This window comes from Enterobacter sp. D2 (assembly GCF_034427575.1).
GTDB lineage: Bacteria > Pseudomonadota > Gammaproteobacteria > Enterobacterales > Enterobacteriaceae > Enterobacter > Enterobacter cloacae_M.
Window position 1 is genome coordinate 1135610 of sequence record NZ_JAXQPP010000001.1, and the last position, 461373, is coordinate 1596982.

Sequence of the window (461373 nt, forward strand, 5' to 3'; positions counted from 1 at the left end):
TAGGTGAAAATGCCGCCGTCCAGATCGGGGCGAATGCGGGTGAGCAGCAGCATCGCGAAGGCCAGCAGCAGTATGCCGACACCCGTAATGCCCCAGCCAATGATGAGCGCGGAAGGGCTGGCGACGGCGGCCATATTTTGCGGCAAACTGAATACGCCTGCACCCAGCATTGAGCTTAATACGAGTGCAGTCAGAGCACTCAGGCCAAGTTTCTTTTCCATTGGCTTCCTGTTATGAAAGGTCAAAATCCAGAATAATTATTTCGCTCAGGCGCATAAAAATGGTGGATCACACTAAGGCGCGGGATTTTACGGAGTGTAACGAATGCATGCAATGACGTGAGGCAGAAATTCAAAAAAAGTAACAAAAAAAGGCGGCATTGCGCCGCCTTTCGTAAACGATGTTGTTACTTGTACAGATCGGCGCTGATGGTTACGTTGTTACCACGTTCCTGCCACTGGCGGGTGATGTGGTAGTACTTCGCCCCTTTCTTCGCCGCACGCTTCGCGACCTGGTAAGAGACTTCCGTCATGTTGCCGTAGTTGCCGGTAAACTTGATGCTGTCGAACGGCACCATCTGCGCTGCAGTGGCGTTGTTCAACTCTTCAATTTTGGTACCGTCCGGCAGCGTAACGGAATAACGGCCACCTTTCGTGGACTGCGTTTCGAAGAAACGGCCCACTTCAGCGCTTGGAGCAGCCGTCGTTGCTACGCCTGGAATTTCAACTTTCTTCGCTTCTTCGCCGCCTTTAGCTAGCGCCGCGCGACCTGCTTCTGAATTCGCCGGGATGGCATCCGGGCTCTGCAGAACACGTTTTTTCGCATCTTTTTTATAGATGAACGCGGTAATACGCTGGTTGCCGCCCTGGTTAGCATCGACCTGACGCACGATGAAGAAAGAGTAGGCCCCTTTCTCTTTCGCGGCTTTGGTAATGGCATCGTTCACTTCAGGCTGGCTGCGATAGAAGCCCTGAACGGTGACGGTGTCGTAAGGTTCCAGCTCAATCGCCTGATCTTTCGGCAGTTCAACAACACCGTTGATCACGCGGTTTTTTGGTGCGTCAGCTTTCGGCGCATTGTCTTTGAACAGCGCAATGGTCACGCGCTGGTTACCGCTGTTGCCGTAATCGGACTGGTCAACCACATAAAACGAGGCCGCTCCGTTTTTATCTGCGGCTTTTGATGCAGCGGCGACGGCGTCGCCAATAGAATTATAACGACCCACAATGACCGTATGGTCAAAAGGTTTTAACGCTGCCGCTTGCTCCGGCGTTAACTCTGTTGCGGCATTCGCAGACAGGGCGGTCGCGGAAAGAAGTGCGGACGCCAGGAGTGTGTTCTTAAGCTTCATAAAAATGATCCTTCGCCTTGCGCAAACCATGTACTGGTATTGTTGTTAATTTGAGACGGTCCCGATTATTGCATTTAAAACCCGTCGCTGTCTGCGCCATTTTTCACTGCCTGTGCTTACTGAATCACCGAATTCGATAACATTTAGTGATATGTTGAAAAAACACGCGTTTGACAAGTAAAACTGATAAAGCATATGACTTTTACAAGTTAATTTAATGTTAACAAGTTGTTCTCTTATGGCGCTATATCATGTTTTTACCGCTTCGCTTGCGCGTTTTATCGGTTCTGGCAGTGAATTTAAGGTAAATATCACTGTCAGTGACGCCGATCCCTTATTTTTCACAGATAAAGTAAGAAATAGTGTTTTCTGGCGGTAGATCACGGGCGCTATTTTCAGTAGGTTATAGACAGTTTGTTACTGTTTTATTTTCCGGGGTTAATCATCTCTCGTCGCTCGCGCGATGGCGAAAATTGATACAAACCGCGGGCATTTATCGATAAACCATCATCAAAAACCGATGGAAGGGAAAACTATGCGTATTGGGGTACCAAAAGAACGGTTAGCCAATGAAACCCGCGTAGCGGCAACACCGAAAACGGTGGAGCAACTGCTTAAACTGGGTTTTACGGTCGCGGTTGAAAGCGGCGCGGGCAAACTGGCGAGTTTCGATGACGAGGCCTTTATCCAGGCCGGCGCGGAAGTGGTCGACGGTGCTGACGTCTGGCAGTCGCCGGTGATTCTGAAGGTCAACGCACCGGAAGAGAGTGAGATTGCGCTGCTCAATCCGGGAACGACCCTGGTGAGCTTCATCTGGCCTGCGCAAAACCCGGAGCTGATGGAGAAGCTGGCGGCCCGCGGCGTGACCGTGATGGCGATGGACTCCGTGCCGCGCATTTCGCGCGCGCAGTCGCTGGATGCCTTAAGCTCCATGGCAAACATTGCCGGCTACCGCGCTATTGTTGAAGCGGCCCACGAGTTTGGTCGCTTCTTTACCGGTCAAATCACCGCCGCGGGTAAAGTCCCTCCGGCGAAAGTGATGGTGATTGGCGCAGGCGTGGCGGGCCTTGCCGCAATCGGTGCGGCAAACAGCCTGGGCGCTATCGTACGCGCCTTTGACACCCGTCCTGAAGTAAAGGAACAGGTCCAGAGTATGGGCGCCGAATTCCTTGAGCTGGATTTCAAGGAAGAAGCAGGCAGCGGCGACGGTTACGCGAAGGTGATGTCCGAAGCCTTTATCAAAGCCGAAATGGAACTCTTCGCCGCCCAGGCGAAAGATGTCGACATTATTGTCACCACCGCGCTTATCCCGGGTAAACCGGCGCCGAAGCTGATTACCCGTGAGATGGTTGACTCCATGAAGCCGGGCAGCGTGATTGTCGACCTGGCCGCCCAAAACGGCGGTAACTGTGAATATACCGTTCCAAATCAGGTAACCACGACCGCTAACGGCGTAAAAGTGATCGGCTATACCGATCTGCCGGGCCGCCTGCCTACGCAGTCTTCTCAGCTCTATGGCACCAACCTCGTCAACCTGCTGAAGCTGCTTTGCAAAGAGAAAGACGGCAACGTCACCGTTGATTTCGACGATGTTGTTGTGCGCGGCGTCACGGTGGTTCGTGAAGGTGAAATTACCTGGCCTGCGCCGCCTATTCAGGTTTCTGCTCAGCCTCAGGCGGCAACGAAAGCGGCACCTGAGCCAAAAGAACCCGCCAAACCGGCTTCTCCGTGGCGCAAATACGCGATCATGGCGCTGGTGATTATTCTGTTCGGCTGGCTGGCTGACGTCGCACCAAAAGAGTTCCTCGGCCACTTTACCGTCTTCGCGCTCTCCTGCGTCGTGGGCTACTACGTGGTGTGGAACGTCTCCCATGCGCTGCATACGCCGCTGATGTCGGTAACCAACGCCATCTCGGGGATCATCGTGGTGGGGGCGTTACTGCAGATTGGTCACGGCGGCTGGATCAGCTTCCTGAGCTTTATCGCGGTGCTGATCGCCAGTATCAATATTTTCGGTGGTTTCACCGTGACTCAGCGCATGCTGAAAATGTTTCGTAAAGGCTAAGGGGTAGCATATGTCTGGAGGATTAGTGACAGCCGCATACATTGTTGCTGCAATCCTGTTTATTTTCAGTCTGGCGGGGCTTTCCAAACACGAAACGTCTCAGCAGGGTAATAACTTTGGTATCGCCGGGATGGCGATTGCGCTGATTGCCACCATCTTCGGGCCGGATACCGGCAACGTGGCGTGGATCCTGGTGGCGATGATCATCGGCGGCGCGATTGGTATTCGCCTGGCAAAACGCGTTGAAATGACCGAGATGCCGGAGCTGGTTGCCATTCTGCACAGCTTCGTGGGTCTGGCGGCGGTGCTGGTGGGCTTCAACAGCTACCTGTATCACGAACCGGGCCTGGAACCGATTCTGGTGAATATCCACCTGACGGAAGTGTTCCTCGGTATCTTCATCGGTGCGGTGACCTTCACCGGTTCCATTGTCGCGTTCGGCAAGCTGCGCGGGAAGATCTCCTCTAAACCGCTGATGCTGCCAAACCGTCATAAGCTGAACCTCGCGGCGCTGGTGGTGTCGTTTGTTCTGCTGGTGGTCTTCGTGCGTACCGAAAGCGTGGGCCTGCAGGTACTGGCGTTGCTGGTGATGACCATCATCGCGCTGGCGTTTGGCTGGCACCTGGTGGCGTCCATCGGCGGTGCGGATATGCCGGTGGTTGTCTCGATGCTGAACTCCTACTCCGGTTGGGCGGCAGCGGCGGCAGGCTTTATGCTGAGCAACGACCTGCTGATCGTCACCGGTGCGCTGGTGGGTTCTTCCGGTGCGATCCTGTCTTACATTATGTGTAAGGCGATGAACCGCTCGTTCATCAGCGTTATCGCCGGTGGTTTCGGGACCGATGGGTCTTCTTCCAGTGCGGATGAAGAAGTGGGTGAGCACCGTGAAATTTCTGCGGAAGATACCGCAGACATGCTGAAAAATTCGCACTCCGTGATCATCACTCCAGGCTACGGCATGGCGGTGGCGCAGGCGCAGTATCCGGTTGCGGAAATCACCGAGAAGCTGCGCGCGCGCGGCATCAAGGTTCGCTTTGGTATCCACCCGGTGGCAGGGCGTCTGCCAGGCCATATGAACGTGCTGCTGGCGGAAGCGAAAGTGCCTTACGACATCGTGCTGGAAATGGATGAGATCAACGATGATTTCGCCGACACCGACACCGTGCTGGTCATTGGCGCCAACGATACCGTTAACCCTGCGGCACAGGACGACCCGGGTAGCCCAATCGCCGGTATGCCTGTTCTGGAAGTATGGAAGGCGCAGAACGTGATTGTGTTTAAACGCTCCATGAATACCGGCTATGCCGGGGTTCAGAACCCGCTGTTCTTCAAAGAGAACACCCACATGCTGTTCGGCGATGCTAAAGCCAGCGTGGATGCGATTCTGAAAGCGCTGTAAGTTGCGCTGAAACGAAAAAACCGCCGAATTCGGCGGTTTTTTTATTGCCGGGTGGCGCTGACGCGTACCCGGCCTACGGGTTTGTAGGCCCGGCAAGCCTGTGCCGCCGGGCGTCAGGCGTTAATCGTCTTCCGGATCGTCCAGCTCAACCGGCGTCTGGTAATCATCCGGCTTAATGACCAGCAGGTCGCAGCGCAGATGGTCGATCACCTGTTCGGCGGTGTTGCCGAGGAAGGCGGCAGAAATACCGGTCCGGCCGATGGTACCCAGCACCACAATCCCCGCCTGCAGGTGTTCCGCCAGATCCGGGATCACCTCTTCAGGCAGCCCTTTTTCCACGTGGGTCATTTTCTCATCGATGCTGAATTTCTGACGCAGCGTTTTCATGGCCAGCAGATGCTGACCCCGGATCGCGTCGTTGTACACGCTCGGGTCAAATTCAGGCAGCTCAATGGCGATATTGATCGGCGTGACCGGATAGGCGCCAACCAGATGCACTTCGGTATGATTCACCTGGTCGGCAAGCTGGATGGTCTCCTTCACCAGCTTCTCGTTCAGCGAGTTGTGGTAATCCTCTTCGCTCGCGAGGTTTACCGCCACAACGGCTTTCCCGCCTTCAGGCCACGGCTGGTCTTTCACCATCCAGACCGGGCAAGGACATTTGCGCAGCAGGTGCCAGTCGGTCGGGGTGAAGATCACGGATTCCAGCTTGTCGTGCTGGTGCGCCATCTTCAGCAGCAGGTCGTGCCCGCCGGCGACAATTTCCTGGATGATGGCTTCGAAAGGTCGGTTATGCCAGACCACTTTAATATCAATGGGCACGCCCGCTTCCAGATAATACTTCGCCTGTTCACGGATCCACGCGGTACGCTGGCTGATGACGCCCTGACGCATAGCGGTGCGCTCGTCAGGCGACAGAAGGGTGGTCATCTCATACGAGAAGTCATAGATCGGCAAAAACGCTTTGATTTTGCCACCAATCCGTTGATGTAAATACACAGCACGTCGTAATGCCGGCTGATCGTCCTGATTCGGATCGATAGCTACCAGCATGTTTTGATACTTGGCCATACAGGTCTCCTTACTACTGTCACCACAGTCTGTAATTAAAAGAGTAACCTATATATCCTGAATGAAACAGAGGGGAGGTTTTGCCAGATCAATAATTCATGAAAATTTATCAGAGGAAAAGCACCGTCGTCGTCACCGCGATAAACGCAATAAACAGCAGCACCATCACCGCTATCGCAAAGGTCGTGGAGTCCTGAACGTAGGTTTTTTCCTCCCCCTTCATTGGGCCGACAAGCATGATCCAGATGAAGATAAAGGTCACAGAGGCAATCACGACTGAAACGAAAAACAAACTTTCTCTCAATTCATAACCTCAACGAGAACCTTTTGGGTGCTGTGTGGGGACGTGCTACGGTGAAAATATCTTGAAACGGGAGTGATTATACCAGACCAATAAATCACAAGAATTTATCAGTCTGGTCATCAACATGCGGAGAGTTACGCTACGTTGCGGGCGTGCCCGGCAAGAACGGCCAGCGCCTCACCGTTTTCGATAGTGATGTATTTACCTTTAACGGCCAGCATCCCGCTTTTCTGGAAACGGCCCAGCAGACGGCTGATGGTTTCCACGGTCAGGCCCAGGTAGTTACCGATATCGCCACGCGTCATCGTCAGACGGAACTCACGCGGCGAGAAGCCACGCTCGGCGAAGCGGCGGGAGAGGTTGTAGATAAATGCGGCCAGGCGCTCTTCTGCGTTCTTTTTAGAAAGCAGCAGAATCATGTCCTGATCGCCTTTGATCTCACCGCTCATCAGACGCATCATCTGCTGACGCAGGTTAGGCATCTTGCCGGACAGATCGTCCAGGGTTTCAAACGGGATTTCGCAAACCATAGAGGTTTCGAGTGCCTGAGCAAAGCTCGGGTGATGGCCCGTGCCGATGGCATCAAAGCCCACCAGGTCGCCCGCCAGATGGAAGCCGGTGATCTGCTCATCACCCTGTTCGGTGATGGTGTAGCTTTTGATGGTGCCAGAACGGATAGCATAGAGCGATTTCAGTTCGTCTCCCGCTTTAAACAGCGTCTGCCCTTTCTGAATAGGCTTTTTGCGCTCAATGATATTATCAAGCTGATCGAGTTCATGCTCATTCAGGGTAAACGGGATACAGAGCTGGCTGATGCTGCAATCCTGGCAATGGATAGCACAACCGCCAGACTGAATGCGTCGTATAATTCGCTTTTCCGGGATCATAGGTTTGCTCAAGCCTTAATTGATATTGGTCAATTTTAACATCTTTTTGGTAAGTACGTAAGCCTGACAAACCCTCAATAAGGACAAGAGACGGCAACGTGTCGCCATCTTCTTGAAATTCCACAGCTTGATTATGGATTTTTAGCCTAACCGGTAGAAAATTAAGCACAAAAAGCCTGGAAGCTAGAGCAGGAGATACCCTTCGTGACGCAGCAGCCACTCTTTTCGCTGCACGCCGCCGGCATAGCCTGTCATGGTGCCGTTGCGGCCAATGACGCGATGGCAGGGCACCACGATGCTGACCGGGTTAGAGCCGTTAGCGGCACCCACCGCGCGTGCGGCGCCCGCGCGGCCTAACTGCTCCGCGAGCTGGCCGTAATGCATGACCTGCCCGCACGGAATCGACCGCAGCGCCTGCCACACTTCGCGCTGAAAAGGCGTGCCAGCCGTGGCGGTCGGCAGAGTATCAATGATGCTGAGATCGCCTTCGAAGTACGCCGCAAGCTTGTCGCTCAGCCCACCCGGGTTGGTTGCGCTGATACGTTCATAACCCTGCAAGCGGTAATGAATATTGAGCAGCTCTTCCATGCGGTCGCTGTGCTCTTCCCACTCAACGGCGCGCAGATTGAACGTCTCATCCGCGATAACCCACAGCGGTCCAAGCGGCGTCGCAATCTTATCTTCGAGTAATCTCAGCATCCTCATTCCTTCAGTTCAGCCTCGGGTATATTCCCGGCCCAATCGGCAGTCCGACAAGATACCATGCCACCAGCATCACCAGCCATACCCCTAAAAAGATAAGCGGGTAGGGTAAAACCAGCGAATAGTAGGTACCCAGTTTGGCCTCGGGTTTATAGCGCTGGAGGAAGCCTAAAAACAGCGGAACAAACGGCGAGACCGGCGCCAGCGGTATCACCGAGGAGTCCGCGATGCGGAACAGGATCTGGGCAAATGCAGGATGAAAACCCAGCATCATAAACATCGGCACGAAGATCGGGGCCAGAATCGACCAGATGGCGGAGCCGCTGGCGATAAACATGCACAGCAGAGATGAGAGCAGCGCCAGGCCGACAAACGCCGGTACGCCGCTTAATCCGGCCGCCTCCAGCGCATCGGTCAGGCCCACGGCCATAAACTTGCCCATGTTGCTCCAGTTAAACATCGCCACAAACTGCGCCAGCGGGAACACCATCACGATAAAGCCCGCCATCTCCTTCATCGGCTCGATCATCAGCTGCGGCAGATCGCCCTGACGGCGGATTTTGCCGGTCGCGATACCGTAGGCGAGCGAGACGACAAAGAAAAACAGAATAATCAGCGGCACGATGCCCTGAATAAACGGCGAGGGCAGGACGGTATGTTTAACCGGATCGCGCAATATGCCGTTTTCCGGCACCACCATCAGCGCCACCAGCGCGATAAAGGCCAGCGAGACCACGCCCGCCACGCGCAGGCCGAAGCGCTGCTCTTTGCTCAGGGTCTCCAGCTTTTCATCGCTACGGCCTTCCCATTTACCCAGCCGCGGCTCGATGATTTTATCGGTAATCAGCCCGCCGACAATCGTCAGGACAATCACCGAGCTGGCCATAAAGTACCAGTTGTCGATCACGCTGACGTGCATTGCCGCATCGATGGTCTTTGCCGCCTCCGTGCTGATGCCAGAGAGCAGCACGTCGGTGGTGACGATTAGCAGGTTGGCGGTAAATCCACAGCCCACGCCCGCAATCGCCGACAGCAGGCCCGCCACGGGGTGACGCCCGACGGCGAGGAAAATCAGCGCCCCCATCGGCGGCATGATCACCAGCGCGGCGTCGGAGGAGATATGGCTGAAGAAGGCGATAAACAGCACCATATAGCTGGCGTAACGCGCGCTGACGTGAGAAGCCATCTTCACCATTAATGCAGGCAGCAAGCCCACGCGTTCAGCCAGCCCGGCGCCCAGCACCAGCGCCAGAATGGCGCCCAGCGGGGCGAAGCCGCTGAAGTTTTTAATCACGTTGGGTAAAAACCAGTGCAGCCCGTCAACGCTGAGCAGGTTTTTTACCGCCACCAGGCTGCCGTCAGCCGGGCTGCGCACGCTCACGTCAAAGGCGGAGAGCACGGCGGTGGCGACCATTAAAATCACAATCAGATAGATAAACAGCAGGAAAGGGTGCGGCACTTTATTGCCGATCCTTTCAACCCAGCCATAGAGCTTACCGGATGGGGAATGCGAAGGTATGGAAGACATACTCATGGGCGTTCCTCGGGAGTGTTGTTGTGTTGTGTTTTTTTATTTTAAAGGTGACGGTGTCACGCCCTGTGGGATCGGACACACGTACGGTTTTTCTTGTATTTGTTGTTCGAACTCTTCACGGCATTTTTTCAGCAGCGCCGCGTCCTGCAGCAGGTTAAGCGCGGTTGCGCCCATCACTTTTCCGGCCAGCAGCATGCCTTTGTGGGCAATGGAGGTACGTCCCTGCGCCACCAGCTGCCAGGTGTGCAGCGGCGTGCCGACGGTAAAGCAGGGGCTGAAGCACTGGGCGACCGGCATTTTCCAGCTGACGTCGCCCACGTCGGTTGAACCCGCCAGCACGTTGTCGGTGATGGCATAGGGAGCGACTTCATCCACCAGCAGCGTCTCCTGATGACGCCGGGCAAAGGCTTTACCCGCATCACCGCCCGTCGCGGCAATATTTTTCAGACTGTTTTGCAGATCGTTGGGCGTCAGGGTGGTGCGGATCTCGCGGGCGAAGGCGCGTTCTTCCTCCGTCCAGAGCGGCGTGCCGTAGTGCTGCAGGGCGCGATACATCGCCGCCTCGAGCGTGCGGTTTGGCAGGTAGCTGGAGCAGGCTTTATCAAAGCGACACTCGACGGTGGTTTCGGTCATCATCGCCGCGCCCTGGGCGATTTTATCGATGCGTTCGTAGATCTGCTGCGCATCGGCCATCTCCGGGGCGCGGATCAGGTACAGCACCTCGGCCTGCGCCTGCACCACGTTGGGTGAAATCCCGCCGGTATCGGTAATGGCGTAATGGACGCGCGCTTTCTCAATGATGTGTTCGTTGAGGAAGTTGGTGCCGGTAGTCATCAGCGTCACGGCGTCGAGCGCGCTGCGTCCCAGATGAGGGGAGTTGGCCGCGTGTGCCGCCACGCCGTGAAAACGCCAGGCGGCCTGAATATTCGCCAGCGTGCTGACGTTAAACATCCCGGCGAAGGCTTCCGGGTGCCAGGTGACGGCGGCATCAACGTCATCAAACAGACCTTCGCGCACCATAAAGGTTTTCCCGGAGCCACCTTCCTCGCCGGGACAGCCATAAAAACGCACCGTTCCGCTGCCGCCGTGCTGCTCCAGCCAGCTTTTCACCGCCACCGCGCCCGCAAGCGCCGCGGTGCCTAAGAGGTTATGCCCGCAGCCGTGGCCGTTGGCCCCCGGCGTGGCGGATTGCGCCGTCGCGCAGTGCGCCTGCTGGCTTAGCCCGGCCAGCGCGTCGTATTCGCCCAGCAGGGCAATGACCGGTTTCCCGCTGCCGAAGCTGGCGATAAAGGCATTTGGAATACCGCCGGCCTCGCGCGTCAGCGTGAAGCCCTCGGCCTCCAGCTCGCTGGCCAGCCGTTCGGCGGACCAGAACTCTTCGAAGCGGGTTTCAGGACGATCCCAGATCGCGTCGGCAATATCGGTTAACGTCCGACATCGCGTGTCGATCGCATCGGCAATAAAAGCGTAGTTCTCCTGCATTACACACCTCGCGTCCACGGGAAATTGAGCGCAGTTCGCGCCAGCGTTTCAATGGCAATCGCCATGACCTGTTCATCGAAGTCGAATTTTTCGTTGTGATGTCCGGCGCTCAAATCCGTGCCGAACACCATATAGGACGCCATGCCGCCGTTCTCCTGCACGCGGGCCATCATCAGCGTGGCGTCTTCGGAACCCGCTGGCGCCTTCACCTTATCGATGGCGTGAATAATCCCGGAAACCCGGCTCGCCTGTTCGCGCAGGTAATCAACCCACGCCGGTGTCGGCGCGCTGGAGGTTGCGGCGCCCATCAGGCGCATCTCGGCGCTCACGCCGTAGAGCGCCGCTGCGCCGGTAATAACCGCCTGCGCGCGTTCAAAGACATACTGATTAATCGCTTCGCTTTCGCCGCGCGTTTCAACCTTTATCAGGGCATTCGCGGGCACCACGTTGCGTCCGCTGCCCGCCTGCATCACTCCGACGTTCACCCGAGAGGCGCCGTCGCTGTGCGGGGCGATGCTGTGCAGGGCGAGGGCGGCCTGCGCGGCGGCGAGCAGGGCGTTACGTCCGTCCTCCGGTTTACCGCCCGCGTGTGCGGCAACGCCGGTAAAGTTCACGTCAAACTTGGTGGTGGCCATAAAGTTATCGCTGCCGCAAATCACCGTTCCGGCAGGTACGCCGGTACCAATATGGATGGCCGTGTAATAGTCCACGTCGTCCAGCGCCCCGGCGGCAACCATGGCGTGCGCGCCGCGGGTACCTTCTTCGGCAGGCTGGAAGATCAGCTTGATGGTGCCGTTGAGCTGCGCGTCATTCTGCTTAAGCACCTGGGCCAGTCCCAGACCAATCGTGGTGTGGCCGTCGTGCGCGCAGGCGTGCATCATGCCCGGATTGCAGGAGGCAAACCCGTCGCGGAACGGGCGATGGCTGTCGTCAAGCGCTTCGCTTAAATCAAGGGCGTCCATGTCGACGCGAAACGCCAGGGTTGGGCCCGGGCGGCCGGTATTCAGGGTGGCGACAATGCCGGTGAACCCGCCTTCAAACGGCGCCAGCCATTTCTCAGGCGCGCCCTGCGCCCGCGCGCGGGCAAACTCTCGCGCCAGGGTTGTGTCATCGGGTAACCCCATCCGGCTTTCGGCATCGACCACGTCGCGGCCCATCGCCAGTGCGTAACCCAGCGAGTCCAGTATTTCCGCGACTTTCGCGGCGGTACGAAACTCTACCCAGCCGGATTCCGCAAAATGGTGAAAATCGCGACGCCACGCGCTCAGCTGCGGCGTTAACGTCTGGATGTACTGCGCCAGTGTGTCCATATCTGTTCCTGTCATCATTAAAATATGTGAACTGCTTCACGCTGTGATAGTTTTTACTTATCACTAACCGATTTTTCACAGTTTCAACCGTTCAGGAATTACCCTCGCACATCCCTTTCCATTAAAGTAGATGACAGTTTCTTTACTCTGATAAACAACGGTTATCGGTCGGGCTATGACATTCCAGATTAAATTTCATCAAATCCGGGCGTTTGTTGAGGTTGCGCGTCAGGGCAGCATTCGCGGTGCCAGCAGGACGCTGAATCTTTCGCAACCGGCGCTGACCAAATCCATCAAAGAGCTGGAGGAGGGCATGGCGGCGCAGCTTTTCGTGCGCAGGAGTAAGGGCGTCGCGTTGACCGAATGCGGTGAGGGCTTTTACCAGCGCGCCCGGTTGATTCTGGAAGAGCTGCGTGCCGCGCAGGATGACATCCGTCAGCGGCAGGGTGAGCTGGCCGGGCAGATCAACATCGGAATGGGGGCCAGCGTTTCGCGCACGCTTATGCCCGCCGTTATCACACGCTTCCATGCGCAGCATCCGCAGGTCAAGGTGCGGATAATGGAAGGGCAGCTGGTGTCGATGATCAATGAATTACGCCAGGGCGAGCTGGACTTCACCATTAACACCTATTATCAGGGACCTTACGACCAGGAATTTACGTTTGAAAAACTCTTCGAGAAGCCGTTTGCGGTATTTTGTCGCGAAGGGCATCCGGCAACGGGGGCAACGTCGATTAATGAACTTCTGCATTATAACTGGACAATGCCGACGCCGCGGGGAAGTTATTATAAGCAATTAGAGGAGGTATTTAGCTATCGCTCGCAAATACCGCGAATTGGTGTGGTCTGCGAAACATTTTCTTCCTGTATTAGCCTGGTCGCGCAAAGTGATTTCTTAAGCATTTTGCCGCAGGAGTTAGGCTGTGACCCACTGCTGGCACACCGTCTGGTCATGTTACCGGTTGTCGAATCGCTTCCCAAAGCAGCATATTATTTAATTCAACGCCGTGATTCACGTCAGACGCCCCTTGCTGAATCATTAATTACGCAATTCAGAAGGGAAGCGAGAAAATTAATCGGAGCGTGAAATGCCTATTAAAAAAACAGGATCTGCCCGACATCAGACAGACCCTATAGTACACACAGCAGTGCGTCCTTTCGCCAATCCTGGGTATTATTTCCATGGGGCAGGTATATTTAGGTATAACACCTTTCCCGAAAAATGAAAGGCGGGCGAGTGATTGATTTCACGAAATTTTAACATAAATCACGTATTTTACCTTTGCTGAAATTTTAGTTAAGTCTGATTTAAGTTTATTTAATAATTACTATATATATTCATCAGGTTAATATTATTGCCACGCATCGCCCTGTAACGGTGATTGAGACCGGTCTCTGGCGCAGGTATAGTACAGTCCTCAGATGTAGCCGGAGGATGTCCATGAACCCTGACGACAAATCCTTTTTTCTTGACGCCATGGAAGATGTCCAGCCCCTGAAGCGCTGCGCGGATATTCACTGGCAGCCCAGCCGCAATACGCGGACGCGCGAGGAGGTGGATAGCGAACAGCTGGATAACTTCCTGACGCTGGATTTTCTTGACGTGCTTCCCCTGGAAGAACCGCTGGCGTTCCAGCGCGAAGGGGTACAGCAGGGCGTTATTGATAAGCTGCGCACGGGTAAATACGCCCGTCAGGCCAGCTTAAACCTCCTGCGTCAGCCCGCCGAACGCTGCCGTCAGATGCTCTATTCTTTTATTCGCCAGGCCGGACGAGACGGGTTACGCAATCTGATTATCATTCACGGGAAAGGGCGCGAGCAGAACTCGCATCCCAATGTGGTGCGCAGCTATCTTGCGCGCTGGTTAACCGAATTTGAGGAAGTGCAGGCCTTCTGCGTGGCGCTGCCGCATCACGGCGGCAGCGGGGCATGTTACGTTTCACTGCGTAAATCCGGTGAAGCAAAACAGGAGAACTGGGAGCGGCACGCCAAGCGCAGTCGCTAGCGGGCGATATTCTCGCCCGCCCGAAACTCAAAAGGTTTCCCAGTTGCTGTCGGTGGAGGCGTTTGCGGTTGCCGGGTGCAACAGCTGGGGCGTTTTCACGCTGGCCGGGCGCGGGGCTACCGTTTTTTCTTTGCCGTTCAGACGAAACGCGGCTACCGCCTGGCGCAGCTGCTCGGACTGATCTTCCAGTGCCGCAGCCGCCGTGGCGGACTCCTGCACCAGCGCGGCGTTTTGCTGCGTCACGCTGTCCATCTGCGAAACGGCCAGGCTCACCTGCTCAATACCGCGGCTCTGCTCGTCAGAGGCAGATGAAATCTCACCCATAATATCGGTCACGCGGGTCACGGCGGCGACAATTTCCTTCATGGTGGTGCCAGCCTCGCTGACCTGCTCAGAACCGGTATTCACCCGGCTGACGGAGTTCTCAATAAGCCCTTTGATCTCTTTCGCCGCCTGCGCGCTGCGGCTCGCCAGCGTACGGACTTCACCTGCAACAACCGCAAAACCACGGCCCTGTTCCCCGGCGCGTGCCGCTTCCACCGCTGCGTTAAGCGCCAGAATGTTGGTCTGGAACGCGATGCTGTCGATCACGCCGGTAATATGCGCAATTTGCTGCGAACTGTCGGCGATTTCGTTCATGGTGCGAACCACGTTATCCACGACGTGACCGCCGCGCGCGGCCGTTTCAGAGGCGTTTTTCGCCAGCAGCGTGGCCTGACGGGCGTTATCGGAGTTCTGTTTAACCGTCGCGGTCAGCTCTTCCATGCTGGCGGCGGTCTCTTCGAGCGAGGCGGCCTGCTGCTCGGTGCGGGCGGAAAGATCGTTGCTCCCTGCGGCAATTTCGCCTGCGCCGGTGTAGATGGAATCTGTACTTCCACGTACGGCGCTGACTGTGGTCACCAGCGACTGCTGCATCTCATGCAGGCCCGCGGCCAGCTGGCCCATCTCATTGCGACCGGAGATAGCGATCTCCTGCGTCAGGTCACCCCCTGCAATGGCGCGAATATGGTTCATAATGGAGTGGAGGGGTTTTAACAGCAGGTGTTGTAAACCCTGCCAGATGACCACCAGAACCGCGATAACGGCCAGCAGAATAGCCGCCAGCGTCCACTGCATCTGCGTGAAGCTGCTCTGGTTCTCTTCGGTTGCGGCCTTCAGCAGGGTGTTGTTTTCGGCGCGCCAGCGGTTATAGACCGCTTCCATCTCGTCCTGCGCCTGCTGCGCGTCCAGATCGCCATAGGCCTGGTAGTTGTCGGCACGCAGATACTCAATCGATAAGCGCATCACTTCGTGCATCTGGTTCCAGGACTTCTGCATCTCGTCGGTTAATACCGCCTCCTGGCCGTTAACCTGCGGCAGCTTCTGCCACTCTTTGTTATAGGCTTCGGCTTTTGCCAGCGAGTCGGCTGCGGTGCCAAGCAGTTTATTGATCGCCGCAAGTGAAGCCGGGTCACGCTGGTTTTTCAGGTAGCGGATCGCCACGCGGGTGACGGTGACGCGTGTTTTCACCAGCGTGTTTACGCTGTCGCTCAGGCTTTCCTGCTGGGCATTGAGCACGCCGGAATTCTGGAAGTTATGGCGATCGTTGCTGACGGCAGAGTAGAACAACCCTCCCGTGACAACTTGCAGCAGACAGAATATGGTGAGGGCAAAGATAATACCGGTAATCACGTGCAAATTTTTCAGCATAGCGGTCGTCCGTTAGAAAGGATGCAGAGGTACACCAATACTATCGTCGTATAGAATTTAAACTTTAATTTAACTCGCGCTTAACTAAGGGCTCCGGTGAGGAACCTGTTGTAAATCCGGATCATTTTTATGAGGAAGGTTAACATGAGCAGCATTGATAAAAGCGGGACGTACGCGCTCGGGACGCGGACGGTAAAACGACTGGGCTACGGTGCGATGCAGCTCGCCGGGCCGGGCGTCTTTGGCCCACCGAAGGATAAGCAGGCCGCGCTGGACGTGCTGCGCGAAGCGGTGGCGGCGGGGGTGAACCACATTGATACCAGTGATTTTTATGGTCCCCATGTCACTAACCAGCTGATCTGCGAGGCGCTTCACCCATACCGGGACGATCTGACGCTCGTCACCAAGATTGGTGCCCGCCGCAACGACAAAGGTGCCTGGCTGCCGGCCTTTTCCGCGCAGGAACTGACTCAGGCGGTGCATGACAACCTGCGTAATCTACAGCTGGACGTGCTGGACGTGGTGAATCTGCGGATCATGTTTAGCGCACACGGGCCGGCGGAAGGGTCGATTGCGGAACCGCTCTCCACCCTGGCCGAATTACAGCAGCAGGGTCTGGTGCGTCATATTGGCCTGAGCAACGTCACGGCCACTCAGGTTGCGGAAGCCCAGAAGATGGTCCCGGTGGTGTGCGTGCAGAACATGTACAACATTGTAAACCGGGGTGACGACGCGCTGGTGGATCTGCTGGCGCAGCAGGGGATCGCGTATGTGCCGTTCTTCCCATTGGGAGGCTTTACGCCACTGCAATCTTCAGGGCTGAAGACCGTCGCGGATTCACTGGGCGCCACGCCAATGCAGGTTGCGCTGGCATGGCTGCTGCAACGTTCCCCGAATATTCTGCTGATCCCGGGCACCTCTTCCGTAGCGCATTTACGGCAAAACCTCGCGGCGGGGGAGCTGCGTTTGCCGCCTGAAGCACTGGAAACGCTGAATTCGCTGAGGGATTAAAGGTGACACGCGCAAAGCCTGAAGGATGCTTCCGGCTTTGCGCGCTTAGGCTCCTGTCTGACTTTTCTGCCTGTGCAGCGCCAACGCTTCCGCCACAATCTCCTGCTTGCTCTTACGCGTCTCAAAGGCGGTGGTTCTGATGTACTCCATCAGATCGGGATCGATGCGGGCGCTCAACATCCTGAGATCGGCCTCCTTTGCCAGACCGCGTGCAACACGCTTGTCTGGATAGTCACGGGCTGGCATTGAAAATATTCTCCAGTAAGTCTTATTAATTCGTTCGGTAAAATATGCTTTTATCTGACTTAAAAGTCAATACTCAGTGATTTAATAGTGATTGTGTTTTTATATAAGTCATTATGAAGTATTTTGATTTGTGACTTTTTCATGACTTTTGTTGGCGCGTCTCTTATCGCACTCTGGGGAGAACCATGGGGAGGGTTATCGGCGGGCAACGTTGCTAAATTAAAACCGCTCAAACTTCAACGCGTTTGGGTTCACCTTTGGAAATGACCTTGATCCTTGTCCATAATTCGTAATACTGTATTTATATACAGTATTCGGCGAGAAAGGCATTATGGACACTCTCTTTTCTTATCACTCAAATCAAGACATTGAATTACCTTTGTTTTTAGAACGCGTGGCCTGTGGTTTTCCCAGCCCGGCGCAGGAATATGTGGAGGATCGTCTCGATCTTAACCGGCTGGCAGTCAGACACCCCAGTGCGACCTATTTTATCAAGGTGAGTGGAGACTCCATGATTGGGGCGGGGATCGGCGACGGCGATCTGCTGGTGGTCGATCGTTCGTTAAATGCCGAACACGGGGATATCGTCGTGGCGTCGGTCGCCGGTGAGTTTACGGTGAAAGAGCTACAGACCCGCCCGGTTCTGAGACTTCTGCCGCATAATGCCCGCTATCAGCCGATTACCTTTCAGTCCGAAGAGGAGCTGCAGATCTTCGGCGTCGTCACCCACACTCTCAAAACGCATAAACATGTTCGCGCTGGTTGATGTGAATAGCTTTTACGCCTCCTGCGAGAAGGTATTCCGCCCCGATCTGGAGGGGAAACCCATCGTGGTGGTGTCCAATAACGACGGCTGCATTATTTCGCTGTCGCGGGAGGCAAAGCAGTTCGGCATAAAAATGGGGGAGCCGTATTTTAAATTCAAAGAAAAGCTATACCCGTCAAAAGTTTACGTCTTTAGCTCGAACTATGCGCTGTATGCCGATCTCAGCAGTCGGGTCATGCAGACGCTGACCGATCTCGCCCCGGCAATAGAGATTTACTCCATCGATGAGGCGTTCGTGAACGTTTCAGGGGTCAGCCACTGCCTGTCGCTGGAAGCGTTCGGTCACCAGATGCGCACAGAGGTCTTAAAAAATACGGGCCTAACCGTTGGCGTCGGTATTGCCCCGACCAAAACGCTGGCGAAGCTGGCCAACTATGCGGCGAAACGATGGTCCGGCACTGGCGGCGTGGTCGATCTCTCAGGCCGAGAGCGGCAGCGTAAGCTGCTGGAAAAGGTTCCGGTAGAGGAGGTGTGGGGGGTAGGGCGGCGCATCACGAAAAAGCTCAACGCTATGGGGATCACCACGGCGCTGGAGCTGGCGGAAGCGTCGTCCTGGGTCATCCGCAAACATTTCAACGTGGTACTGGAACGTACGGCCCGCGAGCTGCGCGGTGAGCCCTGTCTTGATCTGGAGGAGTTCACCCCCACGAAGCAGCAAATCATCTGTAGCCGTTCGTTTGGACACCGTATTACCCAATATGAAGAGATGCACCAGGCTATTTGCGCCTACGCGGAACGCGCTGCGGAAAAACTGCGCGGCGAGCATCAATACTGTCGTTTTATCAGCGTATTTGTTCGCACCAGCCCGCATGCGGACAACGAAATTTATTACGGCAATCAGGCTTCTGTCACCCTGATGATGCCCACCAATGACTCGCGCGATATCATCCGCGCCGCCACGGAGGCGCTGGGGCGTATATGGCTCGACGGCTATCGCTATATGAAAGCCGGGGTCATGCTGGCGGACTTTTTCAGCAGCGGCGTCGCCCAGCTTAATTTGTTTGACGATAATCGTCTGCGCGCCAACAGCGCGGCGCTGATGGAGATGATGGACAGCGTAAATCATTCCGGTAAAGGGAAGATATGGTTCGCCGGGCAGGGTATTGAGAAATCCTGGGCGATGAAGCGTGAGATGCTGTCACCGGCCTATACGACGCGGTACGCCGATTTGCCGGTGGCGAGGTAGAGTATCGTTGCGTTATTTCTTTTGAATCAACCAGGTTGCCGCAGCCGCCAGCACGCCGATCAGCGGCATTTCGCCCGCACCGGCCAGGAAGTTATGACGATCGATCTCACTATTTTTACGGATATCGGTAAGGCGAGTAAGCGCCTCTTTTTCATCCGCGGCGCCGATCTCCTCGAACTGTTTTTCGAACCCCTGGGCGATGAGCTGTGCAGCCGCATCGGTGTTTGCGCTTTCGATTGCTATGAGGTTTGGGCCTTTTTGGAAAAAACAGTACTCCGGCATAAGTGCTCCAGAAAAAGGGGATACGGTAAAAATACTCTATTCCTGGCGGTTGAAAAATGCACGTCATTTACGGCGGAAACAATCAGTTTTTCTTCAGTATTTCAGGCAGCAACTGCTCAATCACGCTGACGACCTTTCTGACGCGCTGCGGAATAAAGCGGGCGTCAGGATAGACGGCATAGAGGAAGCGATCGGGTAACCGCCAGTCGGGCAGCACCGGTACCAGCGTGCCCGCCTGCAGCGCCCTGGCCACGAGCGGTCGCTGCATGCCGCCGATACCGATGCCTGACTCCAGCGCCTGCAGCAGCGCGTCGCTGGTGTTGGCACGGAAAACGGTATTCACGTTGACCTCGACCGTTTCCTCGTCAGAAATCAGGCGCAGGGGGGCATCCAGCGGAATACCGCTGAACCGCACGTGTGGCAGCGTGGTCAGTTCGCTGACGGCGTGTACCGCCTGAAAACCGGGAGCGGCAAACAGCGCGGCTTCAATACGCGCCAGCACGCGAGCCGCGTGCGCCTGCGGAGGCTCGCTGCTCAGCCGTATCGCGACATCCACGCCCTCCGTCACCAGATCGGCAAGGCGGTCATCCAGGGAAATCATCAGCTGCAGTTCGGGATGCAGGCGCTGTAGCGCCAGCAGATGCGGCAAAATGATCTGCCCCAGGCCGCTCGGTAGCTGGACATGGACGCGTCCCCGAACGCGATGATCGGCAGGATGTAAACGCCTTTCCGCTTCCCCCATAGCGTCCAGCACAAGCTGCATATCTCGCCGGTAACGTTCCCCCTGTTCGGTCAGCTTCATCGTACGCGTCGTACGGTGCAGCAGCACCACGCCAAGCTCATCCTCAAGCGCCGCGATCTGTTGACTGACGGCGGACTGCTTAATACCGGTCTGACGGGCGGCCGCTGAAAACGAGCCCGCTTCAGCGACGCGTAGAAAGGTAGAAATGGCGGTGAGCTTATTATTCATTTAGTGATTCTGCTTATAAGTGCCATCGGTTTCAGGGGATATCTCCAGAAAAAATAATAGATCACACTGCGTCTGTCACCCTTTCCGGAGAAACACCATGAATAAGATGCAGCAACACAACGTCGCCCTGGTCGCGGGCGCCAGCGGCATTGTCGGCAGACAGCTGGTCAACACGCTCCTGCACCATCAGTGGGAGGTGATTGGCCTCAGTCGCCGCGAGGTAACCCATCCGGACGGCATTCCCATGGTGAACGTCGATTTACTGGATGCGCAGGATACCGCACGGGCGCTGCACGCCCTGAACGGTGTCACCCATATCTTTTACAGCGCCTGGGCGAACGCGGCGAACTGGACGGACATGGTTGAGCCGAACGTCACCATGCTGCGTAATCTGGTCAGCACCCTCGAAAAAACGGCGCCTTTGCAGACGGTAAGCCTGATGCAGGGATACAAAGTCTATGGTGCGCATCTGGGGCCGTTTAAAACCCCGGCGCGGGAAAGCGATCCCGGCGTGCCGGGTGCCGAATTTAACGCCGCGCAGCTCGCGTGGCTCAGCCAGTTTCAGCGGGGAAAACGCTGGCACTGGAATGCCATCAGGCCGGGCGTGGTGGGGAGCGCGGTACCGGGTAATGCCATGAACCTTGCGCTGAGCATCGCCCTGTACGCCTCCCTGTGCAAGGCGCTGGGGTTACCGCTGCGTTTTCCCGGTTCGGAACAGGCCTGGCACAGCATCGTTGACCATACCGACGCCGGGCTGCTGGCCGAGGCCACGGTGTGGGCCGCCGCGTCACCTGCGGCACAGAATCAGGCGTTCAACGTAAACAATGGCGATATCTGGCGCTGGAGCGAGCTGTGGCCGCGCATCGCTCGCTGGTTTGAACTGGACTCTGCGCCGCCGGTGAGGCTGTCATTTCATCAGCTGTTTAACGACTATCGCGGCGTATGGCGCGAGCTTGTCGAAGAGCGACTGGTGGAAGCGGATATTCTGCAGCTGAGCGACGGGCGGTTTGCCGATTTTGTCTTTAGCTGGGACTACGACATGTTTGGTGACGGGAGCAAACTCCGGCGATCGGGCTTCACGCAAATGCAGGCGACCGATGCGATGTTTTTCCGCCTGTTCGCGCAGTTGAGAGCCGCGCGGATTATTCCCTGATGAGCCTGGGCGTCCTGGTGCAGGCCAGGACGCCGGGTGTTTACTCAACCGTTAACGCATTCACAACCTCGGCCACGCTTTTCACGCTGCGGATATTCCTATCTCTTTTGCGGCATTGCGGGTGATGCCCGGCATGCCTGATTTTTATCGTCAGCATCCTGAAATCGATATCATTCCGAGCAGCTCTGAACACCGCCGGGATATGTTCTGGTGCTGCCTTGACTGTGTGCTGTGGGTGGGCGAACTGGGCGACGGCGACTATATGGCCTAGTGGGAGCGAAGCTGCAAAATGCGACATCTGGCTTTTTTTGAACTGGAACTGAGTAAAAATGGCTCTTTACCGGGTATGCAGGAACAGGCGGATACAATCCCCTCGATACATTTGAGCATGTGCATCATCTACTGAAGATAGAGCGGTGATTTTGGTTAAGGTATGATGGGATATTTATTAACCCTCAAAACTAAAAGGATTTTCCATGAGCACAAACGAAAAGACCACACCGGAAGATACCGGTTATTATCGGTATGAAGTTATCGGGGACTGCACTCTGCGAACCAGCGCTGTCGGGACTGTAAAAACCGTTCAGTGCCGGCGGGTGCCAGTCAGGGGGATCGCGCTGACCGTAGGTGTGTTCTTTGACGGCACTGGGAATAACCGGGCGAATTCAGACGATCTGCGGCTGGCATATGCGCACTGCGCTAATCTGGTTGGCGAGGATCGTGCCAGGGCGTGCGAGAAGTATGAAAAGCATGCCAGAGCAGAGTTAGGGAACGCCAGCTGGCAGGGCGGCATCACTAATATTTCGCGACTGTTTGACCTTTATCAGTCTAGTGATGAACTCAACGACAGTGAGACAGAGGCGCAGGTAAAAATCTACGTCAGCGGCATCGGGACGGCGGACGGTGAAAGCGATTCTATGCTGGGAGCGGCGCTGGGCAGCAGCCTTATCCGGCAGTTTGAAGGGGGGGTGACGAAGACAGACGAGGCGCTTGACAAAATCAGCGCAGAGCTGAGCCGCTTTATCAAACTTAACCGTGACAAAGTGGCGATAGCGAAGGTGCAGTTTGATGTGTTCGGTTTTAGCCGCGGGGCAGCGGCAGCGCGGCACTTCGCCAACCGGGTGATGAACCAGGACGCGGAGATAGCGGTGGCGATAGACAAAGGATTAGACCTGACAGGGCACCATGGAAAAGCGGCGGGAGAGGTACGCTTTCTGGGGCTGTTTGACACGGTGGCGGCCATCGGGAGTCTGCTGAACTTCTACGGCATCAACGGGCGCAGCAACCCCGGCGTCAACCTCGAACTGCGTCCCTCGGTGGCGCAGAAGGTGTTTCAGATAAGCGCAATGCACGAGTGCAGATATAACTTCAGCCTGAACAGCATAGCGGGGATGTGGCCGGAGCTGGCGCTGCCGGGTGCGCACTCGGATATCGGCGGAGGCTACAACGCGGGAGAGGATGAAATATCCCTGCTGACGATGCCGGACTTTGAAGTGATACCGGAAAGCTCGGATGAAATGCAGACGGCAGTATATCGTAAGGCGGAGAAGATGCGTCAGACGCTATATTCGCTGCCGGCGCTGAAATACCTGATGCCGCACGGTAAGGTAGAGACGAAAATGATTTCGTGGCCACTGGTTAACCGGGATAAGGCACGGGCGTTTATTTTGGAGAAGAAAGCCGGCGCGGCGGTATTTATGACTCGCCGGGCGGTGCCGAACGACTGGGAAAAGGTGAGTATGCGGGTGATGCTCGATGCGGCACAGGATGCCGGGGTGATATTCGGTGATATTGATCCGCAAAATACTGACATGGCTCTTCCCGCTGAGCTTGTTTCCCTGTGTGACAAAGCGATAGCGCAGGGGCGCGCAGTCCGACGCGGTACGGACCAGGAGAGCTTCACGGCAGATGAGATGCGGACCATCGGGCGTTACCTGCACTGTTCGGCGAACTGGAACATCGATTCGGATCTGAGTCTGTGGGTGAGTCCGTCCTCAGGAGAAGTTTTTCTGAGAAACCACTATGCGCCAACGGACGAGCGCTCGTTCGTGTGGCCGATGGCTCCTGGCAAAGGGTGGGTGCGGACGGTATGGCGGATGGACGACCAGCAGCAGTGGGAAGACAGGGCGCGGGCGAATGCGGACGCGCTGGACAGACTTTTCTGAGGAGGCAGGGATGAAACGATTACCGCTGGTAGCGGTCATGTTGGGTGTCGTATTGCTCGCCGGTTGCCACGATCGCCGGGAGGGTGTGAAGTCATTGTCAGGGGATGGTGTAGAACAGTGGGGGCAGAAACTGCCTTACGATCACTGGCAGTTTAATTTTTTCTATCCCGTCAACCTGCCGGCACTGGTGACCATGGTGTATCTGGAGGATGGGGATATCCGGGAAAGTATTTTCCGGCGACTGGACCCCACGGAACCGAGCCAGAGCAGCGTGGGGACATGGAGCCAGCGCGTGGGTGGTTTTTCAGCCAATTTTAATATCGGCAAGGCGCTGCCTGTCAGGATGACGGTGTGCTGGGACTCGGTTATCGATAAAAAGGCGTACGAAACGGAGATCTGGTTCAGTCGGGAGACATGGCAGCAGATGCTCACAGCCTATCCTGATACCTATAAGCCGGGAAAGACGTATTACCGGGATAATATGATTATCGGACTGGCACCGGGTGGAACGGTGCGGGTCTGGCTGGAGAATAACGGCGATCCTGTTGTGCTTCAGCATCCTGCGCGGCAACTCACTCTGACAGGGGAGGATATGCTGATATGCAAAGGGGTAACGAAACATCCTAACGGATATATTTATTACGGAAAGACACCCGATTTCATCAAAGGGAAAATCTATCCGTATGGCAACTGGTAGGGCATAACGGTCAGTAAAATCAAAAGGATCCTCTTGAGATCCTTTTGAGCATCAATCTGATTGTTTTGATGGGTTAAACTTCAATTTTTTTAACATGTCACATTTTGCAGCTTCGCTCCCACCAGGGCTACATCGCGCGTAAAATCGGGAACATCAAAATCACGACCTGCGCCAGCCCGGACTGGCTGGCAAAACACGGTACGCCAGAAACGCCGGATGATTTACGCAAACATCAGGCCATCAACTGGATTAATAACCGCAGCAGACAAATTCATCCGTGGACGTTTACCACGCCAGAAGGCATCGCGGAAATTACCTTGCCCGGTAAGCTTGTCGTGGATAACTCCGAGGCCTACATCGCGGCAGGCCTTGCCGGGCTGGGGTTAATGCAGGGGATGAATCTCTTTCTTCAGCCTTACATAGACAGTGGTCTTCTGGTTGAAGTCCTGCCGGACTATCGCTCGCCGGACCGCAAGCTGTCACTGCTCTATCCACACCGCCACCTCTCCCGGAAGGTGCGGGTCTTTACCGAGTGGCTGGAGAGTCTGGTGTGAAAGCGGCCAGCTCGTGACACAGCGCGCCAATCTGTTCCACGGCGTTCAGCAGGCGGGGCGTGGGTTCGTTTGCGCAGTTCAGCCGCAGAAAGTGCGTTAACTCCGCGGCAGGGGAAAACAAGGGGCCAGGGCTGACGCCAATGCCCAGCGCCAGCGCGCGACGATGCACCTCCAGCGCGTTGACCCGCTGAGGCAGTTCAACCCACAGCAGGAAACCGGCAGCGGGTACGTTAACGCGCGTACCGGGCGGAAAGCTCGCCTTGACCTGCGCCACGACGGCGCGAACGCCCTCTGAGATCCGGCGCTTCAGCCGCCGCAGATGGCGATCGTAGTCGCCGCTCGCCAGAACATCGCTCGTCGCCGCTTCCAGCAGCGGGGCGCCAGCCCATTCTCCGGCCATTCGCGCCTGTAAGACCTGCGGGGAGTAGCGTCCGGCGGCGATCCAGCCGATTCGCCATCCGGGCGCAAGCGTTTTAGACAGGGAACTGCAGTAGATCACATTCCCGCTCAGGTCGAACGCCTTGCAGGCCGGAGGGCGTTGCCCCTCGCCGACCAGATCACCGTAAACATCGTCCTCAATTAAAGGAATTTCAGCCTCTTCAAGCAGGGCAACCAGTTCCTGCTTGCGCGCGACGGGCATGCTGGCACCCAAAGGATTTTGCACCGTGGGCGAGGCCAGAACGGCCGCGGGGCGGTGGCAGCGAATAGCGTCCGCCAGCGGTTCCAGCAGCAGGCCTTCTACAGGGTCGGTGGGGATCGCTAAAGCCTTCAGGCCTAAATCCTCCAGCAGCAGGAGCGTACCAAAGTAGGCTGGCTGCTCAATCGCCACGACATCACCCGGCTGGCACACGGCCCGAAGTGCCAGGCGCAGCGCCTGCGTCGCGCCTGCGGTAATAATGAGATCGTCCGCGCCGAACCGGGCTCCCCACTGGGCAGAGCGCGCGGCAATCTTGCTTCGCAAATCCCGCCTTCCCGGAGGCAGGCTGTAGCTCTGTCCATGCGCGTCCAGACGACGGCCCGCAGAGTGCAACGCCCGCTGCAGCGCATCTCCCGGCAGCCACGCGGGATCGGGCAGGGCGGCGCCCAGCGGGATCAGCCGGGCTTCTGCACTGCTGAACAGCGACCGGGCCACGGCGGACATGGTGACGGGGACCGGGCCCGGCGAGGAACGCGCGGGCTCCGCGCGCGGAGGCTGGCTGGTCTGACGGATGTAATAGCCTGAACGCGGGCGCGCAACGATCAGCCCCTCAGCCTCAAGGCAGCGGAGGGCCTCCAGCGCCGTCGGAAGGCTAACGCGCTCGCGTTCGGCCAGTTTGCGCGCGGAGATCATCCTGTCACCGGCGCGCAGCGCGCCGGACGTAATGGTAAAACGCAGCATATCCGCAATACGGCGATAGTGAGGAGAGGACCGGGACGGGGCAGACATGGGGAACTGTTCAGGCTAATTTTCGATAAAACTGACTATACAGCCAATGATGCGCGCCATCTATAGTGTCCGGCATGTTCAGGACAAGGAGGCATTATGCAAAGCGATAACTTCAACATTTCCACCTATTTCAAACGCATAAACTATACCGGACCGGCGGGTGCCGATACGGTCACCCTGCATGCACTCATGCGCCATCAGCTCTTTTCCGTTCCCTTTGAAAATCTGGACGTACAGGCGGGCAAAGTTGTCTCGCTGGCGCCAGACGATATCGCCGATAAGGTGTTAACGCAGGGGCGCGGCGGCTACTGCTATGAGGTAAACGGGCTTTTTGCCATGGCGCTGGAGGCGTTAGGGATCCCTTACCGCTTCGTGGCGGCGCGCCCGATGTTCTACCCCGCGCGGCGGCCGAAAACCCACATGGCGATCGTTGCTGAGGTAGATAGCCGACAGTGGCTTTGCGACCTCGGTTTCGGCAGCTACGGTATTCGTGCGCCAATGGCGCTGGACACGCTTGATGTGGATATCACGCAGGATTTCGACACGTTCCGACTGAGCCGCAGCGCGGAGGGTGAGTATTTGCTTGAGGCGAAGGTTGAGGGAGAGTGGGCCCGGCAGTACGGCTTTGATCTCACCCCTCAGGAATGGATTGATTTCGTTCCGGCCAACTATCTTAACTCCACGCACCCGGATGCCATCTTTGTGCAGAAGAGGGTGGTGGTGCAGCACAGCCCGGAGGGACGCCAGATTTTGCTGGGCGATGTGCTGAAAACCATCACGGCGAACGGCACTGAAACGCGGCAGCTGGCGGAGGATGAAATCCGCCATGTCCTGAAAGACCGTTTTGCGCTGATCGCCGCGTAATCTGCCGGGAAACGGTGGAGCCTCAGCGCAGTCCGTCTTCTGCGGCGTTGCGCTGAGCTCCCCACTGTAACAGCAGGCTAAACGACGCGGGTAACACGGTCAGCGTCACCAGCGTCGCGACCAGCAGCCCGCCGATAATGGCATAGGCCATTGGCCCCCAGAAGACCTGATGAGAGATCGGGATCATGCCCAGAATGGCGGCGCAGGCGGTCAGACAGATGGGTCTGGCCCGGTGTTCCGCGGCCGCCATAATTGCGGCATCGATTGCCATCCCCTGAGCAAGATTGCTGTCAACTTCGCTAATCAGTATCACCGCGTTGCGCACGATCATCCCCGCCAGGGCGATGACGCCCAGCAGCGCGACAAACCCCATCGGCGTGCCGCCGGGCAGCATAGCCAGCACGATCCCCGGTAGGCCAAACGGGGCCATCAGGAGGGCCAGCAGCATCCGGGAATATCGCCGCAGCTGAAGCATCAGCAGCAACAGCATGAGGACCAGCGTTACCGGAAGAACGGTAAAGACGGAGCTGTTCCCCTTGTCCGATTCGGCAACCGCGCCGCCCTCTTCAATGCTGTAACCTGCGGGCAGGCTCGCGCGCAGCTTGTCGACCGCCGGACGCAGCGCCGCGGATACCGCTTCAGCCTTCAGGCCCGGGGCAAGGTCCGTTTGCACCGTGATAAAGGGCACGCGCTGGCGACGCCAGATGACCGGATCGTCCACGCCCCAGACCGGCGTCGCGACGGCGCTGAGCGGAATTTTTTTACCGTCATTCCCCTGAATCGTGAGCGAGGAGAGGGTGGCGGTGCTGTGACGTGCATCGTCCGTGGCCCGCAGCACCACGTCGACAAGGCGGTCGTTATCCCTGATGGAGGTGACAACGCTGCCGGACCAGACGGTGTTCAGCGTGCGGGCGAGGCTTTCTGACGATATTCCCGCCGCCCTGGCCGCCGTCTGATTCACCTTAAGGGTGATGACCCTTTCAGGCTCTCCGGCCGTCTGGTTAACGTCGCGTGAGAACGGGGAGCGGCCAATCGCGTCCGTGAGACGGTTCGCCAACGCCCGAACCTGCAGATAATCTGGCCCGCTCACCCGGTATTTGATGGGCCAGCCGACGGGCGGCCCCAGCTCAAGGGGCGACACGCGCGTGATGATGTCGCTAAACTGCGTCGCCAGGAGCCTGTTGAGCTGCGCATGCAGACGATCCCGCGCCTCAAGATCCTTAGCCACCACGACCATCTGGGCGATATTTTCATTTTCCAGCAGCACGTCCATCGGCAGGTAAAAACGGATGGCGCCCGACCCGACGTACGTCGAATAGCGATCGATGTTGCCGTTGCCGGCCAGCGCCTTTTCCAGCTTTTTCACCTCTCTTAGCGTTTCCGGCTGCGACGCGTTGGCCGGAAGCGTCAGGCTGACCAGCAGCTCTGGCCGATCCGATGCGGGGAAAAACTCGCCCTGCATAAACGTCGTGCCGTACGCTGACAGCCCCAGCGCGGCAAGCGCAATCAGCACGGTAGCGAGCCGGTGGCGCAGCGCCAGGCGTAAAAGTCGTCCGTACCCGCGCGCGATCCTGCCGGGGCCTGCCGCGTGATGTCTGACTTTTTCCGGCAGCAGCCACGTGCCCGTCAGCGGCGAAAACAGGATCGCGACGGCCCAGGAGCAGAGCAGGGCAATGAGCACCACCGCAAACAGGGAAAAACAGTATTCACCGGCGCTGGAGGCCGCAAAACCAACGGGAATAAAGCCGGCAATCATCACCAGAGTACCGGTGAGCATCGGGAAGGCCGTTGTTTTGAACGCATGGGTGGCCGCATGCCGACGGGAATCCCCCGCTTCCAGCCGCGAGACCATCGTTTCAACGGCGATCATGGCGTCATCCACCAGCAGGCCCAGGGCAATGATCAGCGCCCCGAGCGAGATGCGCTGAAGGCCGATGCCTGCGAGCATCATCCCGGCAAACGTCATGGCGAGCACCAGCGGGATGGCCGTCGCCACGACCAGTCCGGCCCGTAAGCCCAGCGAGACAAATGAAACCGCCAGCACGATAACAACGGCTTCGATAAGCACCCGGATAAATCCGCTTACCGCGTCACTGACCACCGCTGACTGATCGGCAACTTTCACCATCTCGATACCGTGCGGCAGCCCGGCGCTGAGGGCCGCCATTCTGGCATTCAGCGCAGCGCCGAAACGCAGCATGTTGCCCGTTGGCGCCATCGACACCGCCAGCCCGATAGCCGGCTTGCCGTTTACCCGGTAGGCCGGGGCCGGTGGCTCGGCGATTTCCCGGGTGACGGTGGCAATGTCGGTCAGCGGAATATAGCGATTGTTCACGTGCAGCGTGACGGCGCGTAAGCTCTCTTCGGTCATGAGCGCCCCGCTGACCTTGATCGCCATGTTCTCTTTTTCGGTACGCATCGTTCCTGCCGGGACAACCGCATTTTGCGCCCGGAGGGCGTCGGCAACCTCCTGAATATCAAGCCCCATCCCGGCCAGGCGCGCGGGAGAAAAGGCGAGAACCCACTGCTCCTGCTGTTCGCCCAGCAGGGTGGTTTTGCCTATATCCGGCAGGGACATCAGCTCGCGACGAATTGTCTCTGCGCGATCCCGCACCTCCCGCAGGGTGAAACCCTCAGGAATAAAGGCATAAATTGTGCCGAACGTGTCGTCAAACTCGTCGTCCACGGCAGGGACCTGCACCCCTTCAGGCAGGGACGGCGCGATGTCCTGCATTTTTTTGCGAACCTGATACCAGATATCCGGCACGCGTTGCGGGGGCGTATCGTCACGGAGGTTGACGTGGATAACGGTGCGTCCGGCACGGGTTTCACTTTCGAGATAGTCCAGCCAGGGCGTTTCCTGCAGCTTTTTTTCAAGCGTATCGGTCAGCAGGCGGGTGGTATCCGCCACGGATGCTCCCGGCCACTGCGCGGAGACGACGGCCGTTTTAATGGTGAACGCCGGATCTTCATTACGCGGCAGCTTCTCATAGCAGAACACGCCCATCGCAATCACCAGCAGCATGAAAAAGCTGACCATCTGCTGGTTTTTGAGTGCCCAGGCGGAGAGGTTAAATTTGGCTTCCGGTCCTGTGTTCATGGCTGAACCTCTCCGGCAACCACCGGCTCGCCGGACCGCAATGTGCTCACGCCCGCCGTAATCACCCTGTCGCCCGGCTCAAGGCCGGAGGCAATCATGACGGAGGTGGCCGTATAGCTCGCGGGCACCACCGCGCGCAGCTGCGCCCGCGACTGCGGGGTAATCACAAATACGGCCGGTTTGTCGCCGACGCGGGTCAGTGCCGACGCGGGGAGGGTGTAGCCGCGCGGGGCAGACGATGGCAACGTGACGGTAACGCTGGCGCCCAGCGCCATGGCCGCCGGCGGGTTTTGCAGGGTGGCTCTGACGCGCCAGGTGCGGGTCTGAGGATCGGCCTGCGGGGTAATATCCCGCAGCGCGGCAGACGCCTGTACCGACGGGTCGCTGAGGAGTGAAACCCGCAAAACCGCCTTATCCAGAGGCGGGATCGCATCCGGAGTGGCAATATCAAACGCCACGTCGCGGGCTTCACCCGTTGCCAGCGTCAGTACGGACTGACCGTCGCTGACAACCTGTCCGGCAGAGGCGTTCACGGCGGTGATGACGCCCGCCTGCGGCGCGATCAGGCGCGTCCAGCCGAGGCTTTCGCGGGCATTTCGCCACGCGGCCTCGCTGCTTTTTAAGCGCGCGCGGGCGACAAGCCAGTCGGCACGGGCGCTGTCGAGCTGCGTGCGGGCGATAGCACCCGTTGGTATGAGCTTTTGCATTCGACTGACGTTAAGCGCGGCGACCTGCGCCGAGGCTTTGGCACCTTCATAGTCGGCCTCAGCGCCGTCGAGCTGGTTTTTCCCGGTTGTATCGTCAAGCGTGGCCAGCAGCTGTCCGGCAGTGACCCGGTCGCCAATATCAACGCTGCGCGTCAGTATTCGGCCCCCGGTCCGAAAGCTCAGGGTCGTTTCATCGTGGGCATGGATCTCACCGGTTCTTTCCAGCGCGGGAAGGGTCTGGGCGGCCCCGATGACGACGTAGCGTACCGCTCGCGCAGGGTCGGGCTTATTTTCGTGTTTATCACCGCAGCCGGTCAGCGGAAAAATCGCCAGCGCAAGCAGGGCCAGGGGAAGAAAATGCAGCCAGGAAAGGGTGCGCGCCACGCCGTACAAATGATGCAGGCAGTGGCGGAGGGAGAGAAAAAATTCGTCTGACATAACGCCGCTCCATAAAGGGAATGGCGTTATTAAATGTGCGCTACGTCGAGAAAGATTCGACGTTCTGTCAAGGCTTTATCAAGAGTGGATATTTTCATTACCGGACGGGTGCCAGGGCAAAAAAATGCGCACGGCGAGGCCGCCGGTTTCCGGCAATGACGCGCTAATCTCACCCCCATGCGCCTCGCAAATCGCCCGGGCGATGGACAAACCGAGGCCGCTGCCGCCGGAATGCCGCGCGCGGGACTGCTCCTCGCGGCTAAAGCGTTTAAACATTTCCGGTAAGAACTGGGGCGACACGCCCGGCCCGTCATCGGTAAATTCGAGGATGTAATGACCGCTGGCGTAGTGCAGCGCCACCTCGAGGTGGCCGCCCTCGCGTCCGTAACGTAGCGCATTTTCCATGAGGATGGTAACGACCTGTCCAAGACGGAACGCATCGCCTCTGAAGGGGCTGGTGCGCGGGTTGCGAAGCGTTATCCGAAAATGATGCGCGTCAGCCTCGGGCATGATCCAGGCAGCCCGCTCCTGAATCAGCTCATCGAGGCAAAACGGCTGGTCCTCCAGCACGAGGTTACCCGCGTCGGCGAGCGACAGAAGGTGAAGCTCATCGGTGAGGCGGTTGAGGTGCTGAAGCTGTTTCATCACCATGCCGAGCTGTGCCGGGCTGGCATCAAACACGCCGTCTAACATGCCCTGCAGACGCCCGATGGCGGCCGTCAGGGGCGAGCGCAGCTCGTGCGCCATCGCGACGTGCGAGGCGCGGAGCTCTTTTTCATAGCGGGCGAGCTGTCCCGTCATGGAGTTAAAGTCGGTCGCAAAGCTGATCATTTCCGCCGGCGCATCCTCGATCAGTTCCGCCTGACGGCCAAACTGCCCGTCGGCGACATCCTTTGCCGCATCGCGAAGGCGGCTGAACTGCAGCGCCAGCGGCCGGGCGTGTTTGAGCCCCATCACCACGATAAACGGGATCATCACCAGCACCAGCAGGGCCACCGTGGCCCAGTCGGCTGAGGCGATAGACGGCGTGGAATAGCTCAGGCCCCACCAGGTGTCCACAATCGAGTGGAAGCGGGCCGGATTGGCCTGCGGGTTCTGGCTGAGCGTCAGAAACTCCTGGCGGACCGCCGCTGGCATTTTGCCCATTATCCAGTAGTTCTGAACCGCATAGCGCAGCCACATGCAGGTGGCAATGACGATCACGCTGCCGATAGCCAGCGCCAGGATGCGCGCGCAAATCCAGCGCCACAGAGAGGAGTGCTGATTTTTAATCATGGCTGTCTGAACCTGTAACCCACGCCGCGAACGTTGATCAGCACGCCGGAGATCCCCGCCGCTTCGAGTTTTTTACGCAGGTTATAAATATGGGTGTCCACCACGCGCTCCAGCGCCTCGCTTTCCGGCAAACAGTGCTCCAGTAAATACTGGCGGGAGAACGGGTGCGCCGGAGAACGCAGCAGCGTTGCCAGAAGCGAGAATTCCGTTGGCGTAAGATCGAGCATCACGGGCGCGTCGCCGCCGTTATCCACGCTCGCCACAATGGCGGCCACGTCCACCTCCAGCGTTTGCCAGCGAAGGATCGCCCCGTCCGTCTCTTTTTTACTGCTGCGCCGCAGCACCGCCTGCACCCGAGCCACCACTTCGCCCGGATGATAAGGCTTCACAACGTAATCATCGGCACCGTATCGCAGGGCGCCAATGCGGTCAGGGGTATCCCCCATGGCCGTGACCATGATCACCGGCACATCGCTTTTACGACGCAGGCCAGCCAGCACCTCGGTGCCGTTAAGCCCCGGCAGCATCACGTCCAGCAGAATGAGGTCGGGCTTCCACCGCTGCGCCATATCCAGCCCGGAATGACCGTCTCCGGTAATGGTCACGTCGTAATTTTCCCGCCGTAAATAGGCCTCGAGCACGCCAGCCGCATCGGCGTCATCTTCAATAATCAGCACTCTTCTGGACAACATCCGTTCACCTTGACCATTTCTTAACACTATCCCGACGATTCATTGATTCAGCCAAATCATACTGCGCCAACGTTGTGTGGCCGCCCCCGTATCAGGAGGCGCTAGCGTCCGTATGGAGAGCAGTATGATAGCGATAAAAAAAGTCCTGTATATGTCCGTCCCGCTTCTGATGGCCGTGGTTTCCGGCGCGCAGGCGGAGGATGGCGCCGCGTCCGATTCCTTAACCGTCGGGCTTGGGGGGCAGTATGCCCCGCGTTACTCAGGCTCAGACAAGCAGGTGTGGCAGGTGGTTCCGGTGCTGCAGGGACGCAAAGGCGCTTTCTTTATTGATGCGCAAAAAGGGGTGGGATATGACCTGCAAAACGACAGCGGCTGGTATTTCGAACACACGCTGGGCTACGATTTCGGAAGGGCTGAGAAAAATTCTGGCTGGCGTGAGGGCGCAAACAATCTGAAAGGGATGGGGGACATTGATGCCACCCTGAATACCGGCCTTGCCGTGGGCTGGCAGGCCGCGCCATGGCTGAGTATGGAAGGCAAAGCGACGCTGCCGTTAACGGACAGCCAGGGGGCAAGCTATCAGGCCTCCGTGACGCTAATCCCCTTACAAAATAATCAGGACACGGTTGCCTTTCAGTCAGCGGCCCTTTTTGGCGACAGCCGTTATCTGAATACCTGGTATGGGGTCAGCGAGCGGCAGAGCCGCCGCACCGGATATCGCCGCTATGCTGCGCCGGGTGGATTCTATGGCGTCGACACCAGCCTGACCTGGAGCCATCAGTTCGATGCCCACTGGGGGACGGTGCTGAGTGCGGACTATACCTGGCTGGGCGATCGTGCGAATAACAGCCCGATCGTGATGCGGCGCAATGAGGGGGCTGCAACCGCCGCTATCACCTGGACATTTTAAATTCGAGGAGCACGAGGGGGCGAGAGGATTATTTCTTCTTATCCATCATCGCTTTTAAATCGGCAAACGGGTTAAACGTGGCGACGCCCACGTCTTTTTGCGCGTCTTCCCCGGCCACCACGGTGGTGCCGTACTGATCCGCTTCGGTGTATTTCGAATGTTCGTGATCGTGGCAAAACAGGCACAACAGCTCCCAGTTGCTGCCATCTTCCGGGTTGTTGGTATGGTCGTGATCGATATGGTGCACCGTGAGTTCACGCAGATTGGAATAGACAAACTCGCGCGAGCAGCGTCCGCAGACCCAGGGATAGATTTTTAATGCTTTTTCGCGATAGCCGCTTTCCAGCCGCGCGTAGTTTTTGGGGATCAAAGCCATTGCCGGTTTTACCTGCCATGAAAAGAGTGGGGAAGATTATATCCCATTATGGGGCGGAATGAAGAACCACGCTATTCTGTCAATTTATTTGATGCTTTCCGTTAAATAAACGGCATTTATTCTTATCGGGTAATGCGTAAAGTGGACAGAACGCAACGTATTATCAGGAAAAATGGTTATGAAAAAGATCGGATTTTTATCCTTTGGTCACTGGACGCCTTCTCCGCAGTCCGGCACGCGCTCGGCGGCAGACACGCTGCTGCAGTCCATCGATTTAGCCGTGGCGGCTGAAGAGCTGGGGGCAGACGGCGCGTATTTCCGCGTGCACCACTTTGCCCGACAGCTTAGCTCGCCGTTCCCTCTGCTGGCGGCAATAGGCGCAAAAACGAAAACCATCGAAATCGGTACCGGCGTGATTGATATGCGCTATGAAAATCCGATGTACATGGCTGAAGATGCGGGCGCGGCGGATCTGATTTCCGGCGGTCGTTTGCAGCTTGGCATCAGCCGCGGCTCGCCGGAGCAGGTCATTGATGGCTGGCGCCATTTCGGCTATGTCCCGCAGGAAGGGGAAGACGAATCGGATATGGCGCGCCGTCATACCGAGGTGCTGCTTGAGGTGCTGCGCGGTGAAGGGTTTGCCAAACCCAATCCACAGCCTATGTTTCCGAATCCGCCGGGGCTGCTGCGCCTGGAGCCGTATTCTGAAGGGCTGCGCGAGCGTATCTGGTGGGGCGCCGGTTCCAATGCGACGGCCGTATGGGCCGCAAAGCTGGGAATGAACCTGCAAAGTTCAACCCTGAAGGACGATGAAACCGGCGAGCCGTTCCATATTCAGCAGGCAAAACAGATCCGCGCGTACCGTCAGGCCTGGAAAGAGGCAGGGCATTCTCGACAGCCGCGGGTGTCGGTCAGCCGCAGCATTTTTGCGCTGATGGACGACCGCGACCGGATGTATTTCGGTGCCAGCCGCAACGACAGCGATAGCGTGGGCTATCTTGATGAGAAAACGCGCGCGATCTTCGGGCGCAGCTATGCGGCGGAGCCGGACAAGCTGATTGAACAGCTGAAAAAGGACGACGCGATTGCTGAAGCCGATACGTTATTGCTGACCGTGCCGAACCAGCTCGGTGTGGATTACAATGCGCACGTGATTGAATCTATTCTCAAACACGTCGCACCGGCAATGGGCTGGCGCGAGTAGTCGTTCCGCTATCAGCCGTGAGATCGTAATGGAAAATCTGGCCCTCTGGTATCGCCGTTTTGGCGAGCCAGAAACCGTTCTGCACTCTGAAACCGCGCCGCTGGGGGCGCTTGCGCCGGGTCATCTGCGCGTGCGAATGCTGTTTTCTCCCGTGAACGCGTCCGATCTTATTCCCATTACCGGCGCCTACCGCCACAGAACCCCGTTACCGGCGGTAGCGGGGTATGAAGGTGTCAGCATTGTCACCGACGTGCCCGCGTCCTTTGCGCATCTGCTGGGTAAACGTGTCCTGCCGCTGCGCGGTCAAGGCACCTGGCAGCGCTATGTTGATTGCCCGGCAGAGTATGCTATCCCCGTTCCGGACGCTGTTGACGCACATCTGGCCGCACGGGCCTATATCAACCCGCTGGCAGCGCAGATGATGCTTACCCGCTATCCGCCTGAAGGAAAGCGGGTGCTGCTGACGGCTGCCGGGTCGGATTGCGCCATTCTGCTGGGGCAGTGGGCACGTCAGGCAGGAGCGGAAGCCGTGTACGGGATCCACCGTTCCCCCGTTCACGCTGAACGGCTGGAGGCGATGGGTATCATTCCCGTCGCGCAGCATGACGCGCAGCGGATTGGCACCGTCGCCGCGCGTGCTGACGTCGTCTACGATGCAACCGGCGGGCCGCTGGCGGAAGCGATCCTCAGCGCGATGCCCGAGCAGGGCATGTTTGTCTGCTACGGGCTGCTCTCCGGGCAAACGTTCAGACAGCAACGGCCCGCGCCGCGCGTGGCGTGGTTCCATATCCGAAACGGTCTGGATGCGCTCAGCGCTGAGGCGTGGCGCGCGGAGTTTGACCGCATCTGGCTTAATTTGCCCGCCAGCGGGTACAGCGACGTCACGGTGTATCCGCTGGCGGAATGGCGAAGGGCGATCGGTACGTATCGCGAAGGGGGAAGGACCCGCAAGCCCCTCCTGTCGATGGCGGACTGACCGCTATTTATGGCTCATATCGCTCAGCAGCACGGCGATGGTTTGCCCGCCCGCCGTCTGTTCCAGGCCAATCTTGACGATAATGGTCAGCGGGACGGAGAGCAGCATTCCAACGGGCCCGAGCAGCCAGCCCCAGAAAATCAGGGACAAAAAGACCACCAGCGTGGAGAGTCCCAGCCCTCGCCCCATCATGCGTGGCTCAAGAATGTTACCGAACACCAGGTTGATGACCAGATAGCCGGCCAGCAGGATCAGCGCGTCATAAAACCCGCTGAAAACCAGCACCTGAAGGATAGGGGGGATCGCCGCCAGCACGGAGCCGATGTTGGGAATGTAGTTAAGCGCAAACGCCAGTAACCCCCAGACAAAGGCAAAGCGAACGTCCAGCGCCAGAAGCATCGCCCAGACGACACCGCCCGTGACCAGGCTAATCGCCGTTTTCAGCACCAGATAGCGGGAGACGCTGTCCAGCGCGCGTTGAATCGCCCCCATGCCTTCAACCGGACGGACCATCATCTGCTGCAGCTTTGCCGGCAGCTGCGGCACCTCCAGCAGCATGAACACCACCGTTAAAAACAGCAGGAAAATGGAGGTCATGGCATTGGAAAGCTGCGCCAGCAGGCTGGTGACGATCGTCATCGCCGCGTTGGGGTCGATATATTTCAGCAGTTCTTCCACCGAGACTTCGATACCCGCCCGCTGCAGCCAGGGTTCTAGCTGCAGCAGGGGGATAGCCAGCGAAGAACGGTACTTCGGCAGCGTTCGCGCCAGCTCATTGAGCGAGGTCCCCAGATACGCCACCAGCAAGACCATCGCCACAATGATGATGCTGATAAGCAGCGTGATCGCCAGCACGCGCGGGATGCGCAGGCGCGTCATGCGCTGCACCAGCGGGTTAAGGATCACCGCGATAAACAGGGCCAGAATAAAGGGCACAATAATGTCGGCGGCAAAACGAACGCCTGTCAGTATGATCACCAGCATGCCCAGCATGATGACAATTTTTAACCCGTTCAGGGTAATAATGGGTTTAGCCATGGTGACTCCGAATTTTTCTTTATATTTATAATAAAGGTGAAAGGCGTTGCAATAAACTAACCAAAATCAAACGGTATGGGTAAAGAATTGCAAAGACTTTGAGTAAAATCCTGGCTTATGGTACAAATCTGGTGTGTTTAACTACCGAGGACAATTTTCATCCGCAAAGACGAGAAGCAACAACGCGGATAATTGTAATTTTATGGACAATATGTTCAGGACGTACTCTTCAAACAATACCGCTGTCTACTCCACCTCCTTCTGCCTGCTTTCTGGTGAGCAACACTGGCGCACCGCACTATAGTCATTTCTTCTGCCTGAGCTGGCGCTAAGCGCTTAGCTAACTGATTTCAATTCGTTTTTTTTTTGGTTTGCTGCACGCAGCGGGCCACAATGGATTATATTCTCAAGCAGGAGAAAAACATGTTTTACTGGATCCTATTAGCGCTGGCTATCGTCGCTGAAATTACCGGCACGCTGTCTATGAAATGGGCAAGCGTCAGCGATGGCAACACCGGTTTTATTTTGATGCTGGTGATGATTTCGCTTTCTTATATTTTCCTCTCGTTTGCGGTGAAAAAAATTGCGCTGGGCGTCGCGTATGCACTGTGGGAAGGGATCGGTATTTTGTTGATTACGCTGTTCAGCGTGCTGATATTTGACGAAACATTAACAACAATGAAGGTCGCCGGATTAACGACGCTGGTCGCGGGTATTGTGCTGATTAAATCGGGTACCCGTAAGCCTGGCAAACAGCAGAAGGAGCAGAACCATGCAACAGTTTGAGTGGGTTCATGCGGCCTGGCTGGGGCTCGCCATCGTGCTGGAAATCCTGGCGAACGTTCTGCTGAAATTCTCGGATGGTTTTCGCCGTAAACTGTACGGCCTGATGTCGATTGCCGCGGTTCTGGGGGCATTCAGCGCCCTGTCCCAGGCGGTAAAAGGGATCGATCTGTCGGTGGCCTATGCGCTGTGGGGCGGTTTTGGTATCGCCGCCACGCTGGCCGCAGGCTGGGTGCTCTTCGGCCAGCGTTTAAACAACAAGGGCTGGATGGGGCTCATCTTGCTGCTTGCCGGCATGATCATGATAAAACTCGCCTGATAACGTTGCGATCCTTAGTTTCAGGCCTCCGCGCTGGCTTACTGTGTAGCCAGCGCCTCCAGCTGGTCGCGGAAACCGGTAACGGACAAGGCGCGGTTGTCGGCGCGCCACCGGTCTTTTGCCGCCGGGGCAGAGCTCTGGACACCAATCAACTGCCAGCCCTTGTCGGTTTTCAGCATCAGCGGTGAACCACTGTCACCCGGCAACGTATCGCACTGATGCGAGAGTACACTGGTTTGCGCCCAGCCCGTCACAATACAGTCGGTGTGCGTATAAAGCGTATCCAGGTGATCGACAGGATAGCCTGACTGCGTCACCTTTCGGTCGGCGGCTTTCAGCGCGGCGGTGAGGGCGGCCTTGTCGCCGTCAAATAACGGCAGCGGCGTAATGCCCGAAGGTGGGTAGCGTAAAACGATCAGGCCATAATCCCACGAGGCGGCCGCAGGTGGCACTATCCAGCCGTCGCCATCTGGCTTCAGGCGTTTGCCGAGAGAAGGATCAACCCTTCCCTCAATGCCGTGGATTTCATAGCGCCAGGTCCCTTTTTGCGACACAAACCGCAAGGCAACGGCTTTATCCGGCTTGCCGTTTGGCGGCGTTAACAGGCAGTGGCCTGCCGTCAGGGCAAGCTGCGGGGTGATCAGCGTCGCAGTACATAAGTTACCGCTGGCGGTTTCCAGCTGGCCTATAGCATCCCAGGGTGCCTGGGTGGGATCGGCGACGCGCGTACGATCGTCATGACCGAAAAAAAGCGTCTTTAGCTCTTTCGCGCTAATGGTGTCATCACCGCCATCATCCGCATGTGAGAATCCAGAAAAAAGACCAAACGTTCCCAGTAACAACACAACAGATTTACGCATATCACACTCTGGTGGGGGTAATTATGATTATTAAAAGTGAACCCTATGAAAATACTATAGACGGGACAGCGCTAAAGTGGGAGTAAAATCAGCGTGCTACAATCAGGAAAGATAAAAATGGCTGGCGATGAGCGCGCATAAAATAAGCAGGATCAGAATCAGCTCAAACCGATAGCGTCGCAGCATACGCCCTCCGGAAATAAAAAAACGGCGCGGAACCTGTTCCGGTTCAGCGCCGGTTTACCAACGTGCCCCGAAGGGCACGGTTAAGCTTGTACTCTTACGCAGCTGGCTGTGCAGCTGGTTTAGCAGCTTCGTGTTTTACTGCTTTTTTGTGATGCTTTTTAGCAGTCTGAGCTTTCTGTTCTACAGCTGGTTTGGTTGCTTTTTTGTGGTGCTTCTTAGCGGCCTGCGCTTTCTGTTCTACAGCCGGTTTGGTCGCTTTTTTATGGTGCTTTTTAGCAGCCTGAGCTTTCTGCTCTACAGCCGGTTTAGCGGCTTTTTTGTGGTGCTTTTTGGCAGCCTGAGCTTTCTGCTCGGTTGGTGCTGCGGTTGCTGGTGCAGCGGCTTCTTTTTTCGCTGCAGCTTTGTGATGTTTCTTATGGTGAACCGCTTTTGCTGGCGCAGCGGTGGTGGTTGCAGCAGGCGCGGCAGCCGGTGCAGCAGTTGCGGTAGTGTCAGCAGCAAATGCAGCAGAAGACAGACCCATAGCAGCGGCAACAACCAGAGCTAATACTTTATTCATTCTCATACCCTCGAATTTGGTTTTTCATTTAACCCCACTGCGGGGCCGTTGAAATAACTATATCCCTGTAAATTCGAGGTTTCCGTGAGTGATTGGTATCGGCGTGTAACGGAATGTACAGAGGGGAGGAAAGTGTACGAACAGGCCAAACGCCGCTGCTCGTACGGGCCTCTGTTATTTGTTCAGTGTGGCCAGAATAGCCGCCGGAGACTGACTGCCTATAATCGTCCGTGATTCAGGCTCGATCACCACCATTACCGGGGTGATGCTAATGCCCAAACGTTCTGCCAGGGCAGATTGCCGCGCGATCAGATCGGAGCAGGCTGTGGTGGTGTCGTTATCCGGTAAAAATCCCGCCATCGCTTGTTGCAGGCTTTTGACCTTATCGGTTGAACACCAGACGCGCCCCATATCTTCAATTACCGAGTCGCGAATGGCGTTGGGCGCAACGGTCAGAAACGACATCGTCAAACCGGCATCCGTATATTGCTTAACGTTTTTCACTACGTTGCTGCAGTAAATGCACTGGTTATCAATAAACACCAGCAGCTTATATTTTTCAGCAGGAGCCTGAAACGTGATGGGCTGGAGGTCTGCAAGAGAGCGGGTAATATAGTTAAACGCGTCTTGCGGGGTATTATCCGTGGCTGCGAAAGTACTTAAACTGGTCGCACACAGAATGGCTAACATCGTTTTCATTATGCCTTTCATCATTCATCCCTTTATTTTTTTAATCCTGACCTGATGGCAGTCTAATTGTGTCGGAAGGACACGCATTCATACACCCGACGCAATCATGACAACATGTGCTAAATCATATTCTTATTGAAAAGGGTGAGAAGAGTGCCGGAGCAGGCTCCGGCAGAGGGATTAAAGATAACGGGAGGTCAGATGTTCCCGGAAGTAACGGATATTCAGATCTTCGCCCGTCGCCTGGGTGATTAATTGCGACGTGCTGAAGCGGCTGCCGTGCTGCCAGATGTTCTGACGCAGCCACTCAAAGAGTGCGGAAAAATCGCCTTCGGCGATGGAGGCCTGCAGACCCGGCAGTGCGGTTCTGGCGGCATGGAACAGCTGCGCGGCGTACATTGCGCCAAGCGTGTATGACGGGAAGTAACCAAAACCGCCGTCGGTCCAGTGGATATCCTGCATACAGCCGTTGCGGTAGTTGTCTTTGGTGGATAATCCGAGCCAGGCCTGCATTTTCTCATCCCACAGGGCGGGAATATCGTCCACCTCTATCTCGCCGTTGATCAGCGCGCGCTCAATCTCATAGCGCAGCACCACGTGTGCCGGGTAGCTCACTTCGTCCGCATCGACGCGGATATAGCCAGGTTTCACGCGCTGGTTCCAGGCAATAAAGTTCTCTTCGCTAAACGCCGCCTGGCTGCCAAAGCGGGCGTGTACCGCAGGGAGGAGATGCCTGAGGAAGGCTTCACTGCGCCCCAGCTGCATTTCAAAGAACAGGCTCTGTGACTCATGGATCGCGGTTGAGCGCGCCAGGGCAATCGGCTGTCCTGCCCACGCGCGCGGCAGGTTTTGTTCGTAGCGGGCGTGTCCGGTTTCGTGGATCACGCCAAACAGCGCGCTGAGCAGCTCATCTTCGTCATAGCGCGTGGTGATGCGCACGTCTTCCGGGACGCCACCGCAGAACGGGTGCGCGCTCACGTCCAGGCGACCGCCGTTAAAATCGAAGCCAAGCATCTTCATGGCTTCCAGGCCCAGCTCACGCTGTGTGGCCGTCGGGAAGGGGCCCTGCGGGGGAATAAACGACCGTTGAGCCTGTTTTTCCACCACGTTTGCCAGCAGGTCCGGTAGCCAGGACTTCATATCGCCGAACAGAACGTCCAGACGCGCGCTGGTCATGTCGGGCTCAAAAATATCCAGCAGCGCGTCGTACGGCGTACAGCCTTTAGCTTCAGACCGCAGGCGAGCCTCTTCGCGGCTGAGTTTTACCACCTCTTTCAGGTTGGCGGAAAAAACCTGCCAGTCGTTAGCGGGACGCTGAGTACGCCAGGCGTGTTCACACTTGCTGCCCGCCAGGGATTTGGCTTCCACCAGCGATTCCGGCAGCAGAGTGGCCTGCTGGTAGTGGCGCGTCATTTCGCGCAGGTTGGCCTGTTCGACATCATTCAGATCTTCACCTGCCGCCGCCGCTAACAGGTCGCCGACTTTTTTATCGGTCAGGATCTGGTGTTGCAGGACGCTCATCTCCGCCAGCGCCTCGCCGCGCGCGGCGCTGCCGCCCGGCGGCATCATGGTGAACATGTCCCAGCTGGCGATGGAGGAGAGGTGAGAGAAGCGGGAGAGACGCTGGAAGGTGCGGGTGAGTTGTTGGTAGTTATTGTTTTTCATGAAGTCCTCGTGTCTGAATCAGCCGATGACAAAAATTAGCATCGGCTTGATTTAAACACGAAGGCGCTGGAATGTTAATGCAGACGTTTATGCAAACTGGTGCCCACCAGCAGCGCCGCGCACAGCATCAGCGCGATAAACCCGCCCACGCCGTTCCAGCCGTAGTAATGCCAGAACACGCCGCCGAGGGTCCCGGCGATGCTGGAACCCAGGTAATAGCTAAACAGATACAGCGATGATGCCTGTCCTTTGGCGCGACGCGCGCGCGGGCCAATCCAGCTGCTGGCGACCGAGTGGGCGGCGAAGAACCCGGCGGAGAAGAGCAGCATCCCGGCAAAGATGAACCACAGCGAGGATAATAGCGTCAGCAGCAGGCCGAGTAACATTACGCCCGTGAATACCAGCAGTACCGGCCCGCGTCCATAGCGTGCGGTCATCGCCCCGGCTTTTGGCGAGCTCCAGGTGCCGGTGAGATAGGCCACAGAAAGCAAACCGACAACGGCCTGATTCAGATGCCACGGCGAGAGCATCAGGCGGTAGCCAATATAGTTAAACAGCGTGACGAAGGCGCCCATCAGCAGGAATCCCATCAGAAACAGGCGCGGCAAACCTTTGTCGCGCCAGTGCAGGCGGAAGTTGATAAACAGCGTTTTCGGGCGTAGCGATGTCGGCCGGAAATGACGCGATTCCGGCAGAATTTTCCAGAACATCAGGGCCGATGCCAGCGCAAAACATCCGATTACCGCCAGCGCAATACGCCAGTTAAAGAAGTCCGTAAACACCCCGCTCAGCAGGCGGCCGCTCATTCCGCCAATCGAGTTCCCGCTGATGTAAAGCCCCATAGAGAAAGCAACAAAGCTCGGGTGGATCTCCTCGCTGAGGTAGGTCATCCCGACCGCCGCCACGCCGCTGAGCGAGAGCCCAATCAGCGCGCGCATTACCAGAATGCCGTGCCAGCTGGTCATCATGGTCGAGAGTAACGTACAGACCGACGCCAGCATCAGCGCGGTCACCATCACCGGTTTACGGCCAATGGCGTCGGACAGCGGCCCGGTAAAGAGCAGCCCAATCGCCAGCATGCCGGTAGAAATAGAGAGTGAAACGCTGCTGCTGGCAGGCGATACGCCAAACTCATGAGAGAGAACGGGCAGGATCGGCTGAACGCAATAGAGCAGGGCGAAGGTCGCCAGACCGGCGGAAAAGAGCGCCAGCGTGACGCGCATAAATTGGGGGGTACCACGTTTAATGAACTGGACCGGCTGCGGTGCTGCGGGTAAATCATTGATATCTCTTGCCGGATCGATATCAATAGTCGTTGTACGGCTCACACTGTTTCCTTGCTTAAACATCCCCGTGATTTCTGGTGACGGGTATGACCACATGTTCAGGGTAGGAAAATGTAAATATTCTGTCTAATATATTAATAATCTCAAATGATACTTTAAAAATATGAATATCGAGCTGCGTCATCTTCGCTACTTTGTCGCCGTTGCCGAGGAGCTGCATTTTGGCCGCGCGGCGGCACGGCTGAATATCTCTCAGCCACCGTTAAGCCAGCAGATTCAGATCCTGGAGCAGCAGGTCGGGGCGCGCCTTCTGGCCCGCACCAACCGCAGCGTGAGCCTGACGGCGGCGGGTAAGCAGTTCCTGATCGACAGCCGACAAATTCTGAGCATGGTCGATGACGCCGCCGCCCGTGCAGAACGGCTCTATCTCGGAGAAGCCGGAGAGCTGCGAATCGGGTTTACCTCGTCCGCGCCGTTCATCAGCGCCGTCTCGGAGACCCTTTCGTCATTCCGTCGCCACTTTCCGGATGTTCATATTCAGACGCGCGAAATCAATACCCGCGAGCAGATTGCGCCGCTGAATGAGGGTTCGCTGGATCTGGGGCTGATGCGTAACACCCAGCTGCCGGACTCGCTGGCGTGGGAGGTGATCCTGCGCGAGCCGCTGATGGCCATGATCCCGCACGATCACCCGCTGGCGTCGCGTCCGGCGGTCTCGCTGGCAGAGCTGGCAAAAGAGCCGTTTGTCTTTTTTGACCCGCAGGTCGGGACGGGCCTGTATGACGATATCCTGGGGCTGATGCGCCGCTACGATCTTGCCCCGGTCATCACCCAGGAGGTAGGGGAAGCGATGACCATTATCGGCCTGGTCGCGGCCGGTCTGGGCGTGTCTATTCTTCCGGCCTCCTTTAAGCGGGTGCAGCTGCGTGAAATGCGCTGGGTGACCATTGCCGAAGAGGATGCCGTTTCCGAAATGTGGCTGGTGTGGTCAAAACATCGTGAACAGAGCCATGCCGCACAGCGCTTCAAACAGCAGCTAATGAGCGCCTCTGCCGGGCGGCATTTTCACGGAAAAGAGGGTAAAAATGTGCGGTAAATCACATGGCTAAGTAAATATTTGACGACGGCCATGGAAGTGCTTCACCATAGCAAACAGTTTATTTCGAAGCTCGAAAATAAGGGAGTACGAGGTGGTTGCTGATAGTCAGCCAGGGCATATCGATCAGATTAAGCAGACCAACGCTGGCGCGGTGTATCGCCTGATTGATCAGCTTGGTCCGGTTTCGCGTATCGATCTTTCGCGCCTGGCACAACTGGCACCTGCCAGTATCACCAAGATTGTCCGTGAGATGCTGGAAGCGCACCTGGTTCAGGAGACGGAAATTCAGGAACCGGGCAGCCGTGGCCGTCCGGCAGTCGGGCTGGTGGTTGAAACGGAAGCCTGGCACTACCTGTCACTGCGCATCAGCCGGGGGGAGATCTTCCTTGCGCTGCGCGACCTGAGCAGCAAGCTGGTGGTGGAAGACCGGCTTGAACTGCCGCTCAACGCGGAGGAACCTCTCCTCGACGCGATTGTCTCGCATATCGATCACTTCTTTATCCGCCATCAGCAGCGGCTTGAACGTTTAACGGCGATTGCCATCACCATGCCGGGAATTATTGATACCGAAAATGGTATTGTTCACCGCATGCCTTTTTACGACGATGTTAAAGAGATGCCGCTGGGTGAGGTGCTGAAAAATCATACCGGCGTGCCGGTCTATATTCAGCATGACATCAGCGCCTGGACGATGGCGGAGGCGCTGTTTGGCGCGTCGCGCGGCGCGCGGGATGTGATTCAGGTGGTCATCGACCATAACGTTGGGGCGGGCGTGATTACCGACGGACGTCTTCTCCACGCCGGGAGCAGTAGCCTGGTGGAAATTGGCCACACCCAGGTCGATCCGTACGGCAAGCGCTGCTACTGCGGGAACCACGGCTGTCTGGAGACCATTGCCAGCGTGGAAAGCGTGCTGGAGCTGGCGCAGGTCAGGCTCAGCCAGTCCATGAGCTCCTCGCTGCACGGACAACCCCTAACGGTGGATTCGCTCTGCGCCGCCGCGCGCCAGGGCGATCTGCTGGCGAAGGACATTATTACCGGGGTGGGGAATAACGTTGGCCGCATTCTGGCCATTATGGTGAACCTCTTCAACCCGCAAAAAATCCTGATTGGCTCGCCGCTCAGCCAGGCGGCGGAGATCCTTTTTCCGGCGATTACGGCCTGTATTCAGCAGCAGTCGCTTCCCGCGTACAGCAAAAATATCGCGGTAGAAAGTACCCAGTTTTCCAACCAGGGAACCATGGCCGGCGCGGCGCTGGTCAAAGATGCCATGTATAACGGCTCGCTGTTGATCCGCCTGTTACAGGGTTAACTCTTTTCCGCTGATGTAAGAAAAATTGCGCTATCTCAAGCCGGGTAGCGCATGCATCCCGTAGACTTCCTCCACTGAATTATTTACCTGGTTTATATTTTCGAAGCATACCCAAGAGGTGGAGTGAGTCATGCTTAAGCGTTTCTTTGTTACTGGTACAGATACCTCTGTCGGCAAGACCGTCGTATCCCGCGCATTGCTGCAGGCGCTGGCAGCAAGCGGTAAAAGCGTGGCAGGGTACAAACCGGTCGCAAAAGGCAGTAAAGAGACGCCAGAGGGATTGCGTAATAAAGACGCCCTGGTACTGCAAAGCGTCTCGTCGCTGGAACTGCCTTATCACGCGGTCAATCCCATTGCGTTAAGCGAAGAGGAGAGCAGCGTAGCGCACAGCGGCCTGATTAATTATCCCCTGTTGTCCGACGGACTGGCGAACCTGAGCGAGAAGGTTGATCACGTGGTGGTGGAAGGGACGGGCGGCTGGCGCAGCCTGATGAACGACCTGCGCCCGCTTTCTGAATGGGTCGTGCAGGAGCAGCTTCCGGTGGTGATGGTGGTGGGTATCCAGGAAGGGTGCATCAACCACGCGCTGCTGACGGCCCAGGCGATTGCCAATGACGGCCTGCCGCTGATTGGCTGGGTGGCAAACCGCATCAACCCGGGCCTGGCGCACTACGCGGAGATTATCGACGTGCTGAGCAAAAAACTGCCCGGACCGCTGGTGGGTGAACTGCCTTATCTGCCGCGCGCCGAGCAGCGCGAGCTAGCGCAGTACATCGATCTCTCTGCCCTCGGTGGCGTGTTGACCGTAGACCGAGTCGTGGCGTAACGTCCGCGACAGCACGGACGCGACCACGCAGGCGACCAGCAGGCCGGGCAGTAAAAGATATTGCCCGGTCATTTCACAGACCATCAGCGCCGACATAATGGGCGCATGCGTGGTCGCGGCAAGTAGAGTTGCCATCCCCGCCAGCCCCAGCAGAATCGCCGTCTCAGAACCCGGTAGCCACAGCGCGAACAGCTGCGCAAACAGCATCCCTGTTGCCATCCCGACAAACAGCGTAGGTGTAAACACCCCTCCGGGCGCGCCCGATCCGCTGCTCGCCAGCACTGCCAGCAGCTTACAGATGAACACCCCGGCAATGACCGTCAGCAGCGGCGGAGCGAGCAGAAAAGCCTGAACCACGCTGTAGCCATTCCCCCACACCTTCGGCGTGAGGAGAGACAGCAGCCCGACGATCGCACCGCCCAGCGCCAGCTGCCACGGCGGCGAAAGCTTGAGGCGCAGGAAAAGCCCGTGGCTGAAGTCCATCAGCCACATCAGCAGCGGTCCGCAGAGGCCCGCCACCAGCCCCATCGCGACGAGAAGAGCATAATCGGCCGCGGTAAGGATGCCGCTCAGATGGACCGCGTAGAGCGTACCCGCGCCCGGAGCCAGGAGCTGCGTCGTAAGCAGCGCCACCACCGCCGCAATCACCACGGGGCCGAGCGAGGCCAGCATCAGCGTGCCAAACAGAATTTCCGCGATGAACAGGCTTCCGGCAAGGGGGGCGTGATAGGCGCTGGCCATCCCGGCGGCGGCACCGCAGGCTATCCATAATTTCCATTCGGATTTGGGCGTAAAGCGCCGGGCGAAAAGGGAGGCGGCGAGGGCGGCAAGCAGGATCATCGCCCCTTCACGCCCGATGGCGCTTCCGCTGGCCACGACCAGCAGCGAGGCAAGGGATTTCACAAGGCTGGCGCCGTAGTCAAACTGGCCGTCTCCGGTCTCCAGCGCCTCCATGTAATCGGTAGGGGCATGAGGCCGCTGCGCGGTCAGACGCTGCCATCCCCAGAGCAGCAGCCCGGCAGCCAGCCCGCCCAGCGCGGGCGTCAGCGCGCGCCGCCAGGGCGAGAGCGACGCGGCGGCATTCACCAGGCTGCCGCTGTCGTTGCTGAGAAGCAGCCACTCCAGCAGGTACATGCTGTGTCGGAATACCGCCACGGCCAGCGCGGCCAGCACGCCGGTGACGGTGGCAATCAGCAGGCGACGAAACATCGCGCGGATGTCAGGGTAGGTATGAAGACGTTGCATGGGTCGCGTTTTAACGGGGACGATACGATATTGTGGCGGGAAATCGCGGGGTTAGCAAAAGGTCTGCGTGCGAAAAAGGCCGGGCGATGCCCGGCCAGAAAGGTTAGCTGTCGCTATGAATATTCAGCGCCCGGCGCGTGCGTCCGGAGCTCAGGTACTCAGCAATATAGTCCTGCGAAATCTCGCCGTTGTAGCGCCCGTCCTCATCCACGATCGGCATCCAGCTGGTGTTGCTCTCATACAGACGTGAAAGCACCACGCGCAGGTTGTCTTCCGCCTTGCCGGTCATGCGGAACGTATGCAGGATGTCGGCGCAGGTCCCGCTGGCGTTACGCGCTTCGCGACGCTTCACAAAGCCCAGCGGCTTGCCGTGCTCGTCAACCACGGTAATCGCGCGAATATCGTTATCATCCATGGTCGCAAAGGCTTCAGGGAGGGGAGTAGAGCCCCGCACCGTAATGGTCGGCTGCTGGTCTGTGACGTCGCCCGCCGATACCAACAGCAGACGCTTCAGGGTGCGGTCCTGACCGACAAACGAGCCGACAAACTCATTCGCCGGTTTCGCCAGCAGTTCATCGGGGCTTGCGCACTGCACGATTTTCCCCTGACGGAACACCGCAATACGGTCGCCGAGCTTCAGGGCCTCGTCGATATCGTGGCTCACCAGCATGACGGTTTTTTTCAGCTTGCGCTGCATCTCCAGGAACTGGTTCTGGATCACCTCGCGGTTGATCGGGTCCACCGCGCCGAAGGGTTCATCCATCAGCAGTACCGGAGGATCAGCCGCCAGGGCGCGGATCACGCCGATACGCTGCTGCTGGCCGCCGGACATCTCGCGCGGGTAGCGATTCAGGAACTTATGCGGATCCATCGCCACCATATCCATCAGCTCTTCGGCGCGGGTTTTGCAGCGCGCTTTATCCCAGCCCAGCATGCGCGGCACGACGGTGATGTTCTCTTCGATTGTCATATTCGGAAACAGGCCAATCTGCTGGATCACGTAGCCGATGTTGCGGCGCAGGGTGACGGTGTCCATCCCGCTGGTGTCTTCACCGTTGATCAGGATCGTCCCGCTGCTTGGGGTAATGAGGCGGTTAATCATCTTCAGGGTGGTGGTCTTTCCGCAGCCGGACGGGCCGAGCAGGACGCACATTTCCCCTTCGGGCACGGTCAGATTAACGTTGTCGACGGCCTTAAAGGTCTGTCCGTGCTTCTGTGAAAATTGTTTGGTGAGGTTTTCCAGTTTTATCATTATCGAATCCCCTTTGGAGTCAGAACCACCTGCATACGATGCAGCAGCCAGTCGAGCACAATCGCTAAAAGACAAATCATCAGCGCGCCCGCAATCAACATGCGAATATCGCTTCCGCCAATGCCGTTGAGCAGCAGCAGGCCCAGTCCGCCCGCGCCGATCACGGCGGCAATCGCCATCACGCCGATATTCATCACCACGGCGGTGCGGATGCCGCCGAAAATCACCGGCAGCGCCATCGGGATCTCAACCCAGCGCAGCCGCTGCCAGAAGGTCATGCCGATACCGCGTCCGGCTTCACGCAGGCCCGGCGGCAGGCTGTCGAGCGCCGTATGGGTGTTACGCACGATCGGCAGCAGCGAGTAGAGAAACACCGCCGTAATGGCGGGCAGGGCGCCAATTCCCTGACCGATCAGCGAAAACAGCGGGATCATCAGGCCAAACAGCGCAATGGACGGAATGGTCAGCACGATGGTGGCAATCCCCAGCACCGGCGTTGCCAGCCACTTGTGGCGAACAATCAGAATGCCGAGCGGGACCCCGATGAGAATGGCTAAGCCCACGGCCAGCGCCACCAGCCACAGATGCTGCAGCGTCAGGGTTAACAGGTAGTCCCAGTTGTCCAGAATGTAGTGAATCGTCTCCATAGCGCCTCCTACAGCAGCTGTTTGCTACGCAGGAAATCACGGGCGACCTGCTGCGGTGACTGATGGTCGATATCCACCTTCTTGTTCAGTTCGGTGATAACGTCGTTGTTGAGCTGGGCAGAGAGGGTGTTGAGCGCCTCTTCCAGGCCCGGATTGGCCTCCAGCGTGTCCTTACGGACTACCGGGGTGACGGCATAGCTCGGGAAGAAGCCTTTATCATCTTCCAGCACCTTGAGGTCGAAGCCCTTCACGCGCCCGTCGGTGGTGTAAATCAGTCCGGCGTCGACGAAGTCGTCGCGCACCGCGTTATAGACCAGACCGGGGTCCATCTGACGGATCTGCGGGCGGTCCAGGTCCATCTTATAGGCGGCCTGAAGCGGCTTCATCCCGTCGCTGCGTCCGGCAAACTCCAGGTCTAAGCCCAGCAGCCAGTTTTTGTCCGGGTTGGTTTTACGGACCTGCTCAATCTTCGCCACCATCTCCGACATGGTATTGATATGTTCCGCCTCGGCGCGCTTGCGCTGCATGGCGAACGCATAGGTGTTGTTCATGTCGGCGGGCTTGAGCCAGACCAGACCGTGCTTCGCGTCCAGGCGTTTCACCGTCTCGTAAGACTCTTGGGGCGACATGCGCTTGTTGATGTGGTTAAAGATGATCAGCGACGTGCCGGTATACTCCCAGGTCATATCAATCTGCTTGTTGATCATCGCGTTGCGGGAGATCACCGTGGCGATATTGGTTTGCGGCTGCACCTGGAATCCTTTCTTCTGCAGGTACTGCACGGTCATCGCCGAGAGAATGTGCTGCTCGGTAAAGCTCTTGGTCGCCAGAATCAGCGGGGCCGCCATCGCCTGGCTGGTGAACAGCGCCGCGGCACACAGCGCCGTCAGGCCGGAAAACAGTCTCATAAAAGCTCCTTGTTATTGTTATCGAGCGAGATGGGGACTCATCGCGCGACCCAGCGCCGACAGCAGGGTATCGAGGATCAGGGCGAACAGGGCGGTGGCCGCCGCGCCGAGGATCAGGGTCGGGAAATCGTTCAGGTAAATGCCGGGGAAAATCAGTTCGCCGTAGCTGCTGGCGCCAATCAGGAACGCCAGCGGTGCGGTACCGACGTTAATGGCGGTGGCGATGCGGATCCCCGAGAGCATGACCGGCCAGGCGGCAGGCAGCTCTACCTGGCGCAGACGCTGCCATTTGGTCATCCCGATGCCGTTTGCCGCTTCCAGCAGCGACGGCGGGACCGAGCACAGCCCGGCGTAGGTATTGCGCACGATCGGCAGCAGCGAGGCGAGGAACAGGGCGATGATGGCGGGCGTATCGCCAATGCCAATCACCACCATCGCCAGCGCCAGAACGGCCAGCGGCGGCAGCGTATTGCCGACGTTGAAGATTTGCATCACATATTCGGCGATACCCCGCGCGGCCGGGCGGCTCAGCAGAATACCGGCTGGAATACCCACCAGCAGGGCAAAAAACATCGATGAGAAAACCAGAATCATGTGCTGTTGCCCGAGATAAACCAGGTCAACCTGGCGCGCCCTGATCGTTTCCAGCCCAATGCCCCAGACGAGGAGGGCGAGAACCACGATAATGGCGCCGACAAACAGCAGCGAACGTTTGAGTAATGGGTGCATTGCGGTGTGTCTCCCTGTGCGCATGCGTTATAGCAACCATCGGTTGCCTGTTGTTATGCCATGTTTCGGCAGGGGTATTTCACCTATAGCAAGCGTTTGGGAAGGGTTCCAGCGAAGGGGTAAAATCAGTAACCCTATGAAAACAGTGACAACCTTGTGTTAGGCCTGATGGCATAAGGGCTGATTGAGGGTCAGGCAGAATAGTCCTAAAGCGAATCTTTAGATGTGACGGTGTCACATATAAAGGGCTCATACGCCGGATATCGGTCATTAACTTCACAGAGAGGCACGAACCCGTCGAACCCGCGTCGAGACGGTGATAATTGAAACGATAGCGACCACGGCGAGCATCAACCCGAGCGCCAGCATGGCGTTAAACCCGATCCACCTGAACAGCAGCAGCCCCGTGATACCGCCCGTAATAAACGAGAAAAGGGTGGTTAAGTGGGTTTTCAGCTGGCTTTTTTGCGCCGCCGTATCTTTGGAGTAATCCCTGCGCAGCATCGCCACCAGTACCGAGGCCAGGGAGATCCCCGCGTCCGTCAGCGTGCCGGTAATGTGCGTCGATCTTACCCGTCCGCCGGAAAGCTGCGTGGAGGTAGAATTATGAATGCCCATCAGAAAGCAGAGAAAAAGAATTATCTCGCGGTTGCTGGTGAGGGCATGAAAATACATTTCGTAGAAAGAGACGCCGGTCAGTAATATCCCCTCGACAAACAGGATCTGGCAAAAAACCAGCCTGACGTTATGGATAATCCCCCATATCACGATCGCGCGCGCAATAATGGCGCCGGCCACAAAAGAGAGAATAATCGAGCCGAAGAAAATAATATCGCTGAGATCGGTGGAGGAGACTTCGCTGGATAACTGTGAGGTGTTGCCGGTCATGTGTGAGGGGAAAAAACCAAATGCCCCGAGGGCGATGGCGTTTAGTAAACCTGCCGAGGTCGCCAGCCAGAGAGCAAGCCGGCGATCTTCCTTATGCGTTCGTTCTTTCTTGAGTCTAATCAGCAAGAATACCTCCAGGTTGAGCGTTGCCTGACTATTCAGGCTAGCAAAGCAGTGCAACGGGCTGTCCAGGATATGGCTTAATTATTATTCCCTCTGACGACTTTCAGGGTTAAGTAATTAAATAAAATATCCTTGCTCAACATCGGGGCGTAAATTTTAAATCATGCCGTTATTGCCGTGACGCAAAAAAGCCGGGCGCTGGTTAAGACGTTCAAACCAGGCCTCAATCGCGGGCACGTCGGGCTTATCAAACGGCGTCATCTTCCAGCGATTCACCGACAGCCCAAGCACGACATCCGCAAGGGTAAACGTCTCGCCCGCCGCAAAGGCCCCGGTGCGCTGCAGCTGGTTTTCCAGAATGGTGATGCAGTGGTTCCACTCTTTTATTCCCACCGCAATACGTTCTGGATCGTTAAAGTCCGGGTTTTTACGCCCCAGCGCCGGGAAGACATAGCGCCAGGCGTTGTTAAATTCAGTGGCCTGCCAGTCCATCCAGCGCTCAACGTTAGCGCAGGCTTGCGGTTCTGCGGGCAGCAGATCGTGACGTTCGGGCTTGCGCGCCAGATAGCGGCAGATGGAATTGGACTCCCACAGCACGAAATCGCCATCAATCAGCACCGGCACCATGGCGTTGGGGTTCAGGGCGCGGAAGGCGTCCGTTTCCGTCGAGGCGAAACCGCTGCCGTAATCTTCCTGCTGATAGGCGATGCCCGCTTCTTCGCAGGTCCAGAGCACTTTACGAACGTTGATGGAGGTGGTTTTACCGAGGATGCCGATCATTGCGCAGGTGTCCTTTAGAAGAATGAGTTGTTTAGAAACAATACACCAGTTATACGGTTGAGGTTGGGGCAAAATTTGGTGGGGCGTGCTCTGTCTGACCCCGGTAAACTTTTCTGGAAGGCGCTTCGCAAACCGCAAAGTAACCTTATGGAATTCAGCGTTATGTCTTTTCCTCTACGGGGTGCGGTCGTAAAGTGCCTGCGTTGCGGCACATCCGCCTGCAACTTATCTCCCGGCCGCTTCCGGCTGATGCCGATCTCTTTAATTTCGCCGACAACTGCGCCGCGCTGGTGAGCGTGCTGGTCGAAACCGATGATGTCGCGAGCCGTACCGCGCTGTGCGAGCGTCTCCTTCAGTCTTTGCGCAAGCTGCGCGAACTCTGCGATGTCGATCTTCCGCCGGACCTGATCGCGCAGTTGATCATGGGGGAGAAAATGAACTCCTGCGTGCCGGACTGCTGGCAGGACACCGTTACTCAGGTGGACTATGCACTGGCGCTGACGCAAGCGGTTATGGGTGGAACGCTGCCCGCTCACGTAGCGAAAGAGCTTACGGGCTTGCTGCACGATATGGTGTGGCTGCTGGCTGAGTTTGTGAAGTAGCCGCGCATTACTGCGCATTAAGTACGCTGACGTGGAGGGGCGGTAGCGCCCCTTTGAAAGCGTGATTAACGTGATGCGTTCCCCGTATCCAGAAGCGACGTTCCGTGGGAGTTGTCGATGGTACAAAGCCAGCGACCGTCGCTTTCCTGTCGAAAAACATAGGTTGCGCGGCGGGACATTTCCGTTATCCCACCCTGACCATCAGGAAAACGCAGAACGGTTTCCATGATAACGAGGGCATTGTCACCGCCTTCGATCACCTGCATCTCTCCTTGTTCCACAATCAATTGGTCCTGGAAATAATCAGAAATGGCAATAAACGCGCTGCGAATATTTTCTTTTCCGTTAACCGTCATGCCGGGCTTGACCACCAGAGCCGCGTCGTCGGCGTAGTACTCCATCAGGGCGTCATAGTTTTTGGTCGTGATGGCGCGATCGCAGGATTCGATGATCTGGCGTAGCGGATGTGGGGTCATGCGAGTTTCCTTGTTAAGGGCTAAACAGGTATTAACGTAACAGTCTGGCGTGTTTGTATAGCTACCAGGTCTTATGGATGGTGCTGTGGGTTTGAAGTGGAGGCGCTAAGTAACGTTACGTTTGCAATGAGTGGGACGCAAACATAGCTAACACATTCCGCAGATATCACGGCGATAATTGTTCAGTTGCCTAAAAATAGACCAGCACTAATGGCAGAGTTTACCGGAGGATTTAGTTTAAGCTGGAAAATTTCTCTAAAGTTTTTCGCGGAATAGCCGTTCAGTTAATGAGAACTTTGGTCAACAGATATTGTGGTCAAATAAAGTGTAGCATCTTGTAGTTAATTATATTTTTTTAGTTGCTATAAATAAAATTTATTTAACTAGGGGTAGTGATGATTAAAATCTTAGGGTTTATATTCGTAATGCTTACTGCCGGGTGTTCAACGCCAGGGAAGCCGGCGTTCTATTATACCTGGACACAATATAAAACTGGTGTTGAAGTGATGCTGGTTAATGAACCCCAGTATAAAGATGGTTTTGATGGAATTCTCCGCCTCGACGATAAAGGTGAATACGCAGTAATGACCGTTTACTACGGTGGGGATTTGTCTGGTCATTTTGGTTACGTCACCAAGGCCAGCCTCGAACATTGGATAACTTTGTACACTAACTTTTTAAAATGGGATCCGACAAAACCAGCACAGACGACGAAATTCAATATTCCGGATAATCTCTCGTGGACTCATAAAAGCTACGATGTTGAGTATCAATTTATGAACGGCAAAAAACTATTTATCATAAGGAAGCACGGTAATGGTAACTGGTTTGTAGACTTCTCAGTGCTCTCGATGGATGAAGCCAATATAACGAAATTGAATGAAGTCTATATCGAATTGAGAGAGAGGCTGAAATAGCCCGTGAAGTATTACTCTACAAGCCTCCGTTGGGAGGCTTTTTTCTTTCTGGCAGAATAAATCAGGCCGCTTTCACCGCCCTGATTTTTTTCGTGTCAGCCGCATCGGATTCAGTTTTATCCGCTGCAGCTGGGGCATTGAGATCGGGAAGCTTGCTAGTACGCAGAATATGCTGCACGGTCTCTTTCTGCTCGGCGAGATACAGGCCAAGATTTTCAGCCTGCGTTTCATCCATCTGCATTCCGCTTTGCAACAGCCAGTCGGTGAACGCATCTGCCATATCGAGCAGCTTGTCGTGAGCGTCAGCCTCTTTCTTACTGGCAAATGTCATTTTCTCTTCACCTTTTCTTATGACAACATATTTTGTTTCAACAGCCATCGTGCACCTCGCTATACTGTATTTATATACAGTGTAGCAGCAACAGATGGACGTTGCAGCAAAATATGCATTACTGGCGAAGCTGCTGTGTTTCCGGGCCACCCATACTCCGCCGCCATGCCCCAGGCGCCTGACCATACTGACGCTTAAAGCTGCGGTTGAAGGACTGCTGGGAGTCGAAGCCCAGCGCGATCGCCACGTTTAGAATAGGCTCATCGCTGCGGGTTAAGCGCTCAACCGATTTTTGCAGCTTTTGCGCGCGAATATACCCGGCGAGGGGATAGCCCGTATGCTCTTTGAAGAGGCGCTGGAGGTGCCATTTTGAGTAGCCGGACCGCCTGGCGACGGACTCAATGTCCAGACGGCTATCCAGGTTGTTGTCGATCCAGTCGAGTAAATCATGCATAAATGCGCCAGTGTTCATCTGGTTACTCCCACGCTGCCTGTCAAAAAGTATCTTTGTCTGTTGCATTAAAAGGTGGCGCGTTTTTATATTAATTGCAAGTTTTATTGTTGCATTTAAATCCCTGACCGAAACGGGTCTTTTCACATCCGCTCAAATAGCACATAAAGTGCAACAATTATTCTTGCACTTAGTTAAGCGCCTTCCTACAATCGCCGCGATAGTGTATTCGCAACTGTTACAGTTTTGTGGCGATGAACGACACAAATGGCCTTGAGATAGCCACCGGACAAAGGAAGTGGCGCAGTGCCTCCTGCTGCGTCTTGCCCGGCGGCGACAATTACCGGAATAAAAATAATGAGCCTGCAAAAAACCTGGGGTAACTTTCATCTGAACGCGCTGGGGGCCATGTTGCTCTCCGTGCTGCTCGTCGGATGCGACAACAGCGTCGCGCAAAACGCCGCGCCGCCTGCGCCCGCCGTCAGCGCTGCTGACGTGGTGGTGAAATCCATTAGCCAGTGGGATAGCTTTAACGGCCGGATTGAAGCGGTGGAGAGCGTTCAGCTCCGTCCGCGCGTTTCCGGCTACATTGATAAAGTGAATTACACCGACGGCCAGGAAGTGAAGAAGGGCGAGGTGCTGTTCACGATTGATGACCGAACCTATCGCGCGGCGCTGGAACAGGCGCAGGCGAACCTGGCGAGAGCTAAAACGCAGGCCAGCCTGGCGCAAAGTGAGGCTAATCGTACCGATAAGCTGGTCAATACCAACGTTGTCTCCCGCGAAGAGTGGGAGCAGCGTCGTTCGGCCGCCACTCAGGCGCAGGCCGATATTCGTGCCGCGCAGGCAGCAGTTGACGCCGCGCAGCTCAACCTGGACTTCACCAAAGTCACCGCGCCTATCGACGGTCGCGCCAGCCGGGCGCTGATCACCAGCGGCAACCTGGTGACTGCGGGCGACACCGCCAGCGTTCTCACCACGCTGGTCTCGCAGAAGACGGTTTACGTCTACTTTGACGTGGACGAGTCGACCTACCTTCACTACCAGAATCTGGCCCGCAGCGGGCAGGGGGCGTCCAGCAATCACACGGCGCTTCCGGTTGAGATTGGCCTGACGGGCGAGGAGGGATATCCCCACCAGGGCAAAGTGGACTTCCTGGATAACCAGCTGACGCCGAGTACCGGCACCATCCGTATGCGCGCGCTGCTGGATAACGCGCAGCGTCAGTTCACGCCGGGACTTTTTGCCCGCGTACGCCTGCCGGGCAGCGCGGAGTTCAAAGCCACGCTTATCGACGACAAAGCGGTGCTGACCGATCAGGATCGTAAGTACGTTTATATCGTCGATAAAGAGGGGAAAGCGCAGCGCCGCGACATCACGCCGGGCCGTCTGGCAGACGGTTTACGCATCGTGCGGCAGGGGCTGAACCCTGGCGATAAAGTCATCGTCGAGGGTTTACAAAAAGTGTTTATGCCGGGGATGCCGGTTAACGCGAAAACCGTTGCCATGACCGCCGCCAGCGCCCTCAACTGATCCCTTGACCTGAGAATCCATCCATGGACTTTTCCCGCTTTTTCATCGACAGGCCGATTTTTGCCGCGGTGCTGTCGATTCTGATTTTTATCACAGGGTTAATCGCCATCCCGCTACTGCCGGTGAGCGAATATCCTGACGTCGTGCCGCCAAGCGTGCAGGTTCGCGCGGAGTACCCGGGCGCCAACCCGAAAGTGATTGCTGAGACCGTGGCGACGCCGCTGGAAGAGGCGATCAACGGCGTTGAGAACATGATGTACATGAAGTCCGTCGCGGGCTCCGACGGCGTGCTGGTGACCACCGTCACCTTCCGTCCGGGAACCGACCCGGATCAGGCGCAGGTGCAGGTGCAGAACCGCGTCGCGCAGGCCGAAGCGCGTCTGCCGGAAGACGTGCGGCGCCTGGGTATTACCACCCAGAAACAGTCCCCGACGCTGACGCTGGTGGTGCATCTGTTTTCGCCCAACGGTAAGTACGACTCCCTGTATATGCGTAACTACGCCACGCTGAAGGTGAAGGACGAGCTGGCGCGCCTGCCCGGCGTCGGCCAGATCCAGATTTTCGGCTCGGGCGAGTACGCGATGCGCGTCTGGCTTGATCCCAACAAGGTGGCGGCCCGCGGGCTGACCGCGTCGGACGTGGTGACGGCGATGCAGGAGCAGAACGTTCAGGTATCCGCCGGGCAGCTTGGCGCCGAGCCGCTGCCGAAAGAGAGCGATTTCCTGATCTCCATTAACGCCCAGGGGCGTCTGCATACCGAAGAAGAGTTCGGCAATATTGTCCTGAAAACGACGCAGGACGGTACGGTCGTCCGCCTGCGCGACGTGGCGCGTATCGAAATGGGGTCCGGCAGCTATGCGCTGCGTTCCCAGCTGAATAATAAAGACGCGGTCGGGATTGGTATCTTCCAGTCGCCGGGGGCGAACGCCATTGATTTGTCTAACGCGGTGCGCGCGAAAATGGACGAACTGTCCACGCGCTTCCCGGCAGATATGAAGTGGGCGGCACCTTACGATCCAACCGTTTTCGTGCGCGACTCCATCCGTGCGGTCGTGCAAACGCTGCTGGAAGCGGTGGTGCTGGTAGTGCTGGTGGTGATCCTGTTCCTGCAAACCTGGCGCGCGTCGATCATTCCGCTGATCGCGGTGCCGGTTTCGGTGGTGGGTACCTTCAGCATTCTCTACCTGCTCGGCTTCTCGCTGAACACCCTGAGCTTGTTCGGGCTGGTGCTGGCCATCGGTATCGTGGTGGACGATGCCATCGTGGTGGTGGAAAACGTCGAGCGAAACATAGAAGAGGGGCTTGCTCCGCTTGCGGCGGCGCATCAGGCGATGCGCGAAGTGTCCGGGCCGATTATCGCGATTGCGCTGGTGCTGTGCGCGGTGTTTGTGCCGATGGCGTTTCTCTCGGGCGTTACCGGTCAGTTCTACAAGCAGTTTGCGGTGACGATCGCGATATCTACGGTGATTTCAGCGATTAACTCGCTGACGCTCTCTCCGGCGTTGGCGGCACTGCTGTTAAAACCGCACGGCGCGCCGAAGGATTTCCCGACCCGGCTTATCGATCGTCTGTTCGGCTGGATTTTCCGTCCGTTTAACCGCTTTTTCCACCGCAGCTCGAACGGCTATCAGGGGCTGGTGGGCAAAACGCTGGGACGACGCGGCTCGGTATTTGTGGTGTATCTGCTGCTGCTCTGTGCCGCTGGCGTCATGTTTAAAGCGGTTCCCGGCGGGTTTATTCCGACGCAGGATAAGCTGTACCTGATTGGCGGCGTGAAAATGCCGGAAGGTTCTTCGCTGGCGCGCACCGACGCGGTGATCCGCAAAATGAGCGAAATCGGGATGAATACCGAAGGCGTGGACTACGCGGTTGCGTTCCCGGGGCTGAACGCGCTGCAGTTCACCAACACGCCGAATACCGGGACGGTCTTCTTTGGCCTGAAGCCGTTCGATCAGCGCAAACATACTGCGGCGGAAATTAACGCTGAGATCAACGCGAAAATCGCGCAAATTCAGGAAGGTTTTGGCTTCTCCATTCTGCCACCGCCGATTTTAGGGCTGGGTCAGGGGTCGGGCTATTCTCTGTACATTCAGGATCGCGGCGGTCTGGGGTATGGGGCGCTGCAAAACGCGGTGAACACCATGTCCGGTGCGATTATGCAGACGCCGGGAATGCACTTCCCGATCTCAACCTACCAGGCTAACGTTCCGCAGCTGGACGTGCAGGTAGACCGTGATAAGGCGAAAGCGCAGGGCGTATTGCTGACCGATCTTTTCGGTACGCTGCAAACCTATCTTGGCTCGTCGTACGTGAACGACTTTAACCAGTTCGGCCGTACCTGGCGCGTGATGGCGCAGGCCGACGGACAGTTCCGCGACAGCGTGGAAGATATTGCGAATCTGCGCACCCGTAATAGCCAGGGCGAAATGGTGCCGATTGGCAGCATGGTGAAAATCACGACCACCTACGGCCCGGATCCGGTGATCCGCTACAACGGCTACCCGGCGGCAGATCTGATTGGCGATGCCGACCCGCGCGTGCTTTCGTCTGCGCAGGCGATGACGCAGCTGGACGCCATGTCTAAGCAGATCCTGCCAAACGGGATGAACATTGAATGGACGGACCTGAGCTTCCAGCAGGCGACGCAGGGCAACACGGCGCTGATCGTCTTCCCGGTCGCGGTGCTGCTGGCGTTCCTGGTCCTGGCGGCGCTGTATGAAAGCTGGACGCTGCCGCTGGCGGTGATCCTTATCGTGCCGATGACCATGCTCTCCGCGCTGTTTGGCGTCTGGCTGACCGGTGGCGATAACAACGTCTTCGTGCAGGTGGGGCTGGTGGTTCTGATGGGGCTGGCGTGTAAAAACGCGATTCTTATCGTGGAGTTTGCCCGCGAGCTGGAAATTCAGGGCAAAGGCATTATGGAAGCCGCGCTGGAGGCGTGCCGCCTGCGTTTACGTCCGATTGTGATGACCTCCATCGCATTTATTGCCGGGACTATTCCGCTGATCCTCGGCCACGGCGCGGGCGCAGAAGTGCGCGGCGTCACCGGGATCACGGTCTTCTCCGGGATGCTGGGCGTGACGCTGTTTGGTCTGTTCCTGACGCCGGTGTTTTACGTGACGCTGCGTAAGTTCGTGACGCGCGGGAAAAAAGAGGAAAGGGACGTTCTGCCCGCGTAGGAATGCTGCAGATAATAAAAAACCGCCTGCACTGTGAAGGCGGTTTTTTTACATCTGAATATGGGCCGGGTAAGCGCAGCGCCAGCCGGCAAGATCGTTACGACGTTTTTTGATACTGGGCAATAAGGTCGGGGAGCGGATCCCATCCGCTGCTATCGGCGTTTTTGACCGCTTCGAGGGCGCTTGCCACGGTATGGCGGGCCAGTACCGCTAACGAAGCCTCCTCGGCTTCTTCGGATATCGATTTGAAGTACCAGCAGGCGTTAGCGCTGACCACGCAGCGGGCCGGCACGTCAGGGCGCGACGCCCAAAGCTTTTTATCTTCGATAACCGAAAGGTAGATGTCGCGCAGGGTGATCTCTTCCGGCGGGCGACCAAGATGAATTGAGCCGTTACGGCCAAGCGTTGAGACGATAATGCCGTCACGCGTCAGCGGAACCATCAATTTGCGGATGAAGCTCGGGTTCGCTTCCAGGCCGTAGGCCAGAATCGCACTCGTAGAACGTTCACCCAATTGCTCCGCCATCGCTACGCTGAGAACCATCTGCAAAGCTGTCGGGAAGCGGTAATCTAACATTTCTCTGTCCTGGGTTGCGGTGAATCTTGTTCTTTTTGGCACCGCAGAGGTGAATAAGCAATAAACAACAATATAACAAATACGGTAATTATTTTGAAGCAATCTGCGGCATTTGCGATCGAACCCCCCGTTCTGATTTAGCAAAACGTGCGGTTCGGGAAGTCAACCGTCACCATCAGGCCACCTTCAGCGGAAGTACTCAGGTTTACGCTGCTGTTGTGTTGCTGCGCCACCGCCTTGACGATGGCAAGCCCCAGCCCGCTCCCGCTTTGCACCTGATTGGGGTCGCGGAAAAACCGGTCGAACACGCGCTCGCGCAGTTCAACCGAAATACCGGGCCCTACATCTGAAACGCGAAGCCGCGCGAAGCCATCTGCTATGCAGACATCGACCTGAATCCGCCCGCCCTCGGGACTGTACTTCACGGCGTTCTCAATGAGGTTATCAATAAGCGACACCAGGCGTTCCCTGACGCCGGGGATCCAGATGCCATCCTCGGCGAAGAATTCCAGTTCTATCCTGCGCGCAGAGGCCAGCGGTTCCAGCTCGGCCATTCGCTCCTGGATGAGCGTCGTCAGCGGCACGGTCTCCATTTCCGTATCAATGCGCGCTTCGCTGTGCATCATCAGAAGCAGCTGGTTGACGAGACGCGCTGCCCGGCTGTTGCTGCGAATCACCCCCGCAAGCAGCTCCTGCTGGCTCTCGCTGATGACCCAGGACTGCAGCGCTTCCACGTTGATGCGCATCGCCGCGAGGGGGGTACGCAGCTCGTGCGCGGCATCCGCAATGAAAACCCGTTCCCTTTCCGCGCTAAACGGTTTCGTATGTTTTACTGCCCGTGAGGATGGGAGGGCTGCGCAGGTCCTCCCACAGAATGAAGGTTAGAAAAAGACACCACAGCAGGGTCAGCAGCATCTGGGCGATGATAATTCGGCGCACCAGCGTCGGGCGCCTCAGGTGATACCAGACGTTTTGCATTAACCGGTCACCTTTTGAATGGAGACGGTATCAATGACGTACCCGACGCCCCGCACCGTCCGCACATAGCCGTCGCCGATTTTTCTCCGCAAGTTTCCCATATGCACATCGAGCGCATTGCTGAGGTTCTCTTTGTTGCCGAATATCCGTTCTTCCAGAAACCGCCGCGTAATCACGCGGTCAGCGCGCAGCATCAGCGTTTCCAGCAGCGCATATTCACTCGCCGTCAGGTCTACGTGGCGCGCGCTCACCGTCACGCGGCGCGTCGGAACATGAAGCGATAAGCCTCGAATTTCTATCGCTTCATTCTCGAAGCCGTAGCTGCGCCGCGCCAGGGCTCTGACTCGCGCCAGCAGTTCGGCGAGAATAAAAGGCTTGACGAGATAGTCGTCCGCACCGGCATCCAGCCCGCAAAGCCGGTCCTGCAGCGTGCCTCGCGCCGTCAGGATGATGACCGGGATCCCCTTGAGCTGCTGACGCAAACGCGCCATCAGGCTCATGCCATCGCCGTCGGGCAGCCCCAGGTCGAGCAAAATAAGTTCCGGCACGCAGACGTCCAGCTGATGCAGCGCATCCTCTTTGCGGCGTACCCATATGACGTCAAATCCTTGATCCGAGAGGGCGATACGTACGCCGTTGCCGAGATCCAGGTCGTCTTCGATTAGTAAAATTTTCACACTGGCAACTGTATCAACCGTGAATGAAGAACATCTTAAGAAAAAAACGGTATCAGGAAACCTGCCCGGTCTACAGCGCCTGCTCGCGCTTCAGTGTTTCTTCATGTTCGGCTCATAAGAACCTTAGGGTCGGTATTCAAAATGGGCGTTCTGGCGGTTAACCGCATGCATCGTCATCATTTGAATCCAAGGGGCTTCTTTAATGAGAAACATCGAACTTCGTCATACGTTCCCTCATTTACTTCCGGGCCGAAGCCTGAAAAACCTCGTGCCGGGCTTCGTTCTGGCGTTACTGACCATGCCTGCGCTGGCGGCAGAACAGAGTCAGGGTAACGTCTTAACGCTGGGAGGCGGCGTGGACGTCGCGCCGCGCTGCTCGGGTTCCGATAAAACCCGCGTCAGTGCGGCTCAGGTGGTGGATTACGCCATGGCAAACGGCTTTTTTATCGGCACCACGAGAGGGATCGGTTACGGCAACAACATTGGCAACCTGGACTACAGCGCCGCGCTGAGCTATCGAGTTGGGCGTAAAGATAAAGACGTGAGCAGCGATTCCATCAGCTCCGGCAGCGACGAGCTGCGAGGAATGGGCGAGATAAAAGGCTCTGCAATCATTGTGCCCGGGCTGGAGTACAGGGTGAGCGACTGGCTTCACCTGCAGATGCAGGCAGAGGTACCGGTTTCAGAAAGAGACAACGGTGAAGCGGTTCATTTCGGCATTTCCAGCCCGTTCTACACCTCATCAAAAAATGAGGTGACGCTGGCGCTGACCGGCAGCTGGGGATCAGGCAAGTATATGCAGACCTACTATGGGGTCAGCGCCGCCCAGTCGAGCGCATCGGGCTTTGCCCGACATGACGCCGGGGCCGGGATTTATAGCTACTCGATGAATCTGGACTGGACCCACAGGCTTACCTCGCGCTGGAGCGTCCTTGCCTCAGCGGGCGTTACGCAGCTGACGGGGGATGCGGGTGATAGCCCCATTGTGCAACGCAAAACATCGCCCACGGGGAGTTTGAAGGTGACGTACAGTTTTTGATGTTGGCTGCGGTGGCTTAACGTTTTGAGCACGCACTTGCGGTAATTAATGCCGCTCCGGTTGAGATGGCGGGGCGGTTCCCTTTGCAGACAGTTACAGCACTGCACACGTGGTTGACGGATTTATCTAAAGCTCCATTGTGCCGTAATGACAAACACGGAAGGTATGATAATACCCACATCCATTCCAAAATAAGACGTAAAATTATACTGGAACCCATGATATATATAGGGCGAAAATCCTATCCCCGTTGCTTTTTTAAAATCATGGTATGAACCATGGTCACCACAATCATCGAAAGTATCAAAGAAAAATTCACCTACATAGCCATAGATTCCTTTAAAAACCCAACCGTTATCCCATCCAGCCCAGTCTCTTCTTACGCCGGCAGCCAGGCATCTGTCATTAAAGCTGTTTTTCATTGTCCCTAGCACAAGACTGTATTTCGACGTATCCGAGAATTTCCTCTCAACGGATATGAACTTATTTTTAAAGTTCTCCGTGTATTGTCCTCGATTATGCGTCAGATGATAAACGTATGAGCCGGTATTTATTGAATACAGATTTATTTCATCTGCAGAGCAATGCAACGTAAAAAGATAAAAACTTCCGCACCACAGCCATGTGGGCCATCTTTTCCGATCTGTCTGCTTATGTGGAATATTATCCATATTCGCTCACTTTAGCTAACGTACTGAAATTATAAGGACTATTTTCGATCTTCAGCTGGATAAATTTTAGCATACATACCAAAACTCGAGATATTCACGTCACGGATTGGGGGCTGAAATTACGATAGAACATGTTCTGCGAACCCTTACCCCAAGCGCTTACACGAGTGAAAATCAGCCTTTTTGCCGCCGCTAAAATCATAGCCTCTGAGGTATAATCGCTGTTCAGAAAAAGGCAAAGAGGATGTGACAAGATGCTGACTTATATCACTATAGGTACAAATGATCTTCAGCGCGCCGCGGCGTTTTATGACGCGATTTTTAAAGTGCTTGGCTATTCACGTTTGCCTGCCTGGACCAAGGACTGGGCAATGTGGGGAGATGAAAATAATCCAGATGAGGGGTTTAGCTTCTGTATTTGTCCTCCCTTTGACCGACAACCCGCAACGGCGGGAAACGGGACCATGTTCGCATTCCGTGCAGCTAACGCGGAGCTTGTCAGACGTTTCCATGCAGCAGGCCTTCTTGCGGGAGGAAAGAGTGAAGGCATGCCAGGGACACGAACCGCGTACGGCCCCGATTTTTATGTTGCCTATCTGCGCGATCCTGACGGGCATAAGCTGGCATGCGTTTGTCAGCATTATTCTCCTGAAGCCGATACGTTCCCATGCGAAGAATAGTCACAAGCGGTCGTTTTTGAGCTATGTTTAACACCAGTCAGAATAATAAATAGTTGAACTGTTATTAGATTCTGAATAGTGGCGGCCTTAATCCGGAGCATTTGAAAGCCAGAACCTCACTGAGAAGTGTGCCAGCATGACGTGGCTAATATTCCTGTCCGGAGAACAACGTGTTCGGAAAACAATTGTTAAACTACATGCCAGGTTTACAAACTTTGTTAGCCTACGATAAAAGCTGGCTAAAAAATGATGTTAAAGCTGGCTTATCCGTTGCGGCTGTCGCGCTTCCGGTGGCTATTGATTATGCTGAGTTGGCGGGTGTTGGGGCAATAGTGGGGCTCTATTCCTGCGTTTTACCGATGATAGCGTATGCACTGTTTGGTTCTTCACGTCAGCTTATTGTGGGCCCTGATGCCACGACCTGCGCGGTGACTGCGGCCGTCGTGTTTCCTCTTTCTGCAGGTAATCCCGAACTGCACTGGCAGCTGACCATTATCATGACGTTGATGATGGGTGGGTGGTGCCTGCTTGCCAGTAAATTCCGCCTGGGCGCACTTGCCGATCTGCTTTCTCATCCCATCCTTACGGGTTTGCTTAATGGCGTTGCCGTGACGATTATTGTCGGGCAATTAGGCAAGGTGTTGGGGATAAAACTCGACGAAGCGCAGGTTATTGAGAAAATAATGGCCTTGCCAGGCCGTCTTTCAGAAAGCCATTTATTAACCGTTGGCATATCGCTTTTAACGTTAATTATTTTAATGGCGATCAAAACGTATCGCAGCCACTGGCCAGCACCGTTGATTGCCATTGTGATGACAACGTTACTGGTATGGGCGACATCTGCACAACAGTATGGTATTGCCACTATTGGGGGAGAAGGCTTCCAGCCTGGTTTACCCGTCGTTAACTGGGGCGCGTTCCAGCCCGGTCCGATGCGTGATTTAGTGATCCCGGCGCTGAACCTGGCGTTGGTCAGTTTTGTCAGCCTGATGCTGACCGCCCGCAGTTTCGCCGCGAAAAATGGCTATGAAATTAATGCTGATGCAGAGTTCCGGGCGCTGGGGATTGCGAACCTCATGTCGGGATTATCTCAGGGGTTTGCTATCAGTGGAGCCGATTCCCGGACCGCGGTTAATGATTCAGTGGGTGGGAAAAGCCAGCTGGTTTCCATCGTCGCAGCCTTACTCATCGGTATCGTAGTGGTGTTTTTCACTCAGCCATTACAATTTATTCCGGTATCTGCATTAGGTATTGTTTTGATGTACGCATCCTGGTCATTAATTGATCTACGCGGGTTATGGAACCTGAGGCGTAGAAATAAACAGGCATTTCGTCTGGCCTTCTTCACGTTTGGCTGTGTGTTAATTATCGGCGTTATCCAGGGGATCGGCCTTGCGGTGTTGCTTGGCCTGTTACAGTTCCTGCGTACGGTGTTTCGTCCCTCTGAGCACTTACTGGGAACTGACGACGATGGCATGATTCACTCATTAGGTAATACAACCGATATTAAAATGGTCCCGGGCGTGCTGATGTATCGATTTAACTCACCGTTGACCTATTTTAACGTGGCTTATTTTAAACGTCGGGTATTGAACCTGGTTGATGGTGCAGCAGTACAGCCTAAATGGGTGGTCATTGATGCCGTTGCTTGCTTCACCTATTCAGACATCAGCGTTCTGGCAACCATAAATGAGTTAAAGCGCGATCTGAAAGGTCGACAGATTACGTTAATCCTTGCGGGCAGAAAAACGGAATTAACGCGCTGGTTTAAAGATAGCCGGCCAACAATGAATGATGATGATATGATTCTGGCGCCAGACCTCTATCTGGCACTTCGGTTCATTCAAAGCAAAGAGAGTGCGAGTGAATCAGGTAGCGAGGTATAAGCTAAAGGCTTGCCCGCCAACCGCGAGCAAGCCGCATCCCTTAGCGATACAGCGTTTTTTCCGCAACCGGAATAAGCAACCCGGCTCGCCAGTCCGCGAGCGTTAGCTGAGCAAGTCTGCCCAGCGCGGTATAAAAGGGATGCCCAGCGTTTTCCACAAACACCGACAGGAAGCGGGTGCTCCACGGCAGCAGGTGCCACGCCAGAAGCTGAGCGCACTCTGCTTCGCGGCCATTCTCGGCCAGCCACGCCGCCAGCAGCAGCAAAGTACCAAAATGATCTTCCGGCTCATTCTGCTGCATCTCAAACGCGATATTGTTCTCACGCATCCACTGGCGCAGCGCGAGGGTCGAGTCGCCAAACAATACGGACTCACGGTCCAGCCAGACGGAACCCCACGGCGGAGCGGGCAGGGCATACGGACCAATAAACAGCCGTTGCCAGGCGTCCGCCAGCGGCTCATCGGAAGATGAGGCAAACGTATCGGCAACGGGCTGCAGCGTTTCTGCAGGCAGAGGCCAGTCCTGAACCCATTCGCCAGCGGTGAGCGCTTTCACCAGCGGCGCGGCCTGCTCGCTGTCCGGAGCGAAATAAAACAGCGCGCCCAGCACCCGGGCGCTGAACGCGAACGATTCACTATGTGAGACGTCTTTCATTAAACCTTCCTTGCTCGCGCGGATAACGCCCGCGCGACTATGTTAACCGATAATACTGACCACAGAATAAACCAGGGCCTCGTGTTTCACCCTCTACACTTTCTCAATCTGCACCAGATTGGTGTGCTGCGGGTTGCCTTTTGCCAGCGGAGAAGGACGATGGGTCGTCAGCGTGTTGATGCAGGAGCCGTGGTCGATACGATCGCCACTCATATTGGCATCGTGCCAGGCGCCCTGGCCCATGGCGCTCACGCCGGGCATGATGCGCGGCGTCACTTTCGCTTCAATTCGCACCTCGCCGCGGCTATTAAAGACGCGCACCGTATCGCCGTTCTTAATGCCGCGTTTTTCGGCATCGACAGGATTAAGCCACACCTCCTGGCGGCAGGCCGCTTTCAGCACGTCGACGTTACCGTAGCTCGAGTGGGTACGGGCTTTGAAGTGGAACCCGAAAAGCTGCAGCGGGAAATGCGCGCGCTCGGGTGCGTCCCAGCCGTCAAAGGTCGATGCGTAGACGGGCAGAGGGCTGATGGTCTCATCTTTTGCCAGCTCCCAGGTGGCCGCAATCTCTGCCAGCTTGCTGGAGTAAATTTCAATCTTGCCCGATGGCGTTTTCAGCGGATTGGCTTCAGGGTTCTCGCGGAATTTTTTATAGGCCACGAAGTGTCCGTTCGGATCTTTGCGCTTATAGATGCCCATTTTTTTCAGCTCGTCATATGACGGAAGCTGAGGATCTTTCGCGAGCATTTTGGCATACAGGAACTGCAGCCACTGTTCCTGCGTGCGTCCTTCGGTAAATTTCTGATGGATATCCGGCCCGAGGCGTTTCGCCACTTCGCTCATGATCCAGTAGATCGGCTTACGCTCGAACTTCGGCGCGGTCACGGGCTGGAGGAAAATCAGGTAGCCCATATTTCCCGCATAATCGTTAGGAATGATATCTTCCTGCTCGACGGTCATCAGGTCCGGCAGCACGATATCGGCATACTTCGCTGACGAGGTCATGAAATTGTCGATGACGACAATCATTTCGCACTTGCTTTCATCCTGCAGGATATCGTGGGTTTTATTGATATCGGAGTGCTGGTTGATGATGGTATTGCCCGCGTAGTTCCAGATGAACTTAATCGGCACGTCCAGCTTATCTTTCCCACGCACGCCGTCGCGCAGGGCGGTCATCTCCGGTCCGCGGGCGATGGCGTCCGTCCAGCTGAAGCAGGAGATTTGCGTTTTGACCGGGTTATCCGGTATCGGCATACGTTCGATGGTAATGGTGTATGTCGACTCACGCGCGCCGCTGTTGCCGCCGCTAATCCCCACGTTTCCAGTCAGAATAGGCAGCATGGCGATGGCGCGGGACGTCAGCTCGCCGTTCGCCTGCCGCTGTGGTCCCCAGCCCTGGCAGATATAGGCCGGTTTCGCGGAGCCGATTTCCCGGGCCAGCTTGATGATACGATCCGCCGGAATGCCGGTGATGCGTGAGGCCCACTCCGGCGTTTTCGCCGTGTTGTCATCGCCCTGGCCGAGAATGTACGCTTTGTAGTGGCCGTTAGCGGGCGCGCCTTCCGGCAGCGTTTTTTCGTCGTAGCCAACGCAGTATTTGTCGAGAAAAGGCTGGTCGACCAGGTTTTCGTCAATCAAAACCCAGGCAATACCCGCCACCAGTGCGGCATCGGTACCCGGACGGATCGGGATCCATTCATCTTCGCGTCCGGCTGCCGTATCGGTATAGCGCGGGTCGATAACGATCATTCGCGCGTTTGAGCGCTCGCGGGCCTGCTCCAGATAATAGGTAATCCCGCCGCCGCTCATGCGCGTTTCCGCCGGATTATTGCCGAACATCACCACCAGTTTGCTGTTTTCAATATCAGAGGTGCTGTTCCCGTCGTTGCTGCCGTAGGTGTAGGGCATGGCGCAGGCGATTTGCGCCGTGCTGTAGGTGCCGTAGTGGCTCAGGAAACCGCCGTAGCAGTTCATCAGGCGCGCCACCAGCGAAGCGTAAGGGGAGGAGCGGGTGATATTGCCGCCGACAATCCCGGAGGAGTAGTTAATATACACCGCTTCGTTGCCGTATTTGCTGACCACGTTTTTAAGGCTGGCGGTGATGGCGTCCAGCGCTTCATCCCATGTGATGCGCTCGAACTTGCCTTCACCGCGTTTGCCCACGCGTTTCATCGGGTAGTTGAGACGGTCAGGGTGATTGATCCGACGGCGAATAGAACGCCCGCGCAGGCAGGCGCGCACCTGATGGTTACCGTAAATATCTTCACCTGTGTTATCCGTTTCGACCCAGTACACTTCGTCGTCGCGGACGTGCAGACGCAGCGCGCAGCGGCTGCCGCAGTTGACCGAGCAGGCGCCCCACACCACTTTATCTTCAACAGGCTGGACGGCGTTCTTCACCGCCGCGGCGGCGCTTTTTAAACCAAAAGGAAGCGAGATCCCACCGGCGGCCAGCGCCAGAGACCCTATTGCCGTAGATTTCACGAGAGTTCGACGGCTAATCCCGCCGTGATGTTCAGTATCGGACATGGCTCACCCCATCATTATAATTACGTATTATTTTTCCCGAAATGATAACCGGGCTAATGATGGGGTGAGTGTTACTGATTTGGGGGTATTAAATCTTAATCCTTATCAAATCAAAGGGGATTGAGGGTAAATTACTGTGCTTCAGCAGCCCCGTTGCCTGAACGGGTGTACAAAATTTTAAAGGTGTCGTTGGCGCAGTGGCCCACCACCTGCGTGCCCGCCTGGTCGGCCTGATCGTTCGGCACAATGCTCAGCGTAAAACCTGATTCAGGCACACCGTTGTTGATAATTTTCTGCTGAATGTCGCTTTTCACGCGCTCGCAGGAATCCGGTGCCGCCAGCGCGGCCGTTGAGACACTCATTAACAGCAGGGCGGTAATCCAGGGTAACCGTTTCATCTGTAGCTCCTTTTCTCTGTGTAGAGATTAATTTTAGCAGGCTTCGTGTAAACAACTGTATTTGCTAATATGATTGGGAATAATCTCCCTGTACGGTAATAAATGTGAAGAAATACGCAGCGATAACGCTACTGGCAGCAACAATGGTGGGGTGCGACAACAGCTCCGCGCCGCTGTCGTTTACGCCCGAAATGGCGAGTTTCTCGAACGAATTTGATTTTGATCCGCTGCGCGGCCCGGTGAAAGACTTTACCCAGACGCTGTTCAACGAGAAGGGCGAAGTGTCCAAACGGGTCACCGGCACCGTGTCTACGGAAGGGTGTTTCGATACCCTTGAGCTGCACGACCTGGAGGCCAATACCGGCGTGGCGCTGGTGCTGGATGCCAATTACTACCTTGATGCAGAAACCCAGCAGCGAAAAGTGAAGCTGCAGGGGAAATGCCAGCTGGCCGAACTGCCGTCAGCCGGGATAACGTGGGATACCGACGACAACGGATTTGTGGTGGCGGCGCACGGCAAAGAGATGGAAGTGAAGTATCGCTACGATGCGGACGGCTACCCGCTGGGCAAAACCACCGTCTCCGGGGATCAGCACCTGTCCGTCCAGTCGACGCCGTCTAAAGACGTTCGCAAAAGAATGGATTACTCGGCGGTGAGCATGTTGAATGATAAGCCGCTGGGCAACGTGAAGCAGAGCTGCGATTACGATCGACACAATAATCCGGTGAGCTGCGACCTGACGATCACGGACGATAGCGTCAAACCTGCCGTTGAGCGCAAATACACCATCAAAAACACGATTGAATACTACTGAGAATAAAACCGCGCAGGTTACTGCGCGGTCGGTTTCAGCAGGCTGGCGCCTGACGGCTTGTGTCCGGCCAGGTGCTGATGCTGGAAGATGCACATGCGAATGGTATTGCGGTATTCGCCGTTGATAAAGAACTCGTGAATCAGCTCGCCTTCCACCATAAAGCCCAGCTTGCGGTAGATATGGATCGCTTTCTCGTTCTCTTTATCCACAATCAGGTAAAGCTTGTAGAGATTCAGAACGTTGAATCCATAATCCATCGCCAGCTTCGCTGCCCGTGAGGCAAGGCCTTTTCCCTGATGTTCAGGGGAGATGATGATCTGAAACTCCGCCCGACGGTGAACATGGTTGATTTCAACCAGCTCCACAAGTCCGGCTTTTTCGCCTTCACACTCCACCACAAAACGACGTTCACTCTGATCGTGAATGTGCTTATCGTAGAGATCGGACAGCTCAACAAAAGCCTCGTACGGCTCTTCGAACCAGTAGCGCATTACGCTGGCGTTATTGTCGAGCTGGTGGACGAAGCGCAGGTCTTCACGCTCCAGCGGGCGAAGCTTAACGTCGCAGGGCGCCGACATTACGGGGCTACCGTGCGGCCAGTGCGGCGATCCAGGCAGCGCAGGGTGTTTGGCTCCCAGTAGGCGTTGACGTTTGCACTTTGCTGGCACTTATCGCGCGCGTCAAAAGCGACATCTTCTTTATCCCACTCTTTCTCAGCACGTTTGTTGACCTTGTGGCGAAGGCTGCGGGTGTCATTCCATTGTTCTTTGTCCATGGCGGCGTTCTGGCGGCTTTGCGCGCTGTCACCAGACTCAATAATGAGCTTGCTGGTTTCCGCTGTCGCAGAGGCGGCAAAGGCGAACGATGACAGCGCTAGCAGGGCTGTCAGACAAAGGCGTTTGCTTAATGTGGTCATAGCGTTTCCTTTTAAACGGGTGCAGATAATCAAGTTATCCCGAACAGATTCTACACCAAAGCGAAAAGACGGCATACCCGCGGAGCAGGTATGGAAAAGTAAAGGATATCATCAGGTATGATGTCTAAATAAATCCTCACCTGACGTGAAATATGCTCAAAACGACGCTGCTTTTTTTTGCCACCGCGCTATGCGAAATCATCGGCTGCTTCCTGCCCTGGCTCTGGCTGAAGAAGGGGGGATCCGTATTGCTGCTCATCCCGGCAAGCGTCGCGCTGGCTCTGTTTGTCTGGCTGTTAACGCTGCATCCTGCCGCGAGCGGCCGCGTCTACGCCGCTTACGGCGGCGTCTATGTCTGTACCGCGCTGCTGTGGCTACGCGTGGTGGACGGCGTCAGGCTCAGCGCGTACGACTGGGCCGGCGCGCTGATTGCCCTGTGCGGAATGCTGATTATTGTGGCGGGATGGGGACGGGCCTGATCCCCCGGTTTTGTGATCGTTAGCCGATTTTATGATCATTATACTTGTATGGTAGTCTGGTTGGTGAGTAAGTTTCCAGCATCACAACGAATGATGTAAGGAAAGGAATTATGAAGATTGTCGCGGCTGACGTGTTTGTTACTTGCCCGGGGCGGAACTTTGTCACCCTTAAAATCACCACCGACGAGGGGATTGTCGGCCTCGGTGACGCTACGCTGAACGGGCGTGAACTCTCCGTTGCTTCCTACCTTAAGGACCACCTCTGCCCGCAGCTGATTGGCCGCGATGCGCACCGCATCGAAGATGTCTGGCAGTTCTTCTATAAAGGCGCCTACTGGCGTCGCGGTCCGGTCACCATGTCGGCCATCTCCGCCGTGGACATGGCGCTGTGGGACATCAAAGCCAAAGCGGCCAACATGCCGCTCTACCAGCTGCTGGGCGGCGCATCCCGCGAAGGCGTGATGGTTTACTGCCACACGACCGGTCACACCATTGACGACGTGCTGGAAGATTACGCCCGCCATAAAGAGATGGGCTTTAAGGCGATCCGCGTGCAGTGCGGCGTGCCGGGCATGAAAACCACCTACGGCATGGCCAAAGGGAAGGGGCTGGCCTACGAGCCTGCGACCAAAGGCGACTGGCCGGAAGAGCAGCTGTGGTCGACCGAAAAATACCTCGATTTCACACCGAAGCTGTTTGACGCGGTGCGCAGTAAATTCGGCTTCAATGAACATCTTCTGCACGACATGCACCACCGCCTGACGCCAATCGAAGCGGCGCGTTTCGGCAAGAGCATTGAAGAATTCCGCATGTTCTGGATGGAAGATCCAACGCCTGCGGAAAACCAGGCCTGCTTCCGCCTCATTCGCCAGCACACCGTCACGCCAATTGCCGTGGGCGAAGTGTTTAACAGCATCTGGGACTGCAAGCAGCTCATCGAAGAGCAGCTCATCGACTATATCCGCACCACCATTACCCACGCGGGCGGGATCACCGGAATGCGTCGCATCGCGGACTTCGCCTCGCTCTACCAGGTGCGAACCGGCTCGCACGGTCCGTCGGATCTCTCGCCTGTATGCCACGCCGCCGCGCTGCATTTCGACCTGTGGGTGCCAAACTTTGGCGTCCAGGAATATATGGGCTATTCCGAACAGATGCTGGAAGTCTTCCCGCACAGCTGGCGCTTTGATAACGGCTACATGCATCCGGGCGACAAGCCGGGGCTGGGCATTGAGTTTGATGAAAAACTGGCGGCGAAATACCCCTACGATCCGGCCTATCTGCCGGTGGCCCGTCTTGAAGACGGCACGCTGTGGAACTGGTAAACGAGGAGCGAACGATGAAAAGCGTAGTGATTCAACAGCCGAACGAACTGGTGATTGAAGAGCGGCCACTTCCGCAGCCAGGCCCGGGTGAAGTTCGCGTCAAAATCACGCTGGCGGGGATCTGCGGTTCGGACAGCCACATCTATCGCGGCCATAACCCGTTTGCGAAGTATCCACGCACGATCGGGCACGAGTTTTTTGGCGTGATTGACGCCGTGGGCGAGGGCGTAGACAGCGCCCGTCTGGGCCAGCGCGTCTCGGTCGATCCGGTGATCAGCTGCGGACACTGCTATCCGTGTTCCGTCGGAAAACCGAACGTCTGCACCTCGCTGGTGGTGCTGGGTGTACACCGCGACGGGGGCTTCAGCGAATACGCGGCGGTACCCGCTAAAAATGCCTGGCCTATCCCCGATGACATTCCGGATAGACACGCCGTCATGGTGGAGCCCTTCACCATCGCCGCCAACGTGACGGGACAGGCCTGCCCCACCGGGCAGGACGTCGCGCTGGTTTACGGCGCAGGGCCGATGGGGCTGGTCACCGTGCAGGCGCTGAAGGGCGTCTATAAGGTGAAGCAGGTTATCGTGGTTGACCGCATCGACGAACGCCTGAAAATGGCCCAGCGCAGCGGCGCGGACTGGGTGTTGAATAACGGCGAACAGTCGCTGCAGGCCGCGCTGGACGAAAAAGGCATCAAGCCGACGTTAATCATTGATGCCGCCTGTCACCCGGCGATTTTGCAGGAAGCGATAACCCTGGCCTCTCCGGCGGCGCGTATCGTGCTGATGGGCTTCTCCAGCGAGCCAAGCCAGATTGTCCAGCAGGGCATCACCGGCAAAGAGCTGGCGATCTTATCCTCGCGCCTCAATGCCAACAAATTCCCGGTCGTCATCGACTGGCTGAAAAAAGGGCTGATCGACCCGGAAAAACTGATCACTCATGCCTTTGACTATCACCATGTAACAGACGCCATTGAGCTGTTTGAGAAAGACCAGCGGCAGTGCTGCAAAGTCTTGCTCACGTTCGGGCAATAATTATTTACGCGGTTAAGAGCCTGCCCAGACAGGCTCTATGTGGTACGCATCTTACCCTTCAGAGATAGCCATTATGACGCAAGCACAACCTCAAAGAACCACCTCCGATCTGGTGAAAGCCGCCGTTTCCGGCTGGCTGGGCACCGCCCTGGAGTTTATGGACTTTCAGCTTTACTCGCTGGGGGCTGCCCTGGTCTTTCACGAGATCTTCTTCCCGGAACAGTCAGCCGCGATGGCGCTGATCCTCGCGATGGGGACATACGGCGCAGGCTACATAGCACGCATTGTCGGCGCCTTTATATTCGGCAGAATGGGCGACAGCATTGGTCGTAAGAAGGTGCTGTTTATCACCATCACCATGATGGGGATCTGTACCACGCTGATTGGCGTCCTGCCGACCTACGCGCAGATCGGGATTTTTGCTCCCGTTCTGCTGGTGACGCTGCGTATCATCCAGGGCCTGGGAGCCGGGGCGGAGATTTCCGGGGCCGGGACCATGCTGGCGGAGTACGCGCCGAAAGGCAAACGCGGCATTATCTCCTCGCTGGTGGCGATGGGCACAAACTGCGGGACGCTGAGCGCAACGGCGATCTGGGCGGTAATGTTCTTTGCCCTCGACCGTGAAGAGCTGATTGCCTGGGGCTGGCGCGTGCCGTTCCTCGCCAGCGTCGTGGTGATGATTTTCGCCATCTGGCTGCGAATGAACCTGAAAGAGAGCCCGGTGTTTGAGAAAGTGAACGATGCGCAAAGCGTGCAGCCGGACACTTCGCTGGGTTCAATGGTGAAAAGTAAATCCTTCTGGCTGGCGACCGGCCTGCGGTTTGGCCAGGCGGGCAACTCGGGTCTGATCCAGACGTTCCTGGCGGGATATCTGGTCCAGACGCTGCTGTTCGATAAAGCCATCCCGACCGACGCGCTGATGATCAGCTCCATTCTCGGGTTTATCTCCATTCCGCTGCTGGGCTGGCTTTCCGATAAAGTAGGGCGCCGTCTGCCGTACATTATCCTCAATATCTCCGCCATTCTTCTCGCGTATCCGATGCTGTCGATCATCGTCGATAAGAGCTATGCGCCGGGGACAATCATGCTCTCGATCATCGTTATCCATAACTTCGCCGTGCTGGGGCTGTTTGCGCTGGAAAATATCACCATGGCGGAGATGTTTGGCTCGCGAAATCGCTTTACCCGTATGGCTATCTCGAAAGAGGCGGGCGGTCTGGTGGCGGTGGGCTTTGGTCCGGTGCTGGCGGGGATCTTCTGCAATATGACCGGCTCCTGGTGGCCGATTGTCGCCATGCTGGTGGCCTATTCCGCGATTGGGCTGGTCTCGGCGATCCTGATGCCGGAAGTGCGCGACCGTGATTTGAGCGCAGCGGAAGATGTAGCGGAAGCCGCACCAGAAGAGAGTGTGGGTTACGGCGCGGTCTCCTCGCGGCGCTAGTGGTTTATAACTTACGTTACCTGTCACACAACTTTAGCTTTATGTCACACCACATGAGCAAAAGTTAATATAAATCAAAATCTCAAACGGCAGTATCAGTATGGTTGATGGCAGTTACTTTTTTACCCCAGCTGCCATTCTAGTTGGTGTAGTCAGCAGGCGCTGCCGCTTCTGAAGGCGCGGCAGCGGTCCACGGCTTTCTAATTAACGAGTCTTAATCATGAAAAACACCTTATTACAGGCCAACGCGACGCTGCCTCAGTACGATCGCGACAGCCTTCAACCACGCATTGTTCATCTGGGTTTTGGCGCCTTTCACCGGGCGCACCAGGCGGTATACGCCGACATCCTCGCCGCTGAGCACGGCAGCGACTGGGGCTACTGTGAGGTTAACCTGATTGGCGGCGAGCAGCAGATTGCCGATCTGAACGCGCAGGATAACCTGTACACCGTGGCGGAGATGTCTGCTGACGCATGGACATCCCGCGTGGTTGGCGTGGTTAAAAAAGCGCTGCATGCACAGGTCGACGGGCTGGAGTGCGTGCTGGCGGCGATGTGCGAACCGCAGGTGGCAATTGTCTCGCTGACCATCACCGAGAAAGGGTACTGCCACTCACCGGCGACCGGACAACTGATGCTCGATCACCCGTTTATCGTCGCCGACCTGCAAAACCCGCACCAGCCGAAATCCGCGCCGGGCGTGGTGGTGGAAGCGCTGGCGCGTCGCAAAGCGGCGGGTCTGCCCGCGTTTAGCGTGATGTCCTGCGACAACATGCCGGAGAACGGCCACGTGATGCGCAATGTGACCTGCGCTTACGCCCGAGCGGTAGACGGCGAGCTGGCGGACTGGATCGAGGCTAACGTCACCTTCCCGTCAACCATGGTGGATCGCATCGTGCCGGCGGTCACTCCCGATACGCTGGATAAAATTGAGCAGCTGACCGGCGTGCGTGACCCGGCGGCGGTCGCCTGTGAACCGTTCCGCCAGTGGGTGATCGAGGATAACTTTGTGGCAGGACGTCCAGAGTGGGAAAAAGCCGGTGCCGAGCTGGTGTCAGACGTGATCCCGTTTGAAGAGATGAAGCTGCGCATGCTCAACGGCAGCCACTCCTTCCTGGCGTACCTGGGCTATCTGGCCGGTTACCCGCATATCAACGACTGTATGGAAGATGAGAACTACCGCCTCGCCGCACATACGCTGATGCTTAACGAGCAGGCGCCCACGCTGAAAGTGAAGGGCGTTGATTTAGGTCGCTATGCCGATCTCCTGATTGCCCGCTACAGCAACCCGGCCCTGCGCCATCGGACATGGCAAATCGCGATGGACGGCAGCCAGAAGCTCCCGCAGCGTATGCTGGACTCCGTGCGCTGGCACCTGGTGCATCAGAAGCCTTTCCCACTGCTGGCCCTGGGCGTGGCAGGGTGGATGCGTTATGTTGGCGGCGTGGACGAGCAGGGTAACGCCATCGACGTGAGCGATCCGCAGCTGGCGGTGATTCAGGCGGCGGTGAAGGGAAGTGCGGAAGGGGAAAGTCGGGTTAACGCGCTGCTCGGCATTGAGGCCATCTTTGGTAAAGAGTTACCGCAGGAGCCGCGCTTCGTTGCTGCAGTGATGACCGCGTACCGGGCGCTGCTGCAAAAAGGCGCGAAAGCGACCGTCGCGCAGTACGCGTCTCAACGGTAATTCAGCACATGCCGCCGTGCGCGGCGGCATGGCTGCGCACAGTTTAGTGCATCCCAAGGCGAATCAGCTCAATCGGCTCGAACTTACCTTCGCATCCTTCCACTTCAACCGTTTTGCTGCGGCGCACCTGCGCGGCATCCAGCCCGTCGCTGTGGATCGCTTTAATCACGCCGGTTTTGCCCGTGCCGCTAATCATGACGCGGCTGCCGGTGGTGATTGCATTGCGGTTACGGTCGTATGTCAACATGGTATTTTCTCCTCTCTAACCTGTTCGTTACGGCGCTATTTCGGGTTATGCCGTTCACGGGGCATATAAATACGCCTGTCCACGCTTCATGTTTTTGTTTTTGATCAAACTCACACTTTTTTCTTTATTTCGTCGGGCGCTGACGGTTCAGGACGGTAATTTACAAAGTGGACCATTATTTTCATTAATTGATAGTTTCGATAGGGAAGCGTTGAGGGTTGGTTTATATTCCCGATGTCATCCTGTGTGCAGGAAATAACCCTTCATCGGAATAAGGAGTCAGGCTTATGTATAAGAGCATTTTGATGCCTGTAGACGTGTTTGAAATGGATTTGAGCGACAAAGCGGTTCGCCACGCGGCAAACCTTGCGAAGGCAGAGGGCGCGTCGATTACCCTGGTCAACATTCTGCCTGCCAGCAGCCGGTCTCTGCTGCGCGGGTTCAACGCCGATATTAAAAAGTTTGAAGAGTATATGACCGCAGAATCCGGTAAGAAAATGAACGAGTTAAAAAGACTGTTCGATATCGCCCCAGAGAATATTCATAGCATGGTGCGTTTTGGCAACGTCCGGGATGAAATTATCAGGCTGAGCAAGGAGGGGGAATATGATGCGATTGTCATCGGGTCGAAAAACCCGAGCATCACCACTCATCTGCTGGGTTCAAATGCGGAATCTATTCTGCGCTACGCCACGATCCCGGTGTTAGTCGTTCGCTAATCACGCCGCCGCACCCGAAAGGGGCGGCGAATATTACTCTTCGCTAAACCACTCGCTATTTTCCTGACGAATAAGCTGCACGGATTCGCTAATTTCCTGCAGATGCAGCGTCATCGCTTTTTCCACACCGTCCGGGTCGCGTTTTTCCAGCGCGCTGAAAATATCATGATGCTGTCGGAGCAGCATTTCCGGCGGGGAGACGTGATCGAGGCTCATATAGCGCACGCGGTCGATGGTGGCCTTGATGTTCTCGATGGTGTCCCAGGCCAGCTGACAATCCGCGATCTGCGCCAGCTTCTGGTGGAATTCATCATCAAGCTGGAAGAAATCATTGAGCTGCTTGCGGTCAATTGCAATACGCTGCTGGTGCAGGTTCTGCTCAAGCTGGTAACACTGTTTGTCGTTGATAAGCGTTGCGGCGCGGCGCGCCACCGCGCATTCAATGGCCTGGCGAACGAAACAGCCGTTGCGTACCTGAGAGAGTGAAATTTTGTTCACGTAGCTGCCGCGCTGCGGGCGGATCTGAATCAGTCCGTTTTCAGCAAGCTTAATAAACGCTTCACGTACCGGCTGACGGGAAACGTCAAAACGCACGGAGACCTCTTTTTCAGAAAGCGGCGTTCCCGGTGGGATCAGGCAATGGACAATATCACGTCGCAAAATGCGATAGATTTGCTGGTTAACGGGCTGGGTGGGATTGAGTTGCGATTCAGCGGCCATGAGTTGTCATTTCTCAGAGAGTTAGCCTGAACATACTACCATTCTTTTATAACCCGAAACAGACCCGGCCCGCAGGCCGGGAAGGGCGGATTTAGCCACGATGGACGCTAAGTCCTGCAAAACTCTGGCTGACTGGCATCATTTCCACGGTATTGATGTTGACGTGTTTTGGCAGCGTCGCCACCCACCAGACCGTTTCGGTCACATCTTCCGGCGTCAGCGCGTTAGCATTTTCGTAGGTTTTGCCCGCTTTCGCGTCATCGCCTTTGAAGCGCACGTTGGAAAACTCGGTGCCGCCCACCAGACCCGGCTCGATATCGGTGACGCGAATGGCGGTGCCGTGCAGGTCGGTACGCAGGTTAAGGCTGAACTGGCGCACAAACGCTTTCGTCGCGCCATAGACGTTGCCGCCTGCGTAAGGCCAGCTTCCGGCGGTGGAGCCAATGTTGATAATGTGGCCGCGGTTGCGCTCGACCATGCCCGGCAGAACCGCGCGGGTCATATAGACCAGCCCTTTGTTGTTGGTGTCGATCATGTTTTCCCAGTCTTCAACGCTAGCTTTGTGGGCTGGCTCCATGCCCAGCGCCAGACCGGCATTGTTGACCAGCACGTCGATGGCGCGCCACTCGGCGGGCAGGTTGGCAATCATCTCTTCAATGGCCGCGCGGTTACGCACGTCCAGCTGCGCGGTCAGGATGCTGTCGCCTAATTCGTCCTTCAGCTCCTGCAGGCGCTCCTGACGACGGCCCGTGGCAATAACCTTGTGCCCGTTGGCGACGAAGCGACGCGTGATGCTTTCACCAAAACCTGCCGTTGCCCCGGTAACTAAAATAATCATCTCACTGTTCCTCAACGCTTTTTGTGTTGTACTAACATAGCACGGCCGCAGAGGGTGCGTTAAGGCAACATTTGTATGACGGCGTTGCAGGGGATGGCGGCCTGGCCTACTCTGGGAGGATACCCGTACTCAGGAGCGAAAGATGACGGCCACGAATCCCTTTTTTGACATCAGCCTGCTGCCCTATCAGGCCCCCCATTTTGATGAAATCACCGACGATCACTATCGCCCGGCCTTCGATGAAGCGCTTCGCCAGAAGCGGGCGGACGTAGACGCCATTGTGTCCCAAACCGCTGCGCCGGACTTCACCAACACCGTGCTGGCGCTGGAGAAAAGCGGTGCCATGCTCTCGCGCGTCAGCAGCGTGTTCTTCGCCATGACCTCCGCGAATACCAATACGTACCTGCAGGAGCTTGAGGAACAGTTCTCCACCGAGCTTGCCGCGCTGGCGAACGACATCTGGCTGAATGACGTGCTTTTCGCCCGCGTGGAGAGCGTCTGGCAGGATCGTGCCGCGCTGGACGCCGAATCCCGTCGGCTGGTCGAGGAGACGTATCAGCGGTTTATTCTGGCCGGCGCGCGTCTCAATGAAACGGAAAAAGCCGAGCTGAAGGCGCTGAATACCGAGGCGGCGACCCTGACCAGCCAGTTCAACCAGCGTCTGCTGGCTGCCGATAAGACGGGCGGGCTGGTGGTGGATTACGCGCACCAGCTTGATGGACTCAGCGCCAGCGAGATTGCCGACGCGGCGCAGGCTGCCGCGGAGCGAGGGCTAAACGATCGCTGGCTGATCCCGCTTCTGAACACGACCCAGCAGCCCGCGCTTTCCGCGCTGCGCAATCGTCAGACCCGCGAAAACCTGTTCAACGCTGGTTGGACGCGCACCCAGAAAGGGGATGAAAACGACACTCGCGATCTGATCCTCCGCCTTACGGCGCTGCGTGCGCGGCAGGCCCGCCTGCTGGGCTTTGAGGATTACGCCAGCTGGAGTATCGCCGACCAGATGGCGAAAACTCCGGACGCCGCGCTGACCTTTATGCGCGGCATTGTGCCTGCCGCCCGTGCCCGTGCTGAGCGCGAGCAGGCCGATATTCAGAAAGTGATTGATGACGAACAGGGCGGTTTCACCGTGCAGGCCTGGGACTGGGCCTTTTATGCCGAGCGCGTGCGTCAGGCAAAATATGCCCTCGATGAATCGCAAATCAAACCCTATTTTGCGCTCAATACCGTTTTGCACGACGGCGTATTCTGGGCCGCAAGCCAGCTGTTTGGCATCCGCTTTGTGGAGCGCTTCGATATCCCGGTGTATCACCCGGACGTCCGCGTCTGGGAAATTTTCGACCACACCGGTGAGGGCATGGCGCTGTTTTACGGCGACTTCTTTGCCCGCGATTCCAAGCAGGGCGGGGCCTGGATGGGGAATTTCGTCGAGCAATCCTTCGAGCTAGCTGCCCGTCCGGTGATCTACAACGTCTGTAACTACCAAAAGCCGGCTAACGGCGGCGTTGCGCTTCTCTCCTGGGATGACGTGATCACCCTGTTCCACGAGTTTGGCCATACGCTGCACGGTCTGTTTGCCAGCCAGCGTTTCGCCACGCTCTCCGGGACCAATACGCCGCGCGATTTCGTTGAATTCCCGTCGCAGATCAACGAACACTGGGCCAGCCATCCACAGGTGTTTACCCACTACGCCCGCCATTACGAAACCGGTGAACCGATGCCGGAGGCGCTGCGTGAAAGCATGCTCAACGCGACCCATTTCAACAAGGGTTATGACATGACGGAGCTGCTGGCTGCCGCGCTGCTGGACATGAACTGGCACGGGATTAGCGAAGCCGTTTCGAGCGTTGACGCGTTTGAAGCGGCAGCACTGCAAAAAGAGGGGCTGGATCTGCCCGCCGTACCGCCGCGCTATCGCAGCAGCTATTTTGCCCATATTTTCGGCGGCGGCTACGCGGCGGGATATTACGCCTACCTGTGGACGCAAATGCTGGCGGACGACGGCTATCAGTGGTTTGTTGAACAGGGCGGCCTGACTCGTGAAAACGGGCAAAAATTCCGCGAGGCGATTTTGTCCCGTGGTAACAGCACGGATCTGGCTGAACTTTATCGGCAGTGGCGCGGGCACGATCCGAAGATTGAACCGATGCTGGAAAATCGCGGGTTGAGCGAATAGAGCCAGTCTCGTCTGAAAAAAGAACCGGGCTTTACGCCCGGTTTTTTTATAGGCTCCAACGTGCTTGTAACGTCTTCTGCAAAAATAGTTTTAATATGCGTTCTTTATAAATAAAACAGGTGAGATTAAAACTTACTTCGAACAGTATATTTAATTTACCGAGTTTAGGTAGTAAAAGAGTTAATGATTAATAATTTGATCTGGGTTAGAGAAATCAAATATTCTTTAATCTCAGATTTTTAGCTATAAATTTTTGTTATTTTGTGCCGATAAATGAAAGTGGCATACAAATCGACGTACTAGCAGTTAAGAAGGCGAAAGATGACCCTACCTCTGAACAATCCGGGCTTCACCGACACCGAGCCTTCTAAAGGCCTGATAAATAAAACCTTTACCTATATTGTAACGTTGTTGATAAGTATTTTTATTGCGGCAATAATTTCCCTGCTAATAATAAAAGATAATGTGAATGAAATCAGCGACAAGCACGATGAATTTTTGTTAAGGAAAGCCCTGGAGACCCGCCAAGAGAGCATGCGAAGTCATTTGAAAGATAATGCCGAGTGGGGAGATGCCTACAAACATCTTCATCTGAACAATGACGTTCACTGGGCATGGGATAAGCAGAACCTGGGCAAATCCCTGTATGACAACTTTGGCTACGAAGGGGTGTTTGTTCTCTCGCCGGAAGGGAGCACGCGATACAGCGTCGTTGACGGGAAGCTGAAGCTTCAGGAGCTGGAGCGCTGGTTAGACAAATCAACCAAAGACCGTTTACTCCATGAGTTGAGTATAAAAAAGGGAGTGCCGGTTTCTGTGCTAGCGCTTATCGATTCCGTGCCGGCCATTGTTTCTGCGCAATGGATAACGACGGGCGATGATACGAGCGTGCAAACCCTACCCGGAAAACCGTCGACAATGGTGTTTATAGACAAGTTAACGGCTAAAAAACTCCTCACGATTGGGCAGGATGCCGGTATCCAGAACGTTCGTACTTCACCTGATACAGCCAGTTCTCAAATAAATAATCAGACGGAATTTACCTTAAGCACCCAGAATGGGGATGTGCAAATTATCTGGGACGGTGAAAATCCCGGCCAGGCGTTAATAATTTATTTTTTGCCATTGCTCATTCTTTCCGTCGTTCTGACGGTATTGATGACGGTGATATTAATGCGCCATATTATGCACAAGGCGAGAATGCTTGACGAAAATACGTTTCTCCTCGAGCAGGCGCGGTTGAATCTTATTACGAGTGAAAAACGATTTCGGGACGTCAGTGAAACAACCAGCGACTGGTTCTGGGAAACAGATTTATCGTTAAGGATAACGTGGCTATCGGGTCGTTTTTCTACAATAACGGGATATGAAAACAGCAAATGGATAGGCCGCAGGTTGGATGAACTCTTTCCGTCGACAAGCGGATTATCACATGACTGCGCCAGGCAGCGGGACTTAACCGAACGCTTTGAATTTAAAAACTGTCCTTATACTCACGCGCAACAATCCACCTCATATTGCACGCTTCTGGCAAAGTTTTCTGCTCAGCCTGATGGAACGGTGGTGTTGCGAGGCGCGGCAACCGACGTCTCTCAGGAAGTTGAAGCAACAAAACGCGTGGAGTTCCTGTCACGCCATGATGAATTAACCGGTCTGCCGAACCGATATCACATTAAGGAATTTCTGGCTGGCAAGTTAGCGAAAGAAGACCTTAATCATTATCCCTTTGCCATGATTTGCCTTGATTTAGACAAGTTTAAACCCGTCAATGATATTTTCGGGCACTCCACCGGCGATGCCCTGCTTGGGGAGGTCACTTCACGTCTTAAAAATTGCGTTCGTCGAGGTGATTTTGTCGCACGGCAGGGAGGGGATGAATTTATGCTGCTCCTCGGCAACACCAGCCAGCAAGAGCAGATTGAGGAGGTGTGTCGTCGCATCGTGCAAGAACTTAACCGTCCTTTCGCCATTGAGGGCAATGATGTGGCGATAGGCGTAAGCATGGGCATTGCGCTGGCTCCCCGGGATAGCAGCAGCGCAAACGATCTTCTCCGCTACGCGGATATTGCGCTGTATCAGGCGAAACAATCCGGCAGAAACCGATGGGTCTATTATCGCCCTGATATGTCGGAAAAGCTGACTGAACGCAGGAAACTGGAATTAGAACTCAAGACCGCGATTCGCGAAGAACAGCTCTACCTGGTTTACCAGCCGCGTTATAACCTCCGGTATTCTAAAATTGAGGCCGTCGAAGCGCTGGTACGCTGGCAGCACCCGGCTCGGGGGACCATAATGCCCGATCAGTTTATTCCGCTGGCAGAAGAAACCGGGCTGATTATTAGCCTGAGCAACTGGGTCATACGCAAAGCCAGTACGGAGACGAAAGACAAATTGCCGGGATTATCGGTCTCCGTCAATATTTCTGCTATCGAATTCCAGGCAAGCGATCTTGCCGAAAGGATAAAAGAGATCCTTCACGAAACGGGGCTTGAACCCAACCGGCTGGAAATTGAAGTCACTGAAAACGTCACGCTTTCCGATCCTGAAAAAACCTTGCAGACCATGAAGTCTCTCAAAAAAATGGGCGTCCGCATTTTGATTGACGATTTCGGTACCGGCTATGCCTCTCTGAGCTATCTGCGGAAGTTTCAGTTTGACGGGCTTAAGCTCGACAAGAGCTTTATTTTTACCCTGGGGGACTCGCCGCAGAACCAGTCAGTCGTGGAGAAAATTATCGACCTGGGGAAAGCCTATTCCATGGCGGTAACCGCAGAAGGGGTGGAGACCGCCGAACAGCTGTCTTTTCTGAAAAAAAATAAATGTGATGAAGTTCAGGGCTACTTACTTGGAAAACCGGCCGCCATTACGGACTTAAATTTAAACGCTAACAGAGTAAATCTCTAAATCGCGCTTTCACTCAGGGCTGCGTAAATGAAAAACCGGGCTTCGCGCCCGGTTTTTGTTATCCGCTATCCGTTCGTATCCACGAGCGTAAACGCCGCTTTCTATCTCACGACCAGGACAGGGCATTTCGCATGCCGAACCACTGCCGCAGCGTTCGAACCCAACAGATACGTCGATATGTCAGGTTTGTGGGAAGCGATGATAATCAGGTCGGCATCGATCGTGTCAGCGAGCTTAAGGATTTGATCCTTTGGAGATCCCGTCACGGCGTGAGTCTGTACCTTGTCTGGAGGAATTTTGAATTGCTTAACGATTTCATCCAGCTTCGCTAAGGCCGCGTGCTGGAACTCTTTCAGCTTCGGCATTTCTACCGAATAGGCCAGGCCTAATGATGAATAATACGGAAGCGATGGAATGACGGTAAGAAAGTGAACTTTAGCTGTGTTAAGTGCTGTATGTGCCTGAACGAAGGGGATAACCATGTGCGTCAGGCTATCCTCCGAAATGTCAATTGGAACCAAAATTGAATTATACATTTGTCCCTCCTGAGTGTTTTTTACACAATTCAGGGTAGACCGTTAATTTCAGGAAAACAGAGAGCAAGCTGTCATAACGGGTACAAATTTCGGTTATGTGATAGGCGTACAGTGGAACCTGGCCGTCATTCCGTCATTCCGTCGTGACAATGAACATTCTCGCCTCCTGAGCGAGCTGGCGTTCAGCCTTAATCGGCGCATATTTTTCCGAATGATAGAAGGCAACGGCCTGCTCCAGGGTAGGGAATTCAAAAATGCCCGCATAGGGTAACGGCTCCACTTCCCCTTCCAGGAGCTGTGCGACAGCACCAAAATGAACGATTTTACCTCCTGCCTCTTCTAATGCAGACGTGAAGCGGGGGGCAAGGCTGGCCTGTCTGGCTGGATCAATAACGCGTAAGTTGATATGAACAAAGGCTGGCATAGGCGTTCCATAAGCATGACAAATAATGTATATACAGTATTAACTTTAGCATTGATTGTCGAGATGAAATGATGAACAACATTGATGTTGCGCTGTTGAAGACCATCCCGGAAGTCTGCCCGGCGTTTCAGGCGCGCGCTACCGCCAGGGCTATTACGCGCTATTACAATGCCTGCTTCAGACCGTTTGAGCTGACCGCGGAGCAGTTCAGCCTTTTGGTTGGCATCGGGGGTTCCCCAAATGAAACCGTTGCGGAACTCGCCGCCAGAGCCGGGGTGGATGCGACCACGCTGAGTCGAAATATCCGCAGTCTGGAATCGCGCGGCATTATCGACTCGGCTGGAGGCCGTGGACGTGCAGGGAAACGACTCATCCTGACAGCTGAGGGCTGGCGTCTGCTCGAGGAGCTCATCCCGGTCTGGCAATCCGCTAAACAAGAATTGTCCCATCTTGTGGGCAGCGAGCAGCTCTTCCTGACGACGGAAATGATGAAACGCCTGGCTAAAATCAGCACAGCTTTATGAATATCTCCGCGTCACCGTTCGTTTCCGGCTAAACGGCAAAGCCTAAACCGGGCGTAACGCCCGGTTTAGGCTTTATATTGCGTGACAGCTGACGGACGCGATAATTTTATTCCCGCCCATATTCCCCATAATCATATCGAGTAATTTTCGGTATTCCTCCCGGGTCATCACCTCCGCGCGAATTTCAGTTTTACCTTCTGCTTGCGCAGTAGCGGAATAAATCGCTTTCAGACTTAACGTCAACTCTTTCGCCATGTTTACGACGCTTTGCCGCACCGCATCTTCATGCTCATCATTACAGGTGATTTTAAGGACATAGCATTTTTCGCCTTCATGAAGCACGGGCAGTTGATTAATTCGCTGCGCGGCTTCGCGAAGCAATATGTTAGCGCAGAGAATAATTAGGCTGGCCATGGCGGCATTCCAGAACTGGCCTAATCCGCACAGTACGCCAATTCCGGCCGAGCACCACAGCGTTGCGGCGGTATTCAAACCACGAATATTCATTCCTTCACGCATAATGACGCCAGCGCCAAGAAAGCCGATTCCGGAGACGATCTGCGCTGCGATACGCCCTGGGCTATCAGGTGAAGTCGATACCGAACTTAGAATGAACACTGCCGCACCCGTGGCAACCAGTGCATTGGTACGAAGCCCGGCCATACGCTGGCGCCACTGTCTTTCCGCGCCAATAATTGCGCCCAGCAGCATCGCTGCGAGCAGATGAGAGATATAAGGGAACATCAGCCTGTCGCCTGTTAACGTTATTAAATAATAAGCGTCAGTGCTTTGCTAAGCACATCATAACGCCGTTTAAATGCTAAGCGTGTCAGGACAACGGTGGCGGAAAGAGTGAATGAGTAAACATGAACATGCGATCCCCCACAAATTGAGTGGTTCTTACTGTGTCGGGATACAATCGCTTAAAGAGGATTGCTGCCCACCGTTTCAGGTAAGCAGCGAGAAAATCGCGCTAGCTTACCTTCGTATCGACGATAAAATAACTTTCCAACGAAGGACTCCTGTGAAAATTTATTGCCAGTATAGTCAGGGGCGATAATGAGTAAAGCGAAAAAACAGACTCCGTTATGAATTGTTTAAGTTCGGAAAGCATGTTTTTTTAAGACGTCATCTGATTTTCAAAAATACCCGGTATACTACATTTTCTTTTTTACAGGCGATAACAGACAAAGGCAGGAAGTATGTCTCTTCGTTCGCTGCGGGCATTGTGCCTGACAAGTTTTTTCATTGCGGATGTCCGCGATGGCCTCGGTCCTTTTCTCGGTATTTTTCTGACCGAACGCCACTGGACCCCCGATGATATCGGCATCCTGATGACGGCCGGTGGGCTGGCGGGACTACTCGCTACGCTGCCGGCGGGATTCATTACCGACACCTCGCGCAGCAAGCGGACCGTGCTGGCGCTGGTGTGCCTGCTCATCACCCTTAGCACGCTCCTGCTCTGGTTTAGCCAGCAGAGCGGCATTGTCGCTGTTTCGCAAATCGTCACCGGTATCTGTGCGGCGTTTGTCGGTCCGCTGATCGCCGGAATTACCCTGGGGCTGACCGGTCAGGGCGGGTTCAGCGCGCAGATGGGCAAAAATGAGGCCTTCAATCACGGCGGCAACTTTGTTACCGCACTGATTGCAGGCGGCATTGCGTGGTACTGGGGCGTCGGCGGGATTTTCCTGCTGATGACCTGTACCACGCTGTTAACGCTCTGCGCGCTGCTTGCCATTCGCAACGGGGATATCGACAACGACGCCGCACGGGGACTCTCTTCTTCAGCGAGCCTGCCGGTTCCCGGATTTGCCGTGCTGATAAAAAACCGGGCGCTGTTCGTGACCGGACTGACGCTGCTGCTGTTTCACCTGGCGAACGCCGCGCTGCTGCCGATGCTGAGCATGAGGGTGGCCGCCGCGCCCGCCTCGATCAACCCCGGTTTGTACGCGGCGGGCACCGTTATCATCTCTCAGGCGGTGATGATTCCCGTTGCCATCTGGGTCGCCAACCGAATAGACCGATACGGCTACTGGCGCTTAATTATGCTGGCGCTGCTGGTGATGCCGGTTCGCGCCGCGCTGGCGGCGTCTACGGACGCGCCGCTCATGATGATCCCGGTACAAATTCTCGACGGGCTGGCCGCAGGGATTCTGGGCGTCGCAGTACCGTCGTTTATCGTGGTGCTGTTGCGCGGAAGCGGGCACGTCAATGCCGGGCAGAGCGTGGTGATGCTGATGCAGGGGGTCGGGGCATCCATGAGCCCGGCGTTAACCGGCACGATTGCGGGTCATTACTCATTTGCCACGGCATTCAGCGTCCTGAGCGCGATTGCGCTGGTGGCCGTACTGCTATGGTGGTGCTTTGCGCACCGGACCTGGGAAACTGACAGTACGCCGGGTGGGGCATAGACGCCACCCGGCGTCACGCTTACGCCAGTTCGTTAGGGCACGCTTCGCCCTTTTCCAGCTGCTGCAGGTTACCCAGCGTGGTTTCCGAAATGCTGATCAGCGCTTCGGCAGTCAGAAACGCCTGGTGTCCGGTAAACAGCACGTTATGACAGGCAGACAGGCGGCGGAACACGTCGTCCTGGATCACATCATTCGACTTGTCTTCAAAGAACAGATCGCGTTCGTTCTCGTACACGTCCATCCCCAGCGCGCCAATTTTCTGGGTTTTCAGCGCTTCGATAGCGGCCTGAGAGTCAACCAGCCCGCCGCGGCTGGTGTTGATGATCATCACGCCATCTTTCATCTGGTCAAACGCAGCCTGGTTGAGCAGGTGGTAGTTCTCCGGCGTCAGCGGGCAGTGCAGGGAGATCACGTCAGACTGCGAGAACAGGGTTGGCAGGTCGACGTATTCCACGCCCAGCTCCAGCGCAGCGGCGCTTGGATACGGATCGAACGCCAGCAGACGCATGCCGAAGCCTTTCAGAATGCGCAGGGCGGCGATGCCGATTTTACCGGTGCCGATCACGCCCGCGGTTTTGCCGTACATGGTAAAGCCGGTCAGCCCTTCCAGCGAGAAGTTGGCATCACGGGTACGCTGATAAGCGCGGTGAATACGACGGTTGAGCGACATCATCATGCCAATCGCATGTTCCGCGACCGCTTCCGGGGAGTACGCCGGGACGCGCACCACCCTCAGACCCAGCTCTTTCGCCGCGTCGAGGTCCACGTTATTAAAGCCCGCACAGCGCAGGGCGATATATTTCACCCCCTGTTTTTTCAACTCTTCCAGCACCGGACGACTGCCGTCGTCGTTAACAAAAATGCAGACGCCTTCACAGCCGTGCGCCGTTTTGGCGGTTTTTTCGGACAGCAGAAAGTCGAAAAATTCAAGCTCAAACCCGTAAGCCTCGTTAACATGTTGCAGATACTTTTTGTCGTACTGCTTTGTGCTATATACCGCGAGTTTCATAAGACTTTCTCCAGTGATTTTGCATTCACGTTAGCATGATTAAAATTATCTTACAATTTATAAAATATTATTGAATTCAATAAGTTCTATCAATTATTCTAGAGCATATGTGCACCCTAACTCCATGATATTCTTACTACGAGAAATCTTCGGCGCGGATCTGAACAGGGCATGTTGCGGAAAATGGAGTGGGTAGAGGATGCGAGAAACGCCTGTCTGGATTAGGTTAAAGAATGGCAAGAGGGTGTGAAAACTGCAATCCTTCTGGATGTGATGGGACGATATTAGGAACCGGGTGAGTTTCTGATAAAGAGGGAGAATGATGCATGTCGCAACAACTGGGGTTGTCCTTATCTCCGCCAATGCTGCCCGCTTTGTACTATTTCATTGTATCTATAGTAGTTTTTTTCTTGTTATATTTCGGGAAACAGAAGATTACCCGGCTAAGAAAATACCCACTGTTCATTGCCTATACGCTGTTTGTGATAGCCATTGCAGCCATTCAGATTAACGTTTTTGCCAACGGCTATGAGTTTGTTAGCGGTTTTTTACATATCGATTTTGATCCCTGGCGGTACGACTCGGTGTACTGGGGGTCATTGATATTCGCAATGCTTTACCTGCTGGCAGTGCCCAGGAACAGGTATTAATTACGCAGTTATTCCGGCTTCTTCGCCTGAAATTATGCGTAACCCACTGAATCTAAATTGTGTTCTTTAGGTTACGCATAGCAAAAAAGTTACTTCATACTATTTACAGCATCTATCCTTAATCTTGGCGTTAACTTCAACTCAACCGCTAAACATGCGACAATGATCGGCACTGCCGGCTTAATTCTTTCGCTAAATCAGGATATTAACTGCCCATGAAGGGTAAATACAAAGCCGCTCTTGCGCTTTTACTGCTGTTCATACTGTTGCCGCTGACGCTGCTGATGACGCTCGCTCAGTGGGTACCGACGCTCGCCGGGATCTGGCTGCCCGTCGGGACGCGCATCGCTTTCGAAGAGCGTCCGAAACTTACCCGTCACGCGCTGGTGATCCCCGATCTTCGCTATCTGGTTGAAGATTGCGAAATTGCCCGCATCGATAACGTTACGCTGTCACATCCGAGCCGCTGGAAGCTGGATGTCGGCGCGATGGATCTCAATTCCGTCTGTCTGAGCAAAATTCCCCAGTCTGCACCCTCAACGGTCGCCCCCAAAACGCTGGCGCAGTGGCAGGCGGTATTACCGAATACCTGGATCACGATTCACCGTCTGACGCTGTCGCCCTGGCAGCAGTGGCAGGGCGAGCTGCATGCGTCGCTGACGCCGTCCATTCAGGAGATCGCCTATAAAGGCGAGCAGGTCAGCATTAAAGGCACGCTGCGCGGTCAGACGCTCTCGGTCAGCCAGTTCGATGTACAGCTCCCGGACCAGCCGCAGCCGATTAAGCTGGTGGGCGAGTTTACCCTGCCGCTGGTGCCGGATGGCGTGCCGGTTAAAGGCCACGCGGTCGCGACCTTTAACGTGCCACAGTTAACGTCTCTGGTCGATGCCGATCTGGACTGGGAAGACAATCAGGGACAGCTGGTGGTGATGGCGCGGGACAATCCCGATCCGCTGCTCGACCTGCCGTGGCAGGTCACGGCGGAGCAGCTGAACATCAGCGACGGGCGCTGGAATTGGGATCTCTCGGGGATGCCGCTGAGCGGCCGGGTGTCTCTTCGCGCCGACAACTGGCAGCAGGGGCTCGATAAAACCACCCTGACCGGACGGCTGAATGTGCTTACTCAGGGTGATGCGGGGAAAGGCAACGCGGTACTGAACATTGGGCCCGGCAGGCTCAGCATGGAAAACAGCGACATGCCCCTGCATCTGAGCGGCGAGGCGAAGCAAAACGATCTTATTCTTTACGCCAAATTGCCCGCAACGCTGACCGGCAGCCTGTATGAACCGCAGCTGGCCTTTGAGCCGGGCGCGCTGCTCCGCTCGCGCGGGCGCATCATTGACTCACTCGATATCGATGAAATCCGCTGGCCGCTGGCGGGCGTGAAGCTGACGCAGAAGGGCGTGGACGGTCGATTACAGGCGATTCTGCGCGCTCATGAAAACCAGATGGGTGATTTTGAACTCCACCTGGACGGCCAGGCCAACGACTTTTTACCTGATAACGGTCTGTGGCAGTGGCGCTACTGGGGAAAAGGCGGCTTTACGCCGATGCATGCCCGCTGGGATGTCGCCGGGAAAGGCGAGTGGCGCGACAATCTTATTGAGCTGACGGCGCTCTCCACCGGTTTTGACAAGCTCCAGTACGGCACGATGGAGGTCAGCAAGCCGCGTCTGGTGCTGGATCGGCCGGTGCGCTGGCTGCGTGACCCCGAAAAACCGGCCTTCAGCGGCGCGCTGTCGCTCAACGCCGGGCAAACCCGTTTCTCCGGCGGCAGCGCGTTGCCGCCCTCGGTCCTGACCTTCAGCGTCGACGGTACCGACCCGACCATTTTCCAGTTTAAGGGCGACCTCCATGCGGACAAAATCGGCCCGGTACAGGTGAACGGACGCTGGGATGGCGTGCGCCTTCGCGGGCAGGCCTGGTGGCCGAAACAGTCGCTCACCGTCTTCCAGCCGCTGATCCCGCCGGACTGGAAAATGACGCTGCGCGACGGGGAGCTTTACGCGCAGGTCGCCTTCTCGGCGGCGGCCGATCAGGGCTTTGAGGCGGGCGGGCACGGCGTGCTGAAATCCGGCAGCGCCTGGATGCCGGATAACCAGATTAACGGCGTCGATTTTGTGCTGCCGTTCCGATTCAGCGAGGGAACCTGGTCTCTCGGCACGCGCGGTCCGGTCACCTTGCGCATTGGCGAAGTGGAAAACCTGGTGACCGCGCGCAACATTACCGCCGATCTACAGGGGGACTATCCCTGGACGGAGGACAATCCGCTGCTTCTCACCAACGTGAAGGTGGAAACCCTCGGCGGGAAGATCACCATGCAGCAGCTGCGGATGCCTCAGCACGATCCGGCCCTGCTGCGCGTGGACAATATCTCCTCCAGCGAGCTGATCAGCGCCGTTAATCCGAAACAGTTTACCATGTCAGGGCCGGTGAGCGGGGCGCTGCCGTTCTGGCTGGACAATGAAAAATGGATCATTAAAGATGGCTGGCTGACCAACCCGGGGCCAATGACGCTGCGCATCGACAAAGATACGGCAGACGCCATCGTGAAAGATAATATGGTGGCGGGCGCGGCGATTAACTGGCTCCGCTATATGGAAATTTCGCGTTCGTGGACGAGAATCAATTTAGATAATCTGGGTGAATTAACCATGCAGGCGACCCTCAAGGGGACCAGCCGGGTGGATGGCAAAAGCAGCTCCGTCAACCTGAACTATACCCATGATGAGAATGTCTTTACCCTCTGGCGCAGCCTGCGCTTTGGGGACAATCTGCAAACCTGGTTTGAGCAACATGCGGCGATACCTGCTCCCCGCAGTTTGACTGGCAAGGAAAGTGAGGAACAACAATGAAAAAGATGGCTGGTGTGCTCACCGTTGCCGTTGCCGCGCTACTGACCGGCTGTACGCCGCGCATTGAAGTCGCTGCGCCAAAAGAGCCGATTACCATCAATATGAATGTCAAAATCGAACATGAAATCCATATTAAGGTCGATAAAGACGTCGAAACCCTGCTGAAATCGCGCAGCGATCTGTTCTGAGGATACCATGAAACGATTAGCTCTGATTTTACTGGCGCTGGGGATGAACGTGCAGGCGGCTGCGCTGACCTTAAACGATGCCCGGGCACAGGGGCGCGTGGGGGAAACCCTCAGCGGCTATCTTGCCCCGATTCAACAGGACGCGGAAACGCTGGCGCTGGTCAGTCGTATCAATGCGGCGCGCGCGGAAAACTACCAGAAGCTGGCTGACAGCAATAATTTGCCGGTCGATGAAGTGGCTAAAATGGCCGGTCAGAAACTGGTTGCCCGCGCGCAGCCGGGCGAATACGTGAAGGGCATTAACGGAAAATGGCTCAAAAAGTAGTTAGCGGTAGCGCCTGCGGTATTCACCCGGCGAGACGCCAAAACGCTGCTTAAACGCCGTAGAAAAATGGCTATGGTCGGTGAACCCCCAGCTGTAGCCAATACCCGCCAGCTTTTCATCATCACCGGTAGATTGCAGTGCCTGCGCGCAGAGATCCAGACGACGGTTTTTGATGTACTGCGCTACCACCAGCCCCTTCTCGGCAAACATGCGGTAAAGGCTGCGCACGGACATGCCGCTCTCGGCGGCAATCCATTCCGGGCGCAGCGATTCAGACTGAATATGGTCGTCAATCAGCGCCACCACATGCTGGAACTGGCGCTCCTTGCGCGGCTGAATGATTTCACGCTGCTGGAAAGCGGGGCGCAGCAGACAGATCATCGCCTCGAGCGCCGCTTCGCTTTCACGGTCACTCAGGTCGGCATTGCTCATGCTCTCCATCAGCAGGCGATGGCTCAGCTGTACCGTGGGCAAGGTGCGGGAAAGGGCGGTCGCGCAGCTTATCTCCTGAAAACGACACTGCTGCTCAATAATCTGGCGGGGAACCAGCAGCGAAATCTGGCGGGATTTTTCCCGCCAGTTGATCGAGCATGGACGCGACGCGTCAATCAGCGTGATATCACCGGTTCTGAGCAGCGCGCGACGGTCATCCTGCTCAATTTCCGCGCTGCCTTCGAGCTGGAACACGGTATAGAACCAGGCATCATTACTCTGAGCGATCTCCTGACGGGAGCGGAACAGGTTAACGCCGCCTGCGGTCACGGTGCTGAGCTTCAGGCTGCGCGCATAGCTGGTCTCCAGCTCGCCGAAGAATTTCCCCCCGGTGGGCTGCGCGTTAAAACGCCCGCAAACCTGGTTAATTTGCGCCAGCCACTGCTGATACTGTTCCTGCTCGCTTGCACACGCCATCGTTTCTCTCACTGCACCGTCAACGTTTTCGCATTGTTGCATTTGTGTTGCATTTTGTCAGAGCTATGAGGCTGACTATAGGAAAGAACACTCACCGGTAACAGCGATATAAGCGGCAATTATCGCGATTTGCGGAGCCTGTCACAGGTGGCAAAGCGAATGTCACAGAGACAAAAGCGAGAACGCAAAACCCCACTTAGACTGGATGGACACCCTGCGAAGAATAACGAAGGAGTATCCTATGTCTGAATCACAGGTGGCCATTCAGCCTGCCGTACAACAATTTTTAGACCGTCAGCATGGCCTGTGGATTGAAGGGCGTCAGGCCGCGTCGGACAGTGAAAAGCGGCTGAACGTCTTCAACCCGGCCACGGGCGAGGTCATTGCCTCAACTGCCGATGCCAGCGTCGACGACGTTGACCGTGCTGTTATGTCCGGCTGGCGCGCGTTTGTCGCCCGCAGCTGGGCCGGAAAACTGCCGGCGGAGCGCGAGCGGATCCTGCTTCATTTCGCCGATCTGGTCGAACAGCACAGCGAGGAGCTGGCCCAGCTTGAAACGCTGGAGCAGGGCAAATCCATCAACATTTCCCGCATGTTTGAAGTCGGCTGCACCCTGAACTGGATGCGCTATACCGCCGGGCTGACCACCAAAATTACGGGTAAAACCCTCGACCTTTCCATTCCGCTGCCGCAGGGCGCCCGCTATCAGGCGTGGACGCGTAAAGAGCCGGTTGGCGTGGTGGCCGGGATTGTGCCCTGGAACTTCCCGCTGATGATCGGGATGTGGAAAGTGATGCCTGCGCTGGCCGCCGGCTGCTCTATTGTCATCAAGCCGTCAGAGACCACGCCGCTGACCATGCTGCGCGTGGCGGAGCTGGCAAGCGAAGCGGGTATTCCGGACGGGGTGTTCAACGTGGTGACCGGGAGCGGCGCGGTGTGCGGCGCAGCGCTGACCTCGCATCCGCATATTGCAAAGGTGAGCTTTACCGGCTCAACGGCGACGGGTAAGCAAATCGCCCGCGCGGCGGCGGATACGCTAACCGGGGTGACTCTGGAACTGGGCGGGAAAAACCCGGCCATTGTACTAAAAGACGCGGACCCGGCGTGGGTAATCGAAGGCCTGATGACCGGCAGCTTCCTGAACCAGGGGCAGGTGTGCGCGGCGAGCTCGCGCATCTATATTGAAGCGCCGCTGTTTGACACGCTGGTCAGCGGGTTTGAGCAGGCGGTGAAATCCCTGAGCGTCGGGCCGGGTATGTCGCCGGAGGCGTTTATCAACCCGCTGGTATCGCGCGCGCACTGCGACAAGGTGCAGACCTTCCTTGACGAAGCGAAGTCGCGCAGCGCGGAGCTGATCGTCGGTAACCGGGGGCCGGAAGGCAAAGGCTATTACGTTTCGCCTACGCTGGTGGTGAACCCGGATGCCTCACTGCGCCTGACCCGTGAAGAGGTGTTTGGCCCGGTGGTCAACCTGGTACGCGTCGCCGACGGGGAAGAGGCGCTCCAGCTGGCAAACGACACCGAATATGGCCTGACTGCCAGCGTCTGGACGCAGAATATCAGCAAGGCGCTGGAGTACACCGACCGGCTGCAGGCGGGCACCGTCTGGGTAAACAGCCATACGCTGATTGACGCCAACCTGCCGTTCGGCGGCATGAAGCAGTCCGGCACCGGACGCGACTTCGGTCCGGACTGGCTGGACGGCTGGTGTGAAACCAAATCGGTTTGCGTGCGCTACTAGTAAAAGCAAAAGGCAACCTGGAGGTTGCCTTTTTAGTGTTTGTTCCCTCTCCCATGGGAGAGGGTCAGGGTGAGGGCATCCAGCCGCACCGGGCGAATTTTGCAGGCCGTGTAAGGCGTAGCCGCCACCCGGCTTTAATTAAAGCGACCACCGATCCCGACCGGCCTCTTTCGCCCGGTACAGCGCCGCATCGGCGCGGGCGATGATCTCGGTGCCCGCTAACCCTTCCGCCATGCTTGCAATTCCCATGCTCACGGTGACACGATCGCTAACGGTTGACGCGCTGTGCGGTATAGCTTCTGTGCGCAGGCCGTCCTGAATACGTAAGGCCACCTTTTCTGCGATGTTTTCCGGACAGTTAAACAGGATCACTACAAACTCCTCGCCGCCGTAGCGTGACACCACATCATCAGGCGTGCGCACCGACTGCTTAAGCACCCGCGCCACGCGCGTCAGGCAGTCGTCACCCGCCTGGTGCCCGTAGGTGTCGTTGTAGCGTTTGAAATAGTCGATATCCAGCATGATCACCGAGAAGGTTTTTTTCTGCTCAACCGCGTTCTCCAGCACCACTTCCATTTTCCGGCGATTGGCGGTTTTGGTTAACGGATCCTGATGCGCCAGCGCATCCAGCCTGGAGATCAGCAGCTGATTTTGCTGGTTACGTCGCCAGGCCTCGTCAAACCAGCTCAGCAGGATGAAACGCCCGCAGATCAGGATCAGCGTAAAGACGCTCCAGATAACAAAAAAGTGAAGGTTGAGGCCATCGTTCCGTATCCAGCTTGCTACCGGCAAGGTGATCCAGAGCGGGAGCACAAAGGCGAGTAGCCCTTCAGGATAAAAATAGAGCGCCGTTAAGCCAGCGAGTAATAAAATGACGCACAGCGGCCAGACGTGCGGGAGCAGCAGCTGGGTGATAAACCAAAAGCAGGAGACCGACCAGATGGCGCTGCAGATAAACAGTACCACGCTAATGCCGGCGATGCGTCGCCAGGCCATGAGGATCAGCGCAGCAGAGAGAATGATAATGCCGAGCATGGAGGCATCGACCATTCTCGCCAGCTGCGGCGAGTGGGGATAAAGGGGATCGCTGGTATTAAGCAAAATGTGTCGCAGCAGAATCATCACCGCGAAGCTGATATTCACGAAGGCCAGCCACGGCAGGTTCATCGCCAGCCCGTGCATAACCATAGCATGGTGCGTTGGCCAGGTTGCCCGTTCAAGTGTCGGTTTTTTTCTTTTTTCCATAAAGCCCTTTCCCGACCGGGGGATAAATCATGCAGGTGAGATATCAGTAACTATAAGCAAGCCAGGACGATCCTCAAATCCAGAGGCAAAAAAAACCGGGCATTGCGCCCGGTACGTTATTTATTTCTGTTCGTCTTTCTTCTTCCCGAGCGTTGGCGTCTCGTCGAAGAAGTTCCACGGCTTAAGCAGGGTATGCACCCATTCCGTCGGCATTATCGGCCACTCCTCCGCGCGGGCGACATGGGTGGTGCCGGTGGTCATCCAGACCACGTCATCCTGATCGTTAAGCGACTCGTTATCCTTGCTGTACTGCCCCAGGCCCGTGTCGTGTACGGAGCGGTTCGGGAATTTTCCTTCAGGGTAGAGCTCATCCGGGTGGTAACGAGTCACCCACAGCTGTTTGTCCATAAAGCTCAGGCGATGGTAAATCCACTCGTCCGGGGCAAATTTCGCGCCGGTCGCCACCGGGTGCGTACCGCCCGCGTAAGGGATAATCTGGTACGAGACCGGGTTGCCCATGCGGTTCTCTTTACTGGTGTTGCTCAGCAGCCGAATGGTGCCCGGGTCGAACTTCTGCGCCGCCTGCTGCTCGGTATTAATATCGTACTGATTGATCTGCATGGTGCTGGTGCGCGGGCCCCCGGCGGTATTCGGCTTCACTTCCGGATCCATCGCCACCAGCTTGTTGTTGATGCCGTCCACGTCCATATCAAGACGGAAGTTGTAGATATGCTGGTGCGTGGTGCCCACGATGTTATGGTCGATCAGCGTGCCGTATTTGGTGTCGTCTTTGGCTGTGGCGTCGTGCATGGTTTTCGCCTGAACGCCTTTCACCGCCTCGATACCCGTTGCGCCGGCGTCAATGCCGATAGTGCCATTTTCATGGAACACCCAGTCAAAGATGTAATCGTAGTTGCCCACGGTACTCACCCAGCGCACCACCAGCTCGCGGCGCTCGGTGCTGACGTTTGGCTGACCCATCTCCTGATGTTTGTATTCCGGCCCGGCGTAGCGTTCGAAAATGGCGATCGCGCGCGGGATCTCCATCGGCGCGCCGGTGTAATCCGGGATGGTTTCATTGAGCATCACGGCGTTGGACGGTACGTCTTTACCGCGCATCAGCGGTGAGGTCAGGGTGCCCATACCGTAGTCGCCGGAGTCGAGATAGGCTTTAAAGTACCAGCCCACGTCCGGATCGCCGTAAGGGACGATCATGCCGCCGAGCGACCCCTGATACATCACCTGGCGCTTTTTGCCGTTGTCGTTATAGGTGACGGTTGAAATCATCGGACCGACGCGGGAGTCCAGGCTAAGGTGAAAATCCCAGTTCTGCCAGTGCACCATATCCCCGGTGATGGTGTAGTTCTTACCTTCCGGCTCAGTGATGTTGAGCGGTTTTTTCGGCGTCTCAACGCGGTCGCGGCCATCATAGGGACGCGGGGTCATGGGAACCGGAACAACGGCGCCTTCTTCAATCTTCTGGATCTTTTTCTGTTCAAGATCGACCACGGCCACCAGGTTCTCAATCGGGTGCGCCCAGTAGTTGCCGTCGCCCACGTCCAGATAGCTCACCACCTTCAGCAGGCGATCTTCCTGCTTCAGGCCGTCTTTACCGTCGAAATAGCCGACGGTCAGCGGCGTAGTAATCACTTTTTTCGGGTCGGTGATGCCGTGTTTTTTAAGCACCTCGGCGAACTCGGTGCTTTCGTTGATGATCTGCTGAACCGCGGTGAAATCATCCAGCAGCACCATGCCGTGCGCGTCTTTTACCGGCTCCCGGCGCAGGATTTTTTTATCCTTCAGGTCCACCACGCTTTCGATAACGTGCTTGCCATCGAGCATGACGATCTTCGCCTGGCGAGGGGCATCCACTGCCGTACCGTTAAGCACAAAGTCCCACACTTTGGCTTTCTCGGGCTCTGCCAGGGCGATCTGGGTAAAGCGGGTATTCGGTTTAAAGTCCGCCGAGGCTTTCACAATCTCAACGGCCTGCTTAATTTCGTCCGCCGTTAGCGCGTTTAACGGGTGAGGGCGTTTTTCTACCTGGAAGGTCTGGTCAAGGCCGGACTGGAACACATCGTTGATGAAGGTATCGGAAATAAAGGCTTTCTTGCCTTTCATCACCACCGGCACCTCGAGTCTGAGGGTTTTACCGTTGACGATGGCGGTTTTAGCGCCCGGTTTGACCTTCACAAAGGCACCGTCTTTCGCAATGGTGAACATCTGTGCGTAATCATCCCACTGAACGTCCGCGCCAAAGTCCTGCAGCGTTTTGTCCATCGGGATCATATGCGCCTCACTGCCGTGGGCGAAAACAGGGGATTGCCAGGCGCAACACAGCGCAACGGCCATGGCCAGCGCCGTTCTACGGGCAGAAAAAGAAGAATTGCTTCCCATCGTAGACCTCATCTTGTTGTGTTTATTGTGTTGTGACAGCCTTATCCTGACAGGCCTATGAGAAAAGCGTTTGCCTGCATCTGCCAGGTTATTTGCCAGTCTTGCCAGGTTAAAAAAAGAGCGGGGATACGTCACATCCCCGAGATAGAGGCTTCATGGGATCAGTATGGTGATCTATCCAGATAAATACGCACGTCGAACCCAACTGTAGTGAAAGAGTAAATATTTCCGCGAACGCGGAGATAAATATCTCCGTTTGTTACCGTTGCTGTGGCTTTAGCATCGTTGGTAACCATGACAGGTTTGATATCTGATACGTGAGACATAAAATCTTCAGTGCTTTTTTTCGCATCATAGAGATAAAAGTGAAACGTATCTCTGGATAAAGAACTCGCTTCAACCTGGGTTATGTAGAGAGCTAAACGATCATTAACGATAATTTTTTCCTGAAATTTTTCATACACGGTAAACAGATCGCGGAAAGGGTATAAGATAAACCCCAGAAAAATGACAACCGCCACTACGATTCGCCAGTTAAAATCCCGAACGTCGTGCATAATCTATTCCTGCCCTAATCCATAATTGATCAACAGGGTCATCTCCATAAGCACTGGCACCATGATATTTAGCAAATTCTACCGGATCGCTTGTGCCAGCAAGGATCTGCGCAGTACCTGCACCGCGTAGCAGCACTCCATCAGGAATGCCCGCCGCCGCGCCAACCGCACCGTAATGAAAATTTCCAAAGTTAGCATATTGCGAACGGCCTTGCTTATAGTCCCATGGGCCATGATTTCTCACCATTTGATAAAACCAGATGTACGTCATCATTGAGGGACCGCCATGAAATCGAGCGATGACCATATGGCTGACAACGTCAACGCCCGGGGGCGAAAATGAAGCAATATCGTATGGAGTAGAATATGAAGGCACACGCATAGTTAACGCTCTGCCCAGCTATCGGCGAATCGCAAATTACCGTCGCAATATGTCCAGGTTATTTTGTCGTACCGTAGTTCAACGACTTCAAGATGATTGTGTTTTTCTTTCGTCGGGTCTTTAGTGTCATGCATCAATGGCGTAACGGAAACGACGCGAACATTATCGAGATGCATATTGTAATATTCTACCTCTTGACCAGCGTCATTTATGCGATACCACCTGAATTCCGCTGTTTTGAGGGTTTGCCCAGTAGCAACGGCTTTCATCAGATAAGGAGAAGATGAATCAATTTCCTTTTGAAAAACGATTGGCGCATGGTTGCGTTTGCTGGTGATTTTACCGGTCAAAGGATCCGTTGGCAGGCGGAGGTTATGGGTAAAGCCGGTGACTTCAATGCTTCCCTCGCGGTCACGAATATCCACTGAGCCTGTGATTTTTGCGCCGCCGTCGTCCGTTAAGAAAAGATATACGGGTATTGCCATATTCAATTAACCTTCCATGTAATTGCACTTGAAAATATTCACGTCAGAAAATAATAGCCTTGATAATAATATGGTCAATTCGATTACTGTTTCTGGTTGTAACTTATCCAGACCAGGCTGGCTGGATGGATGGTTTGGTCTCCCAATGCCATCCAGTTTATATTTTCTCTTAACGCAACACATCTGCGGATTAAGAGTTAAGGCTCAAGATAAAATATCACCCTGCTGGCGCGCCACCAGCGTCAGGATGGAGTAGAGCGCCACGGCCTGCTGGTGCTGATTGAAGATCTCAACCGCCCATTCCACCACGCCGGTCGGTTTTTCCTCGGCGGTACGCTGTTTCTTCAGCGTTTTACGTTTGCAGGTCAGACGTACCTGAATGGTATCGCCAGGCTTAACCGGCTCGATAAAGCGCAGGTTCTCCATGCCGTAGTTTGCAATAACCGGCCCGACGCCCGCATCAACAAACAGCCCCGCGGCGGCTGAGATCAGGAAGTAGCCGTGCACCACGCGCTCGCCGAAGATCGACTCTGCCGCGCCGATCTTGTCCATATGGGCGTAGAAGTGGTCCCCGCTCAGGCAGGCAAAGTTCACAATGTCCGCTTCCGTGAGGGTGCGGCGCGGCGTCAGGAGGCTATCGCCCGGCTGTAGCTCCTCGAAGTATTTGCGGAACGGATGCACGCGATCTTCCTGCACCGCTGCGCCACGCACCCACTGTTTGCCAATGGCGGCCAGCATCGTCGGGCTGCCCTGAATCGCGGTGCGCTGCAGGTAGTGCTTCACCGCGCGCAGGCCGCCCAGCTCTTCGCCGCCGCCCGCGCGGCCCGGGCCGCCGTGCACCAGCTGAGGCAGCGGGGAGCCGTGGCCGGTAGACTCTTTTGATGATTCCTCGTTAAGGATCTGAATGCGCCCGTGGGCGCGCGCCGCGCCGGCAATAAACTGGCGGGCAATCGCCGAATCGGCGGTGACCAGCGTACCCGCCAGGCTGCCGCCGCCCGCGCGGGCAAGCTGCATCGCGTGGCGTGCGTTGCGATACGGCATCAGCGTCGCAACCGGGCCGAAGGCTTCGGTTGAGTGCACCGCCGGGGTTTCGTCCGGCTGCGGGCAGAACAGCAGGGTCGGTGGGAAGAACGCCCCCGGGGCCTGCAGATCCGCTTTGCCACCCAGACGGATCTGGCAGCCAGCGGCGATCAGCTGATCCACTTTTTCCTGCACGTCCGCGCGCTGTTCGGCGTTGACCAGCGCCCCCATCTTCACCCCTTCCTGCGCCGGGTCGCCCACCACCACTTTTTCCAGGCGTGAAATCAGCGCCTTGGTCACGGCGTCAATCTGGCTCTGCGGGACGATAATGCGGCGAATGGCCGTACATTTTTGCCCGGCTTTGGCGGTCATCTCGCGGACCACTTCCCGGACGAACAGCGCAAACTCCGGCTGTTCCGGCGTGACGTCTTCCCCCAGCACGCAGCAGTTCAGGGAGTCGGCCTCCATGGTGAACGGAATGGCATTCGCCACAATATTCGGGTGCACGCGCAGGCTTTGCCCGGTGCTGGCGGAGCCGGTAAAGGTCACGACGTCCTGGCTGTCGAGCTGGTCGAGCAGATCCCCCGCGCCGCCGCAGATCAGGCTGATGGCGCCGTCCGGTACAAGCCCGCTGTCCACGATGGATTTCACCATCGCCTGCGTCACCTGCGCGGTCGCGGTAGCGGGTTTGATAATGGCGGGCATGCCGGCAAGCCAGGTCGGCGCCAGCTTTTCCAGCATGCCCCAGCAGGGGAAGTTAAAGGCGTTGATGTGCACCGCCACGCCGGATTTGGAGGTGAGGACGTGGCGCGCCGCAAAGCCGCCTTCTTTCGACAGCGGGATTAACTCATCTTCCGGCCACAGCGTGTCATCCGGCAGCTCGCGGCTGCCCAGGCTGGCGTAAGTGAAGAGGGTGCCGATGCCGCCTTCAATATCCACCCAGCTGTCCGCCTTCGTCGCGCCCGTCTGGGCTGACAGGGCATAAAACGTCTCTTTCTCGCTAAGCAGGTGCTTTGCCACCGCCTTCAGCATGGCCGCACGTTCGATAAAGGTCATCTCGTGAAGCGCTTCACCGCCGCGCTCAATCGCATAACGACGGGCGGCCGCCATGTCCAGCCCTTCGCTGGTCACGCTCCACAGGGCTTCGCCACTGATGGCGTGATGAATAGTGCGTTCGCGGCCCCGGCCAGACTGCCAGGTACCGGACACGAAGCTGGCTAACTGCTGCATCGCTTATCTCCAAGTGTTACGTAATTTACTCATTAATAGTTTGATCATGAATCATAAAAATCAAGCTGAGTTTTTAATGAATTGTTAACGTTGTGATCTGGCCGGATGAATCTCACCGCTTGAAGGCGCTTTCTGAAAGGCCTGAGACAAAAGCCTTGAGAGCAGCATCACAAAACCAGGAAACAATTCTTGGGGTTATATTTAACCTTTGTGTAACTTTTAAAAAACAAAGTGATTCAACATTACGCTTTAATTTGCAAACTAACGAATCATAAAGGTGACGACGTGACGCAAGAACAACGGTTTGAGCAGCGCATAGCGCAGGAGACGGCGATTGAGCCTCAGGACTGGATGCCTGACGCCTACCGTAAGACGTTGATCCGTCAGATTGGTCAGCATGCGCACTCCGAAATTGTCGGCATGCTGCCGGAGGGGAACTGGATCGCCCGCGCGCCGACGCTGCGCCGAAAAGCGATCCTGCTGGCGAAGGTGCAGGACGAAGCCGGACACGGGCTCTACCTCTACAGCGCGGCGGAAACGCTGGGCTGCGCGCGGGAAGACATCTACCAGAAGATGCTCGACGGCAGGATGAAATACTCCTCCATCTTCAACTATCCGACCCTGAGCTGGGCCGATATCGGCGTGATCGGCTGGCTGGTAGATGGCGCGGCCATCGTCAACCAGGTGGCGCTGTGCCGCACCTCCTACGGTCCGTATGCCCGCGCGATGGTGAAAATCTGTAAAGAAGAGAGCTTCCACCAGCGCCAGGGCTTTGAGGCCTGCATGGCGCTGGCGCAGGGCAGCGAGGCCCAACGTCAGATGCTGCAGGACGCCATCAACCGCTTCTGGTGGCCGGCGCTGATGATGTTCGGGCCGAACGACGACAACTCGCCGAACAGCGCCCGCAGCCTGGCCTGGAAAATCAAACGCTTCGGCAATGACGAGCTTCGCCAGCGCTTTGTCGACAACACGGTGCCGCAGGTGGAGATGCTGGGCATGACGGTGCCGGATCCCGACCTGCGATTTGATGAAGAGAGCGGTCATTATCGCTTCGGCGAGATTGACTGGCAGGAGTTTAACGAGGTCATTAACGGGCGCGGCATCTGCAACCACGAACGCCTGGCCGCAAAACGTAAAGCCTGGGAAGAGGGGGCGTGGGTGCGGGAAGCCGCACTGGCGCACGCGGAAAAACAACACGCCCGCAAAGTGGCTTAAGAGGAATCACGATGAGCAACGTCTACTGGCCGCTGTACGAAGTGTTCGTACGCAGCAAACAAGGGTTATCCCACCGTCACGTGGGCAGTCTGCATGCCGCCGACGATCGCATGGCGCTGGAAAATGCGCGTGATGCCTACACCCGCCGCAGCGAAGGGTGTTCTATCTGGGTGGTAAAGGCGAGCGAGATTGTCGCCTCCCAGCCGGAAGAGAGCGGTGAGTTCTTCGACCCGGCGGAAAGCAAGGTTTACCGCCACCCGACGTTCTACACCATCCCCGACGGCATCGAGCATATGTGAGGCAAAGAATGAATTCAGTGACTGCCTATGCCCTGCGTCTGGGCGACAACGGTCTGGTGCTTTCCCAGCGCCTCGGCGCCTGGTGCGGCCACGCGCCGGAGCTGGAAATTGACCTCGCGCTCGCCAATATCGGCCTCGACCTGCTGGGGCAGGCGCGCAATTTCCTGACCTATGCCGCGGAGCGGGAAGGCCAGGGCGATGAAGACACGCTGGCGTTTGGCCGCGACGAGCGCCAGTTCCGCAACGTCCTGCTGGTGGAGCAGCCGAACGGCAGCTTCGCCGACACCATTGCCCGCCAGTATCTGATGGATGCCTGGAACGTGGCGCTGTACGAACGGCTGACCCAAAGCAGCGACGGTCAGCTTGCGGCCATCGCCGCCAAAGCGGTTAAAGAGGCGCGCTACCACCTGCGCTTCTGCCGCGGCTGGCTGGTGCGTCTGGGCGACGGGACCGAAACGTCCGCGCAAAAAATGCAGCAGGCTATCGACAATCTGTGGCGTTTTACGGCGGAGCTGTTCGAAGCCGATGACGTCGAGCTGGCGCTGATTGACTCCGGCGTGGCGGTTGACCCGCGCGTCCTGCGCCAGCCGTGGGAAAGCGAAGTGTTTGCCGGTCTGAATGAAGCCTGCCTGCAGGTTCCCGCAGAGGTGGCGTACCGCACCGGGGGCAAGAGGGGGCTGCATACCGAACATCTGGGCCCGATGCTGGCGGAAATGCAGTATCTCCAGCGCGCGTATCCCGGTCAGCAGTGGTAAAGGAGAACGCTATGCAACGCCTCGTCGACATCGCGCCCGCGCAAATCCCGCAGATCTGGTCGCTGCTAAGCCAGATCCCCGATCCGGAAGTGCCGGTATTAACCATCACCGATTTAGGCATGGTGCGCAGCGTGAAGGCGCAGGGGGAAGGCTGGGTCATTGGCTTCACGCCAACCTACTCGGGCTGTCCGGCAACGGAACACCTGCTGGGGGCGATCCGCGACGCGATGACCGCGAACGGCTTCACCCCGGTGCACATTGTGCTCCAGCTTGAACCCGCCTGGACAACCGACTGGATGACCACCGACGCGCGCGAGCGCCTGCGGGCGTACGGCATCAGCCCGCCCGTGGGGCATAGCTGCCACGCGCACGCGCCTGTGGAGGTGAGCTGCCCGCGCTGCGCCAGCACCGATACCTCGCTTATCAGTGAATTTGGCTCGACGGCCTGCAAAGCGCTCTACCGCTGCAACACCTGCCGCGAGCCCTTCGACTATTTCAAATGTATTTGAGGCTGCCATGACAACGTTTCATTCATTAACAGTGGCAAAAGTGGAACCCGAAACCCGCGACGCGGTGACCATTACCTTTGCGGTGCCGCAGGCGCTGCAGGAGGCCTACCGCTTCCGTCCCGGCCAGCACCTGACGTTAAAAACGAAGCTTGACGGGGACGAGCTGCGCCGCTGCTACTCCATCTGCCGGGGTACCGCCCCGGGTGAAATCAGCGTGGCGGTCAAAGCCATCGACGGCGGGCGCTTTTCCCGCTATGCGCGGGATGAGATCAAAGCGGGCATGGCCCTGGAGGTGATGGTTCCTCAGGGGCAGTTTGGCTACCAGCCGCGGGCTGAACGTGAAGGCCACTATCTGGCGATTGCGGCAGGCTCCGGGATCACTCCCATGCTGGCGATTATCTCCGCGACGCTGGCGACCGAACCCAACAGCCAGTTCACCCTGATCTACGGCAACCGCAGCAGCCAGAGCATGATGTTCCGCCAGGCGCTGGCGGACCTGAAGGACAAGTATACGCAGCGGCTGCAGCTGGTCTCCATCTTCAGCCAGGAGCGGCTGGACAGCGATCTGCTCTTTGGCCGCATCGACGGGGAAAAGCTGCAGGCGCTGGCGAAAACCCTGATTAACTTCCGCCAGTACGACGAGGCGTTTATCTGCGGCCCGTCGGCGATGATGGACGACGCCGAAGCGACGCTGAAGGCGCTGGGGATGCCGGACAAATCCATTCACCTTGAGCGCTTTAACACCCCGGGGACCACCGCTAAACGCGCGGTGCACGTCCAGGCGGAAGGACAGAAAGTGACCTTGCGCCAGGACGGGCGCGATCGTGAAATCACCCTGACGGCGGACGACGAAAGCATCCTGGATGCCGCCCTGCGTCAGGGGGCGGATCTTCCGTATGCCTGCAAGGGCGGGGTGTGCGCCACCTGTAAATGCAAAGTGCTGCGCGGGAAGGTGGATATGGCGACCAACTACAGCCTGGAGCCGGACGAGCTGGCCGCCGGATACGTGCTGAGCTGCCAGTCGCTGCCGTTAACCGCCGACGTGATTGTCGACTTCGACGCGAAGGGGATGGCATGAGCGAACTGACTGTTACCCGTCATGGCCGCGTGCTGCAGCTGACGCTAAACCGTCCGGCGGCGCGCAACGCCCTCAACAATGCGCTGTTGACGCAGCTTGCGGAACAGCTGGAGGCCGCGGCTTCTGACATCGAGATTTCCGTCTGCGTGATTTACGGCAGCGAGCGCTGCTTTGCCGCCGGGGCCGATCTCAACGAAATGGCTGAGAAAGACCTGCCCGCCACGCTGAACGATATTCGCCCGCAGCTGTGGGCGCGGATTAACGCTTTTCCTAAACCGCTGATTGCCGCCGTGAACGGCTTCGCGCTGGGCGCAGGCTGCGAGCTGGCGCTGCTGTGCGACGCGATCGTTGCTGGCGATAACGCCCGTTTCGGCCTGCCGGAAATTACGCTTGGCATTATGCCCGGCGCGGGCGGCACCCAGCGTCTTATCCGCAGCGTCGGTAAATCGCTCGCCAGCAAAATGGTGCTGACCGGAGAGAGTATCTCCGCGCAGCAGGCGCTGAGCGCCGGGCTGGTGAGCGACGTCTTCCCGCCAGCGCTGACGCTAGAGTATGCCCTGAAGCAGGCGGCGCTGATGGCGCGCCACTCTCCGCTGGCGCTGCAGGCGGCGAAACAGGCGCTGCGCCAGTCTCAGGAGGTGCCGCTCCAGGCCGGTCTGGCCCAGGAGCGCCAGCTGTTTACGCTGCTTTCTGCCACCGAAGACCGCCGGGAAGGCATCGACGCCTTCTTACAAAAACGCACCCCCGACTTTAAAGGACGCTAATTGTGGAATGTATTCTCAGTCATGTTGAGCAGGGCGTAATGACCATTACGCTGAACCGTCCGGAGCGTCTGAACAGCTTTAACGACGTGATGCACCAGCAGCTTGCCGAGTGCCTGAAACAGGCCGAGCGTGATGACACCGTTCGCTGCCTGCTGATCACCGGAGCGGGACGCGGCTTTTGCGCCGGTCAGGATCTGAACGACCGCAACGTCGACCCCAACGGCCCGGCGCCGGATCTGGGGATGTCCGTTGAAACCTTCTATAACCCGCTGGTGCGCCGCCTGGCAAAGCTGCCGAAACCGGTCATTTGTGCCGTTAACGGCGTGGCGGCAGGCGCGGGGGCCACGCTGGCGCTGGGGTGCGACATGGTCATTGCCGCGCGTTCCGCCAGCTTCGTGATGGCCTTCAGCAAGCTCGGCCTGGTGCCGGACTGCGGCGGCACCTGGCTGCTGCCGCGCGTGGCCGGACGCGCCCGCGCCATGGGGCTGGCGCTGCTCGGCGACAAGCTCAGCGCCGAACAGGCGCAGGCCTGGGGGATGATCTGGCAGGTGGTGGATGACGAACAGCTCTCCACTACCGCGCAGCAGATGGCGCTGCACTTTGCGTCTCAACCGACCTTCGGGCTGGGGCTGATCAAGCAGGCAATCAATGCAGCGGAAACCAACACCCTGGACGCCCAGCTCGATCTGGAACGCGACTATCAGCGCCTGGCCGGGCGAAGCGACGATTACCGCGAGGGCGTCAGCGCCTTCCTGGCGAAGCGCGCGCCGAACTTTACGGGGAAATAAGATGCTGAACATACGTACTGTCGCCGTGATCGGCAGCGGCACGATGGGCGCAGGGATTGCCGAAGTCGCCGCCAGCCATGGGCATCAGGTGCTGATCTACGACATCTCCAGCGACGCGATATCGCGGGCCATCGACGGGATCCGCCAGCGTCTGGCCTCCCGGGTGACGCGCGGAAAACTCTCCGCCGATGCCGGGAGCCAGATCCTCGCCCGGCTGCTTCCGGTCACGGATATCGAGGCGCTCGCCGCGGCCGATCTGGTCATAGAAGCGGCCTCCGAGCGTCTGGAGGTGAAAAAGGCGCTGTTTGCTCAGCTGGCTGAGATCTGCCCGCCGCAGACGGTGCTGACCAGCAATACCTCTTCCATCTCCGTCACGGCGATTGCGGCGGACGTCCACCACCCGGAGCGGGTCGCAGGGCTGCACTTCTTTAACCCGGCACCAGTGATGAAGCTGGTGGAGGTGGTCAGCGGGCTGGCGACCTCTCCGGAAGTAGCCGACGCGCTGTGCGAGCTGGCGCTGAACTGGGGTAAACAGCCCGTTCGCTGCCAGTCAACGCCGGGATTCATCGTCAACCGCGTCGCCCGTCCGTTTTATTCCGAGGCCTGGCGCGCGCTGGAAGAGCAGGTCGCCCCGCCGGAGGTGATTGATGCCGCCCTGCGCGACGGCGGCGGTTTCCCGATGGGGCCGCTGGAGCTGACCGATATGATTGGTCAGGACGTGAATTTCGCGGTGACCTGCTCGGTATTTAACGCCTTCTGGCAGGAGCGTCGTTTTCTGCCTTCGCTGGTCCAGCAGGAGCTGGTGCTGGCGGGAAGGCTGGGCAAAAAGAGCGGGAAGGGCGTCTACGACTGGCAGGGTGACAAACCCGCCGTGCAGTGGGTGCCGGCCGTGAAAGACAGCTACAGCCCGATGCGCGTGGAAAGAAGACGTGACGGTGTCACAGAAATTGATGATGTGTACCTGATCGAAACGCAGGGCGAAACCGCTCAGGCGCTGGCGCTGCGGCTCAACGGCCCGGTGGTGGTGGTGGACCGCATTGAGCGCGACGTGGCGGTGATTGCGTCGGCCGCCAGCAACCCGCACACCGCGACGCAAAAGGCCATCCGCTACCTGCAGCAGCAGGGTAACCGGGTGGTGCAAATCGCCGATTATCCCGGCCTGCTGGTCTGGCGCACGCTGGCGATGATTGCCAACGAAGCGCTGGATGCCCTGCAAAAAGGGGTCGCCAGCGAAAAGGACATCGATACCGCCATGCGCCTGGGCGTGAACTACCCGAGCGGGCCGATCGCCTGGGGCGAGCGTCTGGGCTGGCAGCGCCTGCTGACGCTGCTGGAGAACCTGCAGCGTCATTACGGCGAAGAGCGCTATCGCCCCTGTTCACTGCTGCGCCAGCGCGCGCTTCTGGAGAGTAGCTATGAGTCATAACGCCTGGCATAACGCCCGCGCGATGTACGAACGGGACGCCTGCGCGCAGGCGATGGGGATGGACATTGTCGACATGGATGAAGGCTACGCGGTGGTGACCATGATCATCACCCCGCAGATGCTTAACGGCCACCAAACCTGCCACGGCGGACAGCTTTTTTCGCTGGCAGACACCGCCTTTGCCTATGCCTGCAACAGCCAGGGGCTGGCGGCGGTAGCCTCAGGCTGCTCGATTGATTTTCTGCGTCCGGGCTTTGCCGGGGACACGCTCACCGCCACCGCGCGGGTGATGCACCAGGGCAAACTGACCGGCGTGTACGACATTGAAATCCAGAACCAACAACAGAAAACCGTCGCCCTTTTTCGCGGGAAATCTCACCGCATCGGCGGCAGCGTGACAGGAGAGGCAGATGCGTGACGCATTTATTTGTGATGGCGTTCGAACCCCGGTGGGGCGCTACGGCGGCGCGCTTGCCGCAGTCCGAACCGACGATCTCGGTGCCGTGCCGCTGCGCGCGCTGCTGGCCCGCTATCCCCAGCTCGACCTCGAGCGGATCGACGACGTGATTTTCGGCTGCGCCAACCAGGCGGGGGAAGATAACCGCAACGTAGCGCGCATGTCGTCCCTGCTGGCCGGGCTGCAGCAGACGGTGTCCGGAACCACCATTAACCGCCTGTGCGGATCGGGTCTTGACGCGATTGGTTTTGCGGCGCGCGCCATTAAGGCAGGCGATGGCGAGCTGCTGATCGCGGGCGGCGTGGAGTCGATGTCGCGCGCGCCGTTTGTGATGGGCAAAGCCACCGCCGCGTTTCAGCGTCAGGCGGAGATCTTTGATACCACCATCGGCTGGCGATTTGTGAATCCGCTCATGCATCAGCAATTCGGAACTGACAGTATGCCGGAAACGGCAGAGAATGTAGCTGAATTGTTAAATATCAGCCGTGCCGATCAGGACGCGTTCGCGCTGCGCAGCCAGCAGCGTACCGCGCAGGCGCAGCAGAACGGCATTCTGGCGCAGGAGATTGTGCCGGTACCGGTGCCGGGCAAAAAAGGGGCGGTCACGGAGTTCTGCGTGGATGAACATCCGCGCGCGGACACCACGCTCGAACAGCTCGCTGGACTCAAAACGCCGTTCCGTAAGAACGGGGTGGTCACGGCGGGAAATGCCTCCGGCGTCAACGACGGCGCGGCGGCGCTGATCGTCGCCAGCGAGAAGATGGCGCTGGCGCAGGGGCTAGTCCCGCGCACGCGGATCGTGGCGATGGCGACGGCGGGCGTGGAGCCTCGTCTGATGGGGCTCGGTCCGGTCCCGGCCACTCGCAAGGTGCTGGAGCGCGCCGGACTCAGCATTAACGATATGGACGTGATCGAGCTTAACGAAGCTTTCGCCTCGCAGGCGCTGGGCGTGCTGCGTCAGCTGGGCCTGCCGGATGATGCCGCGCACGTCAACCCGAACGGTGGCGCGATTGCGCTGGGCCACCCGCTGGGCATGAGCGGTGCCAGACTGGCGCTGGCCGCGAGCAATGAACTGCACCGACGCGGCGGGCGCTACGCGCTGTGTACGATGTGCATCGGTGTGGGTCAGGGCATTGCCATGATCCTTGAGCGTGTTTGAGCATAAAAACAATGTGAGTACCCTACAATGACAAATACAACAAAGCTTGATCCGATTGAAACGGCCTCCCTTGACGAGTTACAGGCGCTGCAGACCGAGCGTCTGAAATGGACGCTGCATCACGCCTACAGCAACGTGCCGATGTACAAACGCAAGTTTGACGCCGCGGGCGTTCACCCTGACGATTTCAAAGAGCTGGCGGATATCCGCAAATTCCCGTGCACCACCAAGCAGGACCTGCGGGATAACTATCCGTTCGATACCTTTGCCGTGCCGATGGAGCAGGTGGTGCGCATTCACGCGTCATCCGGCACCACCGGCAAACCGACCGTTGTCGGCTATACGCAGGGCGACATCGACAACTGGGCCAATCTGGTGGCCCGCTCCCTGCGCGCCGCGGGCGGCAGTGCGAAGGACAAAATTCACGTGGCGTATGGCTACGGCCTGTTTACCGGCGGGCTGGGCGCGCACTACGGCGCCGAGCGTTTAGGCGCGACGGTGATCCCGATGTCCGGCGGCCAGACGGAGAAACAGGCGCAGCTGATCCGTGATTTCCAGCCGGATATGATCATGGTGACGCCATCCTACTGCCTCAACCTGATTGAAGAGCTGGAGCGCCAGATGGGCGGCGATGCCAGCGGCTGTTCCCTGCGCGTGGGCGTCTTCGGCGCCGAGCCGTGGACGCAGGCCATGCGTCGCGAAATCGAAAAACGCTTAGGCATTACCGCGCTGGATATCTATGGCCTCTCCGAAGTGATGGGGCCGGGCGTGGCGATGGAGTGTATCGAAACCGTCGACGGCCCGACCATCTGGGAAGATCACTTCTACCCGGAGATCGTCAACCCGAACGACGGCACGCCGCTGGATGACGGTCAGCAGGGCGAACTGCTGTTCACCACGCTGACCAAAGAGGCGCTGCCGGTGATCCGCTACCGCACCCGCGACCTGACGCGCCTGCTTCCGGCAACCGCGCGCAGCATGCGCCGCATGGACCGGATCAGCGGCCGCAGCGACGATATGCTGATCATCCGCGGCGTCAACGTCTTCCCGTCGCAGCTGGAAGAGGAGATCGTGAAGTTCGAACATCTTTCGCCGCACTACCAGCTGGAGGTGAACCGTCGCGGGCATCTTGATTCACTTTCCGTGAAGGTGGAGCTAAAAGAGAGCAGTCTGACGCTGACGCACGAGCAGCGTTGTCAGGTGTGCCACCAGCTTCGCCACCGCATTAAGTCAATGGTGGGAATTTCCACCGACGTAATGATTGTTAACTGCGGCAGCATCCCGCGCTCGGAGGGCAAAGCCTGCCGGGTGTTTGATTTGCGTAAAGTCGCAGCTAACGGTTGAGTTTCCCTCACCCCAGCCCTCTCCCAAAGGGAGAGGGTGTAAAAAATTCCCTCTCCCTTTGGGAGAGGGTTAGGGTGAGGGGCTATCCCAGAATCCTGTGCTATGATTCATCCAGGACAAAAATTACAACAGAATGAATCACATGAATAAACTCGACGCCTTTATCCAGCACGCGGTCAGCTCCGTACCCGTCAGCGGGACCTCTCTCATCTCCTCGTTATACGGTGACGCGCTTTCCCATCGCGGCGGTGAGATTTGGCTCGGTAGCCTGGCCGCCCTGCTGGAAGGCATGGGGTTTGGCGAGCGCTTCGTGCGCACCGCGCTGTTTCGCCTCAACAAAGAGGGCTGGCTGGACGTTTCCCGCATCGGGCGGCGCAGCTTTTACCGCCTGAGCGACAAGGGGCTTCGCCTGACGCGTCGCGCGGAGAATAAGATTTACCGCGCGGAACTGCCCGCCTGGGACGGCAAATGGCTGTTGCTGCTCTCCGAAGGTCTCGATAAAGCCACCCTTGCCGACGTCAAAAAACAGCTGATCTGGCAGGGGTTTGGCACGCTGGCGCCGAGCCTGATGGCCTCGCCGTCGCAGCATCTGGCGGACGTGCAGTCCCTGCTTCACGATGCCGGCGTGGCGGAAAACGTGATCTTCTTTGAAGCCCACTCGCCGCTGGCGCTCTCCCGCGCCGCGCTGCGTTCGCGGGTGGAAGAGTGCTGGCAGTTAACCGAGCAAAACGCGATGTACGAGTCGTTTATCAACTCGTTCCGGCCGCTGCTGCCGCTGCTGAAAGAGGCCGCGCCCGAGGAGCTGACGCCGGAACGCTGTTTCCAGATCCAGCTGCTGCTGATTCACTTTTATCGTCGCGTGGTGCTGAAAGACCCGCTGCTGCCGGAAGAGTTGCTGCCCGCGCACTGGGCGGGACAAAGCGCCCGACAGCTCTGCATTAATATCTATCAGCGTGTCGCGCCGGGGGCGCTGGCGTTTGTCAGCGAGAAGGGCGAAACCTCCGTGGGCGAACTGCCCGTGCCCGGCACGCTTTACTATCAACGCTTTGGTGGTCTTACAAGCGCATAAGGAGCGAAGATGCCAGTTTATCAAATTGACGGTCTGACGCCGGTCGTGCCGGACGAGAGCTATGTTCACCCGACGGCGGTGCTGATCGGGGACGTGATTCTGGGCAAAGGCGTTTACGTCGGTCCTAACGCCAGCCTGCGCGGTGATTTTGGCCGTATCGTGGTAAAAGACGGTGCCAACATTCAGGATAACTGCGTGATGCACGGCTTCCCGGAGCAGGACACGGTGGTGGAAGAGGACGGGCATATCGGCCACAGCGCCATTCTCCACGGCTGCGTGATCCGCCGCAATGCGCTGGTGGGCATGAACGCGGTGGTGATGGACGGCGCGGTCATCGGTGAAAACAGCATCGTCGGCGCGGCGGCGTTCGTGAAGGCGAAAGCGGAGATGCCCGCCAACCATTTGATTATCGGCAGCCCGGCCAAAGCGATTCGCGAACTCAGCGAGCAGGAGCTGGCGTGGAAGCAGCAGGGCACGCGGGAGTATCAGGTGCTGGTGGAGCGCTGCAAGCTCACTATGCACCAGGTGGAGCCGCTGCGCGAGGCTGAGCCTGACCGGAAACGGCTGGCGTTTGATGAGAATTTAAGGCCGAAGTCGGCGGTGTAGGACGGGAAGTTCGCGCCACGGCACTAACGGGAAGATGTTACCCGCCTCATCATGCTATTAATCCTCAATAAAGACTCATCACGACAGAGGACGCAGAGTTATGCTGAGGGGTAAAAGAGCTGTTATCACGGGTGGCGGCGGGGGATTTGGTCAGGCGCTGTGCGTCTGGCTTGCCCGAGAGGGCGTTGAAGTGGATTTTAGCGCCCGTCGGGCGGTGGATATTCAAAAAACCTGCAGCCTCATCGCGGCTGAAGGTGGTGAGGCGAAAGGGTATCTCTGTGATTTAGCCCTGCCGGAATCCATTTCTCAGTTTTCTTCGCAGATCTTACATTCAGACAGGCCAATCGATATTTTAATTCTGAATGCTGCTCAGTGGTTGTCAGGGACAATAGACGAACATTCGAGCACAGAAATCTTCAATACCGTCAGTTCAGGCCTGACAGGTTCAATCCTGCTAACCCAGGCAATGCTTCCGGGTTTAAGACGCTCAGACAGTGCAGACATCATTGCGGTTATCTCTGCGTGCGGTATTCCGAACTTTACAGATTCGATTGCCCATCCCGCTTTTTTGCCAGCAAACACGGGCTCAGCGGTTTTACAACGAAACTGTCAGAACACTTATCTAAAGAAAACATTCGGGTAACCGGATTATATCCGCCTGATTTTGAACTGACCGGTTTAGATGCGCATGTCGATAATCAATCAAGAATGGGGGAGCGTCTGGTGAATGGATGGTCAATCTGGGAAACGATTCGTTTTGTACTGACTCAGCCTCGAAGTTGCCATATTAGTACTATCTACTTTCAGGGGCCGACTCGCGAAGATCTTGCGCATCAGGCCTGAATCTGACGGCGGGCGTTCACTACTATTGCTGATAAACGCGTTTTGGGATCCCATTAATCGCAAAGCGGCTGCCAGGGCTCTGGCTGTCTTTTTTCGCCATATCCATTAATAGCGCGATGCCAATGTAATTACTCCAGTTAAAGGTATTTTGCAGCACCACCACCGCATTGCCTTTTTCTTTGTCATAGCCGATAAAGCTGGAGTAGCCGCCGATATAGCCGACCTGATAGGTGATTTTTTCCAGGCCGATAAAGTCGGTGGTCCAGGCAATACCCTGTACTCCGTCGGGGCGTTGAATATCGGTATTTCTCACTTCGGCAAAGACGCTGTCCAGCAAGGGATTATGCGTCGTCGATACGTGATAGCGGGCATAGGTCGCCAGATCTTCGGCGTTGCTGTACAAGCTCGCTGCCGCCACCATGTTGTTGGAAAAATGCCAGTCCGGGGTGAGCTGCCCGCGCGGGATAAATTTCGGCTGATCGCCCGCGTGGCCGAGCGCACGCTCCGGGTATCCTTTTAGCTGCTGGGGAATAAAGCTGCTGTTAGCCATTTGCAGCGGACGGAAAATATAGCGCGAGGCTAAACTCTGGATATCTTCGCCGGTTTTGTGCTTCAGGATATAGCCGATCAGGGCGTAGCCGGTATTGGAGTATTGCGGCACTTTATTCTTTGGCGCCCGCCAGTCGGCGAGGTAGCGCAGCACGTTATCGCTGTCCAGCTCGCTATAGAAATTATCGCCGGTGCTTAAGTAGCTGATGAATTTTCCAAGCATCGGAACATCCATATTCTGACGCGGCAGGCCGGAGGTATGGGTTACCAGTTCAAGCAGGGTAATTTTTTGTGCATCCGCGCTAAGCGGCGTGCCCGGCGGTAGCAGTGTTGCCAGGTTATCGTTCCAGTTCAGTTGCCCTTCATTCACCAGGCACGCCACCACTTCCGCCGTGATCCCTTTGCTGAGCGAGCCGAGCGCAAACAGGGTGTCAGGCCTGACCGGATAGCGATTGACCGCATCGGTTACGCCCCAGGTGTAAAACTGCGGCGAGCCGTGATTATGGATCACCGCGACCGTCATCCCGGGAACGGATTTTTGCACCATATAGTGACGCACCACGCTGTCAACGTCGCCATCCAGCGAATCATGGGTGAGAAGTTCCTGAGTACCTTCCGGGGAGGACATCTGTGAGAGCGTGCCACAACCGCTGAGGAGTGGGAGAGTAAGCAGAAGCCAGCGAATTTTTATTGTTATGTTCTGCATACCTGATAGCGAGTGTGGTGGTCATTAGCGCGCCAGGAATGTATCACAAATAGCCTGCCTGAATGTAAACTTTCTAGACGGCGGCGGCCCTGTTGATGGTCACCGCGACTTTCGGCCTGCTTTGAGGATTTCAGTATGACTCGCTTTTATCAACTTACCGCCACCAGCCTGGATGGCCGTGTTATCTCAATGGCCGACTATGCGGGAAAGGTGGTTTTGGTCGTCAATACCGCCAGCCAGTGTGGCTTCACGCCGCAATATGCTGGTCTGGAAGCGCTATACAAGAAATACTCCGATCGAGGATTAGTGGTGCTGGGCTTCCCCTGCAACCAGTTCGGCAAACAGGAACCCGGCGGCGCCGACGAAATCTCGAAAACATGTTACATCAACTACGGCGTAAGCTTCCCGATGTTTGAGAAGGTTGAGGTCAACGGCAATGCGGCGCACCCGCTGTTTCGTTACCTGAAAAACGAATTGCCCGGCGTGCTGGGAGGTCGTATTAAGTGGAACTTTACTAAGTTTCTGATCGGCCGCGACGGTAAACCACTCAAGCGTTTTGCACCGATGACTACGCCAGAGAAAATGGATCCTGCAATTCTTGCGGCACTGGAAATGTAAGGTATCTGATAGCCGAACCTTTCTCTTAGAGCATGACGAAACACTCACATCGGAGAGAAGATAACGCCCGCTCTGTGTTCCTGACGGACTAAACGCTATTTTTAACGCGTTGTGCCGGGAGCGGACGTTATTATTTATAAAAGCTGACGGCCCGCTGATGAAGAGAAACGTAGAGTGGTTGCTCCACGCTAGCATAACGAGCTTATAAATTATAATTCTATTTTTTCGACAAGAAAAATGTTTCCTGGATTCGTTGGTTATTATCCTTCAATATTTTTTCTGATGCTTCCAGTACGGACTTTAACACTGGGGTTTCTTTACCAAATTTTATGGACTGGGTATCTATTGTGAGATTGTACACCGGAATGTTTTCAGCGCGATATACATTGTAAATCTTCAGTGTAAGTGTTGCAGGGACTTTTAAAGAAAGTTTGTCGCTAGTTGTTTTTTTATCATCGGATTTATCTTTGTTATAGTCATCAATAATTGACTGAATTTCTCTCTTAATGCCGTCTTGATAAGAACCGATAGATAAATCGGTAAGTTTGAAGATTGTTGAGTTATCGCTTTCTGTTTTTAATTCAACATTGAGAAATGTATTTTCACTATAAACTTTTCCTAATGATACATGACCGTTGTCATTGCTTAAAATGTTCTGTTTCTTAAATTCTATATTTCCCGATAACATTGCAGAGGATAACAACACTGACGCGCCAATTATTACGCTTGATATGATAATTTTCATTTTTATTCCTTGATAAGTTAAATTCATTTTTCGGGGTTTGACGTTGTTAGTTTGCCAGACTCATCAATAACTAACGCCATGCCTGTAACTGATTATTTTTTTGATCTTTTCGATCTTGAAATTTCGCTAAGAAAGCCCCATCCATCTTTTGTCACTTAGTGTTTGAGAGAGCATGTCACTCCTTTGTTTGTTAGCATTTGGAACCATATTACAATCTATTATTTTGAGTTAAAACTGTTATTTTTTGTAATGCGTCAGTTAAAGGAAATGAAGATGCCAGTGGGGTGGTAAATATGCAATTACTGTACTTGAAGAATCTGTCACCAACACCTGGATTGGATGGCAGGTATCCTGGGAGTGTCCCAGGCAAGGAATTAGCTTAACGTAACGAAAAAGGCCCCGTCAGGGGCCTGGTCTGCTTTAACAATGGACTGTTGTTCGCCTGGATTAGAAGCGGTATTGCAGGCCCGCTGTAATGGTATAGTTATGGTTAGAAATACCTGCCGCATCCCCGCCAATAGAGCCGGAGTCACCAGTATTGGTATCAATAATCTGCGTACCGCCTTTACCTTCTTCGTAACTGCTATAGGTAAATTCTGCAAAAACTTTGGCGTGCGGAGTGACGTAATACCCGGCATCAACAGAGGCACCATAATAGCGGGAATCTGTTGTCTTCTCGCGGAAAGTCAGATCGCGCATGTAATGTTCGTCGTTATCATGTGCACGCACCCAGTCACTGAATTTGAAGAGGGCATTAAATTCAAAGTCATTGAAACGGTACTGTCCTGCAAGGCCAATGTAGGGCATAGAAAAACGCTGGCTATAACCAATGCCGCGTTCGCCTGTCGGGAAGTTCCCTTGATAGGCACCGTTATCATAATTGTAAGTTCCACCAGTCGCCGTCCAACTGAAGCGTGTTTCCTGATAGCCTGCGGTTACGCCCGCTTTATAGTTATCGCCCTGGAGGATCCACCCTTTTACGTTGAGGTCATATTCATTGGCGTAGTTAACGTTCGTGGCCGGATGGCTTGAATGGTCTGTCCAGGAGGATTGTTTTTCATTCATCCAGTCATAGTCATCCATATGACCTGAACCTGATGCCAGGGACGTCCAGCCGCGGGCGTTCAATGTTAAAAATGAGTAAGCATCCCAGGTGATATCGCCTTTCAGAATGGCGACATTTTTTATTTTCCAGTCCAGTTGGCTAATTTTTCTTCCTGTAGCTTCGTCATAAACCATTTCGTGAGATTTTCCGCTCAGCATCCCGGCAGAGGCTGAAACCGCTAAACTATCCGGTGAAAAATCTGGTGTAACGATTGTTGGTCCTGCATATACTGCCCCTGAAAACGCGGCCATCATCATTCCCGCAACGATATTTCTTGTCATTTTTATTTCCCTAAAGCAAATTAATCAATGAGTTGCGGTAAAATCTTAAAAGTCATAACAATAATAATCAACTGCTAGTTTTGGTAATTTTTTATTATTTGACGTAAGGAACAATATTTAACTTTGGGCAGCCTGAAAGAGGCGATTTCTAATATTTAAATGATTTCTGGCTCAATGCGAAATAACAGTCAGCTGCGGATAAGACGACCAACTTCGCTATGGTATGCACGTCTGCAACCAGCGTCACAAACAAATTCCCATTTACCCCCGCAGCCACGGCGTAATGGTCAGCCCGGTAAGCAAGCCTTCCGGGCTGAGCAGGCGAGTGACGGTTTGCCCCCACGGCTCCATACGGTTAGCCACCAGCAACCGATAGCCTTTTTCACTCAGAACGCGGGTAGCCGAGTCCAGATCCTGAACCTCGTACTCAACCCATCCCTGCGGTATCGGGTGCTCAACTGGCCACTGTTCCTCTCCAAAACAGGATGCAGCCGCCTGTGCGAGCGGCCAGACGGCGAAATGCTTCACGCCTTCCAGCTGGCCCTCCTCAGTGAGCAGATATTCGGTATTCCCCTCCATCGGCTTCAGCGGAAGGCCGAGTGTCTGGACATAAAACGCGGTGCTGGACTCCGTATCCCGCGAAATGGGCCCGAACCCGGCGACAAATAAGACATCAATTTCTGGTAGCGTCTGCGACATATCCACTCCTGAATGAGGTGAAATTCACCCTGAATTTATCTTACGATTGGCGGAAATACGACTCTCAATTCTGGTGTTGCATTCACCCTGCCTGCACGTCCACGACGGGTTTGAAATTCAGCGCGATGACGATCAGCAGCACGACTCCCGCACTCATGATCAGCCATGCGCTGGTCAGCGAGAACGAACTGTCGCGAACGATCCCCGCTATTAGCGGCATAAGCGCGGCAATCATGTATCCACCTCCCTGAACTTTAGACAGTAACTTCCCGGCCTGGGCGGGCGTTCGCGCATGATCGAACGTGACGATGAGCGACAGCGGGAAGAGGGCGCCGATCCCGGTGCCAAGCAGCAGCGTGGATAACACCGGTGTTGTACCCGGCGCAAATACCAGGCACAGTAATCCCGCCAGCAGCAACAGCAATACGGCGATCAGCGGCACGCGGCGGTCGGGGAATTTACCGATCAGCGCGGAGACGGCAAACCCGGCGACAACCTCGGTTAACGTCAGCCAGGCCAGCATGTAGCCGCTGCTGCGTGCGGACCATCCCGCCTGAATGTAAAGCGGGGGCAGCCAGGCCAATACCAGCGTGTAGGCGCCCGTTCCCACGCCGAAAAAGAGCAACAGTAGCCCTGTTCGAGAGGACGAGAGCGTAACGGTTTCGTGGGCTGTTTTTTCCTCCTGAGGATGCTTAACCAGGGTTAACCACAGTATTAGCGCAAGCAGCGCTAACAGCCCGGCCATTGCCAGCGCGGGCTTCAGCGTGAGCCATGAGAACAACGGCTCGGCGCTGGCGGCGGCGGCTGCCGCTCCGGCCATAATGCCCGTGCTGAAGAGCGACATCACCGTGCTGGCCGTTCGCGTATATTCCTTTTTAATCAGGGCAGGCATTAACGCCTGGATCGTGCCTATGCTGGCCCCGCCCAGTAACGCGGTGCCCATAAGACTCTCCGGCGAGGCGCTAAAACCGCGCAGCAAACAGGCCGCAAGCAGTATAAAGAGCCCGAGCATAATTCCCCGAACGGCGCCGAGTCGTGCTAAAAGCCAGGGACCTGACAAGGCGGCCAGCCCCATCATCGCGACCGGTAGGGTGGTCAACAGACTGAATTGCGTAGCGGTCAGCCCCGCTTCGCGCTGCAGCACGGAAAACAGCGGTCCGACAGAAGCCAGAATCGGGCGCAGGTTCAGCCCGACGATAAAAGCGATAACGGCGAAGAGTAAAGGCGACGTGCGTTTCAACGTGGAATCCTTTTCGGTTGTGAATGGCCCGCGCAAATCGGCACGAGCATTTATCTTAACGTTAAGATAAAATATGTTTTTGCGTAAGATGTACCGCACAACAGGATAAATTCGCACGCCATCAGGGGTGAAAATGCAAGACCATGTAGACTTTATTGTCGGCCAGTGGAGCCGCGCCATGCCGGAGCTGGACGCCTCGTCGATGAAAATTTTTGGCCGAATGCTCCGGCTAATGAAGCATCTGGGAAAAGAACGGGCGCAGGCCATGGCGCAGTTTGGTTTTCGCGAGGGCGAGTTTGACGTGCTCGCCACGCTCCGCCGCGCCGGTGAGCCGTACTGCCTTTCCCCCACGCAGCTGTATAAATCGCTGTTGGTAACCTCGGGGGCGATGACGAACCGGCTCAGCCATCTAGAACAGCAAGGGCTTATCAGGCGAATTGCCGATCCGGATGATAAGCGCAGCACCCTCGTAAGCCTGACGCCGCACGGGCAGGAGCGCATCGAACAGGCGCTGATCGTCCATACGCAAACGCAAAATGCGCTGCTGAGCAGCTTATCTGACGCACAGCGCGCGCAGCTTGAGTCCCTCCTCAGGGAGCTGCTGATGACGTTCCCGTCTGAGGACCTGAGCGACAAGTCACCGAGTGCCGAAAATACAAACACTGCATAGCTAAACCTCACAGAAAGGGAACGTATGTCTTTACCGCCACTGTATGCGCTGCGCGCTTTTGAAGTTGCCGCGCGGCTGAACTCCTTCAGCAAAGCGGCTGAAGCACTGAATATCACGCCGGGCGCGGTCAGCAGGCATGTCCGGACGCTTGAACAGTGGTTCGACTGTGAGCTCTTTAAACGCCAGGGGCCGCGCGTGGAGGTCAGTGATGCCGGACGTATTCTGGCCGGACAGCTCAGCGAAAGTTTCTCCAGTATTGAGTGGGCCTGTCGCGCATTCAGAAGTGAAAACCACCTTCTGCGCCTCAAAGCCCCCAGCACCCTGACGATGCGGTGGCTTCTGAATGTGCTTAAATCCTTTCGCGAGAACCACGCGAAGCCAAAAATTGAAATTGCCAGCGTCTGGATGGACTTCGACACCGTTGACTTCAGCCGTGAGCCCTACGATTGTGCGATCCTGCTCGGTAATGGCTATTTCGGCGAGTCAACGGAAAGCAGGCTGCTCTTCAGTGAATGGCTCATTCCGGTTTGTACCCCGTCGTTGCTTGAATCTGCCCGGCATCAGCTTGCGCAGTGCGAGCTTATTCATCCCTCCCAGGACAGACGGGACTGGAAACGCTGGCTGAAAAGAACGGGGTCATTCCCCGGACTCGACGTGAGTCGAGGGATAGTATTCGACACCCTGGAGCAGGGAAGCCTGGCCGCCATGCACGGTCACGGCGTGGCGATGGCCGATCTCCGCCTCACGCTCGACGCGCTGAAAAGCGGTCTGCTCGCGCTGCCCTTCAGGGAAGCTATCGCAACCGGCGATGGCTATTACCTCGTCTGGCCGAAAAACTCGCTCAGAAGACAGAGTATTGAACGGTTGCTGGCGTGGCTTAACCTTAACGCGCCGGTGCTGCCTTCGTTGGATATCGTCTGTCTTGATTATAACGAAAAGCGGGTTTAATAAATGGCGGAATATTTATAGAGGGATATTCCCCATCCTGAACGTATTTATGCGTAGGGAATATTCGCCATCTGTTTATATCGCTCCGGCAATGCGCTGTTCAGGTTGAGCAATTTATCCAGAATATAAAGCGCAGGCGTCCCCTTTGCGCGTTCAGCAGCGATCAGCGCCGTGCGTAACAGATTGGCAGCCGACGTCATTTCACGGAAATACTCCTCAGATTCACGCGTCTGAGTTTCGCCTGACGTGGCGTAACGCACCTTTGGCCAGTCCGCAAAGTCTAGCAGCGGAAGGATCCCATCTTCTTTTGGCAAGTGTGCTGAGAGCAGCTCTTCGGCGTTACCCGGATTGCTTTGGGCGAAAGCCAAAAGATGCAGTCGATGGAGGAAAGGCGATAGCGCCTCTGAGCTTTCCTTTTCTGCTGAAAGTAACGTTATCAACTCATGCACATTTGCCTGGACGCTAAATTTATGAGGCGAGATAATATTCATTACAGGGAATAAAACATCGAGTGTCATAGGTGCTCCATACAGGCTTAGTATTATTTATTTTTCTATCCCAGGGGTGAATGGATGGTATTTCAGCGCCGTCGCTTTTGAAAAACGATAAATAGTGGGAATCAATGTGAGTTTTACTCAATGTTGCGCTTTGGAGTGCGATCACGCGCATCCTCACGTTGCAGAGTTTTGTTTCACAAACGCCATCGCTCATCGACCGTCCAGAATGGTATAACGTCGTGCGGCAATCGGGTTGCCGCCCGCTGACTCTATTCACAAAGGTGTATATGAAACAAATTACGTTCAGTGACCTGCAGCAACAAAGCGAGCAGGCTGCCAATTCTCCTCGCTTACGCGCGCACCGCAATTTACATCCCGAGCTGAGCGACCCGGTACAGCGCCTGGCTATCGCGATGGAGCCTGGTACCTATGTTCGCCCTCATCGCCACCCGCACACGTTTGAACTGCTGACGGCTCTGAGCGGTCGCTTTCTGGTGTTGAATTTTGATGACAGCGGTAACGTGACCCAGCGCGTGGTGTTAGGTGAAGACTGCAAAGTGCTGGAGATGGATGCCGGTACCTGGCATGCCGTGCTGTCGCTGGATAAAGGCGGCGTCATTTTTGAGGTGAAACACGGCGGCTATCAGCCTGTTCCGGAGCACGATACCGCCCCATGGTCACCGGCTGAGAACGCGCCCGGTACCGCGGAGCTGATGAAATGGTACGCCCAGGCGCAGGTGGGTGACGGAGGTTTTACCCTGTAATGTTCTCTACTTTTCCCGACGCGCGGAAAGGCGCGTCGGGATAGAGAGAGACGATCCCGCCAACTCAACTGACCGTATTAAAATGCCAGCCGCTGGCAGTCGACAGCATCACGAACGGGCCGGCCAGCGTGCTGTTGTGATGCGCAATGATGTCAGTGGCGGATAAATGTGCGTTATCCATTGTGGTATGTGCATCTGAAATCAATACCGTCCTGAAGCCCACCTCCGGCGCGGCCCGGCAGGTGGTGTCGACACAAAATTCTGTTTTCATCCCGGCAATGACCAGCTGTTTGATGCCTCTCTGATTAAGTTCACGCAGCAATTCGGTACCCCGAAAACAGCTGGGATGGCGCTTGGTGAAAACAACATCCTGCTCCTTCACGTCCAGCTCGGGTATCAGCTGCGTTAACGGCCCCTTCTCTGAGAAGGGGGAGTCGTCTGGTCCAACATGGCGGGCAAAAAAGACGGGTACCTGAGCGTGGCGCGCGTTGGCTATTAACAAACGGATATTTGCCAGAACGGCATCGGCGGAACAGGGTGAGACCGGGCCCCGGAAGAGGCCCTGCTGCATGTCGATAATTAAGAGAGCATTGTCAGAAATCATTTTCTTTCTCCATTCAGAGGGTGGTGAACGGAGAGGTATTTCCCCGTCCAGGCTGGCGGGGATTGAGGTTCTGTTTGTCAGTAGTTCGCTACAGATACGCCCACGCCGCCGAAGGTGCCGGTGGTGGTGAGGGTGGTTGTTGGCTGAACTGACTGATACATGGAATGACCTTTGTTTATTCATTACGCTATATGCGGAATTATCACGTTAGTTATAGCGTTGCTTAACTCATTGCTTCAAGACACCAACTTGAGTAGGGGTACGATCAAGCGGCAGGAAGCTGTCAGCAAAGGCTCGTAACCTGCTGTGCACGCCTTTGCTGACTGAATAGCCGGGATTATTTAAGGCCCTCTAGTCCCTTCAGGAACTCCTCCACCTGCTCAGGCGTCGCCGCGTCTGCCTGGTAAAGAATATCGAGCTTAACGTTCTTCAGCCCGCAGAAGCCAAACACGCCTTCGATTATCTGCGTCTGAATCGCCGTCGAATAGCCGTGTTTGTCGAATCCGGTGAGATCGCTGCCGCCGGTGGCAATCAGGCGGACGGGAACATCGCGTAAGCTGCCCACGATCCGGCCATCGTCGGCCACCTTATACGCCCAGTTCAGGGTTAATACGCGATCGAACCAGCCTTTCAACAGCGCGGGGACCGACCACCAGTACACGGGGAAAACAAACACCAGCATATCCGCTCGCTCGACGCGCTGCTGCTCGCGCAGAATATCGTCGGGAAGGGCGCTCGGATCGCCGTGATACAAATCGAGATCGGCGCGGGTCATCGCCGGATTAAACCCTTCAGTATGCAGATCGGCAATCTCAACCTGCGTACCTTGCTCGCGTAATTTTCCGGCAATACGGGCTGCCAGCGAATGGGATAACGAATTGTCGACAGGATGAGCCGTCACGATCAGTGCGTTATTAATGGCATTTGTAGCAGACATAGCGACCTCGAATGGGTGAGAATTGACGCCTATATTACTATTGGTAACTTAGGTGTCAATCCGCCCCCAGCGATCATTTTGTGCTATTCACGTAGGTCTCCAGCACGCCGGTCATGGCGCCGCTGAGCGTATCTTCCGCCACGTTCCGGGCGAGCACGCCGTTGCCCGCTGCAGTGCTGAGCGCGTCCGCGGCGCCAATAATGGCCGTCAATACCGCTTCTCCCTGAACGCCTTTAAGCGCGACAAACGGGGAAAGCGCGGTACGCAGGCAGTCGGCACATTCGGCCACGCATGCTTCACGAAACGTCTGCAACGCGTGGGATCCGGACAGCGCGGCAGCAATTGGCCCGGTTTCAGGCCCGGCACTTATGGCGCAGTCGATATAGGCGGCGCTGAAAAAGCGGATCGTCTTCTCCAGCGTTTTGCTGTCGACCGCCAGCGTCTCGCGGAATTTCGCCAGCTGCCGGTCGCTATAATCCTGGTACAGCGCCATCAGCAGCCCTTCACGATCGCCAAAGTGATCGTAGGGGATAGGCTTGGTCACGTTGGCGCGTTCGGCCAGGTAGCCAAGGGTCAACGCCTCCGTGCCTTGCTGACGAACGATTCCGCGCGCAACCTCCAGCAGCTGCACGCGGCGGTCCTCTTTTCTTAAGCGCTTAACAACCATGCTTTCCTCAGAAGTGTTATCTACTCATGGTAGTTTACACGTTTTCTGCAGGGTGCTGAACGCGTTGTTCCGCAGGTCGGATCCGGAACCAGATCGCATACATCGCGGGCAGGAAGACGAGCGTGACGATCGTCCCGCCAAGCGTTCCGCCTATCAGCGTGTAAGCCAGCGTGCCCCAGAACACCGAATGCGTCAGGGGAATGAACGCCAGCACGGCGGCCATGGCGGTCAGAAGGACCGGGCGCGCACGCTGGACCGTCGCTTCAACCACCGCCTGGAACGGCTCGAGGCCCTCCTTCTGGTTATGATCGATTTGACCGATCAGGATCAGCGTATTGCGCATAAGAATGCCGGAAAGGGCGATCAAGCCGACCAGCGCGTTGATGCCAAACGGCTGATTGAAAATCAACAGCACGGGCACTACGCCAATCAGCCCCAGCGGCGCGGTTAAGAACACCATCACCATCGCCGAGATTGAGCGCACCTGCAAAATGATGATCAGCAGCGTCAGGGCAATCATGATCGGGAACAGCGGAATCATTGCCTGCGTGGCTTTACCCGATTCCTCAATCGAACCCGCCATGTCTATTCGGTATCCGGCCGGCAGCGCATCAACAATCGGCTGGAGCTGCTTCATGACGGCGACCGACACATCCGGTGGCTGAAGATTGTTAGCGATGTCGCCCCGCACGGTAATCGTCGGGGTGCGATCGCGGCGGCGCAGGATCGGATCTTCCATACCGATCTCAATCTTGCCGATTTGCGACAGCGGCACGCGCTGTCCCGCATTGCCGACAAGGGTGAAACCCTCGATTTTTGCCGGATCGAGACGGATGTCTCCCGCCGCGCGGCCAATAACCTCAACCGAGCGAATATCTTCCCGCACGGAGGTGACGGGCACGCCTGAGAGCAGAAACTGAAGCTGATCGGCAACGGCACTGGAGGTCAAGCCGGTCGCCTGCAGGCGGTTTTGATCGAGGGTGAAATGCAGGACGGGAACGCGTGAGCCCCAGTCGGTGTTGACGGTTCTCATCATCGGGCTTGCCTGGAGCACGGCTTTCACCCTGTCAGCGATGTCATGCACCTGTTCGACATCCGGCCCCGACACGCGCCAGGCAACCGGGAAGGGCGAGTACGGGCCAAACACCAGCTGCGTTACCCGTACGCGGGCTTCGGGGGCAAGGCCGTTGGCGACAGCTTCTCTAAGCCGGAGCTTGAGCGCCTCGCGTGACGTCTCGCTGTCCGTCAGGATCACGATTTTCGCAAAAGACGGGTCGGGCAGTTCAGGCGCCATCGCCAGATAAAAACGGGGCGAGCCCTGACCAATATAGGCCGTGACAATCTTGGCTTCGGGCTGCTGGCCCAGCCACGCTTCTATTTTTGCGGTTGCGGCGCTGGTTTGCTCAATCGAGGTACCGTATGGCATCTGCACCTCAACCAGTACTTCCGGGCGATCGGAGGTCGGGAAGAATTGTTTTTTAACCAGCCCCATACCGAGCACGGCAAAAATGAAAATGGCGACCACCGACCCGGCCACCCGCCATTTTCTGGCGATAACGCGGGCAAGCAGCTGGCGAAAACGGTTATAGCGAGGCGTGTTATAGATGGCGGCATGACCCCCTTCTACTTTAGGGATCGCCGGCAGGATCTTCACCCCAAGATAGGGCGTGAACACCACCGCGACAAACCACGATGCAATCAGGGCGAGGCCGACAATCCAGAACATATTGCTGGTGTATTCCCCTGCGGTCGACTGGGCAAAGCCATTCGGCATAAAGCCAATGGCCGTCACCAGGGTACCGGCCAGCATGGGCGCAGCGGTATGGCTCCAGGCGAAGGCCGAGGCTTTGATTCTGTCGTAACCTTCCTCCATTTTCACCACCATCATTTCGATGGCGATGATGGCATCATCAACCAGCAGGCCGAGGGCGAGGATCAGGGAGCCCAGCGTAACGCGGTCAAAGTTTATCCCCGCGGCTTCCATCACCACGAAAACGACCGCCAGCGTCAGCGGGACCGCCGCCGCAACGACAACACCCACGCGCCAGCCCATGCTGATAAAACACACCACCATGACCACAAGCAGGGCGACGAAGAATTTGATCATGAACTCATCGACCGACGAGCGAATATTCACGGACTGGTCGGTGACCTTGGTCAGGGACATGCCCAGCGGCAGGCTGTCATTTATTTTCGCCGTTTCCGCATCCAGCGCTTTCCCCAGCGCCAGACCGTTCCAGCCTTCACGCATCACGATGCCCAGCAGAAGGGCGGGCTCATGCTGATTACGTATCAGCATCGTCGGGGGATCTTCGTAGCCTCGCTCAACCGTTGCCACATCGGACAGCTTGAGCGTTTTGCCCTGAGCCACAAAAGGCGTATCGCGGATTTTCTGCAGTTCATCGAACGCGCCGTCCAGGCGGATAAAAATCTGCGCGCCTCGGGTCTCAATGGAGCCCGCCGCGGCTAACGCGTTCTGGCTGTTGAGGGCGTTGAAAATATCCTGGGGTGAGAGCCCTATCGTCGCCAGACGGCCGTGGGAGAAGGAGATGTAAATCCGCTCGGCCTGTTCGCCGATAATGTTCACTTTCTTCACGCCGGGAACGTGCAGAAGCTGCTGGCGCAGGCCTTCGGCATCGCGTACCAGCTGCCGCTGCGGTTCGCCTTTCGCTTTCAGCGCAAAGAGGGCAAAGGTGACATCCGAGAATTCGTCATTGATCATCGGGCCGATGACGCCCGCCGGAAGTCGCTGCGATTCATCTCCAAGCTTCTTCCGCGCCTGATAGAACTCCTCCTGCACTTCGGCTGGCGGGGTCTTGTCCTGCAATGACAACGTGATAAACGCCATGCCGGGACGGGTATAGGTTTCGGTACGGTCATACCATTTGAGTTCCTGCAGGCGCTTTTCCAGCGGCTCGGCGACCTGATCCTGAATTTCCTGCGCGGTGGCGCCCGGCCAGACGGTTACCACCGTCATTTGCTTTACCGTGAAGGGCGGATCTTCCGCGCGTCCGAGCCCAAAGAAGGCGTAAATTCCGGCAATCGTGACCAGAACGATCAGAAACAGCGTAATGGAACGTTCGCGGACGGCCAGCGCCGACAGGTTGAAGCGGCTTCCGCTCATGGCGTATTCTCCGCCAGGGCGGCACTGCGTTGCTCGGCAAGCCTGACGACCTCACCTTCGTGCAGAAGATGGGCACCTAACGCAACAATCTTCTCACCGGGCTTCACGCCGCCCGTGACCTGCGCCGCATCTTCACCCACGCTCAGCACCCTGACGGGCGTCCATGCGACCTTTGCCAGCTGGGCGGAAATGCGCCAGACGCCGGGACCTTTTCCTGCATCATAGAGTGAAGCCAGCGGGACCTGCATGACCTGACCTTCCGCTTTATTGTCCTGAATGTTCAGCGTGACGGTCGCCCCCAGCGGCGCGTTCGCCAGCAGGCCATCCAGCACGTAGCGGGCTTCATACGTGCGGGTCGCGGCATCGGCCGAGTCAGACAGCAGGCGCAGCGTTGCGGTGACAGGATGTTTTTCATTGCCATACAGCGTGGCCTGCGCTTCGCTGCCGACGGCAGGACGCAGCGTTTCCGGAAGCTGGACGAGCGCTTCACGCTGTCCCGCTCTGGCGAGCCTGATCGCCACCTGTCCGGCGCTGACGACCTGACCCGGCTCGGCGAGCGTCTCCATGACCACGCCGTCTGAATCCGCCAGCAGTACGGCATAGCCCGTGGCGTTTTGCGCCACGCTGGCCTGCGCCCGGGCGGCGCTGAGATCGGCCCTGGCCGTGTCGGCCGCCGCTTTGATCTGGTCATACTCCGAGGCAGACACCGCGCCGGACGCCACAAGACCGCGATAGCGCGCCTCATCGCTGGTGGCTTTGCGCGCGCGCGCCTGAGCCGCATCCACCGCGCGCTGCTGCGCCTGAGCCTGTAATTTCAGGTCAACCGGATCCAGGCGCAGCAGGGGCTGGCCCTGTTTGACGGTCTGCCCCGTGTCGACCAGCCGCTCAAGGATTTTTCCCTGGACTCTGAAACCTAAATCGCTTTGCGTTCTTGCGACCACCACGCCCGTGAAGGCGCGGGCGCTATTGTTCGCAAGCTCGACGGAGGCGGATCTGACAAGCGGTGGCTTTGTGCGCGGATCGTCACTCGCGGAAATATCGCCGCACGCCACCAGGGCAAACGGCAGAAGACAAACGGCAACGCGGGCTGAAGTGAGCCTGAGCATGGGAAACCTTTTTGACGTAACAGGACGGTATCCGCATTCTCTGACTAGTGACCAAAATTGTCAATGGTCACAAATCAGGGGGCCAGGCTTCTTAAAATCAGTGAAGAGAGTAGCACTGCCGCCGTGGGGGCCATTTCGAGGTTGTACTGCAGCTGAACGGGGTTAATGTAAGGACACATCACCATGTAGACGGCAAATGTGACCTCATCCAGCGGCGTTTTTCTTTCAAACTCGCCGGCCTGCCTGCCTTCGATAATGATGCTCTCGATCAGCTTCATCAGGCTTTCACTGTATTTTTGGGTTGACGGCCACTGCTCCTGCGCGGCGACGGCGGCAATGTCGTATAGCTTACGGTCGTGGAAAAACAGCTCGCTTCCCGCCTCGGTGAGCGCTTTGAAAAGGCGGCGTAATTTTTCGCTTGCTGACGGCGCATCCTCGATGGCGGAAAGCACTGCCGCCATGATCAGCTCCAGGCGGTTAGCGCAGATCACCTCGCCGATAGCCTGTTTGGAATCGAAAAACTTATAGATGTAGGACTTTGAAAAACCAATAGATTTAGCCAGTTCGGCGACAGTGGTTTTTTCATAGCCGTAGTGACCGAAGTGCTCAAAAGCCGCTTCGACGATTTGCTCTCTGACAGCGTGGTCAAGGGGACCACGTGCTGATGGGGGATTAATATTTTTAGTCATTATTTAAGCTTAGCGTGACGGGCTACGATTAACAACGAGTGACCATTTTGAGATTTGGTTACCGTCATTCATCATGAAACGTCCAGACGGGACGATCAACCAGATGCGGTAAGTGTATCACTGTTTTTCGTGCACTATGGCATCTATCTGTCTGCGATAAGCGAGCATTTCAGCGCAACTCCCTTGCGCTGAACAGAGCCGTTTTTGCTTAAGCCGAGCGCGGGCGCAATATTTTTTCAACGATAAGCACCAGACGCCTGCGCGTCACGAACCGGTGTAGCTGCCCCAGAAGCCAGTTACCGCATCCGGTAATCAGGTAGCTACGGTTACTCTCCATGGCCTTCAACGCCAGGGTGACCACCTTGTGAGCGGGCATTCGTTTACCTACCGAAGCTTCCTCAGCATTCACCACATCAAAAAAGGCCGTATCCGTTGCGCCGGGGCAAAGCGCCAGGACGCGGATGCCCCTGGAGCGATATTCTCCCCACAGCGCGTTCGAAAACGAGAGCAGAAAGGCTTTGGTTGCGCCATAAATCGCCATATAGGGATCCGGTTGCATCGCGGCCGTTGAGGCAACGTTAATAATCACCCCGGAACCTTGCTGCAGCATTCCCGGCAGCAGGGCGTGAGTCAGCTCCACGGGGGGCATGCAGTTTACGTTAATCTCATCACGCTGCCTGTCGATTGACAGCTTTTCGAATGGCCCGTAGGTGGCGAACCCGGCGCAATTAATCAGAATGTCTGGGACGCGTCTTAAGGTTTCAAGCCGTTCCACAATGTGGGGAATGGCTTCCGGCTTCACTAAATCCTGCACGATAATCGTGATGGAGGCGCCGTGCTTTCTGACCAACTCTGCGGCAAGCGCCTGCAGCTTTGGCTCGCTGCGGGCGACGAGGATCAAGGCCACGCCTCGGGCGGCGAGCTGCCTGGCGAAATCACGACCGATGCCCGAAGATGCTCCGGTAATCAGCGCTGTTTTTCCTGTATAATCAAAAGAATTCATATCTTTAATCCCGTTTCCCTAATGTATGACGCACAGGATAAACCGTGCACTTAGGTACACGGTCAAGCGTGATTTTTCCAGGGTGAGGGCGACGCGATGCGAATTGGTGAACTGTGTGCGAAAACGGGATTGTCGAAAGAGACGGTGCGTTACTATGAGCGACAGGGGCTATTAGAGAATATCCCGCAGCCCAATCGCAGCAATAACTACAAAGTTTATTCCGCCGTGGATTTACAGCGTTTAAACATGATCAAGCATGCCAAAATGCTGGGCTTTACCTTAGCCGAAATTGCAGAGGTTTTAGCTGTCTGGGTTGACGACAACTTTACCGCTGAGCAAAAACAGGCTTCTCTGCGCCGCAAGCTGCAGCAGCTTGAAGAGAAAGAAGCGGCGTTAATTGAACTCAGAGCCAGGTTGAAAAACGCCCTAAATAAGGTCGGTCAGCCTTGCGTCGACACGTTTTGATCGCCGGGTGAGAGGAGGCCGCAAAACCGATGCGGCCTTATCTGTCAGGCAGCCAGTTCAGGCATCTGTTCCTTCACGAAATTCAATACTTTCCTCGCGTCGAGAGAGGCATAGGGCAGGCTCTCAATAATGGCGATTGAGCGCGTATTGCCCACCTTTTCTTTTATCTCATCGAGTTTGTACTGAATGTGCGGCGCGATGAGGAAACCATCGAAAGCGGGAGCGACGCTGGCGAAGTTATCCAGCCCAACAGCGCTAATCATCAGCGGATAGCCTTCGCGTTCTGCCAGAGACTGCATCTTTTTGGCGAGAGAGTTTGCGGTATTACCAAACAAACAACAGATCAGAAGCTTTTTCATATTTTTTACCTCCTGAAAACCGCACACAGAGTAGTCCTGAGGTTGTCAGCGAAATGCGCGCCATCTCTTATTTTGGCGAGAAATTAACCGCAGATGCCTGACGCGATTTAATTTTACTGCTTTTTTAGCCAGTCGAGAAAAAACTGGCTAAAAGCCGTGACCTGAAGCGGCTGCAGTTTGCGCTGGGGGTAAACAAGCTGCAGGCCGACATCTTTGCGATCGTATCGGCTAAAGCCGGTGAAGCTGTCGGCAAACAGTACCGTGAGCCTTCCGGTTTCAACATCGTCTTTGACGTCCCACCACGATTTCCCCGCGATGCCAGCTCCGCTGAGTGCCCACTGGCGAAGTAAAGCCCCGTCGTCGCACACCATGGCTGGCTCTACGCGAACGACGCTTTCCTCGCCATCTTTTTCAAAGCGCCATTCGTTCATCACCACGCCCTGCGATTCCAGCGCCAGGCACCGGTGCCGGGCTAAATCGGCAAACGTGGCGGGGACGCCGTGGTCGTTAAGATACGCCCCGGAGGCAACCAGCACCCGATGGTTCGGGCGGATATTTCTGACGACAAGGCTGCTGTCCGGCAGGTTGCCAAAACGCACGCTCATATCCAGCCGGTTAGCGACCAGGTCCTCAATGTGTTCTCTTAACGAGATGAAAAATTTAACGTCAGGATGGCGCCGGGAAAAATCAATGACGGCGGGGCTAAGATACTGTCTGCCAAAATCCGAGGGCGCGGAAAGGCGAACATTGCCGCTGAGCACGCCCTCTTTTTGCGTCAGTAACGACTCGGCATGATGCATCTCTTCCAGCACGCGCAGCGCGGCATGGTAAAACTCTTCCCCGGCGCGGGTCAGGGTGAGGGATCGCGTTGAGCGGTGAAACAGGCGCGTCTGGTAACGCTCCTCAATCGCCTTCAGCCTGGCCGTCATGGTCGCGGGGGAAAGCGACAGGCGTCGTCCGGCGGCGGAAAGACTTCCGGCCTCGGCAACTTCCACCAGTAAAGCCATGTCTTCGAGTTTGCCCATTATTCATATTTTCCGAAAAGTGCATCTACTTTTAGCGTAATTATCAAAATCAGATGCGGACTGTAAAGTGATGTTATCCAAACCATAAGGGATAAAATCATGCAACGTACCTCACTTTTTGAACGCTACAGGCTGGGTTCGCTGGACCTGAAAAATCGTATCGTCATGGCGCCGATGACCCGCGCGCGCTCCCTTCAGCCGGGAAATATCCCCTCCGCGCTGATGGCAGAGTATTACCGGCAGCGTGCCAGCGCGGGATTAATCATCACGGAAGCCACGCAGATTTCGCCTCAGGGCCAGGGATACTCATGGACACCCGGCATCCATTCGCCTGAACAGGTTTCGGGATGGCAACTCACGACGGGCGCCGTGCATCAGGCGGGCGGAGTGATTTTTTCGCAGCTCTGGCACGTCGGGCGAATGTCGCACGCCAGTTTTCACCAGGATGGTCAGCCCGTCGCCCCGTCAGCACTGGCGCCAGACGCGCAGGTGTGGGTGGTGAATGAGCGTGGGGAAGGCCAGATGGTTGACTGCCCGCAGCCGAGAACACTCTCGCGCAAGGATATTCACAGCATCATCGCGGACTATCGTCAGGCGGCACTGAATGCCGTCCAGGCCGGTTTTGATGGCGTAGAAGTTCATGGCGGAAACGGGTATCTGATAGACCAGTTCCTGCGTCAAACCTCCAACAAACGCACGGATGAGTACGGCGGTACGCTGGTGAACCGCATCCGTTTTGCCCAGGAGGTGTTAAGCGCCATTGCCGAGGCCATTGGTCACGAGCGCACGGGTATCCGCCTTTCCCCATTTATTACCCAGCGCGGGATGAACGACCCGCAGGTCTCTGAAGCCATACTTGCGCTTGCGGCCTGGTGTGAACAAAAAGGTATTGCATTCATCCACCTGGCGGAAGCCGACTGGGATGATGCCCCTCAGGTACCCGAGCGTTTCCGTCAGTCCCTTCGCGAGACCTTTAGCGGAACTCTTATCGTCGCGGGTAACTATGACCTTGATAAAGCTGAAAAGATCCTTGCTGCCGACTATGCCGATTTGATTGCCTTCGGCCGTCCGTTTATTGCCAACCCCGATTTGCCCCACCGGCTGGCAAACCAGCTGCCTCTTGCCCAGGTGCGCGACCCCGCCACGCTGTTTGGCGGTACCGGCACGGGATATACCGATTACCCAACGTACGCTCTACAGGAGGAAACATTATGACCCGTAAAACTTTAATTATCGGCGGCGGTTCCGGCATCGGTTTCGCCTTGGGCAGCCTGCTTGCCGGGCGCGGTGAGGAGATTATTCTTGCGGGACGCGACAGCGCAAAACTGGACGCCGCGCGACAGCGGCTTAGCGCCCACGCCGCGTCAGTTCACACCCTCGTGCTGGACATCAGCCGTGAGGAAGAGCTTGTCGCACTCGGTGAAACGCTGGGTGAGGTCAATAATATTGTCGTTACGGCGGGTTCACAGGCTCCGGGAGGGCTTCTTTCCGGGCTGGATCTCCGCGCGGCAAGGCTGGCCTTTGATACAAAATTCTGGGGAAGCATCAATGTCGCCCGCTATCTCGGCGGGAACATCGCCCCCCGCGGTACGCTGACGTTCACCAGCGGGTTCGTGGCGCGTCGCACCGTGGCGGGCGCCATTGTTAAAACGACGATGAATGCCGCCATTGAGGCCGCGACAAAAGTGCTGGCGAAAGAGCTTTCACCGCTGCGCGTCAACGTCGTGAGTCCGGGGCTGACCGACACGGAAGCGTACGCGGGCATGGATGCCGCCGCGCGGGAAAAAATGCTCGCTGGCGCGGCGGAAACCCTGCCGGCCAAAGCCTGGGGAAGGGCGGAGGATATCGCTCAAGGGTATCTTTTCGCCATTGATAATCCCTTTGTCACGGGGTCGGTCATTGATATTGAGGGCGGGGCGTTAATTAACTGACCCTCTCTGATTTGAACCGCAGGAAATCGACTGCGGGTAATGTAATACTCTATTGAGAGATATCATGAAATATACGACGTATTTTCATTCGGCTGTAGCGATGGTTATTTTTGCAGGTCTGTCGGGCAATGCGATTTCCGCGCAGGGGGAATGGCTGCAGCCGAAGCAGCTAATTGTGGACAACAGCCTGCCGCAGGCGAAATTAAAGACGAATGAAGCCGTCGCCAGAGAATATGCTTCATTCTGGAACACGGGTAATGAAACCCTGGCGCGTAATGCCCTGGCGGCAGGCTTTATTGATAAAACGCCTCCGGAAGGGCGTAAGCAGGGGGCGGAAGGCGCTATTTTAGCTTCCCGCGCGTTTCGTGCAGCCGTGCCTGATTTACGCTGTGACGTTGAGCAAATGATTATTTCAGGCGATCGCGTGGTTTCGCATTTACATTTTCACGGCACCTTCACCGGAACATTTGGCAAGCTGAAAGGAAAGGGGCAGAAAATAGATTTTATCGCCACGGATATTTATGAGATTGGTGACGGTAAGATCGTAGCTAACTGGCATATTGAGGACAACCTGACGCTGATGAAACAGCTGGGCGCGCTGTAAGGTCATCACTCCGGGGCGGCCCGGAGTGATGCGAAAATCCTATAAGCCAAGATCGCTCAGCGAAGGGTGATCGTCCGGGCGTCTGCCCAGCGGCCAGTGGAACAGCCGCTCAGAGGCTTTGATCGGCATATCGTTTACGCAGGCAAAGCGTCGCTTCATCAATCCGTCCGGCTCAAACTCCCAGTTTTCATTGCCGTAAGAGCGGAACCAGTTGCCGGAATCATCATGCCATTCATAGGCATAGCGCACCGCGATCCGATTCTCCGTAAATGCCCAGAGCTCTTTAATCAGACGATAGTCCAGCTCTTTTTTCCATTTCCGCTCCAGAAACGCCTGGGCTTCTTCACGGTTGGTGGCGAACTCTGCGCGGTTACGCCATTGGGTATCCAGCGTATAGGCAAGCGCGACTTTCGCCGGGTCGCGGCTGTTCCAGCCATCTTCTGCCAGTCTGACTTTTTCGATGGCGCTTTCACGAGTGAAGGGCGGTAAAGGAGGACGTGTGTTCATTGCGATTACCTCAGCGTTATATTATGTAGACAGGTCTGTCTACTTGCGGTAATCTATGCCTGTGAAATAACGCTGTCAACATTCTTTTTGAGGCTAGCCAAAAGTGAAAACAGAACCCGCAGGCAACGATACAAAAATCAGCGTCAGAGATAAGATATTACTCACGGCGCACGATCTGTTTTATTCCACGGGCTTCAGGGCGACGGGTGTGGATACGCTGATTAAAGCGTCTAAAGTGACCAAGGTGACTTTCTATCGTCATTTTTCGAGTAAGAGCTTGCTTATTCTCGCCTATTTGCACTATCGGCATGAAATATGGATTAACTGGTTTGAATCCACGCTGCGTCGACATCTCGATGAAGGCGAAATACCTGCTGATGCGATATCTGCAACGCTTTACGAATGGTTTATTTCGCCCGATTTCCACGGCTGCGCGTTTATTAACGCCAGCGCAGAGGCGAAATCGGAAGATATTGAAAGCGAGATAAAAGAGATATGCCGCAGTCATAAGTCAGAAACAAAGAAAATTATTGCCTTGCTGACGAAGAGTGCAGATGAGCGCGTCGTCAATGAAATCATGCTGCTCATTGACGGCGCAATTATTCATGCACAGATGGGCATGGATTCAGAAGCGGTAAAACATGCGTTAAAAAAGGGCCTGGAGAAACTGTCCGATCGGTGATATTCCCCGGTGCTTAATCAACTCGCGCACCGAGCCGATTAAGCACCCGCGTTACACTGTCGGAATGGTGCCGCCATCAATCACAAATTCAGTACCGGTGATACTCGCAGCATGCGATGAAGCGAGGAAGACGATGAGGTTGGCCACCTCAATCGGTCTGGCAGGGCGTCCGAGCGGTATTCCACCTAACGCCTTCATAATAATCTGCTTACCGCCTTCGTAGTCTGTTCCTGCCTGCTTTGCCAGCCTCTCCGCCAGTGCAACTGCCGCTTCAGTTTCGATCCAGCCGGGCGCAACGCGCACCACCCGAACGCCCTTCGGTGAGACTTCCTTTGAAAGACTTTTACTGTAGGTTGAGAGGGCTGCTTTAGCCGCCGCATAACCCGTTGTTGATTCCGGTAACGGCAGCTCGCGCTGAATAGACGTCACGTGAATAATCACCCCATTTCCCTGCGCGAGCATTCCGGGAAGCAGGGCGCGATCTAAGCGTACTGCAGGCAACAAATTAAGATTGAGCTCCTGCTGCCACTCTTCTTCGCCAAGCGCAGCAAAACCGCCACCGGGCGAGGTTGAACCGCCCGCAACATGGATAATCACGTCGACGCCTCCCATCTGTTCCTGAACCGCAGATGCGACAGCGGCACATCCAGCGACCGTCGTAAGGTCCGCGGCGACGAAAGTATCTGCTATATCTACGTCCGGCTCGTGGCGCGCAGTGGTGAATACCGTTGCACCGAGTTGTTTTAAAAGCCCGACGACCGCTTTTCCGAGCCCTTTCGTGCCAGCGGTAACAAGCACGCGTTTGCCTTTAAAATCAATATCTAATGACATAACCTTGCACTCCCGTTATTTACAGTACAGTTATATTCAACATAGACTGAGAAATTGACAAGTACGCACGAAAAAGTGAGCTACTGAATTATGAGTAAGTTATATAGTCCGGAATCTGCCGCGAGCGGCGTGGAGCAAGTGTTACGGCTGCTGGAAGGCCGTTGGAAATTAATTATTCTTTTTCATCTTTTCGACGGAAAAGTGCAGCGCTACTCTGATTTCGAAAAACTGATCCCCGGTATTTCCCAGAAGATGCTGGCGCAGCAGCTCAGGCAACTTGAATCCGATGGTATCGTTTCGCGGATGGTCTACCCTCAAGTGCCACCGAAAGTGGAGTATCGCCTCACCGATTGGGGTCAGGCATTATGTCCGGCGCTTGATGCCATGCTGAAATGGGCAGAAAAGCGCGAGGCTTACGCAAGCCAGTAAACCCGGCGGCCAGCACGCTGCAATGGGATAGCGTTGCCCGTAACCCATTTATGCAAAGGAAACGAAAAATGAGAACGCAGAAGCGATGCCTTGGCTGCGTGGCTATTGTGGTTGATGACTACGATCGTGCGATTGAATACTACACAGATAAGCTGGGTTTTACCCTCGTAGAAGATACGCCTCAACCGGGTAAACGCTGGGTGGTCGTCTCACCCAACCCGGAAAGCGACTGCAATATTTTGCTGGCTCGCGCCTCTAACGAGAGGCAGGAAAGCTTTATCGGCAATCAATGCGGCGGCAGAGTTTTCCTCTTCCTTCAGACGGACGATTTTTGGCGCGATTACCGTGCCATGAAAGACAAAGGCGTTCATTTCTGCGAAGAACCTCGTGAGGAAGAGTACGGTACGGTGGTGGTGTTTGAAGATATTTACGGCAACCGCTGGGACCTCTTTCAACATGCCCAACGCGGGTGATTACCAGGGATACCTTACATGACTCTTCGAATTCGCCAGGCCTCCGGGGCCGATTCAACGCTTTTAAGCGAGCTGGGATACCGAATCTATCCCGCCCATTTTCAGCATCTGTGGGTGTCAGACGCAGAGATGAAGGATTTTCTCGACGGCGAGTACGCGCTTTCCGTACTTGAACAGAGCCTGAAAGAGAACGCTGTTTCCTGGTATGTTGCCGAGACCGATCGGCCAGTGGGATTCATGAAAGTGACCTGGGAAGCCCTGCTCCCGGAAACGGGCAAGAAGGGGGTTCTCCTCAACAAGCTCTACCTCGATCCCGCCGAGACCGGCAAGAACTATGGCCAGGTGATGTTCAACAGCATCACCGACATGGCCCGGAGCAGGGGGAAAGACTATCTCTGGCTGGAAGTGCTTGAGCAGAATGCGGGAGCGTACCGGTTCTACCAGAAGCAGGGCATGCTCTGCGTTAATAACGTCCTTTTCGAAACCGCTTCACAGCAGAGCATTCTCAGAATTATGGGGATGTCTCTTTAGGGCGAGAGCTCTCGTCGCGCTGTGCCAGCGATAGCGCGCTGGCGCTGGCGGGATCGAACAGCGAGAGGCTCTCAATCTGATTGAGTAAAATCACCTTCCGGAATGACATGGCGCTGCGATGTTCGGAGTCGAGCGTGATGTCATGCTCCGCATACCACCTGCTGTAGTTATTCTCGATGCGAAAGTTCATCGTCTTCGCGTCTCTGTACCCGCTTAACATCGGGATCAGCACGATATTGGCCGTTTTTTCATATTCCAGCGTCGCGGTGTGGATCATGCCGACGTAAATCCGCCTCGACCGCAGCGTGACCTGCGCCAGTTCCCCTTGCTCCATACACTGATACAGCAGCTGTTCAATACCGCTCGACTGCGCCAGACGTTTGTAGAGCTTTTTCCGGCTTTCGCCGTCCAGCCTGGCGCTGCCTGCCCAGTTAGAGCGGTAGAGGCAAAACAGAATGGCAAACGCCAGCATCACGACCACCGGCGCCTGAATGCCTAAAAAACTCCAGTTCATAAAGTCGATTTGCCAGTCGGTATATTTCGGTGAGGCAAAGTGGAAAGCGTTGTTGGCGGCGGAAAGGGCGAGCAGGAGCAGCCAGAGCAGACCGGTGGCAATCACGCCCTGCAGAACGAAAATACAGCCGTACAGCGCCACCAGGAAATAGACGTCCCAGCCAATGGAGCGCTTGATTTTAAAACGGGTCGACAGGTCGCGGCTGGTGTACCAGTACCCGCATACCATCAGCACCATAAATATCGCCGTTCCCATATCAGGCCCTCTTCAGCATGTTGACGTGACGCAGAAAATCCTGCCGCACCTCGTTGCTTTTGTAGTTCACCGAGGCGTTCCCGTCCTGGTCGATAATGATGCGATCGCCATCTTCGACGGCTTCAATGATTTCCTGCTGGCTCATCACCTGCAGTAAGGATTCCGGGCTGGAGAAAAGGGAGAGAAAGAAACGTTTCATGCGGGCATCCTTATGAATAAAAAGGATAAGCCTGGAAGAAGACCGGCGAGTTTGCCTTAAGGATATCCTGAAAGTTAAAGCCGGGTGGCGGTTACACCTTACCCGGCCTACAGAATTCACTCTTTTGCCTACTACTAAGCCATTGACATATATATAAAATAAAAAATAAATCACCACAAACTTGGACAAATAACATTAATTGTGTAAGTTTTAATTATGCGATTACGCCACGTTGTTTACAGCCAGGATGTGACCCATGAGCACTTTGCCCTCTGTCGTGAGTCGGTTTGTTGAGTACTACGCCGCACTGGATAGCCAGCCGCCGTCCGCGCTGGTGGGGCTTTACCATTCGAATGCCACGCTTATCGATCCGTTTGGCGAGCATGACGGGATTTTCGCGCTTCAGCGCTATTTCACCCATCTGCTGGCCAACGTCGAGAACTGCCGTTTTTCTATCGATCCGCCGCTGTGCAGTGGGAACCGGTTTGTTGTCACCTGGGTGATGCACTGGTCGCATCCGCGCATTGCCGGAGGTGAGCCGCTCGATCTGCCGGGATGTTCGGTGGTGGACACGGAAAACGATCTCATCACGCGCCAGCGCGACTACTACGATGCGGGAGAGATGATCTACGAACATCTCCCGCTGCTGGGCTGGGCGGTACGCGGCGTGAAGCGGAGGGTTAAATCATGAAGACGGTGCTGATTACCGGCGCAAGCTCGGGCATTGGCGCCGGGCTGGCAAAATCCTTTGCCGCTGACGGCTACCATGTGATTGCCTGCGGGCGCGATCGGGCGCGCCTCGACGCGCTGCGCCAGATCTGCCCCAATCTCACTGTTCGCCTGTTCGATATGACCGACAGGGACGCCTGCCGCCAGGCGCTGACCGGCTGCTATGCCGATCTGATTATTCTCTGCGCCGGCACCTGCGAATATCTCGATGGGGGCGTGGTGGATGCGGCGCTGGTGGAGCGGGTGATGACGACAAATTTCCTCGGCCCGGTGAACTGTCTTGACGCGCTGCAGCCCCAGCTGACGGCTGGCAACCGCGTGGTGCTGGTGAGTTCCATGGCCCACTGGCTACCTTTCCCACGGGCAGAGGCATACGGCGCGTCCAAAGCGGCCCTGAGCTGGTTCGCCGAGAGTCTGCGCCTGGACTGGGAGCCCAAAGGTATTGCCGTCACGGTGGTTTCTCCCGGCTTTGTTGATACGCCGCTGACGCGCAAAAACGATTTTGCCATGCCGGGCAGGGTGAGCGTCGACGAGGCGGTGAAGGCGATCCGTATCGGGCTGGCGGCAGAGAAAATGCATATCGCGTTCCCCGCCGGGTTCGGCTTTATTTTGCGTGCGCTCTCCGGGTTACCGGCATTTCTTCAGCGCGCGCTGCTGCGCAGGATGGTGCGTTCATGAACATCGCAATTATCGGCAGCGGCATCGCCGGGCTAACCTGCGCCTGGCGCCTGGCCGGGCACCATCAGGTGACCCTGTTTGAAGCGGGCGCCACGCCCGGCGGCCATACCGCAACGGTTGACGTGCCGACGCCGCAGGGTACATACGCGATCGACACCGGGTTTATCGTCTACAACGATCGCACCTATCCGCGCTTTATGGGTCTGCTCAGCGAGCTGGGCATCAGCGGGCAAAAAACGCAGATGAGCTTTTCGGTGCACAACCCGGCGACGGGGCTGGAGTACAACGGACACACCCTGACGTCGCTGTTTGCGCAGCGCCGAAACCTTGTGAATCCGGCATTCTGGCGGCTGCTCGGGGAGATCGTCCGCTTCAATCGTCTGGCGAAACAGGCGCTGGACGGGGAGGTGGACCCGAACGCCACGCTGCAGACGTTTCTGGACCAGCACGGCTTCACGCCGTTTTTTGCGCGCCACTACATTCTGCCGATGGGGGCCGCGATCTGGTCCTCGTCGCTGCAGGAGATGAAGCGTTTCCCGCTGCCGCTTTTCTTACGTTTCTTCCAGAACCACGGCCTGCTGGATATCACCCATCGCCCGCAGTGGTACGTGGTGCCGGGCGGCTCGCGGGAGTATATCCGCGCCATGCTCGACAAGCTGGGCGACCGTCTGAATCTGCACCTCAATTCACCGGTTCAGCGGGTGAGCCGCCATGAGCACGGGGTTACGCTTCAGCTTGAAAACGGCAGCCATACTTTCGAACGGGTGATTTTTGCCTGCCACTCCGCCAGCGCCCTGGCTATGCTTGATGACCCGACGCCCGCAGAGCGCGAGGTGCTGGGCGATATCGGCTGGCAGCGCAACGAGGTCGTTTTACACAGCGATCCGCGCTGGCTGCCGGTGCGGCAGCGCGCGTGGGCCAGCTGGAACTACCGCCTGAGCGCGGAGGAACAGGCCAGCGCCTGCGTCACCTACAACATGAACATTCTGCAGGAGCTGCCTGCGGGCAGTCCGCTGTTCTGCGTTACCCTCAACCCTGACGCGCCGGTAGATGAACGCTTCGTTCTGCAACGCTTCGTTTATGAACATCCGCTGTTTAACCCGCAAAGCTGGCGGGCGCAGGCGCGGCGCGGCGAGATCAACGGTCACAACCGGAGCTGGTACTGCGGGGCTTACTGGTACAACGGTTTTCATGAAGATGGCGTGCGCAGCGCGCTGGACGTGGTCAACGCGATAGCGGCCGGAGAGGGGAACTGAGATGAACAGCTGCCTCTACCACGGCGTATTACGCCACCGCCGCCTTCAGCCGAAAACCCACGAATTCAGCTACAGCGTCTTTATGGCCTGGCTGGATCTCGATGAACTGCCGCAGCTCTCGTCCGTTGGCGTGCGGCGCAATCGCTTTGCCGCCGCTTCGTTTCACGATGCGGACTACCCGCTCGGTACGCCGCTCAAAGAAAACGTGCTGAGCAGGCTGGAGAGCCTGACCGGGGAACGTCCGGACGGGCGGGTCATGCTCCTGACGCAGCTGCGCTATTTCGGCTTTCATTTCAATCCGGTCAACTTTTACTACTGCTACGACGGGAAGGGGACGCTGCGCTGGGTGCTGGCGGAGGTTCGCAACACGCCGTGGAATGAACGTCATTACTATTCCGTCAACGGACAGGATGCGCAGCCGACGGAAAAAGCGTTTCACGTATCCCCCTTTAACCCAATGGACATGATCTACCACTGGCGCTTTAACGACCCGGACAACACGCTGCATATGCACATTGAAAATCATCAGGAAGCGAAGGTCTTTGACGCCACGCTGGCCCTGCGCCGGGAGCCTTTGACGCGCCCGGCGCTGCGTTCGCTTTTGGTTCGCGTCCCGCTTATGACCCTGAAAACTGTTTTTGCCATTTACTGGCAGGCGCTGCGGCTCTGGCTCAAGCGCGTGCCGCTGTATAACCACCCCTTCAGCAGGAGTGAACGCTCATGACCGACCCCGTCTTTGCGTTAGAACCCGATATCCCGCGTAACGTGCGCATCGCGCGCTGGCTGCTTTTTCGTCTGTTAAGCGGTATCCGCGGCGGCTCGCTCACCCTGCGTGAAGGGGCGCAGACCTTCCATTTTGGCGAGACATCCTCCGCGCTGCAGGCCGACGTACAAATCCTCACGCCCGGCGTTTACTGGCGCGTTTTAACGGGCGGTAGCCTTGCTGCCGCAGAAGCCTGGATGGACGGCGAATGGGAAACCACGCACCTTACGCCGCTTCTGGAACTGCTGGCGCTCAACGGCGAGGTGCTTGGCCGTCTGGAAAACGGGTTCCGCCTGTTCGGCAGGCCGCTGGAGCGTCTGCGCCACTGGACGCGGCGTAACTCCCGCGCGCAGGCGCGTGAAAATATTGCCGCTCATTACGACCTGGGCAATACCTTCTATGCCCATTTTCTGGATAAAGAGCTGCTCTATTCCAGCGCCTTGTTTACGGAGGACGAGCAGGACCTGACGGCGGCCCAGCAGGCCAAAATGGCGCGCCTGTGTGACCAGTTAATGCTAGAACCGAATGACCACCTGCTGGAGATCGGTACCGGCTGGGGCGCGATGGCGGAATACGCGGCCCGTCATTATGGCTGTCGGGTGACCACCACCACGCTGTCGCAGGAGCAATATAGCTGGGCGACCGAGCGGATCGCCCGCGCCGGGTTGCAGGATCGCGTTGAGGTGCTGCTCTGCGACTATCGCGACCTCACCGGGCAGTACGACAAGCTGGTCTCAATAGAGATGATTGAAGCCGTCGGGCAACGCTATCTGCCCACGTTCTTCCGGACCTGTCAGGCGCGGCTGCGCCCCGGAGGACGAATGGCGATTCAGGCCATCACCATTCAGGACCAGCGCTATCGCGACTACAGCAAAAGCGTCGATTTTATCCAGCGCTACATCTTCCCCGGCGGCTTCCTGCCGAGCATTACCGCGATGAACGAGTTGATGACGCGCCACACCGATTTCGTGGTGCGCAATCTCTTCGACATGGGGCCGGACTACGCCCGCACGCTGGCCCACTGGCGGCAGCGCTTTGTCCACGCCTGGCAGGAGATTGAAAAGCTCGGCTTCGATGAACGTTTCCGCCGCATGTGGCTGTACTATTTTGGCTACTGCGAAGCCGGGTTTAACGCCCGCACCATTAGCGTGGTGCAGCTGACCGCCGAGCGCGTATGAGACGTCATATTCAGGTCTTCCTGCTGGCCGTCGCGTTCGATCTCTACTGGGCGCTGGTGGTGCTCTTTCGCGAACAGGGCCTGATTATCTGGATCGCTCTGGCGATCCTGGCGTGCCTGCTGTTGCCGCCTGTATACCGTTTTTACGCCATTGGTCTGGCGGCGGCGGGCAGCCTGCTGGATACGCTCTGGGCGCTGACGGGGCTGATTGCCTTCACGAGCGACTCCCTGATGCCGCTCTGGATGGTGGCACTGTGGCTGATGTTCGCCACCGTCTGGACGCAGCTGACGCGCACCACCACGCTACCCGGCTGGCTGCTGACCCTGCTGGCCGCCGTGGGCGGGCCGGTGGCGTACCTGATTGGCGAGCGGCTGGGAGCCATCACATTTCTGGAGCCGACCTTTATCGTCGTGAGCTGGATGGCGCCGGGCTGGCTGGTGTTGATGCTGTTTTTCCACCTGCTGATGGGGAGACAAAAATGAGATCTGTGGTTTTGCTGCTTTGGCTGACGCTGGTTGTTCCGGTTGCCCAGGCCGCCGACTGGCTTGCCTGGCGGAAGGTGGGTGACGCCACGCTCACCTGGGGTCCGTTCACGGTCTATACCTCTCAGCTGCGCACCCCGGACGGGCGTTACGGTCGGGATAATCAGGATCAGGCGCTGATTATTACCTATGCGCGGGACATCGATCGCGATGATCTGGTTGAGGCGACCCGCGACCAGTGGCAGGCGCAGGGGATCCTGGCGCAGGAGCCTCAAAGCGAAGCCTGGCTGCGGATGCTCCAGTCCCTTTGGCCGGATGTCCGCCCGGGCTCACAGCTGGCGTTTGTGCTCAACGATAAGCAGGGACAGTTCTGGTATCGCGCGTCAGCGGCGCAAACATCGTTTATTCCACTTGGACCGCGTCAGTCGGAAGCGTTCAGCACCCGTTTTCTGGCCATCTGGCTCGATCCCCGCACGCAATATCCTGAGCTGCGTCAGCAGTTAATCGGAGGCCAAAAATGAAACGTATCCTGATGATGGCGCTGGCATTCACGATGCTGCTGGCGGGCTGTAGCACTGAAGTGGCCGAGTATCGCCAGCAGGAGCCGCGGCTTGATATCTTCCACTACTTCCAGGGCAAAACCGAAGCGTGGGGGATGGTGCAGGATCGCAGCGGCAAGCAGATCCGCCGTTTCCACGTTGAGATTGCCGGGGACGTTATCGGCGATACGCTGACGCTCAACGAGCACTTCGTTTACGACGACGGCGAGAAGCAGCAGCGGGTCTGGCATATTCGCCGCGTGGGGAACGATCGCTACGAGGGTACGGCAGGGGATATTGAAGGGGTTGCCACGGGACAGTCCGCAGGCAACGCCTTTAACTGGCATTACAGTATGAACGTGAAGGCCAACGGCAGCACCTGGCTACTGAACTTCGACGACTGGATGTATTTGCAGGATGAGACGCATCTGTTTAATAAAACCGAGATGAAGAAGCTGGGCGTCACCGTCGCCACGGTGACGCTGTTCTTTACCCGTAAGACCTCAGCTTAGTCGCGGACGCTGCCGGTTTTGCTGCTGGAGTAGATGAAGTACAGGGCAATCCCCAGGCACACCACCGCGCTCAGACGGCTCGGTGAAAACGGAATGGCGGGATTGCCCAGCCAGCCAAAGTTATCAATCAACATACTCATGGCGAGCTGGCCGAATATCACCGCCACCGTGGCGACGGCGGTGCCGATGCGCTGCACCGCCACGACCATGATCACAATGTAAGGCACGCCGAACATCGCCCCGAGGAGCTGCCATTTCGGCACGTCCAGCAGCGTGACCGCCTGCATAGGCTCAAAGAAGAAAATGAGCAGGGCGGTCACCAGCGCGCCGACGGAAAATGTCAGAAACGCGCTTTTGAAAACGCCCACGCTGCTGCCGAGCTGCCCGTTAATCGCGGCCTGAATGCTCAGCGTTGCGCCGCCGCAGACGGCCAGAAGAATCATTATCAGCGTCATATCATCACCCCTGTGCGACCAGAACCAGTGCCGCAATAATAAAAACCAGCGCCACGATACGTTTTGCGTTTATCTTCCTGTGCGGCGTACCCAGCAGGCCAAAGTGGTCAATGATCAGGCTTTTAAAAACCTGACCAGCCAGAATGCCAATCATCGTCAGAGCGATGCCGATGGTCGGCGTGGCGATCGTCAGAATGACCACGTAAACAGGGCCAAGCACGCCGCCGAGCAGCTGCCAGCCGGGCTGGGCGAAAAACGACGGGCTGTTACGCGGGCTGAAAAACAGCATCAGCAGAAACGTCAGCGCGGCGCCGACGCCAAAAATGCTGAACGTCGCCCATAAATCGCCCACTTCTCCCCCTAATGGCCCCAGCAGCCCCGCCTCGACGGAGAGGCCCATCCCGCCGGCAATCACCAGTAAAATCAAAATAAACTGCATTACGCTTCCTCCGTTTTCTGGCGAAGAAGATTACGTCGGTAGACCCGTGAGAAAAATGCCATAATGCAGGAAACACCATTGCAGGAAATGCATTAATGTCAGATGCCGGAAGCATGAACCTTCGCTCACTGCTGCTGTTTATTGCCGTCTATGAAACGCAGAACTTTTCCGTCGTCGCGCGACGAGAGGGAATTTCTGCCTCGCAGGTGTCGCGCATTGTTCATCAGCTTGAGGACGCGCTCGGCCAGCAGCTGTTCTATCGCAATACCCGGGCGGTGATCCCCACGGAAAGCGGGCATCTGTTTATCCGCTATGCCCGGGCGATGGTCGATAACTTCGAAGAGGCGCGTCGTGAGCTGGACGAACGTTCGACCGAACCCTCCGGCACGGTTCGCATAAATGGGCCGGTATTTTTTGGACAGAGACACGTTGCGCCCGGACTGGCAGGCCTGGCCGAGCGTTATCCACGGTTAACCATTGAGCTGACGCTGACCGATGACTTTATCGACCCGCACCGGGATGCCGCCGATCTCATCTTCCGCATCGGCACGCTGACGGATTCGACGTTCCACGCCCGTGTTTTTGGGCAGCAGCGCTACCACCTTGCCGCGTCGCCCGCGTATCTGCGTCAACACGGCATTCCGGCCGACCCGACCGAACTGAGCCAGCACAAATGTCTGGTCTATCGCGGTTCGTCCGGGCCTAACCGCTGGCTTGTGCGTCGCAAAGGGGAAAATTGGGTGCATTATCCCGTCGCGCCGCTGATGACGTCCAATAATGCGGAGTCGCTGCTCATTGCCGCGCTGGGTGGGATGGGGATCGTCCTGTTTCCGGACTGGCTGATTGGCGACAGGCTGAAGCGGGGGGAGCTGGTTGCCCTTATGCCGGAAATGGCGTGCGCCATCAACACGGAGCAACTTAATATTGCGGCGATCTATCCTAACGCACGTCATCCGCCCCTGAACGTCAGGGCGGTGATAGATTATTACGTGGCGTTTTTCGGCACGCCGCTCTACTGGCAGACGTAAGGGATTACGCGCCGAGCTCCTTGCGGATAATCTCTGCGCCGGCGCTGAGTGCTTTCAGCTTGCCGTTAGCCACCTGGCGTGAAAGCGGGGCCATGCCGCAGTTGGTTGACGGGTAAAGCTTGTCGGCATCGACGAACTGCAGCGCTTTACGCAGTGTATCGGCGACTTCCTCCGGCGTTTCAACGGCGTTGGTTGCCACATCAATCGCGCCAACCATCACTTTCTTACCGCGGATCAGCTCCAGCAGATCCATCGGCACGCGGGAGTTGTGGCACTCCAGTGAGATGATGTCGATATTCGAGGTCTGCAGCTTAGGGAAGGCCTCTTCGTACTGGCGCCACTCTGAGCCGAGCGTTTTTTTCCAGTCGGTATTGGCTTTGATGCCGTAGCCGTAGCAGATATGTACCGCGGTTTCGCACTTCAGCCCTTCAATGGCGCGCTCCAGCGCGGCGATACCCCAGTCGTTCACCTCGTCAAAAAAGACGTTAAATGCCGGTTCATCAAACTGGATAATATCCACGCCTGCGGCCTCTAACTCACGCGCTTCCTGATTGAGGATTTTGGCGAATTCCCAGGCCAGCTTTTCGCGGCTTTTATAGTGGGCGTCGTAAAGGGTGTCGATCATGGTCATCGGCCCGGGCAGGGCCCATTTGATCGGCTTGTCCGTGAGCTGACGCAGGTATTTCGCATCGTCCACGAATACCGGTTTCTGACGCGCAACGGCAGAAACCACGGTCGGCACGCTGGCGTCGTAGCGGTTACGAATGCGCACCGTCTGGCGATTTTCAAAATCCACGCCGCTCAGGTGTTCAATAAAGGTAGTGACGAAGTGCTGGCGGGTCTGTTCCCCGTCGCTGACGATATCGATACCCGCGCGGATCTGCTCATCCAGGGACAGGCGCAGCGCGTCCTGTTTACCCGCCAGGAGTTCCTGATCCTGTAATTTCCAGGGGGACCAGAGCGTTTCAGGTTGCGCAAGCCAGGTCGGCTTAGGCAGGCTGCCAGCCGTTGAAGTCGGGAGCAATGTTTTCATAATAAAAGACCTTTTTTGATGAATTAAAGCGTGTAGTTATCAGACCACTGCTCAAGAATGTGTTGGTAAGGCTTAATGAAGTATTCTTCGGTAAAGCGACCCTGTTCAATCGCCAGTCGGCTACGCTCTTCCCGGTCATAAACAATTTTGGTTAAGGAGTGATCCTGCTGGTTCAGATCCGGTCGGTAGCACAGTCCCGCCGCCGAGTTTGCGTTATAAATTTCCGGGCGATAGATTTTCTGGAACGTCTCCATCGTGCTGATGGTGGCAATCAGCTCCAGATCGGTGTAGTCACTCAGCAAATCCCCGGTAAAGAAGAACGCGAACGGCGCCACGCTGTTTTCCGGCATGAAGTAGCGAACCTTCAGGCCCATCTTCGCGAAGTACTGTTCCGTCAGCGACTCGCCATCCGGCTGATATTCAATGCCCAGTACCGGGTGCTGGTTACCGGTGCGGCGGTAGGTGTCTTTGCTGGAGACGCTCAGGCAGATCACCGGACCCTTGCTGAAGTTTTCATTGTATTCCGGCGAATTGACAAAGTGGCGGAAAATATTGCCGTGCAGTTCGCCAAACTTTTCCGGAATGCTGAAGTGCTGCTGGTTCTTGTTGTGTTCCAGCAGGCGCACGCTGAAATCATAATCCCGCACGTAAGAAGAGAAGTTATTTCCGACGATGCCAGGGATACGCTGGTTGTTTTTCTTGTCGACAATCGTGGTTTGCAATATCTCAATGGCCGGGAACGGTTTTTCCGCGCCCATGTTCAAATCGACAGAGATGATTTCCAGCTCAACCGCGTAGCGATCGGCGTTTGGGTTATCCCAGCGCGCCAGGGCGTTAAAGCGGTTGTTGATCATCACCAGCGTATTGCGCAGGTTTTCCTGACGCTTTTCCCCGCGCGCCAGGTTGGCAAAGTTGGTGGTCGTACGCGTATTTTCTGACGGGTTGTAATTCTCATCGAAGCAACTGCGCTTAAGGGTATATGTGAAAGCTTTGCTCATTGTGGTTATGCATCCTAAGTTCATGTTGCTAAGAAGTTACCGATGCATAATTTATGCCTCAGCCCGCGGCGCAGGGGAAGTGACTTAATTTCAATGCAACATGAGCGAAGTTCATGAACAGTGTTGCGCACATGCCAGGATAGGAAGAGTAAGGGGCATCGCGCCCCTTAGCGTTATGCTGTAGGACGTTCGTTCCAGGCGTCACTGTGCATGATGTTGCCGTCGACAATGCGCCAGGTGATTTTTTCGTACTGCAGACTTACGCTTTCAACATGGTTCATTTTATTGTTGGCAGCGATCTTCACGTTCGGCACGCTGCAGTTAACACCCGTAACCTTTACGTTCTCCATCAAGACGGTGTAATAACAGACTTCCTGTCCGGCATCATTGATATGATAGAACTTTATTTCAGCGCTTTTAAGCGCCTGACCGGTAGATGCTGCTTTATAGAGATAGGGCGTGGAGCTATCAACTTCCTTTTCAATCCGCATGGATGAGTGTTGACGCGTGCCGGTGATCTTGCCGTTAGCGCTGTCTACCGATAGGTTTAGGCCATGACTCAGCCCTATGATCTCAATGCTACCTTCACGGTCCTGAACATCAACGGAACCTTTAATATCTGCTCCACCATCGTCTTTTAGCCACATGTAGGGAGGAATTGGCATTCTTTATTTCCTTATTTTCTTGAGTAGCAGTGTTGTTAAGCGATAAATAACCGTGGCGAGGGTCAGTACAATTAAAATATCGATATTGGTATATGTGTCATATATTGTTTCAGCATTCACGTCGCCATAAATAAAATCACATATAGATGAGGCCACGTCATGATCAAGATAGCGTTCAGCGGGTCCCAATATGCGGCCTACTATAATGCTGATGCATAGAAACCAGACCGTTTTGAATAGCCTGATGCCCCATTTACGGACAAGTGTTGGTGTAGCCACTTTCAATCACCTCAACCCAGCCGCGTGCCATCAGTGAACGCATACAGGGAACCTGAATAAGTTCCGTACTCATCAGAGCATTGCGGATCAATGCGTAATCAGAATCATGGGCAATCGTGATACATCCCTCAGATAGCGTACCCGGATGCAGCCGAAACAAACCCCGATAGACGTTATCAATCCAGGTGCCATCATCGATACCCCAGTCATCCTTGTATAAAGCAAACCACTCATCGCGGCCAAATTCTGCCCCGGATCTAACCTTGTTCCACCGATCCTGAACCTTCGCTTTTAACCCTGAAAAGAAACCTCCAGTCCCTCTGTCAACAATCCAGTATTTCCCAGGGGGAATTGGACCTGAGCCTTTAACAGCACCACATAATCCATTGTTTCTGTAAATTCCCTGCCCGGAATGGGCCATAAACACGCCAACGCCGTGCAGGTTAAAAGGCGCATAGTCAGCATCGTTAAGCAGCATTGTTCCTTTTAAGGCCATATTTTTTCCTTACTCTTTTAATAAGAGAAAAGCAGCCTACGCCTGAAGCGGGTACAGATATTCAACTCACATCATATTTATGAGTTGCTGATTTTTTTTAAGAAAATGACCTGACATTTTTTAATCAGTCTTGCGGCCGTAACGTTAGTAAACGCTGAATAAAGAATAAACAAAGCTCAGGCGACAAAGCGCCATGCCTACTTCTCTGGCACAGGCTCCGCAATTCCCGCTATAATCCCCAAAATTTCCAACCGGTTTAGAAACAATCATGACAAAACTCACCTTACAAGAGCAGATGCTGAAAGCGGGCTTAGTCAGCAGCAAAAAAGCGGCGAAAGTGCAGCGCACGGCAAAGAAATCACGCGTTCAGGCGCGCGAGGCTCGGGAAGCGGTAGAAGAGAACAAGAAAGCGCAGATCGAGCGCGACAAGCTGCTGAGCGAGCAGCAGAAGCAGGCCGTGCTGGCGAAAGAGTTTAAGGCGCAGGTGAAGCAGCTGATTGAGATGAACCGCATCACCGTGGCGAAAGGCAACATCACCTTTAACTTCACCGACGGCAATCTGATCAAAAAAATCGACGTCGACAAGCAAACTCAGGCTCAGCTGATCAACGGCCGTCTGGCGATTGCCCGTCTGGTCATCAACGCCAGCGGCGACTGTGAATACGCGATTATTCCGGCGGTGGTGGCCGATAAAATTGCCCAGCGCGATGCCGACAGCATCGTGTTAAACAGCGCGCTCAGCCAGGAAGAGCAGGACGAAGACGATCCGTACGCGGACTTCAAAATCCCTGACGATTTGATGTGGTAAACCGCATTCAGAACGGGGCGGCGTGACGGGCGTTAACCGGCTCTCCGCTGACGGGATGAATAAAATTCAACTCGCTTGCATGCAGCATCAGCCGGGGCGTTTCCTCAGCCCCCAGCGCTTCAAGACCGCCATACAGGTCGCAGCCCAGAATCGGGTGTCCCAGCTGCTGGCAGTGAATACGCAGCTGATGGGTTCGCCCGGTCTCCGGCGTCAGTATCACCCGCGTTAACGGCAGTCCCGTACCCTGATAAAAACGTTCCACGACCCGATAGCGGGAGCGGGCGGGTTTTCCGTTGATGGCGCAAATCGACATCAGCGGAAACAGCGCCGGGTCTTTGGCAATCGGCGCGTCTATTATTCCCTCGTCGTTTTCCACATGGCCGCAAAGCAGGGCGCTGTAGACCTTCTCCACGCTGCGCTGGCTGAACTGCTGGCACAGCGCCGCGTTGATGGCCTTATTGCGCGCAACCACCATTAGCCCGGACGTGCCGAAATCCAGACGGTGTACCAGCGTGCAGCCGGGGAACGTCTGGACCAGACGATAATGGACGGAATCAAGGTTTTGCGGATTTTTGCCCGAGAGGCTGAGCAGACCGGAAGGCTTATCGATCAGCAGCAGATGTTCATCCTGCCAGAGGATCTGAATGTCGTCGTGACACGGTGGGGCAATAAAAGAATCAATAATCGCAGACATCAGGCCGCCCGGCTGGAGAGTGGGAGCGGATGATAACGAAATGCGGGGAAAAGAAAAACCCTCCCACCAGGCGGTGAGAGGGTGAAGTCTTAGGCTGCTACCAGGCTGTCGATAGCGGCTTTCGCATCGGTCTGCGCTTTGGTCGCCACTTCCGGACCGTAAGCGATACCTTCAGCGAACACGAAGTTCACGTCAGTGATGCCGATGAAGCCCAGGAACAGGCTCAGGTACGGCGCAACCAGGTCGGTTGGGGTGTCTTTATGGATACCGCCACGGCTGGTCAGAACGATCGCACGCTTGCCTTTCACCAGACCTTCAGGGCCGTTCTCGGTGTAACGGAAGGTTACGCCAGCGCGCGCCACCAGGTCGAAGTAGTTCTTCAGCTGGGTAGGGATGTTGAAGTTGTACATTGGGGCGTTGATGACGATAACGTCGTGCGCCTGCAGCTCAGCAATCAGCTCGTCGGACAGGGCCAGAGCTTCCTGCTGACGTGGAGACAGCGGTGCATCGCTTGGGCGCAGCGCGCCAACCAGCTCGCCATCCAGCACAGGAATTGGGTTTGCAGCCAGGTCACGCACGGTGATTTCGTCAGCGGAATGCTGTTCACGCCACTGTTCAACGAAGTAATCAGACAGCTGACCAGACTGAGAGTACCCTGCCAGAATACTGGATTTCAAAACTAATACTTTGCTCATGGGTGATTCCTGTTTTTGCATTTGATTGAAGGGGGTTGCCCCGTTGCTTGTTGACACTCTATTCACAATCCTGCCACAGAGATAGCGCAATATATCGAAGCCTATGTTCGAATTTTTTGAATAAGGCGCGAAAGGCGTCGATGTGGTACTCTATAGCAATCATTAAAAAGAGAGTTTATCAGGGCGTGTACTGCCCTTTAACGCTATGACAGAACAACAAAAATTGACCTTCCCGATGCTCCTGCAACAGCTCGATTCTCTGATGCTGCGCGACAAACAGCGCTTCGCCCGCCGTCTGCACGGCGTGAAGAAGGTTAAAAATCCTGATGCACAACAGGCCATTTACCAGGAGATGGCGAAAGAGATTGAACAGGCAGCAGGGAAAGTTGTGCTGCGCGAAACCGCGCGCCCGGCGATTACCTACCCGGAAAACCTGCCCGTCAGCCAGAAAAAACAGGACATCCTTGAGGCCGTCCGCGACCACCAGGTGGTGATTGTGGCGGGGGAAACCGGCTCGGGGAAAACCACCCAGCTGCCGAAGATCTGTATGGAGCTGGGACGCGGGCTAAAAGGGCTGATAGGCCACACCCAGCCGCGTCGACTGGCGGCGCGCACCGTGGCGAACCGTATTGCCGAAGAGCTGCAGACGGAGCCGGGCGGCTGCATCGGTTACAAGGTGCGATTCAGCGACCACGTTAGCGATAACACCATGGTCAAGCTGATGACCGACGGTATTCTGCTGGCGGAAATCCAGCAGGATCGCCTGCTGATGCAGTACGACACCATCATCATTGACGAAGCGCACGAGCGCAGCCTGAACATCGACTTCCTGCTCGGCTACCTGAAAGAGCTGCTGCCGCGTCGCCCGGATCTGAAAATCATCATCACCTCCGCGACCATCGACCCTGAGCGCTTCTCAAAGCATTTCAACAATGCGCCGATTATCGAGGTGTCAGGACGCACGTATCCGGTGGAAGTGCGCTATCGCCCGATTGTGGAAGAGGCGGATGATACCGAGCGCGACCAGCTCCAGGCTATCTTCGACGCCGTTGACGAGCTGGGCAACGAAAGCGCGGGCGACATCCTGATCTTCATGAGCGGCGAACGCGAAATCCGCGACACCGCCGATGCGCTCAGCAAGCGCGACCTGCGCCACACGGAGATCCTGCCGCTTTACGCGCGCCTTTCGAACAGCGAGCAGAACCGCGTATTCCAGCCGCACGGCGGGCGACGCATCGTTCTGGCGACCAACGTGGCGGAAACCTCGCTGACCGTTCCGGGAATTAAATACGTGATCGACCCGGGCACGGCGCGCATCAGCCGCTACAGCTACCGCACGAAGGTCCAGCGGCTGCCGATTGAGCCGGTCTCCCAGGCGTCCGCTAACCAGCGTAAGGGCCGCTGCGGCCGTGTGTCGGAAGGGATCTGTATTCGTCTCTATTCCGAAGATGATTTCCTGTCGCGCCCGGAGTTTACCGACCCGGAAATTCTGCGCACCAACCTGGCGTCCGTTATCCTGCAGATGACCGCGCTGGGGCTGGGCGACATCGCCGCGTTCCCGTTTGTCGAAGCGCCGGACAAACGCAACATTCAGGACGGCGTGCGTCTGCTGGAAGAGCTCGGCGCCATTACCACCGACGAGCAGGCGACGGTCTACAAGCTGACGCCGCTGGGCCGCCAGCTCAGCCAGCTGCCGGTGGATCCGCGTCTGGCCCGTATGGTGCTGGAAGCGCAAAAGCACGGCTGCGTGCGCGAGGCGATGATCATTACCTCGGCGCTCTCCATTCAGGACCCGCGCGAGCGTCCGATGGACAAACAGCAGGCGTCTGACGAAAAGCATCGTCGCTTCCACGACAAAGAGTCCGACTTCCTCGCCTTCGTAAACCTGTGGAACTATCTCGGCGAGCAGCAGAAAGCGCTCTCCTCGAACCAGTTCCGCCGCCAGTGCCGCGTGGATTTCCTCAACTACCTGCGCGTGCGCGAGTGGCAGGATATCTACACCCAGCTGCGCCAGGTGGTGAAAGAGCTGGGCATTCCGGTCAACAGCGAGCCGGCGGAGTACCGCGAGATTCATATCGCGCTGCTGACCGGCCTGCTGTCCCACATTGGGATGAAGGACGCCGAAAAGCAGGAGTATACCGGCGCGCGCAACGCCCGTTTCTCCATCTTCCCCGGTTCCGGCCTGTTCAAAAAGCCGCCGAAATGGACCATGGTCGCGGAGCTGGTGGAAACCAGCCGCCTGTGGGGGCGCATTGCCGCGCGTATCGATCCGGAATGGGTGGAGCCGGTGGCGCAGCATCTGCTTAAGCGCTCGTACAGTGAACCGCACTGGGAGCGCGCGCAGGGCGCGGTAATGGCGACCGAGAAGGTGACCGTTTACGGCCTGCCGGTGGTTGCCGCGCGGAAGGTCAACTACAGCCAGATTTACCCGGCGCTCAGCCGCGAGCTGTTTATCCGCCACGCGCTGGTGGAGGGAGACTGGCAGACGCGCCACGCCTTCTTCCGCGAAAACCTGAAGCTGCGCGCGGAAGTGGAGGAGCTTGAGCACAAGTCCCGCCGCCGCGACATTCTGGTGGACGATGAGGCGCTGTTTGAGTTTTACGACCAGCGCATCAGCCACGATGTCATCTCCGCCCGCCACTTCGACAGCTGGTGGAAGAAGGCCAGCAAAGAGACGCCGGACCTGCTCAACTTCGAAAAGAGCATGCTGATTAAAGAGGGGGCGGAGTCGGTCAGCAAGCTCGACTACCCGAACTTCTGGCATCAGGGCAACCTCAAGCTGCGCCTGACGTATCAGTTTGAACCGGGTGCCGACGCGGATGGTGTGACCGTTCATATTCCGCTACCGCTGCTAAACCAGGTCGATGAGGGCGGGTTTGAATGGCAAATCCCCGGCCTGCGCCGCGAGCTGGTGATTGCGCTGATTAAATCCCTGCCGAAACCGGTGCGCCGTAACTTTGTGCCTGCGCCAAACTATGCGGAAGCCTTTTTAGGCCGCGTCACGCCGCTGGAGCTGCCGCTGCTGGACGCGCTCGAGCGTGAGTTCCGACGCATGACCGGCACTACCATCGACCGCGAAGACTGGAACTGGGATCAGGTGCCCGATCACCTGAAAATCAGCTTCCGCGTGGTGGATGATAAAAACAAAAAGCTGCTGGAAGGGCGTTCACTGAGCGAGCTGAAAGAGGCGCTGAAAGGCAAAGTTCAGGAAACGCTGTCTGCGGTGGCGGACGACGGTATCGAGCAGAGCGGGCTGCATATCTGGAGCTTTGGTCAGCTGCCGGAAAGCTACGAGCAGAAGCGCGGCAACTATAAGGTCAAAGCCTGGCCTGCGCTGGTGGACGAGCGCGACAGCGTGGCAATCAAACTGTTTGATAACCCGCAGGAACAGCAGCAGATGATGTGGCGCGGGCTGCGTCGCCTGCTGCTGCTTAATATCCCGTCGCCGATCAAGTATCTGCACGAGAAGCTGCCGAACAAGGCCAAGCTGGGGCTCTACTTTAACCCGTACGGCAAGGTGCTGGATCTGATTGACGACTGCATCTCCTGCGGCGTGGACAAGCTGATCCACGAGGCGGGCGGTCCGGTCTGGACGGAAGAGGGCTTTGCTCAGCTCCATGAAAAGGTGCGCGCGGAGCTGAACGACACCGTGGTGGAGATTGCCAAACAGGTCGAGCAGATCCTTACCGCCGTGTTCAATATTAACAAGCGCCTGAAGGGGCGCGTGGATATGACCATGGCGCTGGGGCTCTCGGACGTGAAGGCGCAGATGGCGGGGCTGGTCTATCGCGGCTTTGTGACCGGCAACGGCTTCAATCGTCTCGGCGATACGCTGCGCTATCTGCAGGCGATTGAAAAACGTCTTGAGAAGATGGCCATCGATCCGCACCGCGATCGCGCGCAGATGCTGAAAGTGGAGAGCGTGCAGCAGGCGTGGCAGCAGTGGCTCAACAAACTGCCGCCTGCTCGCCGCGATGATGAAGACGTGCAGGCGATCCGCTGGATGATCGAGGAGCTGCGCGTCAGCTTCTTTGCCCAGCAGCTCGGTACGCCGTATCCGATTTCGGATAAGCGTATTCTGCAGGCGATGGAGCAGATTTCAGCTTAAAACCCTTGCCCGGTTTTCTCCCTCTCCCTGTGGGAGAGGGTCGGGGTGAGGGCATCAGCCCGCACAATTTTCACCCGTTCACAATCGCCAGCGTAAACCCATCCCATCCCTTAACCCCCACCGTTTGCAGCGCGGTGGCGGTTAAGCGCGGATTATCTCCTGTCATCTCAATAAAACGCCGCACCCCCAGCACGCGCGCGTCGTCGCTTTCCCCGTTGATTACCCCGCCGTCACGCACCACGTTATCGCCGATAATCACCGTACCGTGGCGGGAATAGTGCAGCGCCCACTCCAGATAGCCGGGATTGTTTGGCTTATCGGCATCAATAAAGATCAGGTCGAACGGGGGAACGTTGCCGAAATTTTCCAGCGAACTCAGCGCCGGGCCCTCAATTAATTCAATGCGTTCGTTTAACCCCGAAAGCTGAATATTCTCGCGCGCAACGCGGGCATGCGTGGGATCGGCCTCAAGCGTAATCAGCTTACCGTCCGGCGGCAGGGCGCGCGCCATCCAGATTGAGCTATAGGCACCCAGCGTCCCGATCTCAAGAACACGTCTTGCCTGCGTCATGCGCACGAACAGCGCCAGCAGTTGCCCCTGATTGGCCGCTACGTCGTGCTCGGGGAGCCCGGCGCGTTTGTTGTTTTCCAGAACCTGATTCAGTACGTCATCGTCAGGGATAAGAGAAGAAATCATGTAATTATCTACGGCAGACCATTTTTGTTGCATAGATTGACTCCTTGGATTTTTCTCCCTCTCCCTGTGGGAGAGAGTCGGGGTGAGGGCATCAGCGCGCAAGGCGGTTCACGCGCTCTTCCAGCCGCCGCCGAGCGCCCTGTACAGATCGATCTGCGCCAGCAGCAGGTTATTTTTCACCTGCACCACGCTGGTCTGCACCGAGTACAGCGTGCGCTGCGTGTCAAGCACGTCCAGATAAGAGGAGTAGCCGTTACGATTGCGGTTCTGCGCAATGCGCAGCGTCTCCTGCGCCACCTCCTGCTGGGCAAGCAGCTCGGTCAGCTGTTCCTGATAGCGCGTAATCGCATCAAGGCTGTTGTTCACTTCGGCAAACGCGTTACGCACGGTTTTTTCATAGGCGTACAGCGCCTGGTTACGCTGGGACTGGGAAATATCCACCTGCGCATTCAGCGCCTGGCGGTTCAGCAGCGGGGCAAGAATACTGCCCCCGACGCTCCAGAGCTGAGGCGGGTTGTCCAGCAGGCCGGACAGGGTGCGATCCTGTATCGATCCTGTTGCGGTCAGGTTGATCGACGGCAGCAGGCTCGCGCGCGACGCGGCAAGCGAGGCGTCCGCCGCAACCAGCTGGCGTTCGGCCTGAACGATATCCGGCCGACGGTTCAGGAGCGTAGAAGGCAGCTGTGACGGCAGCGTCAGCGGCGTTAGCGTCTCAAAGCTCCCGCTGCGCGCTACCGCGCCGGGATTGCTTCCCAGCAGCAGGCTCAAGGCGTTCTCCTGCTGTGCAATCTGATGCTGCAGCACGGGAACCTGCGCTCGCGTTGAGCGGAGTTCGGAATCCGACTGCATCAGCTCCAGACGCGAGCTGTAGCCAGTCTCAAACTGACGTTTCGCGAGGTTAAATGCCTCTTCACGCGATTTCAGCGTGGATTCGGTCACCCGCAGCTGTTCGTCAAGCGAGAGCAGGGTGACATACCCGGACGCAACGGAAGACGCGACGGTCAAATCCGCGGCGGCAGCGGCGGCTTTTTGCGCCGCCAGCGAAGCCTCGGCGGCTCTGGCCGTGCTGCGGTTGACGCCCCAGATATCCACGTCATAGCTCGCCGTCAGGCTACCTCTGTACAGCGTGCCGTAGACCGGCAGTCCGGTCGCGGCGGACTGCGAACGGGCGCGGGTCCCCGTTACGCCCGCGTCAAGCGACGGAAACAGGCTGCCGTCGGCCGCAAAGACCCGCGCCTGATACTCGTTAATCCGTTCGCGGGCGATCAGCACGTCGCTGTTGTTCTTTAGCGCCCGATCCACATAGCGGTTGAGGTTGTTGTCATGAAAATTGCGCCACCAGAGCTGCTCCGCCGGGCTGGCAGGACCAGAATCGGCACGCCACTGCGCAGGGATTTGCAGCGTCGGCTGCGCTGGTTTTACGTCAACGGACTGGCATCCGGCCAGCATGACCGCCAGCACCAGACCGGCTATCGGGCGAAGGGTCATTGTTTGCCCTCCCGCGTATCAATGGTCACCTGCACCGACATGCCCGGACGCAGCAGGGCGGACTCCTCAGGCTTACCGAGCACCTCGATGCGCACCGGAATACGCTGGGCGATTTTGACAAAGTTGCCGGTGGCGTTGTCCGGCGTGATGGCGCTGAACTCCACGCCGGTTGCCGGCGAGATGCTCTCCACGCGGCCCTGATACGCTTTGTTGTTCAGGGCATCGACGGTGAATTTGACAGGCTGGCCGACGCGCAGCTCCGCCAACTGCGTCTCTTTGATATTGGCGATAACCCAGTGCTGCGGAGGCACAAGGGTGGTGAGATGGGTCCCGGCGGTCACGTACGCCCCGAGACGCACGGCAATCTGGCCGAGCTGGCCGTCGCGCGGGGCGATAATGCGGGTGTTTTGCAGGTCAATTTGCGCCAGCTCCAGCGCCGCTTTCGCATTGTCGACATCCGCCTCCAGCGCGCCGCGGTTCACAATCACCGTCTGCAGATCCTGTCGCGACATCTCAAGGGCGGCTTTCGCCTGGTCGATGTCGGCACTGCCCTGGGCGGCACTGGCCAGCGCCGCGTCGCGCTCGCGAATGGAAAGCGAGCCGTCGGAAGTCAGCTCTTTCACCCGCTTTAAATCCGCCTGGCTTTTCAGGCTCTGGGCGCGGGCATTTTTCAGCGCGGCGTCATTTTTGGCGATGACGGCTTCGGCGCTTTTACGCTGCTGCAGGTTGTTATTCAGGGCGGCAATTTTCATCGCCAGCTGCGCCTCGGCTTGATGCACGCGCTGCCGATAGATTCGGTCATCGATCTGCACCAGCAGATCGCCTTTTTTGACCTGCTCAAAGTCCTGAACCTTGACCTCAGTGATATAGCCGTTTACCTGCGGGCTTATAAACGTCGTCTGACCGCGCACGTAGGCATTATCGGTAAACTGTGCGTGGCGGGTGAACGGCGGCAACTGCCACGCGTAAAGGATCACCAGCACGCCAACAATACCGATGGCGGCGGCGGTAAAAACGGAAACAATGCGCACATTTTTGCGGGTGTTGGCCTGCTCTTTGGCGGCATCCTGCTGACTCATAAACTCTCCAGAACTCTTTCAATTATTTATTGCCGGTGGCGTTCTTCAGCGCCAGACGGGCAGTGATGCGCAGGCGCAGCAAGCGCCATAAAATCCAGACCAGCGTGGCGGCAGCGATGCTCGCCGTCAGCAGATAAGTATCGTTATAAGCCAGAATATTCGCCTCCAGCGTTGTGACCGTTTGCAGCTGCGTTATCGCCTGCGTTCCCAGCAGCGCGCTGTCGCCGATCAGGCTTTTATACATCTGGGTATAAAGCTGAATTCGCTCGTTGACCAGCGGATTGAGCGTGGTGAGCTGGTCCGCCAGCAGGCTGGAGTGGTACTTCTCGCGCCAGGTCTGGAAGGTGCCGAGGATCGCGGAGCCCAGCAGGCCGCCGAGGTTCTGGCTCATGCCAAACATCACCGAGAAGCTGACCAGGTTGCGTGGGTCGGCGATCACGCCGCCAATGGCGGCCAGCATGGCGGGCGCCAGGAAGAAGGCGCTGCCGAAGCCGAGCAGGAACTGGCTTACCATCAGCTGATCCGGGCGGGTCAGGTTGTTGGACTGGCTGTCCAGCAGCGAGGCAACAATCATCAGCGCCAGGGAGGTAATAATTGGCCACGCCAGTTTGGTGGGCTTGATGGTGAGACAGCTGGTGACGATCCCGCAGACAATCCCGGCGAAAATAGACCACGCCAGGTGCGTCATCTGCTCGTTCTGTAAGCCTACGTACTGCAGCCAGCCGATGACCCCGGTGTTTTGCTCTGCCAGTACGATACGGATCAGCAGCATGATGAGCCCCAGACGGACGATGCTGCCGCTCGACAGCCAGCGGGTGTTCAGCAGCGGGTTGGCGCGGTTATGTTCAAAGACGATGGCAGCCACAATTAGCACCAGCGATAGCGCCAGCGACCAGCCAATCCACGGCGCTTCGAACCACCAGTCAAGGCGGCCTAACGAGAGTACGGCGCAGAGCAGGGCCATTCCGGGGGCCATTAAAAAGAAGGTGATGAAGTCTTTCTTCTCGAAGACCTTGCGCCTGTCGCCCGGCGGCAGTTTTAAGGCTATCACGCAGGCGAGGGAGATCAGCGCCAGCCCCAGCTCAAAGAAATAGAGCCCGCGCCACTCGTCCAGCTGCAGCAGTTCGGTGGAAAACAGGCGGGCCAGAGGGATGGCGAGCGACGACCCGGTAATCCCGATGGTGAGCGCCTTCAGGCGGTGCTTCGCAGGCCAGGCCTGGATCTGATAGTAAATCCCCAGCGAGCTGAGCGCGGCGGCCACCATCCCGTGCGCGGCGCGCACCATCAGCGCCGAGCTGAGATCGTTAACGAACAGGTGGAAAAAGGTCACCAGCACGTACAGCACCAGAAAACCTTCGGTGAAGGCGCGCAGACCGTACTGCTGGCGGAACTTGACCAGCAGCAGGTTGATAGAGATGTTGGTCATCACGTAGACCGCGGGCAGCCAGGCGATTTCGGTCGACCAGGCCCCGAAGGTCCCCTGCAGGTTTTGCAGATTGGCGGTCACCACCGCATTTCCCAGCGCTCCCGTCAGGCACACCAGCAGGCCAACGACGCCGTAGGCAATCCGTTTTAGCGTACTGTGCTCGGGTGTGGAAGGCGAACCCAGCAGGGCGGGTTTCTCATGTGGCTGCCACTCGCGAGGAGCATAAGGGTCGCGTTCGGGCAGGCGCATAACGTCGTTTACCTTAGAAATAATTGAATAATTAGCGGGCTAGCGATTCTACGTCTGCCGCAAATGATAATTCAAGTGAATATGATTTACGCATGTTAATCAAATGTAGAAGGGAAGTTTAAGGAAAAAGAGCGGCCCGAAAATCGGGCCGACAACGATCAGAGATGTTCGGGCTGTGCCTGCAGAAGGGTCGTTCGCTTGACGCGGCTGGCGCAGAAAATCGCGATTAGGGAAATGACTACCGTGACGGCAAGATACCAGGCCACCGGCACCCAGTCGCCGTCATATTTTGCCAGCAGTCCGGTGGCAATCAGCGGCGTGGTACCGCCTGCCAGCGCGGCACCCAGCTGATAACCGAGAGTAATGCCGGTGTAGCGTACGTTTGCACTAAAAATTTCAGAGCACAGCGTGCCGAGTACCGCCGTTACCGGTGCCCACAACACGCCAAAGGCGATGACCGTCGCAAGCACAATGCCCCAGGTTGTTCCGGTATTGAGCAGCATAAACCACGGCACGATAAACAAACCCAGGATGAAGACGCTCGCGGCATACATGCGTTGACGGCCAATTTTATCCGAGAGCAGCCCCATTAACGGGATCATCACCGTGGCCACCAGGGCTCCCAGCGTCACGGCTTCCAGCGCCTGAGATTTTTGATACGTCAGCGTCGTGGTGGCATAGCTCACGACAAACGTCGAGAAGATATAGAACGGCGCGGTTTCTACCACCTTCAGACCGGCGGCAATCAGCACTTCGCGCCAGTGATGTTTCAGGGTATCGCGCAGAGGCGCTTTCGCCACCTGGCCCGATTGTTTTACCTTCTTGAAATCAGGCGTCTCGTCGATGTCCTTACGGATCCACAGGCCGAGCAACACCAGACCCGAACTCAGCAGGAACGGGATGCGCCAGCCCCAGGAGAGGAAGTCCTCCTCGCTGAACAGGGTCATCAGCGAGACGATAAAGGTCGCCAACAGCATGCCGATGGTGACGCCCGCCTGCGGAATACTGCCGAAGAAGCCTTTACGTTTTTCGGGCGCGTATTCATAGGCCAGCAGCAGCGCGCCGCCCCATTCACCGCCGATGCCCATCCCCTGAATGATACGCATCAGGATCAGCAGAGCGGGCGCCCACAGGCCAATCATTTCATACGTGGGCAGCAGGCCGATCATGACGGTTGCACCTCCCATCAAAGAGAGGGTCAGTACGAGCGTTTTTTTACGGCCGATACGGTCGCCGATATGGGCGAAAAGTACCCCGCCAATGGGGCGAATAAAAAAGGTTAATGAGAAAGAGAGATACGAGAGAATGAGCCCGATCACCGGATCGACCATCGGGAAAAAGATCTTATTGAATACCAGCGCGGCCGCGGTGCCGTAGAGAAAATAGTCAAACCATTCAATGGCGCTCCCGGTAAGGCTGGCGATTAACACCTTCTTATTTTTTCGTAATACCGTCGTCGTACTTTCATGTTCTGTCATGACCTGAAACCCCGCCACGTTGATGATGTATGAGGTGTCACCTGGCGCGCTTCAGGTGCAACCTGCGATGATGAAAAAGGTTGTGAAATTGTTAAGCAACTTAGGGTTGGATGTTGTGTTTGGCAAGCGCAGGGGGGATAAAACTGGTCAGATCACGGTGAAATATGCAGCGTTGGGTGCTTTTGCAGAGAACATGTGCAACAGGATGTTTTGTATGATGGAAAACCAAAAGCATAATATGCAGGTGCAACCCGATTGTTTTTGGATGTTTCTGGTTATTTCAGAAAAATGACAATTTGGGCGATAAAACAACGTCTGATTTCAGAGCCCGCCTCTGCGTTATCGGTAAGAAGCCGCTACCCTGAAGAGACATAAATGAGGAGTTCACCATGGTTCAGCCCCATTTTCCCATCCTGCCGGATGCCACCCTGGCGGCCATCAATACTGTCGGTGAATGGCTGGCGCAGGACGACCTGAGTGACAGCCGCCTGCACTCGGACGTCGATGCGGTGATCCTGGCAGGGAACGCGGTGATCCCGACCATTGAGGCGGCCTGCCGTATTGCCGCGCAGAGAGAAATCCCGCTCCTGATTAGCGGCGGTATTGGTCATTCAACCGCGTTTTTATATTCAGCTATCGGCAGTCATCCGCGTTATCACACCTTACAGGTCGAAGGGCGTGCCGAAGCGAGCATTCTTGCCGACATTGCGCGGGAGTTCTGGCAGATCCCCGATGCGCGCCTGTGGATTGAAGATCGCTCCACCAACTGCGGTGAGAATGCGCGTTTTAGCTGGAATATGCTGAAACAGCATCAGCGCGCGATCGGGCGGGTGCTGGTGGTGCAGGACCCGACGATGCAGCGCCGAACGATGGCGACGTTTGCCCGCGTTTGTCGGGATGAGCCCGTATCACCGCAGTGGATAAGCCATCCCGGGTTTACGCCAACGCTGCAAAACGGAAAAGAGGGCGTGGAGTTCAGTGGGGGTAACGCCGGACTGTGGCCCGTTGACCGTTATCTTTCACTGGTTCTGGGGGAGCTGCCGCGTTTGTATGATGACGTTAACGGCTATGGTCCGGCCGGGCGGGATTTTATCGTGCACGTTGAATTCCCTGAGGCGGTGATTGCCGCGTGGAAACAGCTGCAGCAGGATCCGATCCTCGCGGATGCGTTGTCCAGGCGCTCGATTTAAGGGTGTAATCAGAAGCGATAACAACCGCTTCAGAATAACCTTTGGCTTACAGCAATGTCCTGGTCCGGCTGTATATCGCCGAAGCGTTTCCGTAAGGCCGGGGCGAGGCGCAGGGATGCGCCGAGAGGGCGTGGCCTGCAGGGATGCAGGCTCATGCCCGACCCGATAGCCTGAAGGAATAAGCTGAGGGTACCGCGAAGCGGCGATTTACCGCCGGGAGCCCGGGTTGCCAGGGTGGTGGCGATTGAGCCACCCTGGCACGTTCACCGGTTATGTCGTTAAAGAGTAGCAAGGAACATAAAGTGAACGGAATGACCACCACACCCGTATGTTCCCCTCACCCTAACCCTCTCCCACAGGGAGAGGGGATGCTTCACTGCTCATATTAGCCCTGAATAAAGGCATAGAATTACAGCGCCGCAAACTTATCCAGCGTCCGCACCAGCTGCGTCACGAAACCGTACTCGTTGTCATACCACGCTACCGCTTTCACCAGCTGTAGCTCTCCCGCTTCTGACACCTCCGTCTGCGTGGCGTCAAACACCGAACCGTAATGCGAGCCAATCACATCGGACGACACAATCTCTTCGTCGGTATACCCGAACGATTTATTGCCCTGCGTCGCCTTTTTCAGCGCGGCGTTGATCTCCTCAACGGTGACTTTCTTGCCGAGAATCGCCACCAGCTCGGTGACCGAACCCGTTTTTACCGGCACGCGCTGCGCGTGGCCTTTCAGCTTGCCGCTGAGCGCCGGGATCACCAGACCGATAGCCTTTGCGGCACCGGTGGTGTGGGGAATGATATTCTCTGCCGCCGCCCGCGAGGCGCGAAGATCTTTCCCGCGCGGGCCATCCACCAGCGCCTGCGTACCGGTATAGGCATGAATGGTGGTCATGGTGCCCACTTTTATTTCAAACGCATCGTTCAGGGCTTTCGCCAGCGGGGCGAGGCAGTTGGTGGTGCAGGATGCGACGGAAATAATGGTGTCACTGGCGTCAATGGTGTCGTCATTCACGCCGTAGACGATGGTTTTCATCTCACCCGCAGGGGCTGAGATCAGCACTTTCTTCGCGCCGGCGTCCAGGTGCGCCCGTGATTTCTCTTCTGAAGTATAAAAGCCGGTGCACTCCACGACGATATCCACGCCTGCGGCTTTCCACGGAATGTGCTTCGCCTCTTTTTCGGCGTACACCGCAATGGTTTTACCGTCCACAATCAGCGCATCCTCGGTGAAATCGACGCTCCACGGGAAGCCACCGTAGTTGGAATCATGCCTGAGCAGGTAGGCCAGCACTTTCGGTGAGGTGAGGTCGTTGATGGCGACGACGGTATTGCTGTCCTGGGTTTCAAGAAGGCGACGCAGTACAAGGCGCCCAATGCGTCCAAAGCCGTTAATGCCAATTTTACTCATGGTGTTCTCCTGTAAACGTGTCGATACGACAGTTTGAACTCATCCAGGCTTAGACCATCACGGGCAGGGCGGCAATTGAAGATGCTTCATGCGGGAGGAAGTATTTGAAAAACCATACAGAAAAGTTAATGAATTTTTAAGGAAAGGGGATTATGTTGGCGCGATAACTGTTTTTAATCGGGAAATGACATGCGCACTAAATATACAAGCCTGCAAATCGGCATCCACTGGCTGGTGTTTCTGTTAATCATCGTCGCCTACTGCGCCATGGAGTTCAAAGGTTTCTTCCCGCGCACCGCGCGTCCAGCGATCAATATGATCCACGTCTCGTGCGGGATCAGTATCCTGGTGCTGATGGTGACGCGCCTGCTGGTTCGCCTGAAATTCCGCGCGCCGCCGATTCAGCCGAAGCCAAAAGCGATGGTGACGGGGATGTCCCATCTTGGCCACCTGGTGGTGTATCTGCTGTTTATTGCGCTGCCGCTGATTGGCATTGTGATGATGTATAACCGGGGCAGCGACTGGTTTGCTTTCGGCCTGGCGATGCCGCATGCGGCGGAGTCCAATTTCGACCTGGTTGATATGCTGAAAGAGTGGCACGAGACGCTGGCGAACCTGGGCTATTTTGTGATTGGCCTGCACGCGGCGGCGGCGCTGATGCACCACTATTTCTGGAAAGATAATACCCTCCTGCGCATGATGCCGAAAAAGCGTTCGTAGTCTTTAACGCTTGCCGGGTGGCGCAGCGCCACCCGGCTTATTTTTTAACCCAGCAGCGCACGCTCTTCAGCAGTTAACGCCAGCGGCTGCGTTGACCCCGTCTCCGAGGACTTCACCGCCGCTTCCAGCACGGCCATGACCGCCAGTGCTTCAACAGGGTGGACAGGATTGGTGATTTTCCCGAGCAGCGCATCACGTACGTTGACGTAATACTGGCGCTGATCGCCTTTCGGGGTAGGGATCGTCTGCGGTGCGCCGTCGGCCCCAAAGAACACCATGCTGTCGCCGTCTTCGCCCCAGGTTTCACTGCCGGGGATCACCCCTGCGAGCAGCTGCGCTTCCTGCTGGTCGATTCTGGCTTTCACCACGCTGCCCTTGTCCCCGTGGGCGGTAAAGCGTGCCGTACCGCCAGCAACCAGCATGCTGGCGTGCAGAATGACCTTATGCTCCGGGTAGTTTAAGACCACGTGCGCCCAGTCGTTAATTTCTGCGCCGTCGCGCAGCGTGGCGATATTCCCCTGAACCGACTCCGGCAGGCCAAAGAGCTGTAGCGTCTGGTCAATCAGGTGAGGGCCCAGATCAAACCACAGACCGCTCCCGGGAACGTTCTGCTCGCGCCAGCGCACGCGCACTTCAGGGCGGAAGCGGTCAATATGCGATTCCAGGTGTTTAACCTTGCCGAGCGTACCTTGTTCAATAATCTGCTTAATGCCGAGGAAATCGCTGTCCCAGCGGCGGTTGTGGAAGACGGAGAGCAGCAGCTGCTTTTCATCCGCCAGCGCAATCAGGTCGCGGGCTTCCTGCATGTCGAGGGTAAAAGGCTTATCCACGACCACGTGTTTCCCCGAGTTCAGGGCCAGCGTCGCCAGCGGGGCGTGGGTGGCGTTGGGGGAGGCAATTACCACCAGATCGATATCAGGATGCTGAATGGCCTCTTCCGGTGTCGCAACTACCTGTACGTCCGGCAGATCGCGTTTAACTTTCTCTTCATCACGAGAAGAGACCACGGCCAGCTTAATCCCGTCCACCGACTGGATCAGCGGAGCATGGAAGGTTTTACCGACAAATCCATACCCGATCAGCGCAATGTTGATTGTTTGAACTTTACTCATGACCTTCTCCACGTTAATTCGCGCACACCGTAACCTGCAGTGCGCTATGGTCCCCAAGCTCAGGCCAGGGACGATCTAAAAAGAGTTGTTGGATGCGGGATAACCCGGAAACCAGATACGGCTCGCAGCGGTTAATTTTCAGGTGATCGGCGACAATCCAGTGCGCATGGCTTGCGTCGAGCATTGCGCGTTTAACCTCGGCATCCGCTTCTTTACCGGCGCTCAACCCGAGCTCGGCATGAATGGCGCATGCTCCAAGAATGGCGATATCTGCCCGATACCGGGACAGCAAAGACAGCGTGGCGCTTCCGGCAAACAGGCGCTGCTGGTGGTCCCATTTGCCGCCGAGCAGGATCAGCTCAACGTCTTCCCGGTCGCTAAAGTGCTGGGCGATATCCAGCGACGTGGTAATGACGGTGAGCGGCCCCTGAAGAAAGGTGGCGACGGCCATCACCGTGCTCCCGGCATCCAGAAAAAGGGTGGAGCCCGGTGGAACCTGCTGTGCGACCTGTTTACCCAGGCGCTGTTTGGTCTCCGGCAGCAGCGTGTTGCGGCCCTGACGGTTCATGGCGGAGAGGTTGAGCGCGATGGCTCCGCCGTGGTTCTTCTGTGCAAGGCCCTGGTTTTCCAGATCGGTCAGATCCCGACGGATAGTATCCGCTGAAACCTGAAGTTTTTCGGCCAGTTCAGTGATGCTGGCCTGGCCTTGCTCGCTGAGGATATCCAGGACATAGCGTTGACGAGCGGTTTTGTGCATCGGGGTACATTCCTGCAAAATGTCGCAATAGTTTGCATAATACAGCATTTTGACGCAGAGAGAAGGGGATTGTGGTCATGACGATGTGCAGCGGTGTGATGATTCACATAGGTGATTATTAAAATTTTATTAAGCAGGTATAAGGAAGCCGTTTTGAATGTTAATCACAATGTTATTGTTATGTTTTATTTAACGATTTGGTTTATACAACCAGTGTACTGCCACTGGGTAGGTTTAAATGCTGTGTAATTAAAATTATGCAGGATTTTGTTGCTTTAATTAGTTTTTTAAAGGCGCTTAATTTTAAATATATCCCATAAGCTACGTAAGTTGACACTTCTTTGAAAATCTTTGTGTCTGACCCGCGCTGAAATTAACGCAAAAATGTGCATATTACGAATTAAGAATTTTCCTTAAATAACAGTGGTTTTATATGTTTCATTTGAAACTCCATTTTCAGAGTTTTGTCCAGAAACCCCATGTTTTTTCTTATCTGTAACACCGCGTTAACATTGTGGGTGTAGTGGGGTATACCGCATTTTGTTATGCTGCTAACCAGTTTAAGAAATAAGTAAATTCTTAATTGAAATAAGACGCAGGCAGATCTCATCTCCAATGGACATGGGCATGGGGAGTATTACCTAAAATTCGGAGAGGAAACCAAAGAAGATATTAGTCTAATTATCTGTACCTCTTTTTGGGTATTTGCATGAGTATCACTCAGAGTCAGGGAGATAAAATGACGATATTGAGAAATTCTATGTTACTTCGATATACCGCCGCGATGGCACTATTTTCGATAGCCATAAATACTGCCTGCGCCAATAGTGGGCAGGTGGGTATTGCCCCCGTTTCAACAACAACCTTAAAAGAAAGTATTCTTTTTGCTATCGATCGCGATCCGTCAATTAGCCAGCAGGCCGCACAATTAGGTATTGGCCAGGCACAAATAGATGAAGCGCGCAGCGGCTGGATGCCGCAAATATCGTTGAACGGGAGTACAGGGCACAGCCAGACCACCGATTCCAGCGGGTCGCTGAAGAATTCGGCCGCCTGGGGGCTGAGCCTGACGCAGCTGCTGTACGATTTTGGCAAGACCAATAACAGCATCAGCCAGTCTTCGGCCCAGCGCGATAGCTATCGCTATCAGCTGATGGGCACGCTCTCTGACGTGGCGGAAAAAACGGCGCTGAGCTACGTCGAGGTCAAACGCTATGCCGATCTGCTGCAGGCGGCAAAGGAGAACGTTCAGGCGTTGAAAAACGTTGAGCAGCTGGCAAAGCTGCGTGCCGACGCGGGCGTGAGTTCGACCTCCGATGAGCTCCAGACCCGCACGCGTATTGCCGGCATGCAGGCGACGGTCGCGCAGTATCAGGCCGCCTTAAACAGCGCGCGCGCCAGGCTTGCGGTATTAACCGGGATGCAGGCAGAGGCCTATTCGCCGGTGCCCGCGAATCTTGCCGTGGAGCCGGACTCGCTCAACCGCATCGATTATTCCCTGATACCGGCAGTGATGGCCGCGCAAAACATGGAACGCTCGGCTCAGTATGGCGTGGAAACGGCGAAGTCCCAGCACTGGCCGACGTTAAGCCTGAAGGGCGGGCGCACCCGTTATGAATCGGACAACCGTTCGTACTGGGACGACCAGATCCAGCTCAATATTGACGCACCGCTTTATCAGGGGGGCGCAGTTTCCGCACGAGTGCGGCAGGCTGAAGGAGCACGAGCGATGGCCTCCTCTCAGGTCGATCAGGCGCGTTTCGACGTCCTGCAAAAAGCCTCCGTCGCGCAGGCTGACTGGACCGGCGCACGGGGACGAATGGAGGCGGGGAAGCAACAGCTGCAAAATGCTCTGCGGGCCCGCGATGTTTATAAAAATGAATACACCCTGAGCAAGCGGAGCATTAACGATCTGCTCAGCGTTGAGCAGGATGTCTGGCAGGCCACATCTGCGAAAATAATCGCTGAGTATGACGGCTGGAGTTCGGCAATTAATTATGCTTCCGCGGTTGATAATTTAATGCCGCTTATTGGAATAGAGAAAAACGCTGCCGCAAAATTACCCGACTTGAGTTAATAAAAGACGCGCAGTGTTGCGCAAAGTAAGACTGAAAATAATGGGTGTTTTTTCCCAGGGATAGCTACATCCGTCTGGTGGACATATCCACAGGAATCCGTACACCTGCAAGGAGAAGAATATGAGTAACATAAAAGTTGTTGATGTCATCATTCGCAAAACGGCGGAGAAAACTAAATTAACCGGCGAAGGAAATTTGTCGGTCTCTATTTCATCGCCGAGCGTGATTGAAATCCAGGGCTCTGCTCAGGATGTGGCGCGCTATGTCCGCCAGGGTAAAGACCTCCTCATTTATATGAAAGATGGCAGCGTTATTCGCTGCAATAACTATTTCGCAGAAGATCCAGAAACGCATAATCAGTCAGAGTTGGTGTTCAACGACCGTCAGGAACTGACGCATATTTCTTTTGCCGATACCGGGGAAGCATCGGGCGCTGCGGTGACCGAGTTAACCGCGCAGGCCACACCGATTAGCAGCATTCAACCTTTCCTCGAGCAGGAAAGCGTTTTAAGCGACGCGCCGTGGGGCTGGATTGCGGGAGCGGCGTTAGGCGGCGGTGCCATCGGGGCGCTGCTGGCAAACGGCGGTGACGGCGGAACTAAAACAAAAGTCATTGATAATACGAAAGAAGTTGAAAGCGCCACGCCGACCTTCTTGCTGTCGGATAAAGCGGGTGACAAGCAGGGCGTGCTGAGCGCAAACGAGATCACGGACGACAGCACCCCAACCTTTAGCGGTACCGGCCAGCCGGGCGCGACCATCCAGATCAAAGACAGCAGCGGCAGCACCATTGCCAGCACCATGGTCGGTACAGACGGCACGTGGACGGTAATATTACCGACCCAGACGGACGGGGAGCACACCTGGTCGGTCGTGCAGATCGACGGCAGTAAAACCACCTCTGCGGGCAGTATCACCGTGACGGTCTCTACCGCCGATGCCGCCATTACGCTGGCCACCACGGCGGGCGATAACGTGCTGAACGCCAGCGAGCAATCTGCGGGCTTTACGCTTTCCGGTGCCAGCAAAAACCTGGCGCAGGGTACCGAACTCACCGTGACGCTGAACGGCAAAACCTACGCGGCTGAAGTCGGGGCAGACGGCGCGTGGAGTGTTAACGTGCCTGCGGCGGACGCGCAGGCGCTGGGCGACGGAACCTGGACGGTTAACGTGAGCGGAAAAGACGCGGCGGGTAACACCGTCAGCGGAAGCCAGACGATTGGCGTGGATACCACCGCGCCAACCCTCTCTGTCGATACCCTCGCGCAGGACAACATCATTAATGCGGCTGAGCACAACCAGCCGCTGACCCTGACCGGTAAAACGAATGCGGAAGCCGGTCAGATCGTCACGGTCATCCTGAACGGTAAAAACTATAACGCTACGGTGGGTAGCGACGGCACCTGGTCCGTCACGCTTGCAGCGAACGACGTGCAGGCGCTCAACGAGGGCAATCACACTCTGACGGTTAACGTTAGCGACAAAGCGGGCAACGGTACGTCCGTGACGGGAGATTTCACGGTGGATACCGCCGCGCCGGTCGTCACTATCGATACCGTGGCGGGCGACGATACCCTCAATATCAGCGAGCAGGGGCAGGCGCAGATTATTTCCGGGCAGGCGAGCGGCGCGTCGGCAGGCGATGTGGTCACCGTGACCGTTGGCGGACAGTCTTTCACCGGCGTGGTGCTGGCGGACGGCAGCTGGAGCGTAGGCGTTCCGGCGTCCGTGCTGGGCGCGTTGGGAGAAGGTAACCATACGATTTCAGTTTCCGTGACCGACGCGGCAGGCAACACCGGCAGCGCCACGCACGGCATTACGCTGAGCGGACACCCGCCGGAATTTACGATTGACGCCATCAGCCAGGATAACGTCCTGAATGCCCAGGAGGCGATGCAGCCGCTGAGCCTGACCGGTACCAGCAATCTGCCGGACGGCACTGCCGTCACCGTGACGCTGAACAACGTCAGCTATCAGGCAACCGTCGAAAACGGTATCTGGGCGGTCCAGGTGCCGGTTTCTGACGTGTTGAATCTGGCGAACACGCTTTATACCGTCAGCGTCAGCGGGACCGACAGCGTGGGTAACAGCGGTTCTGCCGAGGCGAACCTGCTGGTGGATACCGTACTTCCGCAGGTCATTATCAATACGTTTGCGGGCGACAACCTGGTCAATAACGCCGAAGCGGGCGTCGATCAAACCCTCAGCGGTCGCGTTACCGGCGCGGCGGCGGGCGATACCGTCTCCATCACCGCAGGCGGCAAGAGCTACACCGCAACGGTTGGGAGCGATCTGACCTGGAGCGTGAAAATCCCGTCAGCGGATCTTCAGGCGTTCGGCGACGGGGATTTAACCTTCACCGCGTCCGTCACCAACGGGCACGGCAATACCGGCACCGGCGAGCGTGATATCAATATCAACGCGGAGCTGCCGGGCCTGCGCGTGAACACCATTTCCGGCGATGACGTGATCAACGCCATAGAACAGCAGCAGGATCTGAGCGTCACCGGCTCCAGCACCCATCTGGCCGCGGGCACGCAGATTATTGTCACCATCAACAGCGTGGAGTACGTCACCGCGGTTAACGCCAGCGGCAGCTGGCAGATTGGCGTTCCGGCGGCGGACCTGCAGGCCTGGACGGCGGGCGGCATGACGGTTAGCGTCAGTGCGGTAGATGCCTGGGGCAATCCCGTTGCGGCTGAACACCCGATTGAACTGGATCTGAACGCCGTGGCGGTCACCATCGATACCGTCTCCGGCGACGATCTGCTGAATGCGGCAGAAAAAGGCGCCGATTTAACAATTTCCGGCCAGACGCAGGGCGTGGAGGCGGGGCAGACCGTGGTGGTGAAATTCGCCGACCAGACCTTCACCGCGCTGGTGCAGCAGGACGGCTCCTGGAGCCTGACCGTGCCCGCCAGCGCCATGGAAACCCTGATTGACGGGCGCGCGCAGGTGAGCGTCAGCGTCACTAACGTCAATGGCAACAGTGCCGACGCGTCGCGCGTGGTCACGGTGGATACGCAGCCACCGGCGATTACGCTCGATAACCTGACCGCCGACAACATCATCAACGCGGCTGAAGCGCAGCAGGATTTAGCCTTAAGCGGTACCAGCACTGCGGAAGCGGGCCAGACGGTCACCGTGACGCTGAACGGCAAAACGTATCAGACCACGGTTCAGGCGGACGGTACGTGGCAGCTGAGCGTGCCTGCGGCTGACGTGGGTGCCCTGACGGACGGCATTGTGACCGTGACGGCCACCGTGAGCGACGTGGCGGGCAACACCAGCAGCGCCGACCGCGTGGGTCTGGTGGACGCGACCGTGCCGCAGGTGACCATCAACAGCTTTGTCACCGACACCAACACCGTTAACCAGCTCGCCCATTCACAGGCGCAGGTCCTGAGCGGCTCCGTCACCGGCGCGGCAGCGGGCGATTTGGTGACCATCACCATTAACAGCATCGATTACACCACCGTGGTGGATGCGGCGGGCAACTGGAGCCTTGGCCTGCCGGCGTCCGTCGTGCAGGGGCTGGCTGACGGCACCTGGACAGTTGACGTCTCCGTGACCGACAGATCCGGCAATACCGGAAGCAGTTCGCTGGATGTGGTGGTGAATACCGTGACGCCTGTCATCGGTATCAACACGCTGGCGGCGGACGACGTGATTAACGCGACCGAGAAAGGCGAAGATCTGCAGATTTCCGGCACCAGCAACCAGCCGGAAGGCACGACTATTACGGTGACCCTGAACGGCATTCAGTACACGGCCACCGCTGACGCCAGCGGCAACTGGAGCGTGACCGTACCGGCGGCAAACGTGCTGGCGCTGGGCGAAGCGAATTACACCGTGACGGCGAACGTCACCGATAGCGTAGGCAACAGCGCCTCAGCCTCACACGATGTGCTGGTAGACAGCTCGCTGCCGGTGGTGACGATTAACACGCTGGCGGGCGACAATATCGTTAACGCGGCGGAAGTGGCGGCAGGGCAAACCCTGTCCGGTAAAGTCACGAACGCGGCGCCAGGTGACACTGTCACGATTATCCTTGGCGGCCAGACATACACGGCTACCGTGCAGGACGATATGACCTGGAGCCTGCCGTTAAGCGAGAGCCAGTTCACCGCGCTCGGCAACGGGGATCTCACCGTATCGGCAAGCGTCACCAACGCGCACGGCAATACCGGTTCCTCTTCGCTCGACTTCACCATCGACGCCCAGCTTCCGGGACTGCGTATTGATACGGTCGCAGGCGACGACGTGATCAACGTGATTGAACACGCGCAGAACCTGATTGTGTCCGGCACCAGCACCGATCTGGCGGCGGGCAGCGCCGTGACCGTGACCATCAACGGCAAAGCCTATTCCGCAACGGTGCTGGCGGACGGCACCTGGCAGGCAGCGGTACCGGCGGCGGACGTGTCCCAGTGGGCGGATGGCTCGCTGGATATCAAGGCAAGCGCGCAGGATGCTTCTGGCAACCCGGTAACCATCGGGACCGTCGTGGACGTCGATCTCGCGCCGGTCGCCATCACCATCAACAGCGTGACCGACGACAACGTGCTTAACGCGGCGGAAAAAGGCCAGGATCTGGTGCTGTCCGGCACCACTTCCAGTGTTGAAGCGGGCCAGACCGTGACCATCACCTTCGCAGGGAAAACCTACACCACGACGGTGGATGGCAACGGCGACTGGACCTGGACCGTTCCGGCTGCCGATCTGAGCGGCCTGAAAGACGGCGACGCCAGCGTTCAGGTCAGCGTCATCAACGTGAACGGCAACGCCGCGTCTTCGGCGCAGGCATTCAGCGTCGACACCACCGCGCCGACGGTTACCATCAACACCATCAGCGGCGATAACATGCTGAATGCGGCAGAGGCGGCGCAGGATCTGACCCTGAGCGGGACCTCTACTGCCGAAGCGGGTCAGACGGTCACCGTGACCTTCAACGGCAACCAATATAGCGCGCAGGTGCAGGCGGACGGCAGCTGGACGCTGGACGTGCCTGCGGCGGATCTGGCAGGCATTACCGATGGCAGCGCGGCGGTCACGGCATCCGTGTCCGATAAAGCAGGTAACCCGGCCAGCGCGGGCTCTTCGGTGCTGGTCGACACCACCGTACCGCAGATTTCGTTCAACATCGTTGCGGGCGACGACGTCGTGAATATTGCCGAGCACGGCCAGGCGCTGATCGTCTCCGGCAAGGTCACGGGCGCGCAGGCGGGTGACGTGATTACCGTGACCCTGAACGGCAAAGACTACACCGCCATGCTGGACGCGTCCGGCAGCTGGAGCGTGGGCGTTCCGGCGGCGGACGTGGGTGCGCTGGTCAACGGTGAGCAGACGATTTCTGCGACCCTCACCGACAAAGCCGGTAACAGCACCACCGCGACGCACGAGTTTGACGTCTCCCTGACCGCGCCGGTCATTGCCATCAATACCCTGGCGGCTGACGACGTGATCAACGCGACAGAGAAAGGCCAGGATCTGCAGGTGTCCGGCACCAGCAACCAGCCGGACGGAACCACCATTACGGTGACCCTGAACGGTATCAGCTATACGGCCACCACCGACGCCAGCGGCAGCTGGAGCATCACCGTTCCGGCGGCAAACGTCTCCGCGCTGGGTGAAGCAAGCTACGTGGTGACGGCGAGCGTAACCGACGCGGCGGGCAACAGCGCGAGCACCGGCCACAGCGTGCTGGTCGACAGCTCGCTGCCGCAGGTCACCATCAACCCTGTCGCCACGGACGATGTCATTAACGCAGCGGAAGTGGCTGCCGGGCAGACTCTGAGCGGGAAAGTGAGCGGCGCGGCGAGCGGTGACACTGTCACTATTTCAATCGGCGGCAATACCTGGACCGCGACGGTTCAGGACGATTTGAGCTGGTCGGTCAACGTGCCGTCCACGGTCTTAACCGCCATCGGGAACGGCGATCTGACCGTGTCAGCCAGCGTCACCAACGGCCACGGCAACACCGGAACCGGCGAGCGCGAAATCGTTATAGACGCTAACCTGCCTGGCCTGCGCGTGGATACCGTAGCGGGCGACGACGTCATCAACAGCATTGAGCACGCTCAGAACCTGATTATCACCGGCTCCAGCGAAGGCCTGGCAACGGGCGCGGCGTTAACGGTGACCGTCAACGGCAAAACCTACGCCGCAACCGTGCTGGCGGACGGCACCTGGACGGCGGCTATTCCGGCGGCAGACGTCAGCGCGCTGAATGCGGGCACGGTCACCGTGACCGTGGAAGGCCAGAGCGCGGCGGGTAATCCGGTTTCCATCAGCCACGACGTGAAGGTGGATCTGGCGGCAGTCGCCATCAGCATTGACCCGATTGCCTCGGACGACGTAATCAACGCGGCGGAGAAAGGCGCGGACCTGGTGCTGTCCGGCTCCACCACCAACGTGGAAGAAAACCAGACCGTCACCATCACCTTCGGCGGTAAGTCGTACACCGCGACGGTCGATGCCGACGGCAACTGGACGGCTACCGTGCCGTCTGCCGATTTGGGCAGCCTGAAGGATGGCGATGCCAGCGTGCAGGTGAGCGTCACCAACGTGAACGGCAACAGCGCGTCGGCAGGCCGCGAGTACAGCGTGGACGCGACCGCGCCGACGGTGTCTATCGAGATTGTCAGCGACAACAACATCATCAATGCGGCCGAAGCGCAGCAGGATCTGGTTATTAACGGCGTGACCAACGCCGAAGCGGGCCAGACCGTCACCGTGACGCTGAACGGCGTGGACTACACCACCACCGTGCAGGCAAACGGCAGCTGGAGCGTGACCGTGCCGACCGCGGATCTGAGCGGCATTACCGACGGCAACTACACCATCAGCGCCGCCGTGTCTGATAAGGCGGGCAACCCGGCCTCTGCGGATCGCGACGTGCTGGTCGATACCACCGTCCCGCAGCTGACCATCCACACCGTTTCCGACGACGACGTGATCAACAGCGCCGAGCATGCGCAGGCACTGATTGTCACCGGTTCCGTGACCGGCGCGGCGGCGGGCGACGTGGTCACCGTCACCCTCAACGGCAAATCCTACACCGCCACTCTGGATGCCTCAGGCAACTGGAGCGTGGGCGTGCCTGCGGCGGACGTTACCGCGCTGGCCGCCGGAGATTACACCATTACAGCGGCGCTGACCGATAAAGCGGGCAACAGCAACAGCGCCACGCACGGCGTAGAGGTGAATCTGACCGCGCCGGTGCTGACCATTGACACCGTTTCCGGTGACGATGTGATCAACAACGCCGAGAAAAACCAGGATCTGACTATATCCGGTACGGCTTCCGGCCTGGCGGCAGGCGCGGTGGTGACCGTGATGCTGAACGGCAAAGCGTACAGCGCGCAGGTGGACAATAACGGAAAATGGACGACTACCGTTCCGGCGAACGAGGTCGGTCAGCTGGGCGAGGCGCTTTATACCGTCACCGCCTCAGCGACGGACAGCGTCGGCAACAATACCAGCACGTCGCACACCGTGAACGTGGAATCCGTTCTGCCGGGCGTGATCGTCAACACCATTGCGGGTGACGACGTCATTAACGCGGCGGAGCTGGCAGCCGGGCAGACCATCAGCGGTAAGGTGGTGAATGCCGAAGCGGGCAACACCGTGACCGTGACGATTGGCGGTAACAGCTACACCGCAACGGTGCAGAGCGATCTCACCTGGTCCGTGAACGTGCCGTCCGACGTGCTGACCGCGCTGGGCAACGGTGATTTGACCGTGTCAGCCAGCGTCACGAACGGCGTGGGCAATAGCGGAACGGGCGAGCGCGAAATCGTGATAGACGCTAACCTGCCGGGCCTGCGCGTGGATACCGTGGCGGGTGACAACGTGATCAACAGCATCGAACACGGGCAGAACCTGATTATCACCGGCTCCAGCGACGGGCTGATGGCAGGCGCGGCGCTGACCGTGACCGTAAACGGCAAAACCTATCCGGCGACCGTGCTGGCGGACGGCACCTGGAGCGCGGCGATCCCGGCCGCGGACGTGGGTGCGCTGAATGCAGGCACGGTCACCGTGACCGTTGCGGGCCAGAGCAGCGCCGGTAACCCGGTTTCCATCAGCCACGATGTAACGGTGGATCTGGCGAGCGTTGCCATCAGCATTGACGCCATCGCCACCGATGACGTGATTAACGCGGCCGAGAAGGGCGCGGATCTGGTGCTCTCGGGGGCGACCTCAAACGTCGAAGAAAACCAGACCGTCACCATCATCTTCGGCGGCAAAAGCTACACCGCGACCGTAGGCGCCGACGGCAAGTGGACGACCACGGTGCCAGCGGCAGATCTGGCGGGTCTGAAAGACGGCGACGCCAGCGTGCAGGTGAGCGTCACCAACGTCAACGGCAACAGCGCCTCGGCGGGCCTCGAGTACAGCGTGGATGCGACCGCACCGTCCGTGACCATCAATACCCTGGCGACGGACGACATTCTCAATGCCACCGAAGCGAAGAGCGATCTGACGGTTTCCGGCACCAGCACCGCCGAAGCGGGCCAGACGGTGACCGTGTCGCTGAACGGCAAAGACTACACCACAACCGTCAGCGCGGACGGCAGCTGGACGCTCAACGTCCCGGCGGCCGATGTTGCGGCCCTGACGGACGGCAGCGTGACCGTTACCGCATCGGTAAGCGACAAGGCGGGCAACCCGGCGTCGGTGGATCACAACCTGGCGGTAGATATCACCGTCCCGGCGGTGACCATCAATACCGTGGCGGGCGATGACGTGATTAACATCGCAGAACACGGCCAGGCGCAAATCATCAGCGGCACCGCCACCGGCGCGGCAGCGGGCGATAAGGTCACCGTCACCATCGGCGGCCAGACGTACACCACCGTGCTTGACGCGGCGGGGAACTGGAGCGTGGGCGTACCGGCGAGCGTGATTTCCGGCCTCAGCGACGGCACCGTAACCGTCACTGCGTCCGTCACCGACGCGGCGGGCAACACCGGTACCGGCACGCATAACGTGACCGTTGATACCGGTCTGCCATCGGTGGCCTTCAACGCCATCAGCGATGACAACGTCCTGAACGCGGTAGAAAAAGGTCAGGATCTGAGCGTCAGCGGCACCAGCGCCAACCTGGCGGAAGGCACCGTGGTGACCGTGACCCTCAACGGTAAAAACTACGCGGCGACGACCGCGGCAGACGGCACCTGGAGCCTGACGGTTCCGGCAGCGGATCTGGCCGGTCTCGGCCAGGCCAACTATACCCTGAACGCGACCGCCACCAACGGCGTGGGCAACAGCGTGAGCAACACCGCGAACCTGCTGGTGGACACCGCGCTGCCAACGGTCACCATCAACACCGTGGCGGGCGATAACGTCATTAACGCGGCGGAAGTGGCGGCAGGCCAGACCCTGAGCGGCACCGTGGCGAACGCCGAAGCGGGCAATACCGTCACCGTCACCCTTGGCGGCAACAGCTACACCGCAACGGTGCAGAACGATCTGACCTGGTCCGTGAACGTGCCGTCCGACGTGCTGACCGCGCTGGGCAACGGCAGCCTGAGCGTAACGGCGACCGTCACCAACGGCCACGGCAACACCGGCACCGGCGAGCGCGAGATCGCTATCGACGCTAACCTGCCGGGCCTGCGCGTCGACACCGTCGCGGGTGATGACGTGATCAACACCATCGAGCACGCGCAGAACCTGATTGTCACCGGTTCCAGCGACGGGCTGGCGGCAGGCACGGCGCTGACCGTCACCGTCAACGGTAAAGACTATGCGGCCACGGTGCTGGCGGACGGCACCTGGAGCGCGGCGATCCCGTCCACCAACGTGAGCGCGTGGCCGGAAGGCACCGTCAAAATCAGCGTGACCGGCGACAGCTCTGCGGGCAATCCGATCACCATCAGTCACGACGTGACGGTGGATCTGGCGACCGTTGCCATCAGCATCAATGCCATCGCCACCGACGACGTAATTAACGCGGCGGAGAAGGGCGCGGATCTGGTGCTGTCCGGTGCGACCACCAACGTGGAAGCCGGGCAGACCGTGACCATCAGCCTGAACGGCAAAATTTATAGCGCGACAGTAGACGACAGCGGCAACTGGACCTACACCGTACCGTCTGCGGATCTGGTACACCTCAAGGACGGCGACGCCAGCGTGCAGGTGAGCGTCACCAACGTCAACGGCAACAGCGCCTCGGCGGGCCGCGAGTACAGCGTGGATGCGACCGCGCCGTCCGTGACCATCAACACCCTTGCGGCTGACGATATTCTGAACGCCGCAGAAGCGCAGTCCGATCTGACCGTATCCGGCACCACCACCGCCGAAGCGGGCCAGACCGTGACCGTGACGCTGAACGGCAAAGACTACACCACAACCGCAGGCGCGGACGGCAGCTGGACGCTGAACATCCCGGCGGCCGATGTTGCGGCCCTGACGGACGGCAGCGTGACCGTCACCGCAAGCGTCAGCGACAAGGCGGGTAACCCGGCGTCCGTTGATCACAACCTGACAGTGGACGTCACCGTTCCGGCGGTGACCATCAACACCGTGGCGGGCGACGACGTGATTAACCTTGTTGAGCATGGCCAGGCGCACATCATCAGCGGCACCGCCACCGGCGCGGCAGCGGGCGATAAGGTCACCGTGACCATCGGCGGCCAGACCTACACCACCGTGCTGGATGCCGCGGGGAACTGGAGCGTGGGCGTACCGGCGAGCGTGATTTCCGGCCTCAGCGACGGCACCGTGACCGTCACGGCGTCCGTCACCGACGCGGCGGGCAACACCGGTACCGGCACGCATAACGTGACCGTCGATACCGGCCTGCCGTCCGTTGCCTTCAACGCCATCAGCGGCGATAACGTGCTGAACGCGGTGGAAAAAGGTCAGGTTCTGAGCGTCAGCGGCACCAGCGCCAACCTGGCGGAAGGCACCGTGGTGACCGTGACCCTGAACGGCAAAAACTACACGGCCACGACGGCGGCAGACGGCACCTGGAGCCTGACCGTTCCGGCAGCGGATCTCGCGGGTCTGGGCGAAGCCAACTACACCCTGAACGCAGCCGCGACCAACGGCGTGGGCAACAGCGTCAGCAATACGGCGACCCTGCTGGTGGACACCGCGCTGCCGACCGTTACCATCAACACCATTGCGGGCGATAACGTCATCAACGCGGCGGAAGTGGCCGCGGGCCAGACCATCAGCGGCAAGGTAGCGAACGCGGAAGCGGGCAATACCGTCACCGTATCCATTGGCGGCAATACGTACACCGCGACGGTACAGAACGATTTGACCTGGTCCGTTAACGTGCCGGAATCCGTCCTGACCGCGCTGGGCAACGGCGATTTGACCGTGTCGGCGACCGTCACCAACGGCCACGGCAACACCGGCGCGGGCGAGCGCGAAATCACTATCGACGCCAGCCTGCCGGGCCTGCGCGTCGATACCGTGGCGGGCGACGATGTGATCAACAGCATCGAGCACGGGCAGAACCTGATCGTTACCGGCTCCAGCGACGGGCTGGCGGCAGGCACCACGCTCACCGTGACCGTCAACGGCAAAACCTATGCGGCCTCCGTGCTGGCAGACGGCACCTGGAGCGCGGCGATCCCGGCGGCAGACGTCGGGGCCCTGGCTGCGGGCACGATTACCGTGACCGCTGCAGGCCAGAGCGCGGCGGGCAACCCGGTGACCATCAGCCATGACGTGACCGTCGATCTGTCAGCAGTGGCTATCAGCATCGATGCGATTGCCACCGACGACGTGATTAACGCGGCGGAGAAAGGCGCGGATCTGGTCCTGTCCGGCACCACCTCGAACGTGGAGCAAAACCAGACCGTTACCGTCATCTTCGGCGGCAAGACGTACACCGCGAAGGTGGATGCCGACGGTAACTGGACGGCCACCGTGCCGTCTGCGGATCTCGCGGGCCTGAAGGACGGCGATGCCAGCGTGCAGGTGAGCGTCACCAACGCGCACGGCAACAGCGCCTCGGCGGGCCGGGAGTACAGCGTGGATGCGACCGCGCCAGCCGTGACCATCGATACGGTCGCAGGCGATAACGTGATTAACGCCAGCGAAGCGGCTGCGGGCGTGGCCATTTCCGGCACCACCACGGCGGAAGTCGGTCAGACGGTCACCGTGACGCTGGGCGGTAAGAGCTATACCGCGCAGGTGCAGCAGGGCGGTATCTGGAACGTGAACGTGCCGGGCACAGACCTGTCCGCACTGGCGGATAACGGCTACTCCGTGCAGGTCAGCGTGAGCGACACCGCGGGTAACCCGGGCAGCGCGGGCAAAGCGATTACGCTTGATACCACGCCGCCGACCGTCAGCTTTAACGACGTCGCGGGCGATAACGTCATTAACAGCGTGGAGCACGGGCAGGCGCAGATCGTCAGCGGCACCGCAACCGGCGCGAGCGTCGGCGATAAGCTGGTCATCACCATCGGTTCGAACCAGTACACCACCACCGTTGACGCCAGCGGTAACTGGAGCGTGGGCGTGCCGGCCAGCGTGATTTCCGCGCTGAACGACGGCACCGTGACCCTCAGCGCGACGATTACCGACAGCGCGGGCAACAGCAGCACCCAGACCCACGATGTGGTAGTGAACACCGCCTCCGTGGCGCTGACCATCAACACCGTTAGCGGAGATGACGTCATTAACGCGGCTGAAGCCGGTTCGCCACTGGTGATTAACGGCTCCAGCGCCCAGTTAGCCAGCGGTACGCAGGTCACCGTGACGCTGAACGGCAAGAGCTATACGGCCACCATCCAGAGCGACGGCAGCTGGACGACCACCGTTCCGGCCGCCGACGTGGGCGCGCTGGCCGATGGCGCGAGCTATCAGGTATCCGTGTCGGCGCAGGACAGCGCGGGCAACAGTGCGTCGGCGACGCACGGCATCAGCGTGGATACTACTGCGCCGGTTGTGAGCATTGCGACGCTGTCGGCTGACGATATGCTGAACGCGGCAGAAGCACAGCAGCCGCTGACCGTGCGCGGCTCTTCCAGCGCGGAGGCGGGTCAGACCGTTACCGTGACGCTGGGCGGCAAATCCTACACTGCCACCGTCGCGAACGACGGCACCTGGACGCTCGACGTGCCGGCGGCAGACCTGGCCGCCCTGAGCCAGGGCGCGCTGACGGTGACCGCCTCGGTCAACGATAAAGCGGGTAATAACGGCCAGACCACTCACACCTTAACGGTTGACACCGTCGCGCCAACCGTGACCATCAGCACCGTGGCCGATGACGATATCGTCAACAACGCGGAGCAGGTGGCGGGCCAGACCATCAGCGGCACCACCACGGCGGAACAGGGCCAGACGGTGACCGTCTCCTTCAACGGGCACAGCTATCAGGCGACCGTCGGGGCGGACGGATCCTGGTCGGTCTTCGTGCCGGGCCGTGATTTCCTCGGCCTGAGCGACGGGGATTACACCATCACCGCTTCGGTAAGCGACAGGGCGGGCAACCCGGGCAGCGCGACGCACGACGTGACGCTGAACGGCGATGTCCCAACCATCACCATCAACACCTTTGCGCAGGACGATATCGTCAACGCCGCCGAGCACGGTACGCCGCTGGTCGTCAGCGGTACCACCGACGCCCCGGCGGGCCAGACGGTGACCATTACGCTGAACGGCAAAACCTACACGGCGACCGTCCAGAATGACGGCACCTGGAGCTATACGGTGGGCAGCGCAGACGTGACCGCGCTGGCGGACGGCGGTTCGTACGTCATTAACGCGCAGGTCAGCAACACCATCGGCAACAGCGGCAGCGATAACCACACCGTCACCGTGGATCTCACCGCGCCGTCGATGGGCATCAGCATTGACTCGCTGCAAAACGACACCGGCCTGAGCGCGACTGATTTCATCACCAACGATGCTCAGGTGGTGGTCAACGGCTCGCTGACCGCGCAGCTCGGCAATAACGAGAAGGCGCAGATCAGCCTCGACGGCGGCACCACCTGGATTGACCTGACCGTGACCGGCACCACCTGGCGCTACACCGATGGCCGCACCCTGACGGACGGTACGTATCAGTACCAGGTGCGCGTGATCGATAACGCGGGCAACGTGGGGGCGACGGACAGCCAGGACGTGGTGATTGACCTGACCATGCCTGTAGCAACGACGATTACGGTTGATTCCATCACCCAGGATACGGGTCTGTCCGGCAGCGACTTTATCACCAGCGACAACCAGATCAGCCTGAAAGGGACGCTCGGCGCGGCGCTGGGCAGCGGCGACCACGCGCAGATCAGCCTCGACGGCGGCGTTACCTGGATAGACGTCAGCGTCAGCGGCCTGAGCTGGACCTATGTCGATGGCCGCACGCTGGCCGACGGGGATTATAACTACCAGCTGCGCGTGATTGACGACGCGGGCAATATCAGCGCCACCGCCAGCCAGGTGGTGACCATTGATACGGTTGCGCCGGACGCCAGCAAAACCATCGCCATCGACAGCATCAGCGACGATACCGGCCTGAGCAGCAGCGACTTTGTCACTAACGATACGTCCCTGACGCTGCACGGCTCGCTCGGCGCGACGCTGGCCGACGGCGAGTATGCCCAGATCAGCATCGACGGCGGCGTCACCTGGCAGAACGTGATCGTCACCGGCAACAGTTGGTACTACGTCGATAGCCGCACGCTGGGTAACCAGACCTATGACTACTACGTTCGCGTGGTGGATGCCGCCGGCAACGTGGGGGCCAGCGCCCATCAGCAGGTGACCGTCGATACGGTCGCCCCGGATGCGGCGATTACGGTGACCGTGGATAACATCACCGTGGATACCGGCTTCGACAATAACGACTTCCTGACCAGTTCGACCTCGTACACACTGCAAGGAACGCTCGGCGAAGAACTCGGCGCGGGTGAATTCGTGCAGGTGAGCATGGACGGCGGCAGCACCTGGGTGTACGCCACCGTCAGCGGTACGCAGTGGAGCTACAGCGACACCCGTACCCTGACCGACGGCAGCCATAACTATCAGGTGCGGGTCGTTGACCAGGCGGGGAACGTCGGGGCAACCACCTCGCAGGCGGTGACGGTGGATACGCAGGCGCCGCAGTACGGCGTCACCATCGACAGCATCAGCGAAGATACCGGCCAGTCCGGGAGTGATTTCATCACCATGGACACCACGCTGACCATCAACGGTTCGCTGGGCAGCGCGCTGGCAAACGACGAGCGAGTACAGATAAGCCTGGACGGCGGAAATACCTGGCTCGATACCACGGTCACCAACCAGCGCTGGAGCTACACCGATACCCGCGATCTGCCTGACGGGGACTACACCTACCAGGTGCGGATTATCGACCAGGCGGGCAATGTGGGTTCCACCGCGTCTCAGATCGTCACGGTAGACACCACGCCGCCGACCACGGTTGGCACGGTCGTGAGCTACACCGACGGCGAAGGCGAGCGTCAGGGCACTTTTGGCAGCGCGGTGGCAACGGACGATAACTCGCCGCTGATCAACGGGACGCTCAACCGTGCCCCGGATGACGGCGAGATCGTGCAGCTCTACCGTGACGGGGTTCTGCTCGGCCAGGTGACCATGAACGGCAGCGCGAGCTGGTCCTTCCAGGACAACGGCCTGAGCGACGGGAATCACACCTACATCGTGCGCGTCACCGACAGGGCCGGAAACTACACGGAATCGGACGGGTTTGTGCTGAACGTCGATACCAGTATCCCGACCACCACGGCGGCGATTACCGCGCAGACCACGTCGGACACTACGCCGATCGTCAGCGGTACCGTCTCCGCTGACCTGGTGAACGGCGAATATCTGGTGGTGACGGTGAACGGCAAAACCTACACCTCCCAGACCGGCGGTGCGGTGGTAGTCGACCCGGATCACAACACCTGGTATCTGCAGATCCCGGACGGCGATGCGCTGAGCGTGGCGAGCTACAGCGTGACCGCGCAGGTGAAGAGCAGCGCGGGTAACGGCAATACCACGGGTACGGCGACCGGCAGCCTGGTGATTGATACCACCTCGGTGAATACCGACTGGGCAACCACGGCGGGGAACAGCAACAACTCCACCATGACCCTCGGCATGAACAGCAGCGGTCTGTGGAATATCATCGCTAACGGCCAGTCATACTCCAGCAGCGATAGCTCGACCTATGCCGGCAATACGCTGACCAATACCCGTAACTACTACGTGGTGAGCCAGACCGCCGCCGACTTTGACCGTAACGGCACGCAGGATATCTTCGCGACCGAGAACACCTACGCCGGCTCCACGCAGGTGATGTGGACCTATGATGGCAGCACCTATAACGCCAGCCAGCTGGCGATGGGCACCACCATCTGGTACGGCGGCGTGATTGCCTACGACAAAACCGGGGATGGCTATCTTGATCTGGCGTACGGCGATGCCGGTATGGACTCACTGACCTACCTGGTGAACAACAACGGCGTTCTGTCGCCGGACGGAACCGGCGGGGAAGGCGGGTTCTACGGTCAGTTCGATTCCGGGCGCGAAATTTCCGGGGTTGACCTGAACAACGACGGCACGGTGGATATTGTTCAGCACACCAACCGCAGCGGCGCGTACTCGTTAACCGTGATCAACAACAACGGTAACGGCACGCTCTCTATCGGTCAGAACCTGACCAACGTGTTTGTGGTCAACGCCTCGAATACCACCACGGCGGCGTCCATGACGTGGGCGGACTTCAACGGCGATGGCTACATGGATCTGTACCTGGGGAGCAGCTACAACAACAACGGCGGGGTGATTTACTACAACGACGGTACCGGGAAGCTCTCTGCCACCAAGAGCGCGGTGGAAGCCTCTAACGCCACGGCAGGGTATCTGTCGGTGGCGGTGGACTGGAACGGCGACGGTCAGATGGACATCATCAAGCTCAGCACCTACGGCGGCTCGCAGACGGCGACCCTGTTCACCAACAGCGGCTACGGTTCCACCTGGACCTCCAGCCAGCTGGCGTCCGGTATTGCCTACGCGACCGGCGTGGCGGCGGTGGACTACAACTGGGACGGCGCGCAGGATCTGCTGGTCTCTCAGCAGAACGGCAAGGTGGTGCTGGTGCAAAACAGCAAAACCATTGCTGACGGCACCGCGATGCACCTGCACATTGTCGACAGCGAGGGCATCAACGCCTACTACGGCAACACGGTCAATCTGTACAACGCCGCGGGCGTGCTGGTGGCCTCGCAGATCATCAACGCCCAGTCCGGTATCGGGTCGAACGATACCTCTGCGCTGGTGAGCTTCTACGGTCTGGATCCGAATGAAACCTATTCGGCCGAGATCCTGAAGATCACCAACGGCGTGTCGGATAACGTCACCTGGAGCGGTCTGGAGGCGGGCAACGGCAAAGAGGGCTACGTCCTGACGGCCGAAGCCGCCACCGGCGGCCACAGCGGGACCATCACCGGGACCGGGTATAACGACACCTTCATTGCAGAGGACGGCACCTATACCTACAACGGCTCCGGCGGCTGGAATACCCACTCCGACTACGACACCTGGAGCAACACCGGCGGGATGGACGTGGTGGATTACCGCAATGCGACCTCCGGCGTAACCGTTGATTTGCGCCTCTCAACCGCGCAGAACACCGGGTTCGGTACCACGCGACTGTTGAACATTGAAGGTATCAACGGCTCGGATTACGACGACGTTATTACCGGCAACAGCGGTGATAACCAGTTCGAAGGGCGCGGCGGAAACGACACCTTCAACATCGGCAGCGGTGGTCATGATACGTTGCTCTACAAGCTGATCAACGCCTCGGATGCGACGGGCGGTAACGGTCACGACGTGGTGAACGGCTTTACGGTCGGCACCTGGGAAGGGACCGCGGACACGGATCGTATTGACCTGCGCGATCTGCTCTCCGGCAGCGGCTATACGGGCACGGGCTCGGCGAGCTACGTGAACGGCGTCGCCACGCTGGACAGCAGCGCGGGCAATATCAGCGATTACATCCGCGTGGTGCAAAACGGCAGCAATACCGAGATCCAGGTTGACCTGGACGGTACCGGCGGTCAGTTCTCGCCAACCACGCTGGTGACGCTGAACGGCGTGCAGACGGATCTGGCAACGCTGCTGGCGAACCATCAGCTGTTAATTGCGTAAAACAACGCCGCGGGGAGCGATCCCCGCGGCCTTTTGCGTTTCTTTACATGAATAGCGATAACCCTATATTTCACAAGATTATTTTGCGGGCTCGTTTAGAGAGTGTTCGATTTTTAATCATTCCGTAAAGGTATCATTTCAGTGCGAAATTACCGCTCTGGACAGGACGTAGCATTATGAAGACACATCCACAGTACGAACCCTGGCTGCAGGGCATGCTCATCATCGCGAAGCACTACCGGCTGGATTTCTCAGCGGAGCATGTTCGGGTCACGATTAACCATGAAAGCCAGTCTCCGCGCCAGCTGGTGCTGGAGGAGATGGCGCGCCAGCTTGGGCTGGGGATGCGTATGGTGGCGGCTGAAGCGGTATCCCTCGATCCGTGGCGCCTGCCGCTGCTGGCGGAATTCACCGGCGGACAAATCGCGGTCATTAACCGCATGGACAGCGAAGGCAACGTCAGCCTGCAGTTTGGCGGCGACGCGGGGCTGGAGACCACGCTGACGCGTGACGAACTCGGGGCGCGGTTAAAAGGGCTGATGGTGCTGCGCCCGCTCGAATCCACGCCGGATGCCCGCGTGGACGACTACATCAAACCCTATGAGAAAAACTGGTTCTGGCAGCTGGCGCTGAAGGACTGGCGACGCTACAGCGACATTATGCTGGTGGCGCTGGTTGCCAACGTGCTGGCGCTCTCCGGCATGGTTTTCTCCATGCAGGTGTACGACAGGGTGGTACCGTCGCAGTCGGAAGCCACGCTGTGGGTCCTGTTTGGCGGCGTGATGATTGCCATCGTGTTCGAATTCATCATGCGCATGCTGCGCGTGCATATTTCCGACGTGGTGGGGAAACGCGCCGACCTGCGCATCTCCGAACGCGTGTTTGCCCACGCGCTGCGGATTAAAAACGGCGCGCGCTCCAAATCAACCGGATCCTTTATCGCGCAGATCCGCGAGCTGGAGTCGGTGCGCGAGCTGATCACCTCGACCACCATTGCGGCGATTTCCGATCTGCCGTTCTTCCTGCTGTTCGTCTTTATTCTGTGGATGATTGGCGGCCCGCTGGTGCTGGTGGTCCTGCTCGCCGTGCCGCTGCTGCTCATCCCCGGCCTGCTGGTGCAGCGCCCGCTGGGGAAACTCTCCAGCGAAGGGATGCGCGAATCCGCCATCCGCAACGCCACGCTGGTGGAAGCGGTGCAGGGCATTGAGGACATCAAGCTGATGCGCGCCGAGCAGCGTTTCCAGAACCAGTGGAACAACACCAACGACGTCGCCGCCAGCGTCGGCATGAAGCAGCGCTGGCTGACGGGCCTGCTGCTCACCTGGACGCAGGAGGTGCAGTCCATCGTCTATGCGGTGGTACTGCTGGTGGGCTGTTATCTGGTCATCAGCGGTGACATGACCACCGGTGCGCTGGTGGGAACCTCGATTCTGGCATCGCGCACTATCGCGCCGCTGTCGCAGATCTCAGGCGTGCTCTCGCGCTGGCAGTCGGCAAAGGTGGCTCGCAAGGGGTTGGACGACCTGATGCAGCGCCCGATTGACGATCCGCAGCACGGCAAGAAGGTGCATAAAGCCCACCTGCGCGGCGACTATAGCCTTGAGGACGTCGGGTTTTATTACGACGAGGAAGAGAAACTCACCGTGCTCAACATCAGCAAGCTGCAGATCCGCGCCGGAGAGCGCGTGGCGGTGCTTGGGCGCAACGGCTCCGGTAAAAGCACGCTGCTGCAGCTTCTGGCGGGCATGCAGGAGCCGCAGCAGGGCAGCATCCTGCTCGACGATATCGCCCTCAATCATCTGGACCCGGCCGACGTGCGTCGCGACATGCAGCTGCTCAGCCAGCAGGCCCGGCTGTTCTTTGGCTCCGTGCGGGACAACATCCTGATGGGGAACCCGTTAGCCACCGACGATGAGATTCATCAGGCGCTGGTTAACAGCGGCGCGCTGGAGTTTGTGCGCAAGCAGAAAATGGGGCTGAACTACATCATCAACGAGGGCGGGGCTGGCCTCTCCGGCGGTCAGCGTCAGGCGCTGCTGCTGGCGCGTGCCCTGATTACCTCGCCGACTATCCTGCTGCTGGACGAGCCTACCGCCTGGCTGGACGAAATGAGCGAGAAGCAGTTTATTCAGCATCTTCACAAATGGCTGGGTAAACGCCGGACGCTGGTGGTGGCGACGCATCGCCTGCCGATTCTGGACCTGGTCGACCGCATCATCGTGCTGGAAAACGGCAAGGTGGTGATGGACGGCCCGCGCGATGCGATCCTGCACCAGCACGGCATGGCGCCGCAGAAAGCCGCGCAGCGTACGGTGACCATGAAGCCGGCGGCGGTTGCAGAGGAGGGCGCATCATGAATGATTTCTCTCGTTTCAATAGCCGACTGAAGGAGCCGCGCCTGCCGCGCTCGTCGCTGGTGGCATGGTCCCTGTTCGCCCTGCTGGCGGTGTTTATCGCCTGGGCAAGCCTGTTCCACCTGGATGAAGTGACGACCGGCAGCGGCAAGGTCATACCGTCTTCGCATGAGCAGGTCATCCAGTCTCTGGAAGGCGGCATCATCCACAGCCTGATGGTGCGCGAAGGCGACATCGTGGAACGCGGCCAGCAGCTTGCGCAGCTTGACCGGACAAAAACCGAGTCGAGCGTGCTGGAGAGCGAGTCTCGCCTGAATGCGGCGCTGGCAACCGCTGCGCGCCTGAAGGCCGAGGTGAACGACACGGAGCTCGCGTTTCCGGAGGAGCTGGATGACGACGTTGAGCTGGTCAAACAGGAAACGGCGCTCTATCAGTCCCGTCGTGAAAGTCTCGAAAAAGGGCTGGCCGGGTTGCGTCAGGGCGCCGAGCTGGTGCAGCGCGAGCTGTCGTTAACCCGACCGCTAGTGACCCAGGGAGCGGCCAGCAAGGTTGAGGTGTTACGTCTTGAGCGTCAAAAAAATGAGCTTGAGAATAAAATCACCGAGATGAAAAACCAGTATTACGTTCGCGCCCGTGAAGAGCTGGCAAAAGCCAATGCGGAGATTGAGGCCCAGCGTTCAGTGATGAAAGGGCGTGAGGACTCCCTGACCCGGCTGACCTTCAATGCCCCGGTTCGCGGGATCGTGAAGGATATTGACGTCACGACCGTGGGAGGCGTTATCCCGCCGAACGGCAAGCTGATGAGCCTTGTCCCGCTTGACGATCAGATGGTGGTCGAAGCGAAAATCTCGCCGCGCGATGTGGCGTTTATTCATCCTGGCCAGAAAGCGCTGGTGAAAATTACGGCCTATGACTACTCCATTTACGGCGGGCTGGAAGGGGAAGTGACCATGATTTCGCCGGACACCCTGCAGGATGAGGTGAAAAGGGATGTCTACTACTATCGCGTTTATATCCGTACCGACAGTAACCATCTGACCAATAAGCAGGGTCAGGAATTTCCGGTCTTTCCGGGCATGATTGCTACCGTTGATATTAAAACCGGCAGTAAAACCATTCTGGATTATCTGTTGAAACCGCTGAACAAGGCAAAAGAGGCGCTGCGGGAACGATAGGGGAATGGCGTTCGGAACTCCGAACGCCTGCTGGATTATACGGTTGACGTCACGTTGTGAGCGTGGCGTCGCTCTTTAGGCACAACGTTGATGTAATGCGTAACATACGCAAAATATAAACCGGCATAATTTTCGACAAGGTCGATAAACGCCGGGTATATCGACATCCGACCATCACCACGATCTTTAAGATATCCCGCCTCTTGTGCCGATTTGATAATTCGGTTGACGTGGATGCGTGAAACAAAAAATTCTTTTGCGAGCGTGCTGGCTGAATAGTCAATGACCGCACCGTGAGCGGATTTATTTTTCATGGCCTGCAGATAGATATAAAGCATAATCATACGGCCGCCATCTTTATCAATAAATAATCCCACCTCAGGCAACACCTTTCTGAACGTTAATCCCCGAAAAAGATATTCAGCCGCGCGGCGGAAGAAGTTGTTTCTCAAAATATCATTATCCAGCAGATTAACATTAATATTAAATGCCGGATAAAGAATGCTGACGGGCAAAAAAGCGCCGGACATATAACGCTTAAGTTCATTGAGTCCTTTTTCAGTTGGCGCGATTCTCGTTTTGCGTCGATCATCCGTGCAGCGCCAGGTCCTGATGCGCCCGGTGGTTCTCAGTATCGTAATGATCGCAATCACGCTGTTGGGGCTGGCTATTTTATAGCGAGAGCATAGCTCTTTAATCTCTGAAACTGACTCGGCCTGATTTCCAAAAATAAAGCAACACATGGAGAGAATAATGTTAAATCGTGATTCCTGCAGCATTGTCTTGTAGAACAAAGGTTGTTTTTTGTAGATGGTGTCATTAATTGTGTAGTGCTCTAATATTGCCTCACCGAATCGCGGATTGTTCTTTATAACATCCCTTCGATGTAGCAAGGCCCTGGATGAGATGTGATTATCCATAGCATTTTTCTCGTATTTGAATGAGCCGATAGATGAAGTGTCCACTCTTCTTTTCGGAATTTTCATTATACCCTGAGAATAAGATGTTTGCCGTTGTTATTTGCAAAGAAAAGTACATTTAAACGACGGTGATTAACGCAAAGATGTTCCTGTGAGTTCAGCTGATATCTGTTTCTTACCCTGAGTCGGTACTGTAAAATTAATGTTTATAACAGGTGCGTTAAATTTTACGTATTCACAAATGGAAATGGCGCCTTAGTGCCCAGGAGCAGTTTATGACCCACACAATTTCTCTCAGAAATGAGGCGTGCGATGAACATAAATTTGTCATCTCCGCCTGCGGTTTTACGTTCCAGGGATATCGTCTGATCCTTAACCAGTACGGAATACAGGCTTCGCATATTCACTTTGACGGGGATGAGGCATCCCAACAGGATCTGGAAAATATCCTTATAAATCAGAGCGCTCATATTGTGGTGTTTCTCGGAAAAGGTATCGTCAGTCTCCTGGAGAGCCTGAAGCGACTGGCATCCGTGCTCAATGCACTTCCCGTTATTCGACGCGTCACCCTGTATGGCGACATACCGGATGGCTGGCTATATCGCACCCTGGGCACTCTTTTAAATAATAGTTATCAATTATCATTGATTCGCATAGCCCGCGTTTCAGATGTCGTCACTGGTTCTCAAACGCACCATCATGTTTTTAAAGATCGTTCGTACTTATTACGCGATCGCTACAAGGATAATCCTTCGCAAGACAACGTAAAATGGCTAACAAAAAGAGAGATTGACGTTTTATTAAATTTCTACCGCGGCATGTCCGTAAAAGAAATGTGCGATGAAATGGGGCTTTCTAATAAAACGGTTTATACGCACCGTAAGGAAGGCGTGCTGAAATTACGCTTAATTAAGCGGTGGTTACACGATTCGCACAATTTTAATGCGGAAAGAAGTATCAAGCGGCGGAGTCAAAATAAGGAGTTTACGGATAAGGAAGCAGAGATTTTCAATGCATTATATAAAAAAGAGATCTTCCCTGCTTATCAGATCATTACCGATCGTGACAAAAAAGGCGTAGGCTTTGAGATACTGATCCGCTGGAATAAAAACGGTAAAATTGTCAAGCCGGCCAGTTTTCTCACGGATATTTCAAACCATGAGATATGGTTAAAAATAACGGCGTTAGTCATCCATGCCGCCGTGTCCGGGATTAATAAGTATAACGGTAAATACTATTTTTCTGTGAATATTCCGCCTCGCCTGGCTTCCGGGAATGCATTGCCTGATATGGCAAAGAAAGCTATCGACATGCTGCTCAAACCGCAGTGGGCCGAGAAGCTGGTCTTTGAATTCGCCGAAGATATTGACGTGACGAAGGACAAGAGGATCCCTGAAACCATGCGGCATTTGCGTAATACGGGGTGTCGATTGTTCCTGGATGACTGCTTCTCTAATCATCAAACTATGTTCCCGGTGCGGCAGGTGCATTTTGATGGTCTTAAGCTGGATCGGGACATCGTTGAGCATTTTGTGGCAAACGACAATGACTATAACCTGATTAAAGCGATACAGATTTACAGCGACATGACCGGAACGGACTGTATTGCCGAGGGGGTTGATAGTGAAGAAAAGTTTGAAAAATTAGTCGCGTTAGGCGTCAAAAACTTTCAGGGATATTATTTATCGCGGGCCGTGAAAGAGGAAGAGTTAGACCGTATGGTCAGGATTTTTAGCTAAGAAAAAATAAAGCCCCGAAGGGCCTTTTATTATTTTCGACCCAGCAGCAGGCCGAGAACAATACCGACCGCACCCGCTGCGACGAGGCCGGTGAGTGGATTATTTCTGACAGCTTCAGTGACGTCGGAAACGGCATCGCTGGCCTGAGCGGCATACTTTTTCGCGGCACCTTTTACCTGATGTTTTGGTGAATCGACGAATTCACCAAACTGCTGCTGCGCTGAACCTGCGAGTTCATCAAATTTATTTTTTGCTTTATCTTCAGCAACCTGGGTGTTTTTATCAGTACCGAAATCAGACATTTTTACCTCCTTTTGTTGATAATTAAAGGATAGCCGCTCTTTCTGGATGTGGGAGACATAAGGCTAAATTCGGTACACGTCAGGGCTGTTTTCGGATATATCTCTATACCGGGAACCCGTTATTTCTCATTGTCATCCTGACCGTAATACAGTTTCCCGATGCGAATCAGCGGGCGTCCCTGAGACTTACGATGCAGGTTACTGTCCCTGAGTGAATAAACGCACCCGCAGTACTCCTGCTGGTAAAACTGCTCCCGCTTGCTGATCTCAATCATGCGTGAGGAGCCGCCCTGTTTACGCCAGTTATAGTCCCAGTAAACCATACCCGGATAGCGCGCGGCAGCACGCTGGCCGCAGTCATTTATCTGCTGCATGTTTTTCCAGCGGGAGATCCCCAGCGAGCTGCTGATGACGCTGAATCCATTTTCTGCCGCATAGAGCGCCGTACGCTCGAAACGCATATCGAAGCACATGGTGCAGCGGACGCCACGTTCGGGTTCCCATTCCATGCCTTTCGCGCGCTCAAACCAGTTATCGGTGTCGTAATCGGCATCAACAAACGGCACGCCGTGTTTTTCCGCAAACCGAATATTTTCCTCCTTCCGAATGAGGTATTCCTTCTGCGGATGGATATTGGGATTGTAGAAGAAAATCGTGTAGTCAATCCCCGACGCCTGGATAGCCTCCATCACTTCACCCGAGCAGGGGGCGCAGCAGGAATGCAACAGCAGCCTGTCGGCACCGTCGGGCAGGGTAAGTTGTGGGCGAATAAAAGGGGCTGTCGTCATGGCATTCTGCAATATGTTTATGAAATTTATGGAAGGGTAGCATAAATTCAGAATCTGTTGAGGCGGGATAAAGGCAGGACAGAGCGATCCCGCAGGGCGGGATCTTCTCCGGTACCACGTGTCGCTATTCGGCAAATTTCAGCAGCGCGTCGCTATCAAGACGATAGCGAACCCATTCGGACTGCGGCAGCGCGCCTATGCTCAGGTAAAAATCAATGGCGGGCTGGTTCCAGTCCAGAACGCTCCATTCAAGGCGGCCGCACTGCCGTTTTACCGCGAGCTGCGCGATATGTTTCAGCAGCGCTCTTCCCGCGCCTTTACCGCGATAATCCGGAGAAACGTACAGGTCTTCCATATAAATCCCGTTGCGTCCCAGCCAGGTCGAATAGCTGGTGAAGAACACGGCATAGCCGGCTATCTTGCCGTCAAACTCCGCGATCAACGCTTCGGTTTTTGTGCCTGCGCCAAAGAGCGTTTCGCGGATCTCCTCCGGCGTGGTAACCACTTCTTCCGGCGCTTTTTCATACACCGCCAGCTCGTAGATCATGGCGTATATTGCCGCTGCATCTTCGGGGCGGGCCTGACGAATGGTGATGCTCATTGTTTTTCCTGTGTTTCGATTGATGGCGTTAAGCATACGGAGTATTGTCCGAAGAATTAAGTGCAATGAAATCAACAAATGATGAATATTATGCATCCGGTACTGAGGCGTCTTGATTTAAACCTGCTGCCCGTTTTCGACGCGATTTACCGCCACCGTTCCGTTCGGCTGGCCGCTGACGAGCTGGCGATGAGCACATCGGCACTGAGCCATGCGCTGTCGCGTTTGCGCATCACCCTTAATGACCCGCTCTTTTTTCGGGAAGGGCATCGCATGTCCCCCAGCGTGTATGCCACTCAGCTTGCGCCTTCCATTGCTTCCGCATTGTCGTTCCTCAATCATGAGCTGACCCCGCAGCCGGAGTTTGACCCGGCCAGCAGTACCGAAAGCTTACAAATTGGGATTACGGACTTTACCGCGCTGTGCATTTTCCCGGTGCTGATGCACAAACTGCAGCTTGCTGCCCCGGGTTTGCGTTTCGAATTGCGCTATCTGCCGCACAGCCCTGCGCTGACGGAACTGCTGGCGGGCGAAGTGGATCTCGCGCTGGGGTTCAGCACTCAGGATGATATCCGGCACCCGGAGCTGGAAGAGATCGACTGGTTTGAAGATGAGTATGTGGTCATCAGCAACGCGCGCCGGACGCGTCTCACGCTGGAGGAGTATCTCGCGGCCCGACACCTGGTGGTGACGCCATGGAATGAGAAGCAGGGCGTTCTGGACGTGCGGCTGGAACAACTGGGCTATACCCGACAAATCGCGATCAAAACGCCGTCGATGCTCAGCGCGCCGTTTATCGTTGCGGAGAGCGACCTGCTGATGGCGATCCCCCGTTTTGCCGCTGAGAAGCTGGCTGCGGCAGCGGACCTGAGGATTCTTCCTTTACCGTTTTCGATGCGCACGTTTGAAGTGAAAATTTACTCGCATAAACGCAGCGGCCAGCGGGGCGCAACGCGCTGGCTTAAGGAGGAGCTGCAAACGCTGGCGCAGGCGCGTCATTACGGGCTGTCCGGCTCCCAGAAGAGGATGTCGCCGGGTTGACACTGCAGCGCCTCGCAAAATGAGTAGGGCGCTAAAGTCCAAACGATAAAAAGAGATGCGACCGGAGAGGAAAGTACGATATCGTAACTCTATGATTAAACGCGTAGTTCGCAGGAACACCGTCGCGACAGGACGATAAATGATTGATGACATTCGTTATCTGATAGTGTTTGCAAAGATTGCTGAGGCAGGATCCATTTCAGGTGGGGCGGAAGCGTTAGGGCTTACAACCGCAACGGCAAGCGCGCATTTATCAAAGCTGGAAAAAAATCTTGGCTGCGCGTTACTGTACAGAAATACCCGTAAACTCTCTCTGACTCACGATGGAGCCAATTTGCTGGAAACGGCCAAATCGATGCTGGCGCTGTATGAGCAGGGGGTCATTGAATTTAGGCAGCGTTCGATATCAACGGCGAATAAGCTGACTGTTTCTCTTCCTGCCGTTTTTCTGAAGAGTGCGTTTACCCGCCATCTGGCCGATTTTATAAAACGTCATCCGGGCATTTTACTGAATATCTCTTACAGCGATACGCGCAGAGATATTATTGCCGACGGTATCGATGTGGCATTTCGAATCGGCGAGCTTCCGGACAGTTCTCTTAAAGCGCGCCATCTTTTTGTGCTGCCGCGCCAGGTAGTTGCGTCCCGGGAATTGCTCAGCCATTACCCGACGATTACGCATCCTGATGACCTGGCGAAACTGCCATGGATTGGACTCAATATGAGGCAGAATAACCGGGAATTTCGACATAAAAATGGAGAAGTGGCCGTCGTAACGTATACGCCCACGGTGTATGTAGATAATGTCGAAGCCGCTTATGCCCTTGCCAGACAACAAATTGGTCTCGCAGCACCTCCTCGCTATTTAAGCGAAGAGGATGTTAAGCGCGGAGAAATGCTGGAAATACTTCCTGACTGGTCATTAGAACCGCTGAAAGTCTATGCCGTATGGCCTTCTAATATGTCGACCAGCAGTATTGCCTACAAATTGATTAATGATATTTATAACGAGATTGAGTTTCACGCGTTATAACGGGTTTAAAACGCTAAAAAGAGCATGTAACACGCCGTAATAAGCAGCAGTCCGCCCATCAACACGTTAAACGTGCGGAGCTGCCGCGTGCTCCTGAGCAGCACAGATACTTTTTCTCCCATCAAGGCCCATGCTGAAAGCGACATATAACAGACTAAAAAATAGACCGTGATAAAGACGAGAGCTGTAACAGGGCTAGAGGGTTCAGAAAACATCGCTGCCCCAGAGGCGCACGCGGTCCATGCTTTGGGGTTGATCCACTGCATGACAAAACCCTGAATAAAACCGGGTGAATCCGTTTTTGTTAATGACATATCGGACCGTGACGACGCTATCTTATAGCCCAGATACATGATAAATAAAGAACCGGCAATATTAAGATACCGGAAAAACACTGGATATTTTTCGATTGCAGCGTAAAAGCCGAAACATATAAAGATAAGTAATAACGTAAACCCTATCGTTGCACCGGAGACAAATGAGAAGGTCTTTCTAAAGCCGTGAATGGCACCAGACGATATAATCACCATATTAACGGGGCCAGGAGAAAATGAAAGCGTCAGTGAAAATATAAACATTGTTAAAAATACCAGCATTTTATCTCCGTGGGTTGGTTTATCTGCATTAGAGGTACTGCGACTATTAAGTTACAACTTTACTCGTCATGTGTCTGAATACTACCTTGTAACGTATGCCAGAATAAGTGGCCTTTATCTAAAGGTGTGTTTGATTTTTTGCACCAATCGCGCAGGCGCGGATGGCCCATTAGTGACAGGGTTTCAGTTGCTATCTCAAGGAGGAACGTCAAACGCTGGCGCAGTTTGCAAGGGGGGCTATGCCGGGCAAGCTCAGCGCTACCCGGAAAAGGTGGAAGCAAGGGATAGTCAATTTAACGGCAGGTAGATATCCGTTTGCAGCGCATGTTCTGGCACCTCGTGAATGAAGTTGAGGTAGTGGAAAAATACCGGGGCATCGCGCAGCGTTTCGCCGCTGGCCGGTAGCCAGTCGCGAAACATCGCCCACACCGTGGCGGAAATGGTATCCAGAGAACCCGTGTGGCGGGCTACGGCGTAACGTCCGCCGTCGATTTCGCCACTGCAAACCCCGAATTCATTTTCTGGTATCGCTTCAGAGATACTGCCGCAGATATCGAAACGAAAGGCGTCTGCGGGCGTGGTTGCCGGGTCATCCCAGGCGATACCAAACGTGCTGCTTTCGTGTACTGGCGATAGGCCCGAGCTTTTACGCCAGGCAATAAATTTCGCCGCGCTGTCATTTACCCGATCCGGGTTGCCACGGTGCTGAAGCATTGCCACTTGGGTCTGTGGGAAATCGACAATCTTAATTTCCATCGTTTTTTGCTCCTGAAAGGTCATTTTCGGTACGCGCTGGTGCCAGTTCAGCCAGTCCGGCTGCTGCCGAAACTGACGCGGGCTTTTTCCAAACGCGTTTCTGAAGGCGCGACTGAACGATTCGGGGCTCTGGAAACCGGCATCGAGCGCAATATCAATCACCTTATCCTGAGGATTAAACGCCAGTCGCCAGGAAGCATGACGCAGACGCAGCCACTGGATATAGCGATATAAAGGCTGGCCGCTAAACGCCAGAAACTGCCGGTGAAAATGATAAGGCGAACAGCAGGCTAACGCGCTGAGCTTCTCCAGCGTGAGCGGTTCATCGAGATGGTGGGCAATATAGTCGCACACCGTCGTGAAGCGCTCGCGGTAGGCCGTTTTGATTGCATCGTTCATTGCATCCTCCTGATGACCTACTTTGCCTCACCGAACGGCCAAAATCCTGACCGATCTTGCTGATTATGGAGAGGTTATACTGGCGGTATATCGTTGTGCGGCAGCAATCGTTCCGTCGTACCTAAGATACTGCTGAATGATGAATGATGAATGATGAATGAAGACTCACTTCCTGTACTTATATTAGGTTTGTCATAATCCAAATTTTCTTAGCTACAAAATTTTATGAGAGGTAATGATGGAAAAGGACTTAAAGCCAGAACAAATCGAAATCATAAACCGTATTGTATTTGAGCAAATCGAAAAGATGCAGGCCAGCGTAGCCAAAATTGTTGCTGAAACGGAGAGAACTACGCACCAGCAGCTGCAGGATTGCGGGATTGATATGATCGATTTTTATCCGGCTAATAAGGATTTTTTGATGATGACTCTCGTTCAACACTTAATAGATCAAGTACATGGCGGCAATATGGCTCTTGCCCAAAAAATGATATCCATGGAAGCAAAACGGCTGAACATCAGCGTACATGTTGAGGCAGAGTAAATAATCTCGAATAAGGAATAAATTAATGGGGCCATGCTTGTGAGCAGACAAATTCTTTGATTATCGCTGAGGCTATCAGCTGCTCGCCGCTGAAGTGCGGCCAGCAGCTGATAGCTTCTTTTTTCAATTCGCTGCATGATTTGCGCAAATTTCAGCGCAAAATTCCATAAAGGCTTCGACAGCAGCGGGGGGCAGTCGACGAGATGGCCGCGTGATATACAGCGGATAGGTTTCGCCAGGCCATTCCGGAAAAAGTTCGACCAGCATTCCGTCAGCGATCAATTGCGTGACGCTGAGTGAAAGTACCTGGGCAATGCCAACACCACTTACGCAGGATTGCACCATCAGATCTACATCGGTTGTCGTCAAATGACCATGAGTATCAATAGCCAGTACTTCGCGATCACGACGGAATTCCCACTCAAACGGTTTCCCGCGGCGAGGATCGATATACTGAATGCACTCATGCGTGACTAGTTCTTCAGGATGCTCAGGTCGACCATGCCGTTTCAGATATGCCGGTGATGCCACAGTGAGTACGCGCGTCTGAAAGAGCAATTTCGAAGAAATAGTTGAGGGGAGTTGTGGCCCGAAACGCACCGCAACATCTATACCCTCTGTCACAAGATCCCCTACGTCAGGCTGCTGCACTACTGTAAGTTCCAGTTCCGGATGACGTTCGCGCAAAAGAGGCAGTTTCGGGGCCAAAATATAACGAGCGAAGATTGGATTAACGCTGACCCGTAATGATCCTCGTACAGCAATGGCGGCACCGGATACGTAGCTTGCCGCAACTTCAATCCCTTCAAGATGTGGCGAGGCGCGCTCATACAAAGCTCGGCCTTCGTTCGTCAGGTTCATCGTACGCGTCGTACGGTTTAGCAAACGCACACCGAGCCTCTCTTCAAGGCGATCTATCGATCTGCTCACGCCAGAAGCGGACAGTCCCAGCACCTCGCCAGCGCGACTGAAACTACCCGCCTCGACAACTGCGGCCAACACGCTCAATCCTGACAGTAGCCTTCCGTCAAAACTCATAGAGACTCACCTTTGAATTTATTCAAATATAATTTGCATAAAACTACCTTTATCAAAAATGGTGCGCAACCTATTGTGTCAGCCAATTCGTTGCCAGGCGCTATTTTCCCTGTCCCCGGCTGGGCAAACCTCGCAACGAACGGCATCACTTAACCCTGAGGAATACGAAATGACAACGACGCGCACTCTTTTTAAAGGCGGCATCATCCTTACTTTGGATGCCGATATACCCAACCTCTCCGTGGGCGATGTTCTCGTCCATGGCGACCGTATCGCAGCTGTGGGTCCGGAACTGCAGGCGGATGATGCCCTGGTAATTGATGCAGCTGGCCATATCGTTATGCCCGGCCTGGTGGATGCTCATCACCATATGTGGCTTGGCGTAATGCGCCGCATGATGCCAAATGTCGACGATCTGTTTGATTACATTGATGTGGTCGCAGAGAAACTGGGCAAACATTATCGTCCCCTGGACATGTACCTGAGTACCAGGCTCACGGCACTTGCCTCACTGGATGCCGGTATTACTACCATCATTGATGCCTGCCACAACTCGCGCAGCCCCGAGCATACTGATGCAGCATTAGATGCTCTAAAGGAAAGCGGCATCCGTGCGTTACATATGGTCGGTGCAGCAATGGATAAAGAAGCTTCATCGGCGCATTTGCCTGCCGATTTGGAGCGACTCTCGCGAAGCTGGAATACAAGTGACAGCCTGGTGCACGTTGGTCTGTTTGGTCAGCTCAATCTTGACTGGTGGAAGGTCGCTCGCAAACTCGACATGCGTATTCTGACCGAATTCATCGGCGATCTCGCCAATCTAGGCCCTGAGTTTGCCACGCCGGGCGTACTGGACACACATAACATCTTCAACCACTGTTCAAGGGTTACTCAGGATACCTGGAAGCTCCTGGCCGATTCAGGAGTAAACATCACGGTCAATACACGGTCGGATGCGCTATTTGGCTTCGACGATGAAAGTTTTGCCTACCAGCAGGCTGTCGATCGCGGCTTGACCCCGGCACTGGGCATTGACCTTGATACTGCCTTTGGCAGCGATATGTTCGGGGAAATGCACGCTCTGTTCGGGCAACAGCGATCGGCTATGCGCTACCGTCGCTTCCGTGGTGAGGACAATGTGCCGTCACCCATCACGGCCGAGGAGGTCCTGAAAGCGGCAACGGTTAATGGCGCGCGTGCGGCCGGTTTGGAGGATCAGATTGGCACCCTTACGCCAGGCAAGCAGGCCGACATTATCATGGTTCGCACCAGCGGAGCCGCTGTTTTCCCGGTAACCAACGTAATTGGTACCGTCGTGCAGGCGATAGAGCGGTCTGATGTGGATACCGTGATGGTGGCCGGCCAGCTTCGTAAACGTGCGGGCAAGTTGGTGGATATTGATCTGGCGGCGTTCAGTACAGAGATAACCGCTTCTCGTGATTACCTGCTCAACGCCAGCGGCTATCACATCGATCTTTTTAAAGCATCCTGATGACAGAGCGGCCTGATACACCGGGCCGTTCAACCCACTTAATCATATTTCATAAAGGATAATGACATGGGAGCCCTCGCCATTAAGCGGCTCGCGGAGGATAACACCCCGCGCGTCCTGCTTCCCCGCCCGGCAACGGGCGTTATTGCCGCACTTTTCTTTGGCTATCTGGCAGTCGGACTGCCACTGCCGGTGATTCCATTGTTCATCCATGGTCATCTCGGCTTCAGTAACCTCGTGGTGGGACTGGTGGTCGGCATCCAGTTTCTGGCCACCGTCCTGACCCGCGGCTATGCCGGACGGGTTACGGACCAGCAGGGCGGTAAACGTTCTGCTCTGCAGGGAGCAATACTTTCAGCGATAGCAGGGGCGCTGTATCTGGTGGCTTCGATAACGGATTTATCGCCTGCTGCAACCCTTTGCATTGTTATCGCAGGTCGTCTGATGGCCGGTTTTGGCGAAAGTCAGTTCGTGACGGGATGTGTGTCCTGGGCCATTGCCTCAGTTGGCCCTCAGCGCGCCGGTATGTCCATGTCCTGGACCGGCATCGCGATGTTCGCGGCGCTGTCGATTGGTGCTCCTGTTGGCATGGCGTTATATCAGCATTACAGCCTCACAATGGCGATGATTGCCTGTATTGCTGCACCGATGTTGGCCGCTCTGGTTGCATTTTGTACCACATCATATATATCGCCTGGAGGTACGCGACTGCCATTCCATCGCGTAGTAGGGCGCATCTGGCGCGAAGGGCTGGGATTAATGATGCAGGGCGTTGGGTTGTCAGGACTAACCGCTTTTGCCTCGCTGTACTTTGCGGCACATCACTGGCAGAACGCCGGCCTGGTGATGACTGCGTTTGGTCTGGGTTTTATTTTCGTTCGCCTCGCCCTGGGGCATCTGCCAGACCAAACAGGCGGCTATCGCGTTGCGGTTTGGTCACTGGTGGTTGAAGCGCTTGGCCAGGCAATGTTGTGGTTGGGTTCAAACGAATGGATGGCACTAGCAGGTGCTCTGGTTACCGGACTGGGCTGTGCACTGGTTTTCCCTGCACTGGGCGTTGAAGCCTTAAACCGTGTTCCACAAGCCAACCGCGGCAGCGCAATGGGCGCATTCGTTGCATTTCTGGATGTCGCTTATGGAATCGCCGGGCCGGTAGCTGGCCTGATCGCCGGTCAGTTTAGTTATGCCGCTGTATATCTGTCTGGTGCGGCCTGTGCGCTGCTGGGGGCGCTGATTGCGAGCGCGTCTCGGATGCAGCAATCCTGAATAAACATTCGAGCCGGCAGCCTTTGCTGTCGGTTTACTAATCTGGAGAAATTATATGTCACGCATTTTCATCTCCGGTTCGTCCACAGGCCTTGGTCTGATGGCGGCCGAACTGCTGGTTCAACAAGGACATCAGGTTGTGTTGCACGCGCGTAATGCGAACCGTGCAGAAGAGGCCCACCGCGCCTTACCCCAGGCTGAAGCCGTCGTTGTCGGTGACCTGGAGACAATTGAAGGTGCCAGGCAAACGGCATTACGTGTCAACGCCCTGGGACGCTTCGATGCCGTCATCCACAATGCTGCCGTTGGCTACAATGAAGCGTATCGCGTGACCCGCGACGGGCTGCCGCACGTTTTCGCGATCAACACGCTCTCGGCTTACATCCTCACCGCGGTGATTGAACGTCCGCATCGCCTCGTCTACCTGAGTTCGGGTATGCATCATCATGCCCGGGCAAACCTGGATGATATTCTCTGGCGCAAACGTCGCTGGAATGGGGCCGACGCCTATGCGGAGAGTAAATTGCACGACGCTATGCTGGCTTTTGCTCTGGCGCGTCGCTGGCGTGATGTGCGTAGTAACAGCCTCGAGCCTGGCTGGGTGCCGACAAAGATGGGGGGGCCGCATGCCCCGGACGATATGGACCAGGCGCACCTGACCCAGGCCTGGCTTGCCGCCAGCCGTGATACTGAGGCTGACGTAACGGGGAAATATTTCTATCACATGAAGCGCATGACGGCTAATCCGCAGGCGCACGACGTTGCATTGCAGGATCGTCTCATTAATATTTGTACTGAGATTTCAGGTATAGCGCTGCCGGAGTAATACGCAACGTTAACGAAATGCGCATTAACCATAAAAAACAGAGTGTTTACATATCAAGGATAAAATAGGTACCATACCCCCCTATAGTATCAGGAGGGCATATGCCGCATTCACCCGAAGATAAAAAACGTATTCTTACTCGCGTCCGCCGCATTCGGGGCCAGGTTGAGGCCCTTGAACGCGCGCTGGAGTCGGGCGATCCCTGTCTGGCCATCCTGCAGCAAATCGCCGCCGTGCGCGGGGCTGCCAATGGCCTGATGGGCGAAATGGTTGAAATTCACCTCAAAGATGAGCTGGTGACGGGGGAAACCACGCCGGATCAGCGAGCCGTACGCATGGCAGAAGTCGGCCATTTGCTGCGCTCTTATCTAAAATAAACCCACACACCTGACAAAAAGGGAAGACATGATGAAATCTCGCGCTGCAGTTGCATTTGGTCCCGGCCAGCCGCTCAAAATCGTTGAAATCGACGTGGCACCGCCGAAGAAAGGCGAAGTGCTGATCAAAATCACCCATACCGGCGTGTGCCATACCGATGCGTTTACGTTGTCCGGTGACGATCCGGAAGGCGTCTTCCCGGCGGTGCTGGGTCATGAAGGCGGCGGGATTGTGGTGGAAGTGGGCGAGGGCGTGACCAGCCTGAAGCCGGGCGATCACGTTATCCCGCTGTACACCGCGGAGTGCGGCGAGTGTAAGTTCTGTAAATCCGGTAAAACCAACCTCTGCCAGGCGGTTCGCGCCACTCAGGGGAAAGGGCTGATGCCGGACGGTACCACCCGCTTCTCTTATAACGGCGAGCCTGTTTATCACTACATGGGCACCAGCACCTTCAGCGAATACACCGTTTGCGCGGAGATCTCGCTGGCGAAGGTGAACCCGCAGGCGCCGCTGGATAAAGTCTGCCTGCTGGGCTGCGGCGTGACCACCGGTATCGGCGCGGTGCATAACACGGCAAAAGTCAAAGAGGGCGACACCGTTGCGGTGTTCGGTCTCGGCGGCATTGGTCTGGCGGTGATTCAGGGCGCGGTGCAGGCGAAAGCCGGTCGTATCATCGCGGTCGACACCAACCCGGAGAAATTCAAGCTCGCGGGTGAAATGGGCGCTACCGATTTTGTGAACCCGAAGGATCACGAAAAACCGATTCAGGATGTCATTGTTGAGATGACCGACGGCGGCGTTGACTTCAGCTTCGAATGTATCGGCAACGTGAACGTGATGCGTTCAGCGCTGGAGTGCTGCCACAAAGGCTGGGGCGAGAGCATCATCATTGGCGTGGCCGGCGCGGGCCAGGAGATTAAAACCCGTCCATTCCAGCTGGTCACCGGTCGCGTGTGGCGAGGTTCCGCGTTTGGCGGCGTGAAGGGCCGTACTCAGCTTCCGGGTATGGTTGAAGATGCTATGGTCGGCAAGATTCAGCTCGACCCGTTCATTACCCACCGTTTGCCGCTGGAGCAGATCAACGACGCGTTCGATCTGATGCACGAAGGAAAATCCATCCGTACCGTCATTCATTTCGGCGACAAGTAACTCTTCTGCCAGCGGTTTTTCACCGCTGGCGTTTCTTTAATAATCTTCTCTAAAGTGTGACCAGTGCGGCGTTTTTAGCCGTAATCTAAATCCCCACCGTGCCGATGACTATTTAACACGCATGTTTTTACGCATCTTACCTACAAGAGAGTCGACGGTCATGGACAACACTACTTCGATGCAGGCGCAGCGCAAGCTGAGCTTCTTGCATCACATCAGGCTGGTTCCGCTGTTTTCCTCCATTCTCGGTGGCATTATTCTTCTGTTCGCCTTGAGCTCGGGTCTGGCGGGGTATTTCCTGCTGCAGGCCGATAACGATCAGCAGGATGTCACATCCGAAATTCAGGTGCGTATGGGGCTGTCGAACAGCTCAAACCATCTGCGAACCGCACGTATCAATCTGATTCACGCCGGTGCGGCAAGCCGCATCGCGGAGATGGATGCGATGAAGCAGAACATCAGCGAGGCGGAAAAGCGCATTAAGCAGTCCCAGGACAGTTTTACCGCCTATATGAACCGTACGGTGCGCACCTCTTCAGACGAAGCGCTGGACGCTGCTCTGAAAGCACGCTACGAGGCTTATATCTCGGGCATGCAGCCGATGGTGAAATTTGCCAAAAACGGCATGTTCGAAGCGATTATCAACCACGAAAACGAAACGGCGCGTCCGCTGGATGACGCTTACAACGCCGTGCTGCTGAAGGCGATCAAGATCCGTACCGAGCGTGCCAATGCGCTGACGGCGCAGGCGCACAGCCGCACGCAGCTGGGCCTGATGTTTATGGTGGGCGCGTTTGCGCTGGCGCTGGTGCTGACGGCGATGACCTTTGTCGTTCTGCGCCGTACGGTAATCAATCCTTTGCAGCGTGCAGCGAAACGTATCGAGAATATCGCCAAAGGCGACCTGACGATGCCGGACGACGTGGCCGGGCGCAGCGAAATTGGCCGCCTGACGCGCGATCTGCAAACCATGCAGCACTCGCTGGAAAACACCGTGGGCACCGTACGTCAGGGGGCGGAGGAGATCTACCGCGGCACCAGCGAGATTTCTGCCGGTAACACCGATCTCTCTTCGCGTACAGAACAGCAGGCTGCGGCCATTGAGCAAACCGCCGCAAGCATGGAACAGCTCACCGCGACGGTGAAACAGAACGCTGATAACGCCCATCATGCCAGCAAGCTTGCGGAAGATGCCTCCGGGAAAGCCAGCCGCGGCGGCCAGATGGTCTCCGGCGTGGTCAAAACCATGGGCAATATCTCCACCAGTTCGAAAAAAATCTCCGAGATCACCGCCGTCATCAACAGCATTGCGTTCCAGACCAATATCCTGGCGCTTAACGCGGCGGTAGAAGCGGCGCGGGCGGGCGAGCAGGGGCGCGGGTTTGCCGTGGTAGCAAGCGAAGTCCGAACCCTTGCAAGCCGCAGTGCGAATGCCGCAAAAGAGATCGAAAGCCTGATTAACGAATCGGTCTCGCTGATCGACCAGGGCTCCGGTGAGGTTGTGGCCGCCGGTAACACCATGAATGAAATCGTCGAAGCGGTTAAACGCGTGACCGACATCATGCTGGAGATTGCCGCCGCGTCCGACGAGCAGAGCCGCGGTATTGTCCAGGTGAGCCAGGCGATTTCTGAGATGGATAAAGTGACCCAGCAGAACGCCTCGCTGGTGGAAGAGGCCTCTGCGGCGGCGGCGTCTCTGGAAGAACAGGGCGCGCGTCTGACCGAGGCGGTTGGGGCGTTTCGTCTGAGCGGTGCAAAGTCGGGCCGCGCGGTGACGTCTGCGCCAGTGGCGAAGAACCCGCCGTTGCGTCCGGCGGCGACGGTTTCCGGGGATAACTGGGAGACGTTCTGAGTTGTCGGCAGTGTCGGGTGGCGCTTCGCTTACCCGACCTACAAAATCTGACCTACAAAAAAGGGACCTTTCGGTCCCTTTTTCACATCTTATTGCTTATCGGGCAACGCGTACGCGATAACGTAATCACCGCGATCCGGAGACTGGCGGGCGCCCCCGGCGCTAATGATGATGTACTGCTTACCGGTTTTCGGCGACACGTAGGTCATCGGGCCGGACTGGCTGCCGACCGGCAGGCGGTCTTTCCAGATCTCTTTCCCGGTGGCGGTATCAAACGCGCGCAGGTAGAAATCCTGCGTGCCGGCGAAGAACAGAAGGCCGGACTGGGTAGAGAGCGATGCGCCCAGCGTCGGCATGCCGATTGGGATTGGCATGTGCATGCGAATGCCCAGCGGGCCGGTATCTTCCACCGTGCCGACAGGTACCTGCCACACCAGCTTGCCGGTTTTCAGGTCAACGGCCGACATGGTGCCAAACGGCGGCTTCTGGCACGGAATGCCAAGCGGTGACAGGAAGCGTTCGCGCATCGCGCCGAACGGGGTGCCGTCCATTGGTACGATGCCCATCTCGATGCCGCTGGCGTTTTTCGCCACGTTAGCGCGCGGCACCATGTAGTTTGCCAGGCCCAGGCGCATATCGTTGACGAACATCAGGCTGTTGTTCGGGTCAACGGAGACGCTGCCCCAGTTCATCCCGCCGAGAGAGCCGGGGAACTGCAGGGAACGGTCGAGACCCGGCGGGGTGAAGACGCCCTGATGGCGCATCTCTTTAAACTGAATGCGGCACAGCAGCAGGTCGACAGGCGTCGCCCCCCACATGTCGGATTCGGTCAGCGTCTGGTTGCCAATCATCGGCATGCCAACGGAATACGGCTGGGTCGGAGAGTAGCGTTCACCCTCAACGTTACCTGCCGGAACGGGACGCTCTTCTACCTTCGCCACCGGCTTGCCGGTTTCGCGGTTAAGCATGAAGATCATACCCTGCTTGCTGGTCTGCACCAGCACAGGCGTGGTGCCGCCTTTACCGTCAGGCAGATCGTACAGCAGCGGCTGGGAAGGCAGGTCGAAATCCCACAGGTCGTGATGGGTCGTCTGGAAATGCCAGCGCACCTGACCGGTGGTCGCGTCGACGGCGACGATGGAGGAACTGTACTTATCATCCAGCGCGGTACGTTCGCCCGCCCAGAAATCCGGGGTGGCGTTGCCGGTTGGCAGGTAGATCAGATTCAGCTTAGCGTCGTAGGACATCGCTGACCAGACGTTCGGCGTGCCGCGGGTGTAGGTCTGGCCTTCCGGCGGCAGGCCGGTCAGGTTCGGATTACCCGGGTCCCACGCCCACGCCAGCTTACCGGTGTGCACGTCGTAGGCGCGCACCACGCCCGGCGGTTCGCCGGTTGAGTAGTTATCCGCGACGCGACCGCCGACGACGACAACATTGCCTGCGACCAGCGGCGTAGAGGTCTGCTGATAATATCCGGGCTTGATCTCGCCCATGCCGACGCTCAGATCCACGGTACCATGGTCGCCGAAATCTTCGCAGACCTTGCCGGTATCCGCGTTGATGGCAATCAGGTGGGCGTCGGTGGTCGGCAGGAACAGGCGGCGAGGGCATGCCGCAGGCTGTGTTTCTGCCTGTGACGTTGTCACGCTGGAATGATCTTCAAAATAGCCCAGACCTCGGCAGCGCTGCCAGTTAGGCGCCGTGGCTTTGGAATCGTAGCGCCATTTTTCTTTGCCGGAATCCACGTCCAGCGCCAGAACTTTGCTGTATGGGGTACAGACGTATAGCGTGTCGCCAATCTGCAATGGCGTGTTCTGATCTTCCGCGCCGGAGCCGTTGCTCTGCGGAATATCGCCGGTGTGCGCAACCCAGGCGACCTTCAGGTCGCTGACGTTGTGCTTGTTAATCTGGTCCAGCGCGGCGAAACGGTCGCCGTGGGTGGTATTGCCCCAGTGCTCCCAGTTTTTTTGCTGCTCGCCGGGGGCGACGGGTTTCACCGGAACGGGCTCGTTCGCTGCCACGAGGGTCTGCGGCTTAAACATCCAGCCCAGGCTGACCAGCATCGCCACCGCGAGCAAGGCCGCGACGCCAAAAGCGGGAGCCTTGTTCGCGGCGCTGTGGTTTGCCGCGCGCAGGAAAGGCCAGACGATGGCGCAGAGGAAGGCCAGTACGGCAAAGGTAAACAGGCGAGAGAAGAGCGGCCAGAAATCCCAGCCGGCATCGCCTACCGCCCAGAACAGCGAGGCAATAAAGGCGATGCCGTAAAGCGCGATCCCGCTGCTGCGATTTAGGAAAATCAGGATCGCGGCAATCACCATCACCACGCCCATTATCAGGAAGTATCCACTTCCGCCTACGGTGACGAGCTTAAAGCCCAGCCCGCCGACCGCCAGACCGATGAGCAACATCAGTCCGGCAAGAAGCCACTGCAGGATACGCGGTATCCCACGTGGCGCGCTGCCAAATGCCATTTCTGTCTCCTTAAGATCCCCCCGTCGTGCTGGGTATGTACCAGTTGGGTAATAAATGCGGAGGGAAGAATGATTAATACGGGTGAATTCGGGGTTGTAAAATTATTTACGAACCATTTGGTGAATTCGTCGCTATGATAAAACTGTTAAAATGTTTTGCGCAATTGTTAATGAATGATTTCGCATTAATTGATTAGGGCGCAGGACAATGCCCTCGCCCCGCTGGGGAGAGGGTTAGGATGAGAAGAGAAAGGTGTCAGACCGGCATTGATTTACGGATAGCGCTCAGCAGCGTCTGCGCGCCCGTTGAAAGCGGCGTGTCTACGCGGGTCAAAATGCCGATAGGTTCACCGGGGCCGGGGGAGGTAATCGGCAGGGCAATCAGCGTTCCCTGACGTAAATCATCTTTCACCGCGCCGGATGGGACGAACCAGACGTAGTCATAATCCAGCGTAAGCTGGCGCGAAAGCGAGGCCGACAGCGTTTCGATACATCCTGAGGGCAGCGTACACCCCTGCATTTGCAGCAAGGTTTCTGCGGTCTGGCGGGGAACTGTCCCTTTTGGGCAGACCACTACCGGCCACTCCATAACGCGGCTTAATGTGACTGTGTCCTGCAGCAGGGGGTGATCGGGACGAACCACCAGCTTCAGGGACTCCAGGAACAGCAGTTCATAGTTGAGGCCGCCCATCAGCTCAGGGTCGGACATGCGACCGATTCCGAGATCCAGTTCGCCCGATTTCAGCCCCGCGAGCAGCATAGTGTTATTCATGGTAGCGACCTGAATCGTGGTATGCCGCTGCTGCTTGTGGAACTGGCCGATAACGGGTGGAAGGATGCCCAGCGCCGCGGTAGGCAAAGCACCCACGCGCACCACCTCACTGGTTTGCTCTTCTTTTCTGTGCAGGGACTGGCCTGCGGTATTGAGCGCATCCAGCACTTTCACGGCGTGCGTGAGGAACTGTTCGCCCACGATGGTAAGCTGCGCCCCCAGCCGGCCGCGGTCAAAAAGACGGGCACCGGTCAGCTGTTCCAGCTCGTTGAGGGTTTTTGAGAGCGCAGGCTGGCTCAGGTTGAGAGTTTCAGCCGCACGCCCCAGCGTTCCCTGTTGAGCGACGGCCACAAATGTATGCAAATGGCGCAAGCGTATGCGCTGACTGAACAGACCATTTTTTTCCATAGGCGATGTTAAAAACAGAGCGATGCGGGTGACAAGTTAAGTTGTTTAATTTTGATAACCTGATAGCAAAATATTTTTAACATTTGATCTGTTTGAGTTACAACATGTTTTTTGGCGGGGGAATAAAAGCGAACATCCTTGTTCATTTATTGCTCATAGCGGAGGGGTATCGTTTAACGGTTTAGATCACGCCGTCACCGCCATCGGAACACCACACCTGGCCGGACGTAAATGAACATTCATCCGAGGCCAGCGTGACGTACAGCGGGGCAATCTCGACGGGCTGGCCCGGACGTCCCAGCGGGGTGTCGCCGCCGAACTCCTTCACTTTTTCCATCGGCTGCCCGCCGCTGGACTGCAGTACCGTCCAGTAAGGGCCAGGGGCAACCGCGTTGACGCGAATACCTTTCGGACCCAGTTGTTTGGCTAAGGATTTGGTAAACACCGCCAGACAGGCTTTCGTCTGGGCGTAGTCCAGCAGCACGGGGCTAGGCTTCACCGCCTGAACGGACGAGGTATTAATGATAACGGACGACGCTTTCAGGTGGCGCAGCGCCGCCTTGGTGATCCAGAACGGAGCGTAAACGTTGGTTTTAAACGTTGCGTCAAAATCTTCCGTGGTCAGTTCTTCAAGCGATTCACGGAACTGCTGACGGCCGGCGTTGTTGACCAGAATGTCCAGCCCGCCCAGTTTCGACACGGCTTCTTCGACCAGATTCTGACAGAAGGTTTCGTCCCGGACGTCCCCCGGCAGCGCGATAGCCTTGCGGCCTTCGGCTTCAATCAGGTCGATGACCTCAGCGGCGTCTTTTTCCTCTTCGGGAAGGTAGTTAATGGCAACGTCAGCGCCTTCACGAGCATAGGCGATAGCGACCGCGCGACCAATCCCGGAGTCTCCGCCGGTAATCAGCGCTTTTTTGCCGGCCAGGCGGCCATGTCCTTTGTAGCTTGTTTCCCCGTGGTCGGGTACAGGCTGCATTTCGGATGCCAGTCCCGGCGGCGTTTGCGGCTGTTCCGGGAACGGGGGCTGCGGGTAAGCGTTCGTACGTTGTTTAGTATCACTCATAGCTGACTCCTTAAGCCAAGGGGTGAGATTTGATGGATAACTGCAGCGTTAACGCTTCGCTGAATTATTTCTGCAAACGATCAACACGGACGACGGCAGGAGATGATTTTTTATCAAGCGAACCGTTGATACTGATCATCTGGTCGGGTTTTACCGTTCTGCCGTCGAAGACTGCCTGGGGAATAATAACGTCGATTTTTCCGGTTTTATCCTGAAATATAAACTTATCGCCGCTACCGTCAATAAGATTACCGCGTAATGAAATTGTCGCGCCATCATGCAATTCTTTTGCCTGCCTGATGGTCATAATACGCGCGTCATCGGTTCCGCGATATCCGCTATCAAGCGCGTGTGGAGGCGGTGGCGCTTCGCCTTTTTGTAAACCCCCGTTATTATCTGCCCATGCGGCCGGTACCAGAAATATCAATAAAGCGGAAATAAGTGATAATTTCATCCGATATCCTTCATTTTGCGTCTCTTGACTTATTAAGTATTGTTGCTATTCCTTTATGTGGCAAATGTGATAAGTCCTAAAAACATTCGCGTTAGAAATCAAAATTATCGGATAATAAGCGAAACGGTGACGATGGCCATGAAGCGTGAAAATGAAAAGTTACCCGGGATAGATGAGAGTTACCGTTTGCTGACGTTTGAATACGCGTTTCGTCAGGTGGGTTTTATTGTTATGCTGGGTATTATCGTCGCGGCGATTGCCGGTTTTTTTTCCAGCGGAATGGTCAGCGACACGGTCAAAACGAATTCCGCTAAATCATTGACCATAAACTATGAACGCTTTGGGCGACGGGAGACAGAGACGCGGATGGCGCTCGCGTTTCCGGTGCAAACGGAGGGGAAGTATGTCCTCAGCATGGCCAGCGAGAGCAGCGATGCGTATGAGCCCGGCAGCGTCTGGCCGCAGCCGGACGCTATGTTCAGCCGCTGAAAGACCCTCTTTTTTGTCTATAACAACCTGAAAAAAACCGACCGCTTCTCCGTGTTATTGTTCACGACACCTTCCATAGCCGGTAAATGGAACACCGTCTTCCGCGTCAACAGCGAGCCGGAAATTAACATCTGGCTATTTATCTGTTTCTGGTGGTGGTATTTAAAGTGGCCGGGCGTCGCGCGCTGCTGCAGATGACCAGCTTCGATCTCATTCTGCTCTTGATAATTAGTGAAGCCACGCAGCAGGCGCTTCTCGGACAAGATTTTTCCGTGACCGGCGCGATGATTACCATTACCACGCTGGTGGTGGCGGATATTATTTTCGGGCTGATGAAGGAATATTTCTCGCCGGTTGAGAATATTCTGGGTGGCACTAATGTTATTCTTGTTGAGAACGGCGTGCCGTTAGCCGATAAACTGAAAAAAAGTTGACGTGTCCTGTGATGATATTCTGGTGTCCGCGCGTCAAAATAATGGCATTACGGAAATAAGCGACACTAAATATGCCAAACTTGAGCGCAATGGCCATATTTCAATCATTCCTTTCGAGAAATAAGAGGCGGCAAGAGGAGCAATCTTTTTCACGACAGCAATAATACCGTGGGTGAACTGACGAAAAAGCTGGCGAGCAAATTAACCGATCTCGGGCTTCGCTTAACCACCGCGGAATCCTGCACGGGCGGAAAGCTCTCGGTGGCGCTTTGCGCAGAGGAAAACACCGCCGAATTTTATGATGTCGGCCTGGTCGTGTTCAGCGATGAAGCCAAAGCGCGGATCCTCGGCGTGCGCCCTGAGACGCTGGCGCGGTTTACTGCCGTGAGCGAGCAGACGGTAACCGAGATGGCCGCCAGTATCCGCGACATCGCCCAGGCGGATATCAGCATCGCCATCAGCGGCTACGCGGGCCCGGAAGGGGGCGACGACGGCACGGCGGCGGGGACGGTCTGCTTTGCGTGGAACATACGCGGCGAGACGAAGACCCGCACCGTGTTTTTCTCCGGTGATTGTCAGGACGTGGTCGAAAAAGCGGTGCATTACTCGCTGGCTGAAGTGGTGACAACGTTGTCGGACGGGAATAACGAATAAACTCACGTGGAGGTTCTATGGCTGTCATAGTGATTACCGGCGGGACAGCGGGCGTGGGAAAAGCCACGGCGCTGCACTTTGCAAAGGCGGGTTACGACGTGGGGCTCATCGCCCGCGATGAAGCCAGCCTGCACTCTACCCAGGAGGAATTACGGCGCTTTGGCGTTAATGCCCACGCCGTGCAGGCGGACGTCGCCGACAGCCAGGCGGTGGTGGATGCCGCTAACGAAATTGAGTATCGCCTCGGCTCGATTGATGTCTGGGTGAACAACGCGATGGGGGCCGTTCTGGCACCGTTCCGAACCCTCACGCCGGACGAGTTTCGCCGCGTGACTGAGGTGACGTACCTCGGCTACGTGAACGGCACTCGCGCCGCGCTCGAACTTATGGTTCCGCGCGACAGGGGCGTAATAATCCAGGTGGGGTCCGCGCTGGCCTACCGTTCCATTCCGCTGCAGTCAGCCTACTGCGGGGCAAAAGCGGCGATCCGCGGGTTCACCGACGCGGTGCGTACCGAGCTGATGCATGAGAACAGCCGGGTTCAGCTTTCGATGGTGCAGATGCCCGGGCTCAATACCCCGCAGTTCGAATGGGCGAGGAACAAGTTTGCCTGGGCGATGCGCCCGGTGCCGCCTGTCTTTGAGCCTGAGGTGGCCGCCAGCGCCATCTTCAGGGTGGCGCAAAAACCGGTTCGCGAGCTGTGGGTCGGCAGCAGCACCATCCAGTCAATTGTCGGGCAATTTTTCTTCCCCGGTTTTCTCGACCGGCTGATGGTGAAAAAGGCGTGGGAAGGCCAGATGACCGACGATCTCAACGCGCCGGATCGCAGGGACTACCTCAACCAGCCGGTTAACGATCTGCACATGGGGGGCGTATCGTCCTCGTCGTTATCCGACCAGAGGTAGTAATCACGATAGGGTGACGCCGGGTTACGGCGGGCCTGCTGGAACCAGGGATGCGCGTCCGACGTGTGCTGGATCAGCAGCTCGATAATGACCTGCATGCCCAGCTCGCGGGCCTGTTCGATAAAAGCGATGATATCGGCCAGCTTTCCGAAGCGGGGATCCACCTGGAGGTGGTCGCTGACGTCGTAGCCTTCATCGAGAAAGGGCGTGAGGTAAAACGGGGTGCCAGATGACCGTCGCCCCCATGCGGCGAATATAGCGCAGCTTGGCCGCGATCCCGGCGATGTCCCCGCAGCCATCGCCGTTCAAATCATAAAATAGCGCGGTATCAATCTGATAAATAATGGCTCGTGTATGCCAGTCGGTCATAGCGTTCCTCAGTGATAGCCTTCAGTATCCGACACTTTGCCCCGGAAGACGTAGTAGCTCCAGGCGGTGTACACCAGGATCACCGGAATAATCAGCAGCGTGCCTACCAGCATAAACAGCTGGCTGGCAGGCGGGGCCGCGGCTTCCCACAGGGTGATGCGCGGCGGAATAATGTTCGGCCAGAGGCTGATGCCGAGCCCGCTAAACCCGAGGAAAATAAGCCCCAGCGTCAGCAGGAAGGGGCGGGAGTGGCTGGCCGGGTTGCGGGTCAGGCGCCAGATCAGCACGCTGAAAAGCCCTACCAGCAGAGGAACCGGCAGGAACAAGAAGAAGTTGGGCAAGGTAAACCAGCGCTCGGCCACGTACTGCCAGCCGAGCGGCGTCCAGATGCTCACTACCGCAATAACCACGATCAGCGCCTGCAGCACGTGGCGGGTCAGCTCGCGCATGCGGGCCTGCAGCGCGCCTTCACTTTTCATAATGAGCCAGGTGGTGCCCAGCAGCGTGTAGGCCACAACGAGACCGATACCGCAGAAGAGATTGAAGGGGGTGAGCCAGTCAAGTGCGGAGCCAGCGAAACGCCGCCCCTCAACGTCGAAGCCGTTAATCACGGCGCCCACCACCACGCCCTGGCTGAAGGTCGCGAGCAGGGAGCCGCCGGCAAAGGAGTAATCCCAGAATTTGCGGTGCGACGGCGTGGCTTTGAAGCGGAACTCAAAGGCGACGCCGCGAAAGATGAGACCGATCAGCATCGCGGTGAGGGGGATCGTCAGCGCATCAATAATCACCGCATAGGCCAGCGGAAAAGCGCCGAATAACCCTGCGCCGCCGAGTACCAGCCAGGTCTCATTGCCGTCCCAGACCGGCGCCACGCTGTTGACCATCACATCGCGCTCCTTCGCATCGCCCACAAAGTTAAACAGCAGGCCGATGCCCAGATCAAAGCCATCCATGATGATGTACATCAGCGTGGCAAAGACGATGATGGCAAACCAGATAACTGAGATATCGACGCCCATCAGGTACTCTCCTCTTCAGGAACAGACTCAGCGGCAGACAGCGGACGGGCGGGTGTGCCCGAGGTGTTTGACGTCAGCGTATCGACAGGCTGTGGTCCTTTTTTAATCAGCCGGATGAGGTAAACATAGCCCACCCCAAACACCGACGAGTAGACGACGAAGAACGCCAGCATGCTGATGCTCATCTGCAGGGTGCTGTGCAGCGATACCGCGTCGATGGTGCGCAGATAGCCGTAGACCACCCACGGCTGGCGGCCCACCTCGGTGGTGACCCAGCCGGCGAGCAGCGCCAGCAGCCCGGCAGGCCCCATACAGAGGGCAAACCAGTGGAACGGGCGAGAGTGGTATAGCCGATGGCGATAGCGCAGCCAGACGCTAATCAGCCCGAGGGTAATCATCAGCAGCCCCATCCCGACCATGACGCGGAACGACCAGAAAACGATGGTCGAGTTTGGCCGATCTTCTTTCGGGAAATCCTTCAGCGCCGGGACCTGCTTGTCCAGGCTGTGCGTCAGAATAAGGCTGCCGAGCGCGGGGATCTCAAGACCGTATTTAGTGCGCTCCTCGTCCATATCCGGCAGGCCAAACAGCAGAAGCGGAGTGGCCTCGCCGGGCGGGTTTTCCCAGTGTCCCTCAATGGCGGCAATTTTAGCCGGCTGATGCTCAAGCGTGTTCAGGCCGTGCATATCGCCCACGACCGCCTGGATAGGGGCGACCAGCAGCGCCATCCACATCGCCATGGAAAACATGGTGCGGACGGCGGGGGTATCGTTACCGCGCAGCAGATGCCATGCGCCCGACGCGCCGACAAACAGCGCGCTGCTCAGAAACGCGGCGATAGCCATATGAATCAGGCGGTAAGGGAAGGAGGGATTAAAGACGATCGCCAGCCAGTCCTGCGGGATAACCTGTCCGTTTTCAATAGTGAAGCCCTGCGGCGTATGCATCCAGCTGTTGGACGCGAGGATCCAGAAGGTCGACATCAGCGTGCCGAGCGCCACCATGCAGGTTGAAAAGAAGTGCAGGCCAGGGCCGACCTTATTCCAGCCGAACATCATGACGCCAAGGAAACCGGCTTCAAGGAAGAAGGCGGTTAACACTTCATAGGTCAGAAGGGGGCCGGTAATACTGCCCGCGAACTGTGAGAACCCGCTCCAGTTGGTGCCAAACTGGTACGCCATGACCAGGCCGGAAACGACACCCATCCCGAAGTTAACGGCAAATATCTTGAGCCAGAAATGGTACAACGATCGCCAGACATCGTTTTTGGTGCGCAGCCACATGCCCTCCAGCACCACCAGATAGCTGGCGAGGCCGATGGTGATCGCAGGAAAAAGGATATGAAACGAGACGGTAAAAGCGAACTGAATTCTGGCCAGATGGAACGCGTCGAGTTCGAACATGGTCCGTACCTCTGAAACGATGGGGCACGAGAATTGCCGGGCAGTTTATGGCTGCCCGGCAAAACCGATTACGGTTTAGTCTTACCGGCACCCAGCTCGGCACCGGTCAGCGGGTCAGAATGTGGATCGGACTTCGTGCGGGCAGACATCGCCTTGACCAGGGTTGCCTGTTCGGTCGTGAGCGTGACGCTTGCGCTGCCATCGCCGCCGTCAACCGCAGGCTGGGGGGACTCAACGTAATCGAAATGTTTATCGCTGTTCCAGCTTCCGCGAACCTCTCCACCTTCAGACATATTGTAGTACTTGTTGGTGAATTCCTCGATTGGCGGCAATTTTCCCGGTGGGAAATTATTACGGATGGACTGCAGCGCCTTCTCAAAGGAGAGCTGATGCGCCGCCTCGCGCGTCATCAGAAACGCCAGGGCATCCTTTACGCCGGGATCGTCGGTCACGTTGATCAGCCGTTCATAGATGATTTTCGCTCTGGCCTCTGCTGCCACGTTTGAGCGCAGGTCCGCCGTTGGCTCGCCGATGGTATCGACGTAGGCCGCCGTCCAGGGCACGCCCGCCGAGTTAGTGAGCGGGGTGCCGCCACCGTACAGCAGGGAGGTGATGTGGCTGTCATTGCCGTTTTCGGTCATGGAGCGATACAGCTCGGCCTCGTTTTCCACCCCTTCCGCCAGCGCGCCTTTGGCACCTTTATTAAGCATGCCGACCAGAGTACCGATGATTTCGAGGTGGCTTAGCTCCTCGGTCGCGATATCCATCAGCATATCTTTACGGCCCGGATCGTCATCGCTCAATCCTTGTGTAAAGTACCGGCAGGCGGCAGCCAGTTCACCCTGCGGCCCACCGAACTGTTCCAGTAAAAGGTTGGCGAGGCCAGGGTTCGGTTCGGCAACGCGAACCGTGTATTGCAGCTGTTTGACGTGTCGGAACATGGCGATTCTCCCGGATTATTTTTTCGCTTCGACGCCCGATGCGTCTGAACGCAACAGGAACTGTTCCGTGGTCTGCTGAATATGGCGGATCAGCCAGTCGGCCATTTCGCGCTCTTCCGCCAGAATCGTCTCGATGGCCGGCACCGAGGCGACGTCGCCTGCTTTCTTAGCCGCCGCGAGCAGGGAGGTATAACAGGCTATTTCAAACTGTTCGAAAACATAGCCGCTGATCGAGCCCTTTACGATCTCATCCGACGGGAACATGCCGCCAATGGACTGCCCGAGCGCCGCCATTTTGCTCATCGAATCTTTTAAAACCGAACGAGAAATATCATTACGGTCGAGGATTTCTTCCAGCAATGTAATTTGCCGTTTTGTCTCATTAATATGCTGCTCAATTCTGGCGCGAACATCAGGATAATTATCGATACGGCTGGCCATGGATTCCAGCATAGATTCGGCTTGCTTTTCCATCGCATGGGCATCGCGTAGCCAGTCATGGTAGTGTTCTACGTGATTCATCATTGTATCCTCATTAGGGGTTCGCTTATTTGGTCTCACTTTCAGCAGCCTGATCGGCACGCGCGGCACTGTAGCCAGATAAATGGCCGACAATATTGGCGTAAATACTGATGATAATGACCCATAGCACGCTATTCTTCCACCATATTACGGAGGGGATGGCGAGAATGAACCATATTATGGCTGCCGCTAAATGGCACCGTTTAATTGTCCTGGGACTGATGCTCATTTTATTTAACCTGTATTATTGCGTTATTTTTGCGCTTTTTGGTTAATATTTCCTACGGCCAGGTCGGTGAGTTTAAGGTCGGTCTCTTTTTCTTCTTCCAGCGTTTCGGCAAGAAGCTTAACGGCTTTTTTATAGCCCAGTTGCTCTGCTAATGTGGCAAGGGTACCGTAGCTGGCAATTTCGTAATGCTCGACTTTTTGCGCGGCGGCAATAAGTGCGGCATCACGTACTTCATTTTTTTCCGTACTTTCGATGACTTCGTTGGCTTCTTCAATTAAGCCTTCCATCGCCACGCACTTCATGCGTTTGATTTTAATACCGTCTTCCTGCTCAACGATTTGGTCGATACGTTCGATCTGACCCTGCGTCTCTTCCAGGTGTGCGGTAAAAGCTGCGCTCAGCTTCTCGCTGGAGGCTGCGCGGGCAAGCTTGCTTAACGCTCGGGTAAGCTGCTTTTCTGCGCTGTAGGTATCCGACAGAAGATGAATAAAGACATCCTCGACGCTTTTCATATTCATAATAATTACGCTCCGGTAAAATAAAGAAAGGGTACTGCGAGCTTTTCAGCCCGCAGCATGCTCTCTGGTTTTATTAAAAGAGTATTAAATAAGATCAGGAGTTATCAGATTTACGGCCTTCGCCGTGACTGTTCTGTCCTCCTTTCTTACCCGCTTCAGAAGCGCGTTGCGGATCGTTTTTAAAGTTCCCACCGCTATGCTGGCCACCTTTACGTCCAGCTTCTGATGTTTTTTCACGGTCTTCAGCGAAATTACCGGAACCACCACGATGCTCTGCCATATAAACCTCATAGTCATATATTGGTTATGCCAGTACGATACGAAAATATTCCGTATCACTCGTCGTTCGAGTAATAAATCTAGTCGCTGTGCGGCATCCGTCAAATGCGTTTTGCTATTTGCGGTTGCGTTATTTTTAAATATTTGTAAATTTACGCTTCGCTTAAAAGAGAAATATGGATAGACAGGAAGGACTTGTAAACAGCCATTCAGATTAATCCTAACTTCGAGCTAAAAATTTGAAAGGTGAGGATAAAAATAATGGCTTACTCGAATTGGTTAGTTTGCATTCAGGAGAGACCCAAAAAATACTCCTTTATAGCTAGAAAGCGGAACCCTAAATAATTATAAGGAAAATCCTGGATAAAAGCGTTCAGGTTAAAAGGGCGGTTCCGTTCGGCGCTGTTCAGGGACCAGTAGCACACGGTTTGACCACTGTCGTCTTAAGATCACAATTCAGAAATTCTTCCCCCCGGAAGGAACGGGTTTCTCTACACTCCAGGTAATATTCACTGGAGGCATGACATCATGGCGAACACCATCACGGCTGATGACATTCGGGAACACTTTTCGCAGGCTATGTCGGCGATGTACCAGCAGGAAGTTCCGCAGTACGGCACCTTGCTTGAACTGGTTGCGGACGTAAACCTGGCGGTTCTGGAAAATAATCCACTATTACACGAACAACTGGCTAACGCCGATGAGCTTGCGCGGCTGAACGTGGAGCGTCACGGGGCGATCCGCGTCGGCACGGCACAGGAACTTTCAACCCTGCGCCGTATGTTTGCCATTATGGGCATGTACCCGGTCAGCTATTACGATCTCTCTCAGGCGGGGGTGCCCGTCCACTCAACGGCGTTTCGTCCGATAGACGATGCGGCGCTGTGCCGGAATCCGTTTCGTATTTTTACCTCGCTGCTGCGTCTTGATCTGATTGAAAACGTCGCGCTGCGCGAGCGTGCCGCGGAGATCCTGTCTCACCGCAATATCTTCCCCCCGCGCTGCCTGGAACTGATCGACCTGCACGAGTCGGAAGGGGAGTTTTCTGACGCACAGGCCCATGAGTTTGTGCAGGAAGCGTTAGAAACCTTCCGCTGGCACCGTCACGCGACGGTCGATCGGGAGACCTATCTGGCCCTGAGCAACGAGCATCGCCTGATTGCCGACGTGGTCTGCTTCCCGGGCTGCCACATTAACCATCTCACGCCGCGCACGCTGGACATTGACCGGGTACAGGAGCTGATGCCGAAGTACGGTATCGAACCAAAAATTCTGATCGAAGGGCCGCCGCGTCGCGAGGTGCCCGTCTTATTGCGTCAAACCAGCTTCAAGGCGCTGGAAGAGCCGGTGCTGTTTGCCGGTGAACATAAAGGCACCCACACCGCGCGCTTCGGTGAGATTGAACAGCGCGGCGTGGCGCTGACCCCGAAAGGTCGTGAACTGTACGATAGCCTCCTCGCCCAGGCCGGTACCGGTAAAGATAACCTGACCCATCAGCTGCATCTGCGGGAGATTTTTAACGCCTTCCCGGATAGCGAAATGCTCATGCGCCGTCAGGAGCTGGCTTATTTCCGCTACCGCCTGACGCCAGCCGGGGAAGCGCATCGGCATGCGTTTCGTCCCGGAGACGATCCGCAGCCGCTGATCGAGCGCGGATGGGTGGTTGCCCAGCCCATCACCTACGAAGATTTCCTCCCGGTCAGCGCCGCGGGGATTTTCCAGTCCAACCTCGGGAACGAAACCCAGGCCCGCAGCCACGGTAACGCCAGCCGCGATGCGTTTGAAGATGCGCTGGGATGCCCGGTGTATGACGAGTTTACGCTCTACCAGGAGGCTGAAACGCGCAGCAAACAGCGTTGCGGTTTGCTCTGAAATCGTTACTCTGCTGGGGTGTGATGGAAAAATTAAGGTCGTTATGCAAAATCCTTCCGCCCCTGTGGTTGAAACGCGCCAGGGCGCACTGTCTGGTTTAACCGATGAAAACGTCCACCTCTGGTGCGGTATTCCCTATGCCGCGCCGCCCGTGGGGGAGTGGCGCTGGCGCTCGCCCCGGCCGCCTGAACGCTGGGATGGCCTGCGCGAGGCCACGGCCTTCTCGCCCTCAAGCTGGCAAAACAGCGAGTACTGCCAGGAGCTAGGCGGCGGCGATCCGGGGCAGTTTTCCGAAGATTGCCTCTACCTTAACGTCTGGTCTCCCGCAGAGCGCGCCGAGCCGCTGCCGGTTATGGTCTGGCTGCACGGAGGCGGGTTTACGATTGGTGCCGGAGGCCTGCCGCCTTATAACGGCAAAGCGCTGGCCTCGCGCGGCGTGGTTGTGGTCACGATCAACTACCGTCTCGGCCATCTCGGCTTTTTCGCCCATCCCGCGCTGGAAGGTGAGGAAGGGCGCGTGGTGCATAATTTTGCCCTGCTGGATCAGATTGCCGCGCTCGAATGGGTACGGGATAACATCGCCGGGTTTGGCGGCGATCCCGCCAATGTGACCCTGTTTGGCGAATCCGCTGGCGCGCGCAGCGTGCTCTCGCTGCTGGCCTCTCCGCTGGCCGCAGGATTGTTCCATAAGGCGATTGTGCAAAGCGGATACACCTTACCGGACACGCCGCGCGAGCAGGCCCTGCAAAAAGGGGAAGCGCTGGCCGCCCATTTCGGCCTGGAAAATGCGACCGCCGGGCAGCTGCGCGCCATTCCGCCCGAGGCGTTCTGGCCGCTCACCGCGCCGCTGAACGTCGCCCCGGCGCCTATCGCTGGAGACTGTGTTCTGCCGGAAGCCATGCTGGACGTCTTTTTCGCCGCCCGTCAGCATCCGGTGCCGGTAATGATTGGCTCCAACAGCGATGAGGCCAGCGTGATGGCGGTGTTTGGCATCGATCTCGCCGGACAAATTCAGAAGCTTCGGCGCGAACGCCGCTTCGGGCTCGGGCTGATTAAACTGCTCTATCCGGGCGTGAAAGGCGATGAAGAGCTGGGCAGGCAGGTGTGCCGCGACATGGCTTTTACCACCATGGGCTACGTGGTGATGCAGGCCCAGCAGCGCGTCGGCGGATTGTGCTGGCGCTACTGGTTTGACTATGTCGCTGAGGCGGAACATGCCACGTACATCAACGGTGCCTGGCACGGCAACGAAGTTCCCTACGTCTTCGATACGCTCGGTCAGGTGGAGCCTTCGCGTCAGTACGTCAATGAGCGAGATCTGCAGTTTGCTGCCCACGTGGCGGATTACTGGGTGAGCTTTGCGCGTGACGCGGGTCCTCGCGACATCCTGCCCGGGCCGACGCACTGGCCCGCGTGCCGCAAAGGTCGGGACGTTCTGTTACGCATTGGCGTGAATAAACATGCAGCGTTCAGGCTTGAAAACCGCTTTATGCGCGCCCGCATGAGCCTCTTCAAGCGGGTAATGAAGCACCACGTCAGCCTCGATTAAGCAAACAGGCGCGAAACGCCGCGAGACCATTTTCCTCGCCTGGCGTTTCGCGCAGCACCAGCCGGTAGCTTGCGCCAGTTTTTATGCTTGTCTCATAGGGCCGTACCAGCCTTCCAGCGTGAATATCTTCTGCCACCAGCGTTTCGTCGGCGATGGCGACGCCCAGCCCCTGAATAGCGGCCGTAATGGCGAGATCCATCGTGTCGAAGTGTTGATTTTTGTGCATGGCAAAGCCCGGGCCTTCCTGTTTCGTCAGCCACAGCGACCAGTCCGTCTTATCCCTTGTGGGGTGAAGGAATGTTAACGAGCCCAGCGCAGCCCCCGCCCGCACCGGGCTCATCACCGGGGTGAGCGCCTCTTCGAACAGCAGATCGCCTGCGCTCATGTGCGTGCCGAACACGATGGCCGCGTCGTAAGATTCGGTTTTGAAATTGACGTTGTGATCGGTGGTGGTGGTCAGCGCGATCTGCAGATCAGGATGCTCGCGCTCCACCTCCAGCAGGCGCGGCACCAGCCAGCGCATGGCGCAGGTGGGGGCCTTCAGCCGGATCACCGTGTGCTGGCTGCGGGTCTGGTCGGCCACAGACAGCAGCTGCTCGAAAGCGGACTGCAGCTCCGGAAGCAGGGCGCTACCCTGCGGTGAGAGGCGCAGCCCGCGCGCGTGGCGCTCAAAAAGCGGAAAGCCAAACCACGCCTCAAGGGAGGCAATCTTGCGGCTCACAGCCCCCTGCGTCAGACACAGTTCGGCGGCGGCATGGGTAAGATTGAGGTGACGCGCAGTGACTAAAAATGCGTCGATGGCATTAAGGGGGAGCGAACGGCGTGACATAAAAATCACCTCAGCTATGCATTTTTCTCATGGCTATTATGACAACAATTCGATTGTCCCGACAGCACAGATGTTGTTTGAATAGTTATGCAATGTCCATGAGAAGGGAAAGAGGATGACTTTACGAACGCCTGTGCAAACGCGCTCCAAACTGCCGGATGTGGGAACCACCATTTTTACCGTTATCGGCCAGCTCTCGGCGCAGCATAACGCGATTAACCTTTCTCAGGGCGCACCGAATTTTTCCTGCGACCCGAAGCTGATTGCGGGCGTCACCCGCGCAATGGAGGCGGGGCATAACCAGTACGCGTCGATGACCGGTCTGCAGCCGCTCAAGGAACGTATTGCCGATAAAATTGCCACGCTCTACGGCACGCAGTACGACCCTGCCAGCGAGGTGCTGGTGACCGCCAGCGCCAGCGAAGGGCTCTATTCGGCGATTAGCGGGCTGGTGCACCCGGGCGATGAGGTGATCTACTTTGAGCCGTCCTTTGACAGCTACGCGCCGATTGTCCGTCTTCAGGGGGCAACCCCGATTGCCATCAAGCTCACCGTGCCGGATTTTGCCGTCAACTGGGATGAGGTTCGCGCCGCGATCACGCCGCGCACGCGCATGATCATCATTAATACGCCGCACAATCCGAGCGGTCAGGTCTTCTCCGCCAGCGACCTGCAGCAGCTGGCGGCGCTGACGCGCAATACCGACATCATTATTTTGTCTGACGAAGTGTACGAACACGTCGTTTTTGACGGCGAGCCACACCACGGGATGGCCACGCACCCGCAGCTGGCGGAGCGCAGCGTGATTATTTCCTCTTTCGGAAAAACCTATCACGTCACCGGGTGGCGCGTGGGTTACTGTGTTGCACCGGCGGTACTGATGGACGAGATTTGTAAAGTGCATCAATTTTTAATGTTTTCTGCCGATACGCCAATGCAGCACGCGTTTGCTGAGCATATGGTCGACCCGCAAACCTGGCTGTCGCTGTCGGCGTTTTACCAGCGCAAGCGCGATCTGCTGCACAGCCTGCTGGCCGATTCGCCGTTTACGCTGCTGCCGAGCGCCGGATCGTTCTTCATGCTGGCGGACTACAGCCAGTTCAGCGACGAGCGCGACAGTGAGCTGGTGAAACGGCTGATCGTTGAGTACGGCGTTGCCACCATTCCGCTGTCGGCGTTTTATGCGGACGGTACGGATAATAAATTGATTCGTCTCTCTTTTGCGAAAGATGAGGCGACGTTACGGGCAGGTGCCCAGGCCCTGTGTCGGGTTAAACCACGCTAAGATAGGCTCTGAGGAGTTGTAGATGAAATTACGCGCGTTAGTTGTCGGCATGGGATTGCTGTGTACTTTTTCTTCCTTCGCGGCTACCGAGCTGCGTTACGGGCTGGAAGCGGAATATCCGCCGTTTGAGAGCCGCAATGCGGCGGGCGAACTGGAAGGGTTTGACGTTGAACTGGGGAATGCCATCTGCGAAGCGGCAGCGCTGAAGTGCAGCTGGGTTGAAACCTCCTTTGATGCGCTGATCCCGGGCCTGGTGGCGAAGAAATTTGACGCCATCAACTCGGCGATGAACATCACCGAGCAGCGCCGCAAGAGCATTGATTTTACCCAGCCGATCTACCGTATTCCGTCGCAGCTGGTCGGCAAGGCAGGTATGGCGGTTGAGGCAACGCCTGAGGGGCTGAAGGGCAAAACCATCGGCGTGCTGCAGGGATCCATTCAGGAAACCTATGCCAAAGAGCACTGGGAAAAGCAGGGTGTCACCGTGGTGTCTTATAAAGATCAGAATATGGCCTGGGGCGATCTGCTGAATGGCCGTATCGACGCCTCGCTGGTCATGTCCGCGGCCGGGCAGGCAGGTTTCCTCAGCAAGCCGCAGGGGAAAGGGTTTGGCTTCATCGGCAAACCGGTGTCTGACGACACTATCCTTGGCAGTGGGATCGGTTTTGGGTTGCGTAAGGGTGACGAGGCCACCAAAAAGCAGCTTGATGCCGCGATCGATAAAGTACGTGCCGACGGCACGATCGCTAAACTCGCTGATAAGTACTTCCCGGGTATCGATGTCAGCGTAAAATAACCGCCTCATTAGCCCCGTCAGCTGATGTCCTGACGGGGCATTTTTAATACACTTCATCCTTCAAGCTGCCTCTGCGTTGGCTACGTCTGTTCACCCCAGTCACTTACTTAAGTAAGCTCCTTGGGATTCTCAGACTTGCCGCCTTGATCCAGCATGAATGATTTTGTGTATCTACTGTTTTTTACACCACTTTCGGGCCGTTCTGGTCGACAGAAAATATTTCACACTTTGTTCATATAATCACCGGCCAACAATTGGATTCTTAACCATTTTTGTTTAGGCTGTGCGTTCTTTCTTGCCGTCATTTCGCCGAGCGCGAAACACATTCACACGACCATAAGGACGTTTTTCCAGGCATGAATCGCAGACGTTTTCTAAAAGGCTCGCTGGCAGTGGCAGCCCTGAGCGGCACATCTGGCCTTGCTTCCCTGTTTTCCAAAGCGGCATACGCTGCCGACTCTGACATTGCTGACGGCCAGAGCCGTCGTTTCGACTTCTCCGTACTGCAATCCATGGCGCATGACCTGGCAAAAACCCCGTGGGGTGGCGCGCCGCGCCCGCTGCCGGAGACGCTGGCCACCATGACGCCGCAGGCGTACAACGCCATCCGCTACGATGAAAAACAGTCACTGTGGAACAACATTGAAGGGCGTCAGCTGGACGTGCAGTTCTTCCATATGGGGATGGGGTTCCGCCGCCGCGTGCGGATGTTCTCGCTGGACCAGTCGACCTCTATGGCGCGCGAGATCCACTTCCGTCCGGAGCTGTTCAGCTACGGCGAAACGGGTGTGGATACCAAACAGCTGGAAGGGCAAAGCGATCTCGGCTTTGCGGGCTTCCGCGCCTTTAAGGCACCTGAGCTGGCGCGTCGCGATATCGTCTCTTTCCTGGGCGCGAGCTATTTCCGCGCGGTGGATGACACCTACCAGTACGGCCTTTCCGCGCGCGGTCTGGCGGTAGACACCTTTACCGACACGCCGGAAGAGTTCCCGGACTTTACCTCCTTCTGGTTTGAAACCGTCAAGCCAGGCGATACGACCTTTACCGTTTATACGCTGCTCGACAGCCCGAGCATCACCGGCGCCTATAAATTCGTGATCCACTGCGAGAAGAGCCAGGTGATCATGGAGGTGGAAAACCACCTCTACGCGCGGAAGGACATCAAGCAGCTCGGCATTGCGCCGATGACCAGTATGTTCAGCTGTGGCAATAACGAACGCCGCATGTGTGACACCATTCACCCGCAAATTCATGACTCCGACCGCCTGGCGATGTGGCGCGGCAACGGGGAGTGGATCTGTCGTCCGCTGAACAACCCGCAGAAGCTGCAGTTTAATGCCTATATGGACAAAAACCCGAAAGGGTTCGGCCTGCTGCAGCTCGACCGCGATTTCTCGCACTATCAGGACGTGATGGGCTGGTATAACAAACGTCCGAGCCTGTGGGTTGAACCGCGTAACGACTGGGGTAAAGGCGCGGTTGGCCTGATGGAGATCCCGACCACCGGCGAAACGCTGGATAACGTGGTCTGCTTCTGGCAGCCGGAAAAAGCGGTGAAAGCGGGCGACGAGCTGGACTTTAAATATCGTCTGTACTGGAGCGCCATGCCGCCGGTGCGCTCTCCGCTGGCCAACGTCTTCGCCACCCGTACCGGCATGGGCGGCTTCCCGGAAGGCTGGGCACCGGGGGAAAATTACCCGAAAGTGTGGGCCCGTCGCTTTGCTATCGACTTCGTCGGTGGCGACCTGAAGGCCGCTGCGCCAAAAGGCATCGAGCCGGTGATTACGCTCTCCAGCGGAGAAGCGAAGCAGGTTGAGATCCTCTACGTTGAGCCGTTTGACGGCTATCGCATCCTGTTTGACTGGTACCCAACCTCGGATTCGACGGAGCCTGTGGATATGCGTCTGTTCCTGCGCTGCCAGGGCGACGCCATCAGTGAAACCTGGCTGTACCAGTATTTCCCACCGGCGCCGGATAAACGTAACTACGTTGACGACCGGATAATGCGTTAACGATCGATTCCCTCTCCCTCCGGGAGAGGGTTAGGGTGAGGGGCAATGACCGCAGCAAAATCCGAAATTATCCCGGTATCTGACGCTCTCGAGCTTCGCGCCGTCGAAGAGCGCTACGCCGCCGATCTGCATAATCTCGTCGTCAAAAACAAAACCTTTCTGCAAACCGCCTTTGACTGGGCGCAGCACGTGGGCAGCGAGGATGATACCCGCCGCAACGTGCAGAGTAACCAGATGCTGCACCAGCGCGGCTACGCCAAAATGTTTCTGATCTTCAAGGATGATGCGCTGGTTGGCGTGCTGTCGTTCAACACGATTGAACCGACGAACAAGACCGGGTACATCGGCTACTGGCTGGATGAAGGCCACCAGGGGCAGGGGATCCTCTCCCGCTCACTGCAGGCGTTTATGAGCTACTACGCTGAACGCGGGGAGATCCGCCGTTTTGTGATCAAGTGTCGGGTGGCGAATCAGCACAGCAACGGCGTTGCCGTACGCAACGGTTTTACGCTGGAAGGGTGCCTGCGGGAAGCGGAATACCTGAACGGTCGCTTTGACGATGTGAACATCTACGGGAAGATCTACGCCCTATAACGCCCCCAGCAGCGGGGTGCGGGTGATGCGCTGGTCGCCGTTAATCACCTTTTCGCCGCGCAGGTGAATGCTCTCCCCGGCAAAGGCTTCGATGACCGCATCATCGGTGATTTCAACCCGGTGCTCGATGAGAACATCGCCGCTGATCCGCGCGCGTCCCTGGATCACCACCTTATCGTCCAGCATGATCGGCCCGCCGCGCAGCCAGGCCTGACCGCCAATCAGAACGTGGTGCTTGATGACGCAGTTTCCCTCGACCACGGCATTCTCCGCAATCTGCGAGCTGTAGCGCACCGTTGGGATGGCATCTTCATCAAAGCCGGCAATCACGCGGGCGTTACCATAGACCTTTGCGCAGTCGCACACCCACACGTTGTTGAGTTCGTTTCCCTCGAGGATCGCGTTGTCGAAGACTTCGGCGCGGTGCTCAACAAAGGCAAAATTCACCATCGCTTCGCCGTAGATTTGCGCCTGGTGCACAATGCGCGACTGGCTGACGGTCGCCTTGTCGTAGATTTGCAGGATCTGGTCATGGTCCGGCGTTAGTCCTTTGGCAGCAAAGACCACGCTGTGGTGCAGCACGCGCGCTTCGCCGTAGATATGACACTCGCCCCGCACGCAGGATTGCTGAATAGTGACGTTGTCACTTATTCGCGCCCCGTGACTGATCTCCGCGCCGTCCAGCCAGCAGCTGTCACCGATACGGGCATCATGGCTCACGACGCACGGCAGGGTAAGACGCGCGTTGCCGGACACGGTCGCTCCGTCGAACACCACGCTGTTTTCGTCGTAGATCCAACATTCGCCGTCCTGCGAGAGGGCGCGCTCATCGTCAATCCAGCCGCCTCTCGTCCCGACAGTCACGTCGTTAAAGTCCGCCGTGGCGATAATCTGCCGCAGCGTGACGGAGCGGGTAGTGTCGCCGTTTTTCCATTGCCAGATGCGGGTTTCGTCGCTGAGGCGATATTTGTTCATCTTTATTTCTCTGATAAGCGTCTTCACTAAACGTAGCAAATTTTTCGATTTTCGAGCGGCTGGCAACCAGACGGTAAACGCCTTAAAATAGCATCCAGGATGCACTTTCACTTTATGAGAACGCAGGAAAACAATGACTGTCGATGAGAATTACTTCACAGAGAAATATGGCTTAACCCGTACCCATTCAGAAGTGCTGTACAGCGCGGAGATTGTGAAACCCGGTAAAACGCTGGATCTGGGCTGCGGCAACGGCCGCAACAGCCTTTATCTTGCAGCTAACGGCCACGATGTCACCGCATGGGATAAGAACCCGATGAGCATCGATAATATCGAGCGCATTAAGGCGGAAGAAGGGATCGATAACCTCCACACGGCGATTAAAGATCTCAACAACCTGAGTTTTGACGGCGAGTACGATTTCATTCTCTCCACCGTGGTGCTGATGTTCCTGGAGTCAAAAACCATCCCGGGGCTTATCGCCAACATGCAGCGCTGCACCAAGCCCGGCGGCTACAACCTGATTGTTGCCGCGATGGACACGGCAGATTACCCGTGCACTGTTGGCTTCCCGTTTGCGTTCAAAAGCGGTGAGCTGAGCAACTACTACGAAGGCTGGGAGTTGCTCAAATACAACGAAGACGTTGGCGAACTGCACCGCACCGACGAAAACGGCAACCGCATCAAGCTGCGCTTTGCCACGATGCTGGCGCGCAAGCCCGCTTAACGGGCGGCCAGCAGGCAGATCTGCAGGGCCGTGTTGTAAGACGCTTCGAACGACGACAGCGGCAGGAATTCAAACTTCGAGTGGAAGTTATGCGCGCCGGTGAAGAAGTTCGGCGTGAGTAGCCCTTTTGCCGAGAGCGCCGCGCCGTCGGTGCCGCCGCGCATGGGCGTCGGCTTCGGCGTGATGCCGAGCGATTCCATCGCTTCGAACATCAGATCGATAGCGCGCCGGTCTTCACCAATCGCATTGCTGATATTGCTGTAGGTATCTTCAATGCGATAGTCCACCCTGGCCGTTGGATACTGGGCGGCAATCCGCGCGGCTACGTCGGCAATCTGCTGCTTGCGGGCGGCAAAGCTGTCCTTGTCAAAGTCGCGGATATTGGCCTTAAGAATGGCCTCGTTTTGCCCGGCCTGAATGCCGTTAAACCAGATATAGCCCTCACGCCCCTCGGTGCACTCCGGCGTTTGCTGGCGGTCAAAATGGTTGATGTAGTCAGTCGCCATCAGCAGGGGGTTCACCAGCACGCCTTTGGCGGACATCGGGTGCGCCGTTACGCCGGTAAAGCGGATTTCAGCGGCTGCCGCATTAAAGTTCTCGTAGACAATTTCCCCCAGCTCGCAGCAGTCGATGGTCCAGGCGAAGTCGACGTCAAAGCGCTTAAGGTCCAGCGCTTTTGCACCGTTCAGGCCGATCTCTTCGTCAGGCACAAATGCCACGACGATATCCCCGTGCTGATGCTCTGCCGTCAGGTTTTCCAGCACCGTCATGACCACCGTAACCGCCGATTTATTATCCGCGCCCAATACGCTGGTTCCGTCGCTGAAAATAATTTCCTCATTCGGATACGCCAGAATTTCAGGGTGCTCTTTAACCCGCAGCCAGATGTCTTTCTCTTTATTCAAACAGAGATCTTCACCGGTAAAGGTTAATATTTGTGGATGAATATCCGGTGAAAGTCCCACGTCGACGGTATCAATATGGGTAATAAAGCCGATGCGCGGCGCGCCGGGCACGTTGCCTTTTTTGACCGCCGTTACCGTGGCGAATTCATCAATCACAATATCGTCTAACCCCAGCTGTGCCAGCTCCTGCGCCAGCTCCCGCGCCATGTCGTGCTGGCCCGGCGTTGAGGGCAGGGTTTTGACTTTGGGATCGCTCTGGCTGGTGATGGCGAGATAGCGGAAAAAACGGTGCGTTAATTGTCTGGAAAGCGGCGAGCCCATAGTGATTTGTTCCTTATTTATTTTTCGGGTGTTTGCCACATCACTTTAATGTTATTTATGAAATGGCAAAAGAATTAATTAGCCGTCGAATTAAAAAGACAGGAATAAATGATGAAAAGCAAACTCACAACTATAACGCTGGCGCTTGCTGCACTCACGGTCAGTTCCACCGTCGCCGCGAAAACGCTGGTGTATTGCTCCGAGGGATCGCCGGAAAATTTTAATCCTCAGCTATACACCTCGGGAACCAGCGTGGACGCCAGCGCCGTACCGGTCTATAACAGGCTGGTTGATTTCAAACCCGGCACCACGGAGCTGGTGCCAAGCCTGGCGGAGCGCTGGGAGGTGAGCGAGGACGGCAAGGTTTACACCTTCCATCTGCGTAAGGGCATTAAATTCCAGAGCAATAAATCCTTCACGCCGACCCGCGACTTTAACGCCGACGACGTGATCTTCTCGTTTATGCGGCAAAAAGACGTGAATCATCCCTATCACAACGTCTCTAACGGCAGCTACTCCAACTTCGAAAGCCTGGAGTTCGGCAGCCTGATTACCGCCATTGATAAAGTCGATGACCACACCGTGCGCTTTACCCTGGCGCACCCGGAAGCGCCGTTTGTCGCCGATCTGGCATGGTATTTTGCCTCGATCCTGTCCGCGGAGTATGCCGACGCGATGCTCAAAGCGGGCACGCCGGAAAAGGTGGATATGGAGCCTATAGGCACCGGGCCGTTTAAGCTGGCGCAGTATCAGAAGGATTCGCGGATCCTGTTTACGGCGTTTGCCGACTACTGGCAGGGGAAATCGAAGCTGGATCGGCTGGTGTTTAGCATCACCCCGGATGCCTCCGTGCGGTTTGCCAAAATCGAGAAGAACGAGTGTCAGGTGATGCCGTTCCCGAACCCGGCGGACCTGCCGCGCATGAAGGCGAACAAGGACATCAACCTGATGAGCAAAGCCGGACTGAATACCGGCTTTCTGGCGTTCAATACCCAAAAGCCTCCGCTGGATAACGTAAAAGTCCGTCAGGCGCTGGCGATAGCCATCAATAAGCCGGCCATTATTGATGCGGTTTTCCACGGCACCGGCACTGCGGCGAAGAACCTGCTGCCGCCGGGCGTCTGGAGCGCAGACAGCGAGCTTAAGGATTACGATTACGATCCTGAAAAGGCGAAAGCGCTGCTGAAAGAGGCCGGTTTTGCCAACGGCGTGAGCGTCGACCTGTGGGCGATGCCGGTGCAGCGTCCGTACAATCCGAATGCGAAACGCATGGCTGAGATGATTCAGGCCGACTGGGCGAAAATCGGCGTACAGACCAAAATCGTCACCTACGAGTGGGGCGAATACCTTAAGCGCGTGAAGGGCGGGGAACACCAGGCCGCGCTGATGGGCTGGACGACCGCAACGGGCGATCCCGACAACTTCTTTGGTCCGCTATTTACCTGTACATCGGCAAACGGTGGCTCAAATTCGGCGAAATGGTGCTACAAGCCCTTCGATAAAATTATTGCGGAAGCAAAATCAACCACCGATCGCGATAAACGCGTGGCGCTGTATAAAGAGGCTCAGCAAATGATGCATGATCAAATGCCGGCGGTGATGATTGCGCATTCAACCATTTTCGAACCGGTGCGCAAGGAGGTGGCGGGCTATGAAATTGACCCGTTTGGCAAACATCTGTTCTGGCAACTGGATATAAATCAGTAATTTTTCACTGCCCGGCACGCCTCCGGGCAGTCTTTTCGCAATTTGTGCTCTCCGCATCATTTTTTGTCACAACAAACCCATCGGTCTTTTGCTATAACTTCAAATGCATACTTGCAGATAACATGGAAAACTATCATGCGTACTCAAACTTTTTTTAAAGTTGCAGTGCTTACTGGTCTGTTGGCGTTGGCGGGCTGTTCTTCAAAAGTTGCGGCTCCCGAACAATATTCTGGCTTTTTAAAAGACTATTCCGGCTTGCAGCAGACGACGTCTGCGACGGGTAAACCAACGCTGCGTTGGGTTGATCCTTCTTATAACGAAGCTAATTACGACAGTATTCTCTGGACGCCGATTACTTATTATCCTGCGCCTAAACCGACCACACAAATTGGTCAAAAAACGCTTGATGAGCTGTTGAATTACACCAATAACAAAATGAAAACCGCTATTGGTACCCGTAAGCCAATTGTGACCACGCCGGGTAAACACAGCCTGATTTTCCGCGGTGCAATTACCGGGGTGAGTTCGCAGAAAGAGGGTCTGCAGTTCTATGAAGTGGTGCCGGTCGCGCTGGTAGTAGCGGGTACGCAGATGGCAACCGGGCATCGCACCATGGATACGCATCTCTTCTTTGAAGGAGAACTGATCGATGCGGCCACCAACAAACCGGTCATGAAGGTGGTGCGTAAAGGCGAAGGTAAAGATCTGAACAACGAAAGTACGCCGATGACCTTTGCGACGCTGAAGCAGGTAGTTGATGACATGGCGACGGACGCCACCATGTTTGATGTGAAAAAGACCGCGAAATAAAATAAAAAGGCCTGCGTAATGCAGGCCTTTTTATTTACGCCATTCGTAAGCGTCTGAACCAGGTTTCTGGTTTGGTAAACATCACCATATTTCCCCCCAGAATCAGCACTAATCCCACGATACCGTTGATATGCCAGACGTAGCCTTCATACACCGTGGAGATGGTCAGCGCCACCAGCGGGAAGAGCAGCGTACTGTAGGCCGCTTTGCCCGGACCGATGCGCCCCACCAGCGTGAAATAGGCGCCAAACGCAATCACCGAACCAAATACAGCCAGATAGAGCAGCGCGCCAACGTAGCTGACGGTCCACTCTGGCTCGAAGCTGTCGCCTCTGAACAGGGCAATGCAGCCCATCACCAGCGTGCCGTAGAGCATCGCCCAGGCGTTGGTGGTCATGGTTTCAAGTCCTCTGCGCTGGTGACGCATGCTGATCATATTGCCCAGCGAGAAGCCGTAGGTGCCGAGCGCGGAGAGGCCAATCCCGGTCAGGAGCGACGCGCTCCAGCCGCTGGCCAGCAGATCGTCCCAGAAGAGGGTGACGATCCCAGTCAGGCCCAGTGCTGCCGCCGTCCAGAAACGCGCGGGCGGGCGCTGCCCGAAGAAGATAAAGCTGTTAATGGCGTTATAGAGCACGGCCATGGAGAAAATCACCGATTCCAGCCCGGTATTGATGTGCGAGGCTGCGGCGTAAAAACACCAGAAGTTAAAGCAGAAAACGCAGCATCCCTGGAGGATACAAAAAAGGTGATCCCGCAGCGCCAGCTTGCGCAGGCGGCGCAGGACGATTAATACCACCATCATCGTGAGGCTGGCGACGGCGAAACGCCAGAAAATCGAGACGGGCGCCGCTACGGGACCCTGCTGCAGAAAAATCGCAATCCAGGTGGTTCCCCAGATGACCACCACCAGCCCGTATAATAATGCGTTCATACTTTTTCTCTTCTCAAACCACGGAAGCCCGCAGTATGGCGCCGAGATCGGTCAGGGGCTTTCACCGGCTTGCGGTCGACTTGCAAAATCTTGCGCTTTTTTCTTTCCCGGGGGCTGGCAACGGGAGACAACTCTTCTTAGACTGATATTCCAGTCAATCACGCGCTTACGGTCATGTCTCACGCTTACGATACCTTTGAAACGCTTTGCCAACAAAATGCGGTCCTGCGGGAAACCGTCTCGCTGAATTCGGGCATTCAGCTGGCAGCGTGGTACAACAAGCACGATACGATAACGGTAAAAAGTAACCACCATACCCTGAGCCTGTACGTAGCGGATGGCTACGAAAGCTATCAAAAAACGCCGGGCGGCTGGAAGAACGGCGGGGGACCGGACCGCTTCTGCTTGATGCCAAAAGAGAGCGAATCGACGTGGGATATCCGTGACGACCTGTCGTTTGTGCATCTGTACTGCACCGATGAACACCTGCGCGACGTGGGGGAAAAGATCTGGGACAAGCGCCCGCTTTCGCTGACGCTGGACGAGCGCATTTTTGGTAGCGATCCGAAGATCACCGCGCTGTATCGCCAGTTTTTACTCGGCTGCGACTGGCAGCAGCACGCCAACCAGCTAACCCTGAGCACGGCCTCTACGCTGCTCCTGACCCATCTGCTGCAAAACTACTCAAACGTTCAGTGGAAGCTGCCGGTCGTCACCGGCGGGCTATCGCCATTCGTGCTGCGCAACGTGCTGGCCTTTATTGAAGAGAATCTCGGGCAACCCCTTACGCTGGCTGAACTGGCGGCTCAGGCCGCCCTCAGCGAATACCATTTTGCCCGCATGTTCCGCCAGTCGACGGGGCTGGCGCCGCATCAGTATGTGATGCAGAGAAGAATGGAAAAAGCGAAGGCGCTGGTGCAGAACACGGCGACGCCGCTGACGGACATCGCCCTTGCCTGTGGGTTTAACTCCGCCAGCCACTTCAGCAACCGCTTTCGCAGCGCGACGGGCATGACGCCTTCGCAGCTACGCGCGGCGAGCGCGTGAAAACAGGGCATAGCACACGCCGCCCAGCACCAGCCCCCAGAATGCAGAACCGATGCCCAGGATCGTGACGCCGCTCGCGGTCATCAGGAACGTGACGATGGCCGCGTCGCGCTCCGCCTCGTGGCTCAGTGCCTGATATAAACTCCCGCTGATGGTGCCCAGCAGCGCCAGACCGGCGAGCGTCTGGATCCAGCTGAGCGGCAGAGCGGCCAGTAGCCCGGTAATCGAGCCGCCGAAAATCCCCGCCAGCAGATAAAATCCTCCGGCTGCGATGGCCGCCAGCCAGCGTTTTGCGGGATCCGGGTGCGCATCCGGGCTTTGACAAATGGCGGCAGTAATGGCTGCGATACAGATAGAAAAGACGCCAAAAGGGGAAAACAGCAGCGCCAGCGCTCCCGTAACGATGATGAGCGGCGAGACCGCCAGCGGGTAACCGGAGGCCTTCATCGTGGCGAACCCCGGTGCGTTTTGCGATGCCATGGTGACCAGGAAGAAGGGCACGCCAATACTCACCAGGCTGGTGAAGGTGAACGTGGGCGCAATAAACTCGGGCATCACTAGGGAGAACGCGAGCTTATCGGTGACAACGTCACCTTCCGCCCATGCCACGATACCGCCGGCCAGCAGCGTGACCACGATGGCATAGCGCGGCGCCAGCGCTTTTGCCAACAGCCACGCCGCAATCATGCTGCCGCACAGCAGAAAGTGACCCTCCAGGTGCGCAAACGCGTGCAGGCCAAACTGCAGCAACACGCCTGCCAGCATGGCGGCGGCAAGCGAATGGGGGATCAGCCACATCAGACGGGCGAAGAGCCCGGTGATGCCGCAAAGTAAAATGAGCGCATTAGCAAAGATGAACACGCCGATCGTTTCCGGCAGCGTCACGCCGTGCAGGCTGGTGGCGAGCAGCGCCGCGCCGGGCGTTGACCAGGCGGTCAGCACCGGCGCTTTGTACCACCAGGAAAGCGCCAGCGTGCTGACGCCCATTCCAATCCCCAGCGCGGTCATCCAGCCTGCGATCTGCTGTGCACTGGCACCAGCCGCCGCGGCGGCCTGCCAGATGATGGCGGCCGAGCTGGCGTAACCGACCAGCACGGCGACAAATCCAGCCAGTGCGACTGGAACAAGGTGAGAGGAAGGGCGCATAAAAACTCCGTTGTGCGTTATAACGTCCGATATAAGGTAACACTGTGCGCTATAGCGTACAAGTGGTATGCTGATCGCCATCAGGAGGGACCATGGACATCACACTACACCTTGCAACAACGCTGAAAACGCTGCGCCAGGCGCGCGGCTGGAGTTTGTCGAAGCTCGCGGACGAGACCGGCGTGTCAAAAGCGATGCTGGGGCAAATCGAGCGCAATGAATCCAGCCCGACGGTGTCGACGCTGTGGAAAATAGCCACCGGGCTGAACGTGCCGTTTTCCGCGTTCATCACGCCAGAGGCGGACCGGCAGGCGGTGTTTGACCCGCAGCAGCAGGCGATGGTGGTCAAACCGCTCTTTCCGTGGGACGAGACGCTCGGGTTTGATTATTTCTCCATTACCCTGGCACCCGGCGCGCTCAGTGAATCCACGCCGCATGAGGCCGGGGTGATTGAACATGTGGTGGTGGTCAGCGGCGAGCTGGAGATGAAGCTTGACGGCACGTGGCAGACGATTTCTGCCGATTCGGGTGTCCGTTTCGCCGGCGATAAACCGCACGCCTACCGCAACAGCAGCGACCGGACGGTGCATTTTCACTCCCTGATTCATTATCCCCGCTGACCCTGCGCAAAACTGTTTCGCTGACGCATACTTCTGACTACAATAGCCGCCATTTTGACCATAACGGATAACGACGAAGTATGCGCCTGCAATCCCATCATCTTGAACTTTTAAGCCCGGCCCGCGACGCCGCCATTGCCCGTGAAGCGATCCTTCACGGCGCTGACGCCGTCTACATTGGCGGCCCTGGCTTCGGTGCCCGCCATAACGCCAGCAACAGCCTGAGCGATATTGCTGAACTGGTGCCGTTCGCCCACCGTTTCGGGGCGAAAGTGTTCGTGACCCTGAACACCATTCTGCATGATGATGAGCTGGAGCCTGCGCAACGTCTGATTACCGATCTCTACCAGGCCGGGGTGGATGCCCTGATCGTTCAGGACATGGGCGTTCTGGAGCTGGATATTCCGCCCATTGAACTGCATGCCAGTACCCAGTGCGATATCCGCACGGTCGAGAAGGCGAAGTTTCTCTCCGACGTCGGCTTTTCGCAGATCGTTCTGGCGCGAGAGCTGAACCTGAATCAGATCCGCGATATTCACCAGGCGACAGACGCGACGATTGAATTCTTTATTCACGGTGCGCTGTGCGTCGCTTACTCCGGTCAGTGCAACATTTCCCACGCGCAGACGGGCCGCAGCGCCAACCGCGGCGACTGTTCTCAGGCCTGCCGTCTGCCGTATACCCTGAAAGACGATCGGGGCCGCGTCGTGGCGTTCGAAAAACACCTGCTCTCCATGAAGGATAACGATCAAACGGCCAACCTGGGCGCGCTTATCGACGCGGGCGTGCGTTCCTTTAAGATTGAAGGGCGCTACAAAGATATGAGCTACGTGAAAAACATCACCGCGCACTATCGCCAGATGCTGGACGCCATTATCGAAGATCGCGGCGACCTGGCGCGCGCGTCGGCCGGCCGCACCGAGCATTTCTTTATTCCGTCGACGGACAAAACGTTCCACCGTGGCAGCACGGACTATTTTGTGAATGCCCGTAAAGGGGATATCGGCGCGTTCGACTCACCGAAGTTTATCGGTTTACCGGTGGGCGAAGTGCTGAAAGTGGCGAAAGATCACCTTGATGTCGAAGTGACGGAACCGCTGGCGAACGGCGATGGCCTTAACGTGATGATTAAGCGTGAGGTCGTGGGCTTCCGTGCCAATACGGTCGAGAAAACCGGCGAGAACCGCTACCGCATCTGGCCGAATGAAATGCCCGCCGATCTCTACAAGGCGCGGCCGAACGCGGCGCTTAACCGTAACCTCGATCATAACTGGCAGCAGGCGCTGCTGAAAACCTCCAGCGAACGTCGTATCGCCGTGGATATTGAGCTGGGCGGCTGGGAAGAGCAGCTGATTCTGACCATGACTTGTGAAGACGGCATCAGCGTGACGCATACTCTCGACGGCCTTTTCGAGGTGGCAAACAACGCGGAAAAAGCGCTCAACAACCTGAAGGATGGGGTGGCGAAGCTGGGCCAGACGATTTACTACGCGCGCGCTATCGACGTGAATCTGCCGGACGCGCTGTTTGTGCCGAACAGCCTGCTTAACCAGTTCCGCCGTGAAACGGCAGAGATGCTGGATGCCGCGCGCCTGGCGCAGTATCCGCGCGCTAGCCGAAAAGCGGAAGCCGTTCCTGCACCCGTATACCCGGAGACACATTTATCCTTCCTGGCCAACGTTTATAACCATAAAGCGCGTGAATTCTATCATCGCCACGGCGTGCAGCTGATCGACGCAGCCTATGAAGCGCATGAAGAGAAGGGCGATGTGCCGGTGATGATCACCAAGCACTGCCTGCGCTTTGCGTTTAACCTGTGTCCTAAGCAGGCAAAAGGGAATATTAAGAGCTGGAAGGCAACCCCCATGCAGCTGGTAAACGGCGATGAAGTTCTGACTCTCAAGTTCGACTGCCGTCCTTGCGAAATGCATGTGATTGGCAAGATGAAAAACCACATCTTCAAAATGCCGCAGCCCGGCAGTATTGTGGCGTCCGTCAGTCCGGACGATCTGATGAAAACCCTGCCAAAACGCAAGGGCAGCTAATTACCGAACGTGCGTGTCCGGTTTGCGCGACTTCTGCCACAGGTGGTGTTCGCGCAAACCCTCCGCCGACTCTTCTGCAGCGCTTCGCAACTCATCGCTGTCGGCTTCATGACGAAGCTGATGCCCTACATTCTTGACCCATAAATATTCGTGTCCTTTGTGTCCGGCCATAAGCTGGCCTGAAAACAGCGCACAAATAAGCATGACGAAAGATAACCCTTTTTTTATCATGGTTTCACCGCTGAAAAACAATGCGGAATAATCATGTCGATTATTTCTTAGGGTTATTATTCAAAAATTAAAATTAGCGCAAAGAAAATGTCAAATAATGTTCGTTCGAAATAGCGGTTAGGACAGTTCCTAAAAACATCTGAATCTTTGTAAACTACCATTTCTGGTCCACAATTGGAGGTATGCATTACGGATTAATCTTATATAATAGTAATCTTAGGCTAAGGAACAGGTCATTTATAAATGAAAAAAATAATAGCGCTTGCGCTTCTGGCAGTGGCTGTTGGAGCCGCTGCAGGGGTTCGTTATGCAGGTAATGACGAACCAGAATATATTCAATCTGCAGAAATTCGCGTGGGTTCTTATTTAACCAGCGATTATGGTAGAGTTGCCTGCGCCAGCAAAAAAGTGAACGATCAGCGTTGGGAATTAGACTGCACTCATCAGGCGAGAGGAAAAACATTCCAGTTTGCGGTGTATCCCTCTGAAAAAGCACCTTATGGTGTCGCTCGCTCCTTTTATCTGGAAGCCATTAATGACGATGCAAAACAGAGCGCTGAGCAGGGCCTTATGCGTTATTTGCAGATCAATACCCATACTGGTTAATAAGGTTGTTTAGCGTTCGTTAAGACAACAGGTGTTAGATTGTGTGAGATCCGCTGCCCGGCCATGGAGTGTCGGGACGTAGAGACCAAAACACAAATCTATCCATGCAAGCATTTACCGCCATTTTTTGGCGGTTTTTTTTGCGCAGACCGTCGCGATAGGGTTATAGCGTCAGGCGATAATGCGACTGCACCAGGCCCGAAGGGAAGCTGCGGCTTGATACCAGGGTCAAATCAATATCCCGGGACAACGTTCCGAACAGCGGTTTTCCCTCCCCGAGCAGTACAGGTACGGTCGTGATCACCATATCGGCTACCAGTCCTTCGCGCAGGAACGACTGTATCACCTGTCCGCCATCAAGATAGACGCGATGTACGTCCTGCGCAGCGAGATCGTCCAGCACCTCCTTTGGCGTCCGGGATGAAAACTGCACTTTGCCCCTCAGCGCCTCCGGCACGGGCGTATCGGCCAGTCGTCGCGAGAGCACCAGCACGGGACGATCGTAAGGCCATGCGTCAAAGGTCAGTACCTTCTCATAACTCCCTCGTCCCATCACGATGCAGTCTTTGTCCGCGATGAACGCCTCATAGCCATGATCTTCCGCCGGATCGTCGCGCTGCACCAGCCAGTCGATATCGTCATTCTGTCGGGCGATGTAACCATCAAGACTAACCGCGATAAAAACGTGTGTGGTGACCATCAGGTGCTCCGTGTGCCAGTGTAACCCTTAAACTGACGCCTCAGCGTGCAGTAACCCGGACGTGAAAATTGTTTGCGATACTGAGCCGGGGAAAGCGCGAACTGCTGGCGAAAATGATGACGCAGTGTCGACGCCTGACCAAACCCGGTCTGTTCAGCGATGCTGTCGATGCTTAACCGGCTGCTTTCCAGGTAATCTTTTGCTCTCAGCAGGCGCTCATTGATTAACCAGCGTGCGGGCGTCGTCCCCGTTGCCGCCTCGAAGCGACGAAGGAAGGTGCGCGGGCTCATTCCGACCCGACGCGCGAGGGAGTCGACGCTGTGCGCCTCGATAAGATGCGTGTGCAGAAAATCAAACAGCTGGCCGAGACGCTGGCTTTCCCGCAGCTGCGCCACCGGGCGGGTCAGCTGCTGTGGCTGTGAACCATCCCGGTGAGGGGGAATGACCAGCCGACGCGCCACGCTGTTTGCTGTTTCCATGCCATAATCCCGCCGCACAACGTGCAGACAGAGATCGATTCCCGCCGCGCTGCCAGCGGACGTCAGAATATCGCCTTCATCCTGGTAGAGTACATCCTCAACCACGTCGATGTCAGGGTAGCGGACTTTCAGCGCGTCAATGTAGCGCCAGTGCGTCGTGGCTTTGCGGCCGTTCAATAGCCCCGTTGCGGCCAGCACAAACACTCCCGAGCAGATGGAGAGCAGCTGGCATCCTCGCGCGCTGGCCTGGCGTAGTGCCTCGCAGAGCGCGTCCGGAACCGGTGAATCTATCCCCCGCCAGCCGGGAATCACAATCAGGTCCGCAGACGCAAGCAGGCTTAAATCACCATCGGTAACGATGCGGATCCCGCCTGTTGCCCGAAGTTCACCGTAGTCCACGCTCGCCACGGCAAAACGATACCATTCGTCGCCCAGCTCGGGCCGCGGCAGGCCGAAGATCTCCACCGCCACGCCAAACTCAAAGGTACACAGACCGTCATATGCCAGCACCACCACCTGCGGGCGGGCAATTTGTCTTAAGTTTGTCATCTTTTTGCTGTTTTCTGGCATAAGCGAACGCATTCACGGGCTGAATTTGTGGATAGAGTAGTGTTAACACAAACGCCAAAGATGAGGAAGGAGCATGAGCTATGTTACTGAATTTCCGGCCGCCGAGCCGCAGGAAGCCGTTACCCATTTTCTGCGCCGCCTGAGCGTTGAAACCGACTGCGCGGATGTGCACCATGCCATCGCCAATAATGAGCAGGACTTCGTGCTGCTGCACGTAGTGGGGAGCCCGGAGCAGTTTGCCCGCCGTCACGTACCTGGCGCATTGCACCTGCCGCGGAGCCAGATGACCGCCGAGCGCATGGCCGAATGGCCTGAAGGCACGCTGTTCGTCGTTTACTGCGCAGGGCCGCACTGTAACGGCGCGGACAGAGCCGCGCTCAAGCTTGCGCGCCTCGGGCTGCCGGTCAAAATCATGCTCGGGGGGATCACCGGATGGGAGGATGAAAAGTTCGCCTTTGCCAGCAGCGAAACCGCCGTCGCGCTGTGAACATGAATTTTTTTCAACACCCGTGAAATTTTCTCGTTTGCCGGTGCCAGTGAGGTATGACATTGTTTTTGGACATTTAGACATCCAGAAGTCTAAAGCTTCAAATGATGAATTATCACTGCTGGCAATTATCGTCGGCAGACTGAGGAGATTTCCATGCAACGACAGCACGCCCCGTACCGCGCCGATGTAGTCGGCAGTTTTTTACGCCCGGATGCCATCAAACAGGCTCGCCTGAAGTTCGCCAGCGGCGAAATTGACGCCGGACAGCTTCGCGCGGTAGAGGATGATGCCATCCGCCACGTCGTTGAGCAGCAGTGTGCGTGCGGCCTGCATGTGGTCACCGACGGTGAATTTCGTCGTGCCTGGTGGCACTTCGACTTCTTCGATGGTCTGCAGGGTGTTGAGCGCTACGATTCACAGCAGGGGATCCAGTTCAACGGGGTACAAACCAAAGCCCACGGCGTGCGCGTTACCGGCAAACTGGGCTTTGGCGACCATCCGATGCTCGAGGATTTCCGCTACCTGAAAAGCATCAGCGGCAATGCTCAGCCGAAGATGACCATTCCCAGCCCGAGCGTGCTCCATTTCCGCGGCGGGCGCAAAGACATTGATGCGACGGTGTACCCGGATCTGAATGACTATTTCGACGATCTGGCGACCACCTGGCGCGACGCCATCCGCGCATTTTACGACGCGGGCTGCCGCTACCTGCAGCTGGACGACACCGTCTGGGCCTATCTTTGTTCGGACGACCAGCGCCGTCAGATCCGCGAGCGGGGCGATGATGCCGATGAGCTGGCACGCATCTATGCCCGCGTCCTGAACAAGGCGCTGGAAGGCAAGCCGGAAGATCTGACCATCGGCCTGCACGTCTGTCGCGGTAACTTCCGTTCCACCTGGATTTCCGAAGGCGGCTATGAGCCGGTGGCGGAAGTGCTGTTCGGAACGGTCAACGTTGACGCGTTCTTCCTTGAATACGACAACGACCGCAGCGGGGATTTCGCGCCATTGCGCTTCATTCGCCCGGGCAAACAGCAGGTGGTGCTGGGCCTGATCACCACGAAAAACGGCGAGCTGGAGAACCCGGAGGGGATTAAATCCCGTCTGGAAGAGGCGGCAAAATACGTGGCAAAAGAGCAAATTTGCCTCAGCCCGCAGTGCGGCTTTGCTTCTACCGAAGAGGGCAACAGCCTGAGTGAATCCCAGCAGTGGGACAAAGTCCGTCTGGTCACGCAGATCGCCAGCGAAGTCTGGTAAAGCCTCTTCCACAGCGCTGCATTATAAAAGTGCAGCGCTGTGCCATTCTGAGTCGTTCTCTTTACATCCCGCGTTCCCCCACCTGAAATAGCGCCTCCTCCATTCTGGCATCCTTTTTGCTCCTGCTTCGCTGACACATTTTTTTCCGCGTCCACGCCGTAACGGACGTTTTGACAGCGTTCTTTTTCAGGAGTGAAAATATGCAGCGTCGTACCTTATTAAAAGCCTTTGCGTTATCTGCGTCCGTCGTGGCGATGGGAATGAGTTTTGGCGTGCAGGCGGCCGATACCATCAAAGTGGGGATCATGCATTCTCTTTCCGGCACCATGGCCATCTCCGAAACGCCGCTGAAAGACGTCGCGCTGATGACCATCGACGAGATCAACGCGAAAGGCGGCGTGCTGGGTAAAAAACTGGAGCCGGTGGTGGTGGATCCCGCCTCAAACTGGCCGCTGTTTGCCGAGAAGGCGCGCCAGCTGTTAAGTCAGGATAAAGTGGCGGTGGTATTTGGCTGCTGGACGTCGGTATCGCGCAAATCCGTGCTACCGGTCTTCGAGGAGCTGAACGGTCTGCTGTTCTATCCGGTGCAGTATGAAGGCGAAGAGATGTCGCCAAACGTCTTCTATACCGGCGCGGCGCCGAACCAGCAGGCCATCCCCGCGGTGGAATACCTGATGAGCGAAGACGGCGGCGCGGCGAAGCGCTTCTTCCTGCTGGGTACGGACTATGTTTATCCTCGCACCACCAACAAGATCCTGCGCGCTTTCCTGCATTCGAAAGGGGTGGAGGATAAGGACATCGAGGAGGTTTATACCCCGTTCGGTCACAGCGACTACCAGACCATCGTCGCCAACATCAAGAAATTCTCTGCGGGCGGTAAAACCGCCGTGGTGTCGACCATCAACGGCGATTCCAACGTTCCGTTCTACAAAGAGCTGGCTAACCAGGGTCTGAAGGCGACCGACGTGCCGGTGGTGGCGTTCTCCGTGGGAGAAGAAGAGCTGCGCGGGATCGACACCAAACCGCTGGTCGGCAACCTCGCGGCGTGGAACTACTTTGAATCCGTGGATAACCCGACCAACCAGGCCTTCGTGGCGGATTACAAAGCCTATGCCAAAGCGCACAAGCTGCCGAATGCCGATACCGTGGTGACCAACGACCCGATGGAAGCCACCTACGTGGGGATCCATATGTGGGCGCAGGCGGTGGAAAAAGCGGGTACTACCGACGTGGATAAAGTGCGTGCGGCGATGGCCGGCCAGTCCATTAAGGCGCCGTCAGGCTTCACGCTCACCATGGATGCCACCAACCACCATCTGCATAAGCCGGTCATGATCGGCGAAATCGAAGGCAACGGTCAGTTCAACGTGGTGTGGCAGACGGAACAGCCGGTGCGCGCCCAGCCGTGGAGCCCGTTCATCGCCGGAAACGATAAAAAGCCCGACCAGCCGATGAAAACCGCCAGCAACTAAGCCATCACCAGGGAGAAACGTCATGAACGCCATGCGCATGTTCATCGCTCTTGTATGGCTTTCCGGACTGCTGCCAGGGATGGCGCAGGCATCGGATGCCGATCGTTTTGTTGCCGCCAGCCGCAGCCAGCAGGCGGAGTTGCTAACGCAGTGGGCCGAAGCACCGGACGCCGCGAGGCTGCCGCTGCTGCAGGCACTGCAAAAAGAAAATCTCTATACCGACAGTCAAAAGCACGCCTTTGCGCAGCGCAGCGGTCAAATGGTGTCGCTCGGTGACGCTAAGTCGATCGAAGGGGCAGCCAAAGCCGTTCGTTTGACCAACCGGCTGCGCGTGCTGGCCGCCACGGCCATCGCTACGCATCAGCTTGTGAGTGACAGTGTCACTGAAAGGCGGGCGGCGGCTCGTCAGCTTCAGCGGGATGCCCAGCCCGGAATGCTCGCTTTTCTGGAAAAGCGGGTAAACGATGAAACGGACGCGGTGGCACGTCAGGCGCTAGTACTGGCGGTGGCGAATCTCCAGCTCTCCAGCCCGCAGGCAGAGGTGCGCCGCAAGGCCGTCGAATTATTAGGGCAGTCCGACGATCCGGACGTTGAGTCCAGACTTACCCCGTTTACCCAGGCACAGGCAGAGCCGGATGCCGGGGTGCGCGCCGCCGCACAGGAGAGCCTGAGCCAGATCCAGCATCGACTGATGTGGGGCGATCTGCTGGGCCAGGCGTTTATGGGGCTCTCCCTGGGGTCGGTGCTGCTGCTGGCGGCGCTGGGGCTTGCTATCACCTACGGCCTGCTGGGCGTCATCAATATGGCGCACGGCGAGATGCTGATGCTGGGGGCATATGCCACCTGGATGGTGCAGCAGGCGATGGCCGGGCTTGCGCCACAGTGGCTGGCGCTCTATCCCGTTATCGCGCTTCCGGTCGCGTTCTGCCTGACGGCGGGCATCGGAATGGTGCTGGAGCGCACCGTGATCCGCCATTTGTACGGTCGCCCGCTGGAAACGCTGCTGGCAACGTGGGGGATCAGCCTGATGCTCATCCAGCTGGTGCGCATGACGTTTGGCGCCCAGAACCTGGAGGTGGCCAACCCGGCATGGCTGTCCGGCGGGGTGCAGGTTTTTGCCAACCTGACGCTGCCGTGGAACCGCATCGTGGTGCTGGGCTTCGTGCTGCTGGTGCTGTTCTTTACCTGGCTCATTCTGAATAAAACCCGTCTGGGGCTGAACGTGCGCGCGGTGACGCAGAACCGCAGCATGGCCGCCTGCTGCGGGGTACCGACAGGTCGCGTCGATATGCTGGCGTTTGGGCTTGGATCAGGGATTGCCGGGTTAGGCGGCGTGGCGCTATCGCAGCTCGGTAACGTCGGGCCGGAGCTGGGTCAGGGCTACATTATTGATTCCTTCCTCGTGGTCGTTCTCGGTGGCGTAGGGCAGCTGGCAGGCAGCGTGGCCGCGGCGTTTGGTCTGGGTATTTTCAATAAAATTCTTGAACCGCAGATGGGGGCGGTCCTGGGCAAGATCGTGATTCTGGTGGCGATCGTACTGTTTATTCAGAAACGCCCTCAGGGGCTGTTTGCGCTGAAAGGAAGGGTGATTGACTGATGAGCCAGCCGCTGACCTTAACGCTGGCGCGCAAAGCGCCGCGCACAACGCAACTTGCAGGCAGCCTGCTGGTGGTGTGTCTGCTGATATTACCGTTTTTCGCCTTACTGCCTGCGACGCATCCGCTGGCGCTGTCGACCTGGATGCTGACGCTGATTGGCAAGATCCTCTGCTATGCCATCGTTGCGGTGGCGCTGGATCTGGTGTGGGGCTACGCCGGGATGCTCTCTCTTGGGCACGGTATCTTCTTCGCCCTGGGCGGCTACGCGATGGGCATGTACCTGATGCGCCAGGCTGCGGGTGAAGGTCTTCCTGCGTTTATGTCGTTTCTCTCCTGGAGCGAACTGCCGTGGTTCTGGTGGGGAACCCAGCATTTTGCCTGGGCGCTGGTGCTGATTGTGATGGTACCGGGCCTGCTGGCGCTGGTGTTCGGCTGGTTCGCCTTCCGCTCAAAGATCAAAGGGGTCTATTTCTCGATTATGACCCAGGCGCTGACCTATGCCGGCATGCTGCTGTTCTTTCGCAACGAAACCGGTTTTGGCGGCAATAACGGCTTTACCGGCTTCACCACGCTGCTTGGGTTTTCGGTGACGGAAACGACCACCCGTATCGCGCTGTTTCTGGCGACCGTGCTGTTGCTGATTCTGGCGTTGGGCACCGGATTTGCCCTGGCGAAGAGCAAGTTTGGGCGCATCCTGACCGCCGTTCGCGACGCCGAAAACCGCCTGACGTTTTGCGGCTACGATCCGCGCGGGTTCAAGCTGCTGGTATGGACGCTTTCTGCCGTGCTGTGCGGCCTGGCGGGGGCGCTGTATGTCCCGCAGGTGGGCATTATCAACCCTGGCGAAATGTCGCCGACCAACTCGATTGAAGCCGCGATCTGGGTGGCGCTGGGCGGGCGCGGCACGCTGGTCGGGCCGGTGATTGGCGCGGCGCTGGTAAACGGCGCCAAGAGTTTCTTCACCGTCGCGATGCCGGAATACTGGCAGCTGTTCCTGGGGCTGATTTTCATCGCCGTCACGCTGTTTTTACCGCGCGGCGTCTACGGTCTGTTTCGAAAGGGAGAGAAATAATGCAGCCAGCCGAAGGGTTATTTACCCGCCAGTTGCCGGGCGATCGTTACCGTGAACAGACCGACCCGGTGCTGCAGCTTGAGGCCATTAACGTCAATTTTGATGGATTTCAGGCCCTGACCGATCTCTCGCTGAATATCGGCGTGGGCGAGCTGCGCTGCGTGATTGGCCCTAACGGCGCTGGTAAAACCACGCTGATGGACGTCATCACCGGCAAAACGCGGCCAAAGAGCGGCAGGGCGATTTACGATCAGTCCATCGACCTGACCGCGCTGGAGCCTGCGGCCATTGCCCGCCAGGGGATCGGGCGTAAATTCCAGAAGCCCACGGTTTTTGAAGCGCTGACGGTGTGGGAAAACCTGGAGATCGCCATGAAAACCGATAAATCCGTCTGGGCGAGCCTGCGGGCAAAACTCAACGGTGAACAGCGCGACCGAATCGATGAGATGCTGGTTTTGCTGCGCCTTAGCAGCGAGCGCGACCGCCGCGCCGGGCTGCTTTCGCACGGGCAAAAACAGTTTCTGGAGATCGGTATGCTGCTGGTTCAGGACCCGCACCTGCTGCTGCTGGATGAACCGGCCGCCGGGATGACCGACGCGGAAACCGAATACACCGCCGAGCTGTTCAAAACGCTGGCGGGTAAGCATTCCCTGATGGTGGTGGAGCACGACATGGGCTTTGTTGAGACTATCGCCGACCACGTCACGGTGCTGCATCAGGGACGCGTGCTGGCGGAAGGTTCGCTTCGCGAGGTGCAGGCCAACGAGCAGGTGATTGAGGTCTATCTGGGGCGCTAAGGAGCGATGATGTTACAGGTTAACGAACTGAATCAGTATTACGGCGGCAGCCATATCCTGCGCGGCGTGAGTTTTGAGGCCGTCACCGGAGAAGTCACCTGCCTGCTGGGGCGCAACGGCGTCGGGAAAACCACGCTGCTGAAGTGTCTGATGGGGCTGATCCCGGCGAAAACCGGGGAGGTCATCTGGCAGGGTAAAAAGATCACCCACAGCAGGCCGCACCAGCGGGTGCAGTCTGGCGTGGCTTACGTCCCGCAGGGCCGCGAGATTTTCCCGCGCCTGACCGTGGAGGAGAACCTCCTGCTGGGGCTATCACGATTTTCCGCCCGCGAGGCGAAGCAGGTCCCGGATGAGATCTGGCAGCTGTTTCCGGTGCTTAAAGAGATGAAGCATCGCCGCGGGGGCGATCTCTCCGGTGGACAGCAGCAGCAGCTGGCGATTGGCCGCGCCCTGGCGAGCCGTCCGCAGCTGCTGATTCTGGACGAACCGACCGAAGGCATACAGCCGTCGGTGATTAAAGAGATTGGACAGGTGATCCGCACCCTGGCGAACCGAGGCGACATGGCGATCCTGCTTGTCGAACAGTTTTACGACTTTGCCGCCGAGCTGGCCGACAGCTACCTGCTGATGTCCCGCGGCACCATTATCCAGCGCGGGCGAGGCGAAAACATGGAGCAGGAGGGCGTGCGCGGCCTGGTTGCGATTTGAAATGTTATATTATAACATTCTCATTCTTATAAAACGGAATGAGGGCGTTACTTTGGCTGCACATATTGGAAAATTTGCCATGACTCTGGGGGCGCTGCTGGTCAGCGGCCAGCTGTTTGCTCACTCGCACGGCCATCAGATGACCGAAGCGGAACAGCGGGCGGCAAACGGCGTGTTTGAGGATAAGGACGTCAAGGACAGAGCGCTGTCAGACTGGGACGGGACCTGGCAGTCGGTCTATCCATTCCTGCTGGACGGTTCGCTGGATCCGGTGTTTAAACAGAAAGCGCAGAAGGACAAAAGCAAAACCTATGACGAGGTGAAAGCGTACTACCGCACGGGCTATGCGACGGACGTGGATGCCATCGGCATCGAAAACAACGTGATGGAATTCCATAAGGGCAAAGCGGTCAGCCGCTGTCAGTATGATTACAGCGGCTACAAAATACTGACCTACGCATCGGGAAAAAAAGGCGTTCGCTATCTGTTTGAATGTAAGGATGCCGGCAGCAAGGCGCCGAAGTTTGTTCAGTTCAGCGACCACACCATCGCCCCGAAGGCCTCTTCCCATTTCCACATTTTCATGGGCAACACCTCCCACGAGGCGCTGCTGAAAGAGATGGATAACTGGCCGACCTATTATCCGAATGAGATGTACAAAGAGCAGGTGGTAGAAGAAATGATGCACCACTGATGCGTTATTGCCGGGTGGCGGCTACGCCTCACCCGGCCTGGAAGCGCTACGCCACGTTGGGCGTTTCACACCACGCCTTCACGCTCATCCCGCGCAAAATCATCAGCCACGCAATGACGATGGCGACCATCATGATGACAAATAACGACCAGTGCGGCAGGTTGGTCAGAATAATACCGGTGATCATCGGGTTTGCCGCCGCGCCGAGCCAGCCCAGCGCCTGAGCGGAGAAATAGCTCGCCTTCATCCCCGGCGGGGCAATGTTGTCGATCAGCATGTATTCGCCCGGTGCATAGATAATCTCACCCAGGGTAAATATGGCGGCAGCGATGCCCCAGTAAACCAGGTTTTCTCCAGAGACCATAAATCCCCCCAGCCCCACGATAAAAAACAGGGTGGCGAGGGTCATCAGCGGGCGAATATTGCTGGCAGAGATCTTGCGGCCCAGCGCGTACTGCAGCGTCACCACCACGGCGGCGTTGACGGGCAGTACCACGGCAACGACCTTCTGCGCAAAATCGCTATCGGCATGGGCGGCCAGAACATACTGCGAAATGCAGCTGGCGAACGATCCGCCCACGTAAGAGGCGAGCAGGCCAGAGAGCGTATACCAGAACAGCGCGCGGTCTTTCAGCAGCACCGACGGCTGCCAGGGCATCTTCTCCTCTGCGGTATCCAGCGCAACGCTTTTCTGCACGAAGAAATGGATGAATCCGAGCGGCAGCGCGGCGCAGAAGGCCGCCAGCCAGAACGGCAGCTGCAGGCTGTACATCACCAGCAGGGTGCCAATCGGCGGCCCGATCGTCCAGCCAATGTTCAGGAAGCTGTAGTTAAGCGAGAAGACGCGCGCTTTCTGGCTCGTGGTGAGCACGTCGGAGAACCAGGCCTTCAGCACCGTCGAAAAGACGGAATAGGCGCAGTTGATCAGCGCAAAGAACAGTACCACCAGCGTGACGTTATCGACCAGCGGGATCGCGACAAATCCGGCGATGAAAGCCACGATCGCGATCAGCATGTAGCGCTTTTTATCAAACTTATCGGCAAGAATGCCAAATCCCAGGCTGAACACTACGCCGATGGTCAGCGCAATCGTCAGGGCATAACCAATATTCTCAACGCTCATGCTGTAGACGCGCGTGAGATAAATGGTCATAAACGGCAGCGTTGCCCCCCGACCAATGGTTAATAACAATGACGATGCCAGCAGCGCTGCGGTTGAGCGCCTGAGAGATGGTTTCATATTCCTGCCCGACAGTTGCTTATGCTTTTTATGTTGTGTCCTAAAAGGAGTATCACGACATAAGGGGCTTGTATAGCACCTGATTTATCCCTAAGTGCTTCAGCTGCCTGCCAGAATTAATGATCTTCTCGCCGCCCGCTTTTTTCTGTTACCTTGAACTGTTAACAAATAATTAATAATTCAGGGGCAGGGTATGACGCGTAAAGACGGACTGCTGGCGTTGATGGTGGTCGTAGTATGGGGGCTGAATTTTGTGGTCATCAAGCTGGGGTTACACAACATGCCGCCGCTGATGCTGGCCGGTTTGCGTTTTCTGCTGGTCGCATTCCCGGCCATCTTCTTTGTGGCGCGTCCAAAGATCCCCTTTAAACTGCTGCTGGGCTACGGTCTGACCATCAGCTTCGGCCAGTTCGCGTTTCTCTTCTGCGCCATCAAGTTCGGTATGCCGGCCGGTCTGGCCTCGCTGGTCTTACAGGCGCAGGCGTTCTTTACCATTATTCTCGGCGCCTTCGTATTTGGTGAACGTCTGCAGGGCAAACAGCTGGCGGGCATTACGCTGGCGGTGTTTGGCGTTCTGGTGCTCATTGAAGCCAGCCTGAATGGTCAGCATGTGGCGCTGCTCGGCTTTATGCTGACGCTGGCGGCGGGGCTGAGCTGGGCCTGCGGGAATATCTTCAACAAGCTGATTATGCAGCACGAGGCGCGTCCGGCGGTGATGTCTCTGGTGGTCTGGAGCGCGCTGATCCCGATAATCCCGTTTCTGGCGGCGTCGTTTATTCTGGATGGTCCGGATGTGATGCTGAACAGTCTGGTCGAAATCGATCTGACCACAATCCTTTCTCTTGTCTATCTGGCCTTTGTCGCCACCATTGTGGGCTACGGGATCTGGGGATCGCTGCTGGGGCGCTATGAAACCTGGCGTGTTGCACCGTTATCCCTGCTGGTGCCGGTGGTGGGACTGGCCAGCGCAGCGATTTTGCTGGGTGAAACGCTAAGCGCGCTGCAGCTGTTTGGCGCCGTGCTGATCATGGCCGGGCTGTATATCAACGTGTTTGGTCTGCGGGTTCGTCGGGCGACGCGGGTAAGAAAGGCATAAAAAAAGCCCCGCGTCTGCGGGGCAAAAACGAATCAGAGGCCGTGCTGATTATAATAAGGCACGCCTAATTCGTCGGATTTGTCGCTACCAGCACCCATATGATTGAAATCATAAGGCGACTGGTCATGTGCGGACGGCAAAATTATCGTATCAGGATTATTTTGCTGCGTTGCACGAGGGGTTTGCTCCGCGAAGGTCTGGCTGGAGAACAGCACCAGCAAGGCGAGGGCGGCGGAGGCGGTAACTTTCATGATTTCCTCGGTTACGTCTTTACAGGCGATGATTAACTACAGTGTTTTAACGGATACAGGTAGCGGGATTCGCCCGGCACGCTGGTGATTCGGTACTTATGAGGCGGCACGTCAAAATAGTTCTTGAACGTACGCGTCAGGGTTTGCTGCGATTCAAATCCGTAACGCTCCGCCAGATAAAGGATCGGCTCATTGCTTTCTTTCAGTTTCTGGGCAATTTCCGTCAGCTTGCGGCTGCGAATGTATTGACCTAATGAATGACCGGTCTCTTTTTTGAACATCCGTTGCAGGTGCCATTTGGAGTAACCTGAACGCTCTGACACTTTTTCAAGGGAGAGCGGCGATTCCAGGTTATCTTCGATCCAGTCCAAAATGCTATGAATGGTGATAGCGTCAGTATTGCGTCTGGACATCGTCATACCTCTTTTTCTGTTTACGGCAGTATTTTCTTGAGCAAAAGCTCAAGGGTTGCCACTTCATCTGCCGTTAAGTTTTTTGTTAGTTCCTGATGCAGTGTTTGTCCTACTAATTGATGACATTGCTCGCACATGGCCGCGCCATCGCTGGTTAGCTTCACCAGTACGCCGCGTTTGTCATTCGGGTTAGGGCTTCGTTCTATCCATCCTTTGCAGACGAGACGATCGAGCATGCGGGTTAACGCGCCCAGATCGACAGAGAGCACCTTTTTCAGCTCAACCGGTGTAATACACACTTCGCAGCGAATGGAACACAGCACTTTGAACTGTGTTGCGGTGATATCCAGCGGTGACAGATAGTCATTGAGCAGGCGATCTTTTTTCTGATTTACCATATGAATAAGACGACCCAGCGGAACAACGTCGTTAAAGATATCACTGGTGCTTTTCACAATGGTTGCCCTGGCAAGTAGTTAGTCACGGCAGATATTATTGCTCAGGCAAGTATAAGTCAACTGAATGAGTCAGCCGATGCCACGAATTGCTAAAACGTTTCATGAACTTTTTTTGAGGTCTTTCAAATCATATAGATAACTGTGAGTTATCTTTCCAGGACGGAAATAATCGTTGCGTTGCGCCCATGGCTCAATGTCACACTTTCACCCTATAATTGCTGTGTTAAATATGGATAAGGACGACAACGCACTATGTTGGATTTAATAAAAGCAATCAGCCTTGGGCTGGTGGTCTTGCTGCCGTTGGCTAACCCGTTAACGACGGTGGCGCTGTTCCTCGGGCTGGCAGGGAATATGAACAGCGCCGAGCGCAACCATCAGTCGATGATGGCCTCGGTGTATGTGTTTGCCATCATGATGGTGGCTTACTATGCCGGACAGGTGGTGATGAACACCTTCGGGATTTCCATCCCTGGCCTGCGTATCGCCGGGGGGCTGATTGTGGCCTTTATCGGTTTCCGCATGCTGTTCCCGGCGCAAAAAGCGCATGAGTCGCCGGAAGCGGCCAGCAAATCGGAAGAGCTGGAAACCGAACCGAGTGCGAATATCGCCTTTGTGCCGATTGCCATGCCGAGCACGGCGGGGCCGGGTACCATCGCGATGATCATCAGCTCCGCCTCGACGGTGCGTGACAGCGCAACCTTCCCGGACTGGGTGCTGACGGTTGCGCCACCGCTGATTTTTGCGATTATCGGGGTTATCGTGTGGGCGTCGCTGCGCAGTTCTGGCGCCATTATGCGCTGGGTAGGCAAGGGTGGTATCGAGGCGATTTCCCGGCTGATGGGCTTCTTACTGGTCTGTATGGGCGTGCAGTTTATTATTAACGGCGTGCTGGAAATTATTAAGACCTATCATTGATGTGATTGCCGGGTAAGGCGAAGCCGCCACCCGGCAAGAAGGCTCACCCGTGCTGACCCTGCTCTTCCAGCGCCACCGGCCATTTACGGAAGATGAGCACCGACCATATCAGCGCCACCAGAGCCGGAATGGCGCCAAGATAGCCAATCGCCGACATTGATACGTGCAGTATTACCTGATTTCCCACCAGCGCGCCCGCGCCAATCCCCAGATTGAAAATCCCTGAGAACAGCGACATGGCGACGTCCGTTGCATCCGGTGCCAGGGCCAGGACCTTCACCTGCATGCCCAGACCAATAATCATGATCGCCACGCCCCAGAACAGGCTGAGGATCGCCAGATGGCTTTCACTGCCTGCGGCAGGCATCAGCAGCAGCAGGCAGGCCAGCAGCAGACCGATAGCGCAGCTCACCAGCGTCGACGCATGCCGGTTACCCAGCTTACCGAACAGCACGCTGCCAATAATGCCCGCTCCGCCGAGGATCAACAGCAGGACGGTGGCAAAGCTGGCGCTAAAGCCCGCTACCACCTGCACAAAAGGTTCAATGTAGCTGTACGCCGTGTAATGGGCCGTCACCACAATGACGGTAAGCAGGTAGATACCCAGCAGCGCCGGGCGACGCATCAGCAGCGGCAGGCTTTTCAGCGAGCCGGAATGCTCGCTGGGCAGCGCGGGCAGCAGCTTAATCAGGCATACCAGCGTAACCAGTGCGCCCATACCGATGGCGAAGAACGTCGTACGCCAGCCGAAGTATTGCCCCACGATGCGGCCAATCGGCAGACCCAGGACCATCGCCAGTGCGGTACCGGTGGCAATCAGGCTCAGCGCCTGGGCGCGTTTCCCTGCCGGAGCGAGACGAATAGCCAGCGACGCGGTGATCGACCAGAACACCGCATGGGCAAAGGCAATGCCGATGCGGCTAATGACCAGCACCGTAAAATTCCACGCCATAAACGACAGGACATGGCTGGCGATGAACAGCACAAACAGACCGATCAGCAGCCTGCGCCGCTCCATCTGGCTGGTCAGCAGCATAAACGGCAGGGACATCAGCGCCACTACCCAGGCGTAGATGGTCAACATAATGCCCACCTGCGCCGTCTCCATCTGGAAACTTTCAGCGATGTCAGACAACAGCCCAACCGGAACAAATTCTGTGGTATTAAAAATAAACGCGGCAATAGCCAGCGTGACCACGCGTAGCCACGCAACCCTGCGGGAAACTGTGTTCGTTGTCATAGGGATGTCGGAGATTCGTTGCTGAAAAGAAGAGGAGACGATCTTAAAACGTTGAACGGCGAAAACTCAACCATTATGTGACGCAGATCTCAATATTTACCTTATGAAAGCGGTAGCCGGGAACGCCGTTTTCATTGAATATAAAAGAACAACACAATAAAAACAGGCGGTAAGACAATGCAGGAGATTGATTTTTATCTGGTAGATGCGTTCAGCGATACCTCATTTGGCGGCAATCCGGCCGCCGTTTGCCCGCTCAAGGAATGGTTACCCGATGAGACCTTGCTGAAAATGGCGCAGCAGCATAATCAGTCGGAGACGGCTTTTTTCGTCTGCAGTAAAGGGGGCATTGAGCTACGCTGGTTTACCACGCTTACCGAAGTCAATCTCTGCGGCCACGCTACGCTTGCGGCCGCGCACGTGCTGTTTACCGAGCTGGATTACCCGGATTCGCGGATCCACTTTGATACCGCCTCTGGCCGCCTGACGGTCAGCCGGGAGGGGGAGTGGATGACGCTGGATTTCCCGGCATGTCCAACCCATCAGGAGACACCCCCGCCGGAGATGCTCTCGGCGCTGGGTATCAGCCGCTACGTTGAAGCCCGTAAAGGGCGCGCCTGGCTGATCGTTCTGGAGAATCGCCAGCAGGTTGAAGCGCTTGCGCCACGCTTCTCGGCGATGACGCCAGGCGAGCATAAGGTGAGCGTGACGGCGCGCGGTGAGGGGGAATATGATTTTGTCAGCCGATTTTTCTCACCGGGCGTTTCCGTCCCGGAAGATCCGGTCACCGGCTCCGCGCACACCATGCTGATCCCTTACTGGAGCGAAAAGCTGGGCAAAACCACGATGTTTGCCCGTCAGGTTTCAGCGCGCGGCGGCGACGTACGCTGCGAGCTGAAAGGTTCGCGCGTGCTGATGAGCGGGCAGGCCGCGCTTTATCTGAAAGGCACAGTTTTTCTGCGCTAAAAACCCATAACAAGAGAGGAAGAGACAATGCAGGAAATTGATTTTTATCTGGTGGATGCCTTCAGCGATAAAACCTTTGGCGGCAACGCCGCTGCGGTATGTCCTCTGGAAGAGTGGCTGCCGGACGAAACGCTGCTCAAAATGGCGCAGCAGCATAACCAGTCTGAGACCGCCTTTTTCGTGCGTACTGACGGCGGGTTTGAGCTGCGCTGGTTCACCACGCTGGATGAAATTAACCTGTGCGGTCACGCTACGCTTGCCGCATCGCACGTCATTTTCGAATACCTTGATTATCCGCATACCGAAATCACCTTCACCACCCGCTTTGTCGGCGAGCTGACCGTCAAACGCAGCGGCGACTGGCTGACGCTGAACTTCCCCGCGTGGTCGACGGAGGTTGTCGAGAACCCACCTGCGCTGCTGTTTAGCGCGCTGGGCATCACCGCGGCAAAAGAGGTGCGCGTCGGACGCGATTACATGGTGGTGCTGGAGAGCCAGCAGCAGGTTGAAGCGTTAACGCCGGATATCGGGGCCATGCTTCCGCTGGATAAAATGGTCTGCGTGACGGCCCCGGGAGAAGAGTATGACTTCGTCAGCCGCTTCTTCTGTCCGGGCGAAGGGGTGCCGGAAGATCCGGTCACCGGATCCGCCCACAGCATGTTGATCCCTTACTGGAGCGAAAAGCTGGGCAAAACGTCACTCAATGCCCGCCAGGTGTCATACCGTGGCGGGGATCTGCGCTGCGAGCTGAAGGGCGACCGCGTGCTGATTGGCGGCCAGGCTACGCTGTATCTGAAAGGGCGGATCTTCCTGCGCTAGCTGAGAGACGCGCTATAAGTTAATACTATGAACCACCCCGGCAGGCCTGAGCTATGTTGATATAAAAACAGCAAGGAGCCTGCCATGTATTCCATTACCTCTGAATCTGCACGTCATCCGGACATTCTCAACCTGATCGCGGCGCTTGACCGCTACCAGAGCGAACTCTATCCCGCCGAAAGCAATCATCTTCTCGACCTGTCCGCGCTGCCGGAAGCCTCGCTGATTCTGATGGTCATTCGTGACCAGCAGCTGCACGCCGTGGGCTGCGGCGCCATCGTGCTCAACGGCGACGGAACGGGGGAGATGAAGCGGGTCTATATCGATCCGGCCCATCGCGGGCAGCATCTGGGTGAAACGCTGCTGGCCGCCCTGGAAGATGAGGCCCTGAGCCGTCATTGCCACACGGTAAGGCTGGAGACGGGCATCAAACAGCGCGCCGCGGTTCGCCTGTACGAGCAGTGCGGGTATGATTTGCGGCCGGCGTTTGCCCCGTACGCTGACGATCCGCTCAGCCTGTTTATGGAGAAGGCGCTGGTTGAAGACGTTCGTTTAGCAGCGCTATAAACGCTTCCAGCTGGCGGGTCATCGCCCCGCGCCGCCACACCAGCCAGGTTGTAAGCCAGCGCCAGTTTTCCGCCAGCGGCCAGGCTTCAACCTGATGATGTCCCGGCATACTCTCCAGCATCGAGCGCGGCATCAGCGCGATGCCCGCGCCCGCAATGACGCAGGCGAGCATGCCGTGGTAGGACTCCATCTCATGAATGCGGCCGGGGGTCGCTCTGTCCGCATGAAACCAGCTTTCCAGATGTCGACGGTACGAGCAGTTCGCGCGAAAGGCGTAAACGTCGTTACCGCTGACCTGCGTAGCGCGGGCGACCTCCGCGTGCCCGGCAGGCGTGACCAGCATCATCTCTTCCCGGTAGACCGGCATGCCCTCCAGCTCCGGGTGCGACAGCGGCCCGTCGACAAAGGCGGCGCTTAAGGTGCCCTCCAGTACGCCATCAATCATCGTCCCGGAAGGCCCGGTAGAAAGGGCAAACTGAATGCGCGGATAGCGCTGGTTAAACTGCGCCAGCGTTTCGGGAATGCGTACGGCGGCGGTGCTTTCCAGCGCGCCGAGGGCAAATAACCCCTGCGGCTCATCACCCGCGACGACCATGCGCGCTTCATCCACCAGGGCTAGGATTTGCCTGCTGTAGCGCAGGAAGTTATGCCCGGCTGGAGATAAGCGCAAACGCTGGTTCTCACGAATAAACAGCTCAACGCCAAGATCGGCTTCCAGCTGGCGGATGCGAGTGGTCAGGTTAGACGGCACGCGATGCACCTTCTGCGCCGCCTGGGTGATGCTGCCCGTCAGCGCGACGGCGTTAAACATTTCAAGCTGGGTTAAGTCCATAGCATTCTCGTTTCGTGAATAAGGTGGTTAGTATTATTCATTTTTAAGAAATAGCAGAGTGAGCCACAATCAATCAACCGAAATGCGTGGAGAACATCATGAAATATTCATCTGCTACACATGCCCTGTCCGTTAACCCGGCAACGGGGGAAACCCTCGGTGCCTTCGCCTGGGCGACGCCGGAAGAGGTTGAACGCGCGATTTATCAGTCAGACGCGGGGTATCGCCAGTGGCGACGCGAAAGCGTGTCCCATCGGGCGCAGAAGCTGCGGGATCTCGGCGCCGCGCTGCGAAATCGCGCGGAAGAGATGGCGCAGACCATCTCCCGTGAAATGGGGAAACCCATCCTGCAGGCGCGGGCTGAAGTGGCAAAATCCGCCGATCTGTGCGACTGGTATGCCGAGCATGGCCCGGCGATGCTGCGTGCGGAACCCACGCTGGTGGAAAACCACAACGCTGTTATTGAATACCGTCCGCTGGGGCCGATTCTCGCGGTAATGCCCTGGAACTTCCCGCTCTGGCAGGTGCTGCGCGGCGCGGTGCCGATCCTGCTGGCAGGTAACAGCTATCTGCTTAAGCATGCGCCAAACGTGCTCGGCTCTGCGGATCTTATTGGGCAGATCTTTGCGGATGCCGGTTTCCCTGAAGGCGTATTCGGCTGGGTGAACGCCACCAATGACGGCGTAAGCCAGGCGATTAACGATCGCCGTATTGCGGCGGTGACCGTCACCGGCAGCGTGCGTGCCGGTGCGGCCATTGGCGCGCAGGCAGGAGCCGCGCTGAAAAAATGCGTTCTTGAGCTGGGTGGCTCCGACCCGTTTATCGTTCTCAACGATGCCGATCTGGATCTAGCTGTGAAGGCGGCGGTGGCGGGTCGCTATCAGAATACCGGACAGGTGTGCGCGGCGGCCAAACGCTTCATTGTGGAAGCGGGGATTGCAGACACCTTTACCCGCCGCTTCGTCGACGCCGTCGCCGCGTTAAAGATGGGCGCGCCGGAAGAAGAAGAGAACTACCTGGGCCCGATGGCGCGTTTTGACCTGCGCGATGAGCTGCATCAGCAGGTGCAGGCCACCCTGGCCGAAGGGGCAACGCTGCTGCTGGGCGGAGAGAAAATCAGCGGAGAGGGCAATTACTACGCGCCAACCGTGCTGACCAACGTCACCCCGTCGATGACGGCGTTCCGCCAGGAACTGTTTGGTCCGGTCGCGACCGTTACGGTAGCAAAAGACGCGGAGCACGCCCTGACGCTTGCCAACGACAGCGACTTTGGCCTGTCCGCTACCGTCTTCACCGCTGACGCAGCGCTGGCGGATAAATTCTCCCGCGAACTGGAGTGCGGCGGGGTGTTTATCAACGGCTTTAGCGCCAGCGACGCGCGCGTGGCCTTCGGCGGCGTGAAGAAAAGCGGCTTTGGTCGCGAGCTTTCCCACTTTGGGCTGCACGAGTTCTGCAACATTCAGACGGTCTGGAAGGATCGCGTGTAATTTATCGCCCGCCTGTGATTTCGGCCCTCATCAGGAGGGCCGTTGTCATTTATCTGCAATGGTTCTGTCATTTTCATTTCGTAGACTCGCACGCGTCTAACGCCTTGTTAATGAAGATAATTATGAACATAACGCAAATTTTTCGCCGTATTGCGCAGCGTCTCACCCCTCGTCACTTTGGCCTGCTGACGGGTATCTTTTGCATTATTGGCCTTTTCTCCGCGCTGCAGCTCTCCTCCTCATTCCTGCTTAACGCTTCCCTGAACGACGCCCAGCGCAACGAGCAGCAAAACCTTCTCGCCTGGCAGCAGCAGAGCAAGCTGGATCTGGCCCGTGTTTCCCTGCTGGCGGCAAGCGACCTGCTCAACCGGTCCGGCGTCTGGTTTATGCAGGATAAAGAGACCGGCTCCGACGGAAGCTGGCACAGCCTGATGGATGATGCGCAAAAGGCGCTGGCGGTTTCTCAGCAGGCGTGGAAGGCCTGGCTGGCGCTGAATCCGCCGAAAGACGACGCCCTGGTGAACAGCTATCAGCTTTTTTACGGCGCGATCAACGAGCAGGCTGAAGGTTTGATTAAGACCAACACCATCGACGCGTTTTTTGCCGTACCGGCTCAGGCGTTTCAGTCTGATTTTAACGACAACTATGCGCGCTATCAGCAGGCAAGCGAGAAGCAGGCCATGCAGGGGCGTCAGAGCTTAATGGCGCAGCTCACCGGCCTGCAAACGTTGTTCCTGTTTGCGCCGGTGCTGTTGCTTGCCATCGCGGCTGTCGTCTGGTTCGGCATGTCCAGATGGGTGATTACGCCGCTACGTCGGTTGATAGCGCATATTAACCGGCTGGCGGCAGGGGATCTCTCCGGCACCCCGCCGAACGTCATGCGCTTTAACCGGGAGATAGGTCAGCTTAGCGACAGCATTGCGACTATGCAGCACGGTCTGCAGCAGCTGGTGACGCAGGTCAGCCATGCCACCGCAACGATGGTGGAGAACATTGACTCCCTTGCGCAGGGTAACCAGAAGCTGTATCAGCAGTCAGCGCGCCAGGCAAAAGAGCTTGAGGATGTGACGGCGCATATTGCGGCGCTGGAAAGCCATGTGGAAGGGAATACCGGCTATGCCAGGCTCGCCAGCTCGCGGGCCGATGAGGCGCGTCAGGCGGCCGTGGGCGGCGACCGAATGATGTCTACCGTGAATGCGTCTATGCAGGCGATCGTCGACCGATCTTCTGAGATGCGCGGGATCGTGGCGATGATCGACAGCGTGGCGTTTCAGACCAACATCCTGGCGCTGAATGCCGCCATCGAGGCGGCCCATGCCGGAAACCAGGGGCGCGGCTTTGCCGTCGTCGCCAGGGAAGTCGGGCTTTTGGCCAGAAAAAGCAGCCACTCGACGCAGACCATTCAGGAGCTGATCAACCGTTCGCTGCGGGGCATTGAAGACGGTTCCCGTGCCGTTAACCTGATGGAAGAGAATCTGCAGCAGGTCACCGGTCTGGTGGGGAATTTAAGCAGTTTGCTTAATGAGATCTCAACCGCCACGCTCAGCCAGGGAGACAGTATTCACCAGATGACGCGCCAGCTTCAGGCGCTGAATCAGGTCTCCCGTCAGACGGACCTGCTGGTCTCAGACGCCTCGGATGCCTCTGAGCGGCTGCAAAAGCAATCCGATCTTTTATTGCAGGCCGTTTCGCGTTTTCGTCTTAGCGCCTGACGCAATACATAAGCCTCTGTTATACTCGCAGCCCGTTTTAGCCTGAGGGCAAGGAGCAAAGTGTGGCTGCGGTCATCCATAATGAGATGTTGGACGAGATTCTGGCGCAGGTTCGTCCGTTAATTGGAAAGGGGAAGGTTGCCGACTATATTCCGGCCCTTGCCTCGGTGAGCGGGAATAAGCTGGGGATTGCTATCTGTACCATCGACGGACAGCGATACCAGGCAGGCGATGCGACTGAGCGTTTTTCCATTCAGTCCATTTCGAAAGTGCTGAGTCTGGTTGCGGCGATGCGCCAGTATGAAGAAGAAGAGATCTGGCAGCGTGTCGGTAAAGATCCTTCCGGCCAGCCTTTTAACTCGCTGCTTCAGCTCGAGATTGAACAGGGTAAACCGCGAAATCCCTTTATCAATGCCGGGGCGCTGGTGGTCTGCGATATGCTGCAAAGCCGCCTCAGCGCACCGCGTCAGCGAATGCTGGAGATTGTTCGCCAGCTCTCTGGCGTTGACGATATTGCCTATGATGCGGTGGTGGCACGCTCGGAGTTTGAACACTCCGCCCGTAACGCGGCTATCGCGTGGCTGATGAAATCCTTCGGTAATTTCCACAACGACGTGGCGACCGTGCTGCAAAACTACTTCCATTACTGCGCCCTGAAAATGAGCTGCGTTGAGCTGGCCCAGACGTTCCTGTTCCTTGCGCACCAGGGGCACGCGCCGCATCTCGATCAGGAGGTGGTTTCTCCGCTTCAGGCCCGGCAGGTTAACGCGCTGATGGCCACCAGCGGGATGTATCAAAACGCCGGTGAGTTTGCCTGGCGCGTTGGGCTTCCTGCTAAATCGGGCGTCGGCGGCGGGGTCGTGGCGATTGTGCCGCATGAAATGGCGATAGCCGTCTGGAGCCCGGAACTGGATGAAACGGGAAATTCCCTTGCCGGCGTGGCGGTTCTGGAGAAACTGACCCAGCGTCTGGGACGTTCCGTATACTGATGTCCGATCTGGATCCTCTCTTTTCCCGCCTGGCGCGATCGACATTTCGCTCGCGCTTTCGCTTAGGCGATAAGGAAAGACAGTACTGCTGGGACAAAGGCCCCGAAACCATTGAGCGGCACGCCGCGGATTTTGTCGAAAAGCGCCTTGCGTCCGCGCACCCCGCCAACGACGGTAAACAGACGCCCATGCGCGGTCACCCGGTATTTATCGCCCAGCATGCCACCGCAACCTGTTGCCGGGGCTGTCTGGCAAAATGGCATAACATTCCACAGGGCGTAACGCTCACGGCGCAGCAACAAAATTATATCGTCAGCGTCATCCACCACTGGCTGGTGCTGCAGATGAACGCCTAAATTTGACGAGTTATACTCCCGTGGTATTTGTGTTATAGATGCATCCCAAGTTAGTCCCGATCGTGCTGACGACCGCAATAATTGCCATAAGCTCTCATATGGAATGATATTTAATGCGTTCTGCTCTTACCGCTATCAGGCCGTTCCAGGTTGACACGCCGCTGCGAAATGCAGCGACGATCTTCATCCTTACAACCTTATTCTATTTTGTGGGCGCGGAATTACGGCTCGTTGAGGCCCTGTCGCTGTTCTGGCCGCTGAACGGCGTCATGGCAGGGATTTTCGCCCGCTATGTTTACCTGAATCGCCTGCATTACTATGCGGTATGTTATGTCGCGATGCTGTTGTACGACGCGGTAACGACCAACTGGGGGTTGGCCTCAGTGACGATCAACCTATCTAACATGATCTTTATCGTCGTTGTCGCCGTGCTGGTTCAACGCGACAAGCGGCTGATGAAGAAAACCCCCGATCCGCTTAACGCATTACGCCTGTTTAACTACTGTCTGATTGCCGCGCTGCTTTGCGCCTTGCTCGGCGCGGTAGGGTCGGTCGGGATTGACAGTCATACCTTCTGGCCGCTGTTTGCCGACTGGTTTAGCGAGCAGTTCTCAACCGGCGTGCTTGTTGTGCCCTGTATGCTCACGTTACGCATGCCCGGGCGTGAGCTCAGGCTACGTCTGGAGCAGCTGCTGCCGGTGATTGCGCTGATCGTCTCGGTGATCGCGTCGGTGGTGATTGGCGGAGCGGGGAGCCTCTCGTTTCCTCTGCCTGCGCTTATCTGGTGTGCGGTTCGTTACTCGTTGCCTGCGACCTGTCTGCTGACGTTTATCACGGGCGCCACTGAAATTATTCTGGTCGCCAACTCGATTATTAATATTGCCGTGGCGACGCCGTTTACGACGCCAATGATGTTTTCAGCCCGGCTGGGGATCGCCACGATGGCGATCTGTCCGGTGATGGTTTCCGTCAGCATGGCGGCGATTAATTCCCTGATCCGCCAGGTTTCACTGAGGGCGGATTATGACTTTTTAACGCACGTCTACTCGCGTTCCGGGCTTTATGAGGCGTTAAAGCATGAAGAGACGCACCGGCATACGCGTTTTCTGACCGTCATGCTGCTGGATATTGATTATTTCAAGAGCATTAATGATAACTACGGCCACGAGTGCGGAGATCGCGTGCTGGCGTCGTTTGCCCGACAGGTTCAGCAGGTCGTCGGTGAAGACGGCATGGTGGCGCGCATGGGCGGGGAAGAGTTCGCCGTGGTGGTCAATTCAGGCGACGCGCAGCATGGTTTTGAACTGGCTGAACGTATCCGATCCACCGTTGCCAGTCATCCTTTTACATGGCGTCACCAGACGCTCTATCTGACGGTCAGCATTGGCCTCGGCAGCGGAAAGGCTGAGTCCTGGCAGCTGACCGAGGTCTTCAACAAGCTCATGGCCGAAGCGGACGATCATCTCTATCGTTCCAAAAAAGCGGGTCGAAACCGTACCAGCGCCCGGGTGGCGGACGAGCAAATTGCCGCGCCCTCCGGGAGTGAAACATAGCTGCGTTAATCGTCATAAGGCATTGACGTGAATAGTAAGCGGCTTAACAGGACGTCAGAACACTGACAATGTCTCTGTTTAAGCTACGCTTTTAGTAACGCTTTACGTCAGGAGACATTATGAAAGCACCTGCAACCCCTGAAAATGAAACAGACAGACTCAACTCGCTACGAGAATCAGGTCTGCTTGAGATTGACAGCTCCCCGGCGTTTGACCGCTTAACGCGTCTGGCAAAACGCTTCTTCCAGGTGCCGCTGGCGATGGTCAATCTCATTGATGAGCATTCGCTGATCGTTAAGTCGGCCGACGGTCAGGCACCCGGAAGCGTTCCGCGTAATATCTCATTTTGCGGGCATACGATCCTCACCGAAGCGCCGCTGGTGGTGGGGGATATGCTTCAGGACGATCGCTTTGCGGATAACCCGCTGGTGGCCGGTGAGCCTCGCGTGCGGTTTTACGCGGGCTTCCCGCTGCGCCTGCGCGACGGCGCAAGCGTTGGCTCGCTGTGCCTGATTGATTACGCTCCCCGCGAGTTTTCTGCCGCCGACCTCGCCGTGCTGGGGGACCTTGGCGCGCTGGCAGAGGATGAATTTGCTGCCATCAGCGCGGCGACCACGGATGAATTAACCGGGTTATTCAACCGTCGGGGCTTTAATCAGCTCGTGCGGTTCACGCTTTCCGTTGCCCGACGTCGCGCTGAGCCGCTCACGCTCGGCTGGCTGGATTTGGATCGCTTTAAGGAAATTAACGATCGCTTCGGGCATGAAGAGGGGGATAAGGCGCTGAAAGCGATGGCGCAGCTGATGCGCGCCTCTTTCCGTGAGGCGGATCTGCTGGTGCGTTTTGGCGGGGACGAGTTCGCCGTGCTGTTCGCGGATACGGATGAGCAGGGCGCCTGGATTGCCATGCAGTATCTTGCCGAGCAGGTAGAAAACTATAACGCCCGCAAGCTACATCCCTGGTCTCTCCATTTCTCGTGGGGGCTCAGTGAATTCGATCATAACGGCAACGACCTGCAGCAGTGGTTAAAAGATGCCGATGAAAAGATGTATGCCATGAAACAGCAGCGCCAGCGCGCCCGGTAACATAACAAAAGCGTATGTCCGATCCGTTTGCGTTAAGAAGATGTTAAATGCACAGTGACGGTATTCAACGTAAGGAAAAACAATGAATACCTCACTGCAAATTAAAAACCTCACCCGAGACGACATTCTCACCCATCTTGATGCGCTGGCCGCGATCCTCGAAAACTGTGTGAGCGGCGGGGCATCCGTCAGCTTTATACTTCCCTTTAGTCTGGATAAGGCTCGTTCGTTCTGGCGCGGCATCGCTGAAAGCGTAGGGCGCAACGAGCGCCTCGTGCTGGCCAGTATCGACCCGCAGGACGGCGTCATCGGAACGGTGCAGCTGATCGTCGACCAGCCGGAAAACCAGCCGCATCGCGCCGATGTGGCGAAGCTGCTGGTTCACGAGAAAGCGCGCCGGAAAGGTGCCGCGATGGCCTTGATGGAAGCGCTTGAAGCGGAGGCGCGGGCCAGAGATATTTCGGTTCTGGTGCTCGATACCTCCACCGGCAGCGGCGCCGAGACGTTCTACCAGCGCGCCGGCTGGCAAAAGGTGGGGGAGATCCCGCGCTATGCCCTGATGCCGGATGGCGCCATGACGGCCACCTCCGTGTTCTATAAGTTCTTATGATTATTTTGTACAACTACACCGTGGATTGATCAAAACAGGGTTTCTGGTCGTTAAGTTTTGATAAGTTATCGTACCAATCTTATCAGGCTGTATGACTAATCATAAAAGGAACCCTCTTGTGAACACGCTCAACCGTCGTGATTTTCCCGGTGCTCAATACCCGGAACGCATTATTCAGTTTGGTGAAGGCAACTTCCTGCGTGCGTTTGTCGACTGGCAAATTGACCTGCTAAATGAACATACCGATCTTAACGCCGGTGTGGTTATCGTTCGTCCTATTCAGAGCGACTTCCCGCCGTCGCTGAACACTCAGGATGGTCTCTATACCACTATCATTCGCGGCCTGAACGGGCAGGGTGAAGCGGTGAGTGAGAGCCGTCTTATCCGCTCGGTTAACCGGGAGATCGACGTCTACGGCCAGTATGATGCGTTCCTGAAACTGGCGCACAATCCGGATATGCGTTTTGTTTTCTCAAACACCACCGAAGCGGGTATCAGCTACCACGCGGGGGACAGATTCGACGATGCCCCTGCGGTAAGCTACCCGGCGAAGCTGACGCGGCTGCTGTTTGAGCGCTTTAGCCACTTCAACGGTGCAGCGGATAAAGGCTGGATCATCATTCCGTGCGAGTTGATTGACTACAACGGCGCTGCGCTGCATGAACTTGTCCTGCGCGATGCGCGGGAGTGGGCCCTGCCTGCGGCCTTTATTCAGTGGCTAAATGACGCCAACAGCTTCTGCTCTACGCTGGTCGACCGTATCGTGACCGGTTACCCGCGCGACGAAGCGGCCACGCTGGAAGCTGAGCTGGGCTATCACGATGGGTTCCTGAATACGGCTGAACATTTCTATCTGTTCGTTATCCAGGGACCGGCATCCCTTGCACAGGAACTCCGTCTGGATAAGTATCCGTTAAACGTGCTGATTGTCGACGACATCAGGCCCTACAAAGAGCGCAAAGTCGCTATCCTGAACGGCGCACACACCGCGCTGGTGCCGGTGGCATTCCAGGCCGGGCTGGATACGGTGGGCGAGGCGATGAATGATGCAGAGATCTGCGCGTTCGTCGAAAAAGCGATTTATCAGGAGATTATTCCTGTCCTCGATCTGCCGCGTGACGAGCTGGAATCTTTCGCCAGCGCGGTAACTGGGCGTTTTCGCAACCCTTACATCAGACACCAGCTGCTCTCCATCGCGCTCAACGGCATGACCAAATACCGCACCCGCATCCTGCCGCAGCTGCTGGCAGGTCAGAAGGCAAGCGGACAACTGCCCGCGCGTCTGACGTTTGCGCTGGCTGCATTGATAGCGTTTTATCGCGGGGAGCGTAACGGGGAAAACTACCCGGTACAGGATGATGCATTCTGGCTGGAACGTTATCAGCAGCTGTGGGCACAGTACCGCGATCGGCAGTTGAGCACCCGTGAGCTGGTGCAATCTGTGCTGAGCGTGAGCGAGCACTGGGAACAGGATCTCACGCAGGTCTCCGGACTTGTCGACCAGGTCACCCTGGATCTTGACGCCATTCTCCTGAAGGGAATGCGTACAGCGGTGAAACCCCTGTGCTAATGACGTCACCCGGCTTCGGCCGGGTTTAATTACATCTTAATTTAGTTACAACATACTATTTGCTCTTTTTTTAAAACCACATGCAGCACCGTGCGGTTATCGCTAAACAGGTCATAAAATTCAATGTTCCGTTAACATGCTTGCAACCGTGAGGGGGATCACGTTTAATAGTCACGCTCTTTTCCTGCTTGAAACTCACTATGATTGTTCGTCCTAAACAGCACTGGCTACAACTGATTTTTGTCTGGCACGGTTCGGTACTGCCTAAGATCTATACCCGATTGCTGCTCAACTTCCTGCTTTCTATCGCCGTTATCCTGATGCTGCCGTGGTATACCTCGCTGGGCATCAAATTTACCGTGGCGCCATTTAGCATTCTCGGCGTGGCGATCGCTATCTTTCTCGGTTTCAGAAACAACGCCTGTTATTCACGCTACGTTGAGGCTCGCCTGCTGTGGGGGCAGCTGATGATAGCGGCACGCTCGCTGTTTCGCGAGGTAAAAAACACCTTGCCTGACGATAAGCACCTTGGCGAATTTGTCCGCCTGCAGATAGCTTTTGCCAACTGCCTGCGTATGACCCTGCGCCGGGACCTGAACGCCGAAAAGCTCTCTCGCTATCTTGCTCCGGATGATTTACGCCACGTGATGAGCGCCAACTCGCCGGCGAACCGTATTTTACTGATCATGGGGGAGTGGCTGGCCGTGCGGCGGCGAAACGGCCAGCTTTCAGACATCCTGTTCCACAGCCTGAACAACCGTCTGAACGATATGTCCATCGTCCTTTCCGGATGCGAGCGCATTGCGACCACGCCGGTACCGTTTGCCTACACGCTGATTCTGCACCGCACGGTGTATCTGTTCTGCATCATGCTGCCGTTCGCGCTGGTTGTAGATCTGCACTACATGACGCCCTTTGTCTCGGCCCTGATTTCCTACACCTTTATCTCGCTGGACACCCTGGCGGAAGAGCTGGAAGACCCGTTCGGCACAGAAGATAACGATCTGCCCCTGGACGCCATCTGCAACATGATGGAACGCGATCTGCTGCAGATGAACGATGAAGAGAACATTCCGGAAAGGCTAATGCCGGATAAGCATTATCAGCTGACCTGACGGGCGTTCCACTCGTCGCGGGTGATTTCCCAAAGTTCAGAATCCAGCATGCCGCTGACGTAGGCTTTTTGTTCCGTTCTGATAAGCCGCATGCCGCTACTGTCTGAAATACGCCGGGAGCGGCTGTTGGCGGCGGCTTTCGGGGCGCGCAATACGGGTTTGTTTAGGGTATTAAACCAGAAATCCGTCGCGGCAATGCTGGCTTCGCGCATGTATCCCTGGCCCTGAAACTCCGGCGCGAGCCAGAACCCGCGGTTGTTATCCTCGACGTCGTACAGGCAAATAATGCCCATCAATTCATCCGGCACCTCACGTCGCCGGATGCTCCAGAACCAGGCAATCCCTTTCGCCACATCCGGCAGCGCCACGTTGTTGACATAGTTTTCCGCGCCGTTATCCGGGTAGGGCCAGGGCACGGAGGAGACCATATACCGGACGATCTCCCAGCGCGGATAAAGCTTTTGTATCTGGGCCGCATCTTCAGCAACCAGAGGTTTTAGCAGTAAGCGTTCTGTCGTGAGCGTCGGTATCGTCATCCGCTGATCTCCATATTTAAGCGTTATGCTTTTGTTTGTGTTCTGGTATTTTCATCTCTATCACATTCAGTTGAGGCGCGCTGGGTTTATTACCTACCAGAAATGGACATCATTTCTTTAATGGCGAAATATTGATGAGTTTTGTGTCTCTTTTAACCGGACGGGTTTTCCAGGATCTCCTGCAGCATGGCAAAGAGATAGAGGAGGCTATTGCTCATCGTGATACCCGTCTCTTTAATCATTCCACGCCAGAGCTGGAACGGTATTTTTCGCGTCCTCTCAGCGAGCTTCCGCGTCAAAATCCTTATCCGGTAGCGGTGCTGTTACCTCTTTTTTTAGTGGCGTTTGCGTTAAACCTTCTGCCTTTTCTCAGCGCATTGCAGGGGTTGTCACCTTTACATCATGCATTGAGCTTTTTCGTACCATCATTGACGATGACAGGCGCACTCATTGTGATAAGCGTAATCCTGGCTCGAGGTAAGACGTCTGGATTGTTGAGCTTTATGGCATTGTTCATCATTCTATTGATAGCGACCCTTATTCAGGGGCTATATCTCCTGTTTTCTCATGACGGAGGTCTTTGGCCACTGGTCATCGCATCATCCGCGCTGTTACTTTGTCGGATGGTTATGAACAGCAGAGGCTTTGTGCTGTTTACGCTCTATTGTCGTACTCAGCGTCTTGCCAGACTGGCACGGGAAATGCGACTAAAAAGCCGTTAAAGGGGGGGTATGACTTTACGAAAAGCTAACCCGCAGGAAGCCGAAATACTCTGGAATATTCGCAATCAGGCGATTCGTCACGGCTGTAAAACCAGCTACGGCGCCGACGTCATTGCGCGCTGGACACCGGATCTTATGCCAGAACGCTATCGGCAGATGGTCATTGAATACCCTTTTTACGTGGTGGAAGATGAAAAGGGTGATATTGCGGCAACCGGCTATCTGGATCTGGATACCCACTGTCTGGAGGCGATATTCACCTTGCCCGCTGCATCCGGTAAAGGCATGGCGACCCGGATTATCGAGGCGCTAAAAAATGAGGCCCGCAGCCGGGGGATAGCCCGCCTGAGGCTGGATGCAACACCTAACGCCCAGTCGTTTTATCAGAAACTGGGGTTTGTGACGCTGAGCGAAACCTATCATCACTCGCGTATGGCGGGGGCTGATTTACGCTGTTTCGAAATGGCGATCGATTTGTAATGTGAGGAACACATGGCTGTCACGGTAAGACCTCTATGCGAAGACGATTACTCCCAATGGCGACCGCTTTGGGATGGCTATACCCATTTTTATGATTGCTACCTCGAGGAATCCGTCACCGCATCGACATGGGAAAGGGCGCTCTCAGCGCATTCCCGGATGTTCTGCCGGGTGGTCGAGAAGGACCAAAAGGTCATCGGTTTCGCGATGTGCATTCTGCATGAAGGAACCTGGTCAACGGCCCCCGTCTGCTACCTGGAAGATCTGTTTGTTGATGCCGACGAACGCGGGGCGGGAGCCGGTAAGGCGCTCATTGATGCTCTGATTGAGGAAGGCAAGCGCGAAGGGTGGTCAAAACTGTACTGGGTCACCCGTGAGAATAACCCGGCGCGTAAACTCTATGACAAATACGGTCAAGCTGACGATTACGTCCGCTATCGCCTCTCCCTTTAAGGCGACAACGCCTGTGTTTGTATCACACTGTATCCGCGTCCCGGATACATACACAGGCTTGCAATAAACCTGCTTTCGCAAATATCCGCTATACATTGCCGTGTTGTTATATCCCCGTGAATTGTACTCAACCGGAGATACCAACATGTTTAGCAAATTCGCATACTCAACTCTCGCACTGACCGTTTCTCTTGGCACCGTGATGTCCTGTCAGGCTGAAGTCACCGGTACAAACTTCGCGGCAGCCTTTGATCATCCACAGCAAATTAACGCCGGCGATCTGAATGTCGGTTATGTCGACATCGGCCCGAAAAATGGCCAGCCGGTTATTTTACTGCACGGCTGGCCGTACGATATTCACAGCTACGCCGACGTTGCGCCCGCGCTGGCGGCAAAAGGCTATCGGGTGATTGTGCCTTCTCTGCGCGGCTACGGCACCACGCGCTTCCTGTCAGCCAAAACGCCGCGCAACGGCCAGCCTTCAGCCATGGCGAAAGATATTGTGAACCTGATGGATGCCCTGAATATTAAGCAGGCGGTATTTGCAGGATATGACTGGGGCGCTCGTACGGCGGATATCGTTGCGGCGCTGTGGCCAGAGCGCGTTAAGTCACTGGTGTCGGTGAGCGGGTATCTCATCAGCAGCCAGCAGATTGGCAAACAGCCGCTGCCGCCAAAAGCGGAGCAGCAGTGGTGGTATCAGTTCTATTTCGCCACCGCGCGCGGTGCTGAGGGCTATGCCAAAAACACGCATGACTTCGCGCGCTTAATCTGGTCTCAGGCCTCGCCTGACTGGAAATTTAGCGATGCTGTTTTTAACGCCAGCGCCAAATCCCTCGATAACCCGGATCACGTCGCCGTGACGCTCAGCAACTATCGCTGGCGTTTAGGGCTGGAAAAAGGCGAGCGTAAATACGACAGCTACGAGCAAAAACTCGCTACGCTGCCGAATATCACCGTTCCAACGATTACCATCGAAGGCGGAAACAATGGTGCGCCGCATCCGGCACCTCAGGCCTACGCGGGTAAATTTACCGGTAAATATGAGCACCGCACCTTCGGGGCAAACGTGGGGCACAATCCGCCTCAGGAAGATCCGCAGGATTTCGTCAAGGCCGTCGTTGACGCGGACAAGCTCTGAAATGTGCTATTTTCAGTACGTTAACCTTCGGTCTGGAGATTTCGGTGGAGCATATTGATCATATCCTTGTCGTCGATGACGACAGGGATATTCGTGAACTGATTGTCGATTATCTCGGTAAGTCTGGCTATCGCGCGACGGGCGCGGCCAACGGTAAAGAGATGCGCGTCGTGCTGGATAAACAGCATATCGACCCATTTTAGACCGCTTACCGGCCAGCGAACGCGCGGCCTGGCTTCCGCGCCTCGAACGGGGTAACTATCGCTATATTCTGGGGCCGGGAGAGCCCGGCAACGCGCCGACGGATAGGCGTTCGCAGGACGCCATCCGAACCTTAAAAGCGACGCTCGCGACACAGTACCCGCTCAGCTTCACCGCCGTCCCTGGTGCCGTTTCACACATCCAGGCGCATCTGACGCTGCGCGACGGCGCGCCGCTGACCATTGACCTGATCCCGCGCATGCCGCCGGTCGCCAGCTGGTTGCCCGTTGTGCTGATTCTGCAGCTGCTGCTGCTGGCTGCGTGCGCCTGGATTGCCGTGCGGCAGGTGGTGCGGCCTTTTTCACAATTTACCCGCGCGGTGGATTCGCTGGATCCGGCGGCCAGCACGCCAATGACGGAGAAAGGTCCGCTTGAGGTGCAGCGGGCAGCGCATGCCTTCAACGCAATGCAGGCACGCATTCAGTCTTATCTCAGGGAGCGCGCGCAGATCCTGGCCTCCATTTCTCACGATCTCCAGACCCCGATTACCCGCATGAAGCTCCGTGTCGAAATGGCAGGGGAACCAGAACTTCGCGACAAGCTTCTGAACGACCTTGATAACATGACGCGTCTGGTGCGGGAGGGGATTGCGTATGCCCGGTCATCAGAATCGCTGGAAGAGACCCCGCTGAAGCTGGAGCTAAACGCCTGGGTCAACAGCATCGCCTGCGATTATCAGGACATCGGTAAAAACGTGCAGTTTCAGGCAAGCGATGCCCGGCTGCCAATCGTTACGCGTCCCCAGGCGCTCCGCCGGGTGATGACTAACCTGCTGGATAACGCGCTCAAATTCGGCGAAAGCGCTGTAATAGCCATCGATGATTCGTCTGACCGGGAGGTGGTTATCCACATCACGGACGACGGGCCGGGGATCCCTGAAGCCGAGCTTGAGGCGGTTTTACAGCCGTTCTACCGGGTGGAAACATCGCGCAACCGCGATACCGGCGGAACAGGACTCGGACTGGCGATTGCCGCGCAGCTCACCGCTCAGCTTGAAGGAAAGCTCAACCTGACGAACCGGGCCGGAGGCGGACTGGATGTCTCCATTACGCTACCACGCCGTTAATTGTACGGCTTTGTATCTCCCGGCCTGGGTGATACAGAGTCAGACAAAACCTGCTTTTTTACACATATCCTGAACACATCCGCACGATGAAATAGCCTCACTGCAGCGTCGCAGGACTTGTATTGTGAGGTGTCTATGTTTCTGGTAATCGCTTTTCTGGGCGGGATGATAAGCCTGCTCAGCCCATGTACTCTCCCGGTTATTCCGCTCCTGTTCGCCGGTTTTCAGGGACAGCGACGACATATTCTGGCCCTGCTCGCGGGGATGATCGTGATGTTCACCCTGGTGGCGATGGCCGTCACCGTCGCCAGCGAGTGGATCGCAGAGGCAACCATCGTCGGGCGCTGGATCGCTCTAGTCATTCTGGCCACGGCCGCGCTGGCCTTAATTTTTCCGTCATTCGCCCAGCGTATTGCGGGTCCGGCCGTCAGCGCGGGAAATGTCCTGAACACCCGAAGCGGGCAAACGCGCGGTATGGCATCGGCTTTTCTGGCCGGGCTCGCGGTGGGGCTGCTCTGGTCTCCCTGCGCCGGTCCCATACTGGGCGCCATTTTCAGCATTAATATCGCGGGCCATTCGGCCATTACGACGGGCGCGCTGCTGGCGGCCTACGGCAGCGGATGCGCGCTGATGCTGAGCCTGCTCGTTTTCGGCGGCCGCACGCTGATTGCGCCGTTAAGAGCAAAATCGGCGCTGATGGAAAGGCTGCGGCAGGGGGCTGGCGTGGCGATGCTGGCGGCAGTCGTATTTAACGCGACAGGAATGACTTCGCTTCTGAAAGGAGCAAACGGCGTTGCGGATCGTCTGGAGACAACACTTTTGACGATGGCGAAACCCACAGCCGCGCCGGTGAAGCTCCGGCCGGTCGTGATGATAGAGCCCAGCAGCCAGCTGCCTTCGTTAAGCGGGGGAACAGGGTGGATAAACGGTGACCCTGTCACGTCTGAATCTCTGCGAGGGAAGGTGGTATTAATTGATTTCTGGACGTGGGATTGCATTAACTGCCAGCATACGCTTCCCCATGTGAAAGACTGGGCCACGAAGTATCAGTCTCAGGGGCTGGTCGTGATTGGGGTTCACACGCCGGAATATCCCTGGGAAAAGCCGCTTTCGTCGGTAAAAACCGCGGTGGAGAAATGGCAGCTGCCGTATCGGGTGGTGACGGATAACAACTATAAAATCTGGAACGCTTTCGGGAACCAGTACTGGCCAGCGCATTACTATTTCGATGCCAAAGGCCAGCTACGCTATACCGCCTTTGGCGAAGGAGATTATGCGCAGCAGGAAAAGATCATTCAGCAGCTGCTGAAAGAAGCCAGGTCATAACCCGTCAGGGCTGGCGTTGCGCCACGATAAATAGCCGCGGAAAAGCGAGCAGTATCTGCCCATTTTCCTGGAGCGGATACTGCTCTTCCAGCAGTTCATGGTAGCGTTTCAGGAAACGTTTCTGCTCGCTCTCGTTCAGTTCCTGGAGCCACGGACGCAAGCCGGTGGCACTTACCCAGTCAATAATGGCCTGGTGCGAGCTCATTTTATGGAAATAGGTTGTCCGCCAGATATCCACGTCACAGCCCGCCTCCGACAAGATGTCGTAATAGGCATGCACACCCGGGAGAGGTTGACGGCCGCGGTCAGGGTAGTCTTGCTCCAGCGCCACTTCACGCATCGCTACGTGAGTGGGTTCAAGCCAGTTGTCAGGCATCTGGATCGCTAATACGCCGTTAAGCGTGAGCAAAGAAACGAGATGAGGAAGGAGATCGTAGTGGTCAGGAACCCATTGCAGCGAAGCGTTGGCATAAATCAGGCTCAGCGGCTGGCCAGGCTTGTACTGGCGGATATCGGCCTCAACAAAATGGCAGCCAGGCAATGCGGCTCTTGCTTCCTCGAGCATTGCACGGGAGTTGTCGACCCCGGTAATGTGCGCCGAAGGCCAGCGATGCTTCAACAGCGCGGTGCTGTTTCCCGGCCCGCAGCCTAAATCAGCGATGGTGGAGACCTCATCCAGAGGAATTCTGGCGAGCAGTTCTGCGGCAGGACGCGTTCTTTCCGCGCCGTATTGCAGGTAAAGAGAAGGATTCCAGTCGGCCATTTTGGTTCTCCGTTTAGCATGCTTCTGCAAGAGTAGCACAGCAGTAAGAACAGAGATAATAGGGAAAAAATAAGAAAAAGGAAATATTACCCCTTAGATTCTTAAGGGGCAATACTTTAATTGTAATTATTTTATAATTATCGTTTTTTAATATTTTATCGGCTAAGTGCTTCTTACGCTCTGTACCCGAAACTATAAATATTAGATAATCATGAATGGATATATCCCTGGTGTTTCGTAGGTCTTTGACCTCCTGGCCACTGAGTTTCACGAGGACTTAGTGGCCGGGTACTTTTCAAGTATAAGGAATACCATGCACAATGAAAGCTGTCCTAAAAGACAGGGGATAATAGTTTCAGGTGTTATTATCAGGAATAAGAGCAATGAATTCTGTTATTGAGTTTTTTTTGCATGATTACGATGATTTACCGTCAGCATTAGCCCGCGAACTCTTCCGACTCAGGAGAAAAACCTTTCGGGACCGACTCGACTGGAAAGTTGAATGCGTTGAAGATATGGAAAAGGATCAATTTGACAACCCAAACACGACATACTTGTTGGGTATGTATGAGGGAGAGTTGTTATGCGGCGCGCGATTCATTAATTCGACGCATCCGACAATGATAAGTGAAATTTTTCACAATTATTTTGCCGAAACCATTATTTTACCGACAGATATTCCCTGCTGTGAAATTAGCCGTTTATTTTTAGATAAAGAAAGACGAGACTCCTCAAGTCTGCAGGGCGTGCCCGCCAGTAAGGCATTGTTTCTTGCGATGAATATTTATTGCATTAAGAATAAGTGTCATGGAATGTACGCAGTAGTCAGTCGTGGTATGTATGCCATTTTTCGCCATGCAAACTGGAAAGTTGAAGTTATTCAACGCGGCTTGTCTGAAAAAGGGGAGGTTATTTACTATATATTTATGCCTGCCAGTATCAACATTATTGAAGACATTATTAGCAAAGATAAATCCAGTCACTGGCTTCGCGAAATGCTGGAGCATTTACGCCACTTATAACCAGTGGCTGAGGCTCAGTCGTCCAGTAATCGTAGTTCTGTTCCAAGTTTAATTGCGTGTCTGGCATTATTCACACCGAGTTTTTTCATTACATTCCCCATATGGAATTTAACGGTGCGTTCAGCAATAGACAAAATAACAGAAATTTCTGCGTAGGTTTTCCCGGCGCTGACCCATTTAAGGATTTGTCTCTCACGTGGCGACAGAAAAACATTCTTTTTCTGTTGGTGCTGGCTATAGAGATTGAGTGTCTTCTGATGCAGTTGAACAAGGAAGCTTAGAAATTGTGGCCGATATTTTTCTATATCAATACCAGAATGCTTAGGACTGATGACGGATAAGACGACAAGATTATTCAGATAGTCATGCAGAGGGAACGTCTGCCCCTGGTAGATATCATACTGGACGCTTTCGTCGAAAATGCGCGTCAGGTTATAACCATCAGACAGGATGACATCACTTTCCCAGAAAAAATCTTCAACACAGCGCAAAGCCCGAATGATAACAGGGTCAATGAACTGGTATTTTCTGTCGAGGTAGATATCAAACCACTCGGGGCTGTTATTGATTATCCGCATCTCTGAAGGATCTTTCTTGTTCATAATGGCGTAGGCGAAGACGATCCCTTTGAAATCCTCAAAAAACGCGTCCAGCTCACTCTGAATTAGCGTATTGATCGCTATGTCGTTGTAATATGTATCCTTCACGTGAGTTGCTTGCCTCCTGTTCGAGTGGAGGAGCAAGTATAATATGCTTCGTTATCTGTAGCGAGTCGCATTTTAATCCAGCCAACAGATAAGACAGGCTACCTCAAGTGGTAGCCTGGCGAACGTGTGGCATTTCTAATGGAAAATGCAGATGACTCAGTGAATTTTTGAAGATTTTGTCAAATCCCGAAATCGTTAACTAAATATAGTAGGCTGCAAAATTTAGGAGGTTTTCCGCTTTGCATTTGAGTATTGCACAAGCGTACCGACCCAGATTCAAATCAGGATTTTAACCCGCGGTCTACATAATGCCTTTAAGAGCAATATGATAAGGAAGCGGAACTGGCGGGTCAGGATCACCGTTTTTTTCTCACGGTTGTAGAGAAGAATAGTCGCGCCGTTGCCACGGTCGTAGACCTCTCGTTGCTGTCGTTGCCATTCGCCGTCACGGCGCTGCAGGTCGAAGGTGTACTTTTTAAGGTTGTACCAGTTATCTGACAGGGTTTCACTGTCAATGATGCGCACATCTGCACGTTTTGATTGCACGTTTGTTCCTTCTTACGTAGAGTAATTATCATAAACAGCATTATCGTGCATCTTCAAGATAAAACATGCAATATCAGGAATTCATGATGCTCACCAATCAGCGAAAACAATTGATCCTCGAAAAGCTCGGCACCGAAGGCCAGGTCCAGTCAAAAGCGCTCAGCATGTTCTTTGATGTCTCTGAAGACACCATCAGGCGTGATTTGCGCGAGCTGGCGGCAGAAGGGCGTTTGCAGCGCGTTCACGGCGGCGCGCTGCCGTCATCTTCTGCTATTGCTCCCTTTGCCGAACGGCAATCCGTGAAAATGGATGCGAAAAAACGGGTCGCCCGCAAAGGCGCGCAGCTGATTTCATCAGGCCAGGTGGTGATCGTTGACGGTGGCACGACTACTTCGGAGCTGATTACGTTTTTCCCTCCAGATCTGCGCATCACGGTGGTTACGCACAGTCCGAGCATCGCCCTGGGGCTTGTGGATCATCCATCCATCGAGGTGATTCTGATCGGCGGTCGCTTGTATAAGCACTCCATTGTTGCGGTCGGCGCTGCGGCCATCGAAGGCATCGAAAATATTCATGCAGATCTGTTCTTTATGGGCGTGACCGGGATCCATCCTGAGGCGGGGCTGACAACCGGCGATTTCGAAGAAGCGTGCATCAAACGTGCATTTTCCGGCAGAGCCGCGGAGACGGTTGTGCTGGCTTCTCCTGAAAAGATCAACACAGCGTCTTCGTTTGTGATTGGCGATGTGTCATCGGTGAATACCATCGTCGTGGAAGACAATACCGATAAGGACTGGATCCGCGCGGTATCGGAAAAGGGAGTATCCGTCGTGTTGACCTCAGAGAGTGTCACTCTCTGATAGCCAGCCTGTGAGCACAGGCTGGCTGGCGGACTGCCTTAAGCCTCAGGAATGTTCTCAAGTGCTGTATAAACCTTCAGGCCATATTTGCGGGCAACCTCAATGTCCATATCGGCACCTTTAGACGGACCGGCAATACGATAAATGGCATCACATTTAGCTATTAGCCGGTGAGCAACGGGGTACAGCATCGCTTCACTGATTTCATCACCAACCGCTTTCGATCCTGCGGCTTTTGCCAACGGCAAAGCCAGCCATTCGCCAATGACCGGGATGTGACCCCGCTGGTAAACGGCTAGTGCTGCGCTTTCGAGACGCGCCAGATTCTCATCAATACGTGCCTGAACGCCTTCGGTTCCGCTGCGATAGGGGCCGGCAATTAAAATTAGCTGTTGTGTCATAGGTACCTCTGTCAGTGTTATTGCATGAAGTTGCACGTTTACTACCGATACCATACGGGATTGTGGCCGCGTTATGAAACACTTTCGTGCATTATCGTGCAAAAAGATGCATGACAGATCATTTAATCGCTTCTGAGAGAAGGGCTGAGCTACAGACTTTCCGGCGCATGGCACACCGCCTCGATATTATGGCCATCAGGCGAAATGACAAACGCGGCATAGTAATTTTCACCGTATGACCTCAACCCCGGCCCGCCGTTATCACGTCCGCCGGCGCGCAGGGCGGCATGGTAAAATGCATCGACCTGCTGGCGCGTGTCGGCCACAAACGCCAGATGCAGAGGAGCAGGTTTATCATTTGTCTGAAAAAGACAAAGCGAAACGTCGCCTGAACTCATTTCGACACCGTAGTCTGGCGTGCCTTCATCAATGAGTTCTACACCAAGCGGCTTAAGCGCATGGAGGAAGAAGGTTTTACTTTTTTCATAATCACTGACGCCGAATTTCACATGATCGAACATGGTTCCTTCCTTTATGAGATGGAGAGATAACCAGTATAGAAGGAGAGTGGGGCGAACATACGAAAGAACGTGTCAATGTGACAGTCATCAATTTATGCAGTCTTTTCCGATGCCGAAGCGGACAAATGGCATATTTAAAACGGCAGGGTTTGAGCTGGAAAAATAGACCAATCCTGTTCTGTTGTCCCGCGGGTTGTATTTTTTCAACATCTCAAGCTCAATGCCGGTGCTCATAAATGTTTTTCCGTTTTTATCAAACAGGAAGAAACACATCTTATTATCTTTGCCCGGCTCAATACTTTTACCCGACGCGTTATCAAGCGTAACTTTATAGCTGACCATATATTTTGCTTCGCCCGTTGTACTGTCCCATTGGCTTCCCTGAGACTCTTTTTGAGCGAAAATGGTTATCCCGTTGAGCTTGTCGTCATGGCTCTCTTTCTGAGCGGCCAGCGCCGTCCCGGCGGCGGACAACGCTAACGCAAGACAAATTCCTTTAGTCAGGAGACTTCGCATTTTTCTTCCTCATCATTTTTTACATTGATTCACTTAGCTATAACGCCGAACGCTTTCGTCCAACGAATGTCCAGCGCAGGTAGTCGTAAAGCCAGTTAAACAGCATCGTATAGGGCAGGAAAAACAGCACCAGACCAATCTCAACAAAAAATGCCTCAGCCACGGTCAGGTTCAGCATAACCATTGCCACAGGGATTAAGGAGATGATAAGTCCCGTTTCAAAACCAACCGCATGGATTGCGCGAACGAGAAATGTGCGCTGAAACTGATGTTTTTTCTGCAGGGAGTCAAAGAGCTTATTAAAAATAAAATTCCAGACCGTGGCGGTAAGGGCGGATATCACGGACAACGAGCCTGACTGGAGTACCGACACGTTCATCAGCCTGGCGAGAGACAGCGCGATGACAACGTTGGCCGTCACTTCAAAAATGACAGCATGGAAAACTCTCTCTTTAACACTCTTATTTAATTCAATTTCCATTTGCTTACGGCAGCGTTTTTCAAAAGCTGAAGTATATCAGACGTCTTTCAACCTTTTCTAAACGTGCAGGTTATGTTAAATACACCCCAGGCCTGCTAATGTAGAACGCACGGCCTCGGTAAGGGGGGTCTGCGGTTCATGACCTAAAAAGGCGATCAGTTTTGAATTATCCATCTCTATTGTCTGCTCCCAGAGATAGCGCATCTCCCGCATTTCACGCAGCGTGGTGTTAAACGGACTCATTGCAGAAACCAGCCACCATGGAAATGACTTCACCTTCGCCTTAATACCGGCATGCTCCGCGACGTGCTTTATAGCTGTGGTCATCGTTGTCCCATCAGGATCCCAGTGTCCACGCATATGGAAACAGGCAAACGGTTCGAGATCATCCCGCCGCGCCAGCAGTGCTGCGAGCGTTTCGGCGACATCCGGCAGATAGGCCCACTGATGGCCTGCGCCGGTTTGCCCGGGATTTTTAATGACCTTCGGTGGATGCCCCGGTTTTACCAGTCCCTGTGAAAACCAGTTGTTGCCTGCGAGGGGACCAAAAAAGTCGCCAGCCCGCAAAATCAGCACCTTTCCGCCACGCTGTGCATAGGCTGCGAGCTCCTGCTCCATTTGCACGGTATGGCTCCTTTTCGGGTAACCGGATCCTGAAGGGAATCCTCACGTAAGAGGGGGAAAGCATCCGGGCCGTAGTTATAAATCGTCCCCGGCAGAACGATTAATGCACCATTTCGCTCCGCTGCGTTGATGGTGTTATGCAGCATGGGCAAAACCAGCTGTTCCCAGTTTCGATAACCCGGCGGGTTAACGGCATGGACAATCACGCTGCATTTTGACGCCGCTGCCTGAACCTGTTCGGCATTCTGCGCATCGCCGCTTATCCACGTAATGCTTTTGTTATGGGCGTCAGTTCCCGGAACGCTGCGGCGCAATGCCCGAACATCCCATTCGTCACGGATCAATGTCGCGCCAGTCTATCTGTCACGGCGTGGTGCTCCGGAAAGTATTGATGAGTTATTAACCCATACGCTTGTCGGTTTCGATAATTTAACGCCCTTTATTTTACAGGCGCTTAAACAATACCCACAGCTAAACCGCGATCTGTTTACCGTGCCTCATATTAGTGCGCATAATGTATATTATGTTAAATATCTTCTTTGTCTAAGATGGTTATGACTCTAATAAAATAATAGGAATATAGAATTAAGTCCCCTCCCATATCTTTCGTTTGCTGACACTATGCGTGACGTACGGTTATGGTTTGGAGTTATACTACTTTTCTTTTAAATGAGTTAACGTCATGGATATCATTCAGTTACTCGAAGTGCTGAAACCCGCTAAAGACGTGTAGACCTAACAAACAATATTAATGATTTGAGCAAAGCGATATCGTGAAGCTTAAATATTCAGCTGAGAATTCTTCCCATAAGAATCCCGCCACTATTGGCGGGATTCTATTATGCCTTTCTCTGCCTGCGCAGCCAGATTAACTTGTACGCCGCCGGAATAATAAATAGCGATAACAGCGGCGCCGTGATCATCCCGCCAATCATAGGTGCCGCTATCCGACTCATGACTTCTGACCCTGCGCCCGTCCCCCAAAGAATGGGCAGCAGACCGGCAATGATCACCGCGACGGTCATTGCCTTTGGCCGCACGCGCAGCACGGCGCCATGGTAAAGGGCGTCATCCAGCGCCTGTTCTGTGAACGTGTCCCGATGGGACAACGCTGGCTGAGCCTCAACGGCATGACGCAAATACATCAGCATGACCACCCCAAATTCTGCTGCCACCCCGGCCAGAGCGATAAAACCGGTGCCGGTTGCCACAGACATATGGAAGCCCTGCCAGTAAAGGAACCAAATTCCCCCGACCAGGGCGAACGGCAGACTCATCAGGATCAGCAGCGCTTCATCCACGCGACGGAACGCCAGATACAGCAGAATAAAGATGATCATCACCGTCATCGGCACCATCAGCTTCAGTTTCTTGTTGGCGTGTTCGAGCAGCTCAAACTGCCCGGAGAATGAGAGGCTGGTGCCCGGCCTCAGCTTTACGTTCTGACTAATAGCCGTCTTAATGTCGTTCACCACCGACACCATATCCCTGCCGCGGGCATCAATATAAATCCAGCTTGCAGGCCGGGCATTCTCCGTTTTCAGCATCGTGGGGCCGGAAACCACGTTGATATCCGCCACATCGCCCAGCGTGATCTGCTGTTTCATCGGCGTCAGGATCGGCATCTGCTTTAACGTGCTCGGGCTGTTCCGGTAGTCCTGAGGATAGCGGATATTAATCGGGTACCGGGCGACGCCTTCCACCGTTTCCCCTACCGTCGCGCCGCCGATGGCCGAGGAGACAAAGAGCTGCACATCGCCCACCGTCATCCCATAGCGCGAGGCTTTTTCCCGGTTGATATCGACGTCAATGTAGCGCCCGCCCTCCAGACGTTCAGCCAGGGCAGACACCACGCCCGGCACCGTTTTGGCTACCGTCTCGATACTCTGCGCCGTGGCGTCGATATCCGACAAAACGGTACCCGACACCTTGATACCAATCGGGCTTTTGATCCCGGTCGAAAGCATATCGATGCGGTTACGAATGGGCGGAACCCAGAGGTTCGCCAGGCCGGGCAATCGAACGGTCTTATCGAGCTCGTCAATAATCTTGTCAATCGTCATGCCGGGCCGCCACTGATCCTCAGGCTTGAGCTGAATCGTGGTCTCCACCATTTCGAGCGGCGCGGAATCCGTTGCCGTTTCGGCCTTGCCGGTTTTGCCAAACACCGAGGCCACTTCAGGTACGGTTTTGATGAGTTTGTCCGTGGTCTGTAACAGCGCGGCCGCTTCTGCCGGAGAAACGCCCGGCAACGTTGACGGCATATACAGCAGATCGCCTTCATTAATCTTCGGCAGGAATTCGCCGCCCACCTGGCTGAGAGGCCAGATCACCGTGAAGATGGACAAAGCCGCAACCAGCAGGGTTGTTTTTGGCCAGCGGAGCACCTTAATCAGTAGCGGATGGTAGGCTTTAATCAGTAGCCTGTTCAACGGGTTACTGGTCTCTGCGGGAATCTTACCCCGGATCCAGAACCCCATCAGGATGGGGATAACGATGATGGCCAGCGCAGCCGCACCCGCCATGGAGTACGTTTTGGTGAAAGCCAGCGGACCAAACAGCCGCCCTTCCTGCCCCTCAAGAGTAAAGATGGGAATGAAGGATAAGGTGATGATCAGCAGGCTGATAAACAGCGCCGGGCCAACCTCGACAGAGGCATTGGTGATCACCTTCCAGCGGGTGGCGTTATCAATCTGCTCTTCCGGATGCTGGTGATCCCACTCTTCGAGCCGTTTGTGCGCGTTTTCAATCATGACGATGGCGGCATCCACCATCGCGCCGACGGCAATGGCAATGCCTCCCAGCGACATAATGTTGGCGTTCAGCCCCTGGAAATGCATGACGATAAAGGCAATACACAGGCCAAGCGGCATAGAGATAATCGCGACCAGCGCAGATCGAACGTGCCACAGGAACAGGGCGCAAACAATCGCCACCACGATAAACTCTTCGAGCAGTTTGGAACTCAGGTTGTCGATTGCCCGATCGATGAGCTGGCTGCGATCGTAGGTGGTCACAATCTCAACCCCTTCCGGCAGGCTGGCCTTCAGCGTCTCAAGCTTATCTCTCACCGTCGTGATGACTTCGCGCGCATTTTTTCCCGAACGCAGGATGACCACGCCACCCGCAACTTCCCCCTGCCCGTTCAGCTCGGCAATACCGCGGCGCATTTCCGGACCCGTTTGTACGCGGGCAACATCGCGAAGGTAAATCGGTACCCCGTTCTCGCCGGCTTTCAGAACGATGTTACTGAAATCGTCCATCGTCTGCAGATAGCCGCTGGCGCGGACCATATACTCCGCTTCCGCCATTTCAACTGACGATCCCCCCGCCTCCTGGTTAGACGACTCAAGGGCCTGCTTAACCTCCGGCAGGCTAATGCCGTACTGAGCCAGTTTTAACGGATTAACCTGGATCTGATACTGCTTCACCACGCCGCCGACGGAGGCCACTTCGGCCACGTTCGGGATAGTTTTCAATTCAAATTTCAGGAACCAGTCCTGCAATGAGCGCAACTCAGCGAGATCGTGTTTTCCGCTGCGATCCACCAGCGCATACTCAAATATCCAGCCCACGCCCGTGGCATCTGGACCAATTTCAGAGCTCACGCCGGCAGGCAGCTTGCCCTGAACCTGGTTCAGATATTCCAGCACGCGCGAACGGGCCCAGTACAAATCGGTGCCGTCTTCAAAAATGACGTACACGTACGAATCGCCAAACTGCGAAAAACCGCGCACGGTCTTTGCGCCGGGAACCGACAGCATGGTGGTCGTGAGTGGATAGGTGACCTGGTTTTCAACAATCTGCGGGGCCTGGCCGGGATAGCTGGTTTTGATAATCACCTGAACGTCAGAGAGATCGGGCAAGGCATCGACTGGCGTGTTAATAATCGTCCAGGTGCCCCAGACGCTGAGGAACAGCGCCCCCATCATGACCAGGAAACGGTTGGCGACCGACCGCCGGATAATCCATTCAATCATCATCGTCTCCTTAATGGCCAGAGTGCGCGCCGTCAGCAGCTTCAGCGTGACGCATGCGCTCCAGCGCGCCGGTAATATTGGCCTCCGAGTCAATCAGGAACAGACCGCTGACCACTACCGACTCCCCCTCTTCCAGTCCGCTACCAATGCCGGACTGCTGCTGAGACTCATGCAGAACGTGGATCCTTTTCGGGACAAAATTCCCGTCCGCATCAACCGTAATAACGCGCTGTTCTTTGCCGGTATCGATAACGGCCTGGGTGGGGATCAGCAGCATTTCCTGGCTTTGGGTATTCAGCTTCAGGTAGGCATTCATGCCCGGTTTAAGCAGCTCATCCTTGTTATCGACCTGCAGGCGCACCTGCAGCGTACGGGTGGTTGGATCCACGCTCGGCAGAAGACTCCATTTTTCAACCGGGAAGGATTTATCCGGATAAGCCGGTATCGAAACCGCAAACTGCGAGGTCTCTTTCAGCAGATAAGCAATGGATTCAGGCACTGCCGCGCCGATCCAGACCGGATCCATCCCCTGAATTTGCGCCACCACCTTATCTTTGGAAATATTCATGCCGGTACGCAGGTCAAAGGCCGTGATCGCTCCGTCGATCGGCGCCCTGATGGTAAACCGGGTCTGGATAGTGCGGGTCGCACGCAGCCTCTGAATATCCTCATCCGACATACCCGCCAGCCGAAGCCGTTCGAGAACCCCTTTGATTTGCGTCGGCGTTCCGCCGGTACCGGATAACAGCAGAAACTCGCTCTGCGCCTCTACCCAGTCAGGAATGGTTATATCAACGAGCGGCGTGCCTTTCTTCACCTTATCGCCCGTCGTCAGCGGGTACACTTTTTCCACAAAGCCTTCCGCGCGCGCCTGCACAATGACAAACTGATAGTCGTTGTAGCTGACGTTGGCCGGGATGGTCTGGGCATAGTTCAGCGTTCCGCGCGTCACCTTTTGCGTTTTTAATCCCAGGTTCTGAACCTGTGTCGGATCAATACGGATACCGGCACTGCTTTTATTGTCGTTTTCATCCGCATATTTCGGTACCAGATCCATATCCATAAACGGCGATTTACCGGGCTTATCGAATTTTACGTCTGGCTTCATCGGGTCATACCAGAAAAGTACCTTTCTTTCTGGTGCGCTATTTTCCATTTTTACAGATGAATGAAAAACCTGCCATGCCGACACTGATATCAGCCCTCCCGCAATAAGGCTGCTGACTATCACGGCAGCATATTTTATTTTTAATGAGGCCATGCCGCGTCTCGCTATTTAATGCTCTTGAGTAAAGAGAGATTGCCCTGCTGAACAAACGAGAAATTCACGTGGCTGCCGACTTTTAAGGCATTGATACTCTCGTCAGCCTGAATAAAGGTAAAACGCATGGTCATCGCGGGCCAGCCAATTTCCGGGATCGCTTCATGGGAAATCGTGACTTTTTTATTCGTGAGATCAATGTCCTTCACGATGCCGGTTCCCGTGATGACCTGCTCTGAGGTCCCTTCGCTGGCAGCACTCATCATCTCGTGCTGATGAACCTCAGCCTGGAGGCTGGCAGAAAACACAATGGAGATCGCACCAAATACAACGGCCTTAAGTGAATTGCGCATGGTTATTTTCCTGTTTAATTAAATTACGTTATTCGACCCAACCGCCGCCGAGCGCGGTGAAGAGATTAATTTCATTAACCTGCCGGGCATAAATAAGGTCGAGAATATTTTGCTGGGTAGAGAAAAGAGAACGCTCCGCGTCAAGCACTTCGATATAGCTGACCGCGCCGCTGGAATATAACCCTCTGGCACGTTGAAGCGTGATGCGGAGCGAATCCAGATACCGCTGTTGTGCAGCAAGCTGCTGGTTAATGCTGTCCCGCAGCGCGAGCGCGTCGGCAACCTGTTTAAAGGCGGACTGAATTTTTTGTTCGTAATTAACCACCGACTGCTGCTGGCGAATTTCGGCCAGCTTCAGGTTGGCCTTATTTCTGCCCGCATTAAAAATGGGAATTTCGATTTTAGGAATAAAATTCCACATCCCGCTCCCTGACGTGAACAGGCTGGACAACTCCGTGCTTCCGGTTGAAATCTCGCTGGTGAGTGATATGGACGGGAAAAAGGCGGCACGCGCCGCGCCGATATTCGCATCGGCTGCTTTAAGCTGATACTCCGCTTCCATAATATCCGGGCGCTGCAGCAGTATCGCGGAGGAAAGATGAGGAGGCAGTTTTACCGGGGCGACATCGCTGGCGTTCATGCCTCCGTCGCCCGGGAGCGCGCGATACGTGCCGAGGATCAGCTGCAGGGCATTATTGGCCTGCGCCAGCTCCCCCTCTCTTTTGGCAATCTCTGCCTGCGTGCTTTCGATCTGTCCCCGGGCCTGTTCCAGCGCCAGGACGCTCGTACTGCCCGTCACCAGCTGCTGCTCAACGAAAGCATAAGACTGCTGGTAATTTGTCAGCGTATCCTGCGCGATGCGCAGCTGTTTATACGCCAGCTGCTGGTTGAAATAGCTCTGCGACACGTTAGAGACGAGCAGGATATGCACCGCGCGACGGGCCTCTTCGCTGGCGAAAAAGTTTTGTCGGTCGGCATCGCTCATGTTCTTCAGCTTGCCGAAGAAATCGAGTTCATAGCTAAGCGCAAGGCCCGCGTCGTACTGCTGCGCGGTGGGTTTGTCACTTTTCAGCCCGCCGCTGTACGTGATGCCCGAGGAGGCATTCAGCTGAGGGTAGCGATCCGCATCCGTCACGTTGAACTGCGCCCGGGCCTCTTCGACCTTCAGGGCGGCCATTTTTAGATCGCGATTGTTCTTCAGGGCCTCCGTAATCAGCCCCGCAACCTGAGGATCGACGAAAAAGTTGCGCCAGCCGGTGTCCTGATACCCAGCCGCCGCGGGCGTCAGGCCGTTACGGGAGAGCGAAAACTGCCGGGGGACAGGTGCTTCCGGCCGCTGGTACTCCGGAGCCAGCGAGACGCAGCCTGCCAGAATAAATACCGTACTGATGCTTAGTCGTTTTAACAGGAACATAACGGTTCAAATAAAGTCCAGAGTAGTTTTAGGGCTACTCTACGGAACGCATCCTGTTTGACGGGTGACAGGATAATGACAATGTTGTCATTTTTAGCGTAAGTCATTGTTAACGGCGGTACGCTCACTAGAATGTCATCAGCAGCCAGTCAGGGGAGCACGATGAAAATACTGATCGTCGAAGACGAAATGAAAACCGGTGAGTACCTGAGTAAGGGGCTGACTGAAGCGGGGTTTGTTGTGGACCACGCGGATAACGGCCTGAACGGCTATCATCTCGCTATGACCGCGGAATACGATCTGCTGATTCTGGATATCATGCTGCCCGATGTGAACGGCTGGGATATTGTCCGTATGCTCCGCTCGGCCGGTAAAGGGATGCCCATCCTGTTACTCACGGCCCTCGGGACGATTGAACACCGGGTTAAAGGACTTGAGCTGGGCGCGGATGATTATCTGATTAAGCCTTTCGCCTTTGCGGAGCTGCTTGCCCGGGTAAGGACGCTGTTGAGGCGCGGAAATACGGTTATTGCGGAAAGCCAGCTTCAGGTGGCTGACCTGACGGCTGACCTCGTGTCGAGAAAAGTCAGCCGGGCCGGGAGCCGCATCCTGTTAACCAGCAAAGAGTTCAGCCTGCTGGAGTTTTTCATGCGTCATCAGGGTGAGGTGCTTCCCCGCTCCCTGATTGCCTCCCAGGTGTGGGACATGAATTTTGACAGCGACACTAACGCGATTGATGTGGCGGTAAAGCGGCTGCGCGCGAAAATCGATAACGATTTTGAACCGAAGCTGATCCAGACGGTGCGCGGCGTGGGCTATATGCTGGAGGTACCGGATGCGCGTTAAGCTTGCCAGGCGCCCTTTTTCACTTGCCCTGCGGCTGACCTTCTTCATCAGCCTCTCCACGATACTGGCCTTTTTCGCCTTTACCTGGTTTATGCTGCATTCCGTTGAAAAGCATTTCGCGGAGCAGGATATCAGCGACCTGCAGCAAATCAGCACCGCGATGCACCGCATACTGCAATCTCCGGCCGATCCCGATCAAAAGAAAATCAGCAAGATCAAAGAGTCGATGGCCAGCTACCGCAACGTGGCCGTTCTGCTCCTGGATCCGCAGGGCAATACCCTGTTCAGCTCGGCGCAAGGGGCGGCTTTGCGCCCGGCAATGAACACGGCGAACTTTAGCGAACACCGTCGCGCACAGGATGTGTTTCTCTGGACGGTAGAAGACCCTGCCGAAAACATGCACGCCGGGTCCGACATGAAAATGGAAACGTACCGGATTATCGCCTCCTCAGGCACGGCGACGCTTCAGGGCAAACCCCAGAACTACGTTATGCTGATCGGGCTCTCCATTAATTTTCATCTCCACTACCTTGAGGCGCTGAAAAAAAACCTTCTGGCGATTGCCGCCGTTATCAGCCTGCTGATTATTCTTGTCATCCGCATTGCGGTTCGTCAGGGACATTTGCCCCTGCGTAACGTCAGCAACGCCATTAAAAACATCACCTCCGAAAATCTGGATGCACGACTGGAGCCGACACGCGTTCCGATTGAGCTGGAACAGCTGGTCATCTCCTTCAACCATATGATCGAAAAGATTGAAGATGTCTTTACCCGCCAGGCCAATTTCTCTGCCGATATCGCGCACGAGATCAGAACGCCTATCACCAATCTGGTGACGCAGACTGAAATCGCACTGTGTCAGAACCGCTCGCAGAAAGAGCTGGAAGATGTTCTGTACTCCAGCCTTGAAGAGTACAACCGGATGACCCGGATGGTCAGCGACATGCTTTTCCTGGCGCAGGCGGATAATAACCAGCTCGTCCCTGACCGGGTGATGTTTGATTTAAGTGCGGAGGTCATTAAAGTCTTCGATTTTTTCGAAGCCTGGGCGGAAGAACGCAACGTTACGCTGAAATTTAACGGGATGCCCTGCCTGATAGAAGGCGATCCGCAGATGTTCAGAAGAGCAGTAAATAATCTGCTCTCCAATGCCCTGCGCTATACGCCAGCGGGAAAAGCGGTGACGGTCTCCATCAGAAAAAAGGAGAATGACGTTGAACTGATAATAGAAAATCCCGGGACGCCGATCCCTCATGAACATCTGGCAAAGCTGTTTGACCGTTTCTATCGCGTCGATCCGTCAAGGCAGCGCAAAGGTGAAGGCAGCGGGATCGGGCTTGCCATCGTGAAGTCTATCGTCTCCACGCACCACGGAAAAGTCTGCGTGGAATCGGATGCGGTATCGACGCGCTTCATCCTCTCCGTGCCGGGAAAAGTGGCCTGAGGCGTCAGCGCACAGCCCGACACACTTCCAGCACCTTTTCCCTGAGCCAGCGATGCCCCGGATCCCTTTCCATGCGCGGATGCCACATTTGTGACACCGTAATGCTCCGGGTTTTAAGCGGCAGTTCAAAGACGTGTACGCGCTCGTTCATCGGCTGATTGAGCAGGTACAGCGCCGGCACCATGGCAATCAGATCGGAGGCCAGCGCCACGGATAACGCCGTCGGAAAGCCGGGCACCACGCTGGCGATCTTGCGCTTTATCCCCCGTTCCGCCAGCGCGTCATCGACAAACCCGTGCAGCGATCCGTCCGGTGAGGCCACCACGTGGCCCCACGCGACATAATCGTCAAGGCTGACGTCAGGCTGTAATGACAGCGGATGTCCCTTGCGCACCGCGCCAACAAACCGATCCTGAAAGAGCCGTTGCAGCCGTATTTCCGGCCCCATATTGCTCTGCACGCCGATCTCCAGGTCGACCAGCCCCTCACGCAAATAGCGCGAGGTTTTTTCAGGTTTCGGCGAGAAGCGGATGCACACCCCGGGCGCAACGCTCGCCACCGCCGCAATCAGCAGTGGCCCAAACGCCACCACAAAACCGTCGTTGGCTCTGATGGTGAACAGCCGCTCGAGACTTTCCACCTTCAGCGCGTCGGTGGAGGGCTGCAGCACAGCCCTCGCCTCATGCACGGCGCTTCTGGCGCGGTCCCGCGTGGCTTCGGCCCAGGGCGTCAGCACCATGTGACGACCGGCCCGTACCAGGATCGGATCGCCGGTCACCTCCCGTAACCGGCTCAGGGTGCGGCTCATGGCGGAGGTACTGAGGTTCAAACGTCGCGCCGCGCCCGCCACGCTGGCTTCGGCCAGCAAAACGTCGAGCGCAACCAGAAGGTTAAAATCAGGATCGGACACGGTGGCTCCTCAGATATGGCGTTACATGCAATGATTAAGTGCAAATGCTGCGTCTTCCGCCCTGTATACCGCATGATTATAGTTTCGTCATCACTATTCTTATGCGGAGTAACGACGATGACGCTATTTTCAAACCTGCCCGGCGATGAAGGCTTACCCGGGCATGAACGCGCCCGGGTCCTGGCCGCCGTTATGACCACCACGCTGATGGGCGTCTTTGACGGCACCATGATCAACATCGCGCTGCCCTCCATGGCAAGAGCGATGCAGGTTCCCGCGAACGTGGCGGTCTGGTTCGCGAACGGTTATCTGCTGTCAGCGGCGATGACGCTGGCCATTTTCGCCGCGCTGGCGGCGCGCGTGGGCTATCGCCGGGTATTCCTTGCCGGGCTTGCCACCTTTACGCTCACCTCGCTGGGCTGCGCGCTGGCAACAACGCCGGAAATGTTAACCGGGATGCGAATTCTGCAGGGCATCGGCGGCGCGGCCACACTGAGTATCGCCCCGGCGATCCTGCGATCCGTTTTTCCGGGACGGCTGCTTGGCCGCATTATGGGGCTGCACGCCCTGCTTATCGCCTCCAGCACGGCAGTTGCCCCCGTGCTGGGCGGAACCATACTGGACGCCCTGAGCTGGCAATGGCTGTTCGCCATTAACCTTATTCCGGGCAGCATCGCCCTGCTGCTGGCATGGCGGGCCTTGCCGCGGGAATTGGCCGTTGACCGCACTTCCTTTGACGCTCCGGGCGCCGTGCTCTCCGCCGTCCTGTTAGGTTCGGCGATCATGATGGCCGACAGCCTTCAGCACGTGACGCAACACATTAACCGGCAGGCCGTCTTCTGGGGCGTTCTCGCGCTGGTCAGCGCCTTCGCCTTTACCTGGCGTATCCGGCGCGTGCAACATCCGTTACTGCCCCCGGTGATATTCAGCAACGGGCGCTTCACCCTCGCCGCGCTGACCTCGCTGGCCTCGTTTGTCAGTCAGGGCATCACCTTTGTCGCGCTGCCGTTCCTGTTTCAGAGCGTGTATGGCTACAGCCCTGTGGTCTCCGCGCTGCTGTTCACCCCGTGGCCAATTGGCATCGTGCTGATCGCGCCGCATGCGGGACGCTGGGCAGATACGATTTCCGCGCCGCTAATCTCGACAATCGGGCTGATGATTTTTGTCGGTGGGCTGGTCCTGCTGGCCACCCTGCCGGACAATCCTTCCGCGTGGAACATCTGCCTGCGCAGCCTGGTTTGCGGGATTGGGTTTGGCTGCTTCCAGAGCCCCAATAACCGGGAGATGCTCTCTAACGTGGCGCGGGAATATGCCAGCTACGCCTCCGGCGTGTTGTCGATTGTGAGGACATTCGGCCAGTGTCTCGGTGCCGCCGCGGTGGGCGTACTGCTGGCGACGACCGAATCAGACCATGACCGGGCCGTGCATTTTGCGCTGTGGATAGCCGTGATAGCCTCAACGGGATCGGTGTTATTTAGCGTGAGTCGGCTGCGCCCTGCAGTTCGGGCATCAGCGTAAACTGTTGCAGCGCCTTCCGGCGCTGCTCGTTTATAACGCCTACGCTGTAAGGCGTTCATTCCACGCATCAGTGTATTGAATATTTCCGTCCAGGATTTTCCATGTGATTTTTGCGTATCGCAAAGATACATTTTCCAGGTGACCAGTACCGGGACAATCTCTTGTATCATGCATAACTGGAGTTATTGAAATGACTTTCACACCTTCCATAAGAATATTGAAGTATTCCACTTCCTGACCAGCATCATTGATGTGATAGAACTTTAATTCAGCACTTTGAAGCGTTTGACCTGTAGCCACTGCTTTGTATAGATAGGGTGAAGATGAATCAATTGCTTTTGTTAAACTGAAAGCTGAGTGTTGCCTTGTACCTGTAAGTTTACCTGTTGCCTCATCTGTTGGAATGCTCAGGTTATGGATAAGATCTCTAAGCTCTATGCTTCCTTCACGGTCTGCAACATCAGAACCGCCACGGATCATTGCTCCACCATCGTCTTTCAAAAAGAGGTGTACTGGTACAGCCATTTCTAAAACTCCTTATGCTAATTAATCTCTTATTCCATTTGCTATGATGTTAATTACAGGCATGATCGCTACACCATCTGCATAGAACAGATCCGAATTAGTGAATGAATAAACCTTACCTGTGATTTTTATATTTACCGTGTTCCCATAAGCAGAAGCTGTAACATTGCTTGTATTGGCTTCAAGGAACGGCGATCGATCTTTAAGGGCCTTCATAATGTTCCCGCTTTTGTCTTTATCTAAATAGAAGCGGTAAATATCCGACACCGTAGCTCCTCCGTCATCATACTTTGTTATGTACAGTGTGACGGTATCAGATAGTTTCTGTTTGCTGGCAAAGCTATCGCGAGGAGGTGCATTAAAATAGTATTGATATGTCAGAAACCCGCAAACAACGATCAATAAAATCGTTGTGAGTAAACAATGAAGCCGTTTAATAACCGTGTTTCTTTGCATATTCAATCCCTTGACTTATCCAAAACTGATCGTGAGGATCATCCCCATATGGCGGTTGTTGATACCAGTGCCTCCATTTCTTTTTGGAGGTTTTAGCTCTTTCCTGCGCCCATCCTGCCCCCATCAATAACGTTTCTGATGGTATCCCGGCAGCATAGCCAGCCGAACCATAATTGAAGTTCCCAAAGTTTGCTAACTCAGGGTGTCCTTGCTTGTAATCCCACGGCCCCTTATTTCTTACTTTTTGATAAAACCAAAGATAGGTTGTAGGGATAGCCATATTTCTACTCATACCATGCGCTCTTGCAATCCTCATGTTTGCTAATGCGAGCGCGATTCCTTCTTTTGGTAACAAAGGTATAACAGCCATATTAACCATTCTTTTCACATGGATATATGGCCGCGTATCGTACACTTTTGCGATAGTAAAAAAGATATCTGTTTCAAGACAAATGACGGAAAAATAACCGATTAAGGTATTGATCGCATTAAAAATCAAAGAAATTTAGGCTTCGCCCTGTGGTTCGGGCATCAGCCTGATTCGCCCGACGGCGCTACGCTTGCACGGGCCTACAAGGAAGCTTTGCACAATGTAGGCCGGGTAAGCGCAGCGCCACCCGGCAAGAAAGACGGCGCGTTCGTTTACTCCAGCGCCAGCAGCGCAAAGCTCGCCAGCCAGTGCCCGCCGCTGTAGTGGCTGCCGACAACATGCTCAACGCTAGCCGTCAGGTGTTTCGCTACCGCCTCGCGCAGCGCCTGCTGCGCCGGATGGTTAGCGGGAAGCGCTCTGGCAATATGCTTCATGCACCAGGCGCGGCTGAGGTTTAATCCGTCCAGATGGGCAATTTTCGGGTCGGTACGATCGCTGACTTCCGCCGGGTTCATCAGCGCCGTAACGGCGCCCACCTCCGGCAGAAACGCGTCAAACCAGGCCGGGAAGTCTTCAGATACCTTGCTCATCAGCAGCGCCTCCGTCAGCGCCCCGGAAATATACTCATCACCGCCGGGCTCGTAGTGGGCCGGATAACGCGTGTCGGCGAGATAAAACCGCTCCGCCGCCGTCACAATCGCCTGTTCGAGCGCGCTATCTTCCACGGCGCGGGCGTAATCCAGCGCCAGCGCCAGGGCAAACGCCGTGTTGTAGTGCGTCCCGACGCGGATCGGATAGGTGAGCTTGCCGAGATAATCCACCAGCCTGTCGCGAATATCCTGGGTTAAAGGCTCCAGCGTTTGATACCAGACCGCGGCCTGCGGCAGCGACGACTGCTTTAGCTCCTGGGCCAGCGCCAGCAGCCAGCCGTAGCCATACGGGCGCTCAAACGAGGCGCGGAACGGCGCGGTGAAATAGGCCAGCTCCTTCGCCACGTTCTCTTCGGTCAGATGCTCGTCGACAAGCGCGACGATCGCGTCCCGGCACGGCAGCGCCGGGTAGAGGCGCAGGCAGCGCAGCAGCAGCCAGTAGCCGTGTACCGCCGAGTGCCAGTCGAAACAGCCGTAGAAAACCGGGTGCAGCTCGCGCGGCGGCAGTACGTCGCCATCATCATTCAGCAGGTGCATGATGTGGTTCGGATATTCCTGTCGCAAATAGGTTAAAGGCATGCGGGCAAACGCGTCGGCCTGATGTTGCGTTAATTCCATAACAGCTCCTTAGCGAAACACGAGGAAATACATGAGGAACACGTTCACCACCAGCAGGGTTAACGCGGTCGGGATCTGGATCTTGATCACCTGATATTTGTCTTTCAGCTCCAGCAGCGCGGCGGGAACGATATTGAAGTTCGCGGCCATCGGCGTCATCAGCGTGCCGCAGTAGCCCGCGTACATGCCAATCGCCAGCAGCGGCGCCGGGTTGCCGTGATGCACGTTAATCAGGAACGGCAAGGCGATGCCGGCGCTCAGCACCGGGAAGGCCGCAAACGCATTTCCCATGATCATGGTAAACAGCGCCATCCCTACGCAGTAAATCACCACCAGCATAAAGCGGTTATCCGGGTTCACAAACAGGCTCACCACCTTCTGCACCGAATCACCGGTGTTGGCCGCCACGAACACGCCGCCGAGCATGGCGAGCATTTGCGGCAGGATCACCGCCCAGCCGATGGTATCGACAAGACGACGAGACTGGCGAATGGCGTGCAGCGGCGTGCCTTTGGTCAGCCACCAGCCGGTGAGGATCGCCGCCACGCAGGCCACGCACAGCGCCGCGAGGGTGAGCTGTTTCTGATCGAGCAGGAACACGCCGCCAATCGACACGCCCTTCAGGAACAGCGTCCCGATAACCGTCACCACCGGGATCATCAGCGCCGGCAGGAATAGCCAGTTTTTAAGCCGATTTGACGATGCGAGACGTTCGTCTTCGGTCGACATTTGATAGTGCCCTTTCCCGACAAGACCAAAACCCGCCAGCAGCGCGATAGCGATAACGCCCCCGCCGATTATTCGGTACGCCAGCGATTTCCCCAGCTCCTGAACCATCAGATCGCCAAACAGGAAGATCCCGCCAAACAAGAACCAGAACAGCGCAGTAGTAAAACGCTTCGGATTGGCGCGATCGCGCAGGGTCATCACAACCAGCAGCATCACGACGAAGCCGATCAGGTAGTACACGCGGTTAATGGTAATAAGCGTCATCATTGCGCGGCCTCCTGCGTGTCCTGCTCAGCACGCCAGGCCATCACGTCGCGACGGATGCTGGCATCGAGGCGCAGCAGGCGCGTCATATGAATAACCAGTGCCGCAATGGCGGTTGGGATAGCCCACAGGCCGATATGCAGCGGTTCGATGCCCGGAATACCGTTTTCTTTCAGGAACGCGTCGATCAGCAGCACCGCGCCAAAGGCAATAAAGATATCTTCCCCAAAGAAGACCGCGATGTTGTCGCACGCGGCGGCATGGGCTTTGATTTTGTCACGGATGTGCTGCGGCAGCTCGCCGTATTCGTTCAGCGCCGCCCCTTCGGCCATCGGCGCCAGCAGGGGGCGTACCGTCTGGGCGTGGCCGCCCAGCGACATCAGCCCCAGCGCGGCGGTGCCTTCACGGGCGACAAAATAGAGCATCAGAATACGCGCCGAGGTGGCGCTGGCGATCTTCGCCACCCAGGCCTGGGCGCTCTCCTTGAGACCGTAATATTCCAGCAGACCAATCACGGGCAGGATCAGAATGAAGGTCGCCAGCGATCGGCTATTCACGAACTTTTCGCCAAAGGTCTCCAGCAGCATCCCGAAATCCATACCGACCAGCAGACCCGTCGCCAGCCCCGCCACCACAACCACAAGCAGCGGGTTGAAGCGCAGTGCAAAACCAATAACCACGATCGGTATCCCGATCAGCGGCAACAGCGTAGTACCGTCCATAACGTTTACCCTATCGAAAGTGAGCGTTGCACGCCGACGGCTATTTTTTTAATTTGCGGCGAGCGATGTTGTGTTTTTCGTCAGGTTTCGGAAAACCTGCGATAAAAAAGCTATATCTGAACCTCAAAAACATGTAAACAAATTATCAATAAAATGTTCTTATTTTATCGATGAGTTTACATTTCTGGCTAAGGAACGTTATGACCTCGAAAAAGAGTGCTTCACCCGATCGCGACGATATCAACGATGGCCGGATCGTCTCTTCCCGCCATCTGGTGTCCGAGCGCTGCGCGGAGCTGTCAGAGCTGGAGTACGCGCTGATCATGACCAGCAACGCGTTCAATAAATGGATGGTGCGCTGCATGACGGCAGCCGGCGAACCCGATATGGGCGCATTTGACGTCTCGCTGCTGCATCATGTGAACCACCGCGACCGCAAGAAAAAGCTGGCCGATATCTGCTTCGTCCTCAACGTGGAAGATACCCACGTGGTGACCTATGCCCTGAAAAAGCTGGTCAAAGCGGGGTACGTGACGAGCGAGAAAGCGGGCAAAGAGCTCTTTTTCTCGACTACCGAGGAAGGAAAAGCGTTGTGCATGAAATACCGGGACGTGCGGGAAGCGTGTCTGATTGCGATCCACGCGGAGAGCGGCATAGCCGGAAAGTCGATTGGCGAAACCGCGCAGCTGTTACGCACGATCTCCTCCCTGTATGACACCGCCGCCCGCGCGGCGGCATCACTCTAGGGCTAAGGACGTCTGAACAGCGTAATACTGCGTCCGGCCAGTTCGTACTCTACGGTTTCGGTGAACGCTGTCCCGGCGGCAGCGCCATCTGCCGTAGACAACTCCAGCACCCATCCCCCTTCGCCAAACTGCGGGATCTGGAAAGGCACGGTGCCTTCAAACGGGTTGAACAGCATCAGCACGTCGTGCCAGATACCGTCCTCCTGCCTGAGATCCGGCCTGCTGATAGAGACGCCGAGCGTTGAGCCTTCATCCCACTGCTCAGCCTGCTGCGGGCCGCCGCCGGCATTGAACCAGTGGATCTCCAGCCCGTCGCGCCAGCTTTCACGGCGCAATAACGGCTGCGATGCGCGAAGCGCAATGAGCCGTCGGGTGAACTCGCGCAGCGCGGCGTCGTTTTCAGAAAGTCCCTTCCAGTCGATCCACGAGATCTCGCTGTCCTGACAGTAGCCGTTGTTGTTACCCTTCTGCGTGCGGCCAAACTCGTCCCCCGCCAGCAGCATAGGCGTGCCGTGGGAAAACAGCAGCGTGGTCAGGAAATTACGCTTCTGCCGCTCCCGGGTGGCGATGATATCCGGATTCTCGGTTGGCCCTTCCTCGCCGTAGTTGTACGAGCGATTGTCATTATGCCCGTCGTTATTGTCCTCACCGTTGTCGGCGTTGTGCTTCTCGTTGTACGACACCAGGTCATTCAGCGTAAAGCCGTCGTGAGCGGTGATGAAGTTAACGCTGGCCCACGGACGACGCCCGCGCAGATCGTACAGATCCCCGGAGCCCAGCAGGCGTGCTGCAAAGTCGGTGGAGACGTTATCGCCCTTCCAGTACTCGCGTACGGTATCGCGGTATTTATCGTTCCACTCACCCCAGCCCGGCGGGAAACCGCCGACCTGATACCCGCCGGGACCGATATCCCAGGGTTCACCAATCAGCTTGAGTCTCGATAACACCGGATCCTGCGATATGGCGTCGAAGAAACCGCCGCGCGGGTCAAACCCTTCCGGCTCGCGGCCCAGTATCGTCCCCAGGTCGAAACGAAAACCGTCAATATGCATCGATTCCGCCCAGTAGCGCAGCGAATCCATCACCATCTGCAGCACGCGCGGGTGCGAGGTATTGACCGTATTTCCCGTCCCGGTGTCGTTGATGTAGTACCGGTGCTGGTCCGGCAGGGTGCGGTAATAGCTGTAGTTATCAATCCCCTTAAACGAGAGCGTGGGGCCAAGCTCGTTCCCTTCCGCCGTGTGGTTGTACACCACGTCCAGAATGACCTCGATGCCCGCGTCATGATAAGCGCGTACCATATCGCGAAAGCCCTGGATCCCCGCCGGGCCGTAGTAGCGCGACGCCGGAGCAAAAAAGCCGAGCGTGTTATAGCCCCAGAAGTTCTTCAGGCCGCGGTCAAGCAGGTGCTGGTCGTCGGGGAACCAGTGAACCGGCAGAAGCTCCACCGAGGTGATGCCAAGACTCTTGACGTAGTCGACCGAGGCTTTGTGTCCCATCCCCTCAAACGTGCCGCGCAACTCCTGCGGGATGCCCGGGTTCATCTGGGTAAAGCCCTTCACGTGGCTCTCATAGACGACGGTATGCGGCCAGGGCACGTTTGGCCGGTTGTTGTCCTGCCAGTCGAAAGCGTTCGGGTCGATGACCTTGCATTTCGGCGTGAACGGCGCGCTGTCACGCGTATCAAAGCTCAAATCTAACTTGTCATGCCCCAGCTCATAGCCGAAATGGGCGTCGTTCCAGTCGATATCGCCCACCAGTTCACGGGCATACGGATCGATAAGCAGCTTATGCGGGTTAAAGCGGTGACCGTTTTCCGGATCGTAGGGGCCGTAGACGCGATAGCCGTACAGCGCGCCGGGCTTCAGGTCCGGCACATAGCCGTGCCAAACCTCATGAGTATATTCCGGCAATTCGAGCCGGGCGATTTCCGTTTTTCCGGACGGGTCAAACAGACAGAGCTCCACACGCTCGGCGTGAGCGGAGAACAGCGCGAAGTTAACCCCTTTCCCGTCATAATTCGCTCCCAACTGCTGACCATGACCGGCCCGAATTTCAAACGTAGTATCCTTTGCCATTTTCGTTCTCCACGATTATTCGCAGGTAAGCAGAACCAGTACACATCCCTTTACTGACGTTAAATCCAGCGTCTCTTGCAGAATGCGGCTCTCACCGCTGAATAGGTCCCGATAGCGCTTCCCGACCAGTTCGTCGGGTATCGCTACCGCGGTATTGACCCACAGCTGATGGTTATCGGTGATACCAAAAGCCAGACGCGGCACGGCAACAATCAGCGCCTCCTCGTCCTTAACGCGCGCATAGACAATCAGGTTATCCTCGCGCTCGCCGGAGACCTTAAGCGGCAGCCAGTCGCCGTAGCGGAAAAGCGCGTCGTAATGCGGACGCAGCCGCAGCAGCGTGGCGGTAACGAACTGCTTAACGCGCCCGTCTCGCCAGCAGGCCGGGTTGTCAAACACCGAGGCATCCGCCGCGCTGAGGTTGTGCACCAGCGCGTTGAAATCCGGCTCCCGTCGGTTATCCGGGTCGACGAGGCTAAAGTTAAGCGCCTCGCTGCCCTGATAGATATCCGGCACGCCGGGTGCCGTCAGCTTGATTACCGTCTGGCTGAGGCTGTTCATCAGCCCGGCCCGGATAAAGGGCTGCATCGCCTCGCTAAAATCATGCAGGAACAGCGCGTTGTCCGGCGAAAGCAGGTGCCGCGCGTAGCTCAGCACCACGCTCTCATAGCTCTCGTTGCTGTCGATCCAGTCGGTGCGCTGTTTTGCCTCGCGCAGCGCTTTCTCGAGGAAGCCGAGGAAACGTTCTTCCAGCGATTTCAGCCCGTCGGCGTCGTCCGGTGACAGCGTGGCGGGCCAGACGCCCGCCAGCGCCTGATAGATCATCCACGTATCGGCGGCGTTCGGCGCGGTACCGTCATTGAGAAAACGCACCTGGGTCTGGTTCATCTGCCGCCAGCGGGCCAGGTTGTCACCCCATCGTTCCGGGGCTTCCGTCAGGGTGTAGAGACGCGCCCGGGCGTCTTCCCCGCGCTTGGTATCGTGCGTGGAGGTGCCAAGCAGCGCGTCGGGCTGTCGGGCCAGACGAATGCGCATATCCTGGTGGAAGCGGGATAATGAAAACGCGCGCGGCGTCGGGTCGGCGCCCACTTCATTGAGCGCCAGCTCCAGGTTGTGGCGAAAGAACAGCGTGTCTTCAACGGACTTTGCCATCAGCGGCCCGGTAAGCTGCTGGAAGCGGGTTCTGAACAGCGCGGCGGACTCGCGGCAATCTTCCGGCAGGTCGCCGGTAAGAATGTGTACAATCAGACTCAGCGCCGCTTCAGACGTCTCCACGCTGGCGACCACGCGGTTAAGCAGCGCCACGTCAGGCGGGGTTAATCCCTCCCGGGTGCCGTAGGTGCGGTAGACCGGAAAGGCGATAAGCAGCTCGCGCAGCGCGTGGCGGATCTCCTCGCGCGGCAGCGCAACCTCATTGCGGCGGGCCAGATCGTCAGCAAGGTTTAGCAGCGTGGTGAATTCACCCTCAAAATTGCGATCGGTCATCAGGCCTTTGGCATCGCGCAGTTCCGCTTGGCGATCGACCGTTATCCCCAGCGTCTCGTCGTGGATGGTCTCCAGGCGCGACAGGTTATCGTCGTCAACCAGCACTTCCGCCAGCGAGGCGATAAACTCGTAGCCGGTGGTGCCGGATACCGGCCAGTCGGCGGGGAGCTGTTCCCCCTTCGCGAGGATTTTTTCAACCGTGATGTAGCAGTCGGGCCCGGTTTTCTCCCGCAGGCGCTGCAGATAGCCCAGCGGATCGGCCAGGCCGTCGACGTGGTCGATTCGCAGGCCGTCCACCACGCCAGCGTGAACCAGCTCCAGGATCAGCCGGTGCGTATCGTCGAAGACCGCGTCGTCTTCAACCCGAACGCCGACCAGGCCGGTGATCTCGAAGAAGCGCCGCCACGAGAGCTGCTTCGGCGCCTCCCGCCAGGACATCAGCCGCCAGCTTTGCGCTTCATGCAGTTCAGCGATGCTCTTATCCTCGCTGTACGTGCCGGGGTTGAGCGGATATTCGGCGTCATAGTAACCCAACGCGGCCTTGTTCGTGACAGGGTCACGTTTTAGGGCGATCGCGCCCTTCTCCAGCTCGGCCTCAAAGGTGTCGCCGAGGAACGGCAGCGTTAGCGGGCGCGACCCGTCGATATCGAAATAGCGGAAATAGCGGCTCTGCTGGCCGTATTCAATCACGTCCCGCCACCAGGCGTTTTCCAGCGAGGTGGACATATGGTTCGGGACAATATCCAGAATCAGCCCCATGCCGGCCTGCTTAAGCGCTGCCGCCATGCGGTCGAAACCGTCTCGTCCGCCGATCGCCGGGTCAATTTCATTCGGGTTGGTCACGTCATAGCCGTGGGTGGAACCCGCTGTGGCGGTAAATACGGGCGACGCGTAGAGATGGCTGATGCCGAGATCTTTCAGGTAAGGCACCAGCGCCGCAACGCGGTCGAAGGTCATGCCATTACGGAACTGAATACGGTACGTGGCGGAAGGGATCATAACGATGCTTCTCCATCAGCAAAGCGAACGACAATACCGTTCGGCGGTAAAACGTCAGTGACTTCCGGCCAGGCAAAGGGCGTCTCACCCGCAAGATCGGGCAGCGCGGCGGGCTTATTACCGATATTTAGCGCCAGAGAGAGCGTCCCCGACGGGAAATGCCAGCTCACCGCCACCATGCCGGGCGCGGTCTTGATTACCTTGCCCTCAACGGCGCCGCCATGACGCAGAAGCGGAACGATATGGCGATGACGCAGCGTCAGCAGGTGGCGCGTGAAGCGCAGCCACGTTTTGCCTTCGTCGGTGGCAATCTTATTCCAGTCGAGTTTTGAACGGATGAAGGTGTTCAGGTCGTTCGGATCCGGGACGGTTTCATCGTGCCCGGCATGGCCGGTAAACTCTTTCGCGCGCCCTTCCCGCACCGCCTTTGCCAGATCGCCGTGAAAATCGGTGAAGAACAGGAACGGGTGCGTTTCACCAAACTCCTCGCCCATAAACAGCAGCGGGATATGGGGGGAAAGCAGCAGCGCTGCAAGCAGCACCCGCGTCTTGTCGGCACCGGCCAGGGCGATCAGCCGCTCGCCCTGGGCGCGATTCCCGGTCTGATCGTGGTTCTGAATAAAATCGACGAAGAACTGCGGCGGCTGCGTCTGGCACTCCACTCCGCGGGATTCGCCGGTTTGCAGCGACACCTCGCCCTGGTAGACAAAGCCTTCCGCCAGCGCCCGGGCGAACTTTTTCTCGGGCTCAAAGGCAAAATCCTGGTAATACGCGTGGGTCTCGCCGGTGGCAAACACGTGGGCAGCGTTGTGGAAGTCATCATTCCACTCGGCGGTAAACAACGGCGTGTTGCCCTGTTCATCGCGCGGGTGCAGGAAAATCACGTTGCGGCTGTCTTCCGTGGTCAGGTGAACGTGGCGGTGCGGGATCGCCTCGCGGATTTTTGCGGCAATCTCCTCCAGAATGTGCGTCTCAGCGCTGTCTTTAATCTGGTCGATGGCGTCAAAGCGCAGGCCGTCCAGACGATACTCCGTCAGCCAGTAGAGCGGCGCATTGGTGATGTACTGCCTCACCGGCTCGCGTTCGTAAGCGATGCCGTTGCCCCACGGCGTCATCCGATCTGCATCAAAGAACGCGGGCGACAGCAGAGGCAGATAGTTCCCCTCGGGGCCGAAGTGGTTAAGCACGATATCCAGCACCACGGAAAGCCCCAGCCCGTGCGCGGCGTCGATAAACGCGTGGAAATCCTGCGGCGTACCGTAGGCTGAGTGCGGGGCGTACAGCAGCACGCCGTCATACCCCCAGCCGCGGGTACCGCCAAACTGAGAGACGGGCATCACTTCAAGCTGGGTAATACCGAGCTCTGCCAGATACGGCAGCTTGTCGATGGCGGCCCGGAAGGTGCCCTCCGGGGTAAACGTGCCGATGTGCAGCTCGTAGATAACCGTGTCTTCCCACGGCCGCCCTGCCCAGTCCCGGTTGACCGGCTGATAGCGTTGGGGATCGATAACGATGGAGGGGCCGTTAACGTCGCCCTTTTGCGCGCGCGAGGCGGGATCGGGCACCGTCATGCCGTCCTGCAGAATAAATTGATATTCTGCACCGTGCGTGACGCCGGATACGTCAGCCTGAAACCAGCCGTCGCCCGTTGCCGTCATCGGCACGTCGGCGGCGGCCAGACGTAGCGTAAGTTCTTTCTGTTCTTCTGCCCAGACGCGAAAACGTACAACGTCATCGGAAATAAACTCAGCACCCCACTGCTTTTGAAATGTCCTGAATTCCATTCATTGTCCTCGAATGACCCACATTTTACGCGGAACGAAGTACAAGCTTAGTTCAGGATTAAAAGTGCGTGAGCCCAGCGGATTTAACCGCTTCGTCTATTCTTTATTAAATAACTCACTACCGGGAATACTATGCAGATTCGAAAAGGACTCAGTACCGACCTCACGCGCCTTGAATGCTGTGACTTTTCTTTCACCATAAGCCACGTTGCGCGAGAGCCCTTTATCCACTGTGATTTGCATATCGAAGCCGTCGCTGAGCCCTGGATTAAAACCTACGAGCTCGATATCCAAACCCTTGAAAACCATTGCGTTAATCCGGACGCCATATTTCTTATCGCCGAAACGGACGACGGGGAAATTGCGGGATTTATTACCGCGTCAATCGGCTGGAATAAGTTTATCTCGGTGGATTACATTGCCGTGGATCGCACGAAACGCAGAACCGGCGCCGCGCAAAAATTAATGGCCGCTGCGCACGTGTGGGCCCGCAGCGTAAACGCGCCGGGATTACGGCTTGAAACACAAAATGTGAACGTTTCTGCCTGTCTGTTTTACCGCAACTACGGGTTTACCCTGGGCGGATACGATCGTTATCTCTACAACGCCTTACCGGAAAAAGACGAGATCGCCCTGTTCTGGTATTACATGCTGGTCTAACGGCGCGGCCTTCATATTTCTGTCATTGAATTTCATTACGCTTTCGGGATTTTAACCACGGTGTTGAGGAAAGAAGTGTGAATTCAATGGCTAAGGCATTACTGCTGGCATTACCTGTTTTGAGTGCAACGGCAGCGGCGACGGCCGCCGGGGGCGATCTGTGTGAACCCAAAGCGTACGAAATGGCGCTGCGCTATCAGCAGAAATCGGCAGAGATCGTGGCCCTTCAGCTGCAGACGTATCGGTTTGCCACCGAGCGTTTTAACGAAAAGTTAAAAGATCTGGAAGCGCCAGAAAAATACGCCGTGGTGATGGATCTCGATGAAACTGTGCTGGATAACACCCCTCTGCTGGTGCGCGACACCGAGCAGTGTCACGACTATACAAAATGGGACACCTGGAGCGACTGGGAGAAACAGGGAAAACCCGGCTTAATTCCCGGTGCGAAAGCGTTTCTTGACCACGTGAATCAGAGCAAGGTCCGTATCTATTATGTCTCGGACCGCATGCAGGAAAACAAAGCCGATACGCTCAGGACGTTAAAAGCTCTGGGACTTCCACAGGTGTCCGATGAAAGCGTGCTTCTGGACACGGTCAGCAAGGAAGAGCGTCGCCAGAGCATCCTCAAAAAGCAGCAGATCGTGATGCTGTTTGGCGACAGCCTGCCGGATTTCGCCGTGCAGTTTAAAAATAAAAAGCCGAGCGAGCAGCAGCGTGAGCTGGTTGAGGCCAGCGCGGAACACTTCGGTAACGACTGGATTGTGCTGCCAAATGCCGCTTATGGCTCCTGGTCCAAAGCCACGCCGGACAGCTGGAACGCACCTCTGAAAAAATAACGTGTTACGAGCCGGGAAAGGCAGCATCGCCACCCGGCTTCTGCGCTGTGCTATCCACTGCGTTTATAGGTCCTATCATTTCTGGGCAGGTTCTTATAATTTTACGAAGAAGTAAGATGAGCGCTTTCAAAGGAGACTCGTATGCTTACCGTGAAAAAACTTGCTCTTTCTACGCTGATTTCCAGTTCATTGCTTTTCTACCCTGCGCTGCAGGCGGCGGCAGAGACGCCCCAGCACGTCGTTAAACAACCGGCGGGCGGATACAGCGTTCAGGTCGGCGACGTTCTGGTCACCTCGTTTACGGACGGGACCGTCGCGCAGGATCTGCACAAGCTGCTGCGCCGGACAACGCCGCAAAAAATCGATGCGCTGCTCGCGGAAAATTTCCAGACCAACCCGCCTGAGGTATCCATTAACGCGTTCCTGATTGCGATGCCCGGACATAAAATTCTGGTGGATACGGGCTCAGGCCAGCTCTTTGGCCCCGGCAACGGCGGACGTCTGATTGAGAGCCTCGCCACCCAGGGGGTTAAACCCGAGGACATTACTGAAGTCCTGCTGACCCACGCCCACTCCGATCACGCGGGCGGCCTGGTGAAAGACGGCAAGGTGGTGTTCAGTAACGCGCGCGTTTTCGTTGGTAAACCGGACGTCGACTTTTTCTTTAACGACGAGAATCAGAAAAAAACCGGCTACGGCAGGAACTACTTTGACGTCGCGCAGAAGACCTTAAAACCCTATCTTGACGCCGGTAAAGTGGTGCCTTTTAGCGGCACATCGGAGATTCTCCCGGGGCTGACCGGCACGGTTCATCCCGGCCATACGCCGGGTTCAGCCTTCTACACGCTGACGAGCAAAGGCGAGAAGATCACCTTTGTCGGCGACATCATTCATGCCGCGGCGGTACAGTTCCCGCAGCCTGACGTGACCATTACCTACGATGAAGATCAGAACAAAGCCGCAAGCGTGCGCGAACATGCGTTTGCTGACTTTGTGAAAAATAAAGATCTGGTTGCTGCGCCCCATCTGCCTTTTCCGGGTATCGGGTATGTCACCAAAGGCGAAAACGGCGGCTATGCCTGGGTCCCTGTGACCTATACCAACCGGGACGCCGGCAGCGCGAAATAAGATGACGACCAGCCCTGACATGGACATAGACCTGATCCTGACCCTGGACGCCCTGCTTCAGGACAGGAATATCACCCATGCGGCCGCGCGGCTGGGCATCAGCCAGCCCGCGCTGTCCGCTCGTCTCGCGCGTCTGCGAACGCTGTTTGGCGAACCGCTGTTTATTCCTTCCCCACATGGACGTGGGGTGCTGCCCACGCCGCGAGCGGAAGCGCTTAAGCCGCAGATAGAGAGCGTGCTGCGCGGCATCAGCGCGCTGTTTGCCCCCACTACGTTTGATGCCCAGACCAGTACCCGGACCTTTGTTATCGCCCTGCACGAAAACCCGGCGCTGATGCTGGGCACCGGGCTGCTTAACCAGGTGGGTACCGCTGCTCCCGATATTCGCCTGCGCTTCGCCCTGCCACAGATGTCCGAACTGGCGCAGCAGCTGGAAAACGGAGATGTGGATATCTACATCGGCGTAAGCGCGGGCGCCCATGACGGCTGGGTGAGACGCAAACTGCTCGACGATACGTTTGCCACCGCCCAGCGCAAAGGCCATCCGCGCGGGACCGGAGCGTTAGATCTGGAAAGCTACTGCGCGCTTTCTCATCTGGTGGTGTCATCGGCGGGAGATCCATTTACCGGCTTTGTCGATCAAACCCTGGCCGGGCTGGGCTACCTGCGGCACGTCGCGATGTCCACGCAGAGCTACGCCGTGGCGCCTGCGCTTGTCGCCGGTACCGACCTGGTGTGCACCCTGCCGGAACGGATGCTGAAACAGTTTGCCAGCACGCTGGATCTCTTTGCGCCGCCGCTGCCGCTCCAGCCGATTATCATCTACATGTACTGGCACCCGAAAAACAGCCAGGATCCGGCGAATGCCTGGCTGCGCGAGCAACTGCTGCAGGCCGCCGGGCGTCAGGTCTGATCGAGGGTAATCAGGAATTTTTTAAGCACTTCTGAGCGAATAATCCGGTGGCAAACCAGCGTCAGCTCGCTTTCCCGGAGCCGGTCGAGGATGTCCACGTAAACCACGTTCTCTACGCTCACCGCCTTTGCCGACGCGGGCAGCAGCGCCAGCCCAAACCCCGCCGAGACCAGGCTTATCACCGTGGGCACGTCGGTCGCGTTTTGTACCACGTCCGGCTGAAAGCCCGCCCCGCTGCAGGCGTCATAAAAGTATTGTTCCAGCCCCATTCCCTCCGGGTCGCGCAGGGAGATCCACTTTTCGTCCTTCACCGACGAAAGAGTCAGCGCGGAAGATCCCGCCAGCGGATGCTGACGATACAGCGCCAGCACCGTTTTCTCTGACGTGAACGGGCGGCTTTGCAGATCGTCAGGCAGCGACGGCAGCGGCGCCCGGATAATAGCCACATCGAGCTGGTTGCTCTGCACGGCCGCGTAGAGCGTCTGCACGTTTCCCGTCACCAGCGACATGGTAATGGCCGGCCAGCGCGTGTGCATATGGCGCAGCGCGGCGGGCAGCCTGCCGTCAAACATCGCGCTCGACACGCACCCCAGGTTTAATATCCCCTGCTCGCCCCTTGCCGTTTGCCTGGCGTCCAGAACCGCCTGCTCGGTGAGGGAAATGGCGAGCCTGGCTTTCACCAGAAACGCTTCACCCGCGGGCGTCAGGGCTAAGCGGCGGTTCGCCCGGCTAAAAAGCGTTACGCCTAAACGTTCTTCCAGCGCCTTAATCTGCTGGCTCAGGGCCGGTTGCGCCATGTTCAGACGCTCAGCGGCCCGGTGCATGTGGAGCTCTTCGGCCACCACGATGAAATGGCGCATCTGACGAAACTGCACGGAACGCTTCCTTTTTTGATATGGATTTACTTATCAATTTAGCAGTAATGATGCAATTGATGCTATTGGTCATTGCCATAAAAATGGAGGTATTCAACCGAGGGAGGAAAATATGGAAAACCCGATCAACGATCTCCGCAGCGCCATCGCCCTGCTGCAACGCCACGAAGGGCAGTATCTTGAAACTGATTATCCGGTCGATCCCAACGCGGAGCTGGCGGGAGTCTACCGCCATATCGGCGCGGGCGGCACGGTAAAACGTCCCACCCGTACGGGACCGGCCATGATGTTCAACAGCGTGAAGGGCTATCCGGGCTCCCGCATCCTGGTGGGCATGCACGCCAGCCGCGAGCGCGCGGCGCTCCTTCTGGGCTGCAAGCCCTCTGAGCTGGCAAAACACGTCGGCCAGGCGGTGAAAAAGCCGGTTGCGCCGGTTGTCGTTCCAGCCTCGCAGGCGCCCTGCCAGGAACAGGTTTTCTACGCAGACGATCCTGACTTCGACCTGCGCAAGCTGCTTCCGGCACCGACAAACACGCCGATTGATGCCGGCCCGTTCTTCTGTCTGGGGCTGGTGCTGGCAAGCGATCCGGAAGACAGCTCGCTGACGGATGTCACCATTCACCGCCTCTGCGTCCAGGAGCGCGACGAGCTTTCCATGTTCCTTGCCGCCGGTCGCCACATCGAAGTCTTCCGCAAAAAGGCGGAAGAGGCCGGAAAACCGCTGCCGGTGACGATCAATATGGGTCTCGATCCCGCCATCTATATCGGCGCGTGCTTTGAGGCGCCCACCACGCCGTTTGGCTACAACGAGCTGGGCGTCGCCGGGGCGCTGCGCCAGCAGCCGGTCGAACTGGTGCAGGGCGTGGCGGTAAAAGAGAAAGCGATCGCGCGGGCGGAAATCATCATCGAGGGCGAACTGCTTCCGGGCGTGCGCGTAAGAGAAGATCAGCACACCAATACCGGCCACGCGATGCCGGAGTTCCCGGGCTACTGCGGCGAGGCGAACCCGTCCCTGCCCGTGATCAAAGTGAAAGCGGTGACCATGCGAAACCACGCGATCCTGCAAACGCTGGTGGGACCGGGAGAAGAGCATACCACCCTGGCCGGTTTACCGACGGAAGCCAGCATCCGCAATGCCGTTGAAGAGGCGATTCCGGGCTTCCTGCAAAACGTCTATGCGCATACCGCGGGCGGCGGTAAATTCCTCGGGATCCTGCAGGTGAAAAAGCGCCAGCCGTCAGACGAAGGACGTCAGGGCCAGGCGGCGCTGATTGCCTTAGCCACCTATTCGGAGCTGAAGAACATCATTCTTGTCGACGAAGACGTGGATATTTTCGACAGCGACGACATCCTGTGGGCGATGACCACCCGCATGCAGGGCGATGTCAGCATCACCAATATTCCGGGGATCCGCGGCCACCAGCTGGATCCGTCCCAGTCGCCGGATTACAGCACTTCGATTCGCGGAAACGGCATTTCCTGCAAAACCATCTTTGACTGCACGGTGCCGTGGGCGCTGAAGGACCGCTTCGAGCGCGCGCCGTTTATGGAAGTGGATCCGCGTCCGTGGGCGCCGGAGCTTTTTACCCAGACAAAATAACCGCTTGATAGCTTAAGGCCGCGCATCAGCGCGGCCTTTCTGTCCCATTACTGCTGTTCAGGTCAGGGCTTCATTTTATTCTGTCTTTGTTTTTTCTCCCAAGGGTCATCATGACCGGGTGCTGGCGCTTCACGCACCAGGCCGCCCCAAGGAGATCGATGCTTTCTTACTGATTCGGATAATGCTTTTTCTAACCGTTCATCTTCCTGACAAAATTTATCCGCCAGCTCTGGCAGTTTAAGTTTTTCAGAGAATAGATGCAGTATATCTTCATAAGCACGTTTTTTATGCAGCAAGGGGGCTATTAGCGTCATGGCGTTGCGCACATCATCGGGCTTTATAGATAGATCTGATAATCGTTTTTCAACGGCTTCCGGCGTGGGCATTTCATCGTCTTCCATAAGCGCGTCATCAATTATTTCTTTAAGCGCTAGATACTGCCCAACCCCTATTCTTAATACATCTTTTAAGGCAGAGTATTTTTCCGGGATACCTAACTGAACGTGATCATACAGTGGGGCGTTGATAAATTTCCATCCCTGCATACCCGGGATGCTAAACACGGCATTCGATTCATCTTCTGCCAGCACGTCAAAAAGGTCGATTAATGACGCTTTTGTGAGAAGAACAGAGACAGCGCGATTGAGAATAATAGATCGCGAGTGACCAGGGAGAGGATCAACAACGTTCACCGCAATCTCTTTTCCTGAATCTATGGACGTGTGTGTACAGACGAAGGTGCTTATAGGCTGGTTTTTTTGCCCTTTCCAGCCAACTCTGGTGACGCTTTCTAACTGCGCAATGCCCTCTTCGATTCTCTGCCATCGACTGCTACTTTCGCCGCCTTTGCTCTCAAATACGTGCCACTTCCCCTGGGTCGTCTCAATCAGATAATCGGGGGTAGTCTTCTTACCCTTTTTTCGCTTAAGGCTTAAGGATGCTTTATCCGCGAGCCCGGCATGAATAAATAGCTTGATTTGTTCATGTCTGGAGTTTAACCAGTTGGTTGCAGACTGGTAGCAAAAGAAACCGCCTATAATAAAGGAAATAGTCGCTTTCTCTGAGGCTTCAATGCACTGGTAAAAATTCTTCACCTTAAAAGATCGGCTATGGCTAATACCAATACAGGCGCCGGCCAGCTTTAATCTGGCGAGTACGTATATACTAATCTTTCTGTGTATTTCTGCATTTAACATCCCTTCTGCAGTCCAGTTGATACTTTGTGAATAGCCACACTCCAGCGCACCTGGGATCGCATAAAATTTGGTTCTGGCAACAAGTGTGTCTGCAGGTAATAACATGGTTTTAGGAGGCTTATAAGCTACGCAAACATCGCCGTAGGAAGGATGATTGATCTGTTTTTTAATTCCGTCCTGCCGATTGAGATACTTTTTTAACTCAATTTTTTCTATTTCATCGTTCCTGCGACGGACGTGTGGAGGTGAAACCACCAGGTAAGTAAATTTATTTCCGCTGCTGCTCATAGTATTTCTCACGAAGGGTTAGATATTAAGTGACCAACGATTTCATCAATGCAGACAATGTCAGGCGTCTGACGATATTATACTTTTACCTCTAACACTCTTAACGCTTAAATAAGGTGGGTTTACTCCGCTTGCACTCATCCCCATTGCATATCCAGTCTGGATTGCATTGCCGCTTCCCCTGCTTTCTTGTACCCTTTCAGGGGTTACCCCAATCCCCTAAAAATCGAGACATCCGGACACCTATGACTGCACATATTTCCAAAGATCCTTTGCATGGCGTAACGCTGGAGATGATGGTCAATGCCCTGGTGGCAAAATATGGCTGGAGCGAACTGGGCGACCGAATCAAAATTAACTGTTTCAGAAAAGATCCCAGCGTTAAATCGAGCCTGAAATTTCTGCGCCGCACCCCGTGGGCGCGCGCGGAAGTGGAAGCCCTGTATCTGGACTCCCTCAACGATGAGGTAAGCACAGAACAGGCGGAGCCCGCCTTTAATCCCTGGGCCAACAGTCGGATTATCAAGAGCTAATACGCAAATGACGCGACACGTAAAACGGATTGGTGCGCTGGCTGCCTGCGCGCTTTTACTTGTGAGCTGCTCCTCCAAACCACCCAAATCACTGGTTACCCCTCTCCCCAACGTCAGTAAACCGACGCAGCAGGCAAACGAGCCGATGCGCGGGATCTGGCTGGCAACCGTCTCTCGTCTCGACTGGCCGCCAGTAGCCTCGGTGAACGGCCGCAGCGCCGATCAGCGCATCGCGATGCAGAAGCAGGCGCTGATCGGCAAGCTCGACAATCTTAAGCACCTCGGTATTAACACGGTGTTTTTCCAGGTGAAGCCGGACAGCACGGCCCTCTGGTCATCAAAAATTTTGCCGTGGTCGGATATGCTGACGGGCAACATCGGCGAATATCCGGGATACGATCCGCTGCAGTTTATGCTGGATGAAGCGCACAAGCGCGGCATGAAGGTCCATGCATGGTTCAACCCGTACCGCGTGTCGACCAACACCAAACCGTCAACCATCGCCGCCCTGAACCGGACTTCCTATCAGACCCCGTCCAGCGTCTATGTCCAGCACCCTGAGTGGGTGCGCATCTCGGGTGACCGCTTTGTGCTCGACCCCGGCATTCCGGAAGTGCGCGACTGGATAACCAAAGTGGTGACCGAAGTGGTGGCGAATTACGCGGTAGACGGCGTGCAGTTCGATGATTACTTTTACGCAGAATCGCCAGGGTCCGCGCTCAATGATTCGCAGACCTGGCGGCAGTACGGTCAGGGATTTGCCTCAAAGGCCGACTGGCGAAGACACAACACGCAGCAGCTGATCGTCCAGGTTTCCCGCGCGATTAAACAGACTAAGCCCGACGTTGAGTTTGGCGTCAGCCCGGCGGGCGTGTGGCGTAACCGCTCCTTTGACCCGGCAGGCTCGGACACCCGCGGCGCCGCGGCCTACGATGAATCCTACGCCGATACGCGTCAGTGGGTTCAGCAGGGCCTGCTCGACTACATCGCTCCGCAGATTTACTGGCCCTTCTCCCGGGACGCCGCGCGCTACGACGTGCTGACCAAATGGTGGGCCGACGTCGTTAAGCCGACCCACACTCGCCTGTATATCGGCATTGCGTTCTACAAGGTGGGCGAGCCGTCGAGAAACGAACCGGACTGGACGGTTCAGGGCGGCGTGCCGGAGCTGAAAAAGCAGCTCGATCTCAACGATTCGCTGCCCAACGTGAACGGCACCATCCTGTTCCGGGAAGATTATCTGAACCAGCCGCAGACCCAGCAGGCCGTAAACTACCTCCGAGGACGCTGGGGTAGCTGATTGATGACCAGGCAGAAACATCCCGTTTCTGCCTGTTTTTTTTACGGCTTCGGCCCGAACATCGCCTCAAGCTGCTGCGCATCCGGCATACCGACCACCTGCTGCAGCTCATTTTCCGCATTCAGATAGTAAATGGCCGGCGTGGCGTTAGCGCCCAGGCTGTCCATCAGCGTCTGGTGCTTCTGCAGGATCTCAACCGTCTTACGGGAAGCCTCGCCCTCTGGCTTCGGTAATTTTTTGCCACCGGAAAGCTCGTATTCGCGCCACGCCGAAACCGGATCTTTCGCATTCAGGATCGCGGCGGCGTTACGTCCGCTGTTGGGGTTGAGAAACGCCACCAGCAGCGTGTTGAGCTGAACCTTGCCCGCCGTCACCCACGGCTGCGCTTCGGCCCAGAACTGCTTGCAGTACGGACAGAACGGATCGGCAAACACAAAGACCTTACGCGGAGCGTTATCCGCCCCTTCCTTCAGGGGATGCGCCGCGTTGAGGTTCTTCCACATTTCGCGGCCCATCGGGGCGTAGATCTCTTTCTGGAAATAGCCCTCGCTGAGGTTCTTCCCTTTTTCATCATAAAGATAACCTGAGATCACGTGCTTGCCGTCCGGCGTAAGAAAGAGCGTCACGCCCATATCCTGATACTGCCCCAGCCAGGCTGGCGCCCCGCCCGGCGCATCCAGCTTCTTGATGATTTTGATGTTCTGCTGCTCGCTGAAGTGCTTCACCACATCCGGTATGGCTTCAGCCGCCTGTACCAGCCCTGACGTCGCCAGCGCCGAAAGTAACAGTAATTTTTTCATTTCCCTCTCCGGTTTGTCGGGGGCATTTCGCCCCCTTCAGGTTAGCGGTTTTTCAGTGCTTCACTGACCATTTCGTCGAATTGTTCGAACGGTACCCAGCCGGGAAGCAGCCCCTCGCCGATAAGCGTGGCGGGCGTGCCCTGGATCCCCATTTTTTCCGCCACAATGAGGCTGCGCCTGATCGTCAGAAAACTCTCCTCGTCTGGCGTCGTCACGCTCACGCCCGCCCGCTTTTGCGCCTCCTGAATGCTGGCGTCATCGTGGTACCCCTTTTTCGCCATCAGAGTGTGGTTCAGCTTCATAAACTGCTCAGGATGCGCACGCCAGAGGGTTAACGCGTCTCGTGCGGCGGTCAGCGAACTTTCCGAGCGGAAAGGTAAAAACTTAAAGACCACCGCCACGTCCGGGTGTTTTTCGACAATCTTCTCCAGGTACGGATCGAATTTTTTACAGTACGGGCAGTTGTAGTCGGTAAACACCACCAGGGTGAGCTTTGGGTTTTTCGCGCCGATGCGCGGGGAGTTTGGATCGTTAAACAGGAAATCAGCGATCATCTTCTGCGCGCGCTGCTCCTGGTCCGGCGTCAGCGGCTGGGCAGCGAACACCTGAACCGGGGCCAGCAGGAGCAGAAGCGTAATAAGGATTTTTTTCATAACACAGTTAGCCTTTTGCGTTGTTCAGGGTGGTGATGAGGGTGCGCTTGTCCAGCAGCGGCGAGAGGATTTCGCCGTCAGACAGGCCGGGGCCATACACCGCGTTAAACGGAATAGCGTAACGGTTTCGTTTCGCCAGAAAATCCGCGATAAACGCGGACGGCTGGCTCCAGTCTCCGCGCAGGGCCACCACGTCCGGCTGGCGCAGCGCGGCAATGACGTCCGGCTGATTCAGCACCCGATGCTCGTTAACTTTGCAGGTCACGCACCAGTCCGCCGAGATATCCACAAACACCCGCTTCCCCTGCGCCAGCGCCTGCTGGATGGCCTCCTCGCTTAGCGGCTGCCACGGGATGGACTGAGCGGTATTCTGCGCCGGAGCGTCAGGCGGCGCGTTAAGCAGCCCGCGCGCCTGATACCCGCCGAGCGCCGACAGCGCGATAATCACGAGCCAGAACAGCGGTGAGGATTTTTGCCCCTTCAGGGCTAACAGCGCGAGCGCGACGGCGATGAGCACCAGCATCACAATCTGGCTGACCGCCTCGCCCAGATGCACGCTTAACAATGTCGCCAGCCACAGGCTGGAGGCGAGCATCATCAGGCCCAGAACGACTTTTAGCGTATTCATCCAGCGGCCGGGTTTCGGCAGCAGCATGGCCGTTTTCGGCACCAGAGCGACAAACAGCCACGGCAGGCTCATGCCCACGCCGAGCATCAGGAAGATCAGCCACAGGGAGTGCAGCGGTGCGCCAAGGGCAAATGCGACCGCCGTACCGAGGAACGGCGCGGAGCACGGTGTCGCCAGCAGCGTGGCGAACATCCCTTCGCAGAAGCTGCCGCCAATCCCCGCGCCACCTGCCGTAGCCAACCGTCCCGTAGCGGCGGAAGGCAGCAGCATCTCAAACACGCCAAACAGGTTCAGCGCAAACAGGAAGGTGACGGCGATCATCAGGCCGATAAACCACGGGTTCTGGAACTGAATGCCCCACCCCAGCGACGCCCCGGCCAGCTTCAGCGCGGTCACCATTCCCGCCAGCAGCATAAAGGAGGTGAGGATCCCGGCGCTGGTGGCCAGAAAGCGCAACCTGATGGCGCGCCTGTCCGATCCCGCCTGCAGGATGCTGTTAAGCTTCATCCCCATGACCGGCAGCACGCAGGGCATCAGGTTGAGGATCAGCCCGCCCAGCAGCGCAAAGAGCACCATTTTGCCCGTCCCTTCAGGCGCAGAGGGCGCTACGGGCGTCGCGCCAACGCTCATGGTGGTTTGCTGCGCGTGACCGCCACTGGTCAGCACAAACGACAGCCTCTTGCCCTCCAGCGAGGCGGGCTTGTCTCCCCATTCGTCGGTCACGGGTACCGTCACCCGAAGCGTATTGCCGTCGTGTTTGATGACCGGCTCGCCGGGAAGAATGTCATCCTCCAGCGGGTCAAAGTAGATCCCCGGGTTATCCCACTTCCCGTCCGTCGTACCGGTAATCACCAGCTTGTCGCCAGCGAGCCAGGCGGAGAGATCCGCGGATACGCCTGACGTACCGGGCACGGCACGCATCGCCTGCTCGAACTCGCTGCGGAAGCCCTCGTCCACCGGCTGGGTAAAATCGAGATGCAGCGGGTAGTCCGTCAGCAGGCAGACGTTACTGCACGTCGAGAGCGTGAGCGTCCCGTCGAGCGTGTCGCCCTTCACCCCGTCGAGTGTAATCGGGATAGCGACCTTATCGTGATAGCCCTGCGTGGTCATGCCGGAGATATCGAAGCGCGACGGGACCGGCCAGGACCAGCTATCCGTTACGCCTTCCGGCCAGCTGATTTTTGGCGCGACGCCGCCCTCACCCGGCGATCGCCAGTAGGTTTTCCAGCCGGGCTTTAGCTCAACGGTGAGCAGGCCTTTAACGTGCGTTTGCTCCCTCTCCGCCTGAAAGCGGATGCGGGCGTGATCGTTTTGTGGGGAAACCTGCCAGCCGGTGTCTGCCGCATGGACAATGCCGATGCAGGACAGCCACAGGAAGACGAATCCCCTGAAGAGGTTAACCATGTTTTACTCCGTGAACAGTGAAAATTATCGTGTGAGGACGATGATTTTCATTCACGGAAAACGCAGTTTTTCAGGTGTATTCGGGGAGGCGGTGCCTGAACGGGCTGTTCTGCGGGAGCCAATGCCCGCCCTTGCGTAAACAGCTGCAGCAGCGCGAAGAAGATAATAATGGCCGGTAGCGCGCCGTCGAAGAACAGCGGCTGGGCGCAGAGAAGCGAGTGAGCGCCTAGCTGACAGGGCGATGGCCCGGACTGCTCGGTGCTGGTTTGCGTTGGGGCATCAGCACTCAGGGAAATCTGCGGATCCAGTCCCTGTAAAAAATGGTTGAGCATCACCGCACGCTGCACGAGGCAAAGCGCCATCGCGAGACAGGTGATAATCAAAAACCATTTTCCGAGGAGCTGACGGTTGCGCATAACGTTCCAGAGTGACAAGACGCCCCGATCATAAACGATAGTGATGAATCTACAAGTGCCGGAAGTGTAAGGTTTTGTCTGTCGCCGCTATTCGCCCGTCAGCGCGTCATAGACGTCCCGCAGCCGCGTGCGCAGAAACAGCACCGCCTTGTGCTTGCGGGATAACAGCGCCTGCTCGCTGGCGCCCGTCTCCTCTGCCAGCATTTTAATGCTGTAGCCGTGGAGTTCTGTCTTTTCAAACGCCTCCCGCTGCGGCGGCGGCAGTTCAGACAGCGCCTGCCCAAGCTCTTCCCACAGCAGCGTCTTGAGGTACTCCTCTTCTGGCGTGTGCGGTACGCCGAACAGGGTTTCGGCCAGCTCGTCTTCCGGGAAACCGTCGTCGTCTTCGCCCGTAAAATAGCCGGAGAGCGACACTTCACGCTTTTTACGCGCCCGGTCGGTCATCTCGTTACGCGCCGCGCGGAACAGCCAGGCGGCGACGTTTTCGACCGGCTGCTCCACTTTCATCAGCTGATAGGTGACTTCCTGCAAAATGTCGTCGGCATCATCGCGAACGGAGGTCCGTCTGCGAATGAAGGCTGTCAGCCGGGCGCGGCAGGCATTGAGCGCCGACATCAGCATGGATCCGCCCGCCTCCCCGGCTTTCATTTCGCTCACTCTGCTTCCGGCGCTTTTGGCGTGGCGTCGTCGCGCTTATCGTCACGATGACCGTGCCAGCCGCAGTGGCCGCGACCGTGGCGACCAAACCCTTCGCGGCGCTGCTGAATAAACGCCTCGCGCTGTTCGGGCGTCATGTTCATCCAGCGCTCGTGCATGCGGCGGTGCGCGCCAAACATCCCCGGGCGGAAACCTAACCCGCCAAACAGAATGCGGCTCAGCACCAGAATGCCCAGCGCCTGCCAGAAGCCAATAGCCTTAACGCCGAGAATGGCCGGGAGCAAGGCGTTCCACAGGGTCATCACCACCAGGCCGAGCACGATGAAAATCACCGCGCCGATGACTAAACCCTTACCCATACGGTGGCGACCGAATCCGCGCCCGTGACCTCTGCCGTGCAGTTCAAAATCTCTCATGGTGTTTACCTCGTTTACAGTAACTGATTATGGCTTGTGATGAGGTAGACGGATGAGGAAGGGAAATATTGCTGGGGTGAATAAAATTTTTTGGGCTGACGATTTGGACTCATAGCGGTAACGGCTGACGGGTGCTATGAGTCGCTTGCAGGCAAATCATCTCGTACGAAGAATTCGCTTAACCAGTGCGATAGCAATAACGGCCAGTATGATTGACACCAATGCCAGGAAGATAAGCAAGGATAATAGTGGATTTAACAAGCCACCTAAACTGGTGAAGTCGCTGATACGGCCAAGTTGCTCGGACGTGCATACACGCAAAATGATCTCAGGAATAATAAGCAAAAATATAATGACGGTCAGGACATAAACCAGAGCACTCTTGCGCTTTCCCATTTTCGATGTTGCCCCTTTCTCAAACATGATCAATGATAATAAGATAATGATACTGCAAGGTTATATAAAATGGCACAAAACTATTTGCAACTAAAAATGCAGTCGAATAAACAGTTAGCGATTGCATTAACAAACTCGCTTCGAGACATGCATGAAGAGCATATGGCTACTCTGGAGAAGGTGAAACAGGGCACACAGCGCCTGATTAGCTACGGTGCATGCCTGATGCCAGACGAGTATTATCGTAACGCTTGCCGTGATACGTGGCGCGAAGATAAACGCTTAGTCCTTGCCTTAGGTGAAATTTACAACAGAAAAGATGTCACTTTAGACATGGTTGAAATTTATTTTAGGAAAACTCTCAATAGGCTGGGCGAACAAAAAAGTAAAGGCATGATTACTAATATCCATAACTTATTGGGTAAAGCTGCCGAACATGCCTCTGCTAAAGCCAGCAAGTTAGCCCTTTCTTTTACCCTTGCGAATCTGATCATCAACAGCAGGGATTTTAAGCAAAATCACATCAGGCTTGTTAACTCATTCTCGACATGGTTTGTTAATGGTGCAACACTTTACTCAAAGGCTCAGGTAGCGGCATCTGCGGCTAATCGACTCAAATTCCAGGATCCTCAGTACTACCAGGCGCTTTATAAAGAAAATATTGAGATGTTATATTTCTTAATCGAACCGCAAATGTCTGAAATTATCTACCAGGTAAACTCCGGGGATAATAACGAGCAAGTTATAGGTGACGCTTTGTACGAGATACTGCGGAAATGAAGCAAGCAATCTTATGGCTTTTGAAGTCGTTTTTTTACCTGGTGCCAGCATTACTTATTGTACTTGGGATATATTTTTTTATCCGGTTTATACCGGACTATGCTGCTTTACTTAGCGTCGTTTGGGTGATTGCTATTTCTTTTATTTATGTGAAATATAATAAATGGTATTAAAACAGTCCTATTAGGTCTGCAAGCTGACCTCATGGGGAAGCAACTTTGAAAGTTTCGCACACTAAGTAGATAAAAGGCTCCCTGCGGAGCCTCCCTCATACCATCAAGCCTGCACCGGCAAACTAAAACTCGAAATACTCCGCGAAAGCTGCTGCGCCTGCTCTTCCAGCGATGCCGCTGCCGCAGCGGACTGCTGCACCAGCGCGGCGTTCTGCTGGGTCACGCCATCCATCTCGGTCACGGCCTGGCCGACCTGGCTGATCCCGCGGCTCTGCTCTTCGGAGGCGACGGAGATCTGCTCCATCAGCGTATTCACTTTATTCACTGACGAAATAATCGAGTCAATCACCTCGCCCGAGCGGCTCACCAGCTCCGCACCGTTTTTCACGCTGGAAACCGACTGCGCAATCAGGCTCTCGATGTCCTTAGCCGCCACCGCGCTTTTCTGCGCCAGGGTGCGTACCTCGCTGGCCACGACCGCAAAGCCGCGACCCTGCGTACCGGCGCGCGCCGCTTCAACCGCCGCGTTCAGCGCCAGAATGTTGGTCTGGAAGGCGATACTGTTAATGACGCTGGTAATGTCTTCGATGCGCTTCGAGTTCGCCGCGATGGTATTCATCGTGTCAATGACTTCACGGGTCACCGCTTCACCGGTGTGGGCATTTTTCACCGCGTCCTGCACCAGTTTCCCGGCCTGATAAACGTTGTCGGTATTGTTCGCCACCGTCGCGCTCAGCTCTTCCATGCTCGCTGCCGTCTGGGTCAACGCGGAAGCCTGCTGTTCGGTACGTGACGCCAGGTCGATATTTCCGGAGGCAATCTCCTGCGCCGCGTGCGTTACGGTATGGCTCGCATCGCGCACCTGGGCGATGGTCGCCAGCAGCGCCTGACGCATCTGCTCCATTGAGCTCATAAGATGATCGATTTCGTTATGTGCGCTCCCCTTGACCGGTACCGGAACGTCCAGCTTGCCCGCCGCAATCTGGCTGCAGTGCTCGCGCGCCAGGTTTACCGGCGCAAAGACAAAGCGCTTCATCAGCAGGCTGACGGCGACAATCACCACCACAAACAGGCTGGCGATAGCGGCAATGATCGCCAGGCCGGAGACGAAATTGCTGCTCGCATCCTCGTTCAGGTTTTTGGCGTATTTCTGGTGGATGGAAAGGACCTGGTCGAGAACGATCTCGTACTGGCGGTCGAGGCGGGAGACTTCCGGGATCAGCGCGTTAAATTTGGCCACATCGTGCGCCTCGGCGGCATCGATCAGCGGCGCCAGCCCCTGGCTGCGGTAGTTTTGCCAGGCGTCCTGATAGGCAGTCACCAGCGGCGCTTCATCCGTCAGACGCGGTGAAGCCATAAAGGCCGCAAAGGCGTGGTCCGCTTTGGTCAGCGCCTCTTTCACGGCGGTAAGCTTAGCAGCGCCGTCCGCCGAGTTGCCCGCTTCCACCATCTTCACATACTCCATCACCCGCACGCGCAGCGTACGGCTGTGGTTGATGGGGTCAATAATGGACAGCACAACCTGGATTTCTTTATTGACGTTATCCAGGGAATTATTACTTTTTATGATGAGGCCAACGCTTGTGACAATGCTGACAACAAAGAAGAAAAGCAGCGAGAACAGGACGATCAGGGACGACTTTTTCAACGACATAAACCAATACCTCAAGGAGAATTATTCCTTATGGTTATCGGCCATTCCAAAACTTAAATTAATTAAAGTTATTGAAGTATCGAACCGGGCTATTTCGCTGGCTTATAGCGTCGCTGCAGGGTGGCATTAAGCTTGCGCTGCAACGGCTGCGGCGTCTCTCCTTCGATCAATTTGCTAATCAAATCAAAGCAGTGCCACGCCAGCTGGCGGTTATCCTGACGAATAGTATCCACCGGGATCGTCAGCGAATCGTAGAGATAGTGATCGTCAAAACTGGCTAACCTGATATCACTTTGCAACAGGTTGTGCTGGCCCATATAGCGCAGCACCCCTTCCAGCAGCCCGCAGGCGGCGGCGAACAGCGCTTTCGGCGGACGCCCCAGACGGGCGCAGAGTTCAGCAAACATCTCGTAACCGGAGCTCGGGTGATAGTTGCCGTGAATGATCCACTCGGGGCGCAGTTCCACGCCGGCCTCTCGCAGACCTTGTTTAAACCCTTCCAGACGATCGCGCGTCGGAGAAAGGCGCGGCTGGCCGCCGAGAAAATAGAACTCATCAGGATGCTGGCGCGCAATGTCGGCCACCAGTTCCGCCGTCGGGGTAATGGAATCGGTGATCACCAGCGGCAGCGCGCTGTCGTTGATGTGGCGGTCAAACAGGACAACGGGCAGCTGCTCGCTCAGCTTGTGGTAGTCCGCATCGTTAAGCATGCTGGAGGCCACAATCAGTCCGTCAACCTGACGCGCCACCATGTTGTTCACCACCACCGTCTCCTGCCCCGGGTTTTCATCGCTGCAGGAGATCAGCAGCTGAACCCCTGCCTCGCGGCACAGCGTTTCCAGCTCGTGAGAAAACACGGCAAAACCGTAGTTGGTGATCTCCGGAACCACCAGACCAATGGTGTGGCTGCGGTTATCGCGCAGCGACCGGGCGTGAATGCTGGGCTGATAGTGGTGCTCTTTTGCAATCGCCAGCACGCGCTCGCGCGTCTCTTCCGCCACGCGAAGCTCTTTGCTGCGCCCGTTGAGGACCAGGCTGGCGGTGGCTTTTGACACGCCCGCCAGCTCCGCGATGTCTTTAATGGTGACGCGTTTTGTTTTTCTCACAACGACTTAGATCCGGCTGCCAAAACCCTCATTCTATCATGCAGGCGCGCAGCGACCAGTAGCGTAATGTGATATCGGACGCACCTTCGAATCGCACCCGGGCCGGATGGTCAGGAAAATAGCGGCTGCTCATCACCCCTTCACCGTGATTGATGAAGATTTCAACGCTGGAGCGGTCGCAGAGAACGCATAAATGAGTGACGTCGCCCTGCCAGTAGCGGGTCAACGTTTCACCGGTTTTCAGGCTCGCGCGTTCAAGACGTATACCCTGCTCATCGACCATGAGACGCAGCGCGCCGCCAAAATCGACGTTCACCTGCGCTGCGCTCAGCTCGAACTCCAGGCGCGTCGCGTCCATGTCCGGTGCCTCGCTGGCGCGCCCCTGCCAGCGCTGTTCATCTTCACGCAGCGCAGTCAGCTCGCGAGCCGGGGTCTGCCAGAGCCTGCCGTCGCGATAGCGTAATTCACGCGGGCAGGTCATCTGGTGCATCCAGCCGTGTGTCCGGGTTGGCTGAAGCATCTCTTCCCCGTCCGGTACGCCCATCCAGCCGATCAGAATGCGTCGTCCGTCCTCCGCCAGGGTCGTTTGGGGTGCGTAAAACTCAAAGCCCGCGTCCAGCTCGTGCAGCTCGCCGTGATCGAATGCGGCGTTTTCATAGTCAAACGCCCCGCTCATCCAGGTAGCCGGATAGGTGTTGAGATAGCGATGCGGCTCGCGCGCCAGCCCCTGCGGACAGCCGATCAGGACGTGCGTTCCGTCGAGGGCGAACAGGTCCGGACACTCCCACATATACCCCGCGTCCGTCAGGCCGTTGACGCCGTGACCGGCGATTTCCCCGCAGGACGTCCAAGCGTGCAAATCGGCTGATGTAAACAGCAGCACCTTGCCGCGCTTTTGCACATCCTGCGCGCCGAGCACCATGTACCACTCCCCGTCGTGCTGCCACACCTTCGGGTCGCGCACGTGTCCGGTGTAGCCTTCCGGCAGTGCCAGCACCGGCCCCAGCTTCGTAAAGGTCCCGTCCGGCTGTTCCACGGCGAGGCACTGCCAGGCCGTGCGGCTGCCGTCATCAAACTTAACGTTGCCGGTGTAGCAAAGGGTCAGAACGCCCTGGTTATCCACGGCGCTACCGGAGTAGCAGCCGTTGCGGTCATACTCTTCATCCGGCATCAGCGCCAGCGGCTCATGCTGCCAGTGCACCAGGTCAGCAGAGCTCCAGTGCCCCCAGCATTTAAACCGATGCTCACAGTCCAGCGGGTTCCACTGATAGAACAGGTGGTAGCGGCCGGCAAACCAGATGAACCCGTTGGGATCGTTCATCAGCCCCGTCACCGGCGCGGGGTGCCACTGCGGATAGTGGCTATCCGCCAGCGCCCGCGGCTGACCTTTCATAACGGCCTGCAGGATCGCAGGCCAGCGGGAAGGTAACGTCATTATTCAGAGTCCGTTTTATATTTCAGCAGCAGTGAGACGGTAAACGCCACGCCGAAGGCAATCACCATACCGATAATATAGTTGAGCAGCGAGCTGGCCTGCACGATGGCCATGCCCGGAATAGCGGTCAACCCAACGGCGGTCATGTAAACATGAACAGATACCACCCAGGCCCCGCCCACCGCGCCGCCGATCAGCGCGGCGATAAACGGTTTCACGAAGCGCAGGTTGATACCAAAAATAGCCGCTTCGGTGATGCCCAGCATCGCAGAAAACGCCGACGGTAAGGTAATGGCTTTAATTTTGGCATCTTTGGTTTTGAACCACACCGCCAGACAGGCGCCGCCCTGCGCCACGTTCGCCATGGCCCAGATCGGCAGCAGGAAGTTCACGCCAATCGACGGGTTGCCCAGCAGACCGGCTTCAATCGCGTGGAAGCTGTGGTGAATACCGGTGATCACAATCACCGAGTAAAGCCCACCGAACAGCAGCCCGGCCAGCCAGCCCGCGTGTTCAATTAACGTGCTCAGGATAAAGGAGATGCCGTCGCCCAGCGCGCGCCCCGCCGGGCCGATAATCAGCAAGGCGATAAAGCCGGAGATAACGACGGTGAGGAACGGCGTCAGGATCAGATCTAACGCGTCCGGGATCGCGCGGCGCAGATTTTTCTCCACGATGCTCATAAACCAGACGGCCAGCAGCACCGGGAACACCGTGCCCTGATAGCCAATCATCGCGATCTCAAGGCCGAAGAAGTTCATGGTGTGGAAGCCGGAGGCCACGCCCCAGGCGTTGGTCAGCGCCGGGTGCGTCAGAATGCCGCCCAGCGTCGCGCCGAGATACGGGTTACCGCCAAATTCCCGCGCGGCGGTAAAGCCGATCAGAATAGGCAGAATGATAAACGCCGCGGAGCTGCACATGTCCAGCATGATGTAGAGAGCGTTATCCGCATTGACCCAGCCGTAGGTTTTCACCATGCCGAGCAGGCCCATCAGCAGGCCGGAGGCCACAATCGCGGGAATGATCGGCACAAAGATGTTGGAGAGCAGACGGGCAATGCGCTGGAACGGGTTCAGCTTGCGCGCCGCCAGATCCGCGGCCTCAGACTTGCTGGATTCGCTAATCCCCGCAGCCTGAATAAACGCGGCGTAGACCTTGTTGACCACGCCCGTGCCAAAAATCACCTGCATCTGCCCGGCGTTACGAAAACAGCCTTTTACGCCGTCGACCTTGCCGATCGCCTGCTGATCGGCAAGCGCGTCATCGACCAGCACCAGACGAAGACGCGTTGCGCAGTGCGCCGCGCTGGCGATATTTTCCTTGCCACCGAGCAGCGGAATAAGCTCGCGGGCGATTTGATTAAAATCCATAGATACCTCTGCCTGACTTCTTTTTATGATGTGCGAAACGCTCCCGCAAAGCGGGAGCGTGATGGGTTAAAACCAGGTTTCCATCTGGACCCCAAAGTTCCATTCCCCGCCGGCGTTGAAGCCGCTGCTGCCAAAGGCATCATCGCTGGCGTAATGATCCAGTTTGCTGCTCCAGTCCATCCAGGTGGCAAACAGACGCAGCTCCGGACGGCTGAAGAAATCGCCGATTTTGCTCGCTTTTAACGTCGGCGCAAAGGTCAGCTTGTAGAAACTGCCGTTGACGGCGTTGCGGTCCTTATAGCCTTCCGGATTTAAATCCATGTACTGATAGCTTCCCTCAAACGCCAGGGCGAAGTTCTGCGTCACCTCTTTAATCAGACGGGTGTTGAGCGTAACCCACTCATAGCTATCGCCCTTGACGTAGCGATCTTTACTGCTCTGCGCCAGGACGGCGGGCGCAACGCTCCAGCCGCCGCCGACAGGCGTGACACCGTAACTTGCGAAGCGCCAGGTATCCGCCTCAGACAGCAGCGCGCCGTCGGAACCGATGCTTTTCACTTCCGCACCCAGCCCGTGACCGTACAGCAGCGCCGTTTTGGCTGTCCCTTCCCGCAGGCCGTAGAAGCTCTCATTATGCAAGCCGACCAGGGCATGAACGCCGGTATTGGCGGCGTCGGTTTTGATGAGATCGCCGTTGGTGTCTTTACGGTCGTCGTTATCCTTCGCCCGCAGGCCGCTCACCATCAGCTGGAACGGTCCGGCGAAGTGGTTCATGCTGAGGATATAGTTCTGAACGTTATTGTCGGTCTGCTCCACGCTGCCGAAGTTGCGGCCGTAGATGGAGAAGTTGCTGCGCAGCGAATCGTTCCATTTCACGTCGTAGACGCCGCCGCCGGTACCGGCGAGGAACACCACGTCGGAGTCCAGCCAGTGAATATCAAAGTTGTCGCGGTCGAAGCGTTTACCCGCCCAGAAGGTGCTGCCCTTCAGCGCGCCGGTAAAATCAGGCAGGTTGCCCAGCTCCGCGAAGGCCTGGCGAATATTGAGATCGCTGGTATCGGCTGACCAGTCGTTATAGGTTCTCTGACCGTCGGCCAGCATCGCTTTGAAGCGCGTGGTGGCCCCGTTATCCAGAGTTTGCTTGTGCTCCAGGTTCAGCTCGACGTAGGTGTCGGCTTCGTTACCCAGACGCCCTACCGCGCCGCCGGTTTCTCCGGCCGGGGTCAGATAAGGACCGCTTTTGCTGCTGGAGGCCGCATCGTTCATCAGCAGGCCCGAACGGGCGTAGCCGTGGAACTCAAACCCGCTGCTTTGATCCGCCTTCTTCTCCAGCGCGGTGGTGCGCTGTGCCACCGCCTGGGTGGTCGTTTGCGTCTGCTGCTGCGCGGCAACCAGCTGCTGCGTTTTTTGTTCCGCATCCGTGGCGCGTTTCTCAGCCACCTGCGCACGCGTTTCCGCCGCCTGGAGGCGCTGCTCCATCGCGGCAAGACGCGCTTCGATACTTGTCATATCCGTTTGGGCAAAAACAGAGGTACTTCCGGCCAGCATGCCTATCATCACGGCAAGTCTGCGTTTTTTATACATTTTGTCGCATCCCTAAAAGAAGTCATTAAAAGTGCTAAATTGCTAAACCGGTTTAGGTTGCTGATACTAAACCTCTGAATTTTGGATCGGCAATCTTTTTTGCTAAACCGTTTTAGTAAGTGTGATCGAGGCGACAATTCAGGCCGCCGGATGGCGGCCAGTGGAGGAAGGAATTACAGATCGTGCTGCCAGGGCAATGCGGTCATCGCCCCTTTGGCCGTGGTGGCTAATGCACCGCAGCGCTGGGCTAAGGCGATGATCGGCGTCAGGTCCTGCCCGGCAGCCAGCCCGTAGAGCAGCCCCGCCACGAAAGCATCGCCCGCGCCGGTGGTATCGACACACTCAACGGGCGTTGCCGGATAGTGTTTTACGGTGCCCTGATGCCAGGCGATCACGCCCTCCTTGCCCTGGGTGACCAGCACCAGACGCGCCGGACAGCGCGCCATCAGCACATGCAGACCGACGTTTACCTCGACATTTCCGGTTAAAAACGCCAGCTCTTCGACGGAGAGTTTCACCACGTCGGCGCTCTGCAGGGCCAGCTCCAGGCAGCGGCGCAGCGCGTTCTCATCCGGCCAGAGATCCGGGCGAATATTGGGGTCGAAGCTGACGTAACCGCCCGCCTCCCGAATGGCGGTCATCGCCTCAAACGTCGCAGAACGGCTCGGCTCTGCGCTTAATGCGATGGAACAGACGTGCAGCCATTCCCCGGCGCTGAACGTCGGCAGATCGGCGGATTCGAGAAACAGATCGGCGCTCGGGCGCACCATAAAGGTAAACGAGCGTTCGCCGTGGTCGTCGAGATCGACCACTACCGTTGAGGTGCGGTGCGCCGGGTCAAGGCGCATAGACTTCACGTCGACCTTTTCGTCAGCGAGCGTTTTCGCCATAAAGCGCCCGAAGGGATCGTCGCCAACCCTGCCGATAAAGGCGCTCTGGCCGCCCAGCCGGGCAATACCGACCGCAACGTTTGCCGGTGCGCCGCCGGGACACTGCAGCAATCTGCCTTCTCCATCGGGCAGCAAATCCACTACCGCATCGCCAAGTACCCAGATTTTTTTCATGCTTTCCTCGTAGCTAAACAATGTTAAACCGTTTTAGCTATTTAAGCACAGGCAGTGCGAAGGGGAAATAACGCGGGAGGAAAATTGGCTAACGCACCAGATGCGGCCAGTGAATATCACCGACGCCATTAAGCTGCGGGCGGGCAAACAGAAAGCCCTGGAAGCGGCGGATCCCGGCAGACTCGAGCCAGCACCACTCCTCTATCTTCTCGATCCCTTCCGCCACCAGGGTAATTTCAAGATCGGAGCAACAGCTGACGATGGAGCGCACAATCGCCTGCTTCGGGCCGCTGAGGTGGATATCGCTGACTATCTCCCGGTCGATCTTAATTTTATCCGGCTGGAAGCGGGTCAGCAGCGAAAGACCGGCATAGCCGGAGCCGAAATCATCGATCGCCAGGCCAATCCCCTCACCGCGAAGCTGCTTGATGGCGCTATTAAACTGGTTGAAGCCGGAGATCATCTCGTTTTCCGTCACTTCAATGACCACCTGCTCCGGCTGAAGGCCATGTTTTTTTATCTCGCTGACCAAAAATTCCACGGCGTTGGGGACATTCACCAGCGACATCGGCAGCAGGTTTACCGCAATCTTATGGCTGCCAATGCCCAGCTTTTCCGCGAGAGCAAAGGCATACGCTTTCGTCTGGAGATCGACTTCGTAGATTTTGTCCGGGTCAAGGGCGCTGAAGAAATACTCCGGGCTGCCGCCTTCGTTGCCGCGAATAAGGGCTTCAAGCGAACTGATCTTCCCTTCCGAGGGCTCAACGATGGGCTGGAGCGCAAACTGACAGGTTTGGTTGGCCATCAGCCCCAGGTGTTCGCCAAAGGGTAGCGTTTCGGTCGAGAGCGTCCATTTGTCCGCGGTGTAGCGTGCCCCCGACGGGACCGGACGTTTACCGGTTATAAAGGTCTGAATAAATTTGAACACCCGGTCATCGGATGTGAGATAGCTTTCCAGCTTGCTGTAATTCAGAACCGACTGCAGCACCTCTTTCGGTGACTGCGTCTGCAGATCGAACAGCAGCATACCGACGTTTTCGAAGCGTCTGCGCGGGCCATAGTCCCGCATCAGCTCGACCACTCCACTGTGCCGCTTGTCGTCACGGATTTTATGGAACAGCTTAAGCACGCTCTCTTCCGACCCTTCGAGTATTTGCAGCACGTCACTGCCTTTTGCAAGCAGAACCCCGGTGATATTCAGACTGGCATTGCGGATCCGGGCGCGCTCCACCAGTTCCCGCAGCTCGGTGGAGGGGCGGGATAAATTCAACTGGCTTCGGTAAATCAGAGTCGTCAGCACAAAAATGGGTTCCGATGAGAAAGAGTGGTGCCTTGAAGCTACTATTTAACATACTTAATCAATGCGACCTAACATATTCACACCACAGGGGAACGTTACTTTTCCCCATCGCCAATCCGGCTGTCGATCCTCTCCTGCATATAGTCGTAAAACGGGTTCGAGGTGACCCGCATCAGCGCCTCTTTTCCGACGCTCAACACGGACGTTTCGCCCCAGAGCGCAATTGTCCCCAGGCTGATGCCGTAGCGGTTTTTCACCCCAGGCTCACGGCCATAGAGATCGTCATCCGGGGGGAACGGCACCGCAATATGCGACAGGGAATAGACATCCTGCGGCCAGGCCTGCGCAAGCGGCACGACCGTCTCCCGGGTGCTGCCTGCCGGAGTGATTTTCGCCACAGTCGAGAAACTGTGCTCGCTGGCATTGGTAATAATCGTGACACCGTAACTCCTCTGCGCAACCGGCAGCAGCGCCGAAGTTGCCGTCCACGACGACGGTTTGAACAGCGGACGGAAGCTCGCCGCCTGGTTGATGTCAAACACCACCAGCTCGCTGCCGTTTGCCGGAAGCTGGTCAAACAGGCCGGTCACCACCGCGCGGGTGCTGACCGTGGAATCCATGACCGACTGGAACGCCAGAACCGGCGGCAAATTCGCCAGCCTGTTCTCCCGCGCCTCGCGGCCGATTTGCTCCTGCAGAGCCTTCGTCAGAAGCCATGACTGGCGGGCGGCGTTCACCGGGAACGAGTTATATTTGTACGGGTTATATTCCGGAGAGATATTCAGCCACGCCGCTTTGGCAAACGCCGGCAGCAGCGCCGGTAACCCGGCGAAACCGGCAAACCGCGCAAAGGCCGTCACGCCGATCATCGGTGAGAGCAGTATCACCTGCTGCGGTTTACGCAGCGAAGGCGCGTCCAGCGCATCGAGGGCATATTTCATCGCCAGCGCCCCGCCGTTGGAGTAACCCACCAGATGCAAAGGCACAGCCTCACCCGCCAGGCGCGTGGCTTCCCGCACCGCAAGACGCGTCGCCGCCAGCCACATTTCCCAGTCAACGTCCGTCAGCGCGCCGGGCGCGGTGCCGTGCCCGGGCAGGCGCGGGACCACGGCCACAAAGCCGTGCTGTTGATAGTTCACCGCAAGCCGCCGGACGCTGTAGGGCGAGTCCGTCAGACCGTGCAACAGCACCACCGCGCCGCGCGGCTTTCCGGCAGGCATCAGCACAAAGGAGCGGTTGGCATCGGGCGTAAACTGTCCCGGCCACACCAGGCTCTGGCGATAATAGCGGTTTAACGGCGTGCGTTCCTCGCCCTCTGTTTTCGCCGTCACCGCATTATCAAGATCGGCGAAAATGGCGTTTTCCCGGGCGATATACCGGGCAAAATCGGCGTTGTCCATCTCGCGCGCGGACATCTCATCGGCCCGCCAGGTGTGCCACAGGTGCAGTTCCGGCCCCTGCTGCGAGAGATAGACCCGCACCGCCAGCAGAACGACCAGGACGATCCCCACGACCATTCCTGTTTTCTTTGCAAGCGCGATCAGGCGCACGCTGACTCGCCAGGGCAAATTCGCCATGAGGGATCCCTTTTATGTTCTCAATGCTTCTATCTTATCAAAAATGTGAACGGACTGACGTATTCACCAAATTCATACCTGCCCGCTCAGCCAGTGCACCAAAAGTGAACTACGCTGCACAAATGTTGATCATTGGTTAAACAAATATTGCATGAAGTTTACTGCACAGCGGGTTTCACCCGCCCTGTGAACATGGCACGCGTCATGCATTGTTAACCCGGTAACAAAAATTCGGCTTTTGACAGCCTGTTAACAGCGAGGCGGTATGACGACGAAACTTGAGATGTTGAGCCGTATCGAAGCGACGTTCAGCCAGCTCACGCCCAGCGAAAAGCGGGTCGGAAGCTGGCTGCTGGCGCACGCCGCGCAAATCCCGTTTGAAACGGCGGAGAGCATCGGCCAGGCGAGCGGGACCAGCGGAATTACCGTCGGACGCTTCCTGCGCAAGCTGGGGTATCGCAACCTGGAGGATGCCAAAAAGAGCCTGCGCGATCCGTATCAGCCCTGGGGCATGAACGAGCGGCTGGACTCCTGGCAGCAGCAGCGCCCCCTTTCCAGCCGCCTTCAGCACGCCCTGTCGCTGGAAGTGGATGCCATCACGCAGGTGTACCAGATGGCGCAAACGGACGCCTTTCGTCAGGTGGTGCACAACCTCGCCCACGCCGACGCGGTGTTTGTGCTGGGGATCCAGTCCACGCGCGGGATTGCCAACGCCTTCTTCAGCCACCTTGAATACCTCCGCCCGCGCGTGAGCTATTCGGAGGGGGCTTCCGGCAGCTGGGTGGAATCCCTGAACTCGGGGTTTTCGCACCCGTACGTCGTGCTGACCGATACGCGCACCTACTCCTCGATGGCCCGCCAGTACTGCCGCGTCGCCAGCGAGAAAGGCATTCCGCTGGCCTTAATCACCGACATCTGGTGCCCGTGGGCGCGGGATTACCCGATTGATTTACTGCAGGTGAAAACCGATACCGGTCACTTCTGGGATTCGCTTGCCCCCGTGAGCTGTCTGTTCAACCTGCTGCTGTCGGGCGTGGTGGAAGCGCTTGGTGATGCGCTCCCGGCGCGTCTGGCGGTCAACCGACAATTACAACAAGAGTTTGGTCAATTCGAACGCTAAAGGAGCGGAGCTATGCCCGAAGAGAGTGAACTGATTGATGTGGCGAAGACGTTTCCCACACTGCATATCGATCTGAAGTACGCCACCGCCGACAACATCACCGGCCGTCCGATCTATCAGGAGGCGCTGTGCCTGCTGCATACCGACGCGGCCACCGCGCTGGCAAAAGCCATCAGCATTGCCTCGCTGGCCGGGCTGAAGCTGGTGGTGTACGACGCCTATCGGCCGCAGCAGGCGCAGGCCCAGCTGTGGGATGCCTGCCCGAACCCGGAATACGTGGTCGACGTGGCGATTGGCTCCAATCACAGCCGCGGTACGGCCATCGACGTCACCCTGATGGATGAACATAACGCCGTACTGGATATGGGTGCCGGTTTTGACGAAATGCACGACCGCTCGCATCCGTATCACCCTTCCGTGCCGCCGCACGCCCAGCGCAACCGTCTTCTGTTGAACGCCATCATGTTCGGCGGTGGTTTTGTCGGTATCAGCAGCGAATGGTGGCACTTCGAACTGCCGAACGCCGCCAGCTACCCGCTGCTCGACGACCGTTTTGCCTGTTTTCCCCTGACGCACACTTCTCTTTAAACCTGGAGCACTGCCATGAAAACATCGCTTGTTTCGACCCTGATCGCCGCCACGCTGGCCCTGAGCGCCCCGCTGGCGCTGGCCGCCGTTCCGAAAGACATGCTGGCGATCGGTAAAGCCGCCGACCCGCAAACGCTCGATCCTGCCATCACCATTGATAACAACGACTGGACCGTCACCTATCCGTCCTACCAGCGTCTGGTCAAGTACAAGCCGGGCTCTACCGAGGTGGAAGGCGATCTGTCGACGGGCTGGAAGGCGTCTGAAGACCAGAAAGAGTGGACCTTTACCCTGGCGGATAACGCGAAATTTTCCGACGGCACGCCGGTCACCGCCGAGGCGGTAAAACTCTCCTTTGAGCGCCTGCTGAAGCTCGGCCAGGGGCCGTCTGAAGCCTTCCCGAAAGATCTGAAAATAGATGCCGTCGATGACCATACGGTGAAGTTCACCCTCAGCCAGCCGTTCGCGCCTTTCCTCTACACGCTGGCAAACGACGGGGCGTCCATCATTAACCCGGCGGTGCTGAAGGCCAATGCGGCGGACGATGCGCGCGGTTTTCTGGCGCAAAACACCGCCGGTTCCGGGCCGTTTATGCTGAAAAGCTGGCAGAAAGGCCAGCAGCTGATTCTGATCCCTAACCCTCACTGGCAGGGTGAAAAGCCGCACTTTAAGCGCGTATCGGTGAAAATTATCGGTGAGAGCGCCTCGCGCCGACTGCAGCTTTCCCGCGGCGATCTGGACATTGCCGACTCCCTGCCCGTCGATCAGCTCGCAGCGCTGAAGCAGGAAGGCAAAGTCGCCGTCGCGGAATACCCGTCCCTGCGCGTGACTTACCTCTATCTCAACAACGGTAAAGCGCCGCTCAATCAGGTGGATTTACGCCGGGCCATCTCCTGGGCGACGGATTACCAGGGGATGGTGAAAGGCATTCTGAGCGGCAACGGCAAGCAGATGCGCGGCCCGATCCCGGAAGGCATGTGGGGCTTTGACGCCACGGCAATGCAGTACAGCTTTGACGAGGCCAAAGCCAAAGCGGCGCTGGAGAAGGTCAAAGACAAACCCGCCAGCCTGACCTTCCTCTACTCGGACAACGATCCGAACTGGGAGCCTATCGCCCTCTCCACTCAGGCCAGCCTCGGCAAGATCGGCATTAACGTCAAGCTGGAAAAACTGGCCAACGCCACCATGCGCGACCGCGTCGGAAAAGGCGATTACGACATTGCCATCGGCAACTGGAGCCCGGACTTTGCTGACCCGTACATGTTCATGAACTACTGGTTCGAATCGGACAAAAAAGGGCTGCCGGGCAACCGCTCGTTCTATGAGAACAAAGAGGTCGATTCCCTGCTGCAGGCCGCGCTGAAAACCACCGACCAGGCAGAACGCACCAAAGATTACCAGCAGGCACAGAAGGTGGTTATCGACGAGGCGGCCTACGTTTATCTGTTCCAGAAAAACTACCAGCTGGCGATGAACAAAGAGGTCAAAGGCTTCACCTTTAATCCGATGCTCGAGCAGGTGTTCAACATCGCCACCATGAGCAAATAACGGTTCTCGCCGGGGGAAAGCGTATGACGTTCTGGAGCATAGTGCGCCAGCGCTGCTGGGGGTTAATCCTGGTGGTGGCCGGTGTCTGTATTATCACCTTTATTATTTCACACCTGATCCCCGGCGATCCGGCCCGCCTGCTGGCCGGCGACCGCGCCAGCGACGAAATCGTGCAGAACATCCGCCAGCAGCTAGGGCTGGACCAGCCGCTGTATGTTCAGTTTGGCCGCTACGTGGACGCTCTGGCCCACGGTGATTTAGGCACGTCCATCCGTACCGGACGCCCGGTCGCGGAAGACCTGAAGGCCTTTTTCCCTGCCACGCTGGAGCTGGCCTTTTGTTCTCTGCTGCTGGCGCTGGTCATCGGCGTGCCTCTGGGGATTTTGTCCGCGGTGTACCGCAACCGCTGGCTGGATCACCTGGTGCGTTTAATGGCGATGACCGGGATCTCCACGCCGGCCTTCTGGCTTGGGCTGGGCGTCATCGTGCTGTTCTACGGGCACCTGCAGATCCTCCCGGGCGGCGGCAGGCTGGACGACTGGCTCGATCCGCCGACGCACGTCACCGGCTTTTATCTGCTGGACGCGCTGCTGGAGGGCAACGGTGAGGTCTTTTTCAACGCGCTTCAGCACCTGATTTTACCCTCGCTGACGCTGGCGTTTGTTCACCTGGGGATCGTGGCGCGCCAGGTCCGTTCGGCGATGCTGGAGCAGCTCAGCGAGGACTACATCCGCACCGCGCGCGCCAGCGGACTGCCCGGCTGGTACATCGTCCTGCGCTACGCTCTGCCGAATGCGATGATCCCGTCCATTACCGTGCTCGGGCTGGCGCTGGGCGATCTGCTTTACGGCGCCGTGCTGACCGAAACCGTCTTTGCCTGGCCGGGCATGGGCGCCTGGGTGGTGACGTCCATTCAGGCGCTCGATTTCCCTGCCGTGATGGGCTTTGCCGTCGTCGTTTCGCTGGCCTACGTGCTGGTTAATTTGGTGGTCGATCTGCTTTACCTGTGGATTGACCCGCGAATCGGGCGCGGAGGTGCCGAATGATGTTAACGCAGGAAACGCCCGCTCCGGCTAAAACCGCCGGACAACGCATCAACTGGGCAAAGCTTTTCTGGATGCTGCGTCAAAGCCCGCTCACGATCGTTGGCGGCATCATTATGATTGCGATGCTCTTCCTGATGGTGGCTTCGCCGTGGATTGTGCCCCATGACCCGAACGCGCTGGATCTGACTGCCCGCCTGCAGGCGCCGTCTGCACAACACTGGTTTGGTACCGATGAGGTGGGACGCGACCTGTTCAGCCGCGTGCTGACGGGCAGCCAGCAGTCGATTACCGCCGGGCTGGCGGTGGTGGCGATTGCGGGCGGCATTGGCTCACTGCTGGGCTGTTTTTCCGGCGTGCTGGGCGGGCGCGGCGACGCCATCATCATGCGGGTGATGGATATCATGCTCTCCATTCCCTCCCTGGTGCTGACCATGGCGCTGGCCGCCGCGCTCGGGCCGAGCCTGTTCAACGCCATGCTGGCGATTGCGATTGTCCGCATCCCGTTTTACGTCCGCCTGGCGCGCGGGCAAACCCTGGTGGTGCGCCAGTTTACCTACGTTCAGGCCGCCCGCACGTTTGGCGCCTCCCGCTGGCATTTGATCCGCTGGCATATCCTGCGCAACGCCCTTCCGCCGCTGATTGTGCAGGCTTCGCTGGACATTGGCAGCGCCATTCTGATGGCCGCCACGCTGGGGTTTATCGGCCTGGGCGCGCAGCAGCCGACCGCCGAATGGGGCGCGATGGTGGCCGTTGGCCGTAACTACGTCCTGGACCAGTGGTGGTACTGCGCCTTTCCCGGTGCGGCAATTTTGATTACCGCCGTAGGCTTTAACCTGTTTGGCGACGGTATCCGCGATCTGCTGGATCCGAAATCGGGAGGAAAACAATGATGACCGAACCAGTATTACGTATTGAGGACCTGCACCTGAGCTTCCCGATTTTTCGCGGTGAGGTCCACGCGCTGAACCACGTTTCGCTGGAGATCGGCAGGGGTGAAATCGTCGGCGTGGTGGGCGAGTCGGGTTCGGGTAAATCCGTGACCGCCATGCTCGCCATGCGGCTGTTGCCGGAAGGGAGCTACCGCATTCATCACGGACAGGTGAAGTTACTCGGCGAAAACGTCCTGACGGCGTCCGAGAAACAGCTTCGCCAGTGGCGCGGTGCCCGAGTGGCGATGATTTTTCAGGAGCCGATGACCGCCCTCAACCCGACGCGGCGGATTGGCAAACAGATGGTGGAGGTGATCCGCCAGCATCAGCCGCTTTCGCGGCGCGAGGCGCAGCAGAAGGCGATTACCCTGCTGGAAGAGATGCAAATCCCGGACGCGAAGCAGGTCATGGAGCGTTATCCGTTTGAACTCTCCGGCGGCATGCGCCAGCGGGTGATGATCGCCCTTGCCTTCTCCTGCGAGCCGGAGCTGATTATCGCCGACGAGCCGACCACAGCGCTGGACGTTACCGTCCAGCTCCAGGTGCTGCGCCTCCTGAAGCACAAGGCGCGGGCCAGCGGGACCTCGGTGTTGTTTATCAGCCACGATATGGCCGTGGTGTCGCAGCTCTGCGACAGGATGTACGTGATGTATGCCGGGAGCGTGATCGAGAGCGGTGCCACGCAAACGCTGATCCACCGACCCGTGCATCCCTACTCCATCGGCCTTCTGCGGTGCGCGCCGGAAAACGGCCAGCCGCGCGACCTGCTTCCCGCCATCCCCGGCACGGTGCCCAACCTCAGCCAGCTTCCGCAGGGATGCGCCTTCCGCGAGCGCTGCTTTGCCGCCGGGGCGAAATGCAGCGAAACGCCGCGCTTACAGCCCAACGGTGCAGAGGGCCAACAGGCTGCCTGCTGGTATCCACAACGGGAGAAACACCATGTCTGATGTACTGCTGGAACTGGATAGCGTGCACGTGAACTTTGCGGCGCGCAAAAACTGGCTGGGCCGCGTGACGGAACAGGTCCATGCCCTCAATGGGCTCGATCTGCAGATCCGCCGGGGGGAAACGCTGGGCATTGTCGGTGAATCCGGCTGCGGGAAAAGCACGCTGGCCCAGCTGCTGATGGGCATGCTTAAGCCCAGCGCCGGCGCGTGCCAGCGGGCTCACCACGCAGGCGGCATGCAGATGGTGTTTCAGGATCCGCTCTCGTCGCTCGACCCGCGATTGCCGGTCTGGCGCATCATCACCGAGCCGGTGTGGGTGCAAAAACGCAGCAGCGAGCGCGAGCGCCGTCAGCTGGCGGAGGATCTGGCGCTGCAGGTGGGCATTCGCCCGGAATACCTCGACAGGCTTCCGCACGCCTTCTCCGGCGGGCAGCGCCAGCGCATCGCCATCGCCCGGGCGCTCTCGTCCGATCCCGATATTATCGTGCTTGATGAACCCACCAGCGCGCTGGATATCTCCGTGCAGGCGCAAATCCTCAACCTGCTGGTGAACCTGCAACAGCAGCGTAATCTGACCTACGTGTTAATCTCGCATAACGTCTCGGTGGTCAGGCACATGAGCGACCGGGTGGCGGTGATGTACCTCGGGCAGATTGTGGAGCTGGGCAGCGCCGCGCAGGTGCTTGACGAGCCTCGCCATCCCTATACCCGTCTGCTGCTCGACTCGGTTCCCCGCACCGGTGAACCGCTGGATGAAAATCTGGCGTTACGCAAAACGGAGCTTCCCGGCAACCGTCACCTGCCCGAGGGCTGTTTTTTCCGCGACCGTTGTCCGATGGCAACGCAGGGGTGTGAACGTCCCCAGCCGCTACAGCCCTCACGCGAGGGCCGTAACGTCCGCTGCTGGCGCAGTCTGGATTAGATTTGCGCCATTCCGCCGTCCACAAACAGCTCGATGGCGTTAATAAAGCTGGCCGCGTCGGAGGCCAGAAACGCCACCGCTTTACCCACCTCGCCCGGCGCGCCTAAACGCCCCAGCGGTACCTGGGCGGCCAGCGCGTCGTACAGCCCCTGACGGTGTTCTTCCGGCACCAGATCGCCGAGACCTGGCGTTTTGATCGGGCCCGGGCTCACCACGTTGACGCGGATCCCGCGGCCCTGCAAATCCAGCGCCCAGGAGCGGGCAAAGTTGCGCACGGCGGCCTTGCTGGCGCTGTAGACGCTGAAGTTGGCCGTCCCTTTAACGGAGACCGTCGAGCCGGTCAGAATAATCGACGATCCGGCGGAGAGCAGCGGCAGCGCCTTCTGCACCGTGAACAGCACTCCGCGGACGTTGGTGCCAAAAATCCGGTCAAACTGCTCTTCGGTGATCGCGCCCAGCGGCAGCATATCGCCGCCACCGGCATTGGCGAACAGGATATCAAGACGGCCTTCATCTTTGGCTATCCGGGCATAAACCTCATCCAGATCGGCAAGCTTTGAAACGTCCGCGCGAATGCCCACGGCGTCAGAAGCAATCTCTGCTACCGCGGCGTCCAGTTCGGCCTGACGACGACCGGTGATGTACACCTTCGCGCCCTGCGCCGCCAGCTCCTGCGCCGTGGCAAGACCAATACCGGTGCTGCCGCCGGTGACCAGTGCGATTTTTCCTGAGAGAGTCGTGTTCATGTCATTTACCTTTTGTTGGGTTTGTGGTGCGCGCTTTCGCTCGCGTTGAACAAACTTTAGCCCTTGCGGCATTAGTGAAAAACAGGCAAAAATGAAAATGACTATTCACATACAGAAATAATCAGAGGTCATCATGGACCAGCTCATGGCGATGCGCGCCTTTACGCGGGTCGTGGAGTCCGGCAGCTTTACCCGCGCGGCGGACTCGCTGAATATGCCGATCGCCACGCTGAGCAAGCTGGTCAAATCGCTTGAGTCGCACCTGGAGATACGCCTTCTGCACCGCACCACTCGCCGGGTGGTCGCGACGCCTGAAGGGATGGAATACTATGAAAAAGCGCTCAGGGTGCTGATTGATATCGAAGATATCGACACCTCGTTTCGCGTTTCCCGCGCGACGCCAAAAGGGCATTTGCGGGTTGACGTGGGCGGCTCCACCGCCCGGGACGTGCTCATTCCCCTGCTTCCGGAATTTATGCAGCGCTACCCTGAGATCCGCATCGACCTTGGCGTGGCCGACCGGCCGGTCGATCTCATCAGCGGTAACGTAGACTGCGTGATTCGCGGCGGTCCGCTGGACGACTCAACCCTCATCGCCCGTCATCTCGGTAACGCCGAAATGGTCACCTGCGCGACGCCGGGCTACCTGAAAAACCATGGAGTTCCGGCCTATCCACAGGAGCTGTGCAACGGCCACAAGCTCATTAGCTACCTCTCGCCCGTCACCGGGCGGGCGTTTCCTTTTCGCTTCAGAAAGAACGGCGAGACGCTGGAAATCAACGTTCCGCATTATCTCGGCGTAAATGAAAGTAATGCCCATCTGGCGGCTGCCGCGGCGGGGCTGGGGATCGTTCAGACCTTTGAGTATTCGGCAAACGCGTATTTACGGGCGGGAACGCTGACGGCGATTCTGAGCGACTGGCGCCCTGCCGCCTATCCGTTTCATGTGGTTTACCCTCAGAACCGGCATCTGACGCACCGTCTTAAGGTGTTTATTGCGTGGCTGGCGGAGGTGTTTCCCGCCGCGCTGAAGGGATAGCCGGGCGCAAACCCGGCTGTGGCTTAGTTAAGTTTATAGTCCAGCGTAATCTCAGCCTTCAGGAGCTGCGATACCGGACAGCCCGCTTTGGCTTTCTGAATAATACCGTCGAACTGCTGGGGGGCGATGCCCGGAACGGTCACCTTGCTTTTCAGGGCAACCTTCGTAATCGCAAAGCCGCCGTCGGTTTTATCCAGAGATACGTCCGCCGTAGTATCAATGGAGTCGGCGGTATAGCCCGCTTCCCCGAGCATCAGCGACAGCGCCATTGAGAAGCAGGCCGCATGTGCCGCGCCAATCAGCTCTTCGGGGTTGGTCCCCTTTTCGCCCTCAAAGCGGGTATTAAAACCATAAGGCTGCTGATTGAGAACGCCGCTCTCGGTGGAAACCGTTCCTTTACCGCGCTTAATGTCGCCAGACCAGTGTGCCGAACCGTGCTTATGAATAGTCATTCTTGCTCTCCTTTTGGCTTACAAAGGGTTAAGTATAGACTACGCATCTGCCCCACCCTGGAACACAGACAATTCCGGGACTTTCACCTGCTGTACCGACAAAAAGGATAATGATATGGCGCTAAAAATCAGGATGGCCGTTGCCGTCACCACGCTGGCTCTGTCGCTCTCTTCACTGGCGAAAACGCCGGAGAATTTTATCTATACCAGCTCCGGCGAGCTCGACGCGGTGTTTCCGCTCGTTGCGCGAAGCGATATCGGCGGCGTGCAGATCGTTTACAACTGGCGCCTGCTGGAGCCCGAGAAGGACAACTATGACTTCTCGCGGATAGAACAGGATCTGGCGCGCGTTAAGGCCGCCGGAAAAAAACTCTTTATTCAAATCCAGGATCGTTTTTTTGAGGCGGACGCCCGCTACGTGCCGGACTATCTGATGCACGATAAGCAATACGGTGGGGGAATTGCGCCGCAGTTCGATAACCCCGGCGAAGGCAAGCCTGTCGGTTCAGGATGGGTGGCGCGTCAGTGGGATCCCGCCGTGCGTCAGCGCTACCAGGCTTTGCTGGCCGCCCTCGCGAAACGCTTTGATGGTGAGGTGTATGGCGTAAACCTGCCCGAAACCGCCATCGATCTCGACGAAAAAAATCCGCCCGCCGGGTTTACCTGCGACAGCTATTTCGCTGGAGAAATGGAAAATCTGGCCTTTGCGCGAAAGGCTTTTAAGAAATCACACGTGGTGCAATACGTGAACTTCTGGCCGTGCGAGTGGGATAACGACCACAACTACATGGGGCGTCTGTTTAAGTATGCCAGCGCCAACAATGTCGGTCTGGGTGGGCCGGATATTGTTCCCAACCGCAAGGCACACATGAAGAATGCCTATCCCTTCTTCCATAAAAATAAACAGACGCTGCCGCTCATCGCCATGGCGGTTCAGGAACCGACCCTGACCTATAAAAATCCTGAGACCGGCAAGCCCTTCACCAAAGCAGAATTTGATCGGTTCGCGGAAAATTATCTCGGGGCGGATATTATTTTCTGGAGCACGTCCTCTCCCTGGCTAAAGGCAAAATAATCACCCGTAAACCCTGCTCTTAAGCCAGGTAGCGGGCCAGTTCGTCGAGAAACACGCGCAGCGCGGCAGGCTGATATTCCCGTGACTGATAAATGCCATGGATGGCAAGCGGTTTCGGCTCAAGCGCCTCCAGCACCGGCACCAGCAATCCCTGTTCCAGCGCGGCAGACGCTTCGCGCTCCGGCAGCATGGCAATACCGCAGTGCTTGATCGCCGCGTCCATCAACAGTGAAGAGATGCTGGCGCTCAGGTTGCCGCTGACGGCCACGCTCAGGCTTTCCCCTTCTGGCGTCAGGAAGTGCCAGGACTGCCCGGCAAAAAAGCTGTAGTGCAGACAGTTGTGCTGCGCTAATTCTTCAGGGCTGACGGGGGTACCGTGCTGTGCCAGATACGCCGGCGAGGCGCAGAGCACCGAGCGACATTCCCCCAGCCGGCGGGCAATCATGCCGGGTTCGGGGTTGTCGGTAATGCGCACGGCGACATCAATGCGCTCTCCCACCAGGCTGACCGGGTGGTTGTTCACGTCCAGCTCAATGCGCAGCTGCGGGTAGCGCGAGAGCAGCTCAGGCAGGACCGGCGCAATCAGGTGCATGGCGGTAAAATGGGCGCAGGCCACCCGCAGCGTGCCGGAGGGCAGATCTTTCTCCGACTGGCCCTCGATTTCCTGCGAAATCTGCGAGAGCGTCCGCGTTTTTTGCAGCACCTTTTCACCCGCCGCGGTCAGCGTTAGCTTGCGCGTGGAGCGGTTTACCAGCCGCGTACCCGCCCACTTCTCCATTTGTTCCAGGTAGCGGCTCACCATCGGCCGGGAAATGCCCAGCGCGCGCGCCGCCGCGCTCAAACTTCCCAGCTCGCATATCCGGTTGTAGACCTGAGCGGCAATAACGCGATCCATAAAAGCTCCATCTGCTCGATTTATGAAACTAAGCATGTCTTGTTTCAGGAATTCTGGCAAATGCGAATATCCGTACAATAGACACATTCCTGAACAACTGAGACAACAGCATGAAACTCACTCATATTGCCCTGCTATCCACCCTTTTCACGCCGGCGGTTTTTGCCGCGCCGTTAACCATTGATACCTGGAACCCGCAGGAAAAAGGCATTTTCCCGGTCTCCTCCACGCTGGTTTCCGGCCCGAAAGAGGCGGTGTTGTTTGACGCGCAGTTCAGCGTGAAGGATGGCGAAGCGCTGGTAGAAAAAATCCGCCGCAGCGGTAAAACCCTGAATAAGATTGTGATCACCTCCGGCGATCCGGATTTCTATTTTGGCCTGCAGCCGCTGGTCAAAGCCTTCCCGAATGCCAAAGTGGTGGCCACGCAGCATGTGGTTGACCATATTAAAGCCACCAAAGATGCCAAGCTCGCCTTCTGGGGGCCGCAGATGAAGGACGGCGCGCCAACGGAGCTGGTTGTCCCGCAGGTTCTTGCCTCCACCACGTTCATGGTTGACGGGGAAAAGGTCGATATCGAGCAGTCAGACAGCTACGCGGCCTATGTGTGGATCCCCTCAGCAAAAACGATCCTCGGCGGCACCGGGGTAGCCTGGGGCATTCACGTCTGGACGGCAGACACCCAGACGCCGGAAAGCCGCAAGCAGTGGCAGGAAACGCTGGAGCATATGGCCGCGCACAAACCTGAGCGCGTGATCCCGGGCCACTACCTGGGCACTCCTCCAGCGGGCACTGGCGCGATTGATTTTACCCGCGACTATCTGCAGCGCTTTGAAAAGGCTTTAGCCGCGCATAAAGATTCCGCAGGCGTCATCAGCACCCTGAAAAAACAGTATCCAGGCCTGGCTGATGAAAGCTCGCTGGAATTAAGCGCCAAAGTGAATACTGGCGAAATGAAGTGGTAATTTAAAAACGGCTCCTGCTATATTTCCGCGATAGCAGGAGCCCCGCCAAAATATCCCCGCCGTTACCCGTCGATATAGCCACACCTTTTAAAAGCGCATAAAAGCATGCACTTATGTCATTTTTATTTCTAAGATGAATCTGAACCACAACCGGGAAAATATTTGCCATTCTGTTTATGAATTAAATTTTTTGCGAGCCGTACCATTAAACAGACAACGACACGGAGGCAGCATGTTTACTTATTACCCGGCTAATACCGCAGCAGCACAACCTGAACTCGTTAACGCGATTGCGCAGGGTCTTCACGCCGAGCACGGTGCTGTGACTGAAGATGACATTTTGATGGAACTAACCAAATGGGTGGAATCCACCGATAATGACATCCTCAGTGACATCTACCAGCAGACTATTAACTACGTCGTCAGCGGACAAAACGCACCCTTGTAAAAACCTGCTAAGCTGGATCTGCAACCTAAGGGGTTACATTTCGTTTGCGTAAGCAAACTGGTCCTTAAAACTATCAACAGGATTGAGGAGTTAACATGAAATCGAACCGTCAGGCACGCCATATTCTGGGACTGAACTACAAGCTTTCAAATCAGCGTAAAGTGGTGATTGAAGGCGACCACGAAACGCAGGTCACGCACGCCACCGGCAGAAAACGCCACGCCGGCAAGTAAGTTCCAGACTGAGATCCAGAACACCATCGGTAATCCCGATGGTGTTTTTGTTTATGTGTTGCGGTAATTAATATTTAGCTCCTTTATAATACCGCCTGACCGCACCCCATCGCACAGGCCAGAAAGATGACAAACAGCAGTGTCAGGGACGGATCTTCATAAAAAGAGTGAGTGACATGGACAACAAACTGAAAAAACATCGTTCCTTATACATCCCATACGCCGGACCGGTTTTACTCGAATTCCCCCTGCTCAACAAAGGCAGCGCCTTCAGCATGGAAGAGCGCAGCAGCTTTAACCTGCTGGGTTTACTGCCCGAAGTGGTTGAAACCATTGAAGAACAGGCGGAGCGCGCGTGGATCCAGTATCAGGGTTTCAAAACCGAAATCGACAAGCACATCTACCTGCGTAACATTCAGGACACTAATGAAACCCTCTTCTATCGCCTGGTGCAGAACCATCTCGAAGAGATGATGCCGGTGATCTACACCCCGACGGTGGGTGCGGCCTGCGAGCGTTTCTCAGAGATCTACCGTCGTTCACGCGGTGTTTTCATCTCCTATCAGAACCGCCACAACATGGACGATATTCTGCAGAACGTGCCGAACCACAATATAAAAGTGATTGTGGTGACCGACGGCGAACGTATTCTCGGCCTCGGCGACCAGGGCATTGGCGGGATGGGGATCCCAATCGGTAAACTCTCTCTCTACACCGCCTGCGGCGGCATCAGCCCGGCGTATACCCTGCCGGTGGTGCTGGACGTCGGGACCAATAACCAGCAGCTGCTCAACGATCCGCTCTATATGGGCTGGCGCCATCCGCGCATTACCGACGACGAGTACTATCAGTTTGTCGACGACTTCATCCAGGCCGTGAAGCACCGCTGGCCGGACGTTCTGCTGCAGTTTGAAGACTTCGCGCAGAAAAACGCGATGCCGCTGCTGAACCGCTATCGCGATGAGATCTGCTCTTTTAACGACGACATCCAGGGCACCGCAGCCGTGACCGTGGGTACGCTTATCGCCGCCAGCCGCGCAGCCGGCAGCCAGCTGAGCTACCAGAAAATTGTCTTCCTGGGCGCAGGCTCTGCGGGCTGTGGTATCGCCGAGCAGATCATCGCCCAGACGCAGCGCGAAGGCTTAAGCGAAGAGCTGGCCCGCTCCCGCGTCTTTATGGTTGACCGTTTCGGCCTGCTGACCGACGCTATGCCGAACCTGCTGCCGTTCCAGAACAAGCTGGTGCAGAAGCGCGAGAACCTGAAAAACTGGGATACCGACAACGAAGTCCTTTCCCTGCTGGACGTAGTGCGCAACGTGAAGCCGGATATTCTGATCGGCGTTTCCGGGCAAACCGGCCTCTTCACCGAAGAGATCATTCGCGAGATGCACAAGCACTGCGAGCGCCCTATCGTGATGCCGCTTTCCAACCCGACCTCCCGCGTGGAAGCGACGCCGCAGGACATCATCGCCTGGACCGAAGGTAACGCGCTGGTCGCCACCGGCAGCCCGTTCGACCCGGTGGTGTGGAAGGATAAAACCTATCCGATCGCCCAGTGCAACAACTCCTATATCTTCCCGGGCATTGGTCTGGGCGTGATCGCCTCCGGCGCGTCCCGCATTACCGATGAGATGCTGATGTCGGCGAGCGAAACCCTCGCGGGCTACTCGCCGCTGGTCAACAACGGTGAAGGGCTGGTGCTGCCGGAGCTGAAGGACATTCACAAGGTGTCGCGCGCTATCGCGTTTGCGGTAGGTAAAATGGCTCAGCAGCAGGGCGTGGCGGTGAAAACCTCTGCCGACGCGCTGCAGCAGGCCATCGACGACAACTTCTGGAAGCCTGAATACCGCAGCTATCGCCGTACCTCGATTTAATTCTGCACTGCGACCGTTCCCTCTCCCTTTGGGAGAGGGAATTAGATTCGCCCCCCACTAGCCAAACCCCTTTTCCCCCGCTACACTCCCTTCATCTATTAACCTACTGAATATATAAGGAGGCCAATTATGCTGTATCGTGAAATTTTCAATGTTTCACATACATTTGGTGATCGCACCAGCTCAAGCGTTATCGGTATCGTGCTGCGATAACTTCTGCTTGAGCGAAGACACCAACCCCTGAAATCCCTTCTCTCGGGCTTACTGAGTTATCGTCAGCGATGTTTGACGAGGCATAAACATGCCTGTAACTCTTGGGTAAGCAACAATGAGCACTTTACTCACTGCACAATCTTTACGCGTTGATACGGCGTTTGGCACGCTCTTCGACTCACTCTCCTTTACGCTGAAAAAAGGCGATCGCATTGGCCTGCTGGGCGACAACGGCTGCGGCAAAAGCACGCTGCTGAAGGTGCTGGACGGCACTGACTCCCCCGCCGCCGGCACGGTAGCGCTGGCCGGGCACTGCCTGATGGCGCGCGTGGAGCAACATCTTCCGGACGCCATTTTCCCGCTGACCATGCTGGATGCCGTGCTCGCACAGCTGCCTTTAGCCGAGCGCGATAGCCTGCGCTGGAAAGCCGAAACGCTGCTGGCAGGCATGGGCTTCACGCCTCAGGATATGGCGCTGCAATCCGCCACGCTGAGCGGCGGGCAGCACACCCGCCTGCTGCTGGCGCGGGCGCTGATTCACGACCCGGATCTGCTCCTGCTCGATGAACCCAGCAACCACCTTGATTTGCCGACCATGCTCTGGCTGGAACACTTTCTGCAGAACTGGTCAGGCAGCTTCGTGCTGGTCTCCCATGACCGACAGCTGCTGGATGCCGTCACCAACGGCAGCTGGATCCTGCGCGATAAAACGCTGCACTACTTCGCCCTTCCCTGCACGGCCGCCCGCAAGGCGCTTGAAGCAAAGGATGAAAGCGACGCGCAGCGCCACAAGGCGGAGCAAAAGGAGATTGACCGCGTGACCGCCAGCGCGAAGCGGCTGGCGACCTGGGGCAAGGTTTACGACAACGAAGACCTGGCCCGCAAAGCCAAACAGATGGAAAAACAGGTCGAACGGCTGAAGGAGAGCCAGACGGCGCTCACGGCAGGCAGCCAGTGGACGTTAACCCTGCGCGGCGACGCGCTGCGGGCCGACCGTCTGCTGGAGATGGAAAACCTCAGCGTCCCGCCTGCGCCCGGGCTACCGCCGCTGTTTAACATCGAAATGGCGCGGCTAAAAAGCGGCGATCGCGTGGCGATTGTCGGTCGTAACGGCTGCGGCAAATCGTCGCTGATGAGGCTTATCTGGCAACAGTTTGCCGATGAGTCCGCAGAAAGCGGGTTGAAAATCCATCCGCGCGTGTCGCCAGGCTATTACGACCAGACGCTTAATCAGCTGCCGGATGACGCCACGCTGCTCGACGCGCTGGAGCCTTTTGCACCGGATCCGCAGAACCGCAAAATGGCGCTCATCAGCGCCGGGTTCCCGTGGTCCCGCCATGGGCAGAAAATCAGCACGCTCAGCGGCGGCGAACGCTCGCGCCTGCTGTTCGTGGGCCTGACGCTTGCCCGCTACAGCCTGCTGATGCTGGATGAGCCCACTAACCACCTGGACATGGAAGGCAAAGAGGCGCTGGCGCAAACCCTTCAGCAGTTTGAAGGCGGCGTGCTGCTGGTCAGCCACGACCGTCAGTTAATTAGCCAAAGCTGCAACCGTTTCTGGCTGATTGAAGAGGGAAAGCTGAGCGAGTGGCACGATGCAGAAGCGGTGTTTGAGCGCCTGCGTGAAAGCGCGGGGCTGGCGACATCCACCGCGCCCGTCATCGACGCTGCGACGGTTCAACCCTCGCCGTATGACGATCTGCTCGAACGGCTGGTCGCGCTGGAAACGCTGCTGGAAGACGATCTGGCGCGTAAGCCGAAGCATCAAAAGCCGCATCTTCAGGCGCAATGGCGTAAAGAGATAGAGGAGATAGAGGCACAGCTGTAAGTCTGCGCCCGGCGAGTCTCTCGTCGGGCCAGTATTTCCCCCCTAAATTATTAGAGGAACGCCGTATTCTTATTCTGAAAATGGATTAAATAATGACATTATGTTGCCGTTGCCTTGCATTACAGCGCCAAACCACTAATCCTTGAGGAGTATTACACCTGCTATGCAGATACTCATCATGAACAAGGAGATACATATGAAGGCTGCTGTTGTCACTCAGGATCATCAGGTTAATGTCACCGAAAAAACCTTACGCCCGCTAAAGCACGGGGAGGCCCTGCTGAAGATGGAATGCTGCGGCGTATGCCATACCGACCTCCACGTGAAGAACGGTGATTTTGGCGATAAAACCGGGGTTATCCTGGGCCACGAAGGGATTGGCATCGTAAAAGAAGTCGGCCCCGGCGTGAAGTCGCTGAAAGTCGGTGACCGCGCAAGCGTGGCCTGGTTTTTCGAAGGCTGCGGCCACTGCGAATACTGTAATACCGGCAACGAAACCCTGTGCCGCGACGTGAAAAACGCCGGTTACTCCGTTGACGGCGGCATGGCGGAAGAGTGCATCGTCACCGCTGACTACGCCGTAAAAGTGCCGGACGGTCTGGAATCCGCTGCGGCCAGCAGCATCACCTGCGCCGGCGTCACCACCTATAAAGCGGTGAAGGTCTCGGGTATCAAACCGGGCCAGTGGATCGCAATCTATGGTCTGGGCGGTCTGGGAAACCTTGCGCTGCAGTACGCCAAAAACGTCTTTAACGCCAAAGTCATCGCTCTCGACGTTAACGACGAACAGCTGAAGCTGGCGGCCAGCATGGGTGCGGATTTAACCATCAACTCCCGCAGCGAAGACGCCGCGAAAATTGTGCAGGAGAAAACCGGCGGCGCGCATGCCGCAGTCGTTACTGCCGTCGCAAAAGCGGCCTTTAACTCAGCCGTTGACGCCGTGCGTGCCGGTGGCCGCGTGGTCGCGGTTGGCCTGCCGCCGGAAGCGATGAGCCTCGACATTCCGCGTCTGGTGCTGGACGGCATTCAGGTGGTAGGTTCCCTGGTCGGCACCCGTCAGGATCTGCAGGAAGCCTTCCAGTTCGCCGCAGAAGGTAAGGTGGTGCCGAAAGTCACGATGCGTCCAATCGAGGACATCAACGCCATCTTTAAAGAGATGGAACAGGGCCAGATCCGCGGCCGTATGGTGATCGACCTACGTTCATAATCGTTCATTTTTCATTACCGCTCCTCGCTGGGGCGGTTTTTTTATAGCCATTTTCCGGCAATCCTTATCTTAATTCCTTTGTTCCCTTGTTTTCCCCCGCGCCCGATGATGAATCCGACGCTAACAAGAAGATAACAAAGGAATTCACCATGCAAACCCCATTTCGTCTGCCGCTGCTGACGGCGCTGATTCTGGCGACAACCGCAGCCTGGGCAGCAGATGCGCCCGTCAAAGGCGGCACGCTGATTTATCTGGAGCAACAGGCGCACACCAACCTCTATCCGCCTGCCGGTGGCTTTTACCCGAACGGCGGCATTCTGAATCAAATCACCGACAAACTGACATGGCAGAACCCAAAGACGCTGCAGGTCGAACCCTGGGTGGCCGAAAGCTGGACCACCAACGCCGATAAAACCGAATACACCTTTAAGCTTCGTCCCGGCATCACCTTCTCCGACGGCACGCCGCTGGACGCCAACGCCGTGGCGAAAAACTTTGATACCTACGGTTCAGGCAATAAGGCACAGCGCCTGCCGGTGTCAGAAGTGATTAATAACTACGATCGCAGCGAAGTCATCGACCCGCTGACCGTGAAGTTCTACTTCAAAAAACCGTCGCCGGGGTTCCTGCAGGGCACCGCCACCATTGGCTCGGGTCTGGTCTCGCTCAGCACGCTGAAGCGCAACTTCGAAGAGCTGGGAGATGCCCGCCACATCATCGGTTCCGGCCCGTTTGTGGTGAAGGACGAGAAGCTGGGACGTGAAGTGACGCTCGAAGCGCGCAAAGACTACCAGTGGGGGCCGAAAAACCTGGCGCAGCAGGGGCCCGCTAATCTCGATGGCATCAAGTTTATCGTGACCCAGGAAGACAGCGTGCGCGTGGGGGCCCTGCTGGCCGGTCAGGCCGACTTTATTCGCCAGGTGCAGGCGTATGACGAAAAGCAGGCGACAGATCAAGGCTATAAAATCTACGCCGCCCCGACCCGCGGGGTGAACGACAGCATCAGCTTCCGCCCGGATAACCCGCTGGTCGCCGACGTTCGCGTTCGCCAGGCGCTGCTGCATGCCACCAATGCAAAACAGGTGGTCGAGACCCTCTTCTCGGCCAACTATCCGCAGGCGAAGTCCGTGATTGCCGGTTCCGCCGCAGGCTTTGTCGATCTCAGCGACAAATTGACCTTTGACCCGGAAAAAGCCAACCAGCTGCTGGACGAGGCGGGCTGGAAAGCAGGCGGCGACGGGATCCGCGCCAAAGACGGCCAACGTCTGGCGCTGACGGTGTATGAATCCCTGCCGCAGCCACAAAATAAAGAGGTGCTGCAGCTGGTTGCCCAGCAGTGGCGACAGGTGGGCGTGGCGCTGAGCGTCAAAGCCGGTGACGCAGGCAGCCGCACGCTGGATAACCTTGACCCGCTGAAAACCCCGTTAACCGTCTCCGAAGTGGGCCGCGCCGATCCTGACGTGGTGAAAAGCATGTTCTACCCGGCTAACCGCGACGCGCTGCTGCAAAAAGGCGGATCCAGCGACAAGGTCAAAAACTTCCGTGACGACAGGCTGAATGAACTGCTGGTGAACATTTCTGCTGAAGTCGATCCGCAAAAACGCCTGCAGCTGACGGGGGACGCCCAGCGCTACCTGCTGGATAACGCCTACGTTATTCCGATTTTCGAGGAGCCGCAGGTCTTTGCCGGTGCGCCGTGGCTGAAAGGCGTCAATTTTGAAGCGGTAGGCCGCCCGTCGTTCTACGGCGCGTGGATTGAGAAACACTGAGGAGCCGACGATGCGCCACGCACTTCTTCAACGCTTTGGGCACGGGCTGCTGGTACTGTGGGCCGCCTTTACCCTCTCGTTCGTGTTGCTCCAGGTGCTGCCGGGCGACGCGGTGCTGATTAAATTTCAGAACCCGGACCTGGGCTTAAGCCCGGCGCAAATCGAGGAGATGCGCGTGGCCTACGGCGCAGACAGCCCGCTGTGGCAGCAATACGGTCATACGCTGCTGGCGATGCTGCGCGGGGATTTCGGCTATTCGCTACAGGCAGGCGTGCCGGTCAGCGAGCTGATTGCCAGCAATCTGCCGGCTACCCTGAGCCTCGCCCTGCCTGCCTTTTTACTCGCGGTCCTGCTGGCATTTGCGCTGGCCTTTGCGTCGCGCCTGCCGGGTCTGCGCTGGCTGAGTAATACCCTCCAGTCTCTGCCAGTCCTGTTTATCTCTTTACCGACGTTCTGGCTGGGGATTGCCCTCATCCAGCTTTTTTCTTTTCAGCTGCGACTGATCCCGGTGATTAACCCGACGCCGCTGCAGGGGCTGATCCTGCCGATCGTGACCGTCGCGATCCCGATCTCCGCCCCGCTGGCGCAAATTCTGATGCGCAGCCTGGACCAGGTGGCGACGCAGCCGTTTGTCGCCGTCGCCCGTGCCAAAGGGCTGAGTGAAACCGCCGTCCTGTGGCGTCACGTGACCGGCAACGCCCTGCTGCCGGTCCTGAACATTGCCGGGCTGCTGCTGGGCGAGCTGATTGCCGGGGCACTGATCACCGAAACCGTTTTTGGCCGCAGCGGGCTCGGGCAGCTGACCCAGCAGGCGGTGAATAATCAGGACATCGCCGTGCTTCAGACGGTGGTTATGATTTCCGCCCTCGGTTTTGTCCTGATCAATCTGCTGGTGGATATGCTGATGCCGCTGCTGGATCCCCGTCTGCAAACCGTTACCGGAGGTGCATCATGAGTCTGGTCGATTACGCGGCCGCCGCGCGAAAACGCGTTCCAGCGTGGCAGGGAGTGGAATGGCAGCCGGGGCTATGGCTGGCATGGGCGGTGATTATTTTAGCCGCTTTTGCCGCCGTGGCGCCCGGCCTGTTAACCCACTTCAGCCCGATTGAGGGCATCGCCGGGGCACAGCGCCTGGCACCGCAGGCCGGTCACTGGCTCGGGACCGATCAGCTTGGCCGGGATGTTTATACGCGTATCGTTTATGGCGCCTCCCATTCCCTGAGCGCGGCGCTGGCCGCCGTGACGATGGGTCTGGTGGTAGGCACCGGTTTAGGGGTGATTGCCGGGGCGTTCGCCGGACGCGTCGAGTCTCTGCTGATGCGCTTCGTCGACGTGCTGCTGTCCATCCCGTCTCTGCTGCTCTCGCTGACGGTGATTATTCTGCTCGGGTTTGGCACCGTTAACGCCGCGATTGCCGTAGGCGTTGCCTCCATTGCCAGCTTCGCCCGCCTCGCGCGCGGTGAAGTGGTGCGCATCCGCCACACGGATTACGTCGAGGCGGCGTTCGGCAGCGGCGGGACGTTTTTCGCCGTGCTGTGGCGACACATCCTGCCCAACGCGTTAACCGCCGTCCTCGCCTTTGCCACGCTGCAGTTTGGTCAGGCCATCCTGGCGCTCTCCACGCTGAGCTTTCTCGGTTACGGCACCCCGTCGCCGGTGCCGGAATGGGGCTTACTGATTGCCGAAGGCCGTAACTATCTCTCTACCGCCTGGTGGCTCACCACTTTCCCCGGCGTCGTCGTCATCGCCGTGGTGCTGGCCACCAACCGCATCAGCCAACAGTTCAGCGGAGGTCGTTAATGACCGTGCTCTCAGTGGAAAATTTGACGATCAGCTACCGTACCGCGCGCCAGTGGCGAGAGGTGGTGCATAACGTCAGCTTCACGCTCGGACGAGGGGAAATGCTGGCGTTTGTCGGCGAATCCGGGTCCGGCAAGACGACCACGGCGCAGGCGATCATTGGCCTGCTGGCCGATAACGCCCGGCGCGATGCGGGAAAGATATCGCTCAACGGCGAGGAGATTAGCCGATGGTCCGCGAAGCGTCTCGATACCCTTCGCGGGGCGCGAATTAGCCTGGTGCCGCAGGATCCGGGTAATTCGCTCAACCCGGTGAAAACCATCGGTGTGCAGGTCGGAGAAATTATTCAGCTACACCAGAAGGTGACCCGCGCCGAGCGCGACGAGCAGGTGCTCGCCCTGCTGACAAAGGTCGGCCTGAGCCACCCCGAACAGCGCATGACGCAGTATCCCCATCAGCTCTCCGGCGGGATGAAACAGCGCGTGCTGATTGCCATCGCCATTGCCCTGCGTCCGGACGTGATCGTTGCCGATGAGCCCACCAGCGCGCTGGATGTGACGGTGCAAAAACGTATTCTCGATCTGCTGGATATCCTGCGCCGGGAATCGGGTACCGCCGTTCTGTTTGTCACCCACGATCTGGCGCTGGCCGCACAGCGCGCGGACAGGCTGCTGGTGTTTCGCGATGGCGAGGTTCAGGAACAGGGCAACACCGCCGATATCGTCCGCACGCCGCAGCACGCCTACACCCGTCAGCTGTTGAGCGATCTCCAGGGCCAGCGCCTGACCATCGCCCCGGTGGCCGGTCGCCCGCTCGCGTCCCCGGCCATTCGCGCCCGCGGCATCAGCAAGCAATTCTCCCTGGGCAAAGGTCATCAGCTTCAGGCGCTGGATCGGGTTACGTTTGACGTCAGGCGCGGCAGCACGCATGCGCTGGTCGGTGAATCCGGCTCCGGGAAAACCACCCTCGCCCGTATTTTGCTGGGTTTTGAACAGGCCGACAACGGACAGGTCATCATTGATGATATTGATGCCACCGCGCTCAGCCGCGAGGCACGCCGTCAGCTGCGCCAGAAGATCCAGTTTGTCTACCAGAACCCGTTTGCCTCTCTCGACCCGCGTCAGACGCTGTTCGAGATCATCGAGGAGCCCCTGAAGAACTTTTCTCGCCTCGGTAAGGCGCAGCGAAAGCTCCGGGTGGAGACGGTGGCTCAGCGGGTTGCCCTGCCCGTCGAACTCCTGACCCGCACCGCCCGGGAGCTTTCAGGCGGACAGCGGCAGCGCGTTGCCATCGCCCGGGCGCTGATCCTGGAACCGACCATTCTGGTGCTGGATGAAGCCACCTCCGCGCTGGACGTCACCGTGCAGGCGCAGATTCTGGCTCTGCTTCAGCAGCTGCAGCAGCAGCTGGGATTGACCTACCTCTTTATCACGCACGATCTGTCTACCGTCCGCCGGCTCGCCCACAGCGTCACGGTGCTGCGCAGCGGTCAGGTGGTCGAACAGGGTGATGTCGGAACCTTATTCGCGTCGCCGCAGAACGACTATACCCGCGAGCTGATTGACGCCATTCCCCATTTTTCATCCGCTACGGAGGAGTTCGCATGACGCGAAAACGCCTGGGATTTTTCACCCGCCTGCTTGACGACGCTACGCCGAAGGAGCGCTATCGTCTGGCAACTGAACAGATCCGCCACGCCGAACGCCACGGTTTTGACAGCGCCTGGATTGCCCAGCACCACTTCCACGAAAGTGAAGGTGGCCTGCCGTCGCCGCTGCTGTTTCTGGCGCACGTAGCCGCGCATACCGAAACCATCCGACTGGGCACGGCCATCATCACCCTGCCGATGGAAAACCCGCTGCGCGTCGCGGAAGATGCCGCCGTGCTCGATTTACTCGCTGATGGCCGTCTTGAGGTCGGTTTTGGTTCGGGCGGCACACCGACCTCATTTCTGCCGTTCGGCCTGACGTTTGAGGAGCGCGGCGCGGCCTTTGCTGACCATTTGCATGTGATCCAAAGCGCCTGGCGCGGGGATTCGCTGACCCATCCGGATAACCACCTTTACCCGCCTGCGCCGCAGCTGGCCGACCGTATCTGGATTGCCACCTTCTCTGTTGACGGAGCCGTTCGCGCCGCCCGGGCCGGACACGGTTTAATGCTCTCCCGCACGCAGCCGCGCCCGGCAGATCGGCTGGATTTAACGCTCGACGAGATCCAGAACCCGATTGTGGATGCCTACCTCGATGCGCTGCCTGCGGGCATCGCACCGCGCATTTTGGCCTCCCGTACGGCGTTCGTCGCCGACAGCGACGACTATGCGCTCAGGGTCGCGACGCCGGGCCTTACGAAACAGGCCCAGCAGCATCGCGCTGCCGGGCACGTGGTTAGAGGTGACAACGTCACCGATTATCGCCGCCAGTTTGACGCCCATATTGGTTCGCCCGATACGGTGCTGAATTCTCTGAATGCTGACTCCATTCTCAGGCGCGCCACGGATATCTCATTCCAGGTCCATTCGGTCGAACCCACGCATCGCGACACGCTGCGGTCCATCGAACTGATCGCCGAACGTATTGCCCCCCACATCCTTTGAGGAGACACCTATGTCGTTAAGTCAGGACATTCTCGCCGAGCTGGCGGAAATTAAACCCGGTTCCCCTCTGGCAGAGGCGCGCGCCACGCGTGATGCCTCCACGCGCCACGCGCAGGGCAGCTACGAAATTCTCTTTAGCCAGCAGGATGCTGATTTTGCACTGGACGAGCGCTTCGCCGTAGCGGCAAAAGTCGCCAGGTGGCACAGCGCGGAGGCGCTGGCCGCGCACTATGCGGGATTTGGCCTGGCCGATCCCACCTCAGAACGCCTGACCCCGGCGCTGAACTTCGCGCGCCTGCTGACGTTCTCCCCCGTCGAAGCGACGCCCGCAGCGTTAAGGGCGCTGACCCAGGCGGGATGGAGCAAGGAAGGCATTGTTACCCTGGCGCAGCTTATTGCGTTTGTGAGCTTCCAGAGCCGACTCATCACCGGGCTGCGGCTGCTGAACGACAGGCCCGTCGCCAAAAGCGATGCGCCGGTGGCGGCAGGCATCTGGCACACGACCGCAACAACGGTCACCGGGAAGGCGGCACCCGTCGCGTTTACCCAGCAGGAGCTGGGATGGGAACCGTGGATAGCGGCCAAACCGCTGGCTGATTTCCGTGACGATGAGGTTGCCATTCTGGCGAAATTTGGCCATACCGATTCCGACTACTTCCGCCTGCTGGGGCGCAACCTGCCGGTGCTTGAACAGCGCACGTTAACGGATAAAGGAATTTTTTATACATCGGGGGGATTGCCGCGCGCCGAGCGCGAGCTAGCCGCAACGGTCGCCAGTAAAATCAATGGCTGCATTTACTGCGCATCTGTCCATGCGCGTAAAGCCAGCCAGCTGTCAAAGGATGACGCGGCGGTAGAAGCCCTGCTGGCCGTGAGGCCGGGGCGGTCCCTGAGCGAGGGGCAATCCGCACGCTGGCAGGCGGAAATCGATTTTGCGGCGGCGCTGTCGGTCACGCCGCCTGCCGCCACGCCGCTGCACCTTGCCGCGCTGGAAAAAGAGGGGCTGGATACCTTAGCGCAGCTTGATCTGGTGCAGTCCGCCGCGTTCTTCGCCTGGGCCAACCGCCTGATGCTGACCCTGGGTGAGCCCTGGTTTGCCTGAAGCCTGTCAGGCTAGCGCGCGAGCGTTAGCCTGAGCCCGTCTGGCCCGCAGGTGACCGTAGATCAGCAGTGCGCTCATGGCCGAGAAAGAGAGTATTGCCGCCGGCAGCGTAACGTAACGCCAGCTAAAGCCGAGGACAATCATCATCCCGCCAAAGTACGCCCCAATCGCACTGCCGAGATTAAACGCCATCTGTCCCCCTGCCGCCCCCAGCATCTCACCGCCCTTCGCATTTTGCAGAAGCAGAATTTGTAGCGGCGCAGAGAGCGCGAACAGTCCGGCACAGCAGATAAAGCCCATGACCAGCGAGGCCGTTTTCAGTTCACCAAAGGCGAAAAGCAGCAGCAGCAAGGCGACAATCACCATGTCGGTGGTGGCCGCAATGCGCAGCGGGCTAAAACGCCCCGAGAGCTTACCGCTCAGCAGATTGCCCAACACCATGCCAAGCCCCATCAGCATCATGATGGCCGTCATCATCCCTTCTGAATAACCGGAGACGTTAACCATAAACGGCTTAACGAAGCTGAACCACGCGAACACCCCGGCGTTACCAAACATGGTGGCGGCAAAAATCAGCCAGGGTTCTGGTTTTTTCAGAAAATGGAACTGCTCGGTCAATTTGATTTCTGAAGTGTCGCGGATGTCCGGCACCCAGAGCAGAACCGAGAGGATCACCAGCGCATCGAACACGGCAATCAGAAAAAAGGTATAACGCCAACTGAACTGATGTCCGAGCCAGGTCCCCAGCGGAACGCCCATCAGGTTGGCCACGGTCATACCGGCGATCATCCCTGCCACCGCGACCGTCACCCTGCCCGGTGGCGCAATTTTAGACAGGATAATCGCCCCGACGCCAAAAATAGCCCCGTGCGGAAAACCGGAAATCAGCCGCCCCACAGCCAGCCAGAAATAGGACGTGGAAAACGTGAACAGGGCATTGCCGACAGCGGACATCGCTACCAGAAACAGCAGCGTGGTCTTTAACGAAAACTTGCCTGAGAACAGCGCCACAATCGGGGCGCCAATCACCACGCCGAACGCATAAAACGAGATCATATTCCCGGCGGAGGGAATCGAAATACCGGTGTCATGTGCCAGCTCGGTTAACACGCCCATAATGCCAAATTCGGCCATTCCGAGGCCAAATGTGCCAAGCGCCAACGAAAAAATTGTCTTTTTCATACTTCAACCACTGGTTAATTACACGCGACGGACATTATTGAATAATCTTGTATGGTGAGCCAGCTCAAATCAGCCGACTGGCAGGTTAATCCATTAATTCAGGTAAGGTTGTGAATACCGCTAGCCCAAAACCACGATGCCAAGCCGCTCCATCAGCTGGGCAATCTGATAGCTGTCCAGTTTGACACCCTGCAAATCAATACCGCGCACGTCCAGTTCACCCAGTTCTGAGTTGGTCAGATCGCAGTGGGTAAAATTGGCTGCTCGCCAGTCAAAAGAGGAGAACTCGCCCCCCGACAGATCCGAGCCGCTGAAGGTGGCACCGAGTATTTGCGCACCGTTCCAGCGGTTTTCCCACAACTCGCATTTTTCCAGAACCACCTTCGAAAAATTGGCATAGCTCAGGTTGCTTTTTGTTATGTAAGCACTGCAAAACCAGGTACGCGTAGTGATCATGTTCATAAAACTGGTCCCGCGAAAATCAGCCCCTTGCGCCCTGCATTCACGAATTTCGATGCCTAATGCATTCGAATGCCTGAAATCCGCCATCGATAAATCGCAGCTTTTGAAAATAGCATCTTTAAGCTGCGCCCGAGTAAACTTACCGCCCTGCTGGCTTTTCCGGTCATAGAACTGACAGCCAATAAACTCCGTGCTGGTTAAATCCGTGCCGGAAAAGTCGCAGTTACGAAAGATTGCATTCTCTATTTTCTCGCCGGTAAAACGAGTACGACCGATTTTTTCGCCCTCAAAAATCAATGCCATCACACCAACCTGTTTATTCATACAGTATCTGTCACCATTCTAACCCGTTACCTGCAGAAGAGAAACACGCTTATCTGACACACATGTCAAAAATTCCCGCGAAGGTTGCAGGCCAGCATTACACTTCAAAGTGTTAGTTCCTTCTAAGCACATCACCCGATCCGGAGATGAGAATTATCATGGGAAACGCAAAGCAGAATAAAACCAAAGCAGCGACCGTGACCAAAGCGAGCGTAGATAGCCTGGTTAAACCCGTGCTGAAGACCAAAGAGTATGAAAAAGAGCTACGTCGCCTCCACGTTGAACTGGTTAAGCTCCAGCAGTGGGTCGTCGCAAAAGGGCTAAAAGTGTGTATTGTTTTTGAAGGACGCGACGGTGCCGGTAAAGGCGGCACCATTAAAGCGATAACCGAGCGCGTCAGCCCTCGCGTGTTTCGCGTTGTAGCCCTCCCTGCACCCACCGAGAAAGAGAAAACCCAGCTCTATTTTCAACGTTATGTTCCCCATCTGCCTGCCGCCGGAGAGATCGTCATATTCGACCGCAGCTGGTACAACCGCGCGGGCGTCGAGCGGGTCATGGGATTCTGCACCCCCGAGCAGGTTGAGAAGTTTCTTGATGGTGCGCCGGTGATGGAAAAAGCGATGGTGGATGCCGGGATTATCCTGCTGAAGTACTGGCTGGAGGTCACGCCTAAAGAGCAGGAGCGCCGCCTGCGCGACCGTATTAACGATGGTCGTAAAATCTGGAAGCTATCGCCGATGGATATTAAGTCCTTTAACCTGTGGGACGAGTATACCCTCGCGCGCGACGCCATGTTTGAAGCGACAGATACCGCATGGGCGCCGTGGTTTGTGGCACGTTCAGAAGATAAAAAACGCGTGCGTCTGAATATTATTTCGCACCTGCTCACCCAAATTCCTTATAAAGAAATTCACGTCGAAAAGGTGGATTTACCGAAACGTAAAATTGGTAAAGTCAAACCCACAAAATATCCGTTCCGGTATGTGGAAGAGCGGTTCTGAAATTACTGGAATACGCCTCGCAGAATGTAGATTACCAGGGGATACGGTATTGTTTTTTGTTGGCTGCGGTTGATAATGACCGCACCAACAAAGGAGCTGAAAATGAAGCCAAACCGTAACAAAGACTATGGCAAAAGGGAGAGCATGGCGAGTGGAGTCTCCCGCGAGGCCCGTACACCAGAGGCGCGAAGACGAGAGCATCAGCAAGATAAAGAATTCATAAAAGCCATGAATGAATTTACGGCTAAAGCGGGATTATTATCAGACGATCCTTTCTTTGGAGGGATTTAATGTGCTTTCAGTTTGACGTTTACCGTAACCCTTCAGAAAGAACACGGGACTACCAGCCTTATTTTATGATAATTCAACATGACTATTATGATGATTTATCAACAAGACTGATTATTCCATTAAGCTACCATAGCTATCTACGTGGACATATCAATGCCGCGATGCCTTTAGTGAATATTGATTTCGAGCGATATTTCCTTAACACCGCTGGCATAACACACGTGGAGAAACAGAAACTAAATAATAAAGATTATGTATGTAATCTTCGCAGCGCGAGAAGTACTGTTATCGCGGCGATAGATGCGTTAGTGACCAATACATAACGTAGGCCAGCGCAAGCGCAGCGCCGCCGGGCAAAGCCGACGGCGCAGGTCTTACTTCATTCCTTCCGTACTTTCCTGTTTCGCTTCCAGCCGTTCCACATCACGATACCAGCGCGGGTGGTGTTTCTGCGCCCAGCGGCGGCTCACCTTCCCTTCAATCATCCCTTTAATCGATCCTTTTACCCAGAACGCCATATACATATGGATCAGGATGGCGTGGATAAGAATGATGGCCGACGTGGCGTGGATCAGCAGCGCGTAGCGAATCACCTGAATCGGGAAATAGTGCGCAAAATACGGACGCCAGATAATCACGCCGGTCACCAGCAGCACAAAAATCATGCTCATGATGGTCCAGAACATCATCTTCTGTCCGGCGTTGTATTTCCCCACCTTCGCGACCTTATGTTCGTTGCCCTTCAGGACTTCGACGATCCCTTTCACCCACGGGATATCCTGCTTGTCCGGGATGTTATGGTGGACAAAGCGCACGAACATAAACATCAGCACCACGAAAATCAGCACGCCAAAGAACGGATGCAGAATGCGCCCCATCTGCGGCGTGCCGAAGGTTTCGGTCAGCCACTGCAGCGTCGGGAAGAAGAACGAAATCCCCGACACCGCTACCAGGAAGAAACAGATCACGACCGTCCAGTGACAGGCGCGGTCGACAAACTTCGTGCGCACTATCATTTTCGATTTACTCATGATGATCCTCCTCGTCGTCATCCACCTCTTTGTTCGGCCCGATCCCGATGTAGTGATAAATCAGCCCGGCAAAGGTGGCGATAAAGCCCGCCGCCGAAAGCGGCTTAAGCGCACCTTTCCACAGGTTGATGGAGGTATCGATCGCCGGATCCTTCGGCAGGTTGTGGTACAGCTCCGGCTGGTCGTTATGGTGCAGCACATACATCACGTGCGTACCGCCCACGCCCTGCGGGTTATAAATGCCCGCATTCTCGTAGCCGCGCGCTTTCAGCTTGTCCACGCGCGCCTGCGCCACGTCAAGCATCTCTTTTTTGGTGCCGAAGTGGATAGCCCCGGTCGGACAGGTTTTCACACAGGCAGGCTCCTGCCCGACGCTGACGCGGTCAACGCACATGGTGCATTTGTATACCCGGTTATCCTCTTTATTGAGGCGTGGGATATTAAACGGGCAGCCCGCGATGCAGTACCCGCAGCCGATGCAGTTGTCCTGCTGGAAGTCGACGATACCGTTGGCGTACTGAATAATCGCGCCGGCAGACGGGCACGCCTTCAGGCAGCCCGGATCTTCACAGTGCATGCAACCGTCTTTACGGATGAGCCATTCCAGCCTGCCGTTCTGCTCGGTTTCGCTAAAGCGCATCACCGTCCAGGATTTGGCGCTCAGATCCGCCGGATTGTCGTAGACCCCCACGCAGTGCCCCACCTCGTCGCGGATATCGTTCCACTCCGAGCAGGCCACCTGGCAGGCCTTACAGCCTACGCAGGAGGAGACGTCGATAAGCTTAGCGACCTCTGCCTTGTAGTCACGCGCGCGGGGCGCGGGGGTAATCGGGTTGGTCGCGGAGCGTTTGATAACGTCTTGTGTTTCCATCGCCATTTAATCGCTCCTTACGCTTTCTCGATGTTGACCAGAAACGCCTTGTACTCCGGCGTTTGCGAGTTGGAATCGCCGACGTTTGGCGTCAGGGTGTTGGCGATGTAGCCTTTCTGCGCCACGCCCTCAAAGCCCCAGTGCAGCGGGATCCCGACGGTTTCCACCTGCTGGCCGTGCACGTTCAGGCTTTGGAGACGACGCGTCACCACCGCCACCGCGCGAATAAAGCCGCGCTTGCTGCTCACCTTCACGCGGTCGCCGTTGGCGATGCCTTTCGCCTTCGCCAGCGTCTCGCTGATCTCCACAAACTGTTCCGGCTGCGCGATAGCGTTAAGCCGCGCGTGCTTGGTCCAGGTGTGGAAATGCTCGGTCAGGCGGTAGGTCGTCCCCACGTACGGGAACTTGTCCTTTTTACCCAGCCGCAGCACGTCCTCTTCGTAGATGCGCACCACCGGGCTGGAGATGACGTTTGGATGCAGCGGGTTGGTGCCGAGCGGCGTTTCCATCGGCTCGTAGTGTTCCGGGAACGGCCCTTCCGCCAGCTTGTTGAGGGCAAACAGGCGTCCCAGCCCTTCCGGCTGCATGATGAACGGCCCGGTGTTGCTGCCCGGCTGGGCGGTGTTGTAGTCCGGGATATCGTTCCCCGTCCACTTCGCCCCGTTCCACTGAATCAGCATGCGTTTCGGATCCCACGGCCTGCCGTTTACGTCTGCAGACGCGCGGTTGTAAAGCACGCGACGGTTCAGCGGCCACGCCCATGCCCAGCCCAGCGTATTGCCCAGCCCGGAAGGGTCGGCGTTATCGCGGTTGGCCATCTGGTTACCCTGCTCCGTCCAGCTGCCGGTATAGATCCAGCAGGACGACGCCGTCGTGCCGTCGTCGCGCAGCAGCGCGAAGCTGCTCAGCAGCTGGCCTTTCTTCGCCACCAGGTTGCCGCTGGCGTCATAGAGATCCGCCAGCGCCACGCCGTTGTTCTCCTTCGCGACTTCCTCTGACTCAGGACGATCCGGCTGCTTGTAGTGCCAGCCCATTTTCAGCAGCGGCTCAGCGCCTTTGCCGCCTTCGGTGCGGTACATCTCGCGCAGGCGGTGGTAAATCCCGGCGAGGATCTCACCGTCATTACGCGCTTCGCCCGGCGCATCCTGACCTTTCCAGTGCCACTGCAGCCAGCGGCCGGAGTTTGCGATGGAACCGTCCTCTTCCGCAAAGCAGGTGGACGGCAGGCGGAACACTTCGGTCTGAATCGACGCCGGGTCGACATCGTTCGATTCCCCGTGGTTCTGCCAGAAGGTGGACGTTTCGGTCACCAGCGGATCGATAACCACCATGTACTTCAGCTTGCTCAGGCTGCGAACGACTTTGTTCTTGTCCGGGAAGGAGGCCACCGGGTTAAAGCCCTGGCAGATATACCCCGTGACGTTGCCCTTATCCATCATGTTGAAATACTTGATGACGTCGTAGGCCTGGTCCCACTTCGGCAGCCACTCAAAGCCCCAGTCGTTCTCCTTCTGCGCCGCGTCGCCGTAGAAGGATTTCATCAGGCTGACGTAGAACTTCGGATAGTTGCTCCAGTAGTTCACCTGGTCCGGCAGCGTCGCTTTCGGCGTATTGGCCTCAAGATACGTTTGCAGATCCGCCTGCTTTTCAGACGGCAGCGTCAGGTAGCCCGGCAGGCTGGTTGACAGCAGGCCAAGGTCGGTGAGCCCCTGAATATTTGAGTGACCGCGCAGCGCGTTCACGCCGCCTCCCGCCATCCCCATGTTGCCGAGCAGCAGCTGGATCATCGCCATGGTGCGGATGTTCTGCGCGCCGACGGTGTGCTGCGTCCAGCCCAGCGCGTAGAGGAATGTTGTGGTTCTGTCGGCGGCGCTGGTGGAGGCCAGCACTTCGCACACCTTCAGGAAGTCCGCTTTCGGCGTGCCGCAGATGTTTTCCACCACGTCCGGCGTATAGCGGGAAACGTGCTGCTTCAGCAGGTTCCACACGCAGCGCGGGTGCGTCAGCGTTTCATCACGCAGCGCGTAGCCGTTATCATCGAACTGATAGTTCCAGGACGTTTTATCGTACTGGCGTTTTTCGGCGTCATAGCCGCTAAACAGCCCGTCATCAAAGGCAAAATCATCCCGCACCAGCAGGTTCGCGTTGGTGTAGTGCTTAACGTATTCCGCGTTAATTTTATTATTTTCGATCAGGTACAGCAGCACGCCGGACAGGAACGTAATGTCCGTACCGGAACGGATTGGCGCATAGATATCGGCCACCGATGCCGTGCGCGTAAAGCGCGGATCGACGACGATAAGCGTCGCATCGTTGTTGTTTTTCGCCTCCATCGCCCAGCGGAACCCCACCGGATGGGCCTCCGCGGCGTTTCCGCCCATCACCACCACGACGTTAGCGTTTTTGATATCAACCCAGTGGTTGGTCATCGCACCGCGACCAAATGTTGGAGCAAGACTTGCTACCGTTGGTCCGTGTCAGACGCGCGCCTGGTTGTCTACCGCCAGCATGCCGAGAGAGCGCACAAATTTTTGCGTCAGCATGCCTGTTTCATTACTCGCCGCCGAGGCGCACAGCATGCCGGTGGATAACCAGCGGTTAACCGTTACGCCCTGGGCGTTCTTTTCAATAAAGTTGGCGTCGCGGTCGGCTTTCATTAATTTGGCAATACGGGAGAAGGCCTCATCCCAGGAGATACGCTGCCATTTATCAGAACCCGGTGCGCGGTATTCCGGGTAGCGCAGGCGGTTTTCGCTGTGTACATAGTCCAGCAGCCCCGCCCCTTTCGGGCAAAGTGCGCCGCGGCTTACCGGATGATCCGGATCCCCTTCAATATGGTAAATCGCTTCTCTGGCGTTCTTCGCGCCATCGCCCAGGCTATACATTAAAAGCCCACAACCTACGGAGCAGTATGTGCAGGTGTTACGGATCTCTTTTGCGCGCAGCAGCTTATAGTTGCGTGCCTGCGCCAGCGCCATTTTGGGAGCAAATCCCAGCATGGCTGCCGTTGCTCCGGCCATACCGCCCGCGCAGATTTTAAAAAATTGTCTGCGGCTGACGTCCATTGTTGTCCTCGTTATCTGAAAAGACTTCGCGCCGCAAACTAACAGCAAAGCCCCTGATTTTTTTGCGTCAAATCAAGGTCATCTGTCTTCCCCCCCTTAATAGTCACCACCGGAACCTTTAAATACTCCTTTTTGATTAACGGTTTAAGAGAATAATTGACGACAGCGTCAGGTTGAATGCGATACATTTTTCCTTTGATTGTTATTGCAATGGCGAAGTAATGGACAGAAAAAGAGCAACGCTTATTGGGCTGGCGGCAATACTGTTATGGAGTACCATGGTCGGCCTTATTCGCAGCGTGAGTGAGGGACTGGGCCCGGTAGGCGGTGCGGCGATGATTTACACCCTCAGCGGATTACTGTGTCTGGTGACGGTAGGATTTCCTGATATCAGGCGGTTTTCACCCCGCTATCTTATTGCCGGCAGCGTTTTATTTGTCAGCTACGAAATATGCCTGGCGCTGTCGCTGGGCTATGCCGCAACGCGATCGCAGGCGATTGAAGTGGGCATGGTCAATTACCTTTGGCCAAGCCTGACCATTGTGTTTGCCATCTTGTTCAACGGGCAGAAATCGACCCTGTTGGTGATCCCCGGCTTAGCCGTCTCATTGCTGGGCGTCTGCTGGGTATTGGGCGGTGAACAGGGTTTACATCTTGATGAAATAACCCGCAATATCGTTTCCAGCCCGCTGAGCTACGCGCTGGCGTTTGCCGGGGCATTTATCTGGGCCGCCTACTGCACGGTCACCAGCAAATTTGCGAAAGGACAAAATGGCATCACGCTGTTTGTTTTGCTGACCGCGCTGAGCCTGTGGGTGAAATATTTCCTGAGCGATCAGCCCGAGATGGTGTTTACGCTTCCGGTGATAGTGAAACTCGTCATGTGCGGTATTGCGCTTGGGTTTGGTTACGCCGCATGGAATATTGGCATCCTTCACGGTAACGTCACGGTACTCGCTGCCGTATCCTATTTTACCCCTGTCCTCTCCGCCGCGCTTGCCGCCGCAGTGCTGAGTTCGCCCCTCTCATTCTCGTTCTGGCAGGGCGCGCTGATGGTCTGCGCCGGGTCGTTGCTCTGCTGGTACGCAACAAGACAATAATGTCGGTTTTGCTGTCGAGGAATATTTATCCCGACAGCAAATAATTAACATAAATTTAATATGTGAGCGCACGCCAAAATATTCATATGAACAGTAGAGCACGTGTTTAGATTCTGTTTATATTCCACCCCCTTTCGTAAATTCCGGCCCTCCCGCATTGACATAAATTGACACCGGCGGGTGATTAATACTGTCCAAATACTCACAGGATTAATAGCACAAAGTGCAATAGTATGTTTCTGTTTATTTCATCCTTCAGAACGGAAATTCCGTGCATTAAAGCTATAAAACAAGGTATTACGGCTATAAAGACCATTCACCCCTCAAAAATGAACGGAAATACCGATAATTACCACTTTTTATAAAACCATAAAGAAACTATATCCACAGCAATCAACCCGGCAATTAATTGATTAAATGCTAATCATTTGACGCAATTTCATCGTCATTTACCCGATCTCGATCACACTAAATGAAATTATTGCTAATAATTTGAAACTTATTATTGAAATAGGACTACAAGATTTTTAAAAATAGCATGCCATTGACGATCAGCCTCGTTTAGAAATCGTTCAAAGTGGCTCAGGAAATACCAAAGAAAATTATAAGGAACATTTAAGATGAAACTTAAATTAGTTGCAGTGGCAGTGACTTCCATGTTGGCAGCAGGCGTTGTAAACGCGGCTGAAATTTATAACAAAGACGGTAACAAGCTGGATCTGTACGGTAAAGTAACAGGTCTGCACTATTTCTCTGATGATACTGATAACGACGGCGACAAAACTTACGTTCGTCTGGGCTTCAAAGGCGAAACTCAGATCAACGATCAGCTTTCCGGTTACGGCCAGTGGGAATATGAGTTCAAAGGCAACCGTTCTGAATCACAGGGCTCTGACGGCAACAAAACCCGTCTGGCCTTCGCGGGTCTGAAATTCAACGAATTCGGTTCATTCGACTACGGTCGTAACTACGGTGTTGCTTACGACATCGGCGCGTGGACTGACGTTCTGCCAGAGTTCGGTGGTGATACCTGGACTCAGACCGATGGCTTTATGACTGGCCGTACGACTGGCGTTGCAACCTACCGTAACACCGACTTCTTCGGTCTGGTTGACGGTCTGAACGTTGCCGCTCAGTACCAGGGTAAAAACGACCGTAACGACATCACCGAAGCGAACGGTGACGGCTGGGGTCTGTCTTCTACCTATGAAATGGACGGTTTCGGTGTCGGTGCAACCTACGCGAAATCTGACCGTACTGACCGTCAGGTTGCTGCAGGTCGCGTCGCTAACACCGTTAACGCTGGCGGTGAGAACGCAGAAGTATGGGCTGCTGGCCTGAAATACGATGCGAACAACATCTATCTGGCAACCACCTACTCTGAAACCCGCAACATGACCAACTTCGGTAACGGTTATATCGCGAACAAAGCTCAGAACTTTGAAGTTGTTGCTCAGTACCAGTTCGACTTCGGCCTGCGTCCATCCATCGCTTACCTGAAATCCAAAGGTAAAGACATCGGTTCATACGGCGACCAGGATCTGGTGGAATACGTTGACGTTGGCGCGAGCTACTACTTCAACAAAAACATGTCTACCTATGTTGATTACAAAATCAACCTGGTTGACGACAACAGCTTCACCAAAGCAACTGGCGTTGCTACCGACAACATCGTAGCTGTAGGCCTGACCTACCAGTTCTAAGATTTGTCACGATAAAAGGCCAGCCCATGCGGCTGGCTTTTTTTATACGGATTTCTGGCGTCAACAAGGAGTACGCCATGCACATATTCAAAGGACGCTGCTTGTGCGGAATGAGTCAGTTCAGCGTGAGCCTCAATAATTTTGACGTATACGCATGTCACTGCACCCAATGCCAGAAGTGGTCGGGCGGCATTGCCATGTATCTTGAGCCGCAGGGCGAACCACTTCTTGAGCAAGACTCTATCGCCCCTTCTCATTTCGCGTCATCGGCGCGCGGCGAACGCTGGTTCTGCCCCGGCTGCGGCTGCCCGCTGTGGTTCAAACTGACCTCAACGTCGCGCTATTTCATTCCCTGGACGCTGCTTGAGATGGGTGAAGATGAGCGACGCCGGCTGGTGCTAGCCGCGGAAATCTACACCGAAACCCAGCCCGCGTTCTTTGGTCTGACCGGGCAATACGCGCGCTACAGCGGTTCGGAAATTGAAGCGCTTGATAAACACTGCCTGCTTACGCCGTAAGCGGTTCGACGCCTGCAGCCCGACGAAGCCAGTTTTGCAGCAGCTTACCGTCCTCGGTCATCTCTGAATCGGCACGCGTGCAGAGATAATAGTCGCGCCCGTCGTCAATGGGTAAGTCAAATATCTTCACCAGCTCGCCGCTCTCAAGATAAGGCGCGATCAGCGGCTCGCGCATCAGCGCGCAGCCCAGCCCGGCCTGTACGCCCGCCAGCGTTAACAGCCCGTCTTCAAACAGGGGGCCGCTGCGCCGCAGAGATCGTTTTACCCCCTGCAACTGAAACCACTGCGGCCAGCTGGTGCGCTCCTCATCATGCAGCAGCGGCATTTGCAGCAGTTGCTCAGGCGTATCGATATGGCCATGAATGCGCAAAAACGCACGGCTACATACCGGAACCATCTGTCCGGAAATCAGCTTTTCGCTCTGATAGCCCGCCCACTGGCCGTTACCAAAACGAATCGACATATCCGACGCATCGCTCAGATAGTTACGATGGTTGGCATACACAACGTTGATCTCGGTCTGCGGATTAGCGCGCATGAAATCAGGCAGACGCGGGATAAACCACCCCATGCCAAAAAGCGGGATCAGGCTGATGGTGACCTGACGCGTTTGCGTCTGCTCTGCAAGATGCTCCGTTGCCTGGCGCAGCACGTTAAACGCCGCACGGATCGAGCGGTAATATTCACGTCCGTGCTGGCTCAGCACCAGCCTGCGCCCCTGACGTTCCGTCAGCGGCATTTGCAGATACCCTTCGAGGACCTTGAGCTGATGACTGACCGCCGACGGTGAGATATCCAGTTCCTGCGCGGCCAGCGTGACGCTGCCCAGCCGGGCGATGGCCTCAAAGGCCCGGACGGCGCGAAGCGGCGGGTCGTTTGCCAGACGGCTGTCTGCATACGCAGGCAAACCCACCGATTGTTCTGTTTTATTCATATGTTGATTTCTTTAGGCTTTTCACCTTAATACGAGATTACATTATCTTTATATAAATCATAAAGATAAAGCAATATCGGTTTATCATAAGAAATAATATATGTGTATTTTACAATTTAATTCATTTATCGGATGGTAGCCGCAGAAAAAAGACTTTGCGGGAACAGACGTTGGATACACTGATACAACAACTGATCAACGGTGTGATGCTGGGCAGCATTTACGCGCTGATCGCGCTGGGCTATACCATGGTGTATGGCATCTTGCGCATTATTAACTTTGCTCACGGCGATATTCTGATGGTCGGTGCGCTCACCACCCTTTCCGCCATTAACGCCCTGAATACCACTTTTCCTCATATGCCACTGCTGTTGCAGCTTGGCGTTGCCCTGATGATTGCCATGGCCGTTTGTGCCCTGCTGGCAATGGCCGTGGAGCGCTTTGCCTACCGTCGACTGCGCAACGCCCCGCGCCTGGCACCGCTTATTTCGGGTATCGGCGTCTCGGTCCTGCTGCAAACCGTGGCGATGATTATCTGGACGCGCAATCCGCTGATGTTCCCGCAGATCCTGCCTATGGAACCGATCGCCGTGACGTCAGGAAGTGAACAGCATCCCCCCGCCATTGTGACCGTCACCGGCATTGTTACCGTGGCACTGGCGCTTGCGGTGATGACGGGGCTATGGCTGCTGGTGGAATACACCCGCCTGGGCCGCGGCATGCGCGCCGTGGCGGAAAACCCGCGCGTGGCCACGCTGATGGGGGTTAATCCCAATGCCATTATTACCCTGACGTTCGCCATTGGCGGCGTATTTGCCGCGCTGGCAGGCGTCATGATGGCCAGCAACTACGGCAACGCCAGCTTCTCAATGGGCTTTTTGCCCGGGATCAAAGCCTTTACCGCCGCCGTGCTGGGAGGCATTGGTAACATTCGTGGCGCAATGATTGGCGGGATCCTGCTCGGCATCATCGAAGCGCTGGGCGCAGGTTACCTGGGTGAACTGACCCACGGCGTCTTCGGCAGCAACTATCAGGACGTCTTTGCCTTTATGGTGCTGATCCTGGTGCTGGTCTTCCGTCCGGCAGGCCTGCTGGGCGAGCGCGTAGCGCACAGGGCGTGAGGGAAACAATGACAACGCTTCAACTACAAACCCCGGCGGCGACGGGCAAATTCTGGTCAGGCATGGTTCTGTTCTGCCTCGCGCTGCTGGTTGCCCCCGTGGTAGCCACGCAGCTTGGCGGCAACTACTGGGTACGCGTTATCGACTTTGCCCTGCTCTACATCATGCTGGCGCTGGGGCTTAACATTGTGGTGGGCTATACCGGCCTGCTGGATATGGGGTTTATCGCCTTTTACGCGGTCGGCGCCTATCTCGCCGCGCTGATGGCCTCGCCACACCTGCTGGAGGTTTTGCCGATCCTCAACGTCTGGTTCCCGGACGGGCTGCACACCTCATATCTGCTGATTATTCCGCTGGCGGCGCTCGTCGCTGCGGTCTGCGGCATTTTACTGGGCGCTCCCACGCTGAAGCTGCGCGGGGACTACCTGGCGATAGTGACCCTCGGCTTTGGCGAAATCATCCGCATCCTGATGCGCAACCTCGACCGTCCGGTGAACATCACCAACGGTGCAAAGGGCATTACCGGGGTGGATACGCTGAATCTGTTCGGCATGAAGTTCAGCGGCGTATACCACTGGTTTGGTTTCAAAGTGCCCGCCCTGTGGCTGTGGTACTACCTGCTGATGCTGGTGATTGTGGCGATTATTTTTGTCTGCCTGCGCCTGCAGCATTCTCGTATTGGCCGCGCCTGGCACGCCATCCGTGAAGATGAGGATGTGGCCCGCGCGATGGGCATCAACGTGCGTAACTATAAGCTGCTGGCATTTGCGATGGGTGCCTCTTTTGGCGGCGTGGCGGGTGCCCTGTTCGGCGCGTTTCAGGGCTTTGTCTCCCCGGAATCCTTCACGTTACAGGAATCCATTGCCGTGTTGGCGATGGTGGTGCTGGGCGGGATGGGACACATTCCGGGCGTGATCCTCGGCGCGGTACTGCTTACCTCCCTGCCGGAACTGCTGCGCAGTCAGGCAGCTCCGGTTCAGCAGGCGCTGTTCGGTACGATACTGATTGACCCGGAAGTGCTGCGTCAGCTGTTCTACGGCCTGGCGCTGGTGCTGGTCATGCTGGTGCGTCCTGCCGGGATCTGGCCGGTACGCCACAAGGAGGTGAATACATGAGCCTGTTAACCGTACGCAATATGTCCAAACGCTTCGGCGGTCTTACCGCGGTGGATGACGTTTCGATCGCCGTGAACAAGGGTGAGATCTACGGCCTGATTGGTCCTAACGGGGCGGGAAAAACCACCTGTTTTAACCTGATCACCGGGCTTTATCCGGCGGACAGCGGTGAATTTTCGATTGCCGACAAGCCCTATTTCCCAAAGCACATTGAGAAAGTCACCGCCGCCGGGATTGCCCGCACGTTTCAGAACGTGCGCCTCTTTAACGACATGTCGGTGCTGGAAAACGTGATGGTGGGTCGCCACGTGCGCACCCGTAACGGCCTGTGGGCCGCGCTGAGCCGCCACAAACGCGCTCGCGAAGAAGAGAAACAGACCCGGGAGCTGGCCTGGCACTGGCTTGAGTACGCCGGCATTGCGAAGTTCGCCCACTACCGCGCCTGCGATCTGGCCTATGGCCATCAGCGCCGTCTGGAGATTGCCCGCGCGCTGGCAACGGATCCGCTGCTGCTGGCGCTGGACGAACCCGCCGCGGGGATGAACGCGGCGGAAAAAGTGGCGCTCGGCGAGCTGCTTATCCGCCTGCGCGATGACGGCATAACCCTGCTGATGATTGAACATGACGTCAAGCTGGTGATGGGCATCTGCGATCGCCTGACGGTACTTGATTACGGCAAAACACTCGCCAGCGGCACGCCGGAGAGCGTGCGTCGCGACCCGGCAGTGATCGCCGCCTGGCTTGGAGGCAACGCCCATGTCTGAATTACTGAAGGTGGAACGTGTGGACGTGCATTACGGCGGTATTCAGGCCGTACGCGATGTCTCTTTTACCCTGCGCGAGGGCGAACAGGCTACGCTGATCGGCGCGAACGGCGCGGGGAAAAGCTCCACCGTACGCGCCATTACCGGGCTGGAAAACTTTAGCGGTCGTATTGAATTCAACGGTAAAGCGGTGCGTAAGCACAAGCCCGAAACCCTGCTCCGTGACGGACTGGTGATGGTCCCGGAAGGCCGGGGGATCTTCTCCCGAATGACGGTGCTGGAAAACCTGCAGATGGGCGCCTGGCTCAGGCGTGACACTGTCACCGTCAGGCGCGAGATGAACGAGATCTTCGAGCGCTTCCCGCGCCTGGGCGAGCGCCAGCATCAGCTTGCCGGGCTGCTGTCCGGTGGCGAGCAACAGCTGCTGGCCCTTAACCGCGCCCTGCTCAGCCGCCCGCGGCTGCTGATCCTCGACGAACCTTCGATGGGCCTTGCCCCGAAGATGGTCGAGAACATTTTTGCCGTTATCGCCGGGCTGCGCGAACGCGGCGTTGCCCTGCTGCTTATCGAACAAAACGCCCGTCTCGCGCTGGAAGTCACCGACAGCGCGTGGGTGATGGACAGCGGCAGCATCGTCCATCACGGCGAATCGAAAGCGCTGCTCAATGATGACCAGATTGCACAGATTTATTTGGGCGAAATGCCCGTTTAACAACACCAGCCAACATCAGGGAAAAACAATGAAAACAGTAAAAATCAGTGCGCTCAGCGCCGCTATCCTCCTCGGCAGTTTTGCCTCGACGGCCGCTTGGGCAGTCGACGGTGAAACCGTGGTTATCGGTCTGGCAGGCCCGCTCACCGGCCCGTCTGCCCGTATCGGTAAGGATCTGGAGAACGGCGCGCAGCTGGCCATTGACGACATTAACAAGCAGCACCCGACCATCGGCGGCAAAGCGGTGACCTTCAAACTGCAGTCCGAAGACGATCAGTCCGACCCGCGCACCGCCGTGGCCGTGGCGCAGCGTCTGGTGGATAGCGGCGTGGCGGGTGTTGTCGGCCACTGGAACACCGGTACCAGCATTCCTGCCGCACGTATCTATCACGATGCGGGCATCGCGCAGGTGGCACCGGTCGCGACCGGTCACGCCTATACCAAACAGGGTTTTGATACCAGCTTCCGCGTGATGGGCCACGACGACGACGGCGGTCAGCTAGCCGGTCAGTACGCGGTTAATACGCTGAAAGCCAAACGCATTGCGGTGATCGACGACCGTACCGCCTTTGGTCAGGGACTGGCGGACCAGTTTATTAAATCGCTTGAAGCGCAGGGCGTGAAGGTTGTCGATCGTCAGTACGTTGATGACAAAACGGTGGACTTCAGCGCCGTGCTGACCGCCATCCGCAGTAAAAACGCCGATCTGATCTTCTTCGGCGGCGTCGACAGCCAGGCAGCGCCACTGGCTCGTCGTATCAAACAGCTGGGCATGAACGCTACGCTGATGGGCGCAGGCGGATTTGTCAGCCAGACGTTCCTGCAGCTGGCGCAGAAAGAAGGCGAAGGCGTGGTCGCGCTGGAGCCGGGTCTGCCCGTTGACCAGATGCCGGGTGGAAAGGCATTCGAACAGGCTTATCAGTCGCGCTACCACACCCATATCGAACTGCACGCCCCGTTCGCCTATGACGCCACCCGCGTGCTGGTTGCGGCGATGGAAAAAGCAGACTCCGTTGAGCCGTCCGACTATCTGCCCGCCCTGCGCGCCATCGGCTACTCCGGCGTCACCGGACAGATCGCGTTTGATAAAGAAGGTAACCTGAAATCGCCGTCCTTCACCGTTTACAAAGTTGTCGACGGCAAATGGCAGCCGCAAACCGTGCTGGGTGGCGCAAAAGCGAAGTAACGCAGCGAGGGCAATGTGATGAGTGATAATAACGAGCTGGGCATTCTCGCCCGCCGCAAAATTGAAGCAGAAATTATAAAGCCAATTTATGAAATCCTGGTGCGCGAGATAGGGAAACCCCGCGCCCAGGCGGTCATTGGCGAGGCCATTGAGCAGGCCGCGATTGACGCTGGCAAAGCGTTTGCCAGCAAAGAACCCAACGGCACGGACGTAAAGAGCTTCATCGCCCTGCAGTATCTGTGGGAAAAAGATAACGCGCTTGACGTGAAGGTGATCGACGCCGACGACCAGCAGTACAACTACAACGTGACCCGCTGCCGCTACGCGGAGATGTATCACGAGATGGGGCTGGGAGAGATTGGTCATCTGCTCTCCTGCGCGCGCGATGAAAAATTCATCGTTGGCTATGCGCCGGACGTGAAGCTGACCCGCACGACTACCATCATGCAGGGCGGTTCGTGCTGTGATTTCCGCTACCGCAGCAGTAAGGACAAGCCATGATCCGCGTTAACGCCGAACGGCTGTGGTCAACGCTTGAGATGATGGCGCAGATCGGCTGCACGCCCGCCGGCGGCGTGACCCGTCTGGCGCTGAGCGAGGAAGATCGTATTGCGCGTAACCTGCTGCGCGACTGGGCGCTGGACGCGGGTTTCACCTGCGACGTCGACAGCATGGGCAATATGTTTATCCGTCGCGCGGGGAAAAACACGCAGCTTGCCCCGGTCATGACGGGTTCACATGTGGATACCCAGCCGCTGGGCGGTAACTACGACGGGGTTTACGGCGTGCTGGCCGGGCTGGAGCTGCTGCGAACCCTTAACGACCATAACGTTGAGACTGAACGTGACGTTGTGCTGGTGAACTGGACTAACGAAGAAGGCGCGCGCTTTGCGCCGGCCATGCTCTCTTCAGGGGTCTGGACGGGACAGTTTAGCGAAGCATACGCGCATGCCCGCGCGGATAACGAAGGCACTACCGTGGGCGAAGCGCTGGAGAGCATTGGCTACCGGGGTGAAACCCCTGCCCGTTCGTTTCCCGTTCACGCCTGCTACGAACTGCACATCGAACAGGGTCCGATCCTGGAAGATGAAGCCATTGATATCGGGTTAGTCCGCGCGGCAATGGGCCAGCGCTGGTTTACCCTGACGCTGGACGGATTCGCCGCCCACGCGGGCACGACGCCGATGCACAGCCGCCGCGACGCGCTGACCGCCTTCGCAGAGCTGGCGCTGAAGGTGGAAGAGATTGGCTATCGGCATGCGCCGGACGGACGCGCGACGATCGGTATGGCGAAGGTTACGCCAAACTCGCGCAACGTTGTGCCGTCTCGCGTGGAATGCAGCGTTGAGTTTCGCCACCCTATGCAGCAGGCGCTTGAATCCATGGAAGCGGCACTGCATAAGGTGGCTGAAAGCCTCAGCCTGCGCGGCGTCGCTGCTGCCGTTGAGCGCATTTTTGACTACGCGCCCATCGCGTTTGATGCCGAATGCCTGGCGCGTTCGGAGAAGGCCGTGGCGGAACTGGGCTATTCGTCGAAACCGATGGTCTCCGGTGCGGGACACGACGCCTGCTATGTCAGCAAAATGGCGCCTGCCAGCATGATCTTTATCCCCTGCGTGAAAGGCATCAGCCATAACGAAGCGGAGAGGATCCTGCCGGAGTGGTCGGAGAAAGGGGCGAACGTGTTATTGCATAGCGTTCTGTCCGCGGCCCTTGAGAGATAGAACGGTGCGAAAGCAGACGAGCTCTGCTTTCGCCAGAATCTACACGGCAACGCGTCGGCTGATTTCGACAACCCGATCGCTGGGAAGGTGATAGTGGTTGATGACGTGCGTACAGTTGCGCTTCATGAACGCAAAGATGTGTCGTTGCCAGGCCGCCATGCCTGCCTCACCCTCGCCTGCGACAATGGTTTCATGCCCGACATACCAGGTGGCGTCGTCCGTGGCAAAAAGCGCGTTAATCTCGCTGACACCCTGCAGCAAACGCGGGATATCCGGGTGTTCCATAAAGCCATACTGCGCCACGCCGTGCCAGTAGCCCGGCGCCCGCTGCTCTACCCTGATGCGTTGTTCTTCCCCCACGTATGGCACATTCAGAATATCAATGGTAAGCGACAACACATCCTGCTGTAGCGCCCGGTTTCGCGCGACGTGCCAGCGCATGACCGGCGGAATATTGTTCTGTGTCCGGGTCAAAAAGACGGCGGAGCCAGCCACTCTTGGCACCGTCTTTTGCTGAAGCTGGGCAAAGAACGCATCCACGCTGACGCCCTTCTCGCCCACCGATGCGGATACCGCCTTGACGCCGCGATGCCAGATCAGCATCACCGTACAAATCGCTGCGGCCATCAGCAGCGGAATATAGCCGCCCTCCAGGACCTTAATCAGATTGGCAAATAAGAAGGTGGCATCAATCACCAGGAAGCAGAGGGCAATCACCGCGCTGCTGGCCAGGCTCCAGCGCCACACTTCGCGCATTGCCACAAACAGCAGCCCCGTGGTCATCAGCATGGTTAACGACACGGCAATGCCGTACGCGGCGGCGAGCTTATCGGAGGATTTAAAGAACACCACCAGCCCGATGGTTACCCCCATCAGCAGCCAGTTGATTATCCCGATATAAATCTGACCGTAGCTTTCCGCCGCCGTCTGCTTGATGCGTAATCGGGGTAACCAGCCAAGCTGTATGGCCTGGCGCGTCATGGAAAAAGCGCCGGTGATAATCGCCTGACTGGCGATTATCGTCGCCAGCGCGGCAAGAATGATGAGCGGAACCTGGAGCACAGGCGGACAGAGCGTGTAGAAAAGGTTTTGCTTGCTGTCGGCACCGGCCAGAATCAGCGCTGACTGGCCGGCATAGTTGAGCAGCAGCGAAGGAAAGACGATGCCGTACCAGGCAAGCCAGATGGGCTTTTTGCCAAAATGCCCCATGTCTGCATACAGGGCCTCGGCACCCGTCACGCAGAGAAAAACGCCGCCCAGGACCAGAAAACTGGTGTACCCGTTCGAAAACAAAAACGCGATGCCGTACGCAGGGTTGAGGGCCAGCAATACCGACGGGTGTTGAACGATCCCCCGCACGCCCAGCGCAGCAATCGCCAAAAACCAAACCGCCATAACCGGGCCAAATATTTTCCCTATGCGAGCAGTACCAAAAGGCTGAAGAAGAAACAGCGCCAGCAGGACCGCCACCGTCAGGGGCAATATGTACGGCTGAGATTCAGGAATGACCATCTCCAGCCCTTCAAGGGCAGAAAGCACGGAGATAGCCGGGGTTATCGCGCCGTCACCGTAAATTAAAGCGGCACCGATAAGGGCGGAAAAAATCACCCAGCGCCCGCCTTTGCCTTTCTCCACCAGAAGCGACATTAAGGCCATGATGCCCCCCTCGCCATGATTATCAATTCGCATGGCAAAGGCGGCATATTTTATGGACGTTACCAGGATGAGTGTCCAGGTAATCAGGGAGAGCAGGCCCAGGATGACGCCGGGCGTAGGGTCATGCTCAGAGAGCGACAGCACCGTGCGGAAGGTATAGAGCGGGCTGGTGCCGATATCACCAAAAACGACGCCCAGCGCGCCTCCTGCAAGCAGGGTTAACCGGGAGAGCGGTTGGGACGGTTCACTGCTGTGGCGAGGGCTCATATTTTCCAGCAAGAGTCAGATAATCCTTTAAAAAACATAGCCCATCTGCCCCACCCGCGCCAACCGCGCGCCCTGTATTACTGCGGCCTGGCCTTCGCCAGGCTAAACCAGATCCCCACTGCCAACAGCAGCAGCATTCCGCCCGCGCTGCCCAGCGCCACGCTGTGCGAAGTGATAAACGCGCTTTTCGCCGCCTCAATCACCGACTCCGCCAGCGTCGGGGTCAGATCCTGCGCCACCTTCATCGCCTCACCAATGGATGACGAGGCTTTATCTGCGAGCGAGGCGTTCAGCCCCTGCGGCAGGTCAATCGACGCCGAGAAGCTGCGGGTCAACAGCAGACCAAAGATGGCGATCCCCAGCCCGGCGCCCAGCTCATAGGACATGGTTTCAATCGCCCCTGCCGCGGCGGCTTTCTCTTTCGGCGCAGCGGCCATAATCGCCGAGGTCGAGGCCAGCAGCGCGCTGGCGGCGCTGAAGCCGAGCAGAACCATCAGGGCAGAAGCCAGCAGCTGCTGCGTGCTGAAGTCGAGCATCGACAGGCCGATAAAGCTGACGGCGCTGAGCCCCATTCCGCCAGCCGCCACAATGCGCAGACCGAGACGACCCACCAGCACACCCGCGATCGGTCCGCTAAACCCGCTCGCCACCATCAGCGGCAGCATGAACATTCCCGCTTCAAACGGCGTAAAGCCATGAACAAACTGCAGCTCCTGGGCCATCAGCAGCTCAAACCCGACCAGGGCAATCATGGCGGTCATCGCCATCACCACGCCGCTCAAAATGATACGATGGCAGAACAGACGCATGTCGATCATCGGCACGCGGGCGCGGAGCTGAATACGCACGAAGATAAACAGCAGCACCGAGCCGGTCACCAGCGCGGACGCGACCACCCACGGCGACAGGACGCCTTTTAGCGCGGTTTTCGCACTGTAGACCAGCAGCAAAATCGCCACAATCAGCATAATGGCATGGCTGATATTCAGCGGCTGCTCCGGACGCCCCTGCTGAGGAGGCACCAAACGCGCGGCCAGCGAAACCACCACCAGCACGATCGGCACGTTGATTAAAAAGACTGATCCCCAGTAAAAATGCTCGAGCAGCATACCGCCAATCAGCGGGCCAAACGCCGCGCCACCGGAGCCCACCGCAGCCCAGACGCCGAGCGCAATGTTACGATCCCGCGCGTCGATAAACAGCGTGCGGATCCCGGCAAGCGTGGCCGGAATAATCATCGCCGCGCCGATTGCCAGCGAGGCGCGCGCCGCAATCAGCCACCCTGCTGACGGGGCAAATGCTGCCGCCAGCGACGACAGGCCAAACAGCGTGCTGCCAATCATGAGCAGTCGTTTAAAACCAATGCGGTCACCCAGGGCGCCCATCGGCAGCACCATTCCCGCCATCACCAGCGAGTAAATATCGATGATCCACAGCAATTCATTGCCGCTGGCGCCCAGCGTCATGCTCAATGTCGGCGCCGCCACGTGCAGCACCGTCGCGTCGATCGCCACCGGGATATACACCAGCACGATAATCACTAACGCTAACCACTGACGAAACATAAATTTCCTTTTCTTTTAAAACATGGACACATGTCCAGGATGCGATCCTACGTAAAGTTGAACGCATGTCCAGCTTTTTGTTACACTCGTTTCATTCCCATTGAGAGTGAGTAAACATGCGATATCTGAGCAAGGATGAACGGCGGGAAGCCATCTTACAGGCCGCCATGCGCGTGGCGCTGGCTGAAGGACTGGCTGCAATGACGGTACGCCGTATTGCCGCCGAGGCCGGAGTCGCCACCGGCCAGGTACATCATCATTTTACGTCCGGCGGCGAACTAAAATCGCTGGCCTTCGTACGGCTAATTCGCGAGCTGCTGGATGCGGATGTCGCGGGTAAACAGGCCGGCTGGCGGGAACAGCTTCATGCCATGCTCGGCAGCGATGACGGGAGGTTTGAGCCCTATATTCGCCTGTGGCGTGAGGCGCAGATCCTGGCCAGCCGCGATGCCGACATCAAAGGCGCCTATGTGATGACCATGGAGATGTGGCACCAGGAAACGGTGGCGCTTATCAAAGCGGGAACGGAGGCCGGGGCATTAAATCCGGGCGATCGGGCGGAAAATATTGCCTGGCGCTTGATTGGTCTGGTGTGCGGTCTTGACGGAATGTATATCTTAAACATGCCCGAAATGGACGAAGCCGCCTTTAACAACCATCTTGATAAATTAATCACGCTCGAGTTGTTTAATACGCCGTCTAAGCAGTGATGTTGCCGGGTAGCGGCGACGCCTTACCCGGCCTGCGTATTATTTCCCGGCCTGAGGATGTGTATCAAACCCTGCCATCACCGCCGTCAATTCTGACAGTGTAAAGCCGTGCTTCGGATCGTCAACCCCAAGACCAAAGCGCTCCTGCATTAGCTGGTATAGCGCCGCAGCGTTGGGAAGATGGATCTGCTCCTCCACATGGCCGTTCCGCCAGTGGGTAAAGTTGAAGTTGGTCAGCGTCAGCTTGCCGCCGTCCGGCAGATGGCGACACATCAACAGATGATGGCGGAAATGCGACTGCGGCCAGTGCGCCGACCAGAAATTCCCCATCACGTAATCGCTGAAATACTGCGTCGTCAGGTCAAACTGGTACATCGACTGCCAGTGCTCGTGGTGCCGGAACTGCAGCACCCAGTCGTTCCCCTCGCTCAGCAGACGATACAGCCCGTGCGGCGTCTCTTGTTCTTCATTAGCGAGCAAGCGAATCGGCGCCGTCAGCGTCTGGCCTCCAAAGCCGACATCGGCAATCCAACGCTCACCGTTAAGCTCAACCAGCAGCAGGCGGTGCGTGCGCGGCGGCATTTGCGGCGGACTCGCTAATACCACGCGCCCCAGCACGCTACGCACCGTAAACCCGACTTCACGCAGGACGCGCTCGAACAGGCCGTTTTGCTCAAAGCAGTACCCTCCGCGACGTGCGGTGACCAGCTTGTCGACCAGGCACCGATCGTCAAGCTGGATTTCGCGAGGCAGAACAACATCAATATTCTCAAAAGGGATCGCACAGTTGTGATGTAAATGCAGCGCGCGCAGGGTATTGATATCCACCCGCGTCGGTTGCGCCCAGCCGATGCGGACAAAATAGGCGTTCAGAAATGGGGACATACATCAGTTTCCTTTGATTGAGATGTTCTGTTTATAAACTAATTTTACGCATCCGCTTTGATTTACGTGCTTTTTCGTCATACTCATCGGTGTAGATGAGGAGACCCTATGAGCCACTTTCGCCCTGTTGAATTACGTCATGCCAGCCGTCTGCTGAACCACGGCCCTACTGTGCTTATCACCAGTCGGGATGAAAGCCTCGACAGACGCAACGTGATGGCCGCCGCATGGTCAATGCCCGTTGAGTTTGAACCGCCGCGCATCGCAATAGTCGTGGATAAAAGCACCTGGTCGCGCGAGCTGATTGAGCGCAGCGGGAAGTTTGGCATCGTCATCCCCGGCGTGGCGGCGGCCAACTGGACATACGCGGTCGGTAGCGTCAGCGGGCGCGATGAGGACAAATTCAACTGCTACGGGATCCCGGTGGTGAACGGTCCTGAACTTGGCCTGCCGGTGATAGAAGAAAAATGTCTGGCGTGGATGGAGTGTCGGTTATTACCCGTCACCTCAGCGGCAGAAAAATACGATACGCTGTTTGGTGAAGTGGTTTCAGCGGCAGCCGATGAACGCGCGTTTATCGCCGGGCGCTGGCAGTTTGACGGGGATAAGCTGAATACCCTGCATCATCTTGGGGCCGGAACGTTTGTCGCGAGCGGGAAGATGGTGAAGGCGCCGGATTGAGAAAACCCTCCCCCTATTGGGAGAGGGTGACCGTATTACTTCGCACGCCGCGCAATAATTTCATCCGCAACATTCCGCGGGGCTTCCGCAAAATGATGGAACTCCATCGTATACGTCGCGCGTCCCTGGGACATCGAGCGCAATGTCGTGGCATAACCAAACATCTCTGCCAGCGGCACGTCAGCGCGAATAATCTGGCTTCCGTACTGCTCCGCCATCCCCTGCACCATGCCGCGGCGGGAAGAAAGATCGCCCATGATGTTGCCGGCGTACTCTTCCGGCGTTTCCACCTCCACATGCATGATCGGCTCAAGGATCACCGGGTCCGCCCTGCGGGCGCCCTCTTTAAAGCCGAGGATCGCCGCCATGCGGAACGCCATCTCCGAGGAGTCGACGTCGTGATACGAGCCAAACGTCAGCGTCGCTTTGACATCGACAACCGGATAGCCCGCCAGCACGCCGCTGTTCATCGCTTCCCGCAGCCCTTTCTCAACGGACGGGATGTACTCGCGCGGCACCACGCCGCCCTTGGTGGCATCTTCAAATTTAAAGCCACTTCCGGGCTCCAGCGGTTCCAGGCTCAGCACCACATGGCCGTACTGCCCTTTACCGCCGGACTGACGAACAAATTTACCTTCGATATCCTTCACCGTTTTACGCAGGGTTTCACGGTAGGTTACCTGTGGGCGGCCAATATTGGCCTCGACGCCAAACTCACGCTTCATGCGGTCGACGATGATCTCAAGGTGTAGCTCACCCATCCCGGAGATGATGGTCTGGCCGGACTCTTCGTCAGTATGCAGGCTAAACGATGGATCTTCCGCCGCCAGACGCTGCAGCGCGATCCCCATTTTCTCCTGATCGGCCTTAGTTTTCGGCTCGATCGCCAGCGAGATAACCGGGTCCGGGAACTCCATGCGTTCAAGCGTGATCACTGCATTAGGATCGGTGAGCGTGTCGCCGGTAGTCACATCCTTCAGCCCAACGCAGGCCGCGATGTCTCCGGCGCGCAGTTCGTCCACCTCGTGACGATCGTTGGCATGCATCAGCACGATACGCCCGATGCGCTCTTTCTTCCCTTTCACCGGGTTATACACCGCGTCACCTTTGCGCAGCACGCCAGAGTACACGCGGATAAAGGTCAGTTGCCCGACGTACGGATCGCTCATCAGCTTGAACGCCAGGGCCGAGAACGGCTCATCATCGCTCGGATGACGCTCCGCGTGCTGCCCTTTTTCATCCACGCCATCAATGGCCGGCACGTCCAGCGGCGACGGCATGAGCTCAATGACCGCATCGAGCATGCGCTGCACGCCTTTATTTTTGAACGCGCTGCCGCACAGCATCGGCTGAATTTCACCCGAGATGGTGCGAATACGCAGCCCTTTGATAATTTCCGCTTCCGTCAGGTCGCCCGTTTCCAGGTACTTATCCATCAGTTCATCGCTGGCTTCCGCCGCCGCAGAGACCATTTTTTCCCGCCATTCCTGGGCGGTACTGACCAAATCGTCCGGCACGGGCGCATAGGTAAACACCATGCCCTGCGTCGCGTCGTCCCACAGAATGGTGCGCATCTTGATGAGATCCACCACGCCGGTGAAATGATCTTCTGCGCCCACCGGAATGACAATCGGCACCGGATTGGCCTTCAGGCGCTCCTGCATCATCCGCACGACGCGGAAGAAATCGGCACCCGCACGGTCCATTTTGTTGACGAAGCCCAGTCGCGGAACGTGATATTTATTGGCCTGACGCCAGACGGTTTCCGACTGCGGCTGCACGCCTCCCACGGAGTCATACACCATCACGGCGCCGTCGAGTACGCGCATGGAACGTTCCACCTCAATGGTGAAATCCACGTGGCCCGGGGTGTCGATGATGTTGATCCGGTGCGGCTCATAACCTCTGTCCATACCCGGCCAGAAGCAGCTGACGGCCGCGGAGGTGATCGTGATCCCGCGCTCTTGCTCCTGCGCCATCCAGTCAGTGGTTGCCGCGCCATCGTGTACTTCACCCAGCTTGTGGCTCATCCCGGTGTAAAACAGGATGCGCTCAGTGGTGGTGGTTTTACCGGCATCGATATGCGCGGAGATACCGATGTTGCGATAACGTTCGAGTGGGATGGGTCGGGGCATGATATTTCCTTAAGTCTTATGACTTGTCTGTGACGACCAGGATGGTCGTGCATTCGTTCGTTTGCTATAATAGTCCTATTGTACGAGTATTATCGAACTATTTTTTAACGGTTGACCTATTGTTGATATAGCTCAATCTGACGCCAAACGCAGGAAAACGATGATCCCAAACCACCCTGAAACTGAACAAATACTGCTGGAAAATGTGCTGTTTGCCCTCGGCAATCCGCTCCGGCTGTCGATTATTCGCCGGCTCGCCGATGGCAGCGAACTCAGCTGTAACGCGCTGCGTCCGGAAGACGTGGTGAAGTCCACGATGACACACCACTGGCGCGTTCTGCGCGACAGCGGCGTTATCTGGCAGCGCCCGCAGGGGCGGGAGAACATGATTTCGTTACGCAGAGACGATCTGGATGCCCGCTTTCCGGGGCTGATGGAGATACTTTTACAGGCCAAATCATAAGGACATGCCTGTTTTTTCCTGAAAAATGCCCCGTACGTAGTTGAGGGGGCATTACGTCAGCGAAGGGATTTATCTAACCTGCATACGATATTCAATCATTCCACTTTTCTTCGCAATCCAGTCGTACAATCGTTGCCCGCGATAGTTGGCTTCATGCGTATGCCAGTAAAGGTGGCTGGCATGATGTTTTCTGGCTTCTCTCTGAACATATTCTATTAACTGTTTGCCAATGTGTTTGCCCCTTACGGCTTCGCAGACGTATAAATCTTCGAGGTAGCAGTAATCGCTCTCAGCCCAGGTCGAACGATGAAAGAGATAATGCGCAAAACCCACTACGTTTCCATTACATCGTGCAACCACGCAGAATAGCGGCTCAACGGGGCTGAAAAATCGTTGCCAGGTTCGTTCAGTAATTGCCCCGGACAGATCGACGTTGTAAGACGCCTGATATTTTCCCCATAGCGGCATCCAGCTTTCAAAATCACGTTCTTTAACTGCCTCAATTATTACGCTCGTATTATTCATATTGCCTCTTTGGTCACCCGTTTATTCGTTTCAGGAAGAGTGTATTCGCTGAATGGCACGTTTTGTCCCGCCAATTCTCGCCATCAAGGCAGACCAATTTTTCATCCTTCTGCATGCAATATTGCTTTAGAATCAAAAGACACACAGGAAAAGTGGACAACGTAATGTTTAAGCACGCACAGCTTGAAACGGTTAAGGCATGGATTATCGACCCCGCTAACGGATCGCTACCGCTTCATGAAAGGATCCAGAGAGCAATACGGACGCTGATACTGGAAGGGGTATTATCTCACGGTAAGGCCCTTCCTGCCTCACGCGCTCTGGCGGCTTCTCTCAGCGTTTCCCGGGATACCATTGAAGCGGCCTACTCCAGCCTGCATGCCGAAGGTTTTATTGAGAGACAAACAGGCAGAGGGAGCTTCGTCTCTTCCAGCGCGCGTTTTTTAAAACCCCGTCCTCGACAGAATCAGCCAACCGCTGAGATACAAAAAGCAAAACTCAGCGTCCGGGGAAAGATCGTTTATGAAAGCGGCGGGATCCGAGAATTTTCCTCCCCTCGCCCCCTTGCGCCCGGCATTCCTGAAACCCGCATGTTTCCCATTCCGATCTGGGAGCGTCTTCAGCGAGAGGTCCTGAAGGAGTTTCAGCATCAGGCATTAGAGCAAAGTCCCCCACAGGGTATAGAGCGCCTGCGACGGGCAATTGCGGAATACGTCAATCTTGAGCGCGGAACACGGGCGAATGCAGAACAGGTCATCGTTCTGACAAGTTCTCAACAGGCGCTTGCGCTCTGTTCCCACGTGCTGATGGACGCCGGGGATGGCATTGTCATTGAGGATCCCTCCTATCAAGGGGCGCACAAAGCGTTCAACGCTGCAGGGCTTCGCTGTATTCCGGTTCCTCTTGATGAAAAAGGCATCTCGGTTGACGGTCTTAATTCTCTGACCGAGCCTGCCAGGGCGATCTACCTTACGCCTTCTCATCAGTACCCTACCGGTGTGACGCTCTCTCTTGACCGACGACTGGCGGTTATTAAATGGGCAAACCGTTACGGAGCCTGGATCATTGAGGATGACTATGACAGCGAGTTTCACTACGAAGGCAAGCCTATGGCCAGTCTTCAGGGGCTTGATACTTCCAACCGGACAATTTATATCGGCACGTTCACCAAGTCTCTGTTCCCTGGGCTACGTATTGCCTACACCATCGTTCCCTCAGAACTGATAGAGCCCTTTACCATGGCGAGGACATTAATGGATGGTCACACCGCCTCAATAACCCAGCTGACGCTGGCTAAATTTCTGGAGGGGGGCCATTTTGGCGCCTATGTTCGTAAGATGCGGAGTATTTACGTTGCTCGTCGAGACGCGCTGGCAAGCATGATGGCCGAATATCTTTCCGAATATGTTACCTGTGAAACGCCTGCGGGGGGAATGCAAATGCCTTGTCACCTGAAATACGGCATATCCGAGAAAGAAATAGCCACCGCCGCCCGCCGCGCGGGTGTTGATATACTTGGTCTTACCAATTTATATGCAGGTCCTCCCGCGTCCACCGGTTTTTTGATGGGATTTGCTGCTTACACGGAAAGGGAGATAGAAGACGCTGTAAAAAAACTGGCCGCAATTTTCCGTCATGTTTGATGCCGTCGACCGGTCAGCGGCGAACACTCATTCCGGGCGAGCAAGGCTATAAACAGGTATCCGCCGGGTTGTTTTGGTGAGCGTATCAAACACCTCGGCGTCGGACGTCACGATCCTCATCCCCGTTTTGCGTAATCTCTGCACATCGGCCGCGATGCGCTGAATGCCAAACCAGAAAAGCCCGTCGAGTGCCGTTATCGCTAACCCATTTTCCAGCGCCAGCTTAAGTCGTTCGCGGGGGGCTTTAACCTGCTGGGCAATTTGCCGGTAAGGCGCTTCATTGCATCCTGTCGCGTCACTGCGCTGGATACGCGTTTTCAGCTGATAGGTAAACTCGTCAGGTATGCCGTCCAGATCCCTTTTAAGGCTATAGACGCAGCCAAAGCGCTTGCCGTTAAACAGAACATTTTTCTGACTGAGCTGAAGCTCTTTTCTGACAGCGTCAATCAGCTGGGGCGCGCGGGTGAGGAGCAGCCTGAACGGCAGCTCGAAGCTGGTGACATAATCCACATTAAGCAGCGCGAGACGCAGACGATCCTCCGCACCGGACTGTTGCTCACGGCACTCCTCCAGCACCTCCGCCCACTGGCGCGTCAGGCGCTCCGGTTCGGCGGCTTCGGTCAGGAGATATTTTTCAATCTGATAATCAACTCTTCCGGTCATCGTGTGGTATCCCGTCGCTGTGGCTGCGGTAATTCTATACAGCGCGGTGAGTTTTATAAAGGACTGAACCGCAGCGACAATCTGTAAATGTCGTTGCGATTCAGTATCCTGACGTTTCGGATCAGTGCGCCATAATCCAGCCCATCAGAAGCGTGGCGAAAATCACCGTCGACGCGCCGCCGATGCGGGTGGCGATCTGCGCGAACGGCATGAGCGACATCCGGTTAGACGCGGACAAAATGGCCACGTCCCCCGTTCCGCCCAGCCCGCTGTGGCAGCAGGTCACAATGGCCGCTTCCACAGGATACATATTCAGACGCGACGCAATAACGTAGCCGCTCAGCGCCATCGCAATCACAACCGAACCGCATACCACCACGTATCCCACCGAGAATACCGACACCACGCTCTCAAGCGGCACGTATAACATCCCGAGGCCGATCATCAGCGGCCAGACCAGCGCAGCCGAGACGAATTTATAGCAGCTATGCGCGCCGTGCTCCATTGAGGCCGGAATCACCCTGAAGTATTTACACAGAACGGCAATCAGGATCATCAGCACCGGGCCGGGAATGTGTACCAGTTTTTCAAACAATCCGCCGACGATGAAAAACGCGCACACCATCAGCAATCCGCCCCCCATCAGATGAAAATCCGTCTGCTGCGTGCTCTGCGTCCCGGCAAACAGGCTGGCGTCGTCTTTACTCCGCGTAAGCATGCCATTTCCCGAAAGCGCAGGACGTTTCGCGCCGAGACGCGCCAGCGATCCCGCACAAATAATGGCGAAGATATTCCCGACGACCGCAGCGGGTGCCAGCTGCGCAACGTAGACGTCCGGCGTCTGCCCCAGTATTGCCGAATAGGCCAGGGACAGCGGCAAAATCCCCTCGCCGATCCCGCCGCCGATAATAGGCACAATGATGAAGAAGAAGGTGTGGTAAGCCGTATAACCAAACAGTGAGCCCACAATGAGGCCGCTCAGCACGGCCATGCATGTTCCCGCCACCAGCGGAACAAACATGCGCATCATCCCCTGGATCAGCAGCACCCGGTTCATCCCCAGAATGCTGCCGACCACCAGGCAGGCGATGACGAAATAGAGCAGATTCGCCTCTTTCATCAGCAGATGGACGGTATCAAGGGTATGTTTCCCGAATACGCCAAAATAGACCAGCACGGAAGGCACCATCAGGCACAGGATCGCCGGGCCGCCGATATCTTTCAGCACCGGGATTTGACGCCCTACTTTGGCAAACGCGAAGCCGAGGGTCATAATGACCGCGAGACCACCAATCATATTTTTTGGCAGCAGCCCTGCCCAGGCGGACGTCGCCACAATGGCGGCAATCCCGACGAACAGCATCAACGGGACCGTGCCCACCTCGGTATTGTTGAGCCCAAAGGCGAAACGCGAGGTAGACAGCTCAGAAGTCGGTACAGGATTATCTTTCATATAATCACCTGAAAATTGTGTTCGGATATACAGAGAAAGGAATAAACTGGAGCTATTCCTGATACGAATAAATGTTTTTAAATATAAATAATGACTTAGATGGCCTTTTCTTAAACCAGGCTCAATATGAAATTATCACGAGCCTGCCGGGAGAAATGTGAACAATACGGCCCTTTATCTTTAAATAACTTAATTCATCATTAAGTAACTAAAGTTATTTATGATGACCAGCATCGCTTTCTTGCGCCTTATCAATATTTGACGAAAGTATTAGTTATCCAACTAATGCAATCTTTTTGAAATTAATAAAACCAGAGAGAGTGTGACCCTTGTCACTCCTGCCCTGCTTTCTAAGCGCTAGATTAGCGCTGCAATAAAACACATAAAATACCCTACAGGAAATACTATGCCTTCATTACTATTACAGTCACTGTTTCCGCTCGTCTTTATAATGTTACTTGGATGGCTAAGTGGAAAACTGGGATATTCCCGGCGTGAAGATGCAAACGTCATGGCAACCGTGGTGATTCGTTTCGCCCTTCCTTTCCATCTTTTTATCGGTGCATTGCATACCGATCCCAATAAAATTAAGAACCTGACCTTTATGGCCGTTTTAGTTGTCGGTTTAATGGGGTCGTATTTACTGACGCTATTTATTTCGCGCTACGTTTTTCGCCACGATATCAAAACCAGCGCCATTCAGTCACTGGTTTGCGCCTTTCCCGATATGGCCTACTTTGGCGCACCGGTCCTGGCGGTCTTGATTGGGCCGGAAGGATTTATCGGCGTGCTGATTGGCAATATTATTACCAGCGTTATCATGATCCCCCTGACTATCGTCCTGATTCGTATGGGTGATAAAAACGGTCAAGATGGCCTGGAGGCGCTGCACCCGGGCGCGATGATCGTGCAAAACCTCATCAAGGCGGCACGCAATCCTATCGTCTGGATCCCGGTCTCCGGCGTATTGCTCAGTCTGGCCGGCGTGCAAATCCCTTCTATTCTCAGCATGCCTATCGAAATGGTTGGCAAAGTTTCAGGCGGACTGTCCCTGTTTGCCCTCGGCCTGTTGTTTTACGGTGAACGTCCAAAACTGAACGTGCAGACGTTTACCAATATCAGTATTAAAAACCTTATTCAGCCGGCAATTATGGCCGCCGCGGGGATCGCCTTTGGCCTGAGCCATACCTTACTGCAGCAGGTCGTCATTATTGGCGCAACGCCTTCCGCTATTGCCGCGGGGATGTTTGCCTTACGCAGCGATACCTATATTGATACCGCATCCTCTTCCATATTAATTGGCACTGCCGTCGGGGTCGTGACCGAAGGCATTATGATCTATTTCATCTCTTAATCTGTTTTATTTAAAAAATTCAGGAGTTAACCATGTCCCGGAAAGAAGTTCTGTACACCCCCTATAACGGGGCCGTATTGCTGGAAAATCCGCTGCTAAATAAAGGGCTCGCATTTATTAAAGAAGAGCGTGACAATTTTAATCTGCATGGGTTATTGCCGCACAACGTTGAAACGATTGAGGAACAAACCGAGCGCGCCTGGGTGCAGTTCTGTCATTTTAAAAGCGATATTTCGCGTCATGTATACCTGCGAAATATTCAGGACACCAATGAAACTCTTTTTTATAACCTCCTGCGTTCGCACCTGAAAGAGACGTTACCGATTATCTATACCCCGACGGTCGGTGAAGCCTGCGAGCATTTCTCCACGATATATCGACGCGCGCGCGGCCTGTTTATTTCATGGCCGAATCGCCATCGTATTGATGAGATGCTGCAAAGCTTTTCGCGCAACGACGTTCGCGTGATTGTGGTGACGGACGGGGAACGTATTTTAGGGCTTGGCGATCAGGGTATCGGCGGAATGGGCATCCCAATTGGCAAGCTGTCGCTGTATACCGCCTGTGGGGGGATCCATCCGGCCTCTACCCTGCCGATTATGCTGGATGTCGGCACCAATAATCAGCAACACCTCGACGACCCGATGTACATGGGCTGGCGCCACCCGCGCATCAGCGACGACCAGTACGCTGAGTTTATGGATATGTTTGTCAGCACCGTTAAAGCGCGCTGGCCCAATGTGCTCCTGCAATTTGAAGACTTTGCGCAGAAAAACGCTACCAGGCTGCTCCAGCGCTACCGCGACCAGCTGTGCTGCTTCAATGATGATATACAGGGCACGGCCGCCGTCACCGCCGGTACGCTGATGGCGGCGGCGCATGCGGCTGGTACGCGCATTCGCGACCAGCGCGTGGTCTTCCTGGGCAGCGGCTCTGCCGGATGCGGAATAGCTGAAAAGATTGTGGCGCTGATGGTGGACGACGGCCTGACCGAGTCCGAAGCCCGCAGTCGGATCTTTATGGTCGATCGCTTCGGCCTGCTGACCGACGACATGACCAACCTGCTCGATTTCCAGAAAAACCTGCTTACCGCGCGCGACGCCGTTTGCAGCTGGCAGGTAGACTCGCAAAATATTTCCCTGCTGGACGTGGTGAAAAACGCGCATCCCACGGTGATGATCGGCGTTTCAGGCCAGCCGGGGCTGTTCAGCGAAGAGATTGTCAAAGAGATGCATCGCCACTGTCCGCGCCCAATCATCATGCCGCTCTCGAACCCGACCTCGCGGGCGGAAGCCCAGCCGCAGGATCTTATCGCCTGGACCCAGGGGGCCGCGCTGGTGGCCACCGGCAGCCCGTTTGCCCCGGTATTCTGGGAGAATGAACACTACGAGATCGCCCAGTGTAACAACGCCTATATTTTCCCGGGCCTGGGGCTGGGCGTGCTGGCCTGCAACGCGCGCCGGGTGACGGAAGAGATGCTGATGGCAGCAAGCCGCAGCCTGGCCGCGCAGTCTCCGCTGGTCACCACGGAAAAAGGCGGATTGCTGCCGCCGGTAGATCAGATTGAAACGGTTTCACGCCAGATTGCCGTCGCCGTCGCCCGGGCCGCGATTAAACAGGGCGTGGCTCCGTCGATAGATGATGAGACGCTGATGGCGCGTATTGAGAAGACCTGGTGGCAGGCGGACTATGCGCCGTACCGCAGGTCTGCGCTGTAGCGCCAGTCATGCCCTCACCGCAGGGTGAGGGCATCGCTGTGGTTTTAGTGCTGTATGCCTGAGCGGTCAGAAAAATCGCTGGCGGAGAGACTATCATCCCGAGTTGCCGCCTGTTTCAGACGGGCATACCGGTCAGGTACCCCTTCAGGACGCGTTTTGAAGCGACGATGCAGCCACATATACTGCTCTGGCGCCATGCGTACGGCCTGCTCAATTGCCCTGTTCATCTGCGTCGCCACGGCTTCTTTATCGCCGCCCTGCAACGCCTCGCTGATATCCTCAAGAATAATCAGTTCGTAACCGGAGCCATCCGCCCTGCGGCGCGGCACAAAGGGGATGACGGCAGGCTTAGCGCTTTTGACCAGCATATAGCTTCCAGCGGTCGTGGCGGCATCCGGAACCGCAAAGAACGGCACAAAGACGCTATTGGTTTTGCCATAGTCATGGTCCGGGGCGTACCACAAAATCTCATTTTGCTTCAGCGAGCGGATCATGCCCTTTAAATCATGACGATCGAGCATGGTTTTATTGGAGCGCAGGCGTCCGCGCGTCTGAAGCCAGTCCAGCAGCGCGTTATTATTCGGACGATACACCCCAATGCCGGGATTAAGCATGCCAAAGATCCGCGCGCCCAGCTCAAGGGTGAGAAAATGCATGCCAACGAGCACCACGCCATTGCCCTTTGCCCGCGCCTTTTCCATGTGCTCATACCCCTGCACGGTAAAGCATTTCTTCACCCGCCACGCGGGCCAGAACCATGCCATCCCGGTTTCGATTACCCCCATTCCTACCGATTCAAAATTACGCTGCAGCAGGGACTCTCGCTCCGCCTTTTTCATCTCCGGGAAACAAAGCTCCAGGTTGCGGCGGGCAATTTCGACGCGGCGGGGAAGCAGGCGCATCGCCAGTCGACCAAGGCAATGACCGATTCTGAACAGCAGCGGATAAGGGAGCAGCATGATGAGCCACAGAGCCGCAATGCCGGCCCAGCTTAGCCAGTAACGGGGATGAAGAAAGGCGAATGAAAAACGGGGTAATTTTGTCATGCGAAAATTATCCTTTAACGTGTCTGTCCTTAATTGATTCTTTTGAAGATCTTTCCTAAGGATTAATAATATGTCAGCCAGAAACGTTAATTGTAGCGGATAAAACAAAACGCATTTTTATCGATTTTTGCGAAAAAAATGAAGACGAGACGGGAAAAAACCGGGAAGGAGAGATCCATCCCCCCCGGCAAGTGCGCTTACATTGAATAGCCAGGCTTTTTAATTAATTCGTCCAGCTTCGGTCCTATTTCGGTATCCCAGACCTGCGCTTTCCAGTCCTCCTGGTTCACCTGATTCAACGCAACGGAGACAGAGCTGTCTTTGCTGTTGAAATGGCGAATAATGACCTCAGCAATATCCTCGGCCAGTGCGGCTTTTTGTTCGTCGTTCAAATCGCGGGGAAAACATTTGATATCTACGTGTGGCATATGCAGGCTTCCAGTTGTGAGTCAGGGCTCCACGTTATCAGATAATACCGTTGGCCTTTAACACCTTGTGCAGTTCCGGCAGCTGGCATACGGTGTCCGCAATAGCCATAAACCTCGGCGTATTGGTCGCAAACCAGTCATGGCGTGGCCCCCAGGTTCGCGCCACCGCGATATACACATCCAGCAGCGTCAGCCGTTCCCCCAACGCAAACGGGGCGGCCTTGAGCTGAGTTTCGAACCACAAATAGAGGGACTTCCGGTATTCGATGCAGTTTTTCTGCAGCTGTTCAGGCGCATCCGGCGCCCAACGTTCGGGATAGTCTGCATACGTAAACGTGGGATAGACGTTGGCCACAAACCAGATCAGCAGACGCTGAAACTGCTGGCGTTCGGCCTGCCCCACGGGCGGCGCGAGATCGGGGCATCTGTCGAGCACCATCAGGGCAATCGCCGCCGTTTCGGTCATAATGGCGCCATTTTCCAGCTCCAGCGTGGGCACCTGACACAGCGGGTTGAGCTTTTGCAGCAGCTCGCGCTGCGGACCGGGCTGGTCAAACCCGTCCACGTCGATAAATTGATAGGGGATATCGGCCAGGGTTAGCATCACTTCACCGATCGCCGAGCCCCAGCCGGGTACGCCATAGAGTTTAATCATGTTGCCTCCTCAGGGATGAAAACCCTAAGTGTATACCCGTCATACTTCAAGTTGCAGGTGCGTTGGCTGCACTCACTCACCCCAGTCACGTACTAGTGTACGCTCCCGGGAATTCGTTCCCTTGCCGCGTTACTCGGCCTGTAGCCTCGCCCCTTCGGGGCCAGCGCAAGCGCTGTTCAAAACGGCAAGCCATTTTGTCCTGCAACTCGAATTATTTTGGGTATAGAGCACCATTAGTAGGTTATCCCAGGCGGGTTGACCTCCGACTGCGCCACCGCTTCGCCCTGCTCGCCCCAGCGCGCCAGCACCTTCTGGTAATCACCCCGCTTAATCGCGCCGTCCAGCGCGGCCTGCAGCGCGTACACCAGCTCATTGCCCTTTTTGGTGGTGGTCGCGACATAGGCTTTTTTCGGCCCTAAACCGACGACGCGGGTTTTGCCCGTGAGCGCTGCCTTATAGGCCGATACCGACTGCGGACCAAAGAACACGTCCGCCCTGCCGGACTGAATATAGAGATTGCCCGAGGCATCGTCGTGGAGATAGACCGGCAGCGCAGGCGCCCTTCCCGCCTTTTTGTTCTCTTCGTTCCAGCCCAAAAGGATGCGTTCCTGATTGGTACCAGAGCCGACGATCACCTTTTTCCCGGCCAGATCTTCCGCGCTTTTGATTGACTGGATCTCGCTGGTGGATTTCACCGAAAACGCCAGCGAATCGACGCGGTAGGTCGCAAAATCAAACTTCTCTTTACGCTGTTCGGTCACCGCAATGTTCACCAGCGCCACGTCGTAGCGCCCGGAGGCGATCCCCAGCGGCCAGTCCTCCCACGCCGTCGGCACCAGCTTTAGCTTCAGCCCCAGGCTGCCCGCCAGCAGGCGGGCAATATCCGGGTCGCTGCCGATCCGCGTGCGGTTATCGCTGGCCAGCAGCGCCAGCGGCGGAGAATTCAGCGCCGAAACGGCGACCGTGAGCGTACCCGGCTCAACGAATTTGTAATTGGCGGGGATCTTCGCCACGGCCTGGGGATCGACCGTCACCGGCAGAGGCTGCTCGTTGGCTTTCAAATTAATGCTGGCGTGGCTCACCGTCGTGAAGATCAGCCCCGCCAGAAGTCCGTATTTCATTGGCGCTCCTTACAGCACTTTTGACAAGAACTGGCGCGTTCGCGCATGTGACGGACGGTTTAATACCTCGTCACTGCTTCCCTGCTCGACGATTTTTCCGTCGACCATAAACACCACCTGATCCGCCACTTCCCGGGCAAAGCCGATCTCGTGCGTCACCACCACCAGCGTGGTGCCGGACCGGGCCAGCTTTTTGATCACGTCCAGCACTTCCCCCACCAGCTCCGGATCCAGCGCCGAAGTGGGCTCATCAAACAGCATCACGCGGGGACGCAGCGCCAGCGCGCGGGCAATGGCGATACGCTGCTGCTGCCCGCCGGAAAGATGGCGCGACCAGGCATCGGCTTTATCCCGCAGCCCAACCACGTCCAGCAGGCTGTACGCCCTTTCCACCGCCTCTTTTTTGCTGAGCTTTTTATGCGCGATGGGCGCCTCTATCAGGTTTTCCAGCACCGTGAGATGCGGAAACAAATTGAAGTTCTGGAACACATAGCCCACGTTGACGCGCTGTTTGAGGATTTCCTTCTCCTTCAGCTCATAGAGCTTGTCGCCCTGACGGCGATAGCCGATGTAGTCCCCGTCGATCTGGATAAAGCCTTCGTCAACGCGCTCCAGGTGGTTAATAGTGCGCAGCAGTGTCGATTTACCGGAGCCCGACGGCCCGAGGATCACCGTCACGGACCCGGGCGGGATCTCCAGCGAAACGTTGTCGAGCGCCTTATGGCGACCAAAAAACTTGCTGACGCCGGTAATCGAAATGTGTCCTTCAGGAGAGGCTTGCATGGACGGGCTCCTGTGCTGGCGTGGTGGTGACAGAACGGGTGCGACGGGCGGCACGGTTCTGATTAACGGCAGAGCGGCGTTCGCTGCGGGCAAGCGCGCGTTCGACGCCATACTGAATAGCGGACAGGACGGTGGTGATCGCCAGGTACCACGCGGCACCGACCATCAGCAGCGGGATCACCTCCTGCGTGCGGTTGTAGATCATCTGGATGGTATAAAACAGCTCCGGCATCGCCAGGACGTACACCATCGCCGTGCCCTTGGCGAGGCTGATGATTTCATTGAACCCCGACGGCAGAATGGTGCGCAGCGCCTGAGGCAAAATGATGCGCACCGTGCGGCGCCAGGCGGGGAGGCCCAGCGCGGCGGCGGCCTCATACTGGCCGTGATCGACCCCGAGGAAACCACCGCGAACGATCTCGGCGGTATAGGCGCTCTGCACCAGGGTGAGCCCCACCACGGCGGTAGAGAACTGCCCCAGCACGTTGATGGTTTCAAAACTGCCCCAGGTAATACCGGTAAACGGCACGCCGAGCGAGAGCGTGTCGTAGAGATAGGAAAAGTTGTACAGGATAATCAGCACCACGATCAGCGGCAGCGACCGAAACAGCCAGATATAGGCCCACGCCAGGCTGCTCAGCAGCCAGGATGAAGAGAGTCTCGCCAGCGCCAGCATGCCGCCAAACACCACGCTCAGCGCGGTGCCGATCAGCGTCAGCAGCAGGGTCTGCCCGACACCTTCAAGGATCACCGGGTCAAAGAACCAGCGGGCAAACACCGCCCACTCCCAGCGCGGGTTAAAGGCCACAGACTGAATCACGACCGCCAGGACAAACAGCGCCACCGCGGCGCCGACGGCCCGCAGCGGATAACGCGCCGGGACCACCTTAATGGTTTCAACGTTGCTCATCGTCGTTCCTCATGCGGTTTTACTGAACGCTTCGCGTACCAGCGTTTTGGTGAAGCGCAGCCGGCCGTCAAACGGCGGCTGGCTGTACTCTTCCGGATCGCGGTTCAGATCGAACTGCGCCTGATAGCCCTGGCTGAGATAGAGCCGTACCGCTTCCGGCTGGCGAAAGCCGGTTGTCAGGTAAATTTGGCTGTATCCTGCCAGCACCGCCCTGCGCTCGAGCTCCTGCACCACGCGCCCGGCAAGCCCCTGCTGACGCAGGGTTTTGTCCGTCCAGATGCGTTTGATTTCCGCGGTGCGTTCGTCGAAAGGTTTGTACGCGCCGGTGGCGATAATCTTCCCGTCGCGCTCCAGAACGATAAACAGCCCCTGCGGCGCTAAATACCATTCGGTGAGCTCAACCTCCGCGTCTTTGGAGAAGTAGTCCCCGTAGCGGGCGGCATATTCACCGAACAGCCCTTCGATAATGGGCTGAAGCTCGGCGTCTTCCGGGGAAACATCACGAAATCGTTCGCTCATCACGCCTCCTTAATCGCCCAGGCCAGCCGGATTCACTTCTGACTGAGGAATACGCTCAACGCCTTCCCCCCAGCGGTTCAGAACTTTGTCGTAGTCGCCGTTTTTGATGACGCCGTTCAGCGCGGTTTGCACCGGCTCAACCAGCCCGCTGCCTTTCTTCAGCGTGACCGCGATGTGCGCCGCCTTCGGCCAGCCGCCGTCGACGCTACCCACCAGTTTGGTTTTCCCGTTCAGCGCCGCTTTCCAGGCGCCAATCACGTTCGGACCAAAGTAGGCATCCGCGCGCCCGGACTGCAGCGCCAGCGTTTGTGCCGCATCGTCTTTGGTGTAGATCGGAGTAAAGGGCTTCAGCCCCTTCTTGAGATTTTCGGCATTCCAGGCCAGCAGGATGGCCTCCTGGTTGGTGCCGGAGCCGACGATAATCCGCAGCCCGGCGATGTCCTCAGCCTTCTGCAGCGACTTGATCGGGCTGGTTGATTTCACGTAGAACCCGAGGGAATCTTTGCGGTAGGTGGCAAAGTCAAATTTCTCTTTACGCTCTTTGGTGACGGTAATGTTGCTGATGGCGGCATCATATTTCCCGGAGGCCACGCCCAGCGGCCAGTCTTCCCAGGAGGTCGGCACCACGTTTAGCTCCAGCCCCAGGCTGTCAGCGACCAGACGGGCGACGTCCACTTCACTCCCTAACAGCGTTTTGTTGTCATCGGAAAACACCGTCAGCGGCGGTTGATTGAGGCCCGCCACCGCCACGGTAAATTTCCCCGGGACGGCAAAGCGATAGTCTTTCGGCAGCTGTGCCACCGCATCGTTGTTTTTGACGGTATTAACCGGCGTTTTATTGGCCTCGATGCTCACGCCGGTGCCGTTAATATTCACATTCACTGCCCAGACGGCAGGGGAAAAGGCCAGCGCGAGCGCCAGAATAAGCGTTGTTTTCTGCATAGCGGGGTTCTCTTTTATTGTTGTGTGTATTGGTTTCCAGGTTCGTCTAAACCCAAACTTTCGCGCAGCGTGGTGCCCGGGTAGTCGGTACGGAACAGGCCGCGCGCCTGTAAAACAGGCACCACCTGGTCAACAAAGCGCGGGAAGGTGTCCGGCGTGCCGCCCTGAATGATGAAGCCGTCTGCGGCATAGCCTTCAAACCAGGCCTGCAGGCCGTCGGCCACCTCTTCCGGCGTACCGGAAAAGCGCGGGCGAGGCGAAGCGGCTTCAAGCGCCACCTGACGCAGGGTTAAGCTGCGCTCGCGGGCGTTACGCTTAATTTCATCGGTGGTGCTGCGGAAGCTGTTTTTGCCTAAGTCGCCGATATCCGGGAACGGCTCGTCGAGCGGATACTGGCTGAAATCGTGATGCTCGAAATAGCGTCCGAGGTAGTTGAGGGCATCGTTAATCGACACCAGCGCCGCCGTGGTTTGATACTGGTTTTCCACGTCATCGGCGTCTTTACCCACAATCACGCTGACGCCCTGGAAAATATGTAAATCCGACGCGCGGCGTCCGTTACTTTCCAGCTGCTGCTTCACGTCGCGGTAAAAGGCTTTCGCTTCGTCGAGCGTTTCGTGATGGGTAAAATTGGCGTCGGCATGTTTCGCCGCCAGCTTTTTCCCGTCGTCCGACGCGCCTGCCTGAAAGACAATCGGCCGCCCCTGTGGCGTTCGCCCAATATTAAGCGGACCGGCGACCTGGAAGAAATCACCGCGGTGGTCCAGGGTATGCAATTTTGCCGGGTCAAAAAACTGACCGCTCTCTTTATTGCGCACAAAGGCGTCGCCTTCCCAGGAATCCCACAGCCCTTTCACCACGTCGAGATACTCATCCGCAATGCGATAGCGCAGCGCGTGCTCGGGGTGTTTTTCGCGAGAGAAGTTCTTTGCTGATCCTTCCAGCGGGGAAGTCACCACGTTCCAGCCCGCGCGCCCGTTGCTCAGGTGATCGAGGCTGGCGAACTGGCGCGCCGTAGTGAAAGGCTCGCTGTAGGAGGTGGATAAGGTTCCCACCAGCCCCAGGCGCGAGGTGATGCTGGCGAGAGCGGATAACACCGTCAGCGGTTCAAAGCGATTTAAAAAATGCGGGATCGATTTCTCGTTGATATAGAGACCGTCGGCAACGAATAAAAAATCGAGTTTGCCCTCCTCCGCCTTTAACGCCGTCGCTTTGACGAAATCAAAATTGATGCTGGCATCGGCGACGGCCTCAGGGTGACGCCAGGCGGACATATTTCCGGATGCACCATGCAAAATGGTCCCCAGCCGCAGTTGACGATGTGCAGACATATTCACCTCTTAAGAATTAGACGTGTTGCAGGGCTTTTTCCGCAAGCTGTGCAAAATAGCGGGCAGCGGGCTCAATTAATGCTTCATCCGGATTGAATGCCGGATGGTGTAAACCGTACGGGCTTTTGCTGCCGATGCTGACAAATGCCCCAGGGATATGCTGCAGATAGACCGCGAAATCTTCCCCGCCCATATGCAGCTCGGCGTGCCGGGTTTCGTAGCCTGCTTCTCTGGCGACCGAGGTGGCGAAATCGGCCCAGCGCTCGTCGTTCACCAGCGCGGTGGGCCCGGCATACCAGGTGATGTCAATCTGCGCGCTAAAGGCGCTGGCAAACCCGGCGGCGATTTCGCCCACGCGGGCCTTCACATTCTGCTGCACTTCCGTGCGGTGGGTGCGCAGCGTGCCTTCCAGCTCGACGCTTTCCGGCAGCACGTTCCAGGTGTTACCGCCTGCAATGCGCGTCACGCTCAGCACCACCGAGTCCAGCGTGTTGACGTTGCGGCTGGCGACGCTTTGCAGCGCCGTTACCAGCTGGCTCGCCAGCACGATGGCGTCGTTGCCTTCGTGCGGACGCGCGGCGTGCGCGCCCTTACCGGTAATGCGGATCACGAAGCGATCGACGTTGGCATAAAACGGCCCGCCGCGGGTAGCGAACTCACCGACCGGCAGGCCGGGCTCGTTATGCATGCCGAAGATGGCGCTGACGTCACGCAGGGCACCGGCCCGAACCATGCTCTTCGCACCGCCAAAGTTCTCTTCGGCAGGCTGAAACAGGATCCGCACCCGGCCGTTAAGCGACGCTTCCCGCTCTTTCAGCTTTAACGCGGCGCCGAGGATCACGCTGGTGTGGATATCGTGTCCGCAGGCATGCATTACGCCTGCACGCTGGGAGCTAAACGGCACGCCGCTGCGCTCTTCAATCGGCAGGGCATCAATATCTGCGCGCAGCGCAATCAGTTTGTTGCCCGAGCCGATTTCCGCCACCAGCCCGGTCGACAGGTCGTAAGGCTGCGGAGTAATCCCGGCATTCGTCAGCCACTGGCGCAGGCGCGTTGTGGTCTCCACTTCCTGGCCGGAGAGCTCCGGGTTCTGGTGCAGCTCGCGACGCCAGGCAATCAGCTGTTCGCCAAAGCTCATACGGTGACCTCCTTGTTAAGACGCGCCTCGGCAAGCAGGCGCAGCGACGCGACGCGCGTTGCCCCCTCCGCTACCGGCGTGTCGATGATAAATTCGTCAATACCCCACTTTTCATGCAGGGCGTTAAGCTGTTCGAGCACCGACTCAGCCGTACCCGCCAGCAGCGACTGCGCCCGACGTGCAATGCGCACCGGCTCGCTGCCCGCCTGGCGCGCAAAGGCGTAGGCCTGCTCTTCGCTGGCCACGGTGACACGCTGGCCGTTTGCCAGCTCAACGCCCCACACTTCAACCTTCTGCGCCAGGGCTTCCGCCTCTGCCTGCGTCGGCGCGACAATCGCCTGTACCGCCACAATCACGTCCCGCGTGCTGTTCTTACGCCAGGTCGAGACCACCTCGCGCAGCAGCTCAGGGTCACCGTTCAGATGCGCGGCAAACACAAAGTGCCAGCCGAGCCCGGCGGCCAGCAGCGCGCTATCGATACTCGCGCCCAGCAGGAAACCCTCTGCAGGCAGCGGCGGCAGCGGCGTGGCGCGAACGGCCTCTTCATGAGACTGATGCTCAGGACGGATCCAGCGATCGAGCTGGGCCAGCTGTTCGGCGAAGCTGCCCTTTTCCAGTTGATTCAGACCCTGCTGAAGCGCGCGGGTTGAGAGCGGCAGCCCGCCGGGGGCTTTTCCGACGCCGAGATCCACGCGGCCGGGCGCCAGCGCGGCCAGCACGTTAAAATTCTCGGCGACTTTATAAGGGCTGTAGTGCTGGAGCATCACGCCGCCGGATCCGACGCGGATGCGCGTTGTCTGCCCGAGGATCCAGGCAATCAGCAGCTCCGGCGAGGGGCTGGCAAGATGGGGAGTGTTGTGGTGTTCGGCAATCCAGAAGCGGTGATAGCCCAGATTTTCTGCCTGCTGCGCCAGCGCCAGCGTACGCGCCAGTGCATCGGCAGCCGTTTCGTTTTCAGCGATGGGGCTTTTATCCAGAATGCTGATTCGCCATGACATGTTGCGTTCTCGTTTGACTTAACATGTCGACATTATTAAAGGCGCATTTCACCACTGAGAAACAATTAATTTACATTTAGTTTGCCGGAAATCAGATATATAAAACCATGCTAAGAATAAGACTTTAAGTCGGCAATCAGCGTTTTCCCCTGCTCGCGCCGGGTAATGCGGACGAAGCGAATATGCCCATACTGCGGGTTTTGCAGATCGGCTTCATAGCGCGTGCGGTTGTTACGCCAGGTTTTCATCGTCCAGATGAGAATGGACTCTCTGCTGAAGAACGCGCGCCGGAAACTCTCTTTGTTCCCGGTTCCGGGCCAGAGCTCTTGTTTATGCCAGGCGCGTTTGACTGCCCTGTTGACGGCCTGCCAGAGGGTGCGTGCAAAGCCATAATCGACCCATACCACAACGTCGACGTCACGCCATTTCACCGGGCGCGTGCGGTTATAGTTGCCGTCAAGCACCCAGTCTGGCGAAGCCTGTAGCGCCTGCTCCAGCTTTTCCTGAAACACATCGTCCGGCGTTCCCTGCCAGTCAGGCCGCCAGTAGAGTCTGTCCATCTCGATATAGGGAATAGCCAGTTCGGTCGCAATCTGCTTCGCCAGAGTGCTTTTTCCGCTCCCGCTGGTTCCGATGACGTTAATTTTCACCTCAGCCTCACTGTAATAACGAAAACTGACCAAATCATAGCGTTTTCATCCTGTTAACGAAACTCTATTTCAGCATGGCAATTTATCCTGAGAGACGATCTCCCTCTTTCAGTTTGGGTTATGTCGTTTATTTGCTGCGACTCCAGAATACGCTCCTGAAAATATTTTCATTTTTATTACATTCGCCAGCATTAACAGATTAAAAATAATGAACAACGGGTATTTCAGGCAGTCATAATTTCAGACAGAATATGCAGCAGAGCGTTATATAAAAATAATCACATTTATCATGCCGGAGCATTTTCCGGGCATTTTTTATTCTTGCACATCATCATGGAGTTACTCATGAGGCGTAACAGTTCCGTTACACAAAACGAGTATTTACTTAACGATGGTTCGACGTTAATGTCGACCACCGATACCAAAAGTCATATTACCTATGCTAATTCCGCTTTTATTGAAGCCAGCGGATATAAAGAAGAACACCTTCTGGGTGAGCCGCATAACCTCATCCGCCATCCCGACATGCCTGCCGAAGCGTTTGGCGACATGTGGTATACCCTGCAGCAGGGTGAGACCTGGACGGGGCTAGTGAAGAACCGTCGTCATAATGGCGACCACTACTGGGTGCGGGCCAACGTGACGCCGGTCTGGCAGGGTGGATCCCTGACGGGCTATATTTCCGTGCGAAATATACCCGCACGGGAAGAGATTGCGGCCAGTGAAAAACTGTATGCAAAAGTGCGTAATAACGAATTAAAACATTACCGCTTTTATAAAGGGTTACTGGTTCGGCGCGGTTTATTTTCGTTTATGTCGCTCTTTAAATGTCTCAGCACCAGTAAACGCATCCACCTGGGTATTGCGACGACGGCGTTACTCTCCTGCCTGGCGGTGTATTTATTCCCTGATAAACTTATGCAGTCGGGAAGTCTGGCGCTTCTGTTTATTGCCCTGACCTATTATCTTCATGCGCAGATCGCCCGTCCGGTAAAATCTATTGTGCAACAGATGCAGCGCGTGGTTTCAGGACGTAAAACGGACTATTACCATTTTGACAGGATCGACGACATCGGGCTGATGATGCGCCTGGTGAATCAATCAGGCTTGAACCTGAATTCGCTGGTTGACGATGTCGGGGCGCAAATCAGCGGGATTGGCACCATCAGCCAGCAGGTCGCGAAAGAAGGTGCGGCGCTGCAAACGCGTTCAGAAGAGACCGCAGACTTTCTGCAGCAAACCGCGTCAGCAGTGGAAGAGATCGCCAGCGCGGTGGAGCAGACGGCAGAAACGGCTAAAGAAGCCACGGAGATGGCGGATCGCACCCGCGACAGCGCCCACCGCGGTGAAGCGATGATGAAAGAGACCATCGGTATGATGCAATCCGTGTCGCAGGATAACAGCCAGATCGTCGATATTATCAGCGTTATCGATCGTATCGCCTTCCAGACCAACATTCTTGCGCTGAATGCGGCCGTGGAAGCGGCGCGTGCGGGTGAAGCCGGGCGCGGTTTTGCCGTGGTGGCGGCTGAGGTGCGCAATCTTGCGCAGCACTCCGCGACGGCGGCGAAAGAGATCAAAGCGCTGATTGAGAAAAACGTCGCCAGCGTCAACGCAGGCGTAGAGAAGGTAGAACAAACCGAAACGCAGCTGACGGTCATGATCGACAACGTGCTGCGGGTCTCCTCCCTGATTAAGGAGATAGGCCATGCCACGCAGGAGCAAACCCAGGCGCTGACGCTCATCAACGCATCCATCTCCCGTATCGGCGCAATGACCCACAACAATACGGGGATGGTGGATAACGTCACTCACGCCGCGAATCACCTGACGCAGCGCACCACGCGCCTGCAGCAGGCGATTGCCGTTTTTGGCGGTTAGCCGTTCGGATACTGCTCGTCGGTGACTTTTTCCAGCCATGCAACCGGGCTGCCGTTAACGGATTCGGCGATGGCAATATGCGTCATCGCCGTTTGCGCGCTTGCGCCGTGCCAGTGCTTTACGCCGGGTGGGATCCAGGCGATATCGCCCTGATTCAATATTTCCGCCGCTTTGCCCCACTCCTGTAACCAGCCGCGACCCTGCGTCACAATCAGCGTTTGCCCAAGGGGATGCGTATGCCACGCGGTGCGCGCGCCCGGCTCAAAGGTCACGGTTGCCCCGCCGACGCTGGCAGGTTCGCTCGCCTGAAATGGCGCGTCAATGCGGACGGTGCCGGTGAACCAGGCTTCCGGCCCTTTTGCTGAAGGTAATGATCCGCTGCGAATAATTTTCATCTTATGCTCCTCGTTTACTGTTGGGTTAACAGTAGCGCAAAGCAATCCGGAGCATTAGCGTGCATAATCAGATAGGAAATATGATTGAAATTCATAAATAGAGGCAATCGCGATGCTAAAAGATAATTTCAACGACCTCCTCTCTTTTATGGTAGTCGCCCGCGAGCGCAGCTTTACGCGCGCGGCGGCGCAGCTGGGCGTCTCGCAATCGGCGCTGAGTCATGCCATGCGCAAGCTTGAAGCACGGCTCGACGTTCGCCTGTTAACCCGCACAACCCGCAGCGTGGTTCCGACACTCGCGGGTGAGCAGCTTTTTACGCGCTTAAGCCCGCATCTGCTGGAGATCGAACAGGAACTCACGGCGCTTCGCAGCGCACGCGACAAACCCGCAGGCGCTATCCGCATCGTCGCCGGCGAACACGCGATGGACGCCGTGCTCTGGCCGGTCCTGAAGGCTTTTATGGTGCAGTATCCTGAGATTAACGTCGAAGTGACGGTAGATAACGGCCTGACGGATATCGTGGATGGCCGTTTCGACGCGGGAGTACGCCTGGGTGAACAGGTGGCAAAAGATATGATTGCGGTACGGATAGCGCCGGATATGCGCATGGCCGTGGTCGGTTCCAGGGATTATCTGGCTCGCTTTGGCGTGCCGCAGACGCCGGAGCAGCTCGCTGACCACCGCTGCATCAACATGCGCCTGCCCACGCGCGGCGGACTGTATCACTGGGAATTTGAACGCGACGGGCGCGAGCTTCGCGTGCGGGTTGAGGGGCAGCTTACGCTGAGCAGCCTGTCGCAGCGCATCGACGCCGCTGAGAATGGACTCGGATTAGCCTACGTGCCGGAGGCGTCGGTTCTGGAGGCGCTTAATCACGGACGGCTGGTCAGGGTCCTTGAATCGTGGTGCCCTACCTTCGAGGGATATCACCTTTATTATCCGAGCCGTCGCCAGCACACTACCGCTTTCAGGTTACTGTTAGATGCTCTGCAGCAGTCAAAATCTTTACCACCTGGTAATAATTAAGAGATTCTGATGATTAAATAATCAACCCGCCACATGTTTTGTCTAAAAACTCATCACGATTCAGCGTGTTGTGATCGCCGTCTGCTCTGACCACACGATTTCCTTCGACGTGCATCACTTTCGGCACGGTTATATTTTGCGTCGCTTATGAATTGCAGGTAGGATGCCTCGCCATGTTTCGCCTTATCCATACGCAGAATGACTGGGAAGGCGACATGTGTTTGCGCAGAAGCAATCGTTTGTATTGCGCTCTGCCAGGCAGGACTATCACGATAATGGTTCAGACAGGCAAACAGGTAACTCAATGAAAACAAGCAATAAAAGCGCAGCCGATCATCATGCTGCTAAACGTCGCTGGTTGAACTCCCACGAAGAGGGCTACCACAAAGCGATGGGCAACCGTCAGGTTCAAATGATCGCCATCGGCGGCGCTATCGGAACGGGTCTGTTTTTAGGTGCGGGTGCGCGTCTGCAAATGGCTGGCCCTGCTCTCGCCCTGGTCTATCTGGTGTGCGGGATCTTCTCTTTCTTTATTCTTCGTGCGCTGGGCGAACTGGTACTGCATCGCCCTTCCAGCGGAAGCTTCGTCTCTTACGCCCGTGAATTCCTCGGTGAAAAAGCGGCCTACGTTGCGGGCTGGATGTACTTCGTCAACTGGGCGATGACCGGTATTGTCGATATCACCGCCGTTGCGCTGTATATGCACTACTGGGGCGCGTTTGGCGATGTGCCGCAGTGGGTCTTTGCGCTTGGCGCGCTGGCGATTGTCGGCACCATGAACATGATCGGCGTGAAGTGGTTCGCGGAGATGGAGTTCTGGTTTGCGCTGGTTAAAGTGCTGGCCATCGTGGTGTTCCTGGTCGTGGGTACCGTCTTCCTCGGCAGCGGCAAGCCGCTGGACGGCAATGCCACCGGCTTCCACCTGATAACCGATAACGGCGGATTCTTCCCGCACGGTCTGCTGCCTGCGCTGGTCCTGGTTCAGGGCGTGGTGTTCGCCTTCGCCTCCATCGAACTGGTGGGTACCGCAGCAGGTGAATGTAAAGATCCGCAGACCATGGTGCCAAAAGCCATTAACAGCGTGATCTGGCGTATCGGTCTGTTCTACGTCGGTTCCGTGGTGCTGCTGGTTCTGCTGCTCCCGTGGACTGCCTATCAGGCCGGTCAGAGTCCGTTTGTGACCTTCTTCTCTAAGCTGGGCGTGCCTTACGTTGGCAGCATCATGAACATCGTGGTTCTGACGGCAGCGCTCTCCAGCCTGAACTCAGGCCTTTACTCTACCGGCCGTATCCTGCGATCCATGTCGATGGGCGGTTCTGCGCCGAAGTTCATGTCGAAAATGAGCAAGCAGCAGGTTCCCTATGCGGGGATTCTGGCAACGCTGGTGGTTTACGTCTTTGGCGTGTTCCTGAACTATCTGGTGCCGTCCCGCGTATTTGAGATCGTTCTGAACGTGGCTGCACTGGGGATTATCGCCTCCTGGGCTTTCATTGTGGTCTGCCAGATGCGTCTGCGCAAAGCGATCAAAGAAGGCAAAGCGGCTGATGTGAGCTTCAAGATGCCGGGCGCACCTGTGACCTCCTGGCTCACCCTGCTGTTCCTGTTCAGCGTGCTGGTGCTGATGGCGTTCGACTACCCGAACGGTACCTACACCATCGCGACCATTCCGCTGCTGGCGGTACTGCTGATTGCCGGCTGGTTCGGCGTGCGTAAGCGCGTTCACGAGATCCACAGCACCGCGCCGGTTCATCACGACGGTGAAAAACACGACGCACCGCTGGTAGAAGAAACCTCGCGTTAAGCATCCGGTAAGCATTAAAAAGGGAAGGCAAATGCCTTCCCTTTTTTTATCTTACAGCGCGATACGAATTACGTCGTCAGGCTGGGTGGCTTCCTGCTGGCGAGTGGATTTTTGTTTCACCGTCACGTACAGGGTTTTGCCATCCGCAGAGAGCGCCAGGCTGTTCGGGTAGACCGGCGTGTCGAAGGTTTTGGTGACTTTATAAGATTTCGCGTTAATCACGCTCACCTTACCGGCTTCACGGTGCGTCACGTAAACCTCATTGCGCGTTGGGTTAAACAGGACGGCAAGTGATTCAGGCGCGGCGATCTTCTCCATCACGCTGCCGTCTTTCAGGCTCACCACCAGCACTTCCGGCTGTTTTGAATCGGTCAGGAACGCGCGCTGGCCGGCGGTATCGAGGCTGATGTTCAGGTAGAAGTGCTCTTTGCCGTCATCCTGCACTTTTTTGCGGCTCAGGATTTTATTGGTCGCCGTATCAATGGTTACCAGCTCGCCGTCCGCATTCGTGGTGTACAGACGTTTTGCCTGCGCATCCAGCGCCAGGCCGGTGCTGTACGTACCGGTATTGGCAATAGTCTCTTTCAGCTTCAGCGTTGCGCCATCCACCACCCAAATCACGCTCTCTTTGCCGACACCGGTGATGTAAATCGTGTTGCTCGCGTCATCCGCCACCAGCTGGCGCGGCTGCAGCGGTTTGACGGTTTCACTGCGCTGGCGATTATCGAGCACCAGTCGCCCTTTCACGTCGCCCGTTTTCGCATCGATGGCCGTCACCGCGCCGTTGATGGTGTTGCCAAACCACAGGGTTTGCGTCGCGCCGTCGAGCGTGGCGCCAAAGGGTTTGAGATCGCTGTGAATCGCCTGCGTCACGTCCAGCGTAACCGGATCAAGGCGATAGATAACTCCGCCCTTATCGGTTTTGCGGCTTTGCGAGGTCGCCACCCACAGCGCATTCTCCTGCTGGCTGACCGCCATTTCATACGCCCCTTTGCCCACCGCTTTACGCAGCACCTCTTCGGCGGCATGCACCTGGAACGTCCCGGCAAGCAGTAAAGTGGCAGACAGCAGTGACAGGCTCAGACGCGGCGAGCACAGATGACGTAAAGACATAACAATTCCTTTTCTGAAAAGAGGGGTTTGGGCTGACATCACTTCCGGCAGACAACGTCATGGCATTGTCTTTTGATAATGAGAATAGTAATCATTAATAGACTGAATGTGGAGTTTTTCTTTCGCGCTTCGCCTTTCATTAACGCAATGTGCGGTTATAGTTTTCAAAACATTTACAAAACCTTTAACATGTATGGACATGTTCCATTTGGTTCGTTTATACACCACAACCGGTTTTATTCATGAAAATCATTTCTGCCCGTAAGGCCTCTCTCCCGCTGCTGCTGGTTCCCGTTATTTTGGCGCCGCTTAGCGCAATGAGCGCGGAAGAACAAACCATGATCGTCAGCGCCACGCCGCAAACCGTATCGGAGCTCGATACCCCGGCCGCTGTCAGCGTCGTTAACGGCGATGATATGCGCCAGGCCGCGCCGCGCATCAACCTGTCTGAATCTCTTGGCAGCGTCCCGGGACTGCAAATTCAGAACCGCCAGAACTATGCCCAGGATCTCCAGCTTTCAATGCGTGGGTTTGGTGCCCGCTCAACGTTTGGCGTGCGCGGTATCCGTATGTACGTCGACGGTATCCCTGCCACCATGCCGGACGGACAGGGCCAGACCTCCAACATCGATCTCTCCAGCGTGGAGAGCGTTGAAGTGCTGCGCGGCCCCTTCTCGGCCCTGTACGGCAACGCCTCCGGAGGCGTGATTAACATCAACACCCAGACCGGGCAGCAGCCGCCAACCATTGAAGCCAGCAGCTATTACGGCAGCTACGGGACCTGGCGCTACGGCATGAAAGCCACCGGCGCGATGGGTGACGGCACCCACGCCGGGGACGTGGATTACACCGTTTCCACCACCCGTTTCACCACCAAAGGCTACCGCGACCACAGCGGCGCGCGGAAGAATCTGGCCAATGCCAAGCTGGGCGTGCGCATTGACGACGCGAGCAAGCTGACGCTGATCTTCAACAGCGTGGACATGAAGGCCAACGATCCGGGCGGGCTGAGCTATCAGGAATGGCAGAACAATCCGCGTCAGTCTCCACGCGGCGATCAGTACAATACCCGCAAGACCATCAAGCAGACCCAGGCCGGCCTGCGCTACGACCGCCAGCTCAGCGCTCAGGACGATCTCAGCGTAATGATGTACGCCGGCGAGCGTGAAATGACGCAGTACCAGTCGATTCCGTATCAGCCGCAGCTAAAACCCTCCCACTCCGGCGGCGTGATTGATATGCAGCGTCATTATCAGGGTATCGATACCCGCTGGACGCACCGCGGCGAGCTGCTGGTGCCGGTGACCTTTACTACCGGCCTGAACTACGAAAACCTGAGCGAAGATCGTCGCGGATACGAGAACTTCGTGATGAACAACGGCGTGCCGGATTACGGCGTGAAGGGTGACAAGCGTCGAAACGAACGTAACCTGATGTGGAACGTCGATCCTTACCTGCAAACCAGCTGGCAGCTGACGCAGAAGCTGTCTGTGGATGCGGGGGTGCGCTACAGCTCGGTCTGGTTTGATTCCAACGACCATTACGTTACGCCGGGCAACGGCGATGACAGCGGTGACGCGAGCTATCATAAGTGGCTCCCGGCCGGTTCCGTGAAGTATGCGGTGACGGACGCATGGAACCTCTACGCTGCCGCAGGGCGTGGATTCGAAACGCCAACCATCAACGAGCTTTCCTATCGCGCCGATAACCAGGGCGGCCTGAACATCGGCCTGCAGCCGTCCACCAACAACACGTATGAAGTGGGCAGCAAAACCCGCATCGGCAATGGCCTGCTGACCGCGGCGCTGTTCCGCACCGATACGGATGATGAGATCGTGGTGGATGCAAGCTCTGGCGGGCGTACCAGCTATAAAAATGCCGGTAAAACCCGTCGTCAGGGGGTGGAAGTCTCCCTCGACCAGCAGTTTGCTGAGAACTGGAAGCTGAAGATGGCATGGACGTATCTGGATGCCACCTACCGGACTAACGTCTGCAGCGACGCAGACTGTAACGGTAACCGGATGCCGGGCATTGCCCGCAACATGGGTTACGCCTCGTTTGGCTGGCAGCCGGAGGAAGGCTGGTACGCGGGCTCTGACGTGCGCTACATGAGCGATATCATGGCCGACGACGAGAATACGGCGAAAGCGCCGTCGTATACTGTGGTCGGGCTGAACACCGGGTACAAATTCAACTACGGCAGCTGGGGCATGGATGTCTTTGGCCGCGTCGATAACCTGTTCGATAAAGAGTACGCGGGCTCGGTTATTGTCAACGAGTCTAACGGTCGTTATTACGAGCCTGCGCCAGGCCGTAACTACGGGGTCGGGCTGTCGGTCTCTTATCGCTTCGAGTAAGCGAAAAGAAAAGTTTATCTTATTAATGAAATAACGCTCCTGATGGCAATAAACCATCAGGAGTTATTCACCAGATAAATAATTAGGGGCGGAATATAGTCGCTCTGCTAAATAATCTCTTAGTTAAAATATTGTCGCTGTAAAAGCAAATTCGCTTCATCAATCACCTTATCAATCGCCTTCTGGCAGGCAACAACATCTCTTCGCTCAAGGGCGGAAAGCAGTTCGTCATAGTGATATGTCGAGGCTTTGATGTCGTTAAGCTCCTGATGCAGATAGTTCATACAGGGCCCGATGCGCACCCAGAGCTGCTCAATTAAGGCATTAAGCGTTGGCATTTCTGCATACTGATAAAGCGTAAACCGGAAGACGCGATTCGCATGCAATGCCTGCTGGACGTTCCCGTTGCGCATGGCCTCATGAAAGGCATCCGACAATTTGCGCAACGCCTCCAGTTTGCTATCAGACATATTCTGACAGGCTGCGGCGACCGCCATCGGCTCAAGCTGCTTGCGGATGGCGTTAATCTCGTTATAGCGCTCCAGCGTGACTTCCGGAACCAGAAATGCCTGTGCCGGCGTGGCGTGTAACGCCCCTGATGACACCAGGCGCAACAGCGCCTCGCGAACAGGGGTAATACTGGTTCCTAATTTATCGGCGATCTCTTTCGTAATCAGTCGTGCCCCAGGTTTGAGTGAGCCTGTAATTAACGCTCCTTTCAAACTGTGTTCAACTTGCATGGTAAGACTGACCCTTTGGGCTTTTTCTAAGTGGTCCAAATCAAGCATGTTCAATTCCTGTAGCTAAAACTTAATGCTATTTTTAAACGCCAGTTTTATTAAAACGACGCCGGTCCGATATATCCTGTATCGTCATGCCTGGTGGTGGGAAGTATGTAAAAACATCAAAAAAGCAAAATTTGTTTTTTTATTGGTTTCGGGCCCATCCGGGATGCGGACGCGAAATGCCATGTCCGTTAATTAAAGACAATATATCGTATCTTCACAAATAAATATGGCGGGAAACCCCGCCATAGTGCCGTTTATTTATTGTCACTCGCGACGCGAATCACGACTTTGCCGAAGTTACGCCCTTCAAGCAGGCCAATCAGCGCCTCGGGCGCGTTCTCCAGCCCGTCCGTTATCTGTTCGCGATAGTGAATTTTGCCCTCCTGCACCCAGCGCCCCATCGCTTCCTGGAACTCCTTAATGCGGTGACCGTAATCCTGGCCGATGATAAAGCCCTGCATACGAATGCGTTTCTTCAGGATGGTCGCCATCAGTAGCGGCAGGCGATCCGGCCCCTCGGGCAGGCCCGTCGCATTGTAGCCGCTCACCAGACCGCACACCGGCACGCGCGCGGAGGTATTCAGTAACGGCAGCACGGCGTCAAATACTTTCCCGCCGACGTTTTCATAATAGACGTCAATCCCATTCGGGCAGGCGCGTTTCAGCTGTTCGGCAAAGTCGGCCGCGTGGTGATCCAGACAGAGGTCAAACCCGAGGACCTCAACGGCATGGCGGCATTTTTCAGCCCCACCGGCGACGCCGACCACCCGGCAACCTTTAATTTTGCCGATCTGCCCGACGGTCGCACCAACCGGGCCTGTCGCCGCGGCGACCACCAGCGTTTCACCCGCTTTTGGCTGCCCGATATCCAGCAATCCCATATAGGCGGTAAAACCCGGCATGCCCAGAATACCCAGCGCCCAGGAAGGATGTGACGGATTTTCGCCCAGCTTCACCAGGCCGCTGCCGTCCGAGAGTTCATATTCCTGCCAGCCGCTGTAGCCCAGCACCCACTCCCCGGCTTTGAAGTCGGGATGATTTGACTGCTCAACGCGGCTAACCGTTCCCCCCACCATCACCGCGCCCAGCTCAACCGGCGGTGAATAGGATGGCGCATCGCTCATGCGCCCCCGCATGTAAGGGTCCAGCGACAGCCAGACGGTGCGCAGCAAAAGCTGTCCCTCAGCCGGGGCGGGAACAGGCTGCGTTTCGAGACGAAAATTTTCCGCGACCGGCGCACCCTGCGGACGAGAGGCCAGTACCCAGCGGCGATTTTGCGAAACAGGTTGATTCATCGGGATCTCCTTCTGGTACAAATGTCATTACAGCCTGGCTCACGATCGGCGTTATCGCATTAGCATTACGAGGCAGACTGGTTAAGCCGTACAACCAGATAGATGCAGGTTTCATTCGTTTCGTTGATGAACCTGCAGTCATTTGGCGGCCCCAGCTCGAGACAGTCTCCGGCGTGCATTTCGTGGCGCGTATCGCCCTCCTGAAACACCAGCTCGCCGGACTGGAGCCAGATAAGCTGACGTGCCAGCGCGTAAGAAGATGCAGGCATCGGAACATCGCTGCCCGCGGGCAGTTCAACCTGAACAAGGTCGATGGGCAGATCGGTGCGGGGAGAAACATGGCGGCGGAGATAGTGCGTCTGCGGATCTCTCCAGACGGGCTGGTTTGCAAGGCGCAGCAGCTTGCCCTCCTGCATTTCGGCCCGGGCAATAAGCGTTGACATGCTGATGCCAAACGCGCCGGAAAGGCGAGCAAGCAAGGTGGCTGTCGGGCTGCTGTCTCCGCGTTCAATCTTGTGGATCATCGCGCGCGAGACTCCTGCCCGGTCAGCAAGCTCGCTCAGGGACCATCCGCGAGACTCGCGTTCAAGGCGAATTCTTGCGCTAATCCGTTGATTCATCGTGTCTGTTATGGTGTTCATGACGTCATACTATAGTGTATGAAAGGCATTTCAATGGGCTTTTGATAACAAAAAAATATGGCTTATGCCGTAGCGTTCGGGCTATACGGTTGTGTAATATCGTAGGAATAACGTAACACTATAGTGAACAACACACAGAGGGTTAATCATGATCGTTCGTCATGCCTGCAAGGAAGACTGCGCTGCGATAGGCGAAATCTACAACCACGCGGTGCTGCATACTGCCGCGATCTGGAACGATAAAACCGTCGATACCGATAACCGAATCGCCTGGTTTGAGGCGCGCACGCTCGCGGGTTACCCGGTTCTGGTGAGCGAGGAAAACGGCGTTATCACCGGTTACGCCTCTTTCGGCGACTGGCGCGCCTTCGACGGTTTCCGTCATACGGTTGAGCATTCGGTCTACGTCCACCCGGATCATCAGGGACAAGGCATTGGCCGCACGCTGATGGTCGCGCTGATTAACGAGGCCCGCGCCATCGGTAAACACGTAATGGTGGCCGGTATTGAAGCGCAAAACCATGCCTCGATTCATCTCCATGAAACGCTTGGTTTTGTCACCACGGGGCAGATGCCGCAGGTGGGAACCAAGTTTGGCCGCTGGCTGGACTTGACCTTTTTGCAGCTGCAGCTGGACGAGCGCAGCGATCCGGACGCTATCCCATGAATCAGTCACTGACGCTAGCGTTTCTGGTGGCGGCGGGAATTGGACTGGTATTGCAAAATACCTTAATGGTGCGTATCACCCAGTCCTCCTCCACCATTCTTATCGCGATGCTGCTGAACTCTCTGGTCGGCATTGTACTGTTTGTCAGCATTCTGCTGCTGAAACAGGGCTTCGCCGGATTCAGCGAGCTGGCCGCAACGGTACGCTGGTGGACGCTTATTCCGGGGCTGCTGGGGTCGTTTTTCGTGTTTGCCAGCATCAGCGGGTATCAGAACGTTGGCGCGGCGACGACTATCGCCGTGCTGGTAGCAAGCCAGCTGATTGGCGGGCTGGTGATGGACGTGCTGAGAAGCAACGGCATTCCGCTGCGCGCCCTCATTGGCCCGGCGTGCGGCGCGGTGATGCTGGTCATCGGGGCCTGGCTGGTGGCGCGACGCCAGTTTTGATCGTTACAGTATGGTGCCGCCTTTGGTCAGCTGTTCCTCACGCGCGTCCAACTCCTCTTTATGCTGCTTACCGTGGTGCGAAATCGCGGTACGCAGACGCTGCTGCTGGGTGTAGCGATCTTCACGGCTGAGCTCAGCGTCATCGCTTAATTCGATCAGCAGTTCATTCATATGGGTAATCACGCTCTCTTCGATAGCGGCATCGACACGGGTGGTAACTTCGCTTAAATGTGACATTGTCACTCCTTGTCGTGTGCCCGGTGGCGCTACGCTTGCCGGGCCTACGGGTGCCAAATGTAGGCCGGGTAAGGCGTAGCCGCCACCCGGCGATAAAACGCTTAGTTCAGCTTCGCTTTGGAGAAATCGCTGCCCATCAGGCTCACGCTGTATCCGGTCACGTTGCTGCGGGTTGCATAGAACGTTTTCCCGTTTGCCAGTGCGATCCACGGCGCCTGCTGGTAGAAAATCTCCTGCGCCTGGCCGTAAAGTTTCGCGCGCTCGGCCGGGCTGCTGGTCAGCTTCGCTTTTTGCACCAGAGCATCATAACCCTTATCGCACCAGCGCGCGGCGTTTGATCCGGTTTTAATGCTGTTGCAGCCCAGCAGCACGTCGGCAAAGTTATCAGGGTCACCGTTATCGGACATCCAGCCAAACAGCGCGGAGTCATGTTCGCCTTTACGCATTCCGGAGAGATATTCACCCCACTCGTAAGAGACAATTTTGGCCTTCACGCCGACTTTCGCCCAGTCGCTCTGGATCATCTCTGCGATACGGCGCGAGTTCGGGTTATAAGGACGCTGAACCGGCATTGACCACAGCGTGACTTCCGCCCCCTTCTCCAGCCCCGCCTGCTTCAGCAGTGCTTTCGCTTTTTCAGGATCGTAGCTGTAGTCCTTCAGGTCTTTATTAAAGCCCAGCATATTTGGCGGGATCGGCGATTTTGCCACCGTACCAGACCCCATAAAGACCGCATTGACGATCGCCTTCTTGTCGGTCGCGTAGTTAAGCGCCTGGCGCACCAGCACGTTATCAAACGGTTTTTTCTCGGTGTTGAACGCCAGATAGCCGACGTTCAACGCATCGACCGAGTGCAGCGTCAGGTCTTTGTTATTCTTGATGACGTCAAACTGAACCGGGGACGGTGCAGGAATGATCTGGCACTCGTTGGTCTGCAGCTTCGCCAGGCGGGTTTCCACATTCGGCGTAATGGAGAAGATGAGATGCTTCGTCGGCACCTCGCCTTCCCAGTAGTTCGGGTTCGCGACGTAGCGGATCAGCGAATCCACCTTATACTGCTGCAGCACATAAGGCCCAGTGCCAATCGGCCAGGTGTCTACGTTTTCAGGCGTGCCTTTTTTCAGCATCGCGTCGGCGTATTCGGCGGAAAGAATCGAGGCGAAATCCATCCCCCAGTCGGCCAGAAACGCGGAGTTGGGTTCGCTGAGGGTGAACTGGACGTGATAATCGTCGACCTTTTTAACGTCCTGGATCAGCTTATCGAGACCGACATCGTTAAAGTATTCGTAGTTGCCCTGCGACACGTTGTGATACGGGTGTTTAGGGTCTTTCTGACGCAGAACCGAGAAAATAACGTCATCGGCGTTAAAGTCGCGCGTCGGTTTGAAGTATTTATTGCTGTTGAACTTCACCCCTTTGCGCAGGGCAAAGGTATACGTCTTACCGTCCGGCGAAATCGTCCAGGACTCCGCCAGCGACGGAACCGGTGTGTTTTTCACCGGGTCGAAATTGATCAGGCGGTTGTACAGTACCTGAGAGCTGGCCACAAAAGACGGGCCAGAGCTGGCGATTTGCGGGTTGAAGGACTCGGGAGACGCTTCAGAACAGTAAATAAGGGTGTCGTTGTTTGCCGCCCATGCGGCACCGGCTGGTAACAGCGCGCTCAGCGCAAGGGCGAGCAGTGTTTTCCCTGTAGACATGGTTATAACCCTGACAGTTTTATTATATAAGACAGTAATAACAGCACAGGCGATATGACCTGGCAAATAACGAAACACTATCAGGTTATTCTAAAGCCGCGTTTTTTGCTGTTTTAACAGCCAGCGCCCAAAAAGGTGATTTGCCTTAAGGGCCATTATTCGTCAAGCACAACCGTCACTTTCTATGCCGCAAGAAATCGGTCCTTTTAGCGTCTCTTCCCCCGTTTGGTTGCTTCCTCGTTTCGTTAAAGTAACGGTGTGAAGAAGTATATGGGATCAAATCGTGGCAAAAACTCTTTTACGCAGCGGTAACCTGGATGACTTTCAGGCCGTTGGGGGCGGCGGACAAGCCGTTTTTGAATCAGCGTTACAAATCCGGGAAGCGCTCCGGTTGCGCAAACAACAGGCCATCGTCGACTGTCTGGCTATTCCTCAGGTCAACGACAGCGGTGACCGCGTGGACTGGTATTCCCCCGTTGAAGGGAGCGTAACCAGCTGGAAAGCGGCCGATGAAGATGACCGTTATCGCGCCCTGCGCTATCTGGAAAACACGCTAGCCAGCGTTGAGTCGTTAAGCAAGAAATGCCTTCAGTCGCCCAAAACCGCACAGCAGCTTTTTGGTTCTCTGCTGTCAAAGGCGTTTCAGTTCCCGGGTGAAAACTTCCTCTTCCTGGTGGACGGAAAGCCGGTCATCAGCTTCTGGGGGTTTGTAAACCTGAACGAAAATGCGCGCGACGATGTCCTCGACTGCCTGCGTGAATCGCTGGTCCCTGAGCCTGCCCCCGTTGTGATTGAAGATCCTGAACCCGAGCCTGAGCCAGAACCGGTTGTGGCCTTCGAACACGCCGACGAGCCGCTGATCGCCCCTTCCACGGTGGTGCGTATCACGCCGGAAGATCTGTATGAGCCTGAGCCGGCACAGGCCGTTGCGCAACCAGTCCAGGAACCTGTTCCGGCGAACGTCGTGAAAAAACGTCGCATTCCCCTGTGGACGCTGCCGGTTGCCGTCGCGATCGTTGCCGCCATTGCCGCACCGCTGCTGTGGCCAAAACAGTCCCCTTCCGCTGAGCCCGTGCCGACACCGACACCTGAGCCAGTAGAGATTGCGCCAAAGCCGATCAAAACGGTTGAGCCGCTGGCCATGAAATTACCGCTGCATCAGGCAGAGGTCGTGGCCAGCAAAGAAAAAGAAGCGGCTCCGGCCGCTGCTGCGCCACAGCCCGCTCCGGTGGTGATTGTCGCCATCCCGAAAGACGCCATGGTGATGGAAGCGAATCAGGTGAAAGCGGGATCGACGCGTTTCCTGAACGGTACCTGGCGTGCGGTTCTGGACGTGAAAGATCCGGTCACCGGCAAGCCACCGTCAATGCGCTATCAGATCCAGAACAATAAAGGCTTCGCCCGGGTTGTCCATGGCGACAACGTTGTCTGCCGTGTTGAGGTCTTCTCCGGCCTGCACAGCAACGGCGAGCTGATGATTAAAAGTCGCGGTACTGCCCGCTGCACCGACGGCTCCCGCTACCCGATGCCGGAGGTTGCCTGTAAAGCAGGCGCCAGCGATATCGCAGAATGTCGCGCCCGTTATGATGCCAATACCGTCGTTCCCCTGACGTTCAAGAAAGCAGGTGCCTGATCCTATGCTGGTAAATCTTTGCGACTATAAACAAAGCGTCACGCTTATTGCCAACAGCGGCGTGCAGTTCCTTGATTTCGGTCTGACGCCGCAGGACACCGCCAGCAACGGGCGCTTCGTACGTAAAACCGCGAACGGTCCGCTTTTGCGCCTCGATTTCGACCTGGTCAACGGGCGCTATACCCTCCCGGGCACGAACGGTGGGCAGCCTGAAGTGGTCAAACCGGAAACCACCCTCCCGCTGCATCAGTCCCTGGCGGTGCTGGACGGCGTCTGGCTTCCGGTTCCGTTCCTGCGCTTCAACCCGCCGCGAACCTTCGTTGAGGGGCCGGATAACTGGGCCCGCGTTCAGGTGCGCAGGCTGGATACACCCGATACGGCAGGCAATACGCACCGCGTCACGCTCGCCCTTGACAGCCAGATTGCAGAACACGCCACGTCCGCCCTGTCCCCGGTTGAAAACGATATTCTCAACGGGACCCGATTCGCGCTGGCCTGGCGAGACAACGAAGTTGAAAGTTTCCTCGACCAGACCTGGATTGACGGCTGGCTGCGCGAGGCGTTTACCCAGTATGCCGACGGCGTTGAGAACCGCTCTGAACGCGACCTGCAGCAGGCGATGCGCAGTTTTGAATATCAGGCCCACTGGCTTAACCTGCTGACCATGCTCGGTGAACAGCTCACCGTACCGGAAGTGAAATTTGTCACCCATACGCTCAGCACGCCAGCCATTCCGGTCGACCTGATCCTCGACGTGGGCAATACCCACACCTGCGGCGTCATTATTGAAGACCACGGCGACGCCAACGATGGCCTGCGCCAGACCGCCGAGCTGCAGGTCCGCTCGCTAAGCGAGCCGCAGTTCCTGAATACGCCCCTGTTCACCAGCCGTCTTGAGTTTTCGGAAGCGCGCTTTGGCAAGCAGCACTTCTCGGTTGAAAGCGGTCGCGAAGATGCCTTTGTCTGGCCGTCAATTGTTCGCGTGGGCGATGAAGCCCGCAAGCTGGCGATGCAGCGTCTGGGGACCGAAGGCAACAGCGGCATCTCCAGCCCGCGTCGCTACCTGTGGGATGAAACGCCGGTCGTGCAGGACTGGCGCTTTAGCCAGATGAACAGCAAAACCCAGCGTGAGCCGCTTGCCACCGCGTTTCCGCTGATGAACCTGATGAACGATGACGGCGAACCGCTCTTCACGCTGCCGCAGGACGAGCGGCTGCCGGTCTTCTCGCCGCAGTACAGCCGCAGTACGCTGATGACGCACATGCTGTGCGAGCTGCTGGCGCAGGCGCTGGGGCAGATCAACAGCGTCGCCACGCGCCTGCGTCTGGGCTTCCCGGCGTCGCCGCGCCAGCTGCGCACCCTGATCCTGACCCTGCCCTCGGCCATGCCCAAGCAGGAGCGCGAAATTTTCCGTCGCCGCATGTTTGAAGCCATCGCCATCGTCTGGAAAGCGATGGGCTGGCACCCGCAGGATGAGGATTTTGTCACCCGCAAACAGCAGGATAAAAGCGTGGTGCCGGTTCCTGAAATCCAGATGGAGTGGGATGAAGCCAGCTGCGGTCAGCTGGTCTGGCTGTATAACGAAGCAATCTCCCGCTTTGGCGGTCAGACGGAAGCCTTCTTCGCCTCCCTGGCCCGCCCGGACCGTGAGCCTGAGCCGGGTAGCCAGCCGGGCCGCGCGCTGCGCGTTGCCTCCATCGACATCGGCGGCGGCACAACGGATATGGCGATCACCCATTATCAGCTGGATGACGGCTCCGGCAATAACGTCAAAATCACCCCGCAGCTGCTGTTCCGTGAAGGCTTTAAAGTCGCGGGCGACGACACGCTTCTGGACGTGATTCAGCGCTACGTGCTGCCCGCGCTGCAAACGCAGCTGCAGAAGTCCGGTATCGCTGACGCCTCGCTGCTGATGGCGTCGCTGTTCGGCGACTCCGGGCGCATCGATACCCAGGCGGTACTCCGTCAGCAAACGGCGCTTCAGCTCTTTATGCCGATTGGCCACGCTATTCTTGCCGCGTGGGAATCGAGCGACGTTGACGATCCGCTGGCCGGTCTGCATGCCACCTTTGGCGATCTCCTGCCGCAGAAACCGACCCGCAACGTAATGAATTATCTGCAGCAGGCGATCGACCATGCCCTGCCTGCGGGTTCAGACGCGTTTGACCTGTTCGCGGTGCCGCTGCATGTGAATTTCCGCGAAATGCAGGATGCAATGCTGGCCGGGCAGTTTACGCTGGCCTCGCCGCTTCACGCGGTGTGCGAGGCGATATCCCATTACAGCTGCGATATTCTGCTGATCACCGGACGCCCCGGCTGCCTGCCTGGCGTTCAGGCGCTGATTCGTCATCTGCAGCCGGTGCCTGTAAACCGTATCGTCTGGCTGGATAAATACCAGGTGCACGAGTGGTATCCGTTCAGCCAGCAGGGGCGCATTGGCAACCCGAAATCGACGGCCGCCGTGGGGGCCATGCTCTGCAGCCTGGCGCTGGACCTGCGACTGCCGCGCTTCAACTTTAAAGCCGCGGACATTGGCGCGTATTCAACCGTGCGGTATCTCGGCGTGCTGGATAACACCGTTAATACCCTGCGCGAGGAAAACGTATGGTATCAGGATATCGACCTCGATAAGCCGGGCGCGAAGCTCGACGCGCGTCTGCACTTCCCGCTGCGCGGTAACGTTACCCTCGGCTTCCGCCAGCTGGCGAACGCGCGCTGGCCCGCCACGCCGCTCTACACGCTCAGCATCAACTCGGCTGAACTGGCGAAAGCCATTGCCGGTGACGGCGTGCTGAACGTGCGGCTGAAGCTCTGCGGCGGCAGCAAGCAGGAAGGCCCTGAGGCCTTCGAGCTGAGCGATGCCTGGCTGCAGGACGGCACGCCGGTTGCCCCTGACGCATTAACCTTCAAACTGAATACCCTGGCCGATCGCCGACATAGCGGTAGCCACTACTGGATCGACAGCGGGAGCGTATACCTGAAATGACAGCGACGACGACCACCACTCAGGCCTTAATCGGGTGGATTAATGAGACGCGCCTGAACGCCCCTGTGCTGGATAACGATGCTGATGCCCTGCTTGCTCGCATCAACGCGGCGCAGGCGCGGGAGCAGGCCATTGAACGCGCCATGACGCGCCAGAGCAGCATTGGGCTTTACGGTCATTCGCAGAGCGCGAAAGCCCATCTGCTGTTATCCCTGTGCGGCAGCGGTAATGGACGCCTGAACGTGACGCCGGGCCAGCGCACCTTTGACTATTTTTCGCATATCAATCCGGGACATGCCCTGACCAATATGGCCGTCCGCTTCACCCGGGAAAGCCCGGAGGTGGCGGATGAGGCGTTCCCGCTGCGTCTAAGCCTGGTCACCGAGGCCGAGCTGGTACAGCTGTTTATTGCCCGCTCGACGCTGCATCCGCAGATGCGCGCGGTAGATAAGGCTGTCATTGAGACACGTCTGGAGAAATGGCGCGGGCTGCGCCAGCCGCAGGGCGTGCCCGGTATCACGGCTCAGGAAGTGGGTGCGATAGCCCGCTTCTGGCAAAGCACCGTACCCGCCGCTAAGCAGCAAATTGATGATGCCCTGTGGCATGAGTTCGCCAGGCTGGTGCCTTCTCTCGATCTCAGCACGCGGGCCAGCGTCTGGTCGCTGCTGTGGGGCGAGCAGCAGGAGTTGACCCAGCAGTGGTTAAAACTGGCCCATGTGCTGCACCAGACCAGCCATGCCGGCGAGCTTGCTGCCCCGCTTAGCCTGCTGGTGGACAGCTTTGGCCTGCCGGGTGAAGGATTCCTGACGCACGACGGCACGTTAGATCTTCAGGACGCGCAGGAGACGCTGCTTCATCCGCTGAATAGCGGTGAAATGCTAAACGCCATCAGCATCCCCGTCGACGTGCTGGCCTTCCTGACCCGCGAGCTGGTGCTGCCGGTTGAGAACGGCGCGCTGGATAACGTCGATATTATTGATATTCCGGTTTTTGAAGATAACCGTGCCGACCCGCTACGCCAGGCGAAGTCCCAGTGGCTGCTCGAGCATTACCGTCAACAGCTTCAGCCGGATGTGCTGGTGATTTGCAACGCGACGGCGCAGCACGAACACACGGCAAAAAAAGCAAAAGTGTTGATGAACTGGGTCAGGGAGACGCAGCCTGCTGAAGAATCTGCCCTGCCAGGGCTGGTGTGGGCGATTACCCCTCACGACGCCCGCTTTACCACCCGACAGAATCTCGATGAAGCCGTACAGCATCTGCTTGGAAAGCCGGGTTTACGCTGGGGCACGCTGCAGGCGCTGGACAGCCACAGCATGCAGCGCGTCATTGAGTGGCTCTCTCAGGCCACGCTGCCCGCGCATCGACAGAAGCGTCTCGGCACGCTGAAAGGCTTGCTGCGACAGGAGCTCTCATCGCTGATGCAGAGCTATCTGGCACCGCTGGTTGAAGAGCCGGGGACAAGACGCGCTCAGGCCGAAAACATGGTGCGCACGCTGCAAAGCAGCGCCGCCCGCCACGGCGAACTGCTTGAAGGCCTGCTGCCGCCGCTGAAAGCCTTTGAAACGCTGCTCGCCGTTCAGCAGCCGCGCGAGGAGCAGGTGAACGGGCTGTTTACGGACACTATTGACCTGTTTGCCGAGAATACCCAGGAAAGCAGCGGCCTGTTCCAGACAAAAGACAAAGCGCGTCTGGCGCACAGAGTCTGGATAAATCATCTGCGTCAGTGGAGCCGCAATGAGGCCACGGCCGCGCGCCTTGGGCTGGAGCCTTCGGTATTACAGCAAATCGCGGATGTGCTGGTGGTCACCAGCTACCGGCTTGATCTGCCTCAACAGCTTCAGCGTATCGTCGAAGCGGATAAAAGCAGCGCGGCACAGCTGCATGCCGTGATGGGCAATTTCATTGGCTGGCTGGGTTACGACCAGACGCCTGTGGCAACACGTCCGGCAAGCCGCATCCGCAAGGGGCAGGCAATCTTCGTTACGCCAGTGGTCAGCAGCGCCGAGCCTCGCTTGACGCGACTGGGAGAACAGCCTGTGCATGCGGCCACCGCGTACGTATACGACTGGCTGGTCGCACTCTATAGCCGCGCGATAGAGAACATTGATTACCAGCATCCGCATGATGTTCAGCCCGGTGCTCGCCGGGCTTTACAGGCGTTATTGCGCTGAGATGTCGGCCCGCAGCCATGCGGGCCATTTTCACCGCGCCATACAGCCAACGATCGTCTGCGCCAGCGCAGAAGGGTTTTCCCACGACATTGAATGCCCTGCCGCAGGAATGATTTTCACCTCGACGCCCTTTTGCTTCAGACTTTCCACATCGTCATCCGGCAGAGACAGTTCGCCGAAAATCAACGTTACCGGGCAAGGAAGTGACAGGAACTGCGCTTCCCATTCGGGCTCTACGCCCGCCACCAGGCTCGATGCGCCCCGCCAGACGGCATATGGCGCATTGCTCTGCAGGCACCCGGCCCAAGCCGTTTTTTCCGCGCTGAGCATGGCGTCATAGCCCTGCGTCAGAAACTGCTGCTCGGTTTGCGCCGCAATAGACCGGCTGAACATGCCCCCGCCCGCGTGAAAATTAGGCTCTGACACCATCAGGCCCTTCACGCGCGACGCCAGCAGCCCCGCCGTTTCGATAGCAATGCTGCCGCCCATGCTGTGGCCGTATAACCAAAAGGACTCCAGCTCTAGATGGTCAATCAGTTCCGCCACAACGTGGGCCTGGTCGGTGGTTTTATAGCTGTAGCGTTCAGGCTTGTCGCTGTAGCCGCTGCCGGGCAAATCGATGAGAATCGCTCTGCGCGCGCCAAACAGCGGGTCATGAACGACACGGGGATATTCATAGGAAGAGGCGCAGCCCAGCCCGTGAATGAACACCACGGGATCGCCGGTGCCGGGCAGGTCATGCCAGCGCACGGTACAACCGGCCTGCTGCGAGTAAAAACTGTTCATAAGCACTCCTTTTACGATTCACTGTGTATTTATACAGTTACCGTATCTGGAATGCCATATTCATCTTTTAAAAATGGAAGCGTGCTTCAGAAAAGCGAGACCAGCAGCGCAACGGGAAAGCTCATTGGCCAGGTTGACCCCACCAGAAAAGCGCTGAGCAGGCGGATACGTTTGCGGTCTTTAGAAAGGAACCAGGTAATTAATGCGCAGATGGAAGCCATGATTGCGTAAAAAACCAACATCTTTTGATACAACGTCATTCTGTATACCAGAGCCGAAAAAATAACCGCACGCAATATGCGTCATATGTTGATACAGATCAAGTTTTTTCGTTACAGAATAACCACTTAAAGATTGCGGATAATAACAATTGAGTATCTTACGTAACACTCATGGCGGGCGCGGGGAACGCCTGGGCGCGCATGCGGCCAGGCGTGGCGGGCTTAGTGTTTGATCATCACATGCCGGACAACCGTATAATCCTCAAGCCCGTAGACCGACATATCTTTGCCGTAGCCGGATAATTTCATGCCGCCGTGCGGCATTTCGCTCACCAGCATAAAATGGGTATTCACCCAGGTGCAGCCGTACTGCAGGCGCGCGCTCAGACGATGGGCGCGGCCCACGTCTTTGGTCCAGACCGATGACGCCAGGCCATACTGCGAATCGTTCGCCCAGGCCAGCACCTGCGCTTCGTCGTCAAACTCGGTAACGCTCACCACCGGGCCAAACACCTCCCGCTGAACGATGGCGTCGTCCTGCTTCGCCCCCGCCAGCAGGGTTGGCTGGAAGTAGTAGCCTGCCCCCTCTTTTTTGGTCCCACCGGTGACAACGCGGATGTGGCCGAGAGCTTTCGCCTCATCGACCGCCTGACAGACGCGTGAAAGATGGGCGGCCGAGCTGAGCGGTCCCAGTTCGGTAGAGTCATCCTCCGGCGCCCCCATTTTGAGGCTGGCGACCGCTGCGCCCAGCTTTTCCACCAGCGCGGCATAAATGCCCTTCTGGGCATAAATCCGGCACGCCGCCGTACAGTCCTGTCCGGCATTGTAGAAACCAAACGTCCGCACCCCTTCGACAACCGCATCCAGGTCAGCATCATCAAAGACGATAACCGGCGCTTTACCGCCCAGCTCCATGTGGGTGCGTTTAATGGAGGACGCGGTATGGCCGATGATATGTTCCCCGGTAGCAATCGAACCGGTCAGCGAGACCATACGGACTTTTTCATGCCCGGTAAGCGGATCGCCCACCGTTTTACCGCGACCAAAAAGGACGTTCAGCACACCTGCCGGGAAGATATCTTTAGCCAGCTCTCCCAGCTTCAGCGCGGTCAGGGGCGTGATCTCTGAGGGCTTAATCACCACGCAGTTCCCTGCCGCCAGCGCGGGCGCCAGCTTCCAGGCCGCCATCATCAGCGGATAGTTCCAGGGGGCAATAGAGGCAACCACGCCCACCGGATCGCGGCGGATCATCGACGTGTGCCCGTCAAGGTACTCCCCGGCGGCCAGCCCGTTCAGACAGCGGGCGGCCCCGGCAAAGAAACGGAAAACGTCGACCACCGCCGGAATTTCATCACCCAGAGCACAGTGCAGCGGCTTGCCGCAGTTGAGGGATTCGAGCCGGGCAAAGTCCTCCCCATGCGCTTCAATCGCATCCGCCAGCTTCAGCAGGCACTCGGCACGGGTTTTCGGCGTGGTTTGCCCCCACTCAGCAAAAGCACGGTCGGCCGCCTGAACCGCCGCGTCGACCTGAGCCGCTGACGCCTCGGCAATCTCCAGCAGGAGTTCTCCAGTGGCCGGGTTATAGACCGGCTGTTTTTCTCCCTCTCCGGTTACCAGTTTTCCCTCTATCAGCAGTTGTGTTTGCATAGCATTTTCCTGTTGAATTCACTGTTATTTCCCGCTGCCGGCGATGTTCTCACCGTCGCGGGTTAGCCACCAGGCTCCCAGAATGGGGATAGTTGTCACCAGCATCACCAGCAGTGCTACGACGTTGGTGACCGGAACGTCGCGCGGACGACCGAGCTGATTGAGCAACCACAGCGGTAACGTGCGCTCGTGTCCCGCCGTAAACGTTGTGACGATTATCTCGTCAAACGACAGGGCAAACGCCAGCATTCCCCCGGCCAGCAGCGCTGAACCCAGATTGGGCAGCACCACATAGCGGAAGGTTTGCCATCCGTCAGCCCCGAGATCCATCGACGCTTCCACCAGGCTCCAGGAGGTGCGTCTGAACCGGGCAATCACGTTGTTAAACACCACCACCACGCAAAAGGTGGCGTGTCCGACCACGATGGTGAAAAACCCAGGCTCAAGGTCGATCGTTTTGAAGGCCGTCAGCAGCGCCAGACCGGTGATGATCCCCGGCAACGCAATCGGCAACAGCAGCAGCAGCGAGATCGCATTCTTGCCAAAAAACTCGCTTCGCCACAGCGCCGCTGCAGCAAGCGTGCCAAGCACAAGGGCAATCGCGGTGGATAGCGCCGCAATCTGAAGTGACAACGTCACGGATTCAATAATATCGCCGCGCCCCGCCGCCACGCTGAACCACTTCAGAGTCAGCCCCTGCGGCGGAAAGCTGAAGGCCGCGTCTTCGGTATTAAAGGCATAGGTCGCGATAATCAGCAGCGGGAAGTGCAGGAAGATAACGCCTCCCCAGGCTGCCACTTTCAGGAACAGCGGTGCGCGTTCAGAGTGCATCGAATGCTCCCAGACGTTTCACGAACGCCAGATAGAGTGAAATCAGCACGATGGGCACCAGCGTGAACGCGGCGGCCATGGGCATATTGCCAATGGCACCCTGCTGCGAGTAGACCATGTTACCGATGAAGTAGCCCGGCGGCCCCACCAGCTGCGGAACGATGAAATCCCCCAGCGTCAGGGAAAAGGTGAATATTGAGCCTGCCGCAATACCCGGGATCGCCAGCGGCAGAACGACATAGCGAAAGGTCTGGCGCGGACGCGCGCCAAGGTCGGCTGAGGCCTGCAGTAGCGAGGCCGGCAGGCGTTCCAGAGCCGCCTGGACGGGCAGGATCATAAACGGCAGCCAGATATAGACGAACACCAGAAACCGTCCCAGCCCGGAGGTGGACAAGATGTTGCCGCCAATCGCCGGGAGCGTAAGGAGGGAGGTCAGGATCGGCTCCAGCCCCATATGGTTGAGAAACCACTGCGCCACCCCATCCTTCGCCAGCAGCAGCGTCCAGGCGTAGGCTTTGACGATGTAGCTCGCCCACATTGGCAGCATCACAGCGATATAGAAAAACGCTTTCCACTTGCCGCGGGTGTATCGCGCCATGTACCAGGCCATCGGGAAGGCCAGGATGGCGCTGGCAATCGTCACCGCAATCGCCATGGTTAACGTGCGCAGGATAATGTCGTAGTTTGCCGGGTTGAAAAGCGCCTGAATGTTCGCCAGGGTCAGATCCGGCGTGACGGCCATGGTGAAATCGTCAAAGGTGTAAAATCCTTGCCACAGCAGGGTCAGAAGCGATCCTAAATAGACGATGCCAAACCACATGAGCGGCGCGAGCAGAAGCAGGAACAGGCCGAGCGACGGTTTACGCCAGAACAGCGCCGTCATGCGGCTTAAGCGGCCGTGCGAGGCGGGAGGATGCGCGACACTCATAGACATTTCACCTCTCCTCGTGCAGGCGAATCATCGCCTCGCGTGACCACGACGCCATCACCGCCTGCCCCGGCGCAATGCCGCTCAGCGACGAGGTTTCACTGAGATTGGCCTGGCTCACCAGCAGTTTGGCGCCATCGGCAAGTTTCAGCTCCAGCCGCGTGGCCGCCCCCTGATACTGAACGGCCTGCACGATGCCCTGAACCTGAACGTCTCCGCCCTCATTAAGGCGAATATGTTCCGGGCGCAGGGAATAGCTGCCTTCCATGCCGCATATTTTCTGCGCAAGGCCCGCATCAAAGACGTTGGACGTGCCGACAAAACCGGCGACAAACGGCGTGCGCGGACGCATGTAGAGATCGCGCGGAGTATCCACCTGCTCGATGCGCCCGTTATTGAACACCGCCACCCGGTCTGACATGGACAGGGCCTCGCCCTGATCGTGGGTGACAAAAATAAAGGTGATGCCGAGTTCCTGCTGAAGCTTCTTTAGCTCGAACTGCATCTGTTCACGCAGTTTGAGATCGAGCGCACCTAAGGGTTCATCCAGCAGCAGGACGCGCGGCTCATTGACCAGCGCCCGGGCGATGGCGACACGCTGCCGCTGGCCGCCGGAAAGTTGTGAAGGTTTGCGGGCTATGGCAAAGCTCAGGCCCACTTTTTCCAGGGCATCACGGGCCTGCGCATGACGTTTTTTCTTGTCGATGCCTTTGACCATCAGCCCGTAGGCAACATTGTCGAGGATCGACATATGCGGGAACAGCGCGTAGTCCTGAAAGACGGTATTCACATCCCGCTCCCAGGGAGGCAGTTCGCTCGCCTCTTTGCCGAAGATAGAAATTGTGCCACCTGACAGCTGCTCAAAACCTGCGATCAGACGCAGGCAGGTGGTTTTGCCGGAGCCCGAAGGCCCCAGCATGGAGAAAAATTCTCCGTCACGAATAGCAATGGTGACCCCATCCACCGCCCGTACGTCGCCGTACAGACGGGAAACATTGTTAAACTCTACCGCGTACGTCATGTTCTGCTCCCGGGCAATTAACGACCGCCCATGATGGCGATGTAATCCTGCGTCCAGCGGCTGTAAGGGACAAATTTGCCGCCTTCGGCGATGGGGGTTTTCCAGAACATGATTTTGTCGAACTCGTTATAACCGTTTGTTTCGCAGCCTTTATCACCCAGCAGCGTGCTGGCCTTACACCCTTCAGCAACCACGGGCAGGGAGCCAAACCAGGCCGCCAGATCGCCCTGCACTTTCGGCGTCAGCGACCAGTTCATCCATTTATAGGCGCACATCGGGTGTTTTGCCTGCGCGTGCAGCATTGTGGTGTCCGCCCAGCCTGTCACCCCCTCTTTCGGGAAGACGGTGGCAATGGGCTGGTTCTCGGCCTTCAGGGCATTCGCCTGATACGGCCAGGCGCTGGAGGCCACGACGCCTTCATTTTTGAAATCGCTCATCTGAACGGTGGTGTCATGCCAGTAGCGGTGGATCAGCGCGTGCTGGTCGCGCAGCACTTTCAGCACGGCGGCATACTGTGCTTCGGTAAGCTGGTAAGGGTCATTGATACCCAGCTGCGGCTGGGTAGCTTTGACGAAGAGCGCCGCATCGGCGATATAAATCGGGCCGTCATAGGCCTGAACGCGTCCCTGATTGGTTTTACCGTCCGGCAGATCCTGTTTGGTAAAGACCACGCTCCAGCTGTCCGGCGGCGTCGGGAAGGTTTTGGTGTTGTACATCAGCAGGTTTGGCCCCCACTGATACGGCGTGCCGTAGACTTTCCCGCCGACGTTAAACCATTCCCCTTTCACAATCCGCGCGTCGAGGGTTTTCCAGTTGGGGATGAGGTCGGGGTTAATGGGCTGAACGCGTTTCCCCATGATCAGGCGCAGGGAGGCGTCACCCGAGGCGGTGACCAGGTCATATCCCCCTTTCGCCATCAGGCTGACCATTTCATCCGACGTGGCCGCCGTCTTGACGTTGACCGCACACCCGGTCTCTTTCTCAAACTGGGTGACCCAGTCGTAGTTTTTATCCGTCTGTCCGCGTTCGATGTATCCCGGCCAGGCGATAATATCCAGTCGACCTTCCCCGTCGCCGATGGCCTTTGGTGGTTCTGCGGCTTGCGCTGTCATGATAGTCATGCCGAGCGCGCACAGGCTGCTGCGGGCAAATTTTTTGCTCATAAGGGTTACTCCTGTCGCAATGAAATTTAGCGGCAGCCGTGCCGTAAAAATATCTCCCTTTTTAAACGTAGACCGCGCAAATGCGCCGCACCGTACGGCTTCAGGAAATTTCATCAAGGTGTGACCGAGGGCGCATTCCCCGTTAACTGGATTATAGACAAGGAGTTAGCCGCGAGAGACGGTATGCAGATTTCCTATGACAGGGCACCGCGAAATATTCGCAGCGCCGTCATCAGGATAAGAATTGATTATTTAAATAACGGAGAAAAGTTTATTCCAGCATCGTGCTAATTAATTTTCCTAACTGAATGACCGCCTGCTCTTCTCGCTCTCCCCACGCCCAGGAGGTATTAAACCGGAAGAACGGTGTCCACGCGTCGGAGGTGGAAAACATCTTTCCGGGCGCAATGCTGATGTGGTGCGTTAAGGCTTTTTCGCTGAGCAGCCCCGCATCCAGCTGCGCCGGAAGCTCCAGCCATAAAAAGTAGCCGCTGTCGTTATGGTGGATTTTGACGCCGGCAGGCATATGGCGCAAAAGGGACTGCCAGGCCTGCTGTTTTCGCTCGGCGAGCGTACGCCGCAGCCGGCGCAGATGGGCGTCGTAGCGTTTCGTCGCCAGGTAATCCACCAGCGCCAGCTGCACGGGTGAGCTGGTGGAGAGCGTGCTCATCAGCTGCAGCTGCTGAATGCGTCTCGCGTGTTTTCCTGCCGCAACCCAGCCGATGCGAAAACCGGCTACCAGACATTTTGAAAAGGACGAGCAGTGAAGCGTCATGTCCTGGCGATCCCATGCTTTCGCCGGGAGCGGCTTTTCGCGGCCAAAATAGAGCTCGCTGTAGACATCGTCTTCAATCAGGGGGACGTTGTGTTGCGTTAACAGCGCGACAAGCTGCGCTTTTTTCTCCGCGCTCAGCGTGAAGCCGAGCGGGTTTTGACTGTTGGTCATGATCCAGCAGGCCTTAACCGGGTACTCCTTCAGCGCCTGTTCAAGGGCATTCAGGTCAATCCCCTCGCGGACATCCGTCGCAATCGACAACGCTTTGAGCTTCAGGCGTTCCAGCGCCTGCAGCGCGCCGTAAAAACACGGGTTTTCGACTATCACCCAGTCGCCCGGCTCGGTTACCGCCTGCAGGCTGAGATTGAGCGCTTCAAGCGCGCCTGCGGTGATCACGATCTCTTCCGGGGAGATATTCATCCCCTGCTGCGCGTAGCGACGGGCAATGGCGTGGCGGAGATCGACGTTACCTGGGGGCAGGTTCTCAATCACGCTCATCGCCGTCGCGGTTTTGCTGACGTTCGCCAGCGAGCGGTTGAGCTGCTGCAGCGGGAAAAGTCGGGGATCGGGAAACGCGGAGGCAAAAGGAACAACGGACGGGTCGCGGCTGGCCTGTAAGACGTCGAAGATGTAGGTATTAATATCCACCACTTCGTCACGCATCACCTGGGCAGGTGGAGCAGGCTGATGTGCGGTCGGGCGCGAGGCAACGTAATAGCCCGACTGCGGTCTGGCGACAATGCGCCCCTGACTTTCCAGCATCTGATACGCGTGGCCAACGGTCATAAAACTCATGCCGCTGCTCGCCACCTGCTCTCGCAGCGAAGGCAGCTTATCGCCCGGCAGCCATACGCCAAGCTCAATCTGCGAGATAATTTGTTGCGCCAGACTCTGGTATTTTTTCATCAAATTCTCCTTGTGACCGACAGTGTATATCAGCAGGAGAAAAAGAGAAGATTTAGCTAACTGTTATGGTTCTTGAAACGAATTACTTACGGTACTCGGTAATGTGGCTTTGCGCCTGGCGCGCGGCGGCCAGGTGATCGAGCGTAATCATCGACGATTTGCAAAAGATGCATTTCGCGCCGAGTGGGTTTTTCTCGGACATATCAAAGACTGAGGTACGGTACTGCGAGCCATGACAGCATGGGCAGCGGAAATGAATATAAGAAGTCATAGGATTCTCCTGTGAACGTAAAAACGTAAATTACTAATGGGCCGATTGGGCAATAATAATGGTTTTAAACAAAACGAATCGGAAAGTAGATAAAGACCCAAGAGAGGCTGCGGAGAGGCACAACGTGATGAGAACTGCTTTATAAAACTACGTCAGATATTTATTTGGACTCAAAACCAGAGGGTCATTAACGCACGGCGCAGACGACAAGGCAAGCAGTTTTATGCGTAAAATTCATAAAAATACAATTTTTATACCTCACGCGAGGTATATCAGATGGTTAAAGCATGATTTTTAAGCCAACTGTTATGGTTAAAAATCACTTTTCTGCGTCTGATAGTCCGAACGTTGCCCCTATACCATAACAGCACACCGTTTGACATTGAGGCTGTGCATGTTTGGTTTAGATGCTTTTCACCTTGCACGGATACAGTTTGCCTTTACCGTATCCTTTCACATTATTTTCCCGGCGATCACCATCGGCCTGGCAAGCTATCTTGCCGTACTCGAAGGGCTGTGGCTGAAAACCAAAAATCCGGTCTGGCGCTCGCTGTACCATTTCTGGTCAAAGATTTTTGCCGTCAACTTTGGCATGGGCGTGGTCTCCGGGCTGGTGATGGCCTACCAGTTCGGCACCAACTGGAGCGGATTTTCACAGTTTGCGGGCAGCATTACCGGCCCGCTGCTGACGTATGAAGTGCTGACCGCCTTCTTCCTCGAAGCCGGGTTCCTCGGCGTGATGCTGTTCGGCTGGAACAAGGTCGGGCCGGGACTGCACTTCTTCTCCACCTGCATGGTGGCGTTGGGCACCATTATCTCCACCTTCTGGATCCTCTCGTCGAACAGTTGGATGCAGACCCCGCAGGGCTATGAGATCGTCAACGGTCAGGTCGTGCCGGTGGACTGGTTCGCCGTGGTGTTTAACCCCTCCTTCCCTTACCGCCTGTTGCATATGTCGATAGCCGCATTCCTGAGCAGCGCCCTGTTTGTGGGCGCATCCGCGGCATGGCATCTGCTGCGCGGGAATAATACCCCTGCCATACGGGCAATGTTTTCGATGGCGCTGTGGATGACGCTGATTGTCGCCCCCATCCAGGCCATGGTTGGCGATATGCACGGGTTGAACACCTTAAAGCACCAGCCCGCCAAGATTGCCGCCATTGAAGGCCACTGGGAAAATCCGCCGGGTGAACCTACCCCGCTGCTGCTGTTTGGCTGGCCGGATATGGAACAGGAGCGCACCCGCTTTGGGCTGGAGATCCCGGCGCTGGGGAGTCTTATCCTGACGCACAGTCTGGATAAACAGGTTCCGGCCCTCAAAGAGTTTCCGAAGGAAGACCGTCCGAATTCCACCATCGTCTTCTGGTCATTCCGCATTATGGCGGGCCTGGGCATGCTGATGCTGCTGCTCGGGGTAACGGCACTCTGGCTGCGCTACAAAAAACGCGTGTATTCGTCGCGCCCCTTCCTGTGGTTTGCGCTGCTGATGGGGCCAACCGGGCTGATTGCCATCCTGGCCGGGTGGATCACCACCGAAGTGGGCCGCCAGCCGTGGGTGGTCTACGGACTCCAGCGAACGAAGGATGCGGTATCTGCCCACGGTGACCTGCATATGAGCGTGAGCCTGCTGGCCTTCTTCGTCGTCTATACCTCGGTATTCGGCGTGGGTTACAGCTATATGGTGCGCCTCATCCGAAAAGGCCCGCAGCCGCATGAATCTTTCGCCACCGAGTCCGACGGACGTCCGGCGCGCCCGCTTTCTGCCGTCACAACTGAACATAAGGAGCAGCCATAATGGGTATCGATCTTTCCATTATCTGGTTTGTCATCATCGTCTTCGCCACGCTGATGTATATCGTGATGGACGGTTTTGATCTGGGGATCGGTATTCTGTTCCCGGCCACGCAGAACGCCGACGATCGCGACGTGATGGTCAACAGCGTCGCGCCGGTCTGGGACGGAAATGAAACCTGGCTGGTGCTTGGCGGTGCCGCCCTGTTCGGCGCATTCCCGCTGGCCTATGCGGTGATCGTTGATGCCCTGACCATTCCGCTAACATTAATGCTGATCGGACTTATTTTCCGCGGGGTGGCATTTGAGTTTCGCTTTAAAGCCACGCCGGCCCACCGCCCCTTCTGGGATAAGGCGTTTATAGGCGGTTCCATTCTGGCAACGTTCACCCAGGGCGTGACGGTAGGCGCCGTTATTAACGGCTTTACCGTCACCGGCCGGGCCTATACCGGCGGCCCCTTTGACTGGTTTACCGCGTTTAACCTGTTTTGCGGCGCGGGGCTGGTGGTGGCTTATGCGCTGTTAGGCTCTACCTGGCTGGTGATGAAAAGCGAAAACGCGCTGCAGGAGCGGATGCGTGAAGTGTCGAAAACGCTGTTAATCGTGCTGCTGGCGTTTATTGCGGCGATCAGCCTCTGGACGCCGCTGGCGCAACCGGCCATCGCTGCGCGCTGGTTCACGCTGCCGAATCTGTTTTACCTGCTGCCGGTCCCTGCTCTGGTGGTGATTTTTAGCCTGTACCAGTGGCGCTGCCTGAATAATCCCGCCAGCCATAGCCGTCCGTTTATCCTGACGCTGGGGCTGATATTCCTCGGCTTTAGCGGGCTTGGGATCAGCATCTGGCCGCATATTATTCCACCGTCGATCACCCTGTGGCAGGCCGCCGCCCCGACGCAAAGCCAGGGCTTTATGCTGGTGGGCGCGCTGTTGATCATTCCCGTTATTCTGGTCTACACCTTCTGGAGCTACTACGTGTTTCGCGGCAAAGTACAGCATGGGGAGGGTTATCACTGATGCAACAACCGGTCTGGAAAAGATTACTGTGGCTGGCCATTATCTGGGGCGGCAGCGTACTGGCGCTGGCTGCTGTCAGTATGCTCTTCCGCATGCTAATGACGGCGGCAGGATTTAAATCGCATTAACGTCATTCCGGGCAACCGCTGCGTTGCCCGGTACTTCTCCCCGCACTTTCAGATAAACCCCATTAACGCACGGCAGAGTATCGTTACACTGGAAAAAGATTCACGGTATTTATAGTTTGAGAAGAAAAATGAAAAAGCTCATTGCGTTAAGCGTTATTTGTCTTGTCCTTACCGGCTGCGTTAATCCGGGTAAAGCCTCCGTACAGCCGGAGCAACTTAAAAACCACCGCTTTGTGCTGGAAAACGTAAACGGTAAGGCCGTGAAGACCGCGACAACGCAACCTGAGATCGGTTTTAGCGCGCTGCCAGATATCAGTCTGGTGAATAACATCAGCGTTTCTGGCCAGATGTGTAACCGCTTCAACGGACAGGGGAAATTGTCCGAAGGCGAGCTTAAGGTTAAAACGCTCGCCATGACGCGCAAGCTCTGTACCGAGCCGCAGCTGAATGAGCTGGATCAGGCCATCGGCGACATGCTGAGCAAAGGGGCGCAGGTCGACCTGACTGAGGACCAGTTAACGCTGGCGACAGCCGATAAAACGCTGATGTTTAAGCGTGTAGAATAATCAGTAGTTACCGCAGCTTCCAACGGCAAGCGACTGTTCGCTACAGCGTTTGCCGTTTGGCAAGGCGCACATCCCAATAGCAGAACCATCAAGCTGGCGGGCGACAGACAGCGAACCGCCAATCATCGCGCAGTTGGCCTGACCTGAACTGGACATTGCCGCTTTCATTCCCGGCGCCACGTGGGCTGCCGTTGCCTGCTGGACTGGCTCACTGCTACATGCCGACAACAATAACGCGGCACACCCTACCCAAAATGCTGAACGCATGCTCTCTCCCCCATGAATAATGCGAAACCTATGCATAATAGGCATCACATCCCGTGTCGTCGAGAGCGGAAGTGCGTATTTATGCGCTTCCGAAACAATTTCTCGCAATTTTTTCGCCAAAAGTTTGATCTACTCATTGATGGCAAGAATACCAAGGACACAAAAGCGAAAATCGTAAAATCCCCCGTTTGCTAGAATACACAGATAATATTCAGGGTTTGTTGCCGTAATACAGACCCCTATTTTTTGCGCAATGTAAGGGTGTTGTCCTATGCAAACTATTGACGGTAATGGTGCAGTTGCCTCAGTCGCGTTTCGCACCAGTGAAGTTATCGCCATCTACCCGATTACGCCAAGTTCTACCATGGCCGAGCAGGCGGATGCCTGGGCGGGTAACGGGTTAAAAAACGTCTGGGGCGATGTCCCGAGAGTGGTTGAGATGCAGTCCGAAGCCGGTGCGATTGCCACGGTACACGGCGCCCTTCAGACCGGCGCGCTTTCCACGTCGTTTACCTCCTCACAGGGATTGCTGTTAATGATCCCTACGCTTTACAAACTCGCCGGTCAGCTGACGCCATTCGTTCTGCACGTTGCCGCGCGTACCGTTGCTACCCACGCGCTCTCTATCTTTGGCGACCACTCCGACGTGATGGCCGTGCGCCAGACCGGCTGCGCGATGCTGTGCGCCAGCAGCGTTCAGGAAGCTCAGGACTTTGCCTTAATTTCGCATATCGCCACGCTCAAAAGCCGCGTGCCGTTTATTCACTTCTTTGATGGTTTCCGCACCTCTCACGAAATCAACAAAATCGTCCCGCTGGCCGACGATACTATCCTGAATCTGCTGCCGCAGGCGGAAATCGACGCGCATCGCGCCCGGGCTCTTAATCCTGAACACCCGGTTATTCGCGGGACATCGGCGAACCCGGATACCTATTTCCAGTCCCGCGAGGCCACGAACCCCTGGTACAACGCGGTTTACGACCATGTTGAACAGGCAATGAATGACTTTGCCGCCGCGACCGGTCGGGAATATAAACCCTTTGAGTACTACGGACATCCGCAGGCGGAACGGGTGATTGTGCTGATGGGGTCAGCCATTGGTACCTGTGAAGAGGTGGTTGACGAGCTGCTGACGCGCGGCGAAAAAGTTGGCGTGCTTAAGGTGCGTCTCTATCGTCCGTTCTCGGCCAAACATCTGCTTTCGGCTCTCCCTGAAAGCGCCCGCGCTGTGGCGGTGCTCGACCGTACCAAAGAGCCGGGCGCACAGGCGGAACCGCTGTATCTGGATGTGATGACCGCCCTGGCAGAATCCTTTAACAATGGTGAACGTGAAACGCTGCCGCGCGTTATCGGGGGGCGCTATGGTTTGTCCTCCAAGGAGTTTGGGCCGGACTGCGTGCTGGCGGTATTCAACGAGTTAAGCGAAGCGAAACCCAAGCCGCGCTTTACCGTCGGCATTTATGATGATGTGACCAACCTGTCCCTGTCGCTACCGGAAAATACCCTGCCCTCGACCGCCAAACTTGAGGCGCTGTTCTATGGTCTGGGCAGCGACGGCAGCGTCTCCGCGACCAAAAACAACATCAAAATTATCGGCAACTCAACGCCATGGTACGCCCAGGGGTACTTCGTTTACGACTCCAAAAAAGCAGGCGGCCTGACCGTTTCCCACCTGCGCGTGAGCGAACAGCCCATCCGCTCCGCGTATCTTATTTCTCAGGCTGATTTTGTTGGCTGCCACCAGCTGCAGTTTATCGATAAATACCAGATGGCCGAGCGCCTGAAGCCCGGCGGTATTTTCCTCCTCAATACGCCGTACAGCGCAGACGAAGTCTGGGGACGCCTGCCGCAGGAAGTTCAGGCGGTGCTGAACCAGAAAAAAGCCCGTTTCTACGTGGTCAACGCCGCAAAAATTGCCCGCGAATGTGGCCTGGCTGCGCGTATTAATACCGTTATGCAGATGGCCTTCTTCCATCTGACCAACATCCTGCCGGGCGACAGCGCGCTGGCGGAACTGCAGGGCGCGATTGCCAAAAGCTACAGCAGCAAGGGCCAGGAGCTGGTCGAACGCAACTGGCAGGCGCTGGCGCTGGCACGCGAATCGTTGTTTGAGGTTCCGCTGCAGCCGGTGAATGCGACAAGCCCGAACCGCCCTCCGGTGGTGTCCGATGCGGCGCCTGATTTCGTGAAGACCGTGACGGCGGCGATGCTGGCCGGTCTGGGCGATGCCCTGCCCGTCTCTGCGCTACCGCCGGATGGTACCTGGCCGATGGGCACCACGCGCTGGGAAAAACGCAACATTGCCGAAGCGATCCCCATCTGGAAAGAAGAGCTGTGTACCCAGTGCAACCACTGCGTTGCGGCCTGCCCGCACTCTGCCATTCGAGCCAAAGTGGTATCACCGGAAGAGATGGAAGCCGCGCCGGCCAGCCTGCATTCGCTGGATGTGAAATCTCGCGATATGCGCGGACAGAAATACGTTCTGCAGGTCGCGCCGGAAGATTGCACCGGCTGTAACCTGTGCGTCGAGGTCTGTCCGGCGAAAGACAGGCAGGATCCGGAGATCAAAGCCATCAATATGATGTCGCGTCTGGAGCACGTTGAAGAGGAGAAGGTCAACTATGACTTCTTCCTGAATCTGCCGGAAATCGATCGCAGCAAACTGGAACGTATTGATATTCGTACGTCACAGCTGATTACGCCGCTGTTTGAGTACTCTGGCGCCTGCTCCGGCTGCGGTGAAACGCCGTATATCAAGCTGCTTACCCAGCTGTACGGTGACCGGATGCTGATTGCCAACGCTACCGGCTGTTCGTCCATCTACGGGGGCAATTTGCCTTCTACGCCGTACACCACCGACGCGAATGGGCGCGGTCCGGCGTGGGCAAACTCGCTATTCGAGGACAACGCCGAATTTGGCCTGGGCTTCCGCCTGACAGTCGACCAGCACCGCGCGCGCGTGATGCGCCTGCTGGAGCAGTTTGCCGGACAGATCCCCGCGGAGCTCAATGACGCGCTTCACGCGGACGCGACGCCAGAAGAACGTCGTGAGCAGGTTGCTGAGCTGCGCCGCGCGCTGCAGGGCGTGACGGGGGCTGAACAGCTGCTGACCGACGCTGACGCCCTGGTCGAAAAATCAATCTGGCTGATTGGCGGCGACGGCTGGGCTTACGATATCGGCTTTGGCGGGCTCGATCACGTGTTGAGCCTGACCGAAAACGTCAACATCCTGGTTCTGGATACGCAGTGTTATTCCAATACCGGCGGCCAGGCGTCGAAAGCGACGCCGTTAGGCGCGGTAACGAAATTCGGTGAACACGGTAAACGCAAGGCGCGCAAAGATCTCGGCGTGAGCATGATGATGTACGGTCACGTTTACGTCGCGCAAATCTCGCTGGGTGCCCAGCTTAACCAGACGGTGAAAGCGATTCAGGAAGCGGAAGCGTATCCTGGCCCGTCGCTGATCATTGCCTACAGCCCTTGTGAAGAGCATGGCTACGATCTGGCCCTCAGCCACGACCAGATGCGTCAGCTGACAGCGACCGGCTTCTGGCCGCTGTACCGGTTCGACCCGCGTCGTGCTGACGAGGGTAAATTACCGCTGGCGCTGGATTCGCGTCCGCCTTCGGACGCACTGGCCGAGACGTTAATGCAGGAACAGCGCTTCCGTCGCCTTAACGCCCAGCAGCCGGAAGTGGCTGAACAGCTCTGGAAAGATGCCGCTGCTGATCTGCAAAAACGCTATGACTTCCTGGCGCAGATGGCGGGTAAAGCCGAAAAACCGACCAGCGACTAGTTACCCTGCCCGGCTTGTCCGGGCATTTTTTTGCCATAAAAAAAGCCCGGCGTATTCACACCGGGCGAATCCAGATAATAATTGAATATCTATTTAGTTTCCTTAATAGCATTCACGTTAATTATGGATGAATCATCTTACAGGCATATAACGCCGGCTAGATTAGCTTAATTAACGCCTGATTTATAATTTAAATTTAATATAATTACTTTTAAATCATTCATCAAACCAATGATCATTTCTGCCGATTTATTCGGTTTAGATTTTACTTAGTTCGTAACAATTATATTTTATTACTCTTACACGGGAGTGATTTAGCATGAGACAACTTTCTCATTTTGAAAGTTCAACAGGTAATTAAATAAAAACAACTGCAAAGGAATATCACAATGCAAAGAAAAGTACTGGCTCTGATGATTCCGGCTCTGTTAATGGCTGGTTCTGCACATGCAGCAGAAATTTATAATAAAGACGGTAACAAATTAGATCTGTACGGAAAAGTAGATGGTCTGCACTATTTCTCCGACGATAAAGGCGCTGACGGGGATCAAACCTATATGCGTCTGGGCTTTAAGGGCGAAACCCAGATCAACGATATGATGACCGGCTACGCGCAGTGGGAATACAACATTCAGGCTAATAATACGGAAGGGTCTGATAATCAGTCCTGGACGCGTCTTGCCTTCGCCGGTGTCAAAGTGGGCGACTACGGCTCCTTCGATTACGGTCGTAACTACGGCGTGCTGTACGACGTGGAAGGCTGGACCGATATGCTGCCTGAGTTCGGTGGCGACTCCTACACCAAAGCCGACAACTTCATGACCGGCCGCGCCAACGGTGTGGCAACCTACCGTAACACCGACTTCTATGGTCTGGTGCAGGGCCTGAACTTTGCGCTGCAGTACCAGGGCAAAAATGAAGACGCCAGCAACAACCAGGAAGGCACCAACAACGGTCGCGACACGCGTCACGAGAACGGTGATGGCTTTGGTATCTCCACAACCTATGACTTCGGCATGGGAATTACTGCAGGGGCCGCGTATACCTCTTCTGACCGCACCAACGAGCAGGTCATGAATACCACAGCGGGTGGAGACAAGGCGGATGCCTGGACGGCGGGCCTGAAGTATGACGCCAATAACATCTATCTGGCGGCAATGTATTCTGAAACCCGCAATATGACACCGTATGGTGATAATACCGACGCCGTGGCGAACAAAACCCAGAACGTCGAAGTGACCGCGCAGTACCAGTTCGACTTCGGCCTGCGTCCGTCCGTTTCCTACCTGCAGTCGAAAGGTAAGGACCTGGGCAACGGCCAGGGCGACCAGGATCTGGTTAAATACGCTGACGTAGGGGTCACCTATTACTTCAACAAAAACATGTCCACCTACGTTGATTACAAAATCAACCTGCTGGATGAAGATGACAGCTTCTACAAAGACAACGGCATCAGCACCGATGATGTTGTAGCGTTAGGCCTGGTTTACCAGTTCTGATGGTCAGAGCCCGCATAATCATGCGGGCTCGCTTGTTTTTTGAAGTTCGTCACAATAGACAGCTTAAGAAAGGGGTTGGTTGAGGGAAAGTTGAAAGTAAGCTGGTTAAACTGTGGTGATAGCCCTTTTATCACTAAGGATAACAACGTTGTTTGGTCGTGTATCCCTTGCCGTACTTACCCTTTTAGCATTGCTGTGGATGGCGTTAATTTTTGATTTTGGTGATATCGTCGGGCATCTCGGCGCGCTGTTAAACCATCTGGATGGCAGTTAACAGGGTTGCCTGGGAAATAAAAAGCCACCAGCAGTGCCGGTGGCGGGTAAACGCGTATGTCGCGTTATTTTTTCACAGGTTGAGGCTTTTTATCACCTGATTCAGGGGCCTCACGCGGATCGTCTTTTTCAACACAGAGCATAGTTTCTCCTGTTTCAGTTACCCACTGCCTACTATAGCCGGAGGAGTAAAAGAGTGGCCAGGCGGCAATCATGCCTGCTCTTCACCTTTCTCGCGAAAAGAAAGATATCCAAATACCCCACTTTCCCCATCCATGGGATGGTTAACGCCGTCCATCACCTTCACCTCTGGAAAATCAAAAGGTGAAACGTTTTCAAAACAGGCGACATTAACGCCATATTCGTTTGGGTTAGAACGTCGCTGATGGAACGTGTAAATCCCGCACACCGAGCAGAAGAAATGCCGTGCAGTTCCCGTGTTAAAGCGGTACTCGGTGAGCTTATCTTCACCTTTGGTCACCTTAATGCCTGACAACGGCGCAGAAACGACGACCGCGCCCCGCATACGACAAAAGGAACAGCTGCAGCGCCGGGCGGTGTTCAGCCCATCGGTAAGTTCAACGGTGAACGCCACAGCGCCGCAATGGCACTTCGCATTTCGTCTTTCAGACATGGGCTATACCCCTTTTCTCACCAGCTCGGCAGCCTTAACGAAAACCTCATCTTCTACGCCATCGCCTTTTTGCCTGCCGAGCCTGACCAGTTCATCGACAATGCTGTTGCGATGGATCGGTTTTTGCGCTGAAACCAGCCCAATAACGGCGGCCCCAATCGCCAGCCCCACTAATCCGGTTTGTTCATCTTTGTTTTTCATATTCATGCTCCTGGTACAACAAACAAGCGTAGCAGGAATACGGTAAAACGAAATGCCGGACAGATGCTCTGTGAATGTTATTTAAACAGTTCAGAGAGGTACAACTTCCAGAATCGACAGATACGAACGGGTGTCTATTATTTTGTTCAGCTTCAGATTGGTCTGTTCAAACAAGGCCTGATACTCAGACTCTGTTCGTGCTCGTCCTCCATCAAAGCTTGTTAACAGAAGAAGGTCAATTTCAAATCGTCCCTGTTCATTATTTTCTTTTTTAATAAGCGGTTCAAAAATTAATAAGCGGGAGTTATCTTTCATTGCATTTCTGCAGCACTGAAGTATCTGTACCGCCTTCTCATCAGGCCAGTCCATGAGAATATACTTAAGCAGATAAATGTCCGCTGCAGGACAGGCTTCAAAAAAGCTCCCATTAACAGTTTCCCATCGACGATTATCATTTAACAGGTGCAGTCGATTTCGCTCAAGCACATCTTTTTGATCAAAAAGGATCCCCGTCAGGGTCGGATTTCGACGTAAAACAGCCAGCAATAAGTTACCCAGCCCGCCGGCGATATCGGCAACCACGGCGTTTTGCGGGAACGAATAGCTATCTGCGATGACTTCATTTTCTACGGATGACATAGAGGCCATACCCGCATGAAAAACGTTGTTGTCAGTCATCGTGTCGTCATGCTGCCAGTATTCGTAAAAAGGCTTGCCAAACAAATCATTAAAAACAGGTTTGCCGTGCAATATCTCATCCATTTTAGCCGCTGGCTGCCAGAATGTTGGGTCTGTCAGCATGAGCACCGCCGCACGCAAGGAAAATTCATGCTCAGAACAGAGGAATTGCGCTGAATGGCTAAGACTGTATTCAGCTTCAGATAATTCGTTGAAAACGCCACGAGAGGACAATAAGCGCATGATTCGATGAAGATAGTTAACGTCTACATTCAACTCCTTCGCCAGTTGCTTGACGGATTTTTTTCCTTCAACCAGACGATCTGCGACGCCTAATACCGCGACGGCTCGAAGTGCTGCCTGCCAGACAAAACCCATGCTTTGCTCTAACAGACACATTCCTTCTTTACGGCTTAGTAAATCCAGACTATTACGTTGCGACATTTTCTGCTCCTTACCAGTAAAAATGTGTTGAACAACTAAAACGCCGCTAACAAGCGTAAGTCTGGTAATGAGCTTTATCCATAACGTCAGAAAGGATTATTTATACAGTTTTGTACCGTTTAGCATACAGTCCGTTTAAATACGTAAAAAACCAAGGCCACTTACCTTTAATATTTAATAGTAATGCATTACAACTATTAACTTAAAAATGATTGCGTTACATCCTAAAAAAATGCCTGTCGTAATACAGGCATTTCATAGTTAGAATCTCGGCGCCAGTCCGTATTTTGGTGTTTTGATATTTGCCGCCCAAATTTTGATATCGTTTTGCAGGAGAATAGTGAAATCAGATCTCAGGTGCATCACCATGCCATTGACGCTTTCCGCGTCCACCACTGAAAAATGTTCAATTCTGTTTTTCCCTATCTGGACACAATTATATTTTGCGGGCAGCACTTTACCGTTCACATTAAGCGGCAGATTATTCTCACCACAGCGGCCTTCAGTAATATAAGATACCAGTAAATTAGCGGATTTTCTCCCAGGCTGGGAGACGCTCACCATGACAGGGAAACCTTCCGATGTCTGTGTCATATCATAAAGGACCGCATTTTTTATATACCAGGTATTATATTCCCGCTCCTGAAAAGCAGACCAGGAAGGCGCAGAAAAGAGCACCAGCACTGCAAGGATAAGAGATTCTATTTTCATGGGATGTTGTCGTCCGTGTTGTTGCACGTATTATTCAGATTGTGCAAAAAACAGCAACCACTTAAGAATAGTCCTACTACTATTGGCAGTGATGAAGGAATGAATTAAAGATATGCCTTACCGTCAACGGTCCCTGCCAACGCTCATAAAAGAGAATAAGAAGAAAAATGATAAACGGCCGCCATCATGGCGATGCTGACGACGACGCTGATGAAAAAGTAGCTTTTGAAGGGCTGCTTTTGGGTTTTATGGCGAAAGAGCTGTTGGCCGACAATGGCGCCAGGCCAGCCACCCGTCACGCCAAATACCAGCAATGTCGCTTCCGGAACCCTGCGCATCCCCTTCCGCGCCGCCATTTTATCGGCGCCATACATGACCAACGTCATCACGTTGATCGCCAGAAACCACATGAACAGAGGATGGGTGGTAAGAAGGCTGCCGATCGCAGCGAAAATCAGGAGTAAATAACAAAAGCGATTAAGGGTCATAGCACCAGTCACGGGGTGTTTACAGTTTGGATAACGCATTATACGCTAGCTGACGAAAATCTCAGAGTGAGACGGCTATTCTAAAAGCAAACTGCGCCCCGGGCCTTTACTGGCTAACATTTAAACAGCGGTAATAAGTAAGCATTATTTCATTTTGCTTTAGCGGCCAGCATTTTTTTCTTAAAAAATTAACCTGAAACATCTTACGTCGAAAACACAGCGTAAGCGCATTGTTTTAACAAAACAACAAGTATTGCATCCATTAATCTAAAGAGGGGTGCGACAATATTGATTAGAATCAAATTAAACGTTAGGCAGCTAATATTCAAGTTCGCCCATCCGCTTCATATTTTCAAAAACAATGTTGAAAACAATTAATTTGACCATTCGGTCAATGCATAACAAAATATTGCCGTGGTTAAAGCAATAATGCTCTACATTTTTTGGGGGATGATGTCCCCCCTTTTTATTTTCTCAGAAACAACTAAACAAACATTATTCCACCCTGATCTTAACTTTTGGCTTCGACAAGAGAACTTTGACCAGTTCCTTGAAAGGAAGAGGTTTGTAAAAGAAATACCCCTGTAAAAACCGGATATGATTGCGTGTGAGGTAATCGAGCTGCTCTTCTGTTTCAACGCCTTCCGCCACGATGCTAATTGAGAGTTTTTTGGCCAACTCCAGTACCGAATCAAGGATTAGCGTTGAGTCCTCATTCGCGTTAACCCTGGCAACAAAGCTCTGGTCGATTTTAATGTAATCAATATGCAGATCCTGCAGATAGGACAAGCCGGAATAACCCGTACCAAAGTCATCCAGCGCAATGGCAAATCCATTGTTATGTAACTCATTCAATGTATTAACGAGATGTGCATCAATGTCGAGTGGTTCACGCTCCGTCACTTCAACGACAAGGTTAAGATCCTGTTGAGTAAAGCTGCGCTTGTAGTGGAGACACTCTTCAACAAAGGTGGACGCAACGATATGAGAAGCGCTGAAGTTAATCCCTACGTGAAACCCTTCAGGCAGCAATGTCGCAATAGCATTCATGTGTATTGCAACCTGCCTCATTAAGCTCTGAGTCAAAGGAATAATTAAACCGGATTTCTCAGCAAGAGGAATGAAGGATGCGGGAGAAATAAACCCTGATTGAGGATGCTTCCATCTGGCCAGCACTTCCACACCCCGTAAGGTTCCCTCTTTGCCGCTCACAACGGGTTGGTAATACGGAATAATTTCATTTCTGTAAATGGCGATGCGCAGTGACTCTTCGGGTGAGACATCCTTAGAAATATAGCGTTGAAGAGTATAAGCAGAGAGAGACGATATTATCAGCAGGAATAGCACCACGCCTCCGGCTCGATTGAATAATCTCTTAAGGCTAAAAAGAGGTGGAGAGTTAAATTGAACCGAGAATGGATAACCAGAGGCTTTTACCGTTAATACCTGTTTCTTCGTAGGGTCTGCCGTCGTAACATCGCCTGTCAGGCCTAAAAGGTTATTGCCTACTCTCAGGGAATATTCAACGCCATTTAATGGCATATCCAGCGCATCACGGATATGGCTATCGCTGATGCTAACGATGATTCGGCTTCCGGCGTGAATTGTCTGGTATAAGAGAACCGGAAGACCGTTGACGGTACTGGCCGAAGGGACGAGGAGCAGTGATGACTCAGGCAGGATTGAGCTGTTGACCAACAATACGCGGTTTCCCGGTAACGAGGAGCACCAGACCGCATCATTTTTCAGAATAACGATCGTTCTCAGGTGAGGCTGTAATGCCGCCTCGGTGCCCAGCCGATATTGCCCTTCAGCATCACACTCATTCTCGGCAAGTTGCATTGCCATCTCAGTCGCATGACGAGCTTCTTTAAGAATCACATTCATGTTCCGCACGACGTAGTGCGCCTCTGCCAGGCTATCAGCCCGTGCAGAATACCAGACCTGTAAATTAATGATAAAAACGCCGAGCAAAAACATTGTCGTGGCTGCAGCTACGGGGATAGATGCATGGCGCATTTAGGGTTCTCGATTTAAGTGAAGTAGCCGCTTCAACGATGCTGAAGTGATTGAATTGTCATTGTCTTAAGCATGGTCGATAACGTAATAATTACCATGTCAGGCGTCAGAAATGTTCTCGCTAACCAGATTGAGGGGAAACAAAAGGCCGCCGAACGGCAGCCCTGGTGGATAAGTGTCTATTAATATCGCTTTATTGTATTGATCGGGGTTCTTTCTGACCAGTCTGGCCGCTCGCCGGCCATGATTGCACGCTGTTGCGTTGGCGTCACAGACTGGGTTATTTCAGGCATTGACTTGTATTCGGGTTGTTTAGGTGGAATGAGAACCAGATCGGAGCTACAGCCTGACAGCAGGAAAATAGCCAGTAGAGATGAGCTAAGCTTGAACACGTTAAACCCTTCCAATGGGATAAAATTTTAAGAAAAAGCGTGGTGCTGAACATACATAGCCTAATCCAAATATATTCACAAGATCAATGCGCACAACCCTTTTTCCGGCCCCGGACTCGCAGAGGCGAACATCAAGCCGACGACTTTTTATCGAAAATTGACAGCAGATTCAACGTGACCGGAAATGCGCCGCGAAAGCCATCTGGATGGCTAAAATAACGTTTGCTTATCAACTCAGTCCGTGCCTTAATGATTAAGTTGGTTCGATGTAATACCGAATACAATATTTTACCACGCAGTCCTCATAACCAGGCGCTATCGCTGATATCCCCTCCTTTTGAGTCCATACGTTTTAGTCATTTCTTATCATTTAAAGTGTCTTTAAAGGAGTATTTATGCCTTCACGAATTCAAGGTCTGGTTAAGTGGTTTAATGAAGATAAAGGCTTTGGCTTTATCTCCCCCCTTGATGGCAGTAAAGATGTTCTTGTTCGTTTCTCTGCCCTGCAGGGAGAAAGGTTTAATACACTATTTGAAGGTCAGAAAGTCGAATTTGCGATTCTAAGCGGCGATAAAGGCCCTTCTGCTGCAAATGTAATTCTTTTAGATAGATAAGTTTATCAATGGCCCGTGATTACCAACAAGGTTTCCTGAGTAAACGGGCCCTGGATTATATGACTGTTATTGATAGCAACAGTCAGCATATTTTCTTAACGAGTACGCTAACCAATGTGATGAAGTGCAGAACTGCTGCATGAATGGTCTAAAACTCAAAGTTAACTCATTTTGTCAACAACTTTGGTTTAGAATCGTTGGGTAGATTTAAACAAAACGTGGCAGTACGGGCAGACAAGTTGAGCGCCCTTTTGCACGCGATTAAAACTATGCTCTGAATCTTTAGAGCAATTTGGGCATGAACATTTGACTAAATGATTTCGATGGGATTGTGTTTTTTTACGTCCAGACATAGGCATCTCCTGATTTTACGGACTGCCACCATACACTTTAAAGCTAAACAATGCTTGCTTTAGTTTTGGAAAGATCTCAAAAACACAGGGTGGTTTATGAAGAATGTAATCGTTTTTTTCAATGGGAAACCAGGTAAAGTTGTCACAGTGCAACAAGCAACTACGTCCGTAAGACAAGAATATCCGGACGGTGAAGAAATACACCTTCAGATTATGTCTGCCGGTTTCCCGTCTTTAACCGGCGATCGCAACTTTGTATACGTTGCCTCTGATAGAGAACTCACCTCTCAGAAGATACTTGATGCCGCAAAAATCCATTTGTAATCAGCATTTCCGGCTTGTTCTCTGTACTTCACAAAAGGAAAGATAAAACCTCAGTAAAATCACCAGTATTTTCAGTGAGCGTTTTTAGGCTTTATCTATTGAATTAAAAAAACAAAAATGCCTTACTATTAAAGCCTGCTAAATGCAGGCGTTTTTTTATAAAACCTGCAAATATAACCCTCTCATCTTTATTTAAACAATACTGACTAAAACTCGACACTTCTTTTCATTAAGATTTTGCTTTTTGCAGGAACTAATGCAAAAGAAATGAGTCAAATGAAGACCCTTACCAGAAAAGATTATTTTATGACATCTTATATTGTAGTAACCACTGTTGCCGTTGTGATGGGATTGATAACGTTGAGTCTGATTAAAGTTTGGATTAGCACATCGAACAATCCTGACAATCTGTGACCTTATCGCAAGCCGCTTAAAGCGAGGCCACTTCCGTTTCTGGTAAATCAATGATAACCAGTGTACCAAAACTGCCTGTTTCTACAGTATGGGGAGTGCCAGCTTTAGCGATATAGAGCTGTCCAGCCGTTACAGAGATTTTTTTACCTTTCACGCCCAGCTCCAGACGTCCATCAATGACCAGTAACCCCTCGTCATACTCATGTACCTCTTCAATCACTGAGCGTTCATCCATTTGTAAAACTTTAAGATTTGCAGTTCCAATGCGGCCCAATACACGAGAGTGCCAGGTCTCCGGTAAGGCAAGTGCTTCTGTTTTGAGGTCATAAAGCGACATAAAGTCATTCCTTTTTATGTTCATTTAACGCTCTTATGCCATATAAGTTCCCCTCGGTCATATAACAAATATGGAAAACTAACACGAGTAAAATGCTATATGAGGTCCTTAAATCACACCGCACGCTAACGGCGTTGCTGCGCCAGTTATAACCCCGCAGTAAAACGTGCTGGCATTCGCCGCCGGAATCCGTACCATACGCGGCATACAATGTTTGCCCCTGCTGGCTCCGAAGGTAGTACTAAATGCAAGAGAATCAAGAGATTAACAAAAAAGAGCAATACAACCTGAATAAACTGCAAAAGCGACTGCGCCGTAACGTGGGCGAAGCCATTGCAGACTTCAACATGATTGAAGAAGGTGACCGCATCATGGTCTGCCTGTCAGGGGGTAAAGACAGCTATACCATGCTGGAGATCCTGCGTAATCTTCAGCAAAGCGCACCGGTGAAATTTTCCCTGGTGGCGGTCAACCTTGACCAGAAACAGCCGGGCTTCCCGGAGCACATTCTGCCGGAATACCTCGAGAAGCTGGGCGTTGAGTATAAAATCGTCGAAGAAAATACCTACGGTATTGTGAAAGAGAAAATCCCGGAAGGGAAAACCACCTGCTCACTCTGCTCTCGCCTGCGCCGCGGCATTTTGTATCGTACCGCGACGGAGCTGGGCGCGACCAAAATTGCGCTGGGCCATCACCGCGACGATATCCTGCAAACGCTGTTCCTCAACATGTTCTACGGTGGCAAGATGAAAGGCATGCCGCCTAAGCTGATGAGCGATGACGGCAAGCACATTGTGATCCGCCCTCTCGCCTACTGCCGCGAAAAAGACATTGAGCGTTTTTCTCAGGCTAAAGGTTTCCCGATCATTCCATGTAACCTGTGCGGTTCTCAGCCGAACCTGCAGCGTCAGGTAATTGGCGACATGCTGCGCGACTGGGATAAGCGTTATCCGGGTCGTATCGAAACCATGTTCAGCGCGATGCAGAACGTCGTCCCTTCCCATCTCGCGGATGTGGAGCTGTTCGACTTTAAAGGCATCAACCACGAGTCAGAAATTGTGAACGGCGGGGACCTGGCGTTTGATCGGGAAGATATTCCCATGCAGCCAGCGGGCTGGCAGCCGGAAGAAGATGACAATCAGTTTGAAGAGCTGCGTCTGAACGTGCTTGAAGTGAAGTAAGCGATTAGCGTCTCAGAACACCTTCTGAGACGCTTCATTCTTTATTTCAGCAGACGTACGCGACAGGTTTTACCCTTAATTTTCCCGTTTTGCAGCTGCTTCCATGCCTTATGGGCAACCGCATGGCGAACCGCTACGTAGACATGCGCCGGATGGACCGCAATCTTGCCGATATCCGCCCCGTCCAGCCCCACATCTCCGGTCAGTGCCCCTAATACGTCACCTGGACGCATCTTGGCTTTTTTACCGCCATCAATGCACAGCGTCGCCATTTCAGCCTCCAGCGGCACAATGCTGGCGCTGGCCGGTGCATTCATCCAGTTCAGCTTAATCTGCAGCATCTCAGAGAGAATATTGGCGCGCTGAGCCTCTTCCGGTGCGCAGAAGCTGATCGCCAGACCGCTGTTTCCCGCGCGCGCGGTACGGCCAATACGGTGCACGTGCACTTCAGGGTCCCACGCCAGCTCAAAGTTCACCACCAGCTCAAGGGATTTAATGTCCAGACCGCGCGCAGCGACGTCGGTTGCGACAAGAACGCGGGCGCTGCCGTTAGCGAAGCGGATCAGCGTCTGATCGCGATCGCGCTGCTCCAGATCGCCATGCAGAGACAATGCGCTCTGGCCGGCAGCATTCAGGGCGTCACAGACCGACTGACAGTCTTTTTTGGTATTACAGAACACCACGCAGGACGCAGGCTGATGCTGGCTCAGCAGTTTCTGCAGGAGCGAAATTTTCCCCTGCTGCGAGGTTTCAAAGAACTGCTGCTCGATAGCGGGCAGCGCGTCTACGCTGTCGATTTCAATGGTGAGCGGATTTTTCTGCACGCGCCCGCTGATGGCGGCGATGGCCTCCGGCCAGGTCGCGGAGAACAGCAGCGTTTGACGATCGGCCGGGGCGAAACGGATCACCTCGTCAATCGCATCGCTGAAGCCCATATCCAGCATCCTGTCTGCCTCGTCCATCACCAGCGTTTGTAACGCATCCAGCGAGACGGTGCCTTTTTGCAGGTGATCCAGCAGGCGGCCGGGCGTTGCGACAATAATGTGCGGCGCATGCTGAAGTGAATCACGCTGCGCGCCGAACGGCTGTCCGCCACAGAGGGTTAAAATCTTGGTGTTTGGCAGGAAACGCGCCAGGCGACGCAGTTCACCCGCGACCTGGTCCGCCAGTTCGCGGGTCGGGCACAGCACCAGAGACTGGGTCTGAAAAAGCGCCGCATCGATATGCTGCAACAGGCCAAGGCCGAATGCCGCCGTTTTCCCGCTGCCCGTTTTCGCCTGCACGCGCACGTCACGGCCCTCAAGGATGGCGGGCAACGCGGCCGCCTGAACAGGCGTCATCGTGAGGTAACCCAACTCGTTGAGGTTATCGAGCTGGGCGGCGGGCAGAACATTCAGGGTAGAAAAAGCGGTCACAGTAGTCTCTCGTGGTCATCTTTGCGGTCAGATGGCGCGTATCCTCGCAGATCTCGCGGTTCGATGCGACAATTTAATCGGTTCTTGATCTGGCGGCGGGTCGGGCATCGGCTGCGGACGCGGGATGGGATCGGGCATTGGCACCGGATCGGTGGGGACGGGATCGGATTGACGCGATTGTTGCAGTAGCAGAGCGTTCAGGATGCTCATCATTCCCTCCAGAATTTGCTGTCGTCCCTTTTAGGGTAGACGCTGAAAATCAGGAGGCAAAAAAAAGCCGACTATGAAGTCGGCGTCGTACGAATCAATTGTGCTATGCAGTAATTCAAAAAAGGAAGTAAGACAATATGGAGCGCAACGCCCATCGCTTGACGTTGCATTCACCTGCGGGAGTCATATTGCACCTTACGGGGTAGCTGTTTATTGACTTCGCTCAATTAAAAGAGCGTTTTGATCCCGTTAAAAGCTGAAAAAAGCGTAAATTTACAGCCATTTACTACGATGCAACCACCATGCAACACCACCAATCAAAACAACTAACATCACGCAAAACGCGGTAAAGCCGTAGCGATAAGCGCCACCCGGAATTCCCCCCAGGTTCACGCCAAACAGCCCGGTAAGAAACGTGCTGGGTAAAAACACCATCGCCATCAGAGACATCGTATAGGTTCTTCTCGCCAGCGACTCCTGCATCACCTGCGCGATTTCGTCCGCCATCACCGCCGTTCTGGCAATACAGGAATCAATCTCGTCCAGCCCGCGCCCCAGCCTGTCGGCAATATCCTGCATTCTGCGCCGCTGATCGTCATTCATCCAGGCGAGCCTTTCGCTGGCAAGACGCGCATACACGTCGCGCTGCGGCGTCATGTAGCGGCGCATCACAATCAACTGCTTACGCAATAAGGCCAGAAAACCGCGGGGCGGGATCTGCTGATCGAGCAGGTTATCTTCCAGGTCGATGATTTTGTCGTGCAGCTCTTCAATAAATTCACTCGCATGATCGGTTAGGGCGTCACAGACGTCCACCAGCCAGCTGCCGCAGTCGACCGGCCCGGTACCTTCTTTCAGATCGTTGACGATGTCATCCAGCGCCAGAACTTTTCGCTGCCGGGTCGACACAATGAGCCCGTCGTCCATGTAGACACGCATCGCAACCAGCTGATCCGGGCGTTCATCCGTGCTGCCGTTAATGCAGCGCAGGGTGATTAGCGTCCCGTCACCCATTCGGCTCACGCGGGGCCGCAGGCTTTCACCCGCCAGGGCATCGCGCACGTTATTGGGCAACAGCGGCGTCGAGGCCAGCCAGTCAGCGCTGTCCGGGTGGGTGTAGTTCAGATGTAGCCAGCAGGGATGCGCACTATCGATCGCATCATTATCTTCCAGCGGTCGCGCACCGCCGCGGCCATCCAGCACCCACGCAAAAACTGCGTCTGGAACGTTTAGTTCAGATCCTTTAATGCTTTCCACAGCGCCTCCACCTTTTTACCTCTTTCGGTGTCAGTCTAGCTTTCATCAGGTGTTAAGCAACAACTATGTATCCCATCGCGCTGAAATCGCTCAGGAATTGTACATTCTGGCCGGTGGCATTAATAAAGCCTGGCATGCCAGGCTTTACGGTACTGTCAGAGAGAGTGTTCTGGCCGCTGAAGGAAGGATGGCGAGCCGCCTGATAATAAGTAAGGAGAGCCCTGGTCAAGTCTGAAATTACGCGTTCGGGTCTGCAGCTCAATCACCTGATTACGAAGTACGTCCGAGGAACCATTGAGCTCCTCTGCCATTGCCACGTTACTTTGCGTGACCCGCTCCAGCTCCGATAGCGCCAGGGTAATCTGAGAAATACCTTTCTCCTGCTCTGACGTTGACGCGGAAATTTCGTCCATTAAGCGGCTGACATTCCCCGAGCCCGTCACGATTTCATGCATATTTTTCTCTGCCTGTGACACAACGCTGGCTCCCTGCGTGACGTTACTGCTGGTGACTTCAATCAGCGTTTTGATATTCTTCGCGGCCTCCGCGCTGCGGTGTGCCAGGTTTCTTACCTCTTCCGCGACGACAGAGAAACCCTTTCCATGATCGCCCGCCCTTGCCGCCTCAACGGCCGCGTTGAGCGCCAGGATATTCGTCTGGAACGCAATGCCGTCAATCAACGAAATAATCTCCGTCATCTGCTGCGCGCATTCGGTAATGGACTGCATATTGCTGGCGACCTGCCCCATGAGCTCACCGCCCTTGCGCGCCTGTAACGTCGCCACATTTGCCTGCTCGCTCGCCAGGCGGGTGTTATCGGCATTGTTTTTGGTGCTCGC

428 protein-coding genes and 14 pseudogenes (2 of these 442 only partly in view) are annotated in these 461373 nt (G+C 56.4%); 220 read left to right on the forward strand and 222 right to left on the reverse strand.

The window, feature by feature from the left end; all coding sequences use genetic code 11:
• Window positions 1-221: the 5' portion of an amino acid permease gene (locus SPG90_RS05545; RefSeq protein WP_126303203.1), read on the reverse strand. It extends 1162 nt beyond the left edge of the window; only the first 221 of its 1383 coding nucleotides appear in the window; the start codon lies at window positions 219-221; its stop codon lies off the left edge, out of view.
• Between the two features lie 185 nt (window positions 222-406).
• Complete coding sequence (ydgH, locus tag SPG90_RS05550; protein ID WP_045356963.1) at window positions 407-1351, reverse strand: DUF1471 family protein YdgH; 945 nt, start codon at window positions 1349-1351, stop codon at window positions 407-409.
• Window positions 1352-1886: 535 nt separating this feature from the next.
• On the opposite strand from ydgH, the gene pntA reads away from it, so the two are divergent.
• Window positions 1887-3416: a Re/Si-specific NAD(P)(+) transhydrogenase subunit alpha gene (pntA, locus tag SPG90_RS05555; RefSeq protein ID WP_023311474.1), complete on the forward strand. Its 1530-nt coding sequence runs from the start codon at window positions 1887-1889 to the stop codon at window positions 3414-3416.
• A gap of 10 nt (window positions 3417-3426) precedes the next feature.
• Window positions 3427-4815 (forward strand): Re/Si-specific NAD(P)(+) transhydrogenase subunit beta, encoded by a 1389-nt coding sequence (pntB, locus tag SPG90_RS05560; protein WP_032668239.1) that lies wholly within the window; start codon window positions 3427-3429, stop codon window positions 4813-4815.
• A gap of 120 nt (window positions 4816-4935) precedes the next feature.
• Here the strand turns inward: pntB and uspE are convergent, their stop codons facing one another.
• From uspE to SPG90_RS05595, 7 genes are all read right to left on the reverse strand, one after another.
• Window positions 4936-5886 (reverse strand): universal stress protein UspE, encoded by a 951-nt coding sequence (uspE, locus tag SPG90_RS05565; protein ID WP_023311476.1) that lies wholly within the window; start codon window positions 5884-5886, stop codon window positions 4936-4938.
• Between the two features lie 109 nt (window positions 5887-5995).
• Window positions 5996-6178 (reverse strand): hypothetical protein, encoded by a 183-nt coding sequence (locus tag SPG90_RS05570; protein WP_014883604.1) that lies wholly within the window; start codon window positions 6176-6178, stop codon window positions 5996-5998.
• A gap of 146 nt (window positions 6179-6324) precedes the next feature.
• Window positions 6325-7077 (reverse strand): fumarate/nitrate reduction transcriptional regulator Fnr, encoded by a 753-nt coding sequence (gene fnr, locus SPG90_RS05575; protein ID WP_006174991.1) that lies wholly within the window; start codon window positions 7075-7077, stop codon window positions 6325-6327.
• Between the two features lie 183 nt (window positions 7078-7260).
• Window positions 7261-7776, reverse strand: a complete 516-nt coding sequence (gene ogt / locus SPG90_RS05580) for a methylated-DNA--[protein]-cysteine S-methyltransferase (protein ID WP_045401311.1) — start codon at window positions 7774-7776, stop codon at window positions 7261-7263.
• Between the two features lie 10 nt (window positions 7777-7786).
• Complete coding sequence (abgT, locus tag SPG90_RS05585) at window positions 7787-9313, reverse strand: p-aminobenzoyl-glutamate transporter (protein ID WP_029740288.1); 1527 nt, start codon at window positions 9311-9313, stop codon at window positions 7787-7789.
• 36 nt (window positions 9314-9349) lie between these two features.
• Window positions 9350-10795, reverse strand: coding sequence for a M20 family metallopeptidase (locus SPG90_RS05590; RefSeq protein ID WP_126303204.1), 1446 nt, complete (start codon window positions 10793-10795; stop codon window positions 9350-9352).
• Window positions 10795-12105: a M20 family metallo-hydrolase gene (locus tag SPG90_RS05595; protein ID WP_126303205.1), complete on the reverse strand. Its 1311-nt coding sequence runs from the start codon at window positions 12103-12105 to the stop codon at window positions 10795-10797. Before SPG90_RS05595 ends, SPG90_RS05590 begins: the two co-directional genes overlap by 1 nt.
• Before the next feature lie 175 nt (window positions 12106-12280).
• Here SPG90_RS05595 and SPG90_RS05600 point away from each other — a divergent pair, with 175 nt between their 5' ends.
• Window positions 12281-13192: a LysR family transcriptional regulator gene (locus tag SPG90_RS05600; RefSeq protein ID WP_045401298.1), complete on the forward strand. Its 912-nt coding sequence runs from the start codon at window positions 12281-12283 to the stop codon at window positions 13190-13192.
• Between the two features lie 354 nt (window positions 13193-13546).
• Window positions 13547-14110: a DNA endonuclease SmrA gene (gene smrA, locus SPG90_RS05605; RefSeq protein ID WP_045401296.1), complete on the forward strand. Its 564-nt coding sequence runs from the start codon at window positions 13547-13549 to the stop codon at window positions 14108-14110.
• Window positions 14111-14137: 27 nt separating this feature from the next.
• Here the strand turns inward: smrA and tcp are convergent, their stop codons facing one another.
• Window positions 14138-15799 carry a methyl-accepting chemotaxis citrate transducer gene (gene tcp / locus SPG90_RS05610; protein ID WP_045401293.1) on the reverse strand — a complete coding sequence of 554 codons (1662 nt, stop codon included), beginning with the start codon at window positions 15797-15799 and terminating at the stop codon, window positions 14138-14140.
• 144 nt (window positions 15800-15943) lie between these two features.
• On the opposite strand from tcp, the gene SPG90_RS05615 reads away from it, so the two are divergent.
• Window positions 15944-16810 carry an aldo/keto reductase family oxidoreductase gene (locus tag SPG90_RS05615; RefSeq protein WP_045401290.1) on the forward strand — a complete coding sequence of 289 codons (867 nt, stop codon included), beginning with the start codon at window positions 15944-15946 and terminating at the stop codon, window positions 16808-16810.
• Between the two features lie 45 nt (window positions 16811-16855).
• Here the strand turns inward: SPG90_RS05615 and SPG90_RS05620 are convergent, their stop codons facing one another.
• A complete protein-coding gene (locus tag SPG90_RS05620) occupies window positions 16856-17056 on the reverse strand; it encodes a hypothetical protein (RefSeq protein WP_023311485.1) in 201 nt (66 codons plus the stop codon).
• Between the two features lie 331 nt (window positions 17057-17387).
• Here SPG90_RS05620 and umuD point away from each other — a divergent pair, with 331 nt between their 5' ends.
• Both umuD and umuC read left to right on the forward strand, forming a co-directional pair.
• Complete coding sequence (gene umuD, locus SPG90_RS05625; protein WP_322407999.1) at window positions 17388-17822, forward strand: translesion error-prone DNA polymerase V autoproteolytic subunit; 435 nt, start codon at window positions 17388-17390, stop codon at window positions 17820-17822.
• On the forward strand, window positions 17806-19068 hold the full coding sequence (gene umuC, locus SPG90_RS05630; RefSeq protein ID WP_126303206.1) for a translesion error-prone DNA polymerase V subunit UmuC: 1263 nt from the start codon (window positions 17806-17808) through the stop codon (window positions 19066-19068). Before umuD ends, umuC begins: the two co-directional genes overlap by 17 nt.
• A gap of 12 nt (window positions 19069-19080) precedes the next feature.
• Here the strand turns inward: umuC and SPG90_RS05635 are convergent, their stop codons facing one another.
• Both SPG90_RS05635 and SPG90_RS05640 read right to left on the reverse strand, forming a co-directional pair.
• Window positions 19081-19350: a hypothetical protein gene (locus SPG90_RS05635; RefSeq protein WP_126303207.1), complete on the reverse strand. Its 270-nt coding sequence runs from the start codon at window positions 19348-19350 to the stop codon at window positions 19081-19083.
• An 82-nt stretch (window positions 19351-19432) separates the two neighbouring features.
• Window positions 19433-20320 carry a LysR family transcriptional regulator gene (locus tag SPG90_RS05640; protein ID WP_213751341.1) on the reverse strand — a complete coding sequence of 296 codons (888 nt, stop codon included), beginning with the start codon at window positions 20318-20320 and terminating at the stop codon, window positions 19433-19435.
• A gap of 97 nt (window positions 20321-20417) precedes the next feature.
• On the opposite strand from SPG90_RS05640, the gene SPG90_RS05645 reads away from it, so the two are divergent.
• The 5 genes and pseudogenes from SPG90_RS05645 to SPG90_RS05665 all read left to right on the forward strand — a co-directional run.
• Complete coding sequence (locus tag SPG90_RS05645) at window positions 20418-21473, forward strand: SDR family oxidoreductase (RefSeq protein WP_126303208.1); 1056 nt, start codon at window positions 20418-20420, stop codon at window positions 21471-21473.
• A 133-nt stretch (window positions 21474-21606) separates the two neighbouring features.
• Complete coding sequence (locus SPG90_RS05650) at window positions 21607-21744, forward strand: hypothetical protein (RefSeq protein ID WP_369880841.1); 138 nt, start codon at window positions 21607-21609, stop codon at window positions 21742-21744.
• 205 nt (window positions 21745-21949) lie between these two features.
• Window positions 21950-23638, forward strand: a complete 1689-nt coding sequence (locus tag SPG90_RS05655) for a T6SS phospholipase effector Tle1-like catalytic domain-containing protein (RefSeq protein ID WP_126303209.1) — start codon at window positions 21950-21952, stop codon at window positions 23636-23638.
• 10 nt (window positions 23639-23648) lie between these two features.
• Complete coding sequence (locus SPG90_RS05660) at window positions 23649-24335, forward strand: DUF2931 family protein (protein WP_059446687.1); 687 nt, start codon at window positions 23649-23651, stop codon at window positions 24333-24335.
• A 128-nt stretch (window positions 24336-24463) separates the two neighbouring features.
• A pseudogene (locus tag SPG90_RS05665) lies at window positions 24464-24889 on the forward strand (LysR substrate-binding domain-containing protein); the annotation flags it as partial.
• On the opposite strand, the gene SPG90_RS05670 reads toward SPG90_RS05665, so the two are convergent.
• Entirely contained in the window at window positions 24861-26315 is a 1455-nt protein-coding gene (locus SPG90_RS05670) for a PLP-dependent aminotransferase family protein (protein ID WP_126303210.1), read from the reverse strand. The pseudogene SPG90_RS05665 and the gene SPG90_RS05670 sit on opposite strands and share 29 nt — an antisense overlap.
• Window positions 26316-26411: 96 nt before the next feature.
• Here SPG90_RS05670 and SPG90_RS05675 point away from each other — a divergent pair, with 96 nt between their 5' ends.
• The gene (locus SPG90_RS05675; protein WP_047174620.1) at window positions 26412-27179 is read left to right on the forward strand and encodes an arylamine N-acetyltransferase family protein; all 768 of its coding nucleotides are present in this window, start codon (window positions 26412-26414) and stop codon (window positions 27177-27179) included.
• Between the two features lie 22 nt (window positions 27180-27201).
• Here the strand turns inward: SPG90_RS05675 and SPG90_RS05680 are convergent, their stop codons facing one another.
• The 4 genes from SPG90_RS05680 to SPG90_RS05695 form a co-directional block, all read right to left on the reverse strand.
• On the reverse strand, window positions 27202-30279 hold the full coding sequence (locus SPG90_RS05680; protein ID WP_248169096.1) for an efflux RND transporter permease subunit: 3078 nt from the start codon (window positions 30277-30279) through the stop codon (window positions 27202-27204).
• Complete coding sequence (locus tag SPG90_RS05685) at window positions 30276-31424, reverse strand: efflux RND transporter periplasmic adaptor subunit (protein ID WP_045401275.1); 1149 nt, start codon at window positions 31422-31424, stop codon at window positions 30276-30278. The genes SPG90_RS05680 and SPG90_RS05685 overlap by 4 nt, the downstream gene beginning before the upstream one ends.
• Before the next feature lie 78 nt (window positions 31425-31502).
• On the reverse strand, window positions 31503-32699 hold the full coding sequence (locus SPG90_RS05690; RefSeq protein WP_045619788.1) for a sensor histidine kinase: 1197 nt from the start codon (window positions 32697-32699) through the stop codon (window positions 31503-31505).
• Window positions 32696-33391: a response regulator gene (locus SPG90_RS05695; RefSeq protein ID WP_045401269.1), complete on the reverse strand. Its 696-nt coding sequence runs from the start codon at window positions 33389-33391 to the stop codon at window positions 32696-32698. The genes SPG90_RS05690 and SPG90_RS05695 overlap by 4 nt, the downstream gene beginning before the upstream one ends.
• Before the next feature lie 124 nt (window positions 33392-33515).
• Here SPG90_RS05695 and SPG90_RS05700 point away from each other — a divergent pair, with 124 nt between their 5' ends.
• Window positions 33516-34301: a MipA/OmpV family protein gene (locus tag SPG90_RS05700; protein WP_045401265.1), complete on the forward strand. Its 786-nt coding sequence runs from the start codon at window positions 33516-33518 to the stop codon at window positions 34299-34301.
• Window positions 34302-34329: 28 nt separating this feature from the next.
• Here the strand turns inward: SPG90_RS05700 and yajD are convergent, their stop codons facing one another.
• Window positions 34330-34677, reverse strand: a complete 348-nt coding sequence (yajD, locus tag SPG90_RS05705) for an HNH nuclease YajD (RefSeq protein WP_003857471.1) — start codon at window positions 34675-34677, stop codon at window positions 34330-34332.
• Between the two features lie 178 nt (window positions 34678-34855).
• Between yajD and SPG90_RS05710 the strand changes: the two genes are divergently transcribed.
• Together SPG90_RS05710 and SPG90_RS05715 are read left to right on the forward strand one after the other, a co-directional pair.
• Window positions 34856-35881 carry an LLM class flavin-dependent oxidoreductase gene (locus tag SPG90_RS05710; protein WP_023311499.1) on the forward strand — a complete coding sequence of 342 codons (1026 nt, stop codon included), beginning with the start codon at window positions 34856-34858 and terminating at the stop codon, window positions 35879-35881.
• Window positions 35882-35909: 28 nt separating this feature from the next.
• Window positions 35910-36857, forward strand: a complete 948-nt coding sequence (locus SPG90_RS05715; protein ID WP_045401262.1) for a zinc-dependent alcohol dehydrogenase family protein — start codon at window positions 35910-35912, stop codon at window positions 36855-36857.
• 3 nt (window positions 36858-36860) lie between these two features.
• On the opposite strand, the gene SPG90_RS05720 is transcribed toward SPG90_RS05715, so the two are convergent.
• On the reverse strand, window positions 36861-37895 hold the full coding sequence (locus SPG90_RS05720) for an AI-2E family transporter (RefSeq protein WP_023311501.1): 1035 nt from the start codon (window positions 37893-37895) through the stop codon (window positions 36861-36863).
• A gap of 423 nt (window positions 37896-38318) precedes the next feature.
• Between SPG90_RS05720 and mdtJ the strand changes: the two genes are divergently transcribed.
• Both mdtJ and mdtI read left to right on the forward strand, forming a co-directional pair.
• On the forward strand, window positions 38319-38681 hold the full coding sequence (gene mdtJ / locus SPG90_RS05725; protein WP_023311502.1) for a multidrug/spermidine efflux SMR transporter subunit MdtJ: 363 nt from the start codon (window positions 38319-38321) through the stop codon (window positions 38679-38681).
• On the forward strand, window positions 38668-38997 hold the full coding sequence (gene mdtI / locus SPG90_RS05730) for a multidrug/spermidine efflux SMR transporter subunit MdtI (protein ID WP_024909144.1): 330 nt from the start codon (window positions 38668-38670) through the stop codon (window positions 38995-38997). Before mdtJ ends, mdtI begins: the two co-directional genes overlap by 14 nt.
• Before the next feature lie 38 nt (window positions 38998-39035).
• Here mdtI and SPG90_RS05735 read toward each other — a convergent pair whose 3' ends face one another.
• From SPG90_RS05735 to SPG90_RS05755, 5 genes are all read right to left on the reverse strand, one after another.
• Complete coding sequence (locus tag SPG90_RS05735) at window positions 39036-39857, reverse strand: trypsin-like serine peptidase (RefSeq protein WP_045401259.1); 822 nt, start codon at window positions 39855-39857, stop codon at window positions 39036-39038.
• 280 nt (window positions 39858-40137) lie between these two features.
• Complete coding sequence (gene asr / locus SPG90_RS05740; RefSeq protein ID WP_322408000.1) at window positions 40138-40602, reverse strand: acid resistance repetitive basic protein Asr; 465 nt, start codon at window positions 40600-40602, stop codon at window positions 40138-40140.
• 174 nt (window positions 40603-40776) lie between these two features.
• Window positions 40777-41301 carry a thioredoxin fold domain-containing protein gene (locus SPG90_RS05745; RefSeq protein ID WP_322408001.1) on the reverse strand — a complete coding sequence of 175 codons (525 nt, stop codon included), beginning with the start codon at window positions 41299-41301 and terminating at the stop codon, window positions 40777-40779.
• Window positions 41302-41472: 171 nt separating this feature from the next.
• A complete protein-coding gene (locus SPG90_RS05750; RefSeq protein WP_248190747.1) occupies window positions 41473-42957 on the reverse strand; it encodes a carboxypeptidase M32 in 1485 nt (494 codons plus the stop codon).
• Window positions 42958-43031: 74 nt separating this feature from the next.
• Window positions 43032-44285, reverse strand: coding sequence for an MFS transporter (locus SPG90_RS05755; RefSeq protein WP_023311508.1), 1254 nt, complete (start codon window positions 44283-44285; stop codon window positions 43032-43034).
• A 121-nt stretch (window positions 44286-44406) separates the two neighbouring features.
• Between SPG90_RS05755 and SPG90_RS05760 the strand changes: the two genes are divergently transcribed.
• From SPG90_RS05760 to bioD, 3 genes are all read left to right on the forward strand, one after another.
• Window positions 44407-45339 (forward strand): LysR family transcriptional regulator, encoded by a 933-nt coding sequence (locus tag SPG90_RS05760; protein WP_023311509.1) that lies wholly within the window; start codon window positions 44407-44409, stop codon window positions 45337-45339.
• Window positions 45340-45433: 94 nt separating this feature from the next.
• Complete coding sequence (mlc, locus tag SPG90_RS05765; protein WP_163353744.1) at window positions 45434-46654, forward strand: sugar metabolism global transcriptional regulator Mlc; 1221 nt, start codon at window positions 45434-45436, stop codon at window positions 46652-46654.
• Window positions 46655-46784: 130 nt separating this feature from the next.
• The gene (gene bioD / locus SPG90_RS05770) at window positions 46785-47480 is read left to right on the forward strand and encodes a dethiobiotin synthase (protein ID WP_045401241.1); all 696 of its coding nucleotides are present in this window, start codon (window positions 46785-46787) and stop codon (window positions 47478-47480) included.
• On the opposite strand, the gene clcB is transcribed toward bioD, so the two are convergent.
• From clcB to SPG90_RS05805, 7 genes are all read right to left on the reverse strand, one after another.
• Window positions 47415-48725, reverse strand: coding sequence for a voltage-gated ClC-type chloride channel ClcB (clcB, locus tag SPG90_RS05775; protein WP_045401238.1), 1311 nt, complete (start codon window positions 48723-48725; stop codon window positions 47415-47417). The two genes, bioD and clcB, sit on opposite strands and share 66 nt — an antisense overlap.
• A gap of 103 nt (window positions 48726-48828) precedes the next feature.
• Window positions 48829-49977 carry an osmoprotectant ABC transporter ATP-binding protein OsmV gene (gene osmV / locus SPG90_RS05780; protein WP_047651336.1) on the reverse strand — a complete coding sequence of 383 codons (1149 nt, stop codon included), beginning with the start codon at window positions 49975-49977 and terminating at the stop codon, window positions 48829-48831.
• Window positions 49977-50624, reverse strand: a complete 648-nt coding sequence (osmW, locus tag SPG90_RS05785; RefSeq protein ID WP_322408002.1) for an osmoprotectant ABC transporter permease OsmW — start codon at window positions 50622-50624, stop codon at window positions 49977-49979. Before osmW ends, osmV begins: the two co-directional genes overlap by 1 nt.
• Before the next feature lie 8 nt (window positions 50625-50632).
• Complete coding sequence (osmX, locus tag SPG90_RS05790; RefSeq protein ID WP_322408003.1) at window positions 50633-51532, reverse strand: osmoprotectant ABC transporter substrate-binding protein OsmX; 900 nt, start codon at window positions 51530-51532, stop codon at window positions 50633-50635.
• 18 nt (window positions 51533-51550) lie between these two features.
• On the reverse strand, window positions 51551-52261 hold the full coding sequence (gene osmY, locus SPG90_RS05795) for an osmoprotectant ABC transporter permease OsmY (protein WP_322408004.1): 711 nt from the start codon (window positions 52259-52261) through the stop codon (window positions 51551-51553).
• Window positions 52262-52537: 276 nt separating this feature from the next.
• On the reverse strand, window positions 52538-53275 hold the full coding sequence (locus SPG90_RS05800; RefSeq protein WP_045401233.1) for a YoaK family protein: 738 nt from the start codon (window positions 53273-53275) through the stop codon (window positions 52538-52540).
• A 153-nt stretch (window positions 53276-53428) separates the two neighbouring features.
• Window positions 53429-54052 carry a glutathione S-transferase family protein gene (locus SPG90_RS05805; RefSeq protein ID WP_322408005.1) on the reverse strand — a complete coding sequence of 208 codons (624 nt, stop codon included), beginning with the start codon at window positions 54050-54052 and terminating at the stop codon, window positions 53429-53431.
• 194 nt (window positions 54053-54246) lie between these two features.
• Here SPG90_RS05805 and SPG90_RS05810 point away from each other — a divergent pair, with 194 nt between their 5' ends.
• The gene (locus SPG90_RS05810; protein ID WP_322408006.1) at window positions 54247-54654 is read left to right on the forward strand and encodes a hypothetical protein; all 408 of its coding nucleotides are present in this window, start codon (window positions 54247-54249) and stop codon (window positions 54652-54654) included.
• Window positions 54655-54719: 65 nt separating this feature from the next.
• On the opposite strand, the gene SPG90_RS05815 is transcribed toward SPG90_RS05810, so the two are convergent.
• The gene (locus SPG90_RS05815; RefSeq protein ID WP_045401217.1) at window positions 54720-55130 is read right to left on the reverse strand and encodes a YybH family protein; all 411 of its coding nucleotides are present in this window, start codon (window positions 55128-55130) and stop codon (window positions 54720-54722) included.
• A 395-nt stretch (window positions 55131-55525) separates the two neighbouring features.
• On the opposite strand from SPG90_RS05815, the gene SPG90_RS05820 reads away from it, so the two are divergent.
• Complete coding sequence (locus SPG90_RS05820) at window positions 55526-56047, forward strand: hypothetical protein (RefSeq protein ID WP_045401214.1); 522 nt, start codon at window positions 55526-55528, stop codon at window positions 56045-56047.
• Window positions 56048-56108: 61 nt separating this feature from the next.
• Here SPG90_RS05820 and SPG90_RS05825 read toward each other — a convergent pair whose 3' ends face one another.
• Window positions 56109-56426, reverse strand: a complete 318-nt coding sequence (locus SPG90_RS05825; protein ID WP_045401210.1) for a YebG family protein — start codon at window positions 56424-56426, stop codon at window positions 56109-56111.
• Window positions 56427-56496: 70 nt separating this feature from the next.
• Window positions 56497-56850, reverse strand: coding sequence for a helix-turn-helix domain-containing protein (locus SPG90_RS05830; RefSeq protein ID WP_023311528.1), 354 nt, complete (start codon window positions 56848-56850; stop codon window positions 56497-56499).
• 336 nt (window positions 56851-57186) lie between these two features.
• Here SPG90_RS05830 and SPG90_RS05835 point away from each other — a divergent pair, with 336 nt between their 5' ends.
• Both SPG90_RS05835 and oqxB read left to right on the forward strand, forming a co-directional pair.
• Window positions 57187-58362, forward strand: a complete 1176-nt coding sequence (locus SPG90_RS05835; RefSeq protein ID WP_239632391.1) for an efflux RND transporter periplasmic adaptor subunit — start codon at window positions 57187-57189, stop codon at window positions 58360-58362.
• Window positions 58363-58385: 23 nt separating this feature from the next.
• Complete coding sequence (gene oqxB, locus SPG90_RS05840) at window positions 58386-61541, forward strand: multidrug efflux RND transporter permease subunit OqxB (RefSeq protein ID WP_023311530.1); 3156 nt, start codon at window positions 58386-58388, stop codon at window positions 61539-61541.
• Between the two features lie 97 nt (window positions 61542-61638).
• Here oqxB and SPG90_RS05845 read toward each other — a convergent pair whose 3' ends face one another.
• The 3 genes and pseudogenes from SPG90_RS05845 to SPG90_RS05855 all read right to left on the reverse strand — a co-directional run bounded on the left by SPG90_RS05845 (window position 61639) and on the right by SPG90_RS05855 (window position 63773).
• Window positions 61639-62118 carry an RrF2 family transcriptional regulator gene (locus tag SPG90_RS05845; protein ID WP_029739386.1) on the reverse strand — a complete coding sequence of 160 codons (480 nt, stop codon included), beginning with the start codon at window positions 62116-62118 and terminating at the stop codon, window positions 61639-61641.
• A gap of 137 nt (window positions 62119-62255) precedes the next feature.
• Window positions 62256-63096 (reverse strand): annotated as a pseudogene (locus SPG90_RS05850) (sensor histidine kinase).
• Window positions 63096-63773: a response regulator transcription factor gene (locus SPG90_RS05855; RefSeq protein ID WP_045354785.1), complete on the reverse strand. Its 678-nt coding sequence runs from the start codon at window positions 63771-63773 to the stop codon at window positions 63096-63098. The pseudogene SPG90_RS05850 and the gene SPG90_RS05855 overlap by 1 nt, the downstream one beginning before the upstream one ends.
• A gap of 202 nt (window positions 63774-63975) precedes the next feature.
• On the opposite strand from SPG90_RS05855, the gene SPG90_RS05860 reads away from it, so the two are divergent.
• Window positions 63976-64812, forward strand: a complete 837-nt coding sequence (locus SPG90_RS05860) for a MipA/OmpV family protein (RefSeq protein ID WP_126303221.1) — start codon at window positions 63976-63978, stop codon at window positions 64810-64812.
• A gap of 122 nt (window positions 64813-64934) precedes the next feature.
• Here the strand turns inward: SPG90_RS05860 and SPG90_RS05865 are convergent, their stop codons facing one another.
• A complete protein-coding gene (locus SPG90_RS05865) occupies window positions 64935-65483 on the reverse strand; it encodes a hypothetical protein (RefSeq protein ID WP_322408007.1) in 549 nt (182 codons plus the stop codon).
• 254 nt (window positions 65484-65737) lie between these two features.
• Here SPG90_RS05865 and SPG90_RS05870 point away from each other — a divergent pair, with 254 nt between their 5' ends.
• Both SPG90_RS05870 and SPG90_RS05875 read left to right on the forward strand, forming a co-directional pair.
• The gene (locus SPG90_RS05870; RefSeq protein ID WP_045401204.1) at window positions 65738-66163 is read left to right on the forward strand and encodes a VOC family protein; all 426 of its coding nucleotides are present in this window, start codon (window positions 65738-65740) and stop codon (window positions 66161-66163) included.
• A 170-nt stretch (window positions 66164-66333) separates the two neighbouring features.
• Window positions 66334-68049, forward strand: coding sequence for a SulP family inorganic anion transporter (locus tag SPG90_RS05875; protein WP_322408008.1), 1716 nt, complete (start codon window positions 66334-66336; stop codon window positions 68047-68049).
• Window positions 68050-68089: 40 nt separating this feature from the next.
• On the opposite strand, the gene dmsD is transcribed toward SPG90_RS05875, so the two are convergent.
• The 3 genes from dmsD to SPG90_RS05890 form a co-directional block, all read right to left on the reverse strand.
• Window positions 68090-68704 carry a Tat proofreading chaperone DmsD gene (gene dmsD / locus SPG90_RS05880; RefSeq protein WP_045354790.1) on the reverse strand — a complete coding sequence of 205 codons (615 nt, stop codon included), beginning with the start codon at window positions 68702-68704 and terminating at the stop codon, window positions 68090-68092.
• 93 nt (window positions 68705-68797) lie between these two features.
• Window positions 68798-71236, reverse strand: coding sequence for a selenate/tellurate reductase subunit YnfE (ynfE, locus tag SPG90_RS05885; RefSeq protein WP_322408009.1), 2439 nt, complete (start codon window positions 71234-71236; stop codon window positions 68798-68800).
• 131 nt (window positions 71237-71367) lie between these two features.
• Window positions 71368-71634, reverse strand: a complete 267-nt coding sequence (locus SPG90_RS05890; protein WP_126303224.1) for a DUF1161 domain-containing protein — start codon at window positions 71632-71634, stop codon at window positions 71368-71370.
• Window positions 71635-71738: 104 nt separating this feature from the next.
• On the opposite strand from SPG90_RS05890, the gene SPG90_RS05895 reads away from it, so the two are divergent.
• The gene (locus SPG90_RS05895) at window positions 71739-72449 is read left to right on the forward strand and encodes a YnfC family lipoprotein (protein ID WP_032668251.1); all 711 of its coding nucleotides are present in this window, start codon (window positions 71739-71741) and stop codon (window positions 72447-72449) included.
• A gap of 17 nt (window positions 72450-72466) precedes the next feature.
• On the opposite strand, the gene speG is transcribed toward SPG90_RS05895, so the two are convergent.
• Together speG and SPG90_RS05905 are read right to left on the reverse strand one after the other, a co-directional pair.
• Window positions 72467-73027: a spermidine N1-acetyltransferase gene (speG, locus tag SPG90_RS05900; protein WP_023311549.1), complete on the reverse strand. Its 561-nt coding sequence runs from the start codon at window positions 73025-73027 to the stop codon at window positions 72467-72469.
• Window positions 73027-73365: a DUF1283 family protein gene (locus SPG90_RS05905; RefSeq protein WP_023311550.1), complete on the reverse strand. Its 339-nt coding sequence runs from the start codon at window positions 73363-73365 to the stop codon at window positions 73027-73029. The genes speG and SPG90_RS05905 overlap by 1 nt, the downstream gene beginning before the upstream one ends.
• Window positions 73366-73517: 152 nt before the next feature.
• Here SPG90_RS05905 and SPG90_RS05910 point away from each other — a divergent pair, with 152 nt between their 5' ends.
• The 5 genes from SPG90_RS05910 (at window position 73518) to SPG90_RS05930 (ending at window position 79328) form a co-directional block, all read left to right on the forward strand.
• Window positions 73518-73844, forward strand: a complete 327-nt coding sequence (locus SPG90_RS05910; protein WP_045401189.1) for a YnfA family protein — start codon at window positions 73518-73520, stop codon at window positions 73842-73844.
• Window positions 73845-73954: 110 nt separating this feature from the next.
• Entirely contained in the window at window positions 73955-75169 is a 1215-nt protein-coding gene (gene manD / locus SPG90_RS05915; protein ID WP_047174828.1) for a D-mannonate dehydratase ManD, read from the forward strand.
• A 14-nt stretch (window positions 75170-75183) separates the two neighbouring features.
• Window positions 75184-76203 carry a Zn-dependent oxidoreductase gene (locus SPG90_RS05920; RefSeq protein WP_248182811.1) on the forward strand — a complete coding sequence of 340 codons (1020 nt, stop codon included), beginning with the start codon at window positions 75184-75186 and terminating at the stop codon, window positions 76201-76203.
• 73 nt (window positions 76204-76276) lie between these two features.
• Window positions 76277-77644: an MFS transporter gene (locus SPG90_RS05925; RefSeq protein ID WP_126303226.1), complete on the forward strand. Its 1368-nt coding sequence runs from the start codon at window positions 76277-76279 to the stop codon at window positions 77642-77644.
• Window positions 77645-77864: 220 nt separating this feature from the next.
• Entirely contained in the window at window positions 77865-79328 is a 1464-nt protein-coding gene (locus SPG90_RS05930) for a mannitol dehydrogenase family protein (protein WP_045401174.1), read from the forward strand.
• Window positions 79329-79371: 43 nt separating this feature from the next.
• Here the strand turns inward: SPG90_RS05930 and ydfZ are convergent, their stop codons facing one another.
• Window positions 79372-79575: a putative selenium delivery protein YdfZ gene (ydfZ, locus tag SPG90_RS05935; protein WP_126303227.1), complete on the reverse strand. Its 204-nt coding sequence runs from the start codon at window positions 79573-79575 to the stop codon at window positions 79372-79374.
• A 287-nt stretch (window positions 79576-79862) separates the two neighbouring features.
• Between ydfZ and SPG90_RS05940 the strand changes: the two genes are divergently transcribed.
• Complete coding sequence (locus SPG90_RS05940) at window positions 79863-80294, forward strand: universal stress protein (protein ID WP_045401170.1); 432 nt, start codon at window positions 79863-79865, stop codon at window positions 80292-80294.
• A 33-nt stretch (window positions 80295-80327) separates the two neighbouring features.
• On the opposite strand, the gene SPG90_RS05945 is transcribed toward SPG90_RS05940, so the two are convergent.
• Both SPG90_RS05945 and ydfG read right to left on the reverse strand, forming a co-directional pair.
• The gene (locus SPG90_RS05945; RefSeq protein ID WP_045401168.1) at window positions 80328-81014 is read right to left on the reverse strand and encodes a GntR family transcriptional regulator; all 687 of its coding nucleotides are present in this window, start codon (window positions 81012-81014) and stop codon (window positions 80328-80330) included.
• A 91-nt stretch (window positions 81015-81105) separates the two neighbouring features.
• On the reverse strand, window positions 81106-81852 hold the full coding sequence (ydfG, locus tag SPG90_RS05950) for a bifunctional NADP-dependent 3-hydroxy acid dehydrogenase/3-hydroxypropionate dehydrogenase YdfG (RefSeq protein ID WP_023311558.1): 747 nt from the start codon (window positions 81850-81852) through the stop codon (window positions 81106-81108).
• A 142-nt stretch (window positions 81853-81994) separates the two neighbouring features.
• Here ydfG and dcp point away from each other — a divergent pair, with 142 nt between their 5' ends.
• Window positions 81995-84028 (forward strand): peptidyl-dipeptidase Dcp, encoded by a 2034-nt coding sequence (dcp, locus tag SPG90_RS05955; RefSeq protein WP_126303228.1) that lies wholly within the window; start codon window positions 81995-81997, stop codon window positions 84026-84028.
• A 321-nt stretch (window positions 84029-84349) separates the two neighbouring features.
• Entirely contained in the window at window positions 84350-86932 is a 2583-nt protein-coding gene (locus SPG90_RS05960) for an EAL domain-containing protein (protein ID WP_322408010.1), read from the forward strand.
• 101 nt (window positions 86933-87033) lie between these two features.
• Here SPG90_RS05960 and uspF read toward each other — a convergent pair whose 3' ends face one another.
• Complete coding sequence (gene uspF, locus SPG90_RS05965; protein ID WP_023311561.1) at window positions 87034-87468, reverse strand: universal stress protein UspF; 435 nt, start codon at window positions 87466-87468, stop codon at window positions 87034-87036.
• Between the two features lie 133 nt (window positions 87469-87601).
• Window positions 87602-87892 (reverse strand): DUF1330 domain-containing protein, encoded by a 291-nt coding sequence (locus tag SPG90_RS05970; RefSeq protein ID WP_126303230.1) that lies wholly within the window; start codon window positions 87890-87892, stop codon window positions 87602-87604.
• A 68-nt stretch (window positions 87893-87960) separates the two neighbouring features.
• On the opposite strand from SPG90_RS05970, the gene SPG90_RS05975 reads away from it, so the two are divergent.
• The gene (locus SPG90_RS05975; protein WP_235832501.1) at window positions 87961-88416 is read left to right on the forward strand and encodes a MarR family winged helix-turn-helix transcriptional regulator; all 456 of its coding nucleotides are present in this window, start codon (window positions 87961-87963) and stop codon (window positions 88414-88416) included.
• A 72-nt stretch (window positions 88417-88488) separates the two neighbouring features.
• Here SPG90_RS05975 and SPG90_RS05980 read toward each other — a convergent pair whose 3' ends face one another.
• Complete coding sequence (locus SPG90_RS05980; protein WP_045401161.1) at window positions 88489-89160, reverse strand: MgtC family protein; 672 nt, start codon at window positions 89158-89160, stop codon at window positions 88489-88491.
• Window positions 89161-89618: 458 nt separating this feature from the next.
• Between SPG90_RS05980 and SPG90_RS05985 the strand changes: the two genes are divergently transcribed.
• On the forward strand, window positions 89619-90827 hold the full coding sequence (locus tag SPG90_RS05985) for an MFS transporter (protein ID WP_045401159.1): 1209 nt from the start codon (window positions 89619-89621) through the stop codon (window positions 90825-90827).
• A 19-nt stretch (window positions 90828-90846) separates the two neighbouring features.
• On the opposite strand, the gene SPG90_RS05990 is transcribed toward SPG90_RS05985, so the two are convergent.
• A complete protein-coding gene (locus SPG90_RS05990; RefSeq protein WP_023311563.1) occupies window positions 90847-91836 on the reverse strand; it encodes a 2-hydroxyacid dehydrogenase in 990 nt (329 codons plus the stop codon).
• A gap of 326 nt (window positions 91837-92162) precedes the next feature.
• Between SPG90_RS05990 and SPG90_RS05995 the strand changes: the two genes are divergently transcribed.
• From SPG90_RS05995 to SPG90_RS06010, 4 genes are all read left to right on the forward strand, one after another.
• On the forward strand, window positions 92163-92486 hold the full coding sequence (locus SPG90_RS05995; protein ID WP_126303231.1) for a hypothetical protein: 324 nt from the start codon (window positions 92163-92165) through the stop codon (window positions 92484-92486).
• A gap of 215 nt (window positions 92487-92701) precedes the next feature.
• Entirely contained in the window at window positions 92702-95341 is a 2640-nt protein-coding gene (locus SPG90_RS06000; RefSeq protein ID WP_126303232.1) for a YdbH family protein, read from the forward strand.
• The gene (locus SPG90_RS06005; protein ID WP_014169918.1) at window positions 95338-95529 is read left to right on the forward strand and encodes a YnbE family lipoprotein; all 192 of its coding nucleotides are present in this window, start codon (window positions 95338-95340) and stop codon (window positions 95527-95529) included. Before SPG90_RS06000 ends, SPG90_RS06005 begins: the two co-directional genes overlap by 4 nt.
• A gap of 7 nt (window positions 95530-95536) precedes the next feature.
• Window positions 95537-95854 carry a YdbL family protein gene (locus SPG90_RS06010; RefSeq protein ID WP_045401153.1) on the forward strand — a complete coding sequence of 106 codons (318 nt, stop codon included), beginning with the start codon at window positions 95537-95539 and terminating at the stop codon, window positions 95852-95854.
• Here the strand turns inward: SPG90_RS06010 and feaR are convergent, their stop codons facing one another.
• Window positions 95855-96763 (reverse strand): transcriptional regulator FeaR, encoded by a 909-nt coding sequence (gene feaR / locus SPG90_RS06015; protein WP_033145415.1) that lies wholly within the window; start codon window positions 96761-96763, stop codon window positions 95855-95857. It lies immediately after the preceding gene.
• A 241-nt stretch (window positions 96764-97004) separates the two neighbouring features.
• Here feaR and SPG90_RS06020 point away from each other — a divergent pair, with 241 nt between their 5' ends.
• Window positions 97005-98504: an aldehyde dehydrogenase family protein gene (locus SPG90_RS06020; protein ID WP_126303233.1), complete on the forward strand. Its 1500-nt coding sequence runs from the start codon at window positions 97005-97007 to the stop codon at window positions 98502-98504.
• 138 nt (window positions 98505-98642) lie between these two features.
• Here SPG90_RS06020 and SPG90_RS06025 read toward each other — a convergent pair whose 3' ends face one another.
• The 6 genes from SPG90_RS06025 to paaZ form a co-directional block, all read right to left on the reverse strand.
• Window positions 98643-99749, reverse strand: coding sequence for a GGDEF domain-containing protein (locus SPG90_RS06025; RefSeq protein WP_045620220.1), 1107 nt, complete (start codon window positions 99747-99749; stop codon window positions 98643-98645).
• Between the two features lie 120 nt (window positions 99750-99869).
• Window positions 99870-102146: a primary-amine oxidase gene (tynA, locus tag SPG90_RS06030; protein WP_322408011.1), complete on the reverse strand. Its 2277-nt coding sequence runs from the start codon at window positions 102144-102146 to the stop codon at window positions 99870-99872.
• Between the two features lie 161 nt (window positions 102147-102307).
• On the reverse strand, window positions 102308-102703 hold the full coding sequence (locus SPG90_RS06035; RefSeq protein ID WP_045398970.1) for a hypothetical protein: 396 nt from the start codon (window positions 102701-102703) through the stop codon (window positions 102308-102310).
• Window positions 102681-102977 carry a polymorphic toxin type 44 domain-containing protein gene (locus tag SPG90_RS06040; protein WP_223604042.1) on the reverse strand — a complete coding sequence of 99 codons (297 nt, stop codon included), beginning with the start codon at window positions 102975-102977 and terminating at the stop codon, window positions 102681-102683. Before SPG90_RS06040 ends, SPG90_RS06035 begins: the two co-directional genes overlap by 23 nt.
• 110 nt (window positions 102978-103087) lie before the next feature.
• The gene (locus tag SPG90_RS06045) at window positions 103088-103570 is read right to left on the reverse strand and encodes an Hcp family type VI secretion system effector (RefSeq protein WP_045398973.1); all 483 of its coding nucleotides are present in this window, start codon (window positions 103568-103570) and stop codon (window positions 103088-103090) included.
• 204 nt (window positions 103571-103774) lie between these two features.
• Complete coding sequence (gene paaZ, locus SPG90_RS06050) at window positions 103775-105820, reverse strand: phenylacetic acid degradation bifunctional protein PaaZ (protein WP_047174254.1); 2046 nt, start codon at window positions 105818-105820, stop codon at window positions 103775-103777.
• Window positions 105821-106105: 285 nt separating this feature from the next.
• Here paaZ and paaA point away from each other — a divergent pair, with 285 nt between their 5' ends.
• From paaA to SPG90_RS06120, 14 genes and pseudogenes are all read left to right on the forward strand, one after another.
• On the forward strand, window positions 106106-107035 hold the full coding sequence (paaA, locus tag SPG90_RS06055; RefSeq protein WP_241238558.1) for a 1,2-phenylacetyl-CoA epoxidase subunit PaaA: 930 nt from the start codon (window positions 106106-106108) through the stop codon (window positions 107033-107035).
• A gap of 11 nt (window positions 107036-107046) precedes the next feature.
• Window positions 107047-107334, forward strand: coding sequence for a 1,2-phenylacetyl-CoA epoxidase subunit PaaB (gene paaB, locus SPG90_RS06060; RefSeq protein ID WP_003857353.1), 288 nt, complete (start codon window positions 107047-107049; stop codon window positions 107332-107334).
• Between the two features lie 8 nt (window positions 107335-107342).
• The gene (gene paaC / locus SPG90_RS06065; protein WP_045398985.1) at window positions 107343-108089 is read left to right on the forward strand and encodes a 1,2-phenylacetyl-CoA epoxidase subunit PaaC; all 747 of its coding nucleotides are present in this window, start codon (window positions 107343-107345) and stop codon (window positions 108087-108089) included.
• Between the two features lie 11 nt (window positions 108090-108100).
• Complete coding sequence (gene paaD, locus SPG90_RS06070; protein ID WP_045398988.1) at window positions 108101-108598, forward strand: 1,2-phenylacetyl-CoA epoxidase subunit PaaD; 498 nt, start codon at window positions 108101-108103, stop codon at window positions 108596-108598.
• 7 nt (window positions 108599-108605) lie between these two features.
• Window positions 108606-109676: a 1,2-phenylacetyl-CoA epoxidase subunit PaaE gene (gene paaE / locus SPG90_RS06075; protein ID WP_047174258.1), complete on the forward strand. Its 1071-nt coding sequence runs from the start codon at window positions 108606-108608 to the stop codon at window positions 109674-109676.
• Window positions 109673-110440 carry a 2,3-dehydroadipyl-CoA hydratase PaaF gene (paaF, locus tag SPG90_RS06080; RefSeq protein WP_047174259.1) on the forward strand — a complete coding sequence of 256 codons (768 nt, stop codon included), beginning with the start codon at window positions 109673-109675 and terminating at the stop codon, window positions 110438-110440. Before paaE ends, paaF begins: the two co-directional genes overlap by 4 nt.
• Window positions 110440-111228 carry a 2-(1,2-epoxy-1,2-dihydrophenyl)acetyl-CoA isomerase PaaG gene (gene paaG, locus SPG90_RS06085; protein ID WP_100245660.1) on the forward strand — a complete coding sequence of 263 codons (789 nt, stop codon included), beginning with the start codon at window positions 110440-110442 and terminating at the stop codon, window positions 111226-111228. The genes paaF and paaG overlap by 1 nt, the downstream gene beginning before the upstream one ends.
• A 1-nt stretch (window position 111229) precedes the next feature.
• Window positions 111230-112654 (forward strand): 3-hydroxyacyl-CoA dehydrogenase PaaH, encoded by a 1425-nt coding sequence (paaH, locus tag SPG90_RS06090; RefSeq protein ID WP_126303234.1) that lies wholly within the window; start codon window positions 111230-111232, stop codon window positions 112652-112654.
• Entirely contained in the window at window positions 112644-113072 is a 429-nt protein-coding gene (gene paaI / locus SPG90_RS06095; protein ID WP_047174261.1) for a hydroxyphenylacetyl-CoA thioesterase PaaI, read from the forward strand. Before paaH ends, paaI begins: the two co-directional genes overlap by 11 nt.
• Window positions 113065-114270 (forward strand): 3-oxoadipyl-CoA thiolase, encoded by a 1206-nt coding sequence (gene pcaF, locus SPG90_RS06100; RefSeq protein WP_126303235.1) that lies wholly within the window; start codon window positions 113065-113067, stop codon window positions 114268-114270. The genes paaI and pcaF overlap by 8 nt, the downstream gene beginning before the upstream one ends.
• A 27-nt stretch (window positions 114271-114297) precedes the next feature.
• Complete coding sequence (gene paaK / locus SPG90_RS06105) at window positions 114298-115614, forward strand: phenylacetate--CoA ligase PaaK (protein WP_047174263.1); 1317 nt, start codon at window positions 114298-114300, stop codon at window positions 115612-115614.
• A gap of 133 nt (window positions 115615-115747) precedes the next feature.
• Window positions 115748-116683 carry a phenylacetic acid degradation operon negative regulatory protein PaaX gene (gene paaX / locus SPG90_RS06110; RefSeq protein ID WP_045354833.1) on the forward strand — a complete coding sequence of 312 codons (936 nt, stop codon included), beginning with the start codon at window positions 115748-115750 and terminating at the stop codon, window positions 116681-116683.
• A 9-nt stretch (window positions 116684-116692) separates the two neighbouring features.
• On the forward strand, window positions 116693-117289 hold the full coding sequence (gene paaY / locus SPG90_RS06115) for a phenylacetic acid degradation protein PaaY (protein WP_023335575.1): 597 nt from the start codon (window positions 116693-116695) through the stop codon (window positions 117287-117289).
• Window positions 117290-117389: 100 nt separating this feature from the next.
• Window positions 117390-118132: pseudogene (locus tag SPG90_RS06120) on the forward strand (SDR family oxidoreductase).
• Window positions 118133-118154: 22 nt separating this feature from the next.
• Here the strand turns inward: SPG90_RS06120 and SPG90_RS06125 are convergent.
• Window positions 118155-119387, reverse strand: a complete 1233-nt coding sequence (locus tag SPG90_RS06125; protein ID WP_047174265.1) for a serine hydrolase domain-containing protein — start codon at window positions 119385-119387, stop codon at window positions 118155-118157.
• A 135-nt stretch (window positions 119388-119522) separates the two neighbouring features.
• Between SPG90_RS06125 and SPG90_RS06130 the strand changes: the two genes are divergently transcribed.
• Window positions 119523-120005: a glutathione peroxidase gene (locus SPG90_RS06130; protein ID WP_047174266.1), complete on the forward strand. Its 483-nt coding sequence runs from the start codon at window positions 119523-119525 to the stop codon at window positions 120003-120005.
• Window positions 120006-120222: 217 nt separating this feature from the next.
• Here SPG90_RS06130 and SPG90_RS06135 read toward each other — a convergent pair whose 3' ends face one another.
• From SPG90_RS06135 to SPG90_RS06150, 4 genes are all read right to left on the reverse strand, one after another.
• Complete coding sequence (locus SPG90_RS06135) at window positions 120223-120750, reverse strand: hypothetical protein (protein WP_322408012.1); 528 nt, start codon at window positions 120748-120750, stop codon at window positions 120223-120225.
• A 447-nt stretch (window positions 120751-121197) separates the two neighbouring features.
• Window positions 121198-122136: an omptin family outer membrane protease gene (locus SPG90_RS06140; RefSeq protein WP_047174268.1), complete on the reverse strand. Its 939-nt coding sequence runs from the start codon at window positions 122134-122136 to the stop codon at window positions 121198-121200.
• Between the two features lie 261 nt (window positions 122137-122397).
• Complete coding sequence (locus tag SPG90_RS06145; protein WP_047174269.1) at window positions 122398-122835, reverse strand: VOC family protein; 438 nt, start codon at window positions 122833-122835, stop codon at window positions 122398-122400.
• 82 nt (window positions 122836-122917) lie between these two features.
• Entirely contained in the window at window positions 122918-124075 is a 1158-nt protein-coding gene (locus SPG90_RS06150; protein WP_047174270.1) for an MFS transporter, read from the reverse strand.
• Between the two features lie 133 nt (window positions 124076-124208).
• Between SPG90_RS06150 and SPG90_RS06155 the strand changes: the two genes are divergently transcribed.
• Both SPG90_RS06155 and SPG90_RS06160 read left to right on the forward strand, forming a co-directional pair.
• A complete protein-coding gene (locus SPG90_RS06155; protein ID WP_322408013.1) occupies window positions 124209-124745 on the forward strand; it encodes a MarR family transcriptional regulator in 537 nt (178 codons plus the stop codon).
• A 24-nt stretch (window positions 124746-124769) separates the two neighbouring features.
• A complete protein-coding gene (locus SPG90_RS06160; RefSeq protein WP_126303236.1) occupies window positions 124770-125693 on the forward strand; it encodes a LysR substrate-binding domain-containing protein in 924 nt (307 codons plus the stop codon).
• A gap of 47 nt (window positions 125694-125740) precedes the next feature.
• Here SPG90_RS06160 and SPG90_RS06165 read toward each other — a convergent pair whose 3' ends face one another.
• Window positions 125741-126211 carry a hypothetical protein gene (locus SPG90_RS06165; RefSeq protein ID WP_126303237.1) on the reverse strand — a complete coding sequence of 157 codons (471 nt, stop codon included), beginning with the start codon at window positions 126209-126211 and terminating at the stop codon, window positions 125741-125743.
• 266 nt (window positions 126212-126477) lie between these two features.
• Here SPG90_RS06165 and SPG90_RS06170 point away from each other — a divergent pair, with 266 nt between their 5' ends.
• Window positions 126478-126954, forward strand: coding sequence for a WbuC family cupin fold metalloprotein (locus tag SPG90_RS06170; RefSeq protein WP_023330341.1), 477 nt, complete (start codon window positions 126478-126480; stop codon window positions 126952-126954).
• 64 nt (window positions 126955-127018) lie between these two features.
• On the opposite strand, the gene SPG90_RS06175 is transcribed toward SPG90_RS06170, so the two are convergent.
• The 7 genes from SPG90_RS06175 to SPG90_RS06205 form a co-directional block, all read right to left on the reverse strand.
• Window positions 127019-127558: a cysteine hydrolase family protein gene (locus SPG90_RS06175; RefSeq protein ID WP_126303238.1), complete on the reverse strand. Its 540-nt coding sequence runs from the start codon at window positions 127556-127558 to the stop codon at window positions 127019-127021.
• A gap of 337 nt (window positions 127559-127895) precedes the next feature.
• Complete coding sequence (locus SPG90_RS06180; protein WP_126303239.1) at window positions 127896-128495, reverse strand: NAD(P)H-dependent oxidoreductase; 600 nt, start codon at window positions 128493-128495, stop codon at window positions 127896-127898.
• 73 nt (window positions 128496-128568) lie between these two features.
• The gene (locus tag SPG90_RS06185; protein ID WP_023335591.1) at window positions 128569-129162 is read right to left on the reverse strand and encodes a TetR/AcrR family transcriptional regulator; all 594 of its coding nucleotides are present in this window, start codon (window positions 129160-129162) and stop codon (window positions 128569-128571) included.
• Window positions 129163-129196: 34 nt separating this feature from the next.
• Entirely contained in the window at window positions 129197-132286 is a 3090-nt protein-coding gene (locus SPG90_RS06190) for an efflux RND transporter permease subunit (RefSeq protein ID WP_126303240.1), read from the reverse strand.
• Entirely contained in the window at window positions 132283-133392 is a 1110-nt protein-coding gene (locus SPG90_RS06195) for an efflux RND transporter periplasmic adaptor subunit (protein WP_322408014.1), read from the reverse strand. The genes SPG90_RS06190 and SPG90_RS06195 overlap by 4 nt, the downstream gene beginning before the upstream one ends.
• A gap of 74 nt (window positions 133393-133466) precedes the next feature.
• On the reverse strand, window positions 133467-134081 hold the full coding sequence (locus tag SPG90_RS06200; protein WP_023311599.1) for a TetR/AcrR family transcriptional regulator: 615 nt from the start codon (window positions 134079-134081) through the stop codon (window positions 133467-133469).
• Between the two features lie 208 nt (window positions 134082-134289).
• The gene (locus tag SPG90_RS06205; protein WP_126303241.1) at window positions 134290-135084 is read right to left on the reverse strand and encodes an SDR family NAD(P)-dependent oxidoreductase; all 795 of its coding nucleotides are present in this window, start codon (window positions 135082-135084) and stop codon (window positions 134290-134292) included.
• A 96-nt stretch (window positions 135085-135180) separates the two neighbouring features.
• On the opposite strand from SPG90_RS06205, the gene SPG90_RS06210 reads away from it, so the two are divergent.
• Window positions 135181-135549 (forward strand): MerR family transcriptional regulator, encoded by a 369-nt coding sequence (locus SPG90_RS06210; protein WP_047174276.1) that lies wholly within the window; start codon window positions 135181-135183, stop codon window positions 135547-135549.
• 44 nt (window positions 135550-135593) lie between these two features.
• Here the strand turns inward: SPG90_RS06210 and SPG90_RS06215 are convergent, their stop codons facing one another.
• Window positions 135594-135908, reverse strand: coding sequence for a PTS sugar transporter subunit IIB (locus SPG90_RS06215; RefSeq protein ID WP_045399064.1), 315 nt, complete (start codon window positions 135906-135908; stop codon window positions 135594-135596).
• Window positions 135909-136021: 113 nt separating this feature from the next.
• Entirely contained in the window at window positions 136022-136933 is a 912-nt protein-coding gene (locus tag SPG90_RS06220) for a LysR family transcriptional regulator (protein WP_322408015.1), read from the reverse strand.
• 99 nt (window positions 136934-137032) lie between these two features.
• Between SPG90_RS06220 and SPG90_RS06225 the strand changes: the two genes are divergently transcribed.
• The 3 genes from SPG90_RS06225 to SPG90_RS06235 all read left to right on the forward strand — a co-directional run bounded on the left by SPG90_RS06225 (window position 137033) and on the right by SPG90_RS06235 (window position 139468).
• Complete coding sequence (locus SPG90_RS06225) at window positions 137033-138148, forward strand: alkene reductase (protein ID WP_126303243.1); 1116 nt, start codon at window positions 137033-137035, stop codon at window positions 138146-138148.
• A complete protein-coding gene (locus SPG90_RS06230; protein ID WP_126303244.1) occupies window positions 138145-138864 on the forward strand; it encodes an SDR family oxidoreductase in 720 nt (239 codons plus the stop codon). Before SPG90_RS06225 ends, SPG90_RS06230 begins: the two co-directional genes overlap by 4 nt.
• A 64-nt stretch (window positions 138865-138928) precedes the next feature.
• On the forward strand, window positions 138929-139468 hold the full coding sequence (locus tag SPG90_RS06235) for an ester cyclase (RefSeq protein ID WP_045399076.1): 540 nt from the start codon (window positions 138929-138931) through the stop codon (window positions 139466-139468).
• A gap of 39 nt (window positions 139469-139507) precedes the next feature.
• Here the strand turns inward: SPG90_RS06235 and SPG90_RS06240 are convergent, their stop codons facing one another.
• The gene (locus SPG90_RS06240) at window positions 139508-139975 is read right to left on the reverse strand and encodes a DUF1348 family protein (protein ID WP_023311608.1); all 468 of its coding nucleotides are present in this window, start codon (window positions 139973-139975) and stop codon (window positions 139508-139510) included.
• 103 nt (window positions 139976-140078) lie between these two features.
• On the opposite strand from SPG90_RS06240, the gene SPG90_RS06245 reads away from it, so the two are divergent.
• Entirely contained in the window at window positions 140079-140657 is a 579-nt protein-coding gene (locus SPG90_RS06245) for a TetR/AcrR family transcriptional regulator (RefSeq protein WP_047174280.1), read from the forward strand.
• Window positions 140658-140708: 51 nt separating this feature from the next.
• On the opposite strand, the gene SPG90_RS06250 is transcribed toward SPG90_RS06245, so the two are convergent.
• Window positions 140709-141488 carry an SDR family oxidoreductase gene (locus tag SPG90_RS06250; protein ID WP_047647844.1) on the reverse strand — a complete coding sequence of 260 codons (780 nt, stop codon included), beginning with the start codon at window positions 141486-141488 and terminating at the stop codon, window positions 140709-140711.
• Window positions 141489-141578: 90 nt separating this feature from the next.
• Here SPG90_RS06250 and SPG90_RS06255 point away from each other — a divergent pair, with 90 nt between their 5' ends.
• The 3 genes from SPG90_RS06255 to SPG90_RS06265 all read left to right on the forward strand — a co-directional run bounded on the left by SPG90_RS06255 (window position 141579) and on the right by SPG90_RS06265 (window position 142921).
• On the forward strand, window positions 141579-141917 hold the full coding sequence (locus tag SPG90_RS06255; RefSeq protein ID WP_023311611.1) for a winged helix-turn-helix transcriptional regulator: 339 nt from the start codon (window positions 141579-141581) through the stop codon (window positions 141915-141917).
• Between the two features lie 68 nt (window positions 141918-141985).
• Window positions 141986-142390 carry a VOC family protein gene (locus SPG90_RS06260; protein ID WP_063408880.1) on the forward strand — a complete coding sequence of 135 codons (405 nt, stop codon included), beginning with the start codon at window positions 141986-141988 and terminating at the stop codon, window positions 142388-142390.
• Between the two features lie 18 nt (window positions 142391-142408).
• On the forward strand, window positions 142409-142921 hold the full coding sequence (locus SPG90_RS06265) for a GNAT family N-acetyltransferase (protein WP_322408016.1): 513 nt from the start codon (window positions 142409-142411) through the stop codon (window positions 142919-142921).
• Here SPG90_RS06265 and SPG90_RS06270 read toward each other — a convergent pair.
• Entirely contained in the window at window positions 142902-143690 is a 789-nt protein-coding gene (locus SPG90_RS06270; RefSeq protein WP_126303246.1) for a hypothetical protein, read from the reverse strand. The two genes, SPG90_RS06265 and SPG90_RS06270, sit on opposite strands and share 20 nt — an antisense overlap.
• A 1-nt stretch (window position 143691) precedes the next feature.
• The gene (locus SPG90_RS06275) at window positions 143692-143889 is read right to left on the reverse strand and encodes a hypothetical protein (RefSeq protein ID WP_023311615.1); all 198 of its coding nucleotides are present in this window, start codon (window positions 143887-143889) and stop codon (window positions 143692-143694) included.
• Window positions 143890-144145: 256 nt separating this feature from the next.
• On the opposite strand from SPG90_RS06275, the gene SPG90_RS06280 reads away from it, so the two are divergent.
• Genes SPG90_RS06280 through SPG90_RS06315 form a run of 8 tightly spaced genes read left to right on the forward strand, consistent with a single transcriptional unit; the run spans window position 144146 to window position 150026 of the window.
• Window positions 144146-144580, forward strand: coding sequence for a nuclear transport factor 2 family protein (locus SPG90_RS06280; protein ID WP_126303247.1), 435 nt, complete (start codon window positions 144146-144148; stop codon window positions 144578-144580).
• A complete protein-coding gene (locus tag SPG90_RS06285) occupies window positions 144577-145296 on the forward strand; it encodes an SDR family NAD(P)-dependent oxidoreductase (RefSeq protein WP_126303248.1) in 720 nt (239 codons plus the stop codon). The genes SPG90_RS06280 and SPG90_RS06285 overlap by 4 nt, the downstream gene beginning before the upstream one ends.
• A complete protein-coding gene (locus SPG90_RS06290; protein ID WP_126303249.1) occupies window positions 145293-146552 on the forward strand; it encodes an NAD(P)/FAD-dependent oxidoreductase in 1260 nt (419 codons plus the stop codon). The genes SPG90_RS06285 and SPG90_RS06290 overlap by 4 nt, the downstream gene beginning before the upstream one ends.
• A 1-nt stretch (window position 146553) precedes the next feature.
• Entirely contained in the window at window positions 146554-147276 is a 723-nt protein-coding gene (locus tag SPG90_RS06295; RefSeq protein ID WP_126303250.1) for a DUF1365 domain-containing protein, read from the forward strand.
• Complete coding sequence (locus SPG90_RS06300; RefSeq protein ID WP_045399100.1) at window positions 147273-148493, forward strand: SAM-dependent methyltransferase; 1221 nt, start codon at window positions 147273-147275, stop codon at window positions 148491-148493. The genes SPG90_RS06295 and SPG90_RS06300 overlap by 4 nt, the downstream gene beginning before the upstream one ends.
• Entirely contained in the window at window positions 148490-148975 is a 486-nt protein-coding gene (locus SPG90_RS06305) for a DUF2878 domain-containing protein (RefSeq protein WP_023311621.1), read from the forward strand. Before SPG90_RS06300 ends, SPG90_RS06305 begins: the two co-directional genes overlap by 4 nt.
• Complete coding sequence (locus SPG90_RS06310) at window positions 148972-149496, forward strand: hypothetical protein (protein ID WP_023311622.1); 525 nt, start codon at window positions 148972-148974, stop codon at window positions 149494-149496. The genes SPG90_RS06305 and SPG90_RS06310 overlap by 4 nt, the downstream gene beginning before the upstream one ends.
• Entirely contained in the window at window positions 149493-150026 is a 534-nt protein-coding gene (locus SPG90_RS06315; protein WP_045399106.1) for a DUF3833 domain-containing protein, read from the forward strand. Before SPG90_RS06310 ends, SPG90_RS06315 begins: the two co-directional genes overlap by 4 nt.
• Here the strand turns inward: SPG90_RS06315 and SPG90_RS06320 are convergent.
• On the reverse strand, window positions 150023-150481 hold the full coding sequence (locus SPG90_RS06320; RefSeq protein WP_045399108.1) for a DMT family transporter: 459 nt from the start codon (window positions 150479-150481) through the stop codon (window positions 150023-150025). The genes SPG90_RS06315 and SPG90_RS06320 overlap by 4 nt on opposite strands.
• Before the next feature lie 4 nt (window positions 150482-150485).
• Window positions 150486-150920, reverse strand: a complete 435-nt coding sequence (locus SPG90_RS06325; RefSeq protein WP_023311625.1) for a DMT family transporter — start codon at window positions 150918-150920, stop codon at window positions 150486-150488.
• Between the two features lie 95 nt (window positions 150921-151015).
• Between SPG90_RS06325 and SPG90_RS06330 the strand changes: the two genes are divergently transcribed.
• Window positions 151016-151948 carry a LysR family transcriptional regulator gene (locus tag SPG90_RS06330; RefSeq protein ID WP_126303251.1) on the forward strand — a complete coding sequence of 311 codons (933 nt, stop codon included), beginning with the start codon at window positions 151016-151018 and terminating at the stop codon, window positions 151946-151948.
• Between the two features lie 4 nt (window positions 151949-151952).
• On the opposite strand, the gene SPG90_RS06335 is transcribed toward SPG90_RS06330, so the two are convergent.
• From SPG90_RS06335 to SPG90_RS06350, 4 genes are all read right to left on the reverse strand, one after another.
• Window positions 151953-152981 carry a methionine synthase gene (locus tag SPG90_RS06335; RefSeq protein ID WP_023311627.1) on the reverse strand — a complete coding sequence of 343 codons (1029 nt, stop codon included), beginning with the start codon at window positions 152979-152981 and terminating at the stop codon, window positions 151953-151955.
• Window positions 152982-153004: 23 nt separating this feature from the next.
• The gene (locus tag SPG90_RS06340; protein WP_047174290.1) at window positions 153005-153979 is read right to left on the reverse strand and encodes a DUF1852 domain-containing protein; all 975 of its coding nucleotides are present in this window, start codon (window positions 153977-153979) and stop codon (window positions 153005-153007) included.
• A gap of 173 nt (window positions 153980-154152) precedes the next feature.
• Window positions 154153-154644, reverse strand: a complete 492-nt coding sequence (locus tag SPG90_RS06345) for an Hcp family type VI secretion system effector (RefSeq protein ID WP_045399115.1) — start codon at window positions 154642-154644, stop codon at window positions 154153-154155.
• Between the two features lie 253 nt (window positions 154645-154897).
• Window positions 154898-155419, reverse strand: coding sequence for a DUF2778 domain-containing protein (locus SPG90_RS06350; RefSeq protein ID WP_033145468.1), 522 nt, complete (start codon window positions 155417-155419; stop codon window positions 154898-154900).
• A gap of 268 nt (window positions 155420-155687) precedes the next feature.
• Here SPG90_RS06350 and SPG90_RS06355 point away from each other — a divergent pair, with 268 nt between their 5' ends.
• A complete protein-coding gene (locus tag SPG90_RS06355; protein WP_023311631.1) occupies window positions 155688-156227 on the forward strand; it encodes a DUF2058 domain-containing protein in 540 nt (179 codons plus the stop codon).
• 7 nt (window positions 156228-156234) lie between these two features.
• Here the strand turns inward: SPG90_RS06355 and SPG90_RS06360 are convergent, their stop codons facing one another.
• Window positions 156235-156921 carry an RluA family pseudouridine synthase gene (locus SPG90_RS06360; RefSeq protein ID WP_023311632.1) on the reverse strand — a complete coding sequence of 229 codons (687 nt, stop codon included), beginning with the start codon at window positions 156919-156921 and terminating at the stop codon, window positions 156235-156237.
• Window positions 156922-157010: 89 nt separating this feature from the next.
• Entirely contained in the window at window positions 157011-157616 is a 606-nt protein-coding gene (azoR, locus tag SPG90_RS06365; protein WP_008502313.1) for an FMN-dependent NADH-azoreductase, read from the reverse strand.
• A 205-nt stretch (window positions 157617-157821) separates the two neighbouring features.
• Here azoR and hrpA point away from each other — a divergent pair, with 205 nt between their 5' ends.
• Entirely contained in the window at window positions 157822-161724 is a 3903-nt protein-coding gene (hrpA, locus tag SPG90_RS06370) for an ATP-dependent RNA helicase HrpA (RefSeq protein ID WP_322408017.1), read from the forward strand.
• 70 nt (window positions 161725-161794) lie between these two features.
• On the opposite strand, the gene SPG90_RS06375 is transcribed toward hrpA, so the two are convergent.
• From SPG90_RS06375 to SPG90_RS06395, 5 genes are all read right to left on the reverse strand, one after another.
• Window positions 161795-162454, reverse strand: a complete 660-nt coding sequence (locus SPG90_RS06375) for an O-methyltransferase (RefSeq protein WP_045399121.1) — start codon at window positions 162452-162454, stop codon at window positions 161795-161797.
• A gap of 75 nt (window positions 162455-162529) precedes the next feature.
• On the reverse strand, window positions 162530-163909 hold the full coding sequence (locus SPG90_RS06380; RefSeq protein WP_322408018.1) for an efflux transporter outer membrane subunit: 1380 nt from the start codon (window positions 163907-163909) through the stop codon (window positions 162530-162532).
• Window positions 163906-164988: an HlyD family secretion protein gene (locus SPG90_RS06385; RefSeq protein ID WP_045399128.1), complete on the reverse strand. Its 1083-nt coding sequence runs from the start codon at window positions 164986-164988 to the stop codon at window positions 163906-163908. The genes SPG90_RS06380 and SPG90_RS06385 overlap by 4 nt, the downstream gene beginning before the upstream one ends.
• 22 nt (window positions 164989-165010) lie before the next feature.
• Window positions 165011-166663 (reverse strand): MFS transporter, encoded by a 1653-nt coding sequence (locus SPG90_RS06390; RefSeq protein ID WP_126303256.1) that lies wholly within the window; start codon window positions 166661-166663, stop codon window positions 165011-165013.
• Window positions 166664-166821: 158 nt separating this feature from the next.
• Window positions 166822-168141 (reverse strand): MFS transporter, encoded by a 1320-nt coding sequence (locus SPG90_RS06395; protein ID WP_045399368.1) that lies wholly within the window; start codon window positions 168139-168141, stop codon window positions 166822-166824.
• A gap of 67 nt (window positions 168142-168208) precedes the next feature.
• Here SPG90_RS06395 and SPG90_RS06400 point away from each other — a divergent pair, with 67 nt between their 5' ends.
• Complete coding sequence (locus SPG90_RS06400) at window positions 168209-168433, forward strand: hypothetical protein (protein ID WP_047174296.1); 225 nt, start codon at window positions 168209-168211, stop codon at window positions 168431-168433.
• A 97-nt stretch (window positions 168434-168530) separates the two neighbouring features.
• Window positions 168531-169331 (forward strand): YdcF family protein, encoded by an 801-nt coding sequence (locus tag SPG90_RS06405; RefSeq protein ID WP_126303257.1) that lies wholly within the window; start codon window positions 168531-168533, stop codon window positions 169329-169331.
• Between the two features lie 409 nt (window positions 169332-169740).
• On the opposite strand, the gene gap is transcribed toward SPG90_RS06405, so the two are convergent.
• On the reverse strand, window positions 169741-170742 hold the full coding sequence (gene gap, locus SPG90_RS06410) for a type I glyceraldehyde-3-phosphate dehydrogenase (RefSeq protein ID WP_126303258.1): 1002 nt from the start codon (window positions 170740-170742) through the stop codon (window positions 169741-169743).
• 189 nt (window positions 170743-170931) lie between these two features.
• On the opposite strand from gap, the gene cybB reads away from it, so the two are divergent.
• The gene (cybB, locus tag SPG90_RS06415; protein WP_023311642.1) at window positions 170932-171462 is read left to right on the forward strand and encodes a cytochrome b561; all 531 of its coding nucleotides are present in this window, start codon (window positions 170932-170934) and stop codon (window positions 171460-171462) included.
• 44 nt (window positions 171463-171506) lie between these two features.
• On the opposite strand, the gene SPG90_RS06420 is transcribed toward cybB, so the two are convergent.
• Entirely contained in the window at window positions 171507-172574 is a 1068-nt protein-coding gene (locus SPG90_RS06420; protein WP_045354897.1) for an oxidoreductase, read from the reverse strand.
• Window positions 172575-172587: 13 nt separating this feature from the next.
• Window positions 172588-173331 carry a DeoR/GlpR family DNA-binding transcription regulator gene (locus SPG90_RS06425; RefSeq protein ID WP_126303259.1) on the reverse strand — a complete coding sequence of 248 codons (744 nt, stop codon included), beginning with the start codon at window positions 173329-173331 and terminating at the stop codon, window positions 172588-172590.
• Window positions 173332-174070: 739 nt separating this feature from the next.
• Between SPG90_RS06425 and SPG90_RS06430 the strand changes: the two genes are divergently transcribed.
• The 5 genes and pseudogenes from SPG90_RS06430 to SPG90_RS06445 all read left to right on the forward strand — a co-directional run bounded on the left by SPG90_RS06430 (window position 174071) and on the right by SPG90_RS06445 (window position 197064).
• Window positions 174071-175408, forward strand: coding sequence for a TolC family outer membrane protein (locus SPG90_RS06430; RefSeq protein ID WP_126303260.1), 1338 nt, complete (start codon window positions 174071-174073; stop codon window positions 175406-175408).
• A gap of 121 nt (window positions 175409-175529) precedes the next feature.
• Window positions 175530-177440, forward strand: a pseudogene (locus SPG90_RS22355) (Ig-like domain-containing protein); the annotation flags it as partial.
• A gap of 84 nt (window positions 177441-177524) precedes the next feature.
• Window positions 177525-193535 (forward strand): Ig-like domain-containing protein, encoded by a 16011-nt coding sequence (locus tag SPG90_RS06435; protein ID WP_416208403.1) that lies wholly within the window; start codon window positions 177525-177527, stop codon window positions 193533-193535.
• Between the two features lie 176 nt (window positions 193536-193711).
• On the forward strand, window positions 193712-195892 hold the full coding sequence (locus tag SPG90_RS06440) for a type I secretion system permease/ATPase (RefSeq protein ID WP_248200993.1): 2181 nt from the start codon (window positions 193712-193714) through the stop codon (window positions 195890-195892).
• Entirely contained in the window at window positions 195889-197064 is a 1176-nt protein-coding gene (locus SPG90_RS06445) for an HlyD family type I secretion periplasmic adaptor subunit (RefSeq protein ID WP_029740549.1), read from the forward strand. The genes SPG90_RS06440 and SPG90_RS06445 overlap by 4 nt, the downstream gene beginning before the upstream one ends.
• 35 nt (window positions 197065-197099) lie before the next feature.
• On the opposite strand, the gene SPG90_RS06450 is transcribed toward SPG90_RS06445, so the two are convergent.
• Window positions 197100-197984: a hypothetical protein gene (locus SPG90_RS06450; protein WP_032668361.1), complete on the reverse strand. Its 885-nt coding sequence runs from the start codon at window positions 197982-197984 to the stop codon at window positions 197100-197102.
• A gap of 275 nt (window positions 197985-198259) precedes the next feature.
• On the opposite strand from SPG90_RS06450, the gene SPG90_RS06455 reads away from it, so the two are divergent.
• Window positions 198260-199723, forward strand: a complete 1464-nt coding sequence (locus tag SPG90_RS06455) for an EAL domain-containing protein (RefSeq protein WP_045399155.1) — start codon at window positions 198260-198262, stop codon at window positions 199721-199723.
• 29 nt (window positions 199724-199752) lie between these two features.
• Here the strand turns inward: SPG90_RS06455 and SPG90_RS06460 are convergent, their stop codons facing one another.
• From SPG90_RS06460 to SPG90_RS06470, 3 genes are all read right to left on the reverse strand, one after another.
• Window positions 199753-200025 carry a DUF883 family protein gene (locus tag SPG90_RS06460; protein WP_126303265.1) on the reverse strand — a complete coding sequence of 91 codons (273 nt, stop codon included), beginning with the start codon at window positions 200023-200025 and terminating at the stop codon, window positions 199753-199755.
• A 119-nt stretch (window positions 200026-200144) separates the two neighbouring features.
• Window positions 200145-200813: an epoxyqueuosine reductase QueH gene (locus SPG90_RS06465; protein WP_064790976.1), complete on the reverse strand. Its 669-nt coding sequence runs from the start codon at window positions 200811-200813 to the stop codon at window positions 200145-200147.
• A 124-nt stretch (window positions 200814-200937) separates the two neighbouring features.
• Window positions 200938-201414, reverse strand: a complete 477-nt coding sequence (locus tag SPG90_RS06470) for a GNAT family N-acetyltransferase (protein WP_023311653.1) — start codon at window positions 201412-201414, stop codon at window positions 200938-200940.
• A 78-nt stretch (window positions 201415-201492) separates the two neighbouring features.
• Here SPG90_RS06470 and SPG90_RS06475 point away from each other — a divergent pair, with 78 nt between their 5' ends.
• Together SPG90_RS06475 and SPG90_RS06480 are read left to right on the forward strand one after the other, a co-directional pair.
• Window positions 201493-202455: a LysR family transcriptional regulator gene (locus tag SPG90_RS06475; protein WP_248200994.1), complete on the forward strand. Its 963-nt coding sequence runs from the start codon at window positions 201493-201495 to the stop codon at window positions 202453-202455.
• 139 nt (window positions 202456-202594) lie between these two features.
• Complete coding sequence (locus SPG90_RS06480; RefSeq protein ID WP_126303269.1) at window positions 202595-203488, forward strand: LysR family transcriptional regulator; 894 nt, start codon at window positions 202595-202597, stop codon at window positions 203486-203488.
• Between the two features lie 5 nt (window positions 203489-203493).
• Here the strand turns inward: SPG90_RS06480 and SPG90_RS06485 are convergent, their stop codons facing one another.
• Both SPG90_RS06485 and SPG90_RS06490 read right to left on the reverse strand, forming a co-directional pair.
• Window positions 203494-204084 (reverse strand): LysE family translocator, encoded by a 591-nt coding sequence (locus SPG90_RS06485; protein WP_064790974.1) that lies wholly within the window; start codon window positions 204082-204084, stop codon window positions 203494-203496.
• A gap of 288 nt (window positions 204085-204372) precedes the next feature.
• On the reverse strand, window positions 204373-205239 hold the full coding sequence (locus SPG90_RS06490) for an AraC family transcriptional regulator (protein WP_064790973.1): 867 nt from the start codon (window positions 205237-205239) through the stop codon (window positions 204373-204375).
• A 238-nt stretch (window positions 205240-205477) separates the two neighbouring features.
• Here SPG90_RS06490 and SPG90_RS06495 point away from each other — a divergent pair, with 238 nt between their 5' ends.
• Complete coding sequence (locus SPG90_RS06495) at window positions 205478-205783, forward strand: nitroreductase (RefSeq protein WP_322408158.1); 306 nt, start codon at window positions 205478-205480, stop codon at window positions 205781-205783.
• A 123-nt stretch (window positions 205784-205906) separates the two neighbouring features.
• On the opposite strand, the gene SPG90_RS06500 is transcribed toward SPG90_RS06495, so the two are convergent.
• The gene (locus tag SPG90_RS06500; RefSeq protein ID WP_045399169.1) at window positions 205907-206821 is read right to left on the reverse strand and encodes a LysR family transcriptional regulator; all 915 of its coding nucleotides are present in this window, start codon (window positions 206819-206821) and stop codon (window positions 205907-205909) included.
• A 169-nt stretch (window positions 206822-206990) separates the two neighbouring features.
• On the opposite strand from SPG90_RS06500, the gene SPG90_RS06505 reads away from it, so the two are divergent.
• The 6 genes from SPG90_RS06505 (at window position 206991) to SPG90_RS06530 (ending at window position 213784) form a co-directional block, all read left to right on the forward strand.
• Complete coding sequence (locus SPG90_RS06505) at window positions 206991-208313, forward strand: amidohydrolase family protein (protein ID WP_126303270.1); 1323 nt, start codon at window positions 206991-206993, stop codon at window positions 208311-208313.
• A 66-nt stretch (window positions 208314-208379) separates the two neighbouring features.
• Window positions 208380-209579, forward strand: a complete 1200-nt coding sequence (locus SPG90_RS06510) for an arabinose transporter (protein ID WP_126303272.1) — start codon at window positions 208380-208382, stop codon at window positions 209577-209579.
• 55 nt (window positions 209580-209634) lie between these two features.
• Window positions 209635-210405: an SDR family NAD(P)-dependent oxidoreductase gene (locus SPG90_RS06515; protein ID WP_047174308.1), complete on the forward strand. Its 771-nt coding sequence runs from the start codon at window positions 209635-209637 to the stop codon at window positions 210403-210405.
• A gap of 101 nt (window positions 210406-210506) precedes the next feature.
• Window positions 210507-210782 carry a metal/formaldehyde-sensitive transcriptional repressor gene (locus SPG90_RS06520; RefSeq protein ID WP_023311663.1) on the forward strand — a complete coding sequence of 92 codons (276 nt, stop codon included), beginning with the start codon at window positions 210507-210509 and terminating at the stop codon, window positions 210780-210782.
• A 31-nt stretch (window positions 210783-210813) separates the two neighbouring features.
• On the forward strand, window positions 210814-211932 hold the full coding sequence (locus SPG90_RS06525) for an S-(hydroxymethyl)glutathione dehydrogenase/class III alcohol dehydrogenase (RefSeq protein ID WP_032668253.1): 1119 nt from the start codon (window positions 210814-210816) through the stop codon (window positions 211930-211932).
• A 160-nt stretch (window positions 211933-212092) separates the two neighbouring features.
• A complete protein-coding gene (locus tag SPG90_RS06530) occupies window positions 212093-213784 on the forward strand; it encodes a methyl-accepting chemotaxis protein (protein WP_322408020.1) in 1692 nt (563 codons plus the stop codon).
• 89 nt (window positions 213785-213873) lie between these two features.
• On the opposite strand, the gene SPG90_RS06535 is transcribed toward SPG90_RS06530, so the two are convergent.
• The 4 genes from SPG90_RS06535 to SPG90_RS06550 form a co-directional block, all read right to left on the reverse strand.
• The gene (locus SPG90_RS06535) at window positions 213874-216255 is read right to left on the reverse strand and encodes a glucose/quinate/shikimate family membrane-bound PQQ-dependent dehydrogenase (protein ID WP_322408021.1); all 2382 of its coding nucleotides are present in this window, start codon (window positions 216253-216255) and stop codon (window positions 213874-213876) included.
• Between the two features lie 256 nt (window positions 216256-216511).
• Entirely contained in the window at window positions 216512-217435 is a 924-nt protein-coding gene (locus SPG90_RS06540) for a LysR substrate-binding domain-containing protein (protein ID WP_023311667.1), read from the reverse strand.
• 181 nt (window positions 217436-217616) lie between these two features.
• Window positions 217617-218501, reverse strand: a complete 885-nt coding sequence (locus tag SPG90_RS06545) for an SDR family oxidoreductase (RefSeq protein ID WP_023311668.1) — start codon at window positions 218499-218501, stop codon at window positions 217617-217619.
• Window positions 218502-218565: 64 nt separating this feature from the next.
• Window positions 218566-218955, reverse strand: coding sequence for a YdeI family stress tolerance OB fold protein (locus tag SPG90_RS06550; RefSeq protein ID WP_045399178.1), 390 nt, complete (start codon window positions 218953-218955; stop codon window positions 218566-218568).
• Between the two features lie 138 nt (window positions 218956-219093).
• Here SPG90_RS06550 and SPG90_RS06555 point away from each other — a divergent pair.
• The 4 genes and pseudogenes from SPG90_RS06555 to SPG90_RS06570 all read left to right on the forward strand — a co-directional run.
• Window positions 219094-219642 (forward strand): annotated as a pseudogene (locus SPG90_RS06555) (hypothetical protein).
• Window positions 219576-220002: pseudogene (locus SPG90_RS06560) on the forward strand (DUF421 domain-containing protein). The pseudogenes SPG90_RS06555 and SPG90_RS06560 overlap by 67 nt, the downstream one beginning before the upstream one ends.
• A 44-nt stretch (window positions 220003-220046) precedes the next feature.
• Window positions 220047-220532: a 2-oxo-tetronate isomerase gene (locus SPG90_RS06565; RefSeq protein WP_322408022.1), complete on the forward strand. Its 486-nt coding sequence runs from the start codon at window positions 220047-220049 to the stop codon at window positions 220530-220532.
• Between the two features lie 17 nt (window positions 220533-220549).
• Window positions 220550-221395 (forward strand): annotated as a pseudogene (locus tag SPG90_RS06570) (SDR family oxidoreductase); the annotation flags it as partial.
• On the opposite strand, the pseudogene SPG90_RS06575 reads toward SPG90_RS06570, so the two are convergent.
• From SPG90_RS06575 to SPG90_RS06610, 8 genes and pseudogenes are all read right to left on the reverse strand, one after another.
• A pseudogene (locus SPG90_RS06575) lies at window positions 221395-221806 on the reverse strand (alpha-amylase family glycosyl hydrolase); the annotation flags it as partial. The pseudogenes SPG90_RS06570 and SPG90_RS06575 overlap by 1 nt on opposite strands.
• Window positions 221807-221814: 8 nt before the next feature.
• On the reverse strand, window positions 221815-222825 hold the full coding sequence (gene cydB / locus SPG90_RS06580) for a cytochrome d ubiquinol oxidase subunit II (protein ID WP_322408023.1): 1011 nt from the start codon (window positions 222823-222825) through the stop codon (window positions 221815-221817).
• Window positions 222825-224228, reverse strand: a complete 1404-nt coding sequence (locus tag SPG90_RS06585; RefSeq protein ID WP_322408024.1) for a cytochrome ubiquinol oxidase subunit I — start codon at window positions 224226-224228, stop codon at window positions 222825-222827. Before SPG90_RS06585 ends, cydB (SPG90_RS06580) begins: the two co-directional genes overlap by 1 nt.
• A gap of 68 nt (window positions 224229-224296) precedes the next feature.
• Window positions 224297-225169: a manganese catalase family protein gene (locus SPG90_RS06590; protein WP_008502274.1), complete on the reverse strand. Its 873-nt coding sequence runs from the start codon at window positions 225167-225169 to the stop codon at window positions 224297-224299.
• Window positions 225170-225184: 15 nt separating this feature from the next.
• Window positions 225185-225691, reverse strand: coding sequence for a ferritin-like domain-containing protein (locus SPG90_RS06595; protein WP_248193693.1), 507 nt, complete (start codon window positions 225689-225691; stop codon window positions 225185-225187).
• A gap of 25 nt (window positions 225692-225716) precedes the next feature.
• Window positions 225717-225920: a hypothetical protein gene (locus tag SPG90_RS06600; protein WP_008502273.1), complete on the reverse strand. Its 204-nt coding sequence runs from the start codon at window positions 225918-225920 to the stop codon at window positions 225717-225719.
• Between the two features lie 23 nt (window positions 225921-225943).
• Window positions 225944-226438, reverse strand: a complete 495-nt coding sequence (locus tag SPG90_RS06605; protein WP_023311678.1) for a ferritin-like domain-containing protein — start codon at window positions 226436-226438, stop codon at window positions 225944-225946.
• 94 nt (window positions 226439-226532) lie between these two features.
• A complete protein-coding gene (locus SPG90_RS06610) occupies window positions 226533-226718 on the reverse strand; it encodes a general stress protein (RefSeq protein WP_322408025.1) in 186 nt (61 codons plus the stop codon).
• 527 nt (window positions 226719-227245) lie between these two features.
• On the opposite strand from SPG90_RS06610, the gene SPG90_RS06615 reads away from it, so the two are divergent.
• Window positions 227246-228589, forward strand: a complete 1344-nt coding sequence (locus SPG90_RS06615) for a VOC family protein (protein ID WP_322408026.1) — start codon at window positions 227246-227248, stop codon at window positions 228587-228589.
• 43 nt (window positions 228590-228632) lie between these two features.
• Window positions 228633-230138: a carboxylesterase/lipase family protein gene (locus SPG90_RS06620; RefSeq protein WP_322408027.1), complete on the forward strand. Its 1506-nt coding sequence runs from the start codon at window positions 228633-228635 to the stop codon at window positions 230136-230138.
• Here the strand turns inward: SPG90_RS06620 and SPG90_RS06625 are convergent.
• A complete protein-coding gene (locus SPG90_RS06625) occupies window positions 230125-230967 on the reverse strand; it encodes a LysR family transcriptional regulator (protein WP_322408028.1) in 843 nt (280 codons plus the stop codon). The two genes, SPG90_RS06620 and SPG90_RS06625, sit on opposite strands and share 14 nt — an antisense overlap.
• Window positions 230968-231082: 115 nt before the next feature.
• On the opposite strand from SPG90_RS06625, the gene SPG90_RS06630 reads away from it, so the two are divergent.
• The 4 genes from SPG90_RS06630 to rimL all read left to right on the forward strand — a co-directional run bounded on the left by SPG90_RS06630 (window position 231083) and on the right by rimL (window position 235654).
• Entirely contained in the window at window positions 231083-232252 is a 1170-nt protein-coding gene (locus tag SPG90_RS06630; protein ID WP_045399212.1) for a pyridoxal phosphate-dependent aminotransferase, read from the forward strand.
• A 22-nt stretch (window positions 232253-232274) separates the two neighbouring features.
• On the forward strand, window positions 232275-233048 hold the full coding sequence (locus tag SPG90_RS06635) for a transporter substrate-binding domain-containing protein (RefSeq protein WP_248162301.1): 774 nt from the start codon (window positions 232275-232277) through the stop codon (window positions 233046-233048).
• A gap of 356 nt (window positions 233049-233404) precedes the next feature.
• Window positions 233405-235060, forward strand: coding sequence for a glucan biosynthesis protein D (locus tag SPG90_RS06640; protein ID WP_023311684.1), 1656 nt, complete (start codon window positions 233405-233407; stop codon window positions 235058-235060).
• 45 nt (window positions 235061-235105) lie between these two features.
• Window positions 235106-235654: a 50S ribosomal protein L7/L12-serine acetyltransferase gene (rimL, locus tag SPG90_RS06645; RefSeq protein ID WP_047174316.1), complete on the forward strand. Its 549-nt coding sequence runs from the start codon at window positions 235106-235108 to the stop codon at window positions 235652-235654.
• Here the strand turns inward: rimL and ydcK are convergent.
• On the reverse strand, window positions 235649-236629 hold the full coding sequence (gene ydcK, locus SPG90_RS06650) for a YdcK family protein (protein ID WP_047174317.1): 981 nt from the start codon (window positions 236627-236629) through the stop codon (window positions 235649-235651). The two genes, rimL and ydcK, sit on opposite strands and share 6 nt — an antisense overlap.
• A 133-nt stretch (window positions 236630-236762) precedes the next feature.
• Here ydcK and tehB point away from each other — a divergent pair, with 133 nt between their 5' ends.
• Window positions 236763-237356, forward strand: a complete 594-nt coding sequence (tehB, locus tag SPG90_RS06655) for a tellurite resistance methyltransferase TehB (RefSeq protein WP_126303285.1) — start codon at window positions 236763-236765, stop codon at window positions 237354-237356.
• Here the strand turns inward: tehB and pepT are convergent.
• A complete protein-coding gene (gene pepT, locus SPG90_RS06660) occupies window positions 237353-238582 on the reverse strand; it encodes a peptidase T (protein WP_126303286.1) in 1230 nt (409 codons plus the stop codon). The genes tehB and pepT overlap by 4 nt on opposite strands.
• A gap of 111 nt (window positions 238583-238693) precedes the next feature.
• Between pepT and SPG90_RS06665 the strand changes: the two genes are divergently transcribed.
• A complete protein-coding gene (locus SPG90_RS06665) occupies window positions 238694-240289 on the forward strand; it encodes an ABC transporter substrate-binding protein (protein WP_126303288.1) in 1596 nt (531 codons plus the stop codon).
• A gap of 135 nt (window positions 240290-240424) precedes the next feature.
• Window positions 240425-241099: a DUF3313 domain-containing protein gene (locus SPG90_RS06670; RefSeq protein ID WP_023311690.1), complete on the forward strand. Its 675-nt coding sequence runs from the start codon at window positions 240425-240427 to the stop codon at window positions 241097-241099.
• Window positions 241100-241133: 34 nt separating this feature from the next.
• Here SPG90_RS06670 and SPG90_RS06675 read toward each other — a convergent pair whose 3' ends face one another.
• A complete protein-coding gene (locus tag SPG90_RS06675; protein ID WP_248169155.1) occupies window positions 241134-242030 on the reverse strand; it encodes a DMT family transporter in 897 nt (298 codons plus the stop codon).
• Window positions 242031-242204: 174 nt separating this feature from the next.
• On the opposite strand from SPG90_RS06675, the gene SPG90_RS06680 reads away from it, so the two are divergent.
• Window positions 242205-243077 (forward strand): helix-turn-helix transcriptional regulator, encoded by an 873-nt coding sequence (locus SPG90_RS06680; protein WP_032657103.1) that lies wholly within the window; start codon window positions 242205-242207, stop codon window positions 243075-243077.
• On the opposite strand, the gene SPG90_RS06685 is transcribed toward SPG90_RS06680, so the two are convergent.
• On the reverse strand, window positions 243057-244223 hold the full coding sequence (locus tag SPG90_RS06685) for a benzoate/H(+) symporter BenE family transporter (protein WP_322408029.1): 1167 nt from the start codon (window positions 244221-244223) through the stop codon (window positions 243057-243059). The genes SPG90_RS06680 and SPG90_RS06685 overlap by 21 nt on opposite strands.
• A gap of 92 nt (window positions 244224-244315) precedes the next feature.
• Here SPG90_RS06685 and SPG90_RS06690 point away from each other — a divergent pair, with 92 nt between their 5' ends.
• On the forward strand, window positions 244316-244843 hold the full coding sequence (locus SPG90_RS06690) for a helix-turn-helix domain-containing protein (protein WP_023311758.1): 528 nt from the start codon (window positions 244316-244318) through the stop codon (window positions 244841-244843).
• Between the two features lie 80 nt (window positions 244844-244923).
• A complete protein-coding gene (locus SPG90_RS06695) occupies window positions 244924-246888 on the forward strand; it encodes a peptidase U32 family protein (RefSeq protein WP_126303292.1) in 1965 nt (654 codons plus the stop codon).
• On the opposite strand, the gene SPG90_RS06700 is transcribed toward SPG90_RS06695, so the two are convergent.
• Window positions 246889-247119 (reverse strand): DUF2554 family protein, encoded by a 231-nt coding sequence (locus SPG90_RS06700; protein ID WP_023311760.1) that lies wholly within the window; start codon window positions 247117-247119, stop codon window positions 246889-246891. It abuts the gene before it with no gap.
• A gap of 243 nt (window positions 247120-247362) precedes the next feature.
• Here SPG90_RS06700 and SPG90_RS06705 point away from each other — a divergent pair, with 243 nt between their 5' ends.
• On the forward strand, window positions 247363-247725 hold the full coding sequence (locus tag SPG90_RS06705; RefSeq protein WP_045354937.1) for a hypothetical protein: 363 nt from the start codon (window positions 247363-247365) through the stop codon (window positions 247723-247725).
• A gap of 163 nt (window positions 247726-247888) precedes the next feature.
• On the opposite strand, the gene SPG90_RS06710 is transcribed toward SPG90_RS06705, so the two are convergent.
• Both SPG90_RS06710 and ftrA read right to left on the reverse strand, forming a co-directional pair.
• Window positions 247889-248425, reverse strand: a complete 537-nt coding sequence (locus tag SPG90_RS06710; protein WP_126303293.1) for a dihydrofolate reductase family protein — start codon at window positions 248423-248425, stop codon at window positions 247889-247891.
• Entirely contained in the window at window positions 248425-249474 is a 1050-nt protein-coding gene (gene ftrA / locus SPG90_RS06715; protein WP_322408030.1) for a transcriptional regulator FtrA, read from the reverse strand. The genes SPG90_RS06710 and ftrA overlap by 1 nt, the downstream gene beginning before the upstream one ends.
• A gap of 73 nt (window positions 249475-249547) precedes the next feature.
• Between ftrA and SPG90_RS06720 the strand changes: the two genes are divergently transcribed.
• The 8 genes from SPG90_RS06720 to zinT all read left to right on the forward strand — a co-directional run bounded on the left by SPG90_RS06720 (window position 249548) and on the right by zinT (window position 257562).
• Window positions 249548-249961, forward strand: a complete 414-nt coding sequence (locus SPG90_RS06720; protein ID WP_248182917.1) for a rhodanese-like domain-containing protein — start codon at window positions 249548-249550, stop codon at window positions 249959-249961.
• A 156-nt stretch (window positions 249962-250117) separates the two neighbouring features.
• A complete protein-coding gene (locus SPG90_RS06725) occupies window positions 250118-251221 on the forward strand; it encodes a cobalamin-independent methionine synthase II family protein (protein ID WP_322408031.1) in 1104 nt (367 codons plus the stop codon).
• A gap of 200 nt (window positions 251222-251421) precedes the next feature.
• Window positions 251422-252693 carry an urea ABC transporter substrate-binding protein gene (urtA, locus tag SPG90_RS06730; protein WP_322408032.1) on the forward strand — a complete coding sequence of 424 codons (1272 nt, stop codon included), beginning with the start codon at window positions 251422-251424 and terminating at the stop codon, window positions 252691-252693.
• 22 nt (window positions 252694-252715) lie between these two features.
• The gene (urtB, locus tag SPG90_RS06735) at window positions 252716-254290 is read left to right on the forward strand and encodes an urea ABC transporter permease subunit UrtB (RefSeq protein ID WP_322408033.1); all 1575 of its coding nucleotides are present in this window, start codon (window positions 252716-252718) and stop codon (window positions 254288-254290) included.
• Complete coding sequence (gene urtC, locus SPG90_RS06740; protein WP_045354943.1) at window positions 254290-255363, forward strand: urea ABC transporter permease subunit UrtC; 1074 nt, start codon at window positions 254290-254292, stop codon at window positions 255361-255363. Before urtB ends, urtC begins: the two co-directional genes overlap by 1 nt.
• A complete protein-coding gene (gene urtD / locus SPG90_RS06745) occupies window positions 255363-256160 on the forward strand; it encodes an urea ABC transporter ATP-binding protein UrtD (protein ID WP_023311769.1) in 798 nt (265 codons plus the stop codon). Before urtC ends, urtD begins: the two co-directional genes overlap by 1 nt.
• A 9-nt stretch (window positions 256161-256169) precedes the next feature.
• On the forward strand, window positions 256170-256868 hold the full coding sequence (urtE, locus tag SPG90_RS06750) for an urea ABC transporter ATP-binding subunit UrtE (protein ID WP_045399259.1): 699 nt from the start codon (window positions 256170-256172) through the stop codon (window positions 256866-256868).
• A 52-nt stretch (window positions 256869-256920) separates the two neighbouring features.
• Window positions 256921-257562 carry a metal-binding protein ZinT gene (zinT, locus tag SPG90_RS06755; protein WP_322408034.1) on the forward strand — a complete coding sequence of 214 codons (642 nt, stop codon included), beginning with the start codon at window positions 256921-256923 and terminating at the stop codon, window positions 257560-257562.
• 46 nt (window positions 257563-257608) lie between these two features.
• Here the strand turns inward: zinT and ydeE are convergent, their stop codons facing one another.
• Window positions 257609-258802 carry an efflux MFS transporter YdeE gene (gene ydeE, locus SPG90_RS06760; protein ID WP_196349987.1) on the reverse strand — a complete coding sequence of 398 codons (1194 nt, stop codon included), beginning with the start codon at window positions 258800-258802 and terminating at the stop codon, window positions 257609-257611.
• Window positions 258803-258995: 193 nt separating this feature from the next.
• Between ydeE and eamA the strand changes: the two genes are divergently transcribed.
• Complete coding sequence (gene eamA, locus SPG90_RS06765) at window positions 258996-259898, forward strand: O-acetylserine/cysteine exporter (RefSeq protein WP_322408035.1); 903 nt, start codon at window positions 258996-258998, stop codon at window positions 259896-259898.
• 32 nt (window positions 259899-259930) lie between these two features.
• Here eamA and marB read toward each other — a convergent pair whose 3' ends face one another.
• The 3 genes from marB to marR are packed head-to-tail and all read right to left on the reverse strand — an operon-like array spanning window position 259931 to window position 261017.
• A complete protein-coding gene (gene marB, locus SPG90_RS06770) occupies window positions 259931-260149 on the reverse strand; it encodes a multiple antibiotic resistance protein MarB (RefSeq protein ID WP_023311774.1) in 219 nt (72 codons plus the stop codon).
• A 32-nt stretch (window positions 260150-260181) separates the two neighbouring features.
• Window positions 260182-260562, reverse strand: coding sequence for an MDR efflux pump AcrAB transcriptional activator MarA (marA, locus tag SPG90_RS06775; RefSeq protein WP_008502237.1), 381 nt, complete (start codon window positions 260560-260562; stop codon window positions 260182-260184).
• A 20-nt stretch (window positions 260563-260582) separates the two neighbouring features.
• Complete coding sequence (gene marR, locus SPG90_RS06780; protein ID WP_008502236.1) at window positions 260583-261017, reverse strand: multiple antibiotic resistance transcriptional regulator MarR; 435 nt, start codon at window positions 261015-261017, stop codon at window positions 260583-260585.
• Window positions 261018-261272: 255 nt separating this feature from the next.
• Between marR and SPG90_RS06785 the strand changes: the two genes are divergently transcribed.
• Window positions 261273-261938: a MarC family NAAT transporter gene (locus tag SPG90_RS06785; protein ID WP_023311775.1), complete on the forward strand. Its 666-nt coding sequence runs from the start codon at window positions 261273-261275 to the stop codon at window positions 261936-261938.
• A gap of 43 nt (window positions 261939-261981) precedes the next feature.
• Here the strand turns inward: SPG90_RS06785 and SPG90_RS06790 are convergent, their stop codons facing one another.
• A complete protein-coding gene (locus SPG90_RS06790) occupies window positions 261982-263178 on the reverse strand; it encodes a sugar transporter (RefSeq protein ID WP_045399264.1) in 1197 nt (398 codons plus the stop codon).
• 177 nt (window positions 263179-263355) lie between these two features.
• On the opposite strand from SPG90_RS06790, the gene SPG90_RS06795 reads away from it, so the two are divergent.
• The 3 genes from SPG90_RS06795 to SPG90_RS06805 all read left to right on the forward strand — a co-directional run bounded on the left by SPG90_RS06795 (window position 263356) and on the right by SPG90_RS06805 (window position 265530).
• Window positions 263356-264144 (forward strand): PhzF family phenazine biosynthesis protein, encoded by a 789-nt coding sequence (locus SPG90_RS06795; protein WP_126787339.1) that lies wholly within the window; start codon window positions 263356-263358, stop codon window positions 264142-264144.
• A 27-nt stretch (window positions 264145-264171) separates the two neighbouring features.
• A complete protein-coding gene (locus tag SPG90_RS06800) occupies window positions 264172-264963 on the forward strand; it encodes a PhzF family phenazine biosynthesis protein (RefSeq protein WP_059445496.1) in 792 nt (263 codons plus the stop codon).
• An 84-nt stretch (window positions 264964-265047) separates the two neighbouring features.
• Window positions 265048-265530 (forward strand): GNAT family N-acetyltransferase, encoded by a 483-nt coding sequence (locus tag SPG90_RS06805; RefSeq protein ID WP_029741250.1) that lies wholly within the window; start codon window positions 265048-265050, stop codon window positions 265528-265530.
• Here the strand turns inward: SPG90_RS06805 and ptrR are convergent.
• The gene (gene ptrR, locus SPG90_RS06810; protein ID WP_045399275.1) at window positions 265484-266362 is read right to left on the reverse strand and encodes a putrescine utilization regulator PtrR; all 879 of its coding nucleotides are present in this window, start codon (window positions 266360-266362) and stop codon (window positions 265484-265486) included. The genes SPG90_RS06805 and ptrR overlap by 47 nt on opposite strands.
• A 98-nt stretch (window positions 266363-266460) precedes the next feature.
• Here ptrR and sad point away from each other — a divergent pair, with 98 nt between their 5' ends.
• From sad to SPG90_RS06855, 9 genes are all read left to right on the forward strand, one after another.
• Complete coding sequence (gene sad, locus SPG90_RS06815; RefSeq protein WP_322408036.1) at window positions 266461-267849, forward strand: succinate-semialdehyde dehydrogenase; 1389 nt, start codon at window positions 266461-266463, stop codon at window positions 267847-267849.
• 122 nt (window positions 267850-267971) lie between these two features.
• Window positions 267972-269561, forward strand: a complete 1590-nt coding sequence (locus SPG90_RS06820) for a methyl-accepting chemotaxis protein (protein WP_045399282.1) — start codon at window positions 267972-267974, stop codon at window positions 269559-269561.
• A 62-nt stretch (window positions 269562-269623) separates the two neighbouring features.
• Window positions 269624-270550: a glutaminase B gene (glsB, locus tag SPG90_RS06825; RefSeq protein ID WP_023311792.1), complete on the forward strand. Its 927-nt coding sequence runs from the start codon at window positions 269624-269626 to the stop codon at window positions 270548-270550.
• On the forward strand, window positions 270550-270906 hold the full coding sequence (locus SPG90_RS06830; protein WP_322408037.1) for a DUF4186 domain-containing protein: 357 nt from the start codon (window positions 270550-270552) through the stop codon (window positions 270904-270906). The genes glsB and SPG90_RS06830 overlap by 1 nt, the downstream gene beginning before the upstream one ends.
• A gap of 113 nt (window positions 270907-271019) precedes the next feature.
• Window positions 271020-272459, forward strand: coding sequence for a GGDEF domain-containing protein (locus tag SPG90_RS06835; protein WP_248193552.1), 1440 nt, complete (start codon window positions 271020-271022; stop codon window positions 272457-272459).
• Between the two features lie 119 nt (window positions 272460-272578).
• The gene (locus SPG90_RS06840; protein WP_023311795.1) at window positions 272579-273544 is read left to right on the forward strand and encodes a sensor domain-containing diguanylate cyclase; all 966 of its coding nucleotides are present in this window, start codon (window positions 272579-272581) and stop codon (window positions 273542-273544) included.
• Between the two features lie 82 nt (window positions 273545-273626).
• Window positions 273627-274154, forward strand: coding sequence for a GNAT family N-acetyltransferase (locus SPG90_RS06845; RefSeq protein WP_045399290.1), 528 nt, complete (start codon window positions 273627-273629; stop codon window positions 274152-274154).
• 118 nt (window positions 274155-274272) lie between these two features.
• Window positions 274273-275724: a tagaturonate reductase gene (locus SPG90_RS06850; RefSeq protein WP_322408038.1), complete on the forward strand. Its 1452-nt coding sequence runs from the start codon at window positions 274273-274275 to the stop codon at window positions 275722-275724.
• 200 nt (window positions 275725-275924) lie between these two features.
• Window positions 275925-276839, forward strand: coding sequence for a bestrophin family protein (locus SPG90_RS06855; RefSeq protein WP_213751200.1), 915 nt, complete (start codon window positions 275925-275927; stop codon window positions 276837-276839).
• Here SPG90_RS06855 and SPG90_RS06860 read toward each other — a convergent pair.
• Window positions 276827-277375: a GNAT family N-acetyltransferase gene (locus tag SPG90_RS06860; RefSeq protein ID WP_322408039.1), complete on the reverse strand. Its 549-nt coding sequence runs from the start codon at window positions 277373-277375 to the stop codon at window positions 276827-276829. The two genes, SPG90_RS06855 and SPG90_RS06860, sit on opposite strands and share 13 nt — an antisense overlap.
• A 134-nt stretch (window positions 277376-277509) precedes the next feature.
• On the opposite strand from SPG90_RS06860, the gene SPG90_RS06865 reads away from it, so the two are divergent.
• The 7 genes and pseudogenes from SPG90_RS06865 to SPG90_RS06895 all read left to right on the forward strand — a co-directional run bounded on the left by SPG90_RS06865 (window position 277510) and on the right by SPG90_RS06895 (window position 282824).
• Window positions 277510-278097 (forward strand): hypothetical protein, encoded by a 588-nt coding sequence (locus tag SPG90_RS06865; protein WP_322408040.1) that lies wholly within the window; start codon window positions 277510-277512, stop codon window positions 278095-278097.
• 9 nt (window positions 278098-278106) lie between these two features.
• Entirely contained in the window at window positions 278107-278577 is a 471-nt protein-coding gene (locus tag SPG90_RS06870; protein WP_045399303.1) for a GNAT family N-acetyltransferase, read from the forward strand.
• Between the two features lie 12 nt (window positions 278578-278589).
• Window positions 278590-279030: a GNAT family N-acetyltransferase gene (locus tag SPG90_RS06875; protein WP_023311801.1), complete on the forward strand. Its 441-nt coding sequence runs from the start codon at window positions 278590-278592 to the stop codon at window positions 279028-279030.
• 145 nt (window positions 279031-279175) lie between these two features.
• Entirely contained in the window at window positions 279176-280171 is a 996-nt protein-coding gene (locus SPG90_RS06880; protein ID WP_045354983.1) for an alpha/beta fold hydrolase, read from the forward strand.
• Between the two features lie 44 nt (window positions 280172-280215).
• A pseudogene (locus tag SPG90_RS06885) lies at window positions 280216-280365 on the forward strand (DNA-binding response regulator); the annotation flags it as partial.
• Between the two features lie 2 nt (window positions 280366-280367).
• Window positions 280368-281498, forward strand: a pseudogene (locus SPG90_RS06890) (ATP-binding protein); the annotation flags it as partial.
• Between the two features lie 135 nt (window positions 281499-281633).
• Entirely contained in the window at window positions 281634-282824 is a 1191-nt protein-coding gene (locus SPG90_RS06895; RefSeq protein ID WP_126303318.1) for a cytochrome c biogenesis protein/redoxin, read from the forward strand.
• A 4-nt stretch (window positions 282825-282828) separates the two neighbouring features.
• Here the strand turns inward: SPG90_RS06895 and tam are convergent, their stop codons facing one another.
• Window positions 282829-283587 carry a trans-aconitate 2-methyltransferase gene (gene tam, locus SPG90_RS06900; protein ID WP_126303319.1) on the reverse strand — a complete coding sequence of 253 codons (759 nt, stop codon included), beginning with the start codon at window positions 283585-283587 and terminating at the stop codon, window positions 282829-282831.
• A 383-nt stretch (window positions 283588-283970) separates the two neighbouring features.
• Between tam and SPG90_RS06905 the strand changes: the two genes are divergently transcribed.
• A complete protein-coding gene (locus SPG90_RS06905; RefSeq protein ID WP_126303321.1) occupies window positions 283971-284609 on the forward strand; it encodes an acyl-homoserine-lactone synthase in 639 nt (212 codons plus the stop codon).
• Window positions 284610-284623: 14 nt separating this feature from the next.
• Here the strand turns inward: SPG90_RS06905 and SPG90_RS06910 are convergent, their stop codons facing one another.
• Complete coding sequence (locus tag SPG90_RS06910) at window positions 284624-285316, reverse strand: LuxR family transcriptional regulator (RefSeq protein WP_322408041.1); 693 nt, start codon at window positions 285314-285316, stop codon at window positions 284624-284626.
• A gap of 321 nt (window positions 285317-285637) precedes the next feature.
• Window positions 285638-285862 (reverse strand): annotated as a pseudogene (locus SPG90_RS06915) (GDP-mannose pyrophosphatase); the annotation flags it as partial.
• A gap of 86 nt (window positions 285863-285948) precedes the next feature.
• Between SPG90_RS06915 and SPG90_RS06920 the strand changes: the two are divergent.
• Window positions 285949-286722 (forward strand): DeoR/GlpR family DNA-binding transcription regulator, encoded by a 774-nt coding sequence (locus SPG90_RS06920; RefSeq protein ID WP_126303422.1) that lies wholly within the window; start codon window positions 285949-285951, stop codon window positions 286720-286722.
• A gap of 38 nt (window positions 286723-286760) precedes the next feature.
• Here SPG90_RS06920 and SPG90_RS06925 read toward each other — a convergent pair whose 3' ends face one another.
• The 9 genes and pseudogenes from SPG90_RS06925 to SPG90_RS06965 all read right to left on the reverse strand — a co-directional run bounded on the left by SPG90_RS06925 (window position 286761) and on the right by SPG90_RS06965 (window position 296273).
• Entirely contained in the window at window positions 286761-287123 is a 363-nt protein-coding gene (locus SPG90_RS06925; protein ID WP_045354998.1) for a DUF4406 domain-containing protein, read from the reverse strand.
• Between the two features lie 149 nt (window positions 287124-287272).
• Window positions 287273-287644 (reverse strand): VOC family protein, encoded by a 372-nt coding sequence (locus SPG90_RS06930; RefSeq protein ID WP_023311812.1) that lies wholly within the window; start codon window positions 287642-287644, stop codon window positions 287273-287275.
• Between the two features lie 87 nt (window positions 287645-287731).
• A complete protein-coding gene (locus SPG90_RS06935) occupies window positions 287732-288160 on the reverse strand; it encodes a DUF4354 family protein (RefSeq protein ID WP_045355001.1) in 429 nt (142 codons plus the stop codon).
• 37 nt (window positions 288161-288197) lie between these two features.
• Window positions 288198-288641: a PACE efflux transporter gene (locus tag SPG90_RS06940; protein ID WP_126303323.1), complete on the reverse strand. Its 444-nt coding sequence runs from the start codon at window positions 288639-288641 to the stop codon at window positions 288198-288200.
• 75 nt (window positions 288642-288716) lie between these two features.
• Window positions 288717-289609: pseudogene (locus tag SPG90_RS06945) on the reverse strand (NAD-dependent epimerase); the annotation flags it as partial.
• A gap of 495 nt (window positions 289610-290104) precedes the next feature.
• Window positions 290105-293245: a Cu(+)/Ag(+) efflux RND transporter permease subunit SilA gene (gene silA, locus SPG90_RS06950; protein WP_126303327.1), complete on the reverse strand. Its 3141-nt coding sequence runs from the start codon at window positions 293243-293245 to the stop codon at window positions 290105-290107.
• A 10-nt stretch (window positions 293246-293255) separates the two neighbouring features.
• Window positions 293256-294506 carry an efflux RND transporter periplasmic adaptor subunit gene (locus SPG90_RS06955; RefSeq protein WP_322408042.1) on the reverse strand — a complete coding sequence of 417 codons (1251 nt, stop codon included), beginning with the start codon at window positions 294504-294506 and terminating at the stop codon, window positions 293256-293258.
• An 11-nt stretch (window positions 294507-294517) separates the two neighbouring features.
• Entirely contained in the window at window positions 294518-294859 is a 342-nt protein-coding gene (gene cusF / locus SPG90_RS06960; protein WP_045399352.1) for a cation efflux system protein CusF, read from the reverse strand.
• 28 nt (window positions 294860-294887) lie between these two features.
• Window positions 294888-296273, reverse strand: coding sequence for an efflux transporter outer membrane subunit (locus tag SPG90_RS06965; protein WP_126303331.1), 1386 nt, complete (start codon window positions 296271-296273; stop codon window positions 294888-294890).
• A 162-nt stretch (window positions 296274-296435) separates the two neighbouring features.
• Here SPG90_RS06965 and SPG90_RS06970 point away from each other — a divergent pair, with 162 nt between their 5' ends.
• The gene (locus tag SPG90_RS06970; protein WP_322408043.1) at window positions 296436-297119 is read left to right on the forward strand and encodes a copper/silver response regulator transcription factor; all 684 of its coding nucleotides are present in this window, start codon (window positions 296436-296438) and stop codon (window positions 297117-297119) included.
• Window positions 297109-298563 (forward strand): Cu(+)/Ag(+) sensor histidine kinase, encoded by a 1455-nt coding sequence (locus SPG90_RS06975; protein ID WP_126303333.1) that lies wholly within the window; start codon window positions 297109-297111, stop codon window positions 298561-298563. Before SPG90_RS06970 ends, SPG90_RS06975 begins: the two co-directional genes overlap by 11 nt.
• A 4-nt stretch (window positions 298564-298567) precedes the next feature.
• Here SPG90_RS06975 and SPG90_RS06980 read toward each other — a convergent pair whose 3' ends face one another.
• Window positions 298568-299473 (reverse strand): LysR family transcriptional regulator, encoded by a 906-nt coding sequence (locus SPG90_RS06980; RefSeq protein WP_126303334.1) that lies wholly within the window; start codon window positions 299471-299473, stop codon window positions 298568-298570.
• A gap of 117 nt (window positions 299474-299590) precedes the next feature.
• On the opposite strand from SPG90_RS06980, the gene SPG90_RS06985 reads away from it, so the two are divergent.
• The gene (locus SPG90_RS06985; RefSeq protein WP_126303336.1) at window positions 299591-300991 is read left to right on the forward strand and encodes an MFS transporter; all 1401 of its coding nucleotides are present in this window, start codon (window positions 299591-299593) and stop codon (window positions 300989-300991) included.
• Between the two features lie 39 nt (window positions 300992-301030).
• On the opposite strand, the gene SPG90_RS06990 is transcribed toward SPG90_RS06985, so the two are convergent.
• The 6 genes from SPG90_RS06990 to SPG90_RS07015 form a co-directional block, all read right to left on the reverse strand.
• On the reverse strand, window positions 301031-301516 hold the full coding sequence (locus SPG90_RS06990; RefSeq protein ID WP_023311839.1) for an Hcp family type VI secretion system effector: 486 nt from the start codon (window positions 301514-301516) through the stop codon (window positions 301031-301033).
• A 21-nt stretch (window positions 301517-301537) separates the two neighbouring features.
• Window positions 301538-301972, reverse strand: a complete 435-nt coding sequence (locus SPG90_RS06995; RefSeq protein ID WP_322408044.1) for a hypothetical protein — start codon at window positions 301970-301972, stop codon at window positions 301538-301540.
• Entirely contained in the window at window positions 301950-302351 is a 402-nt protein-coding gene (locus tag SPG90_RS07000; protein WP_322408045.1) for a polymorphic toxin type 44 domain-containing protein, read from the reverse strand. Before SPG90_RS07000 ends, SPG90_RS06995 begins: the two co-directional genes overlap by 23 nt.
• Window positions 302352-302614: 263 nt before the next feature.
• Window positions 302615-303610, reverse strand: coding sequence for a DUF2891 domain-containing protein (locus SPG90_RS07005; RefSeq protein WP_045399812.1), 996 nt, complete (start codon window positions 303608-303610; stop codon window positions 302615-302617).
• 9 nt (window positions 303611-303619) lie between these two features.
• Window positions 303620-304606 (reverse strand): DUF979 domain-containing protein, encoded by a 987-nt coding sequence (locus tag SPG90_RS07010; RefSeq protein WP_045399814.1) that lies wholly within the window; start codon window positions 304604-304606, stop codon window positions 303620-303622.
• Window positions 304603-305325 (reverse strand): DUF969 domain-containing protein, encoded by a 723-nt coding sequence (locus tag SPG90_RS07015; RefSeq protein WP_126303337.1) that lies wholly within the window; start codon window positions 305323-305325, stop codon window positions 304603-304605. Before SPG90_RS07015 ends, SPG90_RS07010 begins: the two co-directional genes overlap by 4 nt.
• 200 nt (window positions 305326-305525) lie before the next feature.
• On the opposite strand from SPG90_RS07015, the gene SPG90_RS07020 reads away from it, so the two are divergent.
• The gene (locus tag SPG90_RS07020) at window positions 305526-306071 is read left to right on the forward strand and encodes a winged helix DNA-binding protein (RefSeq protein WP_023311843.1); all 546 of its coding nucleotides are present in this window, start codon (window positions 305526-305528) and stop codon (window positions 306069-306071) included.
• Between the two features lie 2 nt (window positions 306072-306073).
• Here the strand turns inward: SPG90_RS07020 and glgX are convergent, their stop codons facing one another.
• Genes glgX through treZ form a run of 3 tightly spaced genes read right to left on the reverse strand, consistent with a single transcriptional unit; the run spans window position 306074 to window position 312417 of the window.
• The gene (gene glgX / locus SPG90_RS07025) at window positions 306074-308149 is read right to left on the reverse strand and encodes a glycogen debranching protein GlgX (RefSeq protein ID WP_322408046.1); all 2076 of its coding nucleotides are present in this window, start codon (window positions 308147-308149) and stop codon (window positions 306074-306076) included.
• 15 nt (window positions 308150-308164) lie between these two features.
• Window positions 308165-310633: a malto-oligosyltrehalose synthase gene (gene treY / locus SPG90_RS07030; protein ID WP_126303341.1), complete on the reverse strand. Its 2469-nt coding sequence runs from the start codon at window positions 310631-310633 to the stop codon at window positions 308165-308167.
• Window positions 310630-312417, reverse strand: a complete 1788-nt coding sequence (gene treZ / locus SPG90_RS07035) for a malto-oligosyltrehalose trehalohydrolase (RefSeq protein WP_126303343.1) — start codon at window positions 312415-312417, stop codon at window positions 310630-310632. The genes treY and treZ overlap by 4 nt, the downstream gene beginning before the upstream one ends.
• 132 nt (window positions 312418-312549) lie before the next feature.
• Between treZ and SPG90_RS07040 the strand changes: the two genes are divergently transcribed.
• From SPG90_RS07040 to SPG90_RS07055, 4 genes are all read left to right on the forward strand, one after another.
• Window positions 312550-313077 carry a GNAT family N-acetyltransferase gene (locus SPG90_RS07040; protein WP_045399831.1) on the forward strand — a complete coding sequence of 176 codons (528 nt, stop codon included), beginning with the start codon at window positions 312550-312552 and terminating at the stop codon, window positions 313075-313077.
• 86 nt (window positions 313078-313163) lie between these two features.
• On the forward strand, window positions 313164-313913 hold the full coding sequence (locus tag SPG90_RS07045) for a 5'-nucleotidase, lipoprotein e(P4) family (protein ID WP_196238684.1): 750 nt from the start codon (window positions 313164-313166) through the stop codon (window positions 313911-313913).
• Window positions 313914-314054: 141 nt separating this feature from the next.
• Window positions 314055-315041 (forward strand): MBL fold metallo-hydrolase, encoded by a 987-nt coding sequence (locus SPG90_RS07050; protein ID WP_045399838.1) that lies wholly within the window; start codon window positions 314055-314057, stop codon window positions 315039-315041.
• Window position 315042: 1 nt separating this feature from the next.
• A complete protein-coding gene (locus SPG90_RS07055; protein ID WP_126303345.1) occupies window positions 315043-315954 on the forward strand; it encodes a LysR family transcriptional regulator in 912 nt (303 codons plus the stop codon).
• Here SPG90_RS07055 and SPG90_RS07060 read toward each other — a convergent pair.
• Window positions 315945-316829 (reverse strand): LysR substrate-binding domain-containing protein, encoded by an 885-nt coding sequence (locus tag SPG90_RS07060; protein WP_045399845.1) that lies wholly within the window; start codon window positions 316827-316829, stop codon window positions 315945-315947. The genes SPG90_RS07055 and SPG90_RS07060 overlap by 10 nt on opposite strands.
• 112 nt (window positions 316830-316941) lie before the next feature.
• On the opposite strand from SPG90_RS07060, the gene SPG90_RS07065 reads away from it, so the two are divergent.
• The gene (locus SPG90_RS07065) at window positions 316942-318429 is read left to right on the forward strand and encodes a UbiD family decarboxylase (protein ID WP_045399848.1); all 1488 of its coding nucleotides are present in this window, start codon (window positions 316942-316944) and stop codon (window positions 318427-318429) included.
• Window positions 318430-318491: 62 nt separating this feature from the next.
• On the opposite strand, the gene SPG90_RS07070 is transcribed toward SPG90_RS07065, so the two are convergent.
• On the reverse strand, window positions 318492-319913 hold the full coding sequence (locus tag SPG90_RS07070; RefSeq protein WP_045399850.1) for a hypothetical protein: 1422 nt from the start codon (window positions 319911-319913) through the stop codon (window positions 318492-318494).
• Window positions 319914-320158: 245 nt separating this feature from the next.
• Here SPG90_RS07070 and SPG90_RS07075 point away from each other — a divergent pair, with 245 nt between their 5' ends.
• Entirely contained in the window at window positions 320159-320446 is a 288-nt protein-coding gene (locus SPG90_RS07075; protein WP_045399853.1) for a VF530 family DNA-binding protein, read from the forward strand.
• 7 nt (window positions 320447-320453) lie between these two features.
• On the forward strand, window positions 320454-321746 hold the full coding sequence (locus SPG90_RS07080) for a glycoside hydrolase family 10 protein (protein WP_045399857.1): 1293 nt from the start codon (window positions 320454-320456) through the stop codon (window positions 321744-321746).
• A gap of 41 nt (window positions 321747-321787) precedes the next feature.
• Here the strand turns inward: SPG90_RS07080 and dsbG are convergent, their stop codons facing one another.
• The 6 genes from dsbG to SPG90_RS07110 all read right to left on the reverse strand — a co-directional run bounded on the left by dsbG (window position 321788) and on the right by SPG90_RS07110 (window position 326720).
• Window positions 321788-322546 (reverse strand): thiol:disulfide interchange protein DsbG, encoded by a 759-nt coding sequence (gene dsbG / locus SPG90_RS07085; RefSeq protein WP_126303347.1) that lies wholly within the window; start codon window positions 322544-322546, stop codon window positions 321788-321790.
• A gap of 41 nt (window positions 322547-322587) precedes the next feature.
• A complete protein-coding gene (locus SPG90_RS07090; protein WP_126303348.1) occupies window positions 322588-323199 on the reverse strand; it encodes a DsbA family protein in 612 nt (203 codons plus the stop codon).
• 7 nt (window positions 323200-323206) lie between these two features.
• Window positions 323207-325231 (reverse strand): protein-disulfide reductase DsbD family protein, encoded by a 2025-nt coding sequence (locus tag SPG90_RS07095; protein ID WP_045619909.1) that lies wholly within the window; start codon window positions 325229-325231, stop codon window positions 323207-323209.
• 47 nt (window positions 325232-325278) lie between these two features.
• Entirely contained in the window at window positions 325279-325647 is a 369-nt protein-coding gene (locus SPG90_RS07100) for a hypothetical protein (protein ID WP_322408048.1), read from the reverse strand.
• Window positions 325648-325734: 87 nt separating this feature from the next.
• Window positions 325735-326295: an RNA polymerase sigma factor gene (locus tag SPG90_RS07105; protein ID WP_126303424.1), complete on the reverse strand. Its 561-nt coding sequence runs from the start codon at window positions 326293-326295 to the stop codon at window positions 325735-325737.
• Between the two features lie 5 nt (window positions 326296-326300).
• Entirely contained in the window at window positions 326301-326720 is a 420-nt protein-coding gene (locus SPG90_RS07110; RefSeq protein WP_023311873.1) for a hypothetical protein, read from the reverse strand.
• Window positions 326721-327185: 465 nt separating this feature from the next.
• On the opposite strand from SPG90_RS07110, the gene SPG90_RS07115 reads away from it, so the two are divergent.
• Window positions 327186-327896 carry a hypothetical protein gene (locus tag SPG90_RS07115; RefSeq protein WP_164554881.1) on the forward strand — a complete coding sequence of 237 codons (711 nt, stop codon included), beginning with the start codon at window positions 327186-327188 and terminating at the stop codon, window positions 327894-327896.
• A 276-nt stretch (window positions 327897-328172) separates the two neighbouring features.
• On the opposite strand, the gene SPG90_RS07120 is transcribed toward SPG90_RS07115, so the two are convergent.
• The 8 genes from SPG90_RS07120 to SPG90_RS07155 form a co-directional block, all read right to left on the reverse strand.
• Complete coding sequence (locus SPG90_RS07120; protein WP_126303349.1) at window positions 328173-329723, reverse strand: methyl-accepting chemotaxis protein; 1551 nt, start codon at window positions 329721-329723, stop codon at window positions 328173-328175.
• A gap of 89 nt (window positions 329724-329812) precedes the next feature.
• Window positions 329813-330829 (reverse strand): LacI family DNA-binding transcriptional regulator, encoded by a 1017-nt coding sequence (locus SPG90_RS07125; RefSeq protein ID WP_047174371.1) that lies wholly within the window; start codon window positions 330827-330829, stop codon window positions 329813-329815.
• Window positions 330830-330857: 28 nt separating this feature from the next.
• A complete protein-coding gene (locus tag SPG90_RS07130) occupies window positions 330858-332264 on the reverse strand; it encodes a sucrose-6-phosphate hydrolase (protein ID WP_322408049.1) in 1407 nt (468 codons plus the stop codon).
• The gene (locus tag SPG90_RS07135; RefSeq protein WP_032656958.1) at window positions 332264-333634 is read right to left on the reverse strand and encodes a sucrose-specific PTS transporter subunit IIBC; all 1371 of its coding nucleotides are present in this window, start codon (window positions 333632-333634) and stop codon (window positions 332264-332266) included. Before SPG90_RS07135 ends, SPG90_RS07130 begins: the two co-directional genes overlap by 1 nt.
• A 66-nt stretch (window positions 333635-333700) precedes the next feature.
• Window positions 333701-335218 carry a carbohydrate porin gene (locus SPG90_RS07140; protein ID WP_063409692.1) on the reverse strand — a complete coding sequence of 506 codons (1518 nt, stop codon included), beginning with the start codon at window positions 335216-335218 and terminating at the stop codon, window positions 333701-333703.
• A gap of 173 nt (window positions 335219-335391) precedes the next feature.
• A complete protein-coding gene (locus tag SPG90_RS07145) occupies window positions 335392-336282 on the reverse strand; it encodes an aminoimidazole riboside kinase (RefSeq protein ID WP_322408050.1) in 891 nt (296 codons plus the stop codon).
• A gap of 88 nt (window positions 336283-336370) precedes the next feature.
• Window positions 336371-337582, reverse strand: a complete 1212-nt coding sequence (locus tag SPG90_RS07150; RefSeq protein WP_239632567.1) for a diguanylate phosphodiesterase — start codon at window positions 337580-337582, stop codon at window positions 336371-336373.
• A 95-nt stretch (window positions 337583-337677) separates the two neighbouring features.
• The gene (locus SPG90_RS07155) at window positions 337678-339159 is read right to left on the reverse strand and encodes an alpha/beta hydrolase (protein WP_322408051.1); all 1482 of its coding nucleotides are present in this window, start codon (window positions 339157-339159) and stop codon (window positions 337678-337680) included.
• Window positions 339160-339424: 265 nt separating this feature from the next.
• On the opposite strand from SPG90_RS07155, the gene SPG90_RS07160 reads away from it, so the two are divergent.
• Genes SPG90_RS07160 through SPG90_RS07190 form a run of 7 tightly spaced genes read left to right on the forward strand, consistent with a single transcriptional unit; the run spans window position 339425 to window position 346259 of the window.
• On the forward strand, window positions 339425-340279 hold the full coding sequence (locus SPG90_RS07160; RefSeq protein WP_045399904.1) for a MurR/RpiR family transcriptional regulator: 855 nt from the start codon (window positions 339425-339427) through the stop codon (window positions 340277-340279).
• A gap of 12 nt (window positions 340280-340291) precedes the next feature.
• On the forward strand, window positions 340292-340867 hold the full coding sequence (gene ddpX, locus SPG90_RS07165) for a D-alanyl-D-alanine dipeptidase (RefSeq protein ID WP_023311885.1): 576 nt from the start codon (window positions 340292-340294) through the stop codon (window positions 340865-340867).
• Between the two features lie 15 nt (window positions 340868-340882).
• The gene (locus SPG90_RS07170) at window positions 340883-342415 is read left to right on the forward strand and encodes an ABC transporter substrate-binding protein (RefSeq protein ID WP_023311886.1); all 1533 of its coding nucleotides are present in this window, start codon (window positions 340883-340885) and stop codon (window positions 342413-342415) included.
• A gap of 23 nt (window positions 342416-342438) precedes the next feature.
• Window positions 342439-343461, forward strand: a complete 1023-nt coding sequence (locus tag SPG90_RS07175) for an ABC transporter permease (protein ID WP_033145620.1) — start codon at window positions 342439-342441, stop codon at window positions 343459-343461.
• Complete coding sequence (gene ddpC, locus SPG90_RS07180) at window positions 343458-344351, forward strand: D,D-dipeptide ABC transporter permease (protein ID WP_126303354.1); 894 nt, start codon at window positions 343458-343460, stop codon at window positions 344349-344351. Before SPG90_RS07175 ends, ddpC begins: the two co-directional genes overlap by 4 nt.
• A complete protein-coding gene (locus tag SPG90_RS07185) occupies window positions 344351-345337 on the forward strand; it encodes an ABC transporter ATP-binding protein (RefSeq protein WP_033145622.1) in 987 nt (328 codons plus the stop codon). The genes ddpC and SPG90_RS07185 overlap by 1 nt, the downstream gene beginning before the upstream one ends.
• Entirely contained in the window at window positions 345330-346259 is a 930-nt protein-coding gene (locus SPG90_RS07190) for an oligopeptide/dipeptide ABC transporter ATP-binding protein (protein WP_193131560.1), read from the forward strand. Before SPG90_RS07185 ends, SPG90_RS07190 begins: the two co-directional genes overlap by 8 nt.
• On the opposite strand, the gene SPG90_RS07195 is transcribed toward SPG90_RS07190, so the two are convergent.
• A complete protein-coding gene (locus SPG90_RS07195; protein WP_023311891.1) occupies window positions 346256-347005 on the reverse strand; it encodes an SDR family NAD(P)-dependent oxidoreductase in 750 nt (249 codons plus the stop codon). The genes SPG90_RS07190 and SPG90_RS07195 overlap by 4 nt on opposite strands.
• A 133-nt stretch (window positions 347006-347138) precedes the next feature.
• Between SPG90_RS07195 and SPG90_RS07200 the strand changes: the two genes are divergently transcribed.
• Entirely contained in the window at window positions 347139-348044 is a 906-nt protein-coding gene (locus SPG90_RS07200) for a LysR family transcriptional regulator (protein WP_248193587.1), read from the forward strand.
• A 23-nt stretch (window positions 348045-348067) separates the two neighbouring features.
• On the opposite strand, the gene SPG90_RS07205 is transcribed toward SPG90_RS07200, so the two are convergent.
• Complete coding sequence (locus SPG90_RS07205) at window positions 348068-348496, reverse strand: OsmC family protein (RefSeq protein ID WP_023311893.1); 429 nt, start codon at window positions 348494-348496, stop codon at window positions 348068-348070.
• A 115-nt stretch (window positions 348497-348611) separates the two neighbouring features.
• Here SPG90_RS07205 and SPG90_RS07210 point away from each other — a divergent pair, with 115 nt between their 5' ends.
• Window positions 348612-349571, forward strand: a complete 960-nt coding sequence (locus tag SPG90_RS07210) for a hypothetical protein (RefSeq protein WP_248195576.1) — start codon at window positions 348612-348614, stop codon at window positions 349569-349571.
• A 19-nt stretch (window positions 349572-349590) separates the two neighbouring features.
• On the opposite strand, the gene SPG90_RS07215 is transcribed toward SPG90_RS07210, so the two are convergent.
• Window positions 349591-350466, reverse strand: a complete 876-nt coding sequence (locus tag SPG90_RS07215) for a LysR family transcriptional regulator (RefSeq protein ID WP_045399930.1) — start codon at window positions 350464-350466, stop codon at window positions 349591-349593.
• Window positions 350467-350576: 110 nt separating this feature from the next.
• Here SPG90_RS07215 and SPG90_RS07220 point away from each other — a divergent pair, with 110 nt between their 5' ends.
• The 12 genes from SPG90_RS07220 (at window position 350577) to SPG90_RS07275 (ending at window position 364495) form a co-directional block, all read left to right on the forward strand.
• The gene (locus SPG90_RS07220; protein WP_126303358.1) at window positions 350577-351428 is read left to right on the forward strand and encodes a Vmh family MBL fold metallo-hydrolase; all 852 of its coding nucleotides are present in this window, start codon (window positions 350577-350579) and stop codon (window positions 351426-351428) included.
• A 232-nt stretch (window positions 351429-351660) separates the two neighbouring features.
• Window positions 351661-351876 (forward strand): biofilm-dependent modulation protein, encoded by a 216-nt coding sequence (gene bdm / locus SPG90_RS07225; protein ID WP_013096534.1) that lies wholly within the window; start codon window positions 351661-351663, stop codon window positions 351874-351876.
• Between the two features lie 95 nt (window positions 351877-351971).
• Entirely contained in the window at window positions 351972-352109 is a 138-nt protein-coding gene (gene sra / locus SPG90_RS07230) for a stationary-phase-induced ribosome-associated protein (protein ID WP_008501714.1), read from the forward strand.
• Between the two features lie 176 nt (window positions 352110-352285).
• Window positions 352286-353983, forward strand: a complete 1698-nt coding sequence (locus tag SPG90_RS07235) for an NAD-dependent malic enzyme (RefSeq protein ID WP_023311897.1) — start codon at window positions 352286-352288, stop codon at window positions 353981-353983.
• A 328-nt stretch (window positions 353984-354311) separates the two neighbouring features.
• Window positions 354312-356024 carry an ABC-F family ATP-binding cassette domain-containing protein gene (locus SPG90_RS07240; protein WP_045399939.1) on the forward strand — a complete coding sequence of 571 codons (1713 nt, stop codon included), beginning with the start codon at window positions 354312-354314 and terminating at the stop codon, window positions 356022-356024.
• A 196-nt stretch (window positions 356025-356220) separates the two neighbouring features.
• The gene (gene adhP, locus SPG90_RS07245) at window positions 356221-357231 is read left to right on the forward strand and encodes an alcohol dehydrogenase AdhP (RefSeq protein WP_023311899.1); all 1011 of its coding nucleotides are present in this window, start codon (window positions 356221-356223) and stop codon (window positions 357229-357231) included.
• A gap of 149 nt (window positions 357232-357380) precedes the next feature.
• Window positions 357381-359000, forward strand: a complete 1620-nt coding sequence (locus SPG90_RS07250) for a TIGR04028 family ABC transporter substrate-binding protein (RefSeq protein ID WP_126303361.1) — start codon at window positions 357381-357383, stop codon at window positions 358998-359000.
• A gap of 10 nt (window positions 359001-359010) precedes the next feature.
• A complete protein-coding gene (locus SPG90_RS07255; protein WP_163353849.1) occupies window positions 359011-359955 on the forward strand; it encodes an ABC transporter permease in 945 nt (314 codons plus the stop codon).
• A complete protein-coding gene (locus SPG90_RS07260; protein ID WP_322408052.1) occupies window positions 359952-360800 on the forward strand; it encodes an ABC transporter permease in 849 nt (282 codons plus the stop codon). Before SPG90_RS07255 ends, SPG90_RS07260 begins: the two co-directional genes overlap by 4 nt.
• On the forward strand, window positions 360800-362407 hold the full coding sequence (locus SPG90_RS07265) for a dipeptide ABC transporter ATP-binding protein (protein ID WP_045399947.1): 1608 nt from the start codon (window positions 360800-360802) through the stop codon (window positions 362405-362407). The genes SPG90_RS07260 and SPG90_RS07265 overlap by 1 nt, the downstream gene beginning before the upstream one ends.
• Window positions 362404-363393 carry a putative FMN-dependent luciferase-like monooxygenase gene (locus SPG90_RS07270; RefSeq protein ID WP_126303367.1) on the forward strand — a complete coding sequence of 330 codons (990 nt, stop codon included), beginning with the start codon at window positions 362404-362406 and terminating at the stop codon, window positions 363391-363393. The genes SPG90_RS07265 and SPG90_RS07270 overlap by 4 nt, the downstream gene beginning before the upstream one ends.
• Before the next feature lie 10 nt (window positions 363394-363403).
• On the forward strand, window positions 363404-364495 hold the full coding sequence (locus tag SPG90_RS07275) for an alkylhydroperoxidase domain protein (protein WP_045399949.1): 1092 nt from the start codon (window positions 363404-363406) through the stop codon (window positions 364493-364495).
• A gap of 6 nt (window positions 364496-364501) precedes the next feature.
• Here SPG90_RS07275 and araJ read toward each other — a convergent pair whose 3' ends face one another.
• Window positions 364502-365677, reverse strand: coding sequence for an MFS transporter AraJ (araJ, locus tag SPG90_RS07280; RefSeq protein ID WP_126303368.1), 1176 nt, complete (start codon window positions 365675-365677; stop codon window positions 364502-364504).
• 120 nt (window positions 365678-365797) lie between these two features.
• The gene (locus tag SPG90_RS07285; RefSeq protein WP_047174394.1) at window positions 365798-366442 is read right to left on the reverse strand and encodes a quinolone resistance pentapeptide repeat protein QnrE4; all 645 of its coding nucleotides are present in this window, start codon (window positions 366440-366442) and stop codon (window positions 365798-365800) included.
• A 179-nt stretch (window positions 366443-366621) separates the two neighbouring features.
• Between SPG90_RS07285 and ppk2 the strand changes: the two genes are divergently transcribed.
• From ppk2 to SPG90_RS07300, 3 genes are all read left to right on the forward strand, one after another.
• Window positions 366622-367464: a polyphosphate kinase 2 gene (ppk2, locus tag SPG90_RS07290; protein ID WP_045399953.1), complete on the forward strand. Its 843-nt coding sequence runs from the start codon at window positions 366622-366624 to the stop codon at window positions 367462-367464.
• A gap of 102 nt (window positions 367465-367566) precedes the next feature.
• Window positions 367567-367755, forward strand: a complete 189-nt coding sequence (locus SPG90_RS07295; RefSeq protein WP_045354074.1) for a type II toxin-antitoxin system CcdA family antitoxin — start codon at window positions 367567-367569, stop codon at window positions 367753-367755.
• Window positions 367755-368078 (forward strand): CcdB family protein, encoded by a 324-nt coding sequence (locus SPG90_RS07300; protein ID WP_045619889.1) that lies wholly within the window; start codon window positions 367755-367757, stop codon window positions 368076-368078. Before SPG90_RS07295 ends, SPG90_RS07300 begins: the two co-directional genes overlap by 1 nt.
• A 51-nt stretch (window positions 368079-368129) precedes the next feature.
• Here SPG90_RS07300 and fdnI read toward each other — a convergent pair whose 3' ends face one another.
• From fdnI to fdnG, 3 genes are read right to left on the reverse strand one after another with little or no spacing between them, the layout of a single operon-like run.
• Window positions 368130-368786, reverse strand: coding sequence for a formate dehydrogenase-N subunit gamma (fdnI, locus tag SPG90_RS07305; RefSeq protein WP_032640727.1), 657 nt, complete (start codon window positions 368784-368786; stop codon window positions 368130-368132).
• Entirely contained in the window at window positions 368779-369663 is an 885-nt protein-coding gene (fdxH, locus tag SPG90_RS07310; RefSeq protein WP_322408053.1) for a formate dehydrogenase subunit beta, read from the reverse strand. The genes fdnI and fdxH overlap by 8 nt, the downstream gene beginning before the upstream one ends.
• Window positions 369664-369674: 11 nt before the next feature.
• On the reverse strand, window positions 369675-372722 hold the full coding sequence (gene fdnG / locus SPG90_RS07315; protein WP_322408054.1) for a formate dehydrogenase-N subunit alpha: 3048 nt from the start codon (window positions 372720-372722) through the stop codon (window positions 369675-369677).
• Window positions 372723-372943: 221 nt separating this feature from the next.
• Between fdnG and yddG the strand changes: the two genes are divergently transcribed.
• The 3 genes from yddG (at window position 372944) to SPG90_RS07330 (ending at window position 376043) form a co-directional block, all read left to right on the forward strand.
• Window positions 372944-373822: an aromatic amino acid DMT transporter YddG gene (gene yddG / locus SPG90_RS07320; protein ID WP_063409218.1), complete on the forward strand. Its 879-nt coding sequence runs from the start codon at window positions 372944-372946 to the stop codon at window positions 373820-373822.
• 620 nt (window positions 373823-374442) lie between these two features.
• Window positions 374443-375525, forward strand: coding sequence for a porin OmpC (gene ompC / locus SPG90_RS07325; protein ID WP_045619887.1), 1083 nt, complete (start codon window positions 374443-374445; stop codon window positions 375523-375525).
• 77 nt (window positions 375526-375602) lie between these two features.
• On the forward strand, window positions 375603-376043 hold the full coding sequence (locus SPG90_RS07330; protein ID WP_045399961.1) for a GFA family protein: 441 nt from the start codon (window positions 375603-375605) through the stop codon (window positions 376041-376043).
• Here the strand turns inward: SPG90_RS07330 and SPG90_RS07335 are convergent.
• Window positions 376033-376977: a LysR substrate-binding domain-containing protein gene (locus SPG90_RS07335; protein WP_322408056.1), complete on the reverse strand. Its 945-nt coding sequence runs from the start codon at window positions 376975-376977 to the stop codon at window positions 376033-376035. The genes SPG90_RS07330 and SPG90_RS07335 overlap by 11 nt on opposite strands.
• 170 nt (window positions 376978-377147) lie before the next feature.
• Between SPG90_RS07335 and SPG90_RS07340 the strand changes: the two genes are divergently transcribed.
• From SPG90_RS07340 to SPG90_RS07370, 7 genes are read left to right on the forward strand one after another with little or no spacing between them, the layout of a single operon-like run.
• Complete coding sequence (locus tag SPG90_RS07340; RefSeq protein ID WP_047174462.1) at window positions 377148-378098, forward strand: branched-chain amino acid ABC transporter permease; 951 nt, start codon at window positions 377148-377150, stop codon at window positions 378096-378098.
• 8 nt (window positions 378099-378106) lie between these two features.
• The gene (locus SPG90_RS07345; RefSeq protein WP_322408057.1) at window positions 378107-379213 is read left to right on the forward strand and encodes a branched-chain amino acid ABC transporter permease; all 1107 of its coding nucleotides are present in this window, start codon (window positions 378107-378109) and stop codon (window positions 379211-379213) included.
• Window positions 379210-379977: an ABC transporter ATP-binding protein gene (locus tag SPG90_RS07350; RefSeq protein WP_047174464.1), complete on the forward strand. Its 768-nt coding sequence runs from the start codon at window positions 379210-379212 to the stop codon at window positions 379975-379977. Before SPG90_RS07345 ends, SPG90_RS07350 begins: the two co-directional genes overlap by 4 nt.
• Window positions 379970-380689: an ABC transporter ATP-binding protein gene (locus SPG90_RS07355; RefSeq protein ID WP_045399974.1), complete on the forward strand. Its 720-nt coding sequence runs from the start codon at window positions 379970-379972 to the stop codon at window positions 380687-380689. The genes SPG90_RS07350 and SPG90_RS07355 overlap by 8 nt, the downstream gene beginning before the upstream one ends.
• Window positions 380690-380717: 28 nt before the next feature.
• A complete protein-coding gene (locus SPG90_RS07360) occupies window positions 380718-381875 on the forward strand; it encodes a branched-chain amino acid ABC transporter substrate-binding protein (RefSeq protein ID WP_163353857.1) in 1158 nt (385 codons plus the stop codon).
• Between the two features lie 18 nt (window positions 381876-381893).
• Complete coding sequence (locus SPG90_RS07365; RefSeq protein ID WP_047174466.1) at window positions 381894-382376, forward strand: L-2-amino-thiazoline-4-carboxylic acid hydrolase; 483 nt, start codon at window positions 381894-381896, stop codon at window positions 382374-382376.
• Entirely contained in the window at window positions 382373-383599 is a 1227-nt protein-coding gene (locus tag SPG90_RS07370) for a Zn-dependent hydrolase (protein ID WP_047174467.1), read from the forward strand. Before SPG90_RS07365 ends, SPG90_RS07370 begins: the two co-directional genes overlap by 4 nt.
• Before the next feature lie 39 nt (window positions 383600-383638).
• Here the strand turns inward: SPG90_RS07370 and SPG90_RS07375 are convergent, their stop codons facing one another.
• Both SPG90_RS07375 and SPG90_RS07380 read right to left on the reverse strand, forming a co-directional pair.
• The gene (locus SPG90_RS07375; RefSeq protein WP_023311950.1) at window positions 383639-385522 is read right to left on the reverse strand and encodes a potassium transporter Kup; all 1884 of its coding nucleotides are present in this window, start codon (window positions 385520-385522) and stop codon (window positions 383639-383641) included.
• 77 nt (window positions 385523-385599) lie between these two features.
• The gene (locus tag SPG90_RS07380) at window positions 385600-387087 is read right to left on the reverse strand and encodes an MFS transporter (protein ID WP_126303381.1); all 1488 of its coding nucleotides are present in this window, start codon (window positions 387085-387087) and stop codon (window positions 385600-385602) included.
• A gap of 116 nt (window positions 387088-387203) precedes the next feature.
• On the opposite strand from SPG90_RS07380, the gene SPG90_RS07385 reads away from it, so the two are divergent.
• A complete protein-coding gene (locus SPG90_RS07385; protein ID WP_045399983.1) occupies window positions 387204-387797 on the forward strand; it encodes a TetR family transcriptional regulator in 594 nt (197 codons plus the stop codon).
• A gap of 39 nt (window positions 387798-387836) precedes the next feature.
• On the opposite strand, the gene nhoA is transcribed toward SPG90_RS07385, so the two are convergent.
• On the reverse strand, window positions 387837-388682 hold the full coding sequence (gene nhoA, locus SPG90_RS07390; protein WP_322408058.1) for an N-hydroxyarylamine O-acetyltransferase: 846 nt from the start codon (window positions 388680-388682) through the stop codon (window positions 387837-387839).
• Window positions 388683-388790: 108 nt separating this feature from the next.
• Between nhoA and SPG90_RS07395 the strand changes: the two genes are divergently transcribed.
• Window positions 388791-389363, forward strand: a complete 573-nt coding sequence (locus SPG90_RS07395) for a flavin reductase family protein (RefSeq protein ID WP_029741093.1) — start codon at window positions 388791-388793, stop codon at window positions 389361-389363.
• A gap of 35 nt (window positions 389364-389398) precedes the next feature.
• Here SPG90_RS07395 and fusA read toward each other — a convergent pair whose 3' ends face one another.
• Window positions 389399-391498 carry an elongation factor G gene (gene fusA / locus SPG90_RS07400; protein WP_322408059.1) on the reverse strand — a complete coding sequence of 700 codons (2100 nt, stop codon included), beginning with the start codon at window positions 391496-391498 and terminating at the stop codon, window positions 389399-389401.
• Window positions 391499-391658: 160 nt separating this feature from the next.
• Between fusA and SPG90_RS07405 the strand changes: the two genes are divergently transcribed.
• Window positions 391659-391961: an ArsR/SmtB family transcription factor gene (locus SPG90_RS07405; RefSeq protein WP_047174471.1), complete on the forward strand. Its 303-nt coding sequence runs from the start codon at window positions 391659-391661 to the stop codon at window positions 391959-391961.
• A 69-nt stretch (window positions 391962-392030) separates the two neighbouring features.
• Here the strand turns inward: SPG90_RS07405 and SPG90_RS07410 are convergent, their stop codons facing one another.
• A complete protein-coding gene (locus SPG90_RS07410) occupies window positions 392031-392486 on the reverse strand; it encodes a GNAT family N-acetyltransferase (protein WP_322408060.1) in 456 nt (151 codons plus the stop codon).
• 164 nt (window positions 392487-392650) lie between these two features.
• On the opposite strand from SPG90_RS07410, the gene SPG90_RS07415 reads away from it, so the two are divergent.
• Window positions 392651-394129 (forward strand): PLP-dependent aminotransferase family protein, encoded by a 1479-nt coding sequence (locus SPG90_RS07415; RefSeq protein ID WP_322408061.1) that lies wholly within the window; start codon window positions 392651-392653, stop codon window positions 394127-394129.
• A gap of 27 nt (window positions 394130-394156) precedes the next feature.
• On the opposite strand, the gene SPG90_RS07420 is transcribed toward SPG90_RS07415, so the two are convergent.
• Together SPG90_RS07420 and SPG90_RS07425 are read right to left on the reverse strand one after the other, a co-directional pair.
• The gene (locus SPG90_RS07420; RefSeq protein ID WP_045399993.1) at window positions 394157-394792 is read right to left on the reverse strand and encodes a helix-turn-helix domain-containing protein; all 636 of its coding nucleotides are present in this window, start codon (window positions 394790-394792) and stop codon (window positions 394157-394159) included.
• 121 nt (window positions 394793-394913) lie between these two features.
• Window positions 394914-396245: a 2-hydroxycarboxylate transporter family protein gene (locus SPG90_RS07425; protein ID WP_322408062.1), complete on the reverse strand. Its 1332-nt coding sequence runs from the start codon at window positions 396243-396245 to the stop codon at window positions 394914-394916.
• Window positions 396246-396651: 406 nt separating this feature from the next.
• Here SPG90_RS07425 and SPG90_RS07430 point away from each other — a divergent pair, with 406 nt between their 5' ends.
• Window positions 396652-397599: an AEC family transporter gene (locus SPG90_RS07430; RefSeq protein WP_126303389.1), complete on the forward strand. Its 948-nt coding sequence runs from the start codon at window positions 396652-396654 to the stop codon at window positions 397597-397599.
• A 32-nt stretch (window positions 397600-397631) separates the two neighbouring features.
• A complete protein-coding gene (locus tag SPG90_RS07435) occupies window positions 397632-399317 on the forward strand; it encodes an NAD-dependent malic enzyme (RefSeq protein ID WP_047063576.1) in 1686 nt (561 codons plus the stop codon).
• A 44-nt stretch (window positions 399318-399361) separates the two neighbouring features.
• On the opposite strand, the gene SPG90_RS07440 is transcribed toward SPG90_RS07435, so the two are convergent.
• From SPG90_RS07440 to SPG90_RS07490, 11 genes and pseudogenes are all read right to left on the reverse strand, one after another.
• Complete coding sequence (locus tag SPG90_RS07440; protein WP_322408063.1) at window positions 399362-400363, reverse strand: Kdo(2)-lipid IV(A) acyltransferase; 1002 nt, start codon at window positions 400361-400363, stop codon at window positions 399362-399364.
• A 197-nt stretch (window positions 400364-400560) separates the two neighbouring features.
• Window positions 400561-400791 carry a tautomerase PptA gene (gene pptA / locus SPG90_RS07445; protein ID WP_023311964.1) on the reverse strand — a complete coding sequence of 77 codons (231 nt, stop codon included), beginning with the start codon at window positions 400789-400791 and terminating at the stop codon, window positions 400561-400563.
• A gap of 37 nt (window positions 400792-400828) precedes the next feature.
• On the reverse strand, window positions 400829-401446 hold the full coding sequence (locus SPG90_RS07450; RefSeq protein WP_126303393.1) for a glutathione S-transferase family protein: 618 nt from the start codon (window positions 401444-401446) through the stop codon (window positions 400829-400831).
• Between the two features lie 233 nt (window positions 401447-401679).
• The gene (locus SPG90_RS07455) at window positions 401680-402567 is read right to left on the reverse strand and encodes an ABC transporter substrate-binding protein (RefSeq protein WP_164554882.1); all 888 of its coding nucleotides are present in this window, start codon (window positions 402565-402567) and stop codon (window positions 401680-401682) included.
• 9 nt (window positions 402568-402576) lie between these two features.
• Window positions 402577-403350: an amino acid ABC transporter ATP-binding protein gene (locus tag SPG90_RS07460; RefSeq protein WP_023335851.1), complete on the reverse strand. Its 774-nt coding sequence runs from the start codon at window positions 403348-403350 to the stop codon at window positions 402577-402579.
• Window positions 403334-404260 carry an amino acid ABC transporter permease gene (locus tag SPG90_RS07465; RefSeq protein WP_045400006.1) on the reverse strand — a complete coding sequence of 309 codons (927 nt, stop codon included), beginning with the start codon at window positions 404258-404260 and terminating at the stop codon, window positions 403334-403336. Before SPG90_RS07465 ends, SPG90_RS07460 begins: the two co-directional genes overlap by 17 nt.
• A gap of 9 nt (window positions 404261-404269) precedes the next feature.
• Window positions 404270-404779, reverse strand: a complete 510-nt coding sequence (locus tag SPG90_RS07470) for a GNAT family N-acetyltransferase (RefSeq protein WP_032656866.1) — start codon at window positions 404777-404779, stop codon at window positions 404270-404272.
• Window positions 404780-404788: 9 nt separating this feature from the next.
• Window positions 404789-407052, reverse strand: a pseudogene (locus tag SPG90_RS07475) (NtaA/DmoA family FMN-dependent monooxygenase).
• Window positions 407053-407068: 16 nt separating this feature from the next.
• Entirely contained in the window at window positions 407069-408190 is a 1122-nt protein-coding gene (locus tag SPG90_RS07480) for an amidohydrolase (protein WP_045400018.1), read from the reverse strand.
• Window positions 408187-409188, reverse strand: coding sequence for an LLM class flavin-dependent oxidoreductase (locus tag SPG90_RS07485; protein ID WP_045400021.1), 1002 nt, complete (start codon window positions 409186-409188; stop codon window positions 408187-408189). The genes SPG90_RS07480 and SPG90_RS07485 overlap by 4 nt, the downstream gene beginning before the upstream one ends.
• 110 nt (window positions 409189-409298) lie before the next feature.
• Window positions 409299-409838: an AAA family ATPase gene (locus SPG90_RS07490; protein WP_045400195.1), complete on the reverse strand. Its 540-nt coding sequence runs from the start codon at window positions 409836-409838 to the stop codon at window positions 409299-409301.
• A gap of 345 nt (window positions 409839-410183) precedes the next feature.
• Between SPG90_RS07490 and SPG90_RS07495 the strand changes: the two genes are divergently transcribed.
• Window positions 410184-411719 (forward strand): methyl-accepting chemotaxis protein, encoded by a 1536-nt coding sequence (locus SPG90_RS07495; RefSeq protein WP_126303399.1) that lies wholly within the window; start codon window positions 410184-410186, stop codon window positions 411717-411719.
• Here SPG90_RS07495 and SPG90_RS07500 read toward each other — a convergent pair.
• Window positions 411716-412114: a cupin domain-containing protein gene (locus tag SPG90_RS07500; protein ID WP_023311976.1), complete on the reverse strand. Its 399-nt coding sequence runs from the start codon at window positions 412112-412114 to the stop codon at window positions 411716-411718. The two genes, SPG90_RS07495 and SPG90_RS07500, sit on opposite strands and share 4 nt — an antisense overlap.
• 112 nt (window positions 412115-412226) lie before the next feature.
• Here SPG90_RS07500 and SPG90_RS07505 point away from each other — a divergent pair, with 112 nt between their 5' ends.
• Together SPG90_RS07505 and ansP are read left to right on the forward strand one after the other, a co-directional pair.
• Window positions 412227-413141, forward strand: coding sequence for a LysR family transcriptional regulator (locus tag SPG90_RS07505; RefSeq protein ID WP_045400026.1), 915 nt, complete (start codon window positions 412227-412229; stop codon window positions 413139-413141).
• Between the two features lie 304 nt (window positions 413142-413445).
• Window positions 413446-414942, forward strand: coding sequence for an L-asparagine permease (gene ansP / locus SPG90_RS07510; RefSeq protein WP_163353873.1), 1497 nt, complete (start codon window positions 413446-413448; stop codon window positions 414940-414942).
• Window positions 414943-414993: 51 nt separating this feature from the next.
• On the opposite strand, the gene SPG90_RS07515 is transcribed toward ansP, so the two are convergent.
• Complete coding sequence (locus SPG90_RS07515) at window positions 414994-416055, reverse strand: YncE family protein (protein WP_126303401.1); 1062 nt, start codon at window positions 416053-416055, stop codon at window positions 414994-414996.
• Window positions 416056-416297: 242 nt separating this feature from the next.
• Here SPG90_RS07515 and pqqU point away from each other — a divergent pair, with 242 nt between their 5' ends.
• Window positions 416298-418412, forward strand: a complete 2115-nt coding sequence (gene pqqU / locus SPG90_RS07520) for a TonB-dependent receptor PqqU (RefSeq protein WP_023311980.1) — start codon at window positions 416298-416300, stop codon at window positions 418410-418412.
• A 119-nt stretch (window positions 418413-418531) separates the two neighbouring features.
• Here the strand turns inward: pqqU and SPG90_RS07525 are convergent, their stop codons facing one another.
• The 3 genes from SPG90_RS07525 to SPG90_RS07535 all read right to left on the reverse strand — a co-directional run bounded on the left by SPG90_RS07525 (window position 418532) and on the right by SPG90_RS07535 (window position 421136).
• Window positions 418532-419200 carry a GntR family transcriptional regulator gene (locus SPG90_RS07525; RefSeq protein WP_023311981.1) on the reverse strand — a complete coding sequence of 223 codons (669 nt, stop codon included), beginning with the start codon at window positions 419198-419200 and terminating at the stop codon, window positions 418532-418534.
• A 254-nt stretch (window positions 419201-419454) separates the two neighbouring features.
• Window positions 419455-420495, reverse strand: a complete 1041-nt coding sequence (locus SPG90_RS07530) for an NADP-dependent oxidoreductase (protein ID WP_047741953.1) — start codon at window positions 420493-420495, stop codon at window positions 419455-419457.
• Between the two features lie 65 nt (window positions 420496-420560).
• Window positions 420561-421136, reverse strand: a complete 576-nt coding sequence (locus SPG90_RS07535; protein ID WP_023311983.1) for a helix-turn-helix domain-containing protein — start codon at window positions 421134-421136, stop codon at window positions 420561-420563.
• Between the two features lie 148 nt (window positions 421137-421284).
• Between SPG90_RS07535 and SPG90_RS07540 the strand changes: the two genes are divergently transcribed.
• Window positions 421285-421803: a GNAT family N-acetyltransferase gene (locus SPG90_RS07540; RefSeq protein ID WP_047174487.1), complete on the forward strand. Its 519-nt coding sequence runs from the start codon at window positions 421285-421287 to the stop codon at window positions 421801-421803.
• Entirely contained in the window at window positions 421800-422249 is a 450-nt protein-coding gene (locus SPG90_RS07545; protein ID WP_047174488.1) for a DMT family transporter, read from the forward strand. The genes SPG90_RS07540 and SPG90_RS07545 overlap by 4 nt, the downstream gene beginning before the upstream one ends.
• A gap of 3 nt (window positions 422250-422252) precedes the next feature.
• On the opposite strand, the gene SPG90_RS07550 is transcribed toward SPG90_RS07545, so the two are convergent.
• Window positions 422253-422486, reverse strand: coding sequence for a YdcY family protein (locus SPG90_RS07550; RefSeq protein ID WP_047174489.1), 234 nt, complete (start codon window positions 422484-422486; stop codon window positions 422253-422255).
• Window positions 422487-422587: 101 nt separating this feature from the next.
• Window positions 422588-424186, reverse strand: a complete 1599-nt coding sequence (locus tag SPG90_RS07555; RefSeq protein WP_126303403.1) for an ABC transporter substrate-binding protein — start codon at window positions 424184-424186, stop codon at window positions 422588-422590.
• Window positions 424187-424469: 283 nt separating this feature from the next.
• Here SPG90_RS07555 and SPG90_RS07560 point away from each other — a divergent pair, with 283 nt between their 5' ends.
• From SPG90_RS07560 to SPG90_RS07570, 3 genes are read left to right on the forward strand one after another with little or no spacing between them, the layout of a single operon-like run.
• On the forward strand, window positions 424470-425819 hold the full coding sequence (locus tag SPG90_RS07560; protein WP_126303404.1) for an SrfA family protein: 1350 nt from the start codon (window positions 424470-424472) through the stop codon (window positions 425817-425819).
• Between the two features lie 4 nt (window positions 425820-425823).
• A complete protein-coding gene (locus SPG90_RS07565) occupies window positions 425824-428805 on the forward strand; it encodes a virulence factor SrfB (RefSeq protein WP_126303405.1) in 2982 nt (993 codons plus the stop codon).
• A complete protein-coding gene (locus SPG90_RS07570; RefSeq protein ID WP_126303406.1) occupies window positions 428802-430979 on the forward strand; it encodes a virulence factor SrfC family protein in 2178 nt (725 codons plus the stop codon). Before SPG90_RS07565 ends, SPG90_RS07570 begins: the two co-directional genes overlap by 4 nt.
• 30 nt (window positions 430980-431009) lie before the next feature.
• On the opposite strand, the gene SPG90_RS07575 is transcribed toward SPG90_RS07570, so the two are convergent.
• The 9 genes from SPG90_RS07575 to SPG90_RS07615 all read right to left on the reverse strand — a co-directional run bounded on the left by SPG90_RS07575 (window position 431010) and on the right by SPG90_RS07615 (window position 439528).
• Complete coding sequence (locus SPG90_RS07575) at window positions 431010-431765, reverse strand: alpha/beta fold hydrolase (RefSeq protein ID WP_047174494.1); 756 nt, start codon at window positions 431763-431765, stop codon at window positions 431010-431012.
• An 86-nt stretch (window positions 431766-431851) separates the two neighbouring features.
• Window positions 431852-432025: a GhoT/OrtT family toxin gene (locus SPG90_RS07580; RefSeq protein WP_013096478.1), complete on the reverse strand. Its 174-nt coding sequence runs from the start codon at window positions 432023-432025 to the stop codon at window positions 431852-431854.
• Window positions 432026-432208: 183 nt separating this feature from the next.
• Window positions 432209-433633: an aminobutyraldehyde dehydrogenase gene (gene patD / locus SPG90_RS07585; protein ID WP_023311992.1), complete on the reverse strand. Its 1425-nt coding sequence runs from the start codon at window positions 433631-433633 to the stop codon at window positions 432209-432211.
• A gap of 24 nt (window positions 433634-433657) precedes the next feature.
• Window positions 433658-434464 (reverse strand): ABC transporter permease, encoded by an 807-nt coding sequence (locus SPG90_RS07590; protein WP_029741505.1) that lies wholly within the window; start codon window positions 434462-434464, stop codon window positions 433658-433660.
• On the reverse strand, window positions 434454-435398 hold the full coding sequence (locus SPG90_RS07595; RefSeq protein ID WP_322408064.1) for an ABC transporter permease: 945 nt from the start codon (window positions 435396-435398) through the stop codon (window positions 434454-434456). Before SPG90_RS07595 ends, SPG90_RS07590 begins: the two co-directional genes overlap by 11 nt.
• A 1-nt stretch (window position 435399) precedes the next feature.
• The gene (locus SPG90_RS07600) at window positions 435400-436413 is read right to left on the reverse strand and encodes an ABC transporter ATP-binding protein (protein WP_045354186.1); all 1014 of its coding nucleotides are present in this window, start codon (window positions 436411-436413) and stop codon (window positions 435400-435402) included.
• 17 nt (window positions 436414-436430) lie between these two features.
• Window positions 436431-437576 (reverse strand): putative ABC transporter substrate-binding protein YdcS, encoded by a 1146-nt coding sequence (gene ydcS, locus SPG90_RS07605; protein WP_045400070.1) that lies wholly within the window; start codon window positions 437574-437576, stop codon window positions 436431-436433.
• Between the two features lie 271 nt (window positions 437577-437847).
• A complete protein-coding gene (locus tag SPG90_RS07610; protein WP_023311997.1) occupies window positions 437848-439257 on the reverse strand; it encodes a PLP-dependent aminotransferase family protein in 1410 nt (469 codons plus the stop codon).
• Window positions 439258-439339: 82 nt separating this feature from the next.
• On the reverse strand, window positions 439340-439528 hold the full coding sequence (locus SPG90_RS07615) for a hypothetical protein (RefSeq protein ID WP_023311998.1): 189 nt from the start codon (window positions 439526-439528) through the stop codon (window positions 439340-439342).
• 394 nt (window positions 439529-439922) lie between these two features.
• On the opposite strand from SPG90_RS07615, the gene SPG90_RS07620 reads away from it, so the two are divergent.
• The 4 genes from SPG90_RS07620 (at window position 439923) to hslJ (ending at window position 443027) form a co-directional block, all read left to right on the forward strand.
• Window positions 439923-441323, forward strand: coding sequence for a cytochrome ubiquinol oxidase subunit I (locus SPG90_RS07620; RefSeq protein ID WP_045400073.1), 1401 nt, complete (start codon window positions 439923-439925; stop codon window positions 441321-441323).
• On the forward strand, window positions 441323-442333 hold the full coding sequence (cydB, locus tag SPG90_RS07625; protein ID WP_033145694.1) for a cytochrome d ubiquinol oxidase subunit II: 1011 nt from the start codon (window positions 441323-441325) through the stop codon (window positions 442331-442333). The genes SPG90_RS07620 and cydB (SPG90_RS07625) overlap by 1 nt, the downstream gene beginning before the upstream one ends.
• Window positions 442333-442461, forward strand: a complete 129-nt coding sequence (locus SPG90_RS07630) for a DUF2474 domain-containing protein (protein WP_008501283.1) — start codon at window positions 442333-442335, stop codon at window positions 442459-442461. Before cydB (SPG90_RS07625) ends, SPG90_RS07630 begins: the two co-directional genes overlap by 1 nt.
• Before the next feature lie 128 nt (window positions 442462-442589).
• Window positions 442590-443027, forward strand: a complete 438-nt coding sequence (hslJ, locus tag SPG90_RS07635) for a heat shock protein HslJ (RefSeq protein WP_047174495.1) — start codon at window positions 442590-442592, stop codon at window positions 443025-443027.
• Here hslJ and SPG90_RS07640 read toward each other — a convergent pair whose 3' ends face one another.
• Complete coding sequence (locus SPG90_RS07640) at window positions 443028-443294, reverse strand: DUF333 domain-containing protein (protein ID WP_023312003.1); 267 nt, start codon at window positions 443292-443294, stop codon at window positions 443028-443030.
• Window positions 443295-443565: 271 nt separating this feature from the next.
• Between SPG90_RS07640 and nifJ the strand changes: the two genes are divergently transcribed.
• The 3 genes from nifJ (at window position 443566) to SPG90_RS07655 (ending at window position 448863) form a co-directional block, all read left to right on the forward strand.
• Window positions 443566-447090: a pyruvate:ferredoxin (flavodoxin) oxidoreductase gene (gene nifJ, locus SPG90_RS07645; protein ID WP_322408065.1), complete on the forward strand. Its 3525-nt coding sequence runs from the start codon at window positions 443566-443568 to the stop codon at window positions 447088-447090.
• 389 nt (window positions 447091-447479) lie between these two features.
• Entirely contained in the window at window positions 447480-448589 is a 1110-nt protein-coding gene (gene ompC / locus SPG90_RS07650; RefSeq protein WP_045400085.1) for a porin OmpC, read from the forward strand.
• A 148-nt stretch (window positions 448590-448737) separates the two neighbouring features.
• Window positions 448738-448863, forward strand: coding sequence for a hypothetical protein (locus tag SPG90_RS07655; RefSeq protein ID WP_255319991.1), 126 nt, complete (start codon window positions 448738-448740; stop codon window positions 448861-448863).
• 64 nt (window positions 448864-448927) lie between these two features.
• On the opposite strand, the gene SPG90_RS07660 is transcribed toward SPG90_RS07655, so the two are convergent.
• From SPG90_RS07660 to SPG90_RS07690, 7 genes are all read right to left on the reverse strand, one after another.
• A complete protein-coding gene (locus SPG90_RS07660) occupies window positions 448928-449005 on the reverse strand; it encodes a hypothetical protein (RefSeq protein WP_223239581.1) in 78 nt (25 codons plus the stop codon).
• 68 nt (window positions 449006-449073) lie between these two features.
• Window positions 449074-449496, reverse strand: coding sequence for a GFA family protein (locus tag SPG90_RS07665; RefSeq protein WP_023312006.1), 423 nt, complete (start codon window positions 449494-449496; stop codon window positions 449074-449076).
• A 3-nt stretch (window positions 449497-449499) separates the two neighbouring features.
• Complete coding sequence (locus SPG90_RS07670) at window positions 449500-449697, reverse strand: hypothetical protein (protein ID WP_023312007.1); 198 nt, start codon at window positions 449695-449697, stop codon at window positions 449500-449502.
• Between the two features lie 90 nt (window positions 449698-449787).
• Window positions 449788-450819, reverse strand: a complete 1032-nt coding sequence (locus SPG90_RS07675; protein ID WP_045400088.1) for a methyltransferase — start codon at window positions 450817-450819, stop codon at window positions 449788-449790.
• 261 nt (window positions 450820-451080) lie between these two features.
• Complete coding sequence (locus SPG90_RS07680) at window positions 451081-451530, reverse strand: hypothetical protein (protein WP_023312009.1); 450 nt, start codon at window positions 451528-451530, stop codon at window positions 451081-451083.
• A gap of 143 nt (window positions 451531-451673) precedes the next feature.
• Entirely contained in the window at window positions 451674-452018 is a 345-nt protein-coding gene (locus SPG90_RS07685) for a DUF1294 domain-containing protein (RefSeq protein WP_045355858.1), read from the reverse strand.
• 495 nt (window positions 452019-452513) lie between these two features.
• On the reverse strand, window positions 452514-454037 hold the full coding sequence (locus tag SPG90_RS07690) for a cyclic diguanylate phosphodiesterase (RefSeq protein ID WP_126303409.1): 1524 nt from the start codon (window positions 454035-454037) through the stop codon (window positions 452514-452516).
• 787 nt (window positions 454038-454824) lie between these two features.
• Here SPG90_RS07690 and SPG90_RS07695 point away from each other — a divergent pair.
• Window positions 454825-455043 carry a cold shock domain-containing protein gene (locus tag SPG90_RS07695; RefSeq protein ID WP_023312012.1) on the forward strand — a complete coding sequence of 73 codons (219 nt, stop codon included), beginning with the start codon at window positions 454825-454827 and terminating at the stop codon, window positions 455041-455043.
• A 188-nt stretch (window positions 455044-455231) separates the two neighbouring features.
• Here the strand turns inward: SPG90_RS07695 and SPG90_RS07700 are convergent, their stop codons facing one another.
• Entirely contained in the window at window positions 455232-455402 is a 171-nt protein-coding gene (locus tag SPG90_RS07700; protein ID WP_306792264.1) for a YnfU family zinc-binding protein, read from the reverse strand.
• Between the two features lie 90 nt (window positions 455403-455492).
• Here SPG90_RS07700 and SPG90_RS07705 point away from each other — a divergent pair, with 90 nt between their 5' ends.
• Both SPG90_RS07705 and SPG90_RS22360 read left to right on the forward strand, forming a co-directional pair.
• Complete coding sequence (locus SPG90_RS07705) at window positions 455493-455720, forward strand: hypothetical protein (RefSeq protein ID WP_047174835.1); 228 nt, start codon at window positions 455493-455495, stop codon at window positions 455718-455720.
• A 306-nt stretch (window positions 455721-456026) separates the two neighbouring features.
• Entirely contained in the window at window positions 456027-456134 is a 108-nt protein-coding gene (locus tag SPG90_RS22360; protein WP_353511636.1) for a YnaM/YnfT family protein, read from the forward strand.
• Between the two features lie 16 nt (window positions 456135-456150).
• On the opposite strand, the gene SPG90_RS07710 is transcribed toward SPG90_RS22360, so the two are convergent.
• A complete protein-coding gene (locus SPG90_RS07710) occupies window positions 456151-456471 on the reverse strand; it encodes a cupin domain-containing protein (RefSeq protein WP_126303410.1) in 321 nt (106 codons plus the stop codon).
• Window positions 456472-456612: 141 nt separating this feature from the next.
• Between SPG90_RS07710 and SPG90_RS22365 the strand changes: the two are divergent.
• Together SPG90_RS22365 and ttcA are read left to right on the forward strand one after the other, a co-directional pair.
• Window positions 456613-456681 (forward strand): annotated as a pseudogene (locus SPG90_RS22365) (hypothetical protein); the annotation flags it as partial.
• A 35-nt stretch (window positions 456682-456716) separates the two neighbouring features.
• Complete coding sequence (gene ttcA / locus SPG90_RS07715; RefSeq protein WP_045400097.1) at window positions 456717-457652, forward strand: tRNA 2-thiocytidine(32) synthetase TtcA; 936 nt, start codon at window positions 456717-456719, stop codon at window positions 457650-457652.
• 41 nt (window positions 457653-457693) lie between these two features.
• Here the strand turns inward: ttcA and dbpA are convergent, their stop codons facing one another.
• From dbpA to SPG90_RS07735, 4 genes are all read right to left on the reverse strand, one after another.
• Window positions 457694-459067 (reverse strand): ATP-dependent RNA helicase DbpA, encoded by a 1374-nt coding sequence (dbpA, locus tag SPG90_RS07720; RefSeq protein ID WP_126304064.1) that lies wholly within the window; start codon window positions 459065-459067, stop codon window positions 457694-457696.
• A gap of 27 nt (window positions 459068-459094) precedes the next feature.
• Window positions 459095-459268 (reverse strand): hypothetical protein, encoded by a 174-nt coding sequence (locus SPG90_RS07725; RefSeq protein ID WP_305089335.1) that lies wholly within the window; start codon window positions 459266-459268, stop codon window positions 459095-459097.
• 282 nt (window positions 459269-459550) lie between these two features.
• Window positions 459551-460534 carry a zinc transporter ZntB gene (gene zntB / locus SPG90_RS07730; protein ID WP_023312017.1) on the reverse strand — a complete coding sequence of 328 codons (984 nt, stop codon included), beginning with the start codon at window positions 460532-460534 and terminating at the stop codon, window positions 459551-459553.
• A 155-nt stretch (window positions 460535-460689) separates the two neighbouring features.
• Window positions 460690-461373, reverse strand: the 3' portion of a protein-coding gene (locus SPG90_RS07735; protein WP_045400104.1) for a methyl-accepting chemotaxis protein. The gene runs 459 nt beyond the window's last position; 684 of the gene's 1143 nt are visible here — the last part of the coding sequence; the start codon falls outside the window, past its right edge — the gene reads right to left on this strand; the stop codon is at window positions 460690-460692.

Coding starts and splice junctions, on each gene's coding strand:
- SPG90_RS07485 (WP_045400021.1), bottom strand. CDS start 409,188: ATGTCATGGCGAATCAGCATTCTGGATAAAAGCCCCATCGCTGAAAAC.
- ydfZ (WP_126303227.1), bottom strand. CDS start 79,575: ATGTTGACATACGACCGTAACCGCAATGCAATCACCACCGGCAGCCGC.
- SPG90_RS06695 (WP_126303292.1), top strand. CDS start 244,924: ATGCGCCTGCAATCCCATCATCTTGAACTTTTAAGCCCGGCCCGCGAC.
- SPG90_RS06200 (WP_023311599.1), bottom strand. CDS start 134,081: ATGACTAAAAATATTAATCCCCCATCAGCACGTGGTCCCCTTGACCAC.
- SPG90_RS06130 (WP_047174266.1), top strand. CDS start 119,523: ATGACTCGCTTTTATCAACTTACCGCCACCAGCCTGGATGGCCGTGTT.
- SPG90_RS07530 (WP_047741953.1), bottom strand. CDS start 420,495: ATGAATCAACCTGTTTCGCAAAATCGCCGCTGGGTACTGGCCTCTCGT.
- SPG90_RS06045 (WP_045398973.1), bottom strand. CDS start 103,570: ATGGCAATACCCGTATATCTTTTCTTAACGGACGACGGCGGCGCAAAA.
- fdxH (WP_322408053.1), bottom strand. CDS start 369,663: ATGGCGATGGAAACACAAGACGTTATCAAACGCTCCGCGACCAACCCG.
- SPG90_RS06955 (WP_322408042.1), bottom strand. CDS start 294,506: ATGGCCTCATTAAAAATAAAATATGCTGCCGTGATAGTCAGCAGCCTT.
- SPG90_RS06145 (WP_047174269.1), bottom strand. CDS start 122,835: ATGTCGCAGACGCTACCAGAAATTGATGTCTTATTTGTCGCCGGGTTC.
- SPG90_RS07020 (WP_023311843.1), top strand. CDS start 305,526: ATGACCTCGAAAAAGAGTGCTTCACCCGATCGCGACGATATCAACGAT.
- SPG90_RS07295 (WP_045354074.1), top strand. CDS start 367,567: ATGAAGCCAAACCGTAACAAAGACTATGGCAAAAGGGAGAGCATGGCG.
- urtC (WP_045354943.1), top strand. CDS start 254,290: ATGAGCCAGCCGCTGACCTTAACGCTGGCGCGCAAAGCGCCGCGCACA.
- SPG90_RS06320 (WP_045399108.1), bottom strand. CDS start 150,481: ATGACGCTGATAATGATTCTTCTGGCCGTCTGCGGCGGCGCAACGCTG.
- SPG90_RS06995 (WP_322408044.1), bottom strand. CDS start 301,972: ATGCAAAGAAACACGGTTATTAAACGGCTTCATTGTTTACTCACAACG.
- SPG90_RS06375 (WP_045399121.1), bottom strand. CDS start 162,454: ATGCAACAAAAATGGTCTGCCGTAGATAATTACATGATTTCTTCTCTT.
- gap (WP_126303258.1), bottom strand. CDS start 170,742: ATGAGTAAAATTGGCATTAACGGCTTTGGACGCATTGGGCGCCTTGTA.
- SPG90_RS06510 (WP_126303272.1), top strand. CDS start 208,380: ATGGGAGCCCTCGCCATTAAGCGGCTCGCGGAGGATAACACCCCGCGC.
- SPG90_RS06870 (WP_045399303.1), top strand. CDS start 278,107: ATGACTTTACGAAAAGCTAACCCGCAGGAAGCCGAAATACTCTGGAAT.
- marA (WP_008502237.1), bottom strand. CDS start 260,562: ATGTCCAGACGCAATACTGACGCTATCACCATTCATAGCATTTTGGAC.
- SPG90_RS05920 (WP_248182811.1), top strand. CDS start 75,184: ATGAAAAGCGTAGTGATTCAACAGCCGAACGAACTGGTGATTGAAGAG.
- SPG90_RS06220 (WP_322408015.1), bottom strand. CDS start 136,933: ATGGGCAAACTCGAAGACATGGCTTTACTGGTGGAAGTTGCCGAGGCC.
- SPG90_RS06670 (WP_023311690.1), top strand. CDS start 240,425: ATGCGTACTCAAACTTTTTTTAAAGTTGCAGTGCTTACTGGTCTGTTG.
- SPG90_RS06430 (WP_126303260.1), top strand. CDS start 174,071: ATGACGATATTGAGAAATTCTATGTTACTTCGATATACCGCCGCGATG.
- SPG90_RS06520 (WP_023311663.1), top strand. CDS start 210,507: ATGCCGCATTCACCCGAAGATAAAAAACGTATTCTTACTCGCGTCCGC.
- uspE (WP_023311476.1), bottom strand. CDS start 5,886: ATGGCCAAGTATCAAAACATGCTGGTAGCTATCGATCCGAATCAGGAC.
- SPG90_RS06420 (WP_045354897.1), bottom strand. CDS start 172,574: ATGAGTAAAGTTCAAACAATCAACATTGCGCTGATCGGGTATGGATTT.
- ydcS (WP_045400070.1), bottom strand. CDS start 437,576: ATGAGCAAAAAATTTGCCCGCAGCAGCCTGTGCGCGCTCGGCATGACT.
- SPG90_RS07615 (WP_023311998.1), bottom strand. CDS start 439,528: ATGACTTCTTATATTCATTTCCGCTGCCCATGCTGTCATGGCTCGCAG.
- SPG90_RS22360 (WP_353511636.1), top strand. CDS start 456,027: ATGACATCTTATATTGTAGTAACCACTGTTGCCGTTGTGATGGGATTG.
- SPG90_RS06925 (WP_045354998.1), bottom strand. CDS start 287,123: ATGACACAACAGCTAATTTTAATTGCCGGCCCCTATCGCAGCGGAACC.
- pntA (WP_023311474.1), top strand. CDS start 1,887: ATGCGTATTGGGGTACCAAAAGAACGGTTAGCCAATGAAACCCGCGTA.
- hrpA (WP_322408017.1), top strand. CDS start 157,822: ATGACAGAACAACAAAAATTGACCTTCCCGATGCTCCTGCAACAGCTC.
- SPG90_RS06260 (WP_063408880.1), top strand. CDS start 141,986: ATGAGAACGCAGAAGCGATGCCTTGGCTGCGTGGCTATTGTGGTTGAT.
- SPG90_RS07285 (WP_047174394.1), bottom strand. CDS start 366,442: ATGGCATTGATTTTTGAGGGCGAAAAAATCGGTCGTACTCGTTTTACC.
- SPG90_RS06835 (WP_248193552.1), top strand. CDS start 271,020: ATGCGTTCTGCTCTTACCGCTATCAGGCCGTTCCAGGTTGACACGCCG.
- urtB (WP_322408033.1), top strand. CDS start 252,716: ATGAACGCCATGCGCATGTTCATCGCTCTTGTATGGCTTTCCGGACTG.
- SPG90_RS07130 (WP_322408049.1), bottom strand. CDS start 332,264: ATGACGTTACCTTCCCGCTGGCCTGCGATCCTGCAGGCCGTTATGAAA.
- SPG90_RS05830 (WP_023311528.1), bottom strand. CDS start 56,850: ATGAACACTGGCGCATTTATGCATGATTTACTCGACTGGATCGACAAC.
- SPG90_RS07195 (WP_023311891.1), bottom strand. CDS start 347,005: ATGAACACGACTCTCTCAGGAAAAATCGCACTGGTCACCGGCGGCAGC.
- SPG90_RS06380 (WP_322408018.1), bottom strand. CDS start 163,909: ATGACCCTTCGCCCGATAGCCGGTCTGGTGCTGGCGGTCATGCTGGCC.
- ydcK (WP_047174317.1), bottom strand. CDS start 236,629: ATGAACAAATATCGCCTCAGCGACGAAACCCGCATCTGGCAATGGAAA.
- SPG90_RS07175 (WP_033145620.1), top strand. CDS start 342,439: ATGACGTTCTGGAGCATAGTGCGCCAGCGCTGCTGGGGGTTAATCCTG.
- SPG90_RS06940 (WP_126303323.1), bottom strand. CDS start 288,641: ATGGAAATTGAATTAAATAAGAGTGTTAAAGAGAGAGTTTTCCATGCT.
- urtD (WP_023311769.1), top strand. CDS start 255,363: ATGCAGCCAGCCGAAGGGTTATTTACCCGCCAGTTGCCGGGCGATCGT.
- SPG90_RS06905 (WP_126303321.1), top strand. CDS start 283,971: ATGAATTCTGTTATTGAGTTTTTTTTGCATGATTACGATGATTTACCG.
- pptA (WP_023311964.1), bottom strand. CDS start 400,791: ATGCCACACGTAGATATCAAATGTTTTCCCCGCGATTTGAACGACGAA.
- SPG90_RS05685 (WP_045401275.1), bottom strand. CDS start 31,424: ATGTCAGACGAATTTTTTCTCTCCCTCCGCCACTGCCTGCATCATTTG.
- cusF (WP_045399352.1), bottom strand. CDS start 294,859: ATGCGCAATTCACTTAAGGCCGTTGTATTTGGTGCGATCTCCATTGTG.
- SPG90_RS06920 (WP_126303422.1), top strand. CDS start 285,949: ATGCTCACCAATCAGCGAAAACAATTGATCCTCGAAAAGCTCGGCACC.
- SPG90_RS07695 (WP_023312012.1), top strand. CDS start 454,825: ATGCCTTCACGAATTCAAGGTCTGGTTAAGTGGTTTAATGAAGATAAA.
- ydgH (WP_045356963.1), bottom strand. CDS start 1,351: ATGAAGCTTAAGAACACACTCCTGGCGTCCGCACTTCTTTCCGCGACC.
- umuD (WP_322407999.1), top strand. CDS start 17,388: ATGGACACTCTCTTTTCTTATCACTCAAATCAAGACATTGAATTACCT.
- SPG90_RS07545 (WP_047174488.1), top strand. CDS start 421,800: ATGAATCAGTCACTGACGCTAGCGTTTCTGGTGGCGGCGGGAATTGGA.
- SPG90_RS07065 (WP_045399848.1), top strand. CDS start 316,942: ATGGAAAACCCGATCAACGATCTCCGCAGCGCCATCGCCCTGCTGCAA.
- SPG90_RS07350 (WP_047174464.1), top strand. CDS start 379,210: ATGAGCCTGTTAACCGTACGCAATATGTCCAAACGCTTCGGCGGTCTT.
- araJ (WP_126303368.1), bottom strand. CDS start 365,677: ATGAAAAAGACAATTTTTTCGTTGGCGCTTGGCACATTTGGCCTCGGA.
- SPG90_RS07080 (WP_045399857.1), top strand. CDS start 320,454: ATGACGCGACACGTAAAACGGATTGGTGCGCTGGCTGCCTGCGCGCTT.
- ddpX (WP_023311885.1), top strand. CDS start 340,292: ATGCCCGAAGAGAGTGAACTGATTGATGTGGCGAAGACGTTTCCCACA.
- SPG90_RS07355 (WP_045399974.1), top strand. CDS start 379,970: ATGTCTGAATTACTGAAGGTGGAACGTGTGGACGTGCATTACGGCGGT.
- SPG90_RS06685 (WP_322408029.1), bottom strand. CDS start 244,223: ATGCGCCCTTCCTCTCACCTTGTTCCAGTCGCACTGGCTGGATTTGTC.
- SPG90_RS05750 (WP_248190747.1), bottom strand. CDS start 42,957: ATGAAAAACAATAACTACCAACAACTCACCCGCACCTTCCAGCGTCTC.
- SPG90_RS07680 (WP_023312009.1), bottom strand. CDS start 451,530: ATGAAAATAGAATCTCTTATCCTTGCAGTGCTGGTGCTCTTTTCTGCG.
- SPG90_RS06325 (WP_023311625.1), bottom strand. CDS start 150,920: ATGCAGTTTATTTTGATTTTACTGGTGATTGCCGGCGGGATGGGCCTC.
- adhP (WP_023311899.1), top strand. CDS start 356,221: ATGAAGGCTGCTGTTGTCACTCAGGATCATCAGGTTAATGTCACCGAA.
- SPG90_RS05995 (WP_126303231.1), top strand. CDS start 92,163: ATGTCGCAACAACTGGGGTTGTCCTTATCTCCGCCAATGCTGCCCGCT.
- SPG90_RS07595 (WP_322408064.1), bottom strand. CDS start 435,398: ATGTCTATGAGTGTCGCGCATCCTCCCGCCTCGCACGGCCGCTTAAGC.
- SPG90_RS07565 (WP_126303405.1), top strand. CDS start 425,824: ATGCTGGTAAATCTTTGCGACTATAAACAAAGCGTCACGCTTATTGCC.
- SPG90_RS05805 (WP_322408005.1), bottom strand. CDS start 54,052: ATGATCGGCATCCTCGGTAAAACCACCTCCATCAACGTTCGTAAAGTG.
- SPG90_RS07430 (WP_126303389.1), top strand. CDS start 396,652: ATGCCTTCATTACTATTACAGTCACTGTTTCCGCTCGTCTTTATAATG.
- SPG90_RS07675 (WP_045400088.1), bottom strand. CDS start 450,819: ATGTCGCAACGTAATAGTCTGGATTTACTAAGCCGTAAAGAAGGAATG.
- SPG90_RS07370 (WP_047174467.1), top strand. CDS start 382,373: ATGATCCGCGTTAACGCCGAACGGCTGTGGTCAACGCTTGAGATGATG.
- SPG90_RS06020 (WP_126303233.1), top strand. CDS start 97,005: ATGTCTGAATCACAGGTGGCCATTCAGCCTGCCGTACAACAATTTTTA.
- SPG90_RS07075 (WP_045399853.1), top strand. CDS start 320,159: ATGACTGCACATATTTCCAAAGATCCTTTGCATGGCGTAACGCTGGAG.
- SPG90_RS07215 (WP_045399930.1), bottom strand. CDS start 350,466: ATGGATCGCGTTATTGCCGCTCAGGTCTACAACCGGATATGCGAGCTG.
- SPG90_RS05985 (WP_045401159.1), top strand. CDS start 89,619: ATGTCTCTTCGTTCGCTGCGGGCATTGTGCCTGACAAGTTTTTTCATT.
- SPG90_RS06675 (WP_248169155.1), bottom strand. CDS start 242,030: ATGAACGCATTATTATACGGGCTGGTGGTGGTCATCTGGGGAACCACC.
- SPG90_RS06170 (WP_023330341.1), top strand. CDS start 126,478: ATGAAACAAATTACGTTCAGTGACCTGCAGCAACAAAGCGAGCAGGCT.
- SPG90_RS05760 (WP_023311509.1), top strand. CDS start 44,407: ATGAATATCGAGCTGCGTCATCTTCGCTACTTTGTCGCCGTTGCCGAG.
- rimL (WP_047174316.1), top strand. CDS start 235,106: ATGACCGCAGCAAAATCCGAAATTATCCCGGTATCTGACGCTCTCGAG.
- SPG90_RS06975 (WP_126303333.1), top strand. CDS start 297,109: ATGCGCGTTAAGCTTGCCAGGCGCCCTTTTTCACTTGCCCTGCGGCTG.
- SPG90_RS06210 (WP_047174276.1), top strand. CDS start 135,181: ATGCGAATTGGTGAACTGTGTGCGAAAACGGGATTGTCGAAAGAGACG.
- SPG90_RS05860 (WP_126303221.1), top strand. CDS start 63,976: ATGAGAAACATCGAACTTCGTCATACGTTCCCTCATTTACTTCCGGGC.
- SPG90_RS06620 (WP_322408027.1), top strand. CDS start 228,633: ATGCAAAATCCTTCCGCCCCTGTGGTTGAAACGCGCCAGGGCGCACTG.
- SPG90_RS05815 (WP_045401217.1), bottom strand. CDS start 55,130: ATGACCCCACATCCGCTACGCCAGATCATCGAATCCTGCGATCGCGCC.
- SPG90_RS05945 (WP_045401168.1), bottom strand. CDS start 81,014: ATGGCCGCTGAATCGCAACTCAATCCCACCCAGCCCGTTAACCAGCAA.
- SPG90_RS07000 (WP_322408045.1), bottom strand. CDS start 302,351: ATGGTTAATATGGCTGTTATACCTTTGTTACCAAAAGAAGGAATCGCG.
- osmX (WP_322408003.1), bottom strand. CDS start 51,532: ATGAGACTGTTTTCCGGCCTGACGGCGCTGTGTGCCGCGGCGCTGTTC.
- eamA (WP_322408035.1), top strand. CDS start 258,996: ATGACGCGTAAAGACGGACTGCTGGCGTTGATGGTGGTCGTAGTATGG.
- SPG90_RS06425 (WP_126303259.1), bottom strand. CDS start 173,331: ATGCACAAAACCGCTCGTCAACGCTATGTCCTGGATATCCTCAGCGAG.
- asr (WP_322408000.1), bottom strand. CDS start 40,602: ATGAATAAAGTATTAGCTCTGGTTGTTGCCGCTGCTATGGGTCTGTCT.
- fdnI (WP_032640727.1), bottom strand. CDS start 368,786: ATGAGTAAATCGAAAATGATAGTGCGCACGAAGTTTGTCGACCGCGCC.
- SPG90_RS06720 (WP_248182917.1), top strand. CDS start 249,548: ATGAGCTATGTTACTGAATTTCCGGCCGCCGAGCCGCAGGAAGCCGTT.
- fnr (WP_006174991.1), bottom strand. CDS start 7,077: ATGATCCCGGAAAAGCGAATTATACGACGCATTCAGTCTGGCGGTTGT.
- SPG90_RS05970 (WP_126303230.1), bottom strand. CDS start 87,892: ATGCCAGCCTTTGTTCATATCAACTTACGCGTTATTGATCCAGCCAGA.
- SPG90_RS07535 (WP_023311983.1), bottom strand. CDS start 421,136: ATGAACACCATAACAGACACGATGAATCAACGGATTAGCGCAAGAATT.
- SPG90_RS06795 (WP_126787339.1), top strand. CDS start 263,356: ATGCAGGAGATTGATTTTTATCTGGTAGATGCGTTCAGCGATACCTCA.
- SPG90_RS07115 (WP_164554881.1), top strand. CDS start 327,186: ATGGCACAAAACTATTTGCAACTAAAAATGCAGTCGAATAAACAGTTA.
- SPG90_RS06265 (WP_322408016.1), top strand. CDS start 142,409: ATGACTCTTCGAATTCGCCAGGCCTCCGGGGCCGATTCAACGCTTTTA.
- SPG90_RS07375 (WP_023311950.1), bottom strand. CDS start 385,522: ATGAGCCCTCGCCACAGCAGTGAACCGTCCCAACCGCTCTCCCGGTTA.
- SPG90_RS06990 (WP_023311839.1), bottom strand. CDS start 301,516: ATGGCTGTACCAGTACACCTCTTTTTGAAAGACGATGGTGGAGCAATG.
- paaY (WP_023335575.1), top strand. CDS start 116,693: ATGCCAGTTTATCAAATTGACGGTCTGACGCCGGTCGTGCCGGACGAG.
- SPG90_RS07410 (WP_322408060.1), bottom strand. CDS start 392,486: ATGAATAATACGAGCGTAATAATTGAGGCAGTTAAAGAACGTGATTTT.
- SPG90_RS06535 (WP_322408021.1), bottom strand. CDS start 216,255: ATGGCATTTGGCAGCGCGCCACGTGGGATACCGCGTATCCTGCAGTGG.
- uspF (WP_023311561.1), bottom strand. CDS start 87,468: ATGTATAATTCAATTTTGGTTCCAATTGACATTTCGGAGGATAGCCTG.
- SPG90_RS07010 (WP_045399814.1), bottom strand. CDS start 304,606: ATGATGACGCTTATTACCATTAACCGCGTGTACTACCTGATCGGCTTC.
- SPG90_RS06310 (WP_023311622.1), top strand. CDS start 148,972: ATGAGATCTGTGGTTTTGCTGCTTTGGCTGACGCTGGTTGTTCCGGTT.
- fusA (WP_322408059.1), bottom strand. CDS start 391,498: ATGCCCCGACCCATCCCACTCGAACGTTATCGCAACATCGGTATCTCC.
- SPG90_RS07385 (WP_045399983.1), top strand. CDS start 387,204: ATGCGATATCTGAGCAAGGATGAACGGCGGGAAGCCATCTTACAGGCC.
- SPG90_RS06340 (WP_047174290.1), bottom strand. CDS start 153,979: ATGAGCAAAGCTTTCACATATACCCTTAAGCGCAGTTGCTTCGATGAG.
- SPG90_RS06785 (WP_023311775.1), top strand. CDS start 261,273: ATGTTGGATTTAATAAAAGCAATCAGCCTTGGGCTGGTGGTCTTGCTG.
- SPG90_RS06625 (WP_322408028.1), bottom strand. CDS start 230,967: ATGTCACGCCGTTCGCTCCCCCTTAATGCCATCGACGCATTTTTAGTC.
- SPG90_RS07380 (WP_126303381.1), bottom strand. CDS start 387,087: ATGTTTCGTCAGTGGTTAGCGTTAGTGATTATCGTGCTGGTGTATATC.
- SPG90_RS06590 (WP_008502274.1), bottom strand. CDS start 225,169: ATGTTCCGACACGTCAAACAGCTGCAATACACGGTTCGCGTTGCCGAA.
- SPG90_RS06635 (WP_248162301.1), top strand. CDS start 232,275: ATGAAATTACGCGCGTTAGTTGTCGGCATGGGATTGCTGTGTACTTTT.
- osmV (WP_047651336.1), bottom strand. CDS start 49,977: ATGATAAAACTGGAAAACCTCACCAAACAATTTTCACAGAAGCACGGA.
- SPG90_RS07250 (WP_126303361.1), top strand. CDS start 357,381: ATGCAAACCCCATTTCGTCTGCCGCTGCTGACGGCGCTGATTCTGGCG.
- SPG90_RS06880 (WP_045354983.1), top strand. CDS start 279,176: ATGTTTAGCAAATTCGCATACTCAACTCTCGCACTGACCGTTTCTCTT.
- SPG90_RS06035 (WP_045398970.1), bottom strand. CDS start 102,703: ATGCACGACGTTCGGGATTTTAACTGGCGAATCGTAGTGGCGGTTGTC.
- nhoA (WP_322408058.1), bottom strand. CDS start 388,682: ATGTCCCCATTTCTGAACGCCTATTTTGTCCGCATCGGCTGGGCGCAA.
- SPG90_RS05960 (WP_322408010.1), top strand. CDS start 84,350: ATGACCCTACCTCTGAACAATCCGGGCTTCACCGACACCGAGCCTTCT.
- SPG90_RS05690 (WP_045619788.1), bottom strand. CDS start 32,699: ATGATTAAAAATCAGCACTCCTCTCTGTGGCGCTGGATTTGCGCGCGC.
- SPG90_RS06330 (WP_126303251.1), top strand. CDS start 151,016: ATGTCAGATGCCGGAAGCATGAACCTTCGCTCACTGCTGCTGTTTATT.
- SPG90_RS05715 (WP_045401262.1), top strand. CDS start 35,910: ATGGAAAATCTGGCCCTCTGGTATCGCCGTTTTGGCGAGCCAGAAACC.
- SPG90_RS06485 (WP_064790974.1), bottom strand. CDS start 204,084: ATGCTGGTATTTTTAACAATGTTTATATTTTCACTGACGCTTTCATTT.
- SPG90_RS07095 (WP_045619909.1), bottom strand. CDS start 325,231: ATGGTTAACCTCTTCAGGGGATTCGTCTTCCTGTGGCTGTCCTGCATC.
- SPG90_RS06550 (WP_045399178.1), bottom strand. CDS start 218,955: ATGAAATTATCACTTATTTCCGCTTTATTGATATTTCTGGTACCGGCC.
- SPG90_RS07365 (WP_047174466.1), top strand. CDS start 381,894: ATGAGTGATAATAACGAGCTGGGCATTCTCGCCCGCCGCAAAATTGAA.
- paaC (WP_045398985.1), top strand. CDS start 107,343: ATGAATTCAGTGACTGCCTATGCCCTGCGTCTGGGCGACAACGGTCTG.
- SPG90_RS06610 (WP_322408025.1), bottom strand. CDS start 226,718: ATGGCAGAGCATCGTGGTGGTTCCGGTAATTTCGCTGAAGACCGTGAA.
- SPG90_RS07220 (WP_126303358.1), top strand. CDS start 350,577: ATGAAACTCACTCATATTGCCCTGCTATCCACCCTTTTCACGCCGGCG.
- SPG90_RS07210 (WP_248195576.1), top strand. CDS start 348,612: ATGGCGCTAAAAATCAGGATGGCCGTTGCCGTCACCACGCTGGCTCTG.
- SPG90_RS06605 (WP_023311678.1), bottom strand. CDS start 226,438: ATGAATATGAAAAGCGTCGAGGATGTCTTTATTCATCTTCTGTCGGAT.
- SPG90_RS06230 (WP_126303244.1), top strand. CDS start 138,145: ATGACCCGTAAAACTTTAATTATCGGCGGCGGTTCCGGCATCGGTTTC.
- SPG90_RS06205 (WP_126303241.1), bottom strand. CDS start 135,084: ATGAATTCTTTTGATTATACAGGAAAAACAGCGCTGATTACCGGAGCA.
- SPG90_RS06460 (WP_126303265.1), bottom strand. CDS start 200,025: ATGTCTGATTTCGGTACTGATAAAAACACCCAGGTTGCTGAAGATAAA.
- umuC (WP_126303206.1), top strand. CDS start 17,806: ATGTTCGCGCTGGTTGATGTGAATAGCTTTTACGCCTCCTGCGAGAAG.
- SPG90_RS05905 (WP_023311550.1), bottom strand. CDS start 73,365: ATGACCACATTAAGCAAACGCCTTTGTCTGACAGCCCTGCTAGCGCTG.
- SPG90_RS06390 (WP_126303256.1), bottom strand. CDS start 166,663: ATGCGCCTGCCCGAACGCGACCCTTATGCTCCTCGCGAGTGGCAGCCA.
- SPG90_RS06270 (WP_126303246.1), bottom strand. CDS start 143,690: ATGGGAACGGCGATATTTATGGTGCTGATGGTATGCGGGTACTGGTAC.
- SPG90_RS07500 (WP_023311976.1), bottom strand. CDS start 412,114: ATGAAAATTATTCGCAGCGGATCATTACCTTCAGCAAAAGGGCCGGAA.
- SPG90_RS06165 (WP_126303237.1), bottom strand. CDS start 126,211: ATGACACTCGATGTTTTATTCCCTGTAATGAATATTATCTCGCCTCAT.
- SPG90_RS06970 (WP_322408043.1), top strand. CDS start 296,436: ATGAAAATACTGATCGTCGAAGACGAAATGAAAACCGGTGAGTACCTG.
- SPG90_RS05700 (WP_045401265.1), top strand. CDS start 33,516: ATGATAGCGATAAAAAAAGTCCTGTATATGTCCGTCCCGCTTCTGATG.
- SPG90_RS07055 (WP_126303345.1), top strand. CDS start 315,043: ATGACGACCAGCCCTGACATGGACATAGACCTGATCCTGACCCTGGAC.
- SPG90_RS07480 (WP_045400018.1), bottom strand. CDS start 408,190: ATGAGCTTTGGCGAACAGCTGATTGCCTGGCGTCGCGAGCTGCACCAG.
- SPG90_RS05735 (WP_045401259.1), bottom strand. CDS start 39,857: ATGCGTAAATCTGTTGTGTTGTTACTGGGAACGTTTGGTCTTTTTTCT.
- SPG90_RS06935 (WP_045355001.1), bottom strand. CDS start 288,160: ATGCGAAGTCTCCTGACTAAAGGAATTTGTCTTGCGTTAGCGTTGTCC.
- hslJ (WP_047174495.1), top strand. CDS start 442,590: ATGAAAAAGCTCATTGCGTTAAGCGTTATTTGTCTTGTCCTTACCGGC.
- SPG90_RS06545 (WP_023311668.1), bottom strand. CDS start 218,501: ATGAGTGATACTAAACAACGTACGAACGCTTACCCGCAGCCCCCGTTC.
- SPG90_RS06160 (WP_126303236.1), top strand. CDS start 124,770: ATGTCTTTACCGCCACTGTATGCGCTGCGCGCTTTTGAAGTTGCCGCG.
- SPG90_RS06465 (WP_064790976.1), bottom strand. CDS start 200,813: ATGACGACAGCCCCTTTTATTCGCCCACAACTTACCCTGCCCGACGGT.
- osmY (WP_322408004.1), bottom strand. CDS start 52,261: ATGCACCCATTACTCAAACGTTCGCTGCTGTTTGTCGGCGCCATTATC.
- SPG90_RS06005 (WP_014169918.1), top strand. CDS start 95,338: ATGAAAAAGATGGCTGGTGTGCTCACCGTTGCCGTTGCCGCGCTACTG.
- SPG90_RS05930 (WP_045401174.1), top strand. CDS start 77,865: ATGAAAAACACCTTATTACAGGCCAACGCGACGCTGCCTCAGTACGAT.
- SPG90_RS07495 (WP_126303399.1), top strand. CDS start 410,184: ATGAGGCGTAACAGTTCCGTTACACAAAACGAGTATTTACTTAACGAT.
- SPG90_RS07575 (WP_047174494.1), bottom strand. CDS start 431,765: ATGAACAGTTTTTACTCGCAGCAGGCCGGTTGTACCGTGCGCTGGCAT.
- azoR (WP_008502313.1), bottom strand. CDS start 157,616: ATGAGCAAAGTATTAGTTTTGAAATCCAGTATTCTGGCAGGGTACTCT.
- SPG90_RS07300 (WP_045619889.1), top strand. CDS start 367,755: ATGTGCTTTCAGTTTGACGTTTACCGTAACCCTTCAGAAAGAACACGG.
- paaF (WP_047174259.1), top strand. CDS start 109,673: ATGAGCGAACTGACTGTTACCCGTCATGGCCGCGTGCTGCAGCTGACG.
- SPG90_RS06540 (WP_023311667.1), bottom strand. CDS start 217,435: ATGGAAAAAAATGGTCTGTTCAGTCAGCGCATACGCTTGCGCCATTTG.
- yddG (WP_063409218.1), top strand. CDS start 372,944: ATGGACAGAAAAAGAGCAACGCTTATTGGGCTGGCGGCAATACTGTTA.
- SPG90_RS06000 (WP_126303232.1), top strand. CDS start 92,702: ATGAAGGGTAAATACAAAGCCGCTCTTGCGCTTTTACTGCTGTTCATA.
- SPG90_RS07515 (WP_126303401.1), bottom strand. CDS start 416,055: ATGTCTTTACGTCATCTGTGCTCGCCGCGTCTGAGCCTGTCACTGCTG.
- SPG90_RS07120 (WP_126303349.1), bottom strand. CDS start 329,723: ATGTCGTTGAAAAAGTCGTCCCTGATCGTCCTGTTCTCGCTGCTTTTC.
- ftrA (WP_322408030.1), bottom strand. CDS start 249,474: ATGCCAGAAAACAGCAAAAAGATGACAAACTTAAGACAAATTGCCCGC.
- ydfG (WP_023311558.1), bottom strand. CDS start 81,852: ATGATTATTTTAGTTACCGGGGCAACGGCAGGTTTTGGTGAAAGCATC.
- osmW (WP_322408002.1), bottom strand. CDS start 50,624: ATGGAGACGATTCACTACATTCTGGACAACTGGGACTACCTGTTAACC.
- SPG90_RS06025 (WP_045620220.1), bottom strand. CDS start 99,749: ATGGAAAAAAGAAAAAAACCGACACTTGAACGGGCAACCTGGCCAACG.
- pepT (WP_126303286.1), bottom strand. CDS start 238,582: ATGGGCTCGCCGCTTTCCAGACAATTAACGCACCGTTTTTTCCGCTAT.
- SPG90_RS06965 (WP_126303331.1), bottom strand. CDS start 296,273: ATGTTCCTGTTAAAACGACTAAGCATCAGTACGGTATTTATTCTGGCA.
- sra (WP_008501714.1), top strand. CDS start 351,972: ATGAAATCGAACCGTCAGGCACGCCATATTCTGGGACTGAACTACAAG.
- SPG90_RS07330 (WP_045399961.1), top strand. CDS start 375,603: ATGCACATATTCAAAGGACGCTGCTTGTGCGGAATGAGTCAGTTCAGC.
- SPG90_RS07335 (WP_322408056.1), bottom strand. CDS start 376,977: ATGAATAAAACAGAACAATCGGTGGGTTTGCCTGCGTATGCAGACAGC.
- paaH (WP_126303234.1), top strand. CDS start 111,230: ATGCTGAACATACGTACTGTCGCCGTGATCGGCAGCGGCACGATGGGC.
- SPG90_RS07345 (WP_322408057.1), top strand. CDS start 378,107: ATGACAACGCTTCAACTACAAACCCCGGCGGCGACGGGCAAATTCTGG.
- SPG90_RS07040 (WP_045399831.1), top strand. CDS start 312,550: ATGCAGATTCGAAAAGGACTCAGTACCGACCTCACGCGCCTTGAATGC.
- SPG90_RS06640 (WP_023311684.1), top strand. CDS start 233,405: ATGAATCGCAGACGTTTTCTAAAAGGCTCGCTGGCAGTGGCAGCCCTG.
- SPG90_RS05825 (WP_045401210.1), bottom strand. CDS start 56,426: ATGGCTGTTGAAACAAAATATGTTGTCATAAGAAAAGGTGAAGAGAAA.
- SPG90_RS05940 (WP_045401170.1), top strand. CDS start 79,863: ATGTATAAGAGCATTTTGATGCCTGTAGACGTGTTTGAAATGGATTTG.
- SPG90_RS05870 (WP_045401204.1), top strand. CDS start 65,738: ATGCTGACTTATATCACTATAGGTACAAATGATCTTCAGCGCGCCGCG.
- SPG90_RS06305 (WP_023311621.1), top strand. CDS start 148,490: ATGAGACGTCATATTCAGGTCTTCCTGCTGGCCGTCGCGTTCGATCTC.
- SPG90_RS06830 (WP_322408037.1), top strand. CDS start 270,550: ATGTCCGATCTGGATCCTCTCTTTTCCCGCCTGGCGCGATCGACATTT.
- SPG90_RS07630 (WP_008501283.1), top strand. CDS start 442,333: ATGCAACAACCGGTCTGGAAAAGATTACTGTGGCTGGCCATTATCTGG.
- SPG90_RS07555 (WP_126303403.1), bottom strand. CDS start 424,186: ATGTCTACAGGGAAAACACTGCTCGCCCTTGCGCTGAGCGCGCTGTTA.
- SPG90_RS05745 (WP_322408001.1), bottom strand. CDS start 41,301: ATGAAAACGATGTTAGCCATTCTGTGTGCGACCAGTTTAAGTACTTTC.
- SPG90_RS07550 (WP_047174489.1), bottom strand. CDS start 422,486: ATGTCACATTTAAGCGAAGTTACCACCCGTGTCGATGCCGCTATCGAA.
- SPG90_RS07235 (WP_023311897.1), top strand. CDS start 352,286: ATGGACAACAAACTGAAAAAACATCGTTCCTTATACATCCCATACGCC.
- SPG90_RS07580 (WP_013096478.1), bottom strand. CDS start 432,025: ATGACGTTGTATCAAAAGATGTTGGTTTTTTACGCAATCATGGCTTCC.
- SPG90_RS06125 (WP_047174265.1), bottom strand. CDS start 119,387: ATGCAGAACATAACAATAAAAATTCGCTGGCTTCTGCTTACTCTCCCA.
- SPG90_RS07665 (WP_023312006.1), bottom strand. CDS start 449,496: ATGTCTGAAAGACGAAATGCGAAGTGCCATTGCGGCGCTGTGGCGTTC.
- SPG90_RS07240 (WP_045399939.1), top strand. CDS start 354,312: ATGAGCACTTTACTCACTGCACAATCTTTACGCGTTGATACGGCGTTT.
- SPG90_RS06525 (WP_032668253.1), top strand. CDS start 210,814: ATGAAATCTCGCGCTGCAGTTGCATTTGGTCCCGGCCAGCCGCTCAAA.
- speG (WP_023311549.1), bottom strand. CDS start 73,027: ATGTCGGCGCCCTGCGACGTTAAGCTTCGCCCGCTGGAGCGTGAAGAC.
- paaD (WP_045398988.1), top strand. CDS start 108,101: ATGCAACGCCTCGTCGACATCGCGCCCGCGCAAATCCCGCAGATCTGG.
- SPG90_RS06295 (WP_126303250.1), top strand. CDS start 146,554: ATGAACAGCTGCCTCTACCACGGCGTATTACGCCACCGCCGCCTTCAG.
- SPG90_RS06895 (WP_126303318.1), top strand. CDS start 281,634: ATGTTTCTGGTAATCGCTTTTCTGGGCGGGATGATAAGCCTGCTCAGC.
- SPG90_RS06360 (WP_023311632.1), bottom strand. CDS start 156,921: ATGTCTGCGATTATTGATTCTTTTATTGCCCCACCGTGTCACGACGAC.
- SPG90_RS05975 (WP_235832501.1), top strand. CDS start 87,961: ATGATGAACAACATTGATGTTGCGCTGTTGAAGACCATCCCGGAAGTC.
- SPG90_RS06040 (WP_223604042.1), bottom strand. CDS start 102,977: ATGATGACGTACATCTGGTTTTATCAAATGGTGAGAAATCATGGCCCA.
- urtE (WP_045399259.1), top strand. CDS start 256,170: ATGTTACAGGTTAACGAACTGAATCAGTATTACGGCGGCAGCCATATC.
- abgT (WP_029740288.1), bottom strand. CDS start 9,313: ATGAGTATGTCTTCCATACCTTCGCATTCCCCATCCGGTAAGCTCTAT.
- SPG90_RS06195 (WP_322408014.1), bottom strand. CDS start 133,392: ATGCTCAGGCTCACTTCAGCCCGCGTTGCCGTTTGTCTTCTGCCGTTT.
- SPG90_RS05865 (WP_322408007.1), bottom strand. CDS start 65,483: ATGGATAATATTCCACATAAGCAGACAGATCGGAAAAGATGGCCCACA.
- SPG90_RS06665 (WP_126303288.1), top strand. CDS start 238,694: ATGAAAAGCAAACTCACAACTATAACGCTGGCGCTTGCTGCACTCACG.
- SPG90_RS07185 (WP_033145622.1), top strand. CDS start 344,351: ATGACCGAACCAGTATTACGTATTGAGGACCTGCACCTGAGCTTCCCG.
- SPG90_RS07450 (WP_126303393.1), bottom strand. CDS start 401,446: ATGATTAAACTCTATGGCGTACCCGGCTGGGGCTCGGCGATCGGTGAA.
- SPG90_RS07590 (WP_029741505.1), bottom strand. CDS start 434,464: ATGCACTCTGAACGCGCACCGCTGTTCCTGAAAGTGGCAGCCTGGGGA.
- bdm (WP_013096534.1), top strand. CDS start 351,661: ATGTTTACTTATTACCCGGCTAATACCGCAGCAGCACAACCTGAACTC.
- SPG90_RS07070 (WP_045399850.1), bottom strand. CDS start 319,913: ATGAGCAGCAGCGGAAATAAATTTACTTACCTGGTGGTTTCACCTCCA.
- dsbG (WP_126303347.1), bottom strand. CDS start 322,546: ATGAAAAAATTACTGTTACTTTCGGCGCTGGCGACGTCAGGGCTGGTA.
- SPG90_RS06490 (WP_064790973.1), bottom strand. CDS start 205,239: ATGAACGATGCAATCAAAACGGCCTACCGCGAGCGCTTCACGACGGTG.
- SPG90_RS06140 (WP_047174268.1), bottom strand. CDS start 122,136: ATGACAAGAAATATCGTTGCGGGAATGATGATGGCCGCGTTTTCAGGG.
- SPG90_RS06350 (WP_033145468.1), bottom strand. CDS start 155,419: ATGGCCTTAAAAGGAACAATGCTGCTTAACGATGCTGACTATGCGCCT.
- SPG90_RS05820 (WP_045401214.1), top strand. CDS start 55,526: ATGATTAAAATCTTAGGGTTTATATTCGTAATGCTTACTGCCGGGTGT.
- tehB (WP_126303285.1), top strand. CDS start 236,763: ATGACTGTCGATGAGAATTACTTCACAGAGAAATATGGCTTAACCCGT.
- SPG90_RS07685 (WP_045355858.1), bottom strand. CDS start 452,018: ATGACCCTTAATCGCTTTTGTTATTTACTCCTGATTTTCGCTGCGATC.
- feaR (WP_033145415.1), bottom strand. CDS start 96,763: ATGGCGTGTGCAAGCGAGCAGGAACAGTATCAGCAGTGGCTGGCGCAA.
- paaE (WP_047174258.1), top strand. CDS start 108,606: ATGACAACGTTTCATTCATTAACAGTGGCAAAAGTGGAACCCGAAACC.
- SPG90_RS07005 (WP_045399812.1), bottom strand. CDS start 303,610: ATGGAATTAACGCAACATCAGGCCGACGCGTTTGCCCGCATGCCTTTA.
- pcaF (WP_126303235.1), top strand. CDS start 113,065: ATGCGTGACGCATTTATTTGTGATGGCGTTCGAACCCCGGTGGGGCGC.
- SPG90_RS06455 (WP_045399155.1), top strand. CDS start 198,260: ATGACCCACACAATTTCTCTCAGAAATGAGGCGTGCGATGAACATAAA.
- SPG90_RS06855 (WP_213751200.1), top strand. CDS start 275,925: ATGATTGTTCGTCCTAAACAGCACTGGCTACAACTGATTTTTGTCTGG.
- SPG90_RS07460 (WP_023335851.1), bottom strand. CDS start 403,350: ATGCAAGCCTCTCCTGAAGGACACATTTCGATTACCGGCGTCAGCAAG.
- SPG90_RS07440 (WP_322408063.1), bottom strand. CDS start 400,363: ATGACAAAATTACCCCGTTTTTCATTCGCCTTTCTTCATCCCCGTTAC.
- SPG90_RS07155 (WP_322408051.1), bottom strand. CDS start 339,159: ATGGCGAATTTGCCCTGGCGAGTCAGCGTGCGCCTGATCGCGCTTGCA.
- SPG90_RS07610 (WP_023311997.1), bottom strand. CDS start 439,257: ATGAAAAAATACCAGAGTCTGGCGCAACAAATTATCTCGCAGATTGAG.
- SPG90_RS07200 (WP_248193587.1), top strand. CDS start 347,139: ATGGACCAGCTCATGGCGATGCGCGCCTTTACGCGGGTCGTGGAGTCC.
- SPG90_RS07470 (WP_032656866.1), bottom strand. CDS start 404,779: ATGAGCGAACGATTTCGTGATGTTTCCCCGGAAGACGCCGAGCTTCAG.
- SPG90_RS06790 (WP_045399264.1), bottom strand. CDS start 263,178: ATGACAACGAACACAGTTTCCCGCAGGGTTGCGTGGCTACGCGTGGTC.
- SPG90_RS05835 (WP_239632391.1), top strand. CDS start 57,187: ATGAGCCTGCAAAAAACCTGGGGTAACTTTCATCTGAACGCGCTGGGG.
- SPG90_RS05655 (WP_126303209.1), top strand. CDS start 21,950: ATGAGCACAAACGAAAAGACCACACCGGAAGATACCGGTTATTATCGG.
- yajD (WP_003857471.1), bottom strand. CDS start 34,677: ATGGCTTTGATCCCCAAAAACTACGCGCGGCTGGAAAGCGGCTATCGC.
- urtA (WP_322408032.1), top strand. CDS start 251,422: ATGCAGCGTCGTACCTTATTAAAAGCCTTTGCGTTATCTGCGTCCGTC.
- SPG90_RS07415 (WP_322408061.1), top strand. CDS start 392,651: ATGTTTAAGCACGCACAGCTTGAAACGGTTAAGGCATGGATTATCGAC.
- silA (WP_126303327.1), bottom strand. CDS start 293,245: ATGATTGAATGGATTATCCGGCGGTCGGTCGCCAACCGTTTCCTGGTC.
- SPG90_RS07640 (WP_023312003.1), bottom strand. CDS start 443,294: ATGCGTTCAGCATTTTGGGTAGGGTGTGCCGCGTTATTGTTGTCGGCA.
- SPG90_RS06240 (WP_023311608.1), bottom strand. CDS start 139,975: ATGAACACACGTCCTCCTTTACCGCCCTTCACTCGTGAAAGCGCCATC.
- SPG90_RS05720 (WP_023311501.1), bottom strand. CDS start 37,895: ATGGCTAAACCCATTATTACCCTGAACGGGTTAAAAATTGTCATCATG.
- SPG90_RS07015 (WP_126303337.1), bottom strand. CDS start 305,325: ATGGACGGTACTACGCTGTTGCCGCTGATCGGGATACCGATCGTGGTT.
- SPG90_RS06180 (WP_126303239.1), bottom strand. CDS start 128,495: ATGTCTGCTACAAATGCCATTAATAACGCACTGATCGTGACGGCTCAT.
- SPG90_RS06300 (WP_045399100.1), top strand. CDS start 147,273: ATGACCGACCCCGTCTTTGCGTTAGAACCCGATATCCCGCGTAACGTG.
- SPG90_RS07050 (WP_045399838.1), top strand. CDS start 314,055: ATGCTTACCGTGAAAAAACTTGCTCTTTCTACGCTGATTTCCAGTTCA.
- SPG90_RS07260 (WP_322408052.1), top strand. CDS start 359,952: ATGAGTCTGGTCGATTACGCGGCCGCCGCGCGAAAACGCGTTCCAGCG.
- SPG90_RS05980 (WP_045401161.1), bottom strand. CDS start 89,160: ATGTTCCCTTATATCTCTCATCTGCTCGCAGCGATGCTGCTGGGCGCA.
- SPG90_RS05695 (WP_045401269.1), bottom strand. CDS start 33,391: ATGTTGTCCAGAAGAGTGCTGATTATTGAAGATGACGCCGATGCGGCT.
- SPG90_RS06235 (WP_045399076.1), top strand. CDS start 138,929: ATGAAATATACGACGTATTTTCATTCGGCTGTAGCGATGGTTATTTTT.
- SPG90_RS06865 (WP_322408040.1), top strand. CDS start 277,510: ATGAGTTTTGTGTCTCTTTTAACCGGACGGGTTTTCCAGGATCTCCTG.
- SPG90_RS07465 (WP_045400006.1), bottom strand. CDS start 404,260: ATGAGCAACGTTGAAACCATTAAGGTGGTCCCGGCGCGTTATCCGCTG.
- SPG90_RS05925 (WP_126303226.1), top strand. CDS start 76,277: ATGACGCAAGCACAACCTCAAAGAACCACCTCCGATCTGGTGAAAGCC.
- SPG90_RS06630 (WP_045399212.1), top strand. CDS start 231,083: ATGACTTTACGAACGCCTGTGCAAACGCGCTCCAAACTGCCGGATGTG.
- SPG90_RS07160 (WP_045399904.1), top strand. CDS start 339,425: ATGACGACGAAACTTGAGATGTTGAGCCGTATCGAAGCGACGTTCAGC.
- SPG90_RS07190 (WP_193131560.1), top strand. CDS start 345,330: ATGTCTGATGTACTGCTGGAACTGGATAGCGTGCACGTGAACTTTGCG.
- SPG90_RS07570 (WP_126303406.1), top strand. CDS start 428,802: ATGACAGCGACGACGACCACCACTCAGGCCTTAATCGGGTGGATTAAT.
- SPG90_RS05650 (WP_369880841.1), top strand. CDS start 21,607: ATGCCTGATTTTTATCGTCAGCATCCTGAAATCGATATCATTCCGAGC.
- SPG90_RS07145 (WP_322408050.1), bottom strand. CDS start 336,282: ATGAAAAAAATCTGGGTACTTGGCGATGCGGTAGTGGATTTGCTGCCC.
- SPG90_RS06600 (WP_008502273.1), bottom strand. CDS start 225,920: ATGAGCATCAGTCCCAGGACAATTAAACGGTGCCATTTAGCGGCAGCC.
- SPG90_RS07540 (WP_047174487.1), top strand. CDS start 421,285: ATGATCGTTCGTCATGCCTGCAAGGAAGACTGCGCTGCGATAGGCGAA.
- SPG90_RS07275 (WP_045399949.1), top strand. CDS start 363,404: ATGTCGTTAAGTCAGGACATTCTCGCCGAGCTGGCGGAAATTAAACCC.
- mdtJ (WP_023311502.1), top strand. CDS start 38,319: ATGTTTTACTGGATCCTATTAGCGCTGGCTATCGTCGCTGAAATTACC.
- SPG90_RS06875 (WP_023311801.1), top strand. CDS start 278,590: ATGGCTGTCACGGTAAGACCTCTATGCGAAGACGATTACTCCCAATGG.
- SPG90_RS06725 (WP_322408031.1), top strand. CDS start 250,118: ATGCAACGACAGCACGCCCCGTACCGCGCCGATGTAGTCGGCAGTTTT.
- SPG90_RS06700 (WP_023311760.1), bottom strand. CDS start 247,119: ATGATAAAAAAAGGGTTATCTTTCGTCATGCTTATTTGTGCGCTGTTT.
- SPG90_RS05890 (WP_126303224.1), bottom strand. CDS start 71,634: ATGAAACGGTTACCCTGGATTACCGCCCTGCTGTTAATGAGTGTCTCA.
- pntB (WP_032668239.1), top strand. CDS start 3,427: ATGTCTGGAGGATTAGTGACAGCCGCATACATTGTTGCTGCAATCCTG.
- cybB (WP_023311642.1), top strand. CDS start 170,932: ATGCGCACTAAATATACAAGCCTGCAAATCGGCATCCACTGGCTGGTG.
- nifJ (WP_322408065.1), top strand. CDS start 443,566: ATGCAAACTATTGACGGTAATGGTGCAGTTGCCTCAGTCGCGTTTCGC.
- SPG90_RS06255 (WP_023311611.1), top strand. CDS start 141,579: ATGAGTAAGTTATATAGTCCGGAATCTGCCGCGAGCGGCGTGGAGCAA.
- SPG90_RS06290 (WP_126303249.1), top strand. CDS start 145,293: ATGAACATCGCAATTATCGGCAGCGGCATCGCCGGGCTAACCTGCGCC.
- SPG90_RS06820 (WP_045399282.1), top strand. CDS start 267,972: ATGAACATAACGCAAATTTTTCGCCGTATTGCGCAGCGTCTCACCCCT.
- ompC (WP_045400085.1), top strand. CDS start 447,480: ATGCAAAGAAAAGTACTGGCTCTGATGATTCCGGCTCTGTTAATGGCT.
- SPG90_RS06595 (WP_248193693.1), bottom strand. CDS start 225,691: ATGAATCACGTAGAACACTACCATGACTGGCTACGCGATGCCCATGCG.
- treY (WP_126303341.1), bottom strand. CDS start 310,633: ATGATCCCTTCCGCCACGTACCGTATTCAGTTCCGTAATGGCATGACC.
- SPG90_RS06185 (WP_023335591.1), bottom strand. CDS start 129,162: ATGGTTGTTAAGCGCTTAAGAAAAGAGGACCGCCGCGTGCAGCTGCTG.
- SPG90_RS06405 (WP_126303257.1), top strand. CDS start 168,531: ATGGTTCAGCCCCATTTTCCCATCCTGCCGGATGCCACCCTGGCGGCC.
- SPG90_RS06505 (WP_126303270.1), top strand. CDS start 206,991: ATGACAACGACGCGCACTCTTTTTAAAGGCGGCATCATCCTTACTTTG.
- SPG90_RS05615 (WP_045401290.1), top strand. CDS start 15,944: ATGAGCAGCATTGATAAAAGCGGGACGTACGCGCTCGGGACGCGGACG.
- SPG90_RS06155 (WP_322408013.1), top strand. CDS start 124,209: ATGCAAGACCATGTAGACTTTATTGTCGGCCAGTGGAGCCGCGCCATG.
- SPG90_RS07360 (WP_163353857.1), top strand. CDS start 380,718: ATGAAAACAGTAAAAATCAGTGCGCTCAGCGCCGCTATCCTCCTCGGC.
- SPG90_RS05660 (WP_059446687.1), top strand. CDS start 23,649: ATGAAACGATTACCGCTGGTAGCGGTCATGTTGGGTGTCGTATTGCTC.
- oqxB (WP_023311530.1), top strand. CDS start 58,386: ATGGACTTTTCCCGCTTTTTCATCGACAGGCCGATTTTTGCCGCGGTG.
- SPG90_RS06190 (WP_126303240.1), bottom strand. CDS start 132,286: ATGAGCGGAAGCCGCTTCAACCTGTCGGCGCTGGCCGTCCGCGAACGT.
- smrA (WP_045401296.1), top strand. CDS start 13,547: ATGAACCCTGACGACAAATCCTTTTTTCTTGACGCCATGGAAGATGTC.
- SPG90_RS06440 (WP_248200993.1), top strand. CDS start 193,712: ATGAAGACACATCCACAGTACGAACCCTGGCTGCAGGGCATGCTCATC.
- SPG90_RS06930 (WP_023311812.1), bottom strand. CDS start 287,644: ATGTTCGATCATGTGAAATTCGGCGTCAGTGATTATGAAAAAAGTAAA.
- SPG90_RS05910 (WP_045401189.1), top strand. CDS start 73,518: ATGCTCAAAACGACGCTGCTTTTTTTTGCCACCGCGCTATGCGAAATC.
- SPG90_RS06615 (WP_322408026.1), top strand. CDS start 227,246: ATGGCGAACACCATCACGGCTGATGACATTCGGGAACACTTTTCGCAG.
- SPG90_RS06800 (WP_059445496.1), top strand. CDS start 264,172: ATGCAGGAAATTGATTTTTATCTGGTGGATGCCTTCAGCGATAAAACC.
- SPG90_RS06475 (WP_248200994.1), top strand. CDS start 201,493: ATGATGAATATTATGCATCCGGTACTGAGGCGTCTTGATTTAAACCTG.
- manD (WP_047174828.1), top strand. CDS start 73,955: ATGAAGATTGTCGCGGCTGACGTGTTTGTTACTTGCCCGGGGCGGAAC.
- SPG90_RS06250 (WP_047647844.1), bottom strand. CDS start 141,488: ATGTCATTAGATATTGATTTTAAAGGCAAACGCGTGCTTGTTACCGCT.
- paaB (WP_003857353.1), top strand. CDS start 107,047: ATGAGCAACGTCTACTGGCCGCTGTACGAAGTGTTCGTACGCAGCAAA.
- tynA (WP_322408011.1), bottom strand. CDS start 102,146: ATGGGAAGCAATTCTTCTTTTTCTGCCCGTAGAACGGCGCTGGCCATG.
- ptrR (WP_045399275.1), bottom strand. CDS start 266,362: ATGGACTTAACCCAGCTTGAAATGTTTAACGCCGTCGCGCTGACGGGC.
- SPG90_RS06495 (WP_322408158.1), top strand. CDS start 205,478: ATGGAAAAGGACTTAAAGCCAGAACAAATCGAAATCATAAACCGTATT.
- SPG90_RS05710 (WP_023311499.1), top strand. CDS start 34,856: ATGAAAAAGATCGGATTTTTATCCTTTGGTCACTGGACGCCTTCTCCG.
- SPG90_RS06385 (WP_045399128.1), bottom strand. CDS start 164,988: ATGAGTCAGCAGGATGCCGCCAAAGAGCAGGCCAACACCCGCAAAAAT.
- SPG90_RS05675 (WP_047174620.1), top strand. CDS start 26,412: ATGCAAAGCGATAACTTCAACATTTCCACCTATTTCAAACGCATAAAC.
- mdtI (WP_024909144.1), top strand. CDS start 38,668: ATGCAACAGTTTGAGTGGGTTCATGCGGCCTGGCTGGGGCTCGCCATC.
- ddpC (WP_126303354.1), top strand. CDS start 343,458: ATGATGTTAACGCAGGAAACGCCCGCTCCGGCTAAAACCGCCGGACAA.
- SPG90_RS06585 (WP_322408024.1), bottom strand. CDS start 224,228: ATGTTCGAACTCGACGCGTTCCATCTGGCCAGAATTCAGTTCGCTTTT.
- patD (WP_023311992.1), bottom strand. CDS start 433,633: ATGCAAACACAACTGCTGATAGAGGGAAAACTGGTAACCGGAGAGGGA.
- SPG90_RS07110 (WP_023311873.1), bottom strand. CDS start 326,720: ATGAGAGATTTTGAACTGCACGGCAGAGGTCACGGGCGCGGATTCGGT.
- SPG90_RS05845 (WP_029739386.1), bottom strand. CDS start 62,118: ATGTTAGATTACCGCTTCCCGACAGCTTTGCAGATGGTTCTCAGCGTA.
- SPG90_RS06450 (WP_032668361.1), bottom strand. CDS start 197,984: ATGGATAATCACATCTCATCCAGGGCCTTGCTACATCGAAGGGATGTT.
- SPG90_RS05600 (WP_045401298.1), top strand. CDS start 12,281: ATGACATTCCAGATTAAATTTCATCAAATCCGGGCGTTTGTTGAGGTT.
- ttcA (WP_045400097.1), top strand. CDS start 456,717: ATGCAAGAGAATCAAGAGATTAACAAAAAAGAGCAATACAACCTGAAT.
- SPG90_RS06680 (WP_032657103.1), top strand. CDS start 242,205: ATGTCTCACGCTTACGATACCTTTGAAACGCTTTGCCAACAAAATGCG.
- SPG90_RS06470 (WP_023311653.1), bottom strand. CDS start 201,414: ATGAGCATCACCATTCGTCAGGCCCGCCCCGAAGATGCAGCGGCAATA.
- SPG90_RS07265 (WP_045399947.1), top strand. CDS start 360,800: ATGACCGTGCTCTCAGTGGAAAATTTGACGATCAGCTACCGTACCGCG.
- tcp (WP_045401293.1), bottom strand. CDS start 15,799: ATGCTGAAAAATTTGCACGTGATTACCGGTATTATCTTTGCCCTCACC.
- ppk2 (WP_045399953.1), top strand. CDS start 366,622: ATGGGAAACGCAAAGCAGAATAAAACCAAAGCAGCGACCGTGACCAAA.
- SPG90_RS06860 (WP_322408039.1), bottom strand. CDS start 277,375: ATGACGATACCGACGCTCACGACAGAACGCTTACTGCTAAAACCTCTG.
- SPG90_RS06285 (WP_126303248.1), top strand. CDS start 144,577: ATGAAGACGGTGCTGATTACCGGCGCAAGCTCGGGCATTGGCGCCGGG.
- SPG90_RS06445 (WP_029740549.1), top strand. CDS start 195,889: ATGAATGATTTCTCTCGTTTCAATAGCCGACTGAAGGAGCCGCGCCTG.
- SPG90_RS05620 (WP_023311485.1), bottom strand. CDS start 17,056: ATGCCAGCCCGTGACTATCCAGACAAGCGTGTTGCACGCGGTCTGGCA.
- SPG90_RS06345 (WP_045399115.1), bottom strand. CDS start 154,644: ATGCCAATTCCTCCCTACATGTGGCTAAAAGACGATGGTGGAGCAGAT.
- SPG90_RS06845 (WP_045399290.1), top strand. CDS start 273,627: ATGAATACCTCACTGCAAATTAAAAACCTCACCCGAGACGACATTCTC.
- SPG90_RS07255 (WP_163353849.1), top strand. CDS start 359,011: ATGCGCCACGCACTTCTTCAACGCTTTGGGCACGGGCTGCTGGTACTG.
- SPG90_RS05645 (WP_126303208.1), top strand. CDS start 20,418: ATGAATAAGATGCAGCAACACAACGTCGCCCTGGTCGCGGGCGCCAGC.
- SPG90_RS07140 (WP_063409692.1), bottom strand. CDS start 335,218: ATGTATAAAAAACGCAGACTTGCCGTGATGATAGGCATGCTGGCCGGA.
- SPG90_RS06355 (WP_023311631.1), top strand. CDS start 155,688: ATGACAAAACTCACCTTACAAGAGCAGATGCTGAAAGCGGGCTTAGTC.
- SPG90_RS06530 (WP_322408020.1), top strand. CDS start 212,093: ATGGACAACACTACTTCGATGCAGGCGCAGCGCAAGCTGAGCTTCTTG.
- paaZ (WP_047174254.1), bottom strand. CDS start 105,820: ATGCAGCAGTTAGCCAGCTTCGTGTCCGGTACCTGGCAGTCTGGCCGG.
- SPG90_RS05670 (WP_126303210.1), bottom strand. CDS start 26,315: ATGTCTGCCCCGTCCCGGTCCTCTCCTCACTATCGCCGTATTGCGGAT.
- paaI (WP_047174261.1), top strand. CDS start 112,644: ATGAGTCATAACGCCTGGCATAACGCCCGCGCGATGTACGAACGGGAC.
- SPG90_RS07395 (WP_029741093.1), top strand. CDS start 388,791: ATGAGCCACTTTCGCCCTGTTGAATTACGTCATGCCAGCCGTCTGCTG.
- SPG90_RS07100 (WP_322408048.1), bottom strand. CDS start 325,647: ATGCGCAACCGTCAGCTCCTCGGAAAATGGTTTTTGATTATCACCTGT.
- glgX (WP_322408046.1), bottom strand. CDS start 308,149: ATGGCAAAGGATACTACGTTTGAAATTCGGGCCGGTCATGGTCAGCAG.
- SPG90_RS06840 (WP_023311795.1), top strand. CDS start 272,579: ATGAAAGCACCTGCAACCCCTGAAAATGAAACAGACAGACTCAACTCG.
- SPG90_RS06280 (WP_126303247.1), top strand. CDS start 144,146: ATGAGCACTTTGCCCTCTGTCGTGAGTCGGTTTGTTGAGTACTACGCC.
- SPG90_RS07205 (WP_023311893.1), bottom strand. CDS start 348,496: ATGACTATTCATAAGCACGGTTCGGCACACTGGTCTGGCGACATTAAG.
- SPG90_RS07710 (WP_126303410.1), bottom strand. CDS start 456,471: ATGTCGCTTTATGACCTCAAAACAGAAGCACTTGCCTTACCGGAGACC.
- SPG90_RS07435 (WP_047063576.1), top strand. CDS start 397,632: ATGTCCCGGAAAGAAGTTCTGTACACCCCCTATAACGGGGCCGTATTG.
- SPG90_RS07600 (WP_045354186.1), bottom strand. CDS start 436,413: ATGACGTACGCGGTAGAGTTTAACAATGTTTCCCGTCTGTACGGCGAC.
- SPG90_RS07505 (WP_045400026.1), top strand. CDS start 412,227: ATGCTAAAAGATAATTTCAACGACCTCCTCTCTTTTATGGTAGTCGCC.
- sad (WP_322408036.1), top strand. CDS start 266,461: ATGAAATATTCATCTGCTACACATGCCCTGTCCGTTAACCCGGCAACG.
- SPG90_RS07425 (WP_322408062.1), bottom strand. CDS start 396,245: ATGAAAGATAATCCTGTACCGACTTCTGAGCTGTCTACCTCGCGTTTC.
- SPG90_RS06010 (WP_045401153.1), top strand. CDS start 95,537: ATGAAACGATTAGCTCTGATTTTACTGGCGCTGGGGATGAACGTGCAG.
- SPG90_RS06805 (WP_029741250.1), top strand. CDS start 265,048: ATGTATTCCATTACCTCTGAATCTGCACGTCATCCGGACATTCTCAAC.
- SPG90_RS06215 (WP_045399064.1), bottom strand. CDS start 135,908: ATGAAAAAGCTTCTGATCTGTTGTTTGTTTGGTAATACCGCAAACTCT.
- SPG90_RS06315 (WP_045399106.1), top strand. CDS start 149,493: ATGAAACGTATCCTGATGATGGCGCTGGCATTCACGATGCTGCTGGCG.
- SPG90_RS06705 (WP_045354937.1), top strand. CDS start 247,363: ATGAAAAAAATAATAGCGCTTGCGCTTCTGGCAGTGGCTGTTGGAGCC.
- SPG90_RS06395 (WP_045399368.1), bottom strand. CDS start 168,141: ATGACAGAACATGAAAGTACGACGACGGTATTACGAAAAAATAAGAAG.
- SPG90_RS07620 (WP_045400073.1), top strand. CDS start 439,923: ATGTTTGGTTTAGATGCTTTTCACCTTGCACGGATACAGTTTGCCTTT.
- SPG90_RS06710 (WP_126303293.1), bottom strand. CDS start 248,425: ATGGTCACCACACACGTTTTTATCGCGGTTAGTCTTGATGGTTACATC.
- SPG90_RS07420 (WP_045399993.1), bottom strand. CDS start 394,792: ATGACCGGAAGAGTTGATTATCAGATTGAAAAATATCTCCTGACCGAA.
- SPG90_RS07690 (WP_126303409.1), bottom strand. CDS start 454,037: ATGCGCCATGCATCTATCCCCGTAGCTGCAGCCACGACAATGTTTTTG.
- SPG90_RS07170 (WP_023311886.1), top strand. CDS start 340,883: ATGAAAACATCGCTTGTTTCGACCCTGATCGCCGCCACGCTGGCCCTG.
- dcp (WP_126303228.1), top strand. CDS start 81,995: ATGACGGCCACGAATCCCTTTTTTGACATCAGCCTGCTGCCCTATCAG.
- treZ (WP_126303343.1), bottom strand. CDS start 312,417: ATGGAATTCAGGACATTTCAAAAGCAGTGGGGTGCTGAGTTTATTTCC.
- SPG90_RS07670 (WP_023312007.1), bottom strand. CDS start 449,697: ATGAAAAACAAAGATGAACAAACCGGATTAGTGGGGCTGGCGATTGGG.
- SPG90_RS07705 (WP_047174835.1), top strand. CDS start 455,493: ATGAAGAATGTAATCGTTTTTTTCAATGGGAAACCAGGTAAAGTTGTC.
- SPG90_RS06335 (WP_023311627.1), bottom strand. CDS start 152,981: ATGAAAACATTGCTCCCGACTTCAACGGCTGGCAGCCTGCCTAAGCCG.
- SPG90_RS06690 (WP_023311758.1), top strand. CDS start 244,316: ATGGACATCACACTACACCTTGCAACAACGCTGAAAACGCTGCGCCAG.
- SPG90_RS06515 (WP_047174308.1), top strand. CDS start 209,635: ATGTCACGCATTTTCATCTCCGGTTCGTCCACAGGCCTTGGTCTGATG.
- tam (WP_126303319.1), bottom strand. CDS start 283,587: ATGGCCGACTGGAATCCTTCTCTTTACCTGCAATACGGCGCGGAAAGA.
- SPG90_RS05990 (WP_023311563.1), bottom strand. CDS start 91,836: ATGAAACTCGCGGTATATAGCACAAAGCAGTACGACAAAAAGTATCTG.
- ansP (WP_163353873.1), top strand. CDS start 413,446: ATGAAAACAAGCAATAAAAGCGCAGCCGATCATCATGCTGCTAAACGT.
- SPG90_RS06135 (WP_322408012.1), bottom strand. CDS start 120,750: ATGAAAATTATCATATCAAGCGTAATAATTGGCGCGTCAGTGTTGTTA.
- ydeE (WP_196349987.1), bottom strand. CDS start 258,802: ATGAAACCATCTCTCAGGCGCTCAACCGCAGCGCTGCTGGCATCGTCA.
- clcB (WP_045401238.1), bottom strand. CDS start 48,725: ATGCAACGTCTTCATACCTACCCTGACATCCGCGCGATGTTTCGTCGC.
- SPG90_RS07105 (WP_126303424.1), bottom strand. CDS start 326,295: ATGAAAGCCGGGGAGGCGGGCGGATCCATGCTGATGTCGGCGCTCAAT.
- paaX (WP_045354833.1), top strand. CDS start 115,748: ATGAATCACATGAATAAACTCGACGCCTTTATCCAGCACGCGGTCAGC.
- ogt (WP_045401311.1), bottom strand. CDS start 7,776: ATGCTGAGATTACTCGAAGATAAGATTGCGACGCCGCTTGGACCGCTG.
- SPG90_RS05640 (WP_213751341.1), bottom strand. CDS start 20,320: ATGAATAATAAGCTCACCGCCATTTCTACCTTTCTACGCGTCGCTGAA.
- pqqU (WP_023311980.1), top strand. CDS start 416,298: ATGAAAATCATTTCTGCCCGTAAGGCCTCTCTCCCGCTGCTGCTGGTT.
- SPG90_RS05680 (WP_248169096.1), bottom strand. CDS start 30,279: ATGAACACAGGACCGGAAGCCAAATTTAACCTCTCCGCCTGGGCACTC.
- cydB (WP_322408023.1), bottom strand. CDS start 222,825: ATGGGCGTCGATATCTCAGTTATCTGGTTTGCCATCATCGTCTTTGCC.
- dmsD (WP_045354790.1), bottom strand. CDS start 68,704: ATGAAAGACGTCTCACATAGTGAATCGTTCGCGTTCAGCGCCCGGGTG.
- SPG90_RS07525 (WP_023311981.1), bottom strand. CDS start 419,200: ATGCTTGATTTGGACCACTTAGAAAAAGCCCAAAGGGTCAGTCTTACC.
- SPG90_RS06225 (WP_126303243.1), top strand. CDS start 137,033: ATGCAACGTACCTCACTTTTTGAACGCTACAGGCTGGGTTCGCTGGAC.
- SPG90_RS07455 (WP_164554882.1), bottom strand. CDS start 402,567: ATGAAATACGGACTTCTGGCGGGGCTGATCTTCACGACGGTGAGCCAC.
- SPG90_RS05635 (WP_126303207.1), bottom strand. CDS start 19,350: ATGCCGGAGTACTGTTTTTTCCAAAAAGGCCCAAACCTCATAGCAATC.
- SPG90_RS06175 (WP_126303238.1), bottom strand. CDS start 127,558: ATGATTTCTGACAATGCTCTCTTAATTATCGACATGCAGCAGGGCCTC.
- paaK (WP_047174263.1), top strand. CDS start 114,298: ATGACAAATACAACAAAGCTTGATCCGATTGAAACGGCCTCCCTTGAC.
- SPG90_RS07090 (WP_126303348.1), bottom strand. CDS start 323,199: ATGAAAAAAATCCTTATTACGCTTCTGCTCCTGCTGGCCCCGGTTCAG.
- SPG90_RS06400 (WP_047174296.1), top strand. CDS start 168,209: ATGATGAAAAAGGTTGTGAAATTGTTAAGCAACTTAGGGTTGGATGTT.
- ompC (WP_045619887.1), top strand. CDS start 374,443: ATGAAACTTAAATTAGTTGCAGTGGCAGTGACTTCCATGTTGGCAGCA.
- marB (WP_023311774.1), bottom strand. CDS start 260,149: ATGAAAGTTACCGCCTCCGCCGCCCTCGCCTTGCTGGTGCTGTTCTCC.
- ynfE (WP_322408009.1), bottom strand. CDS start 71,236: ATGTCCGATACTGAACATCACGGCGGGATTAGCCGTCGAACTCTCGTG.
- SPG90_RS07045 (WP_196238684.1), top strand. CDS start 313,164: ATGGCTAAGGCATTACTGCTGGCATTACCTGTTTTGAGTGCAACGGCA.
- SPG90_RS05590 (WP_126303204.1), bottom strand. CDS start 10,795: ATGCAGGAGAACTACGCTTTTATTGCCGATGCGATCGACACGCGATGT.
- SPG90_RS07135 (WP_032656958.1), bottom strand. CDS start 333,634: ATGGATTTTAATCAAATCGCCCGCGAGCTTATTCCGCTGCTCGGTGGC.
- SPG90_RS06480 (WP_126303269.1), top strand. CDS start 202,595: ATGATTGATGACATTCGTTATCTGATAGTGTTTGCAAAGATTGCTGAG.
- SPG90_RS06275 (WP_023311615.1), bottom strand. CDS start 143,889: ATGAAACGTTTCTTTCTCTCCCTTTTCTCCAGCCCGGAATCCTTACTG.
- SPG90_RS07270 (WP_126303367.1), top strand. CDS start 362,404: ATGACGCGAAAACGCCTGGGATTTTTCACCCGCCTGCTTGACGACGCT.
- SPG90_RS06985 (WP_126303336.1), top strand. CDS start 299,591: ATGACGCTATTTTCAAACCTGCCCGGCGATGAAGGCTTACCCGGGCAT.
- SPG90_RS05595 (WP_126303205.1), bottom strand. CDS start 12,105: ATGGACACACTGGCGCAGTACATCCAGACGTTAACGCCGCAGCTGAGC.
- SPG90_RS06500 (WP_045399169.1), bottom strand. CDS start 206,821: ATGAGTTTTGACGGAAGGCTACTGTCAGGATTGAGCGTGTTGGCCGCA.
- SPG90_RS07660 (WP_223239581.1), bottom strand. CDS start 449,005: ATGCTCTGTGTTGAAAAAGACGATCCGCGTGAGGCCCCTGAATCAGGT.
- bioD (WP_045401241.1), top strand. CDS start 46,785: ATGCTTAAGCGTTTCTTTGTTACTGGTACAGATACCTCTGTCGGCAAG.
- SPG90_RS07405 (WP_047174471.1), top strand. CDS start 391,659: ATGATCCCAAACCACCCTGAAACTGAACAAATACTGCTGGAAAATGTG.
- cydB (WP_033145694.1), top strand. CDS start 441,323: ATGGGTATCGATCTTTCCATTATCTGGTTTGTCATCATCGTCTTCGCC.
- SPG90_RS07700 (WP_306792264.1), bottom strand. CDS start 455,402: ATGCCTATGTCTGGACGTAAAAAAACACAATCCCATCGAAATCATTTA.